This window comes from Arthrobacter sp. FW306-2-2C-D06B, from assembly GCF_021789175.1.
Taxonomy (GTDB): domain Bacteria; phylum Actinomycetota; class Actinomycetes; order Actinomycetales; family Micrococcaceae; genus Arthrobacter.
Window position 1 is genome coordinate 2,170,654 of sequence record NZ_CP084560.1, and the last position, 454,391, is coordinate 2,625,044.

Consider the following 454,391-nt stretch of genomic DNA (forward strand, 5'->3'; position numbering starts at 1 on the left):
AGACATCGGCCGTGTCGAAGGTGCTGATTCCGGCGTCGAGCGCTGCCCGGACGCATGCGGTGGCGGTGTCGTTCTCGACCTGGGAGCCGTGGGTCAGCCAGTTGCCGAACGTGATTTCCGAGATCTTGAAGCCGGAGTTGCCAAGGTACCTGAATTCCATTTTTACTGACGCGCTTTCTCTTGTTCGTGAAGTCGGTCGTGTGGCGGCAACCCGGGCCCTGACCACGTCGTTCCATGAGCGGACCCTGTGCCGGTAGCCGTTTCGAGACTACGCGTCCGACAGCCTCTTTCGACCCGGCGTGGCTGGCCCTGCGGGTCCTAGGATCAGCTAGCCCCCTTCCATGCGGACGGGGCCGTTGTGCCGTGGTTATAGTCGAACGATGAAGCAGCGAGTATTGGGCAAGACAGGGCGGTCTGTCTCCGTTGTGGGGCTGGGCACATGGCAGCTAGGTGCCGACTGGGGAAACGTGGATCCGAAGGAAGCCAACGACATCCTGGAAGCCGCAGTGGACTCCGGGGTGACGTTTTTTGATACGGCGGATGTCTACGGCGACGGACAAAGCGAGCAAACCATCGGGGCGTACCTCGCTGCCAACCGTGGACTGGACATCATGGTCGCCACCAAAATCGGGCGGCGGATGGAACAGAAACCGGAGAACTACACACTGGCCAACTTCCGGCAGTGGGTTGACCGTTCCCGGCGGAACCTCCAGACGGAGTGCCTGGACCTCGTCCAGCTGCATTGTCCTCCCACCCCGGTTTACAGCCGCCCGGAAGTCTACGATGCGCTGGAGACGCTCGTCAGTGAAGGCGCGATCAAGGACTACGGTGTCAGCGTTGAGCGGACCGATGAAGCACTCGAGGCCATCAAGCACGGCGCGGTCACCGTCCAGATCATTCTGAACGCCTTCAGACTCAAACCCCTGGATGAGGTCCTGCCCGCGGCCAAGGACGCAGGAGTCGGCATCATCGCCAGGGTCCCTCTGGCCTCCGGCCTGCTCTCGGGCAAGTACTCCAAGGACACAGTATTTGCCGAAAATGACCACCGGAAATACAACCGGAACGGTGCAGCATTCGACGTCGGAGAGACCTTCTCTGGAGTCGACTTTGAACAGGGCCTCAAAGCGGTTGAAGAATTCAAAAAGCTTGTCCCGCCCGGAGCAACGACGGCCCAAGCGGCCATCGCCTGGATCGCGGCACAAGACGGGGTCAGCACTGTCATACCAGGGGCCCGAAACCCCGAACAAGCCCGCTCCAACGCCGCCACCACCCAAATACTGGACCACCTGGGCCCGGACTTTGAGAACAGCGTCAGGGAAATCTACGACACGTACTTCCGCGAGACGATCCATCCTCTCTGGTAAACCCCGGAAAGCCATGTCCTTTCGGCCCACCCCCGAAGGGCCGCGGCCGCGCCCGCCGGCTGATCGTTCAACGGTCCTGCGTCGGAATGCTCGGGGCAAGTTACCGGTAGTCAGGGACGACGATAGGGTTGGTGAATGAGCGCACCGGACACCACACACGACTGGCGGCCCCTGTGGGCACGGCTCAACGAAGGCGAGGAAACACTTCCCGTCGGCGTCCTGATGACCGCCCCGCCGGGCGAGGTCAACAGCGCGCCGCCGCTGGAGTCCGAGTTCGGCGTGTTCGAGGCGCCCTTGGAGGATTACGACGTCGTGGAGCTGACCCGCTTCGACCGCCCCATGGCGCGGGGCCGGGTGGCGTTCGGCAATGGATTCGCTGTGGTGGGCCCGGTGCGTGCGGTGGACGGCGACGCTGTGGCGCCCGATCACGAGGCCGTGGTTCTGGCCCGCCTGGCGGAGGAAGCCTTCGTCGAGGGCGCGGATGTTGTCTATGCGCCCGTGGACGCCGGGGCGGCGGACCGGTACGAGGCCGTCGGCTGGACTCGGGCGGGCGAACTGGCCCCCTAAGAGGGTGCCTCTTTCCTAGGTGTTGGGCAAGATGCGACTCGCAAAAGGGCTTGGCCGGGCATTGTCAATTGTTGGCTGCGGCATAGAAGTTCAGGCTGGCCGAGAACACGATCCAGGAAATATAGGGCAGCATGAGCAGTCCGGCTGTTGTGTTTATGGGACCGAAGAGGATGACGGTGGCTGCCACGGTCATCGCCAGTGCGGCGATGAGGAGGAGGGCCAGCCATAGTGCGGTGTCGCCCCATACGGGGTACATGCCGAAGAAGGTGGGTGCCCACGCCAGATTGAGCGCCATTTGGATACCGTACGCCGTCATGGCTGCGCGGGTTTTGGCTGACCTTTGGCGCCAGACCAGCCAGGAAGCGACAGCCATCGCGGTGTACAGCATCGTCCAGACCGAACCAAAAACCCAGCCCGGCGGCGTCCAGGGCGCTTTGTTTGCCGTCGCGTACCAGCCGGAGGCGTTGCCAAGGATGGCCGCGGACCCCAGCAAAGAGACCGTGCAGGAGAGAGCTAGAAATCCCAAAAGTGCCGTGACTTCGCGCGCGAAACCCATCCGGGCGGTCGTAGGCGGCCCGCTCGTCTGTTGGGGTTCAGCCGACACTTGGTCCACTTGGTTACGCCTGTGCCAGGTCCCGGCTTTCGAGGCGAAGTTCCAGTTCGCTGGTAACCAGCCCAGCCAGGTCCTCCAGGGTTGCCCGGTCAGCCGCGGACATTGTTCGCGGGACTGTGTCGAGTATGCACATGGTTCCGAGGTTGTACCCCTCGCGGGTCTTCAGGGGAGCCCCGGCGTAGAATCCGAGGCCCAAATCTCCGGCGACGAGGGGATTGGAGAGTGTCCGGGGGTCTTCCGGGGCATTCTCCACGACCCAGACCTCTCCCTGCAGGATGGCTGAGGCGCACAGGCCCGGGTCCCTGGGAATTTCCTCGGCTGCGATGCCGTGGTGGGACTTGAACCAGATGCGGTCGTGGTCGACGATGCTGACGATTGCTATCGGTACGTTGAATAGCCTGGCTGCCAAGGCGGTGATTCTGTCGAACGCGCCGTCGGGCGGCGTGTCCAGTATCCGGTATTGGTGCACGTTGGCCATACGGGCGGTTTCGTCGTCGGGAATGATGGAGGGGTTCACTTTGTGTCTGCCCCGGCGTGCGGAGGCCTGATCGAATAATGCCTTGGATGCTTCGCGAGCTGTGGGTCGTTTCAGTGGGTCGGCGGCGGTCATGGCAGCCAGGAGTGTCTTCCAGTCCTGATCCATGTCTTCCGGCATGGGAGGATCCCGGATCAGCCGGGCCACGGCGCTCTGGATCGGGTCCCCGGGAAAGGCGACCTGTCCGGTCAGGCTCTCAAGCAGGACCAGGCCGAGGGAGTAGACATCGCTGGCGGAAGTGACGGGTTCGGCCCGGGCTTGTTCCGGGCTGAGGTAGGCTGCGGTCCCCAGGAACCCGCCGTCGGTGTCTTCCGGGGTTTCCGAGATCTGCGCGATACCGAAATCGGTGAGCTTCGCGCGTATCCTCGCGGCGTCCTGATGGTAGTCAAGGATCATGATGTTGCCCGGTTTGACGTCCCGGTGGACCACGCCGTTGCCGTGGATGTAGGCCAAAGCGTCCGCGATGTCGTGCCCGATCTGCGCCGTGTGGCGCGGCCCGAGGGCTCCCTTGATCAGATACTCCTTCAAGTCCGGGCCTTCGATGAGTTCCATCACCAGATAGACACGTGGCTCCCCGGATCCGTTGCGGTCAACCCCGGCATCGAGGAGGGTGACCAAGCCGGGGTGGTTCATGCGGGCAAGGATCTTTACTTCATCGTCATCCATGGACGCCGTCCCGCCGTCGCGGGCCGGTTTCCTGATGATTTTGACTGCCACATCGCGCCCAAGAAAGTCATCCGCGGCCCGGTAGACGATGGCCATCGCCCCGGACCCGATGCGCTCGATCAGGCGGTATCTGCCCCCGAGGTATGCATCACCGTCGGTCTGTTGTTTCATGCAGCAACCCTTACTTTCCTGGACCGCAGGAGACGGGGCCCCGAACCGGGGCATTGAGGAAGATTCCGGTTCCGTTGGCGTTAGCGCCGTCGGACACCGACTGGAAAGCCATATCGGTCGCGGGAGCGAACCCGGCCTCAGGCTGAAAGTTGGCAAAGCCTTCACAGTCCTCCGCGATATCCCGGAGGGCTGTGAGGTGCGCGTCTAACGACTCGCCTTATATGGCTTGGCGGTTGGACCTTTATACGCGTGACCTGCCGCGGATGAAGTGGAAGATCAGAACGACGACGGCGACGACCAGAAGCAGGTGAATGAGCCCGCCGCCGATATTGCCGATAAAGCCGAGAAGCCAGAGAACGGCGATAATGATGGCTATCCAAAGCAACATGTGAGTCTCCTTGTTTGTGTGTGTGCCCTGGCCGACGGCCTGAGGCATTCATTGATAAGCATACTTACTAGTTGGTGGATCGGTGCGGTTTTTCCATTTGGAAGCCGCACCGGCACCGCAGAACCGGGTTCTGAGGTAGGCCTCGAGATGGCGCTCATCGGATCAGGCCAGGGCCGGGCAGCTTGCCAGAATGTAGTCGGCGGCGGCCGGTCCCGTCATGGCCAGCCCGTTGCCGGCGGGATGGATGCCTTTGGTCCTCAGTGCTGCCCAAAAAAGGCTCTCGGGGTGCGGTGCCGACTGTTGCAGCCAACACCAGCTCGTGTACAGGCCGTAAAGGCAATCCCGACCGAGAGCCGAGTCCGACCGGTCGTTGGTGTCGATGGTGGCTTCTGCAAGGAATTGGTCGAAGTGGAAATTTGCCGTTTTAGCCATGGTGGGCCCTTTGTCGCGAGTGCGCTGTGTGCTGCCATGTGGCTATAGCAGCTGAGCCCCAATGCGTGCACGTGGCACTGAAGCGGCCACCCGGTTCTGTGGAACTCTGCGGTTCGGGCGGCCTGTGCGTTGTGCGCAGCCACGGGTTTCCGAAACGGGGTGCACGGCCCGTGGCCGTGCACCCAAATCCGCTTCGTGAACCCTGTGTAGAAACTTGCCTACGATGTAGACTTTACGCGTAGACTACAAAGTAAGCAAGGTTTTCCCGCAGGAACCAGCGATGACGCGATCAGATCAGGATGGAATCCCGTGCCGCCCCCAAAGAGTCCCATGAGTTCTTCCCCCGCCGGCGAGAACGCCGCCGGGCAGAAATCCAAGCTGAGCCGCGACCTCGTCCTCACCGCCGCCCTTGCACTCGTCGATGCGGAAGGACTCGACGCGCTCACCATGCGCCGCCTAGGTCAGGAACTAGGCCGGGACCCGATGAGTCTCTACCGGTACGCCGCCAATCGTGCCGCGCTCCTGGACGGAGTGACAGAGCTGGTCCTGAAGGAGCTTTCCATCTTCCCGGACCGCCCGGACTGGCAGGCACAGCTCCGGCAGATTGCCCATGACCTGCGCCTGCTGGCGCTGCGGCACCCCAACGTCGTGCCATTGCTCGTGACCCGCCCGCTGTCGACGCCCTTGGGCCTGCGCCCCCTGGGCACACTGCGCCCGCTTGAGCAGATCCTCTCGTTGCTGATCGACGCCGGCTTCGCTCCGGCCGACGCGCTGCACATCTACCGGGCCTACTACGGGTTCCTCTACGGCCACATACTCAATGAGCTCCAGGAATTCATCGTGGATCCGGACGAAAACGAAGCACTGCTCCGCCTTGGCCTGCACCGCCTGCCCGCGAAGGAATTTCCCCGCCTCCGCGCGCTAGGCCCGGTTCTTGCGGACTACGACGGCGAGGCCGAACTGGACCAGGGCATCAGCATCCTGCTCGCCGGACTCGCAGCACCCCTCATCGGCGAGAAGGCCACCCCAAAGCAGTGACCAGGAGACAGCCGCAGGATGAGATGCCTGGATCCGGCACGGCTGGACCGAGGGGCAGGCTCGACGGCGCCAGGTAGCCAGACAGCCCGGCCTTGATCAGCGGAAACTCCCTGTCAACAGGCCAACCCAGGACGAGCTACGTAGTTGCGACTCACCCTGGATTCGGATTGTTGTGTGTTTTTCGAATTTTCCGCGCATCGGACCGGAGCTGAATGATCCGTGCTGCACCGGCCGCGGCTACGAGGACGCCTCCGGCTACTGCGGCGATGAACAACGCCATGCCCAGGGGGACCGTGGCCGCCAGCCCGAGGAAAAAGACGTTGACCGGCTGCTGGTTCTGCAGGATGAAGATGATCAGCAATATCAGCGCGAGCAAGCCCACGACGACTGCGGCCCAAACGACGCCGGCACGTGTGGTTCTCGGCTTTGGGGCGGCGAAATCGCCCTGCGCCGCGCCGGCTGGCGGTGAGGTGGATCCGGACAAGGGGGGACTGCCGGGCTGCGGATCAGGTATTTCGGGTATCGCATGGTTCGAGGTCATGGCGGGTCGTCCTTTTGTCGATTTGTTGGCTGTCTATCAAGCATCGCCCGGGCGGGTCCAGAAGATACGTCGTGCGATTGAGTCCTTGTCCGGTCCCGGGACAGGTCAGTCCGCCTCCCGGTTGTGCTGCCCGCTAAGCCTCTCGCCGTCGACGATGTCTTCTTCTTTGTGTTTCTCGAGTTTCTCGCTGCGCTTGGTTCCGCGGGGCGGGAGCTGGATGGTTTCTTCGGCGTCGAGTCCTGCCTGCAGTTCCCTCCCGCGTTCCATTTCGGCGTCGAACTCTGCGCCGAACAGGAGGGACATGTTCAATATCCATAACCACAGGAGCATCACGATGACACCGCCTATTGCACCGTAGGTCTTGTTGTAGCTGCTGAAGTTTGCCACGTAGAAGCCAAAGCCCAGCGATGCCAGGATGAATGCCAGCAAAGCGATGAAGGAACCGATGCTCATCCAACGGAACCGCGGCTGCTTCACATTAGGGGTGACGTAGTACAAGACCGCGATGATCAAGACCACCAACAGGACGACGACGGGCCATTTTGCGATGCTCCACACCGTCAGGAGGTCCCCGCCAAGGTTGACTGCCCTTCCCACGGCGTCGGCGACGGGTCCGCTGAGCACGAGCATGCCGGCGATGAGGGCCACGACCATCACCGCGAATACGGTGACACCGAGCATGGTTGCCCGGAGTTTGATGAATCCGCGCCCTTCGTCCACTTCGTAGACGCGGTTCATGGCCCTGCTGAAGGCTCCCACGTATCCCGACGCCGACCACAGCGCAGCGACGAGACCGAGTACCAGGGCGAAACCGGCCGACGTCGAGGTGGTGAGCTCCTCGATGGGCTGGCGGATGGTGTCGATAGTGGATCCCGGGGCGATGCCTTGGAGAAGGTCCAGGAGGGCGGACGTGCTCTTTCCTGCCTGCCCGAAAATGCCGAGGAGGGAGACGAGCGCAAGCAGCGCAGGGAAAAGGGAGAGCACGGCGTAGTAGGTCAGCCCGGCGGCGGCGTCGGGGCACTGGTCCTTGCCGAACTCTCGGAAGGTCCTCTTGGCTATGTAGGTCCAGGTCGGCTTGGCGATGTCGGAGGGCCTGTCCGGTTTTCTCGCATCATCGGCATCCGGGGCTGTTGCTGCCTTGGCCTTGCTGCTTTCGGCAGGGCTGTTCGTCGTCATGGATGTCCCTCATTCCAAAGCGGGCCGGAGGCGCGCTGTCCTTTATGCCGTATTGGCCGGCCAGCACGCCTCCGTGTGGATCCGTGTGGATCAGGCGGGCTGGATCCTGTCCCTGGCCGCTGTGGTGCTGTCCGTTACGTCCGAGACGGCGGTCTGGGATTCTTCCTTGACGTTTTCGACTGCCTCAGTGGCCGCGGACTTCACGTTTTCAAGCGCTTCCTGGGCCGGCTCCTGGAGATCCCGGGCCACGTCGTGAGCCGCCGCGGCAAGTTCGGCGGTCAGGGGTTCGGCCGCTTCCTTCAGTGCCGCGGCTGCCTCCTTTTCCTTCTCGCTTGCCGGGATCAGGGAAGCCGCAAGCAGCCCGGCCCCGAAGGCTATCAGTCCGGCAGCCAACGGGCTGCCTTGGGTCTTGCCGGCCAGGCGGTGGGGCACGTCGCCGATGGCCGCACCGGCGTCGTCGATCGCTGATCGCCCGCCGTCTGCCAGCTCATCCGCGGCGCCCATGACGTTCTCCTTCACACCGAAGACGGCGTCTTTGACTTTTTCGGTTTGGCGTCGGACTACGTGAGACGGCGTCACTTTATCTGCCACCGCGTCAACGTTGGTGCCAAGGCGTCGGCGGGTTTCCTCTATCTCGGAACGGATATCATCCGGATTTTCACTCATCGTTGCTCCTCGCGTGGTTTGAGTGTTTCTGGGATTTCCTGGATTGTTTCCGCCGTCTGGGGCATCCCTTTGACGGCTTTGAGTTCCTTACGGCCTATCGATGCCAGGACGGCCGCCGCGATCGCCCAGAGGACAGCCACGACGACGGCGGACCAGCCCAAGCCCATCAGCTCGCCCAGCGCGTACCAAAGGGCGAGGGAGAGGAAAAGGAGGACGAAATGCCCGGCAACGCCGGCGCCTGCCAGCATTCCGGCGCCCTTCCCTGCCTGCGCCGTGGACTGCTTCAGTTCAGCCTTGGCCAGCTCCACTTCCTGGCGCATCAGCGTGGAAATGTCCCGCGTGACCTCGCCCAGAAGGTCTCCCAGCGATGTCGATTCCGCTTTGGCGTGTGCGGGCGTCGTCGGGATTTGGTTCTCGGTCATCGCGACTCACCGCTGGCGGGGTCGACGCCGGGGCTGCTTTCGCCGTCGATCTCGTCATTTCCCGTCAAGGGAGCAGGAGAACCGAGACGATGCGAACGGTCACGGGTAAATGGATCCTCGGTCACCCCGCCGTTAGGCCAGGGATCGGCTTCCGGCTCGCTGACCGGTGCGGGTTGAGGCAGGGTGCCATGCGCGCCGGTGGGCTCATCGGTCCTGTTCCCAGAGAGGGTGTCGGGGTTCGAATATCCAGCGGTCGTGGCGGTTGGGCCGGGGAGCTGGACCGGGGGAGGGGGCACTGTCATCCCTGGACCGGGGGCGAAAGGTCGAGCGTCGTCCCGGGCGGGGTGGACGTCGTCGGCGGGTTGGACGGGTTGGATCGGCGCAGGTCCGGTGGCCGTTCCGCGTGAGGAGGCGTCAGCGCCGGCGCTCAGTCCGCGGCTCAGGCGGCCGGCCAGGACGCCTGCTCCGGCGGCCAAGAGGAGAAACGCCCCAGGACGCTGCCGCGCGAAGGTCTTCACTTCGTTCAGCAGGGAGCCCGGATCCCGGTCCTCCAGCCAGGTCGCCACGGATGAAGACCGTCCGGCGGCTTGCCGCACCAAATCCGTTGCAACGCCGGGGTGCTCCGAGGCGCTGGCCATGGATTGCAGTTCCTCCGAGATGGACCGAAGGCCTGCTGCGACCTTTTGCTGCTGCTTTCCGGCCTGGTCCGTGAGGTCCAGCCTGGCCTGCTCCAGCAGATCCCTTGCGCTTGAGTTCACTTCAGAGGCAACGTTCGCGACTTCGGATTTCGCGGTTTCGACGACGTTCTTCGCAGAGTCCCCGGCCTGCTCGGCCACGTTCCCTGCTTCGTCCTTGATGGTTTCCGTCGTCGGCATGCCGCTGTTGTGGGCTTGCGGCGGGTGAACTTGGGCATCCGCTCGTTGCTCGGTGGCCGGCGGGGGCGTGTAATTCCCGTCCCATTGGTTCTCTGTCATCTTCGCTCTCTTTCCAAGAAGGTCTGCTGCGGATCAAGAACCAGAAATACTGGCAGTTAAGATAGTAAGCATGCTTACCATCAGAGCGAAACCCCCTTTCGCGAATGTAGCCGGAGACGTCGGCTAACTGCACGAGGGATAGTAAGTATACTTACTGAAATGACCGCCAGGCGTCATTGGACATAACCGATGTAATCCGACCGCGAGCTCAGGGCGCGGACACGTCGATCAGGATTTTTCCGACGGAGCCTTGCTCCACGGCATCGTGCGCTGCCGCGGTTTCATCGAGTTGAAAGCGGATCAGCGGGAGCCCGTGTTCATTGCCGACACGCAATGCCCCTGCTTTGAGTGCTTCGGTGACGGCGGCAACGGCCGCCGTCTTTTGCTGATCCGTAACGGTGTACGTGAGGACGAACTGGTATTGAACGTTTTTTGCCATACTCTCGCGAACGGGAATGGCCAAGGACTCACCGGGCGCAGCAGCATAAATGGAAATGGTTCCGCCTGGCTTCAGCACCGCGAGGTCAGCGCCGATGTTCGCCGGAGCGTCGACATCGACGATCGTATCAACGCCAGTGGGGGCCACTCGTGATACTGCCTGCGAAACGTTGTCGGTGCGGTAGTTGATCACGTAATGCGCGCCCGCCTGACGGGCAAGTTCACCTTTCTGCTCCCCGCTTACGGTGGTGATGACGGTTGCCCCCGCCCAGCGGGCGAGCTGAATGGCGGCATGCCCGACCGCCCCCGCGCCTCCGGTGACAAGCACCACCTGTCCTTCCAAAGATCCCGGGGAGAGCCTGGCCGGTCCGTTTTGCTTGGAGGTCAGCGCACGATGCGCGGTCAACGCCGGGATCCCCAGGGATGCGCCGGTGTCGAAGGATTCCGTGTCCGGGAGCGCAACGGCCTGCGCGGCGGGGACCACCACATACTCCTGGGCTGTGCCCTCGGTGCTGCCCCAGGCCACGTCCCAAAGCCAAACGCGATCTGCGATGGACAGTCCCGTCACGCCGGGTCCGAGCTCATCGATAACGCCGGCGCCATCCTGGTTGGGCACCTTTGGTGCCTCCAGCTTGCTTCCAGTCCCGCTGCCGGCGCGGGACTTCCAATCGGTGGGATTGACTCCCGACACCACCACCCGGACCCTGACCTGGCCCGGTCCCGGTGATGGTATTGGCCTGTCTTGCAGAACCAGCACCGACGACGGTCCTGTCCTTTCGTACACGATGGCTTTCACTGTGACTCCTGTTCTTTGGACCTTAATAGGGGAAGAGCGTGCGTCGCGAGAACCAGAGGCACCCCTTCCGCCATTATGGCCGTGACGCTCTTCATGATGACAAGTACATCGACTGCAACATCCGCAGCACTAGACTGGGATCACCCGGGCCGAGGCAAGGTGACCGGCTGTCGAGGGAGGTCCGTGATGGCGGGTCCATTGCTCGAGACCAAACTGCACATCCCCGGACTACGACGCGCGCTCGTGGCGCGCCCCAGGCTCAGCGACCGTCTCAGCCAGGCCGACGCGCAAACGCTGATCCTCGTCTCGGCCCCCGCCGGCTTCGGGAAAACGACGGTGCTTACCGAGTGGCTGGCAGAAGCACCTGCCAACGGCCACTCGCCCGCCTGGCTCTCGCTCGACCAGCGGGACAACGATCCCACGCTGTTCTGGACCTACTTTGTAGCTGCGCTGGACAGGGCATCGAACCGTCTTGGCGCCAGGGCGCTCGCAATACTCCGATCCCGGCAATCGGGCACTGAAGACTTCCTGACCACCCTGATCAACGAGTTGCAGGTGGTCCCGAACAGATTTGTCTTGGTGCTCGACGATTATCACGTCATTGAGAGTCAGGATGTGCAGGAGGGGCTGGCCTTTCTCGTCGAGAACCTGCCCGCGCAGCTGCAGCTGGTCATCGCGAGCCGTGCCGATCCAGCTTTGCCACTCCCGCGACTCAGGGCACGTGGCAGGCTCCTCGAGATCCGTGCCGCCGATCTCCGCTTCACCCCGGAGGAAGCTGCCACCTACTTCAACGGCGTGATGGGACTGAGTCTCAACGCGCAGGATATCGCCGCCCTCGAAGCTCGGGCCGAGGGCTGGATCGCCGCGCTCCAATTGGCGGCGCTCTCGATGCAGGGAAGGGAGGACGTCGCCGGCTTCATCGCAGGCTTCGCAGGTGATGACCGCTACATCGTCGATTACCTCGCGGAAGAGGTGCTTCAGCGCCAGCCCGACGACGTCCGGAACTTCCTGCTGCAAACCTCCATCCTGAACCGGCTCAACGGCCCACTCTGCGACGCAGTGACCGGCCGAAACACCGGAAAAGCAATGCTCGAGTCGATCGATCGAGGGAACCTGTTTGTGGTTCCACTGGATGACCGTCGATGGTGGTACCGCTATCACCACCTCTTCGCCGACGTGCTACGGGCGCGACTCATGGACGAGCAGCCCGGCCGCGTTATCGAACTGCACGAGCGCGCAAGCCTCTGGCACGAACAAGACGGCGACTTTCCGGAAGCTATCCACCACTCAATGGCCGGCAAGGACTTCGAGCGGGCCGCGGACCTGATCGAGCTCGCGATCCCCGCCATGCGCAAGGACCGCCAGGAAGCCACGCTGAGCCGCTGGTTCCAGGCGCTCCCCGCCGAACTGATACAAGCGCGGCCCGGGCTGGGCGTTGCCTACGCCGGGGCGCTCCTCGCAAGCGGCGAGCTCACCGGCGTCGACGCCCGCCTCGAGGAGGCGGAGCAGTGGGTAAGTACGACGGCGGGTGGCGGCGACGAGGGGAAGCTCACCGGTTCGATCGCGATCTACCGTGCAGCGCAGGCGCTCGCAGTCGGGGACACTGCCGGGGCAATGACGCACGCGACTACCGCGCTCGGTCTTGTCGGGAAGGACGATCATCTCGAGCGCGGAGCGGCATCCGGACTGTTGGCGATCGGTCACTGGACGAACGGCGAACTGGGCGTAGCGTACGGACTGTGGTCCGATTCCTATTCCAACCTGGAACGGGCCGGGCACCACTCGGACATGCTCGGTTGTTCCATCGCCTTGGCCGACATCCGGATTACCCAAGGCCGGCTCCGCGACGCAATGGCCATCTACGAGCGGGGTCTCGAAGTCGCGGGCCGGCACCCGACGCAAATGCTCCGGGGAACCGCCGACATGCACGTAGGAATGGGCATGCTCCTTCTTGAGCGTGGCGAACGTGACGTCGCAAGGCAGCACTTGCTGACCAGCCAGAAGCTCGGCGAGGGTGCCGCGCTGCCCCAAAACCCGTATCGCTCGCGGGTCGCGATGGCCCGGGTCCTCCACGCGGCAGGGGACGTGGGCGGCGCGCTTGAGCAACTCGACGAGGCGGAGCGCCTCTACGTCGGCGACTTCTTTCCCGAGGTGCATCCGGTCGCGGCCGTGCGGGCGCGGATGTGGATCTCGCGCGGAAGGACGTCCGACGCTCTTCGCTGGGCGCGTGAGCGAGGCATTTCCGACGAAGATGAACTCTCCTACGTGAACGAGTTCGAGCACATCACCTTGGCCAAGGCACTCCTCGCCCAGCACAGGGCGGAGCCGTCGGATGACTCTGCCGGACGGGCGATCGCGCTGCTTGGCCGTCTTCTTCGGGCCGCGGAAGACGGTGGCAGGACGGGGACCGTCGTCGAACTTCTGGTTCTCATGTCGCTTGCCCGCCAAAGAGTAGCGGACGACGGCGGGGCGCTGGCAGCGATGCAACGTGCGGTAGCGCTCGCCGAACCAGAGGGCTACGTCTCAGTGTTCGTCGATGAGGGTAAGGCGATGGCCGACTTGCTGGAAACGCTCGCGAAACAGGGGAGCGCCTCGGACTATGTAGACCGCCTCTTGGAGTCGGTCGGGACCGAAACGCACCAGACCGGGGCCCGAGGTGCTCGGACCCGCAGTACCCGAGGCCACAGCACCCCAGCACAGCAACGCCTCATCGTGCCCCTGAGCGAACGCGAGCTGCAAGTGCTTCGGCTTCTTTCCTCGGAGCTGGACGGCCCGGACATCGCGCGCGAGTTGCTCGTCTCCCTCAACACCCTCCGGACACACACCAAGAACATCTACGCCAAACTCGGCGCGAACAACCGCCGCTCGGCCGTCCGCCGGGCCGAAGAGCTGGGTCTCTTAAAAGATCACCACATCAATCACCAGATGTGGTGATCCCCGCTCACCACATCTCCTTCTACCTTCAAGGCATCAAGGAAGTCATCCGCAAGGCGGCTGAAATCCACTAAGGCAGAAGGAGGGGCGATGAACGCGAGACCGGTAAGCCGGGACGACACGCCGGCCGAATACGAAGTCCGTGTCAAAGGCCATCTTGATTCCCGCTGGACTGCTTGGTTCGAAGGACTGAGCCTCACCAACGAACACGACGGAACCACCGTCATCCGCATCCGCGACGTCGATCAAGCCGCGCTCTACGGTCTGCTGCAAAAGCTCCAAGACTTGGCACTACCGCTCTTGGCAATCAACCAAGCCGGGGCCACGCAACCCAGCCAACCGGCGTCGAACACTCGCATCTTCACCCCCAAGAAGGACCACACCATGAAAACCACAATCCAAACCCTGGCAACCGATCGTGTCCGGATGGACCCGCTGCGGAAGACCGCGATGGTCGCAGGCATCCTGTACCTGGTCACCTTCGTCAGTTCGATCCCGGCGCTGTTCCTGATTTCGCCCGTCCTGAACGATCCGCGCTACATCACGGGCCCCGGCGCCGACTCAACCGTCATCTTCGGCTGCCTCCTCGATCTCGTCAACGCGGTTTCCGCCGTGGGCACCGCCGTCGCGCTGTTTCCTGTCGTCAAACGGCAGAACGAGGGCATCGCGCTCGGCTTCGTCACCGCCCGGATGTTTGAAGCCGCGGTCATCGTGATCGGCGTCGTCAGTCTCCTGGCTGTGGTCACTTTGCGACAGAAGGGCGGAGCGGACCCGGCCTTGGTTCCCGTGGGCCAGGCGCTCGTGGCGGTCCGCGACTGGACGTTCATTCTCGGGCCGAGCCTGGTTCCGGGGGTGAGCGGGCTGCTGCTCGGATACCTGATGTACCGTTCGGGGCTCGTGCCGCGCGTCATTCCCCTGCTTGGACTGATCGGCGGCCCGTTGCTGCTTGCGTCGACGATCGCAACGATGTTCGGTGTCAACCAGGGGATCTCGGTGTGGTCGGGACTCGCAACCTTGCCGATCTTCGTTTGGGAGTTGTCCCTGGGCGTGTGGATGGCGGTCAAGGGCTTCAGGCCGTCGCCCATCACCACCGGGCAAGTACGCACCGCTTGAGGAACCACCCACAAACCCCCGGCGTATGTCCCGCGGCCAGCCCGGCCGCGGGACGCATCGCGTTGAACAGTCCGCGTGATTGACCTTGCAGTCCGGGTGTTGTCCAGCACGGTATTCAGGGCTGGGTTCCGTAGATGAACTCTTTTGCGTGAGCGACGGCTTTTCGGAATGCGTCGTTGCGCAGGGTGGCTTGCTCAGCATTCCTGATGTCGGTTTCGAGGTAGTTCGTGTAGCCGGGCCTCAGGACCCAGATGTCACCGGCCGGGGGCAGGTAGAAGACCCCGAACGAGCGGTGCTGGGGGTCCTCGGTCCAGATGGGCACGACCGCCACGGCGGCGCCGGTGTCCGCGTTGATCCATTGGGCCCGGGGCATGGGTTGTTCGTGGGTTTCGGGGTCCAGGAAGGGCGCTGTTCCTTTGCCCCATCGTTTTTCGAAGCGTTCGTAGAACGCCGGCATCAATTGGTTGTCGTACGGGCGCCAGGCGCTCATGGAGGCTCCTTGCGATTGCGTGGTTTTCAGCTCTCAGCGCTAGATCCAGCGGATCAGCGTGTAGCCGGTTGGAGGATATGAACCTTGCCGGTCCGGCATTCGAGGGGATCGTCCGTCGGGCGACTCCCAGATGACCGGTCCGATCAGGAGCGAGGCGGCGGGAAGCAGCTGCGCCGCTGTCCTGGAGGGGGAGCCCTCCGGCCGCGGGGGCTTGGGGCGTGCGGCCGGATGCGGATGCTCCCGGTCGTAGGCCGCCCGCTTTTCCGGGTTGCCGAGGATGGCGTACGCGGCCATGATGTCGCGGAGCTCCTGGAGCTCTTCCTGCAGCTCCGGCGCCGCCGTGCCGGGGTCGGCGTGGTGTTCGCGGGTAGGCCGGGTGTCGGGGTGCCGGCCGCGGATGCGCGTGCGGTAGGCGTGGGCCACCTCACGCGCGGTGGCGGTCGTGGCGATGTGCAGGATGTCGTAAGGATCGGGGCCGTTGCTCTTCATCGTGGCCGTGCCGTGTTCTGGTGGGTGGGGGACGGGGATGGTCCCCGGTCCGTTCAACCGGGGACCATCGTTGCGGGAGTCATCCTCGGGGCCTCGTCATTCTGCGCTGGCTGCGCTGTGGCGTGGTCTGTGAACTCGACCGCCCTCTCTGCACGACGGGCCGCTGAGGTGCTCCCGGTCCGGGAGGCTGCGCCGATGGTCAGGCGCTGATTTCCTGGCGCTGTTTTCCGGTGGTTTCGATTTCGATGCGCCGCGGCTTTGCTTTTTCCGCCACCGGAATCCGCAGGGTGAGGACTCCGGCGTCGTAGCTTGCCTTGACCCCGTTCGTGTCCAGCGCATCCCCGAGGATGAGCTGGCGGCTGAAGACGCCGCGGGGGCGTTCGGAAGCAATCATTTCCGTGCCCTCGCCGACGGGGTCCGGGCGCTCGGCCTTGACGGTCAGCACGTTGCGTTCGACGTCGATGTCCACCGAGTCGACGGTGACTCCGGGGAGGTCGAAGGCGACCACGAAGTCCTCGCCTTCCCGCCAGGCGTCCATCGGCATGGCCGCCGGCCTCGCCGTGGTGCCGAGCACTTGTTCGGCCAGCCGATCGAATTCACGGAACGGATCGGTTCGCATCAGCATGGTGTGTCACTCCTTGCAGATCGCAGCTTTTTTGTTGTCAACCCAGCCGATCTATGGTGGCTGGTATATATTTCTTATAGCACTGAGACTAGGTAAGGGCAAGCCTGATTTTGGCTGGATTTGGAGGGACCCGATGGGCCAGGCCGAGGACCGGGGGAGGGGTGTATACGCGATTTCCGTTGCGGCCGAGCTGGTGGGGACGGGACAGCAGAACCTGCGCCTGTATGAACGCAAGGGCTTGCTGGAACCGGGCAGGACCCTGGGCGGCACCCGTCAGTACAGCGAGGACGATCTGGTGACATTGCGCCGGATCGGAGAGCTTCTGGACTTGGGATTGAACCTCGCGGGCATCCGGATGGTCCTGGTCCTCGAGGCCGACAACCGGCGTCTCGAAGGCGAACTCAGGTCCGCGAACTCCCCGCGGGACACCGCGCGGCATCCGGTCAGGAGAGGATGACTCTTCCCCTGGAAAGGGTGCATCCGGCGGGTGTGGCTCCGAGCATGGCGGACTTTGACTCACTCCCCATGTCGGAAAGAGAGAGGCCCGGCGGACCGCGCCTCAGCCGCTATGCGGGCTTGGGCCGGGCGCGTACGTGCATCCGTTCGCCCTGCTGTCCGAACAAACTGATGAATTCGACGGGTTTCCCGTCGGCGCTGGCGAACCAGTGCGGTGTGCGGGTGTCGAATTCCGCGGCTTCGCCCGCACGGAGTTCAAAGTCATTGTCGCCCAGCACCAGTCGCAGCCGTCCGTTGAGGATGTAGAGCCATTCGTAGCCTTCGTGAACGCGCGGATCGGGCTCGGCACCGCGGGCATCACCGGCGAGCACCATCTTGAAGGCCTGCAAACCACCCGGCCGGCGCGTGAGGGGAACAGCCGTCATGCCGCCATGGGTGATCGGACGCAGGTGAATTCTCGGATCCCCGGTGGGCGGGGCGCCCACCAGATCATCAAGAGGAACACCGTACAACCTCGCTAGGGGCAGCAGAATTTCGAGGTTTGGCCTGCGTTGGCCGGATTCCAGGCGGGACAGGGTACTCACCGACACTCCGGATGCAGAGGACACCTCTCCGAGGGTGAGATCCCGCTCCGTGCGGAGTGCCCGAAGTCGGGGCCCGACAGCCCCGAGAACATCATCAAGCGCATTTGCCATGCCCCCAGTTTGCCATAACAGCAAACTAATTTGCCAGTTCTGCGGACGGGATGAAAGCTGGTGGTACCACCCAAGGACACTGACGGCGGACTTTCAGGACACGACGAAGGGCAAATCATTATGGACAACACACGGTATGACGTTGTGATTATCGGGGGCGGCGCTGCGGGGCTCAGCGCGGCCACGACGCTGAGCCGCGCACTGCGCTCGGTGCTGGTCATAGATTCCGGAGCACCACGAAACGCACCCGCGACGGGGGTGCACGGTTATCTTTCGAGGGACGGTGTGAGCCCCGGGGAACTCCTCTCCATCGGACGTAGCGAAGTCCTCTCCTACGGAGCAAAGATCATTGACGGCGAATCCGTTTCGGCACGGCGGACCACCGATGGATTCGAGGTGATCCTGGAGACGCGCGCCGGTTCTCCGGACGGCGCCTGCTGGTGACCACTGGTTTGACTGACGGGCTGCCTCCCATCGACGGCCTGCAGGAGCAATGGGGAAGGGGTGTTGTGCACTGCCCCTACTGCCACGGCTGGGAAATCCGCGGGAAAAGGATTGGAGTGCTGGGCACCGGTCCGATGTCCGTCCATCAGGCACTGTTGTTCAGACAGTGGTCCCCGGATATCACCCTCTTCCGCAATGACACCGTGGAACCCACCGAGGAAGAGTGGGACAAGCTCAGCGCCCGGTCCGTAACAGTCGTCGACGGCGCAGTGGCCTCGGTGGACTCAATCAACGGGGTCCTCACGGGGCTCACGCTCCGCCAGGGCTCCTCGTTCGACATGCAGGCCCTGGCTGTCGGTACACGGATGGAGGCCAGGTCCGCGCTGCTGGAATCACTCGGGCTAAGTACCCAGGTGCACCCCATGGGGGTGGGGCGGCTTATCGAGACCGATGCTACGGGTGCGACTGCCGTCCAGGGCGTGTATGCGGCGGGCAATGTCTCAAATTTGATGGCCCAAGTAATCACCGCGGCGGCCGAGGGCGTGATGACCGGCGCACGGATCAACGCCGACTTGATAGAAGAAGAAACCCGGTGGGCCGTCGAGGGGCGGTTCGGCCCCTTCTCGGCGGCCTCTGAAGCAGCCGTTTCTACGATCGTGCAGGGTCATGCACATCACCGTCGTAGTGCCAGTGGTGTCAGTTCGTGGGCTCCATAGCTATTGTCGTCAGGATTGACGGTCACGCCGGGTGCGACGAGTTGGTCGATGCGGTCCAGCACATCGGTGCTCAGTGTCATGTCAGCGGCAGGCAGGTAGGACTCGAGCTGTTCCATGGTGCGCGGTCCGACGATCGCGGCCGTGACGCCTGGGTGGTTGATCACGAACGCGATGGCCAGCTCGATGAGCGTCATACCGGATTGTTCAGCGAGCTGGGCGAGTTCTTCGACGATGTCGAGTTTTCGCTGGTTGGCCGGACTGCTCATGTCGAAGCGCGCGTTCGGACGCGCGGATGATGTGGGGGTGGAATCGGAATTTTTGCGCCAGCGTCCTGAAAGCCAACCGCCGCTGAGCGGACTGTAGGTCAGGGTGCCCATGCCGTGGCGTTGCGCTGTTGGAAGGATGTCTTCTTCGATGCCGCGGACCAGGATCGAATAGGGCGGCTGCTCGGTCACGAACCGCTCCAGGTTCCGTTCCCTCGATGCCCACTGGGCTTCCACGATCTGGGATCCGGAGTATGAGGAGGAGCCGATGTACCGGACTTTGCCTTGGCGGACGAGGTCGGTGAGGGCGCCGAGGGTCTCCTCGACGTCGGTGTCCGGGCTGGGCCGATGGACCTGGTAGAGGTCGATGTAGTCGGTGTCCAGGCGGCGGAGGGAGTTCTCGACCTCGCGGATGATCCAGCGGCGGGAGCCGCCGCGCTGGTTGGGATCCTCGCTCATGGGCATGAAGAACTTCGTGGCAAGGAACACGTTCTCACGGCGGCCTTCCGGTGCCTGCCCGACGATTTCCTCGGATGCCCCGCCGGAGTAGACGTCGGCGGTGTCGATGAAGTTGATGCCGGCGTCGATGGCGCGGTGGATGATGCGAATGGAGTCGGCGGTGTCGTTGTTGCCCCAGGGGCCGAACATCATCGCGCCAAGGCACAAGGGACTGAGCTGCACGCCTGTGCGGCCAAGGGATCGGTATTCCATGCTGTTCCTTCTCTTTGTCTCGGGTCTTGGGGTCTCAGGCTTCGGGGATGACCATGGCAAAGCGCTCCGGCCGCGCTTGGTCCGGGTCCGGCCCGTTGCGATTGCCGCTGTCGAGCGAGTCGATCGCGGCGAGTTCGTCGGTGCTGAGCTCGAAGTCAAAGACGTCGAAGTTTTCTGCGATCCGGGCCGGGTTGGTCGATTTCGGGATGGCTGATCGGCCCTGCTGGAGGTGCCATCGGAGCATGACCTGGGCCGGACTTTTGCCCTGGGTCCCTGCGATGGCGGCAATGGCCGGATCTTCCATGACGTTCCGCCGCTCTTCGCCCCAGCCGGGGTAGAAGGTGATCCCTCCGATCGGCGACCAGGCCTGGGTGAGGATCCCGTGTTCGGCGTCGGCAGTCTGGACGTCCGGCTGGGTGAAGTAGGGGTGCAGTTCGATCTGGTTCACGGCCGGGACGATGTCGCTCGCGTTGAGCAGTTGCGTCAGGTGGTGCGGCATGAAGTTGCTGACGCCGATCGCCCGCACCCGCCCGTCGACGAGCAGGGCCTCCAGCGCCTTGTATGCCGCGATGGTTTTTTCGAAGCGGTCCGGGGCTGGCTGGTGGAGGATGAGCAGGTCAAGGTAGTCGACGCCGAGCTTGCCTGTCGCTTTGTCCCAGGCGTGCAGCGCCTGGTCGTAGCCGTAGTCGCTGACCCAGACCTTGGTCTCGATGAAGACCTCGGAGCGGTCCAGGCCGGAACGGCGGATGCCGTCGCCGACTTCCCGCTCGTTACCGTACGCGGCGGCTGTGTCGATGTGCCGGTAGCCGGTGGCAAGCGCGGCCTCGACGGCCGCCGTAGTCTGCTCGGGGGCGCTTTGGAAGACGCCGAGCCCGATGGCGGGCATTGTGACGCCGTTATTGAGTGTTAGTTCCATGTCCATGCCTTTCACGGTATGCAGATGTGTGGAGTTGTGGGAGTGCACGTCAGTACCCCCCCTGAAGTGCGGGGTTGGTGGGTCAGTGCGGGGCCTCGGCCAGGGGCCGCGTCGCTGGAAGTGTTCTGGTGCGGCGGGCTGCCAGGTCGGCGGGCAGGATGAGGGCCGCGGTGACGGCCAGTGCCAGGAGCAGGAGGATGCTGCCGGTCGTGAGTGCGGTGCTGACCTGGGCGGCCAGGTGCGCAACGGCGGAGCCCGCCGCCGGGACGGTGGCTGCGGCGGCGACCGCGATGCCGAGCCCGAGGCAGGTGCCGACCTGGTGGAAGGTGTTCACGAGACCCGATGCGGCGCCGCCGTCGGACGCGGGGGCTCCGGTGATGCCGAAGGAGGTCAGGGGCGCAAACGCGAGGCCCTGCCCGGCGCCGATGAGGATCATCGGCAGGGCCACCCCGGTCAGATAGCTGGAGTCGGTGCCGGCGCGGCTGAGCCAGAACATCCCGGCGAGGGTGAGCAGTATCCCGGCCAGGAGCGGAAGCGAGCCCGGGAACCGGCCAACGAACCGAGGGATGCTCATCGCGACGGCGAAGTTCACTGCCGTCATGGGCAGGAATCCGAGACCGGCCTGCAACGGGTCGAAGCCGAGCACTTCCTGAAGGAACTGGGTGGTGAAGAAGAAGAACGCGATCATCGCCCCCAGATACAGGAAGCGGGCGACGTAGGCCCCGGTGCGGCGGCGGCTCCGGAACAGCCACAGCGGCATGATCGGCTGGGCCGCCGTGCGCTCGATCAACACGAACGCGATGAGGAGTACGACGCCGGCACTGACGGCGGTGAGCGTGACCGGGGACTCCCAGCCGGCGTCGGCGGTGTTGATGATCCCGAAGACGAGCGCGCCGACCCCCAGGGTCGCGCTGAGCGCGCCGAATGCATCGAAGCGTCCGCGGGCGCGGCCGGTCTCCGGGATGAATCGCGGCACGAGGGCGATCATCGCGGCGCCGATGGGTACGTTGACGAAGAACCCGGCCCGCCAGAAGATCCAGTGGGCCAGGGCACCGCCGATGACCAGGCCCAGGCTGGCGCCGATCCCTGCGGTCGCGCCGTACAAGGCCACTGCCCGGGTGCGCTCACGTCCTTCCGGGAAGCTCGCGGTGAGCAGGGACAGTGAGGCGGGTGCGACGATCGCCGCCCCGATACCCTGGACCGCGCGGCCGGCGATCGCCCACCAGCCCTCCGGTGCGACGCCGATCAGCAGCGAGGCGATCGAGAACACCACGAGCCCGAACACGAACACCCGACGGCGCCCGAGCAGGTCTCCTGCCCGGGAGTCGAGGAGCAGCAGGCCGCCGAAGACCAGCGTGTACGCGTCCTGGACCCAGGAGAGCTCGCCGGTGCTCAGCCGCAGTTCTGCCTGCAGGCTCGGCAGGGCAGTGAAGATGACAGAGTTGTCCAGGAGGATCATGAAGTAGCTGGCGAGGATGATCGCCAGGATCGCTCCCGGGTGGGAGGCTGTGGCGGGTTCAGGTTTCATGCTTTCCATGCAACCGTGATTCCGTACGGGCCGGGAGTCATGGCCGTTCCGGGTAACGCCAGTGCCTCCCTCCTCCGGTCGACCGGGCGTAGCGTGGATGCCATGACACACAGCGAGGACGTGCGGAAGTTCCTGACCTCCCGCCGGGCAAGGATCACGCCGGACGAGGCCGGACTGCCGGTCTACGGCGGCAATCGGCGGGTCACCGGGCTGCGCCGGGAGGAAGTGGCGATGCTCGCAGGGATGAGCATCGACTACTACGTACGCCTCGAGCGCGGAAACCTCTCCGGCGCCTCGGACAGTGTCCTCGAAGCCCTCGGCCGTGCGTTGAAGCTCGACGACGCCGAAACGGCCCACCTTTTCGATCTGGCCCGCGCCGCCACTGCCTCTCCCCGGGTGCGGCGCCGGCACAGCCCGCAGACGGTGCGGCCGAGCGTGCAACGGGTCATCGACGCGATCACGGCCGCTCCGGCGTGGGTCCGCAACGACCGCGGGGATGTCCTCGCCGCCAACGAACTGGGCCGTGCCCTGTATCTGGACATGATGGCAGAGGTGACTGCCCCGCCGAACAGCGCGCGCTTCACCTTCCTGAACCCGAAAGCGCGGGAGTTCTTCGCCGACTGGGAACGCGCAGCGGACGACATCGTCGCTGTCCTGCGCTCCACCGCCGGGAAAAACCCGTACGACAAGGACCTCACGGACCTGATCGGTGAACTGTCCACCCGCAGCGAAGAATTCCGTACCCGGTGGGCCCGTCACGACGTGAAATACCATCGCGCCGGCCGCAAACGCCTGCACCACCCCATTGTCGGGGACCTTGACCTGAGCTTCGAGGCGCTGGAACTCCCGGCCGACCCTGGACTGCGTATCAACGTCTACACGGCGGACCCCGGGACCCCCTCCGAGGACGCCCTGAAAGTCCTCGCCAGCTGGGCCGCAACCCAGCGCGACACGACACAAGTCGCAGTCAAGGAAAAGAATTAGACGACGAACCCACCCGGTTATCGACCTAAGCAGTTGTGGATGATACCGTCGTCGCTGGCTAGACATTTGGGATTTCAGCACGCAATCGCAGGGGGATTTATGTCCCCACCATTCACGTGAATTCTGTAATTCGTCTCAGGGGGGACAAATGAAGAAGTCTATTGCAGCGCTTGCACTTGCAGGAACAATCGCACTGGCTGGCACTGCGCCGGCCGTAGCATCCACCACCTACCCGGCGCCGGGAAATGAATACGGAACCGTTTCCGACGGAACCATAGCTCGCGGCGAATCCATCACTTTCTCCGGCAGCGGCTACATCGCCGGCGAAACCGTCAACATCACGTTCCAGCGGACCGGCGGCAAGAAGGCTCCGGACGGCGGGCGGCCCGCTCCGTCGAACTTCAGCGTCATCGCTGACGGTACCGGCGCTTTCTCCACCTCCATTACTTTCATGGACGGCGGCAACTACATGATCGGCGCCGTCGGAGCCACGTCCGGCAACAAGCGCTGGGCAGCCGTGGTTGTGAATTCCGGAAACGGCGGAGGCAAAAACGACGGCGGCGGCAACCACGGCGGCGGCAACGGCAAGGCCAACAAGGGCAATTCCGGTCTTGCCGCTGTTTCCAGCGTCACCGCCGCCGGCACCGCAAGCGGCGACGCCAGCACGAATGCCGAGTCCAACCTGGTCCTCTGGTCGCTGGTCGGCGCAGGCGCTCTGGCCGCCAGCGCAGCATCGACAGCGGTCATTCGCCGCCGCGCCAAGAGGTAGCACGTCTTCACAGGGGGCAAGTGCTTCTCCGGGAAACCGGTGAGCACCTGCCCTTTGTGGGCTGTGGATGTAAGGATCGGTTATGACCCACCGCCTGATGCTCCTCGATACGGCCTCCCTGTACTTTCGCGCCTTCTACGGCGTGCCCGATTCGATCCGGCGCGCCGACGGCACCCCGGTGAACGCCGTCCGCGGCCTGCTGGACATGATCGCGCGGCTCACTACCGACTATGGGGCCACGCATTTGGTGGCGTGCTGGGACGAGGACTGGCGCCCGCAGTGGCGGGTGGACCTCATCCCGACGTACAAGTCGCATCGGGTCGCGGAGGCGGTACCTGATGCTCCCGACGTCGAAGTGGTGCCGGACGCGCTGGAGGTGCAGGTTCCTATGATCCGGCAGGTCCTCCGACTTGCGGGGATCGCCGTGGTCGGGGCTGCCGCACACGAAGCTGACGATGTTATTGGAAGCTACGCGAGCCACGCGGAGCTTCCTGTCGACGTCGTGACAGGCGACCGCGATCTGTTCCAGGTGGTTGAGGACGCCCGTCAGGTGCGGGTCATCTACACGGCGAGAGGCATGAAGAACCTCGAGATCGTGACCGACGCCGTCGTCGTCGGAAAGTATCGTGTGTTGCCCGAGCAGTACGCCGACTTTGCTACGCTGCGCGGTGACGCCTCCGACGGGCTGCCGGGCGTCGCGGGGATCGGCGAAAAGACGGCGGCGTCGTTGCTCGCGGAGTACGGCACACTCGACGCGTTGCTCGCGGCCGCGGTCGATCCGGGCAGCGGACTGTCCGCACCCGTGAGGTCGAAACTCGCCGCCGCCGCCGAGTACCTCGCGGTTGCGCCCGTAGTTGTGAACGTCGTGCGCGACCTCGCGCTGCCCACTCTCGACGAGGCGGGAGCGCTATTGCGTCCTGTCGCCGGAGATTCACGCATTGAACTCGAGCGTCTCGCTACCGACTGGAACCTCGGCGGCTCGGTGAAGCGATTGCTCGACGCTCTCGAAACTCCGTCTGTGAGGGATAGAAGCCCCGCGACATGATCGGCGCTTCTGACGAGTCAGCGGACTGGTGAAACTGGACCGGGCACTGGTGCTGCTCGCACCTTGAGCATGAGCGCGGCGAGGGCGAGCATTTCGAGTCCGGTCCATGCGAGCGTCCCGCCCCAAATTTCAGGGGCGAAGCTGAGTGCCCCGTCGCGGAGCGCCACGCCGGTGAAGTACGGGGCCCAGAACACGACGGGGGAGAGAGCTATCGCGGTCATGAGCCTTGCGGGACGGTCCGGTTTGGGTCGGACTAGCGCCCACACCACTCCGACGAGGACGGCACCGACGACGGCCACGGGCACGAGCCAGGCGTCCCGCAGAGCGACCATGATCTGCAGGGCAACGGAGGGGAGCAGCGCCATGGCCGCGGGCACTGCGGCGTGCAGGCGCCAGCGCAACGACAGCAAGAGGACGGGCACGAAGATCACGGCCGTCGAGACGAAGAACGACGCCAACGAGACCATGATGCTCGACGACGTCGGAACCGCCACCGCAGGCGCGCCGGCAGCGCCGCTGTATGTCTGGATGAGTCCATGGCGGGCGAAGACCGCGAACTCCTGCAGGATGAACGCCGCAACCATGCCGGAGAGCATGGCGCTCACGACGGCGGGCATCAGCCGCGGCCATGACCGCTGGGGTGAGTGCCATGCAGAGGAGAAGGGCGCGCTGAGGATGAGGAAACCGCCGGTGGCGAGCCCCAGATGGGACGGGCTGAAGAGGGCCTTGAGGCCCTGCTCAATGCCGAACACCGAATGCCAGGCGAAGTCCGCCGCCCCGGAGATGACGAAGAGGAGGACCCCGGCTGCCGCGGCCCCATAGCCGGCGGGGATCGCTTCGGTCCACCGCGTGCCGGGGGCGTGCCGGCGCAAGGTCAGGGCGGCGATCCAGACGGCGCAAGCCGCGAAGCCCGAGTAGAGGATCGCGTGCCACGGAGTGAAGAACGTCTCGAGGTCGCGGAGGTTATTGTGCGCCCAGCCGTCAACATAAGTTCCGGTGAGGAGCCAGACGCCGGCCGCGAGGGTGATGATGTCTTCAACGGCAGTGGTGGGGCGGTGGAGTGATACCGGCGGAGTCGCAAAGGCGTGGGCTGCTGTCGCGTCCATAACTCCACAGTAAGTCTCGCCGCCTTCCGCGGCGAGTAGCAACGTGACGCTTTCCTTGAGGGTGATACGAGTCCCGCCAGCGATTGCACGTTTTCTCATTATGTGAGCACGCTATTGCAACCCGCCAGTAAGTTACTTCAAAGTAGCTAGGGATGCCGTGGACATAGGGGTTCGCGGCCAGGAGAAAGGCAAGGCCATGCGCCGATTCCGACTCACCGCCGGGCTCGCCGTCGCAGCGCTCACGATTGGACTCTTCGCCGCACCCGCGGCTCAGGCCGACTCGATCTCACCGGACCCGCCCGGAGCCAATGATTGGACGTGCAGGCCGTCAATTGTGCATCCGTACCCGGTGGTCCTCGTCCCGGGAACCTTCGAGACGATGTACAAGAACTGGGCGCTGCTTTCACCCGTGCTGAAGGACCAGGGGTACTGTGTCTTTTCGCTCAACTACGGGGTAGTCAATGGTGTCCCCGCCAGCGGGGCAATTCGGGACTCCGCAGCTGAGCTCGCGACTTTCGTGAAATCAGTTCTCGGAGTGACCGGTGCAAAGAAAGTCGACCTCGTCGGGCACAGCCAAGGCGGGATGATGCCGCGGTACTACATCGGCTTCCTCGGCGGTGCCAAGTACGTGCACCAACTCGTCGGCATTGCGCCGTCGAACCACGGAACTCAAGGCCTCATCGCGCCGTCGCCCGCGGGGATGATTCTCGACACGACCGCAACCAGCACGCTGTGCCAGGCCTGCGCGGACCAGCATGCCGGGTCGGCGTTCATGGCCGAGCTCAACTCGATCGGCGACGCCGTACCGGGCCCGTTCTACACCGTCATCTCGACCCGTTACGACGAGGTCGTTACCCCTTATGCGAGCCAGGCTCTCCTTGGACCGGTGAAGCAAGTGTCCAACCTTGTGCTCCAGGACTACTGCCCCCTCGACACGTTCGAGCACGACCAATCTCCCAACGATCCAAATGTCTGGGCCCTTGTCTCCAACGCGCTTCTCCAGAGCGGCCCCGCAGATCCGACGTATCGCCCGGAGTGCGTGTAGCGGGCAGGGGCAGCCGCTAAAGCGACAGCGTGGTCTTTGGGCTGCCGGCAGGCGTTACGGCCGAATTGACGGAACCGCTGAAGCCCTGGCTTCGGTAAGGAGCAGCAGCATATACGCCGAGAACCCTGACCTCATCGGTGAAGAATTCCAGCTCCTCGAGCGCATGGCGCACGGGGGTGTCGGTTGGGTGCCCTTCAACGTCCGCCATGAACGTGGTCGCAGCAAACTCGTTACCCACCATGTAGCTTTCCAGGCGCGTCATGTTCACACCGTTCGTCGCAAAACCGCCCAGAGCTTTGTACAGGGCCGAGGGTACATTCCGAACCCGGAAGACGAAGCTGGTGATGACAGGCCCGGGCAGCTCGTCGCGGGTTTGCTGCGGCCGCTCCCTGGACAGGGCGACGAACCTTGTGGTGTTGGTGGCGTCGTCCTCGACGTCTTCTGCCAAGACATCCAGCCCGTACATCTGGGCGGCGAGCGGAGGCGCCAGCGAGACCTTGGACGCGTCATTCCAGTCGCGGACTTCCCGTGCGGAACCGGCCGTGTCGCCGGCGACAACTGGTTTCAGCCCAAGTGAGCGGATCAGCTTTCTACACTGGCCGAGGGCATGAATGTGGCTGTGCACTTCCTGCGCCTGTTCGAGGGTGCTTCCGGGAATTCCCAGCAAGTGGAATCGGATCCTGAGAAAATGTTCGCCCACAATCTGCAATCCGGATTCGGGCAGGAGGACATGGATGTCCGCAACGCGCCCGGCGATGGAGTTCTCAATGGGAATCATGGCGAGGTCCGCATCGCCGGATTTCACCAGGTCGAACGCATCTTCGAAGCTGGGGCAAGGTACTGGCTCCATGCCCGGGAACATTTGTAGGCAGGCGATGTTGGAGTTGGCGCCGGGCTCTCCTTGGTATGCAACTTTACGAACCATGGAGCAAATGGTGTCACATTTTGCGGGGCCCCGAGGCCAGGGGCTTCGGCGCTCTTCGAGGTGCTGTAGCCACGAGCAATGTGGAACGGCCGGAAAGTCTTCCTTCAGCTGCGAAACGGCGGCACCATGAAGGAGAGCAGAACCCGTCCAACGATGGAAGGGAGAGGGCAGCGTGGATGAGCAGAGGTCCCGTCGACGTCCCAGATTCCCGGGGTGGGAAGTAGGACCGGCGGCGGTCGGACTGGGCCTGGTCGCCCACCTCGTCTCGGGTGGTGTGTCTCCCGGGGTCCCGGTGCTGATCGCGCTGACGGCTCTGTTGAGTATGTGCGCTTCGCTGCTCGCCCGGGTAAACCTGCCGAGTTGGTTATTGCTCGTTCTCTGTGGCGTGGCCCAGCAGGTCCTGCATCTGGCCTTCGACCGGCTCTCCGGGACCTTCTCGGTTGTTGCGCCAGCCCAACATCAGCATGCGGGGTCAGGATGGCAGCCTGGGCAGCTGGCCGCGACGCCATCCGTCGCGGCCGGGCACTCACCGGATTTGATGCTGGACACGCACGTTGCGGCAGCCTTGCTGACGGCCCTACTCGTCGCCCGGGCGGACATATCGCTTACGCGGGCGTTGGCCCTGCTTCATCGCACGACTCCGGGCGGTCCATCCATAGCCCGTCCGGGGACTCCTTATCCAGTCCCCAACACGGTGTCCGGAGGCGTGGCCAAAGCGTCGCCCAAGCCACAGAGGTAACCGGCGAAGCCATGGGGTGCCCGGCCTTGGAGGCGGCTGGAGGTGACGACCCTCAGGGTGTCCGTTGCGACCACGGCACTTCCAGCACGCCGGAGGCGCTCCGCCAGGATTCGGTCTTCGTGGATCCGCACGGGCTCAAACCCACCGACGCGGAGGTAATGCGAAGCACGGACGCCGAAGTTCGCCCCGAACACGTGGGGATGGTCCTCGGCGAAGCGATGCTTGCGCGCCCACGCCTGAAACAGGCTCCCGTCCAGCTCGCCGGGATCCGGTTCAACGGTGCCCAGTACAGCGTCGGCCCCGGACTCGGCGAGTTCCACCTGGCCGCAAAGCCAATGCGGTGGAACCATGGAGTCGGCGTCGGTATTGGCCAGCCAGACCTGCTCAGGGGTGGCGGTTGTAGCGGCGAGCGCGGCGCGGATGCCGGCCGCCCTGCTGGCCCCTGCACTGTGGAGCCGGACGTCGAGGACGCTGAGAAACCCGGCAGGAGCGGCGGCGTCGACGGCGGCTTCTCCTGTACCGTCGTCGCACGCGTCCAACACCACCACTACGCGGATGTCTACGCCGGGCCGCACCGAGCGCAACTCGGTGGCGGCGCGGCATATAGCGCGGATCGCCGGGGCGATGCGCTCGGCCTCGTTACGGGCCGGAACCACGACGGCGACATGGGTGATGTTGCCCTCTGATGGTCCAACGGGTGCGGGCAGAATTCCATCGAGGGGCCGGCTTCTGCCCTCAAGGCTAAGGGCGGGCATCGGAGATTCCAGGCGCGGCCGAGACGAACGTCTCAAGAATGAAGGCCTTCTCCCGGTAGACCGCGTCGGAAGTCCACCGCAGGCGCGCCCGCGCGGCCGCATGGACGCTGTCCCCATCCAGCGACCAGCCCGAAATCGGCCGGCGCCAATGGCACATCACCAACGTCCCGCCCGGCAAGAGGGAATCCTCCGATTTGTCGAGCACGGCGTCCAACTCGGCGGGGCTCAAATAATAGCCCACCTCGGAGATGACAATGAGGTCGAACCGGCCATCGGGCCATTGGGCGGGCGCCGTCATGTGCGCCGTCGTGACGCCGGGGCTGTCTGCGAGTCGTGCCTTTGCCGACGCGAGGGCCTGGCCGCTGGCATCCACGCAGACGAGTTGCTCGCAGCGCTGGGCGAGTTCGACGCTCAGCACTCCAGTGGAACAGCCCAGTTCGAGGCCCCGGGCGTAGCGCGGGTTAGGTAGCGCCGCCATGGTCAACGCGCGTTTTCGCTTCTCGTACCAACTGCTTGCATAGTCCCAGGGGTCGCTGGATGCGAGGTGTACGGCGTCGAATACCCGCTCGGCATCCGCCGCTGTGTTGCTGCCTGACGGAGGAGTCCACGCAAATGTTTCCCACGTCCGGCGGAAGTGATCGACGAAGCGCTCCTGCAGGAGTGCTTCGTCACCAGGCTGTCCTGAAAGCGGTTCCGTCTGTGACCGGTGGGCCTGGAATGCCGCGAACTTGGCTTCCCGGCCGCGCGCCGTCAGTTCCGACCGCACCCAGCCGCGCCATCGCGCGTCGGCTACGCTGGCCCAAAGCCAGTACCAGATGGGGTATTCGAGGAGCCCATAACCCCCTGCTTCGGCCAGCTGCGCGGCAACCGAACCGGCGGCATCATGATCGCTGTGGCCGTCCGCTCGCAGTGGGGCAACCAGCACGACGTCCGAGGGTTGGGTGCCGACGGCAGGGTCCCGGACGGCCGCATCCCTGACAGCGGCCCGCAGGCCGTCGCGGATTGCAGGACGGTGATGTCCAAGCTGACCGTCGGGGAGCCGAAGGAATGTCCAGTGGCCGCCCAGGCCCAACGCCGCCATCGCCTCCTCGAACTCCTGTAGCCTCCGCGTTGCCAACTCGCCAGGCGTGGTGGTCGGGGAGTGCGGGTGCGAGGCCTCACCTGCGCTGCACAGCACCACTCGGACAGCGGCCCCTAAGTCCACCAGCCGGGAGATGAGGCCACCGGCACCGAGCGTCTCGTCGTCGGGATGGGCGGCGAGCACGACGACGGTCCGCCCGGCCAGTTCGGCGTCGTCCAATGGAAGTTCGGGAAGCAAGTCCACCCCGGCCTGCAGCCATTCGTCCTCGGCCGTGCCTGCATCGGCATGTACGAAAGTCACCATGTGCTTGCCCCCCTCAAGACCAAGGAACCGAGTTGGGCGTCGTCGCGCCGGCCGTGGTGTTGCCGGACGTAGAGGCGAAGATCGGAAACCCGCTTGGCATGCCGCTCCTCCCGGGCAAGCGGGCCCGGACCCAGGTTCTCGCCGACGGTTTCCTGAATTCTTTCCACGATGGCAGCCACGTTTCCCCTGACCCGCAACGCGTGCGCCCACGCGTCATTGTTGCCTTCGCGATCGACCAGCGTGCCGTCGTCAATCCCGGCCGCCGCGCCGCGGAGCAGCTCGAATCCGGAAGCGAGCAAACGGTCCGCTTCGCCAAGGCCGGAAAGCGCGATCTGGTCCGGCTCCCGCCGCGAAAGGGCGTCCTTGAACGTGCGCAACAGGCCGACGGCGCCACCCAGCCAGCAAGCAGCGACGCCGATGCCTCCCCAGGCAAAACCGGGTCGCTCAAAATACCAGCCCGGCTCGCCGACGGGGACAGCAGGGACAGCAGTGAAATGCACCGTCCCGCTGGGAATTTCGCGTAGCCCGTGGCTAATCCAGAGCGGTTCTTCCACCTGCACTCCCGGGGAGCGCAAGTCGACGGCGAATGCCTGGCGACTGCCCGACTGCGACTTCGCGGTGACGATTGCATGGTCGAGATGGCCCGCCAAGGAGCACCACGGCTTCGAGCCGGAAAGCGTCACACCGGCCTCTGGGGGCGCGGATTGCCCGCAGTCGCGCGCCTCGAGAAGGTGACCCGGCCCCTCGGCGGCGAACACTCCCCATGTTCCGTGGAAAAGGGCCTGCTGTCCCGCTTGCTTCAGAATTGCGCCGGCGTCCAGGTGCGGTTCGAAGACGCGCGCAGCAGCGACGTCGACTGCCGCCAGCGACGCCAGCATCTCCCACAGCCGGACCGTCCCTCTTTCGCCGGGGTCCGGCGCCGTCCGGCCTGTCACCTCGGCCAGCGCCAGCAACGCCGGGACGTCGCCGATCCGCTCTTCGGCCTGAGACAACAGGCGCTCGACGTCGTCAGCCGGCGCATCCCTCCCAAACTGCACGGCTTTGCTCGCCTTGAAATCATCCAGGCGGTGCATGCTCATTTCTTCCTCCGCATCGCCTCGACTAATCACTTCCCTGCGGCTAATAGTAAGCAGCCTTATCATCAACTGGCCAGCCTATGCCCCGGCGCGCGCTCAGATGGACTCGGTTGAGGTCTGCAAGTGCTCGTGCAGAAGGCCGTGGAGGCCTTCGGCGGCTTGGGTGTGCTGGTCAACAATGCGGGGAGCGAAACCCGAGCCTCCCTGTTGGAGACCTCGGAAGAGCAATACCAGCGTATGGCGTCGTTGCCGTCGGGGAGCTCTCCGTTTCAATCATGCGTTCTCCTCAGCTCTAGCCGTAGCAAGCTTCGATCGGACCCGCACGAGGGGTGCGTTCGGATCCTGCGGTTGGGGGATGGCGGTGAGAGCGAACTGGTCGATAACACCGGGTCGGAAGACGAGGCACTCGGTCGACCCGCCGAACTGGAAGTACCCCAGCTCGTCTCCCTTGTTCACGTGGTGGCCCGGGACGATCTCCGGATCGATGACGCAGGATGAGACTTCGACCATGCCTACCGGGATCACCGCCATGAGACCGATGACGGGGTCGTCGGCCTGGATCAGGATGATCGCGCGGGCAGCGACATGGGCCAGATATGACTGGGAGAGGATCGGCTCGACGGCGTCGGCCCCCTCGGAGTCTGCCTCGGAGAAGTACGTGCCGTCCTTGACGTAGGCCCGCACGATCGTTCCGGCGACGGGAGCGTGCCACCGGTGATAATTGAGCGCGCTCAGGAACGCCTGGTACACAGTTCCGCCCACAAAGTGATCCACCGCCTCGTCTCGCGCGAGCAGGTCCTCGAGGGAGTAGGGCTGGTTCTTGACCCAGAACCGGCTCTGGCGTTGAACATCGGAGCTTATTTTGTATGGGGTCGACTCGCAGGCGCTGACGATGATTTTGTCGTCATCGGGTGCAGCGACCGGTCTGGAGGTCGAAGTGAGTCGGCGGGTGAAGAAATCGTTCCACGACGTGAAGCCCCAGTGCTCGGCAAGGGGATCGTGTTCATAGTCGTCCATCCCGACAACTTGCCGCGCATTCTCCGACATCCACCCGGACGGCGAGTCGTTGAGTACGTAAAGCGAGTCCTCGCTGCTCAGGAACTCGGACCAAGCATTCAGTATTTTGCGGAACATCGCGATGATCCGGGGATCGCGGTGAGCCGCGAACCCGGCCTCGGTTCCCATGGTCCAATCGAGGATCGCTGTCAACGGCGTGGTGACCATGCCGCCTTCGCTGAATTCGGGGGCAGTCGTCAGGACCTCGTTGATGAGCCGAAGCATCTGGTCAACGCTCGTAAGATGCCGTTTGCGGTAGGGCTTCGATTTAGGAACCTGCTCGATCATCTCCGTCATGTAAAGGCGGACAACCGGATCGCTGGCGATCAGTTCCTTGAACTCCACGATCACGGGATGCAGAGCAGCTTCTTCGCCCCGCGCCTCCACTCGTTCCCGGTGGCCGGCAATCCATTCCTCAAGGTCGTCTTGCCGCTCGGGTAGCCAGCCGCCCAGTCGTCGGACACGGTCGGATGAAGCGTTGATTGTCATAGTGCCGAGCCTACGCGCCTCCGACGTCGGGACGGCGACCCCGGCGGTTCTGGCGCTAAGGTGGCAGAATTGTCAGATGGCTCACCCTGGATGGCCACGGCTTCGGGTTGATGATTGGACCCCGACCCGGGAGACCGTGCACATGTGGACCCAGATCGTCGGAAAAATCCGCATGGCGCACGCCCCGATGCTTAACCACTGGTGGCAGGTGACGCTTTACGTCACGCCGCGCGGGCTGACGACATCAATGATCCCGTATGCCCGCGGTGCCTACGACATCGAATTCGATTTCCTTGAACACCGGCTCCATATACGCTCCAGCAATGGAACCTCAGCATTCGTCATTCTCGGAGCCAAGTCGGTGGCCGAATTCCACTCCGAGGTATTCGAAGCATTGGGCCGGCTCGGTATCGAGGCGTCTATCCGCGGCATTCCGAACGAGGTGGACCCGGCCATCCCGTTCGCCGAGGACCATCAGCACGCCTCCTACGACCCGGAGGCCATCGGGCTGTTTTGGCGGCAATTGGTCCAGTCGGACCGCGTCCTGAACGAATTCAGATCCCGTTTCAGGGGCAAGGCCAGCCCTGTGCACTTCTTCTGGGGAGGCATGGACCTCGCGTACTCCCGCTTCTCCGGACGGGACGCGCCCACCCACCCCGGGGGAATCCCGAACTGCGCCGACTGGGTGATGGTGGAGGGTTACTCCCACGAGCTAAGCAGCTGCGGGTTTTGGCCCGGGGGAGGGGACGAAGGAGCCTTCTATGCCTACTGCTACCCCGAGCCCGCCGGCTACGCCGAATATGTCACCGACGCCGATGGTGCCGCCTACAACAGTGACGGCAGGCTGTACCTCCTCCCGTATGAGAACGTCCGCACTGCCCCGGACCCCGACAAGATGCTGTTGCGGTTCCTGCAGTCGACCTACGAGGCGGCCGCGGAGACAGGACGTTGGGACCGGACCGCGCTGGAGGCGGATCCGGCCCGCTGGCCGCACTCACGACGAGGTCAACATTCCTTCGGCGTGAAATAGCCGGGGGCGTAAAGTAGTGGGTGGTCCAAAGGCACTCCAATACGAGGGAAAGCCACATGAATGCAAATCATGGAATCGACGTTTCGATTCCACCCAGCGGACCTGGTTGCGTCGAATGCGAGACCAACGGTGGCTGGTGGCTCCACCTGCGGCGGTGCGCCCAGTGCGGGCACATCGGTTGCTGCGACAACTCGCCGGGGCAACACGCCACAGCCCATGCACAATCCAGCGGCCACCCGGTCATCCGCAGCTTCGAACCGGGCGAGGACTGGTTCTTCAACTATCCCGACTCCGCATTTTTCGCCGGTCCGGAACTTGAACCGCCGGCGCATCACCCGCTTGATCAAACCGTTCCGGGCCCAGCCTCACGCGTCCCGGCCGACTGGCAGCAGCGACTGCACTGACGGGGACCCGGCCGGACGCGTCGGTGATGTCGGCCAGGAACCAGCTCGCGGATCCCGGACTCCGCTGCAGATGGAATGTGAGCAATGCGGAGGCTGAGTTGAGGCGAGCCTGTAACCGCCAGTTTTCAACGGATTCGAGGTGTTCGCTGTCTGTGGCGGCCGGGTCGCTGCCATCCCGCCCGCTTCCGCGCCCGAACCAGTGCGCGGCGCCGGCGTCGGGATCCACGGCCCAGATGCCGCCGTCATATCGGACGGCCAACGGGGCGCCGTCGGGGCTGAAGCGGACGGCGATCTCTTCCAGTGTCTGAATGGCCTCGGCAGTGAGTGTCATTGATGTGTTCTTTCCCGGGTTGTACGGCGCGCCGTTGTCACGCAGCCTTCGCGAGGGTTAGCTCGGTATTGTCCTCACTCTTTTAATCGTTTGTGTCCACGGAATAGGTACGCTCGCTTCAAAAGTCTCTACCGACATTTCGCCGTCCCCATTTGATTGCCGGCCCGCGGTCCCCGTAACGACTACTTCCTGGGAGGCGATGAAATGGTTGCGGACATCATTGCCCAGGTGGTGGCAGCGCTGATCGAGGGGTGGTTCGATTGGCGGCCGACGCCTCGCATCTTGGAGCTGGGCACGTACTGGCAGTCCTGGTAGTCATGCCGAAACGGTTACGTTCGACGCCGGGTTAGAAGCTGGGCCGCCAGGTCTCGACCGCGTCGTCGCTGACTGCGACAACCTCGCGCCAGCGGTCGAACACCGAGCAGGGGTGGGAGATGCCAAGGTCCACGACGTCGCCGACCTGCAGGCCGTCGGCGTCCTCCACGATGGCATGGTGGTCGAAGAGTCGAGTCAGCGTGGCGCCGGCGCCGGCAGACAGGAGGGCCCCGTCACGGTACCGGGAAACGATCACGGGCATACCGGCGTCGTACGCCAACTCGCGCTTGCCCGCGTTCAGGACCACGCGCCCGGCTTCGGGGGCGGAGATGACAAGCGCCCGCACTACGACTGCCGCAGTGAGGCCGGGGACTGGCGAGACGCCCTGGTAGGTGCCGTGATCGTGCACCACGTAGCAGCCTGAACGGAGCACGTTGGCGGAGGCGCTGTTGGGCAGGAACGCGGCCGCACGATCCTGAAACGCAGAGCCGCCGTTGCTGAAGACCGGCAGCTCCACCTCGAAAGCGGGGTGCAGTTCATCGAAGACATCGCGGGCCAAGCGGCAGTGCGAATCGATTCCGGCCAGGTTTTCATCCGTCCGGGTGTTCGGTGCGACGCCCTCGTAGGCGCTGACGCCGGCCAGCAGCAGCCCTCTCGCCACACGGATCTCCTCGGCCAACGGCCCGGCCTCGGGGCCGCTGCGGATCCCGGTGCGGCCGCGGGGGGTTCCGACGTCGATCATGACGTTCAGCCGCCGGGGCGAGTCCTCGAACACCTCCGCCATGGCCCGGACGCCCGCCGCCGAATCAGCCAGGCAGTAGATCTCCAGTTCCGGCGAGGCCGCCAGCCATGCACGCAACTGCTCAAGGTGGCCGCGGAACAGCACCTCGTTCACGATGAGGATCCGGGTGGCACCCCACTCGATGGCGTGGGCGGCCTGCGCGGTGGTCGCCACGGTCACGCCCCAGGATCCGGGCAATTGCCGGCGGACAATCTCGCGGGTCATGGTGGTCTTGATGTGCGGGGCCAGCACCATGCCGTGCTCCCGCGCCCAGGCCTCTTTGATCCCGATATTGCGCTCGACGGCGGCAACGTCCAGGAGCATCTGCGGCAAGGTGTGGAGCGGGAGGGCGGGATCAAGGTGCGGCATGCGGTGCGAATCTTTCAGGACCGTTGGGGAAGCTGGCTACCCGGAAATCCTATCCGGGCTCAGTAACTAGAGAACTCACCGACGAACCCGGCAAATGACAAGTAGTGGCCACTCGGGCGGTAACCGGGTGGAGTGAGTATGGTCTTTCAGGTGTCAGACCGTTCAGGCGCATCGTTGTGTGCCCGGCTGCCACGAGCTGGGTTGAGGCCATAGGAGGTCAAATGTCCGTCATCACTGCAGCCAAGATTTCCGGTGACACGAGTGTGTTCGCCAAGTCGCTCGAGGAGCGCGCCGACGAGTATCGCAAGTGGGGCGAGCGCGGCCGGGCGGCGGGCGCGATCCACCATCAGTTCGCGATCGGCGACGGGTTTGTCCTCGTGGTCGATGAATGGGAATCGACAGAGGCATTCCAGAAATTCTTCGGTGATCCCGAGATCCAGGCGTTCATCGGTTCGGTCGGCGGCGATCCCAGTGTGGCTCCTGAAGTCACCGTGGGGGAATCCGTGGACTCCGCGGATAAGTACTAGCTGAAGACCCGGTCCGGGCATGTCGGTCCCCGTCAACCTACAGACTGTTCGCCCGCGCATGCTGGCCGCCGTCCGCCGCGAGCTCGCGCCGGGCGAAGTCGGCTCGGCATGGGGGCCTGCGGTGGGCAAGGTCTGGGACTTCATTCGCGGTCAACCGGGTCTGTGGACGGACGGCCACAACATCTTCGTCTACCACCACCCGAACCAACCCGATGCGCCCCTTCTGTGCGACTTCGGCGTAGAAGTCACCCGCACCTTTGAAACGGCGGGCGAGGTCTACGCAACCGAAACCCCCGCGGGCCAGGCTGCCATAGCGGTCCACCGTGGGCCGTACCACCGCATGGACGAGGCATACAAGGCGATCGAGAAGTGGATGGCTGCGAATCATAGGGAATCTGCCGGTCACTCCTGGGAGATCTATGGAGATCCGACACCCGATCCCGCCGACACTGAAACGACGCTCGTGCACCTGCTGAAGTAGGGGCAACACTTCACCGGCACCACAGTTCGTCGAGCAGCTGTTGCACTCGATCGGGATGCTCGATGTGGGCAAAGTGGCCGCAGTGCGGGATTGTCGCCAGCCGGGTGTGAGGGACAATGACCGCCAGCCTGGCCAGATCGGGCTCCGGCGTGAACACGTCGCTGTCGCCGCTGCTGCGTGGGGACGCTTGCTTGCTGAACACTCATGGTTACCTTTGGACCTGCTCTCTGCCATTGCTTCGTAGCCGCGGAGGTACCCGATGGGATTTGTCCGTTCCGGCGTCGGAATCCAGCGAGGCAGTATGCCGGGCAGGTCAGGGGGTGAGGGGGCCTTGAAGAACGTGGACCGCAAGGGCTTTGTCGCCTTCGATGAATGCTGTTTCCGCGAGATTGGAGCGTCCCCAGAGACCAACGTACATCCCCTGCAGCGGGGCGGTAATCGAGGCATCGGCTGCCCCTTGGCCGACCCTCCAGCTACGGGTCCCGGGTACCCGGAAGGTCACCGCCCCTTCCGGCTCCGGCATCCGTCCCAGCCGAAGTTGTCGCGGGGTGAACATTGTCAGGATTTCGTCTATTCCGTCGAGCATGAAGTCAGCCGCGAAAGCTGGGACCGCCACCCCTGAAGCTTGGCACGCGTCGATGAGGTGGACGGCGTGTTCATGCGCCTGGCGCTGGCGCCAGAAACCGGCTTTGCGCGGCGGTGGGCCGAAGTTCCAGCACGGTTCTTCGGGATCGAGCGCCGACATTGTCCCGAGAAAGGCGTCCGCGCCTTCGAGGAACCACGTGACGGCTCCGGTGGCCGGCGGTGGCGGTGCCTCGACGAGCTAGCCCGAAACGACTATTTCGGCCGCCCAGCGTTCGATTGACCCAAGATGCCCGAAGAGATCCTTAAGCGTCCAGCCCGGACAGGCCGGCACGGGTCGAGTCAGAATGTCCTCGGGCTGGCGAGCCAGGACGCTGAGGTGGTCCAGGCTGCTGGCTAGCTCAGTAAGGTAGCGATCCGGCGTCATATGCCGAGCATAATGTGCCAGCCGAACATGGTCATGGGTCCACCCATTGCGCCGAGGCATCGCGCATTTAGGAAGCAGGCTTACTATGGTGGGAACATGCCGGACTTAAACGACTGGACGACTCCACGGTTGCTCTCAACGGCAGCGCGATTGGTCGAGCATGCCTGGAATGAGGAGCTTGCCGTCCTGGGCCTGACCCATGCGGGGGTCATAGCGCTGGAAGTTCTCGACGCGGAAGGGTCCATGGTGCAGGCCCGGCTTTCAGCCAAAGTCCGGGTGCAGGCGCAAACCATGGGACAGACACTTTCGAGGCTCGAGGCGCACGGGCACATTACCCGGGAACGAAATCGCTTGGACGGGCGCTCGCAGCGCGTGGCAGTTTCCGAGTTGGGCAAAACGGCCCTTGCCCAGGCACGTACGCTTGCCCGGAATCTGGCTCCCGGCGTCGAAACGGGCGTGGAGGACCTACGCGACAAGCTGGTGACCGTCATCCGCCGGCTCGGGTCTGCCCGCTGGGGCGAAGAGATGCCGGAGGCCGCGTCGACGGCAACAAACAAGGATCTGCCGGAGCAGGGCTAGTGGACCAGCTTGGGGTTACACCAGAAGCGCAGCACCGCCTCGCCCGACTACCTGTTTGCATGTTGCCGCCGTCGCCTCGCCACCGTGGCAACCGCCAGGATCACGACGACGGCGCCCAGCCCGAGTCGCGCGGCCAGCGGGCCGTAGGGTTCGGCGCCGGTGAAATACATCAGGGCCAGCACGGGCGCGATCGCGGTGAACTCGTAGCGATCGCTCAGCACCACGAACGGCAGAAGCAGCAGTGCGTACCAGGGGTAGCTGGGCGAAACGATCAGCAGCATTCCTCCGACCATCAAGACCTGCCCGTCCCATGGCCGTGAGTCATCGGTGGTCCGCCACACGTAAATGGCGAGAGCTAGCAGCAACACGAGTGAGGCCGGCCCCGCCCAGCTCGCCGGGAGTACCAGCTTCAACAAGGTGAAGCGCGGGCTGTCCTGCCCGTCGTACCCCTCCGAGCGAAGGTATTCGGGCAGATAGCCCAATACTGCCCAGCCGCTGGCGAGGACATACGGCACGTACGCCACGGCAAACGTGGCCATGGCCGCGGCGATAAAGCGGACCGGCCGCCGGTACAGCAGGGCCGGGGCGCTGATGACCGGGATGAGTTTGGTGGCCACCGCCGCGCCGAAGGCCACCCCGGAACCCAGGGTTCGCCCGCCCACCAGCAGCAGTGCCGCCGCCAAAGCCAGGGCGGCGCCCAATGCGTCCACGTGTGCACCGTTGATGGCTTCAAAGGCCACCAGCGGAGACCAGGCCCACCACACGGCTTGATGCGCGGGCCTCCCGGTGCGGCGCAGGAACGACAGCAACGCCACCGTGATGACGAGGCTGAGCAGGAGTCCGGACAGCTGGAACGCGATGAACCCCACCTCGGAACCCGGGACGAGTCGCACCGCCAGGAAATACAGCTCGGCCACCGCAGGATAGACCGTGGGCACGGCGGGCCTGTTGATGGCTGTGCACAGGGTGCCGCCGCCGGGAAGGTTGGTGGTGGTCTCGGTACCCGTCGGGAAGGGATTGCTACGGCAGCTTCCGTCCGGGCCGGCGTCCTGGAACAGCCAGGCCGGCCGCAGCGGCCGCAGCGCTTCGTCCGCCGGAACGTGGGCATAGGGAGAGATTCCGGCGTTCTGGACGATGCCGTCCCACGCGTACCGTGCGGAATCGTTGCTGGTGGCCGGCGGTGCGGCGATAGCTGCGGCTCCCACCAGCAGGGACCCCAGGAGGACGACGGCGGCCGCGTGGCGCGCCGGGATGCGGCGCGCCACCAGTGCCGCCGGGACGAAGACGGTCCAGGCCGCCAGCGTGCCAAGGGGGGACACCCACTCCGCGGACGGATCGGTGGTGACTGTCCACAAGACGATAACGGCGAGCAAAGCCACCAGGGCCAGCGCTGCCACGGCAGCCGAAGTGCCAGGCGCGCGCCGGGGTGTTGATTCGCTCACCCTTTGATCCTGCATCACCCACGGGCCGGTAGGCCATGAACCCAAGAGACCGTTTGCCTTTCGTAAGGTCTGGACCGGGACGACGGACGGGTCTTGGTGGTGTGATCTAGGTATGGACAGATTGACCACTTTCCTCCAACAGCGGATGGAAGCGGTGAACGGACGGGTCTCGTCGCCCTTGCGCAGCAAACGGCTGACAGTGGTGCTGGGCCGTTGGCTCGGCATTGCCTTCACTGTGTGCTTCTTGACCGGACTGTTCAGCCACCTTCTGCAGGATCCGCCGGCTTGGATGCTTCTCCTCACCCGTCCCGCGTGGCTGTACGTGGCTACCCAGGGCATCCACGTCACCACCGGGATAGCCTCCATCCCGCTCCTGGCGGCGAAGCTTTGGTCCGTGTACCCCGAACTCTTGCGCTGGCCTCCGCTTAAATCGGTGGTGCATGCATTCGAAAGGGCCTCGATTGCGCTCTTCGTGGCCGCTTCACTGGTGGAAGTCACCATCGGATTGCTCAACACTTTCCAGTGGTACCCCTGGCCGTTTTCCTTCAAGGATGTCCACTATTGGCTGGCCTGGGTCATCATCGGATCCTTGGCGCTCCACATCGCTGTCAAGATGCCCCTCATCCTGGCCCATTGGAGCCGTCGATCGGACGCGGCCGCCATCGCCGCCAACACTGAAGGGTCAGTGCCGGACAGCACAACGGTTCCGGCCGCCGTAAAGCGTGGAACCGGGCACGGCTGGAGCCGCAGGGGGTTCCTCGCGGCACTCACCGCAGGGACCGGCGTCGTCGTCTTGACGACGGCGGGCCAGTCCTTCGCCTGGCTGTCGGGCCTGAACCTCTTCGCGCCGCGCCGCATGGATACCGGCCCGCAGGGCGTACCCATCAACAGGACCGCAGCCCAAGCCGGTGTGGCGGACGCTGCGCTGGCCCCTGACTGGGTGCTGACCGTGTCTTCGGGATCGGTGCAGAGGACGTTCACGCTGGCACAGCTGGCGGCCATGCCGCAATACAGTTATGGATTGCCCATCGCCTGTGTGGAGGGCTGGAGCCAAGGGGCGCAATGGCGCGGCGTCCGGATCCGGGACCTGATGGCAACGGTGGGCGCGCCTTCTGGTGCAGAGTTGCAGATTTCCAGCATGGAGAAGGGTGGCGTCTACGGACGTTCCTTCATGCCCGCCGCATACAGCCAGGACGAGCAGACACTGCTGGCGCTCGAGCTGAACGGCGAACCGCTGGACCTCGACCATGGCTATCCGGCGCGGATCATCGCACCAGGTCGCCCGGGGGTCCTGCAGACCAAATGGGTGCACAAAGTGGAGGTGATCTGATGCAGCCACCGTTGGTGCGTCCGTCGGCGCCGGCGGGACACAGGACCGTCTGGTGGGTGAGGGCGGCGTTGGGCGCCCTGGGCCTTGCGGCACTCGGTTATGCGCTCTTCGGATTCCTGGCCAATGTGCCACCCGCCCAGCTGATCGGAGTGGCGGCCTGGCTTGCCGTGGCGTTGTTGGTGCACGACGGCGTGCTGGTTCCGCTGACGACGTTGGCCGGCGGCGGATTGTCGCGGCTGACGTATGGGCTGGGTCCCGTTCAACAGGGGATAGTGCGTGGCGCACTGCTGGTGGGGGCGCTAGTGACCTTGGTGGGAGCCCCGGTGATCCGTGCCCAGCAGGTGCTCCAGCCAAGCGGTCCGGGCAGCGGCGCCAACGGCACCGTCCTACAGGGGGATTATGTGCTGGCCTTGGGGATCTTCTGGGTGGTCCTGGTGGTGGCCGCGGCTGCGGTCGTGGTCGCCGTCGGGCTTTACGGCCGCCGTTCCAAGGTCAGGAAGACCCGGCCCTGAACGGTCCGGGTGGCTACGGCATTCAGCCCCGCCCGGACGGCATGGGAAGCTAACGCTTTCGCGCCGGCGCGGGCCCAAGGAAAGGCTGCGCTGGCGCGTCCGTCTGAATCTTCCAGCACCGCCGGATAGGCCACATCGAGAAGATCCGGGGCTTCGGCCTCTGCCAGCACTTGACCGCCCGGGGCCAGCAGTGAGGCAACACGTTCCAGAAGCAACCGGATGTTCCCGCCGATGCCGATGTTCCCATCCAGCAACAGGGCCGAACCCCAACTTCCCTCGTGCGGGACGGGGTCAAAGATGGAGCCAAGGATCGCCGCGCCCCCACGGTCGGTGGCCAGCCGCACGGCGGCGGCGCTCGAATCGACGCCCATGGACGCCAGCCCCAGTTCCCGGGCGGCCTCCAGCATCCGGCCGGGGCCGCAGCCGACGTCGAGGACGGGCCCGCGGAGGGTGCGAAGCAGCTCGCGCTCGCCGGTCGTGGCCGGGCCGGACCAACTGAGCATGTTGAAGTGGACCGGCCCGATGGTTTCGCGGCAGGCAGGTTCCGGACGCAGCGTCAGGTAGCCCAGGCCGCGGGGCAGGCTACGGGCATAAGGTTCGTGTCCTCCCTGTCCGAAGAGGGCTTGGCCAAACAGGGCCTGTCCAGAGAGGCCAAGCGGGTCGGTGCCCGCAGAAAAAGAGTCAGCCCGGGTGCTGGAACCCTTGGAGACTGCCTGGATGCTCATCGCAGGGCACCCCACGTGGGCACGGCGCCGGACGGCACCACAAGCGGCATGGCCGCCGCCGGCAGTCCCCTGCGCAGGCGCTCGACTGCGCGGGCAAAGGGGGTCCCGATGCATTGTTGCGCGGCAGCCAGGGCGTCGGCGAAATAGTCCACATCCGTCAAGACGGGCAACAGCCCCACGTCCACGCCGGCGCGGGCCAGCCGGTCCAATTGCTGCGCCCCGGTCTGCGGGGTGGACATTTCCACTCCGCGGAGCAGGCCGCCGTCGGGCCTGTGCAGGCCCAACGCCCAGAAGCCGCCGTCCGACGCCGAGCCGAACCATGCGCCGCGATGCGGTGCCGGAGCGGGGGTTGCCCAGTCAGCCAGCAGCGGGGCCAACTGGTCCCGGCATAGCTGGGGCGTGTCCATGCCCAGGATCAGCAACGGTCCGTCGGCGAGCGCACAGATGGCCGCCAGCCGCTCGTCCAGGCTACCGGCACCCTGGGCGAATACTTCGAAACCCGCGGCGTCCCCTGGTTGCGGCGTGCCCTCGAACACCAGCAAACGCCTGGCCGCGGGAAGGGACCGGACTGTCTCCAGCGTCTGGCTCAGGCTGGTCTGGGCCAGGGCTGCGGCCTGCTCCGGGATGAGCGGGGGAGTGAGGCGCGTCTTGACCCTGCCGGGGACGCACTGTTTGGCAATGACGGCCACGGTGAGCTTCACGGCGTCGCTCCTTGAGTATCGGCCGGTGGTCGTTCGGCTCGCCTGCCGCGCTCTGTCTCCGGCGTCTGCAGCGACGCGGCGGCCAATTGCGTCGCCATGTCTTTGAGGGCCGTGACAGTTCCGCGGAGTGTCCCTGTGACCTTGGACTTCCCCATGCGGGGCGCATAGTCGACCGGGATCTCAGCCACGCGCCAGCCGTCGCGGTGGGCCTTGAGGAACATCTCCAGCGGGTAGCCGCTGCGACGGTCCTTGAGGTCCAGTCCCAGAAGTGCGCTGCGCCGGGCAAGGCGAAGGGGGCCAAGATCCGTGACAGGAATGCCGGTGAGCCGGCGCAACCGCCGGCTCAGGGCCATATTCGCCAGGCGGGCGTGGATCGGCCAGGCACCGCGGGCCGGCCGCCGCGCGCCCAGCACCAGATCGGCACGACCGGTGCGGACGAGGTCCAGCATCGGGGCCAGTTGGGCGGGGTCCAGTGAGCCATCGCAATCGCAGAAGGCGACGAACTCGGCCGTGGCTGCGAGCAATCCGGCATGCGCCGCCGCGCCAAAGCCGCGCCTCGGCTCGACGACGACGGTGGCCCCCAGACTGGTGGCCAGGGCACCGGAGCCGTCGGTCGACCCGTTGTCTACGACGATCGCGCGGTATCCGGATGGCAAGGCTCCGAGCACCGTGGGAAGGGCCGAACGCTCGTTGAGACACGGCAGCACCACGTCCACGAGCGCTGCGGGTTGACCGCCGTCGTCGTCAGCCGGTCCGTTGGGGATGCCGGCCGTGCCGATTCCATCGTGCGGACCGCGTGAACCGCTTTGCTCTTTCTCCACCCTTTGACCGTAGGATCCACAGGCCCCGCGCGACAGGCGGAAATCCTTACGGAACCGGGACGTTTGCCCTCCGGCGGCCTAGCTTGGATCGCCGCGCAGCGGTGCGGTGGCGAATTCGTGCATTCCGTCCTCAAAACCGTGCTTGGGGATCCAACCCAGCTCGGCCCGGGCCCGCGCCGAGCTGGCGGTGATATGCCGGACGTCGCCCAGCCGGAATTCGCCGGTGACCACAGGGTCAGGCGCCCCGGCAAAAGAACTCAGGACCGCCGCCATCTGTCCAATGGTGTGGACCTCCGAGGCGCCGATGTTGTACGCACTCACCCGGCCGTGCGCAATCCGGCCTGCCACCAACGCGTCAATGGACGACAGATTCGCCTCCGCAACGTCCCGGACATGGACGAAACTGCGCCGCTGCCCGCCATCCTCGAACACCCGCACGGCCTCTCCACGTGCAAGTGCTGAGCGGAACAGGCTGGCCACGCCCGCGTAGGGGGTGTTTTTGGGCATCCGAGGGCCGTAGACGTTGTGGTACCGGAGTGCGACGGCGGTGCCTCCGGTTGAGCGCGCCCACGCGGAAGCCAGGTTCTCCTGGGCCAACTTGGAGGCAGCATAGACGTTCCGCGGATCCATGGCCGCGTCTTCGCTGACCAGCGCCGGGAGCAGCAGCTCACCGGTGGCAGGATCGCGGGGGTCAAAGACTCCGTGCTCCAGATCCTCGACCCGGCGCGGGCCGGGGCGGACCGGCTTGCCAGTTGAATCGGTGTAAGCGCCCTCACCGTAGACCACCATCGAGGAAGCCAGGACAAGATTGTCGACGCCTGAGGCCGCCATGCCTGCCAGGAGGACGGCCGTGGCCAGGTCATTGTTGCGGATGTAGTCCGAAGCATCGGAGAAGTCCACGCCGAGGCCCACTTTGGCGCTCTGGTGCACGACGACGTCCACTCCCGCGAGCGCTGCTGCCACGGCGGCCGGGTCTCCGACGTCGCCCACCTGCAGGGGCACGCCGCGAATTCCCGGCGGTCGATCCGGGTGCACAGCCGGATCCAATGAGTCCAGGATCCGGACTTCCCAGCCGCGCGCCACGGCGGCGTCGACGATATGGCTGCCGATGAAGCCGGCTCCGCCGGTGACCAGAATCCTCATGGCCCTGTTCGTGTCGTACCATGGCCGGCCGGGCCGGCGGCTCCCATCACGGTGGCCACCGCGGCGGGCGGCATGAGCGCCATCCGCCACATTCCGCCGTCGTTCGCTGGCTCAGCGCCGGCCAACCCAGCGGATACTGTCCGCACCGCGTCGGACAACACCGCGAGGATCCGCGGCTGCGCGGCCGCCAGTCGGCCCAGAACCAGTTCAGCCGTCACGGGTTCGGAACCGTCATGCCCCGTGTCGGCATCCGTAATGAATGCCAGCGCGGCGAAATGCATGTTCAACTCCGCCGCGAGCATCGGCTCCGGGTACTGGGTCATGCTGATCAGCTGCGCGCCGGACTGAACCAGGGCTGCGGACTCGGCCTTAGTCGAGAAACGCGGACCATTGATGACCGCCACGGTTCCCGCCCCGGCGAAGTCTTCGCTCCGGCGCTCCAGGGCCGCGATGAGGGCTGCGCGCAACGGGGCGCTGAAGGGCTCGGCGGCGGGCAAGTGCTGGACCCCGGTGGGCAGCGAGCCGTCATAGAAGGTGTCCGCGCGGCCCCAGGTCTTGTCCAGGACCTGATCCGGTACCGCAAAAGTGCCGGTTCCGTGGCTGGAAACCAATCCGCCCACGGCCGCGGAGGAGATAACAGCCTCTACGCCGAGGCTCCTGAGGGCCCAGAGGTTGGCGCGGTAGTTGATTTGCTGCGGGGCAACGCTGTGCCTGCGGCCGTGCCGGCTTAGGAATGCGACCACCGGGCCGTCGTCGCCGCCGCCGGGGCCGTCCGGCGCGGCCAGCCTGGCGACCGTCACGGCACCGGAGGGAGAACCGAACGGGGTCGGGATGTCCAGTGTGTCGAGCACGACGGCCCCGGGCAGCTTGTACAGGCCGGTGCCGCCTACTATTGCAATCCGTGCCCGGGGTTCTGCGTGGTCTTCGGGGAGCAGTGACATGACCCCATCATCCCAACGCCGGCCCTCGCCGTCGCGGGTGAATCCTTACGGATCCCGAACGCACACGCTGGGACACCGGGGCCAAAACCTTAAACCTCTCGGTCGATTTGCAGATAGCTGAGTCCGCTCACATCGAGCCAGTACCGTGTGGGCGTCTCCACGAGGCGCAGCAGCACGCCCTCACAGGAAGCGCAGCGCACGACGATTCCCGGAGCGTCAACGTACACCATCGTCTCCCCGAAGGCGCGGACCGCGCCGCAATGCCTGCACCGTCCGATCGCGGCAACGATATCGAAGCGGAACAGTTCCCAGAGCGGTCCTGCCACCGCGTTTCCGTCCAGGTGGGGTATTGCATTGGCTACGCGTCCGGCGATGTCCTGATCCTCGAGGCCCGGATCCGTAGCGTCCGGGGAATCGGAGCCGTTGTTGCCACTCACCGGGTTCCTCCTGTTCCGCCGAAGCGCTCGGTCTTGATCGAGGCGGCGGGGTATTCCGCTCGCACGAGCCATTCCGCGACTGTTTCCACGAAGACGGTCTGGCCACAGATGAAGATGTCCGGGGTGGGGTCCTTCGGCAAGATGTTGGCCAGCAGGGTTTCCGCCGTGAGCCTTTGCGGAGCAGTCGGCCAATCCTTCGGCGCCTTCCGTGTGTAGGCGTAGTCGATGACGAGCTTGTGGGATTCTTGGCCCAAGGTTTGGAGTTCTTCCCGATAGAAGCCCGCTTCGGGCGACTTGAGCGAATAGAGCAGCCGGAACTGCGATGGATTTTCCGATGCCTGGTGCGCTCGGATCATGGACATGAGCGGCACGATGCCGGACCCTCCGGCAATTAGCTGAACGGGGTTCTTGTCGGTCGGTTTCCAGACGAACCAGCCGCCCACAGGCCCGCGGATCTCCAACTGGTCCCCGACCGCCAGTTCCCGGACCAAATAGGGGGAGACTTCTCCGTTGGCCAATTCGTCAACGGTAATCTCCAGGGTTTCGTCCATGCCTGCCCTTGCCACAGAGTACGAGCGCACGGCCGAGTACCCGTCGTCGGCGGTGAGGCGTATGTCGATGTGCTGTCCGGCGAGGTTGCCGTTCAGGCCGTTCACCCGCAGCCCTATTGTCCTGGCGGTTTCCGTTTCGGGCATGATGCTGACGACGTCGGCCACGCGCCATAGCGTGCTCATCCGACGCACCTCATGAGTAGCGCTCCTCCCGCCACGGGTCGCCGTGGAGGTGGTAGCCGTTGGATTCCCAGAAACCAGGAACGTCATCCTGCGTCAGCTCGATGCCGTTGATCCATTTTGCGCTCTTCCAAAAGTACAAATGCGGCACCAGGAGACGGGCAGGTCCGCCGTGGGCGCGTTCAAGCGGTTCGCCGTCGAATTCCCAGGCCACCCACGCCCGGCCGCCAAGAAGGTCCGCGAGCGCGACATTGGTCGTGTATCCGCCGTAGGAATGGGCCATCGTGAACCTGCAGTTTGTTTCCACGTTCTCAAAAAGAGAATCCAGGGACACTCCCCGCCACCTCGTGCCCAGCTTGGACCAGCTGGTCACGCAGTGGATGTCCGTTTCGATGTCCATTTGGGGCAACGCCATGAAGGCGGCCCAGGACCACGCATGGCGTTGCCCTGCCTCAGTGGTGATGAAGAATTCCCAGTCGTCAGTGGGGATCCGGGGAGCGGGGCCGGCGGTAAGGACCGGGAAGCTGCCGGTCTCATATTGGCCCGGTGGCAACGCCGGATTTCCGCTCTGCCGTCTTCCATGAAATCCAGAAGAGATGATGCCCACCATGTACCTCCGATGCGGAGACTCAAGCCGGCTGTGCCCGGTTCCCCCACGATAGGGCAAGGGCCGGGCCGGGTCTAGACACTAAGCAAAGCCTGACCGGGTCACGCTCGTTGGTAGGTGCGCACCGCTTAGGGAAGTGAACGACGGCCTCACCAGCCGCCGCGCGTGGGCGTATGTCCCTTTCGGGCATCGTCCGGCATTGCCATTTCGGCACGCAGGCCCAGAAGTCGGATCGGGCGGCCCGCCTCGATTCCGGCCACGAGCTCCAAGGCCCGCGCGAGGATTTCGCTCCGATCAAAGGTCTCTGGAATCTTCTTCCCCTGGGTCGTAGTCAAGAACGGCGCGTACCGGACCTTCAGGGTCAGCCCAACGACGGGCCTGCCCTCGGCCACAACATCCTCGAGGACATGCGCTGCCAGTTCCCGTACAGCGTCCTCCACCTGGGCCGGATCGCTGAGGTCCTGCTGGAAGGTGGTCTCGCGGCTATGCCCGCGGGCAACCCAGGGGGTGTCGTCCACTACGCTGGTGCCGTCGCCTCGTCCGAGCTGCGCGTACCAAGGACCCATTTTGGGGCCGAATTCAGGGACCAGGGCCTGGGGGTCGGACGCAGCGAGCTCGGCGACTGTGTTGATGCCGAGTTTGGCCAGCCGGGCCGACACCCTGCTTCCGACACCCCACAGCTCCTTGGTGGGCAGGTTGCCCATGACATCGAGCCAATTCCCGGCGGTGAGCCGGAAGACGCCGGCCGGCTTTCCGAACCCGGTGGCGACCTTGGCCCGGACCAGGGTGTCGCCAATGCCGACGCTGCAATGCAACTGCGTTCGCGCCAGGACGGCGGCCTGCACCTGCCGGGCGTAGGCTTCCGGATCCTGCGTCTCAACCCCTACAAAGGCTTCATCCCAACCCAGCACCTGCACCGTGGCGCCAGGCTGCGCGCGCAGGGTAGCCATCACCGTTTCGGACGCCATGAGGTAGGCCTCCTGATCGACGGGCAGGATCACGGCGTCGGGCACTTTCCGCGCCGCAATCCGTAAGGGCATTCCGGAACCCACGCCGAACGCCCGGGCTTCGTATGACGCGGTCGACACCACAGCCCGTTCCGTGGGGTCGCCGCGACCTCCGACAATGATCGGTTTGCCCGCAAGCTCCGGCCGCCGGAGCACTTCGACCGCTGCGATGAACTGGTCGAGATCAACGTGCAGCACCCACGGGTTTCCGCCCACACCACCGGTTGTCATGTCTGCGCGCGCTCCGCCTCGATGTCGACGCCCGTGACCAGGTCGCCCGCGCGCTCGTAGACGAGCCAAACCGCGCCCTTCGGGAAGGCCCGGGGCTGCTGGGTGACCGCGAAGGCGGCTGGAATCGTACCGTCCCGGAAGATCCGCTTGCCCGTGCCGAAGGTCACCGGGTACAGCCAGAGATTCAACCGGTCGACGAGATCCGCGGTGAGGAGGGTCTGAAGGAGGTCGCCGCTGCCGATGACGTGCGTCTCGTCATGGCGTTCGCGGATCCCACGGACCTCGGATGCGACATCCGTCAGCACCGTTGTCCCGGTCCAAAGGGGGTCGGTCAGTGTGTGTGATGCGACATATTTCGGCACGGTGTTGAAGCGGGTCGCGATCGGGTCATCGGCCGGTGCGGTTGGCCAGAACCCGGCGAAGATGTCGTACGTCTTCCGGCCGAGGAGAAGTGCGTCGAGGCGTTCGATGCCCGCGCCGATCGCCTCGCCGGACTCTTTGTCGAAGTATGGTGCCTGCCAGCCGCCGAACTCGAAGCCGCCCTCGCGATCTTCGTCTGGTCCGCCGGGCGCCTGGTAGACACCGTCAAGGGTGCTGAACAAGTCGACCACGATGATTCCCATGGTGCGCTCCCTTTCATGAGGGCGGGCAGGACATCGCGGAATCGACATCCACACGGCCCATTTTTCGGCGAGCGCGACGGGAAGGCAAGAGCCTGTAGGGAAGTCACGAATTCAATGGATTGACTCGTGCTTGTCCTTTGAGTGGGAAATCGTTGCTCAGTCCAGCTCATCGAACAAGCGCGACAAGCAGTCCGTGTAGTTGGTCATGGTGTCCGCGAAAGTGAGAAGTTGGACTCCGCTCTTGGTGACGGCCCCTGCCCTTCCCGTGTCTGTTTCGTTGGCATGGCAGAGTAGTGGTTCGCAACTGGTTCCGTTCGCGGTGAGTCTTGCGATTCCCCAAGGATGGCTGGGTTCGGTCACTGCGATGCCCGCTGCGTCGAAAGTGTCGCGGAGGACGTATCTCGTGACTGTCCTCCATGACTGCAGAAACTGTGGCTGCAGCTGTTCAATGAGTTCGTCGTCGTTGCTGTCGTAAGCGCGCCTCAAGTCAGTGGATAGCTTGTCCCACTCCTGGGCGTCGCGGACCATGAGGTGTCCGGCCCGGAGACGGGCAATGGTTTCGTTCAACGTCATGGTCAGTCCCCAAACTTTCTGTCGTGTATGTTCCCGCCGGCGTAAGCAGGTCATCAACGGAGAGAACGGACGGGAACCCGGCATGATTCCCGCATGCGCTCAGCTGATTGGAAGCGCCCATCCGAATTTGCTCGTGCCGCCGCCCCTTGAACGTCTGATCGCTCCAGGGCTAGCATTGCCGCCACGGGACCCTGGTGTCCTTGGCCGCGGGGCCCAGCGGACACTGACATCGATCAAATTCGAGGAGACGCCCATGGGCGGGACAGCGGCGCAGGCGGCATCAGCAGACCTGATGATCGACCTGATCATATCTTTGGACGGGTATGCCTCCGCCGTAGGATGGCCCGGCTGGTGGGGCCTGGAAGGGCCGGAATACCTGGCGTGGCTCGATCAGGAGGGGCAGAAGGGCTACACCTTCCTTCTCGGGGCGAGAACCTACCGGCTGATGTCCAGGATGTCGGAGGAGGCAGCGGCCCAAGGCTCGGGATTCTCCGAGGATGAGGGCGCCACCCTGACCGGCCTTGCTGCCGTGCCGAAGGTCGTCTTTTCGTCCACGCTGCAGGCACCCTTGACGTGGCCGAACTCGGAGCTGGTCACGGGGGACGCGGTCCAGGCCGTGGCGGAGATGAAGCGGACCAGGACCGGGCCGTTGAGCACTCTCGGGAGCCTGAGCCTGTGCCGGTCGTTGCTGACCGCAGGACTCGTGGATAGATTCCGGGTGGTCGTTTTCCCGGTGATCACGGGCAGCACCGGGCGGGAGCGGATCTACGACGGCTATCCGGACGTCTCGCTTGAGATGGTGGAGAACAGGACCTTCGACGGTCGACTCCAGCTGCTCGAGTACATCCCCACGGTGCTCAGCGGTCCGCCGGGGACCGGTCGGGTGCCCGGTGACGTCCGGAGGTGACACCACCGGGTCAGGCTCAACTTCCCGAATCGTCAGCGACCGGCGGGTGCAGTGCGGCGTGCCTGGCCCGCGCCGCCGGCTCAATGGAGTCCACAGCATAGGGTTTGGTGGCCGAGCGCTGCAGCGGAAGACGCAATCGCACCTGATAGGCGCCGCTCCGGAACTTGGCGCGGGGATCCATCTGGATAACCAGGAGTGGCTCCTGGCGGGAGGCGTCCACCCGCAGCAACATTCCGTGCCGAAGACCATCGACGAGCAGCGGGGTGGCCGGCTCTACCGCGGTCTGCTTGAGCAGATGCTGATATTTCGGCCCAGCCGCGAGAAACAGGACTCCATGGGAGAAGCCGACGACTCGCAAAGGGATGACCATGTCAGGCTGCCGAGCGGGCCTGGGTTGCTTTTCGTGTTCCCCGGTTAAGGGTTCCGTGACCGTCTTCAACGAGCGATCGCATTCCTGGCACCTGGCCCGCGTGCCGACGTCGGCCAAGAGGGTCACAAGCAGCCCTCGCGGGGCGCTCCTCCATTTGTCGGCCACAACGGGGCACCACGCCGGGTGGTACTCCTTGCCGTTCTTCATTACATAGACCTGATCCTCGCCGAGGAGGGGCTTGCCCTCCCGCCGGGCGGCAGGCTCGACAGGTTTGAGAGGGCCGAGGCCTTTGGCGTTCGCGCTGCCTGCGTCGCCGCCCTTGAGGTACGTGCGGATCCATGGAGTGAGTGGTCGTTTCGGGCTAGGAATTGCGGGGCCTTCCTGTGCGGAGGGAGTGTTCCTTCCCTCGGTTCCCCCTACCTAGCTTGATGGCTTATCCCGCAAGTCGCTAGTCCGGCCCCAGTGCCCATCACAAGAATCTGCCCCTTGACATTTCCCTTAGGGGAGAGTGCGAGGGTGGAAGACATTCAAGGAGGTGAAGGCATGTCAAGAACCAAAGAAGTCACTGACGCGTCCTTCGACGCCGAAGTGCTGAAGTCGGCCAAACCCGTCGTCGTGGAATTCTGGGCGGTTTGGTCGGGACCCTGCACCAGGCTTACGCCTGTCCTTGAACAGCTCGCGGTCGAATACGCTGACAAAATCGACGTTGTCAAAGTCAATGTCGATGAGAATCCCGAAACCGCGGGTGCCTTCGGGATCAGCTCTGTTCCGTCGGTGTTCTTGTTCAAGGACGGCGAACGAAGAATCTCCGTGATCGGCGTCGGGGCGAAGCGGTACTTCGAGATGGAATTCGCTGAATACTTGCGCTAGTCCTGCTTCACCCCATGGGCGCCTTCCCCTACAGTGGGAGGTCAATGGGGGATGACGGGGTGCATGGTGCGAATCGGTGAAGCCGCCCAAGCGGCGGGTATGACGAGCAAGGCCTTGAGGTTCTACGAAGAGCATGGGCTGTTGCCGGCTGCGAAACGGTCTGCCAACGGATATCGCGATTACACAAGCGAAACCATCAACAGGCTCGACTTCATTCGCCGCGGTCGCGCCGCGGGACTGGCCTTGTCACAGATCCGCGAAATCCTGCTTCTCCGGGATGCGGGCCGCGCCCCTTGCACCCATGTGCGCGACCTCTTGGCCGGTCAGTTGGCCGACCTCGACGCACAGATCGCCGAACTCGTCGCGCTGCGCGCCACCGTGGCCGATTTCCACGCCGTCGCCGCTGCTGCGGACCCGGATGCGTGCGACGCCGAACGGATCTGCAGCTACCTCTGACCCACCTATGATTGTCCCAAGGGCACGGATCGATCCCATTCATCCGGCTCCCTGATTCGACACACATTGGTGAGTGAAGTGAAGCGATTCCTCGTGACCCTGCTGGCCGCGGCCCTGTGGTTGTGCGGATGCGCCGGTCCGGGAGATCCGGACGCGGGGCATACCGGTGTTGTCACCGGCGTTGTCCTGACCGCACCGGTATGTCCCGTCGAACGTGTCGGTCAGGAGTGTCCGCCGCGCCCCGTCCCAGGCGCCGCGGTTGTCGCCTTGGCGGGGGACGCTGCCCGGGGCTCGACACGGACCGACGGCACCGGTGCCTTCCATCTCACGCTGCCTGACGGTCGTTACGTGATCAAGGCGAGCAACATCGGCGGTTACCTTTCAATGGCGACCCAGCCGGTGGTCATCTCGGAGATCCCCGTTCATGTCACGCTGGTTGTGGACAGCGGGATTCGCTAAGCGAGCTACTCGGCGGACGGTCGTTTCCGTTGTTGTTTCGTCGCCGCCCGGTGTTCCTTTGCGACCCGGTGCCGGCGCTTCGAGCTCCGGGTGGGTTTGCTCGCCCGTCGGGCAGCCGCTTCGGGAGCAAGACCCTCCGCCACGAGGCGCGAGAGCTTGGCCAGTGCGATTTCGCGATTCCGCAACTGGGACCGCTGCTCGGAGGCGGCCACTGTGATCACCCCGGCGATGAGACGGGGTCCAAGACGCGTGACCAACAGCAGCCGTTGGTCATCGGAAAGCGCTACCGAGTCGGCGACATTCCATGACAGTTCGACGCGGCTGTCCGAGGTGTTGACGTGTTGACCGCCAGGCCCTGACGAGCGGGAGAACCGCCAGCCGAGTTCCGACGTCGGAATCGTGAGCGCAGGTGACACTTCGAGATCCATGCTGCAAGCGTTTCACGATATCGGCGGGAACAAAGCCCGCCGCGTGCGTCTCAGCTCCCGGAAGCCTTCGCCGCTTTGATCGCGGCTTTGGCAGCCTGCTTGTTGGCGCGAACTTTTCTCAGCGACTCCGGATCCACGATGTCGGCGACAGAAAGAAAAGCGCTCTCCTGGCCGTATGCGCCGGCAGCCTCGCGCCAACCTTGCGCCTGGAGTCCGCGCTGCTTCCCGAGCAGTGCCAGGAAGATTTTTGCCTTCTGCTCTCCGAAGCCGGGCAATTCCTTCAACCTGCGGAGCACCTCCTTGCCATCTGGGTTGTCCTGGGTCCAGATGGCCGTTGCGTCTCCATTCCAATCGTGCTGAACGGTCGCGGCGAGATCCTGGACGCGGCCGGCCATCGAGCCGGGGAAACGGTGGACGGACGGACGCTCCTTGAAGACCTCAACGAAGCCTGCAGGGTCATATTCAGCGATTGCGGCAGGGGACATGGATCCGATCCGCGTCCGGATCTTTTCGGGTCCGGCAAACGCAGACTCCATGGTCACCTGTTGGTCTAGCAGCATCCCGATGAGAAGTGCGAACGCGTCATCGCTGAGCAGTTGGTCGGCGGCGGGGTCGCCCGTAATGTGCAGTTCCATGCGCCCATCCTCCCACCTGCTTTGATTCGCGTCATGGTGGCCGACTCGGCACTCTGATTCCGTCTTCGTCTGTCAGCTCCCCGGCAACTCGCGCCGTTCGAGTGTCTGCCCATAGGGTACGTCCCGGCTGATTGCGACGGTGTACCTGGTGAATCCGTGCTGCGTCACGAGGATCCCGTGACGGTGCTCCCTGACGGCGTGTTCGCGGGCGATTTCGACGGCGGTGTTCAGGTCGTTCTCGATGGTGTCAGGGTCGTGGGCGGTGATTTCCAGGACGACGTCCGAGTGGCGTTTGATCATCGTGGGCTCTTTCTCGGTGGGAAGTACCGGGCTCTCAGCGGTCACGGGCTTCCGGGCCGGGCGCGCCCGGGGAGGCGGAAGGCGGTGGTTCGAGAGGGGCTGCCCGGCATTCTGTGATGGGGCGGTTGCTGGCCGTAGAATCCGGCGGGCTTGATCGGCGGAAGGATTTTCCTGCGGATCTGTAGCCAGTGTGGATGATCGGCGGCTCGGGCACAAGTTGAAATGCCGAAAAAAGTTGGCCGTGTCGGCGAATTGCATTCGCGGAGGTCATCCCGCGGGAGCGGGTGTCTGGCTGTCCTAGGACCGGGAGGGCCACGCGCCGGAGCAGGTTTGTGCCCTAGTGTCGATTTGAGACCGCCGAGCTATTTCGAAGGAGTACCGATGAGAATTGCAGTGACGGGTGGAAGCGGAAAGCTGGGCCGGCATGTCGTGCGCCGGCTCAGCGGGGACGGCCACCAGGTGTTGAACCTGGACCGTGCGGGCGAGCGAAGCCCGGGTCTGGCGATCGTCGACCTGCGTGACTATGGCCAGGTGCTGGATGTGTTCCTGGGCCTGGACGACCGGCACAGTGGCTTCGACGCCGTCGTGCATCTGGGGGCCATTCCAGCCCCCGGCATCGTCCCGGATGTGGCGACGTTCGAGAACAACATGCTTTCGACGTACAACGTGTTTCAGGCGGCCCGCCGGGCCGGCATCAAGAAGGTTGTCTACGCCTCAAGTGAGACGGTGCTGGGACTGCCGTTCGACGTCGACCCTCCGTACATCCCGGTGGATGAGGAATACCCGGCGCGGCCGGAAAGCACCTATTCGCTCGTGAAGCATTTGGAAGAGCAGATGGCCATCGAGTTGACGCGCTGGGACCCCGAGCTGAGCATCGTGGGGCTGCGGTTCTCCAACGTCATGGACGCGGAAGACTACGAACGGTTTCCGTCCTTCGACTCCGACGCCAGGCTGCGCAAGTGGAACCTTTGGGGTTACATCGATGGCCGCGACGGGGCACAGGCTGTGGCCCGGGCCCTTGAAAACGGCAAGCCGGGGTTCGAAGCATTCATCATCGCGAACGCGGACACGGTCATGAGCCGGTCCAGTGCCAGCCTGGCCGCAGAGGTATTCCCCGATGTGAAGGTGACCAAGGACCTGGAAGAGCACGAGACCATGCTCTCCATCGATAAGGCCAGGCGACTCCTGGGCTTCGAGCCTGAACACACTTGGCGCACCTACCATTCGAACCGCACCACCCCCGTCGAGGATTGAGGAACAGCATGCAATACCGCACTTTGGGCAACAGCGGCGCAGTGGTTTCGAACTACGCGCTCGGAACGATGACATTCGGTGCCGAAGCTACCGAGGAAACGTCCCACGCCATCCTGGACAGCTACGTCGCCGCCGGCGGCAACTTCATTGACACCGCCGATGTTTACAGCGCCGGTGCATCGGAAGAGATCATCGGCCGTTGGCTGGCCGAACGGCCCGATGCGCGGGACCGCGTGGTGCTGGCCACCAAGGGCCGCTTCCCTATGGGGACGGCGCCGAACGACGTCGGCACCTCCCGACGCCACCTCACGCGGGCGTTGGACGACTCGCTCCGCCGCCTGGGCGTGGAGCAGATCGACCTCTACCAAATGCACGCGTGGGACCCCATCACACCGTTGGAGGAGACGCTGCGCTTCCTGCACGACTCCGTCAGCAGCGGCAAGATCGCCTACTACGGTTTTTCCAACTTTCTGGGGTGGCAATTGACCAAGGCCGTCCACGTCGCCAAGGCCTTTGGATGGAGCGCACCGGTGACCTTGCAGCCGCAGTACAGCCTGCTGGTGCGTGAGATCGAATCGGAGATCGTTCCGGCATCCCTGGATGCTGGAATCGGGCTGCTGCCGTGGTCTCCCTTGGGCGGGGGTTGGCTCTCCGGCAAGTACAAGCGCAATGTGCCGCCAACCGGCGCGACCCGCCTTGGTGAAAACCCGGAACGCGGCATGGAAGCCTGGCAGGCCCGCAACGACGACCCCCGCACCTGGGACGTCATCGGGACAGTGGAAAAGATTGCAGCGGACCACGGCGTCAGCGCCTCCCAGGTTGCACTGGCCTGGCTGACGGACCGGCCCGCCGTGACCTCCGTGATCCTCGGCGCCCGCACAACGGATCAGCTGGCGGACAACCTGGCCGCGGCAGACCTGGAACTCAGCCCCGAGGAAACCGGCCGGCTCACCGAGGCCAGCCAACCGCGCGTCGGCGTCTATCCGTACGGTCCGATGGCGCAGAACCAGCGCAGCCGGAAGATCGAGGGCGGAAGATAGTTAGAGGTCCATTGCCCGCGGGGCAGGACAGGCGTTGAATGTGGCTTATGGTCGACTGGGTCCTGATCTCCAACCTCGGCACCGCTCTCGGTACGACCGTTCTCGCCGTCGCGACGTTCATTTCCACGCGCTCGGCCAACCGGTCGGCGCGGCTGGCCGAGCGTGCCCTGCTGAATGGATTGCGCCCCATCCTGCTGCCTTCCAATTGGTCTGACGCCCCGCAGAAGGTGCGCTTCATGGAAGGCAAATGGATGGTGGTGCGCGGTGGCCATGCCGCTCTCGAGATCAGCGACGACGCTGTGTATCTGTTGATGTCTGTGCGCAACGCCGGTGCGGGAGTGGCGATCCTGCACGGCTGGCACCTTCCCCCGGACTCCAGGGCACCGTTGTCGCCAGTTGAGGAGTTCCACCGGCTCACCCGGGACATCTACGTGCCTGCCAACGACGCCGGATTCTGCCAGGTCGCCATCCGGGACCCGGAGTCGGCCGACTTCCGCAACGCAACCGCCGGAGCGGCCGGCGAAGGGTTCGCCGTCGACGTGCTCTACGGAGACGCTGAAGGCTCGCAGCGCGTTGTCTCCCGCTTCTTCATCACCTCTGGACCCGCGGGCGCGGGGCACGACGACGACGTCGACTGGCTGCTGATGGTCTCGCGCCACTGGAACCTGGACTTGCCGGCACCGCGCGGCTGAGTCCGGTTACGGCGCCAGACTTGTTCCGGCGGTCCTAGCCGGCCTCGCTTTGGATGCGGTCCTTGACGCTTTGGGGCATGGTGGAGCAGGCGTCGTTATCGGTGCGCTGGCCGGCATGGCTGTCGGCGGTGTCTGTGATGCCGATTGTCGCGACGGCCCCCTGCCATCCGCCCAGGCCAGCGAGCTGCCGGGGTACCCAGACGTTGGCGGCTCCATTCACAAGGTTCCACACGGCGGGGTCGACGCCCGTGCCGAGGTAGATGCCCCCGCTGGGGTCTCTCTTGACCAGATCCGGTAGTGGGAGGACGCCCATGAGCTGCGCCGACTGGTAATCGGTCATGTTCCACGGCGGTGTTCCGAAGTAGTACCAGCTGGCGGCGCAAACGCCGTAGAGGTGGGGTCCGAACTGGGCATAGTTCAGATAGAGCTCCAAGGTGCGCTGAGGGCTCAACGTGTAGCTGAACTGGGTTGCGAGGACAGCTTCAATGCCCTTGCGCACGGCGTTTTGGTCGTCCCAGAGGAAAATGTTCTTGACCAGCTGCTGGGGGATCGTGGAACCGCTGGGGTCGGGCTTTCCCTGGAAGTACGCCTGTGCCCTTGCCTGGAGGTCGCCGACGTCGAAGGCCCCGCTGCGTGTGCCGAGCTGTTCGTCTTCATGGGCGATGGTCGCGGCCAGCAAGTGCCGGCTCATGTGGTTGATCGAGACGAACTGATAGACGTTGGGCTCACCCGCCTCCAGCATGTAAGCGGTACGTGTCGGGGTCACGCCCATACTGAACATGAAGGCAATAATTTGGACCAGGACAAGCGGGGCGATCAGCGCCAGGAGGAGCTTGCGCCGCCACTTCCGTTTGGACCGCTTGGCCTTCTTGGCGCCTTTAGGAACTGGGGGCTGGGCCTGATCCGGCTCCGTTACAGACTGCACCCAGTTTTGCGCAGCCCTCTCCGGCTCGGAAGGGACAGGCACCGGGTAGCTGATGACTTTTGCACGCGCCGGTTCTGGGTGCCCCGCTGAAGGGCGGCGCCCAGGCTGCGGACGCCGAGGAGAGGTCGGTGGTGTTGGGGTGTCCATCGGTCTGCCTTCGCTTCTCGTCCCGCGCGGTTACCCCGGGAGGGGTAGAGGATGGCACGAAAGTCTACCGGGCCTTGCTGGTTGATCCCTTCAGCCAAGTAGTCCGGTCCCCGTCCCTTAGGGTGCGGGGGAAGATTGTAAGTACACTTACCGAAGTCATCACGAGCAAATATCGGAGCGGCAATGACTTCTGCACGGACCTTTGAATCGATCGTCATCATTTTCAATCCCAACAGCACCGGGGATGCACGCAGACTGGCTGAGGGTCTCCACGGCGAGCTGGAGGGTCTTCTTAGCTACCCGGTGGACATCAGGCTGCAGCCGACCGCCCATGCCGGTCATGCAGTGGAGCTCGCGCGGGACGCTGTGAGCGGCGGCGGGGACGTGTTGGTGGTTTCCGTCAGCGGCGACGGGGGCTACAACGAAGTTGTCAACGGTGTGATGCAAGGCGGCAATCCCAGGGCGGTGTGCGCGGTGCTGGGTGCGGGCAATGCCAATGACCACCGGCGGAGTACCGGCACCCAGCCGCTCGGGGAAGCAATCGCCGGGGGCAAGGTGCGGAGCATCGACTTGCTGCGCGTCCACACGGGCGAGGGATCGGACTCGCCCGGGGAGTACGCGCACTCCTACGTCGGTTTCGGGCTGACGCCGGTGGTGGCCATGGACTTGGAAAAGGGCGGCAAGGGGGCCCTGAAGGAAATGGTCTCGGTGGTGCGGACCTTTTCGAAGTTTGAGCCCTTCGAAATACGCCAGGCCGACGGCGCGCGCCGCAGCCTTGACAGCCTCGTGCTCGCCAATATTCCGGAGATGGCGAAGTACGCCACGCTTAGCGACGCGGACGACAAGCTTGCTGACGGAAAGTTCGAAGTGATCGTCTTTGCCCACATGCCAAAGTGGAAGGTCCTCTTGACCGCGCTGCGGGCAGCTACGAAGGGCCTGGGGGAGCAGCCCAGCGTGAGCAGCTACTCGTTCACCACCCTCAAGCCCCTGACTTACCAGATTGACGGTGAAGTGAAATCCGTTGACGCGAACATGCCGGTCAGGATCGAGTGCGTTCCGGCGGCCCTCTCCACCCTGGGATAACAAAGCCCGCCCTGTGAATGAATCTCATGGCGGAGTGATCCGGGATATAGTAAGCACCCTTAGTACTTGCCGGAATTTGCTGTTCAGCAGAACCGGGGACAAAAGTACCCTGCCGACGCATGACCCTGCCGGACAAAATGGTTGGACAACATAATAGGAGCACGAATGGAAATCTGGCCCGGATCGGCGTACCCCCTTGGCGCCACCTTCGATGGAACCGGAACCAACTTCGCCTTGTTCAGTGAGAGGGCTGAGAAAGTCGAGCTTTGCTTGTTTCAGGATGACGGCTCCGAAACCAAAGTCGATGTCGTGGAAGTCGATGGTTATGTTTGGCACTGTTACCTGCCGCACGTCCAGCCCGGACAGAAGTATGGCTACCGCGTGCACGGTCCGTATGACCCTGCCAACGGGCAGCGCTTCAATCCCAACAAGCTCCTCCTGGACCCTTACGCCAAGGCCATCCACCGGCAGATCGACTGGGATCCGGCGCTTTTCTCGTACAACATGGGGGATCCGGACTCCCGCAATGACAAGGATTCCGCGCCGCACATGATGATGGGCGTGGTCATCAACCCGTTCTTCGATTGGGACGGGGACCACCTTCCGCGGATCCCGTACCACCGTTCCGTGATTTACGAGGCGCACGTCAAGGGCCTGACCCAGCTCCACCCCGAGGTTCCGGAGGAGCAGCGCGGCACCTATGCCGGGGTCGCCCACCCGTCGGTCATTTCCCACTTGCAGAAGCTCGGCGTCACGGCCATCGAACTCATGCCCGTCCACCAGTTCGTCAATGACGGCACCCTGCAGGACAAGGGGCTGAACAACTACTGGGGCTACAACACGATCGGGTTCTTTGCCCCGCACAACAGCTACAGCTCCGCTGGGGACGCCGGCCAGCAGGTGCAAGACTTCAAGGCCATGGTCCGGTCCCTCCACCGGGCCGGGATCGAGGTCATTCTCGATGTCGTGTACAACCACACCGCCGAAGGCAACCACCTTGGCCCGACGCTGTCCTTCAAGGGCATCGACAACTCCGCGTACTACCGGCTGATGGAGGGCGACGAGAAGCACTACATGGACTACACGGGCACCGGCAACTCGCTGAACGTGCGCAGCCCGCATTCCTTGCAGTTGCTCATGGATTCCCTGCGGTATTGGGTCACCGAAATGCATGTGGACGGTTTCCGCTTCGACCTCGCGTCCACGCTGGCCCGTGAGTTCTATGACGTGGACAAGCTGTCGACCTTTTTCGAGCTCATCCAGCAGGATCCGGTGGTTTCGCAGGTCAAGCTGATCGCGGAGCCGTGGGACGTCGGCCCGGGCGGCTACCAGGTGGGCAATTTCCCGCCGCAGTGGACGGAATGGAACGGCAAGTACCGGGACACGGTCCGCGATTTCTGGCGTGGCGAGCCTTCCACCCTGGGCGAGTTCGCGTCCCGGTTGACCGGGTCGGCGGATCTTTACGAGCACTCGGGGCGCCGCCCGGTGGCTTCCATCAACTTCGTCACGGCCCACGACGGCTTCACTTTGGCCGATCTGGTGTCCTACAACGAGAAGCACAACGAGGCGAACGGCGAGGGCAACAACGACGGCGAATCCCACAACCGTTCCTGGAACTGCGGCGTCGAGGGGCCCACGGAGGATCCCAAGGTCCTGGGCCTTCGTGCCCGCCAGCAGCGGAACTTCATCGCCTCCATGCTTCTGTCCCAGGGTGTCCCGATGCTGCTGCACGGTGACGAGCTGGGCCGGACGCAGCGGGGCAACAACAACGGCTACTGCCAGGACTCCGAGCTGACCTGGATCAACTGGGATAGCGTGGACCAGCCGCTCGTGGAGTTCACGGCCGCGGTCAGCGCTTTGCGCGCCAAGCACCCCACCTTCCGCCGCAGCCGTTTCTTCGACGGACGCCCGGTGCTGCGCGGCGAAGGCGAGAGGCTTCCGGACATCGAATGGCTGGATCCGGATGGAAGCACCATGCAGCCCGAGGACTGGGACAACGGCTTCGGCCGCTCCGTGGGCGTGTTCCTCAACGGCGACGGCATCCAAGGAAAGGACAACCAGGGACGGCGCATCACGGACGTCAACTTCCTGCTCTACTTCAACGCCCACGACGACGAAGTCAAGTTCAGGCTGCCCTCCGACGAATACGCGCCGGCCTGGGACATCCTGATCGACACCGCGGGGGAGAGCGCCGACTCCGAGCCCGTCGAAGCAGACGGCATGATGTCGCTCGCGGCGAAGTCACTCGTAGTGCTTCGTGCGCACAGCGCCCCCGAGGAGGTGCCCGACCACTCGGTGGCCGCGTCGCTCGCAGCGCTGACGCATACGGCGACCGCCGAAACCGCGGCGCTCACGTCACCGACCGTTCCGGAGCCGAAGAAGACGAAGAAACCGGTGTCCCGGCGGCAGGCGAGCAAGCGGGACACTCCGTGAACGGTTGGCGAATTCTCGATCGGGACCTTGCCCGCCAGTAAGCATGCTGATTGACTCAGAGGCGAAGCGCCGGACCGGCGCTGGTCTTCGTTGCAAAGGAGATGCACCATGGGACTTCTCGCTTTTCTTCTGCTCGGCCTGATCGCCGGCGCCATCGCAAAGGCCATTCTTCCTGGAAGGCAAGGCGGCGGCTTGCTGATCACCATGCTTCTGGGAGTTGTCGGGGCGTTTCTCGGCGGCTGGATCGGATCCCTCGCCTTCGGTGGCGGACTGGGAGACTTCTTCGATCTGAGGACCTGGCTGCTCTCCATCCTGGGAGCCGTCATCGTATTGCTGATCTTCGGCGCGCTCAGAGGACGCCGAAGCAGGGTCTAAACGTTGGTGCTTGCGACGCCGTCGATCTCGGCGGCTAGTAAGCGACGAGCCGCCGTCGAAGGGACACGGTCCCCAAAACGAGTCCGACGGCGGCCGTCGCCAGCAGCACGGCCAGGTCCCGGCCGAGGTTTTCGGTCGACTGGTAGAAGATCGCTGCCTCGAGCGCGTCCACTCCGTAAAAGGTTGGTGTGAAGTGCGCTATGGCCTGGATCCAATCCGGCAAGAACGCCGCAACACTGATTCCTCCGCTGAGGAAAAACAGGTAGATCGACAGATTGATGCCAGCCCCGGCAACGGCTGAGAAGCGCCGCAGCGCACCTCCCAAAGCCGTCCCGAGCCCAGCGGCCGCCAGCGCGATCAGTCCGATCGCGGCCAGCGCCGGCAACCAATACCAGCCGGCAGGCCGGAGGACCCCAAAGGCGTACGACAAGACCAGGACCACTGCAGCCACGAGCATGGTTGTTACCCAGCACGCCAGGATCTTGCCGGCGATCAGCGACCCGCGGCCGATCGGGGAGAGCAACAGCGCTTTGATGGTAAGTTCTTCGAACTCGCGGGCGGCTGCCAACCCGCCGTTGACGATCCCCATGATCGTGAGCAGGAGCACGAGAATAGGCACGAGCTGAAACTGGACCAGGTCGACGTCGTGGGGCCTCAGGTCCGATTCGGCGACGCCGACCATAATCGGTGTGTCCGGCTGTCCGACATAAAAGTTGGTGATGGCCGCTGGCACTGAACGGCGCAAATCGTTGGTGAAGTCGAGATTCAGGTTGTTGATCTGCACGCTGACGGGGTCGGGCCGCCGCGCCCGGTAGTCGTCGTCGAACGTGGCGGGTACGGTTATGACCGCCGCGACTTGGAGCGCGTCCAGGAGGTGGGTGGCTTCAACAGGGTCGGCCCGTTGGATGCGGAAGGCGTCCGAGCCCTCAAGGATCGAGACGAGTCGCTGCGCCTGCGGCCCGCTGTCCTCAACCACCAGGGCGACCGGGTTCCGGCCGACCGCCCCCGCCACCACGAAAATGATCAGCAGGAACGCGACGGGCGGCAACAAGCTGGCCAGAATCGCCGACGGTGTCCGGAACCAGGTCAGGATGTCTTTCGCCGCAATGGCGAGCACGGCACGTCCGGCGGCCATCAGTGCCTCGCGCCCCGCCGGCCGAACACGGATGCTGCGCACCCGATGGCCGCCACGCTGAAGGCTGCGAGCACGATGGCGTCCACAGTCAGGCCTTGCGGAGCCGTCTGGTAGCCGTGGAAGGCGTGCTGGAAGGCGGCGATCGCATAGGTGAGGGGCGATATCGCGGCGATCCCCCCGGGGATGGTGCCCAGCCAGTTCGCCGGTCCGAACGGTCCGCTCAAGAAAAACAGAGGAAGAACGGCCGCGATGGACAGGGGGATTGCCTGCTGCCTCCGACGGACCAGAATCCCGACGAGGACGCCGAGGGCGAGGAACGCGGCCAGAATCACGAGCCCGAAGCCCAACACTTCGAGTGGATAGACCGGATGGACCCCGATAAAGAGGACCACGACGGCGAGTAGCAGCAGCGCGGACGCCACCGCGAGGACTGCGGCCCCCAATACTTTGCCCACTCCGATGGTCAAACGGCCCACAGGCGCCAGTGCGAGTTCCTTGATGGTCCCGAGTTCGTAGTCCCGCGCGGTATTGACGCTGCCCTGCAGTTGGGACGCGAGCATCAGGCCGGCAACCATGATGCTCACGGCGAGGTACGGAATGTACCCGGTGTCCTGGGCCTGCACGTCGGATTCGCGGGCTGTCACCACCACCTGGTCGGGGAAGGCGTTGGCGTAGAAGGACGTGATGGACAGGGGCACCGCCCTACGGATGTCGTTGGTGAAGTCGACGTTGAGGTTGTTGACTTCCACCGGAATCTCGATTCGCGCTCGGGCGGCAAGGGCGGCGTCGAACTCTTGTGGCACGGTGACGACGGCGACAATGCTGCCGGAGCGGATCTCCCGTTCTGCATCAGCCGGGGTCGCGGTGTGGATGATGAACGAATGTGCGCCGTCCATGGCCTGGACGAAACGTTCGGCCAACGGTCCGTGGTCCTTCATCACGACGGCGATCGGTGCCTGGCCGCCGCTGAGCGCGAAGAGCAGGAACAGAAGCAAAAAGTTGATCGGGATGAGGACGCCGATGATGGCGAACAACGGCTCCCGGAGGGTGAGGCGGATGTCCGTCGCCGCCACGGCGCGGACCACACGCAGGTCATGGCGGAGGCTCATTCCCGGAGTTCCTTGCCCGTCAAGCTCAGGAAGACCTCGTCGAGGCTCGGTTCCCGGCTCTGGATCTCCTCCAGGCTCGTGGATCCGACGACGGCGGTGACGACCTTGCCGGTGACGTCGGCACCGCCCTCCACACTGACCTTCAGTGAGCCGTCGGAAGCAATTGCCGAGACAACGCCGGGGAGCGCAAGGACCTTTCGAATGATGTCCTCCCCGGGGGCCGGATGGGTGCGCATTTCAAGCATGGTGTCACCAAAGCTGCGCCGCAGCTTGGATGGCGAATCGAGTGCCACCAGCCGTCCGCGGTCGATGATGGCCAAACGATCGCACAAGGCGTTGGCTTCCTCAAGGTAGTTGCTGGTGATGAGTACGGTGGTGCCGTGATCCTTGAGTTCGAGGATCCGGTCCCAGAGGGCATGCCTGCTTTGCACGTCGACACCGAGGGTCGGTTCGTCGAAGTAGAGCAGTTCGGGTTCGTGGAGGAGCGCCCGGACCAGGGCCAGGCGTCGTTTCATGCCGCCGGAGAAGGTGGAAACGCGGCTCTTCCGGCGCTCCTCAAGCTGCGCTAGCTCGAGCAGCGAGGTGATCCGTTTGTCGAGGCCCTGCCGGGGAACGTCGAAGAGATCGGCATGAAACCGGAGGTTGGCTTCTGCTGTGAGCTCTTCGTAAAGTGCGTTCTCCTGCGGTACCGTCCCGAGCGAGCGACGGATTCCGCGCGGATCCTTCAGCAGGTCGATGCCCAGGACCCTGACCGCGCCGGAGCTTGGGCGGCTGAGGCCGCTGATCATGTCGATGGTGGTCGTCTTGCCTGAGCCGTTGGGGCCGAGAAGGCCGAAAATCTCCCCGCGCTCCACCTGCAGGCTGAGATCGTCGACGGCGGTCAGGGAGCCGAATCGCTTGGTCACGCCTATGAGCTCAATGGCCGTTTCAGTCATGCCTTTCCTCCCCTGCTGTCGGTTGCACTGCCTGCTTCTTTGTCGGGCGTGGCCGCTGGGCGCGAATGGCGGCTGTGGCTTCCGTCAAAGCGGCGTAGCTGTGCCCACTGACGAAGGCGTCGCAGTAGGGCAGCGCTGCGGCCATTCCGCCCGCCAACGGTTGGTAGTCCGTGCCGGCCTTCCTCGGATTGACCCAGATGATCCGGTAAGCAAGCCGCCGTAGCCGCGCCATCTGGGAGTCCACGAGTTCCGGGGCATCCTGTGCCCAACCGTCGGAGAGCACCACAATGACCGCACCCCGGGCCAGCCCGCGGCGTCCATAGCCATCGATGAAGCGCCGGAGGCTCTCCGCCAGACGCGTGCCACCCGCCCAGTCGGGGGCGGCCGCGGCTCCCAGGGCCAAGGCTTTGTCTGCGTTCCGGTTCGAAAGCTGCCGGGTCAGCCTGGTCAGCCGGGTGGAAAACACGAACGCCTCGGCCTGTGCGCCGGCCACCGCGCCCTGCAGCAGGGAAAGAAAGACTTGTGAGTACGGTTCCATGGAGCCGGATACATCGCATAGGAACACGAGGCGGCGCGGACGCGGACGACGGCGGGAATAGACCAAGGAGCTTGCGTCGCCACCGGTGCGCAGAGCCGCGCGGATGGTGCGCCGGAGGTCGAGCCGTGCGCCACTATGCGCCCCTTGGCGTGTCCGGCGGCTTCGGCGCTCCGGGGTAGCCAGCACGATGCGCCGCACCAGCTGGCGCACCTGTGCAGCTTCTTCGGGTGTCAGCTCGGCAAAGGACTTCCCATGCAGGTGCTCGTCAGGGGAGGCCATGGCCAGGATTGCCTCGAACTCCGGTGCATTGGATTCGTGGTTCTCTACCCCGGGAGTGGAGACGGGTGCCCGCGACGCCGGGACGCGACCGTCGGCCTGGGCCACGCGTCGTTCGCTTGGAGCGGTCCGGGTGTGCTCGGCCGCGCCGATTGCCGGCGGACTATTGGTATCGCCGCGGGTGTCAGCCGGATCGAGCATCCCGTCGAATGCGGCCGAAAAGACGGCGTCGAATACCGGTAGTTGTTCGTGTGAGGAGACGAGCGCCACCCGGCACGTCCAGTACAGCGGCTCACGGGCAGTAGGGGGAACGATCCTGAGCGCCCGGGCAAGCCAGGCAGCGCGGTCAGGGGAACCCGGCAACCCTGCACGGCGCAGCGCCGTGCTGAACCCCACCGCCAAAGCCGCAGCGTCCACGCCGGCCAAGCCATCCCTGAGTACAGGCTCAGTCATGGCCGCCGGCCACCCATGCCGGTCCGCGGGCCCAGGCGATGTCCAGATCGTCGCGATTCTTCAGGACCGAACCCCAGGTCTGTTTCACCGCCGGCGGGTTCAGTCGTTCCACGCCGAGCACCGTCAGGGCGGACACCCAGTCGATCGCCTCCGCGATACCCGGGGGTTTGGCCATGTCCAGGGACCGCAGCCTCGTGATGGCCGCCGCGGCATCCAGGACGAGCGGCTCGGCGCTCCCGGGCACCCTGCGGCGGACGATCGCGGCGATGCGCTCCGGCCGGGGGTAGTCAATCCAGTGGTACAGGCAGCGCCGGGTCAACGCGTCGTGCAGGTCCCGGGTCCGGTTGGAGGTGAGGACGACGACGGGCGGGTGCGTCGCGCGAATGGTGCCCAGCTCGGGAATCGTCACCGCGGCCTCAGCCAACAGCTCAAAAGTGAAGGCCTCGAACTCAGCGTCGGCCCGGTCGATCTCGTCCAGCAGCAGGACGGCCGGACGCGGGCCGGGATGCTCGATCGCCTTCAGCAGCGGGCGGCGAAGCAGGTACTGTTCCCCGAAAAGGTCGGACTCGTCCACGCGGACGTCCCGGACTTCAGCCAAGCGGATGCCCAGAAGTTGGCGTTGATGGTTCCACTCGTACAGGGCCTCGCCCACGTCGATGCCCTCATAGCACTGCAAGCGATACAAGGGCGTGTCGAGCACCTTGGCCAGCGCCTTTGCAGCCTCGGTCTTCCCGACGCCGGCCTCACCCTCAAGCAGGATGGGTTGCGGCAAGCGGATAGCCAGGAACAACGCGGTCGCCAGTCCGACGTCGGCAAGGTAGTCGCCGTCGTCGAGTGCGGTCATGAGCGCGGAAACGTCCGGGACAAGACGCCGGACATCGTCTTCCGCACCCGCCCGCACCGGCCCGGTCATCGTTCACGTCCCAGCCGGGGCTCACGACGCGGTGGCATAGCGTTCCGGTTCGGCGAGGAACGCCCTCCTGCATCCAGGGGAACAGAAGTAGTATGTCGTTCCGGCGTACTCGGCGTGCAGCGTAGACTCAACAGCCGCGACGCTCATGCCGCAGACGGGGTCCACGGCGCTCGCCGGCTCGGTGCTCGGGGGCGCCGGATCCGCCGTCGTGGTGTCTGCCGTCGTGGTGTCTGCAGCCCCGCCAGGGTGGCGCACGGACACAAGCTCGGCCAGGATCGACAGTGCGATCTCGGCAGGCGTCCGGCCGCCCAGCAGCAGTCCGGCCGGGCTGTGCACCCGTGCACGCTGGCCGTCGTCGACGTCGAGCGAGGCCAGGACGGCGGCGCCGCGCGTGCGGCTGGCGACGAGGGCGACGTATGGCACCCCTAGCCGGAGCGCCGCCTCCAACGCGGGCTCCTCGTCCCGGCCCTGGGAAGCGACAATCAGGGCGGCGTCGTCGGCACGCGGTTCCGCGGCGGCTCCGTCGCTGAGTTCCATGTCCAGGTCGAGGATGGCACCCAAGGCGCCCAACGCCTGTGCCACGGGGGTCGCGCCGACCACCACCACCCGGGGAGCAGGCATGTGCGGCTCAAGGAAGATCTCCACCGCGCCGCCGCTGAGGCAGGGGTTTGCGACCTCGACGGCGCCCTCCTCGCGGGTGCGGGACGGCTCGCCGGCGACGACGCGCAGCAGCAGGGGTTCATGCTTGGACAGCGTCTGCAGGCCGTATTCGCGCACGGAGGCCTCGACGCAGGTGCCGCCAAGGAACCCGTCGATGTCCCCGTTGGCCAGCACCAGGGCGGTGTCCCCGGCGTGGGCGCTGGTGGGGTGCTGCGCGCGAACTACCGTGGCACGCACAAACGGTTCCCGGCGCTCCACAAGTTCCTGTGCCCTCGCCGCCAGGGCTTCTCCATGCAGGGGCATGTCACACCGGTGGCCTGGCCCGGCCCTGCATGGCCTCCCACACCCGGGCCGGCGTGCACGGCATATCCATGTGCGTCACTCCATATGGCGTCAACGCATCCACGATGGCGTTGACGATGGCCGGCGGGGACCCGACCGTGGCGGATTCGCCGATGCCTTTGGCTCCGATGGGGTGGTGCGGCGACGGCGTGACGGTAAACCCGGTCTCCCAGTCCGGGACTTCCATTGCCGTGGGGATGAGGTAGTCCATGAAGGATCCGCTGAGGCAGTTGCCGTCCTCGTCGAACGCGATGATTTCCATGAGGGCCATCCCGACGCCGTCGGTCAGCCCGCCGTGGACCTGGCCTTCGATGATCATCGGGTTGATCCGGGTCCCGCAGTCGTCCACCGCGATGAAGCGCCGGACCTTGACGTGGCCGGTCCCGGCGTCGACGTCCACCACGCAGATGTAGGCGCCGAACGGGAACGTCAGGTTGGGAGGGTCATAGGTCACCTCCGCGTCCAGGTTGCCGTCGATGCCCTCCGGGAGAGCCACGGTGCCGTGGGCGCCGAAGGCGATCTCCGCGATCGTCTTGCCGGCACTTGGATCGCCCTTGACGAACCAGCGGCCCTTTTCCCACTCGAGGTCCTCGGGCCGGGTCTCAAGCATGGCGGCCGCAATGAACTTCGCCTTTTCCCGGACCTTCCGCGCCACTAGCGCCACTGCGCCGCCGCTGACCGGCGTCGAGCGGCTCCCATAGGTGCCCAGGCCGAAAGGCGTTTGGTCGGTGTCGCCGTGCACGACGTCGATGCTCTCCGGCGGGATGCCGAGCTCCTCGGCCACGATCTGGGCGAACGTGGTCTCGTGGCCCTGGCCCTGGCTCTGCACCGAAATCCTGACGACGGCCTTGCCCGTGGGATGGACGCGGAGTTCGGCGCCGTCGGCCATGCCGAGCCCAACGATGTCGAAGTGCTTGCGCGGCCCGGCGCCGACGGTCTCGGTGAAGAAGGAGACGCCGATGCCCATCAGCTCGCCGCGCTCCCGCTTTTCGAGCTGTTCGCGTCGGAGGTCCTCGTACCCGGCCATTTGCATGGACAGTCGCATGGCGGGCTCGTAGTTGCCGGAGTCGTAGACCCAGCCGGTCTTGTTGGCGTACGGGAATTGTTCCGGCTTGATGAAGTTCTTCAGCCGCAGCTCTGCTGGATCCATCTCCAGTTTCTTGGCCAGGATGTCCACCATGCGCTCCACCAGGTAGACCGCCTCCGTCACGCGGAACGAACAGGCGTAGGCCACGCCTCCGGGGGCCTTGTTGGTGTAGACACCCGTGACCTTGCAGTAAGCCGCCTTCAGGTCATAGCTCCCGGTGAAGATGGAGAAGAATCCAGCCGGGTTCTTGGTGGGTTGCGCAGTGGCATTGAAGGCGCCGTGGTCTGCCAGCACGTTGGTCCGGACCGCCAGGATCTTGCCTTCCTTGGTGGCCGCGATCTCGCCCTGCATGATGTAGTCGCGGGCGAACGACGTCGACATCAGGTTCTCCGAGCGGTCCTCCACCCACTTCACCGGCTTGCCGGTGACAATCGAGCCGACGACGGCCAAGACGTAACCGGGATAGATGCCCACCTTGTTGCCGAAACCTCCGCCGATATCGGGGGAGACGATCCGGATCTTGTGTTCCGGGATGCCGGCGACGATCGCATACAGTGTCCGGTGGGCGTGCGGGGCCTGGGTTGTTTCGTAGAGGGTCAGCCTGCCGTCGATCGAATCGAAGTCCGCGACGGCGCCGCAGGTTTCCATGGGTGCCGGGTGGACGCGCGGATATACGACCTCCTGGGCGACGACGACGTCCGCGGCGGCGAACACCGCCTCGGTTTCAGCGGCGTCGCCGATCTCCCAATCGAAGATCCGGTTGTCCGTCCGGCCCTCGACATCGTCCCGGATGACCGGCGCGCCGGGGTCGAGGGCGTGGCGGGCATCAATCACCGGCGGCAACATGTCGTATTCGACGTCGATCAGCTCCAGCGCGTCGCGCGCGGCGTAGCGGTCCTCGGCGACGACGAAAGCGACCTCCTGGCCCTGGAATCGGACCTTGTCTGTGACCAGGACCGCCTGGACGTCCGCCGACAGGGTGGGCGCCCACGCGAGGTTGAGCGCCTGCAGGTCTTTGCCCGTGATGACCGCGCGGACCCCGGGATGCGCCAACGCCTCGCTGATGTCTAGCGAAACGAGCCGGGCATGCGCAACGGGGGCGCGCAGGATGGCTCCGTGCAGCATGCCGGGCAGCACGATGTCGTCGAGGTAATGGCCCTTGCCGCGGACGAACCGCGGGTCCTCTTTGCGCTGGAGGCGGCCGAATCCGATCGGGCGGCCCGGGTCTCCGGCCGCCGGGTTGGGTGCATGCTCCTGGATGGTGGTCACGCCGTCACCTCTTCTTCGATGGTCCCTTCGGAGCCACCGCCTTCCGTCCCAGTGTCCGTCCCAGTGTCCCGACCGGGCGGGTGGGCGGCGGCCCACAGCACCGAGCGGACGATCGTCGCGTAACCGGTGCACCGGCAAATCTGGCCGGAAATGGCTTGGCGGATCTCGGCGTCGTCCGGATGCGGGTTGCGGTCCAGAAGGGCCCTGGCCGTGAGCATCATGCCCGGAGTGCAGAATCCGCATTGCAGGCCGTGTTCCTCCATGAACCCCTGCTGCACCGGATCGAGCGTACCGTCGACGGCCAGCCCCTCGACGGTCCGGATGTCGTGTCCATCGGCCATGGCTGCCAGCACGGTGCACGATTTCACCGGCTGGCCGTCCATCAACACGACGCAGGTTCCGCAGTTGCTCGTGTCGCATCCCCAGTGTGTGCCGGTCAATCCAAGGTTTTCGCGGATGAAGTGGACCAGCAACACGCGGGGTTCGGTCTCCCGGGTCACCTTGTCCCCGTTGACCGTCATGCTGATCTGCATTGCTTCAGCCTTCCTGTGCACCTGCGGCGCGCGCACACGCACGCCGCAGGACCCTGCGGGTGAGTTCGTCGGCCAGATGCCGTTTATAGTCGACCGGTCCACGCTGGTCGTCCACCGGGTGGCAGGCGGCGGCTGCGATGCGGGCCGCCTCGACAAACAGGTCTTCATGCGGCCGTTGTCCGCGAAGCACGGCTTCGGCCTCGGGGACAGTGCCGTCCAGCCCGACCGCCGTGAGCCCGATGGCGGCCTCTTCCACAGTCCCGTCTTCGGAGAGCCCGACGGCGGCCCCGGCCGCGACGATCGCCCAGTCACCCACCCGGCGTTCCACCTTTTCATAGGCGCTGCCCGAGCGCGGGCGGATCGTGAAGCGGACTTCGTACAACAGTTCGTTCTGCGCCACCGCGGTTTCGTAGGGGCCGCGGTGGAAGTCCGACATGGCGACGATCCGCTCGCCGTCGGGCCCGCGGATCACGGCCTGGGCGCGCAGGACATCGCACACACTAGAAAGGTCTTCGGCCGGATCGGCTTGGCAGAGCGAGCCGCCGATCGTGCCGCGGTTGCGGACCACAGGGTCCGCGATCACCTGCTCAGCGTCACGGATTATCGGAAAGAGTTCAGCGACGTCGGTGGACTCGAGGAGCGCTGTGTGGCGGGTTAGGGCACCCACACGCAACTGCTCACCTTCCCGGCGGATGAATTCCAGTTCCGTCAGGTCGTTGATGTCGATCAGCCATTCCGGCCGCGCCAGGCGCAGCTTCATCATCGGCAGCAAGCTGTGTCCGCCTGCGATGATGCGCGACTCGGGACCGTGGCGTTCGAGGAGGGCCAGCGCGTTTGCGACGTCGCTCGCGCGCTCGTAATCAAATGGAGCCGGAATCTGCATTGTCCACCCCTTTGGGGGCCAGACGTCCTGCACCTCGTAGGACGCGGACCTATGATCAGTCTTGCCCGCGTCATTGTGAGTGTCAACATGGTCAAGGGGGCAAGCTCACGGCCATTTTGGCTTGCAAAAGAATTTCCCGAAGCAGTGTCCTTTTCGGGCCGTCCCGCTCGTCGTCATGGTGTATCAACCGATAAGAAGGAGTCATCGTGGAGTACATGCTTTTCATTTGCAACGACCCGGCAGCGCCGGAATATGTTGCCGCCGAGGACAATATCGTGGAATGGGTGGCCGAGATGGAAGCCCGGGGAGTGAGCCGTCACGGTGACCGGCTGCGTCCTGTCGAGGACGCGACCACCGTCGCGGTGCGGGCGGGCGAGGTAGTTGTCTCGGACGGACCGTTTGCGGAGACGAAGGAATGGATCGCCGGGTATGACATCATCGCGTGTGCCGATCTCGATGAGGCCATCGAAGTGGCGTCCAAGCATCCGATGGCGAGATTCGGCAAGATCGAGATCAGGCCAGTGTGGCCGCTCGGGCTGTAGCGGTTCGCGGGGTGGCCGGCGTCGATGATCGTGGGAGGGAAGACGTGACACCAGCACTGACGGACGCCCGGACCGCCGTCGAGGCCGCCTCGGCCGAAGAGACCGCCCGCATCACCGCAACCCTCATCCGTGTGACGGGCGACTGGAACCTGGCAGAGGATTGCGTCCAGGACGCGTTCGCAAAGGCGTTGGTCGACTGGCCGGAGCACGGCATTCCGAGGAATCCCGGGGCGTGGCTGACCACCGTGTCCAGGAACAGGGCGATCGACCGCATGCGGAGTGCGGCCAGCGAAAAGAGGGCGGTCCGTGAACTCGCGATCATCGCTCAACTCGAAAGCCTCCAAGAAGCGGTCAGCAGTGATCCGGCCGCGGAGGACGACCGCTTGCGGCTGATCTTCACATGTTGCCACCCGGCTCTCCCGCTCGACGCGAGGGTTGCGTTGACCTTGCGCACGGTCGCGGGGCTCACCACAGGCGAGATTGCGCGTGCGTTCCTCGTCTCGGAAGCAACCATGTCAAAGAGGCTCGTCCGCGCGCGGGCCAAGATACGGGACGCAGGAATCCCATATCGGGTGCCGCCGCCGGAGCTGAGGGCTGAACGCACGGCCGGAGTCCTGGCCGTGCTCTACCTCATGTTCAACGAAGGCTATTCGGCCACCGGGGGCGAATCATTGCTCCGCGAGCCCCTTGCCAGGGAAGCGATACGCCTGAATCGCTTGCTTGTTTCGCTGCTCGCCGGCTCCCCGCAAGAGCCGGAGGCCGTGGGCCTCCTGGCGCTCATGCTGTTCCACCACGCCAGGCGAAACTCGCGAACGGACGCCGCAGGGGACTTGGTGACGTTGGAGGAGCAGGACCGCGAATCCTGGGATCAGGCTGAGATTGCGGAGGCCGTCGCGCTCCTAGCGGCTGCCGAGCGTCTCGGCCTTTCACGCCGCTCCCGGCCGGGGAGCTACCGGGTCCAGGCCGCGATTGCGGCGTGCCACATGACCGCCCGTACCCCCGGCGGCACAGACTTCGCCAAGGTGGCCTTGCTGTATGACTCCCTTGCGCAGATCGCTCCGTCTCCGGTCGTCGAGCTCAACCGGGCTGTCGCAGTCGCAATGTCCCAGGGGCCGGAGGCCGGCCTTGCCCTCATCGAGCACCTTGACCGAACCCGCTCGTTGGAAGGGTACTACCTCCTGCCTGCCGCGAAAGCGGACCTCCTGCGCCGCCTGGGCAGAAGCTCGGAGGCCCGGGATGAATACCAGAGGGCGCGGGAACTCGCACCATCCGAGGCCGAACGGCGTTACCTTGGCAAACGTCTTGCGGAGACAAATTCTGCGTCCTCGTCCTTGTCGGAAGCCAAGCGGAACAGCCCCACACCCGCCGTTAAGGAGCAAAAATGAAACACCTCTTGCTGATTCAAAACAATTTCGACACCTGGAACGCCCTGCCCGCGGACGAGATCGAGGCGATCATGCAGGCGCATACTTCGTTGCAGCAGGAACTCAGGGCCTCGGGAGAGTTCGTGGAGGCACACGAGCTGGGTGAGGAAGCGAAGTTCGTAAGAAGCAACGGCGACGGGCCTACGGTGACGGACGGCCCGTTCATCGAGACGAAGGAAATCGTGGCCGGCTATTACGTGGTCGACTGCGTGGACATGGACCGCGCTGTGGAAATCGCCGGCAAATTCGGAGAGGCCAGGCTGTGGCCGATCGAGGTGCGACCCATGGACCCGTGAGCGATGCTGAGAGCGTTGACACTGTTCCGGGCCGCGAGGAGACTTTTTTCTGGGGATGCCTCGTCGAAAGGAGCCCCAAATGCCGTGGCACGTCGAGGGTACGTATTTTGAGAATTGCAACTGCGACATGGTCTGCCCGTGTTCCACTTCCGGGCTGACCGCACCGGCGGATAACGATCGCTGCAACGTGGCCTTGGCCTTTCATGTGGACACCGGTGAGGTAAACGGCGTCGACGTCGGTGGCCTGACGGTCTGCGTCGTCGCCGATACGCCTGCCCTCATGAGCGACGGGGGATGGAAGCTCGGTGTCCTGATGGACGCTGCCGCCTCGCCCGAGCAAGCGGAAGCGCTTGGCGCTGTTTTCGGTGGCCAGCTCGGCGGCCCGATGGAGGGCCTGACACCCTTGATCGGTGAAATGGCGGGAATGGAGTCACTGGATATCGCCTATACCGAGGACGGGCGCATGCATCAGGTCCGCGTTGGCAGCGCAGTCGACATGGCCGTGGAAGACTTCGTGTCTCCGATGGATGCCACGGGACTCGGAGTGAAAGTTAGCGGGGTCGGGTTCCCCGCGGACACCCTGGCGGCCGGCACGTCCAGCACGGCCCGCGTGGACGTGTTCGGGATGAGCTGGGACAACGCCGGAAAGAACTCCTTCTCCGCTCCCTTTGCCTGGTCGGGCTAAGTGCGGGTTCCTGGTCTTCGCATGACCGCGGTCGTGTGAAGGCCAGGAAGGTGCAGAAGCCGGGGGTTGCCCAGCCACTTACACCGTGAACGGCAGGACGAGCCGCGATTGGTGAGTTGCGTCGCGGTAGATCTTGTGTGTGACGGGGCGGCCCACCGGCAGGTGGAAGGCGTCCGGCGGGAGCAGCGCATTGTGCTCGTCGGCAAGAGGCTCGCCGTTGGACAGTTCAACCGTGAGGCGATGACCCGGCTTGAACGTGTTTGCGAACGGGTAGAGGCGCAGTACATACTCCTCGATCGCCCCGGGCTCAACGGGCACGGATCGGGTGTGCGGGTGGTAGGGGTTGCCCTCGGTGGTCCGCTCGTCCAATTCGCGGTGCGAGGCCTTGAGGTAGCCGGTGGTGATCAGCTGGCGTTGTCCGTTCGGGGCGGAGTCCCAGAGGCGCAGGATGAAGTTGGTGTCCAGCTGGTCGATTTCCGCGAAGAGATGCGCCGCCCCGGCACCGATCAGCTCGGTGTCCTCCTCGAACAGAGCGGTGTTCCAGCTCAGGATCTCCACCTTGTCCGTCACCGTCAAGGGTGCCTGATAGAAACCGTCCGGAGCGGCGTACTCCGCACCCATTGGCTCCGGCTCTTCTGACAGCTTGTGGCGCGGGCGGAGGTAGAGGGACTTGTATTCGATGTCCTTCGGCGGCCACTGCTCGGCCATCACGACCTCGCGCGAGCCCTCGACGAAGACGCTGACGGGAGGTTCGTCCATGACCCCGTTGTCGATGCCCTTGATCCAGTAGTCATACCACCGGAACATTTTGTCGTGCTCCTCGATGAAGGGGCGCGATTGCATGGGCGGGTAGGGGCCGATGGTCAGCTTTTTCGGGCCCTTCAGTGCGTTGTACAACTCGATGGTCCCGTCGAGGGTCCATCCGCGGCCCTGGTCGAGCTGCAGCCAGACCGGGATGTCGATGGTTGGGGCCAGCGTGATCGGGTTGCGCTCCTCGTACCAGTCACCGTCCAGCTCGTTCATGACGATGTCGAACCAGGCCTCGTGGTTCCTGGGATAGTTCAGTACGTGGACCAGGTTCGGCCAAGCGGCAATGTCCGGATCTTCGAGGCGCATGGCGACGAGCTTCTTCAGTTCCTCGGGAGAATGCTTCTCGATCATGCGGGACTTGACGTTGTCGGTGAACGCCCAGCCCGAGTCCCCTCCGCGGCCTTCGCGGGCGGCACGCGGCATGAACCACATGATGCCCCCGTGGTAGGTGGTCTCGTAGAAGTCGTAGTGGCCGCCGGAAACGAAGATCGCCTTGAGGTGCGGCGGTCGCTCGGCGGCGGCCAGCACCTGCATGGAACCGAAGTAGGAGATGCCCACCATCCCGACGTTGCCGTCGCACCACGGCTGCGCGGCAACCCACTCGATGAAATCGTAGGCATCCTGGCCGAGGGAAACACCGCCGGCGTTGTAGTTGCCGATGTGCTCGCCGCCCGAGAAGCCGGAGCCGCGGAGGTCACCGATGACGTGGACGTAGTCCTCCTTGACGATCCTGGCAATGTCCCCGGCCTCGATGCAGCCGTCCCACATCGGGCTGGGCCGCCGCTGCGGGGGAGTGGTGAGGGCGAGGGCCTGCAGCTCCTTACCGTAGGGGCTGAGCGCGACCAACGCCGGCCGCGGCTTGTCTTCGGGGCCATGGTAGGCGTCGGCGGCAAGCTCGATTCCGTCCCGCATCGGAACCCGGAGGTCCTTGCGGACAGCAATGGTCTGCCCGCTGGCATTCAGCAACTGAAAGTCATCCATGAGTGTTTACTCCTCATTTTCGATCGAATGGTCCAACGTGGTGCGGTACGCGTGGAGGGTGGTGAAGAACGGGGAGGGCTCCAGCGTTGGATCCCCTTCGTAACCGAGGTCCTCGGCCACGCTGGCGAAGGGAGAGTAAGGCGAGTCCGTATCCTGCAGGCCGGAGGTCAAGCAACCGCAAGCCACATTGCTGACACGGGCCTCGATTTCCAGGCTCCCGTCGAGCGCTTCCCTGGCCTGTCCGGCGTCGAGCGCCACGCCGTAGGGTGTGCCGTCCGCGCGGCGGTACGGGTGCCCCAGGTACAGGTTCCGGGGACGGACTTCATCACGCAGGTACTCAAGGCTTGAACGGTAGGCGGCCGGATCCACGAACCCGGGGAAGCCGTTGGCCGCGCCGTGGACCTGGACCGCGTCGCCGACGAACACGTCATTCTGCCCGTCGATGACGTATGCGACCGAGCCCGGTGTGTGGCCCGGAATCGAACGGACCGAAACCGTGACGCCCCCGCCCAGCGAGATGGTCTCGCCGCCCCGCACCAACAGCGTCGGCTCCATCTCGCCCGAGATCACGGTATTCGTGGCCTCTGTGAGTTTTGCCTCGCCGTCGGGATCCTGCACATACTGCGCCCGGCCCGAGAGGTATTCGTCCACATGGGCCCGGCGCGAGCGCAGCAACGGTGCGTCGGCCTCATGGATGACCACCCGGGCGCGCCGTCCGGTGAGCTCCCACAGTGCGTATGCGCCGCCGATGTGGTCGATGTGTCCATGCGTCAGCAGGATCCAGCGGACATCCTCGATCCGGCGTCCGACCACCTCCAGCGCAGGCACCATGCCTTCGGCGGGGGATGAAGCGATCCCGGTGTCGACGATGGCCGGTTCGGCGGCGTCGATGTAGAAGCTATAGAGGCCGAACCGGCCCCACGGCGAGACGAGGGGATGCACAGCTACCGGCTTCGTCATTGCCCGGCCCCCGCGTTCAGGAATTCACTTGTCTCCTCGAATGCCCGGTAGAGCTCCGGGATCCAGGAAAAGTGCTGGACAAAACCATGGTTGGCGCCGCGGTACCGTGTCACTTTTGTCTCGACGCCGGCATCCGCCAGGCGCCGGCCATAGAGTTCGCCCTCATCCCGGAGGGGGTCGTGCCCGGCGGTGATGACCAGCGCCGGCGGCAGGCCGGCGAGATCTTCGCGCTTGATGGGGGAGACTCGCGGGTCCGCAGGGTCGGCCCCGCTCTCGAGGTAGAACGAGTTGAACGGCTTGAGGCCCGCCGTCTCCAGTCCGCATCCTTCGGCGTTTTCGCGCAGTGAGGGGTAACGCTCGACGTCGAAATCCAGGTCCAGCGACGGGTAGAACAGGATCTGGTGGGTGATCCGGTTGAACCCATCGTCATGGGCTTTCGCGGCGACGGCGGCAGCGAAGTTGCCACCGGAGCTGTCGCCGGCGATGGCGAGGTTCTTCCCGTCCCACTTCAGGCTTCCGCCCTTCCCGGCGGCCCAGCGGACCACACCGTAGCAGTCATCAAGGCCTGCCGGGAACGCCGCTTCGGGAGCCAGTCGATAGCCCACCGAGATGACCTTGTGGCCGGTTTCCTTTGCCAGGGCCCGTGCCACATGGTCGTGGGTGTCCAGGCTGCCCAGGAAGAATGCGCCGCCGTGGAAGTACACCAGCAGGCCATAGGAGTCCGCCTCCATAGGCGAGTAGATCCGCACCGGCACCTCGCCCGACGCCGTCACAGCGGTGGCGTCCTCGACGGAGTACAGCGGTAGCCGCTCCGCCGGCGGCGGGACCTGGGCGGCCTCTCCGGCGCGCATGGCGCCGGGGTCCAAGGGGGAACCGTCGGGTTCGGGCAAGCTTGCCAGGATCTTGGCGATTTCCGGATGGATGGTCATGGCGGTCAGGCCCTCGCTTCTGCTGCTGTTGCGGTGGTGGACTGCCCGGACGTGGGCTTTTGGCCAGGGAAGACATCGTTGACCTCTTCCTCGCTCCAGCCTTGCCGGGAAATGCGCTGCAGCTCGTCCGTCACTGGCTTCCTGGTTGCTTGGAACAGGGCCAGCGCCTCCTTGACGGTGCCGGCCTGGGCGAGTGCGTCGGCGAGTCCGCCGGCGTCCTCGATGGCGGAGTTTGCACCCTGTCCTTGGTGATGCAACATGGAGTGCGCCGCGTCGCCCATGAGCACCACGGAGTCGGTGTGCCACGAGTCGATCGGGTCGATGTCGTAGACGGCGCGGATGTTGACCGTGTTCATGTCGAGGCCCCGGGTGATGTTCACAATGCGCTCGTCGAATCCGCTGACGGTTTCCAGGAGGCTTTCCTTGCTTACCTCGGGCGCCCAGGTACCGTCCGGATTCAAGGCGGTGATGTCGAAGGAGACCTGGTTCCGGTGGCGAAGCGGCAACAGATAGACCTTGGTGCCCTTGCCGATGTACATCCGTAGGTTGTCGTCGACCACCAGGCCGTGGGCGTCGTCGGCGGAAATCACTACACGGTAGGCGTGTTCTCCGGAGAACACGGGGCCTTTGTCGCTGAAGAATTGCTCGCGCACCACGGATTTGATGCCGTCGGCGCCTACCACGAGGTCTGCCTCGACTGTGGTGCCGTTCGTGAAGGCCAGCACGGAGCCGCCATCCTTCTCCTCGATCTTCTCCAGCTTGTGGCCCAGGTGCACCATTCCCTCCGGCAGAATGCCCAGCAAGGCTTCGATGAAGTCGCCGCGGTGGATGAGGTAGGTGTGGACCTGCCCGCCGAACTTCGGCCAGGTGTCCTTCATGATCGGAACACCTCCGGCCGTGAGGATTTCGAAGTAGTCGCTCGGCGAACTGACCTTGGCGATCTCATCGAAGATCCCCCACTTGCTGAAACGGTCCATGGTGGCGGGACGCAGTCCAATGCCGGCACCGACCTCGCGTATCCGGGAGGCCTGCTCGTACACGTTGACGTTCGCACCGAGCAGGCTCAGCGCCTTGGCTGCAGCTGCGCCGCCGTACCCCGCGCCGACGATGGCGATGTCGAGGTTCCTGATGTCTTCAGCTTTCATTGCTTGGATCACTTTCTTGACCCCTCCTTGGCCCGGGCCAAGTCTGGGGAAACGGGTAGGTTATGCTGCCAGTCCGGAAGTCAGGCATCCAGAGACAGGAAGTCGGCCGGGTTGTCCTCGAGCAGGAGTTTGAGCGTGGCGTCGTCGATTCCCGCTGCGCGCATGTCGGGGATCATGTCTTCGAAGATGTAGTTGATGGTGTGGCCCTTGACGCCCGGCCAGCCCAGCGGGCTGCAATTCGCGTCCGCCGAAACGAGTAGCTTGTGGGCGTAGCCCTTGTTCACGAGGCTCACGAAGTGCTGCATGCGTTCGGCGCGCTTGCGGCCCCAAAACGGGGGATCCGGAAGCTCGAGGTCGTAGCCGAAGGTATCGAAGCCGATACGTCCGCCCTGCTCATAGATCCAGTCGTGCGGGGTGACCGGAGCGTTCAGTCCGTCGTCGGCGTGCCCGAAGAGCACGCGGTCCAGCGATAGGCCCTCTTCGTTGAAGATGGACACCGCCGGTTCGGGGTCGATAGCCAGGTGGGTCAGGATCGGTGCCCCGGTGACGACGGCGGCGCGGGCCGCAGCCCGGTAGATGCGTTTGTCCAGGTCTGTCATTCGTCCACCGCGGCTCACGCCGACCTTGATGACACCGGCCTTGGCGCCAGTGCTTCCGATGCCGACGGTGATCTCGTGGATGAACACCTTCGCGAGGTAGTCCACGGTGGCGCGGGAGAAGTGCGGCAGGGCAGTGTCGCCGCCGACGAACCCGGTGCAGGCCACTATGTGCACGCCGGTCTTCCGGGACAGGGACTTGTAGTAGTCGACGTCGCGGCCGTTGCAGATACCTGTGGCGTCTACGAAGGTGCCGCCGCCGTGTTCGCGAAACTTCCGAAGCTTCGGCACGGTTTCTTCATAGGCCTGTTCCGGGGACTTCCACCATGTGGTATCGAGTTCCGAACCCGGCATGCCGTAGCCGATGTGTTCGTGGACCGCCACGATTTCCAGTTCTTCGGCCGGAATGGTTCCCAGCACTGTATTGACCTTGGTCATTCGTTCACCTCTGGGGTTCTAAAGCTTGTTGCGGGTGGGCGGGGCGTGATTAGCGCACGGTCAAAAGCCTGCGCGGGTTGTGCACGAGGATGCGATGGGCATCCTCCGCGCTGAGGCCGTGGGCCTTGAGATAGGGCACGAACCTGGACACGACGTGGCTGTACGGCAGCATGTACTCCGGGAGCCCCTTGGCTACTCCGATTGAGTTGCCCGACAGGATGATCTTGTCGGCGTGGCCGGCCTGCACGAGCCCGAGCACCAGTTCGGTGCGTTCGTGGTCGGTGAGGTAGCCCGGATGGTCGTTCAAGCCCACGTGGTCGACCCCGACGAATGCTCCGCGGCGGGCCACCCCCAGGGCGGACCCGGCGGCGTCCTTGCGGTCCAGGCCTCCGACGAGCACCCGGTCGGCCCCGATCTGCTCGTCCAGGACGATGTCCAAGTCGTGCAAGGCGTCGGCGCCGAAGCGGATGGAGACCGGAACCCCGGTGCCCCTGGCGGCGCGGGCGGAGCCGCGAAAGAGGCTTTCTTCAGTCGCGGTCATGCCGGAGCGGCTGGCGAAGGTGGCGACTATGCCGGCGGCAGCCCGACGCTCGACCCGGGGAACCACCATCCCTTCAGTGACCTCCTTGCCGAAGAGATCGGCGAACTTCTCGGCGGGCCACGGAGTGGGTGGATTGGTCTGTGGGGTCAGGAAGTACCCGCCGAGTTCTTCCTCGGGGCCCAGGCCCGTGGAGGCGACGATGTGGACGCCGGTGGAGCGGGAGAGTGCCTCGTAGAGTTTGAGGTCGCGTCCGTGGAACATTCCGGTGCTGTCGACGATCGTTTGCCCGCCGTGCTCGCGGAACTCCGTGAGTTTCGCAGCCAAGTCTTCGAAGATCTCGGCCCGGTCCATGGAGATGTCGGGCGCGTACTGGGCGCCGGGGCGCACCGACAACAAGGCTTCGTGGACCGCGACGACGCCCAGCTCAGAAGCAGGTACGGGACCCAGGACCGTGTTGACAGTTTGCCCGGCGGGGGCATCAATCGCGTCGGCGGTGCCGACGAGGGTGTTGTGACGCACGGGGCTTCTCCCTAAAGGTCGGGGTCTGAATGCAGGGACGCCGCGGAGTGTGACCATGCCGTCGCTCCGTTGCGGTGCAGTCAGCATCACATTTTTCTTTACATGATGTCAAGGAAATTAGATTCCCGAATTTTCCTTGACATGCTGTAAACATTGGCTTCAAACTGACTCATACAGTCCCCAAGAACCAGATCGAACGGAACAAAGGAGTTTCATCGATGAGTCAGACCATTTCCTTACAGAGCCGCGGCTCTGTAAGAGCCACTTTCCTGGCCGCCTACAGCGCGGTCACCCTCGCGCAGATCACCAACGCATTGCCTGGGGCCCTGAGCGGCACCTTTGCTGTGGAATTCCACACCTCGGGCGCTGGCCTGACCTGGATCGCGGGTATGTTCCTGATTGGCATTGTTGTGTTCGAGCTCAGCTGGGGACTCCTCGGCGACATGTTCGGACGCAAGAAGCTGCTCTACGTCGGCGCTGTGGTCAGCATCGTCGGTTCCGTTATGGCTGCGATGGCACCCACCACCGGCATCATGATCGTGGCGCAGGCCATCGGCGGCATCGGGGCGGGCATCCTCTTTCCCATCTCGCTTTCCATGATCGCGGCGATCACCCCCGACCACCGTGCACGGGCGAAGGTCATCGCCACCTGGGCAGGGTTCCTGTCACTGGGCGCGGTGATTTCCCCGATGCTCGCCGGGTTTACGGCGCAGTTCTTCACGGTGCCGGGCGGCGCGCCAGGCGCCCCGAACGCCTTCAGCGGCTGGCGCGCGGCCTATTTGATTGCGGCCTCCGTTGCCGTAGTCGTGCTCCTCATCGCGGTCCGGGCGAAGGATTCCGCAGCCGCAGAGGGGCGCAAGCTGGACCTGTCCGGCCAGCTCACTCTCGCCGTCGGCCTCATTGCCGTCCTCTACGCCACGGTGACGGCGGTCGACGCCGGCTTCGGCAGCGCGCCGGTGATCGCAAGCTACATCGCGGGAGGAGCCCTGCTGCTCGCCTTCGTTGTCATCGAGTCACGCACCGCGCAGCCGCTGATCCACCTCTCGCTGTTCAAGAACAGCTCCTACTCGATCACCGGCGTTGTGGCAGTCACCGGGATGTTCGCCTTCCTCGCCATCTGCTTCAGCACGAGCGTCGCCGTCAGCGGCCTGGCCTTGGCCGAGACCTGGAAGGTCGGAGTGCTGTTCGTCTTCATCCAAGGCCCGGCGTTCGCCTTCATCCCGGTTGTCGGGTGGCTCATTCACCACGTCGCTCCACGCTGGGTCCTCACGGCAGGGTTCGCTTTCATGGCCGTCTCCGGTTTCTGGCTCTCCACGTTCGCCCTCGGCACTCCAGAGACCTTCGGTGGCACCCCGTGGACGGCATTCATCCCGCCGCTGCTCTTGTTGGGTATCGGCTTCGCCCTCACGGTCGGTTCCGTGACGGCCGTGGCCATCAACACCGTCCCGGCCGGGCAAATCGGCATGGCCTCCGCCACCACGAATCTCCTGCGCGACCTTGGCTTCGCCCTTGGCCCGGTCATCGGCTCGGCCATCGCCTTCGGCATCGGAGCCACGGTCTTCGCGGGTCCCCTTGCCAGTATCCTCGGGGCGGCAGGCTTGCCCGCAGATGCCGTGGCGGGACTGGCGCACGTTCCGCCCTTGGGTTTCCTCTCAGGCTGGGACGGCGTCGTCGCCCAATTCTCCGGCCAAGCAGCGGCGGGCGGCGCACCCGCGCAGGCGGTCGACGGCATGGTCAAGGCCCTAACCGCCGCCAAGCCGCACATCCAAGGGGTCGCAGGGACGTCCCTCGGCCAAGGCTTCCAGACCGTCTACCTCTGCGCGGGCATCGCGGCGACGCTCTCCGCAGTTCTCACACTCTTCATCTCCGCGCGGTCCTCGGCGCCTGCTGCCGACGCCATGGCGGAGACCACCGAAGCAAGCGCCGAGGCCGCCGTCTAAGTCCTCCGGCGCTGACCCGACCACTTACGAACCGCAAGGAGAACACCATGAATGCACCCATCGAGTCAGACATCGACATTTGGGACGACGACATCCTCGTAGACCCCTATCCCAGCTACGCTGCGCTCCGCGAGCAGGCTTCCGTAATCCACCTTCCTCAGAACGATCTCTACGTCCTGACGCGCTACGACGCCATCCGCAATGCGCTCGGCGATCCGGAGGCCTTCTCGTCCACCAGCATCGGATTCAACCCCATGGTGAACGAGGCACTTCAGGGCACCTCCCTGGCCTCCGACCCACCGATCCACACGCAGCTCCGCGCCACGCTGTCGCAGAACCTCACCCCGCGGGCCCTCCGCGGCCTCAAAGTCGTCATCGACGAAAAGGCGGACAAACTCGTCGCCGAACTGGCCGCGAGCGGTAGCTTCGAGGCCATCGATGCCCTGGCCCGGGCATTCCCGATCGAAATCGTCGCCGACCTCATTGGCTTCAGCGGTCATGTCAAGGAGAACATGCTGCGCTGGGGCCAGGCAGCGATGCAGGTCATCGGTCCGTTGAACCAGCGCACCCAGGAGAGCTTCCCGATCGCCGGCGAGCTCTACGGTTGGTGCTCATCCGTTACCGCGGACGACCTTACTCCCGGCTCCATCGGCCGCGGCATCTTCGACGCCGAGACCCGCGGCGACATCCCCAAAGGCTCGGCGGGGCACATCATCCACCAGTACCTCGGAGCCGGCGTCGACACGACCATCGCCTCCATCGGCAACATCGTCGCGCTGTTCGGCCGCCACCCCGATCAGTTTGAGCTGGTCCGGGAGAACCCGGAACTGGTTCCCGCCGCCTTCGCCGAAGTGCTGCGCTACTGGGCACCCGTCCACATCTGGGGACGCAAGGCAACCCGCGACATTGAAATCGATGGAGTCACGATTCCTTCAGGCGCCCAGGTCGGCATCCTCTTCGGTGCCGGCAACCGGGACCCGCGCCACTACGCGAATCCCGACACCTTCGATGTGAAACGCAACCCCGTGGACCACCTCTCCTTCGGCTACGGACCGCATGGATGCGCTGGCCAGGGACTCGCGAAACTCGAGGCGCACGCGATCATCGAAGCCCTTGCCCGCAGGGTGAAGAACCTGGCCCTCTCCAAAGAGGTCCGCGAGCCGAGCAATATTACGCGGAGCTTCGAGCTGCTCCATGTTGAAAAGGTGGTGGCAGCGTGAGGATTGAACTGGACCGTCCCCGCTGCGAAGGCCACGGCTTGTGCCAGGAAGCCGCGCCCGCGCTGATGCACCTGGATGACGACGGCGAATTGGTCATCGACGTGCCGGACGTGGATGGGGCCGGGCTTGATGCCGCAAAGGCTGCGGTCAGGGTTTGCCCGGTCGCTGCGCTCAGATTGGCTGCGGCATGACCATGCGCAGAATTGTGGTGGTGGGCAACGGCATCGCCGGGCTCACGGCCTGCGACTCGTTGCGTTCGGCGGGCTTCGACGGCGAGTTGACGGTGGTCGGCGCCGAGCGCCACCAACCCTACAGCCGTCCGGCCCTGTCGAAGGCGCTGCTGCACGGGGTTGACTTGCAGGCCCACCGACTTCCCGAGCCGGGCCACGAAGCCACCGAGCTGCTGGGCGTCAGCGCGACGGGATTGGACGTCGACGCCAGGCTGGTTCATCTGGACGGCGGCGATGAACTGCCGTATGACGGCCTCGTCATCGCCTCCGGTTCGCGGGCGAAGCGCCTCACGGCCGGAGTGCAAGGGCATGGCTCCTCCCGGGAGCTCACCCTGCGTACCATCGATGATGCGATCCTGCTCAAGGAACGCCTCGCATCGCGTCCATCGGTGGTTGTGATCGGCGGCGGGCCGCTGGGAATGGAAGTCGCCTCGGGTTGCCTGCACGTTGGCTGCGAAGTCACCCTCGTCGCCGACGCCAAGCCCCTCTCGCGCCAGCTTGGCGGACATCTGGCGGACATGTTCACCTCCGCCGCCATCCGGCGCGGATTACGGGTGGTTGCAGGCGGGCGGGCCCGCCTGATCGACGACGACGCCGGGACACGCGTTGTCCTGGCCGACGGCACCGAGCTCCGGGCTGACCTGGTGGTCACCGCCGTCGGCGATGAGCCGAACACCGACTGGTTGGCCGGAACCCGGCTTCTCGTCGACGGTTCGCTGCGGGTCGACTCCCGCGGCAGGCTCCGGCCGGATATCGTCGCCGCTGGCGACGTGGCGTTCTTCCCGAGCAGTCGCGGGATAAGGCGGGTGCCCCTCTGGACGAGTGCCATCGACCAGGCGAGGTCCGCCGCCGTCGGACTGCTCAAGGGCGACGCGGCGCCCGAGTTCACCTTCCAGCCGTACTTCTGGACCGAGGGCTTTGGCTTGTCGCTCAAGTCAGTCGGTCTTACGCCCGTGGTCGGCGCACCGGACTACTGCCAGCCGGGGGATCACAGGGACTCGATGCTCCTGCGCTGGGAGGACCAGGACGGCTCCGGGACCGCCGTGGCGATCAACTACCGGATCCCTCTTCCGAAATTGCGTCGACTGGCCGACTCGGGCACTGGAGCGCTCCGTCCGGCGCAGGCCTTGAAGCTCTGAACCGGTCCCGGCACGTCAACCCAGACGCTCGCTCACATATATGGCCAAACACGACGACGCTAGCTAGGATATACGGCTAAACACCAGGACGCTCGCTCAGATCATGTGAGCGAGCGTCTGCCGGAAATGCCTCAGAGGTGAGCGGGCGTCTGCCGGAAATGCCTCAAGGGTGAGCGGGCGTCCGGGTTGGAACGGCGCAAAGGCACGACGACGGCGCAACGGGATTGCCGCCGTCGGGCACTGACGGACGGGTCCCGGCACGTCAACCCAGACGCTCGCTCGGATATATGGCGAAACACAAGGACCCTCGCTCGGATATATGGCCAAACACCACGACGCGTGTCTCCTTTACGGCATGTCAGGCCGCTTGGCGACGCGCATCCTTTGCTCTTCCTCCGCACGATTGCCACACACCACGGTTAGGATTGACCTATGTCGTCGTTGCGAGAAGCCCAGAAGCAGCTGACACGCGACATGATCGTGGAACGGGCGCTCGAACTCTTCACCGAGAAGGGCTACGCTGCCACCACGATCGACGAGATCGCCGCTGCCGCCGGCACCACTCGCGTGACTTTTTACGCGTACTACCCTTCGCGCAGCGATCTGATGAGGGACTTCATGGCCCGCGTCAACGCGGTGCTAGACCGTGCGGATGGCCCCGACAAGGCGTCGACCGCCGTCGAACTCGTCGACGTGGTAAGGGAGGGCAAGCTGCCGGGTATCCTTGCCTGGCTCGAGTCGCGCGCTGCGCTCTGGCCGGTCTTCCGGCCGTACCTTGACGTACTCGACGAGGCCGCTGCGGTCGATCGTGAAGTGCGGACGTTGGTGGAGGGCTGGCATGAGGAAGTCATTTCCGACATCGTCCGCGGCATGCAGTTGGCCGGCCGTTTCCCCGAAGAAACGCACCACATCCGCGGAACACTCGCCTTCACCCAGCTGGACTACGTCGCGACGCTCTGGACGCGCCGCAAGTTCGAACCAAACCGCGACCACGCGCTCGAAGTGCTCGCGGACAGCTGGTACCACTTGCTCTGCGACGAAGGATAATCGAGCTAGGAGTCCATATGAGCTACAAATATCGAACCGTCAGGGTTCGCGGCACCGAGTTGGTAGGAACCATCGCCCGAAAACACGGCAGCGCGCCGGAGATCTACGAAACCTCGAAGGACGCGAACACATCGGTTGTTCCCGTGTTTTTCCAGGCAACCGGCGAGATCCGATTCTTCGACAGGTCAGTTCTGGAAGACGTCGTGACGCCGGCCAGCTAGCGGCAGTTGCACGTCCCGGAACTGACCAGCGACGTTTGATTTTGGAGGTCCTGCGACTTGTGGTCGTTGGGGGTCGCGTTTGTGGCCCACACTTGGCAAGTGCGTACTTTTGGTGTTGAAGAAGAATTCCTGATCGTAGATCCTGACAACGGCAGTCCCGTGCCCCTCGCCGGCGATATCTTACGCCTTCATAGCGCCGGTCCGCACGGGGTGGCTCCTCCTTTCGGCCCGACGTTGGCGATCGAGCTTCAGCAGGAGCAAATCGAAGTCATCACCTCCCCGCACAGCAGCCTGAGTGCGCTCGGCGCTGAAATACGTGCCGGACGCTCTTACGCCGATTCGCTCGCTCGGAAGGCGGGCGCAAGAATTGCCGCCCTCGCGACGTCGCCGGTGGCGGTCACTCCGCATGCAACAAACACCGAGCGCTACGACGCCCTCCTGGAAAAGTTCGCGATGACTGCCAGAGAGCAGCTGACCTGCGGATATCACGTCCATGTTTCAGTTAACTCGGACGAGGAAGGCGTCGCAGTGCTGGACCGGATCAGGTCCTGGCTTCCGGTGCTCACCGCACTGAGCTCAAATTCACCGTTCTGGAAGGGGGCCGACAGCGGTTACGCCAGTTTCCGGACCCAAGCTTGGAACCGGTGGTCCAGCGCCGGTCCCACCGAGGTCTTCGGATCTGCCGCGGCCTATCACTCTTTGGTGGCGGACCTGTCGGAAACCGGTGTGATCATGAGCCCGGATTTCGACGCTCGGCTATCCGCCCGGCACCCTACGGTCGAGATCCGTGTCTCGGACGTTTGCCTTGATGCCCGGGATACCGTGCTGATCGCGGCCTTGGTGCGTGCCTTGGTGGATACAGCCGCCAGGGAATGGAAATCCGGACAGCGTCCGGACATGGTTCCTGCCGCCGTCCTGCGCCAAGCCACGTGGCGGGCCAGCCGGTTCGGCCTGCAGGGGGAGCTGCTCGACTCGAAAACGCACAGGCCAGACACCGCAAAGCATGTCCTCGCCGCACTCCACTCCCACGTCCGTGATGCCCTCGAAGCGACCGGGGACGCACTCTACGCCAAGGAGGGATTGCAAAGGATCCTCAGCCAAGGCACGGGAGCCGCGCGGCAACGGCAAGCCCACCAACGCGCTGGCAGTCTCGCCGGAGTCGTCGCATATGCAACGGGCGTCACCCACCTCGAACCCGTTGATCACCAACACACCGGCGAACCATACCTTTCGACGGACGCAGGGACTGCCGTGCTGGTTGCGAGCTAGCGGTCGGGCGAAATTGCGGCTCCATTGGAGTGCGCCGTTAGGGTGAGGCATGAGCGATAAGGGAAAGACCTGGCACGAAAGCCATAAGGAGTCACTGACGAAGGGCCAACGCGCCGCGGATGTCATGCGGAACGGGATGGGCAGTTGGCCATTCGTCGGCGGCTTTGTCGGGTTCATGATCCTCTGGGCAGCCATCAACAGCTGGGCGTTGGCGAACAACGCCTGGGATCCCTATCCGTACATTTTGTTGAATCTTTTCCTCTCGATGCTGGCAGGGCTGCAAGGAGCCATCCTTCTCATCGCCGCCAAGCGCCAGGATGCGATTGCCGCGGTGATGTCCCGGCACGATCATGACACCAACGTGAAATCCAAAGAGGAGATCGATCTGCTCATGGCCATCAACAGTCAGCAACTGGAGATCCTTCGGGAACTGCAGCTACTCGCAGCGGCAGGAAACGTCAGGATCGATACGGCCTCGGCCAATGGCCCGGACCGTTCTTAGCGCATCACGCCTGAAGGCACGACGGCGTGGCGGTGCCGGCCGGAACCGCCACCAGGAAGGAATCCAATGACCGAAAGCAACAACTCGCCGACCAAACCCACGATGTCAGCGATGTGGTCCGACGGCCTTGGCCGGGCAGGGATCCGTTCAGGGCAGATGCTCCTGGTCATCACCCTGGTGTCGGTGATTCTGTGGGCGATGACCAGCGTGCCGCTCGTCATGATCCCGGTCACTATCGCGCTCATTCTTGCCTCGGCAATCTCGCCTCTTGTGCGTTGGCTGACCGCCCACCGGTGGCCCCAGGCCCTCGCCGTCGCAGCATCGTTCGTGGGGATCCTTGCGGTCTTCGGCGGAGTCATCACCGGAATCGTCTTTCTTATCAGGGCGCAATCCAAGGAGCTTTCGGTGAAATTCACTGCCGGCATCGAGCAATTGCACCAATTCCTGAACAACGGCCCCTTCAAGGTCAGCGACGAGCAACTCCGCTCCGTCGCCGATTCCATCCAGCGCTTCTTCACGAGCAGTACGTTCGGTGCCGAAGCGCTGACCGGCGCGCGGACGGTCGGTGAAATCCTGGCCGGCTTGGTTCTCATGGTGGTGATCTTGTTCTTCTTCCTCAAGGACGGCGAGAAGATCAGGGCTTTCCTTTTCGGGTTCCTGCCGGCGGTTCACCGCGGAAAGGCCCACCTGGCCGCGGAACGAAGCGCCACTGTTCTGGGAGGCTATGTCCGGGGCACGGCTCTGATCGCGGCGGTGAACGGCTTGATCATCGGGACCGTCCTGGCCATCCTCGGTGTCCCGCTTGCACTGCCCCTTGGCGTTTTTGTGTTTATCGGCGGGTTCATTCCCATCATTGGTTCCACCGCAGCCGGTACCCTCGCCGTGGGTGTCGCTTTGATCTCGAACGGTCCGGTGACGTCCCTCATCGTCCTGGCCGTCCTCGTCGCGGCCAACCAGCTTGAGCACCATTTCCTCCAACCCGTTTTGATGGGCAAGGTCCTGAGTATCCATGGACTGGCCATTTTGCTCGCCTTGGCCATTGGCACGATGCTCGCAGGCGTTATCGGGGCCTTGTTAGCCGTACCGAGCGCCGCCGTCGCGTGGACTGCCATCAAGACGTGGACCGGGCGCGGAGACGCGGCGCCAGCCGGCATCGGCCCCGCCGACGAAACCGCGGCATGAACGGTCTCACAAGCAAACCTCGACCCTAGGGTTGCGCTAGGAGCTCGTCGCGCAATTGCTCCAGGTGGGACGGCTGTTCCGCCAACGCCCGTGTGGTCGGCGGGGGAGTGGGTGCCTGAACCCCCGCGAGGGGGTCGTCGGTCCGCGGGACGGCGAGGCTCAAGGCCCCGCCGACGTCGGGCGCCACTGCATCACGGCGGGTGAGTGCCGGCAGATTCCAGCGATGTTCGATGGTGGCAAGGATGCTTGTGTGATCGAGCGGCACAGAACCTGAAGCTCGAAACACGGTGCCGGCGGGGATGAGCGGACTGATGAGCACCGTTGGTACCCGTAGCCCGAAACGGGTGAAATCGAAGCCGAATTCCCCCGGGGCGCCGTCCGGCGGCGTCGCGCCCCAAGGCGGGGCGACGTGGTCGTAGCATCCCCCGTGTTCGTCATACGTGATCATGAGCAGAGTGGAGTCCCAGGCCGGCCCATCGCGGACGGCGCGATAGACGTCGAGCAGGAACTGCTCACCGAGAGCGACGTTGTAGTTGGGGTGTTCGCTGTTGCCCGTCGAGGACCAGGACGGCTCAAGGAAAGCGTATGCGGGGAGCTTCCCGGCTGCCGCGTCGGCCTGGAAGTCCGTGAACAGGCCAATGTTCGACGCCGGAGCGTGCCGGGTGTCGTCGAAGTCGAGTTTCGTCAGGGGCTGCTTGGTTTCGCCATAGATCTTCCAGGGGATGCCATGGCTGCCCAGGTGCCCGAAGATGCTCGGCACGGTGAACCGCTTGGCCTTGTCATCCAAGTTGCCCTGGCTGGTGCCGGCGCAGGCGAAGGCCCGATTGGGCATCGTCATGGTGGGAGCCGATGCGAACCAGGCGTCGCACACGGCGAATCCCTTCGCCATCGCCGACAACACGGGCAGTGTCTGAGGGGTGAAGCAGCCCATGATCATGTACTCGGCTGTTCCCGGCACCACATGCCAGCCCTTGGATCGGTTGTCCTGGATGGCGCCGGCATAGTTGGTCACAAAACCGGTCATGGAGGGAATTGTCCCGGCTTTCGGGGCGCCGGCGCTGCCATAGAGCTGCTCGTTCGTTGCCTGGTACCCCTCTCCGGGGTCGGCGCCCGGCATGAAGTAGACGTCGGGGGTCGAGGGAGTCAGCTGATAGACGTCAACCGGACTGCCATCGGAGCCGGGGCAGGACTCGGCGCCGGTCAGGCCCTCGAACGGGTCCCCCACGGGAGATACATTGGCGGAATCGGCGTAGAGGTATCCGAGCATGTGATCGAACGATCGGTTTTCAAGCATCAAGACGACGATGTGCTGGACGGCGTTGAGACCTGTTACCGCCACGGTGACCATCCCCTTCGAAGACTTCCTGTCAGTGCTGAACAGTCTCCCACGCCGCTGTCTTGGTGGATATGCCTCGGGCTTGGTGCCGCTCAGCCGGGAATGATAGCCAGGACGGGTTCACCATTGAAGTATTCGAGTTGCCAGCCGTCAATGGCATGGTGGTGGGCGAGGTTGAGAACGGCGTTGTCGATGCTCTCCAGAGTGCGGCCGATGGCGCGGCCGAGGCTCACTCGGAGGAGCGTTCCGTGGGCGACAACAAGGACCCGGCGGCCGCGGAACTCTTCGGCCAGCGCCTCCAGCGCGGCAAGACCGCGGGAGGCTGCCTCCTCCTCGCTTTCCGCCCCTTGGAAGCCGCCGGGAATGCGAAGTGCGTCCAGTTCAGGTCCTGCTTGCAGGCCCTCGGCAGGTCCAAAGCGGCGCTCGGTGAGCTCCGGCACGTGCCGGTCCACGCTGAGCCCCAGCCCTGCGGCGATCAGCTCGGCGGTCTCCGCGGCCCGGCTCAGCGGTGACGAAACAACGACGTCCCACTCGTAACCGGACAGCACGGCGACGGCGTCGCGCGCTTGGCCACGGCCGACGTCGTTCAGCGGGATGTCGGTCGATCCCTGCAGCCGGCGCTGGGCATTCCATTCTGTCTGGCCGTGGCGGACGAGGGCGAACGTAGTAAGGGGCATGCCCTCCATTCTGCCTTGATCAATGCGGCTTCGATCAATCCCGGAATCCTTGATTCCACCGAAAATTGTTCAGTTAACCGCCAATAACTCTCCTTGGAATCCGGTTCGGGATTCCCAAGCCCTCGGTCGGGATGTGGCGGAACCGGGAATTCTGGCCCTAGGTCTCAAATCGGCCGGCAAGTGAACGTGGCATGAAGGTTCGGTCAATAGGTTTTGCGAAACCCGAAAACCGGCCCGGGAGACCGTCCGGTCTCTATACGGTGGACGCATGAAAGCCTCCCTCAAACGTCGCAGTGCCCTCACCGGCGGGCTCGTTCTGGCCGTCTTTTCAGCGCTCCTCAGCCCTGTGGGCCCCACCCATGCGGACGATGTCCGGACAAGTGGCAAGAGCACTGATCACGGCGCCCACCTCAACCTTGGCGCGGCTGATCTCCCCGAGACCCGGACAATGACAGCCCTCGCCCCCGGCGTCACTCTCACCAAAATCAACCGGGGCGGAGCCGACTCCTCGCTGTTCTGGACAGCCGAAGTGGCGATTCCCTCTGATTCGCCGGACCCGGATGCTCCGACGTCGGCGCTCTCAAGCCAGGCCACTGCGCAGCGCACAGCCGACAAGCTGAAGGCCGCCGGCGTCGATGCCCGCGTTGAACATGTCCAGTCGCCGCAGCTTGCGGACGCCGGCGGCGACTTGGGCTACAGGGTCCGCGCCGGTCACGTTGCTGCGCAGGCCGACGGCGCTTCCATCGTCGCGAAGATCAAAGCCGCCGGTTTCGCGTCCTCAGTGATCTACACCGGTTGGGACGGCGACGCCGAAACCAGCACCACGACCCGCGGACCGTGGAATCTTGACGTCATCACGATCGACCCTGGGACGTACCAGGGCCAGCTCGCCGCCTCCTTCGGCCCGGACCTGGAGAAGCGGGAGACGACCAGCCAGCTGGCATCGGACGCCCACGCCCTCGCCGCTGTGAATGCAGGCTTCTTCGTCTTCGACCCGAAGGCCGGCGCTGAAGGCGACCCCGCCGGAGTTGGCGTGTACGGAGGCAGGATTCTCAGCGAAGCCGTGGCGGACCGACCGGCCCTCGTCATTGATGGAAAGAAGAACGCCAGCAGTATCCAGCGGCTCACCTGGTCAGGGAAGATCTCGGCTCCTTCCGGTGAAGCGACTTTGGACGGCATCGACCGCGTGCCGGGCCTGATCCGCAACTGCGGCGGTGCCAATGACCTGCCTACCTCACGCCCGCTCCAGGACGTCACTTGCACGAACTCCAACGAGATCGTCACCTTCACTCCGGAATTCGGGCCGACCACGCCCACGGGCCCGGGGGTTGAAGTGGTGGTGGACAGCCACGACACTGTCACATCCGTCGCCGAAACCCGTGGCGCGGCTATCCCTGCGGGCGGACACACCATCCAGGCCACTGGAACCGACGTCGCACGGCTCCGCGCACTCGCCCCCGTGGGCGCGAAGCTGAAGATCGACGCCGGATTGCTCGGCCAGGACGGGAAGCCCCTGCACACCAACAAGGCCACGAGCGTCGTCAACGGCGGACCGTTGCTCGTCAAGGACGGCAGCGTGGATGTTACCGCCGGGCACGACGGCATGGTGCATCCCAACGATGGAAACAGCTTCTACTACGGCTGGGTCCACAAGCGGAATCCCCGGACCTTCGCCGGGACCGATGCCCAGGGCAGGACCATGCTTGTCACCGCGGACGGACGCTCAACTTCATCGCTTGGGCTGAGCCTGAAGGAAGAGGCTGACGTCGCGGTGTCACTCGGCATGGTCCAGGCCATGAACCTCGACGGCGGCGGCTCAACAACAGCCGTTGCCGCCGGGAAAGTCCAGAACACCCCGTCGGGCGGTTCGGAACGCGCGGTCGGAGATGCGCTCTTGGTGCTTCCAACCCGAAAGGACGATCAGTAGGACAGAGACCCGAGCTGCGCTGTGGGGCTTCTGGCTAGATCCAGTCCCGCTTCTTGAACGCGAGGTACAGGAAGATTGAACCGCCGGCCATGAGAGCGCAGGACAGCCAGAGGCCGTAGTCGCTCTGGAAGCCGAAAAAGGGCACATTCTGCCCGAAGAAGCCGGTGACGGCAGTGGGGACGGCGATGATCGCAGCCCAGCTGGTGACCTTCTTCATGACGAGGTTCATCTGGTTCCCCTGGATGCTGATGTGGGTTTCCAAGATGGTCGTGACCAGGTCACGGAGCGATTCCGTCCACTCCGTGGCACGCAGCACGTGGTCGTAGACGTCCTGCAGGAAGGGCTGCATCGCCGGGCTGCAGCCGACCAGGTCATCCCGCCGGAGGAGGGTGTTGAGGACTTCGCGCATAGGCAGGACAACGCGGCGGAGCCGGACAAGGTTCTTGCGGAGTTCAAACGTCTTCCGCTGCAGGTCGTGGTCTGGGGAGTGGTCGTCGAAAAGCGACTCTTCGAGGGCGTCAATGTAACCGTCGAGTTCCTGGACGGCGTCGAAATGCCCGTCGACGATCATGTCCAGGAGGCCCCAGAAGAGGAAGGGCACTCCGTGTTGCGCCAGCTCGGTTTCGGCGTCCCAGTGCGCCGTCAGGGCGTCGGTGTCGAACTCCGGCCCGTGTACCGTCACCAGGGCGTTGTGGGTCACGAATGCCGAGATCTCGGCGACAGCCAGTTCCCCGGTGCCAGGCCGTAACGCCGCCTGGTAGGCCGAGAGGAACAGGTGGTTCGGGTAGCGGTCCAGTTTGGGCCGCTGAAAGTCGTGAACGGCGTCCTCGACGGCGAGCCGGTGAAGCCCGTACACGGTTTCGACGCCGAGCAGGTCATCCGCCGTCGGATTCGTGTAGTCGATCCACAGCACCACATCATCCTGGCGGGCCAGGGCTTCGATCTCGTGGGCCCTGACATCGTCACGTTCGAGTTTGCCTTCGCGGTATAGCCGTATGAACACCATCCGCCCCATGGTACGGGACGCGTATCCGCGCTCCCTGAGCGGCAAGGCTTTCCGGCCTGGACGTGCCTTTGCTGGAGTTCCGTCCCTACAATTAAGTGCGGCCTTACGGTGTCCTGCCGCGGGCCGCCGACTAAGGAGAGCCATTATGGGTTGGGGAGAGAGGTTCCATCACGCTGCCGGGAAACTCCACGGCAAGGCCACGGAAGCGGCCGGCGAGGCCACCGGCAATGACCGGCTCAAGGCTGAGGGCAAGTCTCGTCAGGTCAGGGCCGATCTGAAGCTGGCAGGCGAAAAGATCAAAGGCGCCTTCAGGAAGCACTAGTCCGCGGACGCCGATAGCAGGGCGCGGGCCAGACGGCCCGCGCCCACGTCATGTCCTGGGGGTTTGCTTCTCGCTCCTGCAACTGGGAAGGATCAAGGACACGTTCGTGGAAGTCACCAAACCCGGGCAGGTGGACCTCGCCTCGATTTCCGTGGCCCTGAAACTCCTCCGGACGCTCGCGAAGCGTTGACGCCGACTATGCTCAGGTCCTCGCGCGAAGCTCCCGCCGAAGGATCTTCCCCGACGCCGACTTGGGAATCGCCTCGACGAACTCGACCGATCGCACGCGCTTGAACGGCGCCACCAGCCCGGCGACGAACTCCATCACATCCCCGTCCCCGAGCTCGGCGTCTGCTTGCCGGACGACGAACGCCTTCGGCACCTCTTCGCCGTCGTCCGCGCGGATTCCGATGACCGCGGCGTCCGCAATGCGTGGGTGGGTGAGCAGGAGCGCTTCAAGCTCGGCAGGGGCGATCTGGTAGCCCTTGTATTTGATCAGCTCTTTGAGGCGGTCAACGATCGTCACGACGCCGTCCGCCGTGACGGTCGCGATGTCGCCCGTGCGGAGGAAGCCATCCGGATCGATCGTCGCAGCGGTAGCGTCGGGCCGGTTCAGGTAACCGAGCATGACCTGAGGGCCGCGGACGAGGAGCTGCCCGGGGGCGCTCGGTCCTTCGGCCGGGACGTCGATCTCTTCGTCCGTGGCCGGGTCGAGGAGCTTGCACTCCGTGTTGGGCACCGTGTAACCCACTGAGTCGAGAGGGACGCGCTCGGCGCCGTCGCGCGGGATGGCGTGTGAAACGGGACTCAGCTCGGTCATCCCATAACCCTGGAGCATCGTGCACCCGAGCCGGTTCGCAACAGCGTGCCCCAGTTCGCCATCGAGGGGCGCAGCACCCGAAAGCACGGCGCGGACGGACGAGAGGTCGTATTGGTCCACGAGAGGATGCTTCGCCAGAGCAACGGCGATGGGCGGCGCGATGAAGAGGTAAGTGCAGCGGTGGTCCTGTGTGATGCGGAGGAACTCGGCGAGGTCGAACTTCGGCATCGTGACGAGCCGGGCCCGCTCGCCGAGGGCCAGATTGAGCAGCACGGTCAGCCCGTAGATGTGGAAGAACGGCAGGACGGCAAGCAGCACGTCGTCGGGAGTCACGCGGAAGAAGGCGCTCGACTGAGCGACGTTCGCGACGAGGTTGTACTGGCTCAACAAGACGCCTTTCGGCGTTCCGCTCGTGCCCGAGGAGTAGGGCACCACGGCGGCGGCATGCGGATCGATGCTCAGCGCCGGCGCGGGAAGGCCGGCTTCGACCACGTCCCCGAGCGAGGGATGCCCCGCGGAATTGGCGAGGTCGCCGCCGTCGAGCACGACGAGCTGCTCCGCCGGGATGCCCGCAGTCAGTGCCGCGGCCTCCGCCCGCTCAAGGAAGGGGGAAATGGTGAAGAGCCAGGAGGCGCCCGCGTCCCTGAGCTGGCTGCCTACTTCATCGGCCGTATACAGCGCATTGACGGTGGTGACGGCGGCGCCCGCGCGGAGCACCCCGTGGAAGACGACGGCGAACGCCGGCACGTTGGGGCAGAAAAGGCCCACGGTGGTCCCGGGGCCTGCTTCGTGGCTGGCTAGCCAGCCTGCGGTGGCGTCAATTCGGCTGACGAGTTGCCGGTAGCTCATTTCATCGCCGGACGTGCCGTCCACGAGTGCGATCCGGTCAAGATCCTCGCCGCCCAGCCCGCCGAACAGATACTCATAAATCGTGACTTCGGGGATCTCGACATCAGCGTACGGGCTGGTGAACATTGCGGCTCCTTCGGCGCACGACGGCGGGAGTCGCCGTCGTGCGTCCATTACACCCGGCGGCGCGGGACCGGGACAAGGGCCGCCGCGGCCGGATGCCCTCCGGCTTTCGGCTTTGCGACTCGCCTAAACCGGTGCAGGGTGGTCGACCAGGGCGGGATTATGCCAGGGCCGGGTGCGATCTCTTGGGGGGAGGGGACTATGGTGCCGCGGCGGGGCGGGAAGCGGCGGCATCGCTGAAGGACTGGTTTGCCTCACCACAGGGGCCGGTGGGGTGGGCGCTGGTCCGCGAAGAGGGACTTCGGGGCAGAGATCGGTGATCAGGCCCATTCCTGCATATTCGCGGACGTCACTGATGCCGCACACCGCGGCACGCTTGTCTCGAAAGGACTTGGAGACGGCTACCACTGTTCCGTCCGGCCCTTTGAGCCTGAATCTGAAGCTCGTGTCCTCGTCGATGAAGAGTTCAAACATCCCGGTCATGCGTATCCTCCTGAACAGCGGGCGGCGCGTGACGCCCGGTAGGTTCGCCGGGTCCGGGGCGCGACGTTGCGCCCCGGTGATTTCCAGTCCGGCAAATGGATCATCTGACTCACAGCGTGTGGTGCTCGCCACACGGTGTAGTTAACCAAAATACGGCGAAGAACCTTGGCTGGCTAGTGCAAAGGGCGGCCCTTCGGTCACCGCTGCTCAAGGATTCGGTGTGCGGCGTCCTGGGCTGCCAGTGCCCTATCGTCGACGATTTGGCCGGGCAAATGCCCGGCGGCGGCGATGGCCCGGCGCAGTTCCGCCGCTGTGCGAGGGGTGCCCACGCCCCGGTGTGCCATGGCGTGGCAGTTGGCACACAGCGGCACAAGGTCCGCTATGGGATCCAGCCGGTAGTCGCTGCCAAGCTGAGAAACGGGAACCACGTGGTGGATGTGGATGAAGTCCTTGCCGATCTCCCCGTAACTTACTTCGAAGGAGAACGTGCATGCGGCACAAGACGTCCCGTGGAAAGCCAGGCAGACCCGGCGGGCTTCGGGATCCCGCTCGTAGCGGTTCGTTTCAATCCTGCTGACGGCTACTTCAGGGTAGGTTCCCGGAACAATCTGGCCCGGCTCAGAGACCGCTGGCCCGTGCTCCCGCCACACGTGCTGAAGGCCAGGTTCTGATTCCGGCGGAATGAACCGTCCCGAACCGCGGACGGTATTCCAGGCCACGTCCGGCGCTTCTCTGGAGAGGACACTCGACGGGATCTGGCCGCCGAGGGGGAGCAGGGCATCGAAGGCCACGCTGACGTACCGCGCCATGGTCCTGGGTTCGGTGCGTTGTGGCGCTTCATAGCTTTCGGACATGACGACGCCGTGTCCGATCAGCCCCCGTCCGTGAGGGCCTCCGCCTTGCAGGAGAAGCCATGCCTGGTTGCCTGGCTGGATCTTCCGGTGTTGCCCGACGTTCCACCGCTCCAGGAATTGACCTGTTTCGGCCACCTGCTCGATGACAGCCTCGTAGTTCCAGTCGTTCCCAAGCCGTGGATTCCATCCCAGGATGATGGCTGCCATGGCTGCTCCTCCCTGCGTGCCGGTGAGTCTATGCGAGTCGGGTCCGGACGATTTCGCTGACCGCCTTGCCGTCGAAGCGGCCGGCGACCTTTGCTGTGACGGGCTTCATCACGGCGCCCATCTGCCTGATCGTAAGCTCCTGGCCATCGGCCTTCAACGCGGCGATTGCCTCGTCCACGATGTCTTCGACTTCCGCGGGCGTCAACATTTTGGGCAGGTACGCCTCGATGACTTCCGCTTCGGCGATTTCCGCCGCGGCGCGCCCGGACTCGCCGGCCTCCGTGTAAATGCGGGCCGTATCCCTGCGCTTGGCGGCTTCCTTCTGCAGCAGGGCAGTCACTTGGGTGTCGTCCAGCTCGATGGGTGTCTTGCCGGACTTCTCACGCGTCTCTATTTCGCCCAGGACGTTCCGGACCGTTGTGAGCGCGGTCTTGTTGTGGTCCTTCATGTGGACTACGACGTCGGCATGCAGGCGTTGCTTCAGGGTGCTCATGGTAATTCCCTCTACTTGGTGGTTGTTCTCATTCTTCACGGTCTGGACCGTCTGTGGAGAAGAGCCATGCAGCCGGCCGGCCCTATATCTAAAATTCTGCCTCCGGCGATCCCCCAAGAAGGCCCTCAGCGACGTAGCATCAAGGTAGGCGGCTGCCAGGAGTGTGGCGAAATGTTTGAGAGATTTACGGACCGTGCCCGTCGCGTTGTTGTGCTTGCCCAAGAAGAGGCACGCATGCTCAACCATAACTACATCGGTACCGAGCACATCCTTTTGGGTCTGATCCAGGAGGGTGAGGGGGTTGCCGCCAAGGCGCTGGAGTCGATGAGCATTTCGCTCGATGGCGTCCGCGAGCAGGTGCAGGAGATCATCGGCCAGGGCAGGCAAGCCCCGTCCGGGCACATCCCCTTCACCCCGCGCGCCAAGAAGGTCCTTGAGCTCGCACTCCGGGAAGCCCTGCAGCTCGGCCACAACTACATCGGCACCGAGCACATCCTGCTCGGCCTCATCCGCGAGGGTGAAGGCGTTGCCGCGCAGGTCCTCGTCAAGCTTGGCGCCGACCTCGGCCGGGTCCGCCAGCAGGTCATCCATTTGCTCTCGGGCTACGAGGGCAAGGATCCCAGTGGAATGGTCGCCGGACCGAGCCAGGCCGAAGTTGCGCCCGCCGGTTCGGTGGTGCTGGACCAGTTCGGCCGCAACCTCACCCAGGCCGCGCGGGAAAACAAGCTCGATCCCGTGATCGGCCGCGAGCTGGAGATGGAACGCGTCATGCAGGTCCTCTCCCGCCGGACCAAGAACAACCCCGTGCTGATCGGTGAGCCCGGCGTCGGCAAGACCGCCGTCGTCGAGGGCCTTGCCCAGGCGATTGTCCGGGGCAACGTGCCGGAGAGCCTGAAAGACAAGCAGCTCTACACGCTCGATTTGGGCTCCGTGGTTGCCGGCTCCCGCTACCGTGGTGACTTCGAAGAGCGCCTGAAGAAGGTCCTGAAGGAAATCCGGACCCGCGGCGACATCATCCTCTTCATCGACGAGATCCACACGCTCGTGGGTGCCGGCGCTGCAGAGGGTGCCATCGATGCCGCGTCCATCCTCAAGCCGTTGCTGGCCCGTGGTGAGCTCCAGACCATCGGGGCCACCACGCTGGATGAGTACCGCAAGCACATTGAGAAGGACGCCGCCTTGGAGCGCCGCTTCCAGCCGATCCAGGTCCAGGAACCCTCGGTGGCTCACACCGTTGAGATCCTCAAGGGCCTGCGCGACCGCTACGAGGCGCACCACCGGGTGACCATCACCGACGGCGCACTGGCGGCCGCGGCGAGCCTCTCGGAGCGTTACGTTTCGGACCGCTTCCTGCCGGACAAGGCGATCGACCTGATCGACGAAGCAGGTGCACGGCTGCGCATCCGCCGCATGACCCGTCCGCCGGAGCTGAAAGCGATGGACGCACGCATCGCCGAGGTGAAGATGGAGAAGGAATCGGCCATCGATGCCCAGGACTTCGAGGGAGCCGCGTCGCTGCGCATAAAGGAGCAGAAACTTGTCGCCGAGCGCAGGGAAAGGGAGCTCCGATGGAAGGCCGGCGGCACGGACGCCAACTCCGAGGTGGACGAGGAGCTGATCGCCGAAGTTCTCGCGAACTCCACCGGCATCCCGGTCTTCAAACTCACCGAGGAAGAATCCAGCCGCCTGCTCAAGATGGAGGAGGAGCTGCACAAGCGCGTTATTGGCCAAAATGAGGCGATTAATTCAGTGTCGCGTGCAATCCGCCGTACACGCGCAGGCCTGAAGGACCCCAAGCGTCCGGGTGGTTCGTTCATCTTCGCTGGTCCCACCGGCGTCGGCAAGACCGAGCTCGCCAAGGCCCTGGCGGAATTCCTCTTTGCCGATGAGGACGCCCTCATCACCCTGGACATGTCCGAGTACTCCGAGAAGCACACGGTGTCGCGTCTCTTCGGCGCCCCTCCGGGATACGTGGGCTACGACGAGGGTGGTCAGTTGACCGAGAAGGTCCGCCGTCGTCCGTTCTCCGTGGTGCTCTTCGACGAAGTGGAGAAGGCCCACGCCGATCTCTTCAACTCGCTGCTGCAGATCATGGAGGACGGCCGCTTGACGGATAGCCATGGCCGGGTGGTGGACTTCAAGAACACGGTGATCATCATGACCACCAACCTGGGCACCCGCGACATCTCCAAGAGCGTGGCGACCGGTTTCCAGTCCGGCACGGACACCACCACAAGCTACAACCGGATGCGGGCCCGGGTCACGGAAGAACTCAAGCAGCAATTCCGTCCCGAGTTCCTCAACCGCGTTGACGACGTCATCGTCTTCCCGCAACTCACGCAGGAGGAGATCATCGAGATAGTGGACCTGATGATCCGTCGCTTGGAACAGCATCTGGCGGATAAGGACATGGGCATTGAGCTCACGGACGCAGCCAAGGTCCTGTTGGCCACCCGCGGCTACAACCCGGCCATGGGCGCCCGGCCGTTGCGCCGCACCATCCAGCGCGAGATCGAGGACCAGCTCTCCGAGAAGATCCTCTTCGGCGAACTGCACCCCGGTGACATCGTGGTGGTCGACGTGGACGGCGAAGGCGACGACGCCAAGTTCACGTTCGCAGGCAACGCCAAGCCGCGCATCCCCGACGCGCTGCCGGCCGTGAGCTGAACCCGGATCAACGAGGGTCAACAGGCAGCCCGACGGCCCGCCGTCGGGCGTTGCTTAGCCAAGCTTGTGCCCGAGGCTGGTGAGCAGGCGCGCGACGGCGTCCTCCGCGGTTGGCGGTGGGCCGAAGACTTCGCGCTGTCGTGAGGTATCCGCGACGTAGCGGCCGGTGCCGAACCAGTCGATCATCGCCCCGAGGTCCTTCGCCATCGGGTTGGCCGGGCTGATCGGGCTGAGGACGAGCTCAATCTGCCGGCCGAGCATTTGGCCAGAGATATCGGCGATGTCCTGCATGGTCACCGGCCGGTCCCAACCGATGTCGATGCGCTCTCCCTCGACGCCGCTCGCGTCTACTGCCGCCGCGAGATATCCGGCGAGGTCACTGGCAAGAACGTAGGTCAAGGGAACGCTCGGGGACCCGAACGACGTGAGCCGCCCCTCGCTGAACGGGTCGCCGAAGCGGGTGATCTGCTCAAGGAAAGCACCCGGACGAAGCGCCACGAACGGGACCCCGAGTTCTTCCAGGCGGTCCTCGGTCAGTTTCTTGTGCCAGAAGTGCGGAACCTCCGGGGTCTGATCGCAAGTGAGGATGCTCGTGAGGACAAATCGGCGAACACCGGCGCGGCTAGCGGCATGGACGAGGTTGGTGTTGCCCACCGTGTCGATGACGGGGCTGTCACCCTGCCGATGGTGGGTGTATCCCGCCGCTGAGGTGATCACAGCGTCAACACTGTCCATGGCGCTCACAAGCGACTCCGGGTCCATCATGTCGCCCCGCGTGATCGTCGCCCCCAGCTCTTCGAGGCGGCTTGCGTCCGAACCGGGCCGCACCAAGGCGCGGACCTGCTTTCCTCCTGCTAACAGCCTGGACACCACCTGGCTGCCGAGCATCCCGGTGCCGCCGACCACAAGCACCGGTCCTGGGTCAGTCATTTACTCCTCCACCTCGCCGCGCCACCCTCCGGTTTCGTTTCCACGCGACTCTATGAACTCCTTGAATTTCTTCAGGTCAGCCTTCACCTGCATCTCGTCAATTTGGAGTGCGGCTCCGGCCTTCTCCATGACGGTTTCCGGCGCCCATTCGAAATGGACCTTGACGTGCGTGTGGTTGGCGTCCAGCGGCGAAAACCTGATGATGCCAGCGTGCGACTTGCCGTCAATACTGCGCCAGGCAATCCGGTCGTCGGGTTCCTGGTCGACTATTTCCGTATCGAATGCCAGTTCCACGCCCCCTACCTTGGTGACCCAATGGTTGGTCGTGTCGCTCAACTGGGTTACGGACTCCACCCCGGACATGAATCGGGGAAACGACTCAAACTGCGTCCACTGGTTGTAAGCCGTGCGGACGGGGACGTCCACGTCAATCGTTTCTTCAACCTTCCGCATCTCTCCTCCTCGCTCGGACTTGCGTGGGCTGGACACAGGGACTGCTCCTGGGACCGTCCCTCCGGTAAGCCAGCCACTCTTGAACGTTAAGCCTGCTGATTATCCAAGTCCAGACCGGCCAGGTCGCTGCCTCCGTGCGAAGCCATTCAACAAGCCCCTCATGTCCGGGAGCGCCCGCGGCGCGCGACGGCGTCGATCGTCACGGCGGCGACGAGAACCAGGGCCGTGACGACGTACTTGGCCGGTGCGCTGTAGCCCTGCAGGCCCATGCCGTTATCGATTGTGGCGATCACGAGGCCGCCCAGGACGCCGTGCAGCACCTTGCCGCGGCCGCCGAACAAGCTGGTCCCGCCGATGACCGCGGCCGCCACGGCGTAAAGCACCAGCGTGCCGCCGTCGTACGACGTCGAGACGGAACGGAGCCGCGACGCGTAGACGATTCCGCCGATTCCTGCCGTGAAGGAAGCGAGGATGAAGGCCAGGGTGCGAATGCGGGCAAGGTTCACGCCTCCCCGCCGCGCGGCCTCGGCGTTGCCGCCAATGGCGTAGACGTAACGGCCGAACCGGGTTCGTCCAAGCAGCAGTGTCCAAGCGGCGAGGACTCCGAGCACCACGAGAAGGACCCACGGAACGCCACTGATTTCGACCAGGATGCCGCGGTCCGTATTGCAGAGCCAGACGATGGCCACACCCGCGGCGAGCACCGCCGCGATCTTCAGGGCGCTCACGCTGGCGGGTGGCGCGACGAGTCCGGTGTTGCGCCGGCGGGCGTCGCGCAGCCACGTCCACGTGCTGAACGCGCCGACGACGACGAGCATGAGGATCCAGCTCGTGGCGGGGCTGAGGTTGCCGCTCGCGATGTTGTTGATGACGTTGTCGTTGATCGGAACCACGCCGCCGCTGCCGAGGATGATCAGCATCACGCCAAGCCAGCCGAGCTGGCCGCCAAGGGTCACGACGAACGACGGCAGTCCGAGGCGGGTGATGATCGTGCCATGAAGCAAGCCGATCCCCGCGCAGCCAAGCAGGCCGACGGCGATCGCCGCCCACCACGGCCAGCCGGCGGACTCCTGGACGAGTTCGGCCATGATGACGCCGCCCACTCCACCGACGTACCCGATGGACAAGTCGATTTCGCCGAGCAGGAGGACGAAGACCTGGCCCATCGCCAGCAGCATGAAAACGGAACCCTGGATGAGCAGGTTCACCATGTTGCCGGGAGTCAGGAAGTTCGGGTTCAGCGATTGGAAGAGCACCGAGATCAGCAACAGACCCGCGAGAACCGGCAGCACTCCGCTCTCGCCGCCCCGGACCCGCGCGAACGCCGCGCGGAAGTATTCGGGCAGCGACGTCGCGGTGATGTCCGGGTTCAACGCCAATGCGGCCTTCCGCTTGGCGGCTGCCGTGGTCGGCTCGTCCTGGAGCGCGGCTGCCACGGAGGGGAGCGGACCCTTGGCGGCGGTGAGCGGACGGTTCGACGGCGGTGGCGGCGCTGGTTCCGGCCTTGCCCGATCGGAGAACCCCGTGGTCATCAGGTCCACAACGATCTGACGGTCCATCTCCCTGACAGGCCGGATGGCCACAAGCTGGCCGAGCCTGAGCACGGCGATGCGGTCTGCCACCTCGAACACGTCGTTCATGTTGTGCGAAACGACGATGACGGCGACGCCGCGATCGGCGAGTTGACGGATCAGGTGGAGGACGACCTCCGTCTGGGCGACGCCGAGGGCCGCGGTCGGCTCGTCCATGATGACAAGCTTCGAGTTCCACAGCACCGACTTTGCGATGGCCACGGACTGGCGTTGCCCCCCGGACAGTGACGCGACAGGTTGCCGGATCGACCGCACTGTGGTCACGGCCAGGCTCGCGAGCGTCTCCCGGGCCGCGATCTCCATGCTCTCCTCGTCAAGGAGAAAATGGCGCAGGCGTTCGCGGCCGAGGAACAGGTTCTGCACGATGTCGAGGTTGTCGCACAGCGCGAGGTCCTGGTAGACGGTCTCGATGCCGAGAGCCGCGGCTTCGTGCGGCGAGTTCAACCGTACGGGCTGGTTCTCCCAAAACAGCTGCCCGTCGTCGGGGGTGTGAATGCCGGCGACGCATTTGATCAACACCGATTTGCCCGCGCCGTTGTCGCCGGCAAGCGCAGTCACCTTGCCGATCGGCACCTCAAGGGTGATGTCGACCAGTGCCTGCACAGGCCCGAAGTTCTTGTCGATGCCCTCCAGCCGAAGGAGGGGCCCGACATCGGCGGGGTTCGGGGTTGCCAGCTCACTCATTGTTCGAGCTACTGGATACCTGCCGCGGTGCACGCGTCCTTCACCTGCGAGATGCACAGCGACGAACTCGTCACGGCACCGTCCTTGACCACGGTGTCCGCCATGTTCTTCGAGGTCACCCACAGCGGGGTCAGCAGGACCGATGCGATGTCGGACTTCGCCGTGTCATCAGTCGTCTTGCTGTTGACGAGGGTTGACGGAACGGGCACGCCCGCGCGCAGGTAGAGGACTGCTGCGGCGGCCGCCTGGGCTTCAAAGTAGATCGGCTTGTACACCGTTCCGCACTGGTACCCCTTCAGGATGTTCTGCAGCCCGGACAAGGACGCATCCTGCCCAGTCGTCGGGAAGGTCTTAGCAGGTATTTGCTTGCTCTGCAGGTAGGCGATCACGGCATTGGCGTTGTCGTCGTTAGGCGTGACCACCGCGTTGATGTTCGGGTGTGCGGTGTACTGCTGGGCGAATGTCGTCTGTGCCACCGACGGTGTCCAAGTGCCTGCCGGCTCTCCGACGTTGACGTACTCGCCGTTGTCGAAGTGCGGCTTGAGTACGCCGTTATATCCTTCAGCGAACAGCTTCGCGTTGTTGTCGGTCGGATCGCCATCCATGACCAGGATGTTTGGTTTGCTGACTTTCCAGTCCGCGATGCATGTGATCTCACCCTGGCCAATCAGTTGGCCCACTTTGACGTTGTCGAAGCTCACGTACGTGCGATCCTTCGCGCCGCCTTTGACGAGCCGGTCATAGTCGACCACTTTGACGCCGCGGGCGCTGGCGGCCGCCTCGATGGCCGCGCCCGAGCCGGAGTCGATGGCGTCGACAAGCAGCACGGAGGCTCCTGCCGTGATGTCAGCCTCGGCCTGCGTCTGCATCGTGCTTGCGCTGCCCTGCGCATTGTCGATCTTGAACTTTGAGGAGTCGAGTCCGGCGGCTTCAAAGGCCTTCTTCAGGTAGGGGGCATCGAAGGTGACGTACCGCGCGGAAGTGGTGGTGTCCGGCAGCAGCACGCCCACCATGCCCTTGCCCTGTGAAGCGAGCGAGGTGAGCTGTTTCATGGCCGAGAAGTCGGCCGTGAATGCATCCGCAGAGATCTGCGGTACCGTTCCTCCGGAACTCGTGGCGCTTGGAGAAGGCGATGTGCCCGTGCTCGAGCATGCGGCGAGTGCCGTGATAGCGAGGGTTGCGATGAAGGCGGTTCCGGCGCTTCGTGCCGGGACCTTCATATTTAACATTTCTTTCCTTCTGTTGGTTTCGACTACAAGCGACCTGGCGGGGTCGGGCCGGAACCTGGACGTTGGCGCCGGACACAGGTCCACGCCGGAGGCCACGGCGGTTCTCACCAACGGACGTCGATAAGCCAGCACTGGGCTGACTGCGACTTTACGACCAGCGACTCGATATCACGGGGTCCTCTCTGGACGGACGTGCCGGCGGGGCCGGGCATGTTCGTCAATGTTGCTCTATGACTACGTTGTAGACCGGAAGTCCGCTCTTAGCAAGGCTTCGTGAGCGGCAGGATTCGACGACGGCGATGCCGGGAAGTAGCCGCGTACGGATTTTGTTACACCAGTACCGGAGTACATGCTCTTTACCCCGGGATGCAGTCCACATCAGAGAGGTGGGTTCAATGAAGAAGTGGACGCGATGGCAGGATTGGGTCACGGTTGTCGCCGGTCTCTATGCTGCTCTCTCGGTCATCTGGACCACGGCGGCCGGCTCGTCAGCTGCCTTGATGGTCGTGTTCGGCGCTTTGCTGATCGTTAGCGGTGTCATCAATCTGGCCATGCCCGGAACGCCGGCCATGGAGTGGGTGCAGGCAGCTTTCGGTGCCTTGCTGTTCCTTTCTCCGTGGCTAGGCTCCTACTCCATGCAAGCGGGGGCCGCCTGGACATCCTGGATCGCTGGCCTCGTGGCGCTCGTCGTCACTGCGATGGCGATCAAGCCCAGCACCGAGGAACACCGGCATCACATGGTCAGCCCTTCGCACTGAAGTGCTGAACCCTGAGGCGCTGAAACGCTGAACAGCGGGAATACCGACCGGCGGGCCGTCATAGGACCCGCCGATCGCCGTCTCTTGCTGAGAGCCCTGCCTCGCCGCTATATCTGCTTCTGCGCGGTGGAGCCGGCGTTCGCGGCCCGCCGCTCCGCTTTCAGCAGGCGCAGGCCGCTGGCCAGTACCCCCACATGGCTGAACGCCTGCGGGAAGTTCCCGAGGAACTCACCCGTATCCGGGTGGATCTGCTCTGGCAGCAGTCCCAGTGGATTCGCACGGCTGCAGAGGGATTCGTAGAGTTCATGGGCCTCGTCCACCCGCCCTTGTCCGGCCAGGTTGTCCACCAACCAGAAGCTGCAGAGGAGGAACGCCCCTTCGCTCCCCGCCAGACCATCGGGAGAAACCTCTGGCAGGTAGCGGAACAAAAGTCCGTTGCCGGCGTCGAGCTCTCCGGCGATGGCTTGAGTAGTGGACACCATCCGCGGATCGTCGAAATCAATGACATTACGGACAGGAAGGGTCAACAAGGACGCGTCCAGTCCGCCATGGCCGCCCAGATTCTCGGTGAAGGTGCGACGCAGTGGATCCCAGGATTGCGTCAGGGCAGCCTGCCGGATTCGCCCGGCCGTGGCCTCCCACCGGCGCTTGGGATAGGGAAGCCCATCCCTGCGCGCGATCTGGATGGCACGGTCGATTGCGACATAGCACAGCGCCGCCGAGTAGGTGAAGGGCCTGCTCTTGTCCCGGATCTCCCAGGGTCCCGAGTCCGGAACCCGCCAGCTCCTGATGGCCATTTCGACTATGGGGATCAGCGCGGCCCATAGCCGCTCATCGACTCGCTTCCCACTGCCCGACCACTGGTAGGCGATATCGACGATTTCACCATACACATCGTGCTGGAGTTGGTGCCGGGCGCCGTTTCCCCACCTGACCGGCGCCGAGCCGCGGTATCCCCGCAGCTGTGGATCCTGCACCTCATCGGGCGGCTGGGAACCGTCGAGGGCGTACATGACGTGCGGGACACCGTCCCGCTCAACGTTGGTCAGGACCCAGGCAAGGAAGACGTCCGCATCACTGGGGTCGCCAATACGCCTGAACACATAGTTGGAGAAGGATGCGTCACGGACCCACGTGTACCGGTAGTCCCAGTTCCGTGACGTCCCTGGCCACTCAGGCAGGGATGAGGTGGCGGCCGCCAGGATGGCCCCTGTTTCGGCGTGATCCAACATTTTCAGCGTCAGGGCCGAACGCTTCATCAACTCCGCTTGGGAGCCTTCGCAGTCCAGGCTCGATGCCCACCGGCGCCACGCGTACACGGTCTGGTCGATGAGCTTCTTGCTCTCGGGATGCTGACGAAGCCGGAACCGCCCCGACCAGTGCAGGACCATGGTCAGGGTCTCTCCCGCGCGAAGCGTCAATTCGGCGGACAAGCCACGACCGTCAGGGATCAGTTCAACGGAGGACCATAGGTAGACTTCCTGGACTCCGTCCTGCCGCCAATCAAACCTCCAGCCAGTGGCCAGGGTGTCGAAGGTGACACCGGCCTTCGGTATCAGGCTGATGCGCAGGGGGACGTCGCCGCCCACGGCTCGCGCGTGCCGCAGGAGTTCGGAACGGCCGGCCGGCACCGGCTCTGACAAGTCGGCGCCGGCACGCAGCGTAAGTCCGTCCGTCACCTGCAGCACGCCGCGATCGGACACCAGGGAGGTGACCAGCACGCAGGAATCCTCGGTATAGCGCTGGGACGATGCAAGGGTGCGAATAGGGGATATTTCAAAGCGGCCGCCCGAATCCGCGTCAAGGATCCCCGCCAGGAACGGGGGACTGTCGAATTCCGGCAGGCAAAGCCAGGTAATTGCGCCGTCCCGTCCCACCAAAGCGCACGTCGACCCATCGCCGATAAGTCCGTGATCCTCGATGGGCAAATACCCGTCTTGGTTAACCACCGGACGCGCTTGGGCACCAGTGATCATTTTGTTCACTCCCTTGGGTTCAGGCGAGGCTTCCTATATGGATTCTCTCGCCGTTCCCGCGCGCACGCCACAGTCCACGCATCCCGCCCGGGGCTTGCGGGGTCCAGGCCCTCAGGGCGTGAGCAGGACCTTGATGGAGCGACGTTCGTCCATGGCGCGGTAGGCCTCGGGGGCTTCCTCGAGCGGCATCACGGTGTCGAAGACCCGGCCCGGATTGATCTTTCCTTTGAGCACGTCGTCGAGCAACTCCGGGATGTAGGTGCGAGCCGGAGCCATGCCGCCGGCAATCGAAATGTTCGTGTCGAACAAATAGCGCAGCGGGGCTTCGGCTCCGCCCGTCGGGACACCAACAAAGCCAAGGGCGCCGCCCGGGCGGACACTGTGCAGTGCCTGTTCCATGGATTCCTTCGTCCCGACGCACTCCAGGACGGAGTCGGCCAAAACGCCTCCCAGCAACTCACGGACCTTGGCCACTCCGTCGTCGCCGCGCTCGGCGACGATGTCCGTGGCCCCGAACTCGAGGGCAATCGCCTGGCGGTCGGCGTGCCGGGACATCGCGATGATCCGCTCGGCTCCGAGCCGCTTCGCTGCGAGCACGCCGCAGAGCCCTACCGCGCCGTCGCCGACGACGACGACAGTCCTGCCGGGGCTGACCTTCGCCGCGAGGGCGGCATGGTGCCCGGTCGCCATCACATCGGAGAGCGTCAGCAAGCTCGCACGGAGGGCGTCGCCGGGCTCCGTGACGCCGGGAACCTTGACGAGGGTCGACTCGGCGAGCGGTACGCGCACGGCCTGGCCCTGGCCGCCGTCGATCGTGTGCCCGCTGTCATCTTTGCCGCCCCAACCTGCCAAATGATCGCAGGCAACGGTGACGCCGTTCAAGCATTGCGGGCAGGCGCCGCAGCTGACCAGGAAGGGAGCGATGACGAAGTCGCCGACCGCCAAGTCCGTGATGTCGTCGCCGATGCTTTCCACCGTGCCGATGAATTCGTGTCCAATGGCCGAAGGCTGGTGGGTGGGCTTGACGCCGCGGTACGGCCACAGATCCGATCCGCAGACGCAGGAGGCCGTGACTTTGACAACGACGTCGGTGGGCAGCTGGACCGTGGGGTAGTTACGGTCTTCAACACGGATGTCGCCGGGACCGTGGATGATGGTGGCGCGCATGGGGCTCCTCAAATGATGGTTGTTGGGCTTGAATCGAGTCTATCCCCGCCGCGCCTATGGTCCTGTACTGGCCGGTAGCCCAGCCTGGACCCGCTGCTGCGTCGTTCGTCGCTTGGCCCCTAAGTCGCGCAGAATAGCTCCATGACAAAAAGCAGCGGACGCTTGCCACGGCTTGAGGACGTGGCGGAACGGGCAGGAGTCTCGCACCAGACCGTGTCCCGGGTGATCAACGACCACCCCAACGTCAGCAAGGGCACCCGGGAGCGTGTCGAGGCGGCCATCGCGGAGCTGGGATACCGGCGCAACACCGCTGCACGGAGCCTCGTGACCCGTCGCTCGCAGACCATCGGCGTCCTGGCGAGCGAGCTGGCGCAATACGGTCCGGCGAACACCTTGCTGGGCGTTGAACAGGCGGCGAGGGATGCCGGCTATTTCGTCAGCATCGCAGCTTTGAGGACGGTCAGCCGGGAGGCGATTCTTGATGCGGTCCGGCATTTCCTGGACCAGTCCGTGGACGGGATCGTGGTGATGGTGCCGCACTCGGAAACCCTGCTGGCGTTGGCCGAAGTGGACCCCGGGGTTCCCGTGGTGGCCGTGGGATCGATGGGTGACGCCTCCGTCAGCGGAGCCATGGTGGACCAGAAGCGCGGCGCGGAACTGGCCGTCAGGCACCTGCTTGATCAAGGACATCGCAGGATCGGACACGTGGCCGGACCGCAGGATTGGATCGACGGAGTGGCCAGGGCCGAAGGGTGGAGCGCGGTGTTGCGGGCCGCGGGCCTTGAGGATGATCTGCTGGTGGTGGGGGACTGGAGTGCCGGCAGCGGTTACGACATCGGCAGGAAGCTCGCCGATGAAAGGACGGCCACCGCGCTTTTTGTGGGAAATGACCAGATGGCCTTGGGCCTGCTGCGGGCCTTCAGCGAGGCCGGCGTCCGCGTGCCCGAGGACGTTTCTGTGGTGGGTTTCGATGACCAACCCGAATCCGGCTACTTCACGCCGCCGCTGACCACGGTGCGCCAGGACTTCGAAGAACTCGGGCGGCGCTGCATGGACCTCATGCTGGGCGGCATCGAGGACGGGGAAAACGTCGGCACCACCGTGGTGGAGCCCGAGCTGGTGATCCGCCGAAGTACCTCCGCACCAGCCTGAGCACACTTTGATTCACGCGGGCCAGCCGGCCCTTGACGCACCACACCTTGACGCATGAATTGTTAGCGCTCACAATTGATTCAATCCGCAAGGCTGCGGACCGGCTATTGGAGGACTTTTCATGGGCGTCACAGCGGACGGCAAGGATCATTACGTCATCGGCGTGGACTACGGCACGCTTTCCGGCAGGGCCGTCGTGGTGCGGGTCAGGGACGGCAAGGTAATGGGAAGCGGCGTCTTCGACTATCCGCACGCGGTCATCACGGAGGCCCTGCCGGCAGATCTGGCGGACGTACCTGATGGAACAGCCACACGGCTTCCGGGGGAATGGGCACTTCAGGTGCCCCAGGACTACCGGGACGTGTTGCGTCACGCGGTCCCCGCCGCGGTGCGCGACGCCGGGATCGACCCTGCCGCCGTCGTCGGAATCGCCACCGACTTCACGGCCTGCACCATGGTGCCGGTCACGGCAGAGGGAACCCCGCTCAATGAGCTGGACGGGTTCGCCGACCGGCCGCACGCCTATGTGAAACTGTGGCGCCATCACGCGGCCCAGGGCCAGGCGGACCGCATCAACGCCCTGGCCGCCGCCCGGGGCGAGGCGTGGCTGCCGCGCTATGGCGGGCTGATTTCCTCGGAGTGGGAGTTCGCCAAGGGCCTGCAGCTCCTGGAGGAGGACCCGGAAGCGTACGCGCAGATGGACCATTGGGTGGAGGCTGCGGACTGGATCGTCTGGCAGCTGTGCGGAAACTATGTGCGGAACGCCTGCACGGCCGGGTACAAGGGCATCTACCAGGACGGCGCCTACCCGTCCGGGGAGTTCCTGGGCGCCCTGAACCCTGGCTTCCGGGACTTCGTGGGCAGCAAGCTGGCCCACACGATCGGCCGGCTGGGCGATGCCGGCGGTTACCTGACGGCCGAAGCGGCCGCGTGGACCGGGCTGCCGGAGGGCATCGCCGTCGCGGTCGGGAATGTGGACGCGCACGTGACCGCCCCGGCGGCCAGGGCCGTGGAACCGGGACAGCTCGTCGCGATCATGGGCACCTCTACCTGCCACGTCATGAACGCCGAGGTCCTGCGCGAAGTGCCGGGCATGTGCGGCGTGGTCGACGGCGGGATCGTGGACGGGCTCTGGGGCTACGAAGCCGGCCAGTCCGGGGTCGGCGATATTTTCGGCTGGTTCACCCGGTACGGCGTCCCGCCCGAATACCACGAGGCCGCCGAAGAACAGGGCATGGGCATCCACGAATACCTCACCGAACTCGCCTCCACCCATAAGATCGGCGAACACGGACTCATCGCCCTGGACTGGCACTCGGGCAACCGCTCCGTCCTAGTGGACCACGAACTCTCCGGCGTGATCGTCGGCCAGACCCTCGCCACGAAACCCGAGGACATCTACCGGGCGCTCCTGGAGGCCACGGCCTTCGGCACCCGCACCATCGTGGATGCCTTCCGCGACTCCGGAGTCCCGGTGAAGGAATTCATCGTCGCCGGGGGACTGTTGAAGAACACGCTGCTGATGCAGATCTACGCCGACATCACCGGCCTGCAGCTCTCCACGATCGGCTCCGCCCAGGGCCCGGCGCTGGGTTCTGCCATCCACGCCGCCGTCGCCGCGGGGGAGTACCCGGACATCCGGGCCGCCGCGGCCGCCATGGGATCCGAACCCGGCGCCGTCTACACGCCGATCCCGGAAAACGTCGCCGCCTACGAGGAACTCTTCCACGAATACCGGACCCTGCACGATTACTTCGGCAGGGGAGCGAACGAGGTCATGCATCGGCTCAAAAAGATCCAGCGGAACGCCGGCAAAACACTGCTTGCCGTTGGCGCATCCGCATGAGCGCCCTGCTGGAGACGATTTCCCGGATCCGGGCCGAGGTCTGCGCGCTGCACGCCGAACTGACACGGTACGAGCTCGTCGTGTGGACGGCAGGAAATGTCTCCGCACGCGTCCCCGGCCATGAGCTGATGGTGATCAAACCGTCGGGGGTTTCCTACGATGCGCTGACGCCCGGGTCCATGGTGGTCGCCGACCTGCACGGGGTTCCCGTAGCGGGCGATAGCGACGGTGAGTGGGGCAACCCGGAACTGTCGCCGTCGTCGGACACTGCCGCGCACGCCTACGTGTACCGGAACATGCCCGACGTCGGCGGAGTCGTCCACACCCATTCCACCTACGCCACGGCCTGGGCCGCGCGCGGGGAGGCGATCCCGTGCGTGCTGACCATGATGGGGGACGAATTCGGCGGCACGATTCCGGTGGGCCCGTTCGCGCTGATCGGGGACGATTCGATCGGCCGGGGGATCGTTGACACGCTCCGGGCCTCCCATTCCCCGGCGGTCCTGATGCAGAACCACGGCCCGTTCACCATCGGCAAGGATGCCCGCGCCGCGGTGAAGGCGGCCGTGATGTGCGAGGAAGTGGCCCGCACGGTCCACATTTCGCGGCAGCTCGGCGAACCGCTGCCCATCGACACAGCCCGGATCGAGTCCCTCTACGATCGCTACCAGAACGTCTACGGCCGCTAAACAGGCCCCCCACGAACTTTTCCAGGAGAATCCCATGCCACATGCCCACACCACTTCCCTCGAACCCTACGAAGTCTGGTTCCTGACCGGCAGCCAGCACCTCTACGGTGAGGACGTCCTGAAGCAGGTCGCCGCGCAGTCCCAGGAGATCGCCGCCGCGCTGAACGCTTCCTCCGATGTGCCGGTCAAGCTCGTCTGGAAGCCGGTGCTGACCGACTCCGACGCCATCCGCCGCACCGCGCTCGAAGCCAACTCCGACGACGCCGTGATCGGCGTGACCGCCTGGATGCACACCTTCTCGCCCGCCAAAATGTGGATCCAGGGCCTTGACCTGCTGCGCAAGCCCCTGCTGCACCTGCACACCCAGGCCAACGTGGAACTGCCCTGGGCGGACATCGACTTCGATTTCATGAACCTGAACCAGGCAGCCCACGGCGACCGTGAATTCGGCTACATCCAGTCCCGCCTCGGCGTGCCGCGGAAGACCGTCGTCGGGCATGTCTCCAATCCGGAAGTCACACGCCAGGTGGGCGCCTGGCAGCGCGCCGCGGCCGGCTGGGCCGCCGTGCGCACTCTGAAGCTCACCCGTTTCGGGGACAACATGCGCAACGTCGCCGTGACCGAAGGGGATAAAACCGAAGCCGAACTGCGCTTCGGCGTCTCGGTCAACACCTGGTCCGTGAACGAACTCGCTGACGCCGTGCACGGCGCGCCGGAGTCCGACGTCGACGCCCTCGTCGCCGAGTACGAGCGCCTCTACGAGGTCGCACCCGAACTGCGCGCCGGCGGTGCCCGGCACGACTCCTTGCGCTACAGCGCCCGGATCGAACTCGGTCTGCGGTCCTTCCTTGAAGCCAACGGCTCCGCGGCCTTCACCACCTCCTTCGAGGACCTGGGCGAACTGCGCCAGCTCCCGGGCATGGCAGTGCAGCGGCTCATGGCCGACGGCTACGGCTTCGGCGCCGAGGGCGACTGGAAGACCGCCATCCTGGTCCGGGCCGCGAAGGTCATGGGCGCCGGACTTCCCGGCGGCGCCTCCCTCATGGAGGACTACACCTACCACCTGACCCCGGGGCAGGAGAAGATCCTCGGCGCGCACATGCTCGAAGTCTGCCCCTCCCTGACCGCGGCCAAGCCGCGCGTGGAGATCCACCCGCTGGGCATCGGCGGCAAGGAAGACCCCGTCCGCATGGTCTTCGACGCCGATGCCGGCCCCGGAGTCGTCGTCGCGCTCTCGGACATGCGCGACCGCTTCCGCCTCGTCGCGAACGCCGTCGACGTCGTCGACCTCCCCGAACCGCTGCCCAACCTCCCCGTCGCCCGGGCGCTCTGGTCACCCAAGCCCGACTTCGCGACCTCCGCCGCCGCCTGGCTCACCGCAGGGGCCGCGCACCACACCGTGCTCTCCACGCAGGTGGGCATGGACGTGTTCGAAGACTTCGCCGAGATCGCCCGGACCGAACTGCTCACCATTGACGAAGGCACCACGATCAAGGCGTTCAAGAAGGAGCTGGCCTGGAACGCCGCCTACTACAAACTCGCCGGCGGGCTGTGAACGGCCAGGAATTCCGGCTGGCCTCAGGGGATCATCGCCGCGCCTTCAAGCCTGAGTATCTAGTTGACAAGGGCAACTGCCGCCCTTAAGTTTCTGTGTATTCAGGTAGGTTCCTCGTTTTGGATCACATTGTTAGCTGTAGCTATGGAAACGCAGCCGGTGAGCTGCCAAGGCACAGGGGGCAACGATGACGAAAGTACCGCTGGATAATTTCCTCAACGAGTGCGTCTCCCGGAATTCCGGAGAGGACGGCCTCAGCTTCGAAGAACTGTATGGCCTGTACATCAGTTGGTGCGGGCTTACGGCTTCGGAACCCGTGAGAGCCAGGACGTTTAGGGCCAGCCTTCGGGCGGCCGGCATCACCCCCGGACGCCGCGGAGAACTGTGCGAGGATCTGGTGATGATAGGCCCGGCGGCGTGCGACTACATTGTCCACAGCGTGCTCCCGCTCGCTGCGTTGGACGCGCGATTGGGTGGCTGGCCTCGGCTCAAGACTTGGCCCGCAGGGCGTCGGAAGCTACCAGTCGCCGGGCGGGCACCCGGCGAAGACCGCGACTCGGCTCCGGCTGCCTAAGCGGGTCGTTTATTCGTGGAACTTCTCCCGAGCCTCGCGCTGTTGCCGCTCCAGCTTGGCTTCCGCCTCGGTCCGCCGCTGACCGACGATGCGCATCTGGTGAGTGGTCGGGTGTTCGTATTCCTCCACGAAAGTGCCCTTTTCCCTGGGAAGGCTATGGCCGGCAGCCTCGGACACGAGCTTTTGGTCGTCGTTTTCGCTCATATCAAAATCGTCCCACCGGGCGGCTGTCTCCAAAAGAGGTTCAGTCCGCGATGCTGCACAATAGGCGCGACATCCCGGTCTTCGGACCGGGATGTCGCTTGGAACGTGACCGATCCAGCAAAGTCAGCCGAGGTTCAACGCCGTCCAGGAGACGGGAGGCAGGGTGATTTCGACGACGCCGTTCCGCACCACGGCGCTCTTGTTCGGCTGCAAGCCCACGCGGTCCTGGTCCTCGAGCGTGTTCTTCGCGTAGACGTCCGCGTCTGAAAGCGTCTGGGCATCAACGACGATGACGCCGTCAAGCGCCGTCAGGTCGACGGTGACCGTCACTTCTTCAGTCCGTGATCGGTTGACCAGGAAGACGCCGGTTGTTGCTGAGTCCGCGTCGTAGGTCGCGACGGCGTCGATGAGCGGGACGGTGCCGTAGGCCTCCGTGCTGTACGTGTCCGCTTCCAACCTCACATCCAGGGCGACTCCCTTGGCCAGCTTGGATGTCAATGCGAACGGGAAGAAGGTGGTCTGCTTCCACGCCGGCCCCCCGGGTTCGGTCATGATGGGAGCGATCACGTTGACCAGCTGCGCGAGGGAGGCGGAGGTGACACGGTCGGCGTGCTTGAGCAATGAGATCAGCAGGTTGCCGAAGACGACGGCGTCGGCCACGGAATACGCGTCCTCAAGCAGCCGTGGCGCCTTGGGCCAGTTGTCCAGCCCTTCGATTATGTCGACGTTATGGAACCGTTCGAGGTACCACACATTCCATTCATCGAACGAAATGTTGATGGTTTTGGCGCTCCCGTTGACAGCCTTGACGTGGTCCGCTGTTGCCACAACGGATTCAATGAAGTGGTCCATGTCGGTTGCGGAGGCAAGGAACGAGTCCAGGTCGCCGTTCTTTTCCTCGTAGTAGGCGTGGCACGAGATGTAGTCGACGTCCTCGTAGGAGTGAGTGAGTACTACGCGCTCCCATTCTCCGAAGGTGGGCATATGGGCGCTGGATGAGCCACAGACCACGAGTTCAAGGGAAGGATCCAGCTGACGCATTGCCTTCGCGGTCTGCGATGCGATTTTGCCGTAGTCCTCAGCGGAGCGATGGCCCAACTGCCACGGCCCGTCCATTTCATTGCCCAGGCACCACATTTTGACGCCGAAAGGCTCCACCCGGCCATGAGCGGCCCGGCGGTCCGACAGCTCCGTCCCGGAGCGGATGTTGGAGTACTCCAACAAGTCCAAAGCTTCCAGCGTGCCCCGGGTGCCGAGGTTAACGGCCAGCATGAGTTCGCTGCCCACCTTCTCCAGCCATGTGCTGAACTCGTGCATGCCGATCTCGTTGGTCTCGGTGGAGTGCCAAGCGAGGTCGAGGCGGCGGGGGCGGTGTTCCTTGGGTCCAACACTGTCCTCCCAGCGGAACCCGGAGACGAAGTTGCCGCCCGGGTAGCGGATGGTGGAGACACCAAGCTCCTTGACGAGCTCAATCACGTCAGTGCGGAAACCGTCCGCGTCGGCGTCGGGGTGAGCGGGTTCGTAGATGCCGTCGTAGACACAGCGCCCAAGGTGTTCAACAAACGAACCGAAGAGGCGGGGATTGACAGTGCCCACTGCGAATTGTGGGTCGATCGTAAGGCGTGCGGAAACCATGGTCTGCTTTCAGTGAGAAGTAGCGGGAAGAGAAGGGGTGCTTTGAATGCCTATTTGAGGCTGCCGAGGGACAGGCCGCCCTGCCAGTACTTCTGCAGGGTGAGGAATGCCACCACGAGGGGAATGATGGAAATGAACGAACCGACCACAATCAGGCTCCAGAGCGAGTGGCCACCCCCGTTGTTGGACGAAGCCAGCTGCTCCCAGAGGCCTATGCCCACCGTGAGTGGATAGAGCCTCTCCGTGGACAACATGGCCAAGGGCAGGAAGTAGTTGTTCCAAGTCCCGACGACGGAAAGCAACAGGACAGTCACGAGCGCTGGCCGAAGCAAGGGCAAGGAGACCTGGAAAAAGGTGCGTAGTTCACCGGCTCCGTCCACCCTGGCAGCGTCGAGCAACTCATCAGGCACGGCTTCTGCGGTGTAAACCCTCATCAGGTAGACGCCGAAGGGGCTTAGCAAGGACGGCAGGATGACAGCCCACACGGTATCGGTCAGCTTGAGGTTGGACATCAGGATGAATGTCGGGATGACCAGCGCCGTCATGGGGACCATCACGGCACCAAGCAGCAACGCGAACGTAAGGTTCCGGCCCCGGAACTTGTACTTGGCGAAGCCGTAACCGGCCAGGACCGAGATTGCCGTCGCTCCCAAACCGCCGCTGACCGCGTAGAGCAGCGAATTGCCGAGCCACTGCGCATACTCCCCGCCGTTGTAGGCGAAAAGCTCCTGGATGTTTGCGATCAGGTTGAAATTCTTGTCGAACCACATGGCGCCGGAAGAGCCGGCGAAAAGTCCTTGGGCGTCTTTCGTGCTGGCAACGAACAGCCACCAAATAGGAGCCAGGAAATACAGGACCAGGACGCCCAGAAAGACATGAGCCGCCACGTTGCGGCGACGCGGCCGCGACAACCGGGTTGTAGCCGGGAGATGTGTTGTTAGTGCGCTCATGAGAGATTGCTCCCTTTCTTGCGGGTCGCGAACATGAAGACATACACCGCGATGAAAACGACGATGCCGAGGGAGAAGGATATGGCCGACGCGTAGTTGAACTGGGCATATCCGAAGGCCAGGTTGAACGCGTAGATGTTCGGGGTGAAATCCGGGGTGATGCTGCCGTTCGCTACCGGCCCGAGGATTTGCGGCTCGGAGAAGAACTGCAGCGTCCCGATCAGCGCAAAGATAAGAATGAGCACCAGTGCCGAAGAGACGAGCGGTATTTTGATGCGAAAAGCAACCTGCCTTTCGGAGGCGCCATCAATCTTGGCGGCCTCGTAGAGCGTCGGATCAATTCCCTGCAATGCCGCGTAAATGATGATCATGTAATAGCCGGCCCATTGCCACGTCACAACGTTGAGCAGGCCATAGAAGACGTTGTCCTGGCTGAGCAGGAAAGGCGCCGACGCGTGGAACAAGGAGAAAAGCTGCTCAAGCGGGCCGAATGTCGGACTGTAGAGAAACCCCCACATCAGGGCGCCGATGACTGCGGGCACTGCGTACGGCATGAAAATCATCAGCCGGGAGAACCTGGCGAGCCGGGTGGTGAGGTGGTCGAGCACGAGCGCGGCCGCCAGGGAGACGGCCATTTGGACCGGGATAAGGACCAAGGAAAAGCGCACCACGAACCAGACGCCCTTGATGAACTGTGGATCCGAGAAAGCGTGGAGATAGTTCTCCAAACCGCTGAACCGCGTACCTGTCGCAAGGCCCTTGGTGAACAGGCTGAGGTAGAGGGCGTAAGCAAGCGGAGCCAGAAGGAACGCCACGAAAACCACGCCGAATGGCGCGATGAAGAGCCATCCGGTCCGGGCGCGCCGTGCATTCACCTTGTCGCTGTGGGAGCGTGTTCTGTGTTCGGGAGTGGGCGGGGTATTCACCGTGGCCGGCGTCGAAGTGTGTGGCAACGACGTCACCGTTGACCCGTGAACTGCCATGAGCTGTCCTGCAACTTTCTCTCGATCGATTCCGTCCCGCCCACCCGGCCGCGGGGCCGGGCGGAACGGCAGGAGTTGTCACTTGACCGTGAACCCTTGGCTCTTCGCGTAGTTCACCATGATGCCTTGCAGCTCTGTGGCTGCTTCGTCTCCGCTGACTTTGCCGGCGTTGATCTTGACTGTTTCGGCCTGCAGTTGGGCATAGTAGTAGACACTGAACGGGCTGTAATTGAATCCCTTGTACGCATTTTCGGCCGGGATGTAGATGTCCTTGTTTGCAGTCTGCCCGCCAAAGAAATCGACTGCGTTGTTGGTGAACGCATCCGACTTCAGCACATTTTGGTTGAGCGGGAATATTGTCTGGGTCTTCCAGCCATCCGTGAGGGAGGCGTCGTCGGCGTAGAGGCCCTTGGCGACTTCGGCGGCGAGCTTCTGGTCACCTGCCTGCGAGGTGACGGCAAAGGTGGATCCTCCCCAGTTCACGGAAACGGGGCTGCTTGGATCCCATTGGGGGAGCGGCGCAGCAGCGAATGTTCCTTTCTCGTTGCCCTTACCCACTCCGGATCCGGTGAGGTAGCCGGGAGCCCATGCCGCGGAGATGTACGTGGCGTACTTGCCGCCGATCATTCCTGAGATGTAGTCGGTGGTGAACTGGTCCTGGGTGGCCACCAGACCCTTCTTCACGAGCCCCGCCCAGTAGTTCAGCACGTCCTTGGCCGGCTGGCTGTCGAGGTGAATGGAGATGTTCTTCTGGTCCGCGAGGTCATAAGTGAAGGGAACGGCGCCCTTTTGGGCCATGAGGGCGGTCAGGGCGGCGGGAACATTGCTGCCAAGATCTCCGAATGCAGGGCCGCCGGCGTCCTTGACCTTCTGCGCGGCCGTTTCGTACTCCGCCCAGGTCGTCGGCGGCTTGATGCCGTACTTGTCCAGCACGTCCTTGCGGTAGATCATGGCCATGGGCCCGCCGTCGACCGGAATCGCGTAGACCGAATCGCCTTGCGAGACGTCCTTCCAGGAACCGGCGCTGAAGTTCTTCTTGACGTCTCCGGCGCCGTACTTGCTCAGGTCGACAAGTGCGTTCTGCAATTCAAAACCCGTCAGCTGGTCGGCCTCGAGCATGATCACGTCAGGGGCTCCCTTGCCGGCCTGGATAGCTGTTTGGAACTTCGCATACTCCGGTCCGCCTTGGCCGGCCACGGTCCAGCAGACCTGGACATCGGTGTGGGAGTTGTTGAAGTTGTCCACGACCGTGGCCATATTCGGGTACCACGCCCACACCGAGACCTTCGGAGCGTCGGCATGGACGATCTTGTTGGTGCAATTGGTGGTGTTAGAGCCCGCGCTTGCGGCATCCGCGCCGCCACTGCACCCTGCCATTGTGGCGGACAGGGCAGCGGCTGATACTGCTGCTGCGATTGCTTTCTTGTTCACGTAGTTTCCCTTCGGTCGTGCATGGACGTCGTCGTCGGAGGTAGGGCGGTGAGGGTAGGCCGTCCTCCAGCCAATGGATGCTGGTGGGGCTCGGACGGACTCGAAAGTTGGGGCGAGAGGAGATTCCCAGGCTTTTACATCGATGTAAGTAATCGTTGTAAATCTATGATGATGTGACCTGACTTACATGTCAAGAAGAAATCAGGCGGAGTCTTCGGCGGCCCGGATCGCCGTGGACTCCCGGCTGATGACCTTGAAATCCGCTTCAAACTCGCGGGCGGGCGTTGCTTCGGCCGCGCCGTCGATCCGTTCCAGGAGCATCGCGACGGCGGTTTCGGCGATCTCCCGCCGGCCCGGATCTATGGTCGACAACGTCGGTAACGAATACCGGGTCTCGTCGATGTCGTCGAAACCGATGATCGCGACATCCTCGGGGATTCTCAGTCCAGCGTCCTGCATGACACGCATGGCACCGAGGGCAATGGAGTCGTTGAATGCCACGACGCCATCGAACTCGAGCCCGGACTCCAGCACCTTCCGCATGGCTTGGGCGCCGTCGGACCGGTGCCACGACTGGACGTCGATAGCCAGTTCGTCCCGGTAATCCAGTCCCGCTTTCTGCAAGGCGCGGCGGTAACCTTCCAGGCGGAGCCCGGCTGAGCCGATGACTTCATTTCGATGGGCCCCAAAGGCGAGTAGTTTGGTTCGTCCCCGCTGCAGGAGGTGTTCCGTGGCCGCTTGCGAAGCCTCAATGTTTTGCATGGTCACGTGGTCCGTGGGGCCATGAAAAATCCGCTCACCCAGAAGCACCATGGGCGTCGGAATATCAATGAGGCCCGCGTCCTCCTGGCCCAGGCCAAGCACGCTGTACAAGACGCCATCGACCATTCGCATCCGGGGGCCATGGAGGATCTCCAGCTCGCGTGTCCGTGAGCCTCCGCTTTGTTCGATGATCACGACCTTCCCGCGCTTTGACGCGGCCGTCATCACGGCGTCGGCAAGTTCAGCAAAGTATGCGTTCTTCAAATCCGGGATGATGAGGCTGATGACGTCCGTACGGCCCGACCGCAATCCACGCGCCGAGAGATTGGGCTGGTAGCCAAGTTTCTCGATGGCCAGCAAGACCCGCTCGCGGGTCTCGGCTTTGATGTTTGGATGGTCATTGATGACGTTCGACACCGTCTTGATTGACACATCGGCCGCTTGGGCCACATCCCGCATGGTAATTGCCACTTTTCCTTCTTCCGCGCACTTCAGCGTCCGTCTTAAGCTGAAGATTACAACGTTGGAAAGCGTTTGGGTCGGAATGAAATAGGTGGATGATGTCTGCATGAGCGAAGACAACGGTCCGCGTCAGGATTTCTTCACCCGGTTCACCACCAGAGTGGCGAAAGTTCTCGGCCACGCCTGGGTGTTCAGCGCGGCAGTGATCATTCTCGTCGTTTGGGCGTTTACGGGACCACTTTTAGGATTTTCGGATACGTGGCAATTGGTTATCAATACCGGCACCACCATCGTGACGTTCCTCATGGTCTTCATCATCCAGAACACCCAAAACAGAGACAGTGCCGCCCTTCACGTGAAGCTTGACGCTGTGATGCGTGAACTCCAGATCACCAACTCCAAGCTTTATGAGGCTGAAGACGAAGGCGAGAAGGAGCTCGAGGAGCAGCGTCGACGTATCGAGGAGCAGGCCGAGTCCGATTGATCTGATCGGAGTCTTGGACCGGGGAACGTTCCTACATCAGCCATTGGACTGAGACGTTCATCGCGAACAGGGCATTTGTCAGGGGCGCGAGGATCGACTCGTCGTCCTCCATGCGGTGCAACGTCTCGACGAATTCATCTATCTGAACGGTCGTGAAACCACCGTCCCGGAGTTGCTGGATGGCAAGTTCGGTATTCTGTTTCCGGGTGTTGCTGAATCGCGGGTTTACCTCTGGCTTTGCCGGTTCCGAATCCATTGCCTTTAACTTGCCCCCAACTTTTCCCTGCCCGTAGGACGCTCCTCGCGAAGGGCATTCATGCATTACAAATGCTACTATCTCGGGCCGCGGGCGGTGCAATGCCGGTACCTGTATGAACTGCCCCTGCTGGTGCTGCCCTGACAGGGGTGGGCACCGTTGGAGGTCAGGAAAAATCCGCTGTGTTGCATCGCATCTGATGACGGGGCCGGTATCGGCATATATGCTCCGACCAGCGTTCATCTACCAGGGGGCACAATGAAGCGCAGGAGTTGTTTGCAACAAAAGCTAATTCTTCTGCTTCTGATCGTCACGGCGCTTACTTCGTGTGCGTCAAAGCAAGGGAGGGAGCCGGGACCGGCGGTACCCACCATGGCCGTCCCGACGGGTTCCGCCTCCCTCTTGACATCCTCTGCGCCTCCGCGGCAGACGTGCGCAGCATTCCAGCCGTCAGCTCCTTGCACCGAGTACGTCAGTATTGCGGGAACAGCGGACGGCATTGACCTGCCCTGGGCGGCATCAGGGGGACTCGCGGTGCAGTTGAGTTCCGTGGGTGGTTCCCTCTACCTCATCGCGAAGACTCCCTGCTCCCCGGTCAGCGGACCGGCCACAATCACGGGGGACACGTTGGTGGCGGGGAAGCTCGGGATCGGCGCCATGGGGTGCGTCAGTGACGCCGGTTCCCAGCAACAGTGGTTTGTGGATTTCCTGAAGCGGCCTATTGAAATGTCATTTAGCCAAGGCACTCTCACATGGAAGAGCGGTAGCGACACGCTCATTTTCAAGGGCAAGTAAAGTGGCTCGTGACCCTCGCCGCGTGCACTGGATGGAGCTGTTCTTCGACCTGGTCTTTGTGGCCTTCGTGGGGCAGCTTGCGCGCGGGATCCACGGCGATCCTGGATGGGCCGAATTCGGCACGTTCGTCCTGCTTTTCTTCCCGGCGTGGTGGGCGTGGGTGAACATTGTTTCCGTCGTCAACCTCCTGCCCCGTTTGTCGTCCCGGGCGCTGGGTGTCGCCATGCTCGCGGCCATGGCGGCGGCGAGCGTCATGGCCGCCGCGGCGCCCGGCGCCTTTGGCGAGCGGGCCTGGGCTTTTTCGCTGGCCAATGCTGCCATTCGCGTGGTCCTGCTGAGCTTGTGGCTTTACCAACACCGAGAAAATTCGGCCGAAACTCCGTGGCGCATCTGGATCTACAACGGCGGCACGGCCGTCCTCTGGCTCATCTCGGCCTTCCTGCCGCTCCACGTCGCTGTCATTCTGTGGGCTGCCGCGATCGTCGTCGAGGTTGGCATGGTTACGGTGAGCGCCCGCCTTTGGCCGGACCGCGGCGTCGGGGGCATCAACATCGAGCACGCCTCCGAGCGGCTTGGATTGTTCGTCATCATTGTCCTCGGTGAGTCCATCTTCACGATCGTCACCGAGGTCTCTGACGATTGGGGGCCGGGTGCCGGTCTGGTCGGCGCGCTCGGATTCCTCGTTGTTGCCCTGCTCGGCTGGGCGTTCTTCCAATACGGCACCGGGACCATCGCCGCGGGGCTCGAGCGCTTGCAGGCACGATCCGATTTCGCCGGGATCCTGCAGACCACCTTGTTCATGCCGTTTCTCCTGGTGCTGGGGGTGACCGCGATCGCCGGGGCGATCGCGACCGTCATTCCGGCACCCTACGAGCACTTGCCGTTCGGTTCCGGGATTTCGCTCGGCGGAGGCCTGGCCCTCTTCTATGCGTGCAATGCAATCGTGTCACTTCGCTACGGTCAGCCACTGCGCGCCGTGCTGCCGTGGGCGGGGCCCACAGTAGTGATCGCCGTCCTGCTCATACCGGTGAGCACTGTGGTTTCCGGCTCCGTCGTTTTGGCCCTTGCCGTGATTGTCCTGCTCCTTGTCACGGCCTACGTCGAGATTCAGAGGCGACGGCGCCACGCCCCAACTGGCTGACAGTTGTTGTCGTTCTGGGGGCCCAGAACGACAACAACTGTCAGCTAGTTGGGGGTGACCCGCGCCTCCGCCACCGCCTAGCCGTTGATGATCTGCGGCACGCCGAGGGCTTTGAGGCCTTCGGTGCCGAATTCGAGGCCGTAGCCGGACTGTTTGGCGCCGCCGAAGGGGATGCGGGGGTCGACGTTGCCGTGTTTGTTGATCCAGACCGTTCCGGCCTCAAGACGGGCAGCGACGCCGCGGGCAGCGACGGGGTCGGAGGACCAGACGGAGGCGCCGAGTCCGACGTCGAGCGCGTTCGCCATCGTTACTGCGTCGTCGACGGTGCTGTAGCGGATGATGGGCAGTGCGGGTCCGAATTGTTCCTCGGCCACGAGCGGGTTGTCGTTATCGATGTCGGCCACAAGGGTCGTGGGGTAGAAGTTGCCGGGCTGGCCGTCGTCGGGGTTGCCGCCGAGCAGTATGCGGGCGCCGGAGTCGCGGGCGGCGTCCACGAGTTTCGCGACGATGTCATATTGCTGCCGGTTCTGCAGCGGTCCCAGCACGTTCGCCTCGTCCAGGCCGTTCCCCATAGGCATCGCGGCGGCCACGGCTGCGAGTTCGGAGCAGACCGCCTCATAGAGGGAGTCGTGGACGTAGAGGCGTTTGAGGGCGGCGCAGGTCTGGCCGGTGTTGATGAAGGCGCCCCAGAAGAGGCCTTCGGCGATGGCTTTGGGGTCGGCGTCGGGCAGGACGATGCCGGCGTCGTTGCCGCCCAGCTCCAGCGTGAGGCGTTTGATCGTGTCCGCGCTGGAGCGGATGATCGCTTTGCCGGTGGCAGTGGAGCCGGTGAACATGACCTTGCCGATGGCGGGGTGTTCGGCGAGGCGCGCCCCGACGTCGCGGCCGCCGGAGACCACCGTGAGGAGGCCGTCGGGCAGCTCTTCGTTGATCACGGCCGCCAGGGCGAGGACGGACAGGGGCGTGTATTCGGAAGGCTTGACGACGACGGCGTTGCCCATCCGGAGGGCGGGGGCGATCTGCCAGATGGTGATCATCATGGGCCAGTTCCAGGGTCCGATTGCGCCGACGACGCCGATGGGCCGGTAGTGCAGTTCGGCGCGGGTTTCGCCGTCGTCCACCACGGTTTCCGGGTCCAGCGGGGTGCCGGCGGTGGCGCGGAGCCAGGCGGCGCAGGCGCCGACTTCAAAGCGGGCGTTGGGGCCGTTGAGCGGCTTGCCTTGCTCGCGGGAGAGCAGGCGGGCGAGTTCTTCGGCGGAGCGTTCGACGGCGTCGGCGGCCTTGAGGAGCGCGGCGGACCAGGCGTCGTGGCCCAGCGCAGCCCACGCCGGCTGGGCGCCCTGGGCGGCGGTGATGGCGCGTTCGAGGTCCTCGACGGTGTGAACCGGGGCTTCGCCGACGGCGGTGCCCGTCGCAGGGTCCAGGATGGTCCGGGTTTCGCCGGTGGTCGGGGTGATTGAAGCGAGGAGGGCGTCGTAGCTTTCCAAGGTTTTACTCCACTCTGAGTTGGTAATGGTTTCGAAGGACAAACGTTCCAGGGATCAGACGGCCATCAGGATCATGGCGCCCAAGGCGCCCGCCGAAGCGATGGCCTCAAGCGATGCAGATGCGTGACGACGGTTTCCGCGGCCGTTTCGTCGAAGCGTCCGGGCCGCCAGGAAGATCGAGTAGGCGATGACCGCTGCCGCGAGGGCAACTGCGAGGACGGGGTTCGCTCCACCAAGTCCCGAATGTGCATGTGTCTGGTGTACCGAACTGGATGAGGCAGGGGAAAGGGTGGTGACGAAGATGGCGAACATTGCAACCATTGACAAGGAGCGGTGTATTTCCATGCCGCCGCGGCGATCCTTGGGCAGGAGCACCAGCGGAAGCGGGGATGTAAGGAGAAGCAGCAGTCCCCACACGACGCCCGGAACAATACCCGCACCGACGGTCGTATCGACCATCGCCATCAGCATGAGTGCCATCGGTCCCCATTGGCTGAGGTTCCTGACCAGGCCTTCGCGCATCGGGCTCCAGATCCCCAAGGCGCAGCAGGCCAGCATGACCATCGAAAGGATTGTGTGCATGGTGTTCACCGATCATCAGTCCAGGGCTACAGGTCTTCTTCGTCCCCGAGGTGTACCGCAGCCGGACCCTCTTCGCCGTGTCCGATCCGCCGATACACGGAGGGGTTGCTCCGGCGGAGGCGGAATGCCCAGGCGATCCCCACCAATCCGGGCACGATGATCGTCGCCGGCAGGATGAAGGTCAGGGCATTGGTCTCGTTTTGGCCCAGCAGTACGTTGAAGTTGACCACGATCAGAACGAAGATCACCGCCAAGAGTACGAAGCCCAGGGCCGGGGCGATCACCCGGGTCCAGATTCCGGCGTCATGCCTGTTCTTGCGGAAGAATCCAATGACCGCCAGCGAAACAACGGTCATCAAGAGGACAAGTCCCATCGCGCCGTCATTGGTCAGCCACGTGAACATGGTCAGGACAGGGTAGAGATCGCCGAGAGATGATCCGGTCCCCGCGATGGCGAACCCCACCGTGACCACGACGGCGATCACCGTCTGGGCCATCGATCCGGCGTAGGGGGCGCCGCTGTGCCGCCGTACTGCACCCAGCTTCCGGGGAAGGACTTGTTCCCGGCCAAGGGAGAAGAAGTAGCGCGCTGCCGCGTTGTGGAAGCTGACGAGGGCCGCGAAGAGGCTGGTGACGAAGAGCAGGCGGGCCAGGTCGGCGAGAAGGACGCCGGCGTGGTCGCTGAGGAAGCCGAACATCAGGTCCGGTCCTTGTTTTGCGGAGGCGTCCACCACGGCGGACGGCCCTGTGCCAACGGCCATGGCCCAGGAGGAAACCGCGTAGAACAGGGCGATGATGGCGACGGCGGTGTAGGTTGCCCGGGCCACAGTGTGCTTGGGGTCCTTGCTTTCCTCGCCGTAGATCGCGGCCGACTCGAATCCCATGAACGCCGCGATGCCGAAGGAGAGGACCGCTCCGACGCCCGGTACAAAGAGGCTCTGCAGGCTGAGGGGCGCTCCGCTGACTCCTTCGGGTGCCACGGCAAAGGAGACGACGTCGTAGACAATCACCACGAGGAACTCCAGGCCGACGAGCACCCCGAGGACCTTCGCCGACAGGTCCACCCGGTTCACGCCGAGGAAAGCGACGACGGCGATGCAGACCAGCACCGGAATCCACCAGGGGACAGTGACGCCGAAGCGTTCGTTGATCAGGCTAGAGACGGTGAAGCCGAAGAGGCCGTAAATGCCGACTTGCATCAGGTTGTAAGCCATCAGGGCGACCATGGAAACCCCGACGCCGACCGGCCGGGAAATGCCCTGTGCCACGTAGGAATAGAAGGCGCCGGCGTTCACGACGTACCGGCTCATGGCCGCGTAGCCGACTGCGAACACGGCGAGGGTTCCGCCGAGCAGGAGGAAGGACAGCGGGACGCCGGTGACCCCGGTGACGGCAAACGTCGTCGTGACCCCGCCGGCGAGAACGGTAAGCGGAGCCGACGCGGCGATGATCATGAACGTCACCGCCGGAACGCCGAGACGGCGTCGATGGTGGTGCGGGTGGCCCACCTCAGTGGTCTCTTTCCCGGTTGTTAAACTCATTTTTGGGCCTCCATATGGCAGTGGCCGCCTTCAGCGGGCTTCGACGCGGGCACGTCGAGGACGGGGCTCCGATCGAAGAAGCCTTCGGGGCGCAGTTTGAAACCCACCGTGTCGACGGGCATGATCGGCCAGTCCTCGGGGCGGGGGAAGTGGGTCAGCCCGAAGGTGTGCCACACGACGATGTCTTGTCCGTCGATGTCCCTGTTGCGGGCAATGTAGGACGGCAGTCCGGCTCCTCCGGAGTGCTGGTTGACGAAGTCGCCGCTGGGGTAGCGCTCGTTTTCGTCATAGCGCGTCACCCACAGGTCCTTCGTAGCGAAGGCGGCACGCTGGGCGATGGATGATTGGGGGTCGGCCAGGAGCATGGGGTGTCCTTGGCCGTGGAGTTTGTACCCCACGGGGTCGCCCAGGCGGTTGAGTGATTCGGGATTGGAGATGATCCAGGCCCGCCCGGCCGCCATGTCGGACTCACGGACGGCCTCCGATTCGTTCTTGAGGACAGTCCGACGGCGGGCGAAGGCGTTGCCGCGCTCGTTTCCTTCTCTCATGGGTACGCGGACGGCGTCCTCTTCCTCGACCCGGTTGCTCAAGCCGTCGATGGCGAAGTCCAGCCGGGCGCTGAAGAGGTGCTGGTGGAAGGGAGCCCCCAGGCCCGGGGCGAGTTCCGAGGCGTACGGGTAGCCCTTTCCGGGGTGGGCGCTCGTGAAGACGACGCCGGTGGCCTTTGCTTCGAACTCGATGGTGCCATCGAGGTAGAGGTACCAGTAGAAGCCGTAGTCGTAGTTGCCGATGGTGGTGAAGAAGCTGATGACGAGCCTGCGGTTCCGGCGCGTGTAGTTCACGCCGCTCCAGAGGTCGCTGTGCTTGGCGAGGATGCCCCAATCCTCCTCGTGCATGCAGATGCCGTTGCGGATTTCCCGTGGGCGGCCGAACGAGTCGCTCACTACCGGGCTGAGGTAAGTGATGTCGCCGAGGCAATCGCAGCCGAGCTCGAGCGAGTTGGCGTATTGCCCCACGAGGTATTCGCCGGTATCGAAGTAGTTCTGCCAGGAGCGCACGGGGGAGGGATCGCCGTACGGGACCACCATTTCGGCGATCGAAGCCCGCTTGAGGATGCTGCGGCGGCGATCGCCGTCGTCGAACGCTACATTGTGGAGAACGACGCCTTCCCGGACATCGAAGCCGATGTCCAGGCTCCATTTCTCCCACTCGACGTGGTTGCCGTCCCGGAGCGTGAAGCTCGGACCTTCCGGCTGGGTGATGTGGATCGGTTTCTGGGTGGCGCGCATCGCTCCGGTCAGCTCAGGGTCCGTGAAATTGCCGTGTTCTTCCGGCACTGGAACCGGTCCGAAATCCAAGACCTGGTCGACCGTCTTGCCGACGACGTCGACGTAGGCAACCAGCCCATCCACGGGGTGGGCCCAGGCGCTGTCCCCGGGGAACTGCTGGACGAAAGCCAAGCCGCGCAGAATCCGGCGGCCTTTCTCCTCCGGGTACTCGAAGACCCCGGCCGACAGTGGAGCGACCCTGACCTTGCTGACATCGAGCTTCCGCTCAGCCAACGCCTTGAGCCATCGCTCATCCTGGGCGAGGATCTCTTCAACAACCTCGAATTCTTCTTCGATGATCGGAAGCTCGCCCGTCACCGAGGTGTCGAGCTCCACTTTCGAGACGACTTCGCGGTGTGTCACAGAGACCACGATGTCCTGTGCGGCACCGGATGAAACGTTGTGCAGGAACGCCCTGAACCTACGGTCTACCGCTTCCGCGTTCCGCGGTGGGTCAAGCAGCCCAAGGTAGGCGATCCGGATGGATTCATCGAAGAGTCCGGCGTCGGCCAAAATGCCCCTGACCGCCGTGATGTCTTCGGCACTGGTCATTCCATACCCAGGCAGTCCGGCAAACGCAGGCATTTCGGCGATTTCTGGAGAAGAAGTTGTGCTCATGGAAGGCCTTTGTGAGTGGCGGGTTTATTTTCTATGTGTGTAGAGAATAGCATCGTGTAATCTGAGTCACAACGGTTGTAGAAAAAAAGATTTGGGGAACGCGTGCCGAAGATCGTAGACCACGAAAAACGCCGGCTGGAGCTTGTCGAAGCGACGTGGCGGATCATCGCCAGCAGGGGGATCGAGGGTGCCACGATGCGGGAAATTGCCACGGAGGCAGGGTTTGCCAACGGGGCGCTCAAGCCGTACTTCCCCACGAAGGATGACCTGCTGACGTTTGCCTTCTCGCACATTTTCAACCAGACGAACACTCGTATGGGCAGCTCCACTGCAGGCCTTCGGGGCCTGCCTGCATTGCGCAGCTATTGCCATGAAATATTGCCGCTCGACGCCGAGAGGCTCAACGAGGCGCGAATCGCGATCGCCTTCTGGCAACGCGCCCTCACGGACCCGGCGAAGGCCGCCTTGCACGATTCCTCAATGGAGCAATGGCGTGAAGCCCTGTTCGACAAGCTCCGTGAAGCCAGGGAACTCGGCGAACTGAAGGAGGGGCTGAACGACGACGACATCGTCGGCGGGATCATGACGTTCGCGCTCGGTGCCCAGATCACGGCCACGCTGACGCCGGAACACCACTCGGCGGATCAGCTACGGTCCCAACTGGAGACCTATATATCCCTCATTTCATCCGAAAAGGGCGATCTCGTGGCAACGGCGGGCCCGAAAGGTTCCGCTTAGCGGCGAAGTGTGCTCTGCCTCGCCACGAGTTCCGGCGTGAACACCACTTGGCTGTGTACGTGGCCGGGTTCGTCGTCGATTTCGTCGAAAAGCAGCTGGGCGGCACGCACGCCGATCAGCTGCCTCGGTTGACTGATGGAGCTGAGCGGGATGCTCGATTGGGAGGCGAAATCGATGTCGTCGAACCCGACGATGGCGATGTCCTCTGGCACGCGGAGCCCGTTGGCCGCGAAGGACTGCAAGAGCCCGAGCGCCAGTTGGTCGTTCGCCGCAAACACGGCGTCCGGCCGCTTGGGCGGCTGGAGATTCCAGATGAGATCGCCAATTTGGCGCCCGCGCTCAAATTTCAGATCGGGCGTTTCGAATAATTGAAGGGGGACGCCCGCCCGTTGCGCCGCGTCGGCTGCACCCCGGTAGCGGTCCTCGACCTGCTGCAGCGTGAAGGGGCCGCCGACGAATGCCGGACGTACCGAACCAACGCTGACGAGATGGTCCAGGGCGGTCGCCCCGCCGGCGACGTCGTCCACCGAAACCGAGCAGAACTGATCCGCGTTTGCGAGCCTGTCCACGAGCACGGAGGGGATGCCCCGGGTGCGCATCTTCTCCAGGCGTTCAAGGACGTTCCCAAACGGAGTGATCAAAACGCCTTGGACGCGTTGTTGCTCGAACAGGTCCAGATATGCCTGCTCACGCCCGGCGTTTTCGGCGCTATTGGCCAGGATCAGGGAGTGCTTGTGTTCTTCGGCGACGTTTTCAGCCCCCAAAGCGACATCCGTGAAGAAGGGGTTGCGCACGTCCAAGACCAGCATCCCGAGGCTCCTCGTGGATCCGGACCGCAGCGAGCGGGCTGATTCGTTGCGGACGAATCCCAGCTCCTCGATGGCGGCAAGAACGCGGGTCCGTTTGTCGAACGACACTTGCTCGGGCCGGTTGAGGACGTTCGACACTGTGCCGACCGAAACCCGCGCAAGGGCAGCGACATCTGTCAGCTTTGCTCCCGGGCCGATTGGCACCCTGAACCTCCCGATTGATGAATCGAATCAAACCGTTTCAACAAGATTACGTGGTTCGACTGGCGATCTCCGGGTTTGCCTGTTGACACGCCACGGAAGCAGGCCCTACCGTTTGAGTAGGTTCTTGAATGAATCGATTCAAGACTTGATCCAAGACGAATTGGCACTGCTGTTCGACGACGCACAGGCAACAGAAGGAACAATCATGAACACCACGGAAACGGCCCTGGGCCGCCTCGGGGAACTGGCCATCGAGGTTCCCTCGTGGGCCTATGGCAACTCGGGCACGCGATTCAAGGTGTTCGGTACACCCGGCACCCCGCGGACCATCCAGGAGAAGCTGGCCGACGCCGGGAAAGTCCACGAACTGACGGGCCTTGCCCCGACAGTGGCATTGCACATCCCCTGGGACAAGGTGGATGACTACTCCGCCCTGCGCGCGTACGCAGAGAGCCTTGGCGTCGGACTGGGAACGATCAACTCGAACACGTTCCAGGACGATGAGTACAAGTACGGCTCCCTGACGTCCTCGGACGCGGCTGTGCGCCGCCGGGCGATCGACCACCACCTGGAGTGCATCGACATCATGCATGCCACCGGCTCCCGGGACCTGAAGGTCTGGCTGGCCGACGGCACCAACTATCCCGGCCAGGACGATATGCGTGGCCGCCAGGACCGCTTGGCTGAATCCCTGCAGGAGATTTACGCGGGCCTCGGAGAAACCCAGCGCCTGGTCCTGGAGTACAAGTTCTTCGAGCCGGCTTTCTACCACACCGACGTTCCGGACTGGGGTACCTCTTACGCCCAGACCCTCGCACTGGGGGAGAAGGCCTTCGTCTGCCTGGACACCGGCCACCATGCCCCGGGCACCAATATCGAGTTCATCGTCATGCAGCTCTTGCGGCTCGGCAAGCTCGGGTCCTTCGACTTCAATTCGCGCTTCTACGCCGACGACGACCTGATCGTCGGTGCAGCGGATCCCTTCCAGCTGTTCCGCATCATGCACGAGGTCATCCGCGGCGGCGGCTTCGGTAAAGAGTCGGGTGTTGCCCTGATGCTGGACCAGTGCCACAACCTGGAGGAGAAGATCCCCGGCCAGATCCGCTCCGTGCTCAACGTCCAGGAAATGACGGCACGCGCACTGCTCATCGACACCGATGCACTGGCCGAGGCGCAGCGCGAGGGGGATGTCCTGGCCGCGAACGGCATTTTCAACGATGCCTTCTACACCGACGTCCGGCCGATGCTGGCGCAATGGCGTGAATCGCGGGGCCTGCCCGCGGACCCGATGACGGCGTTCAAGGCCAGTGGCTACCAGAAGAAGATCAACGAGGACCGCGTGGGCGGCCAGCAAGCCGGATGGGGCGCATAAGCATGAACATGCAGAACACAACTAACGAGACTGTTGAAGATCTGATCACCCGTTCCAACCGCTTGGGCGCGGATAAGCGGAACACGAACTTCGCTGGCGGGAACACCTCCGCGAAAGGCACCGGGACGGACCCGGTGACGGGCGAGGATGTGGAGTTATTGTGGGTGAAAGGTTCCGGCGGCGATCTGGGAACCTTGAAGGCAGCCAACCTGGCGGTGCTGCGGCTGGACCGGCTGCAGGCACTCAAGGCGGTTTACCCCGGCGTCGTGCGCGAAGATGAAATGGTGGCCGCCTTCGATTTCTGCCTGCACGGCAAAGGGGGCGCCGCTCCGTCGATCGATACCGCGATGCACGGCCTGGTTGATGCCGCGCACGTGGACCACCTGCATCCGGACTCGGGCATCGCGATCGCGACGGCGGTGGACGGCGAAGCGCTGACGTCCAAGATCTTCGGTAACAAGGTCGTGTGGGTTCCCTGGCGCCGGCCCGGGTTCCAGCTGGGACTGGACATCGCGGCGATCAAGGAAGCCAACCCGCAGGCCATCGGCACGATCTTGGGCGGACACGGCATCACCGCGTGGGGCGAATCGAGTGAGGAAGCGGAGGCGAACTCGCTCTGGATCATCGAGCAGGCCGAGAAGTTCATCGCCGAGAACGGCAAGGCCGCGCCTTTCGGGGCGAAACTCCCGGGCTACGCCGCGCTCCCTGAAGCCGAGCGTCGCGCGAAAGCGGCCGCGTTGGCCCCCGCCATCCGCGGCCTCGCTTCGGCCGACATGCCGCAGGTGGGCCACTTCAGCGACGACGCCCGCGTCCTGGAGTTCCTCGAAGGCGCCGAGCATCCCCGCCTGGGTGCGCTGGGCACCTCCTGCCCGGACCACTTCCTGCGCACCAAGGTCAAGCCCCTCGTCCTGGACCTGCCCGCCGACGCCGGCATCGAGGAGTCCGTGGCCCGCCTCAAGGAACTGCATGCCGCGTACCGCGAGGACTACCAGGCCTACTACGACCGCCACGCGGACGCGGATTCCCCGGCCCTGCGCGGCGCGGACCCGGCCATCGTCCTGGTCCCCGGCGTCGGGATGTTCTCCTACGGCAAGGACAAACAGACCGCCCGCGTCGCCGGGGAGTTCTACCTGAACGCGATCAACGTGATGCGCGGCGCCGAGGCCATCTCCTCCTACGCCCCGATCGAGGAATCCGAGAAGTTCCGGATCGAATACTGGGCCCTCGAGGAAGCCAAGCTCGCGCGGATGCCCAAGCCCAAGTCGCACGCCACGCGCATCGCGCTGGTGACCGGCGCGGCGTCGGGCATCGGCAAGGCGATCGCCACCCGCCTCGCCGCGGAAGGCGCCTGCGTGGTCATCGCCGACCTCAACCTGGACAACGCCCGCGCCGTCGCCACCGAACTCGGCGGCGCGGACGTCGCCATCGGCGTGCAGGCGGACGTCACCGACGAAGCCCAGGTCGCCGCCGCCATCCAGGAAGCCGTCCTGGCTTTCGGCGGACTGGACCTGGCGGTGAACAACGCCGGCCTGTCGATCTCCAAGCCCCTGCTGGAAACCACGGAGAAGGACTGGGACCTGCAGCACAACGTCATGGCCAAGGGCTCCTTCCTGGTCTCCAAGGCCGCCGCGAAGGTCATGATCGATCAGGGCATGGGCGGGGACATCGTCTACATTTCCTCCAAGAACTCGGTCTTCGCCGGCCCGAACAACATCGCCTACTCGGCCACCAAGGCAGACCAGGCCCACCAGGTCCGCCTGCTGGCCGCCGAGCTGGGCGAGCACGGCATCCGCGTCAACGGCATCAACCCCGACGGCGTGGTCCGCGGCTCCGGGATCTTCGCCGGCGGCTGGGGCGCCAAGCGCGCCGCCGTCTACGGCGTCAACGAGCAGGAACTGGGCAAGTACTACGCCCAGCGCACCCTGCTCAAACGCGAAGTCCTCCCCGAGCACGTGGCCAACGCGGCCGCCGTCCTCACCAGCAACGAACTCTCGCACACCACGGGCCTGCACATCCCGGTGGACGCCGGCGTCGCCGCGGCCTTCCTCCGATGAGCGGACAGGCCAATGCGGGCGGCGTTTTCGCCGCGGTCGATATCGGAGCGTCCTCGGGCCGGGTCATGCTCGGCCGGGTCACCGGCGGACGGGCCGGACTCGAACAGGCGGTCTCGCTCGAAACTGTGCACCGTTTCCCCAACGGCGTCGTAGAGCTCGACGGCGGACTCCACTGGGACTTCGACGCCCTGTTCGAGGAGGTGCTCACGGGACTTGCGGCGGCCGCGGAAACGGCCGCCGCAAGCGGGGAGCGGATCGCCAGTATCGGCATCGATACGTGGGCCGTTGACTACGGACTCGTGGATGCCTCCGGGAGCCTGCGGACCCAGCCGCTCAGCTACCGCGACGAGCGCGGCCGCACCGCCGTCGCGGACGTCCACAAGGTAGTGGACCAGGCGCGGCTTTATGCCACCAGCGGACTGCAGTTCCTGCAGTTCAATACGCTCTATCAGCTCGCCACCGAACGTGAGCTGCACGGCGTCCAGGCGCTGCTCATCCCGGACTTGATCGCGTTCAAGCTCAGCGGACAACGCCGTACCGAGGCCACGAATGCTTCCACCACCGGGCTTTTTGACGCCGTCGCGGGGGAGTGGGCCATAGAATTCTTCAAGGCACTCGGCTTGCCCAAGAACCTGTTCCCTGCCATCATCCAGCCAGGCGAGACCGTAGGCACGCTGCTACCGGAGGTGGCAGCCCGGACGGGCCTCACAGCAGAGACGGCCGTGGTTGCCGTGGGATCGCATGACACCGCCTCTGCCGTGGCAGCCGTTCCGGCCGCGCAGGAAGACTTCGCCTACATTTCCTCCGGGACCTGGTCCCTCGTGGGTGTGGAATTGGACAGCCCGGTCCTCGATGAAGCAAGCCGCTTGGCCAACTTCACCAACGAGCGCGGCGTCGACGGCACCATCAGGTACCTGCGCAACGTCGGCGGCCTGTGGTTGCTCAGCGAATGCCAACGCACCTGGGCCGCCGAAGGGCATCGACGGGAACTAGCCGCGCTCCTGGAGTCCGCGGCGGCACTTCCTGCCGGAAGCCCCCAGATCAACGCCGACGATCCTGCGTTCATCGCGCCGGACAACATGCCGGACCGTATTCGCTCTGCGGTTCGAGCCGGCGGTGCCGTCCTGCCGGACCGGCCGGCCGCCGTCGTGCGCTGCATCCTGGACAGCCTCGCAGCCGGCTACGCCAGGACCCTGGCACGCGCCGAGGAACTGTCCGGCAAGCGGACGTCGGTGGTCCACATCGTGGGCGGCGGATCCCAGAACAGGCTCCTGTGCCAACTCACCGCTGATGCCACCGGCAAGACGATTGTGGCCGGTCCCGTGGAAGCCACGGCTCTCGGAAACGTACTGGTCCAGGCCCGGGCGGCCGGAGTGGTTACGGGAGGCCTGTCTGAACTTCGGGCACTGGTGAGGGCCAGTGTCGGCCTTGAAAGCTACGAGCCGAAATAACCTCCGGAGGCTAACAACGCCTGTTGCCCCGCAAAGCCCGTCGATAAACTTAAGGGGCGCCGAAGAGACGCAAGGTTGGTTGCGGGAGGCGCCAGCGGATGACGACAGCCACGAATGACCGGGTCGATCACTTCGGCCGGACCGGGCCCCCTTCGGCCTTGGCGAGGATGAAGCTCAGATCCTCGGGAGAGAGGCTGACTTGGCTGTGCCGGTCGGCATCCGGAGTGATGCCGGTTTCCTTGTGGATTATTTCCGTGATAGTTCGCGGCAAGACCACGCATCCGGGGTTGTCGGTTAGCCAATGCTGCGTTTCGGGGCTGAGCATGTCCCAGTGGTCCCTGATGTTCATCTCCATGGATGGCGCCTAACTGAGTGGGTGCAGGGATAAATGGTGAGTGCAGAGAAGAATGCCGGCCGAGGCCGGTGCCGGAACGTAATTAGGATACGCCGCGGAATAGGGGAAAGACAGGCCCGGACATGGCAACTCTAAGCGACGGCGTAGGCTTCCGTTCCAAACGCGGCCCCATACTCATAGCCCTGATGCTCTCGAGCGGTCTTGTCGCGATCGATGCAACTATCGTGGCGACCGCCGTGCCTTCGATCGTTCATGAAATCGGCGGGTTCGCCTCGTTCCCGTGGCTCTTCTCCGCCTACCTGCTCGCACAGGCCGTCTCGGTCCCGGTCTACGCGAAACTCTCCGACATGGCTGGCCGGAAGCCAATCATTCTCACTGGCATCGGACTGTTCCTGCTCGGATCCATCCTTTGCGGGCTTGCGTGGAGCATGCCCGCGCTCATCGCGTTCCGCGTGGTGCAGGGCCTCGGTGCCGGCGCCGTACTGCCTGTGGCCATTACCATCGCCGGCGATATCTACACCCTCGCCGAGCGCGCGAAGGTGCAAGGCTACCTTGCCAGTGTGTGGGCCACGTCGTCTGTTGTGGGTCCAACTCTGGGTGGGGTCTTCTCTTCGCTGGGAGTCTGGCGCGGAATCTTCCTCGTCAACGTTCCGCTGTGCGTCGTGGCGGCGTGGATGCTGGTTCAAAGGTTCCAGGAGAACATCGAACGGGTAAAGCACCGCGTCGATTATCTTGGAGCCGCCCTTCTCACGTTCACGTTGACCTTGAGCATCCTCGGTGCCTTGGAAGGCGGCCAGGCCTGGGCCTGGGACTCTCCGATCAGCATCGCAGTATTCGCCATTGGCGCAGTTTTGCTTGTTGCCTTCGTCCTGGTTGAGCGACGGGCAGCTGAACCTGTCCTTCCGCCGTGGGTCGTTTCGAGGCGTCTTCTCGCCACGACCGCACTGATCTCCTTTGGAGCCGGAGCAGTCGTACTAGGCCTCACCTCGTACGTTCCGACCTTCCTTCAAGGGGCGCTTTCGGTGTCGCCATTGGATGCGGGCCTGTCCCTGGCGGCCCTGACGATCGGCTGGCCGATCAGCGCTTCGCAGTCGGGCCGTTTTTACCTTAGGATCGGCTTTCGGGCAACAGCCTTGATTGGAATCACCGTTACCCTTATCGGCTCGGCGGCCCTCGCCGTGACGGCCTACACGCCGAATATCGTGCTCGTCGCAGGCAGTTGCTTCGTTGCCGGGCTAGGACTTGGGCTTCTGGCAACCCCGAGCCTGATCGCGGCCCAGTCCAGTGTCGAATGGCACGAACGGGGAGTGGTGACGGGCACCAACCTCTTCGCGCGATCCATTGGCAGCTCGCTTGGAGTAGCCGTTTTCGGTGCAGTGGCAAATGCGATCTACGGCGGCAGCCCCGGTGGCGCTAAGAATCCGCAATCGGTGGTATTCGCTTCTGCGGCGGTATTTCTCGCGGTGCTCGTGAGCGCCGCGCTCACCGTCGTCGCTGTCCTCGCGATGCCCGCAACACCTCTGGAGACTACGGCTGCCCAGGGCGAACGGCCAGCCCCGCGGCTCCAAAAAGTGCGGCGACCAAACGGACGGGACGGAGGCCCTTAGGCTCGCGTCCTCGGTCGGGCTAGTTGCCCGGGTCCTCCGGAGACTGGTTGGCTTCGCGGCCACCCGTTCGGACCACTCGGATTTTCGCGGTCTGCGGCTCTGACTGTTCGGGGAGCTGGATACGGATTTCGAGGATGCCGTCCTCGTACGTCGCGACAATGCCGTCCTGGCTCACTCCGCGGGGCAGCGGAATGCTGCGGGACCGTTCGCCGTAGCGGAGTTCCGTACGGTAGCCCTTCTTGTCTACGCGTTCGGCATCCTCTTCGCGCCGCGCCTCGATATGCAGGTTGTCGTCGGCAATGCTGATGTCGACGTCGCTCTCGGGATCGATTCCCGGCAGATCCACTCTGACGACGAGCGTGTCCCCCTCTTGGTATTGCTCGATGCGGAGCGAAGGGTCGGATTCGCCTTGAAGGAAGCGTCGGAGCGGCTCCGGTACTCCGAGTCCGCCGCGTCCGAATAGGTTGTCCATGATGACCTCCTGGTAGGTGCCGGCTGAGGGTCAAGACTTGCCGGGATGAGAAGAAAGCTACGCCTAGCGTGGTCCCGTGGATAGCCCCTCGGTCTCTGCTGAGGTGGTGTACCCCACCGAATAGTGCCATCTTGACGTCAGCTATGCCCGGTCGGAAACTGGGCATAGGAGGCGCGCCGTGGGCAATTTGGCTTGGATTCTCGTGCTGCTCATCCCACCCTTGGGCTTCTTTGTTTTCCTGGTTTACGCAAACATTCGATTGTCGGCCAGGCGGAAAGCTCTTGGGCTACCCCCTCTAGGACTGACTCCACGTCGTTCCAAGACTCGCCACAGGAAGCATCACAAATACGTGATCATTCATCGCTTCAAACACTGAGAAGTGCGCTTCTCAGCTTTGATGGAAGTCCGGAGCCTTTGGTGCGTCGAGCATTCCCGCGATCTTCTCTTCCAAGGCCGCTATGGTCGCTTCGGGCAGGACAATCAGCCCATCCAATTCGCGCCGGGCACGCTTGTACGCCGTCTGCCGCTCTGCCGGCGTCGCTGCAGTGTCAGAAGCGATCCTGAGCAGCTTCCTGGCGGTCGCCAGCCGCTGGCGTTCGGGCTCAGTGAAGTTGCCGTCCTTGATGCGTTTGGCTTCCCGCTCGGCCACGTCGAACGCCAGTTCGAAGCTGCGGACGGCCGTGCGATACTCGGCCAGCCGGGCCGCCGTCGTGATTTCTCCCGGAGTTGCCGGGCGCAAGCCGTCAGCTTCCCGCTTGGCCCGAAGAAACGCCACGGTCAGCGGCTCGCGGACATCCGACATGACCGGAAAATCGATGAGTTTTCCGACGTCGAGTTCGTATTCGAGCCATCTCCGGTTCACAGCGTCATGCGCCTCTTGCAGCCGCAGGACCTCGGCCTGGCTGGCTTGCTCCGCTTCCGCCGCGCGGTTCTTGAGCTGATAGAGCTCCACCCGACGGCGGTGCCGCCGTTCGCTGGCCCTGGACCAGGACCGCGCCCAACCGCCGGCCAATCCGCTGAGGGGAAAGACCAGCCACCAGTAGTGGCCGACAAATTCGAGGAAGGGATTCACCGCTTCATCGTCCCACCGGCCCGGACGTGTCTCAAGAGGCCCGTGAATGGGCAGCAGGCCTAGCCGACCTTCCGGAGCCAGTCCGTCAGGAGTGGCAAGACGACGGAGCTATGCATCGCTCCGATGTGGTCGAGGCCAGGAAGCACTTGGACATCCCACCCGGCTTCAATGAGGGCTTGCTTATGTGCCGTCAGGGGCTCGCCGATCTTTACCTGGACGTTCAGCGACCCTTGGAGTGGTCCCCGATCTCAGGGCTTTCCCCATCGACAGGCACCCTGCCCAGGAATAGCCTTAAGCCGTCCCATTGACCGACAAGGATGACGGAGAGGTATCCGAACATGGGAGCTACAGAAAACGCTGAATTGGTCCGGCGGGGATACGAGGCCTTTAATGCAGGTGATCTGGCGACACTCAGCGAGTTGTTCGCGGAAGACGCAGTCTGGCACGTAGCAGGAAGCGGCGTGCTGTCCGGGACGAAGCAAGGACGCGACGCGATCCTGGCGTATTTCGGCGAGTTGGGAGCGCGTTCCCAAGGTACGTTCCAAGCGACGGTCCAGGACATCGTCGGCGGAGAAAACCACACCATCGGGCTCCAGCAAAGCCACGCCGAAAGCGACGGAAAGACCCTGGACATTGCAACCGCCATCTCCTTCGTTCTCCGCGACGGAAAGGTAGTAGAGGGCCGGGAGTTCTTCGAGGACACAGCCAAGGCGGACGAATTCTGGACCTGAATCCCGGAGGCGGATCCCGCACCTGAAAACTCATTGACATCCCGGGTAGCGGGGTCTATTGCTTGGCATGTCCACACCCGTCAACACCAGCAGGGAGCAGATATGGAGCTGTATGGAGTCGTGCACTTCTTCCCAGGAGGAACGAAGGACCAATACGAGGCGTCAATAGCCGCCGTTCACCCAGGAGAAGGGCTCTTGCCCGAGGGCCAGACCTTCCACGCCGCAGGCCCGTCGGCCGGCGGATGGACGATCATGGCCGTCCACGAGTCGAAAGAAAGTTGGGAGAAGTTCCGCGACGGCATTCTCATGCCCCGCATGCAGGCAGGCATCGAGGGCGGATTCGAATCACCCCCGGAAGAGACCGTCGTCGATCTCTACAAGGTGATGCCCTAACTATTCGAAAAGGCCGCCCCCAGGTCTCGCGGGCGGCCTTCGACTTTCAGCGGCGGACATGGAAAGGAACAGTCATGGCCTCGATAGTGAACTACTTCGAAGTAGGTTCGCCCGATCCCGAGAGCGCGCGGGCTTTCTACGGCTCGCTCTTCGACTGGACTTTCGGTGAGTCCTCGCCTGCCAGCTACCAGATGGTGAATGGCGACAAGGGCGGGCTGTGGGACACCTCCTCGCTAGAGGGAACGTCGTGGGCGATCTTCTACGTCCAGGTCGACGACGTTAAAGCCGCGATCGCCAGGGCAGAGGCGCTCGGTGCGAGCGTCGCCATCCCGTTCGTCGACAACGGCGCCATCGAGTTCGCGCACCTCCTGGACCCGCACGGCAACCGTTTCGGTGTGTGGCGTCCGAAACAGGCGGGTTGAAGCGACGGGACAATGCGGATACTCGCGACGCTCAATGAAAAGGACGAAGTGCATTGACACTCGATACATTGCCCGTGATCGATTTCTCCCAACTGAATGCTGGCCCGGAAGAGGCCGCCCGATTCCGTGACGAACTGCGCGACGCCATGCATGAGGTTGGCTTTCTCTACTTGGCCGGCCACGGCATTCCGCAGGAGTTGACGGACGCCATTCTCGACGTGTCGCGCCGCTTTTTCGAGTTGCCGGAAGAAGAAAAACTTGCGATCGAGAACGTCCGCAGCCCCCAATTCCGCGGCTACACCCGCGTTGGCGGCGAGCTCACGGACGGCGGGATCGACTGGCGCGAGCAGATCGACATCGGCGTCGAACGTGACTCTGTTGAACCGGGCCCGGGCGTCGCGGAATATTGGCGCCTGGAGGGGCCCAACCTGTGGCCGGCCGCGCTGCCTGAAATGCGGGAAATCGTCTCGGAATGGACCGACCGGCTAAGCACCGTCTCGCTTACGTTGCTGCGGGCCTTGGCAGTTTCCCTCGGGGCGCCCGAGGACACCTTTGATGCGGCCTTCGCCGCCCGGGCTTTCCCTGTCCTCAAGATCGTGAGATATCCGGGGGAGTCGAACCCGGAACCCAAGCAGGGCGTGGGGTCCCACCGTGACGGAGGCGTGCTGACACTCCTCCTGGTTGAGCCAGGGAAGGGCGGTCTCCAGGTCGAGTACCAAGGGAAGTGGATCGACGCGCCACAAGTGCCGGGGACTTTCGTAGTCAATATCGGCGAAATGCTGGAACTGGCCACTAACGGCTACCTCAAGGCGACCCTGCACCGCGTGATCTCACCGCTCCGCGGCACGGACCGGATTTCCCTTCCCTTCTTCTACAATCCGGCACTTGACGCGACCATGCCGCAGCTTGCCGTGAGCCCGGAATTCCAGGCAAAAGCCCGTGGCTTGTCGGTTGACCCGACGAATAGTCCGATTCTGGAAACCTACGGTGACAACGCACTCCGGTACCGCCTTCGCGCCCACCCGAACGTCGTCGCGGAGCATCACGCCGACCTGCTGTGAGTCCGACACCGCGGTGCCGGATAATGGGGTCATGGATTTCGAATTGCTCACCATCCAGGACTGTCCGCACGGCACCGCAGCCAGGGAACTGTTCTCCCGGGCCGTGGAACTGGAAGGGGAGGCCCCTGCCTTGATTGCGGCCAGGGAGATCACCACCGACGACGAGGCCGAAGCGTCCGGATTCCACGGATCGCCGACGTTCATGGTGGACGGAATTGACCTGTTCCCCTCGACGGCGGATCCGGCCCTGACGTGTCGCGTCTACCCTACGGCTGGGGGCCTCTCCGGCCTGCCCAGCCTGGAGTCGCTTCGACGGGCGATCCAGGCCAGGCTCGCCGCTTAACATCAGCCCGGTATTGGCGCCGCTGCGACCACCGGGTGGTCCCGGCCGACGTTCCCCAGCACCGATGCTCCTTGTGGGGATCCGAGTTCCTCGAAGAACTCGACGTTGGCCCGGACATAATCTGCCCACTCATCCGGGACGTCGTCCGAGTAGTAGATCGCCTCGACCGGGCACACGGGATCGCAGGCGCCGCAGTCCACACATTCTGAGGGGTGGATGTAGAGCGAGCGTTCGCCCTCGTAGATGCAGTCCACCGGGCATTCGTCGATGCAGGCTTTGTCCTTGACGTCCACGCAGGGCTGCGCGATCACGTAAGTCATGACGCGCTACACACCGGTGTAAACGGTCTTGCCCCAGGTGAAGAAGTCCAGTGCGGACTTGCCCTGCTCGCGGAAGGTGTTCGTGGAGGAGTCCTTCACGCCACCGAACGGCACGTTCAAGTCCAGGCCAGCCGTGGGGCGGTTGACCTTGATCACGCCTGCCTGCGCCCGCGCGGCGAAGTCCGTGGCGAGGGCCAGGGAGTCGGTGCAGATGCCTGCGGTGAGGCCGTACCGGGAGTCGTTGATCGCGGCGAGTCCGGCCTCGTAATCGGGGACCTCCAGGACCGCGACCACCGGACCGAAGATTTCCTCCGTCACGGCAGCGTCGTCACGGGGAATGTCGGTGAGCACTGCGGCCGGGAAGAGCAGCGCGCCGGAGGGGTCGCCGTCGTACTCTCCGTGGAGGAGGGTCGCTCCGCGTTCGACGGCGGTGCGCACCGCGGCCTGGTCCTGTTCGAACTGCTGGCTGCTCACCACAGCGCCCATCTTGGCGCCGTCGAGCCCGTCACCGGCGGTGTAGCCCGCGGCCTCTACAACAAGGGCTTCGAGGAACGCGTCCCGGACGCCCGGCGTGACGTAGACGCGCGACGTTGCAGTGCACGCCTGGCCCGTGAGTCCGAACGCGCCGGCTGCGACTACCGCGGCGGCCTTCCGCGGATCGGCGTCGTCGAGCACCAGGACGCCGTTCTTGCCGCCCATTTCGAGCTGGACGCGGGCGCGGCGGGCATTCAGGATTTCCTGGAGTCCGAGCCCCACTTTGGTGGATCCGGTGAAGGACAGCCCTGCGATGCGGGGATCGCGTGCCAAAGCGTCTCCGACTACGCGGCCCTTGCCGTGGATGACGTTGAATACTCCGGCGGGCAGCCCGGCGTCCTGCAGGGCGCGGGCAAGGTGCGTCGCCGAGAGCGGGGTGAGTTCTGCAGGCTTGATGACCACGGCGTTGCCGCTAATGAGGGCGGGGGCGGCCTTCCATGCCGGGATCGCGATGGGGAAGTTCCAAGGGGTGATGAGCCCGACGACGCCGAGCGGCTCGCGCCGGGTGGTGATCGTGGTGTCCGGGAGGCCACTGGGAAGCACTTCGCCGGTGGCGGCCCAGCCGAGGGAGCCGAAGAAGCGCAGCACGTCCGAGGCGCGCTTGACCTCTCCCTTGGCTTCAGTGAGGGTTTTGCCTTCCTCGCGGACGAGGTCCTCGGCGATCGCGCTTTGGCGCTCAAGGAGCAGGTTGCCTGCGGCCATGAGGATGGCGCCGCGGGCGGGGGCGGGCAACGCTGCCCACGCCGGCTGGGCGGCGGCAGCGGCTGTGATGGCCGCGTCGACGTCGTCGGCGGTGCCTCGCGGGGAGAGGGCGGCGAGTTCGTCCGGGCGGGCCGGGTTGATTCGCTGGATTTCGGGCTCTCCGGTCCATTCGCCGTTGATCAGGTGCTGCGCTGCGGCAACCTCTTTGCGGGCGGACGTTGCGGATTCGGTGGCGGTGGAAGTCATGGTAATCCTTTGGCCTAGCGGTTGGGATGGGGCATGAGTGCTGTCCGGGAGGAGAGCGGGGCCTAGAGGCTCCGGATCAAGCCTCCGTCGCAGCGAAGCGCGACGCCGGTGATGTAGGATGCGGGGGCGCTGCAGAGGAACGCTCCGGCGGCGCCGAACTCCTGCGGTTCGCCGTAGCGTCGGGCAGGGATGGTCTTGCGCGATTCGAGTTGGATTTCCTCTGGGGTGGTGCCGCGGCGTTTGGCCGCCGCCCGGTCCAGTTCGGCAACGCGATCGGTGGCGATACGTCCGGGCAAGATCATGTTGACCGTGACGGCGTCGAGGGCCACTTCCGCGGCAAGGGTCTTGAGGTAACCGGCCAACGCTGCACGGCCCGTGTTGGAGACGGCAAGGTTGGGCAGGGGTGCCACGACGCCGCTGGATCCGATGGCCAGGATCCGTCCCCAGCGCCGCTCCCGCATCCCCGGAAGGATCTTCGAGACAAGGGCGTGGTGCGGCTTCACGAGCAACTCGAACGCAGCGGCGATGTCGTCGGCGCCAAGGCTCGCTGCCGCCCCGGGCTTGGGACCTGGGCCGTTGAGGACGAGGATGTCGATAGGGCCGAGCAGTTCCACGGCGCGTTCGACGGCGGCGGTCACTCCGTCCGGGGTGCTCAGGTCCGCTTCGACCGCCACGGCGCTGTGGCCGTCAGCCTGCAGTTCCGCCGCGATCTTCTCGGCCAGCTCGCCGCGGCGGCCGGTGATGGCAACACGGACGCCTTCGGCCGCGAGGCCGCGGGCGACGGCCAGTCCCAGCCCGCCTGTGGAGGCGGCGACGAAGGCGGTTTTTCCACTGATTCCGAAGTCCATCAGAGCCTTCCTGCTGTGTGGGCGGTGAGGGTAAGTGAAAGATCCAAAGCGCGGGCTGCTTCAGCCAGATGCGTCAGCATTCCGTTCCGGAGGACCTCCGGGAAGGGAGCCGCGGGCGGGCGGACACCGGAATCCTTGATGAGGCCCCGCTCACGGAAACACTCTTTCCGGACCGCCAGGGCGATCCGTGCCTGCTGCTCGAAGTTGATGAGCGGCAGGTAGGGGAGCAGCGCGTCCCGGGCGGCGTCGTAGCCGCCCGATTGCCAGGCGCGGACGCAGGCCACGAGGGCTTCCGGGTAGGAGAACCCCGTCATGGCGCCGGCTGCGCCGGCCACCAGTTCATCCAGCAGCCCCTGGCCGCCCAGCCCGCCGAACACGGAGACCTCGACGGCGGCCGCCAGTTGGGCGATGGCCACACTGGTGGGCGGGGCCTCGGCCTTGACTGCGATAACGAACTTGCACGCCTGGACCACGTAAATGAGCGCTTCCGTGCTGATGCTGACACCGCTGGCGACCGGGTAGTCCTGCAGAACGACCTTGGCCCCGGTGGACTGATGGATGGCGTTCAGGTGCGCGATGACCACCTCGGGACGGGCCGAATTGGCCTGCACCATAACGGCGGCGAGCCGGTCTCCGGCCACGGCCTGGGCAGCCCGGACTTCTTCGACGGCCGTGCCCGTGAAGAGCGAGGTCACCCCCACAACAAGGGGCAACCGGGTCTCTTCGACCACCACCTCCAGCGCCAGGCTGCGCTCCGCCGCGGTCAGGGCGGCGGCCTCGCCGAAGACACCCAGGACAGTCAGGCCCGTGGCGCCGATGGATTCATAGTGCTCTACCAACCGGGCCAGGCTGTCGGTGTCCAGATCGAGGGTGCTGCCCTGGAATGGCGTGGCGACGACGCCCCACACTCCGGGTGCTAGTGCTTCCCGCATTGGATTGTCCTTCCGTTCGTGCTGAAGTTCGGTGTCTTGCATCTGTTCGTGCTGCATTCAGCGGCCCGGCCACACTGGCGGGCGCTTCTCCTGGAAAGCGCGAACGCCTTCGGCGGAGTCTTCGCTGTCGAGGGCGGCCATGAGGGCCGGCAGCCTGAGGCCGCGGGCTTCCGCGGCGCTCAAGTGGCTGGTCCGGCTGACCATTTGCTTGACGGCCCGGACGGAACTGGGCGCGCAGGCGAGGATCTGGTCCAGCCAGCGCTGCACCGCGGCGTCGAGTTCCTCCGCGGGAACCACTTCGTTGACCAGGCCCATCGACTGCATCTCCGTAGCCTCGGCCTTCCGGCCGGTGAGGAGCATGCCCATCGCTTGCGTGTAGGGGACGCGGCGCACCAGCTGGTGGATGCCGCCGTCGAGCGCCAGGCGCCCGACCCGCGGTTCGGTGAGGCCGAAGCGGGCCGTGTCCGCGGCAACGACGATGTCGGCTCCGAGCACGATCTCCATGCCGCCGCCAAGCGCATAGCCGTTCACCCTGGCAATGACCGGAATGTCCAGGCTCGTGCGCAGGCTCAGTCCGCCGAAACCGTTGGGGTCAAGCTCCGCCCAGTACTGCAGGCCGGTCTTGTCCACGGCGGAGGCGGACATGTCCGCCCCGACGCAGAACGCCCGCGTGCCGGCCCCGGTGATGACGACGGCCCGCACGTCAGGATCGGTCTCGACCTGGTTCCAGATGTCATTGAGCCGGGCCTGTGCAGTCCCGTCCACCGCGTTGAGCACGTGCTGGCGGTCGATCACCACGGTGGCCACGTGGTTTTCAATGGTCAGCGTAACCTCGTCAACGATCTTCTTCTCTTCCATCGACACAGTCACCGGAGGACTCCCAACTTCTGCAGGCGTTCGATGGTTTCGGCGTCGAAGCCGTTCTCCAGCAGGACCTCCACGTTGTGCTCGCCGAGACGCGGCGCCACGCGCCGGATGGAAGGCGGGGTAGCAGACAATCGAATGGGGGCGTTGAGCATCTTCACGGTGCCGACGCCCGGGTGCTCGGCCTCGACGATCATGCCGTTGGCCTCGGTCTGTGCATCGGCCAACGCCTGTTCAAGGGTATGGACCGGCGCGTTGAGCAGGCCTTGGCTTTCCAGCTGGTTGGTCCAGTACTCGGTGGTGTTCGTGGCGATGCGCTCCCGGAAGATCGCCTGCAGGGCCGGCTTGTGCTTGAACTGCTGCTCCAGGGTGGCAAACTCCGGCCGCTGGGTAAGGTCTTCGTCCAGTCCCAGCGCTTCGGAAATCCGCGCGAGGGGGTCGGGGGTGAAACCGCCTACCATGCAGACGGCTCCGTCGGTGGTCTCAAAGACGCCGCTCAGCGGCATGGCGCCCCAATTGACTTCATAGCCGCGGTTGAGCTGCATGCATGCCTCCTGCATCTGCAAGTGCAGCATGGAGTCGTACATGGTCACCTCGACCTTTTGCCCGACGCCGGACGTCTCCCGGGTGCGCAATGCCAGCAGGATGCCCTGCATGAGGTGCATGCCCGTGATGTAGTCGCAGAGCGTCGTGGGGTAGATGGCCGGCTTCATGTCGTCCGACTCGCGCCGCCACATCACGCCTGAGTACGCCTGCGCGATCGCATCCTGGCCGCCCTTGTGGGAGTAGGGGCCCACCGGGCCGAAGCCCGTGCCGGAGGCCCAGATGATGCCCGGGTTCGCGGCCTTGAGTTCCTCGTAGCCGAAGCCCATCCGTTCCATGACGCCGGAGCGGAAGTTGCTGACGACGACGTCGGCGTCGGCCATGACCCGGCGCAGGACGGCCTTGCCCTCGTCGGTGCGCGTGTCCACGGAAACGCTGCGCTTGTTCCGGTTGATGGACAGGAAGATCGGGTTGTCCTGGCCGTCCTTGTCCGGGAACGAGTTGCGGGAGATGTCGCCGGCGCCCGGGCGTTCCACCTTGATGATGTCCGCGCCGTAGTCGCCCAGGAGCTGGGTGCAGGACGGTCCCATGAACACCTGGGTGAAGTCCACGATCTTGATGCCGTCGAGGGGGAGCGGGATCCCGTTGGGCTTGGCAGCGGCGGCGGGCGCCGCCGTCGTGGTTTCCTCAAACTCATCGAGAAGGGTCTCGGTGCTCATGCCCCCACCGCCGCTTCGCTGTCGACGGTAGCGTTCGACGACGGGACGTCGCCCGGGTCCGCACCGTGCCGGCGCATGCCCTGCTGGATGTCCAGCGCGGAAACCTCGCGGACGAGGGTGCCGTTTTCGACCGCCAATGCGGCGGCGACGCCGACTGCCTGGCCCATGGCCATGCAGGGCGGGATTTCGCGGGACATCTTCTGTGCTTCCGGGGTGGCCGAGTAGTGGCGCCCGGCGACGAGCAGTTGGTCTACTTCCTTGGGAAGCAGCGAGCGGTACGGGTAGTAGTAATCGCGGCCGCGGGCCACGGTGTCAGCGAAGTGGCGGCGGGAGGTGACGTCGTCCTTCGTCATGACGTATTCGCCCTCAAGCAGGCGGGTTTGCCGTACCCCCATCTGGGAGGCGACGTCGAGCATGTAGCAGTTCTCAAAGCCCGGCAGGTGGGCGCGGACGTACTCAACGGCCTCGGTGATCCGGTCCCGTGCGGCGAACTCGGCGGCGGTCATGTCCGCCGGGTCCACGCCGTCGTATCCGGTCATGTGGGGAGCGTTGCACCAGACGACGCCGTCGATCGGTGTCTTGAGCCACCACAGTTCCCAGGCGCCGCCGAGGAGGCGCTTGATGGTGCGGTTGATGGCGCGGGCTTCCTTTGGGTTGGCCTGCTCGAAAGCTTCTGCGGCGGCGGTGTCTACGTTGCCCAGGCGGAAAACAAGCGTGGTGAGGTAGCTGTCCTTGATGTGGCTGGCGCCGGCACGGGAGGCGACGTCGATGTCTCCGGTGGTGTCGATGACGATGTCCGCCATGAAGGCCTGCGGGCCGGACTTGGTCTCGCAAATGACGCCCTTGATGACGCCGTTGTCCACGATCGGGCGGGAGAACCACGAGTGCAGGCGGAGGTTGACGCCGGCTTCGCGGACGAGGTCGTTGGAGACCCGCTTCCAGCCGTCGGGGTCGAAGGCTGCGGCGTAGCAGATCGGCTTGGGGTTGGTGTGGGAGTGGAAGTCGAAGGTGCCGTAGCGGCCCCACTTGTTCCAGAGTTCCTCGGAGGTTTTGCGGTCATCGGCAGGCGGAACGATGGCCAGGCCGAGCTTCTGCAGCCGTTCGACGTACTCCGATACGATGCCGGTGACCGTGATTTCCTGGCCGTTGATCATGTCGTCGAGCACCAGGACCATGCCACCGGAAGCGAGTCCGCCGAGCGAGGAGTAGCGCTCGAGGAGCGTGACGGATGCGCCGGAACGTGCTGCGGTGACCGCGGCGGCCACGCCGGCGGGCCCACCGCCGACCACGAGGACAGCGGAGCGGGAGATGACGGGCGCGGTGAGATCCGCCGTCGTCGTACTGAGTTCCAGTGACGATGTGCTGGCAAAGGAGTTCATGGAGGAGGATCCTTACTTCCCGGCGGGCATGCCGTTGGAACGGTTGCCGGGGTGTAGACGAGGTGCCCGGGAGGAGTTCGCGGCGATGCACGCAGCGGACCAGGCCCGGGCGGAGGGCATGACGAGTAGCGGTCCCGCGGGACCTGGACACGGAAAGAGAGATGTTTGCGCACGGACGTCCAAGGGTCCGTGCGTGTGTGGGAGCAGGCGGCGGCTAGCGCCGGGTGATCACCACACGTGTGGGGCGTTGACCCATATTGCTACGCATACCTCTTCGTAGCTGTTTTTGTACCAGTGAGGCGTATCCGAGGAGAAAGTGATCGAATCGCCCGCCTCGAGCGTGTAGCACTGGCCGTCCAGGAAGATGTCTTTCCTTCCCGAGAGGATGATGCCGAATTCCTCGCCGCTGTGGCGGAAAGGAGTGGCACTGGTGTCGTGGCCTGGCGGGCTCACGATCCATTGGGCCTCCAACGCGCCGTTGAGGTCCGGGGTCAGGAGCTCGTAGACTGCCTCTCCCACGGACTTCTTGGTGACGCCTTTGAGGTTTCGCCGTTCGGCCTTGCGGACAACGGGCGATCTGGTTTCTTCCTGGCCGATGAAGAATTTCCCGACGGGAATGTCCAGGCCGTGAGCCAGCTGTGCCAAGGTAGTGAACGACGGATTGGCCAGCCCACGTTCGATCTGGCTGACGATCGCCGGGCTGAGACCCGTGATTTCCGAGAGTTTGGACAGGGTCATCCCCTTGTCCTTGCGCATCGTCCGGACCTTGTTGCCGACAGTTGCCAGAAGCGCGCTCGTGCCGGCCGGTGAGGATGCCGTGATGATCTCGTTGGTCATGATCCAGCTTTCTCTCGGTGAGCTGACTCACATAACTATAGTGAAAAATTTTAGCGAATCAATGGTTTGGTGAATTTTTCTTCTCCACTGGACCGAGTGGCACGCTCGCGGGTGCGGACTCTTCAGTACTGGCGGCGCCGCGAGGGCTATTTATCAAAAAGCATTGACCTGGTGAATATCTTCAATATAGTTAAGTGAGTCGCATCACGTTGGGACGTTTGTAACACGATCAGAGACGTGGGCGCTTCAGCCTTCTGGCGGAAGGCCCAGCCCAGCCCCGCGTCCACCCTCGTGTTTCCCATATTGATCCTGCGGCATCCAAGCAAGCCATCCACGTTCCCCTTACCGGGATGGATGTCCCCGTTTGCTTCAAAGCGCTACGAAGAGGCACGCGTAGCTATCTGGGCTAACTCACTTCCCATGAGGTGAGCTGGTTCGGCGCCGCCGAACCAAGCCAAAATGATAGTTTCGATCACCGTCCATACCCCCTGGATGTCAACGGTGGTCCGTACCCTCACGCACCGCGAAGGTGCGGAGGAAGGAAAGAATCATGACTGACACTGTCGTCAAGAATGGCCCGGAGAGCGCCCGGAAATCCCGGCTCTCTCCGGAAATCCGCCGTGGGCTGCTGGGCCTCGGACTCGGGAACACCCTTGAGTGGTACGACTGGATGGTCTTCGGACTCCTGTCGGCCTTCATCGGGCCAAAGTTCTTCCCCTCGCAGGATCCAACCGCCGCAACGCTTAACGCACTGGCGGTCTTCGCCGTCGGTTTCGCGTTCCGTCCGCTGGGCGGCGTCCTGCTCGGTACTTTCGCCGACAGAATCGGCCGTCGAAAAGTGATGCTCTGGTCCATCATGATGATGGCAGTCACCACGCTGATCATCGCCCTGTGCCCGACCTACCAGCAGATCGGCGGCGCTGCCGGCGTCATCCTCCTGGTCTGCCGCATCGTGCAGGGCATCTCCACCGGTGTTGAAGCTCCGCTTTCCACTGCACACGCCGTCGAACTGGTTCCCGTGGGACGCGAAGGATTCGTCGCAGGCATCATCTCCTTCTTCGTGAACTCGGGCATTCTCCTCGCCTCGCTGGTCAGCTACCTGTGCAGCCTGATGCTGAGCGGGGCCGTCATGGCCGACTGGGGTTGGCGTGTTCCGTTCATCGTGGGCGCGATCTTCGGCTTCGTCGTGGTCTACCTTCGCCGGACCCTTCCGGAAACCATGCGGCCCGAGGAGCTTGCGGAGAACTCCTCGAAAGCTGTCTGGGGCGGGGTGCGCAAGCATTGGCTGAGCGTGCTGGCCATTACCTTCGTCGTTGGAGCGGCGCAAGCCTACAACTACGCCTGGAACACGGGACTGCCCACCGCGGCCCGCAGCGGCTTCAAGGAAGATGCGACTGCCGTCTTCGCCCTCACCACCATTCTTGGCGTGGTGCTGGTTGTCGGTAGCCTGGTGGTCGGCAAATTCGCCGATGGCAAGTCGATTTCCAAATGGTTCCTGATCACCCGCGCACTGTCCATTCCTTCGGTCTTCCTCATGCTCATGTACGTTCGTCCGGGCATCGGCGGATTCGCCGCGGTCCTCCTCGGCGGTTCGGTTGTCCTGGTCCTGAACATGACCCTGTACAACGTCGTCACGAGTTCCCTGATGCCCAAGTCCTGCCGGGGCGCCGGAACTTCCCTCGGTTACGGAATCGGCGTCGCCATCTTCGGCGGCACGGCTTCCTACCTCCTGGTCTGGCTCCAGTCCATGAATGCATCGTGGATCTTCCCGGTTTACGTCGCCGTCCTGTCCGTGTTGAGCATTGTGTTCTACGTACTCGCCCGGCGGAAGAATGGCATCTTCATTGGAAGCTAGGAATGTGATCTCGTTCGACCTCAGCCAGTCCGATGTGGAGCTCTACACCGCGGCGCGTCAACTGCTCCTCACCGCCCACCACGGCGAAAACCATCGGGTGGCCGCGGCCATGCGGGGCGAGTCGGGAGCGATCTACCTGGGCCTTCACATCGGCTCGAAACGAATCAACGTGTGTGCGGAATCCAGCGCCCTCGCCAATGCCCGCATTGCCCAGGAAGCCTCCATCCGGTCATCCGTCGCAGTGAGCATGGACGAATACGGCGAACCCCAGGTCACAAATCCTTGCGGCGTTTGCCGGGAGCTGCTGCGGAACTATGGGGCCGAGGCAACTGTCCTGGTTGATGCCGGGGGAGAGGTTGGAAGCGTCGGCTTGGAGGAACTCCTGCCGTATCCCTGGATGCGGGCCACCGAGACCGAATGGACCACCCAACCGCCCGAAGCCATGAAGTCGTACTGACTGCAAGAAAAATGGCCGGGACTCATGAGTCCCGGCCATTTCTGCAGTTCGGCGCTATTTGACCAAGCGCTATTTGACCAGGTGCTTTTTGACCGGGTTCAGCCAACGCTTGGACATCAGCGCTTTGTGGGTGCGTCTACGGACGAGAGAGGTTCGGCCCAGCCAATTCCGGACGCGGGGCTGCCCCTCTTCGGCCGGGGAAGGGGAGGAGACTTCCGGCGCTGCCCCTGATGCGGCCGGCTGGCTCGGACACAGGTCCGTGATCAGTCCCATCCCCGCGCATGCGCGCACTTCGCGGATTCCCACCACTGCGGCGCGTTTGGTCTCAAAACCCTTCGAGACCGCCATGACGGTCCCGTCCGCTGCCTTCAGCCGGAACCTGTAGCGTTCCCGGGCATCGACAAACAGTTCAAACTTCCCAGCCATTCGCTGACCTCCCCAATAGACACATATGGTCGTCCTCTAATGGACCGTACCCGGCGGTCACCCAAAAAACAAAGCACCCTTAGTATTTTAGGTGAAATGCCGCCCGGATGCCGGATCCGCGGCGTGTGGTTGCCGGATGAGGTACTGACGTGTAACTTTGGCGATGCAAAGCAACCTTAGTAATACCCGCCACCGCCGGGTCCGCGGTTCAGCAGGAGGTACAGCAGTGGGAATCGGATCATCCATCTTCCTTATCGCGATAGGCGCCATCCTGGCCTTCGCCATCCCCGGAGATGTCGTGTCTTTCATCGACCTCCATATGGTCGGCTACATCCTCATGGTCGTCGGGGTCATCGGCTTGATCGTTTCCCTTTTCGTGTTCGGCCCGCGCCGGACCCGCCGAATCAGCGAAAGCCGTGCCACAGTCGATCCGGTCACGGGTGACCGCATCGTGACCCGGGACACCCGCGACGGCGGAATCTAGCAACAGCAGGAACAAAGGGGAGGGTCGGCGTGCCGACCCTCCCCTTTTCGATGCACCGGACGGTAGTCAAACGGGCCGTTGCCGTCCGGCCCGCCCGTGGGGGACCATCGAGGCATGACCAAATACCTCATCTCGTTCCCGAGCGAAGCCATGGTGCTCACCGAGGAGGAGTTCCCGATCGTCTCCGCCGAAGCCCACGCAGTGATCGAGGACGCGAAGAAAGCAGGCGTCTACGTCTTCGGCGGCGGGATCGACGAGGAAACCGATCCCGTGCTGGTTTCCGCCGACGGCTCTGTGAGCACCGATATCTATCCGGGCTCCGAACTCAAGGGCGGGTTCACCGTGCTGGAACTACCGACGCGCGGGGACGCGGTCGAGTGGGCGAGGAAGATCGCGGTGGCATGCCGTTGCCCGCAGGAGCTCCGCGAGTTCATGTACGACCCCCAGAGCTAGCTTTCGTCAGCTCAGCGCCGGTTCCTAACCGCCGTTTCCCTTGCCGTTGCCCTTGTGGCGTCCCGGTGCCGGTGCCACCGGAACAGGCGCAGCCGGCGTCGATGCCTCCTCAATGGTCGGTGAGGGCGTTGGCGTCGGGGCGCTGGGCGTGCTCGTTGCCGAGACGGACGGGTCCGGCGCGGCGGGAGCAGGCGGCTGGAAGGCGCTCAGGCCAACGATCACCAGGGCGGCGGTCAGAAGTGCGGCGCCGACAGCCCATGCCGATCTGCGCGCCCGGCTTACGGGCTTCCCCCGCCTCGCCGTCGCCTCGGGCCGCACCTGCATCCGGATGGTTGCCTTGGCGGTGCGGGGCGGGCGATCGGGCATGCGGGGAAGGGCCTGCGTGGCTCCGTTGGGGCCAGCGGGCGTCGCTGCTGGGACGCCGGAACTGAAGGCGCTCCGAAGTGCTTGCTCAACCTCTAGTGCGCCAGGCCGTGCAGAGGGTTCAGTCAATGTCATGGCGGTGAGGAGGTCAACCCAGCGCGTCCCCAAGGCCTCCGGTACACGGGGTGGGCGGTGGAGCCTCGCAACGGCCGACTCCACGCTGGTTCCCGGATATTCGAGCTTTCCGGTGAGGCATTCGAGGAGTAGAAGTCCGAGGGAGTAGATATCGCTTGACGGTCCGAGGACAGAGCCGGTGGCCTGTTCCGGGCTCAGGTATGCGGCGGTTCCCACCATCGTTCCTGTTGCCGTCAGGCGCGTTCCCTCGATGATGCGGGCGATCCCGAAGTCGGTGAGCTTGGGCCGGATGGCGGATCCTACGGGGGCGTCAGGCAGGAGGACATTCGCGGGTTTGATGTCGCGGTGAATGATCCCGCGCCCATGGACGTATTCCAAGGCCGACGCCAGATCCGCCCCTATGTGGGCTACGTCCTGGGGGGACAGCGGTCGGCCCCGCAATCTGGCATACAGGTCCGGACCGTGAATCAGTTCCATGGTGAGGAATGTCCGGGCATGCTCTTGGTCGCGCTGGTCGGTACCGGCGTCGAAGAGAGTGACGAGGGACGGATGGTTGAAAGTCGCCAGGAGCCGCATCTCGTTTTCATGCCGGGCAAGCTCGTCCGGCCCGCCGAGCTGGGGAGAAAAGAGCTTCAGCGCCACGTCGCGGCCTAGCCTCTCATCCTGCGCCCGGTACACCGACGCGGTCGCGCCGCGGCCGATCAAGGTTCCCAGCCTGTACCGACCAGCTACAAGGGCATCGCTATCTCCCGTGATGGGGCCACTCGGCACGGTTTCACCTCGCCTTCTTCGAACCGACAAATCCCGCGTCTTCATGGCAAACCGGTCCGGCCGAGGCTTCACGCGAGGGCCGGATGCGACTGACGCAAACCTCATCATACGGCCGGCCACAGCATTGCTCCCACGGCTGCCGGGTTGCCCGGACCGGTTGAGCGTCGGGTAGCCGGGGAGTAGGGTGGCCCCACCCACCTCGCACCACCATTTGAGGAGCGACCATGTCACATCGCAAACTCCGACTGGCCACCATGACGGCAGTACTCGCGCTGAGCGTGACGAGCGGCGCCGTCACAAACCCCGCCTTTGCCGATACGCGCCAGACTGAAAAGACCGCCACCGCCACCGGGTACGGCGGCGCGGTCAGCACCGTAGACCCTGAAGCATCCGCCGCCGCCATCGAGGTCCTCCGCAAGGGCGGCAACGCAGCAGACGCCGCCGTCGCCGCCGCCGCGACGCTGGGCGTGACCGAACCGTACAGTGCCGGAATCGGCGGTGGCGGCTACTTCGTGTTCTACAACGCGAAGACCGGCAAGATCAGCACCATCGACGGGCGCGAGACCGCCCCGGCGGCGATGCCGCACGACGCGTTCATCGATCCCGCCACGGGGAAGCCGTACAACTTCACGCCCGAGCTCGTCACGAGCGGGGTTTCCGTGGGCGTCCCCGGCACCGCGGCCACGTGGCAACGTGCGCTGGACCGCTGGGGCACCTTGAGCCTTGGCGACGCCCTGCAGCCTGCCATCAAGGTCGCGACCCGAGGCTTCGTCGTCGACCCGACTTTCCGTCAACAAACACTCGACAACAAGCTCCGCTTCGCCGCGTTCAGCTCCACGAGCAAGCTGTACCTACCGGGAGGCGACGCACCCGCCGTCGGCAGCATCTTCCAGAACCACGACCTCGCCGCAACATACCGGCTACTCGCGAAGGAGGGCACCAGCGCCTTCTACCGCGGTCCACTCGCCGCTGAGATCGCAGCAACGGTCCAGGCACCGCCGAAGACCGACACCACTAAGCTGCCCATCCCAGTGGGCCACATGACCCCGGCCGACCTCGCCGCGTACGAACCCCTGGACCAAGCGCCCACCCACGTCGACTACCGCGGCCTCGACGTCTACGGCATGGCGCCGTCGAGCAGCGGGGGTACCACGGTAGGCGAGGCGCTGAATATCCTGGACACCGTCAACCTTTCGGAGATGTCCAAGCCAGCTGCCCTGCACCACTACCTCGAGGCGAGCGCGCTCGCCTTCGCCGACCGTGGAAAGTACGTGGGCGACCCTGCGTTCGTCGACGTTCCCACTGCCGCGCTCACCGACCCGCTGTTCGGCAAGGAGCGCGCCTGCAAGATCGACCCGCTGCACGCGGCCACGAAGCCCGTCGCGCCGGGAGATGTGTCCACGTACGACGGCGTGTGCCCGGCTTCCGCGGCGGCCCCCGCCGACGAGAAGGACACCGAAAACATCTCGACGACCAACATGACAGTCGCCGACAAGTGGGGGAACGTGGTCGAATACACGCTCACCATCGAGCAAACCGGCGGATCAGGCATCGTGGTGCCGGGACGCGGGTTCCTGCTCAACAACGAGATGACCGATTTCTCTGCCGTTTACAGCGCGAGCGACCCCAACCGGATCGATCCCGGCAAGCGCCCACGCTCCTCGATGTCCCCGACCATCATCCTCAAGGATGGTAAGCCGTTCCTCGCTCTCGGCTCACCCGGCGGATCGACGATCATCACCACCGTGTTGCAGACCATCCTGAACAGGGTGGACCTGGGCATGAGCATTTCCGACGCGATCGCCGCCCCGCGTGCTTCACAGCGGAACACTGCCAAGGTCACGGCCGAGCCGGACTTCATCACGGCGTACGGGAGCCAACTGACACCGTATGGCCATCAGTTCACGCCATCTGGCGACGCTTTCACTTCGGCGGCGGAGATCGGTGCCGCAACCGCGATCGAGTTCAGGCCGAACGGGCGCATGATCGCCGCCGCCGAGCCGGTCAGACGCGGCGGCGGCTCGGCGATGGTGCTGAAACCGTCGCCGTGAGATGTGTATGCCTTTTGGCGGGAACCGCTCGTCCATTCGATCCGCTGTGGTGCTGACGCCCGGGGTAGCGCTGGGGTAACTTGTCCCCATGGCTACCGAAGCAACCACCCTCACCGTTGATGGACCGAACGGTCCCCGGGAGATGCGGATCTCCAGTCCCAGCCGGGTTCTCTGGCCGGAATTGGGCATCACCAAGCTCGATCTCGCGCGCTATATCGTTGATGTCGGGGAAGCATTCATAGCCGCGAACGGTGACCGGCCGGTCTCGCTGCAGCGCTTTTCGGACAACGTCGACGGAGAACAGTTCTTCTCCAAGAATCCGCCGAAAGGAACCCCAGACTTTGTCCGGTCGGTAAAAGTGATCTATCCGAGTGCGCGCTCGCATCCCCAATTGGTCCTCGACGAGCCAGCCGCGGCAGTGTGGGCCGTCCAGATGAACACGGTGGTCTTCCATCCGTGGCCGTCACGTGCCGGAAACACCGACAACCCCGACCAGTTGCGGATCGACCTGGACCCCCAGCCCGGAACAGATTTCGACGACGCGATTCCCGCCGCGCTTGAGCTGAAGAAGGTGCTTGCGGAGGCCGGCCTGACCACCTTCATCAAGACCTCAGGAAACCGGGGACTCCATGTCTACGCCCCGATCGAGCCTTCGCATGAGTTCTTGGACGTACGGCATGCCGTGATCGCGGCCGCCCGCGAGCTCGAGCGCCGGATGCCGGACAAGGTCACCACTGCCTGGTGGAAGGAAGAACGAGGCGAACGGGTATTCGTCGACTTCAACCAAGCCAACCGTGACCGGACCATAGCCGGCGCGTACAGCCCGCGGGCGCTCGCCCATGCCCCGGTCTCTTGTCCCATCACGTGGGACGAACTCGAGTCGGCGGACCCGAAGAACTTCACCATCCTCACCGTGCCCGGAAGGCTGAAAACGGTGGGGGACCCTTGGAGTGACATGAACTCCAAAGCAGGGAAAATCGACGTCCTGCTTCAATGGTGGGAACGGGACCTCGGCGCCGGGCTCGGGGAGCTGCCGTTCCCGCCCGACTACCCGAAGATGCCCGGAGAACCACCGCGTGTACAGCCAAGTCGAGCACGCAAGCAGGACTGACTGATGGGCCGCGAAGGTGGCCTCGGCAGACAATGAGTGGGAGAATAAGGGCTGGACCAAAACGGCCGGCGGCGCATCTTGCCTGCTGAGACCCAGGTGAGTCCCCCAGTGCGCCGTCGGTCCTGACGTTGCTGGCTTCTTACGCCGCGCCGGTCCATCTGGGCGCGGTTGCCGCGCGCCGGAGTTCTTTGGCGCGGGTGCGGAATCCGTCGGACGCTTGGCGCGGTTCGTCACATGCCTGGGAACCCGCATTGTGGAGGATAGCGCTCGGACGAACGGTCGCGGCCGGTTCGCGTACGCCTGCCGCCGGACAAAGGTCGGTGACTAGTCCCATGCCCGCACACTCCCGGGCAGCGGCGATTCCGGCGACAACCGAGGGCTTGTCCTCGAACGGCGTCGAAACCGCGATGACGAGTCCGTCGGGTGATTTGAGCCGGAACCTGAAAAAGGATTCCCCGTCAACAAACACTTCAAATATGCCGGCCACTGCTACCTCCCGGTCTGCGGATCCCGCTCAGTAGCGACTTCACTACCGGCGGGGACGGAGCATCACTGCATTCCTCGTCCGCTGCTCTGGTTGAACAACCACCGTGAATCGTTTTTCACGTGATATTCAGTCTGTGCTGACTGTGTTGAGGCTAACAAGACCGCGTGAGTAAACCCTGTGTAAAACGTGTGCAACCGCAGGGTGGGTCAGTTGCCGCTCGCCCGGTTCATCAGGTGCTCGAGCAGCGCTAGTTCCGGGAATCCGGGGTGCCGGGCAATGCTGGACCTGAGCTTTGCCCGGAGGCGCTCGCCGCTTGGTTCGGTTCCGCTGAGGACTTCGTCGATGATGTCCTGGGCTTGCCCACGCAAAGCCGCCAGGCTCCCACCGTCGTCGCCTGGAACCAGAACCGGTTCCGGCTCGACGAGCGGGTCTTCAGACTCCAAAGGTTCCGACACTGCCAGCTCCTCATATTTCATCCCGGCAAGTCCCAGCCACGTCGGGAATTCGCCCCCATCCACTCTAGATAGTAATGAGGGCGCCCGGATTGTTCATCGCTTGCGGATCAGCAGGATGAAAATGGCCTCGAAACGACAGTTTGTGACGCGGACCCCGCGGCGCCGTCGCGGTGTTGCGGCCTCAGTCCATGACGAGGTCGCGCGCGGCGGCAGCGATGTGGCGCGCGGAAATACCTGCGGCGTTGAGCAAGTCCTTGGGTTCGCCGGAACCCGGAAGTTCCCTTACCGCGAGCAGCGCCATATGCAGTTTGGGCGTGTTCGCACTCGCGAGCGCTTCGAGGACGGCCGAGCCGATGCCGCCTTGTGCGTAGTGGTCTTCTGCGACAACAATCCGGCCATCGGTTTCGAGGCACGTCCGGCGCAGGGTCTCGACGTCGATCGGCTTGATGGAGTAGAGGTCGATGACGCGCGCTTTGATTCCCGACTGGGCCAATTGCTCGGCGGCTGCGAGGCATTCGTGGAGGGTGACGCCTGCGCCGATGAGCGCCACTTGGTCGTCGGCGCTGGCTCCGTGGACCTTGCTTCCGCCAAGGGGGAACTGTTCGTCCGGCCCGTAAATCACGGGATAGGCTCCACGGGTGGCGCGCAGGTAGGAGATTCCGGGCGTGTCCGCCATGGCGCTCACGAGCTGCGCCGTGGACGGGGCGTCGGCCGGATACAGCACAGTGGAAGTATGCACTGCCCGCATGGCCGCAATGTCCTCCAGGGCCATTTGCGAAGGTCCATCTTGCCCGATTTCAACGCCGGCATGCGTGCCGACGAGCCTGATGTCCACTTCGGAGACACCCGCCATGCGGATGAAGTCGAATGGCCGCGAAACCAGGAAAGCCGCGAAACTTGAGGCGAAGGCCACGTAGCCACGCACCGAGAGGCCGATTGTGGCGGCGACGAGTTGCTGCTCGGCAATGAAGATTTCGAAGTACCGCTCAGGGGCCACCTCCTTGAAGTCACCGGCGTGCGTCGAATTCCCTACCTCGCCATCGAGGACCACCACTTCGGGTCGGACCGCAAGCGCGGAGACGGCGGCGCCAAAGGCGGCCCTGGTCGCCACTTTGTCGCCGACTTTCCACCGCGGCAGCGTGACCGCGGCTTCGGCGCCCGGCGTGATTGCCGGCGTGCCGGACTCCGGAGGAAGGGTGGTCACGTGGACACGGCTTGGCCCCCCAAGGGCCGCGATGGCTTTCTCGGCCATGTCCGCCGGGAGCGCTTTGCCGTGCCAGCCGTTCTGGTCTTCGATCTCAGGCACCCCTTTGCCCTTGATCGTCTTGGCGAGAATGACCGTGGGCCTGTCAGGATCGGTCCGGGCCCGGCTCAGGGCGTCGTCTATCTGGCCAAGGTCATGACCGTCGACGATGAGGGCCCGGGCCCCGAAAGCCTCAACCCGCCTGACGTAGGCATCCATGTCCCACTGAAGTTCGGTAGGGCCGTCCTGGCCAAGCCGGTTGACGTCCACGACGGCGGTGAGGTTCCCGAGCTTGTAGTAGGCCGCCTTGTCCAGCGCCTCCCAGATGGAGCCTTCAGCCAGTTCGCTGTCTCCGCACAACACCCAGGTATGGAAGGGCAGCTTGTCGAGGTACCGTCCTGCGAGGCTCACCCCGACGGCGACCGGCAACCCTTGTCCCAACGAGCCGGTCGCCACGTCTACCCAAGGGAGAACCGGGGTCGGGTGGCCCTGAAGCCGGGCACCGAACCGCCGATAGGTGGTTAACAGCTCATCTTCCTCGACCACGCCCACGGCCCGGTACATGGAGTACAGAAGCGGTGAAGCGTGCCCCTTCGAGAAAATGAGGTGGTCATTGTTCGGCAAGGCCGGATGTTCCCAGTCGTAGCGAAGGTGCCTGGTGAGGAGGACCGCCATGAGATCCGCGGCCGACAACGACGACGTGGGATGACCCGAGCCGGCAGCGGTGCTGCACCGGATGGAGTCCACACGCAATTGCGTCGCCAGGGCACGGATGGAATCCGCTTCTTCGGTTTCCATCAGTGCAGGCCACATTTCTGGATCGTTCGACATCTCGGTTGCCTTTCATACGCTCTGAGCGGGCGGCCTGCACTTCATGTCGGGCCTACAGGATCGTGAGGGGCGGCTCTCCCAAGGGGCGCGAGGGCGGGGAGGGAAGGTCCGGCCCCGGCCCGGGGACCGGGGAGGGGCCGGGCTCGGGCAGCGGAACGGGCTCGGGGGTTCCCGGGCGCGGACCGGGTTCGGGCTCCGGGCCAGGGGTCGGCACAGGCGTCGGCCCGGGCTCCGGCAACGGCACCGGCTCCGGTGTCGGGCTTGGCCCAGGTTCTCGGGTGGGGTCAGCGTTGGGGTCTCGCGTGGGGTCGGGAGGGAACTCGCTCATTGTTTGCTCCTCGAAACGTCAATGGAGTTTGGACGGACGTCCGTGGGGCCGGCCTGTTCGTGGCCGGCCCCACGGGGCTCAGCGGTCCGACGTACGCGGAGGGGTTTCGGTTTCTTCCGTGGTGTAGTCGCCTTCGACCCGCTCGGCGGGGAGATCCGTGACGCGCTCCGTACCGTAGTCGCCCTCGGTGTACTGGCCGACGCGAGTCGTGTCACCGCCGTCGGCCGCTTCCATGGCCGCAGGGGCCGTCAAGTCGGGATCGACGGCGGGCAGCTCCGAAGTGGCCTCCGCAGGGGAGGCTGCTGCCCCGGAGTCGTCGACATCGCCGGCGGCCACGGAGCCTCGCCAGCCGCCAGTCTCGTAGCCGCGCTCTTCGATGAATTTCTTGAACTTGTCGAGGTCGGCTGAAACCCGCATATCGTCGATGCCCACCAGCGAGCCCGCCTTTTCGGCAAGGCTCTCCGGCTCCCATTCGATCTCCACACTCACGCGGGTACGGTCCGCGCTCAGTGGCTCGAAGCTTACCGTCCCCGCGTTCCTTGGTCCGTCAATGCTGGCCCAGCTGACCAGTGAATCCGGGACCTGCTCAAGGATTTGGGCGTTGAAGTCGCGCTTGACGCCGCCCACGTTGGTGGAAAAATGCAGGGCAGTCTCGTCGATTTGTTCCACCGCTTCGACGCCCTTCATGAATTCCGGGAAAGACTCGAACTGGGTCCATTGGTTGTAAGCCACTGAAACGGGAACTTCTACGTCGATTGTTCGGTTGACGGTAGCCATGTTGGTGCTCCTTGCTTGCGCTTGTTCCTGCGGATGTTGGTGGTCTTCGTGGTGATCTAGCCGGCGTCGAATGTTTCGCCGTCGTCGTCTTTCGGGGACTTATCCCCGGGCAGTCCTGTCGCATCGCCCTTCGGTTCTGACGAGAAGGAACTCCCTGGCTTGCTTCCCTCGGAGTTCGAGTCATCCAGCTCGGCATCGGCCGATGGCACCGCGGTTGAACCGTTGCGCCCGTCCTGATCCGCCTCCTGGGCCCCGCGTCCTGCTGTTTCTTGTTCAGGCGTCGGAGTTCCGTAGCCTCCGGCTTCCTCTTCCTCGGCTGCGTGTTGCTTGTCCATGTCCATACCGTCCTTTCCGTGCTGGTTGACTTTTTGATGGAAAATCCAGGACCGGCTGCTAAAGGCCTTTTCCGCCAGTCACCGGGAGAACAGCTCCGGAGATGTACGAGCCCTCGTCCGAGGCAAGAAGCACATAAGCAGGAGCCAATTCCGCTGGCTGCCCAGCCCTGCCGAGCGGCGTGTCCTGTCCGAAGTCCGGGAGCTTGTCCGGCCACTCCGTCGCGGGAATCAGCGGTGTCCAAATGGGTCCGGGGGCCACGGCGTTGACCCTGATGCCCTTGGGTCCCAACTCTTGGGCCAGCGCCTTGGTGAAAGCCACTTGCGCTGCCTTGGTCATGGCGTAGTCGATAAGTTGGGGCGAAGGGTTGAATGCCTGGATGGATGCAGTGACGATGACCGATGCGCCGGGTTTGAGGTGGGGGATTGCCGCGCGGGCAGTCCACATCAAGGAGTACAAGTTGGTCTTGAAAACCCTGTCCATTTCTTCGGTCGGCAGGGTCTCGAGCCCTTCCCGGTTTTTTTGGTACCCGGCATTCAGGACCAGGGTGTCCAGCCGGCCGAATTCGGCTACGGTTCGTTCCACCGCGGACTGGCAGAACTCTTCCGAACGGCCGTCGCCCGGCATGGCCAAAGCCCTTGTACCGGCCTCTTGGATCCAGCCGGCGGTACTCCGGGCGTCTTCGGACTCTTCAGGTAGGTGCGTGAACGCGACGTCGGCACCTTCGCGGGCGAAGGCGATGCCAACAGCTGCCCCGATCCCGGAGTCGCCTCCCGTGATGAGGGTTGCCCTGCCCGTCAAGCGGCCATGGCCGGTGTAGGAGAGTTCGCCGTGATCCGGCACGGGATCCATGGGCGCCGTCAGGCCCGGCTGCTTCTGTTCCTGCTGTGGAAAGGATCCTGTGTGATAACCCGAACGGGGATCTCTCGGTGGAAAAAGCCGGGCACTACGTGGTTGTTCCGCTTGGCTTTGCTGCGGTTCTGACTGGTACATGTTCACCTTCTTCGTCGGTCTTTCGACGCTTGCGTGAGCCTGCTACCTCATCGAACCTAGTAGCCCGGGCGGCACCTTGTCCATGGATTCCGAGAAATTGATCAGTAAACTTACTATGTTGATCGAAAGGACTACAATAGCTCGGTTTTTGTGCTGCGACTTAGGGTTCCGACTCTGCTTTTCTACGCCTGGGAGACCAGGAAAGCAGGGGATACAGCAGCACGAGGGCGGCGAGGGCGACAAGAATGCCGCCGCCGGCTGCGAGGCCTACCTCGGGTCCCACGGCCACGCTGAAGATCAGTCCGGCACATCCCGCGATCAGCAGGGATACACATGCGACGACCGCCTTGACGATCACATCCCCTGCAGCCACCAGCCGATACTTGACGTGATGCTGGAAGAGCCGCCGATGCAGGCTGACCGGAACCAGCATGAGGCCGGTTGTCATAGTCGCCAGGACGACCAACAGGAGAAACCACCACTTTTGCATCTCGGTCAGGGTGCCGAATCGCTGCTGGAACGGAAGGGTGAGCAGGAAGCCGCCGATAATTTGGACGCCTGTTTGAAGGACGCGCATCTCTTGGAGCAGTTCATTCCAGTTGCGGTCCATCCGCTGGTCCTCGGACTCGTGCCTGGTGTCGGCAGCCTGCCGCGGGAGTGGAGGGTCTTCCGGTCCGGTCACGACGGCCGCGGCAGTTCGCAACCTGCCACAGGGTTCAGGCCCATGTAGTTCAGGGGACCGGCAACAATATTCAGGCTGATTGTTGCCACCTGGGAACACTGCGCGGGAACTGCGCTGAAGTAGCCACGTTGTCCGGCGGCTACCGCTCCAATGATGAGCCAGATCACCACGAGCAGCCCGAAAATCGACCCGAATCGCATGGCCCTCGACCAACCTCTCTTCAATCCCGGATATCATCAGCTTACTTATTAAGTGACGTCGACCATAGGCTGGGCACATGGGAACCCACGTTGGAACGTCGGGGTGGAGTTACGAGCACTGGGAGCACGTGCTCTATCCCGCCGGCACTCCCGCGCGCAACCGGCTCGGTTACTACATGCAACAATTCGAGACCGTCGAACTCAACGCGAGTTTCTATCGGTGGCCGCGTGATCCATCGTTCGCAAGCTGGCGACGCCGGCTACCTGAAGGCTTCGTGTTCTCGGTTAAAGCGCCCCGCGGGCTCACCCACGCAAAGCGCCTTTATGCCCCTGAAGCCTGGATTGGCAGGATCACTTCGGCGTGGCATGAACTCGGAGCCAGGCGTGGGGTCATGCTGGTCCAGTTGCCGCCGGGAATGGAGCGCGACGACGGCCGGCTGGCGTATTTCCTTGACCTCCTTCCCGAGTGGATGAAAGTCGCCGTCGAATTCCGCCATCACAGTTGGCATGACGAGGCTGTCTACGAGCTGCTTGAAAGGCACCAAACGGCCTACTGCATCATGAGCGGAGCGGAGCTCCCGTGCGTCCTGAGGGCCACGGCGGCGTTTGTCTACATCAGGATGCATGGGCCGGATCACCATCACCTTTACGGAGGTTCATACTCCGATCAGGACCTGCGCTGGTGGGCGGACCGCATTGCGGAATGGGAGGCCGCGGGCAAGGAGGTCTTCGTCTATTTCAACAACGACGGCGGCGGAAACGCGGTCCGTAACGCCCGCACCCTCGGTTCCTTCCTCGCCAAGCAGTAGGCGTGGCCCCGACGGTTGTTGGGTACGGTAGGTTCCATGGTTGAAACCAAGAAGGTCAGGATGCCACCCTCATCCCTTATGACCGTGATCTTGGCTTTTGCGGCAAATATTCTCGTCGCCGCGGCAAAAACTGTCGCCGCCATACTTACCGGCTCCGCGTCGATGATCGCCGAGTCCGCGCACTCCTGGGCCGATACCGGAAACCAGGTCTTCCTGCTGGTGGCTGAGAGGAGATCCTCGAAAGAGCGGGACGTGGCCCATCCGATGGGCTACGGCAGGGAAGCGTACGTGTGGTCGATGTTTGCCGCCTTCGGCTTGTTCACCGCAGGGGCTGTTGTGTCCGTGATGCACGGTGTCCAACAGCTTTTCGCGCCGGAACCAGCCGGTGATTTCGGGGTCGCCTATGTCGTCTTGGCGATATCCTTCGTGCTTGAAGGGGCCTCGTTCATCCAAGCGTTCCGGCAGGCCCGCACGTCGGCAAGGCAACTTGAACGTCGCACCTTGGAGCAAGTGCTCAAAAGCTCGGACCCCACCATGCGCGCCGTCTTCGCGGAGGACAGTGCCGCACTGATAGGCCTGCTCATTGCCTTCTTGGGGATCTTCCTGCACCAGTTCACCGGATCTCCGCTCCCAGATGCCCTCGGATCCATCTTTGTCGGCATCCTTCTCGGTGTCATCGCGGTGGTGCTGATAGATCGCAATCGTCGCTTCCTCGTCGGTCAGGGCGTTACACCGGAACTCGAGAAGTCGATGGCGATCAGGGTCATGGAACACCCGGAAATCGATCGCCTGACGTATCTGCACCTGGAGTTTGTTGGGCCGCGCAAGCTGTACCTCGTGGCGGCCGTGGATATCACGGGTGACCTTCGGGAGCATGAAGTAGCCATTGCTTTGCGCCGTGTGGAACGGGAACTGGAGGACGAGGAGACCGTCGAGGAGGCGGTGCTGACCCTCGCTACGCCCGACGAACCTTCGCTGTCCTTTGGCGTTCGGCCACAGTCGCCGGCCGTTGAGTAAACCAGCGCGCGGCGACCCGCTGGAACCTCTGGGGAAAACAAGTACAAGCTACTCGTGCCATGTTTCACGCAAAGTTGTTGACTCAAGGAACCAGCATCCGCGCGCTGTCGGCGGACGGCGATCCGAGCTGGCCAACGTCAGGATCGGCCGAACGATAGAACCTGCGCACCGGAAGCACAGTCAATTTCGAGGGGAGTTGCAATGGACGGGCAAGTATGGATTTGGATCGTAGTGGCGATTGTGATCATCGCGGTGATCGTCGCCGTCGTCGCTTATGGGCGCCGCGCGAAGGACGCAGCCAACCGCAAGCGCGCCGCGGACCTCCGCGAGAAAGCCCGTGCCGACGCCCTCGGAGCGCATGAGCGCAGCGCTGAGGCCGCCCGAGCGGCGGCTGACGCCGCCCGCGCCGAGAGCGAAGCGGAACGCTTGCATCAGGAGGCCACCGACAAGCAGAAGGCGGCCGAACGGGCCAACGAAGTCTCGCAGGACAGGCTACGACGCGCGGAAGAGTTGGACCCCGACGCGGGCGACCGCTCGGACACGAACGGTGAGGGACGCCGTCGGGACAGGGACGACGACGGCACCCGGCGGGAGCGCGACGACGACCAAGGCAACGAGGAGGGGCGGAGAGGTCCAAGATCGTAGGCTATGGCGTAACGGCAGCAGGTCATGGGGGGGAGCCCGCGTAGTGGAATCAGCACGGTCCAAGGTCCTTTCGCTTATTGGCCTGGACGCCATTCGGTCATATGTCGCGGCGAGAGTTGTTCGCGGCTCGGCTCTGCGCCAGGGAGATGTCCTACGCGAGCGGATCGAGCTTTGGACGGATGCAGGCGATATGGTCCCTTGTCTATTCCTTACGCCAATCGATGGGGGTCATCAGGTGGGTGCCGTGGTGGCGGTCCATCAACACGCCGGAAACTATTCCTTGGGAAAGAGCGAGCTTGCCGGGCTTGAAGGTGATCCGCAAATGGCTTTCGCCGTCGAATTGGCCGAGTCTGGCGTTCCGGCGCTCGTCCCGGACCTCCTAGGATTCGAAGAGCGGCAGCGTGACGCCATTGACCCCCAGCTGGCTGAAAGCCGCGATGCGCAGGATCTGCTCGATGGCGGGTCAACGCTGCAGGGCATCCACACACGGGATATTGCCATGGCCACTTCGTGGCTCGAGGCTTGCGATGAGGTGCAAGGGCCTCTGGGGATTGTCGGTCATTCGCTGGGCGGCCAGGTGGGGCTTTTCAATCTCGCCTGCGATCCACGGCTGCGGGCCGGCGTTCTTAGTTGCGGGATCGGGACGCTTGAGTCCTTCGAACGTGAGGGCATTTCCCATAACCCGGCCTGGTTTGTGCCCAATCTTCGCAAAGCGGGTGACGCGCATCTGGTGGCCCAAGCCATCGAAGACCAGCGTGTATTGATCGTCGCCGGACAGCAAGATCCACTGTTTCCGTTTCAGGACGTCCAGGGCCTCGTCAATTCCTTCAGGGAAGGCGTCGCGGATTTCGTTCCTTTCGAAGGCGGGCACGCCTTTCCGTCCGTTCAGAGAAGACACGCCGTTTCATGGTTGAAGTCCCGCCTGGCCGCAGCCCGATCAACGCCTTAGGTTGCCGTCACACTCCACCTGCAGTGGGTGCGGCTTGAGGTTGTTCTGCCAGTTCCTGCGTGGCGGCCCAGCTCGCGAGGAGTCGCAGGGCATCTGCTGAGGGGGAACCAGGTTCTGCAGGGTAGATAAACAGGGAGAGGCCGGTGTCCGCTGACAACTCCATCGCTTCGAACAGCAACCGGAGTTCGCCCACCACAGGGTGATGGAAATGCTTGAAGCCGCTGTAGTGGCGGCGCACGTTGTGTGCTGCCCAGCGAGTGCGGAATTCATCGCTGCGGGTGGAAAGCTCTCCTACGAGGTCGCTCAGTCCGCGGTCGAAGGGATCGCGGCCGGCCTCGGTGCGCAAGATGGCCACCATGTTGTTGGCAGCGAGCTCCCAATCCGGGAAGAACCTCCGGGCCCGCTCCTCATCCAGGAAAATGAAGCGCGCGTAGTTGGCCGGCCGGACCGGGTCGACGTACATCTCCGAATGCAATGCGCGGCCGAGCCTGTTGGCGGCGAGGATGTCCATGCGTGCGTTGCGGACAAACGCCGGCGCGTCAGTGATGGCGTCGAGGGCAAACTGGACGCTCGGCCGCAGATTTTGCGGCGCAGATCGACGCTGCCTCTTGCTTGTTCCTGCGGCCCGGGCCAGATCGAACAGATGTGCACGCTCAGCTTCGTCGAGGTGCAACGCCCTGGCCAATGCTTCCAGGACGCTTTCAGACACTCCCGCAAGGTTTCCCCGTTCGAGGCGGGTGTAATACTCAACGCTTACCCCGGCCAGGGTTGCGACTTCTCCGCGACGGAGTCCGGGTACGCGCCGGTTTCCCCCCGACGTCGGCAGCCCCGCCTGTTCGGGGGTGATCTTCGCTCGCCGGGAAGCAAGGAATTCGCGGGCGTCGTTCCGGTTGTCCATGCGATCAACGATAGTGACGTTTGAGCGCTTTGAGGGAGTCCCTACCAGTACCTCTATCAGCCGGAGTTTCCCCGGCGTCCTGCTAGAAAATGTGGAAATCGCCGGCGTCGGCGTTCGCGGACGGGTACACCACAGGTTCCCGCCCCAGCTCAAGCAGGACGTCGTTGATGCTCATTTGTCCGTCGAGTTGGACGGCCGGGACGAAGGCGGTTTCGGATTCGACTTCAGCGGTCATGGATCGATCTTATGCGCGGCGGGGCCCACGGACACGATGAACACGCGGCCATAAGCCCAAGACGCCGGACGCTGTTTTGTGTTCGAGGATCACGGCTTCTGGGATGCTGCCGCGGAGGGGGAGAGGTCGGATAGCGTGAGCGGATGTGTCGGAGCCTCCGGGAAGGAGTGGCTGATGGTCACGCCTAGATCCGGATTGATGTGCACCAACGCACCGCCGGGCAGCGCTCTCCACTCCGGATTGTCATCCATCGGTTCAGTGGCGATGAGGACGTGTCCGGAATGGGCCAAGTCCTTGCTGTGGGCGCGGATGCGGGAGCTCCGCGCGTCCAGGGGAGCCGCCTCCTCGGAACGGGCGGCCAACCGTTCCAGAATGTGCAGTTCATGCGTGTCCGGATACCTGACCGCCCAAACGTCGCTCGCCGTCGTCAGGATCAGGTTCAAGCTGAACACTGGGAGCTCCTTCGCGATCCAGCTGATCGCTTGGGTGATACCTTCGCCGACGTCGCCATCTGCGCGCCTGCTCTCCGCGGTGATCAATGCGAAGAGGCGTTCACTGTCTGTCTGGCCCTTGACCAGATCCGAAACCCCGAACTCCGCCAGCCGTTGATCGAGCCGTTCCAGATCGCCGAAAGCCCCGTTGTGGGCGAACAACCTCCCGTCCTGCTCGAACGGATGCGTGTTGACCATGGTGTGCGCGCCAGTGCTGGCATACCGCACATGGGCCAGGAACGTCGTGCTTTTCAGCACCCGCGCCTCACGCGCGAAGGCGTGATCCTCCCATGCGGCAAGCGGCTGCTTGGCGACATGGGCCTTACCGTCACTGTCGAAGGTGCCTATGCCGGCGCCGTCGGGCTCGCGCCGGCTCTGGTCAGAGAGACTGTCCGGAGCGTCCAAGAGCCAGAAAGTGGCGCGGACTGCCTGCGAACCGGCATGCAAGCCGAAAAGTCGGCACATGGCACACGTCCTTCCTTGAAGCGCCTGGCGTTGAAGGCGCTGGCTAGTGGTGGAACGCCTGGGTTTGCCCGCCGGCCGGCATCGGTGAGGTGAGGCCGTCCAAGTAGGCCACTTCCTTCTTGAGATCGGCCAGGAAACTGGATGCGAGGTCTCGTGTGAACCCGTTGCGGACAACGATCCGCTGGACCGTGATCTCGCTCAATCCGTCCGGCATGGGGTATGCGGGGACGAGCCATCCATTCATCCGCAGCCGTTCGGACAAGTGGTGAAGGTTCCAGTTCTCCGTGTAGCCGTCGGTGAGCTGCCAAGCGAAGACCGGAATGTCCGATCCGTCGCTCCACAAAGTAAATGGCTCCATCGCCCCTATCTCACTCGATAGATAGAGCGCCACATCCCGGGAGGTTGCCTGAACGGATTTGTATCCCTCGTATCCGAGCCGGAGGAACAGGTAGTACTGAAGCAGCACTTGGGCGCCGGGCCGCGAGAAGTTGAGGGCGAAGCTCGGCATGTTCCCTCCGAGGTAGCTGACATGGAAGATCAGGTCCTCGGGGAGCGCTTGCTCGTCCCGCCAAATGATCCAGCCAAGGCCGGGATAGACCAAGCCGTACTTGTGGCCGGACGTGTTGATCGAGGCAACCCTCGGCAGACGGAAGTCCCAGACAGTCTCCCTCTGCAGGAAGGGCGCAACCATCGCTCCGGAGGCGCCGTCGACGTGGATCGGAACATCAAAGCCGTGCTTATCCTGGATCTCGTCCAGCGCGGCCGAAATTTTTTCCACGGGTTCATAGACCCCCGTATAGGTCACTCCCATGATGGCTATAACGCCAATGGTGTTCTCGTCCACGTACTTGTCCAGCTCGTAGCCGTCCAGCATTTGGTGTTCCTTCGACACCGGAACGTACCTGGCCTCCACGTCCCAGTAGTTGCAGAACTTCTCCCAGCAGACCTGCACTGCCGAACTGAGGACCAGGTTGGGTTTGTCGGTGGAAAAACCGGCCGCCCGCCGCGCATGCTGCCAGCGACGCTTCAAGGCCAGGCCGCCCAGCATGCATGCCTCGGAAGAACCGATCGTGGAGGTCCCAACGGACTTGGCGGGATCGGGGGCGTTCCACAAGTCGGCGAGCATCCGCCAGCAGCGGGTCTCGATCAAAGCCGTCTGGGGGGTATTCGTCCTTGTCGATCATGTTCTTGTCGAACGTTTCTGCATACAGCTTTGACGCTTCCGGTTCCATCCACGTTCCAACGAACGTTGCCAGGTTCAAGCGGGAGTTGCCGTCCAGCATGGCTTCGTCGTGGACAACCTGATAGGCAGTCGAAGGAAGGGACTCACCGTCGGGCATGGTGAACCGTGGAAAAATACTGGATTCTCCTGGTCGGCTGAACACCGGGTTCAGCTCAACAGCAGTGTCGGGTTCATGGGCTGATGTTCGGTGTGACCTACTGATGGTTCGCTCCTTTGACTCGCCGCTGCGACGGCCGTTGCTGTGGCATGGGCCGCCAAGGCCCCACGCTACCGTGGGCGGCCGCCGTGCCCAAGCCCCGGCGAAGCCGCGCCGCCTGAGTGGGCGCCACCGACCATTCCTGCTCCGCCATGGTGCCAAAGTGGCTCCTGGTGCATAATCGCAGGGGACGAAGCTCTCTCTCTCTCAGCGAGCGTAGGAGGCACCAATGTCGATGCAGGACACTCCAGAAGATCGACCGCCTGAGGAAACGCAAAGCGTTCCGCTGCCAGGATCTGACCGGGCTCCCGCTCCGGGCGTCCGGGACGTTCTCGGTCCCGTCGATCCTTCCCGTCGGATCGAGGCGACGGTCATCCTCAGGCGCCAGGAAGAGATGCCCGAAGTTCCGTCCGCTGCGCTTTCGCGGGACGAACTAGCCTCCCGGTACGGCGCGTCGGCAGCAGACCTCGATCTCGCTGCGCGCACCTTCGCCGACCTCGGTCTCGACGTCGTGGAGTCGGACGCGGCCAGCCGCAGGATTCGGCTGTCTGGAACCGTGGAACGGATGAGCAGCATCTTCGGTACGTCCCTTGACGAGCTGACGAGCCGAAGCCCGGACGGCACCGCTGTCACCCACCGGCACCGCACCGGAGGCCTTCAAGTACCTGCAGATCTCGACGGCGTCGTCGTCGCCGTCCTCGGCCTTGACGACCGGCCGCAGGCCCGGGCCCATTTCCGCGCCATTTCCCTGGCCTCTGCCGGAACCAGCTACACCCCGCCCCAGCTGGGAAAGATCTACAACTTTCCTGAGGGAACGGACGGAACGGGCCAAACCGTTGCCATCCTTGAGCTGGGCGGCGGCTACGGACAGCAGGACCTTGACGCCTACTTCCAAGGCCTCGGCATGGCCACGCCGAGCGTCACCGCTGCGGGAGTCGACGGCGGAGCGAACCGGCCCGGGCAGGATCCGGCGGGCGCCGACGGGGAAGTCCTGCTCGACGTCGAAGTGGTCGGCGCCTTGGCGCCCAAGGCCAAAATTGTGGTCTATTTCGCTCCCAACACCGACGCCGGCTTCCTGGACGCGATTGTCGTAGCCTCTCATGCAAATCCGGCGCCGGCCGCGATCAGCATCAGTTGGGGCCAGAGCGAAGACGCCTGGACTGCCCAAGCCCGGACGGCTTTCGACCAGGCACTGGCCGACGCCGCGGCCCTCGGGGTAACGGTGACAGCCGCGGCCGGGGACAACGGCAGTGCGGACGGCGCCACGGACAACAAGGATCACGCCGATTTCCCGGCGTCGAGCCCGCATGTGCTGGCCTGCGGCGGAACCCGCCTTCAAGCGGACACCGCGACAGGCATCATCAGCGCGGAAACGGTCTGGAATGACGGCCCCAACTCGGCTACTGGCGGAGGTTACAGCGACGTCTTTCCGGTTCCGTCCTGGCAGTCCGGCATCTCGGGGCACGCCAAGCACAAGAAGGCCGGAAGGGGCGTCCCGGATGTCAGCGGCGTCGCCGACCCGCAGACGGGTTACAAGGTACGCGTCGACGGGAAAGACATGGTGATCGGCGGAACCAGCGCGGTCGCACCGCTCTGGGCGGCCCTGGTTGCCCGTCTCGCGCAGGCCACTAACAGGCGCTTCGGGCTCATCCAGCCGCTGCTCTACCAAAACGGCACCCAACCGGCGTCGGGCTTCCACGACATCACCGCTGGTTCCAACGGAAGCTACCATGCCGCGACCGGCTGGGATCCCTGCACAGGCCTGGGCAGTCCGGACGGCAGTGCCCTCCTTGCATTGCTGCAAACCGGGGGCTCGGCTCGGTAGACTGGTTGGTGTCCTTTACAACCGCAGGTTTCAAAGGAGGCTACACAATGGCTGGATACTTTGAGCTGATCGACGGACCCGACGATGGGTACAGGATTGCACTACGCGACGGCGACGGCGACATTCTGGCGATGTCTACAACTTTTACCACCAAACAGTCCGCTGTCCGCGGGATATCCACGCTCAGGGAGATCGCCGGAACCGCACTGGTCAAGGACAGAAGCCATGGCCGGTGGACCCCGTCCCTTGAGCGGCAGGCCCACCGCTTGCATCTGCTCCACCAACCGGCCTGGCGGAAACACGAAGTGAGAAGCGCCGCAGGCCGCCTGTAGCCCTGCGTTAGGGCAGTTTCGCGGACCGCACCACAGTCCAGACCCAGAGTCCTCCGTATGACGTTGCACGGGTCGCAATCACGTATGCCAAAATGGCCGTCCTTCGCCGCGTCTCCTCGGCGAGAAACGGCAGGCCCGCGCCTGCTTTGGCTGCCCCAGCCGGAGCGGATACGATGGACAATGGCTGGCTGTGGTCCCCGTACGCCACAAGCTATGAAGCCTTATCAATGAATAGGAGACACCCGTGTCAGATGCCCAGCAGATCACCCTCATCGTCGATGGCGAAGAGACCAAGGTGACGGAAGGGACCACCGGCGCGGAACTCTTCTTCGAGCGCCGCGACGTCGTAGTGGCCCGTGTCGACGGCGAGCTCAAGGACCTTGACCAGGTGCTGCCCGAGGGTGCCCAGATTGACGGCATCACCATCGACTCGCCGGAGGGCCTGAACGTCCTGCGCCACTCCACCGCACACGTGATGGCGCAGGCCGTGCAGCAGCTTCGTCCGGACGCCAAACTCGGAATCGGCCCCTACATCACAGACGGCTTCTACTTCGACTTCGACGTTGCCGAGCCCTTCACCCCCGAAGACCTGCGCCAGCTCGAGAAGATGATGCAGAAGATCATCAACCAGAACCAGAAGTTCGTGCGCCGCGTCGTCACTGAAGACGAAGCCCGCGAAGCCATGAAGGGCGAGCCCTACAAGCTTGAGCTGCTGGGCAAAAAGAACGACGCCGCCGAAGCCGGCGAGGGCGTCAACGTCGAGGTGGGCGCCGGGGACATCACCATCTACGACAACGTGGACCGTAAGAGCGGTGACAGCGTCTGGTGCGATCTTTGCCGTGGCCCGCACTTGCCCAACACCAAGCTGATCTCCAACGCCTTCGCCCTGACCCGCTCCTCGGCGGCATACTGGCTGGGCAACCAGAACAACCAGCAACTGCAGCGCATCTACGGCACCGCCTGGCCCACCAAGGATGCGCTGAAGGCCTACCAGGAGCGCATCGCCGAGGCCGAGCGCCGCGATCACCGCAAGCTCGGCGCGGAGCTTGACCTGTTTTCCTTCCCGGATGAGCTGGGCTCCGGCCTGCCGGTGTTCCACCCCAAGGGCGGGATTATCCGCAAGGCGATGGAGGACTATTCGCGCCAGCGTCACGTGGACGCCGGGTACGAGTTTGTCTACACCCCGCACATCACCAAGGGACACCTCTACGAAGTCTCCGGCCACCTTGACTGGTACAAGGAGGGCATGTTCCCGGCGATGCACATCGACGCGGAACTGAACGACGACGGCACCGTGCGCAAGCCCGGCCAGGACTACTACCTGAAGCCGATGAACTGCCCCATGCACAACCTGATCTTCCGGTCACGCGGCCGCTCCTACCGGGAACTGCCCCTTCGGCTCTTCGAATTCGGCTCCGTGTACCGCTATGAGAAGTCCGGTGTTGTCCACGGCCTGACCCGCGTACGCGGCATGACACAGGACGACGCCCACATCTACTGCACCCGCGAGCAGATGAAGGACGAACTCACCACAACCCTGAACTTCGTCCTCGGCCTGCTCAAGGACTACGGACTGGACGACTTCTACCTTGAACTGTCCACCAAGAACGAAGACAAGTTCGTTGGCGAGGACGCCGCCTGGGAGGAAGCCACCCGCACCTTGGCCGAAGTAGCCGAGGCCTCGGGGCTGGAGCTGGTCCCGGATCCGGGTGGAGCCGCGTTCTACGGTCCCAAGATCTCCGTGCAGGCGAAGGACGCGTTGGGCCGCACCTGGCAGATGTCCACCATCCAGCTCGACTTCAACCTGCCTGAGCGGTTCGAGCTGGAGTTCCAGGCTGCCGACGGCACCCGCCAGCGTCCGGTCATGATCCACCGGGCCTTGTTCGGCTCGGTAGAGCGCTTCATGGGCGTACTCACCGAACACTACGCGGGAGCTTTCCCGGCATGGCTCTCGCCCGTGCAGGTGGTCGGCATTCCGGTGGCGGAGGCGTTCAACGACTACATGTTCGACGTCGTCGGCCAGCTCAAGGCCGCGGGCATCCGTGCCGAGGTGGACATTTCCTCGGACCGTTTCCCGAAGAAAATCCGCACTGCGAGCAAGGACAAGATTCCCTTCGTCCTTATTGCCGGGGGAGAGGACGCCGAGGCCGGTGCGGTGTCGTTCCGCTTCCGTGACGGCAGCCAAGACAACGGTGTACCCGTTGCCGAGGCCGTCCGAAGGATTGTCGACGCCGTCAAGAACCGCGAGAGCTGACGAGCCGGACACCGTGGGGGGCAGGAAACAGTGCAGGAGAACACGGGCGTGACAGCTGAGTATCCGGGCGATGCCGAAGTGACTGACGACTTCGGCCTGGCAGGTGTTCCTGATGCCTTCCAGCGCTTGTGGACTCCGCACCGCCTGGCCTACATCAAGGGCGGGCAGAACCAGTTCGATAACGACGACTGCCCGTTCTGCGTAGCTCCAAGCCGCACGGACGAGGAGTCCCTCATCGTGCGGCGCGGCAAGACGTGCTACGTGGTGCTCAATTTGTTCCCTTACAACCCTGGTCATTTGCTGGTGTGTCCTTACCGGCACGTTCCGGACTACACGGACATCACAGTGCAGGAAACGGCGGAAATGGCAGAGCTCACGCAGACCGCTATGCGGGTGCTGCGAAAGGTGGCCAACCCGAGCGGCTTCAACCTGGGCATGAACCAAGGCGTGGCAGGCGGGGCGGGAATCGCCGCACACCTGCATCAGCACGTGGTTCCTCGCTGGGGTGGGGACGGAAACTTCTTCCCGATCATCGCCCAGACGAAGGCCATCACCCAGACCCTTGGCGAGGTTCGCCAGCAAGTGGCCGAGGCGTGGCCGGAAGAGTCGGATCTCTCCGGGGAGACGGATGCTTAATCGGCACGCCCGCGGGTTTTTCACCGGGCTGTTCTCGCCCCTTGCCCGATTCCTGCTTAGGGTTGGGGTCTCGCCCGACGCTGTCACCGTCGTCGGGACCGCCGGCGTAGTTCTCGGCGCCCTGATTCTCTACCCACTGGGCCAGCTCTGGTGGGGTTCGCTGCTGATCGCCATTTTCGCGCTGTCCGACGTCGTGGACGGCATCATGGCAAGGGAGCAGGGACGCAGCGGACCGTGGGGAAACTTCCTCGACTCCACGCTGGACCGGCTGGCAGACGGCGCCATTTTCGCCGGCGTCGCAATCTGGTTCTTCACGGGCGGGGAGAACATTGCGATTGCCATCGCGTCCCTGGCCTGCCTGGTTCTCGGGATGGTGGTTTCGTACGCCCGCGCCAAGGCTGAATCATTGGGCTTCTACGCCAATGTGGGCATCGCCGAGCGTGCCGAACGGCTCATTTCGGTGCTCCTCGTCACCGGTCTGACCGGACTGGGGCTGCCTCCCATCGTCTTGCTGGTGACCCTTGTCATGCTCTCCGCCGCTACGGCCATCACAGTCGTCCAAAGGATGGCGGCCGTCCGCGAACAGGCGATGGCAGACGTCGACGGCGGGACGCCCGCTTAAGCGGTGTGATCACTTTGCTGCCCCGGCGCGTTTTGTGTCGGGGCACGCTCACGTCCGGGTGAGGTTATGTGCGGGTGGGTCTGAAGTGGTGGTTGCGTCGGGGTGTTTGGCGGGGGTCGATGTGGGGTGGTGGTTTGAACCATGGCACGCCGGTTTCCATGGTGATGGTCCAGTGTTCTTTGTGGATGACGTGGTGGTGGTGGCTGCATAAGAGGGTGCCGTTGTCGGTTCCTGTGGTGCCGCCGTTGGTCCAGTAGGTGATGTGGTGGGCTTCGCACCAGGGTGCGGGGATGGTGCAGTCGGGGAAGGCGCAGCCTTGGTCGCGGGCGATGATGGCTTTGCGGATGTGGGGCGGGAAGATCCGGGTGGTGCGGCCGATGTCCAGGACGCGGCCCTCGCTGGCGAGCAGGACGGGGATGATGTCGGCGTCGCAGGCGATTTTGCGGATGGCCGAGGGGTGGAGCGGGCCCTGGAATGTGGCGGCGCCGCTGCTGAGGCGGGGGCCGGTGGGCGTTTCGCGGTCGGGGTGGTCGGCGCGTTCGAGGCGGTTGAGGAGGTCTTGGTAGCCGATGGTGACCATGACCTGCGGGCGGAGGCCGCCGTTGGCGGGCAGTTCGCCGGTGGCCAGGGCCACTGCGCAGGCGCCGACGAGCCCGTCGAGGAGTTTCTGCGCCCGGGAGCGGCGGTCCAGGCCGGTCCCGGCGCCGGTGCCTGTGCCGGTGCCGGTGGTGTTGGGCTGGAGGCGGGGGTTGGTGGCGGTGTTCATGACGGTGGCGAGGGTTTCGAATTGTTCGGCGGTGGCGATGATTTCCAGGTGGTGCAGGCCGTGGCGGGGTTTGCGGATGAATGCTCCTTGGCGGTGGCGCAGTTCTTCCTCGCCGGGTTCGGTTCCGTCCTGGTCGATGGCGTCGACCCAGCGCTTGGCCATCCGGTTCACGAAGTCGGGATCGCTTTCCATGGCGGTCCGGGTGAGGGAGTGTTCCATCTGGTGGGTGGTGTCCGGGTCGGCGAGGTGGCGTACCTGGTCCAGGGCGGTGCTGATGAGGGTGGCTGAGCGGGAGGGCAGGGCCGCGGTGGTCAGGGCCGCGGCGAGGACCTCGTGCCGTGCGGGGAGGTCCTGCCCGGCGATCCCGGTCTGCGGGAGCACTCCGGAGGCCAGTGCGAGGCGGCGTCGTGCTTCGCCGATGCCGATCCGCAGCCTGGCGCGCAGGAATTCGGCGGCGTTCCGGTACCCGTCGTCGAGTGCCGCGGCTGCGGTATCTGTTGCGGTGGGTTCGGTCCAGCCGGTCCGCCACCCCGGCGCCGGGGACGTGTGCGGTGCGGCCTGGGCTTCGCGCCGGGTCCGTTCCACGGCCTGGGCTGCGACGAGCTGCAAAAACTCGACCGTCCGGGAGATTTCCTCGACCTTGCCGGCGAAATCAGCGGCTTCGGGGAAAGCCAACAGGCGGGTGTCGGCGAGAGCGGTTGAGCGCAGCTCATTCATTACCGCCACCACCTGATCAAGACCGCCCGCGGGCAGCGGCCCGCCGGCGGCCGGGCTTTCGAACCGGGCGGGGTTTTGGTGCTGCGCCAGGCTTTCGAACCGGGCCAGGCTTTCGAACCGGGCCAGGCTTTGAAACCGGGCCGGGTTTTGAAGCTGGGCTGCGTATTGGAGCTGGGCATGGCGGGCGGCGACGGGCTTCAGGCGGCGGGCCACGCGCCCCGGCGACGAGATCCCGCCGTCGGGCGCGGCCACCCGAAGTGCGGTGAATTGACCGGTGCCTTCCATGACTAAACCCTGTCACGGGGCACTGACAATTAGGCCCCCACGCTGCCACCCGGCGACGCGAAAAATGAAAACAAGGAAAACACGTCCCAAGTACTAGCTGTTGAGGTCCCAATGAACCCCGACCGCCTCGGCGACCGGCCCGGTGTTGCCCTCACAATTGCCGAAGACAGATTCCTGCGCCTTTGCATCGTCAACCAATCCGCTGCCGTCAATGGACCTGAAGTATCCGCGACGCGCGGGACCCATATCACCCGGTGTGCGAAGCCCCGTCGGTGCCGGCGGAACAGCGGGGCGGGGCTGGTAATCAAGTACGACGGCCACAGCGCAGGGGACTAGTATTGAAGTTACTTGGTCAATGTGACCTGGAAATCCGGTGTGCGCTGTGTGTGGCCCCTGTCCGCCTGCGCCCCGGCCAAGGTCTTCTATCTACCCATAGGGGTTTTTGTGTCTACACCTGATGTAAGCAACGAAGCCGGTTCGTCCGCAGCCAGCGTTACGGGCAGCAACCGCGTCAAGCGCGGTATGGCCGAGATGCTCAAGGGCGGCGTCATCATGGACGTCGTCAACGTCGAGCAGGCCCGCATCGCCGAAGATGCCGGCGCCGTGGCCGTCATGGCGCTCGAGCGGGTTCCCGCCGACATCCGCGCCCAGGGCGGCGTGTCCCGCATGTCGGACCCGGACATGATCGACGCGATCATCGCCGCCGTGTCCATCCCCGTCATGGCCAAGGCCCGAATCGGCCACTTCGTCGAGGCACAGGTCCTGCAGTCCCTCGGCGTGGACTACATCGACGAGTCCGAGGTCCTGACCCCGGCCGACTACACCCACCACATCGACAAGTGGAACTTCACCGTTCCCTTCGTCTGCGGTGCCACCAACCTCGGCGAGGCGCTGCGCCGCATCAACGAGGGCGCGGCCATGATCCGCTCCAAGGGCGAGGCCGGCACCGGCGACGTCTCCAACGCCACCACCCACATGCGCCAGATCCGCGCCGAGATCCTCCGCCTCTCCACCCTGCCCGAGGACGAGCTCTACGTCGCGGCCAAGGAACTCCAGGCCCCGTACGAGCTCGTCAAGGAAATCGCCGCCACCGGCAAGCTTCCCGTCGTGCTGTTCACCGCCGGCGGCATCGCCACCCCGGCCGACGCTGCCATGATGATGCAGCTGGGCGCGGACGGCGTGTTCGTCGGTTCGGGCATCTTCAAGTCCGGCAACCCGGCCCAGCGTGCCGCCGCCGTCGTGAAGGCCACCACCTTCTTCGATGACCCCGACGTCATCGCCAAGGTCTCCCGCGGCCTCGGCGAAGCCATGGTGGGCATCAACGTCGAGGAAATCCCCGAACCCCACCGCCTCGCCGAGCGCGGCTGGTAAGTCTCGCCTGACGGCGCTGAGCTCCAGAATTACGACGCCGGCCGGTCACCTTTCACGGTGACCGGCCGGCGTCGTGCGTTAACACCCAACTGATCCCCACCGCCGCCCTCGCCTCGCAAGCTCGGCCAGGGAACCCTGGCGGCGTGGGCCCACGCAGTTGTTGTCGTTATGGAGCCTCATAACGACAACAACTGCGAGTCAGTTGGCTCGGCCGGCCAGGCTACTCGAGTCCGCGGCGCTTCAAGAGGGGGTTGAGGGAGGCATCGCGTCCCCGGAGTGCGCGGAAGGATTCCAACGGATCCCGGCTATTGCCGCGGGAGAGCAGTTCCGAGCGGAAACGTTCGCCGTTGCTGCGCAGCAGCCCGCCGTTCTCCCTGAACCAGTCCACCGTTTCGGCGTCGAGCACTTCGCTCCAGATGTAGGAGTAGTACCCTGCGGCGTAGAAGTCCCCGGCGAAGATGTGCTGGAAGTACCCCGTGCGATACCGGGGCGGTATGAGGGAATGCGCCACGCCCGCCGCAGCCAATGCCTTGGCTTCGAAGTCCTGGGCATCCTGAGGAACGCCGTCTACCTCCAGCACGTGCCAGGCCAGATCCAACAGGGCGGCTCCGAGGTATTCCGTGGTGGCGAAACCTTCCCCCCAAAGCTTGGACTCGTTGAGGCGGTCGATGATGTCCCGGGGGAGAGGTTCGCCAGTGGCGTAGTGGCGCGCGTAGTTGCCGATAATTTCGGGCCACATGATCCACATCTCGTTGACCTGTGACGGATACTCCACGAAGTCCCGGGGGACCGAAGTTCCGGAGAACCGCGGATACATGACCTTGGAAAAGAGTCCGTGCAAGGCGTGGCCGAATTCGTGGAACGTGGTCCGGACCTCGTCCAGGGTGAGGAGCGTTGATTCTCCGGCTGGCGGTTTGGAGATGTTCAGGTTGTTGATCACCACTGGCTTGGTACCCAGGAGTGCTGACTGATCGACGAGCGAGTTCATCCAGGCGCCGCCGCGCTTGGAGTCCCGCGCGTAGTAGTCGCCCAGGAAAAGGCCAAGCTCGGAGCCGTCCTCGTTGCGCACCTCCCAGACGCGGACGTCCGGGTGGTACCCCTCAAGGTCTTGCCGCTCGTGGAAAGTAATGCCGAAGAGGCTCGTGGCCGCGAAGAACACGCCGTCCATGAGTACCCGGTCCAGTTCGAAATAGGGCCGCAGCAACTGTTCGTCCACCTCGTACCGCTCCCGCCGGACCTTCGAGGAATAGTACGCCCAGTCCCACGCTTCCAACGGGTGCCCCGCGCTCTCCGCCAAGGCGGCCGCCTCGGCGTCGGCGTTGCGGATGGCGGCAGGAGCAAGCCGGTTCAGCATCGCCTGAACGGACGCGAAATCGGGGGCGGTCTGGCGGTCCATGACCAGTTCGGCGTAGTTGCCGAACCCGAGAAGTGTCGCCTTCTCGGCCCGCAAACGCACCATCGCCTTCGCCAGCTCCATGACGTCCAGGCTGCCGCCGTCGCTGCCCCGCGCAATGGACGCCTCATAGAGGCGGCGCCGGAGCTCACGATTTTGCAAAGAAGCCAAAGCAGGCTGGTTGCTCGGCTGTATGAGGGTCAGGAGGTATTTCCCCTCGTGTCCGGCAGTGCGTGCTGCCTCGGCGGCACTGGCGATGTCGTCCGCCGGCAGGCCGGCAAGCTCCGTGGCGTCATCCACCATCAGCGCGGCAGCCTTCATGGCTTCCTTGACGCGTTGCCCGTATTCCGTTCCCAAACGGGAGAGCTCCGCATTGAGGCTCTTGAGCTTTTCCTGGTCATCTGGATCAAGTTGGATCCCCGACTGGCGGAATTCCCTGAGGTATTCCTGCACCAGCCGGATGGATTCATCGTCAAGTCCTGAGGTGTCTATTGCTACGAATCGCTCGTACAGTCCGCGGTTGAGGTAGACCGCGTCCTGGTGGCTCGCGAAACGGGGAGACAGCTCGGTTTCGAGTTCGCGGATGGCCTCTGAGGCGTCGGCGGAAACCAGTGTGAAGAAGGATGCCGCTGCCCGCTCCAGCAGGCGGCCGGAGCGTTCCATCGCAACTGCCGTGTTTTCGAAGGATGCGGGCTCTGGGTTATCCACGATGGACTGGATTTCAGCCAGGTGCTCAGTGAGGCCTGCGTCCACAGCTTCGGCGTAGTGGCTGTCCTGGATGGCGGCAAAGGGCGGCAATCCGAAGGGAAGGGTGCTCGGCTCCAAGAGAGGGTTCGTCATGAAGCAACCCTTTCATGCAGGCTGCCCGCCCACAACGCTTTTGCCGGTATTAGCGCGGTGTTAGCGCGGCCGCCGCGCCGCGTGTTCGCGCGCGAGGCGCGCATAGCCGTCGTCGGGCGTTCCGGGGACGAAAGTACCGTACTTGCGTTCGACGGCGGTCCGGATCAGGAAGTCGGCGATGGCAGGATTCTTGGGCAACAAGGAACCGTGCAGATAGCTGGCAACCACATTCCGGTGCCTGGCCCCTTCATGGTTGTCTTTGCTGTTGTTGCCGGCACCCTTGGACACGGTGCCGAGGGGCTCGACGCCGGGACCCAAGGCAGTCTGTCCGCTGTGGTTTTCGTAGCCCATGATTTCGCCGAACTCGGGCGAGGTGAGCGTGACGTTTCCGATGAGGCGTTCGTCGGTGCCGACCGTCTCGACGTCAAGGATGCCGATACCGGGGATAACAGGGCCGCTCTTCGTCTTAAAGAACTTGCCGAAAAGCTGGTAAAGCCCGCAAATAACCAGCATCGGCGTTCCGTCCTCGGCCATCTCGCGGAGTTGCTCGCCTCGTGACTGGAGATCGTCCTGGATGACTACCTGGCCGCTGTCCTGGCCACCGCCGCCCACAATGAGATCGACGTCTTCGGGGAAGTCGTCGCCCACGTTGTATTCAAGGAGCTCGGGCGTGTATCCGTGCCAGAGCAAGCGCTGCCGCAGGACGAGCGCGTTGCCCCAGTCGCCGTAGATGTTCATGTCACGGGGATACAGCTGGAGGACCCGGATGGTGCCCTTGCTGGCGTGAGCGGCGGTATCTTCGGCCCGGGTCATGAGACCACCTCTACTGTGGTGATTTTGGAGAGTTCGCGCCGGATGGCCAACATCGCGGTGTAGGTGCAGAACACGCGTTTAGGCTTTCCCGCCGACCCGCGGATGAATTCAGCCAACGCCGCAGGGATGTCCGTGTCCACTGAACCGAAACGGACCTCGTCGTACTGGAGGCGCAGTGCCATGTCGTAGGCACGGACACCGGTCAGGACCTCGACGCCGTCCTCGCGCAGGGAATCGAATTCCACGTCCCAGAGCCAGGACATGTCGCGGCCGTCGGCATAGTTATCGTTGATGGCGATCATGGACGCATAGCCCTTCGCTGGGAATGACTTCAGGCCCAGGCGGAAACCGCTCGGGTTCTTCACCAGAACCAACTCAAGGGGCTGGCCATCCACCGTCAGGCTCTCCCCGCGGCCAAAGGCAGGAGCCACCTCGGAGAGCGCCTTGACCAGCTTGGCGGCATCGCCGGGCCTTCCGCTTGCCCCGGTGATGCTCCTGGCGAGCACCAATGCGGCGGCGGCATTGAAGATGTTGTAGACGCCGCGGAGTTTCATGTGTGTCGCCACGCGGGTTCCGTCGAACTCGAAGTCGGCGTCATCGGTACCGACACGGCGGAGTACGACGTCGGCCGCCGGCGAGTCGGGGACGTCACCGAGGAGGCTGGTTCCCGGCCCCGCGGCCCGCATGTCGTCGTCGTTCGGGAAGGTGCTTCGGAGCGATTCGTCCAATCCGAAGTAGAGCACTTCGGGGCCGCTAAGGGCTCCGGCAATGCGGGCCACCCGGGGGTCCTCGCGGTTCAGGACCACGGTGCCGGTGGTTCGCTCGGCGATGCGCTGGAGAAGCATCGCGGTGGCGTCGATTTCGCCGAAACGGTCAAGTTGGTCGCGCAGGACGTTGAGGAGAAGGCAGTAGCGCGGGGGCACCTTGTTCACGAAATGCACTGCATGAGCTTCGTCGAGTTCCAATACCGCGACGTCGGCGTCCAGCCTGCCGCGCCAGTCCACTTCACCGAGGAGCGCAGCCGCGACGCCACGCGTGAAGTTGCTGCCGGTCCGGTTGGTGAAGACCTTTAGGCCCTGGCTTTCCAAGAGCTCCACCACCATTTTGGTCGTGGTCGTCTTGCCGTTGGTTCCGCTCACCACCGCCACGCCATGGGGGAGCGAGGACAGCGTCCTTTGCATGAAGCCTGGGTCGATTTTCTCGACCACGAGGCCGGGTAAAGCCGAACCCCCGCCGCGCAGCCGGGACACAGCACGGACCAGCTTGCCGAGTGGAACGGTGAACGAAAACATGCTCTGTAATATATCCCAGTTGGTGCATAAACCACGTGCCGTAAGCCTGCCACCGGGTTCCCGGGCGAGCCTGGCGGTGGCAGCGCATTATGATGGTCGAATGACCAATCCCCCTTCCGAGGCGTCATCAAGCGTGGGCTCGGGCCTGCGCATCGGCGTCCTCGCACTACAAGGCGATTTTCGTGAGCACATCCACGCCGTCGAAGCGGCCGGTGCCACCGGCGTCGGCATCCGGCGTCCGGCGGAACTTGATGACATTGACGGCCTCATCATTCCCGGCGGCGAGTCGACCACTATAGACAAGCTGGCGCGCATCTTTGAACTTGCCGACCCCATCCGCAAGCAGATTGCGTCCGGGCTGCCGGTATATGGATCCTGCGCCGGCATGATCCTGCTGGCGGACGACATCGCCGATCCCGCCACGGACCTCGCTGGGAATCCGCAGCAGACTTTCGGTGGATTGGACATCACGGTCCGTCGCAACGCCTTCGGCAGGCAGCGCGAGTCTTTCGAAACGGACCTCGACTTCAAAGGTCTTGAGTTCAGCGCCGGCGAATCCGGCGTCGACCCCGTCCACGCCGTCTTCATTCGCGGACCGTGGGTGGAGCGCGTCGGTCCCGGCGTCGAAATCCTTGCCCAGGTGGAACCGGGAAAAGCCACCCACACGGACACTTTGCACGGGTTGGCTAGAATTGTTGCAGTGCGCTCAGGTCGGTTGCTGGCCACCTCCTTCCACCCGGAAGTGACTGGGGAGAAGCGCGTGCATGAATTGTTTATTCGAATGATCAGAGGGGAAGTTTAAAGCATGTCAGGCCACTCCAAATGGGCGACGACCAAGCACAAGAAGGCCATCCTCGATAGCCGCCGGGCCAAGTCGTTCGCCAAACTGATCAAGAACATCGAAGTCGCGGCCCGCATGGGCGGACCGGACCTTGCCGGCAACCCGAGCCTGGAACTGGCTGTCACCAAAGCCAAAAAGACATCGGTCCCCGCTGACAACATCGACCGCGCCATCAAGCGCGGCGCCGGCCTGACCGGCGAAGTGGTCGACTACACGGAGATCATGTACGAAGCCCGCGGCCCGCAGGGTTCGGCCCTTCTGATCGAGTGCCTCACGGACAACAAGAACCGTGCCGCCTCGGAGGTCCGGCTTGCAATCTCGCGCAATGGCGGCACCATTGCCGACCCCGGCTCCGTGAGTTACCTCTTCACCCGCAAAGGCGTCGTCAACCTGCCCAAGAACGGACTCAGTGAAGACGACATCCTGATGGCCGTGCTCGACGCCGGCGCCGAGGAAGTCAAGGACAACGGCGAGAACTGGGAAATCCACTCGGAGCCCACCGATCTCCAGGCCATCCGCGAAGCCCTCAAGGAAGCCGGCATCGAATACGAGACGGACGAAGCCGAGTTCGTCCCGTCCATGCAGGTGCCGCTGGACCTCGACGGTGCCAAGAAGTTCATGAAGCTCGTCGACGCTCTTGAGGATCTCGACGACGTCCAGAACGTGTACACCAACGCGGACATGAGCGAGGAAGTCCAGGCTGCGCTCGAAGCCGAGTAGCGCCCACTTGCAACACAGCTTCATATCAAACAGGGAGGCCCGGACTTGACTCTTCGCGTATTGGGAGTCGATCCGGGCCTCACCCGTTGCGGGATCGGAGTGGTCGACGTCGAACGGAACCGGCGCGCCACCATGGTGGCTGTCTGCGTCGTGGGAACCTCGCCGGAACAATCATTGGACCAGCGATTGCTGGTCATCGCCAAGGCCATCGACGAGTGGCTGGACCTGTATAAGCCCGACGTTCTCGCGGTCGAACGGGTCTTCTCCCAACTGAACGTCAGTACCGTCATGGGCGTCGCCCAGGCGTCCGGCGTGGTCATCGCGGCCGCTGCGCGGCGCGGCATCCCGGTGGCGCTCCACACGCCGTCGGAGGTCAAAGCTGCCGTGACGGGTAGCGGCACCTCCAACAAAGAAGCGGTGACAAAACTCATTACCAAGATCCTGCGATTGGACGCCCCACCGCGCCCGGCCGACGCAGCGGACGCGTTGGCCCTCGCCGTCACGCACGCGTGGCGGGCCGGCAGCGGTGCCGCGGTTGCTACGACAGGACCAGGGAGCAGTGCGTTGACACCCGCCCAGCGGGCCTGGGCTGAAGCCGAAGCGAAAGCGCGCCGCGGCCGGTAAATGTCGGTGGCCCTTGCTAGGGTATTCGTAGATATGTTCGGATAGCCCGCGGCGCAGCATGCACCGGGCAGTACTTCAGGAGCCGGGTCTTGATCAGTTTTCTCCGCGGAACCGTGGCGCACGTCAGCCTCTCCACGGCCGTCATCGATCTCAACGGTGCCGGTATGAGCGTCTACGCCACGCCGCAAACCCTCAGCCACCTGCATGTCGGCGAGGAAGCGAAGCTGTTCACTTCGTTGATCGTCCGGGAGGACTCCCTGACGCTCTTTGGATTCTCGAACGATGACGAGCGCGAAGTTTTCGATGTCCTTCTCAGCGTGAGCGGGGTGGGGCCCCGACTGGCCCTCGCGGTGCTGGCCGTCCATGAGCCCGAAGCGATCCGGGTGGCCGCCCATTCCGGTGACGCAAAGTCATTCACCAAGGTCCCCGGCATCGGGCCGAAGGTGGCCGGCAGGATCGTCCTGGAGCTTGCAGGAAAACTCGTTCCCCACGGCACCGCTCCGGGGGCCGCACCCGCCGTCGCCGCCGAGTCGGTCTGGAAGCCGCAGGTGGTGGCCGCAATGACGAGCCTCGGCTGGTCGGAGAGGGACGCCGCCGGCAGCATCGACAAGGCAATGGCCGATTCCCCGGAACTTGCCGACGCCGGCAACGTGGCCCAGATCCTGCGTGCAACCCTTCGCTGGCTGGGGCAGGATGGCGCCCGCGCTGGAAACCGGGTTGGCAGCCGTGGCTGAGCCGTCCCTCGTTACCGGGGGAGAGGAACCCGAAGAGCGCATCATAGAGGCCGCACTGCGCCCGAAGAACCTCCACGACTTCGTAGGCCAGCACCGCGTCCGCAAGCAACTCTCGCTCGTGCTGGAGGCCTCAAGGATGCGTGGCCGCAGCGCGGACCACGTCCTGCTTTCGGGCCCTCCGGGGCTGGGGAAGACCACGCTCTCCATGATCATCGCCGCCGAGATGAACGCTCCCTTGCGCATCAGCAGCGGGCCGGCCATCCAGCACGCCGGAGACCTCGCGGCGATCCTCTCCTCGCTTTCGGAGGGCGAAGTGCTCTTCCTCGACGAAATCCACCGGATGTCCCGGCCCGCCGAGGAAATGCTGTACATGGCGATGGAAGACTTCCGCGTGGACATCGTGGTGGGCAAGGGCGCGGGCGCCACTGCCATTCCGCTTGAACTGCCGCCATTCACCCTCGTGGGCGCCACCACGCGGGCCGGGCTCTTGCCAGGTCCGCTGCGTGACCGCTTTGGTTTCACCGGGCACTTGGAGTTCTATTCCGTAGCGGAGCTTGAATTGGTTCTGCGTCGCTCAGCCGGATTGCTTGATTTGAAGGTCAATTCGGCCGGTTTCAGCGAGATCGCGGGCCGTTCCCGTGGAACTCCGCGTATCGCCAACCGGCTGCTGCGCCGTGTCCGGGACTGGGCACTGGTCCACGGCATCGAGCAGATCGATGCTCGTGCCGCCTCCGCTGCGCTGGACATGTATGAGGTGGACGAGCGTGGCTTGGATCGCCTGGACCGTGCCGTATTGGAGGCGCTGATCCTCAAGTTCAACGGTGGCCCCGTGGGGCTCTCCACTCTCGCGATCGCCGTCGGGGAGGAACCCGAGACCGTCGAGACGGTCGCTGAGCCGTACCTGGTGCGCGAAGGCCTTCTGGGACGGACGCCGCGCGGCAGGATCGCCATGGCGTCCGCCTGGACCCACCTTGGTTATGCGGTTCCGCCAGGAGTGTTCGGGCAGGACCCGCTGGCGTTATTCGAAGACAGCGAAAACGGGCCGGAAAGCATCGACACCGGCCGATAGCACGATCCATTCAGCTTAACCCTCTAGACTGGTATGACACTCGGCACGTTCGAGTCCTTGGTTCTGTGCCCGCCCGTCGGAGCATTGTGCGGCCAGGTGGGCGAAAGCTCCACGGCTGCCGGATCCACCGGGCAGACATGGCCGTGAAACCAAAAACGTAAGTAAAGAACGGAACTTCCCTGTGGATCCAATGACAATCCTGCTGTTCGCCATGCTCGGCGTCTTCATCTTCATGATGTTCCGCCGCAACAAGAAGACGCAGCAACAGCAGGCCAAGCTGCAGTCCCAGTTTGCCCCCGGCGTTGACGTCATGACCAGTTTCGGACTGTTCGGCCGAATCGTCTCGATGGACGACGCTGAGAACAAGGTTGTCCTTGAACTGTCTCCGGGCAACCTCGCCACCGTGCACCGCCAGGCCGTGACCAAGATCGTTGAGCCCGTCGAGGAGGCCGCAGTTGACGTTCCGGACGACGCTTCGTCGCTGACGGACGCCGATGCATCGGCATCCGCGGAGACCCCCGACGAAACGCTCAAGCGCCTCAACGACGAGGGCAAGAAGGACAACTAGCCCGTACCCGCTCTACAAGCGGGAATAGTTCTACGGCAATGAATCGCCGCCGGCCTGCGCTCACAAGTGCACGTCGGCGGCTGTTCCGTCATCAACAGGAAGATCGAACATGGCACGAACCGGCCACAAAAATGCAGCCCGCAGGGTGCTGATCTGGCTTGTCGCAATATTCGCTGTACTGACAGCAGTCCTCGGTGGCGGCGTCATCACAGGTCACGCCAGCTGGGCCCCGAAGCTCGCGCTTGACCTCGAGGGCGGCACGCAAATGATTCTGGCGCCCAAGGTCGAAGGGTCCACGGGCATCAACGAAGAACAGTTGAACCAGGCCGTCGCGATTATCCGCCAACGCGTTGACAGCTCCGGTGTCGCCGAAGCGGAAATCACCACGCAGTCCGGCCGCAACGTCGTGGTGAGCCTTCCGGGTACGCCAAGTTCGGAAACCCGCGCCCTGATCCAGGCATCTGCAGACATGAACTTCCGCCCGGTGATCACCGCCGGAGACCCTGCCGCCGTTCCGGTGGCATCGCGAACGCCTGATGCGAGCCTGCCGAAGCCCACGGCTGCGCCGGCCAACGCCAGCGACAACAACTGGGTGACAGCGGACGTCTACAAGGCCTTCGAAGCCCTGGATTGCGTCAATCCGGCCCAGGACAAGCAGCCGCGGTCGGATCCGGCCAAGCCGCTGGTGACCTGCGAGCCGGCAACGGCCAAGACTCCTGCCGTCAAGTACATCCTTGGCCCGGTCGAGGTAAAGGGCCAGGACATCGTTTCGTCCTCCTTCGACCCCGTCCAGGGCGCACAAGGCTCGGTTACCAATGCGTGGGGCGTGACGATCACGTTCGATGCCAACGCCACCAAGACCTTCAAGGACGTTACCCAGAGACTCAACCAGTTCTACGTGGCATCGCAGGCACAGGGCGGCAACGACCCCAAGGCCCAATTCGCCATCGTCCTGGATGACCAGGTCATTTCCGCTCCCCGTGCCCTCGCCGTCATCACCGATGGCAAGCCTCAGATCACCGGTAACTTCACGCAAGCCTCCGCGCGGGCCTTGTCGGACCAGCTCCGCTACGGCGCTTTGCCGATCAGCTTCGATATCCAGTCCGAGGAACAGATTTCCGCGACCCTCGGTGGCGAGCAGCTTCGTCTGGGCCTGATGGCCGGTGTGATCGGTCTTCTGCTCGTCGTGGTCTATTCCCTCTTCCAGTACCGGGCCCTGGGCTTCGTCACCATCCTCTCCCTCGTGGTGGCGGGTGGACTCACTTACCTCGCCATCGCGATCCTTGGCTGGACTGAAAACTACCGGCTGTCCCTGGCCGGCGTGGCCGGTCTCATCGTGGCCATTGGTCAAACAGCCGACTCCTTCATCGTTTACTTCGAGCGCATCCGCGACGAACTTCGTGAGGGCAAGGGCCTCGTGTCCGCCGTCGCAAATGGTTGGAAGCGCGCCAAGCGCACGGTCCTTGCATCCAAGGCCGTCAACCTGCTTGCTGCTTTGGTGCTGTACTTCGTCGCTGTTGGAAACGTCCGGGGCTTCGCCTTCACCCTTGGCCTCACCGCGTTGGCCGACCTCCTGGTCGTGTTCATGTTCACGCACCCCACGCTCCAGGTGCTGTCCCGGACCAAGTTCTTCGGGGAAGGTCACCGCTTTTCGGGCCTCGACCCTGAGCGCCTGGGCGCCGTGCCGCTGTACCGCGGTGCCGGCAGGCTCCGCACGCCGACGGAGAAGCCCGCCGTCGTGCGCGCGCGCAACACCGGTGCTGCCGCTGAAGCCGAGCGCCGCATGACCATCGCCGAACGCCGGCTTGCCGAGAAGCAAGCCCTGCTGGCTGGTTCTTCCAACGGCACCAAGGAGGAGAAGTAATGACCACGAGCTTCGCAAAGTTCGGCAACGAGCTCTACACGGGCAAGCGCTCTTACAACTTCGTATCCAGCAAGAAGATCTGGTTCATCATCGCCGCAGTGGCGGTCGCGATCTCCATCCTCCTGCCGGTGGTCAAAGGCGGCTACAACCTTGGAATCGACTTCAGGGGCGGTTCCGAGTTCACGGTGTCCAACGTGAAGACCACCGATTCCGCGGTGGGCGAAAAGGCAGTTCACGACGTCGTTTCCGGTGCCGTTCCGCGCGTCGCCAACGTCGCCGGCAGCACCATGCGTATCCAGACCGACAAACTCAGCGATGACCAGACCATCAAGATCAAAACGGATCTTGCAAAGGCCTACGGCGTCACCGAAAACCAGGTCACCTCGACCTTCATCGGCCCCACCTGGGGGCAGGATGTCACGAAGCAGGCCCTGATCGGCCTTGCGGTGTTCGTGGGCCTGGCGGCTCTTTTGATGGCTTTGTACTTCCGTACCTGGAAGATGTCGGTTTCTGCCCTTGCCGGCATGCTCGTCACGATGTTCACCACGGCCGGTGTCTACTCCTTGAGCGACTTCGAGGTGACACCGTCGGCCATCATCGGCTTCCTGACGGTTCTCAGCTACTCCCTGTACGACACCGTGGTGGTTTTCGACAAGATCCGTGAAAACACCTCGGACATCAACACCTCCAGCCGGCGCACTTTCGCCGAAGAGGTCAACCTTGCCGTCAACCAAACCTTGGTGCGCTCCATCAACACCATGATGGTGGCAGTCTTGCCCGTCGCCGCGATTCTCTTCATCGGTGCCGGACTGCTGGGCGCCGGCACGCTCCGGGACCTGTCCCTCGCGTTGTTCGTCGGCATCCTGATCGGTACCGCGGCCACGATCTTCATCGCGGCCCCGCTCTACGCCTTGCTGCGCCAGAGCGAACCCGAGCTCCAGAAGCAGGCCAAGAAGGTAGCTAGTCGGCGTGCGGCAGCCGCCAGTGCGAACTCGGAAGCCGCCACCGTTTAGCCTGTTTTCCCGTTGAAGGGCCGGTCACCGCTGAGATGCGGTGACCGGCCCTTTTCGTTCCCGGCTCCGTCATCTGGGTACCGGTTCTTGGAGAGGTCACCAGCGGGAATAGACTGGGAGAATTAAGTCAGTCGTGAGAGGTGCTTTTGTGGAGGAACGTACGACGTCGGCGCCGCCGGCGGGCGGAGAGGACGGCCTGAGCCGCGTCCCCGGCACCGCAACTGCAGCCACGGGAAGCACAGTGGATGGTGTGCCCGTGGACAGTCCGGGCGTGCGCCCGACGTTCCCCGGACGCCGCGAGCGGACACGCTCCAGGCTGGCGAAATTGACCGGACGCGGCACGAGCACCTATTCGCCCATCCTCGAACCGCTCCTGCGGACAGTCAGGGCAAACAACCCCAAGGAAGACCTGGATCTCATCCAACGGGCCTTCACGGTAGCCGAGCGAAGCCATCAGGGGCAGAAGCGGAAGAGCGGCGATCCTTACATCACCCACCCTGTGGCAGTGGCCACGATCCTGGCTGAATTGGGGCTCACCGGCACAACCCTGGCCGCCGCACTCCTGCACGACACCGTGGAGGACACTCCCTACACCCTCGCTGACCTGACGCGCGATTTCGGCCCGGAGGTGGCGATGCTCGTGGACGGCGTCACCAAACTGGACAAGGTCCAATTCGGTGAGGCCGCACAGTCCGAGACTGTCCGCAAGATGGTTGTGGCCATGGCCAAGGACATCCGGGTGCTGATGATCAAGCTCGCGGACCGGCTGCACAATGCCCGTACGTGGCGTTTTGTTTCCGCCGAATCATCCGCACGCAAAGCGCGCGAAACACTTGAGATCTTTGCACCGCTGGCCCACCGCCTCGGTATGAACACCATCAAATGGGAACTCGAGGATCTCTCCTTCGCGGCCTTGTACCCGAAGGTGTATGAAGAGATCGTCCGGATGGTGGGGGACCGCACTCCGGAGCGCGAGAAGAGCCTGAGCGTCATCCGCAACCAGATTGCCGAAGACCTGCGCGTCGCCCGCATCAAGGCCACCATCACGGGACGCCCCAAGCATTACTACTCGATCTACCAGAAGATGATCGTCCGGGACAAGGACTTCGACGACATCAACGACCTCATGGGCGTGCGCGTCCTCGTGGACTCAGTCCGTGACTGTTACGCAGCTCTTGGCACCTTGCATTCGCGCTGGAACCCCCTGCCGGGCCGGTTCAAGGACTACATCGCCATGCCGAAGTTCAACATGTACCAGTCCTTGCACACCACGGTCATCGGGCCCGGGGGCAAGCCCGTCGAGATCCAGATCCGCACGCATGAAATGCACCGCCGGGCCGAGTATGGTGTGGCTGCGCACTGGAAGTACAAGGACCAGCCAAACCGCACCGCTGTAGGCCCGGGGAGTCCCAAGGACGGCGACATGGGATGGTTGCGTTCCTTGGTCGACTGGCAGCAGGAAACGTCGGATCCGGGCGAATTCCTGGACTCGCTGCGGTTTGAGATCAATGCCCGCGAAGTGTTCGTCTTCACCCCCAAGGGCGAGGTCATGGCCCTCCCCGCAGGATCGACGCCGGTGGACTTCGCTTACGCCGTGCACACTGAAGTGGGTCACCGGACTATCGGTGCGCGGGTCAACGGCAAGCTGGTTCCGCTCAACAGCGAGCTCAACCACGGCGACTGGGTGGAGATTTTCACCTCAAAGGCCGAGGGCGCTGGACCGAGCCAGGACTGGCAGCATTTCGTCAAGAGCGCCCGGGCCCGTAACAAAATCCGGCAGTGGTTCAGCAAGGAACGCCGCGAAGAGGCCATCGAGCGCGGCAAGGACCAGCTGACACGGGCCATGCGTAAGCAGAACCTGCCCCTGCAACGGCTCATGACACATGACGCCCTGTCCACGGTGGCGGAGGAATTCCACTACGTCGACATTTCCGGCTTGTATGCAGGTGTGGGCGATGGTCATACTTCGGCTCAGTCCGTCATGGAAAAGCTCATGGAGCACCTTGGCGGTCATGAAACGCCCGACGAGGACCTGGACGAAGTCAGTATTCCTTCGCAACTCCAGAAGACCCGCTACTCGGACTCCGGCGTCATAGTGCGCGGCGTAGGCGACGTCTGGGTCAAGCTGGCCCGTTGCTGCACGCCTGTACCGCCCGATCCGATCCTCGGGTTCGTGACACGGGGCTCGGGCGTGTCGGTACACCGCACGGACTGTACCAATGTCTCGGATCTCCGGGACCAGCCCGATCGCATCGTCGAGGTTGAATGGGCACCGACCCAGTCGAGCGTCTTCCTGGTTGAGATCCAGGTGGAAGCACTGGACCGGAAGTCGTTGCTCTCGGACGTCACTCGAGTGCTGTCGGAAAACCACGTCAACATCCTGGCTGCTTCCGTGCACACGTCCAGCGATCGGGTGGCCATCTCCCGCTTCGCTTTCGAAATGGGCGATCCGAAGTACCTGCACCACGTGCTCAGTGCCGTGCGCAGGATCGACGGCGTCTTCGATGTCTACAGGACCACGGGCAATCGCAGGAGGAGCTGAGCCGTAGCAACTCAGGCGGCGGCCTCCGGTGGGAATACTCCGGCCGGCCGCGCGTCGGCGGTCGGAGCCAGGGCGGCGAGCTTGCGCAGAGCTGCCTTCTTGTGGGGCACCCTCGCGCAAGCCTCCACCGCGAGGGTCAAGAGCCGCAACCGCACACCCAACTCGGCCTGGGAGAGCATCATTCGCAGCGCGGGCACGGCCCTGCTGGCTTCGACGTGGAGGGCCACATCCACGGCCGTCCGCAGGGGACTCGTCACGAGCAGCCCGCCGATGCTGACCACGTCCAGTTGGCCCAAGCGGACTTCGTGCAGAATGCAGCCGCGGGCCGAGCGCAGGCTCGATATACGGTGTTTGGCGTCCACTAGGAGCGAAAGCCTCTCGGGGGCATCCGCGCAACCGTAGATCCATGCGGCCGTCATCCGGCCCGCAATGACCTTCCTGCGAATAGGATCCGGAACAACCAGGGCGGCGGCGCGGGCGCGGAGTCTCGGCGTGACATCCAGCCCCCGGGGAGTGAAGCTCTTCTCGTACAGCGGGGTGAGCACCCCGTCCGCGGCCATCGATTGAAGCTCAGCCCACGTGAACATCGGGCTAGGCGCGTACAGCTCCTGGGAAAGGAAGTCCTGTTGTTGCGGGGGCGGGAGTCCTGGGGCCATTCAGCAATCATCGCGTGGCAGCCGCAACGGGAACAGGCCCCGTCCCGGTTATGTGGATAACCGGGACGGGGCCTGTCAGCTCAGGCAAATACTGTCAGTCCATAATGCTAGGCGAGATCGCTGGCCGAGCGCTGGATCTGGTCAAGCCAAGCCTCGCGGGCCTCGAGGGCCTCACGTGCATTCTTGATGCGGCGCTGGTCTCCGGCCTTTTCCGCCTTCTCCAGGTCTTCCCTCAGGCCGGCGATGGCCGCCTCCAGCTGCGACAGTGCGCTGTTGGTGCGGGCCTTGGTCTCCGGGTTGCTCCGGCGCCACTTATCCTCTTCGGCCTCGCGGACGGCATCCTCAACCTTGCGCAGGCCGGCTTCGATCCTGCCCATGTCGGCGCGGGGAACCTTTCCGGCTTCTTCCCAGCGGTCGCGGATGGACTGCAGGGCCTTCTTGGCAGCATTGAGGTCCGTGATCGGCAGCAGGGCCTGGGCCTCGACAACGAGTTCTTCCTTGACGGAAAGGTTTGCTGTGTACTGCTGGTCGATCTCGTCATTGGCAGCCTGGCGGTTGCTGAAGAAGACATCCTGTGCGGCACGGAACCGGAGCCAGAGGGCGTCGTCGTCCTTGCGGCTGGCGCGGGGCGTAGCCTTCCACTGGTCCATAAGCCGGCGGTACTCGCCGGCCGCGAAACCCCAGTCCGTGGAACTCGAGAGTGCTTCGGCCTCGACGATCAGCTGTTCCTTGGCGACTTTGGCGGCCGAGTTCGTGCTGTCCAATTGGGAGAAGTAGGCGCGGCGGTGGCGGTCAAAAACGGTGCGGGCCGAGCGGAACCGCTTCCACAATGCGTCCTCGTTGCTTCTTCCAAGCCGGATGCCGTTCTTCTGGGCTGTTTTCCAGCTCTCGAAGAGTTCGTTCATGCGGGCACTGGACGTCTTCCATTGGACCTGGGACGGATCCTGGGACGCGATGGATTCTGCTTCGGCAACGATCGCCTCGCGTGCCGCGAGTTCGGCGGAGCGTGCGGCGTCGTGCGCTGCCTTTTCGGACTTTTCGAGTTCGGAAATCTGTCCGGCGAGGGCATCCAGGCGGCCTTCCGCAGTGCGGATGTCTCCCACCATGTTGCGCTCGGCCAGCTGCTCGCGCAGGTGCTCGACCGTCTTCTGCATGTCCGTGGCCGGGGCCTTGGACTCGACGCGGTGTTCCATCAAAACGATCTGCGCAACCACGTCGTCGTACTTCCGGGCGAAGTACGCAAGCGCCTCGTCGGTGCTTACTCCGGGGTACTGTCCCACCGGCTGCTCTTCGCCATCAATGGTCAGGAAGACGTGGCCGTCACCCTCGGCGCGCCCCCACTTGGCGGCTTCCGCCAGGGACACCGCCGTAGGCTGGGCTGCCGGCGCCGCCGGAATCACATTGGCTGAAGCTTTCGGGCGAGCAGCAAATGCGGCGGGAGAAGGCGCGTGCGAGGGGGCCGGTCGTGGCGCCGGAGAAGCAGGCTTGGCAGCAGGCTCTACCGGAGCAGCTGCGGGTTCTGCCGGGGCAGCAGGCTCTGCCTCGTCGGCTACCGGGGCAGCTACGGGCTCTGCCGGGGCAGCTGACTCGACGCCGGTTTGCTCGGCTACGGGTGCCTGGGTTTCTTCGTCGTTGGCCACTACTGCAGTTTCGTCGGATTTCTGACTGTCTGTCACCGCTAAAAGTCTTTCGCTTGGAGGGATTACTAAGGTAATGCGCCGCGGACCATGGCCCGGGCTAGTTACTTCAGAGAAAACGAGTCTATCGTGACAGGTGCCACAGGGGCGCCGTCGGTGGCGCTGCTACCCGGATTAATACCTGCCTGGGCGATCTTCGTCACGATATCCATGCCGCTCGTCACCTTGCCGACGATCGTGTACCCGCCAGCAGAATCCGGGGGAATGACCGTGTCCTTGTAGACGATGAAGAATTGGTGCCCGTTCCCGTAGGCGTTGCTGCCCGTCCTGGCGACGGCGATGGTTCCGGCCGGGTACGTGTTGTTGGCGGGGGTGTTCTCGAGAGGTCCCCAATGGAAGTTGGGGTCGTCGGTGGTGTCCGTCCCCTTGGCCCCGCACTGCAGCACCGCGAAGTTGTCAGCCGTGGTCAATCGAGGGCACTTGAGCCCGCTGTAATAGCTCGCATCAGTGAGGGATTTGAACACGGCCGCGGCCTGGGGTGCCGTTGTGCCGTTCAGTTCGACGCCCACTGCCCCTCCGTTGAGGCTGAGCTGGCCGGTGAAAGTCTTACCTGCGGCTGTGGAGGCGTTGGGAATGCCGGCACTATTCGAGCCTGTTGCTGCGGCGGAAGCGGATGGGTTCGCAGAGGCGGACGGCGAACTCAGCCCGGCCTGCGCCGCTGCGAACTCCGATTCGCTCGGGTTCGAGTTGAACACCGTGAGTTGCAGCACGACGGCGGTAATCAGGGCGGCGGCGCCCACGCCGACGGCGATCACATTGTCCCGGCGCCGGCGCTTGCCCTGTGCACGCCGAAGCTCGCGCTTGGCCTCCATCTGCCTGATGCGCCGTTTGGCTTCACGGTTGTCCCGCGGCCTTGTAGACAAGGGTCCTCCTGGTTGTCTGGACAAGCTTCAATCGCAGGCAAGCCAAACCGGAGTGCCCGCATTAGATGTGCAGGCGCCGAAAGCATAAACTGGCTGCCGCACATAGTTTATGCATGACTGGCTGGACGCCCGCCTAACCTGAGCCGAATCGGCCCGTGGTTCGTGGTGCCAGGTCCGGCCCGCGCAATCATTGAGGAGAATTTTCCACCATGGCCCGTACCGCCTCCCTGTCCGGATTCCCCGAGTGGCTTCCCCAGGAGCGGTTGGTGGAACTGCATGTCCTGGACACGTTGCGCAGGACGTTCGAACTCCATGGCTTCTCTTCGATCGAAACCCGCGCCGTTGAGACAGTCGGCCAACTTCTCCGCAAGGGCGAGATCGACAAAGAGGTATACGGCCTGAGCCGCCTGCAGGAAGACGAGGACGCCGCCGCCGGCGAGGGCGGAAAGTCGGACAAAGCGGATCCCAACGCACTGGCCCTCCACTTCGACCTGACGGTGCCGTTTGCCCGCTATGTCGTCGAAAACGCCGGCTACCTCGCGTTCCCATTCCGCCGCTATCAGATCCAGAAGGTGTGGCGGGGGGAGCGTCCGCAGGAAGGCCGCGCCCGCGAGTTCACGCAGGCGGACATCGACGTCGTGGGCGACGGCGAGCTGCCTTTCCGCTACGACGTCGAGATCGCCCTCGTCATTGCCGAAGCACTGAGTGCTCTTCCCATCCCGGATTTCCGCCTGCGGATCAACAACCGAAAGTTGGCCGAGGGCTTCTACCGCGGCATCGGCCTCACGGACACTGCCGGCGTGCTTCGCAGCATCGACAAGCTAGAGAAGATCGGCGAGGCGAAAGTCGCCGAATTGCTCAGGACCGAGCTTGGCGCCACGGATGAGCAGGCGGCACTTGCCTTGAAGCTCGCCGGCATCCGCACCGAGGACACGTCCTTCGTGGCGCAAGTCCGCGCCCTCGGTGTCTCGGACGATCTTCTTGAAGAGGGCCTCAGTGAGCTCGAACAAGTCATTGAGGCTGCCGTTCAGCGCGCACCTGGCAAGGTCGTTGCCGACCTCAGCATCGCCCGCGGCCTCGACTACTACACCGGCACCGTCGTCGAAACCGTCCTGGTGGGGCACGAGCAGCTCGGTTCCATTTGCTCCGGAGGCCGCTACGACGCCCTCGCCAGCAAGGGCAACCGCAAGTTCCCCGGCGTCGGCCTCTCGATCGGCGTGACCCGGCTCGTCTCCCGCATCCTGAGCCAGGAGTTCGCGACGGCCTCGCGCTCGGTGCCCACGGCGGTGCTTGTGGCGCTCAACAACGACGACAGCTGGTCCGCGGCCCAGGACGTCGCGGCCCAGCTGCGCGGACGGGGGATCGCAACCGAGGTTGCGGCGAAGGCCGAGAAGTTCGGCAAGCAGATCAAGTTCGCCGACCGGCGCGGCATTCCTTTCGTCTGGTTCACGGACGACGACGGCAAGCACCAGGTGAAGGACATCCGCACCGGAGAGCAAGTCGACGCGGATCCGGCGAGCTGGGAGCCGTCGCCCGAGGATCTCCACGTGCGCATCACCACGCGCTAGGCCCGGACCGGCGCCTCGTGGCGGCCACGATTCATTCATGCGGGTAAACTCGAACGGGATCGTTTAGCCATGATCCGCTGAAAATCATGTTGAAAGGAATGCTGTGCTGCGCACACATGACCTCGGATCCTTGCGTTCCGAGCACATTGGACAGACCGTCACCCTGGCAGGCTGGGTAGGCCGCCGCCGAGATCACGGTGGCGTGGCCTTCGTTGATCTGCGTGACGCGTCCGGTGTCGCCCAGGTGGTTGTCCGCGAGGAAGAGGTCTTCCACGGCCTGCGCAACGAATACGTTCTGCAGATCGTGGGCACCGTGAGCAAGCGTCCCGAGGGCAACGAGAACCCGCACCTCGCCACGGGCGAGATCGAGGTCATCGCCGAGAAAGTCGTGATCCTCAACACCTCGGACCCCCTGCCGTTCCAGATCGACGAGCACGTGGAGGTCGGTGAGGAAGCACGCCTCAAGCACCGCTACCTTGACCTGCGCCGTCCCGGCCCCGCCCGGAACCTGCGCCTGCGTTCCGAAGCCAACCGCGTGGCCCGCGAACTGCTTCACCAGCAGGGCTACGTGGAGATCGAAACTCCCACGCTGACGCGCTCGACGCCGGAAGGCGCCCGTGACTTCGTTGTTCCGGCGCGTCTGGCCCCGGGTTCCTGGTACGCGCTTCCGCAGTCGCCGCAGCTTTTCAAGCAGCTGCTCCAGGTGGGCGGTTTCGAAAAGTACTACCAGATCGCCCGTTGCTACCGCGACGAGGACTTCCGTGCGGACCGCCAGCCGGAATTCACCCAGCTCGACATCGAAGCCAGCTTCGTTGACCAGGACGACGTCATTGAGCTCGGCGAAAGCATCGTCAAGGCACTGTGGCAGCTGATCGGCGTCGAGATCCCGACGCCGATCCGCCGCATGACGTACCACGAGGCCATGGCCAAGTATGGCTCCGACAAACCGGACCTGCGCTTCGGCTTGGAACTCACCGAATTGACGGAGTTCTTCAAGGACACGAACTTCGGTGTCTTCAAGGCGCCCTACGTCGGCGCCGTCGTCATGCCCGGCGGAGCGTCGCAGGCGCGCCGCGCGCTGGATGCCTGGCAGGAGTGGGCCAAGCAGCGTGGTGCCAAGGGTCTTGCCTACGTGCTGTTCAAGGAGGACGGCGAGCTCACGGGCCCCGTTGCCAAGAACCTCACCGACACCGAACGTGCCGGCCTGGCCGACGCGGTGGGCGCAAAGCCCGGCGACTGCATCTTCTTCGCCGCCGGCGAGAAGTCCCCGTCGCGCGCCCTGCTGGGCGCCGCCCGCGTGGAGATCGGCCACCGCACCGGCCTGATCAACCCGAAGGACTGGGCATTCGTCTGGATCGTGGACGCACCGATGTTCGAACCCGCAGCCGCAGCAGTCGCCTCCGGTGACGTCGCGGTGGGTGGCGGACAGTGGACTGCCCTTCACCACGCCTTCACCTCCCCGAAGCCCGAATTCCTGGACTCCTTTGACAAGGACCCGGAATCGGCCCTGTCCTACGCCTATGACATCGTCTGCAACGGCAACGAAATCGGCGGCGGATCCATCCGTATCCACGAGGCCGATGTCCAGGAGCGCGTTTTCGAGCTTATGGGCCTGGACAAGGAAGACGCGCAGACCAAGTTCGGCTTCCTCCTTGAGGGATTCAAGTACGGCGCACCTCCCCACGGCGGCATGGCCTTCGGCTGGGACCGCGTTGTGGCCTTGCTGGCCGGCGTGGACTCGATCCGCGACGTCATCGCTTTCCCGAAGTCCGGCGGCGGCTACGACCCCCTGACCGCTGCTCCTGCGCCCATCACGGCGCAGCAGCGCAAGGAAGCCGGAGTCGACTTCAAGCCTGAAGCCAAGGCGCAGGCAGCGGCGGCCAAGTCGGAGTAGCTGGAAGCCCTAGAAGTAACCCGGAGGCCCTCGCAAATTGCGGGGGCCTCCGGTGTAGCATGTCGGCGACTGAATTCGAGGAGGACGGGTGGCACAGGAAATGAGCCTGGCATCGATCGAGGAGCTGATGGACCGGGCCTGGCCGGCGCCCGACCGTGAGGACACCGGTGGATGGGTCATGCGGGCCGCCGGAGGTGTCACGCAGCGCGCGAACTCGGTCTGGCCCAGGGAACAGGCCAGTGACCACGAGTCGGCAGTACGAGCCGCCACGCAGTGGTATCGCTCCCGGCGCCTGCCGCTGATCTTCCAGGCTTTCGACGACGAACGGAGCGCGGGCCTCAACGCGGTGCTCGATGCGCAGCGATTCACCCGGCAGTCCGAGACCCTCATCATGGTCCGCCCGGGCGGCATCCATCCCTATGCCCCGCGCGATGGCTGGTCGAACGACGTCGAGATCTCCGAAGAGCCTTCCGAAGAGTGGCTCCGGCTCTGGTGGTCGGTGGACGGGCGCGGCGGAGACGCCGAGCTGGAGATTGCGCGCAAGATCCTCGTGTCTTGCCCCTCGGTCTACGCCCTCGTGAGGGACGACGACGGCGCCCCGGCCGCCGTCGGACGCCTCGCCCTGGTGGACGGCAAGGGCGGCGTCTACTGCATGGCAACCGCGGCCGGACACCGTCGCCGTGGCTTCGGCCAGCGGGTGCTGGATGCCCTTCTTACGGCTGGCAGTCGCCGAGGCGTGGCGGAGTTCTGGCTACTGGTGATGGCCTCGAATACCGGCGCCCAGGCCCTGTACGAGGGCGCCGGCTTCACGGAGCGCGGCAGGTACCTGTACCGGCAGGCACGGCCGCAGCGGGCGTTGTCAGGCTGCTAGGGGCGCGGCCGCGTGTCGCCGGGGTCGTGGGGGTCCAGGAAGTGCGCTTCCAGGGCCGCTGCTGCCATCGCAGGAGGCACCGACAGTAATGATGGAATTGGCTTGTGTTGCGGTGTGGCTCTGCCTCCGACTGACGCCCTTTGGGGTTTGTCTTGATTTTGATCTGTCCGCCGCGACACAGGCTGCAGTATGCGCGGCGGCCCAGGTGGACATGACCTCATAGGAGCCTGCTCAAAGAATCCCGTTACTGTCTTGTCTGCCCACCCGGCCGCCACGCCCCCCTCGTGTTCCATCGCACGCAACGGAAGGTCAGGGCAGTTTCATCATGGCAAAACAGCATCCGAAAGTCATCGCCGGGATCGATACGCATGCCGATACCCATCACGTCGCCGTCATCAGCGAAACCGGACAACATCTGGCAGACAGGGAGTTCCTGGCCGTGGGTTCCGGTTACCGGAAGATTGTGGAGTTCATCATCGGCTTCGGTCCGGTCGTGGCCGTAGGCGTGGAGGGCACCGGCAGTTACGGAGCCGAGCTCTCCCGCGTCCTGAGCCGTGAGGGCATCCAAGTCCTGGAGGTCATGCGCCCGAACCGGCAGGGGCGCCGCCTAAAGGGCAAATCGGACCCATTGGATGCTTATCAGGCTGCGGAGTCCGCGTTGGCTGGCCGTGGCACCGCCACGCCGAAAGCGCGCGACGGGGCTGTGGAGTCACTGCGTGTCCTGCGGTCTGAGAGATCCACGGCGATGCGGGCACGGGTTGCGGTCATGAACCAGATCCAGAGCTTCCTTGTCTCCGCTCCGGAGCCGCTCCGCGCCAAATACCGGGGCCTGACCAGAACAGCGCAGATGTCCGCACTGGAAAAGACCCGTCCGGCAGGGACCATCTCAGAACCCCTGAACGCTACCGCTACCGCGCTCAAACGCCTCGCTACCCGGTACCGCGCGTTGCACCAGGAAATAGCGTTGATCGATGCTGAACTCGACGCGATCATCACCACTCACGCGCCCTTGCTCCGCGACCTGCACGGGGTCGGCACCGACGTGGCAAGCCAGCTGCTGGTCACCGTGGGCGACAACCCCGAAAGGATCTGCACCGAAGCGCAATTCGCAGCCCTCGTCGGCGTCGCACCGATCCCCGCATCCTCCGGTAAGACCATACGGCACCGGCTCAGCCGCGGCGGCGACCGGCAAGCGAACAAGGCGATCCACCATGTCGTTCTCGTCCGAATGATGAGTGACACTCGCACGAGAACCTATGTCGCCCGGCGCCGGGCAGAAGGCAAGAGCACCAAGGAAATCATGCGCTGCCTCAAACGCTACGTCGCACGCGAACTCTACGACCAGCTCCTACACCCGCAACCGGCACCGGACGCTGCAGCACTCCGCGCCCTGCGCAAAACCAAGAACATCACGCTCCAGGCCGCCGCCGATGACCTCCGCGTCTGGCCCACCGCACTATCCAGACTCGAACGCGGACTCACCCGTGACGACCACTTCCACCAACGCTACGAAAGCTGGCTCAACGACCATTGACAGCTATAGGAGCATCAGTTTAATATTGGCGCCGCGCGCTACAGCGGATCCGTGACCTCGATCCGCACGGCACAGGCATCTGCCGCAGCCCTGCGGAGCACGGTTGCGTTGGGGTCGCCAACTGCGAGGAACGCGAGCCTTGTCCGCGACGCGTACGCCTTCAACGCTTTTTCTTCCAGGACCGCCGCGGACAGCGCGGCGTCGCCGCCCAGAACGAGATATTCAATACTGTGTCCGGCGAACACACCGGCGGCATATCCCGCCACAGCTTCCGTCAGCGCGTTGGCCTGGTTCTCGCGACGACGGGCAAAGCGCTGCTGGGAAGATCCACCTGCCGCTGAGCGGGACTGCACGTAGCGGGAACCCGATTTGGACGCGGACACTTTGCCGCCGCTCACGACCCCCACCGCGTAGCCGCCCCGGCGGACCAGGACGATTCCGAGCCGCCGTTCCTGCGAAGCGAGCGACGCCAAGCGCTCAACCGTGGTAAAGCCCCTGCCGGGCCTTCCATCGACGGGCCATGGGGCTCTCAGTAGTGCCGTCGCGCCGTCAGCCGCACGCAGGAGGGTACCCCCGTCGTCGGGCTCCTCCTGAACGGCACCATGGCTCGCAGCGAAGCGGTCCACCCAGCCGGGCAGCCGCCCACCAGATATGAAGGCGGTACGCTGCTTTTCATTGGGGCCGGAAGGCCGGGTCTCCACGTCGATGTCTCCTTAACTGGAATCATGAGTAGCCTATCCATGTGGAAGATCTCTTTGGTGCCGACGCGGATGACGACGACGCCGACAGCCAAGCGTCGGATTCGGACCGTTCCGGTAGTGGACGTCAAGGCACGGGACGTCCAGCGTCGCCGCGGAGCCCTTTGGCTGTCCGAATGAGGCCCCGGACCCTCGACGAGGTTGTGGGCCAGCAGCATTTGCTGGGCCAAGGGTCTCCTTTGCGGCAGCTTGCCGCAGGGGCCGACGCCGCCGGTCCTGCCGGCCCGAGCTCGGTCATCTTGTGGGGACCCCCGGGCACGGGCAAGACCACACTGGCGCACGTCATCGCCCGTGGACCGGGCCGGAAGTTCGTTGAATTGTCGGCCATTACCGCGGGCGTCAAAGACGTCCGTTTGGTCATGGAAAACGCCTTGACTGCCCGGGATCTGTACCGGACCACAACAGTGCTGTTCCTGGACGAGATCCACCGCTTCAACAAAGCCCAACAGGACGCCCTGCTTCCCGGGGTCGAGAAGGGCTGGGTGGTCCTGGTCGCAGCTACCACCGAAAACCCTTCGTTCTCGGTGGTCTCCCCGCTGCTTTCCCGGTCACTGCTGCTCACCCTGAAACCGCTCACGGACAGCGACATCGAGGGGCTTCTCCAACGGGCGGTTGCCGATGCCCGCGGTTTGGCAGGGGGAGTGGAGCTCACCCCGGAAGCGCTTGAGCATTTGGTCCGCTTGTCCGGGGGAGACGCCCGCCGCGCGCTCACTGCGCTCGAGGCCGCTGCCGGCGTCGCCTACGGAGACCGGAACAACGACGACGGCGACGCCTCCGAAGAGCCCGGGCTCGCGGGCGACGGGCCCCCCGAAGACCCGGTCGTCGTCGAGCTCCGCCATACGGAACGGGCCCTGGACGCGGCCGCTGTCCGATACGACCGCGCGGGCGACCAGCACTACGACGTCGCGAGTGCGTTCATCAAGTCGATCCGCGGCTCCGACGTCGACGCGGCCCTGCACTACCTGGCCCGCATGCTCGAAGCCGGAGAAGACCCGCGCTTCGTGGCCCGCCGGATTGTCATTTCGGCTGCGGAGGACATCGGCATGGCAGATCCGACGGCGCTGCAGACCGCCGTCGCCGCGGCCCAGGCAGTGCAGTTGATCGGCATGCCCGAGGGCCGGATCATCCTCGCCGAAGCCGTGGTGCATCTGGCGACGGCGCCCAAATCCAATGCCGCCTACCTGGGCATCAACAAGGCCATCGCCGATGTGCGTGCCGGGATGGGGGCCGGGATTCCCGCGCATTTGAGGGACGCGCACTACCAAGGAGCGAAGGGCCTCGGCCACGGCCAGGGCTACAAGTACGCCCACGATGCCCCGCATGGCGTGGCCACCCAGCAGTATGCTCCTGATGATCTGGTCGGCAGGGACTACTACGAGCCGACGGCGAACGGCGCTGAACGGGATATTGCTCCCAGGCTCGAGCGGCTGCGCAGGATCATCCGGGGCGAGTAGGCGTCATGGTAGGCTAGATGTTTGTCTGGCAAGGCCTGGCGCACAATCCATCAAAACCCAGGTTTTGATGCTGTGCCCTGCGCCCCGTAGCAAAAGGCAGCGGTTGGCCGATGCTCTCCCTCATGGAGGCCAGTAACACTGACACACCGCAGATATTGGAAGGACACAAGTGGCTAACAACACTCGTGCTCGCCGTACCGCACGCCTTTCGCGTGCACTCGGCATCGCTCTGACTCCCAAGGCCGCCAAGTACATGGAGCGCCGTCCGTACGGCCCCGGTGAGCATGGACGTGCCCGCAAGAAGCAGGACTCTGACTACGCTGTACGTCTGCGCGAAAAGCAGCGTCTGCGCGCCCAGTACGGCATCCGCGAAGCCCAGATGACCCGTGCCTTCGAAGAAGCACGGCGCACCAAGGGCCTGACCGGTGAAAACCTGATCGAACTGCTCGAAATGCGTCTCGACGCCCTCGTGCTGCGTGCCGGCTTCGCCCGCACCATCGCCCAGGCCCGCCAGCTGGTTGTGCACCGCCACATCCTCGTTGACGGTATCCGCGTGGACCGCCCGTCGTTCCGCGTTGCAGAAGGCCAGCTCATCCACGTTCACAGCCGCAGCGAAGTCATGGCTCCGTTCCAGGTTGCAGCTGCCGGCGCACACGTTCTGAACGTCGTTCCGGCTTACCTGGACGTCAAGATCGACGCCCTGCAGGCACGCCTGGTTCGTCGTCCGAAGCGCTCCGAGGTCCCCGTGACCTGCGAAGAGCAGCTCGTGGTCGAATTCTACGCTCGCTAATTTCCAGCAAGCACATACAAAGAAGCCCGTGGCACGCGCCGCGGGCTTCTTTGTATGTAAGGTACTTGGGGAAGCCACGCCAAGGGTGGCTGTGTAGAACCACAGCCCACGCCAATGGCAACGCAACAAATGCTAGGAGATGAGTGTCCATGACTGGTGGCGATATTGCAGGCCTGATCGCAGCCGGAGTTTTCGCGCTCCTTGTAGTGCTGTTGGCTGTGCCGATCCTCAAACTCGGGAGGGTCTTCGATGAAGTCCGCACCTCCATCCGCTCCTTGAGCGACGGAGCAACGCCCCTGATGGACGAGGTCACGGCGACGGTCTCCACCACAAACCAGCAGCTCAAAAAGGTTGACGGCATCACCTCAAACGTTTCCGACGCCTCCGCCAACATCTCTGCTTTGTCCTCGCTGGTGGCCGCGACAGTCGGTTCGCCGCTCATCAAGGTGGCAGCGTTCAGCTATGGAGTGCGCTCGGCATTTGCCGCCCGCCGCAAGCCGAGCAGTGGCCGCCGCAGCCGCTGAATCCGTTCGTAAGTCACGACCTTCGTATGTCAGGAAAACTGTGAAAAGAATTGTCTGGATGGGGATCGGCGTGGCAATCGGAGTCATCGCCTTCCGCAAGATCACCCAAGCGCAGGCCGCTATCGGCCCCGAGGGCCTGAACCGCGCGGTAGCGCGACTGGCCGACGGCGTGTACGACTTCGCCGACGCCGTGCGCGCCGGAATGAATGAACGCGAAGTCGACCTCAGGGCAGCGCTCGGCATCTCAGAGTCCGACGCCGGCAGCCGTTAGCCGTAAGCAGCCGCGGTACAACTTGCCGCGGTTCGCCCAAGCGGCCCCAACAAGGCAGAATTAGAAGCTGCGGCAATGGCATATGCCAGAACCGCGCACAAACTCATGTGCAGTGAATTGAGAAGGGTAAGTAATCAGCTAATGAAGTCGCAGGAGATCACCAAACGCTGGGTGGACTTTTTTGTCAGCAAGGGCCATACCGCCGTCCCCTCAGCGTCGCTCGTATCCAGCGACCCTTCCCTGCTCTTCACTGTGGCCGGCATGGTTCCGTTCATTCCTTACCTCACCGCCCGCGAGGAACCGCCCTTCGACCGCGCCACGAGCGTCCAGAAGTGCATCCGCACCGGCGACATCGAGGAAGTGGGCAAGACCGCCCGCCACGGGACGTTCTTCCAGATGTGCGGAAACTTCTCCTTCGGGGACTACTTCAAGGAAGACGCCATCAAGTTCGCTTTCGAACTGCTGACCAAGAGCGTCGACGACGGCGGCTATGGACTGGACGTTGAGCGCCTCTGGGTGACCGTCTACGAGGAAGACGACGACGCCCAGGATCTGTGGCTCAAGAACACGGGCATTCCGGCTTCGCGGATCCAGAGGATGGGGAAGGCGGACAACTACTGGTCCACCGGGCAGCCGGGTCCTGCCGGCCCGTGCTCGGAAATCTACTACGACCGCGGCCCGGCCTATGGCGCCGAAGGCGGTCCCATCGCGGACGAAAACCGCTATGTCGAAATCTGGAACCTCGTGTTCATGCAGTACCAGATCGAGAACGTCCGCTCGAAGGTGGACTTCGACATCGCCGGCGAGCTGCCCAAGAAGAACATCGACACCGGCCTCGGCATGGAGCGCCTCGCGATGATCCTGCAGGGTGTCGAAAACATGTACGAAACGGACCAGGTCCGTCCCGTCATCGACAAAGCCGCAGCCCTGTCCGGCAAGGAGTACACCTCTGCCGAGTCCGCAGAAGACCCGCACCACACGGACGACGTCCGGATGCGCGTCGTTGCGGACCACATCCGTTCTGCACTCATGCTGATTTCCGACGGCGTGTCCCCGTCCAACGAAGGCCGCGGCTACGTCCTGCGTCGGCTCATCCGCCGTGCCGTCCGCGCCATGCGCCTCCTCGGAGTCGAAGAAGCTTGCCTTCCGCAATTGCTCCCGGCCTCCCGCGACGCCATGAAGGGCGTTTACCCCGTCGTGGAAACCGACTTCGACCGCATCAGCCGCATCGCCTATGCAGAAGAAAAAGCCTTCCTGCGCACCATCGCCTCCGGCACCGCGCGCCTGGAAGAAGCCGTGGTGCTCTCCAAGGCGGCCGGCAAGCCGCTGTCCGGCGAAGATGCCTTCGCCCTGCACGACACCTACGGGTTCCCGATCGATCTCACCCTCGAAATGGCCGAGGAAGCCGGCCTGAAGGTCGACGAAGCCGAGTTCCGCAGCCTCATGCTGGAACAGCGTCAGCGTGCCCAGGCGGATGCCAAGTCCAAAAAGGGCGGACACGCCGATGTCTCAGCCTTCCAGGAACTCCTGGCCGAGGGCGAGACCGTTTTCACGGGCTACACCGAGCTGGAAGGCGAGGCCCGTGTCCGCGGCATCGTCAGCTCCGGCCGGCGTGTTGCCCACGCATCCACGGGCGACGAAATCGAGCTCGTGCTCAACGAGACGCCGTTCTACGCCGAGGCCGGTGGCCAGTCGGCCGACAAGGGCCTCATCACCGGTGACGGCTTCGTCGTCGAGGTCCTCGACGTCCAGCGCCCCGTGAAGGGCCTGAGTGTCCACAAGGCGATCGTCCGCGAAGGCGAGATCGCCTCGGACGCTTTGGTGCGCGCCGCCGTCGACCGCGAACGCCGCCACGCCGCAGAGCAGGCCCACACGGGCACGCACATCGTGCACGCGGCTCTGCACCAGATCCTCGGCCCGGAAGCCACCCAGCGTGGTTCCTTCAACAAGGCCGGCTACCTGCGCTTCGACTTCGCCTGGGGCGAAGGTCTGAGTGCCGCCACGAAGTCCGAGATCGAAGAGGTCTCGAACATCGCCATCCGCAACAACTTCCGGGTGGACACCAAGGTCATGGGCCTCGCTGAGGCGAAGGCCCTCGGCGCCATGGCCCTCTTCGGCGAGAACTACGGCAGCGAAGTCCGCGTTGTGGAAATCGACGGCGCATGGTCCCGCGAACTCTGTGGTGGCACGCATGTGGCCAACACCTCCCTCATCGGGAGCCTGTCGCTCCTCGGCGAACAGTCCGTCGGTTCGGGAAACCGCCGCGTGGAAGCCTTCGTCGGCCTCGACGCCTTCCGGCACCTCGCCGCCGAGCGCGCCTTGGTCACCGAGCTCACGGAAATGCTCAAGGTCCCGTCTGGCCAGTTGGCTGACCGGATCTCCAGCACCCTGGCCAAGCTCAAGGCGACGGAAAAGGAACTCGACCGCCTCCGCAAGGAGCAGCTGACGGCAGCCGCCGCTAGCCTCGTTGCCACGGCCCGGGATGCCGCCGGCGTCATGGTAGTGGCGCACGACGCCGGCCAGGTCGGGGGAGCGGACGACCTCCGCAGCCTCGCTATGGACCTGAGGAACCGGCTCGGCTCCGACGCTTCCACTGTTGCCGTGGCCGGTGTCAGCAACGACCGTCCCGTCATTATCGTGGCCACCAACGAGGCCGCGCGAGAAGCGGGCGTCAAGGCAGGCGCCCTCGTCCGCGTGGCTGCGGGAATCCTCGGCGGTGGCGGCGGCGGCAAGGACGACGTCGCGCAAGGCGGAGGAACCGACGCCGCGAAGATCGCACCGGCCCTTGCGGCCGTTGTGGACGCGATCGCCAAGCGCTGATTTTGGAGGCCATTGCGAGCAACGACGACTACCCCCGGGGCACCAAACTGGGGGTGGACGTCGGCACCGTCCGTGTGGGAGTTGCCATTTGCGATCCCGACGGGATCCTGGCGACGCCGTTCAAGACGGTAAGCCGGGACGCCAAGAAGAATTCCGATATCGGGGTCATTGTCCGGCAGGTCGCGGAGCTCGGCGTCGTCCAGATTTTCATCGGGCTGCCCCGCACGATGAAGGGCGAGGAACACGCTTCTGCCATCATGGCCACCGACTACGCGGAGTTGCTGGCAGCCCACTTGCAACGCCGCGGACTCAACGTTCCAGTCAACATGGTGGACGAGCGGCTCAGCACCGTGACGGCCCACCGCAATCTCCATGAAGCTGGCATGAGCAGCAAAGATCATCGTAAAGTGGTGGATCAGGTTGCCGCTGCCGGAATTCTGCAGCACGCGATCGACATGCAAAAAGCCAGAGGTGCGGATGTGGGCAGGCGCGTGCAGGCGCCGATGCCACCCCAACACATTGACGGTGCCAATACGCCGCTGCCGGCCTCCGGCATTGATCCACACTCTCCAACGAGGGGAAGACAATTGTGAGCCCGGTCAACAACGACCCCTCCAACGACGCATCAGAAGGCCGTACCCGGCCCCTGACCCGTCGTGAAGTCCGTGCCAGGGAACGCTTCCTGGAGACGCAGAACCAGGAGGTATTGCCACCACCTGTGCCTGTCCACTTTGAACCTGTCCCAGTCCCTAAGCCGCAGCCGGCGTATGTCCCGGACTACCCATCGGAGGCCCCGGAAGCGACCACGCACGCCGCTGGCCTCCACGACGACGGTATCCACGGCGACAGTATCCACGGCGAAGCGGTCCAGGCCGAAGAGGCTGTGCAGCAGCACGACGCTTCTCATGACGACCTTCTGCACCACGATGACTCAGGGCAGCACCCTGACTCAGTGCAACCAGAGGTCGAGCACTACGACGTGGCGCACCCCGAAGCTGTCGAGCATGACGCCGTCGAGCACGCGGCATTGCACCCCGACGCCATGGAGCACGACTCTGTTCACAGCTTCGACGTCGCACACGCTGACGATTTCCACGAGCTGCAGGCCCATGACGAGGGTTATGAGCACCACGATCCCCAGTTCGACTACGAGGTCCATGATGAGCACGCCGCGCATGACCTCATGGCAGCTGCGACTCCTGCGCCAAAGGTTCCCTCGAAGAAGGTCCGCAGGCGCCGCCGCCTCGTCGCGCTGCTCATCACCCTCACCGTGTTCGTCGCAGCGGTTGCAATCGGGGCACAGTTCCTGAAGCCGTTGCTCGGGATGGACAAGGTCAGCGACTACCCGGGCCCTGGTACCGGCTCGGTCACTGTCACGGTGGCCCCCGGCTCCGGCCCCAAACTGGTTGCCACCAACCTTCAGAGCCAGCACGTCATTGCCGACGCCGATTCCTTCGTGGCGGCCTTCACTGCCGCCGGTGGTGAACTCTCACCCGGTGATTTCACCTTCAAGACTGAAATGAAGAACTCCGACGCGGTGAATGTGCTCCTCGGCAAGGATTCGTCCAAGGTCATGTATTTCGCTTTGAGTGCAGGATTGCGCATCGGTGAATCCCTTGACGCGATCTCCAAGGGTTCGGGCATACCTCTGTCCGAATTGAAGGCGCTCAGCGACTCACCGGCCCAGTTCGGCGTCCCTGCCCCGGCAAAGAACCTCGAAGGCTTCCTGGCACCGGGGGAGTACCGTTTCCCCCTCGGAACCTCCGCCAAGGACATCCTCCAGAAGCTCGTCACGGCCACCACCGACGAGCTCAAGGCCCAGGGGGTCACGGATCCCGCCAAGCAGTACCAGGCCATCACGGTGGCAAGCATCGTGCAGGCTGAAGGTGGCCAGGCCGACTACGGCAACGTGGCCGGCGCCATCTACAACAGGCTCAAGCCGGGCAACACCGAGACGAACGGGCTCATCCAATCCGATGCCACGGTCACCTACGGCCTGGGTACCAAGACCTTCCACCTGACCGATGCCCAGAAGGCTGACAAGGGCAACCCCTACAACACCTACGCCAACGTAGGCCTTCCGATCGGCCCCATCGGTTCCCCCGGCAAGACAGCGATCGATGCCGCCGCGAAGCCGACAGCCAACAACTACCTTTACTGGGTGACCATCAACCTCGACACCAAGGAAACCAAGTTCTCCAGCACGCTGGCGGAACACCTCAAGTACGTTGACCAATACAACGCGTGGTGTGCGGCCAACGCCGGACGGTGCGTGTGAGTAGACGTGCTGCCGTCCTGGGGCACCCCATCAGCCACTCGAAGTCACCAGCGCTCCACCGCGCGGCCTACGCGAAGCTTGGGCTCGACATCGAATACTCGGCGATCGATGTAACCGTTGAGCGGCTCCCGGCCTTCATGGCGGACCTTGAGGCTGACGACGATTGGTGCGGTTTGTCCGTCACCATGCCCCTCAAGACCGCCATGGTGGACGAGGTCGACGAGGTCCGCGGGGCAGGCGCGTACTTGGGTGTCATCAACACGGTTGCTTTCGAAGGCACCGGGCACGGCGTGCGGCGGATCGGCCACAACACTGATGTGGCCGGGATCGTTGAAGCCGTGAGGAACGCAGGGGTGAAGGAACAGCCGAAGTCCGCGGTTCTTGGCGGCGGCGGAACATCCGCGGCGGCCATCGCGGCACTGCGGGAGCTCGGCTCGAAACACGTTGACGTCTTTGTGCGCGACGTCGGACGCGCCGCCGAGGCGAAAGCCGCGGCAGCCGCCGTCGGGCTTTCCATCCACCTCCGGCCGCTGGCTGAAGCCGCCGGAGGGATGGCCGGAGCCGATCTGGTGATCTCCACGCTTCCGCCGCGGGCGGCGGACAGCATCGCGGGGCAGCTAGAGCAGCTTCCCGACGATGACAAGCTTCCCGACGATGTCTGGGGTGTCCTGCTCGACGTCGCCTACGATCCCTGGCCCAGCCGCATTGCCGAAGCATGGCATTCGCGGGGCGGAGTAGTGGTTCCAGGGCTGGAGATGTTGCTCTACCAAGCCGTGGAGCAGATCCGTTTGTTTTCCGGAGCCGACGTCACCGCCGATGTCATAGATGTGATGTGTGACTCAGTCGGGCTTCCCCGGCGGGTCTAGTAAGGGCCTTACATGGCAGGATTGGATATATGTTGCGTTGGTTGACTGCCGGTGAATCCCATGGCCCGGCACTGCTCGGAATTATTGAAGGCGTCCCCGCCGGTGTGGAACTCACCAGCGAGGAAATACGTGACGCCTTGGCGCGCCGCCGTCTCGGCTATGGCCGCGGCGCCCGGATGAAGTTCGAGCAGGACGAAGTGAGCATCCTTGGCGGCGTCAGGCACGGCGTGACGCAGGGCGGCCCCGTCGCGGTCCAGATCGGCAACACCGAGTGGCCCAAATGGGAGCAGATCATGTCTGCCGACCCGGTGGACCCGGCCCTTCTCGCAGACCAAGCCCGCAACGCGCCGTTGACCCGTCCGCGACCCGGCCACGCAGATTTCACCGGCATGCAGAAATACGGATTCCCCGAGGCCCGCCCTGTCCTGGAACGCGCCAGCGCCCGGGAAACCGCCACGCGTGTCGCCTTGGGTACCGTTGCTTCGCAATTCCTGAAACAGCTCGGCATCGAGCTCGTGAGCCACACCGTATCCATCGCAAGCGTGACCGTGCCCGAGGGCCGTCCGCTGCCCCTGCCGTCCGACGTCCTGGCCCTCGACGCCGATCCTTTACGTTGCTTCGATCGGGAAACCTCGGACGCCATGGTGGCCGAGGTTGACGCAGCACACAAGGAGGGCGAGACCCTCGGTGGCGTAGTCGAAGTTCTGGCCTACGGCCTGCCGCCGGGACTCGGTAGCTACGTGCACTGGGACCGTCGCCTCGATTCCCGCCTGGCTGCTGCCCTGATGGGTATCCAGGCGATCAAGGGCGTCGAAGTCGGCGATGGTTTCCTGACCGCCGCCCGCCGTGGCTCCGCCGCGCACGATGAGATCGTCAAGGACGAGACCGGCCGGATCGTCCGCAAGACCAACCGTGCAGGTGGCATCGAAGGTGGGATGAGCATCGGCGAAGTGCTGCGTGTCCGCGCCGCGATGAAGCCCATCGCCACCGTCCCGCGCGCATTGAAGACCATCGACGTGAGCACGGGTGAGGCTGCCAAGGCGCACCACCAGCGCTCCGACGTCTGTGCCGTTCCGGCGGCGGGTGTCGTGGCCGAAGCCATGGTTGCACTGGTGTTGGCCGAGGCCGTTGCCGAGAAATTCGGCGGTGACTCGGTCGCCGAGACCGCGCGGAACCTTCGGGGTTACCTGGACAGCATCCCGGCAACCCTGGACTCGGTCGGCCACTAGTGGGCCGCGGTACCCCGGGCGCCGGTTACGGTCCCGCGATCGCTTTGGTCGGGCCGATGGCCGTCGGCAAGTCGGTAATCGGCCAGCAGCTCGCCCAGCAATTGGGCGTGCCGTTCGTGGACACGGACGCAGTCATCGTTGAGCACCACGGCACGATCGCGGATATTTTTGCCGGTCGGGGAGAACATGCATTCCGGGAGATCGAGGCCAGGACGGTGGCCCGCGCCGTTGAAGCTGCGGACATCAACGGCGCAGTGGTCTCGCTGGGTGGTGGGGCAGTGCTCGATTCCGGCACGCAGCAGCTGCTGGGTGACTGCACTGTGGTCTACCTTGAGTGCGATGCAGAGACAGTCGCTGAGCGCATCGCCCGCAACACGGGACGGCCGCTGCTGGCCGGCGACGCCATGGCCCGCTGGGAGACCCTTTTTGCCGCCCGGCGTCCTGTCTATGAACGCCTTGCAGACATCACCGTCGACGTCCGGTCCGGGACCGTGGCGGAAATCGCCCTCCATGTGGAGGAAAGACTGCGTGAATACGCGGCCTTGAAGGAGGAAGTGCAAAAGTGAGCAACGAATCAACTGTCATCAAGGTCACTGGCCAGTCCGCCAACGAGAACTACGACGTCGTCGTCGGGCGTGGCCTCCTGGAGACCCTTCCCGCGAAGCTGGGGGAGCGCGTCAGGCGGGTTCTCGTCGTCCACCCGCGTGCCCTGAGACTTACGGGCGATACGGTCCGTGCTGAACTCGAGGCTTCCGGTTTCACCGCCCTCACCGCCGAGATCCCTGACGCCGAAGAAGGCAAGCACATCCAGGTTGCCGCCTTCTGCTGGCAAGTGCTTGGCCAGAACGACTTCACCCGTTCCGATGCCATCGTGGCGGTCGGCGGCGGCGCAGTCACCGACCTCGCCGGCTTCGTCGCCGCCACCTGGCTTCGCGGCGTCAAGGTCATTCACATGCCCACGAGCCTCCTCGGCATGGTGGACGCGTCGGTGGGCGGAAAGACCGGCATCAATACCGCCGAAGGCAAGAACCTGGTGGGTTCCTTCCACCCGCCCGCGGCTGTCCTCGCGGACCTGGACACCCTCCAGACGCTTCCCAAGAATGAGCTGATCTCGGGAATGGCAGAGGTCATCAAGTGCGGCTTCATCGCCGATCCCGCCATCCTGGAACTCGTCGAAAACAAGCCGGAGGAAGTCACCGATCCAGGTTCGGCGGTGCTCCGCGAGCTCATTGAACGTGCCATTGCCGTCAAGGCGAAGGTGGTTTCCGAGGACCTCAAGGAATCCGGCCTGCGTGAAATCCTCAACTACGGGCACACGCTCGGCCACGCGATCGAACTCGTGGAACGCTACTCGTGGCGGCACGGCGCAGCGGTTTCGGTCGGCATGATGTTTGCCGCGGAGCTCGCCCGCAGCGTCGGGCGGCTTTCCGACGTCGACGCCGATAGGCACCGCACCATCCTCGAGGGACTCGGGTTGCCGGTCACCTACCGCAGGGACCGCTGGCAGGGCCTGCTCGACGGCATGCGGCGCGACAAGAAGTCCCGCGGCGACCTCTTGCGTTTCGTGGTGCTCGACGGCGTCGCGAAGCCCGGAATCCTCGATGTTCCGGACACGTCGCTGCTCTTCGCTGCCTACCAGGAGATCGCATCATGACCACCGAGACCTTCAGCAGCATCAGTGATTGGCCCACGGGTGGATTCCCCGGGGTGCGCACCAACCCCGACACGCTCCTGCCGGCCATCGTCAACGAGGAAGCCATGCAATCGGCACTGGCGGAGTCGAGCGATCCCGCCGACCGGATCATGGCGCTCATGCTCGAAGGCCACCCGGCAGAAGCCGCCGAGTTGCTGGCCGAGGCGCGCTACAACGATCCCGAGTCCTTCAAGTTGCGGATCTTCGAAGCCGAGCTCCACCGTGCCACCAACCGCTTTGACCGGGCCGTGGAGCTCTTCCGGCGACTCCTGGGCGAGGTCCACGGAACGGCCAAAGAACCGGTCGTCCACCAGTATTTGGGCCGGGCCTACTTCGTGGCCGGCAACCACGTCGCCGCGGCGGAGTCGTTCACCAAGGCCTTGGACCTGCGCGTGGCCTTGGCAGCCGACGCTTCGCTGATCTATTCCTCTGCTGTGGCCCTGCAACGCGCCCGGAACGTCCTCGAGTTCGCCTCCTGAGGAACGCGCGGGCAGGCGCGCCGCTTTTTGCCGGTAGAATGGACTTTGGATTTTTGATAAATACGCGCTGGCTGCCGTCACGGCATGCCTGCTTGGCATAGTCGGCTGGAAGCTAAACCAGTAGCTAAAGCAGTAGCTAGCACCAGTGAGAGAAACCAGAGGATACTAGTGGCAACCACAAATGACATCAAGAACGGGACCGTGCTGAAGCTTGAGGGCCAGCTCTGGAACATCATTGAGTTCCAGCACGTCAAGCCGGGCAAGGGCGGCGCGTTCGTGCGCACGAAGATGCGCAACGTCATGTCGGGCAAGGTGGTCGACAAGACCTTCAACGCCGGCCTCAAGATCGAAACTGCCACGGTTGACCGCCGCGACTACCAGTACCTGTACCAGGACGGCGCGGACTTCGTTTTCATGGACACCCAGGACTTCGACCAGATCACGGTTTCCGGTGCCACGGTAGGCGACGCCACCAACTTCATGCTGGAAAACCAGATGGTCAACATTGCCATCCACGAAGGCACCCCGCTCTACATCGAGCTGCCCCCGAGCGTTGTCCTCGAAATCACCTACACCGAGCCGGGCCTGCAAGGCGACCGCTCCTCCGCTGGAACCAAGCCAGCTACCCTTGAGACCGGCTACGAGATCCAGGTGCCCCTGTTCGTTGAGAACAACACCAAGGTCAAGGTAGACACTCGCGACGGCAGCTACCTGGGCCGGGTCAACGACTAGTGAGCGCCCGTGGTAAGGCCCGTAGCAGGGCCCTTGAGATACTTTTCGAGGCGGAGCAGCGTTCCGCTTCCGCGTTCGAGGTCTTGAAGGCCCGCCGGGAAATGACCGACCTCGTCATCAACCCGTACACGATGGACATCGTGGAAGGCGTGGTTGCCATGCAGCCGACCATCGACGAGTTCCTCCAGACCTACGCCCAGGGCTGGACCCTGGAGCGGATGCCGGCAGTCGACCGCATCATCCTCCGGATCGGCGCCTGGGAACTGCTCTACAACGACGACGTCCCGGACGGCGTGGCCGTCAGCGAAGCGGTGGCACTGGCCAAGGTCATGTCCACCGACGAATCTCCCGCGTTCATCAACGGTCTCCTCGGGCGGTTGCAGACGCTGAAGCCTTCCCTGCTCGCATAGGCGGCGTTGGAAGGATCAGCCCAACTGACTGGCACTTAAGGTCGTTATGAGCCTTCATAACGACATCTGCTGCCAGTCAGTTGGGCTGAACTCAAGAGACCCTGGGGCAGCCGAACATCGCCTGCGTGACTGTGAGCTAAAACGCACGGACCGGCGGTTGCGAGGGGCAGCCGGGCGACGCCACTGTGGTAATTTTGAAGAGCAAATGTTCCTTTTTTAATTCCGTCCCGTGAGGCGGGGAAAGGGGAGACGAGCGATGACTGAAGTCACTGCGCCGGTGCCGTCCCGGGTTGTTCTCAACCACGCGGATATCGACCGTGCGCTCACTCGTATCGCCCACGAGATCCTCGAAGCCAACAAGGGTTCCCAGGATCTGGTTCTTTTGGGCATCCCACGCCGCGGTTATCCGCTGGCCGTGCGGCTGGCGGAAAAAATCGCCGCCGCGGATCCATCCGTCAACGCCTCTGCAATTGTCGGTCAGCTGGATGTCACCATGTTCCGTGACGATCTTTCGCACCAGCCGGCCAGGCCTCCGTACCCCACCAAACTGCCGTTGTCCGGAATCGACAACAAGGTTGTTGTCCTCATCGACGACGTCCTGTACTCGGGCCGCACCATCCGGGCAGCCCTCGATGCCATCATCGACCTCGGCAGGCCGCGCATCGTCCGCCTGGCCGTCCTCGTGGACCGCGGGCACCGCGAACTGCCGATCCGCGCGGACCACGTCGGCAAGAACCTGCCTACGTCTTCCTCGGAAAAGGTCCGGGTCCACCTTGAAGAATTCGATTCGGTGGACGGTCAGCCGATCAACGAAGTAGTGATCGAGGCAGGCGCATGAAACACCTGCTCTCCACCGAGAACCTCAGCGCAGCGAACGCCATCCGGATCCTGGACACAGCCGAAGAGATGGCGGCGGTGGGGGACCGCGAGGTCAAGAAGCTGCCCGCCCTGCGCGGCCGCACCGTGGTCAACCTCTTCTTCGAAGACTCCACCCGCACGCGCATTTCCTTCGAGGCCGCAGCGAAGCGGCTCTCCGCCGACGTCATCAACTTCGCCGCCAAGGGTTCTTCGGTTTCGAAAGGGGAGTCCCTCAAGGACACCGCGCAGACCCTCGCAGCCATGGGGGCCGATGCCGTAGTCATCCGCCACTGGGCTTCCGGGGCTCCGCACCGCCTGGCCGCCACCGACTGGATCGACGCGGCCGTTATCAACGCCGGGGACGGCACCCATGAACACCCCACGCAGGCTCTCCTGGACGCGTTCACGATGCGCAGGCACTGGTCCAAGCTGCACGGCTTGGCGTCCACGGGTGCAGACCTCACGGGCATGCGCGTCGCCATCGCCGGCGACGTACTGCACTCCCGCGTCGCCCGCTCCAACGTGTGGCTCCTGCGCACCCTGGGCGCGGAAGTGACCCTCGTTGCCCCGCCCACTTTGCTGCCGATCGGCGTCGAACACTGGCCTTGCAAGGTCAGCTACAACCTCGACGAGACCCTCGAAGCCGGAGTCGACGCCATGATGATGCTGCGCGTCCAAGGTGAGCGCATGAACGCTTCCTTCTTCCCCTCCACCCGCGAGTATTCGCGGCGCTGGGGCTTCGACGATGCCCGCCTCCGCGCCCTCGACGAGCTCGGTCTCAAGGACACGATCATCATGCACCCCGGGCCCATGAACCGCGGACTGGAAATTTCTTCCGCCGCTGCCGATTCACCGCGTTCCACTGTCCTGGCCCAGGTCCGGAACGGCGTATCGGTCCGGATGGCCGCCCTGTACTTGCTGCTCTCGGGGGATTCCCGTGAAGCCGCCCCCATGCCGGGCACCGCCCGTTCCGATAAGGAGAGCAACTGATGACCGAGAGCGCAACAGGCACCTACTTGATCCGCGGAGCGGCCATCCTGGGCGGCGACGCCGAGGACCTGCTGATCAGCGACGGCGTCATCGCTGAACGCGGCACTGGCCTTTCCGCCGAAGGCGCCACCGTGATCGAGGCCGCGGGCCTCGTGGCGCTTCCCGGCATGGTCGACATCCACACCCACTTGCGTGAACCCGGCCGCGAAGACGCGGAAACCGTGGAAACGGGTACCCGCGCCGCAGCCCTTGGCGGCTACACCGCGGTCCACGCCATGGCGAACAGCAACCCGGTGGCGGACACGGCCGGCGTCGTCGAGCAGGTCCACAGCCTGGGCCGCGCCTCCGGTTGGGTGGATGTCCGTCCGGTGGGCGCCGTCACGGTCGGACTCGCCGGCGAGCAGCTCGCCGAACTCGGCGCCATGGCCGACTCGCGCGCCCAGGTACGGGTCTTCTCCGACGACGGGATCTGCGTCCATGATCCCGTCCTGATGCGCCGGGCCCTCGAGTACGTCAAAGCGTTCGACGGCGTCGTTGCCCAGCACGCGCAGGAACCCCGCCTCACCGCCGGTGCCCAGATGAACGAAGGCGCTGTCTCCGCGGTTCTCGGCCTCGCCGGGTGGCCTGCGGTCGCAGAAGAGAGCATCATCGCCAGGGACGTCCTCCTGACCCAGCATGTCGGCTCGCGCCTCCACGTCTGCCATGTATCCACCGCCGGATCGGTGGAAATCGTCCGCTGGGCCAAGGAACGGGGGATCAACGTCACCGCCGAGGTCACCCCGCACCACTTGTTGCTCACCGACGAACTGGTCCGCAGCTACGACCCCGTCTACAAAGTCAACCCGCCCCTGCGCACCGACGCCGATGTCCAGGCGCTCCGTGCCGGACTCGCCGACGGCACCATCGACGTCGTCGGCACCGACCATGCCCCGCATCCTAGCGAGCACAAGGAGTGCGAGTGGGCCCAGGCGGCGATGGGCATGACGGGGCTGGAAACTGCCTTGTCGGTAGTCCAGGAAACCATGATCGAAACCGGGCTCATGACGTGGGCCGACTTCGCCCGCGTCACGTCCACGGTGCCCGCGGCCATTGGCCGCGTGGCGGATCAGGGACGTCCGCTCGAAACCGGCGAGCCCGCCAACGTCATCCTCGTGGACCCGGCTGCCCGGTGGACAGTGGATCCGCATAAGATGGCGACCATGGGCCGGAACTCACCCTTCGCGGGCAAAGAGCTGCCGGGCGCCGTCGTCGCCACCTTCTTCAAGGGCCACCCGACCGTGCTGGACGGCAGGCTGAACACGCCGTACCGCTACGCCGCGGAGCCCGCAGGAGCCGGCAGCAACTGATGGACAACAAACTTGCTTCCTTGCTCCTAGTAGTGGTCCTTGCCGCGGTCGCGGCCGGACTCATTGCGATAGGTTGGCGCGGCAGGCTCAAGCGCCAGGCCGGCCTCGCCCAGCTTCCGGAAGTGCCCGAAAGGCTCAGCCCGGCAGGGATTGTGGCTGAAGGCCAGTACGTGGCCACGACGACGGCGGGAGACTGGCTTGACCGGGTCGCCGTCCATGGGCTTGGTTTCCGCGGAAACGCGGAAATGAGCGTCCACCGGGAAGGGGTCCTCTTCGACCGGAAAGGGACCACTCCCTTGTTCGTTCCGGCGGAAGCCGTGACCGATTGCGGCAGTTCCGACGGCATGGCAGGCAAGTTCGTGGAGAAGGATGGACTCGTGGTCTTGAGCTGGATGCTCGGGGAACACGAGCTCGACACCGGATTCAGGACAAGGCACGCCGCCGACAAGCAAGCGCTCCTCGAAGCACTTCAAGAATTGATCTCTGCAGCCCCCCAGGCAGATGCCGATAGTGGAAAGTAACAAAGTGACGGATAGCAACGCAGTGACAGGCAATACCAACCCAGCAGAGTCCTCCGCGGCAGTGCTGGTCCTCGAAGACGGCCGCACGTTCCGTGGCCGCAGCTACGGCGCCACAGGCGTTGCCCTGGGCGAGGCGGTCTTCGCCACCGGCATGACCGGCTACCAGGAAACCATCACGGACCCCTCGTATGCCCGGCAATTGGTGGTCCAGACGGCTCCGCACATCGGGAACACCGGCGTGAACAAGGAAGACGCGGAGTCCCGCCGCATCTGGGTGGCCGGCTACGTGGTCCGCGACGCCGCGCGACGCCCCTCGAACTGGCGCTCGGAGCGCAGCCTCGACGCGGAGCTCGTTGAACAGGGCATCGTCGGCATCCAGGCCGTAGACACCCGCGCCATCACCCGGCACCTGCGCGAACACAAGACCATGCGTGCTGGAATCTTCTCCGGCGAGGCAGCCAAGGCCACCGACAAGGAGCTCCTTGACACCGTCCTGGCCAGCGCGCCCATGGAAGGCGCCCGCTTGGCCGAAGAAGTGAGCATCGACGAAGCCTACGTCGTCGAACCCGCCGACCATGGCTGGGACGGCGAGCCGAAATTCAGCATCGCCGCGATTGACCTAGGCATCAAGGCCATGACCCCGGTCCGCTTCGCCGAACGCGGCGTACGCGTCCACGTCCTGCCGGCAACCTCCACGCTGGAAGACGTCAAGGCGGTCAACCCTGACGGTTTCTTCATGTCCAACGGCCCTGGCGACCCCGCCACGGCGGACGCGCAGGTGAAGCTGCTCCGCTCCGTGCTCGATGAGAAGATGCCGTACTTCGGAATCTGCTTCGGCAACCAGATCCTGGGCCGGGCGCTCGGATTCGGTACCTACAAGCTCAAGTACGGCCACCGCGGGATCAACCAGCCGGTGATGGACCGCCGTACGGGCAAAGTCGAGATCACCTCGCAGAACCACGGCTTCGCCGTCGACGCTCCCATGGACGGCGCCACCATGGCTCCGGAGGAGCGCTTTGGCCGCGTCGAGGTCAGCCACGTGAGCCTCAACGACGACGTCGTCGAAGGACTCGCGTGCCTCGACATCCCGGCCTTCTCGGTCCAGTACCACCCCGAAGCCGCGGCCGGACCGCACGACGCCGCCTACCTCTTCGACCGCTTCATCGACCTGATGGAGAGCACGAAGAACGGCCAGGCCGCCGACACTCAGACATCGAACTCCGCGAAGAACGAGGACACCAAGTAATGCCAAAGCGTACAGATCTCAAGAGCGTCCTCGTTATCGGTTCAGGCCCGATCGTCATCGGCCAGGCGGCCGAATTCGACTACTCCGGAACCCAGGCCTTGCGGGTGCTCAAAGAGGAGGGCCTGCGCGTCATCCTCGTCAACTCCAACCCGGCCACCATCATGACGGACCCCGAGTTCGCCGATGCCACCTACGTGGAGCCCATCACGCCCGAGGTGGTCGAAAAGATCATCGCCAAGGAGCGCCCGGACGCCATCCTGCCCACACTGGGCGGACAGACGGCCCTCAACACGGCCATCGCCCTGGACAAGAACGGCGTGCTCGAGAAGTACAACGTCGAACTGATCGGTGCCAACATTGCCGCGATCGAACTCGGCGAGGACCGCGAAAAGTTCAAGGGCGTCGTGGAACGCTGCGGCGCCGAGTCGGCCCGCAGCCACATCATCCACACCATGGATGAAGCACTGACCGCGGCGGAAGACCTCGGCTACCCGATGGTGGTCCGTCCGTCCTTCACCATGGGCGGCCTGGGCTCGGGCCTGGCATACAACGAGGACGATTTGCGCCGCATCGTGGGCCAGGGCCTCCAGTACAGCCCCACCTCCGAGGTCCTGCTGGAAGAAAGCATCCTCGGCTGGAAAGAGTACGAGCTGGAGATGATGCGCGACAAGAACGACAACGTCGTCGTTGTCTGTTCGATCGAGAACTTCGATCCGGTAGGCGTCCACACGGGCGATTCCATTACCGTTGCCCCGGCCCTGACCCTGACGGACCGCGAGTACCAGCGGTTGCGCGATATCTCCATCGCCGTCATCCGCGAAGTCGGCGTCGACACCGGTGGCTGCAACATCCAGTTCGCCATCGAGCCGGACACCGGACGCGTCGTCGTCATCGAAATGAACCCGCGTGTTTCGCGCTCTTCGGCGCTGGCTTCCAAGGCCACCGGCTTCGCGATCGCGAAGATCGCCACGAAGCTCTCCCTGGGCTACACCCTGGACGAGATCCCCAACGACATCACGCAGCAAACGCCGGCTTCGTTCGAGCCGACGCTCGACTACGTCGTCGTCAAGGTTCCCCGCTTCGCGTTCGAGAAGTTCCCCGCAGCGGACAACACGCTGACCACCACCATGAAGTCCGTCGGTGAAGCCATGGCCATGGGCCGCAACTTCACGGAGGCCTTGCAGAAGGCCCTTCGCTCCCTCGAGCAGAAGGGCTCGCAACTGGACTTCAGCCACGTGCCCGAATGGGAAGTTCCGGAGCTCATCGAGAAGTCCAAGCGCCCGACGACGGACCGCCTCCACCAGGTCCAGCGCGCCCTGCTCGGCGGCGCTTCGCTCGAGGACCTCTACGCCGCCACCAAAATCGATCCGTGGTTCCTGGACCAGCTGCAGCTGCTCAACGAGATGTCCCACGAGATCCGCAAGGCCGGCGCCCTGACGGAAGACATGCTCCGCAACGCCAAGCGCCACGGCTTCTCGGATGAGCAGATCGGCTCGTTGACCCACAACCCGGAGGCCGTCGTCCGCGGCGTGCGGCAGGCCCTCGGCATCCGTCCGGTCTACAAGACGGTGGACACCTGTGCCGCCGAATTCGCCGCGTACACCCCGTACCACTACTCGTCATATGACGAAGAGGACGAGGTCGGCCTGCACTCCAAGCCGTCCGTCATCATCCTGGGTTCGGGCCCCAACCGCATCGGCCAAGGCATCGAATTCGATTACTCGTGCGTCCACGCCTCCATGGCCCTGCGCAAGGCCGGCTACGAGACCGTCATGGTCAACTGCAACCCCGAAACAGTCTCCACGGATTACGACGTCTCCACGCGCCTCTACTTCGAACCGTTGACACTCGAGGACGTCCTCGAAGTCATCGCGGCAGAGGAACGCACGGGCGGCGTCATGGGCGTGTTCGTGCAGCTCGGCGGCCAAACCCCGCTCAAACTCGCACAGCAACTGGCAGACGCCGGCGTGCCGATCCTCGGCACCTCGCCGGAAGCGATCGACCTCGCCGAGCACCGCGGCATGTTCTCCCGCGTGCTCGACCAGGCTGGACTGATCGCCCCGAAGAACGGCACCGCCGTGTCCTTCGAAGACGCCAAGAAGATCGCCGACGAAATCGGCTACCCGGTCCTCGTCCGTCCGTCCTACGTGCTTGGCGGCCGCGGCATGGAAATCGTCTACGACGAAGCCAATCTCTCGCGCTACATCGCCAACGCCACGGAAATCACCCCGGACCACCCGGTGCTGATCGACCGCTTCCTCGAGGACGCCGTCGAAATCGACGTCGACGCGCTCTTCGACGGCACGGACATGTACCTCGGCGGAATCATGGAGCACATCGAGGAAGCCGGCATCCACTCGGGTGACTCCGCATGCGTCCTGCCCCCCATCACCCTCGGCAGCAACGTGATCGAACGCGTCCGCACAGCCACCCGGGCCATCGCTGAAGGCGTAGGCGTCCGTGGCCTCATCAACATCCAGTTCGCACTGGCTTCCGACGTGCTCTACGTGCTGGAGGCCAACCCGCGCGCTTCCCGCACGGTTCCGTTCGTCTCCAAGGCAACGGGCGTGCAAATGGCCAAGGCCGCGGCCCTGATCGGTACGGGCGTCACCATCAACCAGCTCCGCAGCGCCTACAAGATGCTGCCGGAAACCGGCGACGGCTCAACCCTGCCGCTCGACGCTCCCGTCGCCGTGAAGGAAGCCGTGCTGCCGTTCAGCCGCTTCCGGACACCCGAAGGCAAGGTAGTGGACTCGCTGCTCGGCCCGGAAATGCGCTCCACCGGCGAAGTCATGGGCATCGACAAGCACTTCGACACCGCTTTCGCCAAGAGCCAGGCCGCGGCCAACAACGCGCTGCCCACCGAAGGCAAGATCTTCGTTTCTGTCGCCAACCGCGACAAGCGTTCGGTGATCATGGGCGTCAAGCGCTTGTCCGACCTTGGCTTCGAGATCGTCTCCACGGGCGGTACCGCGGATGTCCTGCGCCGCAACGGCATCCAGGCCACCCCGGTCCGCAAGGTCGCAGAAGGCAGCAGCGCCGAAGGCGAAGGAACCATCGCGGACCTCATCATCGCCGGCGAGATCGACATGGTCTTCAACACGCCTTCCGGCGGCGAAGCCCGCAGCGACGGCTACGAACTCCGTGCGGCCGCAACGTCCATCGGCATTCCCTGCATCACCACGGTTGCGGAGTTCAACGCCGCAGTGCAGGCCATCGAGGCGCTGCGCACTTACGAGTGGTCGGTGACGAGCCTGCAGGAGCACGCCGCTGCGCTGTCAGCTTCCCAGGCTGCGGCAGCCGAGGCCGTCAATGCCTGAGTCTGCCGCAGCCGGGCAGCAGCCTGTTCTTAGCCCGGGGCCCCGACAGCCGTTCGGTTCCCGCCTCGCTGCCGCGATGGCCGCCCGCGGCCCCTTGTGCGTCGGTATCGACCCGCACCCGGGGCTCCTGGCGGACTGGGGATTGAACGACGACGTCGCCAGCCTGGAGCGCTTTTCGCTCACCGTCGTGGAGGCCGTGGCGACGCTCGCTGCCGCGGTGAAGCCGCAGGTGGCGCTCTATGAGCGTCACGGCTCAGCAGGCATTGCGGTCTTGGAACGCACTCTTGCGGCCGCATCCGATGCCGGAGTGTTGAGTATCGCCGACGCCAAACGCGGAGACATCGGCTCCACGATGGCTGCCTACGCCGACGCCTGGCTACGGGATGGCTCGGCCTTGGCAGCAGACTCGGTCACGCTGAGCCCGTACCTTGGCTTCGAGTCGCTGCGACCGGCGCTCGACCTCGCGGCCGAGTCCGGCCGGGGTGTTTTCGTGCTCGCCCTGACGTCCAACCCGGAGGGCAAGTCCGTGCAGCATGTTGGGGGTTCGGAATCAGTGGCCCGGCGGATCGCCGAGGCCGCGGCCGAGGAGAACCGCCGTTATTCCGGCAGTCTGGGGTCGGTCGGTCTCGTGGTGGGTGCCACGATCGGCGGGGCGCTCGTGGAACTCGGGCTGGACCTCGACGCCGTTCACGGGCCCATCCTGGCGCCCGGGCTCGGCGCGCAGGGAGCCACACCGGCGGATCTGCGTGCCACTTTCGGCACGGCTTACCCGGCGGTCCTGGCGACGTCGAGCCGCGGAATCCTCGCGGCGGGGCCAACGATTGCCGGACTGCGTTCCGCTACCGAGTCCACCCGCAATGGTTTGCTGGAAGGCTGAGCCCGATCTTGGTGGGTCCAATGCATTGCGCTCCACACTGACCACGCGATAGCTTCGGGATCAGTCCAATCCGCTACGCACTCGATGCCGGCCAAAGGGGGATGTGTCAGTGACCTTAAAGGCTCTGTCGCCAGAGGAACGTTCCGATGCCTTGGAGAAGGCCGCGAGAGCCCGGGCACGGCGGGCTCTCGCGAAGGAACAGCTCAGGACGGGCGAACTCAGCTTCGCCCGGCTGATCAAGTCGGCACAGACTGACGAGGCCATCGCCCGCATGCGTGTTTCCGAGCTCATCGAGGCTGTTCCTGGCATCGGCCCGGTCCGGGCAGCGGCCATCATGACGGAGATCGGGATCGCCGCTTCCCGCAGGCTCAGGGGCTTGGGAATTCACCAGTCCCGGTCGCTGATAGATTTTATGGAAGACAAATACGGCGTTTAAAACGAATACAGCGTTTATAGCCTCTCCACGAAGGACGATGTGAGCAAGAATCCGGGACTGACCGTCCTCGCAGGCCCCACTGCCGTTGGCAAGGGAACAGTATCCACGTATATCCGGGACAATTACCCCGAGGTCTGGCTGTCGGTTTCAGCCACCACCCGCGCGCCGCGGCCGGGGGAGAAGGACGGCGTCCACTACTACTTCAAGTCCGCCGAAGAATTCGACGCACTCGTTGAGGACGGCCAGTTGCTTGAGTGGGCCGTGGTCCACGGAAGGAACCGCTACGGCACGCTGCGCAGCACGGTGGACGCCGCCATCGCCGAAGGCAGGTCCGTGCTGTTGGAAATCGATTTGCAGGGCGCCCGCCAAGTCAAGGCGGCAGTTCCGGACGCCAACTTCGTGTTCCTTGCTCCGCCCAGCTGGGACGAAATGGTCCGCCGTCTGGTGGGACGCGGCACCGAAACCCCGGAGGAACAGCAGCAACGGCTGGAAACCGCTAAACTGGAACTTGCCGCTGAACCGGAGTTTGACCACACCGTCATCAATGACGACGTACGCCGGGCAGCGGACGAGCTTGTTTCACTCATGGGGCTTACCCCGCACCAGCGCTAAGCGCTAGCACTTGTCAGCCCGTTAGAATTTGGAGAATTCGTGTCCACGAACCTTGAAGGCATCATCAACCCGCCGATCGACGAGCTGCTTGCTGCTGCCGATTCAAAGTACGGCTTGGTGATTTTCGGCGCCAAGCGCGCGCGCCAGATCAACGCGTACTACGCTCAGCTGCACGAGGGCCTCTTCGAATACGTTGGCCCGCTGGTCGACACGAAGCTGAACGAGAAGTCGCTCTCCATCGCCCTGCGCGAGATCAACGAAGGCCTGCTGGTTTCCACTCCGATCGAGCCCGCAGAGTAAATCAGACTGCCTGTTGACGGAGGTCACGTGCGCATAGTCCTCGGAGTCGGGGGAGGGATCGCAGCCTACAAGGTTGCATCGCTCCTCCGGCTTTTTACTGAAGCCGGACACAACGTCACGGTCATTCCCACGGAAGCGGCCACCCGCTTTGTCGGCGTGGCTACGTGGGAGGCCCTCTCGGGCAATCCGGTGAGCAACAGCGTCTTTGACGACGTCGAGAAGGTCAACCACGTCCGTCTCGGGCATGAGGCGGACCTCATCGTGGTCGCCCCGGCAACTGCGGACCTGCTGGCCAAGGCAGCAACCGGCCAAGCCGGGGATTTGCTGACCAACACACTCCTCATGGCACACGGTCCGGTGCTTTTCGCTCCGGCAATGCACACCGAAATGTGGCACAACCAAGCCACCCAGGCGAATGTGGAAACACTGCGCAGCCGGGGCATCACCGTCCTGGAACCGGCAGTGGGCCGGTTGACGGGCGCGGACTCCGGGCCAGGCAGGCTGCCCGAGCCGGAAGCGATCTTCGCGGCCGCCATGGCTTTGGTCGACGCATCCTCGCCTTCAAACCTGCATCCTGGCCCGAAACCCCTGGCCGGGCGCACCATCACGATTTCCGCCGGCGGCACCAGGGAAGCCCTGGATCCGGTCCGTTTCCTGGGGAACAGGTCTTCCGGCAAGCAGGGTGTTGCACTTGCCGCCGCGGCGCTTGACGCAGGCGCCCATGTCAGGTTCCTTGCAGCCCACATGGAGGTCCAGGCACCCGCGGGCGTCGAACTGATCCAGGTTGAATCCGCTTTGGAGCTCCGTGATGCCGCGCTGGAAGCGGCCGTCGGCTCCGACGTCGTGATCATGGCCGCGGCCGTCGCGGATTTCCGCCCCGCCGAAGTTTCGCACACGAAAATCAAGAAGGTCAACGGCAACGATGCCCCCGTGGTGCGCCTCGTGCAGAACCCGGACATCCTGCATGAGCTGGTGGTGCGCCGCGACGCTGAGGCATCCACGCAGTTGATCATCGGGTTTGCAGCCGAAACCGGAGACGAGGACGGCAACGTCCTGGAGCACGCCACGGCCAAGCTCAAACGCAAAGGCTGCGACCTTTTGGTGGTCAATCAGGTCGGCGTCGGGCGCGTGTTCGGCCAGGACCAGAATTCTGTGATCATTCTCTCCGGCCATGGCGCGGTGCCGCAGTCCGCGGCAGGTTCCAAATCCGACGTCGCCGCCGCTGTGATTGACCGCATCAGCACGGAACTGAGCCGCGTACACCCGGCCACGTAGGCGCCGGGTGAGATGCATTCCTTAGCTGGTCCATCCTTAGCATAGGGACATACGGCGGAAGCCGGTCGCCCCCAACCGAGTAAGGTAGTCGAGTGACTTTACCGCTGCACCATGAATCCCACGGCATCCCGTCCAAGCTCCGGCTCTTCACCTCGGAGTCTGTTACGGAAGGGCACCCGGACAAGATCTGCGACCAGATCAGCGATGCCATCCTCGATGCGCTCTTGGCGGCAGACCCCGAGTCGCGCGTGGCTGTTGAAACCATGGCCACCACCGGATTGGTGCACGTAGCCGGCGAAGTCACCACTGATGCGTATGTCGAAATTCCGCAGATCGTCCGCGAGACCATCCTCGGCATCGGTTACGACTCGTCCGCCAACGGCTTCGACGGCGCCCGTTGCGGCGTGTCTGTCTCCATCGGACAGCAGTCCAACGACATCGCCGGCGGCGTCTTCAATTCGCTCGAAGCCCGCGAAGGGCGCCAGGAGGACGACTACGACCTCCAGGGCGCCGGTGACCAGGGCATCATGTTCGGCTACGCGAGCGATGAGACCCCGTCCTACATGCCGACGCCGATTTGGCTGGCCCATCGGCTCTCCGAGCGTCTCACCGAAGTCCGCAAGAGCGGCGAGCTGGCCTACTTGCGCCCTGACGGCAAGACCCAGGTCACGGTCGGGTACGACCGCGACCGTCCGGTTTCCGTTGAAACGGTGGTCATCTCCAGCCAGCACGCCGAAGGGACCCACCTGGATCGCCTGCGCGCCGATCTCGCCTCCCATGTGATCGAGCCCGTCCTGGCTGTGTCCAACCTGGACATCTCCCACGTCGCGAACATCCTGAACCCGGCCGGTGCCTTCGTCATCGGCGGTCCTGTCGGCGACGCCGGGCTGACAGGCCGAAAGATCATCGTCGACACGTATGGCGGCATGGCCCGGCACGGCGGCGGTGCCTTCTCCGGCAAGGATCCGTCGAAGGTGGACCGTTCGGCGGCCTACGCGATGCGTTGGGTAGCGAAGAACGTCGTAGCCGCAGGCCTGGCCAAGCGGGCCGAAATCCAGATCGCCTACGCGATCGGCCAGGCGCGTCCGGTGGGCACCTACGTGGAAACCTTTGGTACCGAGACTGTTGACCCGGCCAAGATCAGCGAAGCGATTGCGGAGATCTTCGACCTCCGTCCGCGCGCCATCATCGACGCCCTCGACCTCAAGCGCCCCATCTACGCAAAGACGGCGGCGCATGGCCACTTCGGCCGCGACGAGCCGGATTTCACGTGGGAACGACTGGACCGCGTGGACGAATTGAAGGAATTCTTCAACGCCTGACTTGGCTGCGCCAGCCGGCATCCGATGGGCCAGAGCCGGAATTGTCTGTGGTGCCTGCTTGGATTGCACCAAGGCATCCGGCACTCCAGGGAGGTGACAAGCATGAGCGATGGTTCGCTGCTTCCGTTTGCCATGGCGTCGTCATCGCCATCCCATCAGCCGTCTTTGTTGCAAGGGTTCCCTTCGCGCGGGACCGACGCCGGGGGGCCACCGCTCGCGGCGAGCAATCCCGTGGCACGGGTCCTGATCGAATCATCCTTGCCGCACCTAGACAGGCCTTTCGACTACAGCGTCCCGGCCGAGCTGGATGGAACGGCTCTCGCAGGCGTCCGGGTCAAGGTCCGCTTCAGCGGTCAGGAACTCAACGGCTATGTCCTGGAGCGCATGGAATCGTCGGAGGCCGGACATGCCCTGACTCCGCTCCTCAAGGTGGTTTCGGCCGTTCCGGTACTGACTCCGGCGTTGCTGGAGCTTGCCTCCAGCGTCGCGGCCCGCTATGCCGGGACGCTCAGCGATGTCCTCCGCACCGCCATTCCGCCCCGCGTCGCGCGCCTGGAGAAGCAGTTCCTGTCCGGCGATTCCCTCCTGGACGAGCCGGACGAACCGGACGGGCCGGAGGAGCGCTCCGCTCCGCAGGGCTCCGGTACGCGGGCGCAAGCGGCGTGGGCTTCCTATGCCAACGGGACGCCTTACCTGCAACACCTCGCCGGGGGTGGCTCACCCCGTGCCGTCTTGACTGCGACACAGGGTTTTGGAATCGCCGGCTGGCCCGAGCTTGTGGCGTCTGCGGTGGCGGCAGTCCGCTCGTCAGGGCGGGGCGCCGTCGTCGTCGTTCCCGACTACCGCGATCTGGACCGCCTGGAGGCGGCGCTGCGCGCTGTCCTGCCGTCAGGCGACGTCGCGCGGCTGACGGCCGACGACGGCCCGACCCCGCGGTACCGGAGCTACCTCCGGCTCCTCAGCGGCGCCGCGAAGGTGGCAGTCGGCACCCGCTCCGCAGCTTACGCTCCGGTGCAGGACCTGGGACTGGTGGTGTGCTGGGACGACGGCGACGACCTCCACATTGACCAGCGCGCCCCTTACGCCCACACCCGGGAAGTCCTGCTTTTGCGTTCGGAACAGGAATCGGCGGCATGCCTCATGGCTGCGCATAGCCGCAGCACCGAGCTTCAGCGGCTTGTCGAGAGCGGCTGGGCGGTGCCCGTGGAAGCACCCCGGCCGGTGGTCCGCGCCAGCACGCCGCGGGTGCTCAATACGGCTGACAGCTTCGAGCAGGAACGCGACCCGCTGGCAAGGATTGCACGATTGCCCGGCGCCGCTTGGCGGGCGGCCAAAGAGGGACTGGAACGCGGACCCGTCCTGGTGCAGGTGGCCCGGGCCGGCTACGCCCCATCCCTTGTCTGCGAGGATTGCCGGGAAACCGCAAGATGCAACAACTGCCAGGGACCCCTCGCAATCGCCGGTCAATCGGCCCTGCCGCAGTGCCGCTGGTGCTCCACCCCGGCCCCGGAATGGCGTTGCCGGCATTGCGGCGGAGGCCGACTCCGCAGGGGGGCGGCCGGTGTACTGAGGACCGCGGAAGAACTGGGCAGGGCTTTTCCCGGCAAGGCCGTCGTGACGTCTTCGGGGGACCAGGTCAAAGCCACGGTATCCGATGCCCGTGCCCTCGTGGTCGCGACTGTGGGCGCTGAACCGGTAGCCAGCGGGGGCTACGCGGCGGCGCTGCTCTTGGATGGAAATTCGCTCCTGCGCAGGGAAAACCTGCGCGCCGGTGAGGACACCGTACGGCGGTGGTTCAACGCGGCGGCCCTCGTACGGGGCGCGAACGAAGGCGGACTCGTAGTCATCACTGCCGACGACACCACCGCGACGGGCGCGTTATTGCGCTGGGACCCTGCGGGATATGCTTCCCGCGAGCTGGCACTCCGGCAGGAACTCCAGTTGCCGCCAGCAGTCCGGATCGCCTCAGTGACAGGCAAGCGGGCCGACGTCGTGCACTTCACCGAAAGCCTGGCCGAAACTATCCAGCTGCGCACCGCGGGCCCCGCGCCGGTCTCCCTCACGCTGTCTGCGCAGCGCGCGGGAGAACAGGAACGCGATCCGGACGTCCGGACACTGATCTTCATTCCCTATGTACAAGCGGTTGAGGCCACGCGTTCCATGCGGGCCGTCAAAGCCGCCACTGCGGCAAAGCGCACCTCGGGACCCGTCCAACTGCGGCTCGACGGCGTCGACGTCCTCTAGCGCCGCTTACGGCCGCGCATCGCAACGATCTCTTCGGCCACAGCCAGCAGTTGGCGCGCCGACTCGTCCCAATTGAAATCAGCCGCGCGTTCCACGGAGCGGCGTGAGCGCGCCTGCCACAATTCCGCATCTTCAAGGGCTTTGACTGCCGCGGCGAATTCGCCCGGCGATTCGGCATGCACATAGCTCACGGCGTCCCCGCCGACCTCACGGAAAATGGGAGTGTCACTGGCGATCACGGGAGTGCCAAGTGCCATCGCCTCGACCAGGGGCAGCCCGTAGCCTTCCGCTTTGGACAGGCTGACGAGGGCGGTGGCCCGGAGCAGGAGGGAATCGTATTCGGCATCCGTGACGCCGTTGTGGAACTCGACCTTCGCGCCCGGCGGCACCAGAGGCTCCAGCTCGGCACGGCGCTCGGGGGTGATCCGGCTAAGCAGGTGCAGGGTGAATCCGGGCAATTCGGCCATTCCCTGGATCATGGTTTCCACATTTTTGTAGGGCATGAACGAGCCCATGTAGAGCAGGGACTTCTCGGCGCCGGCTGTGGGATCGCGCGGCGTCTGGCCTGGCTGAGGTGCGTTGCCTACGATCCGGACCGGGCGGCGGGTCAAGTTGAACTTCGTCATCAGCGACTCGGTGGTGTGGCTGATCGTGGCAACGATATCGGCCCGGTTGAGAAGCAAGCGCTGCGGCCAGTAGGCCTTGTGGTAAAGCCGCCAGAGCAACCGCACCGGTGCGGGCAGGAAGCCGGGAGGGGCCGGGTGCTCGTAGTAGATGAGGTCGTGCAGGGTCAGGACCAGCCCGTACTTGCGGCCCCAGGTACCCATGGTCTGCATCGGGCAAACCACGACGTCGGCCCCGAGCTTGTTGACTTCGCGCGCCACGAACAGTTCACGGGGGGACAGCGGGCTGGTGATGTGAACGTAGGGGACATCCGGGAGGAGCGCCAACTGACGCTTGTCGCTGATGAGCATCGTGACGTCCGCGATCTTGGATGTCGCCGCTATGAGGCTCGATCCGTAGCGGCTGATCCCGTCATGATGGTCCGTGCGGGTGAAGCGGGCATCGATGACGATTTTCACGCGGGGTGTTCCTCCAGGAAGCTGCGGATGGCGGCGGCGGCCGGAGCCGGCGTCTCGTAGTGGATCAAGTGCCCGACGTCGGGAATCACTTCCAGCGCCCCGTCCGGCAGCAGCTCCAACAACTTGTGCTGGTCCCGGAGCAGGGCGATCTCGTCCTTCTCGCCGGCTACCAACAACACGGGAAGGTCCAACTGCGCGGCGACCTCGGCCACATGGCTGGACACCGAAGCCCGGAAAGACTCCAGGAGGCTCGCACGGTCGGCGAACGCCGAGAAGTACGCATCGTGCTGGCCATGGACGAAGGCCCGCAGTTCCTTGTCCCGGGTCTTGGCCATCGCGGCGCTCATGACGCGGACAATGAGGCGGCTGCGCAGGACGGCGAGACCCAGCCGGCGCGGGAGCTTGGCGGAGACCTGGTAGTACAGGACTGCCAGCTTGGTCATGAGGCCTTTGGGACCCTCCAGCGCGGGAGCGGCGATGGGATTGACCAGGATCAGCGGACGGATGGCTCCCGGGTTCGCGGCGGCGAAGTGGCTGGCGACAATGGATCCGAACGAGTGCCCCAGGAGAACCGTATCCGCTCCAAGACCCAGTGCCGCCATGAACCCGGTGATGAACTTCCCGTAGCGTTCCACGGTGTGGGGGTCTCCGGCGAAAGGCTCCGAGCTGCCAAAGCCGGGAAGGTCGGGCATGATGACACGCATTTCCGGCAGGTGGTCCACGACGCGGAGCAGGCCGTGGTGATCGCCGCGGAAACCGTGGATGACCAGTATGGTCCGGGTATCCGCGGTCACCGTGACCGGTTCGTAGCACCAATAGGCGACGTTGCTGCCGTCGAGGTCGATGTCCGAGGCGCTTGTCCGGGCGGCCAAGGCCTTGCTGAAGAACTCCCGTGGGGAGGTTGGTGCGGGTTCGGGGGAGTGGTTGGTGTCCACTTGTTCCATTCGGCAGGTCCTAGTTGACGTTGTCCGGGTGGGACCCGGTGCGGTGGTGGCGTTCGAGGGCGGCCAAGCCATCCATGTCATCGGCGTCCAGCTCGAAGCCGAAGACATCGAAGTTCTCCTGGATGCGTGCCGCTTTGCTCGCTTTCGGGATGACGATATTTCCCAGTTGGAGGTGCCAGCGGATGATGATTTGGGCAGGCGTCTTTCCATATTTGTCCGCGAGGGCCCGGACTGCCGGATCCTGGAGGACCTGGCCGCGGCCCAAAGGGCTCCACGCTTCCGTGCGAATGCGCAACTGCTCGTGGAGGGTGCGGAGCCGGGTCTGCTGCAACCATGGGTGCAGTTCAATCTGGTTCACCGCCGGAACCACTTCGGCTTTTTGCATGAGCGTTTCGAGGTGGTCCGGCTGGAAGTTGGAGACGCCGATCGCACGCACCCGGCCTTCGCGGTACAGGGTTTCCATCGCGCGGTAACTTTCCTGGAACAAACCGCGCCCGGCGCAGGGCCAGTGGATCAGGTACAGGTCGACGTAGTCGAGGCCGAGATTGGCCATCGAGGAATCGAAGGCGCGGAGCGTGGAGTCGTAGCCCTGGTCGTCGTTCCAGAGCTTCGTGGTGACAAAGACATCTTCGCGGGAGAGGCCGTGGGTGCCTTCCCCGGAGCCTCCCGTGTTGCTGTCCACTCCGGGCGGGGGAATGACCGCACTACCTATGCCCCGGCCGACCCCGGTCTCGTTGCCATACATGGCGGCTGTATCGAAGTGCCTGTAGCCGGCGCCCAGCGCAGTGGCGACCAAAGACGTGGCGTCCGCCGGCGGCACCTTGTAAAGCCCGAACCCCAACTGGTCAATCAAGACACCGTTGTTGAGACTGAGCCTAGGCGAGGGTTTCATAGCCAAGACTCTACCTACCTCGATGCCGGGAATGTTTCAGGGTCCTTCAATTATTCAGGATGGGCTGCCGAAACTGACGAGGCGCTTCGCCGTTGCCTCGTCCAGGATCAGATCTGTGGCCAGCCTCGCTTCCAGCGCTCCGCGCAGCCCGTTGATCTTGGATGCGCCCGAGACGACGCAGATGCGGCGGCGGACCTGCCTTAGTTGCTCGTGGCTTGGGCCGGTGGACCTCTCGTTGAGGGTAATGCCGTCGGAAGAGCCGTCGGCGCGGAAGAAGACGGTCGCAACATCGCCCACGACATCCGAGCTGGCAAGCAGGTTCAGGTCCGTTTCGTCGAGGTAGCCGCCGGCGTAGACGTGGCTGGGATAGTCCGAATGCACTGAACCGACACCGAAGATGGCGATGCTCATCCTCGCTTGGAGATCGAGCACGCGTTGGACGCTGCGCTCATTCCACATGGCGGTCTTCGTGGAAGCATGGTCGAAGAAAGCGGGTACAGGGAACTGTTCCACCCGCGCACCATAGGCGATGCCGAAACGGCGCATGATGTCGCTCGCGTAGGTGATGCCGGTGGTCTGCATGTTGCCGGCGCCGTTGAGCTGAACGATAGTGCTGCCGTGCGTGATCTTGCGGGTCAGGTGCCTGCTGACCGCGCTGATGGTCGCACCCCACGCCACTCCGATGATGGCATTGGAATCCACCAGGGGACCAATGGTCCGTGCGGCTTGCGTCGCCACCCGGTCAAGGGTTTCCGCTTCGTTCAAGGTGTCGAGGACGGGCACCACATGCACATCGACGCCGTAGTGGTTGCGGATCATGCGCTCCAGTTCAGGGGCGGAATCCAGCGGACTGCGGATCTGGATCTGGACCAATCCCGACTCGCGGGCCGAGGACAGCAACCGGGAGACCGTTGAACGCGAGGTCCGAAGCTCGCGGGCAATAGCGTCCATCGTGAGGTCCTGGAGGTAGTACATCTGTGCTGCCCGAAGGGCCTCCGAATGTCGTGATCGTGGCATCTCAATTCCGTTCTGCACGTTTGTGCAAGTAGCTTGATTTCATTTTCCATTCCTTCGAAGAATAGTTATGCAAGGTGCGACGTCAAGTGATGCAACGCACACACCAAAGCCCAAGGGAGCAGTTTTGGGATACACCAGCAATTCCGGTTCCGCAGCAGGATCACCACGTCGGACGTCAGTTTCGGCACTCCGCGAACGGCCGCAGGCCCAGGTGCTGATCATCGGAGGCGGCATCAACGGTGTCGGAACCTTCCGCGATCTGGCACTGCAGGGCGTAGACGTCGCCCTCGTGGAACGCGGCGATTACTGCCAGGGCGCCAGCGGTGCCTCGTCCCACATGATCCACGGCGGCATCCGCTACCTCGAGAACGGGGAGTTCCGCCTCGTTCGGGAATCGGTGGTCGAGCGCAACCGGCTTCTGAAGATCGCTCCCCACTACGTCAAGCCCCTTCAGACGACCATTCCCATCTTCAGTACCTTCTCCGGGATACTTTCCGCCCCCACACGCTTCCTCACGCACAAGCAAGGCAAGCCGAAGGAACGCGGCGCCTTCCTCATCAAGCTCGGACTGAGCATGTACGACTTCTTCTCCCGCGACGGCGGCAGCGTCCCCCGCCATCAGTTCCGCGGCAGAGAGAAGGCCCTGGCTGAGTTGCCACGGTTGCACCCCGGGATCAAATATGCAGCCACCTACTTTGACGCGTCCGTGCACAACCCGGAGCGCCTGACGCTCGATGTGCTGCAGGACGGCGAAAAGGCGGGCATCGGGAGTGGCTCGCCGGGCGGCAGCGCCCGGGCCAGCAACTACGTCTCCCTAGTTTCGAAGGGCTCCGCTGCCGAGTCAGCCGGCGCTGTTTTGCTGCGCGATGAACTCACGGGCGAGGAATTCAGCTTCCAGGCCGACGTGATCGTCAACACCACCGGCGCCTGGGTCGACCTCACCAATGAGGCAATGGGTGCAGCGAGCCGTCTCATGGGAGGAACCAAGGGTTCCCACATTGTCCTGGACCATCCGGAATTGCTCGCAGCATGCGGCGGCCGTGAGATCTTCTTCGAACACACGGACGGGCGGATCGTGCTGATCTACCCGATGGGCGACCGCGTTCTGGTGGGCACCACCGACGTCGAGGCCGACATGGCCCAGGATGCCGTGTGCACCGAAGCCGAGATTGACTACTTCTTCGACCTCGTCGGCCACGTCTTCCCCTCCATCAAGGTTGAGCGCAGCCATATCGTCTACAGCTTCGCCGGCGTCCGTCCGCTTCCGCGCCACGACGACACCCAGCCGGGCTTCGTATCCCGCGACTACCGCATCGAGCGAAGCGAACAGCACGCCTTCGGTGCTGCGGCCGCCGGTGACTTGACCGCCGCGGGCGGGAAGGCCGCCGTCGTACTTTCATTGATCGGCGGAAAGTGGACCACTTTCCGGGCCCTCGCCGAACACCTGAGCAACGACGTTCTGCGCGAGCTGGGCATGGAGCGGAAGACCTCGACGGCGAAGCTCGCGATCGGAGGCGGCCTGGGCTTCCCGGACAGCGAAGACGGAATCCAGGACTGGGTCAAGAAGCACATGGCTCCCGGTCTTGGTGCCGATCGGGTCAGCGGCTTGCTGACCCGCTACGGCACCCGCGCCGAGGACGTCATCGCCTACCTCAAGGCAGGCGATGACCGGAAACTGCGCTCCACGAACGAGCTCAGCGTCCGGGAGCTCGAATTCATGGCGGTCAACGAACAGATCGGACACCTCGTGGATGTCCTCATCCGCCGCACCTCGCTGGCCTTCCGGGGCCTCGTGACCGGGGAGCTCTTGAACGAGATCGCCGAAGTCCTCACCACGCAGCTTGGTTGGGATTCAGCGAAGCGTGAAGCCGAAATCCAGCACGCGCAGGAGGTGCTTCTGCGTTTTCATGGCGTGACTGTTCACAGCCTCGTCGCATGAACGTAATGTACGTCACATCAGCTTGATTGTTCCGGCCCAGAAGCCTGGACACAAGGGTTGCGGTGTTCCGCTCCTTAAGGGAAGACCGCAACCGGGACGGCGCTCACAGACGCCGGCCCAACGGCCCCAACAAAACCTGCAGGGCTGACAACAGAAGAAAATGAGGAGTCAAAGATGTCTCTCGGAATTGTTTTCCTTTCCGAAGTGTTCGGAACCGGCATGCTTACCCTGCTTGGGTGTGGCGTTGTGGCAAACGTCGCGCTCAAGGGCACGAAGGGTAACAACGGCGGCTTCCTGATGGTGAATTTTGGCTGGGGCATCGCAGTATTCGCCGGCGTATACGTAGCGGCTATGTCGGGTGCGCACCTGAATCCGGCGGTCACGCTTGGTCTCCTGGTTGACGGCAAGGCCGAGTTCGCCCCGGGGGTGGCCGTGAGTGCGGCATCCACGTTCACCTACTTCGGTGGAGAACTGCTCGGCGCCTTCCTCGGCGCCATCTTCGCGTGGCTTGCCCACAAGCAGCACTTCGACGCCGAGCCATTGGCAGCCAGCAAGCTCGCCGTCTTCTCCACGGGACCGGCCATCCGCTCATACCCCTGGAACCTTGTCACCGAGATCATCGGCACGTTTGTGCTGGTGTTCGTGATCCTGACCTTCGGCGGCACCCCTTCCGGCCTGGGCCCGCTCGCGGTGGCATTGCTCGTCGTCGGCATCGGCGCCTCCCTTGGCGGACCGACCGGCTACGCGATCAACCCTGCCCGTGACCTCGGACCGCGTATCGCCCACGCTATTCTGCCGATCAAGGGCAAGGGCTCCAGCGACTGGGCCTACTCCTGGGTTCCGATCGTCGGCCCGCTCCTGGGCGGGACCATCGCCGGACTCGTCGCCCACTCCATACCGATCATGGCAACCGTCGCCAAGTAGTAAGCCGCTCATCACCTATCCCGCATCCACACCAAAGCAAGCAGACAAGGACGTCAAAATGTCGCAATACGTCATCGCCATTGACCAGGGAACCACCAGCTCGCGTGCCATCGTGTTCGATCACTCAGGCAACATTGTCTCCACCGGCCAGATGGAGCACGAGCAGATCTTTCCCCAGGCCGGTTGGGTAGAGCACAACCCAGTGGAGATCTGGGACAACGTCAGGGAGGTCGTCGGATCTGCGTTGTCCAAGGCCAACCTGACCCGGCACGACATCGCTGCCGTCGGCATCACCAACCAACGCGAAACCGCCGTTGTGTGGGACAAGAACACGGGCGAGCCCATCTACAACGCGATCGTCTGGCAGGACACGCGCACCCAGTCCATCGTGGACGAACTGGGCCAGGACGGTGGCCCCGAGCGGTTCAAGCAAAAGGTCGGCCTGCCCTTGGCGACCTACTTCTCCGGCACCAAGATCAAGTGGATCCTGGACAACGTCGAAGGTGCGCGGGCCAAGGCTGAAGCCGGGGACCTTATCTTCGGCAACACCGACTGCTGGGTCCTGTGGAACCTGACAGGCGGCGTCGACGGCGGCGTACACGCCACGGACGTCACCAACGCCTCACGCACCATGTTCATGGACCTCGACACCTTGCAATGGGACCAGGAAATCCTGGACGCGTTCGGTGTTCCGTTGTCGATGATGCCCGCCATCAAGTCCTCCTCCGAGGTCTACGGCACGGTCCACACCTCGCAGCTGCTGCGCGAAGTGCCCGTCGCAGGCATCCTGGGCGACCAGCAGGCAGCAACCTTCGGCCAGGCGGCGTTCCAGGCGGGCGAAGCCAAGAACACCTACGGCACCGGCTGCTTCCTGATCTTCAACACGGGCGAAGAAATCGTCCACTCGAAGAACGGCCTGCTGACCACCCTCGGCTACAAGCTGGGCGACGCCAAACCGCACTACGCACTGGAAGGATCCATCGCTGTCACGGGCTCACTGATCCAGTGGCTCCGCGACAACCTCGGCCTGATCAGCTCCGCTCCCGAAGTGGAGTCACTGGCGGCCGGCGTCGCGGACAACGGCGGCGTCTACATCGTGCCCGCGTTCTCCGGCCTGTTCGCCCCGTACTGGCGCGCCGACGCCCGTGGGGCCATCGTTGGCCTGACCCGTTTTGCCAATAAGGGCCACATCGCCCGCGCGGCCCTGGAGGCCACCGCCTTCCAGACGCGCGAAGTGCTCGACGCCGTCAACGCGGACTCGGGCGTTCCGCTGACCGAGTTGAAGGTCGACGGCGGCATGGTCGCCAATGAGGCGCTCATGCAGTTCCAGGCCGACATCCTGGGCGTGCCCGTGGTCCGTCCGAAGGTCGTGGAAACCACGGCCCTCGGTGCCGCCTACGCGGCCGGACTCGCCGTCGGCTTCTGGAAGGACCTCGGCGAACTCAGCTCAAACTGGGGCGAGGACAAGCGCTGGGAGCCGCAGCTTCCGGCCGAAGAGCAGGAGCGGCAGATGCGGCTGTGGAAGAAGGCCGTGACCAAGTCCATGGATTGGGTGGACGAGGACGTTAAGTAGCTCCGGCCTCTCCTAAGGTCCCGCCTCGCCCCGAAAAGGGGCCGGTAACTCCCGCCCGCCCGCTTCGCGGTGCCCACCACACCATGGCGGGGAGTCACCGGCCCCTTTTCTCTGTGCCCCAACCCACCGACCGTCCAGTGTTACTTGGGACAATGAACAGGGTAAGGTGGCTTTATGCGTGCGATCCTTCTGCTTAGCTAGCCGCCCGGTTTACGTCGATTTAGACCATCGCGAACCGAGCGGCCGCCCCTCCTTGCCGAGGGGCTTTTGTGTGTCCGGGACCTTCCGGGGCCCGGAGCAGGAGGCAAAACCGTCATGGAAGAACAGAAGAGGGCAGCAGTGAGCGTTCAGCCGGAGACAGAAACCGGAGCACAGTCAACAGTGGCAGGCGAGACGCCCGAGGAGGGTGTCTACAGCTTCGCCTCGATGGAGGCCAAGTGGCCGCAGGTCTGGGAAGACCTCAAGGTCTTCACTCCTGTCGACGACGGCTCCCGCGAGCGGCGCTATGTCCTGGACATGTTCCCCTACCCCTCGGGCGACCTCCACATGGGCCACGCCGAGGCTTTCGCCATGGGCGACGTCGTAGCGCGGTACCTCCGCCAAAAGGGTTTCGACGTCCTGCACCCCATCGGCTGGGACTCCTTCGGCCTGCCGGCAGAGAATGCCGCCATCAAGCGCAACGCCCACCCCAGCGAGTGGACGTACGCCAACATCGATACGCAGGCCGCATCGTTCAAGCGTTACGCGATCTCCGCCGATTGGTCCCGCCGGCTGCACACTTCGGACCCGGAGTACTACCGCTGGACGCAGTGGCTGTTCAAGCGCTTCTACGAGCGCGGACTGGCCTACCGCAAGGATTCCCCGGTCAACTGGTGCCCGAAGGACCTGACCGTCCTGGCGAACGAACAGGTAGTCAACGGCGCGTGCGAACGCTGCGGGACCCCTGTCACGAAGAAGTCCCTGAACCAGTGGTACTTCAAGATCACTGATTACGCCGACCGTTTGCTCGACGACATGTCCGAGCTCCAGGGACACTGGCCCGAGCGTGTGCTGGCAATGCAGCGCAACTGGATCGGCCGCTCCGAGGGCGCTCACGTCCGCTTCGCGATCGAAGCCACCGACGGCCGCGCCGAGCGCGAAGTCACGGTCTTCACCACCCGCCCGGACACCTTGTACGGGGCAACGTTCTTCGTCGTCGCCGCGGATGCGCACCTGGCGCTGGACCTGGTCACGCCCGCACAGCACGACGCACTCATGGCCTACCGCGAAAAGGTCAAGGCCCTGTCCGACATCGAGCGCCAGTCCACTGAGCGCGAGAAGACCGGCGTGTTCACCGGCCGCTACGCCATCAACCCGCTCAACGGCGAAAAACTGCCCGTGTGGGCAGCCGACTACGTGCTCGCCGACTACGGCACGGGCGCGATCATGGCAGTGCCCGCGCACGACCAGCGCGACCTCGACTTCGCCCGCGCCTTTGACCTGCCGGTGCGTCCTGTCCTGAACACCGGAGGGGAAGACCCGGCGGAAACCGGTATCGCGACTGCCGGCGAGGGCACGCTGATGAACTCCGGCGAACTGGACGGTTTGTCCAAGGCCGAGGCCATCCCCGCAGCCATCGACATCCTGGAGAAGCTGGGCACGGGGGAGAAGTTCGTGAACTTCCGCCTGCGCGACTGGCTCTTGAGCCGCCAGCGCTTCTGGGGTACCCCGATCCCCATCATCCACTGCGCCGAATGCGGCGAGGTGCCGGTGCCGGACGATCAACTGCCTGTCCGGCTGCCCGAAAACCTCCGCGGCGAGGCGCTGTCGCCGAGGGGCACGTCTCCTCTCGCCGCGGCCCTGGAATGGGTCAACGTCGAGTGCCCGAACTGCGGACGGGCCGCCCAGCGCGACACCGACACCATGGACACGTTCGTGGACTCGTCCTGGTACTTCCTGCGCTTCGTTTCCCCGCACTACACCGAGGGTCCGTTCGATCCGGCCAAGATCAACGACTGGATGCCGGTCGGCCAGTACGTGGGCGGCGTCGAGCACGCCATCCTGCACCTGCTCTATGCCCGCTTCTTCACCAAGGTCATCCACGACATGGGCCTGCTCGCCGCGGACGAGCCCTTCAGCGCCCTGCTCAACCAGGGGCAGGTCCTCAACGGCGGCAAGGCCATGAGCAAGTCCCTCGGCAACGGGGTGGACCTCGGCGAGCAACTGGACAAGTTCGGCGTCGACGCCGTCCGCTTGACCATGGTCTTTGCCTCCCCGCCCGAGGACGACGTCGACTGGGCCGACGTCTCGCCGTCGGGCTCGGCGAAGTTCCTTGCCCGTGCCTGGCGCCTTGGTCAGGACGTCGCAAGCGAGCCCGGCGTCGAGGTCTCCACCGGTGACCGCGCGCTGCGCACCGTGACCCACCGGACCATCGCCGACGCAGCTGAGCTGTTGGACAACAACAAGTTCAACGTCGTGGTGGCCAAGCTGATGGAGCTGGTCAACGCCACCCGCAAAACCATCGATTCCGGTGCCGGTGGAGCAGACCCTGCCGTCCGTGAAGCCGCCGAAGCCGTGGCAATCATCCTGAGCCTCTTCGCGCCATACACGGCCGAGGACCTGTGGAACCAGTTGGGCCACCCGGCCTCCGTCGCGAACGCCGGCTGGCCCTCCCACGATCCTTCGCTTCTTGTCCAGGACACCGTGACGGCCGTCGTGCAGGTCCAGGGCAAAGTCCGCGACCGCTTGGACGTCTCGCCGGACATCAGCGAGGACGCCCTGCGCGAACTTGCCCTGGCCAGCGACAACGTACAGCGGGCACTCGATGGCCGCGGCATCCGTACGGTGATCGTGCGCGCGCCTAAACTGGTGAACATCGTCCCGGCATAGCCGGAAAACGGCCGCCGGCGCTTGCCGGCGGCCGGCCACCAGCTCCAGGAGGCTCCCTTGACGGACCGCGAACCACCCGCTTGGTTGTGGCTCAAGGAACGTTTGGCCCGCCTGCGCCAGTCCACGACGCCGGGACGCACCGGAACTGAGCCGGCGCCCGTCGTCGTGCGCACCGCCGTCGTCACCGATTCGGCTGCCGCACTTCCGGCCGAATGGGTCAAGGCGTTCGTTGCCGACGGCCGCCTCGCCGTCGTGCCGATGCCCGTCATGGTGGGCGAAGAGATCTACGGCGAGGGGGAAGACGACATCATCCAGACCCTCGCGCTGGCCCTCGCGGCGGGATCGTCCGTCAAGACCTCCCGGCCCTCACCCGGCCAGTTCGAACAGGCCTATCTTGCCGCCCGGGACCGCGGTTTCGAAGCCGTCGTCTCCATCCACATTTCCGCAGGCCTGTCCGGCACCGTGGACGCCGCAAGGCTGGCTGCGCAACGCGTCTCGATCCCTGTCGAAGTCATTGACTCCCGCACCGTTGGAATGGCGCAAGGCATGGGAGTCCAAAGCGCGCTGGTTGCCGCCGCAGACGGCCGTTCGGCTGCCGAAGTCCGTCACTTTGCCGAGGAGCGATTGGCGCGCACCAAGGTCTACTTCTATGTGCCGAGCCTTGATCAGCTCCGGCGCGGCGGCCGAATCGGAACTGCTGCGTCTTGGCTCGGAACAATGCTGTCCATCAAGCCGATCCTTGCGGTGGACGACGGCAAGATCGTGCCGCTCGAGAAGGTACGCTCCGCCGCCAAGGCCGTCGCCCGGCTTGAAGAAATCGTTATTGCAGACGTCAATTCCCGGCCTGTACGACAATCACGGCTCGCCGTGCATCACTTTGGAAACCTGGCAGGGGCAGAGCGGCTCGCAGCACGGCTTGGCGAGAACTGCCCCGGTTGCCCGCCAGCCCAGATCAGCGCCCTGCCGGCCGTGCTGGCGGCCCACGCCGGGCTCGGCGTTTTGGCGGTGGTTGTGGGGGAAAGTAGCACGCCTGGCGCGACGACGCTCCCAGCGCGGAGCCACCCGTAGCCTCGGGCTGGGTGCGCAGGTATACGCCCTGAGCGACGGCCTTATTTTGTCGCACCCTCCTGGCAGAGTGTTTCCATGGAAGCCATCGGATACTTCGACACCCGGCAGGGCCTTGCGTCCCGCGGGCTTTCCGGGGTGTCCCGCCATACCCGTGTTCCACATCTTGCCGGGGTTCCGGGCGGGCTGGCGTTGGTGGAGCTGCGCGGCCGGGGCGGCCGGCAGGGCGCCCTGGACAGGGCCGTGGCGGCGCTAAGGTCGCTGGCCGAAAAGGCGGCCGACGACGTCGGAGTCCTGGGTCTCGAGGAGGCTGTCGCGTTCGCGTCCGGGGTGGAGGAACTCTCCCGCACCCTGGATTATCTCCAACTGCTCGCCGCGGCCGGGCTGGACCAGGCCCGGAACGATGAACCCGGCACCCGGCCGGGCTGGACGACCGGCTGGGCCACCGGCCGGGCCGCCGACGCGGACACAGGCGCGGACAAAGGCTCCGGCACGGGCTGGACCTCCGGGATCTCCGCGGCGGAGGCGGACGCGCAGGATGGCGCCACCGTGCAGGGTGGTTCGCCCGGTTCTGTGCAGGCGGGAAGCGCCAGGGGCGGGGAGTTCAGGTCCACGGCCGAGCATCTGCGGTCGTTGCTGCGCATCAGCGCCGCCGAGGCCAGGCGCCGGCTCGCCCTGGCCCGGGAGCTGCTGCCGCGCCGGGGACTCACCGGAGAAACCGTCCCCGCCCGGCACGGGGAAACGGCCGCGGCGCTGGCCTCCGGGGTGATCGGATCCGGTGCGGCCGGGATCATCACCATGGCCGTGGCGAAGGTGCGCCCGCTGTGCGCCCCGGAGAAAGCCGCGGAAATGGAACACACCCTGGCCCGCACCGCGGCGGAAAACGACCAGGACTTCCTGGCCAGGGTGGCCCGGCGCTGGGTCGAGGCGATCGACCAGGACGGCCCGGAACCGTCCGAAGAATCCCTCCGCCACCACCAAGGGGCGTTCCTGCGCCGCCCCAAGCACGGCCTGGCGCACGTGGAGATCTTCGCCACCGCCGAACAATACGAACACCTGCTCACGGTCATGAACACCGCCGCCAACCCCCGCACCCGCCAAGGCGGCGTACTCCGGGGCGCGGTTCCTGCCTGCGTGGAACCCTCCGGCGGTTTCTTCGGCGATTCGTCCGCCGATTCGTCCGGCGATTCGTCCGCCGATCTGTCTGCTGATTCGTCCGGCGAGGCGCCGGAGAATGCCGGGCCGCTGGACCGGCGTTCGAGGGCGCAGAAGCTCCTGGACGGTCTGGTCGGCGCCTGCCGGCTCGCCCTGGCCACCGGGTCCCTGCCCGCCACGGGCGGCCACCGACCGCAGATCCTGGCCACCATCGACCACCGCGACCTCTTCCCCCAAGACAGCCAGGACCCGCAGCCCGGGCAGCCTGCCCTGTTCAACCGGCCCCGGCAGGGCAGCGGCACCGGGTCCTTCACGTTCACGGGTCCCGTGCCGGCGGCGACGTTGCGGAAGCTCGCCTGCGACGCGGATATCATCCCCGTGGTCCTGGGCACCGAGGGCCAGGTCCTGGACATCGGGCGCGCCTCCAGGATCTTCCCGCCGCATATCCGCAAGGCCATCACGGCGCGGGACAAGGGCTGCGCGTTCCCCGGATGCACCATGCCGGCCCCGTGGTGCGAGGCCCACCACATCGAGTACTGGTCCCGCGGCGGACCCACGAGCGCCGCGAACGGGACGCTGCTGTGCAGTCATCACCACCACCTGATCCACAAGGAAGACTGGCACATCCAGGTCCGCGCAGGCGTCCCCTGGTTCATCCCGCCACCCCACACCGACCCGCACCGGACACCCCGAAGAAACCACTACTTCCAAATATGAGTCCGGAGTTGGCCCGGTCCTGCGCCCACTGATCCTCCACAGGCGCTCTGCTGCGGTTCTGTCCACATAGCGCCGTTCCGGGCTGCTGCTGCGGGTTCGGACGTTCTAGGCTCGTGGATATGCCACGCAGGAATCGTGCCTCACCCTCGGACGATGCTGCGAGTGCCGCCCGGCTCCGATTCGCTGTTCGTCTTGCACCGCCGTCGGGCCGGGAGGCCGCCGAGCAGCCGGGCCACGACAACACAATGGAACCTCTGCTTCCGTTGCAAACCTTGATGACGTCCGGCTCGGGTATAGCCAGTGCGGGCGTGCAGTCAGGTACCGAAGACTTGTCCGAAGAGGCAGGACCTCCATCGCGGCTTCGGTGGCGCACACCGTGGCGCGTGGCCGGGCTGTTGGCTTTGCCTTGCGTGGTGCTGGTGGTTTGGTTCTTCTGGCAGTCCTGGTCCGGGCAGCCGACGATTGAGCCGCTAGTCCGAAGTTCACATGCGGGAGCAACTCCAGAAGTGGGTACGGGAAGTAAAGGCGGTGTCAACGAGGCTCCGGAACCAGAGAATGGAGCCCAACTGCTTACCGTCCATGTTGCCGGCGCGGTGAAAAGTCCCGGGATCGTCAGGGTGCCCGCCGGAGCACGGGTGTTTGACGCGATCGCCGCTGCCGGTGGCGCGGATGCAGCAGCCCAGCTGGACAGCCTGAACCTTGCGGCGGTGGTGCAGGACGCAGCGAAGATCCATGTTCCACGGACGGGGGAGGCGGCTCCGTCACACCCCGCCGGGCCACCAGGCGGCCCTCCAACAGCCGGCGGCACGGGAGCAGGGACTTCTGCCAGCGGAAAAGTGAATCTCAACACCGCAACCGCTGAAGAACTCGATACCCTGCCGAAGGTCGGCCCCGTCCTGGCCAAGCGCATCGTCGAATGGCGGCAGCAACACGGCCCGTTCGCTTCCGTGGAGGACCTCGATGCCGTGGATGGTGTCGGTCCCAAGCTGATGGAATCCCTTCTGCCGTTGGTGACGGTTTAGGGTGGGTGGAGTCAAGGCTGGCCCGGGCCGCGTGGATCTTCGGCTTGTCCCGTCTGCCCTTCTCACGTGGGCTGTTTCCCTTGGGGGCGCCTATCTACCTTCGCTGTGGACGGGAGTTGTGTGCGTGGCTTTGGGTGTCGCCGCGTGTCTTCTTTTCGCCGCTCGGGCCGCGGCCCCTCGAAGCCTGAGGACCTTTCCTGCCACTCTGGCCGTGGCGTGCTTTTTCGGAGCGGCCGTGGCCGCCCACGCCGCAATGGAAGCCGGGCCACGCCAGGACGGTCCGGTTGCCGACGCTGCGGCTACACGCGATTCGGTTGTCATCCACGTGTTGATCGTGGGTGATCCCCGCGAACTGGGCACGGACTCACGTGGATCGGGACGGTGGGCCATACCTGCCGAAGTAATCGATATTGCGGCCGACGGCATGCTCATCCGCTCCCGCACAAGAATTCTGCTGACCGGAGGCGAAGGCTGGGACCAGGTCGTCCCGGGACAGGAGGTAAGAACCGCAGGAAAACTGAAGCCGCCAAAACCAGGACAAGTCGAGGCCGGTGTCCTTGCCGCGGCCACCCCACCCATGCGGCCGGACTCACGGCACAAGCCTGACACGCGGCGCAGTACTGAAGCTCAAAGCAACCCGGAAGCCCCTGGCAACATTCCCCAGGGTCCAGCGCAATTGAAAAAGCAATTCGCCTCGGCCGCCGAATGGTTGCGGGGCGACGCAGCCGGACTCCTGCCCGGAATGGTCACGGGCGACACCACCGGCTTGGACGAAGGCCTGGAGGCGGCGATGAAAACCACCGGCACCACCCACCTCACTGCGGTCAGCGGCAAGAAAATATGCAATATGATATGGGTTCAATTCGGGGCAATTTCGCGCATCCCCGCAGGTCAAAGCGATTTCAAGTACCCATCTCCTCTTAATAGTTTGTGACCCGAAATGTTCACTTTTGAGGTACTCAACGTGCCGATGGCACTTCAACCTGCCGGAAATTCTCCTTGGGGGAGAGGAGCCCGCCTTCATCGCATAATGCTTTTCCACGAACCCAGAGCAGCAGCCCGGCCAGGACGCCGTTTGAGAGAATCGCAACCCGCGCGCGTTCGTTTGGGATTTGTCACGCGGGTTCACAGGCTTTGTAAAAGGCGTGAAGGTTTTGTCGAACTTGGTCGGAGGGCCCTTGCCCTATTCCGGTGTGCCGTGGAAACTGCTATAAAAACCGCAGACATTTCGGTCAAATGACCAATGTCACACCATCGGGGATCTCTTGGGGGCGTTCATGTTTGGACGGGTCTGCGCGTTTTTGGCAAAGTTGAGCCGCATTCGGGCAGGTCGATTCCTGCCCGTCATTGTATCCCTCTCCCTCATCACAGGGTTCGCAGTTTCAGCGCAGGCGTCACCACCAGGACCGGCTCCGCAGGCACCGGCGACCGTGGCCTCCGAACCGCAGGAACCGCCGAAGCCGGTCATCCCTGAGGTCAAGCGCGGCCAGGGGAAAGACCCCGACCAGCATGGTCAGAGCACCTGGAAGAAACAGCAGGCCCAGCCTGCTGCCGGGGTGGCGACGGGCTCGCCGTACCTCCGGATCGATATGGAATCCAAGACGTACTACGGCCCGGATACCTACATCTGCTGGGACACCGCCTACATCAACCTGATCCAGGGCAGTCAGTACTTCATATGCGCAGTGGTCTTCCCCTATGACGCGAACGGGAATCCGACAAGCTTCTCCTCGTCAAACACTTTCGAGTTCATCGTCAAAGACGGGTGCGGCAACACCGTTTCCGACGTGACCCGCTACAACCTGTACACCGCCGGAACAAACCCCGCGGTGCTGACGGCGATGCAGAACGGTTCTGAGCTGGGCGTAGCCATAGGCTCCGGGGTGTTTGGCGTACCCTGGGACTCGTCCTGTTCTACCGGGTGGTCGATGACGGTCAACTTCTCCGGCTCCACAACGGATCCGACACCAGTCCCGGTGAACTCGACAGCCACAGTGATCGGCAACACGACGCCTCCACCGCCGCCACCGCCCATGCCCGCAGAACAGACGACCGGTGACGGCGCGCCCTATCACTCGGAGCAGGGCGATCCTGTTGACTCCCTCACCGGGGCTTTCAACTACCACCCGGATCGCATTGATCTTGGCTATGCGGCTCTCGGCGGCGGCCTGGCCCTGGGCCGCAGCTACTCCTCAGCGACGCAGCGGTCCAACCGCTTCGGGCCGGGCTGGTCCGATTCGTACGACGCAACCCTCCAGGCTGATCCGACGACAGGCAAGGTAACATACCACGACCCGGGCGGCTCCGTTCAGGTCTTCACGCCCGCCGGGGGCTCTAATTACACGTCGCCACTAGGGGTGAGATCCACGCTGGTCACGACCCCGACCGGATGGACTCTGACAACCAAAACCCAAATGGTCTTGACCTTCGACCTGAACGGCAGGCTGACCGGGACCAGGGACCGCAATGGCCAGGGCACAGTCCTGAACTGGACCGGCGGGCAACTGGCCTCTGTCACGGGCTCAGGGCGGAGCATTTCCTTCTCCTACAACCCCTTAGGGCTGGTCTCGGGAGTCACCGGCTCCGACGGGCGCACGGCCGGCTACCTGTATGACGCCAACGGCCGGCTTCAGACTTTCACCGACGTTATGGGGAAAGCGACCACATACGGCTACGACGGGAACAGTCTGCTCGCTTCCGTGCAGGACGCGAACAGCAACTTCCCGATCCGGAGCACCTACGATCCCAACACCCGTAGGGTGATCCAGCAGCAGGACGCCAACGGGCAGATCTCAACGTTCGGCTGGACGCAGACCGGCGCTGATGCAGGGACCGGGACAGCGACAGTGACCGACCCGAGGGGTTTCACGATCAACGATACCTATCAGAACGGGTATCTGGTCGCACAGGCTGACGGGGACGGCAAGGTCAGCCATTTCGTCTGGGACGAATCCGCCCAGCTCAAGCAATTCTACGACCGCCTCGGTAGCTCCACATATTTCTCCTACGACTCCGCGGGAAACCTGGCCTGGCGCAAGAGCCCCACCGACGGCTACACCGAGACGTATGCCCACAACGGCAGCAACGACGTCACTTCCGCCACCGACTTTAACGGCAACACTTCCACCTACACTTATGACCCCGCAGGGAACCTGGCATCGGTCAGCCGGCCCAGCATCGCCGGCGGGACCACCCCGGTCACCTCCGCCAGCTACGTCTACAACCCCAACGGGACACTCCAGACCTCCACAGACGCACTCGGCTACACCACCCAATACAGCTACGACTCCCAGGGTGACCTGACCTCGGTTACTTCTCCGGAGGGCAGGATCACCAGCTACACGATTGACCCGGCCGGTCGGGTCACCTCGATCGTTGAGCCGCGTGGCAATGTCACCGGTGCCAACCCGGACACGTACCGGACAACGCAAACGTGGGACAACCTCGACAGGATCGCTAAAGTCACGGATCCGCTTGGTCACGCCACCCAGGCCTTCTACGATCCGGCGGGACGCCTCGACCACACCCTTGACGCCAAGGGAGGCACGACCAGTTACGCCTACTCGGCCACAGGAAAACCTCTCACCATCCAAGGGCCGGATCTCGCGGTCGGACCCCAGCGTTACACCTATGACCCGAACGACAACGTCGCGACCGCGACGTCGCCCGCGGGCGTCACCACGAGCTACACGTACACCAGCTCCAACGCCGTCCGCACCGTCTCGTCCACAGGCACCGGTACGTGGACCTATGACCACGACGCCGACGGACGGATCACCAAAGCCACTGCGCCCAGCGGCCGTTCGGTGACCATGACCCGGACGGCCAAGGGCCATGTGTCCCAGGTCTCCTACAGCGACTCGACGGCCGCCGTGAGCTATACCTACGACGCCAACGGCAACCGTAAGACGATGACCGACACGCGCGGCACCACCACCTACGCCTACAACGCGATCAACCAGGTCACTTCCGCATCCCTTGGCAGCACGTCGTTCACGTACAGCTACGACCAGGCCGGGCAGCTCAACCGGCGCACACTTCCTGACGGGAGTGCGGCAACCCAATACGCATACGACAAAGACGGCCGACTCAAGACCGTCACCTCCGGGACCACAACGCTGGCCTCCTATGCCTACGCCCCGGGGACCGGCGCTGTGACCACGACGCTCCCGGGATCGATTACCAACACCCTCCAGATCGACGCCGCCGGCAGGGCAGCGTCCACTCAGGCACTAAAAGGCTCAACCGTCCTGACCCGCAGCCAGTACACCCTCGACGAGCTCGGCAACCCGACCCAGATCGTCAACGCGGACGGCACCACCGACAGCTACGCCTACAGCCCGCTGAGCCGGCTGACCGCCGCCTGCTACGGGGCCACCAGCTGCACCTCGACCACACCCACGGCGGCCTTCAGGTTCAGCTACGACGGCGACGGCAACACCACCTCTGTGATGCAGCCCGCGGGCACCACCAACTACACCTACAACAACGCCGGAAGGGTCACAGCACGGTCAGGACTCAAGGGCACCGCCACCTACCAGTACGACGCCGACGGCAACACCACCTCAGACGGCACCTCCAGCTACACCTGGAATGCAGCCAGCCAGCTCACCGCCGTCACCGCAGGATCAAACACAACCAGCTACACCTACGACGGCGATAACCACCGGGTGAGCACCACGGCCAGCCGGACAACCACCACCAACTCCTACGACACGTTGACCGGCCAGCTCGTACTGGAACAGAGCAGCAGGTCAACCCTCCGCAAGTACGACTACGGCATCGGCCTGCTCAGCATGACCGCCGGGAACAGCATCTACAGCTACCTCACCGACGCCCTTGGTTCTGTCCGCGGGGTGGCAACATCAACGGGCACCCTGAGCCTGGGCTACAGCTACAACCCCTACGGGGACTCCCGGGCAACAACGTCGGGCAAGAGCTCCCCGGCGAACCCGCTGCAGTTCACCGGCGGCTACCTCACGGGAGCGCGCTACCAGCTGGGAGCCCGTGACTACAGCTCCACCGACGGACGATTCCTCACCCCCGACCCGGCAGGAGTCCCCGGCCGCGGCTACTCATACGCCGCCAGCAACCCGCTCGCGTTCACTGACCCCACAGGCCTGAGCGAGCACGACTGGCGCAAAATGATCAACGAACTGGCCAACGGCGTCGCCAACGTCGCAGGAACAATCGCCCTCGTCTGCGCCATCGCAGTGGTTTGCGCTGAGATTTCCCCGATAGCCGGCGGCATCTCCCTCGCCGCGTCCGCCGTCGAGGTACTCACCAGCGACCAGACAACTTCATGTGTCTCCGGCCACGGCTCCTGCCCCGAAGCCATCGTCAACGCCGCCATCGTGTCTACAGCAGGCAAGTTCGGGCCAGCGGGCAAAGAGGCCGCAAACGGCATCAAGGCGCTGGCGGGCGCTGGCGACACCTTTCTCTATCAAAAGCTAAGCTCGGCCGGCGAGCACCTCAAGTACGGGATAGCGAAGAATCCCGCCACCCGATATACCTCGTCTGAACTCGCTGGTGGCGAGCTCAATATCCTTGCCAAGGGGTCAAGACAAGAGATGCTTTCCCTCGAACGCTCACTTCACGAGACTCTGCCAATCGGTCCAGAAGAGGGACAGTTATTCTACATTCAGAAGCAGATCGAAAACGGTCTCCGTCCACCACCCTATCCTTGGTAGGCATCCGTGAAATACATCCTCGTCTTGCAGTGGCCAGGTACCAATGAGGCCGACCTTGACGCGCTCATCGCAATGGAGGACCTGCTTGAGGCAGCACTCCCTGAGGCCCACGGCTTCGTAGACGGCCATGACTTCGGCGCTGGCCAGATGAACATCTTCGTCCACACCGACCGGCCACTGGAAGCCTTTCGGGACGCGAAGACGTCATTGAGCCATGACCCAAGATGGTCCGGGGCGCGGGCCGCATACAGACCAGCCGAGGGAGATCGTTATGTGCTCGTGTGGCCGGCGACGCTTGAAGGATTCTCGGTGTCGTGACGCCGAGGATGCGGTCTCACGGAGGCGGTGGTATGTGGTCACCGGCATTCTTCTAGGAAAACGTGGATGCTTGAATACAATGAGATGCTGCTGATGCTGCATCTGGAACCTCTTGACCGCCTCGCTAAGACAGCTTTTGCCGCTGCCTGCGCCGAACGTATGGTGCCCTTGTCCAATCGATACGCGAGACAAACGGGTGATTCGTTGCGTGAGCAACGGCTCACCGCAATCGTCTCAGCAGCATGGCAAGCGGCCGCGGGCGGCGACGTCGATGCGACTCTTCTGGAAGCTGAAGCAGAAGCAATGGTTCCGGACGAGGACGATGAGGGATGGACAGCCGGCCGGAGCTACGCTGGCAACGCTGCAGCGGCTGCGGGCTACGCCATCCGGACGTGGCGCACCAACGATCCTCAACACGCTGCCTGGGCTGCCCGTCAGATCTTCGACGCCGCAGATCTTGCATACTTTCAGGCAAACCCCGGAGGGAGCTTCCTGACCGAGGCTGAGCAGAACGCATCCTTGGAGTCAACGGTCGTACAGTCGGCCATTTCGGCCATCCATCGTGATCTTGAGGCCGTCAAGAACGCATGGCCTCTGTCTGAATTGCGCCAAAGAGCCCAGCAGGAAGGCCAGGAATGGGCAGCGACCGTGCCCTAGAACGGTGGCACCCCGGTATTCCGGACTCCTTGGCACGCGATGACGCTGCGGTCTGGCTCGCCGCTGCGGAGTCCGAGGTCCGGAAGTCGCTCTATGGGCGGGACCCAGCCTGACCCCATCGCATGTCAACGCTAATCGATTGTGTCTGACACCCGTTGATTTGGCGGCGGGCAGACGAAGCCTTTCGCGTGCGGAGTCAGGCTGCGGTTCCCGCCCCACCAACACCGGTCTGATTCAACTTCGCCAGCTGGGAAGCCGCGTCAGTTGATTGCCCACCCGGTGAGCCTCAGAAGGTCAGCAGCAATGTCCTGCACGCCGCGGTTGTCCGTAGGGCATCGATGGACCCATCGTGGTGTGAGGAGTTCGAGTTCTCTGGCGGCTGCATTGCTGCGGTCAAGATGTTCCTGAAGGTCGCTGCCCTGGGTCCGCCGGAGGAGCCTGGTTGAGGCTGTTTCGTCGTCGGCGGTCAGCAGTACCGCAGTGATACGGGGACTGTCTCCCATGGCTGCTGCTAATTCCTGTGTGAATCGGACGCTGACCGTGTTCGTGTAAATCATCCGCCTATAGCCGAGAGCACGGTAGTTTGCCCAGATCGCGGCAAGATTCCGCTCTGCCAGATTGTGCTCCCACGGTTGAGGGAAGGCCAAGTCCAGGTTGTCGCCTTCGATCACACAGTGCTTGACCTTTAGGGCAGTGAGCTGGGCATGCAGTTCGAAAGCCACCGAGCTTTTCCCAACACCTGACCGGCCGCCAACAAACAGAACCTCACTCTGCACATTCACCCTTCGAGTATTGTCTAAAACCGGTCAAAGCTGCATTATCGGTGCGGGAATGACGCACCCCTACAAGCGGAGCTGCCGCCCGGGCTCGTCGTGCACCACATGAAACCACGAAGCTGGATGGAGGGCCAGAGGCTCAGCCACGTTGCCGTGCTCTTCGGACTGACGGAAGGGCCGGTATTCGGGGTGTCCCGAGCGAGTTTGGCAGGTTCATATGTGGCCACGACTCTGAGTGTAGGCCGTGGCCGGGCACGTTGAGCGACCGTTGGCCCGAGCGTTCCTGGACAGTCGTATGCGCGGAACGCCTGAAAATACTCCTGCCAGGCGTGAGTATTGAGCCATGGCAAATCGCTTCCGCGGCCTAACCGCTGCGATCTTCAAGAAGACTGGGTTCGTGCCGATGATCCTAAGTGCATCCGCATGAAGCAGATGAGGCTCCGGTACGCCGGGGCATGCCGGGCGTGCGATGCATCCCTTCCGGCGGGGTCAGAAGCGATCTATGAGAGCGAGACAAAGACCGTCCGCTGCTTGGATTGTGCCACCGAGGCTACGGAAACCAGGTCCACCGACCTAGAACGAGCTGATGATGAGTTGTCGGCCAATGAGTCCGGGGTAGCCGGGTCGTCCGCCCGACGCGAATATGAGCGCCGCAAGGCGAAGGACGAGGAAAGGCTTCGCGAGAAGTGGGGTCGCTTCGGTGGCCTCGCGGTCGCCCTCTCTGACGACCGGCAAAGCACCAAGGCCTGGGACAAGGGTGCGATCGGTGAGGAACGCCTCGGCGCTCGGCTGAATGACATGGCCACCGAGGACCTCGCTGTCCTTCACGACCGGCGCATTCCGGGCTCGAAGGCCAACATTGACCACATCGCCATCACTAGCGGTGGAATCTGGGTGATCGACGCCAAGCGGTACAAGGGACGGCCTGAACTGAAGGTCGAGGGCGGCATCCTTCGCCCACGGGTCGAGAAACTCCTGGTCGGCCGCCGTGATTGCACGAAGCTGGTCGACGGTGTACTCAAACAGGTCGACGTCGTGCGCGACCTCGTCGGAGGTATTCCGGTTACCGGGGCGCTGTGCTTCATCGAGGCCGACTGGCCCCTGACCGGGGGCGCGTTCTCGACTCGTGGCGTTCACGTGCTCTGGCCGAAACGGTTGGCCAAAGTGCTTATGGAGCAGACAGCCGGCGACGTTGATGTGGCGAGGACGCTTGAGTCGGTAGCCTCCCGATTCAGGTCTGCGTGATGACAGTCGAATAGAAGGCTGCGGACCGTCCTGGCACGGCAGGGTACCGATCGTCATGGACCCGAGCCAGACGAGTCCGGCGATCAGGTGCATCGTCGCGAGTGTCCACCCGGTGGCGGACTACGGCGCGAAGACGGGCACAGGCATCGTTGCGATGGCGACCGCGAGCCAGCCGCCGCGTCTGACCGCGGCCCTCAGGCGGCTGGTGCGGTGCGCGTCCGGCCGTCGCCGGTCCGGTAGCCCAGCGCGAAGCTCGGGCAGCGATCGATCACAGTCACGATCTCATCGACCGCCGCGCCCGTGGCATCGATCCACGGCCGACGGTCGCGGTCGAAGACCCGCGGCAGCCCGCGGACGCACTCGGCGGCGTGCTCGCACCGTCCCGGTTCCCAGGTCACCACAATCCCGTCCGCCGAGTACTCGCGGATCGCCGGCCGATCGACTATGCCGTCCATCTCGTTGCCTCCTCGCGCCGCTGGATCTCTGCTTCCCCCAACCATTCTCGACCTCACCTGCAGAACGCACCACCCCAACGAGCAAGTCAAGGTCCGATCTCCACATCGCCGTCGTCCTCGGCAGCACCCACCCTGACCGCTACGAAAGGAACCTTCGGCGGTTAACCTCCGATTCATACAATGACGCTAAGGTACACTCGTGAAGCGCTTCTTTGGACACCCCGTGACCTTGTGGCCGTCTATGCGGAACCGCCTGCACGTCTACGCACTGCCCGCCCCCGACCTCCGATCGGCGCTGGAAGAACGTCAGCAAGTCCTGGAGGCGTTCGACTACTGCTCCATCCAACCAGCCGACTACCTGCATGCAACGGTGCAGCAGTTCGCGGTTACCTCCGACGAGGTCAGCCCCGAAGAAATGGCCGCCTTCGTGGCCAGGCTCAAGAGCCTCGCCGCCGAAACCAAGCCGTTCAGCGTCGAGCTGGGCGAACCGGAAGCGGATGACTACTCGCTCGGAGTGAAAGGGACCAATACGCCGCCATGGGCGAAACTGACCGCGGCGGTCCGCGACGCGGCTGCCGACACGATCAACAAGAGCCAGCCGCTGCCCAACGCTCCCTTCCGCCCGCATCTCACCCTGGGCTACGGCGTGGCTGTAGGCAGTACCGAACTCATTCAACAAGCGTCCGATCAGCTGAGGGCCCCGGCCCTGCCTCCTCTGACCATCAACGCGGTGCACTTCATAGCTGTCCACCAGGAGGCCGACCGAGGCACCTTCACTTGGGACACCACCTCTCGCTTCCCTTTCAGCGACCAATTCCCTGCCAGGTAAATGATCACGACATGACTTCAGTACTGGACAGAGCACTCAACTCGGCCCGAGAATTCGTGAAAGAGATTCACCCTGAAGCGGCAGCATCCGCGTTGGCCGGCAGCATCGCGCTCGGTTGCGGTACCAGAACTTCTGATCTCGACATCGTCGTTTACTACGACGACCGTCCAGCGAGTTTCGCAGAAACGCTCCGATATGACGGCTGGCTGGTCGAGTCGTTCGTCTACGGTCCCGAGGGCATCGATGAGTGGTTCGCGTTCGAAGCCAAGGAGCGCCGTCCAGTCGCTCTGGATATGTGGTCTATCGGCATCCCGTTGGCCGACAACATCGCAACGGTGAACCTTAAGGCACGTGCGCAAGCGCTGATCGCCGCAGGTCCGGAGCCGATCAGCGAGATACAGCATGCCGACCTGCGATACGGTCTCACAGCAGCCATCGACGATCTCGAAGGAAACCCGGAGCTCGGGGAAGAGTTCGCGATCATGGCGGACGTGTACAAGCGCGCCGCGGAACTCCTGCTCCTGAACAACAGCAACTGGCTAGGAACCGGAAAATGGCTCGTCCGACGCCTCGCAACGCTTCAAGATCCTAACGCACACAGCCTTGTCCAGTGGGTGCAGTCAGTTCCGCGATCGCCCCAGGAGCTCTGCCGCATCGCGCATGAGGTACTCGAAAGCATCGGCGGGCAGTTACGGGAGGGGCACACCCGGGGCTCCACCGGGACACGTCTCTGATTAGCCCGATCGGTGGGGCGGCAGACATTCACCGGCTGGGAGCCCTCAAATAAAGGATCGTGGCGGACGGCCTAACGCAACGAATTCGTCCGTGAGGGGCTCCCTCGCAGCAATCTTGATCCAGTAACGCCAGGCTGCGCCGTGTGTGGTGTCTCCATAGGCCTCGCGGATGCCGCCTTGGCGCTCGATCGTCGCCGCTGACGCGAGGTTGCCGGCTTCGCAGACAAGGAGCACCCGGTCCAGGCCGAGTAGCCGTGCCTCGTCGACCATCTGGCCCAGCGCCCAGGAAGCGAGCCCCCGCCGGCGCGCGGACGGCCTAACTCCATAGCCAATGTGCCCTGCCCGCTGTACAAATTCATCGAACTCGTGCCGAAGCGCGATCCCGCCGAGCACCCGGTCGCCCTCGATAATCCATCGGTATGTACACCGCCCCGAATGATCTCCCAGTCGCCCCAACCAGGCCGCGAATCCGGCTGCCGAGTCCACCTCGTCGGTCGGCAACAGCCCGAACCCGTCCTCGTGGACGCCGGGCCCCCACTCCGCATGCGCCTCGAGCCAAGCGGCGCGGAGACGTTCGGTAGGTTCGATCAACTCGGGCATACCGTCACCATACCGATCCAGACCGGAAGCTCCAGGGTGATTTCATGCCTGCCTGGGATTCACCTACTGTGCTCATTCGCCTTTTGAGTAGCTACCACTGTGTCGATTTGCACCTTGGCGTCAAGCGGCAAAGCTGCTACCTGGATTGTTGTGCGGGCGGGGAAAGGTTCAGTCAAGTGTTTGGCGTGGACGGCGTTGATGACGTCAAAATCCTTGTAATCCGTCAAATAGACGGTGGTCCGCAAGAGATCCGAAAGTCCCAGTCCCAACTCTTCAAGCAGTGTCTCCAGGTTTGTCATCATGGCCTCACACTGTTCTGCGACATCGTCTGAAACCAGCAAGCCATCGTCTCTGCGTTGGCCGATAATACCGGCCGTGAAGCCGGTGCCAGCGTGTTCGGCAAAATGCGAAAAGGGTGCGGTGGATTGATATAGTGCGGGACTGAAATGATGGGTTGGCATCAGTGTTTCGTCTCTTCCTTGGATCGTTGGCCGGGCAATGAAGACCCCTAGTGCGCGCCTATGAATCGCTTGTTAGTTGTTCGTGGATGATCTGCCAGATGCCACGTGTCCGGGTGAAGACGTTGGTACCGCGTCCCTCTCCGGACTGTGGCTGGCCGTCAACCATTCCCTGCCAGGAGAATCGGTAGCGGCAAACGGCGGCATCCTCTTGCACCAACACCCACGTTAATTCGTCGACGACGTATCGCTCGTCCTGGATCGTGCGGAAGGTTGCCTCGATTGCTGTCCGGACCTCTTCGCGACCCTCGTGAGATCCGTCTGAAAACCAATAGGAGGCGTCCTTATCTATGTACTGCAGAACCCGCTCAATGTCGTGCGTATTGTTGGCCGCCTCATACCCGCGCATCACATTCGTGAGCTCCTTGATGAGGCTCTCCCGATTTCGAGGTTCCATCCCCATACTCTTGCACAAGACTTGGTTCAGTAATTGGCCCCTCCTGTGGAGGGATGGCAGGGTGCGAGCTACCGGTGGTGCTGGTTGTTGTGCCTAGAATTGCCGCTCGTAGCAATCGAAAGGACTAGGCAGCGCACGACAATCACGGTGTTGAGGCGGCCATCCATGATGTGTCCATGGCGCACATTGCAGAAGAAGGACTCCTGACCTGGTTCCGGTCGGAATGGCTCCCGGATCCGCGCCCGCTTGCAGCCGACGTGTGGGTGTTCTCGCCGGAATTCGAACGGATACTCGTCGTTCAGCACCGCTGGCGGGGCCTCGTGCCTCGTAGCGGCCGAGTGGAACTTCTGAACTAATAGCCCGCCGTCCCAATGGCAAGGCTGGCGGCAACTCAACGAGAGTATGGCTAAGGGATTATCGGGAGTTCATGGACAAGGGTTGGGCTCACTAGTGAAAGGGAAGCTCTGAGCCTTGGGGGAAAGGCAAGACTCCTTGTGCGGGGGTCATTGTGAACCACTCGCCGCCCTGCTTGGTCGCAAAAATGATAACTCTCTGACCGGTGTCGAGCGGATCGCCGTCGAGGTAGGACTCGCTTCCAGAGCAGGTCTGGGGCATGGATGAGATGCGCAGGTTCCGCTCTCCGGGATTCCCTTTGAGGACCTGCTCGACATCAACAAGGTGGGTCGTGGCCTTGGAGCCGTAAATGGTGGTCTCGCCGACCTCGCCAACAGACTTTCCGATGAGCACCACGGCGGCCTTATCGTATTGGTCCTGAGGGGTCTCGAACAGGACCCAGTCAACACATGCTACGGGGCCACCGCTTGGAACGGGGCTGCTCGCAGAACCAGGGATTGAGTTAGTGGCGTTCGCCGTGGGTTCCGCAGTTCCCGGTCCGCCCGTGACCTTGTCGCCGCACGATGTCAGCAGCATGGTGAGAAGCAGGGACGGAACCAGACATCGCCATAACCTAATGCGTCTCATTGTGTTCCCTCATGAGTGGATGCTGATCGGAGGATATAGGGTGGATGGCACCCTCGCGGTGCCCTCCGCTGAACACCGGATTTGCTTCCGGGCTATTTTTCCAGGGCGGGGATTCCGAGCCGGGCGCAGATTTCGGGTCCACCCGGGATGACGGCGACGGTGTTGTCGACGACGCATGCGGTCAGGGGCGGGACGTAGTGGCCGAGGAGGGGGTTGGGTCCGGGCGCGATCGGGTTGCCGTACTGGTCCGTGTCAGGGAGCCCGCTGCCCCGGTCCTTCCCTGCAGGGGGACTGGGCACAAAGCCTGCGGGGATGAGGTCGTTGGTGAGTCCGTCGGGGTTCATCAATCCCGTATCCCACACACGACTGCACTGTTTGATGGGGTCGGTGACCTGTTTCATTCCGGCGTTCTTGTCATCCGGGTTCGGGTTGTTCTTGGCGTCGAATCCCGTGATGAAGATCCCGGTGGTCATGTACGGGGGCTTGGTCGCCCCGGGCACTCCTCCAACAGGAGGTCTGGTCGTGAGGTCGGCGTGGTAGTAACAGCGGATGTCCCGCTTGTCGTTCACCGGGGCCAGTGCCGTGTAAATCCCGGCCGCGGTGGTGCCGACTAACGCAGTGCCGGCCACGGCGATCACGACCGGGAGCGTAAGCCACCCACGGGCGGGCTTCGGTTTGCGGCGTGCTTCCTGGACGAGCAGGTTCCGGACACGGTTTTTCGTGTCCTTCGGGTAGGTCATTTCGGACAGGTTCATGACAGCCTCGCTTCAACGATCTTCGTGTCGAGTTGTTCGACGGGCTCGGGGGCTCCGTTCATCTTGGCCAACTTGGCGCGTGCCCGGTGCAGCCGGGATTTCACCGTCCCGGTCCGTACGCCGAGGGTCTTGGCGGCCTCTTCCTGGCCGATTCCGTTCATCAGGCACAGGATCACGACGTCCCGTTCCCCGTCGTTCAGGCCAGCGGTCGTGTCAAGCAATTCGCGGACAGCACGTTCTGCGTCGAGCCTCAAAGCGACCGATTCGGCGTGGTCTGCTTCATGTTCACCGTGCCGGGGATCCGAGTGCGGCAGCCTGGCAAGGAAATCGGCGTGCCGGCGGGCTGCCCTGGCGCGGTTGCGGTTCGCGTTCGTTGCGACACCGAGCAGCCATGGCAGGACCGTGTCCCTCTCCGGTCTGAGCCTGTTCCGTTGTCGCCACGCCTCCAAAAAGGTGATCGAGACGAGTTCCTCCGCATCGTGCCAGGAACCGCACCGGGACAGGCAATACCGGAAGACAGCATCGGCGTGCCTGTCGAACAGGACCCCGAATGCGTCAGCGTCGCCTGCGGCAAACTTACGCCACAGGTCTTTGTCGGTTTCCCCCATTAGCCTCATGCCTTGTAGTGTCCGCAGCGCCCGAAAAGGTTCCCGATCCGCCAAAATTCGTCTCGATACCAATCAAGGTACGGGGAGAAGCAGAAAATGAAGACCAGGAATGTGAGGCCTCCGGATGCTCTGCCATGTGGGTGCGTAGGATGATCAGGTTGATGCCGAGCGAAGTGGATGGGGGATCGGTAGCAATGGCTCAGACGAGCGATGCTGCACAGCATGGGATGAAGCGCCTGAGGGCTGGGCTAATCACGGTTTTCGCGGTCTTTGGCCTACTGGCCAGTTGGCTCGTATGGATCCAAGTCATTGATGGGCCTACTGTGAGTGCCTCCGCGCAGCAGCGACGAATAGTAGCACAGGATATCCCCTATACGCGGGGAGAAATCCTCGACGAACGAGGACAGGTTCTCGCTCGAACGGTACTGACCTACGACATCGTGACGGACCCCAGCCAGAGCTCAGCCTTCGATACCTTCGATATTCCATTGCCTGACAGGTCAGTCCGTCATGTCACTCGCGATCAGGGAATCGCGGAGCTGGCCCAGATACTTGGCCTCGATGTTTCGGTCGCGAAGAAGGCCCTTAGCGGGAGCGGAAAGTTCGCTTATGTCGCCCGATCGGTCACACCCGAGGTGGAACAGCGGGTGTCAGATCTAAGGTTCCCCGGGGTGACCTCCAGCGCCGTGCAGAAGCGCGAATACCCACTCGGAGCGGTTGCGGGCAACATCGTTGGCTATGTCAACGAAGAGATGAAAGGCGCTGCCGGAGTTGAACAGACACTGAACGATCAGCTCACCGGAACCCCCGGCAAGCGTCAGTTCGAAATCGGCGCAGACGGGATTCTCATCCCCGTAGCCCCCATCGAACAGTCGAAGCCGGTCAACGGCAAGAACGTCCAGCTGACCATCAACAGCGATCTGCAGTACCTTGCACAGAAAGCGATCTCGGACTCCGCGGCCCAACTCCACGCTGAATGGGCCAATATCGTCATCGTGGAGGCCAAGACCGGCAAGATCCGTGCCATGGCCGACACCTCGCCGATGGACCCGAACAATCCCGGGGCCAGCAAGCCAGAGGACAGGGGCGTGAGGTCCGTGACGGCGGCCGTCGAACCTGGCTCGACGGAGAAGTCGGTTACTGCGGCCGCGGCGCTCCAGGAGGGCAAGGTGCAGCCTTTGACGCAATTGGAGATTCCCCCGAACTTCACCATCGACGGCGAGACCTTCAACGACTCCTTTCTACACGGGACGCTGCATATGACCTTCGCCGGTGTTCTCGGCTACTCGATGAACACGGGCACCGTCATGGTGGGCAAGGACCTGACGGCCCAGCAGCGCTACGACTACCTGAGGAAGTTCGGAATCGGGGAGAAAACAGGAATACCACTCCCCGGCGAATCAACAGGCATCCTTGCGTCCCCGGATAAATGGGACGTCCGGCAGCAGTACACGGTACTTTTCGGCCAAGGGGTTGCCCAGACACCTTTGCAGACCGCGATGGTCTATCAAACAATCGCCAACGGTGGCGTCAGGCTCAAGCCGCAACTCATCGAATCGACTACCAGCGCCGACGGCAAAGCGACACCCACCCAACAGGACGCCGGAGTGCGGGTCCTGACCCCGGAAACGGACAAGTCGCTCAAGGACATTCTCGAGAGCGTCGTCACCGCCGGTGAAGTCCAGGACGTGAAAGTCCCCGGCTACCGCGTAGGAGCCAAAACCGGCACCGCTGAGACAGCAACACCGGACGGGAAAGGGCTTAACGGTTACACAGCTTCGTTGGTGGGCATCGCCCCGATGGAAGACCCGCAATACGTTGTGCTCGTAAACGTCCAGCACCCGCAGGGCTGGATCTATGGGATTTCGCAGGCCCAGGTATTCAACTCGGTCATGTCTTCAACCCTGTCGACCTACAACGTCAGCCCTTCCACCACACCGTCCGTCGCGCTGCCACAGAAGTACTGATCCGAAGCCTGCGAGGCCGACACGCACAAAAGGACCGAATTCGTCCTGGTCGTCCGCTAACTTGTTGTCCATCCCGGCAGCACGCCGCGCCTGGGCATACCATTCGTCGAAGGCTTCTACAGCCTCACCTGCCTGGACCGTGGAGCATTCAACCACCCTTAGCGGAACTTCCATGGCAGCCGCACGCTGGCCGTCGTCAAGGGGCAAATCGGGAGGTATCGCGGCCGCCAGCATCGCTAGGGCGTATTCTGAGTTGAATATTTTCCGAGCACGGTAACGGACTTGCCGCCATACTCCACATCCAGCCTCCGAAGCGTCCCCTTGTTCATGAACGCAACTGCGGGTTTGGCCGAATGCTGAAGAACCGTCTTGCGGGGGCTTCTATCTTAGTTTCGTACGTTCGAGTAGAGCAGCATGTCCCGGCGCTCACCGCTGATTTCCTGATGGGATCTGAGAAGTCCTTCACGGATGTAGCCGGCCTGTTCGGCGGTCTTGATTGACGCTGTATTCCATGGCTCGATGTAGAGCTCGGTTCGATAAAGGGCCGGTATCGTCCAACCGAACTGTGTGGCTGCACGCACAGCATCGGCGGCGAGCCGGCGACCCCTGAAGGACTGGGCGATGCCATAGCCGACTTTCGCCCGTCCTTCACTCAGTTCACGAACCCACAAGCCGACGAAACCCGCCCAACGACCTTGAGCGTTATCGATAATGGCAAAGGAGAATCCAGCGCCTTGGGCGTGGCGTGTCTGCTGCCGTTCCACCCATAGCCGGGCTTGGTCTGCCGTGGCATTTAGGGGGAGTGTTCCGATCGCTGGGATGTATGGGTCACGCGACAGTTCCATGGCAGTACCAAAGTCCTCGGGGCAGAACTGACGTAATGTCACGTTGCCGTGCGCCGGGTTGACCGTGGGCCAAGGGTGAATAGGCGTGGGCGTTTGCATTACCTGAGTTTGTCAAAGAAGCCCTTGTCCAGTGCGCCCACACTGTCGTCGTGTCGGAAGATTCACCATAGCGTGCCGCACGTTTGGTCGGCGCATAACATGTTCCTATGTCTGAACCGAAGCCTCCGCCGCCACTGCGATTCCTTACAGTAGAGCAAACGGCTGAGTTCCTGAACGTAGGACAGCCTTTGATCAGATCGCTTCTGAAGGCCGGTGAATTGCGGGGAATTCAGATCGGCGGACGTAATACCTGGCGCATCGGTCTGGAGGACATTCAAAGCTACATTGACGAGGCGTACCGGAGAACTGCTGCGCGTATTGCCGCCGGAGAGATCGACGAATCACTGCCTGGAGAAGATGACTGAGCGTCGTTTCGAGAGCCGTGAGGAGTGGGAGCTCATGTACCGCAGCGGGCTCACCCAGGCTCGGATCGCTGATCTGTGTTCCGTGCCGCAACGGGACGTCAACCGGGCCATCGGGTGGGCCAAGCGCTGGGACGCATCTTTGCAAGAGGGACATCTGGCGAACCGGCCCCCGGTTACCCAGACCAAAGCCGGACTGACGGTCGGATGGCTCGCCCGGCGCGAAGAGTTTGCAGCCTTCCTCTTCAGAGAGGGCCGCACACCGTCGGGCAGCAGTACCGATCCTGCCGAGAAGGCACTCGGACGCTGGTTAAGTGTTCAACGATCCGCGAGCCGGCGCGGGACCCTCCTGCCTGCCCGGCGGGCATCGCTGGATGCCACGGGCAGTTGGCATGAGCGCTCCCGGGCCGGACGTGACACAGCTGCCTGGGTCGAGCGTCTGCAGTATCTCGCAGCATATTGGTCAGAGCATGAACGCTGGCCGTCCTACAAGAACAGCGCCGATGAAGCCGAACGCTCTATCGGAACGTGGCTGCACGTGCAGCGGCTGAAGCTCTCTCGCGGCCTGCTGGTGAGCGCACGGCTGGAGGCGCTTGATGAGGTCGTTCCAGGCTGGAACACTTGGCGGCCTCCGCGGCGGGCCTGAGTGACATTAGATCATGTCATTTCAGGTGTCAGGTGAACCACGTCCATGTGGAAGAACAGGCCGGACGCACAGAAATGACGGCGTTCACGGCCATGTAAAGCGGGCGGGTAAAGGTCAGACACTGTCGGCAATAGGGGTGGGTGGGCCTACGCAGAATCTCCCCCGTCTGCCAAGTCTCTTCGCACCATGAACCAGGCTGAGTATGGCAGTCTGACCGGAGCCTACTAGTACGGCTCGACTCGTGCGCACCCCCGGACTCGCCGTCGGTTGTGACGGTTTGATTGGTGCCCACCTGCCAGCCTTGGTCTTGTTAGCAAGAGCTGAACCGTCTAAATCTTCACTCGTCGAAGGATCTCGTCGACGACAGCCGACAAAGATAAGGTTGCATCGATTTTCACGCCAGTCGAAGGAACGTCGGCCCCCGTGCAGTGAAGGCGCTCGATCAACTCACGCTCTGCCTGCCGACCACTTCCTCCCCACTCATCCGCGCTTCGCTCACCCAGCCGACGCAGCAGCGTTGAGTGGTCGATGGTCAAAACGAAGACTTCGTCGAACAGGTCAATGAAGTCCGTGAAGTTCCTTGACCCACCGCAGAAGAACGTCATCGAATTCCTGTGATCAGCAACAAGCGACTTCACTTCTTCTACGTGCCAGATGTGATGTTCGTGGACAGCAAGGCCAGTGACACCTTCCCGGGGTTCTCCGGACATCGGATCACCTTGATAGGCAAGTTCCCGATCACCATTGATCGCGTGATATCCGCGCCGCCGGAGTTCGCGGCACACAGAGGTCTTACCAGCCCCTGAAACGCCCTCAACAAGATAGTTCCGCATTCCCACACCCAAAAGGTATCAATTGCGGAACTACCACACGAAGTCATGGTGATTCTCCTCGCGGTGTTCTGTCAGTGATGCCGAGTGGGAAGGTAGAGGAGTTCCTGGGTGCGGCCGTCGAGCGTACGACTCTCGATCAGCTCCAGGTCGAAGTCGGCGGCACCGGCGAAGATCGGTGCGTCTCCGGTCTGGCCGCTAATCACCGGGAAGATGGTCACTTGGAGCCGGTCAACGAGGCCAGCGGCCATAAGGGTCCGGTTCAGCGAGAGGCTACCGTGCGAGCGAAGCGGGATCTCGGATTCATCTTTGAGCCGTGCGACGACATCGGCGGCGTCGCCGTGTGCCAGAGTCGCATCGGGCCAGTCGAGAGGCTCTTCCAGCGTGGACGAGAGCACTGTCGTGGGCTGGTGCTTCATCCTGGTGTTCACGGGATCGATGGCCTCTGAATCCCGCGAGAGCGTTCCGAGGAACCGCTGGAACATCCGGAACGTGTTCGCTCCTAGGACCAGCCGCAGTTCTTCGCCGTACTGTGCGGCGCGGCGATCCAGGAACTCGGGACCTTGTTTGCCCCAGTAACCGCCCCAGTCGCCGTGGGCGTTGTACGAGCCGAAGCCATCGAGGGTGGTGAACACGTCCCAGGTGTAGATTGCAGTCATGATGGTCTCCAGATTCTCACTTGGTGGGGTCGTTCGCGCCCGGACAGACGAAGAATATTTAGAACGATTCCCGCCTAATTGATGCTGAGCTCGCACCAGCCTTAGGTGTTCTGTTGTTCTGCAAACCGGGCTATCACAGCGGCATCCGATTTATGGAAAGTTCGCCAGTCTGCACCAATGTCGACCCAGCGCGCGGGTTGGCCGGCCTCCGGATTGAGCTTTGTTTCAGGGTCGGCAATCGCCCAATATGACAAGTTCAGCGTCGCTGACCAGTCTGATCGATATGAGCGGGCCGCTGCGAACGCCGGACGGTCGGCGACAGTAAGTTCAATTCCCGTCTCTTCCGCAAGCTCGCGAGTTGCTCCGTCGCGCGGGGTCTCGCCCTGTTCTACCCGTCCGCCGGGCGGCACGAGGCCGCGCCAGCGATGCTGAACGACGAGTATCCGTTGGAAGTCCGGCGAGAACACCCACACATCGGCTGCCAGGGGGCGCGGATCCTTGAGCCATTTCGACTGGAACCAGGCCAGGAGACCTTCTTCTGCCATGTGCGCAATGGACACGTCATGGATGGCCACGTCAACAATGCGGCTGTCGTGCACGGCATACTCCTGTCAATTGGTTCGCGCGGCAATTGTAGGCATAGAGATCGTGCAGTCCTGTTAGCCGATCGATCAGCGACACGAGCATCGCCGTGTGAGGATAGAGCGATGCGGACAACGATCCGCGTCTCAGGCACGGCCGCCTTCCTCACAGGACCATTGAGGGCCTTCGGTCCCTCTTCGACGCCGAGTATTACGAGAAGTGCGGTCCGTGGAACCCCGACTCTCCCTACGGGTATTCGCCAGCCGATGTTCATGTCCTCGCAGCCAATAGTCTGGGCATCATCGGCCATGTCGGATTCCAGAGGAGGCTGATCGACGTCGGCTCCATCGAGGTCCCGGTGGGAGGCACCGGCGGGGTACTTGTAGCATCTCGAGCGCGAGGGACGGGACTCGGCACCCTGCTGATGAGGCGCGTGCGGGAGGCTATGCACACGGCTGGCGTGGATTTCGGGTACCTCGGCTGCCGTGAAGACGTGGCACCGTTCTATGAGTCCTGCTGGTGGCAACGGATCCGCACACGAGCGCGGTGTTTTTCACGACTGGACGGAACCACAGTGATCGAATCCACGGATACCCCGATCCTGATCTGCTCCGCCGCTAAACCCGTCGCATCGTGGCCCTCCGGTCCGATCGACCTTCGGGGAACACCTTGGTAGAGCACCGAGGAATCACCGTCCCGGTGGGGGACCGATTTTCGGACACGAGCCTTGCTGCCCACAGGCTTCCCCTGGGAGAAGGTACCGTCGGCGACATGATGATTTGGATCAACGGAACCTTTGGCGTGGGAAAGACCACTACCGGCCAGGCACTTTGAGGCGCAGCCTGCTCTACGGCTATTTGACCCCGAAGCGGTCGGCTACATGCTTATGCACAGTCTGAAGGACCAGGCATTCAGGGATTTCCAGGATCTGCCGGCCTGGCGGGCGCTGGTCCCAGCAACAGCTTTCGAAATTCGTCGGCATACCGGACAACACTTGGTGGCCGTCCAGACCGTGCTGCGGCAGGACTATTGGTCAGAACTGAAAGCAAGTTTCAGTGATCTGGACGATCAGGTGTTCCATGTATTGCTGGACGCAGACGAAGCAACCCTCCGGAACCGAATTGAGAACGACCAGGTCGAGTTGTCCGCCAGGCAATGGAGGTTGGATCACGTCGAAAGGTACGCGGCGGCTCGGACATGGATGATCAAAGACGCTGACCTCGTCATCGACACGTCTTCTCTAGCGACTAAGGATGTTGTTTCCCGAATCGCCGCGTCTGTCCCCGCGGAACTCTCTGTCCACTGACGCACATCCAAAACCTGCGAGAGAAACCGCCATGCCAGATACCCCGACGATTTGCGGACGAGCTTGGCGGCAATGGCCAGGTGGTACGTGACCGTGGTTTCATTGACGCTGGCGGCCGCGGTGATTTCGGTGTGGGAATGCCCTGCCGGTACATCGGCACCCACTCAGGATCGGGCGCGGTGCGCTTCGTCTGGGTCATGCGCTTGCCAGTGTCGTCACCGCAGGGGGTCGTCCTTGGGCCGTCCAGCCTGCTTCAGCTCAGCGATCCGCAACCGGAGGAACACGATGACGAGGACCAGGGCGTATACCGCCAGTCCGGCCAGCACGATCGTAAAAATCGCGTACAGCACACCAATTACACCAAAGGCTGGACTTACATTCACTGGTTTCCCCCAATAGTCGTTAGCCCTAGGCTAGCGAACCAGTCCTCTCTTTTGTTGGACTGGCGATAGTGCCCTTGAAGGGCCGGGAACTGGCAGAAATCACCGCATGCTCAAAGCGATACGCTTCTACCTGATCCCATGCGGTCCGTGTGGACTCCAGCCGTCGAGAAACGGCACAAGGTCTTCATCGCGATAGTCTGCCAGAACGGGGACCTCGATGGGGCGAAGCAGGGGATCCTTGGCGTCGATGTAGTCGCGGGCCCATGCCAGCCAGGCCATCCCGCGATTGACCAGCTCTGCATCCCTTTCTGAGGACACTCTCGCCTCAAGGCCGTCCACGTACTTGCGCAGCATGCCGGCTTCTGCCCACGCGTCAGCCTGTATCTTGAGCTGCTGGGCCTTGTGGTGGTCCTGGATTCGCATGCGGGCGCGCTTCATGGCTGCTTCCCAGCGTCGCTGCGTGTCCTCCTCCTTGAGACGTGCTTGCTCGCGCTTCCACTCGTTTTCCAGATGTTGAATTTCGATCTCGCGAAGTATGGCCGGCAGGGCGCTGTCGAGTTGCTGCCGCTTTCCGTCGCGAAACCGTTCCCGGCGACCGTTAGTTGAATACTCCTGCGTCAACTCCAGTTGGAACCGCCCCGTTGATACGAAATCGGTGTTGATGACCAGCGGCCGGGACTGGTCTCGAGGGTTGTATTTGGGAATGTATGGCCTTGCAGCGCCGCCGTTCGGGGGAAGTTCCCGCATTTCCAATGAAACGATGGTTGTACCGATCGTGATGGCAATGTCGCCCTCGAGAGTCGTGGTGCCACGGGAGTTGGTGCGTTTGTGGCTCGACGGCAGCGTGACCTCATAGCCGCGGGCAGCGCTTTCCGTGGCCAGCGCGTGCAGCAGTTTCGCAGCCCGGGCGACGTGCTCTTTCGACACCCCCCGTGTGCCGTCGCGGAACGCTTTGGCGACCGGGTGATATTTGCCCACCGTGTCCGGAATCGGGACCGGACGCCCGTCGACGTCATCAGCAAAATGACGCGCCCAACGTGCCTCGTACCGTGGGCTCTGCCACGACCCAACGCTCGTTATCTCGAGCTTGTAGCCTTTCGGGCGGAGGTCTGACTTCATGACGTCACGGATCAGGGCATCGTTGGCTGCGCGGTGCGAATATCCGCCCTCGACCTCAAGGACTCCACCAGCGGCAGTGAGCTTCTGTATGAAGTTGTCGGCTTCAGATTGGTCGGTGTGGTTGTTGGCATCGGAGCCATCGATGCTCTTGAGCAGCTCCACACCCAGCTGGGTGATCGCGGCGGTCCAAGTCGGCCCCTTGCCTGTAATCGTGATGTATCGATCGTCCGCCAAGGCTCGGGCGGCTATTCGATGTGAGTAGCCTTCGAAGACACTACCCGGACAGCCGTCATTGACCCATTTCAAAACTTTGGACTGTAAAACGCTGAGCGGCTTAGGGTGCTGCGGCAAAGGAATGTCCAATCCGAGTCGGTTCATGGCGTAGTAACCATGATCGACTCATTCTTCAATGGATACGTATTTGCAGGACGGCATCTGGATCGAGGAAGGTTTGGGGTCACTACAGGTCCTTGGCCTTCCAGAATTCTAAGTTGTCCGACCGAGTCGCTCGGTCTTGGTGACAATTCGGCGATTTCCCGGATGCTCTGGGCGTCTTTGCCTACCTGTTCCACCTCACTTTGGCGGTATCCGATTCGGTAGGCGCACAGCAGAACGTCATGCGTGTCGTACTCATGCCCACACTTGTGGAGCATGCGGAAGCCTACCGAAGCTCACGACCTCCCGTACGAAGGCCTCACTTAGAACGAGTGACTCGGCCGTTCCTCCCCGCTGCGGCGGATCTCAGATCAGGTCGATGTGGGTGAACGGCCCCAGGTAGTCGTCGTGGAAGGGTAGCCCTTCCCAAGCTGGCAGGCGATCGGGCAATGGGTAGATCCGGGCGGTCCCGTCGGGGGTCACGTCCGTTGGCCGCAGCGGCTCCGGGGCGTGGATGACGACCGCGACGAGATCCGCGATGCGGATGTGCGTCACCAAGGTGAGTTCCATGAGCCGTCGAATTCCATCGATCTGGGCCTGCGGACAAGACGCCGCATCCGGTGACTTCTGAACCCAGTCGAAGACCCCGTTCTGCTTGCGGACGCGGAAAAGGTGCACCGCGAATCGATCCGGGATGCTGGTTGCCAGGGCATGCCTGGAAGGCCCGTCGACGAGGAGCCTGAAGGGCTGTGACACATTCAGGTTGATTGCCGTCTTCGCGAACCACCGCGCCAGGATCGTGGCTTCGGCGTCGGTGATGCGCCCGCGACGCGGGCCCTGAGTCAGGACCGGCATGGCGCTTACCTCCAGCGAGGACATCCAGCCGTTGTTGCACGCGGCGCAGACCTCGCCGTTGAAATGGGAGCGCAGCGGGCGCTCTCCGCGTTCAGACGCGACGACGCCACCCAGGGGCATGCTGATGCGGATGGGATGGACCCGCTCATCCATGGCCCCGTGATGCTTGAGAAGCCACTGAGGGAAGATGTGCTCCTTCGACCGAGTCCCAGCGACTTTGTCGCAGAACCAGCAGAAGGGGACTGGCTCGACTACTCGGTGGGCGAGTGGGCGGCCTGTCTCCATCAGGTTCCGATCGAACTTCCGCAGTCTGTCAGGACCAACGGGCTGCCCACTATCTGAAGGCATCACTTCTCCTCTGCGATATGGACGAACGGGGGCCTGACGCGGGATACGGCGGAGAGCTTCTCGTTTAGCCCCAAGATCGCGGAGTCGAACCATTCATCATCGATCCACAAGCGCCTGCCGGTAGTTCGACTGTTCCGCGTCTCCGAGCGGTTGAGCCGCTGCCCCTCATCCGGGTGCGTGGCGGGTCGGGCGCGCAGCACGTCGCTCCTGATTTCGGCGGCGACGTAGAGCGCGCTGTACACCTCGGTCAGGTAGTCCTTGATCGGTCCTTCGTTGGCAGCCTTCGCGGCGTTCCTGACTGCGCCGGCGATTCCTGACGTCATCATGGGCTCCAGCCTGTTCAGCACGAGGTCGTCTGGAAGCCGATCCGCGAGGCGGTGCAGATCACCGAGAATTGTCCACTCCATCGACGAGACGGTGTATGCGACCTCGCCGATCCTCGCGAGGTACGACTGTTCGGGGAGCGGGACGCGTGATCGTTCCATTGGTCAGCTCGCCTTCTCTTCATTTTCAGGAAAGAGATCCTGTGGGATGACGTCCCCGTGGTGTTCCATGAGGTACCGCCGGACGTCGTCAATGGTGGGGTCGTGTTTGAGGCTTTGTTGGTAGAAGTCGAGTCGCCGCCCTGCTTCGTCAAGTACCTCGTTCCACTTCTTGACCCACACGCGGTAGTTAACTGGTGAGTTGGGGTCGATGCGGGACTGGTCGAGGATACCGGACGGCCTGCCATCCTGGTTGATGTCCTTGCGTACGGAATCGTCGTAGTCGGTGACGAGGAGGACGAAATCCCATTCGGAGTTCATGTCCGCGAACTGCCTGTCGGCCACGACCGCCCGCGCGTATTTCTTGATTTGCGAGGCCTCCGTATCGGTGGCTCTTACTGCCGGGGCTTTGAGCTCGACAACCAGGTGGCGGATGCGATCGTGCTCCTTGGTCTTGGCAGACAGCATGAGATCCAGCCTGCCGGTGGAGCCGTCGGTGAGGCGCACGTTCTCTGCCCCTTTGGGGTCTCGTCCCAGCATGGTCAGATGCTGCCGGAGCGCGTGTGTGAGGCCGCGCTCGGAGAACATCATGTTGAACTGCTCTCCAAAGACCCAAAGCTCGCTTTCCAGCATTGTGTGGAGGTGCTTTCGTTCCTTCACGACCTTGGATGCGTCTTCGTCGAAGACCAGCATCCTCAGCGCCGCCAAGAAATCGAGGCGGTTGGTCACGCTCGTGTTAGCAGCAATGAGGCGGGAAAGCGACGAACGGGTCAAGAGCCGCGTCAACTGGTTCTTCTCGTCCATGCTCAAACCGACGAATTGGTCCAGTAGGTCGCCGACACCGGCCGGATGCTGTTGCAGCGTCTCCTTGAGAAGCCCCAGCATCAACCGGCGCTGTTCCATCTTCTTCGGCAGCCGACGCCGTATTGCCGTTGCGACGACGTCGAACGTAGCCTGTTCTACCTTCTGCTCCTCAGAGTCCGGGACGTTCTTGTAGGGGTAGGTTTCATCCTCCTTCCAGGACTCCACCAACGCCCTTCGCTGCTCATCCCGCCGTTCGTCGAAGTATGCCGTCAACCGGGCGTTGACGGCCTGCAGGAGAGCCGCGATGACACCAGGGTCCTGCTCCATCTGGGCGAGCATCCATTCGCCGGCGTGTTCCGGCATCTCCGACCACATGATGTATGCCGCGTACCGGAAATCAGCTGCTGGCTTGGCCGGCAGATCGTCGACCGGTACTCCCTTGTCATCACACAGATGAAGCGTGCGCCCCTTGCCGCCCTTCCATTCAATGATGCGGAGTTCGGCTTCGTGAACCTTACCCTCGTGCTGCCAGGACAGGCTTACCTTGGTGTCGTTCTCAATCTCCTGCGCCGGGCTAATTGGGCGGTTGTCGTAGACCACTGACACATCTGGATACGAAATGAGGTAAGGAGCGAGGGCGGCGGTGATCTGTTCCTTTGCTCCATCCGAATCAAGGCGGTTCAGGTTATCGCGGCCGGTTGCCTCAAATTTCGTCCCGGTGCTGTCGGTGGTCTCAACAGGCTCCGGCCCGGTGAAGTCGTTGCGATCAGGCACGGTGGCCGCAACCTCGGAACGGTAGCGCCGCCCCGTGGTGTCGCTGGCTACCGAGATCCAACGGACGCTATTGCCCAGGGCGAACGCGCGGAGTCGCCCCTGGCCTCGTTTACCGTGAAGCGGGCGCGCCTGCGGGCCCTTGGTAGTTTGAGCGCCGCGCTTCCACGAGTTACCCACCCATCTGAAGGCCGAGCTGATCTCATCCCGGCTGATTCCATGCCCGTCGTCTTGGACTGTGACGCCAATGACACCTTCTGCTTCGTTGCGAACGAGATCAACTCGGACCTCGTTCGCTTCCGCATCGAGGCTGTTCCACACGAGTTCGATGACCGCCTGAATGGGATTTCTCTCGTGCGCCAGTTCCTCGACGTGATCGGCTCCGGCCTCCAGTCGAATATGCATGACCCAACCTTGCCACACGCCCGGCCCCTGCAGGCACACTGAAACGTCGCACCGAGGACTTTCCACTACGCCAGAATGAGCGTGCCCGACAACCGCTCTGCGCAGGCAGGCCTGGCCCTCCCTCAAGTGCCCATCATTGAGGGGCGTGTGGAAGAGAAGCCGACTCTGAGCCACCTTGCTGCCAGCGCAGCTTTAGCCTTCGCTCTCTGCCACTGGAGAGTTAGCTGTGCTGGCAGGCAATATGAAGCGGCCCGCGAACGGATCTTCGGTGCGCCAGTGACTGTAGGCATCCGGGAGATCGCCCTGGGATGGAAGGTTCCCGGCAAGGGCGGGTGCGTTCGGCAGAGTATTCACAGCGGATGCAAACAGGTCGGCGGCTTCTGTCAGATGTGTGGCAAGGTCGGCAACGAGGATGCCTGGGTGAACGTTGCCGTCGTGATTTGGAAGAAGCCACCGAGCCGATGGGCCGGGGTGACCTCCCCAGGTGCAGTGCTGCTTGTATTCGCTGGGCCTGAAGCCCCCCGCCTGCCTCATCTGGCTTGGTCGGAACGACTTCTCGATTCGATTAGTGGAGGCGTTTAGCCATCGCTGCCGCTGCGGCGGGTCGTCCCGGAATGCAGCCATCAGATAGTGAGCCTCGACGATTTGTCGGGTGAGCGCGGTGGCTGCGTACCAACGCTCACGGTCGAACGCGTCGGCCGCTTCTTGACCGAGTTGACCGACCATCTGCGCCACGAGCGCGACGGCCTCGCTGTCGTGGTCCTTCGTGGCCCATGAATCTACCCAAAGGCGTTGCCCGGCTTCAGCGAGCCAGTCGGCCGCGAGATGGCAGACCAGAGAACGGAGGTCACGCAGGCTGTCGGAGTCGCCACTCATTCCGAAGCACCGTCGAACCTCTCGAAGAACCACCCTGCCTGGTCCGGAACGATTCTGGCGAGTTCTTCCGACACCTCGAGGCCGTACTCAGCCGCCAATTCCCCAATCTGGAAACCCGCAAGCCCGCGCAACCGACCGAGCGCCATGGACAGCGGATCGGTCCCCATCAGCCTGTAGCGCCGGTCCCAGTCGTCACCCGATGGACCGACTTCGTCCATGAAATCCCGGAACAGCCTCTGTAGCAGTTGGACGCGGCGGATCATCTCCGGTCCGATCTCAGGGTTATCGAGAAGTTTCGAGAGTTCCTTGCGTGCGTGGTCAGCGGACCTGACACAGTGCTCCTCGATCTCTGCCGAGAAGTCCTTCCAGAGCATGCGGCGATCACCCAGCAGGTTCAGGACTCGTCGGGCAATCTCCCGATCGTCGTCCCTGCGCTCCCACTGCGCCCCGCCAAAAGGAGCCGATACACCCGTCATCCGATACCTAACCATGTGGCCATCGTGCCTGAAAACGGAGACCGAAGCTGGACGACCCGCTAACTAGAGCGACGCCTTTCCAAACCGGAACTCAGCCTGCTCGCGCACCCACGCGGCAAGGTGCGACTAATTTCCTTCGAGGAACGTCGAGTTGAATAGGTCAGCAGCATCGACGAGGTCTGCCGCATGGGCCTCGAGGACGCCTCTGGTGACCTCGTCATTGCCTTCCTCGGTAAGTACCCACGTCACGGTCACCGAAGTCGCCTCAGGGTCCCGTGCCAGGAGTACATAGTCATCTTGGTCGCTGGTCCACGGGGCGTTGGGCCGGAACGACTCGGGTGTGATCGTGACTTCGACGTCGTGGCCTTGGTTGGTCCAGCTGACAGGATAGTCACGCGGTGTGATCCTGTAATCCGAGAGGTCGGGTCCCAGCACGTAGCGGCTCGGCTGCCTCACGATCGGTTCCACCACCTTCTCGAAGTCGGCATCGTCGGCCTCGCGGAACTCCAGCGCCTCACAGTCGAGGAACGTCACGATGAGGTGGGGCTTGGCGACGAACCTGCCGCGGCTGACGACGCGGATTCCTGCACCAGGCAGCGCGACGCCAAGGAAGTGCTCTCGACCTTCTGCGATGTTGGTGCTCTTCTCCTTCCGCCACGAAACGAGGCGTGCTGCACGCTCCTCTGCCGATCTGGGCTCAGGGCTGCCGAAGAAGTCGGGCAGTGTAATTGTCAACAGCGACGTGCTCCGAACCGGCTCTGGGGTGGCCTTGAATTGTTCCTCCGCGTGCTGGTATAGCCGTTCCAGCACCTCGTCGACGCGACTGACTCGACCGATGGAGCCGAGGATCTCCACCTCGAGATCGATGGGTGGCTTGCCGCCGCGGGCACGTTCGACGAGGGCCTGGACCTCGCCGGACCGGGCCTGGCGCGTGTTGCTGGTTCCCCGCACGTAGACGGCACCGTCCTCGAGGCTGTCCCGGCGGTCTTCGCCTTGGAAGCTTTTGTGGCACGGAAAGATCGGCTGACCATCCTGCGGTGGCTGCGCGACGATGAACAACACTTCGCGATCATCGTCGACGCCGATCCTGCCGAATTCGAACGCAGGGAACTGAGGCCCGAGGTAGGGCCGGAGCCGGTCCTCCAACTCGTGAGCCTCGACGCCGCGGGGAATACCTGGTGCGGTGTCCTTCTGCACGCCGATCACTAGGACGGCGTAGCCCCGGAAGTGGCGCTCGGCCTCCTTCGGCCGGCGGTTTGCCGCGCCCAGCAGGAACTTTGCAACCTTCGCCACGCCTGTCTTGCTGCCGAGGTCCAGGCTGCTCTTGACCTCCAGGTAGGTCGTCTCGGCCTCGTCACCGACTGCGAGGACGTGGTCCAGTATGAGTCGCAGGGCACGTTCACCGAGGGGGAGACTGCCGGTGTCCAGCGTCATGGGCTTCGGCTCGGACGTGTTGGCCATAGCGGGATCGACAGTCATGGATCGATCTTCTCATTCACAATCGACGCGTCGCGCAGCGATTGATGATTACAACCTGTTCTCAGGTCCGCAACCTCGATAAAGCCGGTGGCTTGCACACGGCTCGATCGAGCAGTCGGAGCCGTCACGATGAAAGCTTTTCAATATTAAGAATCGAGTGCACTTCGGCCGAGGTCAGCAGTAGAGGTTCCGACAAACCGCTCATTACCTGCTCGCCCGACGCAGTGAACTGCGCTGCAAAGGCTCGTATCAGGGCCCTGACGTCTCGCTCGATCTGCAGCCAGTTCTCATCGATTTTCGACTTGACTCGCAGATGTAGCGGTTGAAATTCTGCCTCGGGCAGCCCATTCAGGTTATTGCCTGCCCTCTTGAACCGGTCCAGGTCCTGCAGAAAGCCATCCTTAAGTTGGTGCTGCAGTATGTTCCGCTCAGCCATAGCTCCCATCAAGTACATTTCGTACGCGTCATCGATACGGTCGACCGCCCAGCCATTCTCGAAATGCACCAGCTGCAGGGCACCCCCCAAAAAACCGTTCCCCATCTCCGACTTGGTCCCCGGCGGCAGAACAAATACATCGACGAACTCGATGTTGAGACGCGCAGCAGCGACGGCATGACCAGCCTCATGGACCAATGTATGTCTCAAGAGGCCGTGACGAACACAGTTAGCGCGATCCCAGCCATCAGCCGTCAACGGATCAAACGGCTGATCGAGCCACTCGGTAGTAGCCGCTTCTTTAACATGTTCTGTCATGGGGTTGAGGATCCTTCGGTGATGCGCCGCAGCATATTCGCCAGCAGAATGACTGAGTCTGCGGCCACGCCAGCGTAGCGGCGGTTTATCGTCGCGCCATGTTTGACGCCCTGAGCTTGTTCGATCGCCGCGCGGACAAGTTTCCGAAGAGAAGCATTCTCGGATCCAGCAAGATCGACCTCGATCACTCGTTCCAAGCGGTTCTTCGTGCTGGCTACCGGAGGCACTTCCTCACCGTCGAACAAGTGCCGTTCCCGAACGTATGCAGCCTCAGAAAGGCGTTCCAAGATGATCACGCAGTCATTGCCAACATTGCGGTAGTCCTGTTCAGTTCTTGCGTTCTGGAAGTGCCGCCGGAGTTCCGTGATTTCTTCGTCTACCCGGGTCCAACCGGTGCGAGGGTGCGACGATACAGGATCGGCGAGAGTCGAGGCGACGGTACCTGCTTCCAAATCAGCGAGCTGTTCGTGCAAAGGATCGAACAGTTCCGAGAGCATCTGCCGACGTGCATGCCAAGAATTGGAACCGTTGTTGTTTTTCCAGTAGCTGTAGAACCCATCGAAATCATAGAACGGGGGTCGGAAGTCGACGCCTAAGCGCTTCAACACCGCTCTTAGGGCAGCCATTACGGCGCGGGACTCATGAACCGAGATCCTGGGACTATTTTCAGTGCCGCGATTTCGATACTCGTCATGGACGAGTCTGGCCAAGGGGACGGCGATTTCGACATCAGTAGCAGATTTAAGTGGTCCTGCGTGGACTCGCTCTATGAGATCAGTGTTTAGCGTCTCCTGTTGACGGGCCCAAACATCGGCGGCCTCTGCCTCTTCGAAAAAGTCGTTCTCTCGCATCCTGAGAGTCTAAAACCCCCTTGAGCAAAGTACGGCTGGGACTCGGCAACCAGCGGAGATTCTGCGTAACAAGTACCCACCAGTACCCACCTCCTAACTCAACAATGAGCGGAGCGAACTGCAGCCTCATTCTTGGCGGCTTGGTGCTTCTGGCCAGGAGCTTTCGGCTTGCCAGGGGAATCGCGGCAGTCGCGGCCCTTGGAGGCTTGGCGGCCTTCGTCATGATGGTCGGACCGGACGCGAGTGTCCTGAGGGCGGCGGTCATGGGTGCAATCGGACTCAGCGCGCTAAGTGCCGGCAGGCGGGGCCGGAGCCTGGGCTTTCTCTGCCTTGCCGTGACTGGCCTGCTCATCCTGGATCCCTCGCTTGGCACGAGCATCGGATTCCTTTTGTCGGTCCTCGCCACCCTGGGAATTGTCCTGTTGGCACGGCCCATCGCATCCTGGGCTCCAGCATGGATCCCTTCCTGGCTGGCTTCCGCCGTCGCCGTCCCCTTGGCCGCGCAGCTTCTGTGCAGCCCGGTCATCGTGGCCTTGCAACCGCAGTTCTCCAGCTTTTCATTGCTGACGAATATCGCAGTCGCTCCGTTTGTCGCACCCGTGACGATCCTGGGCACCATTGCGGTTCCACTGGTTCCGCTGTTTCCTTGGTTGGCAGTTGTTCCGATAGCCGTTGCCGGGGTCAGCGCGGAAATGGTGGCGGCAATCGCCAGGTTTTTCGCAGGACTTCCGGGGGCGGCCCTGCCGTGGCCGGAAGGTCCCACGGGAATCGTCACCATGATTATCTGGTCTGTCGTGACCATCCTGATGGTGTGGCTGGTCCTGCATCCAACGTGGGTAGGCACGGCCGTACTCTCGTTGCACCGCCGCTTGGTGTTCCTTATAGCCGCGGGGGAGTCGGCTATCCGCCGCCGCTGGACCGAGGGCCATTCCGGGGGCCGCCGTCTTCCGGAAGGCGGCCCGCGGGCATGAAGATCACCACGCTGGACGCTGAACGTGGGAGACTGGGAGTCCGCAAAAAACCTTCTGGAAGGAAGCAACATTGGCTGCTGCCCAGGTCTCCAAGGCTAAGACTTCCGCGGCGAACACCGCCAGCTGGCGGGACATCACACCATCCGCCGTAGTACTGATCACCGGCCCTGAGGAGTACCTCGGTATCCGTGCGATGGATCGGATCCGTTCGCAGGTGCGGGCCGCGGCACCGGAAGTGGAAATCAGCAGGCTCAATGCCGGAAGCTACGAATCCGGTTCCCTCGCAATGGCGGTCACGCCGTCGCTGTTCGATGAGGCCAAACTCATCGAAATCGAGGGCCTCGAGTCAATGAACGATGCCTTCCTTGCCGATGCCTTGAAATACGTCGCCCAACCGGAGAACGATGTCGTGTTGGTCCTTCGCCACGGTGGCGGGGTGCGCGGAAAGAAGCTCCTGGACGCCATCAAGTCGTCGGGATGGCCGGTGGTGGACTGCCAGCCCCTGAAAAAGGACGCCGAGAAAACAGCATTCGTGGTCTCGGAATTCAAGGCAGGCGGCCGCCGTGTCGAAGCGGAAGCTGTCCAGGCCCTCGTCAATGCAGTCGGCGCCAGCCTCTCCGAGCTTGCTGCGGCATGCAACCAACTTATCGCGGACGCCACTACCACCGTGGACGCAGCCACAGTGGAACGGTACTACGGCGGCCGCGTCGAAGCTACCGCGTTCAAGGTTGCGGACGCCGCCATGGCCGGCAACGGACCGCAGGCCCTGTCCAGCCTCCGCCATGCCCTCGCCACCGGGGTTGACCCGGTCCCGCTGGTTGCCGCCCTCGCAGCCAAGCTCCGTACCCTTGCCAAGGTTGCCGGAGCCCAGGGGTCGTCGGCACAGATCGCCAAGCAGCTTGGCATGCAGCCATGGCTCGTGGAACAGGCCCAACGCGACGTTCGGCGTTGGACTCCCGAAGGCCTGGTCCGTTCCATCCAGGTCACGGCTGAAGCGGATGCCCAGGTGAAGGGCCTCTCGCGGGATCCCGTGTACGCGGTAGAGCACGCCGTCACGGTCATTGCCAATGCGGCCCGCGGCCGCTAAGCCCACTCGACACCCGGCTTGTCGGGCGTTACGCATATTCCTGGCGACGCCCGAATCCACGCGTCACTGGTCCGTTTGCGCGACGTGAGTCGGACCCAGCGTCGCGGGTCCATTTCCGCGTCGTCAGTAGCCCCTGCGGCCCGGCCCGTCGGACTCCGCGTTAAATACCTGAGGCCGGCACCCAGGGGTGCCGGCCTCACGTTCAGCTCAGTCGAACTGGATAAACCTTAGAGTGCGCTGACCTTTTTGGAGATCGCCGACTTGCGGTTTGCAGCGTTGTTCTTGTGAATAACGCCCTTGCTGACAGCCTTATCCAGCTTACGGCTAGCAGCAACAAGAGCCTTTGCAGCGGCATCCTTGTCCGTGGACTCAACGGCGGTGGCGACGGCGCGGATGGCCGTCTTCAGCTCAGACTTGACGGCGTTGTTACGCAGGCGAGCCTTCTCGTTGGTGAGGATGCGCTTCTTCTGGGACTTGATATTAGCCACGTGTGTGAACTCTCTTTTTAATGCGGAAAATGGTCTAGAGGGTTTTCAGGTTGGCCATCGACTGAGCGGCGTGGGGATGCCTATGGCAGCCAACCATGAGTGGCCGTCGACCTGCACGGACACACAGCCATAAATATTATCAGACTCGGCGCTTTTCCGGGGATTTCGCGTCTATGCCGAGCCGTGTTGCCCGTTGAGCCGGCGCGCCACAAGGTGGAAAGTGCGTTTGTCGAGGACGGCACCCTCCCGCCGGACGTCCGCCGGATTGACGCGAACCACCCGGTCCACCTTGGCCTCGCTCGGCCGGCCTTGGGGGTCCCAGGAGCCGGTGCCGATGTCGACGTAGTCATCTGAATGGCGGCCGTTGTCGTGGTCTTTACTGGTCAGCATCAGCCCCAGCAGCCACGCGCCGTCGTGCCCTATCAAAAGGACCGGCCGGTCCTTGCCCTGGGAATAATCCTCTTCGTACGGAACCCAGGACCACACGATCTCTCCCGGGTCCGGCTTGCCGTCGGGATGGGGGGAGTACCGCGGCGACACCGCGCCGGTGAAGTCGCCCGGATACGGGCGGGAAAGCTGCCCGACGTCGGCGCTTGCGTTCCGTGTCCGGTTCGCCTTCGCCGCGGCCCCGCCTTGCGGGGATCGGCGAGGGGGTGTGCCGGCCGGGGGTCCGATGATCCGTCGAAGGTAGCCCAGGGAGCCTCTGAGGAGTCTGCCAAGCAAGTGTGTGTCCGATGCCATGGAACCACCGTACTTTCCCCTGCCGTGCCAGTGCACAAGCGGCGCCGTGTTCATGGGAGACTATTAGTTCAGATATGCGGCATCGGCCGGGATGGTCCAGACCAGTCCGGAGACCGGCCGTGTGAGTATCGACAGTAAGGATCCTGCGTGTCTCCCATGGCCCGCACCGCACCGGTGCCCGCCGCGACAGATCCGGCCATCATCCGGAACTTCTGCATCATCGCCCACATCGACCACGGTAAATCAACCTTGGCCGACCGCATGTTGCAGTACACCGGCGTCGTTAAGTCCCGCGACATGAAGGCCCAGTATCTGGACCGTATGGATATCGAACGCGAACGTGGCATCACCATCAAGTCCCAGGCTGTCCGCATGCCCTGGGAACTTGACGGCACCAGCTACGCCCTGAACATGATCGATACCCCCGGCCACGTTGACTTCACCTATGAGGTTTCCCGTTCCCTCGCAGCCTGTGAAGGCGCAGTCCTCTTGGTGGATGCCGCTCAAGGCATCGAGGCCCAGACCCTCGCCAACCTCTACCTGGCGATGGAAAACAACCTCACCATCATCCCGGTGCTCAACAAGATCGACCTCCCGGCCGCCCAGCCCGAAAAGTACGCCGCGGAACTCGCCAACCTGATTGGCGGCGACCCCGAGGACGTGCTGCGCGTATCCGGCAAGACCGGTGTTGGCGTGGAGGCCCTGCTGGACAAGATCGTCCGCGATCTCCCGGCTCCTGTAGGCGACCCCGACGCACCGGCCCGCGCCATGATCTTCGACTCCGTGTACGACACCTACCGTGGCGTGGTCACCTACGTCCGCGTCGTCGACGGCATGCTGCACCCGCGCGAGCGGATCCAGATGATGTCCACCCGTGCCACCCACGAGCTCCTGGAAATCGGTGTCAGCTCTCCGGAACCCACTCCTTCCAAGGGGCTGGGCGTCGGCGAAGTAGGCTACCTGATCACCGGGGTGAAGGACGTCCGCCAGTCAAAGGTCGGCGACACCGTGACCAACCTGGCCAAGCCCGCTTCGCAATCCCTCGCCGGTTACGCCGATGCCAAGCCCATGGTCTTCTCCGGTCTGTATCCCTTGGACGGCACAGACTATCCCGTGCTCCGGGACGCTCTCGAGAAGCTGATGCTCAACGACGCAGCACTCGTCTACGAACCGGAGACGTCTGCCGCGCTGGGCTTCGGTTTCCGCGTGGGTTTCCTTGGCCTGCTGCACCTGGAAATCACCCGTGAACGCCTTGAGCGCGAGTACAATCTCGACCTCATCTCCACCGCTCCCAACGTTGAGTACGAGGTCACGCTGGAGGACAAGCGGGTCCTGCACGTCACCAACCCGAGCGAATACCCCACCGGCAAGATCTCGGAGGTGCGCGAACCTATGGTGTCCGCCACCATCCTGGCGCCAAATGAGTTCGTGGGCGCCATCATGGAGCTGTGCCAGAGCCGCCGCGGCGTCATGGGCGGCATGGACTACCTCTCCGAAGACCGGGTGGAAATCCGGTACCGCCTGCCGCTTGCCGAGATCGTCTTCGATTTCTTCGACATCCTCAAGTCCAAGACCCGCGGATACGGTTCGCTGGACTGGAAGGCCGACGGCGAGCAGGTTGCCGACTTGGTCAAGGTGGACATCATGCTCCAGGGTGAGCAGGTTGACGCTTTCAGCGCCATCACCCACCGGGACAAGGCCTACGCCTACGGCGTCATGATGACGGGCAAGCTGCGCGAACTCATTCCCCGACAGCAGTTCGAGGTGCCGATCCAGGCCGCCATCGGCTCGCGGATCATTGCCCGTGAGAGCATCCGCGCCATCCGCAAGGACGTCCTTGCCAAGTGCTATGGCGGTGACATCACCCGTAAGCGCAAACTTCTGGAAAAGCAGAAGGAAGGCAAGAAGCGCATGAAGATGGTGGGCCGCGTGGAAGTTCCACAGGAAGCGTTCATCGCAGCCTTGACCACCGACGAATCCAAGGACAAGGCCAAGAAGTAATGCGGCTTTTCGCCCGGAATACTGCAAGACGGGCACGAAGGAAAATCCGTGCCTAGCGTTCTTCCCCTCGGGGACCCGGCACCTGCGGACGGCCTCCTGCCGCCGCAGGTGCTCGACGGCGTCGATTCACGCAAGTTTGGACTATACGTCCACATACCCTTCTGTGCCGTCCGTTGCGGATACTGCGATTTCAACACGTATACCGCCACCGAGCTTGGCGGCGGTGCCTCACAGGACGCCTACGCGTCTACTGCCATTTCGGAAGTGGAGTTCGCCGTCCGGGCCATGGAAGCCTCCGGGCTCCCGCAGCGGCCCCTGAGCACGGTGTTCTTCGGCGGCGGGACGCCGACCCTCCTGCCTGCTGAAGATCTCGCAGGCATCCTGACGGCCGCCGTCGGGCACTGGGGCTTGGAAGCCGGAGCCGAGGTCACCACTGAGGCGAATCCGGACTCTGTGACGCCCGAGTCCCTCCAGCTGCTCGCCGACGCCGGCTTTACGCGGATTTCCTTCGGCATGCAGTCGGCGGTCCCTCACGTACTCAAAGTCCTGGACCGTACACACACTCCCAGCCGGGTCCCTTTGGTGGTCCAATGGGCGCGCGACGCCGGCCTCGCCGTGAGCCTCGACCTCATCTACGGCATTCCCGGCGAGTCCATGGCTGATTGGCGGACCTCACTGGAGACTGCTCTGTCCTACGGTCCGGACCACATCAGCGCCTACGCGCTGATCGTGGAAGAAGGCACCAAACTGGCGGCACAGATCCGGCGCGGAGAAGTTCCCGGAATCGACGACGACGACCACGCCGCCAAATACGAACTCGCCGACCAGCTGATCAGTGCCGCCGGACTGGACTGGTACGAGGTCAGCAATTGGTCCCGCACACCCGAACAGGCGTGCAAACACAACCTTGCCTACTGGCGCGGAGACGATTGGTGGGGCATCGGACCCGGCGCGCATTCACACATGGGCGGCGTCCGCTGGTGGAACGTCAAACACCCCACCGCCTATGCCAACAGGCTCGGTGGCGGAGTGTCGCCCGCCGCTGGACGTGAAACGCTCGACGCCGGCACCCGGGAAGTGGAGCGCATCATGCTGGAGGCCCGGCTCGGCACCGGGCTTCAAGTCGACGCGCTCGACAAGGTGGGACGCCACGCCGTCGCAGGCCTCATTGCCGACGGCCTGGTTGAGCCTGCTGCGGCCTTCCAAGGACGACTGGTCCTCACACTCAAGGGCCGGCTACTCGCGGACGCCGTGGTCCGCCGGATCCTTCCGGACTAACGTCCGGCGGTAGGGGTTGGCGCGAGCCGGCATCCATGAAGACCGGCTACTTGATCCAGCGCAGGTTGAAGCGGTAGCGGTGCGGCTGACCGTGGTTGACGCGGATTCCGGCCGACACCGAGAAACAGGTCACCGCGACCCAGATCGCCGTGGCAAGGACGGCGAAGAGGTTTCCGACCACCGGAAGCAAGACGAGGATGTTGGCGAGTACTGCGGCGATCGTCGGAGGCAAAGTGAAGTTGAGGGCTTCCTTGGATTCCTGTGCCGTGAACGGGCCACGTTCGCGGAAGATCAGGTAGATCAGAAGCGAAGGCACGCAGCCAAGGATCCCGCCGAAGTGCGCCAGGGTTGCCCACTGCCGGTCTTCCGAGGCTGTCAAGGGCAGCGCGTTGGCAGGAACGCCGTGGTACTGGGACTGGCCCGAGGTGCCATCCCGATCGTCAGGAGCGTTGTCTGCCACAGTATCTTCCTTCGAGTATCTATCGGTGCGGTGTTGCTGTCCCAGAATACTTGCTCGGCACGCGATCAGCCGACCAACTCCTGTGCCCGGGGGCAGGCAATCCTCACGGAACGGTCAGGAAATCGATCACTTCCTCCACGCGACCCAGCAAAGAGGCCTCCAAATCGGCGTAGCTGTGGACGGCGCCCAGAAGCTTTTGCCAACCCAATCCGACGTCTTCGGCCGTCTCATGCGGCCAGCCGAACGACCTCAGAATGCCGGTCTTCCAATCCGTGCCGCGCGCGATGGTTGGCCATTGCTCGATCCCCAACACCCTGGGCCGGATGGCCTGCCAGACGTCCACGTAGGGATGTCCCACGATCAGGACGTTTCCCGCGGCGCCCGGCAGTGTCATGGCGTCGGCAGCAATCCGCGACTCCTTCGAATCCGGTACCAAGTGGTCCACGAGGATTCCGAGCCGGCGGCCCGGGCCGGGGGAGAACCCGGCAATGGCCGCCTTGAGATCGTCCACGCCGTGCAAGGGCTCGACGACGATGCCCTCCACCCGGAGATCATCTCCCCACACCTTTTCCACGAGTTCGGCGTCGTGCTTGCCTTCCACCCAGATCCGGCTCGCCTTGGCGACTTGGGCCCGCTGCCCGGCGACGCGGACGGATCCCGATGCCGTCCTGCCAGCTTGCGCCGCGCCCTTGGCGGCCGCCGCGCGTGGAGCCGGGGGTACGAGCTTTACTGCTTGTCCCTCCAGGAGGAATCCGAATCCGAGGCGGAACGATTTGGCTTTTCCCCGCCGGTCCTCAAGCACCACGATGTGCATGCCCCCGGACTTCTCCACCCTGGTCACGGCACCGACCCAACCTGACTGCACGTCCTCGAGGACCATCCCGCGTTCAACGGGCACCTCAGGAAGTTGCCGTTTTGTAGGCGAGGAGAGGTCTTGCGGGCCCCAATTGTCGTAAGACACGGTCTTCACACCTTTTTGCTAGGGGGATCGTTGACGGTCCGTGGCGTTACCCACGGCCGCGCGGGAATCATGTTCGCCGCGAGCGGTACCAATGCTAACAACGAGGTGGCTCATACTAGACTTGTTAGCACTTGGGCATGTTGAGTGCTAATTGTTGAATTGTTGATTGGAGGTGGGCAGTGAGCGAACCACGCAAGCTTGAGGTGTTACGCGCCATCGTGGAGGACTACGTTCACTCCCGCGAGCCGGTCGGCTCCAAAGCCTTGGTCGAGCGGCACCATTTGGGAGTGTCGAGCGCCACCATCCGCAATGACATGGCACTTCTGGAAGAAGAAGGCCTCATTGCAGCACCACACACGAGTGCCGGCCGCATTCCCACGGACAAGGGCTACCGCCTGTTCGTCGACCGGATCTCCGAGGTCAAGCCGCTTTCGGCTGCCGAGCGCCGGGCCATCCATTCCTTGCTTGAGGGACCCGACGACGTCGAGGACATCCTTGAGCGCACCGTCCGGCTCCTTTCCCAACTGACCAACCAGGTCGCCGTCGTCCAGTACCCGCACCTGAGCCGCGCGCGCGTCCGGCACATCGAGTTTGTCCTTTTGGCACCGCGCCAGGTCTTGGTGGTATTGATCGCCGATTCGGGCAAAGTGGAACAGGGTGTTGTGCACGCAGCGACAGACGCCACCGACGAAGAGCTCATGGCCTTGCGCGCGCGGTTCCTTGGAAGCATTGCCGGCTCCCAGCTCGACCTCATGCCGCAAGTCCTGCCCTCGGTGGTTGCCTTGTGCCCGCCGACGCTTCGCAACCTTGCAGGCGCGCTTGCCCACGGCCTGGAAAGGCTTGCCGAGCGGAGCCGCGACGAGCGCATGGTCATGGCAGGCACGGCAAACCTGGCCCGTTCCAACGTGGACTTCCCGCTGAGCATCGGTCCGGTCCTCGAAGCGCTCGAGGAGCAGGTGGTCATGTTGCGGCTGTTGTCGGATATGGCGGAGGACCCCCGCGGAGTCACGGTGAGCATCGGCCGAGAAAACCCCTACGACGGCCTCTCCGAGGCTTCGGTGGTTGCCACGGGCTACGGTCCTGGCAGCAGTGCCAAGATCGGCATTCTTGGACCCACCCGCATGGATTATCCCAACACCATGGCGGCCGTCCGTGCCGTCGCACGCTACCTTTCCCGCATTCTGGGCGGCTGACAGCCTCGGCTGGAAGGCGCCTCGCAAGAAACGCAGTGGAACCGTAAACAAGGAAGAGATACCGACTTTGAGCAGTCACTATGACGTTCTGGGCGTCTCGCCGGAAGCAACCGGCGAGGAGATCAAAAAGGCCTACCGCAAACTCGCACGTAAGCTGCACCCCGATGTGAACCCCGGGGCCGGAGCAGCCGAGGAATTCAAGGCGGTGACCCACGCTTACGAGGTCCTCTCCGACCCACAGAAGCGCCGCGTCTACGACGCCACTGGCAACGAGAACGGGACCGACAACGGTTTCGGTGGAGGATACGCGGGCCAGGGATTCGCCTTCCAGGACATCTTCGATACCTTCTTCGGCGGAGGAGGTGGCGGCATGCAGGGCCCCGCATCACGTATGCGCCGCGGGCAGGACGCCCTGATCAGCGTTCGCATCGACTTGCGTGAGGCCGTGTTCGGTGTCAACAAGAAGCTTGAGGTGGACACCGCCGTCATCTGTCCCACGTGCGAAGGCTCATGCTGCCGTCCGGGGACCCACCCGGAGCGCTGCGACATCTGTGGCGGCTCGGGCCAGGTCCAGCGGGCTGTGCGCTCGATCCTCGGCCAGGTCATGACTGCCGCACCGTGTGGATCGTGCGAAGGTTTCGGCTCGATCATCAAGGATCCTTGCAATGAGTGCAACGGCCAGGGCCGCATCCGCAGCCGCCGTTCACTGACCGTCAAGGTGCCTGGCGGCGTCGCTACCGGGACCCGCATCCAGCTGTCGTCGCAAGGCGAAGCAGGTCCCGCGGGCGGCCCTCCCGGCGACCTCTACGTGGAGATCCGGGTCAACAGTGACTCCACCTACATCCGCGAAGGCGACGACCTTCACGCCACGCTGAGCGTTCCCATGACTGCCGCGGCACTGGGTACTGAGCTGCAGCTTGAGACTTTCGACGGTCCCCAGGAAATTGACGTCAAGTCCGGCACGCAGTCCGGCGAAGTCATCACCCTGCGCGGCCTCGGCGTCACCCATCTTCGCGGCTACGGCAGGGGAGACCTCAAGGTGCACCTGCACGTAGAGACGCCCGGCAAGCTCGACGCCGCCCAGGAAGACCTGCTTCGCCAACTGGCCAAATTGCGCGGAGAGCAGTTCACCGAAGGCAAGCTCGTGGCCAGTGGCGGTATGTTCGCGAAGCTGCGGGACAAGCTCGGTAACCTGTAGCGGTGAGCAACCCCGTATTCTTCGCAGCAGCCGGAACGCTTGACGGGCTCGGCCCTGGAGACACTTTCGTGCTCGACGGCGCCGAAGCCACGCATGCTGTCACCGTCAAGCGCCTGGAAATCGGCGAAGCCGTCGATATTGCCGACGGTGCCGGAAAACGGCTCACGGGCACCGTGACCGAATCCGGGCAGGGAACCCTGACAGTCCTTGCCTCCGCTGTCCAGGAGGAGCACCGGGCACCCGTGCGGCTCGTGTTGGTCCAGGCCCTCGCGAAGGGCGACCGTGACGAACTTGCCGTCGAGACGGCAACGGAACTCGGGATCGACGCCGTCGTGCCCTGGCAGGCGGAGCGTTCGATCGTCCGTTGGAAAGGTGAGCGGGCTGCCAAAGCCCACGCGAAGTGGCAGTCCGTCGCCACGGCAGCCGCCAAGCAGGCGCGGCGCGCGTGGATTCCCGAGGTGCGTGCCGCCGTCGACGGCTCCGGCCTGGCTGCGGCGGTTGCCGCGGCTGACTTGGCGATCATCCTGCATGAGGACGCGAAACGTCCGCTGCGGGATGTCCTGGAGAAGTGGCACGCCGAGGTTTCCGACGCGGATGCCGGAACGGGCCGGGAAGTCCTGCTCATCGTCGGCCCGGAGGGTGGCATTTCACCGCGCGAAGTGACGAAGCTCAGCGACGTCGGCGCGGTCACCGCGCTCTTGGGCCACCACGTGCTTCGCTCGTCGACGGCGGGACCCGCCGCCGTCGTGCTCGCCAGTGACATTCTGGGGCGCTGGTAGCCCGCAGCGCACGTCCCGGATCAGCGCACGTCCTCAGCGAACGCTGAAAATACGGGTATCTGTCGCGACGTCGGCGTCGTTCGGCCCCACCAAGGAAACCCGCAATTCATAGCGGCCCGCTCCGAGCCCCACCGTGAGGCTGAAGGCTCCGCCTTGTCCGGGAACGGTAGAAGCAGTGGTCTGCCCGGCGAGGTAGGAGGACTTGTCGCCGTTTGGATTGTCGCGAAGGATTTGCCAATGCAGTTTCTTCGACGGGTCCGTGCTCCGGCCGTTGAACTTGATCGGACCGGCAGGCAAGGTCAGATCCTCCTGCGGGTCGATGATCCACACCGGTGCCACCATGGATGCGTCGCGGACCATCGGATCGCCTAGTTTGACCTGCCCGAAGGCCATGTAATCCGTGTGCCCGTCCACCAGGATGGTCACCTTGATCTGCTGTCCTGAATCGATCAGTCCTGAACTCGCGGCCGCTGCGGTGGCGGTATAGACGAGTTCCTGGACCGCCCGCTGTGCCATCCCGGCGTCGAGATTGGAATTGAACGCGTCGCGGGAAACATCGACAGTGACGACGTTCTTACCGGAAATCGAGCTCGCCAGGCTGCCAGGGTTCTGCCACGGCGTGAAGAAATCGTGATCCAACGGCTTCTGGGACATCATGATCCGCAGGGCCGTGGTGATGGGGTTCTCGTTGCCAGGGTTGTCACGGAATTCGCGGTACAGGAAGGTGTCCGTGTCGCTACGCCCAATCCAATACACGGGGATCTTGTTTGAGGCCTGGGTTGTTTCGAGCGGAGCATTGCTGTCCGGCACCGTCTGCAGCGCAACTGTCGGGGTGGGGACCGGAGTCGTGGATCCCTGTCCCGTGCGATCGGCAATGCAGCCAGACAGGAACAAGGCAGCCGTCAAAGCGGTCACAAGCATCGCGGAGCGTTTCCGGATGCGTGTGCCGTGTGGAGTGACGGCTGGCATGGTGATGGTGGATTCCTGCTCGTGTTCGGCCGCGGTGGTGCGGGGGAGTCATGCGCCCGGGGGCCGGGCACAGGGGCATTTTGCCCATGAATCAGCTTGTCACAGTCTCCCGGGCCCGGGCTGGCGTTTCGATACCCCGGCGGCCAACTGCAATCCGATTGATACGAGGTCGATGCCGAGTTGATACCTAAGCGGCATGGTCCGGCCGACCGCAGCCCCGCCGGGCACGGTCTGGAACCACCCCGGAGACTGGCTGGCGTAGGATTGAAAGCAATCCGAGGCCCGCGATCGTGCGCCCATCCAGCAGACGGACATCGGAGAAAATCGATGGACATCACCAAGCCGGAGGAGCACAGGCCGCAAGGCCAGCACTATGACAGAATCATTGAACGGGCGGCCCAAGGCCGGCAGCGTTGACACAGGTCCGGCCGAGTTCCCACATTCTGTCCCGGGCGCCCGGACGGAAGTTGTCATCTTCGACAACTCGGATCAGATGGTTCAGACCCTTGGCAGCCATGACGAGGCGTTGCGCTACATCGAAGCCCAGTTCCCCGGCGTCGACTTTCATGTGCGCGGCAATGAGCTATCCTTCAGCGGACCGTCGAGCGATGTTCCCCGGATCATGCGGCTTCTGGAGGAAGTCCGCGGCCTGGTCGGCAAGGGGACGGTCATCACTCCGGACGTGCTCCAGCAACTCGTGTCCTTGTTGCGCAGCCAATCCCTCCAAAACCCCGTCGAAGTCCTGACCCACAACATCCTTTCGAGCCGCGGGCGCACCATCCGCCCCAAAACGCTCAACCAGAAGAACTACGTCGACGCCATCGACGACAACACCGTGATCTTCGGGATCGGTCCTGCGGGCACCGGCAAGACGTACCTCGCGATGGCCAAGGCCGTCCAGGCACTGCAGCTCAAGGAAGTCAGCCGCATCATCCTCACGAGGCCTGCTGTCGAGGCAGGAGAGCGCCTCGGCTTCCTGCCGGGAACCTTGAGCGACAAGATCGACCCGTACCTGCGTCCTTTGTACGACGCCTTGCACGACATGATGGACCCGGAATCGATCCCGCGCCTTATGGCTGCCGGGACCATTGAGGTAGCACCGCTTGCGTACATGCGCGGCCGCACGCTCAACGACGCGTTCATCATCCTTGATGAGGCCCAGAACACCACCGCGGAACAGATGAAGATGTTCCTGACCCGCCTGGGCTTCGGCTCCAAGATGGTTGTGACGGGTGATATCACCCAGGTGGATCTGCCCTTCGGCGCCACCTCGGGCCTGCGCATCGTCCAGGAAATCCTCAACGGAATCGACGGCGTGAACTTTACGATGCTGGACGCTTCCGACGTCGTCAGGCACCGGCTTGTCGCCGACATCGTGTCCGCCTACAGCACATGGGATGAAAAGCACCGGGTGCGTGCCCAGCACACGCCGATCCACGACAAACGGGGAGAACACCGATGAGCATCGAGGTCAACAACGAGTCCGGCGTCCAGGTGGACGAGGCACAATTGGTGACGCTTTCACGCTTCATCTTCGAGCGGCTCTACATTCACCCCCAGGCCGAACTTTCCATCCTCCTGGTGGATGAGCCTGCCATGGAAAAGCTCCACATCGAGCTCATGGACGAACCCGGCGCTACCGACGTCCTGTCTGTTCCGATGGATGAGTTGACGCCGGGAACGCCAGGCAAGCCGGCTCCGCAGGGCATGCTCGGCGACATCGCCATCTGCCCGCAAGTGGCCGAGGTCCAAGCCCGCAACGCCGGTCATTCGACGCAGGATGAAATGCTTCTGCTCTGCACGCACGGGATCCTTCACCTGCTCGGTTTCGACCACGCCGAACCGGAGGAAAAGGCAGAGATGTTCGGCTTGCAGCGTGAGCTGCTGTCCGCGTTCCTTGGCAAGGACGCCCCCATGGAGACCATGCTGTGACCTCGCTCATCCTGGTCGGGATGGCGCTGGTGTTCCTCAGTTTCGTCGCCCTGCTGACCGCGGCTGAGGCTGCCTTCACCTTCCTGCCGCGGCACGACGCCGAGCAAGCAATCGTCAAGAGCCGGGGGAATGCGCTTCGCAGCATCCTCGCGCAGCCTATCGCGCACATCCGGGCGCTGCGTTTCTGGCGGGTCTGGTTCGAGATGGCGGCAGCGGTGGCCGTCGCGGTCGTCATGCATAGCCTCCTTGAGAACGTCTGGCTTGCCGGTTTGGCAGCGACGGGCATCATGGCCGTGATTGGTTTTGTTTTGGTGGGCGTTTCGCCCCGTCAACTCGGACGCGCCCACTCTGGCGGCGTGGTTCGCTACTCCGCCCCGCTCATCAGGTTCCTGTGCTGGATCCTGGGTCCCATACCTGGCTGGCTCGTGAGGATCGGCAGCGTGGTGGCACCCGGTGCGCCCAGCGGCGATGAAGCTTTCTTCAGCGAGGAAGAATTCCGTGAACTCGTCGACAGGGCAACGGAATCCGACATGATCGAGGACAGCGAGGCCGAACTCATCCAGTCGGTCTTCGACTTCGGCGACACCCTGGTGCGCTCGGTGATGGTCCCTCGAACGGACATTGTGAGCATCGAGTCCGGATCCAGCCTGGAGCAGGCCATGGCCCTGTTCCTGCGCTCCGGGTACTCAAGGATCCCCGTTATCGGCGAGAACGCGGACCAGATCCGCGGCATTCTCTATTTGAAGGACGTCGCTGCAGCTTTGCACCGCCCGGATCAGCCATCAGTGCGCCAGGACATTGATGCCATAGCCCGCGAGGCACGTTTCGTACCCGAGTCAAAGCCTGTCAGCGACCTCCTCAGCGAGCTCCAGCAAGAATCCACGCACGTGGCCGTAGTGATTGACGAATACGGCGGCACGGCCGGACTGGTGACGCTGGAGGACCTCATCGAGGAAATCGTGGGGGAGATCGTCGATGAGTACGACTCCAACGATGCGGAGGTCACTGATTTGGGTGATGGCACGTACCGCGTCAGCTCACGGATGAGCATCGACGACCTCGGCGAGCTTTTCCACATTGACCTCGACGACGACGAAGTGGACACAGTGGGCGGCCTCCTGGCTAAAACCCTGGGCAAGGTGCCGATCGTAGGCAGCGCAGTGAGGGTGGATGGGATCTCCTTGAAAGCCGATAGGCTGGAAGGCCGGCGAAACCGGGTCAGCCATATCATTGCGGCAGCCATTCCAAAAGAAGACACTGACCTTGAAGACCTTCTCGACGAGGCCGACACAACGCAACAGGGAGTTCCACGTGAGCAAGCACAATAAGAAGTTCGACGCCGATCAGGACTTCGGCGGCTTCCACGCGGGTTTCTCGGTTCTTGTGGGCCGCCCGAATGCCGGCAAGTCCACGCTCACCAATGCTTTGGTTGGCCAGAAGGTGGCCATCACCTCGGCAAAGCCGCAAACCACGAGGCACACGATCCGGGGCATTGTCCACCGGGAGGACGCACAACTTATCCTCGTGGACACTCCTGGCCTGCACCGCCCGCGCACCCTACTTGGCAAGCGGCTCAACGATCTCGTCGCGGACACCCTCTCGGAAGTGGACGCCATTGGTTTCTGCCTGCCCGCCAACGAGAAGATCGGACCGGGCGACAAATACATTGCAGCCCAGCTCGCCGCCGTCGGGCGCAAGCCGATCATCGCACTTGTCACCAAGACCGACCTGGTGGACCGCCAGGCCTTGACCGAGCAGCTCCTGGCTGTAGCCGCATTGGGCCGCGAAGTCCTCGGCGATCAAGGCTGGGCCGATATCGTTCCGGTTTCCGCGACCGACGGCTTCCAGGTCAGCACGGTCGCCGACGTCCTCATCGGCCACATGCCTGCTTCTCCGCCCCTCTACCCGGACGGCGAACTCACCGATGAACCGGAAGCCGTCATGGTCGCCGAACTTATCCGGGAAGCAGCCCTGGAAGGCGTCCGGGACGAGCTTCCGCACTCGTTGGCCGTGGTGGTGGAGGAAATCCTGCCCCGCGAAGGCCGTTCCGAAGACAACCCGCTCCTCGACGTGCGGGTCAATTTGTACGTTGAACGCCCGTCCCAGAAGGCCATCATCATCGGCAAGGCCGGAAGCCGGCTGCGCGAGGTCGGAACGAACGCCCGCAAAGGCATTGAGGCCCTTTTGGGAACCAAGATCTACCTCGACTTGCACGTCAAAGTGGCCAAGGACTGGCAGCGCGACCCGAAGCAACTCGTGAAGTTGGGATTCTAGCCGCTGGGGATATTCCCAGTTTGGGCCCGTAAAATGGTCCGAATCCCATTTTCCGAGGAAAGGTTGAGCGAGTCGTGCGACGTCGCGCTGCACGCGTTCAGGAGCCCGGCACCATAGGTGCCCCCGGCGCTGCACGCCACGGGGAAGCTCCCGGCACCCCCCGCCACATGAATGCTCCGAAGGGCCTCCCGCTCTGGCTCAAGGTCACCGCCGTGACGGTGTCGGTGCTGCTGGTCGCCGGTATCGCTTTCGCCGCCTACTGGGTCATCCGCCTGCAGTCGAACATCAGCAAAGCACCTTTGTCGGCAGGCGCGCCGAGGACCGAGGCCGCTGCAAACGACGCCACGGACCGCCAGCAGATCCTCATCCTTGGGTCCGACACGAGGGACGGGAAGAACTCGCAATACGGTTCAACGCAGGACTCCACCGGCTATGGCCAGTCGGATGTCATGATGCTGCTGGACATTTCGGCGGACAACAAGAGGGTGAGCCTCACCAGCTTTCCCCGCGACCTCTTGGTGGATGTTCCGAAGTGCACCGATCCCAAAACCCATACCGTCTATGAAGCCCATTCCAACGTCATGATCAACTCGGCCATGGCGGAAGCCGGGATCGGTTGCGCCGTGGACACAGTGAACAAACTCACGGGACTGCAAATCGACCACTTCATGATGGCCGACTTCAACGCCGTCAAGGAGCTGTCCAACGCCGTCGGCGGAGTCAACGTATGCGTGAGCGACGCCGTCTATGACCCTGATTCCGGACTCCGGCTCCCCAAGGGAACATCGAGCGTCCAGGGGGAGCAGGCCCTTGCCTTCCTCCGGACCCGCCACGGTTTTGGCGACGGAAGTGACCTCGGCCGCATCCAGGCGCAGCAGGGTTTCCTCTCTTCGCTGACACGGAAGATCAAGTCCGACGGAACGCTAAGCAATCCGCAGAGCCTTTTGTCCATCGCGGATGCCGTGACAAAGAACCTGACCGTGGACGAAGGCCTGGCATCGGTCCAATCGCTCCTGACCATCGGGAGCCGCCTCAAAGACGTTGACTTGTCCAAGGTCGCGTTCGTCTCGGTTCCCACCCAGCCCGCCGCCGTCGATCCCAACAGGCTCGAATTGGTTGAACCGCAGGCCACCCAGCTGTTCGCCGCCATGCGCGCGAACCTGGACCTGACCATGCCGGGGGCCACGGCCAGTCCTTCGCCCAGTCCTTCGCCTGCGGCATCGGGCGCCCCGTCCAGCAGCGCGGCACCGGCGCCGGGCACTCCCGCTGTTCCGGCCTATGACAAGGCCCTTCAGCCAGTGACCGTGGCCGACGGAACGGGCATCGCGTCCCGCGGACAGGAGATCGCCGCTGCCCTGGTTGGCGGCGGATTCACGAAAGCCACTCACTTCCTTGCAGCCGCCATTCCCAAGACGGTTGTCTATTACGGGACCGGCTATGCCGATGTCGCGCCGGATGTCGCGAATCTCCTGGGGATCCCTGCCTCGCAAGTCGAACTATCCAAGGGTGTCGTCGGAGTCCAGGTCTATATCGGAAGCGACTTCGATTCCGGGACCAAGTACGGAGTTGCCTCCGTTCCGGCCGACGTCGTCAAGCAGACAGCAGGCGATGTGAAATGCCAGGCGGTCAACCCGGCACTCATCGCGAGGTAGCAACCCAGGAAACTCCCGGGGCCTACCAGATGCTGACGCGCTCCTCGGGCGAAAGCCACATTCCATCCCCGGCTTCCACCGCGAACGCCTCATGGAACGAGTCCAGGTTCTTGGCGATGGCATTGGTCCGGAACTCGTTGGGGGAGTGCGGGTCCGTAGCGACGCGCCGGATGGCTTCCTCCGGACGAATGACCTGACGCCAGCCGGCAGCCCAGGACATGAAGAAGCGCTGCTGGCCCGTCAGCCCTTCAAGGACGGGCGGCTCAGCACCGTCAAGGCTCAGGAGGTAGGCCTTATAGGCGATGGTCAGGCCACCCAGATCGCCGATGTTTTCGCCGAGCGTGAGCTTTCCGTTGACCTTGTGCTCGGGGGCGGCATAGGGGGCAAGGGCGTCGAATTGGGCCACGAGCTTCGCCGCCAGTCCTTCAAAGGCCTTGCGGTCATCCTCGCTCCACCAATTCCGCAGCGCACCACTCCCATCGAACTGTGAGCCTTGGTCGTCGAAGCCATGGCCGATTTCATGGCCGATGATGGCGCCGATGCCTCCGTAGTTGACCGCGTCGTCAGCCTCTGCGGTGAAGAAGGGTGGCTGCAGGATCGCAGCGGGGAAGACAATCTCGTTCAACATCGGGTGGTAGTACGCGTTGACGGTCTGCGGGGTCATGAGCCACTTGTCGAGATCCACTGGCTTGCCGACCTCGTCGAGGTGACGGTCGACGTCGGCGTTGTGTGCCCGCTCGACGTTTCCCAGAAGATCGCTCGGGTCAATCTCGACGGCGGAATAGTCGATCCATTTGTCCGGGAATCCAATCTTGGGGCGGAAGGCCTCAAGCTTTTTCAGCGCTTCAGCCTTGGTGTCCTCACCCATCCAGTCAAGCGCCGTCATGCTCTGGCGGTAAGCCTCGATCAGTTTGGCAACCAGCGTCTGCATCCTGGCCTTGTAGCCTTCGGGGAAGTGGCGCTCAACGTAGATCTGGCCGACCGCCTCGCCAAGGGCGGCTTCGACGACGGCGACTCCGCGCTTCCAGCGGTCCTTGTTCTGCGGAGTGCCACTCAGCGTGGTGCCGTAGAAATCGAAGTTTGCGTCTACGAACGCCGACGACAGATAGGGGGCGGCGGCATTGAGCACGCGCAGGGCCAGCCACTCCTGCCACGTGGCAAGGGACTCGGACTCGACGAGGGCGGACGCGCCGGTGAAGAAATCGGGAGTACTCACCACGAGCTCGGTGAATTTGTCCGCTTCAATCCGCGCCGAATCGAACCACGCGTCAAGGTAGGGGAACAGTTCGCGGCCCTCCTCCGCGGTCTTGAGGTTGTAGGTCTTCTGCGGATCGCGAAGGGTGACGTTGTCCCAGTGGTGCGAGGCAAGCGACTTTTCAAGGGCAACAACGCGTGCGGCGGCATCCTCGGCGTCGGGAATGCCTGCCAGGCCGAAGAGTTTGGCGACGTATTTCACGTAGGCGCTGACAATGCCTTCGAACTTCCCGTCCCGATAGTAGGACTCGTCGGGAAGGCCCAGGCCGCCCTGGCCGATGTACAACAGGATCCGGTCCGGGTTCCCGGCGTCGGGAGCGGGATAGATGGAAAACAGGCCGGAAACGTCCGAGCGGAACAACCGCCCGGTCAGGGAAACCACTTCTGCCGGCGAAGCCGTGGCAAAGACCTCCGCGAGCCGGTGGCGGATGGGTTCCATGCCCTTGGCCTCGGTTGCTTCCTCGTCCATGAAGCTGTTGTAGAGCCCGCCTACTTTGCGCTCGATGCCGCTGGCTTCCGCGCCCTTTGCGGCAGCTTCCTCGATGATCGCTTTGACTGCCAGTTCAGCGCCATCCCGCAACGCCGTGAACGTTCCCTCAAGCGGGCGGTCGTCGGGGATGACCGTCGACTTCAGCCACGCGCCGTTGACATGCTGGTAAAGGTCGTCCTGCGGCCTGACGCTTTCATCGATGTTGGACAGTGTGATCCCCGACTGTGGCACAAGAACTCCTTCGGACGACGAGCGGAACCGGCTCACCGCCGTTCCCGCGTCTGCATAGTGGACGTTGCTTCAGGTATTGCATTGTCATCATACGCACCCGTGTTAGTGTGAAATGGTGCGTGCAGGAATGCTTCTCCTTAGCTGCCGCGGCGGGGCCTCGTAGGCGATCATTCGCTAGGCCAACCCTCGCTGCGGAGTTAGCTATGCCCGGCCAATCTTCCATCAAAGATTAAGAGAAAAGGCCCCAAGTCATGCGCAACGCACAAAAGCCCTCCGGAATGCCCATTCATCGGTACCTGCCTTTCCAGGACCAGATCAATGTCGAGCTGCCGGACCGCACCTGGCCGGACAAGGTCATCACCAAGGCTCCGCGCTGGTGCGCAGTGGACCTCCGTGACGGCAACCAGGCCCTGATCGACCCCATGAGCCCGGCCCGCAAGCTGAAAATGTTCCAGCTCCTGGTCAAGATGGGCTACAAGGAAATCGAAGTCGGCTTCCCCTCCGCTTCGCAGACCGACTTCGATTTCGTGCGGCAGCTCATCGAAGGCGGCCACATTCCGGATGACGTCTCCATCCAGGTCTTGACCCAGGCGCGTGAACACCTGATCGAGCGTACATACGAATCCCTCGTGGGCGCCAAGCAGGCCATCGTCCACCTCTACAACTCCACGTCGGTCCTGCAGCGTCGGGTGGTGTTCAACCAGGACGAGGACGGGATTCTGGACATCGCCCTCCAGGGTGCCCGTTTGTGCAAGAAGTACGAGGAAACCCTCACGGACACCCACATCACGTACGAGTACTCGCCGGAGTCCTTCACCGGGACCGAGCTTGAGTACGCAGCGCGCGTTTGCAACGCGATCGCCGACGTGTTCGAAGCCTCCGCGGACAAGCAGGTCATCATCAACCTGCCCGCCACCGTGGAAATGGCAACACCGAACGTCTACGCGGACTCCATCGAATGGATGCACCGGAACCTGCACCCCCGTGACGGCATCATCATCTCCCTCCACCCGCACAATGATCGCGGCACGGGCGTTGCGGCCGCGGAGTTGGGCTACCTGGCCGGCGCCGACCGCATCGAAGGCTGCTTGTTCGGCAACGGCGAGCGTACCGGCAACGTGGATCTGGTGACCCTTGGCCTGAACATGTTCGTCCAAGGCGTCGATCCAATGATCGATTTCTCGGACATCGACGAGGTACGCAGGACCGTGGAGTACTGCAACCAGTTGCCCGTTCCCGAGCGTTCCCCGTATGGCGGCGATCTGGTGTTCACGGCGTTCTCCGGTTCGCACCAGGACGCCATCAAGAAGGGTTTCGAAGCCCTCGAGAAGGACGCGGCCGCGGCCGGCAAGGCCGTGGACGACTTCACGTGGCAGGTTCCCTACCTGCCGATCGATCCGAAGGACCTGGGCCGCAGCTACGAAGCCGTTATCCGGGTCAACTCCCAGTCCGGCAAGGGCGGTGTGGCGTACTTGCTCAAGAACGAGCACAGCCTGGACCTGCCGCGCCGGGCACAAATCGAGTTCTCCGGCGTCATCCAGCACCGCACCGACACCGTGGGCGGCGAAGTCAGCGGAGCCCAGCTGTGGGCGATGTTCCAGGACGAGTACCTGCCCGCCAGCACGGCCGATGGCCAGTGGGGACGCTATTCCCTGGGCTCCATCCGCACCGAGACCGATGAGTCCGGCGAGCTTACCCTGCATGCAGCCCTGCGCATTGACGGCACGGTGGTCCAGCGAACCGGCACGGGCAACGGCCCGATCGCGGCCATGCTGGACATCCTGCGTCAAGACGGAGTGGACGTCCGCGTCCTGGACTACTCGGAACATGCCCTTTCCGAAGGTGGCAGCGCCACCGCCGCAGCATATGTTGAATGCGCCGTTGGCGAGCGGGTCCTCTGGGGAGTCGGTATCGATCCCAACACGAGCACCGCGGCGCTCAAGGCGGTCATCTCCGCCGTCAACCGAGCCATCAGGGCCGTCCGGGCATAGCCATTTGCCGTGCGGCGCCGTCAACACGGCGCCGCACGGCTTCGCCGGACCCGATAAGGCCCGGTGTGGTGCGAAGATTAACTGTGGCCAATCCTTCGTCGTTTGCAGCGCGGTCCTATCGGGACGATGCCGTAGTGCTGCGCACCCACAAACTGGGCGAAGCGGACCGCATCATCACTTTGCTGACCAAGCACCACGGACAAGTAAGGGCGGTCGCCAAGGGCGTACGGCGTACCAGTAGCCGGTTCGGTGCCCGCTTGGAGCCGTTCATGGTGGCTGACCTGCAACTCGTTTCCGGCCGCACCCTGGACATCGTCACCCAGGCTGTCGCCAAAGGCGCCTATGGGAGTTCGATCGCCGCCGATTACTCCCGGTACACCGTCGCCGCCGCCATGACGGAAACGGCGGAGAAACTGACGGACGCCGACGCCGATTCTGGAACCGCCCAATACAACCTCCTTGTCGGGGCCCTTGCCGCGTTGAGCCGTTCCGACCACCCGCCGGAACTCATTCTTGACTCCTACCTGCTCCGCGCCTTGGCAACCGGCGGTTGGGCGCCCAGTTTCACGGATTGCGCCCGCTGCGGGGCGAGAGGTCCGCACACAGCTTTCTCCGCTCCCTTGGGCGGAATGATCTGCAACGACTGCCGCCCGCCCGGCTCGCCGGCACCCGCTCGCGAGACCGTCGTCTTGCTGGGCGCGCTCCTGACGGGGGACTGGGCTACTGCGGACGTGTCCGAATCCTTGCATCGCCGCGAGGCCGCCGGGTTGGTGGCGAGTTACCTGCAATGGCACCTTGAACGAGCATTGAAATCCCTCAAACATGTGGAGCGAAGCTGAAAGTGGCACTGGGAAAAAAGAAGACGGCAACGGCGCGAACCACCCCGGTAAAGGCCCCTTACGACCATCCCTCGGGCGCCAGGCCGCCGGCCATCCCTGCCGAACTGGTACCGCGGCACGTCGCGATCGTCATGGACGGCAACGGCCGCTGGGCGAACCAGCGCGGCCTTCCGCGCATCGAGGGCCACAAGGCCGGGGAGCCGGCCCTGCTGGATGTGATGGCGGGTGCGATCGAAATGGGCATCAAGTACGTCAGTGTCTACGCTTTCTCCACCGAAAACTGGCGCCGTTCCCCCGAAGAAGTGCGCTTCCTCATGGGATTTAACAAGGACGTGCTACGTCGGCAGCGCAACCAGCTCGATGAGTGGGGCGTGCGGATCCGTTGGGCCGGGCGGCGGCCCAAGCTCTGGGGTTCGGTCATCAAGGAGCTGGAGGAAGCCGAGGAGTACACGCGCGGCAACGACACGTGCACCCTGACCATGTGTGTTAACTACGGCGGCCGAGCCGAGATCGCCGATGCCGTGGCCGCGATCGCCCGGGATGTCGCTGATGGCCGCCTGAAGCCCGGATCGGTCACCGAAAAGACCATCCAGAAGTACCTCGACGAACCGGACCTTCCGGATGTGGACTTGTTCCTGCGGAGCTCCGGTGAGCAGCGGCTCTCGAACTTCCTCTTGTGGCAATCCGCCTATGCGGAATTCGTCTTCATGGACACACTGTGGCCCGACGTCGACCGCAGGACTTTGTGGGACGCCGTCGAGATCTACGCCAAACGGGACCGCCGATATGGAGGCGCGGTAGACGCTGCGGCACCCCGCTGACCGCGGTCCAGAATTAGCACGAGCGTGCTTTGAAGCCGCTCAGTCCGGATAGGAAGCCAGCCAGATGGCCACGTCCCTGTAGGCCTGCTGCCGGACGGTACGCCGTGACAGGAACACATCGTGGAGTGCACCCGGATACCGGAATACCGCCGTCCGGCGCCCGAGGCCCAGTGCCCGGCGGGCAGTCTGCTCGACGTCGATCACGGCGTCGACGCGCATGAGCTCCGCGGTCCACTCAGCCTGGATCCTGGTCCGGCCGGAAAGCAACACCAGCACCGGCGCGTCGATATTGAGTTTGCGTTCGACGGCGGCGTGGCCCGCCAGGACTGCCTTGGTCCACCCGGCGCGGATCGGGAAGGACGCCCGCGGCCTCCATTCCGGATCAAGGGTCCATTCGCCGTGGGCCAGGTTGCTCACGCTTTCCCAGTAGGCCGGCATCTCCGGGAAACGGAAAGGACGCTTGGGGTCAGTGCGCGCAAACGGTTCCACAAGACGCATCGCCATGCTGCGGATCAAGCTGCTGCCTTGGAGCTCCAGCCACGGCGAATTCAACGTCAACGTGGCAATGCGGCCAGGATTCCGGTCAGCCCAGAGCGCCGCGATCAGGCCGCCCAACGAATGGGCCAGGAGGTGGATGGTAGGTGCCTCCGCGCTACCCGTCAGCTCGGCGAGATCCTGCCGGATGGCCTGCAGCGCGGCGTCGAGGTCTTCGTCATAGACCGTCAGGTCTGTGGTGTAACCAGGAGTTTGGCCCGGCCGCAGGCTCCGCCCGAATTTGCGCAGGTCGAGCGCATAGAAATGGAACCCCGAGGCGCCCAGGTACTCGGCCAGTTCCGTCTGCATGAAGTAGTCGGCCCAACCGTGGAGATACAGCACCACTCTCGGCGGCCCCTTGGTAACGGGAACGTCGCTCCGGCGCCGGCGTCGAGTGAATGCCGTCAGCGCATCCAGGAGTCCGTGCGGTACCGATGGTGCGGCCGCCGGGCGCACGTGCCGGACGAGGGTGGCGCAGACCGGTCCCTCTTCGTCCGGTGGAAGTTCGAGCTCCAAGGCCTCGAAACCGCCGCCCAGAAAGTCTCGTTGCCAGACCGGCAATCCCAGTTCCGTGGTCATGGCAATTCTCCCGCGCTATCCGTTCCTGGCGCATTGGTGATGTACCCGCGAATCCAACGCGCTAGCCTGTCGTAAGCGTCGGCGCGCACCGGACCGGCCGACAGGAAGACATCGTGGAGGCCGCCATCCACGCGTTCCAGGGTGACGGTCCGGCCAAGGGTCATGGCGCGGACGGCCATGGTGTTGACGTCCAGGACGGCGTCCGAATGCCGCATGGACTCCTGCCACACCATGCCGTTGGCGCTCGCCCCGGAAATCAAGACCAGGATCGGGATGTCTATTCTCAGCCCCCGGGCTACCCTCGAGTGGCCGCTGAGGACCGCGCTGAGCCAACCGGCCCGCATGGGGAACGCCAATGGCGGGCGGTATTTTTCGTCGAGGAGCCATTCACCTTCGGCCGAGCTGCTGATGCTGCGGAAATAGAAGCCTCGTTCAGGCAGACGGAGGATTGTCTTGGGCCGGAACCGTGCGAGCGGCTTCACCATCGTCTGCGCGGCGCGGCGGACCACGGAACTTCCGTGCATTTCAAGCCACGGGCTGTTCAGTACGAGGTACTGGACGGAGCCTGGGTGGCTGCTGGCCCACAAAGCGGCAACGAGGCCCCCGGTGGAATGTCCCATGAGGGTCAACGAACCGGGCTCCTGTCCATGCTGGTCGGCGGAACGGATCATGTCGATGGCTTTGCTGATTTCGGCGTCGTAGTCGTTCAGGTGCTCGACGTAACCGCCTGGCGTGTCCGCTTGCAGGCTGCGGCCATGGTTGTGCATGTCCAACGCGTAGAACTGGAAACCTTGTCCCGTCCAGAATTCCGCGAGGGCGACGTTGAAAAAGTAATCACTCCAGCCGTGCAGGAACAGGACCGAACGGTTGGCCGGCAGGGGAGGATCACCGGGACTTCCGGCGCCCTGGCGCGGGACATGGCGGACGAGCGTTGCGCGCCGGACAACTCCATCAGGTCCGGTCGCCTCGAATGCGCAACTCTCGAAGTCCGCACCGAGGATATCGGTCTGCCACTCCATGGGAACAGCTTAGACACTCGCCGCGGCATCGCGCCCGGCTGCGCGTCCGGAGAACAGGCAGCCGCCGAGGAACGTTCCTTCCAATGCCCGGTAGCCATGGATTCCTCCACCGCCGAAGCCGGCAGCCTCGCCGGCCGCGTACAAGCCCGGCACGGGAACTCCGGAATCGTTGAGCACGCGTGAACGAAGGTCCGTTTGGAGTCCGCCGAGGCTCTTACGCGTCAGGACAGAGAGCCGGACAGCCAGGAGCGGGCCTTGTTTCGGGTCGGTGAGCCGGTGCGGAGGGGCCACCCGCATGATCTTGTCGGTGGCGAATCGCCGGGCCGCCCGGATCGCGGCGAGCTGCGGATCCTTGCCCAGCCCGCTCACCACTTGCAGGTCCCGGTCGTGGATGAGTGAATCGAGCCGGGCGGGATCTATCAGCGCTGAACCGGTCAGCTGGTTCATTTTCGCGGCGAGCTCGGCGGGCGTTGCGGCTTGCAGGAAGTCAACGCCACGGTCAAGGAAGAGGCGCAATGGCGAGTCGCTGCCGGGACTGAGCCTCGAGGCAAGGAGCCTGATGTCCTTGCCAGTGAGGTCCGGGTTCTGTTCCGAGCCTGAGAGGGCGAACTCCTTCAGCGCGATGGTGCGGTTGCACACAAACCACGAATGCCCGTGGCCGCTCGCCAGGATATGCCGGAGGGCGCCCAGCGAGTCGAAGCCCGGAAACAGCGGGGCTGGCAGCTGCCGTCCCGTCGCGTCAATCCACAGCGACGACGGACCGGGCAGTATCCGGATGCCGTGCGAAGGCCACACAGGGGAGTGGTTGTGGATGCCTTCGGGGTAGTGCCACATGCGGTCGCCACTGATGAGCCGCCCGCCGACGGCTGCGGCGGCAGCGAGGAACTCGCCGTCGACCGACGCGGGTACACCGCTGAGCATGCTGTCCGGCGCACTCCCGCCGGGCCATTGCCTCCGCACCAAAGCATGGTTCCCGCCGATCCCGCCGGTGGTCACGATGACCGCGCCCGCGGTCGCCGCAAAATGCCCGACGACGGTGCTCGGCGACGCTTCGCCGCGTCCGGCTCCGGACGCCTCCAGGATTTCGCCGCCGACCCCGGTGACGCGGCCCGCCGTCGTCGTGATCTGCGTGGCGCGGTGCCGGAAGTGGAGGGATATCCTCCCGCGGTCCGCGCCTTCGTTGACTTTTGCCAGGAACGGTTGCACGACGCCGGGTCCCGTGCCCCACGTGACATGGAACCGCGGGACGGTGTTGCCGTGGCCTTGGGGACCATAGCCGCCGCGTTCGGCCCACTGCACGAGCGGAAAGAGCCGCACGCCAAGGGAGTGCAGCCACCGGCGCTTCTCGTCGGCGGCGAAATCCACGTAAGCTTCTGCCCACTGCTTGGCCCAGGAGTCTTCCGGCCGGTCAAAGGCCGCGGACGCCAGCCAGTCGCTCAAGGCGAGCTCGGCGCTGTCCTTGACCCCCAGCCTCCGCTGCTCGGGGGTGTTGACCAGGAACAATCCGCCGAAAGACCAATGTGCCTGGCCGCCCACGGAGGCGGGCGGTTCCTGGTCCAGGACAGCAACCCGTTTGCCGTCGGCGTAGGCTTGGGCGGCGGCGACCAGTCCCGACAATCCCGCGCCAATAATGACAACATCGGCGTCGACGATTGCCCGGGAGTGAACTCCATCACGTGGATTGCTCGGCATTCGTACATGCTACCGCCCGGTAACCGCCCTGGTTTGGTGCGCGACCCGTAAACCGGAAAACTAGGACCATGCGCGTTTACCCCACATTCTTCAAGCTGGCCTTCTCCTGGATGGATGCCGAGAAGGCCCACAAGATCGGCTTCCAGGCGATCCGCTACGCACACCGCTCAGGCGCAGGACGCGTCCTGGCCAAAATGACGGCCCCGCATCCCTCCCTGCGCACGGAGGCTTTCGGGCTGACGTTCCCTTCGCCCTTCGGCCTCGCGGCCGGCTTCGACAAAGAGGGCCACGGAATCGAGGCCCTCGCTGAACTGGGCTTCGGCCACGTGGAAGTAGGAACGATCACCGGCCAGGCACAGCCCGGCAACGAGAAGCCACGGCTTTTCCGCCTGATCGAGGACAAGGCCGTGATCAACCGCATGGGCTTCAACAACGACGGCGCGGCAGCCGTGGCCCCAAGGCTCAAAGCCGCGAGGGCGGCCTTGCAGCGGACGCATTCAGGGGTTCGTCCCGTGATCGGAGTCAACATCGGCAAGACCAAGGTTGTCGAGCTCGACGACGCCGTCGAGGACTATTTGGTCAGCGCACGCAACCTGGCACCCGCCGCCGACTATCTCGTAGTGAACGTGAGCTCGCCCAACACGCCGGGACTGCGACTGCTCCAGAACGTCGAGACGCTCCGCCCCCTCCTTCGCGCCGTCGGAGACGCCGCTGACGAATCCGCCGGCCGTCACGTGCCGCTGCTCGTCAAGATCGCGCCGGACCTGAGCGACGAAGACATCGACGACGTCGCCAGGCTCGCCTTGGACCTCAAGCTCGACGGGATTATCGCCACAAACACCACCATCGGCCGGGAAGGCCTGACTTCGGATCCGGACAAAGTGGAAGCGTGCGGCGCCGGCGGACTCTCCGGTGCGCCGCTCAAGGGGCGTTCGCTTGAGGTACTGCGCCGGCTGAAAGCTGCTGTGGGGGAGGGCCTCGTGCTCATCGCCGTCGGCGGAGTGCAGTCCGCGGCCGACGTCCAGGAGCGGCTCGATGCCGGAGCAACCCTCGTTCAGGGATACACGGCATTCCTCTACGAAGGTCCGTTCTGGGCCGCCGGCATCAACAGGGCCTTGGCCAAACGTCGCAGTCAAGCGTCGCCGCTGAGCAGGGGGACGAGCATCTGAACCGCACCTGAACCGCCAAGTGCGGACAAAAAGACCCTGGAACAGCTGTTCCAGGGTCTTTTGATTCGTCGGACTGTTGTCCTTGGCGATCGGGGGGGTATTAAGCGGGGTACTGGCCTCGCTGCACCTGCGGCTTCGGCAGGCGCAGTCGACGGAATTGCAGGGAACGCATGCTGCCGTACCAGACCGTGCCGCGCTCGACGTCGCCGAACTTCTGCGTCAGGCCCTTGCGCAGCTTGCGGGAAAGGATGAACACATCCGCGAAGACCGCGAGGAACATGACCCAGAAGCCGATCAGGATATAGCTCAGGGCATCGCTTCCTGAAGGAATGACGAAGGAGATGACCACGAACAGCAAGGCACCGAACATCAAGTACTCGCCGAGGCTGAAACGGGCATCGACATAGTCGCGCGCAAAACGCTTCTGGGGCCCCTTGTCCCGCAGCGGCAGGTACTTTTCGTCCCCGGTGTCCAAGGCCTGGCGCATTTTCTGGCGCTGATCCTGCACGGCAATGCGCTCGGCTTCCTTCGAGGCCTTGCGGTCCGTCGGCACGAGGGGGCGCTTGCGGGCCGCTTCCTGTTCCTTGCGCTTGGGCGTGGGAGCGCCCTTGCCAGCGCCTTTCACGGCGGCATCGGCGGCAAGCTGGTCTACTTGGTCTTGAGCGCTCGGCTCATCCTTTTTACGTCCAAACACCACTACAGAATACCCCGCAGGAACCGCCCCAAAGTCGACGTGACGTGCCGCCCCGGGAATGAGCCCGCCACGCCGCCAGGTCCGGTTCCCCAGCGGCACTCCCGGCGGTAGTGTTTTCGCCATGACTTCAATGAATGCGGAGATCCCGCAGACCTTTTCCGGCGGCTCCGGCACGATCAATGTTGATGCGCTCAAGTCCTCGATCGATGCTTCTTTCGACGAGACCATGACCCGCTTGAAGGACCTGGTCGCTATCCCTGGGATCGCCTGGCCCAGCTTTGACCCGGCTGAACTGGAGCGGAGCGCCGAGGCTGTTGCGTCGCTGGTCCGTGAGTCGGGCTTCCGCGACGTGCAGATCCTGCGCTGCGACAAGGCCGACGGGACTCCCGGAGGCCCTGCCATTGTTGCCCGCCGCGTTGCCGCGCCGGGCAAAGCAACGATCCTGCTTTATGCGCACCACGATGTGCAGCCGCCGGGCGACGTGACCTTGTGGGACACCGAGCCCTTTGTGGCCGAGGAACGCGATGGCCGCCTGTATGGCCGAGGCGCAGCCGACGACAAGGCCGGAATCATGGCCCACCTGGCTTCCTATGCCGCTGTAACCCAGGTACTGGGGGACGATTTCGGCCTTGGGGTCACCTTGTTCTTCGAGGGCGAAGAAGAGGCTGGCTCGCCGACGTTCCGCACTTTCCTCGAAACACACCGCGAGCTCCTCGAAGCGAACGTCATCGTTGTTGCGGATTCAAGCAACTGGAAGGTCGGGGTTCCCGCGCTGACAACCAGTCTCCGCGGCTTGGTGGACGGCACCTTCGAGGTGCGGGTCCTGGATCACGCCGTGCACTCCGGCATGTTCGGTGGTCCCGTGCTGGATGCGCCGACTCTTCTGTCCCGCCTCATCGCCACCCTGCACGACGACGACGGAAACGTGGCCATCGAGGGCCTGGTGGCAACGGACGACGTAGTAGAGGACGTTGACGAGGAACAGTACCGCGCCGATGCCTCCGTGCTCGACGGCGTACGGCTTGCCGGCAGCGGCAGCATCGCCTCGCGGCTGTGGACCAAGCCCGCGCTCTCCATCATCGGCATCGACGCACCCGCCGTCGACGTCGCGTCCAACACGCTGCTCCCCGCCGCGCGGGCAAAGTTCAGCCTGCGCCTTGCTCCCGGGCAGGATCCCGATGCCGCCATGGACGCAGTGGGACGGCACCTGGAGGCGAACGCACCCTTCGGAGCGAAGGTGACGTTCGTACCGGGGGAGCGGGGCAACGCCTTCTCCACCGATACAACATCGGCCGCGGCCCGGATAGCGATGTGGGCACTGGGCGAAGCCTGGGGCGTGCCGGCCGTTGAAATGGGGATCGGTGGATCCATACCCTTCATCGCGGATCTCACGGAAACCTATCCCGATGTCCAGATCCTGGTGACTGGTGTCGAGGACCCTGACTCCCGGGCCCACAGCGCCAACGAATCGCTGCACATCGGCGATTTCCGCAATGCCGTCGTGGCGGAGGCACTCATGCTCGCCCGTTTGAACATGGAAGGCCTCTGAGCCCCCTCCTGCAGCGACCGGAGAGCCGACCGGGGAACAAGGTAACGCTCCCTGCGGTTACGTTAGAAGTTATAGCTATGCGCCGGCTCGACGTAGCATGTAGCTATAGCCCGCACGTATTTGGGTAAGGGCAGGCCGCGCGAAGGCGCAGCCGCCAAGAGCTTCATAAGAAGGTAGGCCAATGAGCACTGCAACCAACGAAAACAGCACCGGAGCGCAGCTCGCAGGCGGCGAGCTTCCTGAGCACGAGGTCAAGTTGACCGATGTCGCCGCAGGTAAAGTCCGGAGCCTTCTCGAACAAGAAGGCCGCACGGACCTGCGGCTCCGCGTCGCTGTTCAGCCGGGCGGCTGCTCGGGCCTGATCTACCAGCTCTATTTCGACGAGCGCCTGCTTGACGGCGATGCCGTCCGCGATTATGACGGCGTCGAAGTGGTTGTCGACAAGATGAGCGTGCCTTACCTGAGCGGTGCCAGCATCGACTTCGAGGACACGATCTCGAAGCAGGGGTTCACCATCGACAACCCCAACGCCGGCGGGTCTTGCGCCTGCGGCGATTCGTTCCACTAACCCGGGCATTCGCAGACTGTTGGCCCAGTTCAGGAACGGGTTGAACCCGTGCCGACGCACTGGGCCAGCATGTCGGCGAAAACCGCTCGGTAGCGGTAAGCTCTACATCGGGTAGTAAAACTTTAGTGTGCCCGGTGGGCTTCCGGCCGGCCGGGCTGCAGCAACAAGAGGAAGGGCCGTCTGTGAGTTCGCAGAACCGAACCGGCAGCCGACGCATAAAGATCACCTCGATCACTGGCTTGGCACTAGCCGGCGCGTTGGTTTTGACCGGATGTTCACCAGAGGTAGAAAAAGGCTGGTTGCCCACGGAACGTGGCACCACCAGCAACACCGATCGGATCATGGACCTCTGGGTCAACTCATGGATCGCCGCCCTCGCCGTCGGCATTATTACTTGGGGCCTGCTGGTCTGGTGCATCATCGCCTACCGCCGCCGCAAGGGCACCACGGGTTTCCCGAAGCAGCTTAGCTACAACCTCCCTCTGGAGGTCTTTTATTTGACCATTCCGCTGTTCATGGTGCTGGTGTTCTTCTACTTCACCGATCAGGACCAGCGCGCAATCGATGACCGCTCCCAGGCGGCTGACGTCACGATTGACGTCCGCGGCAAGCAGTGGGCTTGGGACTTCAACTACGTGAAGGGCACGGTCATCACCGAAGACCTTCACGAGGCCGGCGTTCAGGCGCACCTCACGGGCAACAACGTGGACAAGGACAAGCTCCCCACCTTGTACCTGCCGGTCAACAAGTCGGTTGACCTGGAATTGAACTCCCGCGACGTCATCCACTCTTTCTGGGTACCCGCCTTCCTTCAGAAGCGCGACATGATCCCCGGCAAGACCAACTACATCAGGTTGACCCCCACCAAGGAGGGCACCTATGACGGCAAGTGCGCCGAACTTTGCGGTGAATACCACTCAGAGATGCTGTTCCGCGTGAAGGTCGTTTCCGAGGCTGAGTTCCAGGCTCACATGGACCAGCTTCGCCAGAGCGGCAACACCGGTCTTCTCGATTCGAAGTACGACCGCAACCCGAACCTGAACGCAAAGAATTAAGGGAAGCGACGTGGCTACTTACACTCAATCCGCCGGAGTCCTTGACGCTCCGGTAGTACCGAAGTCCAAGGGACGCATCGTCGTCAACTGGATCACCTCCACCGACCACAAGACCATCGGGTACATGTACCTGATCGCGTCCTTCGTGTTCTTCTGCCTGGGTGGTGTCATGGCGCTGCTGATCCGCGCCGAGCTCTTCGAGCCCGGCATGCAGATCCTGCAGACCAAGGAACAGTACAACCAGCTCTTCACGATGCACGGCACCGTGATGCTGCTGATGTTTGCGACGCCGCTCTTCGCGGGCTTCGCGAATGTCATCATGCCTCTTCAGATCGGTGCCCCCGATGTTGCCTTCCCGCGACTGAACGCACTGGCCTTCTGGTTCTTCCTCTTCGGCTCCACCATCGCGGTGTCCGGCTTCATCACCCCGCAGGGTGCCGCCTCCTTCGGCTGGTTCGCCTATGCCCCCTTGTCGGACACGACTTTCACCCCGGGCGTGGGCGGAGACCTGTGGGTCTTCGGCCTGGCTTTGTCCGGTTTCGGAACCATCCTGGGTGCCGTGAACTTCATTACCACGATTATCTGCATGCGCGCTCCCGGCATGACGATGTGGCGCATGCCGATCTTCACGTGGAACACCCTCGTGACGGCAATCCTGGTTCTCATGGCCTTCCCGCCGCTCGCCGCCGCTCTCTTCGCGCTCGGTGCCGACCGCCGCTTCGGCGCACACATCTTCGACCCGGAGAACGGCGGGGCTGTCTTGTGGCAGCACCTGTTCTGGTTCTTCGGCCACCCGGAGGTTTACATCATTGCGCTGCCGTTCTTCGGCATCGTGTCCGAAATCTTCCCGGTGTTCAGCCGTAAACCGATCTTCGGCTACAAGGGCCTGGTCTACGCGACCATCGCCATTGCCGCCTTGTCGGTTACCGTCTGGGCACACCACATGTACGTCACCGGATCGGTGTTGTTGCCGTTCTTCTCCTTCATGACGATGCTGATCGCGGTACCCACCGGCGTGAAGTTCTTCAACTGGATCGGCACGCTGTGGCAGGGCTCGATTACTTTCGAGACTCCCATGCTCTGGAGCATCGGCTTCCTGGTCACCTTCCTCTTCGGCGGCCTGACCGGCATCATCCTGGCCTCCCCGCCGCTCGACTTCCACGTCTCGGACTCCTACTTCGTCGTAGCGCACTTCCACTACGTCGTCTTCGGAACTGTCGTGTTCGCCATGTTCGCGGGCTTCTACTTCTGGTGGCCCAAGTGGACCGGAAAGATGCTCAACGAACGCCTCGGCAAGATCCACTTCTGGCTTCTGTTCCTGGGCTTCCACGGCACGTTCCTGATCCAGCACTGGCTCGGCGTCGAGGGCATGCCCCGCCGCTACGCGGACTACATGCCGCAGGACGGCTTCACCTGGATGAACCAGTTCTCCACCATTTCGTCCTTCGTGCTCGGCGCCTCGCTCCTGCCGTTCTTCTGGAACGTCTACATCACCTGGCGCAGCAACAAGAAGGTAGAAGTGGACGATCCCTGGGGCTTCGGCGCTTCGCTCGAGTGGGCCACGTCCTGCCCGCCGCCGCGACACAACTTCACCTCGCTGCCCCGCATCCGTTCCGAACGTCCTGCCTTGGACCTCCACCACCCGGAACTCGCCCAGCACCACACTGCACAGAGCCCCGAGCCGGCAGCAAAGGTGCTCGGCAACGCTGACCAGAAGGACGCCAAGTGAAAATCGAATCATGGATTTTTGGAGCCGGGACCTTTTTCTTCGTCCCCGTCGCACTGGCCTACGGCTTCCTGACCCACTGGTCTGAGTGGGTCGGAACCCTCGGCATTCTCCTGGTCGGTGGCCTGGCAGGCATGATCGGCGGCTACCTCGGTTTCACCGGCAAGCGAGTCGGCATGCGCCCGGAAGACCGACCGGACGCTGAGATCCACGAGGGCGCCGGCGAACAGGGACACTTCAGCCCCTGGAGCTGGTGGCCGCTGGTCCTCGGCCTGGCGTGTGCCGGTGGATTCCTTGGCCTTGCCGTAGGTTTCTGGATCACGTTTGTCGCAGCCGGCCTGGCCCTCGTGGCCTTGGTCGGTTGGGTCTTCGAATACAGCCGTGGAGACCACGCGCATTAGAAGTACGTGAACAACGACGGCGGGCCCCACCAATTGGTGGGGCCCGCCGTCGTTGTATCCGGATGTCACATGAGGCGCACGCTCGGCACGATTGCCGGCTCACTGCCCTTCTACGGCCTCCAGGACGGCCGAAAGCGCAGCCAAGGCATCGTTGACCTCGTCAAGCGTGCGGCCGGCTTGCAGCGCTTCTCCGGAGACCGACAGCACCACCTCGCACCCGTGGCCGAAGTCTTCGGTCATGACCTCAAGCAAAGACCGGGCATCCACCGCTTGCTGGCCGGGCTTACGAATCGTCACGGGAAGGCCCGTGGCCGTCACAGCCCGCACGAACATGGCAGCAGCCCGTGCATGGAGACCGATCTCTGCGGCGACGATGGCTTTGTGCTCGGGCAAACCGGCTCCTTTGGTTCGGACGGCCAGATGCCGACTGCGATTTTGATCCATACAAGCCTAGCGCCGCAACACGACGGCGCCGTCCGCGGAGATCAGCTGGTCTAGACCTGCCCGCGGATTGGCCTACGCTTATTTCATGAGAGATTTCGTTGCCGGAGACCGTCGTGCCCGCTGAGGCAGCACGTATCGCGGGGGAGATCGACCGCAAGAGCGGCACTCCCATCTACGTTCAACTGCGCGAGATCCTGCGCAGCTACATCTCCGAGTCCTGCAAGCCCGGTGCGGCGTTGCCTTCGGAGCGCGACCTCTCCGAACGGTTCGGACTTGCCAGGATGACGGTGCGCCAAGCCATTGATGCCCTCGTCGGCGAGGAAGTCATTGAACGCGTGGTTGGATTGGGAACTTTCGTCCGCAAACCGAAGCTGGACCTCCAGGTGAAGCTCACGTCGTACAGCGAAGAAATGCAACGCCGCGGCATGGTTCCGGCGGCCAAGGTCCTGAGCTTTGAACAGATCTCGGCCAGCGCCTTCCTGGCGAGGGAACTCCAGCTGGAGGAGGGGACGCCATTGGTCCGCTTCAGGCGGCTCCTCCTGGCAGACAACGAGCCCATGAGCGTGGACGAGAACTTCATCCCTGCCCACCGCGTGCCAGGTCTCTTGGACGATGCGCCCCCCACGTCGCTGTACAACGTGCTGAGTGAGAAGTACGGACTGGTAATGGAGTGGGGAGAGGACATGATCGAAGCAACAGCAGCCTCGCCATCAACGGCGCGGCTCTTGAACGTGGACGTCGGCACTCCGTTGCTCAAGATTCAGCGCCACGCATTCGTCGCACGCGCGATGGTGGACTACTCCGTCTCCTACTACAGGGCAGACCGGTACAAGTTGTGGGTCCCGTTGCAGCGTCCGGGCGTCCGGTCCACGCGAAGCCAATCCACGGGGTACCGCACCCACTAGATCAAAGCATCCAGGACCGCCCGCTTGAAGGCCCGAAGAAAGAGAGAAGGCCCCGTCCACATGGACGGGGCCTTCTCTGTGCTATCTGCTGGAACTAGTGGCTAAGGCTCTTGTGCTCTTCGCCGGACTCGATGGCCTCATGGTGGCCGTGTCCGTGGGCAGCTTCAAGCTCTGCCGGCGTTGCCGGAGCAACACGGTCTTCGAAGAACCACCTGGACAACGCCGCGCGGCGTTTCTCCTTCGGGGTGACGACGCCATGCTCGTTCGGCTCGGCCGGCAACGGGGATGGCGATTCGAAGCCCACAAGCTTGTAGTGCTTGTAGTCATCCAGTGGTGCGTGAACCTCAATGAACTCACCATGCGGCAAGCGCACGATGCGGCCCGTTTCACGGCCGTGCAGGGCAATCTCGCGGTCCTTGCGCTGCAGAGCAAGCGCCACGCGCTTCGTCACCATGAACGCGATGATCGGGCCGATGAAGAACAGCGTGCGCAGCCAGTAAGTGACGTCGTTCAGGGCAACGTGGAAGTGCGTTGCGATGAGGTCGGAGCCGGCCGCTGCCCACATGACGCAGTACCAGGTAAACCCTGCTACGCCGATGGCAGTACGGGTAGGTGCGTTGCGGGGACGGTCCAGAACGTGGTGTTCACGGTTGTCCTTGGTAATCCAGCGTTCGATCCACGGGTACATGAACAGCACCGTGAAAATGATGCCGGCCGGAACCAATGCAGGCAGCAGCACATTCAGCGTCAGCACGTGGCCGAAGATGATGTATTCGAAGTGGAAGTCGTTGACAACGCCAGGCATGAGTCGCAAGGCGCCATCGACGAAGCCGATGTACCAGTCGGGCTGGGTACCTGCCGACACAGGGGAGGGGTCGTACGGCCCGTAGTTCCAGATCGGGTTGATCGTGAACATCGCAGCCATGAGTGCGACAACACCGAACACGATGAAGAAGAAGCCGCCGGCCTTTGCGGCGTAAACCGGTCCCAGGGGGTAACCCACGACGTTGCCGTCGTTGCGTCCCGGGCCGGGGTACTGCGTGTGCTTGTGCACAACCACCATGAAGAGGTGGATGACGATCATGAGCAGAATCATGGCCGGCACGAGCAGGATGTGCAGCACGTACAGGCGCCCGATGATGGCTGTACCCGGGAACTCGCCTCCAAAGAGGAAGAACGATATGTACGTTCCGATCACAGGGATGGACTTGATGACACCGTCGATGATTCGCAGGCCGTTGCCGGAGAGCAGGTCATCGGGAAGCGAATATCCCGTGAAGCCTTCGGCCATGGCCAGGATGAGCAGGACGCCGCCCACCACCCAGTTCATTTCGCGCGGCTTGCGGAAAGCACCCGTGAAGAACACGCGCAGCATGTGCACACCAAGCGATGCCACGAAGAGCAAAGCCGCCCAGTGGTGCACCTGGCGGAAGAACAAGCCACCGCGAATGTCGAAGGAAATGTTCAGCGACGAGTTGTACGCGACGGACATTTCGACGTTGGTCAGCGGGGTGTACGAACCCGTGTAGTGGGTCTCAGCCATGGACGGGTCAAAGAAGAACGTCAGGAAGGTACCGGACATGAGGAGAATGACAAAGGAATACAGCGCCACCTCACCGAACATGAAGGACCAGTGGTCGGGGAAGACCTTCCGGCCGAATTCACGCAGGATTCCGGATCCGCCGACGCGCTCGTCAACGAAGTCCGTGATCCGGCCAACCTTGGTTTTGGGTACGAAGGGGACTTCAGCTGTTGATGAGGCGCTCATGCTCGTCACGCTCCCAGTAACTCGGTCCTACAGGTTCTTTGAAATCGCTCGTGGCTACGAGGTAGCCCTCAGCGTCCACCGCGATGGGCAGCTGGGGGAGCGGACGGCTGGCGGGGCCGAAGATAACCTTGCATTCCTTGGTGAGGTCGAAGGTTGACTGGTGGCACGGGCACAGCAGGTGGTGCGTTTGCTGCTCGTAAAGAGCAACCGGGCAACCGACGTGGGTGCAGATCTTGGAGTAGGCAACGATTCCGTTGTAGCTCCAGGTTTCGCGGCCCTTGGAAATGCTCAAGTCATCCGGGTTGAGGCGCATGAGCAATACGACGGCTTTTGCCTTCGCGTTGAGCTTGCCCTCCTGGAGTTCGTTGAGGCCTTCCGGGATCACGTGGAATGCGGAACCGATGGTCACGTCCGATGCCTTGATCGGAGTTCCGTCAGGGTCGCGGGTGAGGCGCTTGAGCTTGCCGTCCTGGGGAGCCCACATGGTGTGTGCGAGCGTGTTGTCGGGACGGGGACCAAGGTCACCGAAAACTGCCAAAGCCGGAAGAGGCGCCAGTGCCACGGCACCCAAAAGGGTGTTGCGGATCAGCGGGCGACGCTTGATGCCGGTTTCCTCGACGATGTCCTCGACGATTCGCACGGCCGCCTGCCGGTCTTCCTCGGTGCGGATGGCGTGGCGCTCTTCCGAAACCTCGTGGTCCGGCATGAGGGCCTTGGCCCAGTGCACGATGCCGGTGCCGATGCCGAGCATCGCAAATGCGGTGCCCAGGCCAAGCAACAGGTTTTGGGTGCGGATCGTTGCGATCGTGGAATCTTGCCCAAGATCGATGGCAAAGTACGACACCAGGAAGATCACCGTGCCGATGACCGAGATGCCAAACAGTATGGCCACCTGTCGCTCGGCTCGCTTAGCGGCTCTCGGGTCCGTGTCAGCCAGGCGCAAACGGTGCGGAGGAAGCCCAGGATCCTGGAACTTCTCCACATCATTCTGACCAGCCGTAGCTACGGTGCCCGAGTGGTTCGGACTGCCGTCACTATGGTTGCCCATAATTCGCCTCATCCTTCTCTCGTTGTCCCGGCCGTAACCGGGTTGATGTTCAATTCAAAACTGCTGTGGGGACAGCAGAAGTTTTTGTCGTGCGCTGGCCTAGGACGTGCGGGACGTCAGCCAGATGGTGAAGGCGATGATGACGCCGAGGCCGGCAACCCAGACGAAGAGACCTTCAGATACCGGACCCAGGCCTCCGAGGTCGTTTCCACCAGGCGAGCCGTTGGTTTCGATCTTCTTCAGGAAGGTGATGATGTCGCGCTTGCCCTCAGGGGAGATGTTGGCGTCGTTGAAGACGGGCATGTTCTGCGGACCTGTGGCCATGGCTTCATAGATGTGCTGGCCCGAGACGCCAGCCAGGGCCGGAGCGAACTTTCCACGGGTCAAGGCACCGCCTGCGGCTGCAGCGTTGTGGCACATCGCGCAGTTCACGCGGAAGAGTTCGCCACCCTTGGCGGCATCTCCCTTTTCGTCGAGCAACGATGCGTCGGGAATTGACGGGCCAGCGCCGAGCGAAGCGACGTAGGCCGCGAGCTGCTGGGTCTGCTGTTCGTTGAACTGCCGCGGCTTTTCCTGGGCCTGGGGTCCGTTCATCTGCATGGGCATACGGCCGGTGCCAACCTGGAAGTCAACTGCAGCAGCACCTACGCCGACCAGCGAGGGGCCGTCCTTGGATCCGCTGGCGCCCATGCCGTGGCAGGTGGCGCAGTTGGCGGCGAAGAGCTTGCCGCCTTCCTGGGCGTCGCTTGCGCTGAAGGTAGTGGTGTCTGCCTTCGCCTGGTTGACCGTTGTGGCAACGGCGTAGAGCCCACCAGTGACGAGGAGTCCCATCAGCAGCAGCGCAATGGCTGCCAGTGGATGACGTCGCTTCTGCGAGAGTGCCTTCACGTGGTGGTTCCTTTATTCGATCCTGCGTCGGCTCCGCGAGCCGCTTCTTTAAAATTCATCCTCTTGTGGAACAAGAGTGGGTGCCGGGCTACTTCAGTACGTAGATGACCAGGAAGAGGCCGATCCACACAACATCCACGAAGTGCCAATAGTACGAGGTGACGATTGCCGAGGTCGCTTCAAAGTGTCCGAACTTCTTGGCGGCGTATGCGCGGCCAATGATGAACAGGAAGGCGATGAGGCCGCCGATGACGTGGAGACCGTGGAAGCCGGTTGTCATGTAGAACGCGGAGCCGTATGCATTGGCCGAGAGCGTCACGTGCTCGGACACAAGCATCGCGTATTCGGTGGTCTGCCCGGCAACGAAGAAGGAGCCCATGATGAACGTCAGGATGAACCATTCGTTCATGCCCCAGCGGGTGAACTGCAGCACACCACCTCGACGGCGCGGCTCAAGTCGTTCGGCAGCGAAGACGCCCATCTGGCAAGTGAAGGAACTCGACACAAGGACGATCGTGTTTACAAGCGCAAACGGGAAGTTGAGCTTGCCGGTTTCTTCCGCCCACAAGGCGCCCGACGTGGAGCGCAGCGTGAAGTACATGGCGAAGAGACCGGCGAAGAACATCAACTCACTGGAAAGCCACACAACGGTTCCAACGGAAACCAGATTGGGGCGATTCAGCGTCGGGTGCGCCGGGGTACTGGGGGCATGGGTCGCAGATGTCACAAGGACATTATGTCTGTAAAAGTCCGGACTTCCCAACGCGAACCGCCATTTGGGGAGACTTTTTCTACAAACACGCGAATTCGCGCGGAAAAGTTCCCGGCCTCCTTAGCATTGGTCACGGAGCAGGGTGGATCGCTAGCATCAAGTGGTGACTTCACAGGCATCTGCAGAGCAGGCAAGCAACTCGTGGCCCGGACTCATCTCCGCATTGATCAACGGGCATGACCTCTCGGTCGGGAACACCGCGTGGGCCATGAACACGATCATGTCCGGAGAAGCCGCCCCCTCCCAGATTGCCGGCTTCCTCGTGGCCCTGCGCGCCAAAGGGGAAACGGTCGAGGAAGTCACTGGATTGGTGGAGGCAATGCTCTCCAACGCCAAGCCCGTGAGCATTCCGGGTGAAAAGCTTGACATCGTAGGCACCGGCGGCGATCGGCTGAACACCGTCAACATCTCGACGATGGCTGCCCTTGTGGCGGCCGGCGCTGGAGCACGGGTCGTAAAGCACGGGAACCGGGCGGCATCGTCGTCGTCGGGCTCTGCAGATGTCCTGGAAGCCTTGGGCGTGAGGCTCGACTTGCCGATCGAACGCGTTGCCCGCAACGCCGAAGAGGCAGGGATCACCTTCTGTTTCGCCCAGGTATTCCACCCTTCGTTCCGGCATACCGGTGTTGTCAGGGCGGAACTGGGAATTCCCACGGCCTTCAACTTCCTGGGACCAATGACCAACCCTGCCCACGTCCAGGCTTCAGCCGTGGGTGTTGCCAACGCCACCATGGCTCCTTTGATCGCCGGAGTCTTGGCGCGCCGGGGGAGCCGCGGATTGGTGTTCCGCGGGGAAGACGGACTCGATGAACTCACCACCACCGGACCATCCACGGTGTGGGAAATCAGGAACGGGCACGTCACCGAGCAGCGGTTCTCGCCGGCCGACCTTGGGATCGCCGCGGCGACCGTCGCCGATCTTCGAGGCGGCGACGCCAACGCGAATGCCGCCGTCGTGCGCGAAGTACTTGACGGGAAGCCGGGCCCGGTCCGCGATGCCGTCGTGCTCAACGCCGCCGCAGGCCTGGTGGCCTTCGATACTTCTGCCGACGGGTCGTTCCTGGAACGAATGAAGTCGGCCTGGCTGCGGGCTGCGGAATCCATTGATTCCGGGGCGGCTTCAAGGGTCCTCGACACGTGGGTCGGACTCAGCCGAAGCTAGCCGCGGCGCCAGGATTCCGGCCGTTATTGCTCGAAGCCGAGCGAAAATGCGGCGTCCAGATCATGCTGTGAGTAGGCGCGGAAGGCGATGTGCGTGGTGGTGTGAACCACTGCGGGAACCTTGGATAGTTTGTCGGCGATGACGTCCGCCAACTCCTCGTGCTTCGCCACGCGCGCCACGGCAATAAGGTCCCATTCCCCGGTGACGGAGTAGACCTCGCTGATCCCTTGGATGGCGGAGATCTCTTCGGCCGTCTCCGGGATGCGTGAAGCGTCGGTCTTGATCAGGACAAAAGCGGTGATCACTGGGGGCGGCCTTTCCGAAGTGCAGCAGTGGACGTAGCAAGCCTAGTCCATCGGCGGGTGCTTAGGACTGGCGGCTCCGTCGACGGACCCGCACCACAAGGGCGATCACGGCGCGGTAGCCAAGCAGCAGGATCGCCAAGCTGATCAAGGCGACAATGATGAATGCGAGAACCACGGTCTGGCCGGTGGCCGCACGCAAAAGCATGCCCCCGGCCACGCTTCCGATCCATATGCCGACGCCGGCCGGCCAGGTCTTGAAGGGTGCCTTCCAAGCCCGCACAGCGAGCCAACCGATCACGGCACCGGCAAGAAACGGCCAAGCCGTGGCAAAGACCCCGGTCAGCACATCGGCACGCTGGTGTGCGTCGCGGCCAATGGCCGCGAAAACAAGAATGAGGATTGCGTCTGCCAGTCCGGCGATGAGGGCAGTGCGGACCAGGGCGGATTTTGCAGAAGGCATGGAAACGACACTATCCCGCACTGATGCCGAACTCGAACCGAAGCTCCTACGCCGCCACCGGGCTCTTGATCCCGCACCTCTTGAACCAGCATTGAGTACCGCGGAAGATGTGGCTACGACTCTTGAATCGACGTCGATCCCCGGAGGTACAACATGAGGTTGATCCAGGTTGCCCAGCGGGCGGTGGACCTCGACCGCGCATCCGCGTTCTACTCCCGACTGCTGGGCAGTGAGCCGACGGGAAGATTCGATCCGCCCGGCCTGCTCTTCTTCGATCTCGACGGCGTCCGGCTTCTCCTGGATCGCGGCGCTCCGTCGTCGCTGATTTACCTTGAAGTAGCCGATCTCCGGCTCTCTGTTGAAGAGCTCCGCGCCTCCGGGGCAAAGATCGTCCAGGAACCACAATTGGTCTATAGCCACGTCGACGGAAGCCTTGGGCCGGCCGGGACCGATGAATGGATGGCCTTCGTCAAGGACAGCGAGGGCAATACAGTGGGCCTCGTGGGCCGCGAGGCAAGCGGCAGTTAGGGAGCGGACAGCCGCCGTCGGGCAGGAAGGAATTACCTGTGGATGGTCCCGGCGAGCGCTGTTAGCATGACGAAAAGGTAGCTGATCGCGCTGCCCCCAAACACTGAGGAGCCATGTCATGACCACGAACCTCAACCCCTACATCAGCTTTCGGGACAACGCCAAAGAGGCAATGACTTTCTACCAGTCGGTCTTCGGCGGCGAACTGACCCAAAGCACGTTCGCGGAGTTCCACGCGAGCGAAGACCCCGCCGAAAGCGACAAGATCATGCACTCGGCACTCAAGACAGACAACGGATTGCTGCTCATGGCCGCGGACACCCCCAACAGCATGGATTACAGCCCGGGAAACAACATCTCGGTGTCGCTTAGCGGCGACGACGAAGCGGAACTTCGCGGCTATTGGGACGGACTGGTCGACGGCGGGACGGTCACCGTGCCGATGGAGAAGGCGCCGTGGGGGGACATCTTCGGGATGCTCACTGATAAGTTCGGCATCGCTTGGCTGGTCAACGTTTCGGGAGAGCAGCCTCAGTAACGCGAAAACAGAAAGCGCCCTCCGCCCCGCAAAGCGGGACGGAGGGCGCTTCTGTCTTCTGCGGCTATCCGACCGGGTTGGTCGTCTGGCAGGTCTGGTCCTGGGCGGTCTGGGCGACGACATCGTTGGGCTTGGGGGCCGGCAGCGTCGGCTTGTCGCCTGTGGCGAAATCTTGACCTGCGTAGAGCTGGACTCCCTGGACACTGGCGACCTGCTGCACGCTCGTCGCCGGCAACCCGAACATCGCGGCGACATCCGCGGCAACATCGGCAAAACCAGCACCGTAGTAGACCATGGTCTGTGGCCTGGCATCGGCTTGGATCTTGGCCAGCTTCGTGAATCCACCGGCGGAGAGCAGCGATCCGATCTCCTGGCTCCTGCCGGTCACGCCCGTTCCATTGGCGACGGTGATCGGTTGAAGCGCCTTGTTGTATCCGGCCTTCGGAGCTTCGGTGGTTGGAGCAGCGGATGCAGCGGCACTTGGTGCGGGCTGGCTCAGGTCGGGGCTCTTCGTCAAGGCGGCAAAGAAGTTGCTCGCCGCCGGTTGGTCGAGGTCGAGCCGGTTGGGATCGGACGCCGCCGGGACGTTGGGCACGGTGATGAAGTTGACCTTGGCCGGGTCAATGTTCTTGAGCCTGCCCGCGATGGTCAACAGTGCCGGAACCGAGGCGAGACCGTTGTCGACGGTGAGGTTCTTCGTGACTGTATCGGCGATGCCCAGCATCTTCTGGGGGTTTCCGAGCGTTCCGTCAGCTTTGAGCTTCCGCACGAGGGAACCGAGGAACGACTGCTGCGCCTTGATCCGTCCGAGGTCTCCGCCATCGGAAAATGCGTGGCGGGTGCGCAGGAACGCCAGGGCCTGGTCGCCTTCCACCTGTGAGGTGCCCTTGGGCAAATGCAATCCGGAGTCGGGGTCGTTGACGGCAGTGCTCACGCAGACGTCGACGCCGCCGACGGCCTTGGATAGTTCGGTCACTGCGTTGAAGTCGGCCATCATGAAGTGGTCAACTTCCAAACCCGTGAGCTTGTTGACGGTGTCAACAGCGCAGCCGATTCCAGCCTCGGCCATGGCGCTGTTGATCATCGCATTTTGCCGTTCGGGGTATTGCTTGCCGGTTTTGTTGTCAGTGCAGGCCGGGACGTCCACCAACAAGTCCCGCGGGAAGCTGATCACGTTGACATGGTTGTTGTCCGCGGAAATATCCAGCAACATCATGACGTCGGACTGGCCGTAGCCGGAGGATTGGTCGGTAGTACCGAACTGCCCGTTCTTCCCGCTTCGGGTATCAGTACCCAGGACGAGGATTTGAAGCCGGTCCTTGCTGTCGTCCACCGGTCCTTCCGTCCTGATGCCTCCGGCGCCGAGTGCGGACGATGAGATGTTGGACTGAAGGCGCCATACCCAATACCCTCCGAACGCGATGACTGCGATCAGCAGGACAGCCACTGCGGCGCTGGTGATTTTGAACCAGCGGGGCGAGCGGCGAAAGCTGAACCGCCGGCTGCGGGCAGCCAGCTTTCCCTGGCCCGGGTAGGCAACAGGGGGTGACTGACCCGGCTCCGGGCTGGGTGCATCGTGGCGAGTGACCAAAAGGGGAACTACCTCTCCAGGGGAAATACGGACGGCCCTATTGTAGCCGGGGGGTCTGGGAAGCTTCCGTGAGGCCCGCGGCACCCAGTGCAGATACCGCGCAATGATTCAATGGAAACATGACTCTGAGTTCACTTGCGGCGTTCGTCGGATTGTGCGTGATTTTGGCGCTCACACCTGGCCCGGACTCGTTGCTCGTCCTGAGGTACAGCCTGTCAAACGTCAAGGCCGGCCTCTCAGCGGGCCTCGGTTCCTCGCTTGGCAGCATCTTTTGGGCAGGGCTTGTCGGCATTGGATTGGCAGCCATTCTGGAGCAGTCGGCCGAGGCCTACCGGGTAGTGAAAATCATTGGTGGCCTATATCTGATCTATCTCGGGATCAGCGCCTTTATCCACAGCCGGCGCGGGCATCCCACCCGCCAGGCACAGGATGCCCCGGAGAACGGCCCCAAACTGCGCTCGAGTTTCTTCGCAGGACTTGTTTCGTGCATGCTCAACCCCAAAGTCGGCCTGTTCTTCCTCGCTGTGGTGCCCCAATTCCTTCCTCCCGGTGAAGCATCCCTTGGGCAGACGATGATTCTCGGAATCATCGACTTCGCAATTTCGATGCTCTACCTCGGAGTCTTGTCTTTGGTGGCAACCAAGGCCGTTCTCTGGCTGAAGAAGCCATCTGTGACGAAGGCACTCGAACGGACGTCTGCCGCGATCCTTACGGCGCTTGGCCTAGGGACCGCGGTTTCAGCAAACAGTTGAGCTGGGGTGACCTATTCGTTGTGAATAGTATTTGATCCCGCCCAAGGGGCTGGCAGCGTCGCGTACCTAGTGTTCCCGGTATGAGGCCTCTTCCAGTACGCAAGCCGTTGGCTGTGCAATTGTCCATGTTCCTGCTCGCGAGCGCCGTTGGAGCTCTGGGACTCAGCGTTCCTCCTGCAAGTGCTGCGCTACCAGCCGTGTCCGTCGCTCCGGATCCAACTCCCACCAAACTGGACTTCGCCAACGTCAATGGAGACACGTGGATCGTGCCAGCCGGTGTGCGCTCCATCGATGTCCGGGCCTGGGGCTCCGCCGGCGGCGGTGGCGGACCAGTCAATATTCCTGGTACCGCTTTTGTTGTGAGCAATGATGGTCCCGGCGGAGCAGGGGCCGACATTCGCGCCCGGCTGCAGGTGACGCCCGGCCAGGCACTGAAGATTTACGCTTCAACACCTGGCGGGGGAACAGGGTCGCGACACAACCCAGGCGGCGGGGGCGCGGGTTTCATTCGCGGAGGTTCAGGTGGTACCGGATCCCTCGCCGGATCTGCTGGTGGCGGTGGCGGCGGCGCGAGTGCCGTAGTCGACGTGCAAGGGACGCCGCTTGTTGTCGCCGCCGGTGGGGGCGGCGGCGCAGGCCACGGAGCTGCTTTCCTGTACTGCAACGGCGGTGCCGGCGGCGCCGCCAACCAGAATGGCCAGTCGGCCGACGGGTGGTGCGCTGGCGGGGCACCTGGCGCTGACTCTGGAGTTATCGGGCCTGCCGGCGCGGCGGGAACCAGCGGTGGCGGAGCCGGAAGTTCGTCCAGCGGCGGCGGCGGAGGCGGTGGCGGCGGCGGTTGGCTAAGTGGTTCAGGTGCTCTAGGCAGCCGCGTAGGTGGCGCCGGGGGCGGTGGTGGCGCTGGCGGCAGCAGCTACGTCGACCCCACCGCAAGCAACGTGATCAGGGGCTACAACGCGGGTAGCGGCTGGGTCAGCGTCTGGTACACCCCCGACTACGCGACAACGACTAGCGTCATCTCGACAACGAATCCTTCCATCTTCGGCACTCCCGGCGGCTACGTCGCAACAGTCGTCAACTCCGACCTCCGCGGAGTGGTTCCAAGGGGCGAGGTTGCAGTTATGGACAATGGCGGCACGGAGCTGGTAACCGCTCCTGTTGACGCCGCTGGAACTGCCAACATCAGTGCAATCGACCTACCCGCGGGTTCCCACGATCTCACCTTCCAGTACCGGCCACGCAACACCGATTCCTACAAATTCCAGTCCTCCGCGGCACCCTTGACCCAACTCGTACAGCCTCTCGCAACGCGGATCGTCAATGCGACGGTTTCCGCCGACCTCCTGAGCAAGCCCGCTACGATAACGGGCACGGTTTCGGCTGATATGGCCGCGGCGGCCGCGAAGGTCGCGACCGCTTCGAGCGCTCCTTCTCCTGCCGTGCCCACGGGGCAAGTGACATTAAGTTCGAACGGCGATGTTCTTGGGACGGCCCCGTTGGATTCGCGAGGTGACTTCACCACCGCAATCCCCTGGGCTGAGGGTAATCGCACAGTTCAACTCAGCTACGACGGTGACACCAACTTCAAGCCCGCTGAACCGGTAAAGGTTCAAGTGAACGCCGCGCGGGCCCAACCGACGGTCCTTCTTGTTCCATCGTCGATTTCCGTCTCGGAAGGCCGGACCGTGGACCTACGGGTAAATGTCACGGCGAGCAGCGCGCTTCCGGTGCAGCCTGGCGGAACCGTCATTCTGACAGTTGACAACCAGGTCCGCCTGGCCGCGGTGACCCTGGTCTCCGGCTCGGCCGCTGTCACCCTTCCGGCGTTGTCCACGGGGAACCACGAAATAACGGTGGAGTACTCAGGCGACGCCTATTTCCTGCCCGCCTCGGGAACGCCGGCTTCGGTCACAGTGACGGCTCCGGTCGTGCCAACGGTGCCGGCATCACCCCGCGCGCCGGGCATGGCGTCGTCAACCGTGGTCTTGCCCGCGGCATCGACAGCGTCGGTTGGCAACCTGGCGTACACCGGGTCCAACGGTCCGGTCTTCACAGGATTGGGTCTCGGGGCCGTTGCGGCGCTCGTTCTGGGTCTGTTCCTCCGACTTTGGAGTCGACCTCGACACATTGGCAGAACCCGCGGCCCACAGGGATGAAAAGGCTGATCTGCAAATAATATGGCGGCATGACGTCACGTACGGTCGTACATCCCGCTCTATCAAGCGATGACACTCCCGCCGCTGTACTGAAACGCACACGCCAGTACCGTGGCGGGATTGTTGTGCTCACTGGGATTCAGGGGATAGGAAAAACGACGTGGTGCTTGCAGTTCATGGATGCCCTAAGGCGGGCAAACGTGGTGGCGTGCAGTGCGGACACTTTTGAAAGCAGCCTTCCACTCTCCTTTGTTGACAAGCTTCTTGTGGCCTTGGGCCATCGCGAGGCCGAACCCCTCTCGGATCCAGTAATTGCCGCCCGCCAACTATTGTCTGCGCTAGCTTCCCGGCCGAAGAACATTAGTTGCATTGTCGTAGACAATGCCCAATGGATAGATGAACGCTCCGCCAAGGCCCTGCGGTTCGTGCTGCAGAGACTCGCCGACGACAGGATCACAGTTGTCTTGGCAGGTGTTTCAGGGCCCGGTACCGCAGCCATCGATCGGATGGTGGCTGATGACCTGTCCTGGGGCTTTATCAAACGGGTCAACATGGAACCACTGAGTCCGGAACAGGTCCAGGATTACGTGGCGCGGGTCTGGGATCGAACCATGTCGGCGCGTACGGCTGAACGGCTTCGATGGAGCACCGGAGGTACTCCCTTGTTGATCAACGCCGCAATGGAGCACGCCGCCGGGCCCGTATATTCCGCCCAGAACCCCTGGCCCGATGCCCTGCCGTATGTCGCCCCCGGAAACAATCCCTTTGCCGCCATGCTCGACGCATTGGAGCTTGGACCTGTCCGATCCGTCGTCGAGTTCGTGTGTGTCAGCCGCGACCCGATTGAACAAGAGCGCTTGCAGCGGATTGGCTTCGCTTTGAATGAACCAACGGATGTCGCGGCAGCATTGGCGAGCGGGCTGGTCCGTGGCACACGGGTCGGGCAGACCGTGCAATTGCGCCCGTTTCATGATCTGCTCGCTGTCGGGGTGCGGGACAACCTCAAGAGCCACCGCTTGTCTTCCATCCACCGCGCGATTGCAGGCGAACTCGATGATCCGAGACTTGCTCTGCAACATCGATTGCTGGTGCAGGAACCCGGGACGGTCGCACTCTATGCGGATGTGACCTCCGGCGTCGATCACGCTTTGGCCGATGGCCAGCCGGAACTCGCGTTGCAATACCTACGCTCGGCGATGGACAGGTTCCACGGAAGCCGCCGGGACGACTGCATCATCGAAGCCTGCGTCATTGCGTCCGTCCACCATCGCATTGCCGAAGTGATGGACCTTCTGCCTCAGGTGCAATCCATGCGTCCTGGCGTAGTGCGGGACTTCGCGCTGTTGCAGTTGCTTCAAATGAGGCCGGATCTGGACCGTGTCGGCCAATTTGCCGAAGAGCTGATCGCGAAGGAACTGAACCACCCTGACGAGGCCCTGCTGCGGGCCCACATTTCGTTGGCGATAGTCGTCTCGCGCATGGTCTCCGAGGATAAGTCCTCCACCGCCGTCGCCGTCGCCCAAGCGCACCGATTCCTGGAGCAGCTGAGCCGGTCCAAGGGCGCAGTCCTCGACCCTAGGCTTCGGCACCTGCCCTCAGGAGCGGACTTGGGCCTGCAATTCGATGGATTCAACCTCATCGGTGCGAGCGGCACCCAGGATCCAAACCTGATCTCGAAGGCTTTCGTGTCGCTCAGTGCACGGATCGCTGGTGCGAACGACAGTCCTGCCTTGGCCGACGCATTGACCTGCAGAGCCGGCTTCCTCAGCGTGACCGGTGGCATCGAACAGGCCACTGTCGACCTGGAGAGGGCCATGGAAGTCTCGGCTTCGACCGGGGCGGGCCTGGCAATCGGGCACACCAGGGTTGTGCTCGCATACTGCTATTTCCTGCTGGGAAGGGTGCAGGAGATGCTCACGGTGGTCCGCACGGCGCAATTGCTTTCTCTGGATGTCAGCGATGTCTCCTCCCGCCCCCTCGTCTTCTCGATGTCCGCGGTCCTCGAGGCATTACAGGGCCGTTCGGAATCATACGAAGCTGCGTTGCGCCGCGCGGAAGAAGTCCGAATCAGCGAATATGACACTTTCGGAGTCGAACTCAGGGGCCTCGCAAAGCTCGAACGGGCCCGTTCCTTGGCCGAATGGCAACAACAGCTGGACGCATCAGAGGCGATCACATTAGCCACGCCATCGACACACAGTTACAGGATTGACGCCTTGGCTGGACTGGGTCGTGCGGAGGAAGCGGACAGGTTGTTGCAGGCCTGCAAGGATATGAATGGTCGCGGATGGTGGCCGGTGTATGGCTCGCTGGACTGGTTGGAAGGCAGGGTCAGAGAAGCGTATGGACTATCCAGCCGGGCGGCCAAGTTCTACCGGCTCGCGGCGAAGGAATCGCGCTTCCCTTTGGCGCAGGGCATTGCCCACCTCGACCTTGGCCGGCTGCTCATCTCGATGGGAAACACGAAGGCCAGTGCGACCGCCCTGAGGGGTGCCGTAAGGATCTTCCTTGCACTCGGCGCCGCGCCGTACCTCAGCCGTGCGATGAAGTTGCTCGACGGGGTGAGCGACAGGCCTGGCAATCCGTACCTACAGGCATTCGAGTCCCTTACTGGACGGGAACGGGAAATCGCGTTCTATGCCGAACGAGGCATGACCAATAAGCAAATCGCCGCCCAGCTATTTGTTTCGCCCGCCACGGTGAACTTCCATATCCGGAATGTCCTGGCCAAGCTCGGCCTCCGCTCTCGGCGGGAACTCGGCCAGCTATTCAGTGCCGGCTTTGAAGGCTCCGCTCCGAGCCAAGCCCGCACGCCCTTGCGTCATCCCTTCTGATCATCGCGGCGCTTCCAGTCATCGCGCTGCTTCTCCCATTCGGTCATGAGTTCGGGAAGCCGGGCATCCAGGAATCTGTAGAAGCTCGCCATCTCCTCCAGCCGGCCGGCTGCCGTGGAGGTGCGGTCACCAATTGTTTTGCTTGCGGCGTCGGCGAGGTCGGCGAGCGCGCGGTAGACCGGACGTTCCTGGGCGAACGCTGCCAACCAGGAATTCGGCGGAACCTCGTAACGGTCCCGGCGACTGCCGGGCTGGGCCACCCTCCTCACGATCGCTATGGATTGCAGATACCGCACCGCACCGGAGATTGCTGCTGCGCTGACACCGAGCACCTCACCCAGTTCGAGTGCAGTCAGCCCCCCGTCTTCCGTGACAGTCAGTGCCATGAGAACGCGGGCAGGCATCTTGGGCATGCCGGCGGCAGTAAGGATGGCGGCCGATTGTTCGGCCGCCTCGCGAAGTGATCGTTCGTCTCTGGCCATTCGTTGCTTTCCTTTCTCGGCCCGCCCGTCCGGCCGTTCCTCGGCGCTAAGCCGTGTTCAGTTCGCGCCGCTTCATGCCCGCTGTCGCCACAATCGCGACCACCACCGCGATGCACAACATCCAAAAGCCTCCGCTCCAGTCCGTGGAGGTGCCGATCGGCACGGGGGAGTGGGTGAACGGTGAAATGTCGCGAATCCATTCAGGCATGCCCACGAGCCCGCCGAACAGCCCGAATACCGTGCCCAGGCCCAACAGGGTCCACCCCAGGCCAACCGTCCACCCGGGCAGCGCGACGAACACGAGCGCCAGCACGCTGAGGTACAGCAATGCTGCCGGCAGCTGGGCTGCTGCCGCGGCGAAGGAGTCGCCGACGCGCGCAGAGTCGTCGCCTACTGCCACGGCGCTGAGCCCGGACGCGGCCGCGCCACTGAGAAGCACCAGCACGATTGAAGCGGTGCCCACAGTAAGGTAGCCAATCAGCCACCGGGCTCGTGATACCCGCGTGGCGAGCACTTGCTCAGCTGTTCCGACGGCCTCTTCCTGACGCATCCTGATGATGACCTGTGTTGCGCAGGCGGCGGCAAGCACGCCGACCATGACGAAGATCGCCGAGATAAAGAGCTGGACGAGCGAACCTTTGCCTCCGGGAATGAGGCCTTCCATGATCTTCTGCACATTTGGGTCCGCTGTTGCCGCGCCGGCGACCGCGTGGGCAAGGCTCCCCGTAAGCAGGCCTCCGAATGCGCTGCCAACGCACCAACCCACTACTGTGGGCCACTGCAGTCGCCAAGCGAGACCCAGTGACGTGGAGAGGGAGCTACGGGCGTCAACGCGGCCGAGGCGGCCGGCGAGCAAGCTGGCGCCGCTGTCGCGTTGTGCCTGAAGAAGGAACACGAGCGAGAGAAACGCGACAGTGAGCGCCAGGTTGAGCAGCAGGGGAGTGAGAGTGTTCGCGTCGTAGGCGAGGGTTTGCTGGCCCCAGCCGATGGGCGAGGCCCAACTCCACCATGCCACCGTCATGTGGAGGTGGTCGGACGAAGGGGTGCCGAGGGCGTCACCGATCCCACGGATGACGTATGCGGCTGTGACTGCAGCCGCGGCCACGCCGTTCGCGCCGCGGGAGGTGCGCATGAGTTGGGCGGCGAATAGTCCGACCGCGAGGAAGGTGAGTCCGACGGCGGCCGTCGCGCAGCCTGCGACGAACGATCCCTTGGCGTCCAGTCCGCCAGCAATGAAGGCGAGCGCCACGAAGAGCCCGATAGAAACATTGACGAGGGCGCCGTAGATGATCGTGGCTACCGTGGGCAAAGAACGGCCGGCAGGAGTCGCGGCGAGGAGTTCAGCCCGCCCGGACTCCTCCTCGGCCCGCGAGTGCCGTACCGACAGGAAGGTGTTCATGAGGCCGGCGAGCACGGCGATGAACGTGAAGATTTCGAAGAAGACGAATTGATCAAGGCCCGCTCCTTCGGGTGTTCCCCGAAGCATCAGAATGCTCGGGTTGGCGACGGCGAGCTGCAGGATGTTCTCGCGTCCCGCGGGGTCGCCGTACGTCTTTTCAACCGCGGAGACGGAGAAAAGGGCCAGTAGTGCGATGCCGATAATCCAGATCAGCAGTTGCAAGCGGTCGCGCCGCATTCGCTGGAGGAGCAAAGTGACCAAAGTGCTCATCACACGCTCGCCTCCTTGGCGGCTTCCCGACGTCGGGCCTTGCGCGAGGGGCGCGCCGCGAGCGACGCTTCGGCCGGATTGAGCTCATCACCGTAGTGGCGTAGGAACAGCTCCTCGAGCGACGGCGGAGCGATCCTCAGGCCTTTGACGTCTAGTTCAGTGAGCACGGGCAGCAGGGACGAAATCTTGTCGCTGTCCACGGTGAAGCGGGCACGGCCGTTGACAAGGGCTACGTCGTGCACGGATGGAATGCGGGCTATGTCGGCATCGGTCAGCCCGTTGCGTGCAAAGGACACCTCGGTGCGGGTCAGGTGGCGCAGCTCCGCAAGGGTTCCGGATTCCACCGTCTTGCCGGCGCGGATGATGGTCACCCGATCGCAGAGCTGCTCGACCTCGGACAGGATATGGCTCGAGAGCAGTACGGTGCTGCCTAGCGAAGCCGCTCGCCTGATCTCCTGGTTGAAGACGCCTTCCATGAGTGGATCGAGCCCGCTGGTGGGTTCGTCGAGAATGTACACGTCAGCCGGCGACACAAACGCGGCTACCAGGGCTACTTTCTGGCGATTGCCTTTCGAATAGGACCGGCCCTTCTTGGACGGGTCCAACTGGAAGACTTCGATGAGCCGGGCCTTGCGCTCAGCGTATGCCGCCTTGTCGTCCGTGCCGCCGCGCAAGCGGCTGAGCAGGTCGATCGCCTCGCCACCGGAGAGGTTGGGCCACAGGCTGACATCGCCGGGGACGTAAGCAATGCGCTTGTGCAGTTCCACCGCGTCAGTCCACGGGTCCTTGCCGAAGACCGTCGCGCTTCCGCCGCTGGCCCGGGCAAGGCCAAGCAACACCCTGATGGTGGTGGACTTGCCCGCGCCGTTGGGGCCAAGGAATCCATGCACCTCCCCGGCGTCGACAGAGAGGTCGAGTCCGTCGAGTGCGCGAACCCGTCCATAGCGTTTCTCAAGGCCCCGGGCCTCAATCACTGTGTTCATGTTTCGAACGCTACGCTCGATTCACAAATTTGTGAATGTTCTTAACGGAACCTTAACGCGGAGGCGGGCTCAACCTACGGAGGCAGCAGCCTTCCTGATAACGTCGGCGACCACCTTCGGCCGCGACACATAGACGGCGTGGCTTCCTGGCGTCTCGCTCACCGTTGCGCCTATCCGCTCTGCCATACTGGCCTGCGCCACCGGTGGGATCATTTTGTCCTCGGTGACATGGAGGTACCAACTGGGCTTCACCCGCCAGGCGGCTGAGGAAACGACCCCGCCGAGTGCTTCCAAGCCCCAGGGGACCTGGGCGTCGGCCATAAATGCCGCTTCCTCGGGGGTGACGTCGCCAGCGAAGGACTCATGGAATTTATCGCGGTCGAGGAAGAGGTATCCGTCGACGGGAGGCAGGATGGGTGGCTGCGGGCCGTCGGCTGGGAACGTCCCAAGCAAGGAGTTCACTGACTCGCCTTGGTCCGGGGCGAACGCGGTGATGTAGACAAGCGCGGAGACCTTTTCGTGATTACCTGCTTCGGTGACGACGGCCCCTCCGTACGAATGACCCACGAGGACCACAGGCCCATTCGCTTCGTCAATCACTTGCAGGGTGGTTGAGGTGTCGTCGGCGAGGGACTTTGTCGGGTTCTGCACGACGCGCACTTCGAAGCCATCTGCCGTCAGCTCGTCGTACACACCCCGCCAGCCTGTTCCGTCGACGAATCCACCATGAACGAGGACGATTGTTGGTTTCATGCTTTGCTCCTAACAGTGTTGGACAGGAGCAACGCTAGGCTTCCGTTCGCCCGTGGTAATCCGTCAATTGACGTACATTCAAGGACGTAGATTGTTCGGGCCGGCCGAGAGGGCGTCACGCAAGCCGGCCCGCGTCGAGATCCCCAGCTTCGAGAAGGTACGCGAAAGATGAGTGGAGACAGTCCGCGGTGACAGGAAGAGGGACTCGGCGATCTGTTTGTTCGAGAGGCCCGTCGCCGCGAGGTCGGCAACCGCGGATTCTTGGGGGGTCAGCACGCCGGAGCGCGCCTCGGGTGAGCCAAGTGCGCGAAGTTCCCGATCCGAGCGCAAAGCCCACGCATTGGCACCCAGCTGAAGAAACATCTTCCTCGCTTCGCCGAGTTGGATCTTGGCGGCGGAGCGTTCCCGCCGGCGTCGAAGTTCCTCTCCGAACAGAAGCCGGATCCGCGCGTGATCGAACCGCCAGTGCTCAACGTCCGGGGTGGCAAGGGCGGACTCGAACTTTTCGTTCCAGTGAGGGCCCTCGTCCAACAACCCGTGGGCGGCCAAGACAAGGGCACCCAACCGCGAGGAGTGGCTGGCGACTTCAGTACTTTCCAACGCCCGCAGGTGCATTTGTGCCTGGGTCCTGCGTCCCGATCGCGTGCCGGCTTCAATGAGATCGAAAGCCGACCAGATGGCGTGTGGGATGTACGGCGGAAGAATGCCCGGCGGGCTGATCGTCGCCGCATGGGTGAAGGCTTCTTCGAATCGGCCGGCCGGCAATGCCGTGAGGCACCGGATGTGCGACGAATAATTCGCGAGGGCGACAAGCCGCCGGGGCGCAGCCCAAACAAGGAGATCTTCGGCGGTGCTATGAGCGAGGGCTTCCTCTCCATGGGCCGCCTGGACGAGTGCCAACAGGAACCTGGCCGGTGCGGTGGTCAGTGCGTAACCGTGTTCTATCGAGAGGTCCATGCCTTCTTGGACCACCACCTCCAGTTCGTCCCAGCTGCCACTGAAGTAGTCGTCATTGGCGAGTAAAAAGAGCGCTTGAATGGCGGGAGTGATGGCTTCGCCTCTGCGCCCGTCTTCGACAACTTGCCAGAGTGCCTCGCGCATGGCTCCGAGAGAATCGATGTAGGCACCAGCGGTGGCGAAGCGAACTATGTGCAGAGGATCGGTAACGAATCGAAGTCGATCAATCGCGCGATGAAAGCGCTCGATCGCTGCCCCCTCAGCGTGAGCCGCATCGACGAAGAGGTCGATCTGAAACTGGAGTACTTCCGGCAGGCTTTCGGGTGACGCCTGAGCCAAGAGAGTTTTCCAGAAGTCCCCATTACCCGCGAAAAAACCGACCAGGACGAGTGTGTAGAGAGCTTCGGCATAATCACGGGCATCCGCATCCGGCTCGGACGTTCCCGGTGCCAGGGCGGCAAGCAGGAGTCTGCGTGCAGTTGCAACGTCCCCCTCGCTGTTGAGCAGGTTGTACGTCACAGCGATGACGGTCGCCAGCTGTGGTGAACGGGATTGGTTGCGAAATGATTCGGCGAGCAGAGCCGGACTTTCTCCGATTGTCCCGTCAATCGATGATCCAAGGTATGCCGCGCGTGCCACTCGGCGCTCACGGCCACTGATGGACGGAGTCAGTTCCGCAGCCTTGAGCATTGCAGCGGTAGCCCGGGTGCCGTCGCCAATCTCGAGGAACCGCTGGGATACGTTTTCGAGAAGCGCCGCGACTTCCTCATCGGGGCCCGTTGCCGCCTGTCCGAGGTGCCAGGCCCGCCGAACAGGATCGCTGGCGAAGGCATCGGCGAGGGTTGAGTGCACGCGCCGGCGCTCTTCGTCCGTCGAGCGCTCGAACACGGCCGAGCGAATCAGAGGGTGACGAAATTCCCAACGCCCGGAACGGGAGTTGAAACGGACTATGCCGGCGCGCTCAGCGGGCGAGAAATCATTGTGGCCGGCGCCCGTTGGAAGGCATTTTTCGATGGCCATCCTGTTCTCGGCGCCGGCAAGAACGACGAAGAGCAACAGATCACGCGTGTGCGGAGGCAGGGCCGACAGGCGGTCTTCGTAAAGCGATTTCAGCCGGTTCGTGAGCGGAAGCATGCTGGGCATCTGCTGTGCGCTGGGGTATTTGAGCGCTGCGGGGAGCTCAAGCAGTCCGAGCGGATTGCCGAGCGCCTCACCTTGGATCCGCCGTCGAACGCTTGCGGGGAGAGCCGGAAACCGATCGACAAGCAGAGCGTCCGCGGCGTCGTCGCTTAACGGAGGTACAAGGAGAGACGGAAAGCCGCTCCGGACGAAGACCTTGTCCTCATCCAGTCGTGCTGCCGCAAGGATCTTGGCCGATACCCCGCGAAGACGGCGGCCAAGGTAGGTCAGCGTCATGGCGGAAAGCAGGTCCATCCATGGCGAGTCATCCACCATCAGGAGCACTGAGTCCGATTTTGCGGCGGTCAGTTCCACGAGGGAAAGCGCGGCGGCTCCCGCAACGAGGAGGCCGGGCATCGCGCCTGTCCGAAGTCCGCAGATGATGCCGATCGCCTCCTGGTGATCCGGCGCGAGCTGGGGGAGCGAGTCGATCAACGGGAGCAACAGCTGGTTGACCGTGCTGTACGGAAGTTCGGCTTCAAACTCAAGGGCACGCGCGCGGAGCACTCGAGTGCCGTTCATTTCTGATCGATCGCCGATGAATTCAAGCAGGGCCGATTTCCCGACTCCGGGTTCTCCGGTGACCATGAGGAGGGAGTCACGTCCGGACTCGTTCAGGAAAGCATCGATCCGCTCGACCTGGACATCCCGACCATGCAACGTTGCTTCAATCAACGTGAGTCTCCGACGCGCGGCCTTCACCCATGAGGAAAGGTTAGGAGACGAGCTGAAGCGTGACAAGGATTTGCTCGTGACGGCCATGTCGCGACGGGCAGCCCGGATGGCCACCCGCCGTCGGGCTCAATGCGCCGCGGCGACGGCCGGAACGCTGCGGTCAAACGCTGTCAGGAGCACCATCGATCCTCCAATGGCGACCAGAATCCAGGCCAGGGTGTGGAAACCCGCGTCGGTGGCGGACGGCCCAAAGGCGATACTGATGAGGCTGGAGGAGCCGATGGCGCCCAAGTACATAGACGTCCGCAGCAAGCCCGAGGCGACTGCGATCTCCGCGGCCGTCGTTTGCAGGTACAACGCTGCCTGATTGGCGAAACTGCTGAAACCGTTGGTCAGGCCTAGCAGCAGGGTCATTCCGATGAGCAGTGCGACGCCGGAGCCGTGGTTCACCAGCAGCATCACCCCTGCGGAGAGCGTCAAAGCGACGCCTGCAAGGATCAAGGGCCAGCGGACCCACGCCCGACCGGAGACGACCCTCGCCACGACGACGCTCAGCAGACTTAGCGGAATCAGAATCAGACCTACCGTCGCCGGGTTCAGCCCCATGCTTTGTTCCATCCACTGGCTGGCGCCATACATTGACGCATATGTGGCCAGGGCGGCCAGGATAGAACGCAAGTAGGTTCGCTGCAGCGGCCCGTTCCTGCCCAGCATCCGGACGTCGATCAGTGGACTGCGTGCGTGCCGTTCCCGCCACAATAGCGCCCCCGCGAGAACCGCGGCCAGCACGGCAAGCCACCAGGCCGGCGTCGCCAGCGCCGAAAGGAACACCAGCAGCGAGATGATCGCGCCAGCAAAGAGTGCGATCCCCGGAAGGTCCAGCATGGTGAGGAGGCTGCCCAGGCCCTGTTTACGGACCGGCGCGTCTTTCGCGACTCCAAGCAAGGTGAAGGTGAACGCCAGCAGGGCCAGCGGTATGTTGACGGCGAACAGGGCCCTCCAGCCGAACGAGCCGGCCAGCACTCCACCAAGAGGCAAGCCGACGACGGCGGTCACCTGGGCTGCGATCGAAAAGTTGCCGAGGACGCGGCCCGGGACGCCGATGCCGGACTCGTCGGCACGCCGGCGGACCAGCGCCATCGCCGTCGGGTAGCAAGCCGAAGTCCCGACTCCGATGAGTGCCCGCGAAATAAGCAGCACGCCCAGGTTTGGAGCCACCACGCCTACGACCCCGGCCAGCAGGAGGATGGCCACGCCCGAGAGGAAGACGCGTCTGGGTCCGAAGAGGACAGAGAGTTTGCCCATGGTCGGCTGGGCCACCGCGCTGCATAGGTACAGGACGGATATAAGTCCGGCGGTGGCGCCAGGACTCGAGCGAAAGTCAGCCCCGATGCCCACCAGCGCGGTGGCGATCATCGAGCTGTTGATCGGGTTCAGGGTGGAGCCAAGCAGCAGCGGTGCCGTGAACCTCCAACCCAGCGGGTTCGAGGGCCGATTCCCATGGCCTGGAGCCGGGGCGTCGGCCGCGTTCCGCGGGGGAGTCAGCGGTCGGTTGCCCATTTCAGCTGAGGGGCTCGATGGTAGGGCGGAGTCCGGCGCGGTCACGACCGGGTGGCTTTGAGCACGTCCAGGATTTCTTGGGTCGTTCCGGTCTCTCCCAGTCGGGGAAAAATCGTCGTGACGGAGTTTTCGTGGGCGTTCATCGTCAGATCGGTCATCGCGTCGAGGGCGACGGTGACGTTAAGGCCGGCTTCGTGGGCACTCCGCGCGGTGGATTCCACGCCAATGCTGGTGGCTACGCCGGTCAGCACCACTTGGGTCACGCCAAGGTCTTCCAGGAGTGCGCCAAGACCGGTGTTGGTGAAGGCGCCCCACGTCTTCTTCGTGACAAGGTGATCGCCTGGTTGCTGGTTCAGTTCAGGGAGAAGTTCGGCGAAATCGGCGGGGAACTCCCTTCCCGCGGTGCTGCCTTGATCTGTCCGGCCGGGCGCCCCGCCAGCGACGTTGACCAGCACCACGGGCAGTCCGTGTCTACGGAAGGCATCCGCCAGGGCGGCGGAATTCCGCACGATTGGCTCGAGCGGATGAGCTTTCGGGGAGGCAGCTATTCCCCGCTGAAGGTCAACAATGATCAGGGCGGTCTGCGGGTCCAACGTGGTGATGGTCATCTGTATCACGGCTCCAAAAGGCGTTTGAGTAGGTGAATGGCGCCGGGCAACCGTTCCCGTTCGTCCGGCGTGAGTCTGGACTGGATGGTCCGGTACAGCCAATCGGCCTTGGCCGCCCGGCTGGCGCTGATGCGCTCCCGGGCTTCGGTTGTAAGGGACAGGATCCTCTGACGACCGTCGGCAGGATCAGGGCTGCTCTCAACGAGTCCTGCGCCGGAAAGGGCGGAAATGGTGGCTCCCATGGACTGGGGACGCATGCCCTCGGCGCGGGCCAGCTCGGACAGCGTGGCCTGGCCGTCACGCTCCAGGTGGATCAGCACGGCCTTTTGCGCATTCGTCAGATTGTCGACTTGGGACTGCTCACGGAGCCGCCGGGTCAACTGGCCAATGAGGACACGAAGCTCTGCGGCAGCTTCGAGCATGCCCGCCGCGCCTGGATCCGGGTGGGGGTTCATAGCAATGACGCTACCAGATAGTAAGGCAAACTGAAAAGGTTGCCTTACTATCTAAGTTCTTCGTGGCGTGACTGGCTACGAAGGATCGGCGATCTCCACGGCTTCACCGCTTACGACAATTCCGCCCTGCGGCGGAATGTCGACAGTGAGCACACTCGCGCGGCCAACGTGGCTGCCTTGGTGCACCATCACCCGGATTGGCGTTTCCACGAGCGAAAGCAAACGGAGGTATGCGCCGAAAGCCGCGGCCGCTGAACCTGTCGCCGGATCTTCAGTGATGGTTCCCACGGGGAAAAGGTTGCGCGAGTCGAATTCGCCGGTACCGATCTCGCAGAGCGTCGTGACGGTGCCGGCCCAGCCCTGGGCATCCATCAGCGCACGCATGGCATCCGGGTCGAAAGCGAAGGAGTCAAAGGTGCCCCGTTCGGCGAAAACAAGAATGGGGTGCCAGTTTCCGGCAAACGCAACCATAGGAGGGTAGCCGGGGTGCAGTTCGCCTTGGCCCACGCCGAGCAATCCGAGCAGGGAATCCAGAACACCATCGGGGAACTCAGCGACCCGGGGTTCCACGCTCGTGAAGCTTGCCGTGACGGCAGCGCCATGCGGTGCAGTCTCGATGACAACGGGACCTACCGCCGTATCGAACACAAAGGTTCCGGCACCGTCGCGACCTGACAGCGCAACAGCCAATGCGATAGTGGCATGGCCGCAAAACGGCACCTCGGCGATGGGGGAGAAGTACCGCACACGGTTTCGGCGGGTGTCTCCGTCAACAGTCTTCCCGGTGACAAAAACCGTTTCCGCGTATCCGATCTCCGCCGCTATGAATTGCATCCTGGTGGCGTCGAGGCCGGTTGCATCCAGGACTACCCCTGCCGGATTTCCTCCGTCGGGAGTGGCGGTAAAGGCGGCATAACGGAGTACATCCGGAGTCTGTTCCATCCGGATATCGTCGCACGGAGTCGCCGTCATCATTTTCGAACAGCATTTGCCCTGTTTAGCGTTCGACGGCGGTACCGGGCCGATGGCGTCAAGGCTTGGGAGAATGAGGGCAGTAGCGCGGATCCAGAAGGGGTCCGCGCCCGTTGTTCGACGGGGTGAAACGACATGAGGTTGATAACCACCACCAACGTCTCAGTGGACGGCGTGATGCAGGGGTTGGGCGGAGCGGAGGAAGATCGCAGAGGAGGCTTTGAGCGCGGGGGATGGGCGATACCACTTCTCGACACCGAAACCGGGGACTATCTCAGCCAGGTCTACAGCGGTGCAGCTTCGTTCCTCTTCGGGCGGCGGACCTACGAGATCTTCGCACCCTACTGGGGCGTGATGATCGATCCGGGCACAAACCCGATCGCGGCCGCGCTGAACAGCCGGCCCAAGTACGTGGCGTCGGCCAGCCTCACCGACCCGCAATGGGCGGGTACGACCGTCCTGCAAGGCGACCTCGCCACGGCGATCGGCGAGCTGAAGGCACACCATGACGGCGACCTGCTGGTGCCGGGCAGCGGCGCTTTGGTCCGATGGCTACTCGCCAACAACCTTGTGGACCAGCTCGACCTGCTCACGTATCCCGTGGTCGTCGGCCAAGGCACGCGGTTGTTCCCCGAATCCGGTCCGGACATCGCGCTCAAGCTGGTCACCTCACGGACAACGTCCCGCGGCATCACCATCCAGAGCTATCGACCTGCCGGGCGTCCTAAGTACGAAACGTCCACGGTCGCCCCGGAGGATGTGTTCTGAGGCAGCTGCTGCCTAGGGGATCGTGATCATGCATCAGATGCGCGCTCACGATATTACTTTACATAATGTAGATTATCGGCGTTAAAACAACGGGAGTAGAATTAGCTGCGAGAACTCCCGCCCCATGACGAATCTGACGTTTCCGCAGGTCAGCCGGGCTTTGCCCGGGGCGCGCATTCCTCACGCCAACGTCTGAATTTGCCCTCGGATCGCTTATGGCTATAGGTTTCCTGCATCTAATGCATGTTTCCATGGTTTAGGGGTCGTTGTGAATGATGCCGTTCCAGGTTTTGTCCCGCGGATGCTGGTGGCTCCGGACATCGGGCTGTTCCGGGCTGATGAACGGGTTTTCATGGCCATGCTTGATGGCTGGCGCGCGCAGATGCTTGCCCGCGGCCTCACGACAGAGACCATCAAGCAGCGCTGCCAGCTGCTGGAGCGTTTTCAGCGCTTCACAGGGGAATTTCCGTGGCAATGGGGTCCGGCGGACATCGATGATTTCCTGGGCGATCTGCGCTCGGGCGAAAAGCCAATCAGCCTGAAGACACTGCGCTCGTACAGTAACGCCGTGGCAATGTTCTGTTCATTCCTGACGCACCCTGGCTATGGCTGGGGCGAGTTCTGCGAACGGACCTTCGGCGATATACCTAGCCAGATCTGCTTCGAGTGGAACATGCCACGGCACACCACCGAGGATGCCGTCCCGGCGAAGAAACGCTCGTTCACCAAGGCGGAACTGCAGCGGCTTTTCGACCACCTCGATGACCTGGTCGACCAGGAATACGCCGCCGGCAGCAAGCGCTGGCTGCCCTTGTTCCGCGACTCGGTAGCATTCAAGGTCTGCTATGCCTACGGGCTTCGCCGGCGCGAAATGACCATGCTGGACCTGGAAGACTTCGGCCCGAACCCGCACCTGAGCGACTACGGACGGTTCGGAGCAGTCCAGATCCGGTTCGCCAAGGGCACGGCAGGCTCAGGACCCAGACGGCGCACCGTGTTGACCGTGCCGGAATTCGATTGGGTCGTGGACCAGCTCAAGACCTGGACAACCGGCGGCATGCGTCAACAGTTCCCGACAGCTGAACGGTCATCGGCCCTTTGGCCCAGCGAGCGTGGCACCCGGATGTCCTTGGGCTCCTTCGGGGACGCGTTCGCCGCCGCACGGGACGCCGTCGGCCTGCCCCAGGAGCTGGGACTCCATTGCCTCAGACACTCCTACGTGACCCACCTGATCGAAGCCGGCTACGATGCGGCCTTCGTGCAGACACAGGTTGGGCACTCCTACGCCTCAACCACCGGGCTCTACACCTCGGTATCGTCGGACTTCAAGCAGAAAACCGTGCAACAGATGATTGCACGCCGCATCGCGAACTTGGAGGACCCAGATGCCTGAACAGCGCCGGATCGGCTACCGCTGGAACCTGCGAGCCCTGATGGCAAAGCAAAACCTCTGGAAGACCACCGAACTGATGCCGCTCCTGAAATCCCGTGGCATCAACCTCTCCGAAAGCCAGGTCTACAGGCTGGTCACCTCCACACCGGAGCGCATTCCGGCCAGGACATTCGCCGCGCTCTGCGACATCCTGGACTGCACACCAAACGACTTATTCGAACCTTTCGTGGAAATGCGCGCCGCGGCGACAGCCAACGCCCCCAAGCGCAGCGAAGACCTCGGCATCCAACCAGGCAACCCCATCGCCCGACGGGTCCGGCTCGTCACTTCCGAAGACGGTGAGTAGGCCCCGCAAGGCAGAGGACCCCATTCGCTGGCCGGTCCCCTGCGGCCGCTGCAGCCAACACCACCAAACGGTCGCGCGCTGGCCCGACGGCGGAGTATGCGGCTACTGCTATCAGCAAGCAAAACGCACCCGCGGGGTCTGCGGATGCGGCCACGAAGGCATCCTGCCCGGAATCATCGATGAACAACCGGCATGCCGGAGATGCTCAGGCGTTCGACTCAATATCGACTGCCAGGGCTGCGGCGCCGAAGACGAACTCTATACCGGTGCACGCTGCTGGACCTGCGTCCTCGGCGACATCGTGGACAACCTACTAACCAACCCGGCCACGGGAATCATGGCCACCGAACTGATCCCGCTGGCGGCGGCACTGAAGACCATGAAACGGGCCAACAGCGGCATGACCTGGATCCGGCAAAAACACGTCACCAACTTCCTGCGAAACCTCGCCACTGCACCCAAAATCAGCCACGATACGTTCGATGAACTGCCCGACTCACGCACCCGCGAATACGTCCGGGGACTGCTCATCGAACACGGCGTGCTCCCCCAGCGAAATGCTTTCCTGACGCGCTACGACGGATGGGCCACCCAAGCCCTGGAACGCGTCAGCGACCCACAGAACCTTGACGTGATCCGCCGCTACATCCGCTGGCACCACCAGCGACGCATGAACCTCATGGAGGAAGTCTCCCGCGGCACCTTCCTCCGCGCAAAACAGGAAGTCACCGTCGCCATCGACCTCCTGAACTGGCTCACCGGCCACGACATCAAACTGCCCGAGCTGCAGCAGTCCCACCTGGACGTCTGGCAAGCCGAAGGACCCACGACGAGACGCATCGCTGAGCGCTTCCTCAAATGGGCCATCAAAACCAAGGCCGCCCCAGCGGGGCTCGCCATCATCCCGCACCGCCGCGGCACCAGCCACCGATTGCCCAAGCCCGGCCAGGACCAAGCACTCCAAAAAGTCATCCACACCAACGGACTGGAGACCCGTGACCGGGCCGCCGCGATCCTCATCCTCGTCTTCGGACAACAAGCCGAAAACATCGCACGGCTAACCTGGGACGAAGTCACCGTTACCGACGACCTAGTCACCATCCAGCTCGGCAGTATCCAGATCGCGTTGCCAGACCCTCTTGCGCAACCTTGGCGGGAGCTCGCCGCAAACCCGGGCCACGAACTGACCGCAGCACACCCCAACACCAAATGGGTGTTCCGCGGAGCATCACCCGGACGCCACATCAACCCAGGACACCTCACGACCCGCCTCAGCAAGCTCTTCAGCACCCGCGCCGCACGCCTGGGAACACTCCACGAACTCACCAAACTCGCCCCCGTCGCCATCATCGCCGAAACCCTCGGCTACTCCCCCACCACCATCGAACGCCACGCCACAGACTCAGCCGCCGCCTACGCCAAATACATCGCGGCACGGCGCTCATGACGGAGAATGAAGCAATGAATGAGGTGACTATTGGACATCAAGGCACACTCATTTTCCGCGTCGAGAACACCCGCGGCAGTCGAAACGGGCAAATCGAGAACCTGACAGTTACCGCACATCTGCCCGGTCTCAACGCCACAAAGGACGTCTGGGATTTCGACGGTTGGTCGGGGTTGCTGTCCTTCTTTGAGGAACTTGCAAGCAATTGGCGAGGCTGGGACGGGGAGAAAGACTTCGACTCCATAGAAGGCGACCTTACATTGACGGCGAAGCACGACGGCCACGTTCGCATAGCCTTTGAGCTCAGAGAATACGCCGGCGCAACTCCATGGGCGGCCAAAGGAGAACTCACCTTGGATCCAGGCGAAGAACTGACCGCCGCAGCGCAGTCACTTCGAGACCTGTTGGCCGGCACCAAGCACTAAGCGACCGAAGCGGAACATGTCGGTTTCAGGCTGACTCCAGCCATCCGTCGAAAACCGCCTACTCCCGGCTCACGAATACCCGTGCATGCCAGTTAAGTAGGACGAGTAGAAGTAGATGAGAGAACTCGTCTCAGAAACTAAACCCATCGGCCCTCCGCTAAATCAGACCAAAAGTCGACACGATAGGTCGGTAACTTCACGTCGGGCTCCCGGAAAAACTCAGCCGCGAAGTAGGCAGCAAGATCACTGCCGTAATAGATCACGTCCGTCTGGTAGACAGAAAAAACGGGACTTCCCGTCGGCGATGGCGCTCCTGGCAGAAAACGGTGCGAGTAGATAGGAATCAGCGTCGGCACGAATTGCATATGTTCCCGCGCTGCCTGCAAAGCCGTAGCTGTTTCACCTGGCCTTTCGCCCCATTCATCGGGCCAGAAGGCATTCTGCTCGACGTCAAACAGGACTCCTTCCAAGGGCCAGCTAAGCCGCTGACGAATCCCGTCAGGCTCCCCCAACCAATCAACCCATTTAGGGCCGAGCGGAGTAGCCAGACTCAGCAGCCCCGCATGATCAGGGCTGAACTTGATACCAAACTGCTGCTCAACGTCGGCGATCTCGTCAGTAGTTAAACCAGGACCCAACGGAATATGCGCCTCGTAAAGCGTCTCAATGGCTGTTTCGACGATAGAACCCACGCCTGAATCATGTCATCTACTACTCGTCCCACATCAACACGTCTCGCTGCCAGTCAATCAGCGGGAGTGGAAGTGGCTGCGCTTCAGGTACTCAGTCTTCTCGACAGAGTCATTAGAAGTGCGATCGCTGATGAGATCACCGGCGAACCTTCCCTGGAGCCCGACATTGGGAACATCCTTGCACCGCCATCAAACTCACAAAACTCACAGGGACTCACACCGCCGCGGTACGCTGGCATCGGGCCAAACTCACAAGATACACAACGACTCACAGGAGCGCGCTCCTCCGCCGTGCGGACAAAATCGACCTCCACGCCGCAGTCCTTGGCAACTTCGCGCATGGATTGACAGTAAGACCCCGGGTCGGTTCCCCCTTGAAGCGATCGCTTCCCATGCCTTTCGGACCGCCCGGGCAACGAAAGATCTTCGACGCCAAGGGGGCGATTCAACTGTCAAATTTTTGACAGTGGAAGCCGCTGAGAATGCCCCCCTTTCACGTCGTGACAGTTCGAAAATCAATCCCTTCTCCGCGATTGCGATTCGTCCGGCTCTCTACACACAGGACCACCCGAAGTGTGGTCATCGCGTGTATGGGCGCGTTAGAAGAGAAGGGAACATAAGTGAGTCGAGGAAGATTCGAACCAGACACGGGCAACCCGCCGGGACAGACAAGGCGCTGGTCGGCGTTCGCCAAAACCGGTGCTCTGGCAGCCGCCGGCGCCCTGGCCATCTCCGCTATCGGGACCGGTGGCATCCTGGCGGCGCCTGCAGCGCAGGCCGCAACTGACCTGCCGGGCATGCACCAATCGGGCATCACCGTCCAGGCTCCGCCGCCCCGGGCGTTTGGGGATTGGTCGATGTGGCTGGGATCCCTGAACCTGAACGGTGCCACCGGGGGTCCCACGGCTTTTTGCTTCGACGTCGGGATCCCGGCCGGACCGGCCGGATCCGGGGCGGTGGGTTCCCTCGGAAACCCGCAGCTTAACTACGCGATTCAGAAGTACCAGAGTGACCCTGCAAACCATGCAGCCTTGGCGTACCTCACTCACGAGCTCGCGGATCCGAGGTTCAACGTGCCGTGGAACGGCATTGGGGCCCCCTACCCTAACCTTCGGGATTCATCTGATCCGCAAATGCCCGGTGTCCGCGCCCGGGCCGCGGCGATGCTCGCCGACGCCCAGGCCAATTCCGGCCCGTATTCCACGCAACCTAAACTCGCGATGGACGCTAACGGTCGCGGCGGCACAATCACCTCGACAGAGCTGGTTTCCGCAGCCGGGAACAAGCTGAGCGGCTTCTCGGCGCGCGCCATCCTGAACGGCCCCGCCGTGTGGGCAGGAACGAACTCCCAGGCAGTCAACCTCCGTACCGGAGATCAGCTCGGCTTCGCGGCGACCGGAAACGGAACAGTTTCCGTGACGCTGACGATCGACGCACCCGGGTCGTCGGCTACCACCTATTCGGTGCCCGGCTTCCAGAACCTTCTCGTTGCCGGCGGGGCTCAACCCGTCGCGGGAACGTCAGCCGACGCCAACGTGATCTTCGATTTCCAACCCGAAGCGACCTCGACCGCCGGCCGGTTTGTCGAGGGCGGCCAGCCCCTGATGGACGTCCTGCACGCGAACACGTCCACGGGAAACACCAATGACTGGGCTTTCGTGAACGGCGGCAACGTGCCTGCCCGCTTCGACGTCGACTGGTATTACAGCCCGGTCAGACTCGCCCCGAACGCCCAGATCCCGGCTGCAGTCGTGAAGGTTGCCTCCGGAACTGGCACCGCAACGGGACCGGGTGACGTGAAGGTGACCGGCGACAAAAACGCGGACATGGCCGGCTATTACTACCCTGTGGCCCGTTTCTCAAAGGGGGCCCAGCCCGCCGAGCTGCAGCAGTACTTCCGTGCTGACTGGACCGCTGGCTTCAATGATCCCCATGAGGAGACGATCCAGAAGTACCAGCCGGCGGTGGTGACCAAGGCATCGGCCGTTGAAGACGGCAAGATCTACGACATCATCACCGTGACCGGCAACGAGCCCGGCAAGGAACTCTCCGTGACCACGGACCTGGTTCTGACCTCCGCTGCCCCGATTGCCGGCGGCACCGACACCGTTCCTGCTGATGCCGACGTCATCGGTACCGTCACCACGAAGGTCACCGGGAACGGCGAATTCAAGACCGCGGCCGTCGAGGTTCCATGGGAGAAAATCGTCGCCGAGAAATGGTCCAAAGGCCTGAATGCCAATCTGTACTTCTCCGAGAAGATCGACGGTACCGAGTCCACCAAGGCGTGGGACGGCAAGGAACTGCTGCCCAACGAAACTGTACCGATCAAGAAACCTTCGATCATCACCAAAGCCTCCGGGAACGGCACCGTGCCGCTCCTGGCCCATGACATCGGAATAGTCTCGGGCACCATCCCTTCCGGCACCGGCATCAAAGTCACCACCAAAGTGAACCAGTACAAGTTTGACGACTCGACCGACGGCTCCGCCCAGGCCGTCTGCGCCAACCCGTCCTGGTCCTCCCCGGACCAGGACGTCACCGGTGCGGGGGCAATCACCTACCCGAGCCACACCATCGTCCACAAAGGCACCTACGGATACGTCGAGGAACTTAAGCTGACGATCGATAAGGGCGAGGGCAAGGAACCATTCACCGCGCAGTTGCATAAGGGCAACTGCGGCGAGAAGAACGAAACTGTCATCGCCTTCCCAGAAGCCGTCACCGTTACCCCAGACAAGCCGGCACTGATGGTCAACACCGGATTCGCGCCAACCACTGGCAGCGCACAAGAAGCCGGGCCGAACATGCCGCTGCTGATGACGGGCGGCACCGCCTTCGCACTGGCTCTCCTCGGCGGAGCAGGGCTGTTGTACCGCAAACGCTTCGACAACCTCCGAGTTGAAACGGATAACGTCCAAGCGGACGAACATGCTGACTAGAAGCACCTGGCTGTCAGATTGACGCGGGGCACCCGGATCGAGCCACCCATGCTGGTCACCGGGTGCCCCGCCCCATACCCAAGGAAAATACAAATGATCAAAATGCGCAGCTATGCCCGCGCCCGGTGGAACAACGTCGCACTGACCACGGTCGTCACCTGTAGCGTGGCCGGAGCCACCGCAAGCGTCTTGGCCTTCACCTCACCGCCCGCTCCCCCGGCGGCACCGCAGGCACCTGTGCTGGCGCCGTTCAAAGCCGCAGGACCGGACACGTTCACCGGCCCGGCCCCGATCCACAACCTTCCGCCTAACACGCTTTCCGTCCCGGGCGTGGACCTCAAAGTAGGGCTCGTGGACCAAGGCCGTGACGGTGCCGGCTACCTGGTGGTCCCGGATGCCTCCAATGCTGCCCGCTACAGAGGGTCGGCGGCTGTGTGCGCCGAGAAGGGATCGGCCCTGCTGGCCGGGCACGTGAACTTCCCGGACGGGTCGCTCGCGCCGATGGCTTCCCTCGTCCGGGTGACCAAAGGCATGCCCCTCTACGTATCCGACAACGCCGGCGTTACCTGCAGATACAAGATCATCGGTTTGGAATCATTGGGAAAAACGTCCCTGCCGGCAGATATCTTCGCCACCGAGGGCCCACATTTACTTCGGGTCGTCACCTGTGATTTTGCCAGTCCCTTCGTGACGATTGCCGGGCATGCCCAGTTCGCCAACAACACCGTGGCCACCGCAATCCCCTGGCCATGACTCACCACACCGGTCCAGAGCGGGTTGGCTCCGTCAGGCAGGGATGTCCTCTCGCGAATCCATTCCGGGCGACGCGTAGCTCCTGGTTCGGGCGTTCTTGGGTCTCGCCTTGCTCCAGACCAGCGAAGCCAACGCCTCCTGGACCCCGGGCAGGGAAAGGGCGTTGGCGGGGGAAATACCCTGGAGACGGCCCCAGAGATATCCGCGTTCGCTGCACACGAAGTCCACGAGCGCCCTCTTGTGGCCCTTGGGCACGCAGCTCAACGCCCTATTGGTTTCCAAACGGGAGAGCGCGGTTCCCGGCTCTGATCCGAAGCAGATCTCCTCCATATGCCTGGATGCTCGATGTTCGATCACCTGCAGACCCTGCTCTGCGACGTCGCTATCCCAACCAGCCCTGATCAACAACGCCTTTAGTTCCCCCCAGAGAGGCGATGAACCGGCGGGCATTGGCGAAATGGCCAACGGAAGCTGAGGCCATTCGCACTCACGTCCGTACACCGACACCAGCGGGGTCCCCTCCCCCAGGGCGTGTTTCTTCTTCACCTCTGCCCACACGCCGTCCCGCACATCTCGCTCTGAGAGCCAGTGGCGTTGGCTGACTGTCCAGGTTCGGAGCCCGTTGCGGACAACCGTCAACAGCCACGCGCAAGCCGGGACATCCACGGGGATCCCCCGGTCGCAAAGAACTTCCGTGGCGTAGAACAGTGCATCTTCGGGGGCGATCGAGGAGAACTCGTGCTGGAAACGGGACAACAGCGCCGGAAGAAACGAACCGAACAGCAGCTGGGCCGATGGACCGTTCCGGCCTTCCCGCTGCCATCTAGCCACGAGGTCCCGCAGGAGGGCATCGCGTTCGGCCGATGTCGACAACCGGCCATGGGTTCCGGGACTCACGCGGCGACACCCCACTGCCTCGCAACATCGCTCATCAGTTCCGCGGCCGCGTGGAATTGGGCGGCCAGCCGGCGTCGTCGTGCGGGGTGCGCCTCGGGCAACCGCCGGACGACAAGCTCAGAGGTTCCCATATTCCGGATGGAATCCATCAACTCCCGCAGCTGGAGTTCCGCCAGCACCGCCGCGTCGGAAGGACCGTGATCCACGCCCAAGGCGCCGACGTCAGCCAAAAACCCCTCCACATCGAAGATTCCCTCGTTGGAATCAGAGTTGGAATCAGAGTCGGAATCCGAGGGAACCAGTTCGCCCGCGATCACATTCCTTGGTCGTGCGGGTGCAATGCGGCGCATTTTGCCGTCCAGTGACAATCTCACGGATGGCAGGGTTCCACCCTCGGCAACCCCCTTTGCGAGGAGGGCATTCACAGTCTCGTGTGATACGCCCAGGACCGGGGCGATGGCACGAAGCGACAAATTTCCGGCCGACAACTCCATGGCCACACTCACCCGGGCGCTGCCTCCCAGGCTCGAAAGGACCAGCCGCTCAGTCTCCACCAACTCAGCCCACGTACTCAGGCCAAAGGCCTTCCACGCCCTCGCCCGGTACAGCTCCAAAGCAAGCTTCACGACCTGGCCGAGCAACCGGTCAACCACGCCCACTTGGCGGTCCAGCTCAGCCAAACGCAGGCGCAACCGCTTCACCTTGACAAGCGCACCCCCGACATCCAGATCCCCCTGCATACCTGCGCACCTCCCCAAATGCACTAAGGGCCGCCCTCTTGCCGTCCGGCCGCTCGACGAACTCGGCAAGACGCACAAATGGGCTGCTATTAGAACTAGTGGCCCGTCGCTTCATTTTGTGTCGCAGAAGCTTTGAAAGCCCTGAATGCGGTTGAGTCTGCGGCTCCGCGGAAAACAGCCGGGACCCCTCAAAACGTCCACATTTCCACGCTCGGCCATTGTCAACGGCATCTTCGTCGCCAACAATGAAGCATGCCGGTCTACGTGAGGTCTCTGGAAACTGCCGTACCGCCCACAGTGCTTGTGCAACCACAGGCACGCGACGTTTTCGCATCCCAACCCGGGCTGACACGGCTCGGATCCAGGCTCGTGCGGACATGCTTTGACTCAGCAGCGATCGATACCCGATTCACCGCCGTCGCCGAATTGTCCCTGGACAACCACGCCGAGAATCCCTCATTCTTCGACCCCGCCACTGGCCGTGTACTTAGCCCCAGCACCAAAGTGCGCAACGAAATATTTGCCGTCGAAGCTACCAAATTGTTCATTGAGGCCGCCAAAGCCGCCGTCGGAAAATGTCCCGATATCGATTTGCTTGACATAACCCACGTCATTACTGTTTCCTGCACTGGATTTTTCAATCCCGGCCCCGATTACAAAGTAGTCCGGGCCCTCGGACTCAGCCCCGCCGTGCAGCGCTATCACCTTGGCTTCATGGGTTGCTACGCCGCGTTCCCCGCCCTCCGTGCAGCGCGGCAGTTTTGCCAGGCCGACCCCTCTGCGGTCGTCCTGGTTATCTGCGTAGAGCTTTGCTCACTCCATGTCCGGACTTCGAATGATCCGGACACGATCATGGGATCGGCGATCTTTGCGGACGGCGCGGCGGCCGCCGTCGTGACGTCCCGTGAACCTGAGGGGCCCGACCCGGTGATCAGGCTGGATCACTTCGAGACTGTCCTGACGCCGGTCGGCGAAGAAGCGATGGCCTGGAACATTGGCGACGAAGGCTTCGAAATGGTCCTCGGCACGTACGTGCCGCACATCATCGAGGAACACATCACCGGCGCGCTCGAGCCGCTGCTTGCCCGGGAACCGTCCCTGGCGGGACTCCCCTACCGGGACATTACGCATTGGGCCATCCATCCCGGCGGCCGCAGCATCCTCGACAAAGTCGAGTCGAAACTTGAACTCACCGAAGAACAGATGATTCCCGCACGCGAAGTCCTCCGCGCCTACGGCAACATGAGCAGCGCCACCGTGCTCTTCGTCTTGAAGCACATCCTGGGACAAACGCCGGCAGAGCGGGAGGAACGCATCTGTTCCATGGCATTCGGGCCCGGCCTCACCGTGGAGACAGGACTGTTCACCCGGATTTCCCCGACTCTGTGATCCCGGCTCTGTGATGCCTGCCCTCCCCCGCCCTGGCGGCTTTCTCGGCGCACGGGACGTGACCGCCGTTGAAGACATGGACCGCCCCGATTGCGAGCTTGACCGGCTCAACCGGAGTTACGCGCGGTTTCCGATCGTCAACGCTGTGGTGTCCGGCTGGCGGGACACCTACAGCTCACGGATCAAGCCATTGCTCACGACGGCGGCCCCCACCAGGGTCCTTGACATCGGCTGCGGCGGTGGAGACGTCGCCCGCAGCCTCGCGCGCCGGGCCGCGGCAGACGGCTACCGCCTGGAAGTCACCGGAATCGACCCGGACGAGCGCGCTTTCCATTTCGCGAGCTCTGCCCCGCCCGTGGAAGGGGTCACTTACAGAAAAGCCCTCAGCTCAGAGCTCGTGTCAGAGGGGCGCACGTTCGACGTCGTCATTTCCAACCATGTCCTGCACCACTTGACTGCCCCGGAACTCGCCCCGTTCCTCCACGACTCCGAACAGCTTTGCGGCCGGATCGCCCTGCACAACGACCTCAAGCGTAGCCGCGTGGCGTACGCACTTTTCTGGGCCGGGTCCTGGCCACTCGGCATTGGGTCCTATATCCACGGCGACGGCCTCACATCCATCAGGCGGAGCTACACCGCAGCGGAACTCCGTGCCGCCACTCCCCCGACGTGGACGGTAGAACCGAGCGGCTTATGGCACAACCTGCTGGTCTACCGGCCCGGAGAGGTCCCCGATGTTTGACGTCGTGGTGGTTGGAGCCGGACCTGTCGGGCTATATATGGCGGCCCTGCTGCTGCAAGACGGGCACCGCGTCGCAGTTCTGGAACGGCGCGCGACGTCGAGCCGCCAGACCCGCGCCATCGGAATCCATCCTCCCGCCCTCGCGGCTTTGGACGCAGTAGGCGCCGCACGTCCGCTGGTCTCTTCAGGTGTCCGGATCACCCACGGCGCCGCGTACAGCGGAGGCAGGAAAGTTGCCGATATGGACTTCGCCCGTCCCTCGGCCGAGTACCCCTTCATCCTCTCCGTTCCGCAATACCTCACCACCAACGCCCTCGAGTCCAGGGTGATCGACCTCGATCCGAACGCGCTCCACCGCGGCGTGCAGGTTGAGGAAGTTGTCGACGACGGCGGGCGCTTGCGTCTGCGGGGACAGCAAGAGGGCGCTCCAATGGAGGTTCTGGGCCGCTTCGTCATGGCCGCCGACGGCGTCCATTCGGCAGTGCGCGCAGGACTGGGACTGGAGCCACATCTGCGCACCTATCCCGACTACTACGTCATGGGCGATTTCCGGGATGAATCGATGTACGGCAACAAGGCGGTCCTTTTCCTTGAGCCGGGCGGAATCGTGGAGTCCTTTCCCTTGCCAGGCGGCATCCGCCGTTGGGTTGTCCGGCTTGGCGCCCCCTGCCAGGAACCCACTCCCCACGCGCTCGCCGCCCTCATCAAAAAGCGGACCGGCAGCGCGGTGGACTCCGCAAGCAATACGATGATCAGCGCCTTCGGCGTCACCTCTAGGCTGGTCTCCCGGATGGTCCACGGACGGGTCGCCCTGATTGGAGACGCCGCCCACGAGATCAGCCCGATCGGCGGCCAAGGGATGAACCTGGGCTGGTTGGACGCCGTCGCCCTCGCCCCGATTGTCAGCGAAGCCTTGCGAACATCGGCTGGAGGCCCTGCCGGCAAAGAACTCGCGGGTTTCGAACGCGACCGGCAGCGCGCGGCGAAGAAGGCCATTCGGCAGGCCAGCCTGAACATGGCGCTGGGCCGCCCCTTGCCGCCGAAGGTCCTCAGCGCAAGGAACGCCTTGATCGGCCGGGCCATCACCTTGCCGATGTTCTCCGAGCTTGTCGCCCGGAGATTCACGATGCACTGACACTAAGCTCAATCCATGGACTTTGAGACCCGCCCCCTGCCTTCCGGCCCGGACACGACGTTTACTGCCTCGGAAATCCGCAGCGCAGTTCAGGACTTACTCGGCCTCGATGGCCTCCCGCCCATCGTGCAGGTCGGCCATCCCGTGCTGCGCCAGCGAGCCGCTCCCTATGACGGCCAGCTTGGGGACACCGAATTGGCGCAGCTGATCGAACGGATGCGGGATGTCATGCATGCCGCTCCCGGCGTGGGCCTCGCAGCGCCACAGCTCGGCATCCCCTTGCAGCTGGCTGTGCTCGAAGACCATTTCGATGTTGATCCTGTTGCCTCCGAGCTCCGGCAAAGGACGCCGCTCAGCTTCTTCGCAATACTAAATCCCAGCTACGAGCCCGAGGGAGCATCCACGGCGTCGTTCTATGAGGGCTGCCTGTCGATGCGCGGATTCCAGGCCGTGGTCACAAGGCACCGCGACGTTCGCCTGCACTACCAGCGTCCGGACGGCAGTGCGGCCTCGGCCGGATTCTCCGGATGGCAGGCCCGGATAGTCCAGCACGAGACCGACCACCTGCACGGCGGACTCTATTTGGACCGCGCCGAGCTCCGGTCGTTGGCAAACGATGCAGAATACTCTGCCCATTGGGCGTACCCCGGAATCGAGGAGGCAAGCCGCGGGTTGGGCTTCCTCAAGCCGTAGCTGAACCGTCTTCGCGCGGCGGGTTCGCTGCGGAAGGCAGGTGCTTTGCCCACCATGCGAGGATCTGTTCGAAGCGCTGTCGCCTGTGGTGTGGCGTGCCCGACCGCGATAGTTCGTGGTCTTCACCCGGGAAGAGGAGCATCGCCGTCTCGACGCCCTGCGCCTTGAGCGCGGCAAAGTAGCGCTGGCCCTGTTCAACCGGGCATCGGAGATCGTTTTCGCTGTGGATCACCAGGGTGGGCGTGCGAACTGCAGTCACCACGGCCATGGGGCTTTGGGCCGCCATCTGCTCGGGCGAGCCGCCCGTGTATTGGCCGCCGAAGAACCATCCGATATCCGAGGAACCCGCAAAGCTCACAGGGTCAAGGAATCCGCGCTCCACAATTGCTGCCTTGAAGCGGTGTTCGTGGCCGATGATCCAGGCAGTCAGATACCCGCCGTAGGACCCGCCCATGATGCCGATCGATTCCCTGTCCATCGCCGGGAAGGCTTCCAGCGCCCCCTCCAGGAAGGTGAGCACGTCCGACATGTCCACGGTGCCCATCTTTTCCTTGATGGCGCCGCCGTGCGCCTGGCCGTACCCGGCGGAACCACGCGGGTTGCACATCAGCACGGCGTATCCCGCCTCGGCGTACACCTGGGCTTCGTCAAAGAAGGCCCCCGTGTACTGGGCGAAAGGGCCGCCGTGGATCGTGAGCAGCACGGGGTGGGGGCCGGGCCCCTCCGGCAGGACCGCCCAGCCATGGACCGGATAGCCATCACTGCCGGTGGCGGTGAACTCATGCGGTTCAAGGATGGTTGCTTCGTCCCGGAGGGCCTTGGTGAAATCGGTGAGGACCTGGAGTCCACCCTTCTCCAGAACGCCGAGTTCACCATTGCTGAAAGCGTCACCGTAAGTGACAGACACCAGGTCGGCCGCCACGGAAGCGCCAATCACTACCAGGGGCTCCTTGACGAGTACCCCGCTCTCGCCCTCGGCCGTCCATTGGATCAGCTGCACGCTCCCATGGCTCGTGTTGAGTGCGAGCACCCCATCCACTCCAAAAGCTTCGAGGCGGCCGCCGATGTCCTGGTTTTCGACGTCGCTCAGCATCGTTGCCTTGCCGCCCCGGACCGGCATGACGTACAGGGCCGTGTTCCTCGCGACGAAGTCCAAGCCGTCGTCACCGAGGTCCTGCGCCGTAAAGAACAGCCATTCACCGTTCGCGGATTCGCAGGCTTCCTGGACGAACTGCGGCGCAGCGCCCGGACGCAGCGCTCTCGCCTCGCCTCCCGTGGCGGGGACGCTGTAGATACCCGAGGCGATGTCGGCGTCGTGCCCTTCATGGAGTGAGGCGATAAAGTAGACGCTCTCGCCGTTGCGACTGAAGGACGGCGAAGTGTGGTCGGCCTCGCCGAACGTCAATTGCACCGCAGGCGGCAACAGTGCCGCCGCCTCCGCGCCGCGGGCTTTGGCGGCCCTCCCCACAGGAACCACAGGAGGTTCCGCTCCGAGCTCGGGGACGTCGACGACGAACAGCTGGGCGGGCTTGTCCGCGGTGTAGCCCAGTCCATTGAGCCTGTACTGGTTGTCGGTGATCAACCGTGCGTCTTCGCTGCCGGCCCCGACCCCGTCAACCGTTCCGTAACGGCCTTCTTCGGGAACCCGTGAGGAAAACACAATCCTGCGCGAATCTGGCGCCCAGGAAAACTCCGAGACTCCCAACTTCTGTTCCGTGATCGCTTGCGGCTCCCCGCCGTCGGCCTCCACCACATGCAGTTGCGGTTTGCCGTCCGGCGTTGCCCGAAGGAATGCCAACGCGCTGCCGTCGGGCGAAAACGCGGGTGCGGTGTCCCGGAAGCCACGGGTGATCCGACGCGGCGGTATCGCGGGGTCAAAGGGAACACTCCACAGCTGCCCGACGTAAGCATCGGCGTCGAAGTCGGGCCGCGTCACGGACACGACGGCGCGGGTGCCGTCGGGATGGGCGGCGGGGGCGGAGACGGAATTCAGCAGCGGGAGTTGTTCGGCTTTCACGCTGGTGAGCCTAGCGGCCGTCATGCCATGACGATATGTGCCACTCCGGCCGCCGTAGGATTGTCCGTATGCTTTCCGACGCCGTCCCTGCCCTGCGCTGCCCGGTTTGCCGGGGTCCGTTCGGCCTGAGCGGGCCAGCGCCGTTTACGTTACGTTGCGTCGCCGGCCACAGTTTCGACGCCGCCAAACAAGGCTACTTCAACCTGCTCAGCGGCAAGGGCACCGTCTTCGAGGCCGACACGGCAGAGATGGTCGCAGCCCGCAACGACTTCCTGGGCGCGGGCCATTACGCGCCCCTCGCTGAAGCCATCGCCGAGCTGGCGGCCCCCGTTCTGTCGGCCCCGGGATCCCTCATCCTGGATTCAGGTACCGGCACCGGCCACTACCTGCGCACAGTGCTGGACCGCGCTCCTACAGCGGCAATTGGCATCGACATCTCGAAGTTCGCCCTCCGCCGGGCAGCACGGTTGAATCCGGGCGCCACCAATCTCGTGTGGGATATTTGGCGTCCCCTGCCGATCGCCGACCACGCAGTGGATGCCGTCATCGTGGTCTTCGCACCGCGGAATCCTCCGGAATTTGCCCGGGTGCTGCGTCCAGGCGGCCGGGTGATCGTGGTGACTCCGCGCAACGGACACCTTGGGGAGATTGCCGAACGGACTGGAATGCTGGGCATTGAGCCGGGCAAAGACGAGCGCCTTGCGGAGTCCATGCAGGAGTTCTTCACCCCCGAGGACACCATTCACCTCGACGTGGACCTCGAGCTGGATGGCCGGGACCTCGCCGATGTCGCCTTCATGGGACCGGCAGGCCACCACCTTGAACGTTCCGCCCTCCTGGCGTCGACGGCCACGGAAACCTCTGTCCACGCCACTGCGAAGTTCACCCTCAGCGTTTTCGCGGCGCCGGAGGACGGCTCCTAACGGGAACCTTCGCGCCGGGCTAGGATGGAAAAACAGCGACTGTGATCTTGCCGACGCTGCAGTCCGGATCAGGCCGGCTGCTACCGCAGGTCCGGAAACAGGGGGAACGATGTTTGAATGGCTTGGCAGCAACTGGTGGGCCCTCTGGCTCACGGTGTTTCTGGCTTTCGCCGTAGTGGAGATGCTGACGCTGAGCTTCTTCTTCATCATGCTCGGGGCCGGCGCGCTGGCAGCCCTCGCGGCTGACTTTGCCGGAGCAGATCTCTGGTTGCAGATCGTCGTCTTTTGCATCGTGTCCCTGCTGATGATCGCTTTCGTCCGGCCTATCGCACTCAAGCATTTGCACAAGGGGCCCGCCGAGCAACGTACCAACGTGGACCGCCTGATCGGCCAATCTGCGCTCGTCATGGAGCCGGTCACCGCGACCGCAGGACTGGTCAAGATCGGCGGCGACGTGTGGAGCGCCCGCAGCGCGGCTGGAATCATCGACGCCGGCCAGACCGTGCAGGTCACCAGGATTGACGGCGCGACGGCGGTAGTCGCCTCCACAGCGGAAGACAGCCCGCACTGAGCAGCGTCCCGCCATGGCACAAGCCGCTGCGTTCGACGACGAGCGTTCGGCCTATCGCCACACATAACCGCATCAAATACGTAACTGGGGAATGAAGGAGATGTATGGACAGCTTGGGAGGAACTGCAGCCGCGATCGTGCTGCTAGTTCTCGTCATATTCGTGATTATCGTTTTGGTCCGCTCGATCAGGATCATCCCGCAAGCGCGCGCCGGCGTCGTAGAACGCCTCGGTAAGTACCAGCGCACGCTCAACCCCGGGCTCACCATCCTGATCCCGTTTGTCGACCGCCTGCTGCCGCTTTTGGATCTTCGCGAACAAGTGGTTTCCTTCCCGCCGCAGCCGGTGATCACGGAGGACAACCTGGTTGTCTCGATCGACACCGTGGTTTACTTCCAGGTCACGGATCCCCGGGCCGCGACCTACGAGATCGCCAACTACATCCAGGCTGTTGAACAGCTGACCACCACGACGCTCCGCAACGTCGTGGGCGGCTTGAATCTTGAAGAAGCGCTCACCTCTCGCGACCAGATCAACGGCCAACTCCGGGGGGTCCTCGACGAAGCCACCGGACGCTGGGGAATCCGCGTTTCGCGGGTCGAACTCAAGGCAATCGACCCGCCGCACTCCATCCAGGACTCAATGGAGAAGCAGATGCGGGCCGAGCGGGATCGTCGCGCTGCGATTCTGACCGCCGAAGGCACCAAGCAATCGCAGATCCTGACGGCCGAGGGGCAACGGCAAGCTGCAATCCTGGCCGCAGAGGGTGACGCCAAGGCAGCCATCCTCCGCGCCGATGGCGAAGCCCAGGCCATTCAAAAGGTCTTCGACGCCATCCACAAGGGCAACCCGGACCAAAAGCTTCTGGCCTACCAGTACCTTCAGATCCTGCCGAAGATTGCGGAGGGATCATCCAACAAGCTGTGGATCATCCCCAGCGAGGTAGGTGAGGCCCTCAAAGGCATCGGCGGTGCGCTGGGTGGCGCCAACGGCGGATCAGGCGTCTCTGACCTGTTCAGCGATTCCACACAAGAACCGTCGGCTTAACCGCGGATAGTTTGCAGGGGGCCGGCCGGATTCCCTGGCCGGTCCCCTTCGCTTTGTCCTGTCAGCTTCGATCCGCGTATAATGGTGTATTTGTCCGGCCGGTTCAATCCGAACGGAACATTAACGCTTGGTCAGGCGTTTCATCTAGTGATGCAACGTGTGCAGACAGTAGTACGGGCGGCGCCTTGCGGCGCCCGGCTAGCGCGGAGCATGGTTCCGCGAACAGACAGAGGGAGTAATCATGAGCGATCGCAGCCTGCGGGGCATGCGTCTTGGCGCCCAGAGCATGGAAACCGAATCCGGTGTGGAGCCGGCGCCGCGTCAGCGGGTTGAATACCGCTGCGCGGACGGAGAGCAGGTCTTCGTTACCTTCTCCTCCGAAGCCGAGATCCCTCCCGTCTGGGTTTCCAAGACCGGCAAGGAAGCGCTCCTGGTTGATGGCGAACGCCCCGTCGACACCAACGAAAAGGCCGTCCGCACCCACTGGGATATGCTGCTGGAACGCCGCAGCCTTCCCGAGCTCGAGCAGATCCTCGAAGACCGCCTGAACATCCTGCGCGAACGTCGCGGGGAACGCCGCTCGGCGTAGCTGCACCGTTCTCAAGGGAACAGTTTCACGACGAAGGCCGGGTCCGCACTCTTCACAGAGCGCGGACCCGGCCTTTTCCGTTGGACCTACTTTGAGACCGGGGTCTTCTTCCCGGTCAAGGCGGCCCAGCGGGAGGCGAGCCCCCACTTGGTGACGTTGATCATGGCCTCAACAACAATGTTGCCGCTCATCTTGGAGGCCCCGAGCTCGCGCTCAACGAACGTGATCGGGCGTTCGACGATCTTCAAGCCAAGCTTGGCGACCCGCCACGCCAGGTCCACCTGGAAGCCGTAGCCGACCGATTCCACCTGGTCCAGCTTGAGCGCCTCCAGGGTGCTGCGCCGGAACGCACGGTAGCCGCCGGTGATGTCTTTGATCTTCAAGCCAAGCATGAGCCGGGCATAGGTGCTTCCCGTGCGCGAAATCGCCTGACGGTAGAACGGCCAGTTCACCGTGCCGCCACCCGGAACCCAGCGTGAACCCATGGCGAGGTCCGCGCCGTCGTTGATCGCATCCAGCAGCAACGGAAGTTGCTCAGGCTGGTGCGAACCATCGGCGTCCATCTCGACGAGGACATCGTAGCCGGCCGCCAGGCCCCATTTGAATCCGGCAATGTACGCCGCTCCAAGGCCTTCCTTGCCCTTGCGGTGAAGGACATGGACCTGGCTGTCCTCGCCTGCGATGCTGTCGGCGAGCTGTCCCGTGCCGTCAGGGCTGTTGTCATCGACAACCAGGACGTCGGACGCGGGCACAGCCGCGCGCAGCCGTCCGAGGGTCTTGGGTAGTGATTCCAGCTCGTTGTACGTGGGAATGATCGTCAGGACACGCAAGAAGAGGCCTTTCCTTGATGGAGCGGTCAGTCGGCCGGAGCAGCAGCGTGGCTGGCATTCAGGCGCAACTCTCCATTATAGAACGACAACGTGCCGTACCTGGGGCCACCTGTGGCATCCGCCACACGGGTCGCGCTTGGCCGCGGGCAGGTCCACTCGCCCAGGTCCAGTGCCGGCCCGCGTGTTGACCTCGAGGCCGAACCGTTTTCTGCGGCACAGTGGACCTGCCCACTACGAGTGCCACGGTCTTGGAAAACGGGTCCGATGACTGTTTTTGGCAGCGGACCCCACCGCGGCCAGACAACCAGGTATTCCCTGTGGAAGCCTGTTGACCCTAAATGCTACGGACTTCACAAATCCTGTCAAGCGCCGCCTGAGCTGGGGCTTTGTCCATACACGCAGGTCAGGGGCCTTCAGGACCAGCAAACCACCTGCAACTATGACCGCAAATTTTCACTCGTGAAGATCTCCCGGCCTTCGCGCACAGTCTGCAGGCAAGCGGGATCGCTACCACTGTCCAGCGCGGGGAGGAGGGGCGTCCGTGCGCGTGGATCGGTGGACCACGACTGGACGCGGTCATCGGCCACTTGCACCATCAGCTCTTCAACTTCCCACACCGCGAAACTTGCAGGGGCCCCGGGAACCAATTGCCCCATCAGCGGATTGCGCTCCTGGCCGGCCCGCCAACCGGCACGGGTGTGCCCGAGGAAAGCCGCCCGCGCCGAAATGCGTTGATCCGGATTGCTGTGTTCCAGGCATGCCCTGACGCTGGACCATGGGCGCAACGGGGTGACCGGACTATCGCTTCCAAAGCACACCGGCACGCCGGTGGAGTAGTACGAAGCGAAAGGGTTCATGGCCACGCTTCGCGCCCCCAGGCGCTGATCGTACATTTTCCCTGCCCCGCCCCAGGCGGCATCGAAGGCCGGCTGTGCGCTCACTGTAATCGAATACTTCGCCAGCCGGGCGAGATCGCCGGCGTCCGCCATTTCCACATGCTCGAGGCGGTGCGCGGAGGCACGGACCCGCTGCTCCCCCACCTCTGACGCGGCAAGGTCGAAGGCATCCAATGCCGTCTTCAGTCCCGCGTCGCCAATGACGTGGAAGCCTGCCTGGATACCGAGCACCGAACAAGCCGCAATGTGGCCGGCAGCTTCGTCGACCGAGATGTAGAGGCTTCCGCGGTGGCCCGGAGCGTCGGCGTAGTCTGCACTGAGGGCAGCCGTTCGCGAACCGATGGAACCGTCGATGTTCAAATCACCGGCCAGGCCAAGGACCGGCACCCCCAAGCCTTCCAGGATGGCAGAGGCGTGCTCGGCCGATGTGGCGAGTTCGCCCCAATAGGGAAGGATTCCGGGGACGCCCACGCTGCCTTCGTTCCACGAGGCGGAGTTCCACGACGAAGACATCCGAAGGTCGTCCGCACTGCAAATGTGCGGGGCGGCCATTTCGGCCAAGGCGACATAGCCGTTGGCCGCAGCCTCGCGAAGGGCCAGTTCCTGGTAACGGCGGCGTTCGGCGTCGGGGAACTGCCTGGCGACCAGCCGCGCGGCGGTGTGGGCGGCCCTCAGGACGTGGGCGGAACCATCGTAGCCATCAAGGCCGTCCAGTCCCGCCGCGGACGCCAAGGAGGATGAGGCGAGAGCAGAGTGCGCATCCACGCGCGCCAGGTACACCTTGCGCCCGCCCGCGGCGCGGTCGAGCTCCTCCGGCGTCGGCAGCGTCTTTTCGTGCCACACCGACTCGTCCCAACCGTGGCCGAGCACGGCGCCGGATGTGCCAAGAGCCTTGGCGGCCAGGGCGACGGCGTCGAGCAGTTCCCGTGCCGAGCGTACCCCGGTGAGTTGGAGGGAATCGGAAGCAATTCCGGTCTCCGTGAGGTGCATGTGGGAATCGACGAAACCGGGCGCCAGCAGCGCTCCCCGGAGATCGATGATTTCCATCGAAGAATCGGCGATCGATGTGGCTGCCTGCTCCGAACCAACCCAGGCAACAGTGTCTCCGTCAACCAGCATTGCGCTCGCGAAGGGATCGGCGGCTGTATAGACGGAGCCGTTCCGGTACATCGTGACCTTGCGGGGGCGGGTTTCGGCGGGCACGCCTGAATGGGTCATGGATATGCTCCTTGCTGGGAATCTGTGGTGTGTCAGGAGACGTTGGAGTACGCGACGACGCCGCGTCGGACCAGATCGATCGCTTCGCGGCACGCCTTGGTTTGGCGTCGTTCAAGACCTGGAATCTTTGCCATCTGGTCCAGCAGGTCGATGATCTGCTTCGCCCAGCGCACAAAGTCACCTGCGGCGAGGTCGGTGCCGCTGAGGACCTCTTGGAGATGGCGGCCCTTCGCCCATTTGAAGATGGGCCAGACAAGTCCCAGCTCCGGCTCGGCGGTCAACGGCAACTTGTTCTTGTCCTCGACGTCCTCCAGCGCAGACCACTCACGCACCACGATGTCTACGGATGTTTCGAGCGATACCGACGGCATTTTGGGTCGCAGGCCGCGGTCGTCGCGCTTGGCTTGGTAGACCATCGTGCTGGCCAGCGCGGCCAGCTCGGCGCCATCGAGGTCCTTGATGGCCCCTTGGCGGATGGATTGGGAGATCAGCAGGTCCTTTTCGCCGTAGATGCGGCGCAGGCGCTGGCCGTCCGCGCTGATGGTGACATGGCCGGCGTCGGACGTCTGGAGGTAACCGTAGGCAGCGAGGACATCGCACACACGGTCGAATGTCTTGGCGATCGTGTTGGTGCGGCCCTGGATCTGCCGGACGAGCCCGTCGGTCTCATGGCGAAGCTTCCACCAACGCTCGGCCCAGCGGGCATGGTCCTCGCGTTCGCTGCAGCCGTGGCAAGGATGGGCGCGCAATGCCCGGCGGAGGTCTGCGATCTTCTTTTCCTGGTCCGGCATGTACCGGGCACGGCCGAAGTCTTCGCTCCGGTTCGTGCCGCGGGCCGGCGGACGCCCCTCCCGCACCGCATTCCGCATGGCGGATGCCAGATCACGACGGGACTTGGGCAGCTTCGCGTTGAACGACTTCGGAATCCGGATCCAGGACACAGGCGCGACCGGCCCTTCGACTTCGTGGGTACCGATCCTGTGGAGCTGGTTGTCTTCCGTGAGGACCGCGGGGCGCGGTTCACGCGAGTCGGGATCGGCGTTGAGCACGACGGCGTAACCCGGCGTGCGTCCGCCCGGAACTTTGACGATGTCGCCCGGCAGAAGCCGGGAGAGGGAGTCCACGGTCAGGGACTTGCGGGCCCGGGAAGTGCTCCTCGAGGCAAATTGCTCGGCGTCGCTGAGATCGCGCCGAAGCTTCGCGTACTCGGTGAAGTCGCCCAGGTGGCACTTCATGGACTCGGCGTAACCGGCCAGCGACTCTTCGCGGCTTCGAACCTGCCGGGCCAGCCCTACCACGGAACGGTCCGCCTGGAACTGGGCGAACGACGATTCGAGGATCTGCCGCGCCCTGGGCCGCCCGAACTGGGCAATCAGGTTGATGCTCATGTTGTACGTAGGGCGGAAGCTTGAATTGAGCGGATAGGTGCGCCGCGAGGCGAGGCCGGCGACGGCGGCAGGATCAGTACCCGGCTGCCACAGGACCACGGCGTGGCCTTCAACGTCGATTCCACGCCTTCCGGCACGGCCGGTCAACTGTGTGTACTCCCCCGCGGTGATGTTGACGTGCGCTTCGCCGTTGAACTTGTCGAGCTTCTCCAGGACAACGCAGCGGGCCGGCATGTTGACGCCCAGGGCGAGGGTCTCCGTGGCAAAGACGGCCTTCACCAAGCCATCGGCGAAGAGTTTCTCGACGACTTCCTTGAAGGTCGGCAACAAACCGGCATGGTGCGCCGCGAGCCCGCGAAGCAGGCCGTCGCGCCAGCTCCAAAAACCGAGGACATCGAGGTCGTCTGCGGGAATCTCGCGGCTCGCCTCATCCACCCGGGACGCGATGATCTGTTGTTCCCGCTCTGTGGTCAGCCACAGCCCGGCCGCGGCACATTGCGCCACCGCCCCGTCGCAGCCGGCGCGGGAAAAAATGAAGGTAATGGCCGGAAGCAGCCCTTGGCGGTCCAGGCTCGCAATGATCTGGGGCCGGCTGGCCTTGCGCACCGGGCTTCGCTGCTCGCTGGCAGTGTTGTCACGCTGGCGGTCCTGCCGGCGGCGGCTTCGTCCGCCGTGGCCGAAGCGGCCACGGAAGTTCATCTGGCTTTCCGCCCGGGCCATCGAAAGTAGCTCCGGGTTGACTTCGAACTCCCTCTGCAGGGGGTTCCGGTCCGGCTCCCGTACTGCCTCCGGCGCCGGTGCTTCGCCGTCCGGCGCCTCGGGAGCGATCTCGTCGAAGCTGGTATCCCCGGCGAAGAGATCGACGATCTCACGCCCCACCATCACGTGCTGCCACAAGGGGACGGGACGGTGTTCGGAGACAATCACATCGGTATCGCCGCGCACTGTGTCCAGCCACGCACCAAACTCTTCCGCGTTGGACACCGTGGCGCTGAGCGAAACCACCTGCACTTCGCTGGGCAGGTGGATGATCACCTCTTCCCAGACTGCACCGCGGAAGCGGTCTGCCAGGTAGTGCACCTCGTCCATCACGACGTAGCCGAGGTCCCCCAGGGTGTCCGAGTCGGCGTACAACATGTTCCTCAGGACCTCGGTGGTCATCACCACGATCGGAGCCTCGCCGTTGATGGTGGTGTCACCCGTCAGCAGTCCCACGTTTGAGGCACCGTACTTCGCCGAGAGCTCGGAGAACTTCTGGTTGCTTAGTGCTTTGATGGGCGTTGTATAAAACGCCTTGAGCCCGCGTTCGAGCGCCAGGTAGATGGCGAACTCGCCGACGATTGTCTTCCCGGCCCCCGTGGGCGCCGCCACGAGCACTCCCTTGCCTTCCTGGAGCGAACGGCACGCGTCGCGCTGGAAGTCATCAAGCTCGAACTCCAGTGACTGGGCAAAAGTGCCCAGATAGGTTTTCGACTCAGCACTCCGTTGCGCTGCGGCTTGAAAGGCTTCTGAGGGCGAAAGCGCCCCTGAATTGGAGGACATGCTTCAAGCCTAATGGCCGTGAGACTACAGATTCTCCAGATCGGAGGCAGGTGTGGCGACGTCGGCTGTGGCTTCCGTCTCGGCGGCAATCTTCGATTGCTGGCGCGCGCGACGTTTGTCGTTCAGCATGCAGAGTCCGATCGCGGCGAAGAAGAGCACCAAGAGCGGACCGGCGAGCATGAACATTGACAGCGCGTCCGCACCGGGCGCGGCAATGGCTGCCAGGACAAACACGAGGAAGACCGTGATGCGCCAGGCCTTGAGGATGGTCCTGCCGCTCAAGACGCCCGCCATGTTGACGCCCACCAACACCACCGGCACCAGGAAGGCGATGCCGAGGAAAAGAAGCATATGCGTGGCGAATGTCAGGTACTGGGATGCGTCGATGTTGTTGGCGCCGTTTTGTGGCGTGAACTGCAGCAGTGCGCGCACCACGTTCGGGATGACCGTCCAGGCGACATACACGCCGGCCAGGAACAACGGCACCGCCGCGGCCATGTACCCGAGCGTGTAGCGGCGCTCTTTCTTGGTCAGGCCGGGAGTAATGAAGGCCCAGACCTGGTAGATCCAGATGGGGCTCGAGAGCACCAAACCGATCTGAATGGCAATGCGCAGCTTGAAGTCGAAAGGATCCCCTACGCTCGCGAAGTTCAGGACCGCGGTTCGCTTGGTCTCCTCGGCGATCTTGATCAACGGATCCGACAGGCTGTTGACTACCGGCTCATAGAGGAACCACCCTGCCACGGCGCCTAGGAGAACGCCGATGGCAGACTTGATCAGCCGGTTCTTAAGCTCCTTCAGGTGGTCTAGGAGCGCCATCCGCCCTTCGGGGTTGGCTTTGCGGCCCGTCTTCGTTGCCACTACTGCTTAGCTACGGGTTGCAGGCGGAACGTCAGTGTCGTTGCCGCTCTTGTTCGCTTCGGGGTGGTTGACCACTTTGCCTTCAACGGGGTCCGTGTCGTCCTTGGCCGCCGGTTTGCCGTCGTTCTTCATTTCCTTGACTTCGGATCTGATGATGCGCATCGACTGGCCGAGGCTGCGGGCCATGGCCGGCAGCTTGGGTGCCGCGAACAGCAACAGGGCCACGATGATGATAATGACAATTGGCCAAGGGCCATCAAATAGTCGTCCCACGGGAAGTCCTTTCGTTGGAATACATCCTACGTCTAACTGAAATCGATGTCGTGCAGAGACTGGGGTTGGCCCCGTTCCGCTTTGCGCTTAACGCGCTTTTGGCGACGCACTTCCTGGCGGGAGGCCTTGGTCGTCACGTAATCATGACGCATCTGTTCCGGTGAGGCAAAAACGGCTGCGCCGAACACTTTCGCCGACGCCTCGCCGTCGTCGTCGGCGCGCTCGGGAAAGTGCGAGCGGTGACCTAGCCGCTCCCCTGCGGCACTCAGTTCGTGCACCGTGGCCATGAACTTCCGGAAAAGCCGGACGCCCAGCAGGACATAGCAAAGCAGCGACACCGCAATCAGCGCGAGCCATAAAAGGATCCAGGACCACCAAGGCATTTGAGTAGTCTAACCAGCCTTCATTGCTTGTATTGGGCAAGTGCGGCAGCCACCCAGGCTGCCGAGGCGTCGGCAAGCTCTGCCGGCTGCAAAATACGGGCAGCACCGCCATGCTGCGCAACGAACATCGGCAACCAGTCCGCGTTTCCGAACCGTACCTCGGCGAGCAAGCCGCCGTCAGGGAGCACTGCCGTCCGATCCGCATAATAGTCATCCGCCAGCCCGACGCCCTGCCGGGTCAATTGGAGGACAACGACGACGTCGTCGTCGTTCGGCGTGTACAACTTCACCGGGACGCCTTCCTCGGCGCCCGCACTCCTGGAAACCGGACGGCCGTTGGGCTCGATCTCCTCGATACGGTCGAGGCGGAAGTTCCGTAGACCGGCTTTGCTGTGGCAGTACGCCTCGAAGTACCAGGTGTTGTCCAACGAATAGAGCCGGAAAGGGTCGACGTCCCGTTCGGAAACCGAGTCGTGGTGCTGTGACAGGTAGCGAAGCCGCAATTGACGACCCGACTGGATCGCCTTTGTGATCGTGTCGAACGGCCCGGCCTCGGCCGGGGTGACGGGCGGGCCGGCAACGGCTGCCGCCAAACGGCCGGCCTCGCCCGCCGCGCCGGTGAGCTTCAGGGTCACGGACTCCAGGGCTCCGCTTTGCTCGTCCTCCGACATTCCGGCCTGGGCAGGAAGGCCGCCCAGGGTCGCCAAGCCCGTCAGCAGGGCGCAGGCCTCGTCAACGCTAAAGCCGATGGGCCGGTTGAGTTCGAGGTGCTCGCGGATGTAGACGTGCTCGTTTTCCCAATCGATATCGAACAGGTCATCCGGATAGCCTTCGGGACGCCCGGAGCAAATCAGGATCTTCAGGTCGTCAACCAGTTCCTCGCGGGTGACTCCGAAACGGTCTGCCACCTCCTGGATGGGCAGGCCCTGGTTGTGGACGAGGAACGGGACCAGCTGGAGCATGCGGTTGAGTTGGTCTTCGGAGGTGCGCTTGCGCGCCCGCGGCGCCGGTCCGGCGCCGGAGAAGCGCACCTCGACGGCGGGGCTCGACGCGAACGCGGCGGCAGCTTCAAGGCGGCGGACCACGGCGTCGCGCAGTTCGGCAGGTCCGGCCACGAGCACGTGGGGACCATAGGAGGCAAGTTCTTCGGCGAGCAGTTCGCTGTCCCGGAACGGCACGGAGAGGCGGTCCCTGCCCGGCTGGAAGCCGCTGGCGCCGCTGGCCCCGGTGACACTCACCGCGCGCTTGCGCAGACCCAGCAAACGGCCTTCGGCGACGTCAAGGTGGGCTTCCTGGAGGGGAAGTTCACTGAGGCCGTCCAGTTCAGCGCGGGTATCAAACCCTGGGGGTATCTCACAGTGATACCCGGTCTCAACATGGACATCGCTCGTCATCCGGGACAGGCGGAAAAAGCGTTTCGCGTTCCGGTCCCGGTCGAAGCCCACCAGGTACCACTGGCCGAACCGGCTCCCGAGGCCCCAGGGCTCCACCATGCGGCGTTCGTCCTTGCCGGTGCTCGCGGCACGGTAGCCGAAACTCACGGGGTGCTGGCCGTTCATGGCCACGATGATGTCGTCGAAGGCCTGGCCGGCTGGCTTGATGCGCGGCTGGACGCCGGCGGGGAGTTCGACGTCGGCAAGGTCGCCGGAAGCCTGCAGCTTCCGTAGCGCGCTTGCAGCGGCTGAGCCGAGCGCCGCGCGTTCCCATAGCTGTGCTGCCAGCAGCAGTACCGTGCCCTCGGCCGGGGTCAGGTGCACATACGGCAGGCGATTGGATTCTTTGCCGATGCGGTAGCGGGTAGAAGCAGGATCGTCCGAGCCGAACCCGTGGTCGAGGAGGGTTTCGATATCGAAGCCAAATCGCTTCAGTTCTGACTTGTCCCGTTCAAACATGCGTCCGAACGCGACGTCGCTGTCGCCGGCGTCGTGATAGACCTTCTGCCTGAGAACAGCCCGGGACAGCCCGTATTTCGTGTTCAGGAGGGCGATCAGGAGGTTCAGGAGTCGTTCGGTTCGTGATGCGGACACGCTTGCTACGTTACTAAATTCCTCAGGCAAAGGCGGAAGGCGCGTCTGCGGCCGGATTTCTCCGGCTGCAGACGCGCCTTCCCATGCATTGGACTTAGTGCTGCGAAACCTAGCGGACGGCCACGAGGTCCACCACGAAGATCAGGGCTTCGTTGGGTTTGATGGCCCCGCCGGCGCCACGGGAACCGTAGGCAAGCTCGGAGGGGATCTCGAGGCGACGGCGGCCGCCGACCTTCATGCCAAGGAGTCCTTTGTCCCAACCCTGGATGACCTGGCCGACTCCCACGCGGAAGTCCAGCGGTGCGCCACGGCCCCATGATGCGTCGAATTCCTCGCCGGTGGACCAGGCAACGCCAACGTAGTGGGTGGAGACGGTGTCGCCGGCCTTGGCCTCGGCGCCGTCACCAACGACGATGTCCTTGATAACAAGTTCCGTGGGGACGTCGCCCTCCGGGAAATCGATCTCCGGCTTGGTGCGGTCGTAATCGCGCTGACCAAATGACATAGGTGCTCCTCAATGTGATAGGGACGGTGTTGCGGAATTTTTCGGAAGGGCTACTGGGCGCCCAGGATGTCGACGACGAAGACGAGGTCGCCCGTGGGCTGGCCCTGGGTCGCGGCGTCGCCGTACGCGAGGCTCTTGGGGATGACCAGGAGGACACGGGAACCGACCGTCTTGCCCGCAAGTCCTTGCGTCCAGCCCTTGATGACACCGTTGAGCGCGAAGCTGGCGGTCTCGCCCTTGTCGTAGCTGGAGTCGAACTTCTTGCCGTCAGCCAAGGTGACGCCGACGTAGTTGACCGTCAGGGTGTCTGTCTCCTTGACGACTGCGCCCTTGCCCTTGATGAGGTCCTGGGCGACGAGGGCGTCCGGAGCCTTCGCGCCGTCGACGGAAATCTGCGGAATTCCCTTGTCATCGACCTTGACCGTGGGGAGGCCGGCGGGCGGAGTAACGGTATCGCCCTCGGGCTTGGCCAGGGGCTTCACTGCGTCCTTGACGCCAGTGACCTTGAAGACCACCAGCTGGGATGACGTTGCCGCTGCTTCGCCCGACGCCGCAGTTCCGGGGACGACGAAGGCGATGTCGGCGCCCACCTTCGCACCTACGAGCGCGTTGTAAAGCACGGCGCTGCCGGTCTTGAGCTGGTCGTTCAGTTCGACGGGCTGGGACCCTGTCGGGAATGTGTCTTCGAGGGTCTTGCCGTCCTTGCCGTCGACGGCAATGTAGGTGATCTGCGCCACCTGTCCGGCTTTCACCTTGTCGCCGGCGCCGTCGCTGACCATCTTGATGGTCGGCTGCGTCACGTCCAACGGCTTGTTGAATTCCAGGCCGGGTGCCTTCTTGTCTCCATTGTCGGAGACCTTGAGGGAATCCAGCTTGGCGACTTCGCCGGCGGACTGACTGGTGGGCTCCGGGGTTGCTGTTGTTGCCGGACTTCCGCCGCAGGCGGTAATCAGCAAGAGGCCGGGGATAAGAATTGCTAGTAGACGTCGCACAAATTGAACTTTCGTCGGGGCAAAAGGAGGGCATGGACGGGCCAGGCTCGGCCATGCGCGTAGAGGCCTGTTAAAAGGCCAACCTCCAGAGTAGCGGGTGAAACTGGGAGTCAGCTCATCGAGTCCAGGAGGGCATCCACTCTTTCGTCGACGCTGCGGAAGGGATCCTTGCACAAAATCGTCTGGTGCGCGCGGTCGTTCAACTTCAGATGGACCCAATCCACGGTGTAGTCGCGGCCGAGTTCCTGGGCGCGCCGGACGAAGTCGCCGCGGAGTTTTGCGCGGGTAGTCTGCGGCGGCGCATCCACGGCATCCTTGATGTCGGTATCGGCCACGAGGCGCCTCGCCGCACCGCGGGACTGGAGCAGGAAGAAGAGCCCGCGCTTGCGCGAGATGTCGTGATAGGTGAGGTCCAATTGCGCGATCCGCGAGGAATCGAGGCCGATTCCATGGCGACGCATGTATCCGTCCATCAGCTTCTTCTTGATGGCCCAGTCCACTTCCGTGTCGATTCCGCTGGTGTCGCCGCTATCGATCGCGTCCAGAGTCCGTTCCCAAAGGTCCAGGATGAGCGGTACGTGCGGATTGTGGGCTCCATTCGAGGCCACAAAGGCCGTGACCTTTGCAAGGTACTCACGCTGGATGTCCAGGGCCGTCAGTTGCCTGCCGTTGGCCAGCCGCACCAGGGCTTTACCGCTGAGATCGTGGGAGATTTCCCGGATGCTGCGGATGGGGTTCTCCATTCGCATGTCCCTCATGATCACTCCGGCCTCAATCATGCGCAGGAGCAGATCCACCGTTCCCACCTTCAACAGGGCGGTGGTCTCGGACATGTTGGAATCGCCGACGATCACGTGCAGACGGCGGAAGAACTCGGCATCGGCGTGCGGCTCGTCACGGGTGTTGATGATGGGGCGGGATCTTGTCGTCGCGGAGGACACGCCTTCCCAAATGTGGTCGGCACGCTGGGAGAACGCGAACGTGGCCCCATGGGGTGTCTTGAGGACCTTGCCCGCACCGGCGATCAGCTGCCGCGTGACGAGGAAGGGAATGAGGATCTCGGCGAGCCGAGAGAACTCGCCCCGCCGCGGAATCAGGTAGTTTTCGTGGCTGCCATAGGAGTTGCCGGCGGAATCGGTGTTGTTCTTGAAAAGGTAGACGGTTCCGTTGAATCCCTCCGCCGCAAGCCGCGCCTGCGCTTCGTCAACGAGGTCATCGAGAATGAGCTCCCCGGCCCGGTCGTGGGCAATAAGCTGCGCGAGGTCGTCGCATTCCGCGGTGGCGTACTCCGGGTGCGAGCCGACATCCAAGTACAGGCGCGAGCCATTCGTCAGGAAGACGTTGGAGGAACGTCCCCAGCTCACCACTTTGCGGAAGAGGTACCTGGCGACTTCCTCGGGAGCCAATGGCCTTGAGTCGGGGCTCGAGTACGAAATACCGAACTCCGTTTCGATCCCGAATATCCTTTTGTCCATCTCAGGCCTCCCCTGCCAGCAGCTGCGTGATTTCTTCTGCCCCGAGCCGCCGGAAGGCCCGCCGGGATCCGCGCCCGCTTTCCGGACTTCGGTCCAACACGGCGGCCTCGACCGCGGTGCCGGGCAGGGCGTCCACTTCCTTGTCCGTCGCCAGCGCCTTGACGGCCAGTCGCAGTGCGCCGGCCAGGTTGAGGTCAGCTTTCCAGCCGCGGGCCACGGTCTCGGCTACTTGCTCGGCCAATCCGCCCATCACCACAAACCCGTTCTCGTCGGCAATCGAACCGTCGAAAGTCAGCCGATAAAGATGGTCCTCGGCCTGCGTGTGCCCGACCTCTGCCACCGCAAGCTCAACTTCGAACGGCTTTTGTTCCGCGGTAAAGACAGCGCCAAGGCTCTGCGCGTAGACACTGGCCAGACCGCGGGCAGTGACGTCCTCGCGATCGTATGAATAGCCTCGGACGTCAGCGTAGCGGACACCCGCTTGCCGAAGACTCTCAAACTCGTTGTACTTCCCCACCGCGGCGAACGCGATCTTGTCGTAGATCTCACCGATCTTGTGGAGCGACGGCGACGGGTTTTCCGCGACCAGCGCGATGCCGTCAGCGCAACTGATCACGACGACGGAACGGCCGCGGGCGATGCCCTTCCGCGCGAAATCCGCGCGGTCCTTCATCAGTTGTTCAGGCGAAACATAAAACTGCTGGGTCATCTCAGGCCTCCCGTCCGGCAACTGTGCGCGATTCAACAATGGATCCGGCGATCGCCGCCAACTCGCGTTCCGACACCCGGCGGGCACCGGCGCGGTTGACGGTATATACCACCGGCCAAAGCTGCCGGACCGGGTCCGGACCGCCCGTGGCCGAGTCGTCGTCGGCGGCGTCATAGAGAGCTTCAACCGCGACGGCGACAGCCTCGTCTTCGGTGAGGTTTGGCCGCCACAGCTTCTTCAAGGCGCCGCGGGCGAAGACAGAACCCGAACCGACCGAATGGTGCTCCAATTCCTCGTACCGTCCCCCGGTGACATCGTAGGAGAAAAGCCGTCCCACGCCGGCTGCCTGGTCAAAGCCCGCGAAGAGCGGGATCACCGCGAGACCCTGCATGGCCATCGGCAGGTTTCCCCGGATCATGGCCCCAAGCCGGTTGGCCTTGCCGTCCAGGCTCAGCAGCGTGCCCTCGATCTTTTCGTAGTGCTCCAGTTCCACCTGGAACAACCGGGTGATGTCGATGGCCAGGCCGGCCGTCCCGGCAATGCCCAGGACGGAGTATTCGTCGGCCGGGAAGACCTTCTCGATGTGCCTGCTGGCGATCACGTTGCCCATGGTTGCACGCCGATCCCCCGCCATCAGGACGCCGCCGGGGTAACTGAGGGCGACGATTGTGGTGGCATGGGGCACCGGCGGAATCTGTCCCGCGGGCAGCGTTTGACTAAAAGGAAGGAGTTCAGGCCTGGAGCGTTGCAGATGCTCTATGAACGAAGACGTTGCTTGGGTGGCCAGGTGGCCGGCTGATGGATCCTGCATTGCTGCGCTCCTTCGACTCTGACATCCGATGCCCGGCGGCCTCGCGCCGGCCGGGCCCTTGGCTTAGCTGGCGGCTGGCTACTGGCCGCCCTTTTGCACAAATGCCCTGACGAATTCCTCGGCGTTCGATTCGAGCACGCCGTCGATTTCGTCGAGGAGATCGTCCACGCCCTGCGTGGCGACCGAGGCCTGTGCCTCCGGCGCTGCGGGCGGTGCCCCGGGGGCGTCGGCCTCTGCCTCGACGTCCCGCGACTGCGGTTGCTGCTGCTCCTGAGCTGCCATTTCCTTCTCCATTCTGTCCATCCCCGGCAACGGGGACTTCCTGTAATGCCATACTGCCACGGGGCGGGCCCCGCCGCTGCGGTTTTAAGTGCCCGTTTGGCGGCCTTTAGTCAGCTGCCCGTTCCGGCGGGCGGGGCCGGATCCAGGCCCAGCAATTCACGAAGGAACGCGCCCGCTGTGGCGTGTTTCCGAAACAGCTGACCGGTGAGTGCTTCCGTGCCGCGGAGGGGTTCCCGCGTGGGCACCCGCTGCAGTTTCCCGATGCCGGGAACGTCGAAGATGACCGAATCCCAGCTGGCTCCGACAACGTCCTTGCCAAAGCTGGAAACGCACTTTCCGCGGAAATATGCCCGGGTGTCCGACGGCGGTTCGACGACAGCACGGCTGATCGTGGCGTCGTCGACGATCGTCTGCATGCGGTCGCGGGAAAGCATGCGGTAGTACAGGCCCTTTTCCGGCCTCACGTCGGACCATTGCAAATCGACGAGACCCAGGCGGGCGTCGTTCCATTCGAGGCCGTCACGGTTCCGGTAGCCGTCAAGCAGGGACATTTTGGCCAGCCATTCGACGGAGGACGCGGCACCTGCGGGGTTGCTCCCCAAGAGCCCGAGCGTCGATTCCCACCGTTCCAGGACATCGCGGGTGTGGCCGTCGCCGCTGAAGGAATCGGAGACCCCCGTTTCCTGCCCAAGTTTGGCCGCTGCCTCGTAGTACATCCACTGGATGTCCAGCGCTGTTACCCGCCGTCCGTCGAGAAGCCTGACCGTGGCAGTCAGGGAGGTGTCGTGGCTGATTGCCTGCAGGCCCGCCACCGGCTCGTGTACTTCGATCTTCGGAGCCTGACCGGCTTCGATGAGGCTCAGGACCAATGCCGTGGTTCCGAACTTCAAATAGTTCGAGACCTGGCTCAGGTTGGCGTCACCGATGATGACATGCAGGCGCCGGTATTTGTCCGCGGTGGCATGCGGTTCATCCCGGGTATTGATGATCGGGCGCCTGATGGTGGTTTCCAGCCCCACCTCGGCTTCGAAGAAATCCGCCCGCTGGCTGATCTGGAATCCTGGCATCGAACCGTCCTGGCCCTTGCCAAGCCGCCCGGCGCCGCAGATCACCTGGCGCGTGACGAAGAACGGCGTCAGGCCTCGGACGATGTCCCCGAAAGGCACCGAGCGAGGCATGAGGTAGTTCTCGTGGGAGCCGTACGACACTGATTTGTTATCCGTGTTGTTCTTGTACAGGTTGATGGCCGGCAGATCGGGATCGGCGGCCACTTTCCGAACCGTGGCCAGTGCGACGAGGTCGCCGGCCGCATCCCACGCGACGATGTCGCGGGGATTCGTGACCTCGGGACTGGAATATTCCGGATGGGCATGGTCCACGTACAGGCGGGCCCCGTTTCCGAGGACCATGTTCATGAGCAACGATCCTGACTCGTCGCCGCCGTCGGCTTCCAGCTCCTGACGCCCGTACGCCAACGCGACGGCCTCGGCGTCGAGCACGGGAGGCCTGTCAGTCAGCTGGCTCGGATCTGCTGCGCTACGCTCAACTGTCCAACCGCGGGCATCATGCAGGGGCTCTTCGTCCGTGTAGTCCCAACGGGTTTCAGCGCCCCCGGCAGCCCGCTGCCGCGTCAGGTTGGCGTAGGCCTGGATGATCCGTGCGGACATCATCGTGGCGTTCGCCCCTGGCGCGGAGGGTGCGTGGATACCGTATTCAGTTTCCGAACCCATGACCCTCATGGCCCCGCCCACGGGAAGCTTGTCCGAAGGCAGGCCTTCCGGCCGGGCCGTCACAGGTACTGGCCGGTGTTTGGAGTCGTTTCGATCGACTTCCCGGGCTCCTGGCCGGCCTTGCCCTGGACGATGGTGCGGATGTAGGTGATGCGTTCGCCCTTCTTGCCCGAGATGCGTGCCCAGTCATCCGGGTTGGTGGTGTTGGGCATGTCCTCGTGTTCGCGGAATTCATCGACGACGGCGCGCAGGAAGTGGTCGATCCGCAGGCCTTTCTGCTGGGTCAGCAGAAGGTCCTTGATGGCGTACTTCTTGGCCCGGTCCACGACGTTCTGGACAACCGCGCCGGAATTGAAGTCCTTGAAGTAGAGCATCTCGGTATCGCCGTTGGCGTAGGTGACTTCGAGATACTCATTCGACTTCTCGGTCGAATACATCGCTTCAACAGTGCGCTGGATGATGGCGTCGACTGTGGCCTGGACGTCGCCGCCGTGCTCCGCCAGATCCGTCGCGTGGAAAGGCAGGTCGGTGGTGATGTACTTGGCGAAAATGTCAGCGGCCGCTTCGGCGTCGGGACGCTGTATCTTGACCTTCACGTCAAGCCGGCCGGGACGAAGAATAGCCGGATCGATCATGTCTTCGCGGTTCGAAGCGCCGATCACGATGACGTTGTCCAGCCGTTCGACGCCGTCGATCTCGCTCAGGAGCTGGGGAACGATGGTTGTTTCGACGTCGGAGGACACCCCGGTGCCGCGGGTGCGGAACAGCGAGTCCATTTCGTCGAAGAACACCACCACTGGGCTGCCATCTGACGCCTTCTCCCTGGCGCGCGCAAAAATCAGGCGGATGTGACGCTCTGTTTCGCCGACGTACTTGTCAAGGAGTTCAGGTCCCTTGATGTTCAGGAAGTAGCTCTTCAGGTCCACGTTTCCGGCCCGTTCGGAGGCGCGGGCGGCGAGCGAGTTGGCAACGGCCTTCGCGATCAGCGTCTTGCCGCAACCTGGAGGCCCGTAAAGCAGGATGCCCTTGGGTGCTTTGAGCCCGTGCTCGCGGTACAGGTCCGGGTGCAGGAACGGGAGTTCCACGGCGTCTCGGATCTGTTCGATTTGCGGGCCCAAGCCGCCGATGTCCTCGTACGTAATATCCGGGACTTCCTCGAGGACAAGGTTTTCGACCTCTGCCCGGGGCACCTTCTCCAGGGCGTAGCCCGTGCGGGAATCCAGCGACAAAGCATCACCGACGCGCAGGTGCACCTTCTGCAATGCGCCTGAAAGCCTGACGACCCGCTCTTCATCGGCCCTGCCCACTACCAGGGCGCGGTCCGTGCCAAGCATTTCCTTGAGCGTGACGAGTTCGCCTGCCCGCTCATAGCCCAGGCCGGTCACTACAAGCAGGGCCTCGTTGAGGAGGACTTCCTGTCCGACGGCCAGCTGGTTGATGTTCACGAGCGGGCTGACGCCCACGCGCATCTTGCGGCCGGCATTGAAGATATCAACCGACTCCTCGGTGGCCGCCTGGCCTGTGCTGCCTGCCGTTGGCTGGCGCCTCGGATTGATCTGGAGGATTGTCCCGAAGCTGTATGGCGGTTGGCCGTCCTGCTCGAGGGCGCCTTTGAGCCGCAGGATTTCGGCCTTCGCCGTCTCCAGCATGGTCACGAGCTTGGTGTTGTTCTGGGTGGCGGCGGCAAGCTGACGGTCGATGTGGCGCAGTTTGTCTCGAAGGATGTTGATCTGGCGTTCCGAGACAGTGAGTTCCGCGGAGTCGTCCACCGGTTGGATCGCCCCACCCCCGCGTCCAGCTTTTCCTTCAGCCACAGCCTTGTTCGATGGCTCCTCCGGCGTTGCTCGCCCGAAGTCATTGTTCGACGTATCCACGAAGCATCAGCTCCTTCCCGCTTTCTATAAATAGACCTTAGCCCTCAAAAGCGTTGGGTAACCTGTGACATCCGGAATGCGGACCAGTTTGTGATGTTTCCTCAGGGAGCGGGTGTGGGGTCGTCCTTGACGTTGGTGCCGGCAATCGCATCCCGTGCAGCCCGACGCAGTTTTTTGTCGGAAACCGCGCGCTCTCCTACGGCCCCCGGGGTCCAGGCATTCAGGTCCTCTTCGCTGAACTCGGTCTTGGAAGGCCGCCGTTTGACGGAGATTCCGGTCACGCCGTCGGCGAGGCGACGGGTTACCAGGAGGAAGCCGGTGTGGGCCACCATGCGGTGGTCGGGACGGACGGCGAGGCCTTCGAGGTGCCAGCCGCGGACCATGGACTCCCAGGCGTCCGGTTCCGTAAAACGTCCGTCGGCGCGGATGGCTTCGGCGGTACGGGAGAGCTGGGTCACGGTGGCCACATAGTTGATCCACACGCCGCCGGGGGCCAAAACGGTGGCTACGGCGTCGAGGCATTCCCAAGGAGCGAGCATGTCCAGCACCACGCGGTCCACGGATCCGGGCTCTTCGCTGCGGACAACTTCCTCCTGGAAGTCGCCCAGCGAAATCTTCCAGGCCGGGTGCGGACCGCCGAAAATCGTTTCCACATTGCCGCGGGCGATGTCGGCGAATTCTTCCCGACGCTCGAAAGAGTGCAGGTAACCGTTGTCGCCCACTGCACGAAGCAGGGAGATCGAAAGGGCCCCGGAACCAACGCCGGCTTCCACAACACGTGCACCCGGGAAGATATCGGCCATGGTGACGATCTGGCCGGCGTCCTTGGGGTAGACCACCGCGGCACCGCGGGGCATGGACAACACGAAGTCCGAGAGTAACGGACGGAGCGTCTGGTACTGCTGGCCGATGTTGTTGGCGACCACGGAACCGTCAACCTGGCCAATGATTTCGTCGTGGTTCAGGAAGCCGCGGTGCGTATGGAAGGCGCCGCCTTCCTCCAAGGTGATGGTGTTCATCCGGCCGCGTTCGTCCGTGAGTTGAACCCGCTCGCCCACACGGAACGGCCCTCGGCGCCGTGCAGCACCAGTCGGCTGGATGGCGGTGTCGGCGGCGCCGGTGGCCGTGTAGTTGGCGGCGGTTTCGCTGCTCATGGGTGTTTCCTCGCTCCTGTACGGCTGGGCCGTCATTTGTTGCCACAGTTACTGCTCAGTGATGCGCACTGCCGGCCGGGTTAATTCACGGCCGGCAGGTAACTCTACCGGGAAGGTCCTACGGGCGTCCGCTCCGTCGGGCTACTTTACCTGTAATGGCTGTCACTACGGCCTGCTGCCGCAGCAGGCCCATGACTGTGCCGGCTTCATCCACGACCGCGTATTCGGCACCGCTGAGCTGCGCCAAATACTGGATCAGTTCCTGGCCGCTGGACGTCCAGGGCACGTAGGCCCCGTCGGCGAGCGGGGTGGAAACCGCGGTCACGAAGGTTGTGGATACCTCGGAGGCCGGCACGGCTGCAGTCGCAGCCGGATCGACGAGGCCCTGTGGCCGGCCATCCGGTCCGCAGATCACGACGGCGGGCGTACCGTAGGGTGCCACGCGCAGCACGTCGGCGACCGTGGCCGAGTTCGGAATTCCTACGGCGGGTTCGGCCAAGGCGGCGGCACTCACCGAGGGGAGGCGTCCGCGGAGCGTCGCCTGCTTTATCGCGCCCGAAGCGCCCATCCAGAGGAAGCTGCAGACAAGGAAGGTGATGAGCATCAGGCTGAGATCGGGCGCATTGCCACTCAGCACGGGCAGCACGACGAACCAAACAACGAGGACGATCACGATGACCCGTCCGGCCCAGCCAGCCGCCACCGTCCCCTTTTCCTGGCTGCCCGTCACTTTCCACACCGCGGACTCCACCAAACGACCCCCGTCAAGCGGCAGGCCAGGCAGGACATTGAAGACGCCGATCAGCAGATTGGCCCACATGAGGATGTTCGTCAGGGTGTCCCCTACCCCGGTGAAGACACCGGCCTGCAGCAACAGCCAGGCCCCGCCCGCGAGGACGAAGTTGGCCGCGGGTCCTGCCAGGGCAACAACCACCGAGCGGCCTGGGGAGGCGATGAAGCTCTCGAACTGGGTGTGTCCGCCCCAGAGATTCAAAACGATCTTCTCCGTGGGCCATTTGAAGGCCTTGGCGCTCAAGGCGTGGGCGAGCTCGTGGACGAGCACGGACAGGGCCAGGAGCACCGCATAGGCGAAGGCAACAAAGTAGGCGCCGATTCCCAAGGAGTGGTTACGGATCAGCAGCGCAGGTCCATAGACGATCACCGTGAACGCCGCGATGATGAACCAGGAGTAGGCAAGGTACACGGGGATTCCGGCGATCCGGCCGAGTGGAATCCCGTCCTTCCTGGCGCTACGCATACTGTGGCCACCGTTCCGGGGAGTGCTCATTTAGTTTGCCTGTTCAAGGAAAGCCGCGGCCGGCACATTGCCGAGGGCACGCTCGGCAACAAGTGCTTCAAGGTCGGCGACCTTCCGTCCCTCGAGGGTGTCCCAGGTTGCCCGGCGGGGGTCCTCGGGCAGTGGCATCTGGTGCGGAATTCCGACCGTGACCACGCCGGAGGCGATCGCGGACGCGACTCCCGGGACGGAATCCTCGAGTGCGACGCAATGATCCACGGTCAGCGCGGGGTCCGTGTCCTGGAGCCGTTCCACGGCGGCGAGGTAAGCCTCCGGGTGGGGCTTTCCTTGGCTGACGGTGTCCCCCGTGATGAGGAACTCGAAGTAGGGCTTGGGAAGGTTGGCGACGACTTCCCGCGCCATCGGGCCTTCGGACATCGTCACGAGGGCGCAGCGGACGCCGGATTGATATAGCTCGTCGAGCAATTCCTTGGCCCCAGGCCGCCACGGCACCTCGACGCGCAGACGGTCGATGACCTGGGCGCTCAGGGAGTCGACAATCTCGCGCTTTTCCAGGTTCACCCCAGCCCTTTGGAGGATGCCGGCCGAGTGCATCAATGACTGCCCTACGAGCTGCATGGCTTGTTCATGGCTCCAGGCGCCGCCGTGGGACTCAACGAGGGTGCGCTCTGCTGCAATCCAGTGCGGCTCCGTGTCCACCAGGGTGCCATCCATGTCCCATAGCGCGGCTTTGAGCTCGGCTTTTACAAAGGGCTGGGTGGCTGAAGCAAGCATGCCTCAAGTCTACGTGGAACGAGGCACGCCAAATTGCCGCTCTACGCCCGGGGCGAAGTATGGCCACGCCGGTCCCCTCATGCCATGCATCGGTGGCGGTGTTGGACGTAGGGTGAGTGAATGAACAGTTTGGACGGAGCCCCTGACGGACAGGCCACAACACCCGAGCCTGAGCGCCTTCTCCAGCCTGTAGCCGAAGGCCAGCGCATCACCGTGATGCTGGCGGCTTTCGAGGGTTGGAACGACGCCGGCGAGGCGGCCAGCGATTCCCTGCACTACTTGAACAAGTTGTGGCAAGGAAAGAAAGTGGCATCCGTTGATGCCGACGACTATTACGACTTCCAGTTCACCCGGCCGACGGTGCGACGCACCGCAGCCGGAACCCGCAAGGTGAAGTGGCCTTCCACGCGCCTGTACAAGGCCAGCGTCCCGGACAGCAACGTCGATGTCGTGTTCGTGCTCGGCACCGAACCTTCCTACCGCTGGAGGGCCTACACGGCCGAGCTTCTGGTCCACGCCGAAACGCTCAAGGTCGACTACGTTGTGCTGATCGGCGCCCTTCTGGCCGATGTCCCGCACAGCCGCCCGATCCCCGTCAGCACCACCTCGGACGACAGCGGATTGCGGCAGCGCTTGAACCTGGAGGCTTCGCAGTACGAGGGTCCGGTAGGCATTGTGGGCGTGCTGGCGGAATTCGCCCTGCTCGCGGGCTTGCCCACGGTGTCGCTGTGGGCGGCCGTGCCGCACTATGTCGCCCAGCCGCCCTCCCCCAAGGCACAACTGGCCATCCTGAACAGGATCGAGGATCTGCTCCAGGTGCCGCTGGACACCCGCGCCCTCAACGAGGAATCCGAGGCGTGGGAGCGCGGTGTGGACGAACTGGCCATTGAAGACCCGGAAATCGCCGCCTACGTGCGGCAGCTCGAAGAGGCCAAGGACACGGCTGACCTGCCGGAGGCCAGCGGCGAATCCATCGCGCGTGAATTTGAGCGCTACCTCAAGCGCAGGGGCAAGGACAAGCCCTGACGGGCTGTCTCCGGGGGTGCGGTACGCATCTAAGCCAACGCGGGGTCACTTACGGTCCATCCAGGTGGACATTATGGGCCGTAAGTGACCCCGCGTTGTTTAGATATTAGAGTTCGACGCCGAGCAATCCGTTGATCGCGTCGCTCACCAGGGCGGAATCCAGGGCGCCGGGCTCGGCGTCGGACGCGTTGCTGAGCGCCGCCGCGGCCCAGGCGTCGACGGCGGCGACCGCGCCGGGAGCGTTGAGATCGTTGGCCAGCTCGGCACGCATCAGCGTCAGCAGTTGCGCCGCTGTCCCCTCGGGAGCAATGTCCCGGGCGGCCCGCCACGTATTGAGCCGTTCCTTAGCCTGTGCGAAGCCTTCATCGGTCCAGGACCAATCCGAACGATAGTGGTTGGCCAGGATCGCCAGGCGGATCGCTGCGGGCTCTTCGCCGGCGGCACGGAGCTTGGACACCAGGACCAGGTTGCCCTTCGACTTGCTCATCTTTTCACCGTCCAGGCCCACCATTCCGGCATGGGCATAGTGGCGCGCCAACGGAATGCCGCTGAGCGAAAACGCGTGTCCAGCACCCATCTCGTGGTGCGGGAAGACGAGGTCCGATCCGCCGCCCTGCACCGTGAACGGAGCCGGAAGGTACTTCTGGGCAATGACCGTACATTCAATATGCCAGCCGGGACGTCCGTCACCGAGGCTTGCGCCGGGCCAGCTCGGCTCGCCGTCGCGGGCAACCCGCCACAGCAAAGGATCGAGGGGATTCCGCTTGCCGGAGCGGCCGGGATCGCCGCCGCGTTCCGCGAAAAGCTCCAACATTTCCACTTCACCGAGCCCCGAGATGTCACCGAGGGTCCACGCGTCGGGGCTATCCGAGGCCTTGCCGGCTGCCTCGACGTCGTAATAGACGTCGCCGTCGGGTTCGCCGCCGGTGCCGTGCACGCGGTAGGCGAGCTCGTCCGCGATCAATTTCTCGATGGCCGGGACAATCATCGGGATCGCCTCGACAGCCCCGATGTAGTGGCTCGGAGCGAGCACATTGAGGGCGTCCATGTCGGTCTGGAAAAGCTCAATCTGGCTCGCCGCCAGCTCCCGCCAGTCAACGCCGGTGGCGGTGGCGCGCTCCAGGAGGGGATCGTCGACGTCGGTGACGTTTTGGACGTACGCAACCCGCTGGCCGCTGTCACGCCATGCCCGGTTGAGCAGGTCGAAGGCTACGTAGCTGGCCGCGTGGCCCATGTGGGTGGCGTCGTACGGCGTGATGCCACAGACGTACATGGATTGCTCCGCGCGTGGCTCGACCTCCACGAGGGCCCCGAGGGCGGTATCGAACAGCCTCAAGGGGGGCATGCTGCCGGGTAGTTCAGGCACAGGGCGGGAGATCCACGATTTCACAGCCTCAACCATAGTGCTAGGCGCTGATGACATTGAAACCGAGCAATACATAGAGGGCGAGTCCCAGGAGAATGCGGTACCACACAAAGACACGGTAGCTGTGGGTTGAAATGAATTTGAGGAACCAGCCAATGATGATGAAGCCCACAACGAAGGCGATGACCGTGGCCAGGGCCGTTTCCGGAAGGCCGAAGGGTCCGGTGATTCCTTCCTTGGACACCACCTTGTACAGCTGATACAAGCCGCTGCCGAAGACAGCGGGTATGGCGAGCAGGAACGAATACCGTGCGGCAGCTTCTCGCGTATACCCCATCAAGAGGCCGGCTGTGATGGTTCCGCCGGAGCGGGAGACGCCCGGGATGAGCGCCATGGCCTGGGCCAGACCGTAAAGGATGCCGTGCTTGAAGGTCAATTGGCTCAGCTCGCGTTCCTGCTTGCCCACGGCGTCGGCCACCGCGAGGATCATGCCGAAGACGATGAGCATCGTGGCGACGATCCAGAGGCTGCGCAGCACGGATTCGATCTGGTTCTGGAAGAGCAGGCCGAGCACGATGATGGGCAGGCTGCCGAGGATGACCAACCAACCCATCCGCGCGTCGGGATCGTCCCTGGCCACCTTCCCGCGCAGCGATCCGAACCAGGCGCGCACAATCCTCACGATGTCGCGCCAAAAGAAGACAATGACCGCCGTCTCGGTGCCCAGCTGGGTAATGGCCGTGAAAGCGGCTCCGGGATCCGCCGCATTAGGCAGGAACGAGCCGACAATTCGCAGGTGTGCGCTCGAAGAAATCGGAAGGAATTCTGTCAGGCCCTGCACGAGGCCAAGGAAGGCTGCTTCTATCCAGTTCACGTGAATAGACCCTACGTCATGATCTACCCGATCTCCCCGTAAGCTATCAGCTATGCAGCAGCGTTACGTCGGCAACAGTGGGTTTCGGGTGTCCACCCTTTCCCTGGGCACCATGTCCTGGGCGGAAGAAACGGACGAACAGGATGCACGGGAGCTGCTCCATACGTTCATCGCCGCAGGCGGCACCATGATCGATACCGCGGCCTCTTACGCAGGAGGACAAGCCGAGGCCCTCCTGGGCTCCATGCTGGGCGACGTCGTGGCGCGTTCGGAGATTGTCCTCTCCACAAAAGCAGGCGTCTCGACGTCGGACAGCCGGCGCAGCGTCGATGCCTCCCGCGGTTCCATGCTGTCCGCACTCGACGCCAGCCTCGCCCGTTTGGGAACCGATTACGTGGACATCTGGTTCGCGCACGCCTGGGACGGCAACGTTCCGCTGGACGAAACGCTTTCCGCTCTTGACCTTGCGCTGCGCTCGGGACGCGCACGGTACGTCGGCATCTCCAACTACAACGGTTGGCAGACCGCCAAGGCTGCGGCCGTCGCGGGATTCACCGTGGTGGCCAACCAATCCGAATATTCGCTCCTGCACAGGAAGCCCGAAGACGAACTGGTGCCCGCCGTCGAGGATGCCGGCCTCGGCCTCATGGCGTGGGCTCCCCTCGGGCGCGGGGTGCTCAGCGGCAAATACCGTGGCCAGATTCCTTCGGAATCACGTGCGGCGGAGGGCCGCCTTAGCGGCTACGTCGAAAAGTACCTCGACGCGCGGGGCGCACGGATCGTCGAAGCGGTGGCAATGGCCGCGCGCGGGTTGGGACGCTCCGCCGTCGACGTGTCCCTGAGCTGGTTGCTCTCCCGCCCGGGCGTATCCACGGCCATAGTGGGCGCACGCAATGCGGTCCAGCTCAAGGAGTTGCTCGATGCGCAGCTGGCGCCTCTTCCCGCTGAAATTTCGCGGGCACTTGAAGACGTTTCAGCGATCTGACCCAGCTGTTATTCCGGCATTACTGACCGCGCACTACTGGTCGAGGATCTCCAGCTCGTCTTCATCGAGGAGTTCATTGTTCTCCTCGTCGTCATCCTCTTCATCGTCGTCGAACACCTGAAGTGGTGTGACTTCCGAGTAGGCCTCGTATAGTGAGTCCTCATATACCTCAAAGGCATCTGCGACGGCGAAAAACGCCGCCTCCACAGCGGGATCTCCTTCGCCCCTACGGGCGGAAGCGGCAATCAGGTGTTCTTCCAAGGCAGCTGTCAATGACTGAAGCGCGACACGCGGATCGATGCTCATGACTTCACGTTAGCCCGAAAAAGACGAAAATGGAGAGGGATGAGAGAACAATTTCTGAGCAGTTCAGTGGAGCGTCAGCGGGACTACGCGAGGCAGTACGAGTATCTCGTACTGACCGTCAGTCCTGACGATTCCTTGCCCGAGGCGCGACGTCGGCTCGTGGAGCACTCCGAATATGGCAAGTGGGAACTGGAGCGGAGCATCCTCTATATCGGCGGCGGTCGCCGGTTCTGGCTGCGCCGCAGAGTACTCAACGTACAACGCACCGTGTAGCTGCACGGCCGCTCTTTCGGGTCGCCCGCTCCAGCTTTCGAGCGTTTCAGCTTTCGAGCGGGCCAAGCAACGCGTTGGCTACGGTGGTGTGCGCTGATTCGTCATTCGAGGGATGGAAGATCCCGGCCAACACATCGCGGTACAGCCGTTCGAGTTCCGAGCCCCGGAAGTAGCTTGAGCCTCCGGAAACCCGGATTGCCACATCCACCATGGTCCGGGCGTTCTCCGTGGCCCGCACCTTGAGCCCCACGAACTTTGGGAACCACTGCGCCCCGTGATCAACCAAGGCATCCACGTCACGGGCAACTGACGCCAGCTGCGGCTGGATGGAATCCATTGCCATGGCGGCGTCGGCGATCTTCCAGCGGATGTCCGGGTCCTGCGAGAAGCTCCGGCCGCCGTACTTGGCCGAGGTACGGCGTTTGGCGGCATCAACCGCCAGGGTGAATGCCCGCTCCCCGATGCCCGTGTAGACCGCGGCAAGCAGCGTTTCGAAGCACGCGAAGATCGCGAAGATCAACGGATCCTGATTGGGTCCTACGGGCAGTTTCCGGAATATCCGTTCCGGCGGCACCATGGCGGCCTGCAGGAGCGTGGTATTCGATTGGCTGGCCCGCATGCCCAGGGTGTCCCAGTCGCTCAGTGTCTCGTGCCCCGGGGCGTCCCGGTGGATGAAGCCGAACACCAGCTCCCCGTTCCCCTCCCGCGCGCCGCTGTCCTTGCCGAAGATGCCGAGGCGGGTCCATGCCGGCGACAGGCTCGTGAAGATCTTCCGTCCGGTGAAGCTGTACCCGCCGTCCAGCTGCGGTTCCGCCGTGGTCCCTGAGTCGAAGAGCATGGAGTCATTTCCCGCCTCGGAAATCCCGAAGGCAAAGACCTCGCCCCGTCCTGACTCCTTGAGGACATAGTCAAGGGAGTTGTCGCCGCGGGCCGCCAGGACGTGCGCGACGCCGGTCCAGACGAGGTGCATGTTGACGGCCAACGCCGTGGCCGGGGCAGCCGTGGCCAACCGGCGCTGAAGCTCCGCCGCGGCTTCGAGCCCGAGCCCCAGTCCGCCGTCGGACTCGGGGACGAAGATCTTCAGGTAGCCCGCCGCTGCGAGCTCCTCAAGGTCCTCGTGGAAGAAGGAGTTGTTCTGGTCGTAACCGGCGGCGCGGCCCCGGATGCGGTGGAGCAGCCCGTCCGGCAGGATCTCCTCAGAGGTCACGGCGTTCTCCCTAGTAGTTGCTGAGCAGGGTGTTGAGCACCCTGGATCCGAACTTGAGCGAATCGGCCGGTACGCGTTCGTCAACGCCGTGGAACATCCCGGTGAAATCGAGTTCGTCCGGGAGCATCAGCGGGGCGAATCCGTAGCCTGTGATGCCGATCTTGCTGAGCGACTTGTTGTCGGTGCCGCCGGACAAGGTGTATGGCAACACTTTGGCGCCGGGGTCTTCCGTATGCAACGCGTCGATCATGGCGTCCACCAGATTGCCGGCAAACGGCACCTCCAGGGACACGTCCTTGTTGACGTAGCTGACGTCCACGCCGTCGCCGGCAAGTTTTTTGACGGTTTCGAAGACCAGTTCCTGCTGGCCCGGGAGCGTGCGGCAGTCCACCAGCGCTTCCGCCGATTCGGGGATGACATTGTGCTTGTAACCGGAACTCAGCAGCGTGGGGTTCGAGGTGTTTTGGAGGGTGGCCCCCACGAAGCGTGCGACGGTGCCGAGTTCCTTCAGGAGGGTCTCGGGGTTGTCCGGATCGAACTCGACGCCGGTCAGTTCCGTCACGCCGTCGAGGAATTGCCGCGTGGTGGGGGTCAGCTCGATCGGCCAGCGATATTCGCCGATTCTGGTGACTGCCCCGGCCAGGCGGGTGATCGCGTTGTCCGTGTTGATTTGCGAACCGTGTCCGGCACGGCCGTGGGCCACGAGGCGCAGCCAGGAAAGGCCCTTTTCCGCGGTCTGGAGCAAGTAGGTCCGCTGGCCTCCGATGGTGGCCGAGAAGCCACCCACTTCGGAGATCGCTTCCGTGGCACCGTCGAAGAGTTCCCTGCGGTGCTCGACGGCGTACCGCGCGCCGTGGTTGCCTCCGGCTTCCTCGTCGGCGAAGAACGCGAAGATGATGTCGCGCTTGGGCTTGCGTCCCGTGCGGGCGAAGTCGCGCATGACCGAGAGGATCATGGCGTCCATGTCCTTCATGTCCACGGCGCCTCGTCCCCAGATGAGTCCGTCCTTGAGTTCGCCGCTGAAGGGATCCACGGACCATTGGTCCTTGAGCGCCGGGACGACGTCGAGGTGGCCGTGCACCACGAGGGCCCCGGCCGAGGGGTCTTCCCCCGCCATCCGGGTGACGACATTGGCCCGGCCCGGAGCCGACTCGAAGATTTCGGCATCCAATCCCACTTCATTGATAAGCGCCGCTGTGTATTCCGCCGCGACGCGTTCCCCGGGACCGGAATCGTCACCAAAGTTCGAGGTGTCTATGCGGATGAGTTCCTGGCAGATCCGGGCTACTTCGTCCTCGGGTCGGATATCAGTCATGGAACTCTCCTTGCTGGCTGGGATGGACATGCTCCGGCGGGTAGGCAGTTGGTGCGTACGCTCCCGCGCGCTTCCCTCAGCCTACCCACCGCACGCTCGTTTGGCCGCGCGCTTTCCTGCGTTTTGGCGCGGATTGGCAGGGTCCAATTGCCGTTACCGGCACCCTCTCCGGCTCCGGTTTTTTTATTTCCCAGAAACCGTGTTAGAGTTTTTCTCGCTGCTTCGGAGGAAAGAGAAGCGCCGAGAGGCGCAGAACGAAGGCTCCGAACACCACCTGCGCGGGTGGCGGAATGGCAGACGCGCTAGCTTGAGGTGCTAGTCCTCGAAAGGGGGTGGGGGTTCAAGTCCCCCTCCGCGCACAATTGCAAGGCCTGGAATTATGATAATTCCAGGCCTTGTTTGTTTAACTTGAATTTGCGTTTTCAGACACTAATGCGGCGTTCATCACATTTATTGAATTGCATTACCGGCAATTCACCCACAGCAGTGAAACTGGCTCAGGACCGGGCGCCGCGAGGCACGGCGACGGCAGCCGCCCACGTGGGTGACCGCCGTCGTCGTAGCCGTTCGTGGACCTGGACCTGGAGTTGGACCCTTGAACCCGGAACCGGCGCCCTACAGCGCCGTCACGGAGCCGCTGAAGTGCTTCCTGCCGCTTCGAGGGTTCCATGCCACGTAGTCCGAACGCTCCCACGAGCCTGACGCGGAGTGGGCGGTGCCGATTTCCAGCGCCACCCGCGCCGGGAGGAACACCGGTGCCTCGAAATTGACGTCCCATCGGAACGCTTCCGATTTCACCGAGCCAACGTCGGCCAAGGCCCGGGATGCAAGGTACATGCCGTGCGCGATCGACCGCGGCAGGCCGAGCGCTTTGGCCGAGAGGAGGCTCAAGTGGATCGGGTTGAAGTCTCCGGATACGGCGGCGTAGAGGCGTCCGGTATCCACGCCGAGCTGCCAGATGGCTGTTGGTGCGGGTGCCGTGAAATCCGCCGGAGTGGCGGCCATTGCGGCCTTGTCGACTCCCGGAAGGAAGACCCCCTTGGCCAAATACGTCGAGACGCCCCGCCAGAGCAAGGCCCCATCTTTGCTCGATCGGACTTCGGCGACGACGTCCAGCTGGGTTCCGGCCCTGTGACCGCGCATGTCCTCGGCCCATGACCGGACGTCGAGCGACTCACTGAACTGGACCGCCCGCATCTGCTCCACGCGGTTCCTCAAATGGATCATCCCCAGCAGGGGAAGCGGGAAGTCGTCCCGGTTCAGCACGCTCATCGAAACCGGGAACGCGAGGGCATGGATGAAGCCGGCCGGAAGTGCGTCACTCGCAGTCTCGCCGATCAGGTGCTGGTACGCGGTGAGGTTCGCGACGTCGGCCCGCACCCCGCGGACCTCATGGCTCCCGTGGGGCAGCGCGTTGGCTGCCTGGAAACCCATCAGCCTCCGCCGTGCCGCCGTCGCCGCCGCATTCACGTACAGCTTCGAGAGGGACGGCAGCTCCCCCAGGATGAGCGGTTGCTCCGTAGTCATGCACCCACCAGGTTCTGTCCGCAGACCCTGAGCACTTCTCCGGTGATTCCAGCGGCGGCATCCGATGCGAGGAACGCAATTGCCTCGGCCACGTCCCCGGGCAAGCCTCCCTGCTGCAGCGAGTTCAACCTGCGGGCAACTTCCCGGGTCGCGAAGGGGATCCGGGCGGTCATGTCGGTCTCGATGAAACCGGGCGCGACCGCGTTGATGGAGCCGCCGCGTTCCGCCAGCAAGGGCGCCGTGGCCCTGACCATGCCGATCACTCCCCCTTTGGACGCAGCGTAGTTGGTCTGCCCCCGATTGCCGGCGATACCGCTGGTGGAGGCCACCGACACGATCCGCGGGGTTTTGTTGAGCTGGTCCGAGCCCAGGAGTGCCTCGTTGATTCTCAACTGCGAGGCGATGTTCACTCCGATGACCGAATTCCAGCGGCCCTCATCCATGTTGGCCAAGAGCTTGTCCCGGGTAATGCCGGCGTTGTGGATGACGATATCGAGTCCGCCATGGCGTTCCACGGCGTGGTCGATGATCCGCCTCCCGGCGTCCTCGGCCGTGATGTCCAATTGCAGGGCAGTGCCATGGACCTCGTTGGCGACTTCGGCGAGGTGGTCGCCCGCAGCGGGAATATCCACCACCACGAGCCGGGCGCCGTCCCGGTGCAGGGTCCGTGCGATCGCCGCTCCGATGCCGCGGGCAGCTCCCGTGACGACGGCGACCTTGCCGGCCAAGGGCTTGTCGGCGTCGGCGGGAAGCTGGCCGGTGCCTGAAGTCACAGTCAGGAACTGACCATCCACGAACGCGGACCGTCCGGACAGGAAGAAGCGGAGCGCGCCGAGCGTGCTGGGGCTCGTGGTGCCGGTACCGTCCCCGAGGAGAATGCCGTTGGCCGTGGCACCTGCCCGCAGTTCCTTGGCGAGGGAACGCAGCAGGCCGTCGACGCCTTGACGGACCGCGGCAACAGCCGGGCTGGCGGCAGACGCGGACGTGCGGGAGATCGTGACGACCCTTGCACCGGCGGCCAGATCACGGAGCGACGGGGCCGCAGTGAGAACCGGTCCGGCAAGCTCTTCCGGATGCTCGACGGCGTCAAGCACCAGGACGATTGCCCCCAGCTTTTCCTTGGGCAGGGCCGAACGCCGAACGTCGAGGTCCCAGCCCACCAGGGCGGCAGCCAATTCGTCGGCGCCCGCAGTTTTCCCGTTGCCGCTCCCGAGCACAAGGACCGGACCTGGAACCAGCGGTTCTCCCGCTTTGTACCTCCGGAGAACGGCGGGTTGGGGCAGGCCGAGCTTTTTGGCCAGGTCCTTGCCGATCCCGTGGCTGACGAACTGTGTGTATTTGTCCGTCATGTCGGCTACCGCCCTTCGGGAGCGGAGTAGGCCTCAAGGATCGCGACGACGCCCTGCCCTCCGGCTGCGCAGACGGAGATGAGTCCACGGGCTGGCCGGCCGTCCACCGGGCCGTTCTCGTGGAGCATCTTCGCCAGCGAGGCAACGATCCGTCCGCCGGTCGCGGCGAAGGGATGTCCGGCGGCGAGGGACGAGCCGTTGACGTTGAGCTTGGCGCGGTCGATCTTGCCGAAGGCACCATCCAGTCCCAGCCGGGTACGGCCGAATTCCTCGTCTTCCCATGCTGCAAGCGTGCTCAGGACAGTGCCCGCGAAGGCTTCGTGGATTTCGAAGAAGTCGATGTCTTCGAAGGACAGCCCGTTGCGGGCCAGGAGCCGCGGCACCGCGAAGGCCGGAGCCATGAGGAGTCCGTCCTTGCCGTGGACGAAATCGACGGCGGCCGCCTCGCCGTCGACGACGACTGCCAGCTTGGGCAGGCCCCGGGCGTCCGCCCATTCCTCAGTGCCGAGGAGAACCGTGGAGGCGCCGTCCGTGAGTGGAGTCGAGTTGCCGGCCGTCATCGTGGCCTCAGCCCCAAGGCTCTTTCCGAAAACAGGCTTGAGGGTGGCCAACTTCTCCATGGAGGTATCGGGCCTGAGGTTCGAATCACGGCTCAGCCCACGGTACGGAGTCACGAGGTCATCGAAGAAGCCACGTTCGTAGGCCGCGGCGAGGTTGTGGTGGCTATTGAACGCGATCTCGTCCTGAGCTTCGCGGCTGATCTTCCATTGGGCAGTGGTGAGTGCCTGGTGTTCTCCCATCGAGAGGCCGGTGCGCGGTTCCCCCGTGTTCGGAGCATCCGGGGCGAGGTCCTTCGGACGCAGCCGTGCGAGGACCTTGAGCCGATCGGTCAGGGACTTGGCGCGATTGAGGTCCAGCAGGATTTCGCGGAGGCCCTCGCTCACGGCAATAGGGGCATCCGAGGCAGAGTCGACGCCGCCTGCGATGGCCGAGTCGATCTGGCCCAGCTTGATCTTGTTGGCGAGGCCCAGGACGGTCTCAAGGCCGGTGGCGCACGCCTGCTGGAGATCGTAGGCAGGCGTCTCCGGGGAAAGGGCCGAGCCCAGCACTGCTTCGCGCGTCAGGTTGAAGTCGCGGGAGTGCTTCAGGACGGCTCCTGCGGCGACCTCGCCGATTCGCTCCTCTTGAAGGCCGAAGCGTGCGATCAGCCCGTCGAGTGCGGCCGTCAGCATGTCCTGGTTTGACGATTTGGTGTAGGCGCCGCCGGTCCGGGCAAACGGGATCCTGTTCCCGCCAACCACCACGGCTTTGCGGAGTGCGCCCTCGGTTGCCGGGGATTCGTGTGGTGCGCTCGCGGAATGTGCTGCTTCAGGCATGCGTTTCTCCTTATGATCACATCGTGTTACTGATACCCAGCGTACCTGATACGCTGAGTATCGTGAACATCCCCAGCCCCGGTCTTCCTGCAGAACACAACGCCGGGACCGCGCCTCCCGCGGACGGCGAGGCTCCCGCCGTCGACGGCCGTGCCGCCCGCTGGCAGGTCCACCGCGAAGAGCGACGGCGCGATCTCATCAAGGCCGCCCGAAAGGCTGTACATTCGCTGGGCAGCGAGGCCTCCATGGAGGAGATCGCGACGGCCGCCAGTACCTCGAAGTCCGTGTACTACCGCTATTTCGGGGACAAAGCCGGCCTGCAGCAGGCAATGGGCGAAGTAGTGCTGGGACAAATGCAACGGCGGATGAAGGAAGCGGCGGAAAGCGCGCAGACTCCACGCGAAGGCCTGTTCGCCATGGTCTCCGCGTACCTGCAGATGGCGGAGTCAAGCCCTGCCGTCTACGCGTTCATCACGCGGCTCTCGCAAGGCGAACCCTCTGCGCAAGACGCCATCGCCGCCTCAGGAGCCCTTGGCCACTTCTTCGAGTCGATCAGTGCCATGATCGCCCGGCCCATGCGGGAACACCTGGGGGCGGAAAAGGAAGCATTGATCGACTACTGGCCCACCGCGGCCATCGGACTGGTCCGCAACGCCGGCGAGAGGTGGCTGGGCAGTCCCGCCTCCGCAGCAAAGCCCGACCAGGAAACCATGGCGGCCCAAATCACGGATTGGCTGTGCGTGGGAATCGCCCCGGAACTCAAGATCAACTCTCCTGAATATCAGCAATGACTCCACGTTGTTCGGAACCAAAGAAGGAATCACCATGACTGAAGTAGTGGACCGTACCTCCTCCAGCAACCGGGCGGCCGCGGGAACGGCTGCAACCACGCAGCCTGTTGCCCCCGCCCCTTCGGTGGACGTAGCGGCTCTTGGCGAATTGCTGCTCGGCAAGTGGGCCCATATCCGGCATACGGCGCGTGACCTCGCGGGCCGCCCCGAGGTGCACAAGATCGAAGGCTTGACGCATACGGAGCACCGCAAGCGTGTATTCGGGCAGCTCAAGTACCTCGTGGACAACAACGCCGTGCACCGGGCTTTCCCCGCCAGCCTCGGCGGTTCGGACGACCACGGCGGCAACATCGCCGGGTTCGAGGAACTCGTCACTGCCGATCCTTCCCTGCAGATCAAGGCCGGCGTCCAGTGGGGCCTCTTCGGTTCGGCGGTGATGCACCTCGGCACTGAGGAGCACCAGAACAAATGGCTGCCCGGGATCATGAGCCTGGAGATCCCCGGCTGCTTCGCCATGACGGAAACCGGACACGGCTCCGATGTTGCGAGCATCGCCACCACGGCCACGTACGACGAGTCCACCCAGGAGTTCGTCATCAACACTCCGTTCCGTGCCGCGTGGAAGGACTACATCGGCAACGCAGCCGAGGACGGCCTCGCCGCCGTCGTGTTCGCCCAGCTGGTGACCCGCAACGTTAACCACGGCGTTCACGCGTTCTATGTCGAGCTGAGGGACCCGGACACCAAGGAGTTCTTGCCCGGAATCGGCGGCGAGGACGACGGCATCAAGGGCGGACTCAATGGCATCGACAACGGGCGCCTGCATTTCACCGATGTCCGTGTCCCCCGCACCAACCTGCTCAACCGCTACGGCAACGTCTCCCCCGAAGGCGAATACACCTCGCCCATCGCGAGCCCGGGTCGGCGATTCTTCACGATGCTTGGCACCTTGGTGCAGGGCCGCGTCTCCCTCGACGGCGCCGCAGTCGCCGCGAGCAAGGTGGCCCTGACGACCGCCATCCGGTACGCCGCCGAACGGCGCCAGTTCAACGCCTCATCCCCCACGGACGAAGAAGTCCTGCTGGACTACCAACGGCACCAGCGCCGCTTGTTCACCCGGCTTGCCACAACCTTTGCGGCGAGCTTCGCACACGAGCAGCTGCTCGAGAAGTTCGACGACGTCTTTTCCGGCAGGCACGACACCGACGCCGACCGCCAGGACCTCGAGACCCTCGCCGCGGCCCTCAAGCCCCTGAGTACCTGGCACGCCCTCGACACGCTGCAAGAGTGCCGCGAGGCCTGCGGCGGCGCAGGATTCCTCATCGAGAACCGTTTCGCCTCGCTCCGCGCGGACCTGGACGTCTACGCCACTTTCGAGGGCGACAACACCGTGCTTCTCCAGCTCGTCGCCAAGCGCCTCCTGGCCGACTACGCCAAAGAGTTCCGGAACGTCGACTTCGGCGTGCTTGCCCGCTTCGTGGCCGCCCAGGCCGCGGACGTCGCCATCAACCGCACGGGCCTGCGGCAAGTAGCGCAGTTCGTGGCGGACACGGGATCAGTCCAGAAAGCCGCGCTCGCCCTGCGCGACGAAGAAGGCCAACGCACACTGCTGACGGACCGGGTGCAGTCCATGGTGGCGGAGGTTGGCGCTGCACTCAAGGGTGCGAACAAGCTTCCGCAACATCAGGCGGCGGCATTGTTCAACCAGCATCAGGACGATTTGATTGAAGCCGCCCAAGCGCACGCCGAACTACTGCAATGGGAAGCGTTCACGGAAGCCCTCGGCAAGGTCGGCGATCCGGGCACCGTGCGCGTCTTGACGTGGCTCCGCGACCTGTTCGGCCTCTCGCTCATCGAAAAGCACCTTTCCTGGTACCTCATGAACGGCCGCCTTTCCATGCAGCGCGGACGCACCGTGGGGGCCTACATCAACAGGCTGCTCGTCAAGATCCGTCCCCACGCCCTGGACCTGGTTGATTCCTTCGGCTACGGTCCCGAGCACTTGCGCGCGCCCATCGCTTCGGGGGCCGAAAAGGAACGCCAGGACGAAGCCCGCGGCCACTTCCAGGCGCAACGGGCAAGCGGCAACGCACCCGCCGAGGAGAAGAGCCTCCTCGCCTTGAAGGGAAGAAAGTTCAACTAGCATCGTGCCGTGACCGGCCGGTGAACAATTGCCGAATCCTTTAACGACGACGGCGCCGCACTCCCCCGGCTGGGGGGCGCGGCGCCGTCGTCGTTCTTTCCCAACTAGCTCGCAGTTGTTGTCGTTATGAGCCCTCATAACGACAACAACTGCGAGTCAGTTGGGTTGGAGGGTCAGGGGGCGAGCACCGAACGATAGACCTCGAGGGTTGTTTCGGTGATGGACTCCCAGGAGAAGTGCTCCTCGGCCCGGACGCGGCCTGCGGCACCCATGACCTTGGCCCGGGCAGGATCGGACACAACCTCGTTGAGGGCAGCGGCGAAATCTGCGACGAACTTTTCGGGATCCAGCGGGGTTCCTGTACCGTCCGTGACCTGCTCCAGTTCTACCAGGAGTCCCGTTTCGCCGTGCTGGACCACCTCGGGGATGCCGCCGGTGGCGCTTGCCACGACGGCCGCGCCACATGCCATGGCCTCGAGGTTGACGATGCCGAGGGGCTCGTAGATCGACGGGCAAGCGAAGGCCGTGGCATGGCTGAGGACCTGGATGAGTTCGTGCCTCGGAAGCATGCGTTCAATGACCAGGACACCTTCGCGCTTGCCCTGCAGGTCCTCGATGAGCCGGGCCGTTTCCGCCGCGAGTTCCGGGGTGTCCGCCGCGCCCAGGCACAGCACAAGCTGCACATCTTCCGGCAGGCTGGCCGCAGCCTTCAGGAGGTAGGGGACACCCTTCTGGCGGGTGTTCCGCCCAACAAAGACCACACTGGGCTTGGCGGGATCGATGCCGAGGGCGCGAATTGCGTCTTCGCCTTCGTCCGGCTGCCACATGTCGACGTCGATGCCGTTGTGGACCACCCGGACCTTGGCCGGATCCACGTTCGGATAGCTGCGCAGGATGTCGTTCCGCATGCCGTCCGAGACGGCGATGATAGCCGCGGCAGCTTCATAGGCGGTCTTTTCAACCCATGAGGACAACGCGTAGCCACCACCGAGCTGCTCCGCTTTCCACGGCCGCAACGGCTCCAGGCTATGGGCGCTGAGCACATGGGGTATCCCGTGCAACAGCGACGCCAGGTGGCCGGCCATGTTGGCATACCAGGTATGGGAATGGACCAGGTCCGCTCCGGCGATGTCCGGCACGATGCGCAAATCCACCCCGAGGGTCTGGACGGCGGCATTCGCCGCCCCCAGATCATCCGGAGTGGAATACGACGTCACCGTTGCACCGTGGAAGTCCGCATCGCGGGGCGCGCCGAAGGCACGCACCTGCAGATCCACATGCTTCGCCAGGACGCGGCTGAGCTCGGCAACATGCACACCGGCCCCGCCATAGATTTCGGGTGGAAACTCTTTAGTCACAATGTCTACGCGCACGCTACCTAACGTAGTCCTTCCGGAGTATGTGTTCTAGTGTGAAAGGGTCCGGCAACCCGGGCTTTTTTCGGGGGCTACAAAGACGTACAGGGAGAGCAAACACCATGGCGTTGAAGAAAGTATTGTCAATTGTGTTGGCTGGCGGCGAAGGAAACCGCCTTATGCCATTGACGGCAGACAGGGCAAAACCTGCGGTGCCGTTTGCGGGGGGCTATCGATTGATCGATTTCGCTCTCTCGAATCTGGTCAATTCCGGGTACCTCCAGATCGTGGTGCTGACCCAGTACAAGTCGCACAGTCTTGACCGCCACATTTCCGAGACCTGGCGGATGTCCACCCAGCTGGGAAGATATGTGGCCTCGGTTCCCGCCCAGCAGCGCGTGGGCAAGAGCTGGTTCCTCGGCAGCGCGAATGCCATCTACCAGTCCCTGAACCTGATTCACGACGCCAACCCCGACATTGTTGTCGTTGTCGGTGCGGACCACGTTTACCGCATGGACTTCCAGCAGATGGTCCAACAGCACGTGGCCAGCGGCGCCAAGGCCACAGTTGCGGCCGTCCGCCAGCCGCTGAACATGGCCAACCAGTTCGGCGTGATCGAGGTCGACAAGAACGATCCGCAGAAGATTTCGGCGTTCGTTGAAAAGCCTGCCGAAACGGAAGGCCTCGCCGCTGATCCCTCGCAGTTCCTTGCCTCCATGGGCAACTATGTCTTCGACGCCGACGCCCTGGTGGAAGCACTTCGCATCGATGCGGAGCGCCTGGACACCAAACACGACATGGGCGGCGACATCATCCCCTACTTCGTGTCCCAGGGTGAGGCGGGCGTCTACGACTTCACGCTCAACGACATTCCCGGTTCCACCGAACGCGACCGCACGTATTGGCGCGACGTTGGAACCATCGATTCGTTCTATGACGCCCACATGGACCTGATTTCACCCGTTCCGATCTTCAACCTGTACAACTCGGAATGGCCCATCTACACGCGGCAGAGTATTTCACCGCCGGCTAAGTTCGTCCGGGGCGAGAACAGCACCGTGGGCACCGCGCTGGACTCCATCGTGGCCAGTGGCTCGGTAATCTCCGGCGGAATCGTGGAAGGGTCCGTGCTGTCCAACGACGTCTACGTAGGACCGGCCACCAGGGTCCAGGACTCGGTGCTGATGGATAAAGTGCGCATCGGCGCAGGTGCCGTGGTGAAGCGAGCCATCATCGACAAAAACGTGAAAGTGCCCGCCGGGGCTGCCATTGGCTTGGATCCCGACCTCGACCGGGCCCGCGGCTTCAAGGTCACTGAATCCGGAATCACCGTGCTCGCAAAGGACCAGGTGGTACCTGAGCCGGAGGCCTCCGAGCTCGCCCTGGCGGCTGAATACCGCCGCTCGGTGCCCGAGGCGATCAAGGCTGCCACCGAGAAGTTCCCCGACATCAGGGACTCCGCGGAGCAGGTCACGAAAATCCAGGCTTCCTCGGTAGAGGCCTGACCCGGGACCCCGGAACCAAGACAGCCCCGGCCTCCCGGGCGACAGCAGGCTTCCCGCCACTGCCGCACGGGAGGCTTTGCTGTGCCCGACCCTGTAAAATTGACCCAATGAGCCCCGCCGATTTGACGCCTGAAGAGATCCAGGCCTGCCTCAAGGTCTTGAACACCATCCACGCCTACGACGAGGAGCACCCGGACTACGTCGCCATCCGGCGTGCCACGGGAAAGATGTTCAAGGCCGTCAAGCGCCACCGCCGGGTCACCAAGCGGGACGAGATCGCGGAAGCCGATCGTGCTGTCATTGCGTTGACTGCCACCGCAGCCCCGGACAGGATCGACGACGAGACCCGCGGGAACAAGCTGGCTACCTCGGCCACGGGCGAAATCGCGGGCCACCTCATCCGGTCCAGGCCCTGCTACATCTGCAAGCAGCACTACACGCAAGTAGACGCGTTCTACCACCAGTTGTGCCCGGAATGCGCGGCCTTCAGCCACAGTAAGCGCGATGCCCGCACGGACCTGAGCGGACGCCGTGCCCTCCTGACGGGTGGGCGCGCCAAGATCGGCATGTATATCGCCCTTCGCTTGCTCCGCGACGGCGCGCACACCACGATCACCACCCGCTTCCCCAAGGACGCGGCGCGACGCTTCGCCGCCATGGAAGACAGCGCGGACTGGTTGCACCGGCTCAGGATTGTGGGCATCGACCTCCGGGATCCGTCACAGGTCATGGCGCTCACGGACTCCCTCAACGAAGCCGGCCCGCTCGACATCATCATCAACAACGCCGCCCAGACAGTCCGGCGTTCGGGGAATGCGTACAAGCCCCTGGTGGATGCCGAGGATGAGCCACTGCCCGAGGCCCTTCAGGCAGCCAATGGCGGCCCGGAGCTGGTCACGTTCGGCCATGCCCACGACAAGCACCCCTTGGCCATCACGCAAAGTGTCACCGATCATCCCGTGCTGGCAGGTGATGCGATTACCTCGCTCGCTTTGTCCACGGGCTCCGCGTCGTTGGCGCGGATCGCGACAGGTACCGCGATCGACGCCGGCGGCCTGGTTCCCGACCTTGCGGCCATCAACAGCTGGACCCAAGTGGTGGACGAAGTCGATCCGCTCGAGATGCTCGAGGTTCAACTCTGCAACGTCACGGCGCCGTTCCTCTTGGTCAGCCGGCTCCGCGGGGCCATGAAGCGCTCCACCGCACGCAGGAAGTACATCGTGAATGTCTCAGCCATGGAAGGGCAGTTCTCCCGCGCCTACAAAGGCCCCGGGCACCCGCATACCAATATGGCAAAGGCCGCGTTGAACATGATGACGCGGACCAGCGCACAAGAAATGCTGGACAGCGACGGGATCCTGATGACCGCCGTCGATACCGGCTGGATCACGGACGAACGCCCGCATTACACCAAAGTCCGGCTCATGGAGGAAGGCTTCCACGCACCCCTCGACCTCGTGGACGGGGCGGCGCGTGTCTACGATCCCATCGTCATGGGCGAAAACGGCGAAGACCAGTACGGCGTCTTCCTGAAGGACTACAAGCCCTCCCCCTGGTAAATCCAGGCGGAGGGCCGCAGGCCTCCTAGGTGAGCCGCGTGATCTCGACCGTCACGGTGAGGCCTGAGCCGCCACCGCCGGACAGGATGCCCTTCAAGGGAGGAACATCCCGGTAGTCCCGGCCCCGCGCCACAGTGACGTGGAGATCTCCGGCAGGCTTGTGGTTGGTGGGATCCCAGCTGCGCCATTCGCCGTCCCACCATTCCAGCCACGCGTGGGATTGGCCTGCGACTGTTTCACCGATCTCGGCCGTGGGCCGTGGATGGATGTAACCGGACACGTAACGGGCCGGAATGCCGCAGCTGCGAAGCGAACCGATGGCCAAGTGGGCCAGGTCCTGGCAGACTCCTTGACGCTGGTTCCAGGCTTCCTCGGCGTTGGTAGTGACGCCCGTTGTGCCCTTCACATAGCTCATTTCGCCGCGCATCCAGTCGAAAATGGCCATGGCTGTCTCGTGCGGATTCTTGCCGGCCACGACGGCGGGAATGATGCCGAGCACTTCCTCCCCCGGACCACTGAGCTGCGACTGCGGCAACCAGTCACTGAACTGGTCCCGGATCTCGTCGGAAGCCATCACGTCCCAGCCAACAATCTCTTCGTCCAGGGCCACCCTCTCCACCCGGTGGACCTCAACGGTGGTGGTGGCCACCACTTCGAGTCGCTCGTGCGGCATCTGCATGTCGAAGGCGGTCACGCGGGTGCCCCAATAGTCACGATAAGTGCTCACGGCAGCCTGCGACGGCGTGATCTTCAGTGAGGATTCGAGGACCACCTGTTGCGGATCGGTCAGAGGCGTCATGCGTGCCTCGTTGTACGACAAGGTCACGCGGCGGTTGTATTTGTAGGCCGTCTTGTGGACGATGCTCAGCCGGGTCATGAAACTTCTCCCACCCAGGCCAGTTCATCCGCCTGATTGAAGTACTTACGGGAAATCGCGTCGGAGGCCTGCGTGACGGCCTTCTGGACCCGGTCCATATGCTCGGGCAGCTCGGACATGAGATCGTCCGTCCGATGGAACTCAAGGAAGGTACGGGCCTGGCCGACGATCCGACGGGCGTCATTGATGAAGCCCACCCGTTGCGCTGAGGGATCCAGCTTGGCGAGGCACTCGTCGGCGTCGCGCAGGGCGAAGACGATGGAGCGCGGGAACAAACGGTCCAGCAGGAGGAACTCGGCAGCGTGCTGGTCTCCGAAGGCCGCCCGGCGGGTCCGGAGGAATGACTCGTACGCACCGGCGCAACGCAACATGTTCACCCATGACATTCCGGCGGAGAGGACATCCCTGGTGGACAGCATCCGCGCGGTCATGTCGGCACGCTCGAGCGAACGGCCGAGGACAAGGAAAAGCCAGCTTTCGTCGTGGCTCACCGTGGTGTCCGCGAGGCCCCTGACCATGGCGGTGCGTTCCAGTACCCAGTTGCAGAAACGGTATGTACCCACCACGTCCTTGCGGTGCTGGTTCAGCCCGTAGTACGTCGTGTTGAGGCTCTCCCACAAGGAGGAGGACACGGTTTCGCGTGCCCGCCGCGCATTCTCACGCGCAGCCCCGAGGGATCCGGCGATGGACGTGGCACTCGTCTTGTCGTAGGCGAGGGCGTGAAGCAGCTCCGGCAAACCGAATTCTTCACTCTGCGGCCGGGCTCCCATGACGGCCAGGAGTTCCCGCGCCACGCTGCGTTGCTCCTCGAGCGGAAGGTGGTTCAGGCGTTCAAGATGGACGTCCAGGATTCTGGCCGTTCCGTCGGCCCGCTCCACGTAACGGCCGATCCAGAAAAGGGATTCAGCAATACGGCTCAGCATGGGGCTGTGCCTCCTTCGGGTCCTGCGTCGTGACGATGAATGTATCCTGCTCCGGCACCATAGCGTGACGGATCACTGCTGCTGGTCCGATTGGCGGTCCCGCCAGTTGCTTTCGACCGGCCACACCGAGACCTGCTCACGGACCGTGATGGAGGAACGGGGCAGTTCGACGGCGGGCAGTTGCGGGGAGTCCGAGAGTACCCAGGTGTCCTTGGAACCACCACCTTGGGAAGAGTTCACGATGAGCGATCCTTCCTTCAGGGCAACCCGGGTCAGCCCGCCGGGCAGCACCCAGACGTCGTCGCCGTCGTTGACCGCGAACGGACGCAAGTCCACGTGCCGGGGGCCGAAGCGGTCTCCCGAAAGGGTTGGAACCGTGGAAAGCTGCAGCACGGGCTGGGCGATCCAGCCGCGCGGATCCGCCAACACCCGCTTCCGCAGGGCATCCAGCTCGTCCCGTGAAGCATCAGGACCGATCACCAGGCCCTTGCCTCCCGAACCATCCACCGGCTTGACCACGAGTTCCTCGAGCCGGTCGAGGACTTGCTCGCGCGCTTCCTTCTCTTCCAAGCGGAAAGTCTCCACGTTGGCGATCACGGGCTCTTCGTGCAGGTAGTAACGAATCAGGTCCGGCACGTAGGAATAGACCAGCTTGTCATCGGCCACACCGTTGCCTACGGCGTTCGCGATGGTCACCCCGCCTGCCCTGGCTGCGTTCACCAGTCCCGGACAGCCGAGCATGGAATCGGAGCGGAACTGCAGCGGATCCAGGAACTCATCATCGATCCGCTTGTAAATCACATCCACGCGCTGCTCGCCGGCCGTGGTGCGCATGTAGACCCGGTTACCGCGGCAGATCAGGTCCCTGCCCTCTACCAGTTCAACGCCCATCAACCCGGCCAGCAGTGTGTGTTCGAAGTAGGCGCTGTTGAAGACGCCAGGGGTCAAGACCACCACGGTGGGGTCGTCCACCCCCGACGGCGCGGTCTTCCGCAACGCCGACAGCAGACGGCGCGGGTATTCCTCGACCGGACGGATGTGCTGCTGCCCGAACGCCTCCGGCAAACCCTTTGCCATCGCCCGCCGGTTCTCCAACACGTACGACACCCCGGAAGGCACGCGGACGTTGTCCTCCAGAACCCGGAACGTGCCCGCGGCATCGCGGACGACGTCGATACCGGACACGTGTACGCGCACTCCGCCGGCGGGCTCGAAACCATGCACCGCCCGGTGGAAATGCGCACTGGTGGTCACCAATGCCCGCGGCACTACTCCGTCAGCGACCACCGCCATCCGACCGTAGACATCGTCCAGAAACGCCTCCAAGGCGCGGACGCGCTGCTTGACCCCACGCTCAAGGACGTCCCATTCGTCAGCCGGAATCACCCTTGGCACGATATCCAGCGGGAAGGGTCTCTCCTCCCCCGCATAATCGAAGGTCACGCCGCGGTCCAGGAAGGTCCGTGCCATCGACTCGGCACGGGCGCTCACATCGGCAAGTGAAAGCTCGCGGAGTGCGCCGTCCACCTGGCCGTAGGACTTTCGGGCAACGGTGCCTGGGGCGAACATTTCGTCGTAGGCGCCGGAGCGGGCGGCGGCCTCGGAGTAATCCCGGAATAGCTCTGACATGGGATTCAGACAATCACCTTTTCGATTACGAACGCATTTCGCGTCCTGCATGTTGCGATACCAAGTGTGAACCCGGTTCGCATTTCAGCGCTTGCATGCATCAAGGTTGACGAATGCACCCCCATCGTTTCGCGGCCTCCGTCTCCCGATGGGGAGCCGGGATTGTCATGGCAGTGGCAGCCACTGGACTTGCCTTCATCGTCCATGCCCTGCTTCCCCCCATCCCTGCCATGACAGCCGCTGTAGCGCTGGGTTTGTTAGCTGCAAATATACCGGGCACGGCGGCATGGGCTGCCGGACGCGCCCGCCCGGGGCTGGACTTCGCCGGCAAGCACCACATGCGGGCGGGCATCGTGCTACTGGGCTTGAAGGTCAGCGTTGTCGATGTCCTCGACCTTGGCTGGTTTGCGCTCGTCCTGATCGCCGCCGTCGTGCTCCTCAGTTTCGCCGGCACGTATGGGCTGGCCCGCCTGGTGAAGCTTCCGCGAGAGGGCGCCCTGCTGATAGCCACCGGCTTCTCCATTTGCGGCGCCTCGGCGATCGGCGCCATGGCCGCGGTGCGCCGCATCAAACACCAGGACACTGTCCTGCCCGTTGCCCTGGTGACGCTTTGCGGGACGCTCGCCATCGGCGTCCTGCCACTGCTCATGCACCCCTTGGGCCTGAGCCCTGAACAATTCGGGGCCTGGACCGGCGCTTCCGTGCACGACGTCGGCCAGGTGGTCGCGACGGCACAGACCGCCGGTCCCGTGGCGCTGGCGCTCGCCGTCGTCGTGAAACTGACCAGGGTGGTCCTGCTCGCCCCCATCGTTGCCGGAGCCGGGCTCACGCAACGATGGTCGATGCGTCGGAAGTCGCGCAACGGCACCGAAGCGAACGACGACGGCGGCAAGTTCCCGCCGATCGTCCCGCTCTTCGTGCTCGGGTTCATCGCGATGGTGGCCGTACGTTCCTTGGGCTGGTTGGGCCCGGGCGTGCTGGACGCAGCGGGAGCACTCCAGGACATCCTGCTCGCCTCGGCCCTGTTCGGGCTGGGTTCGGCGGTCCGTGTCCGCACCCTGTTGCACACGGGTGGCCGCGCCGCGCTCGTTGCGCTTGGCTCCTGGTTCCTGATCGCCCTGTTGGGCTTGGGCGCCGTCTTGCTCATGATTAGATAGCTGGGTGTCGAATCACAACTTGGCGCGCGCTGAAGCCGCCACCCGTTCAGCCCTGATCAGCACCCACAGCTACGATGTCTCCCTTGACGTCCGCCAAGCCGCCGATACGGGCGTGCCAGGGTACACAAGCCGCAGCGTCATCAACTTTTCGGCACAGCCTGGTTCCTCCACCTTCCTGGATTTCATCCACGGTGGCGTGCACAGCGTCTTCCTCAACGGAAAAGGGCTCGACGTCGCCGAGGTAGTGGACGGCGACAGGATCCACCTCAACAATCTCCAGGCCGAAAACCAGGTCACGGTCACCGGAACCGCCCTTTACAGCCGGTCCGGAGAGGGCATGCACCGATTCGTCGATCCCGCCGACGGTCAGTGCTACCTCTACACGCAATACGAACCGGCGGACGCCCGCCGCGTCTTCGCGAACTTCGAACAGCCGGACCTGAAGGCCGAATTCACCTTCCACGTCATGGCGCCTTCCGCCTGGCAGGTGGCCTCCAACGGCGCCGAGCTCTCCCGTACGCAACTCACGAGCGATCCGGCCACGAGCCGCTGGGATTTCGCCACCACCCAGCGGATGTCCACCTACATCACCACCGTCCTCGCCGGTCCCTATTTCCGCGCCACGGACCACTGGAGCAAGACGCTCGACGACGGGACCCGCCTTGAGGTTCCGCTGGCGCTCTATTGCCGCGCATCTATGCAGGAGTCCTTCGATGCCGCCGAGCTTTTCCGGCTGACGAAGAACGGCCTGGACTTCTTCAACGAGCTCTTCGACTACCCGTACCCGTGGGGGAAGTACGATCAGGCGTTCGTGCCCGAGTACAACCTTGGCGCCATGGAGAATCCCGGCCTGGTCACCTTCACCGAGAAATACGTCTTCACTTCGCGGGCCACCGATGCCCAGTACCAAGCCCGCGCCAACACCCTCATGCACGAGATGGCCCACATGTGGTTCGGAGACCTCGTGACCATGACCTGGTGGGATGATCTCTGGCTCAAGGAATCCTTCGCCGACTACATGGGCACCCTCGGCGTGGACAGGGCCACGGACTGGGACAGCGCCTGGGTGAATTTCGCGAACAAGCGCAAGTCCTGGGCCTACGTGCAGGACCAGTTGCCCACGACCCACCCGATCGTCGCGGACATTCCGGACCTGGAAGCCGCCAAGCAGAACTTCGACGGCATTACCTATGCCAAGGGTGCATCCGTCCTGAAGCAATTGGTGGCCTACGTCGGGTTCGAGGCGTTCATTGCCGGCTCGCGACGCTACTTCAAGGATCACGAGTACGGCAACACCTCATTGACCGACCTCCTCGAAGCCCTGGGCACGGCATCGGGCCGGGACCTTGGCACGTGGGCCCGCCAGTGGCTGCAGACATCGGGGATCTCCACCATTGCGGCCGAAATCTCCGGGAGCGGCGATGCCATGGCGGCAGTCACCGTGCGCCAGGACTCCGTGGACCCCATCACGGGCAAGCAGGAACACCGGCCGCATAGGCTCAGGATCGGTCTCTACAACTTTGATGACGGCGGCCGGTTGCACCGCACGGAGGGCATCGAGCTGGACATCGAAGGCGCCGACACGCCCGTCGCGGAACTCGCGGGAAAGCCGCGCCCGTCCCTCCTCCTCGTCAACGACGACGACCTCAGTTATGCCAAGGTGCGCCTCGATGCGGAGTCCGAGGCAACCGTGCGTTCCTCCTTGGACCGGCTCAGCGATCCGATGGCCCGGGCGTTGTGCTGGACAGCCTTGTGGGATTCAGCGCGCGACGCCGTTACCCCCGCGGCGCTGTACGTCGCCGCCGTCGAACGCTTCGCCCCGGCCGAACCGGGAATCGGCGTCCTTCTGAACGTTCTGGGCAACGCGGTGACCGCCGTCGAGCGCTACGTCCCCGCTCCGCAGCGGTACGAGGTCCGGGCGAGCCTGATGGCGGCCAGCGCGATGCAGCTGCGGACCTCCGAGCCGGGTTCCGACCAGCAACTCGCGTGGGCCAGGACTCTGGCGGAATTGTCGCGCCATGACGGCGCGTATGTCGAGTTCTTCCGAGGCCTTCTCACCGGAAGCGTGATAGTGGACGGCCTCACGGTGGATGCGGATCTTCGGTGGAGCCTGTGGCAGGCATTGGCAGCCAACGGAGCGGCCACGCTACCGGAACTGGATGCCGAACTCGCCCTGGACCACACCGCGGCGGGACGCGAAGGCCATGCCCTGGCCGCAGCTGCCCGTCCGGATGCCGCCGTCAAGACGGCCGCATGGGATGCCGCGGTCGACGACACCGGGCTCTCCAACGAGATCCTGAGCGCGGCCATCGCAGGTTTCTCCCTTGCCCCGTCCGGGCTCCTGGATGGCTTCACCGAACCGTACTTCGACTGCTTGGAAGATATCTGGCACTCGCGGAGCATCGAGATCGCGAGCCGGATTGTGCGGGGCCTGTTCCCCTCAGCCCAGGATCTGCAAGCGGGAATGGCTCCCGCAGACCATCCTGTGCTTCGGCGCACGGACGATTGGCTCAGCGCCCACACCGCAGCTCCGCGGGCGCTCCGGCGCATCGTCATTGAGCAGCGCAGCCATTTGTTCCGCGCGCTGACGGCCCAAGCCGCCGGTGCGTCGCAACAAGATGCCGGAGGGCCGCAGCAGGGCTGACTCGGGGGCGGCAATCCGGGGCTGACGAGCCGGCCTTGAACCAAGGGGATCGCCGGTGTCGTCTTTAGATGCAAAGCCCGGCGCCCCGCATGGGCCTTTCTTGAGGACGGTCACCATGAAGTTTCCCCGCCCCGTGCTTGCCGCCGCAGCGCTGGGCACCACCCTTTTGCTCGGAGCCTGCTTCGGCGGACAGCCGGCCGCTCCGGTGTCTGCAAGCCCGCCGGCGAGTACCACGCCCGCCCCAAGCACGCCGTCACCAGCGCCGACAACGACGCCGACTCCCGCAACGCCGTCGACGAGCCCGACGGCGACGCCAACCGCGCCCCCGGCGGTTTCGTCCCCTGCCCCGCCAGCCACAGTCCCGCCCGCCGTCGTTCCGCCACCCCCAGCGCCGCCGGCCGTCGTTCCGCCTCCAGCACCGGCGCTTCCCCACATGGCTCCGCCGCCGCCGCGGCACCCGAATGGCGGCGACCGCGACGGCGACGATAACGGCGGACCGGATGACGGCGATGGAAACCGGTAGCGTGCCACTTCGCCATAGGACAACGCTGCTCGCCGGGCTCTTCCTGGGAACGACCATCGCGCTGATGGCCGTCGCAGCTTGCAGTTCGGCTGTTCAAAGCCCGGGTTCCCGCACCGTTCAGTCCACGGAAGCGCCGTTCGCGTGGTTCAAGCCAGCACCGGCACCGGCCGGGTGGAAAACCATGGAACTTCCGGACGGCACGGGGGTCCTTTCGGTCCCACCCGATGCCAGCCCTGTGGAAAGCGATCCCGGCAGCGTGTCCGCGGCTGTCTCGTCGTCAACCGGCGAACTGGCGATATACCTCAACGCCACGCCCCGGCAGGGCAGCGAGACGCTGGACAATTGGAACAGCTTCAGGCTCGATCACCTGGCGGACGAGAACTCCTCGTCACCCAGCGAAATCGCTGAGCGAACCGGAATGGCTTTCCGCGGAGGCACGGGTTCCTGCGTGGAGGACAGCTATGTGACCCACGTGGGCAACAATCGCTACCGCGAGATAGCTTGCCTCGTAGCGGGCAGCAAGGGCAGCAGCGTCCTCATCGTGGCGGCTCCCGCCGATTCATGGCCGCTCTACAGTCCGGTCATGGAACAGGCAGTGAACGCGTACCGGGCCGGGTAACTAGGGAACCCCGGCAGTTAAGGGACACCCGCAGTTAAGGGACACGCGCGGTTAAGGAACACCCGCAGTTAAGGGACACGGTGCAGCCATTCTTCGGTACCGAACTTTGACTGCACCCGCTCCCGGGCTGTTGCAAGTTCGACGTCTGTGATGCGGGACTCCGTGGCCCCGTAGCGCTCGGAGAAAACCTCCTGCATGGCCTTGATGATCTCAGTTCGCGCCAGGCCGGTTTGCCGGCGGAGCGGATCCACACGCTTCTTTGCGCTGCGGGTTCCTTTGTCGGAAAGCTTTTCCTTGCCGATGCGCAGGACCTCCACCATCTTGTCGGCGTCGATGTCGTAGCTCATGGTGACGTGGTGCAGCATGCCGCCGTTGGCGAGGCGCTTTTGCGCGGCGCCGCCGATCTTGCCTTGCCCGGTGGCGATGTCATTGAGCGGGACATAGAACGCGGCGATGCCCAGCTTTTCCAGGGCAGCCATGACCCACGCGTCCAGGAACGCGTAGGAGTCGGCAAAGCTGATGCCATCCACGAGGCTCTGTGGCACATAGAGCGAATAGGTGATGCAGTTTCCGGCCTCCATGAACATCGCTCCCCCGCCGCTGATGCGCCGGACCACCGTGATGCCGTGGCGCGCGACGCCGTCGGGATCCACCTCGTTGCGGTAAGACTGGAAGCTGCCGATCACCACTGACGGCTCTTCCCAGTCCCAGAAGCGCAAGGTGGGGTTCCGGAGCCCGGCCCCGACCTGCTCCGTGAGGACCTCGTCCAGCGCTACGTTGAGGTGCGTGGGGAGGACCGACGGCGGGATGACCTCCCACTGGTGGTCCGCCCACCCGCTGGCCTTGGACAGCGCCCTTCGGACAGCAACAGCGACGGCGTCGGCGGAGAAGCCGAACAGGACCGAGTCGGCAGGCAGCGCGGCTGAGACAGCAGCGGAAATCTCGGTCGCCGTCGAACTTTCCGGAAGGCCCATGAGCGCCCGGTTGATGTCCATCAGGGCCTCGTCCGGTTCCAGGAAGAAGTCGCCACTGAGTGAGACGTTCGCGAACCGACCGTCCACGACGTCCAGGTCAACTACGACGAGTTTTCCGCCGGGGACCTTGTATTCGCCATGGAGCCGGGGTTCGCCATGTTGGAATGCCATGCTGGAAGTCATGGTTTCCATCCTGCCGGAAAACGCGAAAGCCCGCAGCCGCCGAAGATACGGCGGGTGCGGGCTTTCACAGAAGCTTGGAGGTGAAGTTGATTACTTCTTGCCGCCGAAGCCCTTGAAGCGAGCGTTGAAGCGCTCGACGCGGCCTGCAGAGTCCATGATGCGCTGCTTGCCCGTGTAGAACGGGTGGGACTCCGAGGAGATTTCGACGTCGATGACCGGGTAGGTGTTGCCGTCTTCCCACTCGATGGTCTTGGAAGAAGACACGGTGGACTTGGTCAGGAACTTGACGCCGGAAGCCAGGTCGTTGAATACAACAGCTTCGTACTTCGGGTGGATATCAGACTTCATAATGGGACCTTTTGTTCACGCAGCTGGATTTTGCCAGCTGCCAGGTATGAATGGATTCGGTCCGCGCACTGAAAACAGATAGCCAGTGCCGGGCCAACAATCAATCATAGCGGAAACCGCACCTTCCTTGAACCAGCCGCGTCAGTCGCGCGGGCGCAACTCCCAGAAGGCCACGGCAGAGGCGGCAGCGACGTTGAGCGAGTCGACGCCTGCGCGCATGGGTATCCTAACGGCGAGGTCGACGGCGGCGAGCGTCTCCGGGCTCATGCCCGCGCCTTCTGTGCCGAGCACGAGGGCGAGCTTGCCGGGGTTGCTTGCGGCAAGCGCGTCAAGGTCCACGGCGTCGTCAGTCAGCTCCATGGCGGCGACGGTGAAGCCCTGCTCCTTGAGCCGTTCGAGGTCGCCCGGCCAGGCCTCCAGCCGTGCCCAGGGAACCTGGAAGACGGTGCCCATGCTCACCCGGACGCTGCGGCGGTACAGGGGGTCCCCGCAGCGCGGGGAAACGAGCACGGCGTCCACTCCCAGCGCGGCCGCGGAACGGAAAATGGCCCCGACGTTCGTGTGGTCGACGACGTCCTCGAGGACAGCCACCCGATGCGCCCCGGCAAGAAGTTCTTCAAGGGGCACCGGCGCCGGCCGATGCATGGCTGCCATGGCTCCGCGGTGCAGGTGGAATCCCGTGATTTCCTCAAGCAGGGACGCCTTGCCGACGTAGACCGGCACCTCGGGGAACTGTTGGAAAACGTCGTCGAGATCCTCCAGCCATTTCTCCGCCAGGAAGAAGGATCGGGGCTGGTGGCCGGCCGCAAGGGCGCGTCGCAGCACCCGGGACGATTCGGCGATGTACATGCCCTCGAGGGGCTCGCGGAGCTTGCGGAGGTGGACATCCGTCAGTTGCGTGTAGTCGGCAACGCGCGGGTCGGCGGCGGACTCGAGGTAGTGGAAAGTCACGGGTTCCTATTTCAGCAAGTTGGCGATCATGAAGCCGAGTGCCACGATGCCAAGAGCGAAGATCACGATGCGCAGCGCGAGGGGCTTCAGGCGCCGTCCCACTTTGGAGCCCACCAGGCCGCCGATCAATGAACTGACCGCGATGACTGCCACCACCGGCCATTCGATCCGGCCAAAGGCAAACAGGAGGTAGGAGCACGCTGCCACCACGTTGACGGCCAACACCAGGATGTTCTTCATGGCGTTGGCGTTCTGGATGGTGCCGGTCATGAAGACACCCAGGATGCCGACAAGCAGGATGCCCTGGGCAGCGACGAAATAGCCGCCATAGACCCCGGCGAGGTACACCAGCGCCACGAGGATCACGGTGTGCCGCTTGTCGTGGATGGCGTGTTCCGGGTTGCCTGCCCGGTCCTGGACCCACCGTTGGAGTTTGGGCTGGAAGAGAACCATGAGCAGCGCGACCACGATCAGGATGGGAGCGGCGTAGTAGAAGACCTTCTCCGGGAGGTGCAGCAACAGCCAGGCACCCGTGATGCCCCCAAGCAGCGACGCCGGCAAGAGCCTGAGCAACTGCCTGCCCCGGCCCCTGAGTTCGTGGCGGTAGCCCCAGGCCCCTGTCACGTTGCCTGCCACGAGCCCCATGGCGTTGCTGATGGTCGCCGTGACGGGAGCGTAGCCCAGGGCGATGAGGACCGGGAAGGTCACCAGCGTGCCCGAGCCGACCACGCTGTTGATGGTTCCGGCCCACAAGCCCGCGAAAAAGATCAGGACGCCGCTAAGGATCTCCACTGCTTCTCGCTGCCCCGGCCTAGCGGCGGGCGGTGGCCGTGTAGCGGCCGGAGTTCTCGGTCACGTCCAGGGGGAGGCCAAAGGTGTTGCTGAGGTGTTCTGCTGTCAGGACTTCTTCGATAGGTCCGGCGGCAACCACGCCGCCGTCGCGAAGCAGCATGGCGTGGGTGAATCCCGGGGGAACTTCTTCAAGGTGGTGGGTCACGAGGACCATGGCGGGGGCGTCCTCGTCGCGGGCGAGCTCACCGAGTTTGTGGACGAGCTCTTCGCGTCCTCCGAGGTCCAGGCCGGCGGCCGGCTCGTCGAGCAGGAGCAGCTCGGGATCGGTCATGAGGGCCCGGGCGATCTGCACACGCTTGCGCTCGCCTTCGGAAAGCGAAGAGAAGGAGCGGTTCAAGAGCGGGCCCATCCCCCATTCGTTGAGGAGGCCGAAGGCGCGGCGTTCGTCGTCGCGCTCGTAGCCCTCGCGCCAGCGGCCGGTCACTCCGTAGGCAGCGGTGACCACAACGTTCAGCACGTTTTCCTGCTCCGGGATCTGGGTGGCCAGGGCCGCGGAGGAAAGGCCGATGCGCGGACGGAGCTCAAAGACGTCCACCCGGCCCAGCGTCTCGTCAAGGATCCCGGCTTTCCCGCTCGTGGGATGCATCCGGGCGGCGGCGATCTGGAGCAGAGTGGTCTTGCCGGCACCGTTGGGACCGAGGATGACCCAGCGTTCGCCTTCATTGACCTGCCAGTCAACCTTGTCCAGCAGGGTCTTGGTACCTCGGACAACGCTGACGGAAGCCAATTCAAGAACATCACTCATAGGAGTAGACACTAGGACAAAAATAGGGGCGATAGATAACCGGAACTTCGGTCACACTGTTTGCGGGACGCCTTGGATGAAACACGAGTTCGGACGGCGGTTCCGCGCTCGCTAAGATTGCAGCCATGAGTTCGAACTTGACCGCGGTCAGCTATGGCGTGAATTTGTCCCTTTCGGAGCTTGAACACCTGCGAAAGGTGCTGTCCGGCTCGGGGGCTTCCTTCACGTCGGAGTCGCGTTCGGGCGACGATCGCTTTGGGGTCTACACCATTGGCCTGGCCGTCGACGGGGCTACCGTCGCCGACTTGTCAGGCCTACGGCGCAGGGTCGCCGACGCCGCGGCACCGGGTATGGACACCGCTATCGTCGCCGACGCGCTGCGTGACGCTTCACGGAAGCTGCTGATCATGGATGTGGACTCCACCCTGATCCAGCAGGAAGTCATCGAACTACTGGCCGCGCACGCCGGCAAGCGCGAGGAAGTAGCGGCCGTGACTGAGGCCGCGATGCGCGGCGAACTGGACTTCGCGCAAAGCCTCCACGCCCGGGTGGCGGTCCTCGCAGGCCTGCCGTCCGCCGTCGTCGACGCCGTCCGCGCCGAGGTGCGCCTGAGCGAGGGCGCGGCGGAACTCGTGGCCGCTTTCAAGGCCGCCGGCCATGCGGTGGCGGTGGTGTCGGGCGGCTTCAACCAGATCCTGAGGCCCATCGCGGAGGAACTCGGCCTGGACTACTGGATCGCAAATGAACTTGAAATCGTCGACGGCTTCCTCACCGGCAAGGTCCTTGGCGACGTGATCGACCGCGCCGCCAAGGAGAAGTACCTTCGCGAGTGGGCAGCCGCCGAGGGAATCGACCTGGAGCACACCATCGCCGTGGGCGACGGCGCGAACGACCTCGACATGCTGGGCGCGGCGGGCATCGGTGTCGCGTTCAACGCCAAGCCTGCCGTCCGGGCGGTAGCTGATGCCGCCATCAACATGCCGTACCTGGACGCAGTCCGGCATATCGCCGGCGTTTAGCCCGCCGTCATGCGTCATGAAAAAGCGGCCCGGGACTGGCTGGTTCAGACAGTCCCGGGCCGCTCCTCTATGCGCTAAAAGATGATCAGGCGCTCTTGCCGAAGTAGTCGGCGCCACCGACGTACTCGGTGTGGCCGCTCTCGACGTCGGCCGTGGCCATCTTTGCCACCTCGGCGGCGAATTCCTCCACCGAGTACAGCTTGCCGGCCTCGGCCCGGCGGGCTTCAATGGCGCCCGGGTTGGAGCGGTCCAGCAGGGTCGCCGTCACGGTGCCCTCGATCATGTCGCCGGAAACCACCACGAGTGAGATGCCCTTGTCTGCCAGGTTCGGGAGCAGTTCGCGCAATGCGACTTCGCCCGCCCGCTTGCTGCGGGCAACGGGCTCGTACTCAGGCATCGTTGGAACACTCTCGACGAAGTGCGCCTGGTGGCTCGTGACGAAGACCACGCGGGAGCCTTCCGGCATCAACGGTACAGCGGCGTTGAGCATGTTGATCTGGGCGTCACGGTTCAGTTTGAGGGCGTAGTCCTCCTCCATGCCGGATTCCATGCCCCCGGAAGCGTTGAGCACGAGGACGTTCAGCGAACCGAATTCCTCCATGGCCGCGCTGGCCAGAGCCTGGACGCCTTCCTGCGTGGTCAAGTCAGCGCCGACGGCAACGGCACGGCCGCCAGCTGCCTGGATCTCGCCCACTACCTTGTTGGCCCGGGGGGCCTTCTGCCGGTAGTTGACGACGACGGCGGCGCCCTCGCCGGCCAGGATCTTGGCTACTTCAGCGCCGATGCCGCGTGAAGAACCGGTGACGATTGCCGTCTTGTTGTCCAGCAGTCCCATTCGTGCTCCTTTATTCAAAGCGTCCAACATGTTCAAAACATCCAAGTTCTCTTAGTCCCGAGTCAATCATGCCAGCGGGAACCCTGACCTAGTGGCCCATGCCCAGGCCGCCGTCCACGGGGATGACGGCACCGGAAATGTATGCGGCTTCGTCACTGGCAATCCAGCGGACCACGTTGGCGACCTCGGAAGCCTCGGCAAAGCGGCCTGCCGGAACGCTCGCCAAATACGCCTTCTGGGTGTCTTCGGGAAGCTCGGCGGTCATGTCAGTGTTGATGAAACCCGGTGCGACCACGTTGGCCGTGATGCCACGGCTGCCAAGTTCCCGGGTGAGGGAACGCGCGATGCCCACCATGCCCGCCTTCGAGGCCGAGTAGTTGATCTGTCCGGGGGCGCCGTAGAGGCCCGACACGGAGGAGATCAGCACAACCCGGCCCTTGCGCATGCGGATCATGCCTTTCGATGCCCGCTTGATGACCCGGAAGGCGCCCGTGAGGTTGGTGTCGATGACGGAAGTGAAGTCGTCCTCGCTCATGCGCAAAAGGAGCGTGTCCTTGGTGATGCCGGCGTTGGCTACCAAAACCTCGACCGGCCCGTGGGCAGCCTCGACTTCCGTGAACGCGGCGTCAAGCGAGGCCTCGTCCGTCACATCGGCCTTGACGCCAAGGATGCCCTCAGGGAGCGGTGTTTCGCTGCGGTACGTCACGGCGACCTTGTCGCCGTTGGCGAGGAATGACTCTGCGATCGCCAGGCCGATGCCCCGGTTTCCGCCCGTGATGAGGACACTGCGGGCGGTTGATACTGCTTCAGACATGCTGCTCTCCAGAGTTCCGCGACAGGACTGTGCCGCTTGAAAGTGGGTGATTTCCTGCATCGATCTTAGCCGCCGCGTGCGCCTGGCCGCGGGCAGCTGCGCCCGGCGCGGTTTGGGAGGCCCGTTCCGGGGTGAGAGAATTGAGGGAAGCCGTTGGAGCGTGATGAATCAGCCGTGACAAGAGATAGCAGTCCCCTGCAGGCGCCCGGGGACCCGGACGCCGTTTCAGGTGACCCCGTGGTGCACAGCATTACCGACGCCGCTGCCGCCCACTCGGACGACATGCGCGAACGAATGATCAAGTACGCCTTGGCGATGGGTATCCGTTTGGTGTGCCTGTTGCTCATTTTCGTGGTGGATGGCTGGTTCAAGATCATCGCGGTAGCTGGGGCCGTGTTCCTGCCCTGGATTGCCGTAGTGATCGCCAATGGCAGTGACAAGGCCGAAGTCCATAGCGACGCCTTGCTAGACTACGTCCCGGCCGTCGAGCTGGAAGCGTCACCACCTGCAGAAGGGGAGCCCGCCGAGGCGCCCGTCACCGTGTTGGAGGGCGAGCTCATCGACGACGCCGACGACTCCACACACCAGGACGCCTCCCGCCCGGAACCACATGACAACACCGGCGCCGGCAAGCGCCAATATCCACTCGGCGGGGAAGAACAGGCGGCTTCATGAACATCTTCACTATGGGCGGCCTTGGGCTGGACAATGAGCAGTATGCCGGCCAAGCCGGGACGCCTCCGGCTGTCTGCTCACGCAAGGCATGCCGTGCCGAGGCTACGTGGCAGCTCTTGTGGAACAATCCGCGCATCCACACTCCCGAGCGCCGCAAGGTGTGGCTGTCCTGCGAGGAGCACCGGGAATGGTTGGAAGATTACCTGCAGACCCGCGACCTTTGGAAAGAGACCATACCGTTCGCGAAGACCACTGACCCAGGCGAGGCCCGCTGAATGTACCGCTTTCTTTTTTCCAGCAAGTGGCTGGGCTATTTCGTCCTGGCCCTGATCTTCGCCACCGGCTGCGTTTTGCTGGGCCGCTGGCAAATGGATCGCAGGGCCGAAACGCTGGCCGAGATCAACCGCGTTGTGACCAACTACTCGGCAACTCCCCTTCCCTTCTCCGCCGCCAAGGCGGAATTCCAGTCCTTGGACCCCGAACGGGAATGGGCACAAGTTGAGCTTCACGGCAGGTATGACGTTTCGGGCCAACGCGTCGTCCGTAACCGTCCCCTCAACGGCCAGCCAGGGTACGAGGTAGTGGTCCCATTCCGATTGTCGAGCGGCGAAGCCGTAGTGGTTGACCGCGGATGGTTGCCCATCGGAAACAAGACTCCCGGCCACCCCGACAGCATCCCGGCCCCACCGGCTGGAGAGGTCACCGTCGTCGCGCGCCTTAAGGCCTCCGAACCGGATCTAGGCCGCGGCGCCGTGGACGGCCAGCTGGCATCCATCGACCTTCCTTCCTTTGCCACGGAGCTTGGCTATCCCATCATGACCGGCGCCTACGGGCAGCTCGCCACGGAATCGCCTGGCGTCCAGGTGATGCCCGCACCATTCGCCAAGCCGGCCACGGACGAGGGCACCCACCTCTCATACTCCTTGCAGTGGTTCGCCTTCGGCGTGCTGATGTTCGTCGGTTTCGGCTACGCAGCCAGGCAACAGGCCCGCAATGCCCGGATCGATGCCGAAGATGAGGAAGAAGAAATCAGCGCGATGCCTCGTCGCAAGGCACCCGCGCCACGGAAATCAAAGCGGCCAACGGCCGAAGAAGAGGAAGACGCAATCCTGGATGCACAAGGCTACTGAAACAATCCCGGCCCCCGTGCTGAACGTGAAGTCGGCCCTGACGGCGGCCGGAGCGCAAGATACGGTGCGCACCTTCGACGATGATGTCCCCACTGCGGCTGCGGCAGCTTCCTTGCTGGGTTGCGATATTGCGGCCATCGCCAACAGCCTGGTCTTCGAACTCGACGGCGCTCCGCTGTTGATTCTCGCGAGCGGGGCCGCGAAAGTGGACACCGCCCTGGTAGCGGCCTCCTTGGGGACGGCCAGGATCCGCCGGGCGAGCCCTGACTTCGTCTTGGAACACACCGGGCAGGCCGTAGGCGGCGTAGCTCCCCTTGGACACCCACAGCCCATACGAACCATCCTCGACATTTCGCTCGAGGAACATCCACTGCTCTGGGCAGGCGCGGGGGACCATAACTCGATGTTCTCCATCAGTTACAGCGAACTCCAGCGGATTACGGCCGCCCGGCCCCTCAAGGTCCGCTGAATCGGTAGTCCACCTGGTCATTGATCCCGCCAGTGTCATTGATCCGGCCAGTGCCGTTGATCCCCTCCGGCCTGGGGCTAGGCTGGTGAGCATGGCTGAATACACCTACGTCACGTACATCGAAGGCACCCCGGACCAGATTTGGACGGCACTGACGGACGCAGCCCAAAGCGCTGAGTACTGGGGCCACGCGAATGTCTCGGACTGGAAGGCAGGTTCGCGCTGGGAACACCGGCGCACGGACGGCTCCGGAACCGCCGACGTCGTGGGGACCATCCTGGAAGCAACGCCGCCGGCGCGCCTCGTGAACACGTGGGAGGATCCCGCGGTTCCAGCGGTGGTGAAGCCCGATGTGGTCACCTTCACCATCGAGTCACATGACGGCATCGCCAGGCTGACGGTCCATCACAGGAACATCGCCGACGACGAACAATTGGCGATTGCGGGCCGCGGCTGGTCGGCGGTCCTGTCCAATCTGAAAAGCTACATTGAACTAGGCCGCCCACTTGCCTCTGTGCCGTGGGAAATGCCCTGACGGCGTCGACATGCCCAGACCCGCACCCCTAAGCGAGGGTGATGAGGTCCAGGTAGTCTTCGTTCCAGTGGTCCTCGACGCCGTCCGGCAGCAGGACCACGCGTTCCGGGTTCAGCGCCTGCACGGCGCCTTCATCGTGGCTGACGAGCACGACGGCGCCGGAATAGTTTCGCAGTGCGCCAAGGATCTCGGCACGGCTGGCGGGGTCGAGGTTGTTGGTGGGTTCGTCCAGGAGCAGCACGTTGGCGCTCGAGGCCACGATCGTGGCGAGGGCCAGTCGCGTCTTCTCACCACCGGAAAGCACACCCGCCGGCTTGTCGACGTCGTCACCCGAGAACAGGAACGACCCCAGGATCCCGCGGACCTCTGCGTCTTTCATGTCCGGAGCGGATGAACGCATGTTCTCCAGGACGGTGCGGTCGTGGTCCAGGGTTTCGTGTTCCTGCGCGTAGTAGCCCACTTTGAGCCCGTGGCCAGGGACGATGTCGCCGGTGTCCGGCTTGTCCACGCCGGCGAGCATCCGCAGGAGGGTGGTCTTGCCTGCACCGTTGAGGCCCAGGATGACCACCTTGGAGCCACGGTCGATTGCCAGGTCCACGTCGGTGAAGATTTCGAGTGAGCCGTAGGACTTGCTCAAACCTTCTGCGGTGAGCGGAGTCTTGCCGCACGGAGCGGGATCCGGGAAACGCAAGGCTGCCACGCGGTCATTCTCGCGGACTGCTTCCAGGCCGCCGAGTAGCCGTTCGGCCCGCTTCGCCATGTTCTGCGCCGCCACTGCCTTGGTGGCCTTGGCACGCATCTTGTTGGCCTGGTCCATGAGGACCTGGGCCTTCTTCTCGGCGTTGGCGCGCTCGCGTTTGCGGGCACGCTCATCGGTTTCGCGCTGTTGGAGGTAGCGCTTCCACCCCATGTTGTAGAAGTCGATCTGCGCCCGGTTGGCGTCCAGGTGGTAAACCTTGTTGACCGTCGCTTCGAGGAGCTCCACGTCGTGGCTGATCACAATCAGCCCGCCCTGGTGGCTCTTCAGGAAGTCGCGGAGCCACGTGATGGAGTCCGCATCGAGGTGGTTGGTGGGTTCGTCCAGGAGGAGCGTTTCGGCGTCAGAGTAAAGGATCCTGGCCAGTTCCACACGGCGGCGCTGGCCGCCGGAGAGTGTCTTGAGCGGCTGGTTCAGGAGCCGCTCGGGAAGTGCCAGGTTGGAGGAAATGGCTGCGGCTTCGGCCTCGGCCGCATAGCCGCCTCCTGCGAGGAACTCGGCTTCCAGGCGGTCGTAGCGGTTCATGGCTTTGCGCTGGACTGTGGCATCTTCGCTGGACATGTCCGTTTGGGCCTGCTTGAGCTTGCCCACCACCACGTCAAGGCCGCGGGCGGAAAGGATGCGGTCGCGTGCCAGCTGTTCCATGTCCGGGGTCCGCGGATCCTGGGGCAGGTAGCCGATCTCACCACTGCGGGCAACCTTGCCGGCCGCGGGCAGTCCCTCACCGGCAAGGACGCGGGTGAGGGTCGTCTTGCCTGCACCGTTCCGGCCCACCAGTCCGATTTTGTCCCCCTTGTCCACGCGGAAGCTCACCTGGTCCATGAGCAGGCGGGCGCCGGCGCGCAGTTCGAGTTCCTGGACGGTAATCAATTCGGGGGATGCCTTTCAATGGGGAACACCCGCAGCACCGGAGGTCAAGGCGCGGCTGAAGTGGAGGGGCCGAACAAACGGCCTTTACGATTCTACCGCCCACCAGCTCGCTCGCTCGCCAGCGCCAAGGACGCCGGTGGATGATCCCGGAATAGTAAGTACCCTTGCTACTATTTTCGGCGCGTGGTTAGGTGAAGATAGGACGATTGCAAGGGAGACTCTCGATGAGCAGTGCAACAGGATCCGATGGCAAACACGTACGGGCTGACGGCAGCCAGGATGAAATCCCGTACGCCGCCGAACCACGGCGGGACCAGGTAGCCGATGCACGTGGGACGGGCCCCGTCTACCCTGACGACAGCTACGTCGGCAACACGAGCAGCTATCCCGTGGTTTCCCCCGCTTCAGACCCAAACGCCGCCACCCGTGAGACCGTCATCGCCCGCGAAAAGGAGCAGTTCGGCGGAATCAAGATCGGCTCGGCCTTCTTCGGCTGGCTGACCGCAACGGGTATGGCCGTGCTGCTGGTCGCCCTCGTGGCGGCGGCGGGGATCGCTGTCGGACTCGCGAACAACGCGAATGTCAGTGACGCGGCGAACCTGGCATCATCGCAGCCCGTCGGAGTCGCGGGGATCATCGCGCTCTTGGTGATCCTGTTCCTCTCCTATTATTGCGGCGGCTACGTTGCCGGACGCATGGCCCGGTTCAACGGCATCAAGCAGGGGCTCATGGTCTGGTTTTGGGCAATTATCGTTGCCGTGCTGGTGGCGTTGCTGGGGTTGTTCGCCGGACCGCGGTTCAATATCCTCGCCACCGTGAACAGTTTCCCGAGGATTCCGGTGAATGAGGGACAGCTGAGCACCATCGGCATCATCGCCGCACTCGTAGTAGCAGCAGTGACCCTCATCGCCGCAGCACTCGGCGGACTGGCCGGCATGCATTACCACCGCAGGGTGGACCGCGCGGGCTTCACTCCACCAGCAGAGGACGTCGAGGCTTAGGCAAGGCGGCTCCGGCCGCCGACAGGGCCGCTCTTTGTACCTTGGCCCCAAGGCCTTGCTGTGCTCCTGGTGGACACCCTACAAAATTCCCGATCATGCTGCTCTGTAGTGTCGGTTTCAGGGGATTCATTCCGCCCCAGGCACAGACAGGACACACCATGAGCAGCACCGAAACCGCATCCACGCGACGAACCCCTCCCCGCGCCCGCTGGACCTCCACGGACATCGGCCTCATCGCGGTATTCGCCGCACTCGTGGCCGCCTCAACGCTGATTCCGGGCATTCCGGTCGGCTCCTTGGGCGTACCGATCACCCTGCAGACCCTCACTGTCATCCTGACCGGCCTCGTGCTCGGCGGCGGGCGGGCCTTTGCCGCCGTCGGGCTTTACACCCTGCTCGGTTTCGCAGGACTGCCGATCTTCAGCGGGGGCCGGAGCGGGCTCGGTATCCTGGCAACACCGTCGGCCGGCTACATCATCGCTTTTCCCTTGGCGGCGGCCGTCACCGGCTGGTTGGCGGCGATCGTGATCCGCAAGACAGTCAAGTACCGGGCCGTTTTCCTGTTTGCCGCAGCCATGATCAGCACCATCGTCCTCATTCACGGCCTCGGAGTGCTTGGCTTCATGGTCAATGGCAAGTTCGACTTCGCCAAGGCGTTCCTGGCCGACCTTCCCTACTACCCCGGGGACACTATCAAGAACGTCCTCGCTGCGATCATCGCCGTCTCGCTCCACAAGGCCTTCCCGGACATCCTGGTCCGCCGCGTCAAATAGAGCGGGCACAATCAGGACATGAACACCATCATTCTCAGCGACGTCTCAGTGCGCGTAGCCGTCGACGGCCGCGCGGCACCCAGGACTTTACTGCAGGACGTCTCGTTGGAACTCACTGAGCAACGCATTGCGGTCATCGGGGCCAATGGCTCGGGAAAGTCCACCCTGCTGCGCTTGCTCAACGGCCTGGTGGCTCCCAGCGAAGGTACCGTCAGCATCAACGGCGCAGACAGCATGCGGGACGTTCGCCAGGTCCGCGGCCAGGTGGGTTTCGTCTTTACCGATCCCTTGTCGCAACTGGTCATGCCAACCGGGCGGGAAGATGTTGAACTCTCTTTGCGCCGTTCCATCAAGAACTCCAAAGAGCGTGCGGCCCGGGCAGAAGCTGTCCTGCAACGGTTCGGGATCCTGGACCTCGCGGACCAGAGTATTTACGAGCTCTCCGGCGGCGAACGGCAGCTGCTCGCCCTCGCGGCCGTCCTCGCGGTGAATCCCGCCGTCCTGGTCCTCGACGAGCCTTCAACGCTGTTGGACCTGCGCAACCGGGAGCTGCTCAGGCGCACGCTTGCGGGCCTGGAGCAGCAGATCATCATGTCCACCCACGATCTCGACCTTGCCCTCGAGGCGGACCGCGCGTTGGTCGTGGATTGCGGACGGATAGTGTTCGACGGCGGAGCAGCCGCCGCCGTCGAACACTACCGCGCGCTTTGTGCCGCTGAGCCCGCACAAGGCAAGGTGCAGGCGACGTGAGGGCCCACGGGGTGCTGATCCCCAACTATGTGCGGGGCAACTCGATCGTGCACCGCACTCCCCTGTGGCTCAAATTTCTCCTGGTTGCCGGCTGCGGCCTGGCATCGTTCCTGATTGTCGACTGGCTTGTCTCGGCCGCCGTCCTTGCCGTGATGTGCGGGCTTTTCCTGTTGAGCGGCGCGGGACTCAAACGCCTCGCGCGTTCCGTGTGGCTCGTGACGCCCATCCTCGTTGCGATCGGCGCCGTCCAATGGTGGCAGCTGGGCGGCCCCGTTGCCGCGCGGATCGTGCTCAATGTGCTGGTCTGCGTCGTCGCGGCGTCGGTACTGACGGTCACGACTCCGGTGCAGGCATTGCTGGACGGGGTGGTTGCCCTGTCCAAGCCCTTCCAGCGTTTCGGGGCCGACCCTGAGCGCTTCGCGCTGACCATCGCCATCATGCTGCGCAGCCTTCCGTTCATTGCCGGCGCATTCTCCGATGTCCGTGACTCGGCCCGGGCTCGGGGGCTTGAACGCAATCCCCGCGCCTTGGTCTTGCCGGTTTTCATCACCACTGTTGCCTATGCGCGGCAGACCGGCGACGCACTCGCCGCGCGCGGTCTGGGCGACGCCGAAGACTAATCGCCCCGCAGCTGTGAGTAGCGGAACATTGCCGCTGTGCCCATTCCACCTGCGATGCTGATCATCGCCAGCGCCAGGCTCTCCCTGCCCGGCTGCGCTTCGGCCATCCGGCGGGCCTGGGCCAGCAGCCGCGTCACCAGGACAGCCCCCGACGCACCGTAGGCGTGTCCCAAGGCCAGCGCTCCGCCGTCGAGGTTCGCCCGTGCCGGTTCCACACCCAACGCGTCGAGGCATGCGAGTGTCTGCGAAGCGAATGCCTCGTTGAATTCCACGAGGTCCAGTTCCCCGGGCTCAAGATCAAGCTCGGCCAGCAACCGTTTCGCCGCCACTGAAGCTCCGATGCCCAGCAGTTCCGGGTCCACGCCTGCGGTGTCGCAGCCCAGAACAAGCAAGCCGTCGGCGGCGCCAAGTTGCCGGGCCCGTTGCAGAGAAGTGATAACGACGGCGGAGGCCCCGTCCGCGTCGACGCACGAGTTTCCGGCTGTCACGGTGCCGCCCGGTACGAACGCCGGCGGGAATCGGGCCATGAGTCCGGCCCTGAGGGACGCCCGGGGTCCGTCATCCGCCTGCACCACGGCGCCGGTGGCTTCCAAGGGAACAATTTCCGGGGCGAATGCACCAGCGGCGCTAGCCGCGACCGCACGCTGGTGACTGCGCAGGGCGAACTCGTCCTGTCGTTCGCGGCTGACGAAGAATTCCCGCGCCACATTTTCAGCAGCCACCCCCATGTCCGGGTCCCCGAACTCGGGCGGTACAAAGGTGGCCCGGGTGTAGAAGTCCGGCCCGCCGTCGAGGCCCAGGTTTCGCCTGGCACGCAGCGGGGCAGTACTGATACTCTCCACTCCCCCGGCCAGGAAGACGCCATTGCCGCCCGCGGCCACGAGCCGGGACGCCAGGGCGATGGCGTCGAGCCCGGAACCGCACTGACGGTCCACCGTCAGTCCGGGGACCCCCACGGGCAACCCCGCGTGCAATGCGGCATACCGGGCCAGGTTTCCGCCCCCGCCCACCGCATTGCCGATCACGACGTCGCTGACGTCCGAACCGGCAACACCCGTGGCTGTCAGCAGTGAACGCAGGACCGGGGAGAGGAGCTCCTCGGCGCGAAGCGACTTCAGTTGTCCGTTGGCGCGGCAAATGGGCGTACGCAGGGCGGCAATGATCACCGGCTGGCGCGAAGGGTCCAGCCCGGTGCCCGGCTCGCGGCTAGGCAAGTGGTTTCGCCCGCGGATCGCTGTTCTCAATCCAGTCGAGCAACATCTGGCGGCTGACCTTCCCGCGGTCCGTCACGGGCAATTCGGACAGCGTGAAATACCGCTGGGGTCGCTTGTCCCGGGCGAGCAAACCGTCCAGGCCCGTCTTCACCTGGGTTGCCGTCACCGAACCGTAGGCCGGAACGATTCCTGCGACAACTTTCTGGCCCCGGACTTCGTCCGGCATTCCGGCCGCGACGGCCGCCGAGACCCCGGGGACCGATGCCAAGGCAAGCTCCACCTCATGGGGATAGACATTCCTCCCGGAGGTGATGATCATGTCGGATCGACGGCCGAGGATATGCAGGACACCGGAGTCCACATAGCCCTGGTCCCCCACCGTGTACCAACCGTCAAAGCACCGCAGCGCCTGGCCGTCGTCGCCCCACAAATACCCATTGCTGACCATGCCGGAGCGGACGCAGATGTTCCCGTCGGCCCCTTCGGGCCGCTCCGCGCCGTCGTCGTCCAGTATCTTGAGTTCGACGCCGGGAAACGGTCTGCCGATTCCGGTGCCGCCGACGTCGAGCGGTTCACCGGCGGCAAGGCGCGTTCCGGAAACGAAACTCAGCTCGGACGCACCGTAATACTCGAAAATGGCCGCGTTGGGCGCCCAACGCCTGGCGGCCTCAAGGGTGCGGGCGTCCAGCTTCGAGCCTGCGCAGATGATGCTCCGCACGCCGGATGCGTCCACGCCTCCGGCCAGTCCGCGCTCGCTCAGCAGCCGCAGCATGGTGGGCACGAGGACCAGGCGGGTGACGCCGTCATAACTGATGGCTGCGTGGACATCGCCCACGTCGAAGGTCTCCATGGTGTGGAAGGCCGCCCCGGCGTACAGGCATTCGGACAGGGCGTACAGGTTCAAGCTCGCGGCCAGCGGTCCGGGCGCGAGGGTCCTGTCCTCCGGTGTCAGCCCGAAGAATTCGATGGAGGCGTCAAACGAGACCTGCCACGAACGCCGTGAACGGGTGAAGGCTTTGGGTACGGACGTGGTTCCGGACGTCAGGCCGATCAGGAACGTGGTGTCCGCATGGCCGTCGGACAGCTCGTCGCCTATGGCGGGCAGGGGGCCGGTGGCGGGCCTGGCTTCTCCGATCCTCTGGGTGACCTCATCGATCATGGCTTGCGGCCACAACGGGTCGACCACGGCGCAGCGCCGTCCGCCGGCCACGGCGGCCGTGTACGCCACCACGAAGTCCAGGGAATTGGGCTCGGCGAGTACCGTCGTCGCGGCCGTCTCCCCGAGACGCAAGGTTGCGGCGTCCCGAAGGTCAGCCCAGTTGAGCCGCTTGCCGCCAACGACGACGGCGGTGTCGTCGGGGCGTTCATCGGCCCAGAGCTGAAGTTTGTCCAGGAACGGCATCATAGAATTTTAGCCCCTGCCGCGGGTCCGCGGCTCTCTGTGACGCCACAAGTGCAGTGGGGAAATTGGGGTACGACGACGGCCGGCCACCTTCGCAAGAAGGTAACCGGCCGTCGTCGTAATCCAAGCAGGCGGTGGGGACTTTAGATGTTGAACCCGAGGGCCCGCATCTGGTCCTTGCCGTCGTCCGTGATCCGCTCGGGACCCCATGGCGGCATCCATACCCAGTTGAGGCGCCAGTCGTCGACGATGCCGTCGAGGGACTGGCCGACCTGCTCTTCGAGGACATCCGTCAGCGGACAGGCCGCGGTCGTCAGCGTCATGTCGATGAGCAGAGCCCCGTCGTCTTCCGAGTATTTCAGACCGTAGAGCAGCCCAAGGTCCACCACGTTGACACCGAGTTCCGGGTCAATGACATCCTTGAGCGCCTCCTCGACGTCCTCGAGGCTGGTGCGAGCCGCGTTGATTTCGGTCATGGCGGGAGTCCTAACTAGGCCTGTGCTGCTGCGGCAGCAGCAATGGTGGCTGCGCCGGCGCCCGTGGCGTAACGGTCGTAGCCTTCTTCTTCGAGGCGGTCGGCCAATTCAGGGCCGCCCTCTTCGACAACCTGGCCATCAACAAACACGTGGACGAAGTCCGGCTTGATGTAGCGCAGGATGCGGGTGTAGTGGGTGATGAGCAGGGTACCCATGTTGCCCGTGGCGTGGGCGCGGTTGACGCCCTCGGAGACGACCTTGAGCGCGTCGACGTCCAAGCCGGAGTCGGTCTCGTCGAGCACGGCGAACTTCGGCTTGAAGAGTTCGAGCTGGAGGATCTCCACGCGCTTCTTCTCGCCGCCGGAGAAGCCCTCGTTGACGTTGCGCTGTGCGAAGTCGGCGTCGATGCGCAGCTGCTGCATGGCCGCCTTGACGTCCTTGGTCCAGGTGCGGAGGGCAGGTGCTTCGCCGTCGATTGCCGTCTTGGCGGTGCGCAGGAAGTTGGTCATGGTGACGCCCGGAACCTCCACGGGGTACTGCATGGCCAGGAAGACGCCTGCACGGGCGCGCTGGTCAACGCTCATGGCCAATACGTCTTCGCCGTCGAGCGTGATGGTGCCCCTCGTGACGTTGTAGCGCGGGTGGCCGGCGATGGTGGACGCCAGGGTGGACTTGCCCGAACCGTTGGGACCCATGATTGCGTGGGTCTCGCCGGTCTTGATGGTCAGGCTGACGCCCTTCAGGATCTCCTTGGTGCCCTGCTCCGTCTCGATGCTGACGTGCAGGTCCTTGATCTCAAGAGTAGACATGCTCTTCTTTCTTTCGTAAGTCTTTAGGCACTTGGCGCTCAGTAGTTCTGTACTGAGGCGCCGTTCACAACGTTGGTCACGTCCACGTAGACGTCGTCACCGTCGAGGGTGACGGCGAAGACCGGGACGGGGTCATAGGCAGGGAGCTGCAAGGGCTGTCCGGTGCGGAGATCGAACTGCGAGCCATGGCCCCAGCATTCGATCGCGCAGCCTTCGATTTCACCCTCGGCGAGCGAAATGTCCGCATGCGAGCAGGTGTCGCCGATGGCGTGGATCTGTCCCATCGAATCCTTGACGATGGCTACGGGGTAGTCATCGATCAGGATGCGCAGCGCCTGCTTGACCTGGATCTCGTTGGCGTTGCATACCAGTTCGCCTTGTGGCTGTTCGCTCATAGTCTGTTTTCCCTGCTTGGCTTGAATTAGTTGTCGCTCGCGGCGAGCTCACGCTCAACAGCTTCGGTGAGGCGCTCTTCGAGTGCCGGTACCTTGATCTGCTGGATGATCTCGTTGAGGAAGCCACGGACCACCAGACGGCGGGCGACGTCTTCAGGGATGCCGCGTGCCATGAGGTAGAACAAGTGCTCGTCATCGAAGCGGCCGGTGGCGCTGGCGTGGCCGGCACCCTCGATCAGGCCGGTTTCGATTTCCAGGTTCGGCACCGAGTCGGCACGTGCACCGTCCGTGAGGACCAGGTTGCGGTTGGCCTCGTAGGTATCCGTTCCTTCGGCTTCCTTGCGGATGAGGACGTCGCCAACCCACACGGTGTGCGCGTTGCGGCCTTGCAGGGCGCCCTTGTACAGGACGTTCGACTTACAGTTGGCCACTGCGTGGTCAACAAACAGGCGCTGCTCGAGGTGCTGGCCGGCGTCGGCGAAGTACAAGCCGAACATCTCGGCTTCCGCGCCCGGCCCGGTGAAGCGCGTGGACGGAGTCATGCGCACGACGTCGCCGCCGAGGCTGACGACGATGTGCTTGAACTTGGCGTCACGGCCCAGCTTGGCCTGCTGCGAAGAGGCGTGAACGGCGTCGTCGTTCCATTCCTGGAGCGAGATGACCGTCAGGTCCGCGCCGTCTTCGACAAGGATTTCGACGTTCTCCGAAACGATCGCACTGCCCTGGTGGTCCAGGACGATCCGGGACTTGGAGAAGCGGCCTGCCACGATCACGATGTGCTGGGCGGAAGCTTCAGTGGAGGTGCCGGTCAGCAGGACGGACACTTCGCCGTCGAGCTGGAGCTCGGCGGGCACCGTGATGACGGTGGCCTCGGTGAAGTTCTCCCAGGCATTGGCGGACACGCGGTCCTCCGGAATGGCAGCGGAGCCGATGCGGACGTCGTCCCGCCCCACGGTCTCGACGACGACGCCCTCCGGGGCGGTAACGGCGACCGACGGTGCCGAACCGGAGAGGACCTCGTTGTGAAGGCCGCGAAGCCGCTTGAGCGGGGTGAAGCGCCAGTCTTCTTCCAACCCGGTGAGGGGCTTGAAGTCAGCCAGTTTGTACGAGGTCAGACGACCTGCGCGCGAACTGTCCGGGATTCCAACGCCGCCGCCGTGGGAGTGGCTCTTGGCCGAGGCGCCCGCGAGCGGTCCGGCTGAAGGTGCCTGTGCCGACGTCTTTTCCGAGGTGGACGACGTGTTGGTACCGGTGTTGACCGGTGAGAGGTTCTCGCCCTCTTCGGTGAATCCGTCGATAAACGGCTTGGCCGATGGCGCGCCGATGCGGGCCTTTTCAGTAGTGATTTCAGTCATTGCTAACCGACGGATCCTTCCATCTGCAGTTCAATCAGGCGGTTGAGTTCAAGGGCGTATTCCATTGGCAACTCACGGGCAATCGGCTCAATGAAGCCGCGCACGATCATGGCCATGGCCTCGTCCTCGGGCATACCGCGAGACATCAGATAGAAGAGCTGCTCCTCACTGACTCGGGAAACGGTGGCCTCGTGACCCATCACCACGTCATCCTCGCGGATGTCGATGTAAGGATAGGTGTCGGAACGGGAAATGGTGTCTACCAACAAGGCGTCGCAACGCACGGTGTTGGCGGAGTGCTTGGCGCCTTCGCGGACCTGGACCAGGCCGCGGTAGGCTGCACGACCACCGCCGCGGGCCACGGACTTGGAAATAATGGAGCTCTTGGTGTTCGGCGCGATGTGGACCATCTTCGAGCCGGTGTCCTGGTGCTGGCCTTCGCCGGCGAAGGCGATGGACAGGGTCTCACCCTTGGCGTGCTCGCCGACGAGGTAGACAGCCGGGTACTTCATGGTCACCTTGGAACCGATGTTGCCATCGATCCATTCCATGGTGGCGCCTTCTTCGCAGATGGCGCGCTTGGTAACCAGGTTGTACACATTGGTGGACCAGTTCTGGATGGTCGTGTAACGGACGCGGGCGCCCTTCTTCACGATGATTTCCACCACGGCGGAGTGCAGGGAGTCCGATGTGTAGATCGGAGCGGTGCAGCCTTCGATGTAGTGGACGTAGGAGTCCTCGTCCGCAATGATCAGGGTGCGCTCGAACTGGCCCATGTTCTCGGTGTTGATGCGGAAGTACGCCTGCAGCGGGATGTCAACGTGGACGCCCTTGGGAACGTACACGAACGAACCGCCGGACCACACGGCCGTGTTCAGCGACGCGAACTTGTTGTCACCCACCGGAATGATGGTGCCGAAGTATTCCTGGAAGATCTCCGGGTGCTCTCGGAGCGCGGTGTCGGTGTCCAGGAAGATAACGCCCTGTGCTTCCAGGTCCTCGCGGATCTGGTGGTACACGACCTCGGACTCGTACTGCGCGGCCACGCCGGACACGAGGCGGCTGCGCTCGGCTTCCGGGATACCCAGCTTCTCGTAGGTGTTCCGGATGTCCTCGGGGAGGTCTTCCCACGTGGCAGCCTGCTTCTCCGTGGAGCGCACGAAGTACTTGATGTTGTCGAAGTCAATACCGGAGAGGTCTGCACCCCAGGTGGGCATCGGCTTGCGGTCGAAGTACTTCAAGCCCTTCAGGCGGAGGTCCAGCATCCACTGCGGCTCGCTCTTCTTGGCCGAAATGTCGCGGACTACCTCTTCGTTGAGACCACGGCGTGCGTTCGCGCCGACGTCGTTCTTGTCAGCCCATCCGTACTCGTAGGTGCCAATACCGTGCAGCTCGGGATTCTTCTCCAGAATCTCCGAGATCACAGCACCGTCAGCTAGCGCTTTCTCTGCTGTTCCTTCAGCTAATTGACCCGTCATCACGGCCTTTCTTACTGATTGTTGGATTCGACATGGGGCGCGGCCGGCAGCTTCGGAAACCCGAGGGCCTCCTTGGCGGCTGGCCTGCCTGTAGGAATGTGGGTGGTGCAGACATGCCCGCCCTGCGCGAGAGTGGAGAGCCTGCGGACATCGACGCCGACCAAACGGGAAAATAGTTCGGTCTCAGTGTCGCAAAAAACGGGAAATTCGGCGGCGAGCTGTTGGATGGGGCAATGGCCTTGGCACAGCTGGACGCTTGAGAGGGAAGCGGGCAAAGGCGCCTTGGTCTCAATCGACGCGGCCGATGCGACGTATCCGTCCCTGCTCAGTGCCTTGGACAGCGCCACAGCGCGCGCCGCAATGTCGGAGCCCGCCAGGTCGACTTCCGGTGCGTAGCGCTGTTCCATCTCGGCGAAGCGCTCTACTACATAGTCCCTCACAGCTTCTTCGCCTGCGAGGTCCCGGAGCCTCCGCAACGCAGAACTGGCAATGTTCAGGTAGTCGTCCCCGAGCTTCGACTGCCCTTGGGAGCTGAGGACATAGCGACGGGCCGGCCGGCCTGCACCGGCACCCGCCTTCGCCACGCGTTTTACCTCGATGACCCCTGCGCGCTGAAGGTGATCCAGGTGGCGGCGGACGGCTGCAGGGGTGAAGCCGAGCAGGTCGCCAAGTTCAGCCGCACTGACAGGGCCATGCTCCAGCACCGCGTTGAGAACACGGTCCCGGGTACGGTCTTCCGCGTCAGCCACGCCAACGGCAGTGCCACCGGGCACTGGCACAACAGCGCTGTGCCCTGCGAGCGGCCCTGCGGGCACGGAAACAGAACTCCTCATGGAATACACAACACAATCATGTCGTAATTTAGTCCGAGCATCCAGTAAGGCAAGGCTGGCCTGCGGGGCCTTGCCCGTCGCACCCCTACTACTTCACGTAGAATACTCTGGTGCGATCCCCCGAATCCCCTGTCCTCACCATCGATGGACTCATCAAGGACGTTGGCCCGCTGGCTTCCCTTGACGGCAAGATGCTCCGGGTAGTCAGCGGATTGTCGATGTTCGCAGAACGCGGCCAGATCACCGCCTTGCTGGGTGCCAACGGTGCGGGAAAGACAACAACCCTCGAGTGCGCGCAAGGACTTCAAAAGCGTACGGGCGGCCGCATCGAACTCCTCGGCGAAGACCCTGACACAGCGGGGGCGAACCTTCGTTCACGCGTCGGCGTGATGCTGCAGGACGGCGGCCTCCCGCCGTCGGCCCGTCCCATCCCCTTGCTTCGGCACATTGCCGGCATGTACGAAAACCCGCTTCCCTTGGACGGACTCGTAGAGCGGCTGGGGATCGACACGTTCAGCCGCACCGGCGTCCGGCGCTTGTCCGGCGGCCAAAAGCAACGGCTCTCGCTTGCGGCTGCCTTGATCGGCAACCCCGAAGTCCTGTTCCTTGACGAGCCAAGCGCGGGACTCGATCCCCAGTCCCGCCAAATCGTCTTTGAACTCATCGCCGAACTGCGGGATGCCGGCATGGGTATCATCCTCACCACGCACCTCATGGATGATGCCCAGAGGCTCGCGGACTACGTTTACATCATCGACGCCGGTCACAACGTCGCAGAGGGCACCGTCGCCGACCTGTTGGTTCACGGCCATGAGGCCATGGACGGGGTGACCGAACGCACCCTGTTCTTTGATGCCCCGGCCGGCCTCGACATTGCCGCAGCCATCGGCAACGAACTAACTGTCACCGAAAGCCGGGCGGGCAGCTACGCGATCGCAGGCACGCTGACGCCGGAGCATCTGGCGAAGCTCACGGCCTGGTGGGCCGAGAAGGGCATCATGCCGGCGTCCCTCCGCTTGGAGGCGCGCAGCTTGGAAGACGTATTCCTGGACATTTCCGGAAGGGACATCCGATGACCGGCGCAACCCGCTCCGTCCGCACACCCCACGCCGGACCCGCGCCGTTGATGCGCAGGATCCTGCTGCAGGGCCGCTACGAAACCTTGACCATGATCCGGAACGGTGAACAGCTGATCCTCGCGGTGATCATGCCCTTGCTGGCTTTGGTGGGACTCACCGTCACGCCGCTGCTTGATGGCTTGGGCGCCAGTCGCGTGGACATAGCGACGCCGGGCGTTCTCGCCCTCTGTGCCATGTCCACGGCATTCACCGGCCAGGGTATCGCCACGGGCTTCGATCGCCGCTACGGCGTGCTCCGCTTCCTCTCGACCACTCCCTTGGGCCGGACCGGCCTCATCGCAGGCAAGATCATCGCCGTCTTGGCCGTCCTGGTTCTCCAGGTCCTGGCGATCGGCGCCGTGGCCGCTTTGCTGGGCTGGCATCCGCGCCCCGAAGGCTGGCTTCCCGGCCTGGGGCTTTTGGTTCTCGGTGCTGCGGCTTTCACCGCGCTCGGGCTCTTGGTTGCAGGCACCGTCCGGCCGGAAGCAACCCTCGCCATCACCAACCTGCTCTGGATCCTGCTGGGCGCCCTCGGCGGAATCGTGGTTCCTGCCGAGCGCTTGCCGGAGCTGGCACAGAACATAGTGCACTTCCTGCCCTCGGGTGCCCTGGGGCAGTCGCTCAGGGACGCTTTCCTCCATGGCAGTGTGTCCCTGCCTTACCTTCTTGTGCTGCTCCTGTGGACGATCGTCCCTGGCGCTGCCGCCGTCCGCTGGTTCAAATGGAACTGAGCGTCCTGTCGTGGAACTGAACCGTCAGCGTGAATTGAGTACTGAGAATTGAGAAAACTGTGAGCACGGCTTCCCGCCTCCCGAAGTCCATCCAGCAGTTGACCGCCAAGCTCCCCACGGAGGTCAATAGCACCATCCTCAGGCTGGCCATGTTGTCCCTGATCGGCCAGGTGGTCCTGGTGGTCACCGGCGGCGCGGTCCGGCTGACATCCTCGGGGCTCGGCTGCCCGACATGGCCACGCTGCACCAGCGGTTCCCTGGTGAACACGCCGGAGATGGGCATCCACGGCTTCATCGAATTCGGCAACCGCATGCTGACCTTCGCCTTGGCGGCAGTCGCCGTCCTGATGCTGGTGTATTTGTGGAACCTCCGCAAGGAACGCCGAGACCTTTTCCTCCTGGCGGTGGGCCTGCTCGCCAGCATTCCGGCACAAGCCATCATTGGCGGCATCACCGTGCTGTCCAATCTGAACCCCTGGGTTGTCGGACTGCACTTCCTGGTTTCCATGGCCCTCGTCGTCTTCTCCACGCTCCTTGTCAACCGCGCCTATGGCCGGACCGGCCGCTTCATGAAACGGCCGTTGGCAGCGATTCCTGGCGCCATGAGCCCCGTCATGACCGCCGTCGCGTTCTTTTCGGCAGTTGCGGTGTGCCTCGGCGTCGTGGTGACCGGCGCCGGACCCCACGCCGGGGACGCCAACGCGCCGCGGAACGGCATCGACTGGGATCTCTTCTCGCACATCCACGCAGTGCCGGCATACCTCATCACGGCCGGAGCCGTCTTCGCCGTCTACTTCGTCCTGCGCAAGGGAATCACCGGCCCCTTCCGCACCGCGGCGCTGCTGCTGCTCGGCGTGACGCTCCTGCAGGCCGTCATTGGCTTTGCCCAGTACTACAACGGCATCCCCGCCCTCCTGGTAGGCGCCCACATGTTGGGGGCCGCCCTGCTCATGAGTGCCGCCACGAACGCGGCGGATGTGGCACGGTTCAGCCCGAAGCTCTAGCCCCTGGCGGCTGATGGCCTCTGCCTAAGCCACCAAAGGGAAGACCCTCCTTCACGTCATGCGACGTGAAGGAGGGTCTTCTGTTTTATCCCCGAAGGTGAGCGGGCGTTTGGGAAAAAGGCGCCATAGGTGAGCGGGCGTTTGGGAAAAAGGCGCCATAGGTGAGCGGGCGTTTGGGAAAAAGGCGCCATAGGTGAGCGGGCGTCCTACGGCGACGCGGGCGTCAGCCGCCGATGATCGGGGAACCGATGAACGGGTCCACCGCGAGGGCAATGAAGAGAAGCGTCAGGTAGCTGATGGAGCCATGGAAGACCTTCATGGCTCCCTTGTTCGAGACGTCGCCGCCTTGCGCCCGGTTGTAGAGGGCGTGTGATTCGTAGAGGAACCAGGCGCCCGCGAGGACTGCGGCGATGGTGTACACCCAGCCCGCCCGGCCCACCGGCACCAAAAGCAGCGAGCACACCACCATGGCCCAGGCGTACAGAACCACCTGGACGGAAACCACCTTGGCACCGGCGATGGCGCCCAGCATCGGGACGTTGGCGTTGCGGTAGTCCTCGCCGTACCGCATGGACAACGGCCAGTAGTGCGGAGGAGTCCACAGGAAAATCACCATGAAGAGCACGACGGCGGGCCACTCGACAGTGTTCGTCACCGCCGCCCAGGCGATCAGCACAGGGAAGCAGCCGGCCGCACCGCCCCATACGATGTTCTGTGCCGTACGGCGCTTGAGGATCATCGTGTAGATGACAACGTAGAAAACAATCGCACCAAGGCCGAGCCAAGCCGAAAGGGGGTTCGCGCCAAACCATAGGATGGCGATGGAGGCAGCTCCAAGGATCCACGCGAAGATGAGTGCTTCGCGAGGGGTGACTTCACCGGTCACGAGGGGACGCTTTTCGGTGCGGTGCATCAACTTGTCGATGTCGCGGTCGATGTAGCAGTTGAAGACCCCCGCGCTGCCGGCGGCGAAGGCGCCGCCCACCAACGTGGCCAGAATCAAGCCGATGGAGGGGAAGCCCCGTTGCGCGAAGATCATGGTGGGCAGGGTGCTGACCAGCAGCAATTCGATCACGCGGGGTTTGGTCAGTGCCAGATACGCCTTGAACTTACGGGACATTCCGCGCTTCCCCACAGCCGGGGAAGCATTGAGGGGCGTATCTGTTGTGCTCACGTTGGCAGTCACTCTGTTCTTTGCTGGTGTTGTCAAGGCAGGTTTCCCGGGGTGGCGGCACCCCGGTTCGGCCTCCAAATATCATACCGTGGCCTGTCCGACGCCACCGCACCGGCGAACTTTACTTTGTTTCCGAAAGTTCACCGGCACTTTGCCGCCGCCGTGATTCATAAAACGGAATATGCGTCCATTTTTTGAGATTCCCACCATTCGGGGTGGCGAACCGGGCTAAGCTGTCTGCAGATCAGCTCACGCAAGGTTTCCGAGAAAGCGTATTCTCAGAGTTGCATGTCTGGATGATAGATCAACGTTTCAATGGTGAACGGCTGGTAGGAACTTCGCAGCGGGCGCCATCCTGTGCCCGAGGCTTGCCATGTGCCGTCACCAGCCGTCAGCACAGAGAGGGGCTCGGTTTACGTGCCACATTTGGAAGAGCAAGAACTGACTTGGACAAGCCTGGACCAGCGCGCCGTGGACACCGTCCGCGTTTTGGCCGCTGACGCCGTCGAGAAGGTCGGCAACGGTCACCCCGGTACGGCCATGAGCCTTGCACCGGCCGCCTACCTGCTGTTCCAGAAGCTGATGCGCCACGACCCGAAGAACCCGGACTGGATCGGCCGCGACCGGTTCATCCTGTCCCCCGGACACACATCGCTGACCCTGTACATCCAGTTGTTCCTTTCCGGCTACGGCCTGGAGCTGAAGGACCTCGAGGCCCTGCGCACCTGGGGATCGCTGACCCCCGGCCACCCGGAATACAAGCACACCGCCGGCGTCGAGATCACCACCGGCCCGCTGGGCCAGGGCCTGGCCTCCTCGGTGGGCTTCGCCTACTCGCAGCGCCGCCAACGCGGCCTGTTCGACGCCGATGCTCCCGCCGGCGAGAGCCCGTTCGACCACACCATCTGGGTCATTGCCTCCGACGGCGACCTCCAGGAAGGCGTCACCTCGGAAGCATCTTCCCTGGCGGGGCACCAGGAACTGGGGAACCTCGTGGTGATCTACGACGAGAACCACATCTCCATCGAAGACGACACCGACGTGGCCTTCACCGAAGACGTCCTCAAGCGCTACGAGGCCTACGGCTGGCACACCCAGCGCGTGGACTGGACCAAGACCGGCGAGTACGTCGAAGACGTCCAGGAGCTCTACGGCGCCCTGCTCGCCGCCAAGGCCGAGACCAGCAAGCCGTCCATCATCTCGCTGCGCACCATCATCGGCTACCCGGCACCCAAGAAGCAGAACACGGGCAAAATCCACGGTTCCGCCCTCGGTGCCGAAGAAGTCGCAGCACTCAAGGAAGTCCTGGGCTTCGACCCCGAGCGTTCCTTCCAGGTTGACGAGGACGTCCTGGCACATGCCCGTGCCGTCGTCGAGCGCGGCGCAGCCGAGCGCAGCGAATGGCAGGCATCCTTCGAGGCGTGGCAGGCCGCCAACCCCGAGGGCGCGGCACTGCTCGAGCGCATCGAGGCCAAGAAGCTTCCCGTCGAGCTCGACGCCGCGCTGCCGGTGTTCGAAGCAGGCAAGGAAGTCTCCACCCGTGCCGCGTCCGGCAAGGTCCTGAACGCGATCGGCCCGGTCCTTCCGGAACTGTGGGGCGGTTCCGCCGACCTCGCCGAGTCCAACAACACCACCATCGAGGGTTCGCCGTCGTTCATCCCGACCTCGCGCTCCACCGGCGCATGGAAGGGCAACCCTTACGGCCGGGTGCTGCACTTCGGTATCCGCGAGCACGCCGCCGCGTCGATCGTGAACGGCATCTCGCTGCACGGCCGGACCCGGGCGTTCTCCGGCACGTTCCTGATCTTCAGCGACTACCAGCGTCCCGCGATCCGCCTCGGCGCCCTCATGGGTGTCCCGTCGCTGTACGTCTGGACCCACGACTCGATCGGCCTGGGCGAAGACGGCCCCACCCACCAGCCGGTGGAACAGCTGTCCACCCTCCGCGCCATCCCGGGCCTGGACGTTGTCCGTCCCGGCGACGCCAACGAGGTTGCCGCAGCGTGGAAGACCATGCTGGAGAACCACGAGAACCCGGCAGGCATCGTGCTGACCCGCCAGAACATCCCGACCTACGCACGCGGCGAAGGCGTTGCCGAAGGTGACACCTTCGGCTCCACCGCCGGCGTCGCCAAGGGCGGCTACGTCCTGGCAGAGGCTTCGAAGGACGGCGCGACGGTTCCGGCCGACGTCATCCTGATCGGCACCGGTTCCGAGGTACAGCTCGCGGTGAACGCCCGCGAAGCGCTCCAGGCCGAAGGCATCGCCGCCCGCGTCGTCTCCATGCCGTGCGTCGAGTGGTTCAACAAGCAGGATTCCGCCTACCGCGAGTCCGTGCTTCCGGCCGCCGTCAAGGCCCGCGTCTCGGTCGAAGCCGGCCTGGCACTGGGCTGGAAGGAGTTCGTCGGCGACGCCGGACGCTCCATCAGCCTCGAGCACTTCGGCGCCTCGGCAGACTACAAGCGCCTCTTCAAGGAGTTCGGCATCACGGCAGAAGCAGTCGCCGCCGCCGCCAAGGACTCCCTCGCGGGTCTCGGTAGCTGAAACGCGACCGAGACGAATCCGACAGCAACGAACAGATTTCCAAGGAGATTAAAGAAATGACTACGACTCCCACCCAGCAGCTTTCCGACGCCGGCGTGTCCATCTGGCTTGACGACCTCTCCCGGGAGCGCCTTGCCAGCGGCACCCTGCAGAAGCTCATCGACGAGAAGAACGTGGTTGGTGTCACCACCAACCCGTCCATCTTCCACGCGGCCATCACCGCCGGCAGCGACTACGACGCCGTGATTGCCGAACAGGCCGCAAAGGGCTCGTCCGTCGAAGAGACCGTCTTCGAGATCACCACCACCGACGTCGCCGACGCCTGCGACCTCTTCGCTCCGGTTGCCGCGGCGAGCAAGGGCGTCGACGGCCGCGTCTCCATCGAGGTGGACCCCCGCCTGGCATGGGACACCGAAGGCACCATCGCCGAGGCCAAGCACCTGTACAAGAAGGTCAACAAGGACAACGTCCACATCAAGATCCCGGCAACCCTTGAAGGCCTCGCCGCCATCACGGCAACCCTGGCAGAGGGCATCAGCGTCAACGTGACCCTGATCTTCTCCCTGGAGCGCTACCGCGCCGTCATCAACGCTTTCCAGTCCGGCCTCGAGCTGGCCAAGGAAAACGGCCACGACCTCTCCAAGATCCACTCGGTGGCGTCCTTCTTCGTGTCCCGCGTGGACTCCGAGATCGACAAGCGCCTCAATGCCCTCGGCACCGATGAAGCGAAGGCCCTCAAGGGCAAGGCAGGCGTTGCCAACGCCCGCCTTGCGTACCAGGTCTACGAAGAGCTGTTTTCCACCGAGCGTTGGGCAGTCCTGGCCGAGGCCGGCGCGCTCCCGCAGCGCCCGCTGTGGGCTTCGACCGGCGTGAAGGACCCGGCATACCCGGACACCCTGTACGTCACCGAGCTGGTCGCCGCCGGCGTCGTCAACACCATGCCGGAAAAGACCCTCGACGCCACGTTCGACCACGGCGTGGTCACGGGTGACACCATCTCCGGCACCTACGAGGAAGCAAACAGCGTCCTCAACGCACTGGAGGGCCTGGGCATCTCCTACAACGACGTCGTCGCAATCCTCGAATCCGAGGGCCTGGACAAGTTCGTCGCCAGCTGGAAGGAACTTCTGGCCGACGTCGAAGGAGCCCTCGCCTCTGCACGGAAGGCTTCCTAACCCACATGAGCACTCTCAGCTACGACGCCAGCGGTGCTGCGCAGCAGGCCATCGAGCAGCACATCCCGGCACTTGTCGAAGACCGGATTGCCACGAGGATTTTCGCCAAGGACCACACTTTGTGGGGTCCGGATGCCGAATCCGAATCCGCCATCCGGCTCGGATGGGTGGAAGCGGCAACCGTTTCCCAGCCCTTGGTCGAAGGGATCCTGGAACTCCGGGATGCCCTCCGGGCCGAAGGCGTCTCCCGCATTGTCCTGTGTGGCATGGGCGGCTCTTCGCTTGCCCCCGAGGTCATTGCCGGCACCGCTGGCGTCGAGCTGACCGTGCTGGACAGCACCGACCCCGAACAGGTCGGTGCTGCCCTCGCGGACCGCCTGGCCGAGACCGCCATCGTGGTCTCTTCCAAGTCAGGCTCCACCGTGGAAACCGACTCCCAACGACGGGTATTCGAGCATGCCTTCACCGAGGCCGGCATCGATGCCAAGAGCCGCATCGTCATCGTGACCGATCCCGGTTCCCCGCTGGACAAGGCCTCCCGTGAAGCCGGCTACCGTGCCGTCTTCAACGCCGACCCGAACGTCGGCGGCCGCTTTTCGGCGCTGACGGCATTCGGCTTGGTCCCGAGCGGCCTTGCCGGAGTCGACATCCAGGCGTTCCTGGATGAGGCCGAGGAAGCAGCGGAAATCCTCAACGAGGACTCCCCCGAAAACATCGGGCTCCGGCTCGGTGCCGCGCTGGGCGGAACCACCCCACTGCGCAACAAGATCGTCATCGTCGAAGACGGTTCGGGCATTGTCGGCTTTGCCGACTGGGCCGAACAGCTCATCGCCGAGTCCACCGGCAAGCTCGGCACGGGTGTTCTGCCGGTTGTGGCAGGTCCTTCCGCACCGGAGGTCAGCGGCGGCGCGGACGACGTCTTGGTGATCCGCCTCGTCGGCGCGGAGTCCGACGTCGAACTCGGCGAAAACGATGCCGCCATCGCCGGTGGCCTGGCCACCCAGATGTTCGTCTGGGAATTCGCCACCTCGGTGGCAGGTCGCCTGCTTGGCATCAACCCCTTCGACCAGCCCGACGTCGAGGCAGCCAAGATTGCCGCGCGCGGCCTGCTGGACGCACGTCCCGAGCCGACGCCGGCGAACTTCGTCGACGGCGCGATCGAGGTCCGCGGGGGTGCGTGGCTCGGCGACGCCGCAACGGCCGCCGAGGCCGTCAAGGCGCTCCTCGGTGAACTCGGCACGGACGGCTACCTCAGCGTCCAGGCATATTTCGACCGGATCGCCTTCGCGCAACTTGAAGGCATCCGCGACGAACTCGCCGGCGTCAGCGGCCGGCCGGTCACTTTCGGATGGGGCCCGCGCTTCCTGCACTCCACCGGACAATTCCACAAGGGCGGACCGGCCATCGGCTCGTTCCTGCAGGTTACGGCTTCCGCGACCGGCGACATCGCCATCCCGGAACGCCCGTTCACTTTCGGTCAACTGATTGCAGCCCAGGCAGCCGGCGACGCGCAGGTTCTCGAGAACCATGGCCGTCCTGTCCTGCGGCTGCACCTCACGGATCGTGGAGCCGGCGTTGCCCAGCTCCAGGAAATCGTCGCCGCATTGGCCGGCCAGGCCAGCGCGCTCGAAAGCTAAGGCACAAACCCAAACATGCCAGAAACACAAATCGGTTACAGGTCCACCGGAAAGGCAAGCCACCGCAATCCCCTCCGGGATCCCCGGGACCGGCGCCTGAACCGCATCGCAGGGCCTTCGTCATTGGTGTTCTTCGGAGTCACCGGTGACCTTGCCCGCAAGAAACTCATGCCGGCGGTCTACGACCTCGCCAACCGCGGGCTGTTGCCGCCGAGCTTCGCGCTCGTCGGCTTCGGCCGGCGGGACTGGAGCAACGAGGACTTCGCGGACGAAGTCAAGGAGAACGTCAAGGCGCACTCCCGCACCCCGTTCGACGACGCCGTCTGGAACCAGCTGTCCGAGGGCATCCGCTTCGTCCAGGGAGAGTTCGACGACGACCAGGCGTTCAAGCGCCTCGGCGCCACCCTTGACGAACTGGACGAGACACGCGGCACGCGCGGTAATCATGGTTTCTACCTGTCCATTCCGCCCAAGGCCTTCGAACAGGTCTGCCAGCAGCTCTCCAAGCACGGACTGGCGCAGGCCGGCGACGGCCAGTGGCGCCGCGTGGTGATCGAGAAGCCCTTCGGCCACGACCTGGCGTCGGCGCGCAAGCTCAACGACATCGTTGAGTCGGTCTTCCCGCCGGACGCGGTTTTCCGCATCGACCACTACCTGGGCAAGGAAACGGTCCAGAACATCCTGGCGCTGCGCTTCGCCAACCAGCTGTTCGAGCCGCTCTGGAACGCCAACTACGTTGACCACGTCCAGATCACCATGGCCGAAGACATCGGTACCGGTGGCCGGGCGGGATACTACGACGGCGTCGGGGCGGCCCGCGATGTCATCCAGAACCACCTACTGCAGCTCCTGGCCCTGACGGCAATGGAGGAGCCCATCTCCTTCAACGCCGATGACCTGCGCGCCGAAAAGGAAAAGGTCCTGGCCGCCGTCAGGCTCCCTGAGGACCTGTCCACCCACTCTGCGCGCGGCCAGTTCACCGGCGGCTGGCAGGGCGGGGAACTGGTCCAGGGCTACCTCGAGGAAGACGGCATTCCCGCCGATTCCAAGACGGAAACCTACGCGGCGATCCGCCTGGACATCAACACCCGGCGCTGGGCCGGCGCGCCGTTCTACCTCAGGGCCGGCAAACGGCTGGGCCGGCGCGTCACGGAGATCGCGGTGGTGTTCAAGCGGGCACCCAACCTGCTCTTCCGCGGCCACGGCGAGGACGACTTCGGCCAGAACGCCGTCGTCATCCGCGTCCAGCCCGACGAGGGCGCCACCATCCGCTTCGGATCCAAGGTTCCCGGCACGCAGATGGAAGTCCGGGACGTGACCATGGACTTCGGCTACGGGCACTCGTTCACCGAGTCCAGCCCCGAGGCCTACGAGCGCCTCATCCTGGACGTGCTGCTGGGCGAGCCGCCGCTCTTCCCGCGGCACCAAGAAGTCGAGGAGTCCTGGAAGATCCTGGACCCCTTCGAGGAATACTGGGCCGGACTCGACGAACAGCCCGAACCCTATGCCCCCGGCAGCTGGGGGCCGGCCTCGGCCGACGAGCTGCTTGCCCGTGACGGACGAACCTGGAGAAGGCCATGATCGTAGATCTTCCCAACACCACCACCTCCAAGATCTCCAAGAAGATCACCTCCCTGCGCGAGCAGGGAGGCGTGATCGCCCTTGGACGCGTCCTGACCCTCGTGGTCGTCACCAAGTCCGGTCTCGAGGAAGAAGCCATCGAGGCAGCCAACGAGGCCAGCCGCGAACACCCCTGCCGCATCATCGTGCTCGCGGACGCCGGCAGCGAAGCGCCCAACCGCCTCGACGCCCAGATCCGGGTGGGCGGGGACGCCGGAGCATCAGAAGTCATTGTGCTGCGCGGCTACGGAGAGCTCGCCAAAGAGAGCGAATCCCTCGTCGCGGCACTGCTCCTGCCCGACGCGCCGATCGTGGCCTGGTGGCCGCACGGAGCCCCCGAGAACGCCTGCGAGACCTCCATCGGACGCATCGCGCACCGCCGCATCACCGACTCCGCCAACGAGGCGGACCCCGCGGCGGCGCTCGCCCGGATCCGGAAGACGTACCGGGCAGGCGACACCGACCTCGCCTGGACACGCCTGACCAACTGGCGCCTCCAGCTCGCCGCAGCCCTGGACCAGGTAGACGATTCTCCCGTCACGGCCATCGCCGTCGAGGGTGCTTCTGACTCACCCAGCACCCTGCTGCTGGCCGCCTGGCTCACGCTGTTCCTCGACGCTCCGGTCCAGATCGTCGCCGACCCGGCGGGAACAGGCATCCGCCGGGTGCGGCTGAGCCGCGCAACCGGCGACGTCCAGCTGGTCCGTCCCGGCCTAACCATCGCGGAACTGACCCAGCCGGGCCAGCCCGCCCAACGGATATCGCTGCCACGCCGCAGCCTGCGGGACTGCCTCGCCGAAGAACTCCGCCGTCTCGACCCCGACGAGATCTTCGGAGAAGTGATTACTATGGGACTGCCCCGAACCAATAGCAAGGAGTGACCGTCCCAGTGAGCGCTGACCCAAGAGTAAGCATCCATCCCGACTCCGCCGTCCTTATGGCCGCGATCGCAGCACGGCTCATCACCAAGCTGGTGGACGTCCAGGACAAGCACGGGGAAGCCACTGTGGTCCTCACCGGCGGAACCGTGGGCATCGGCACGCTGAAAGCGGTGGCCGACTCGCCCGCTGCGCCCGCAGTTGACTGGTCCCGGGTGAACTTCTGGTGGGGTGACGAGCGCTTCGTCGGCAAGGACAGCACGGACCGCAACACCGTCCAAGCGCATGAGGCATTGCTCTCCAGCCTGCCCGTGGACCCGGCCCGCGTGCACGAACCCGGTTCATCGGACGAGTTCGCCACCGCGGACGAGGCCGCAGCGGACTACGCGGCCCGCCTCAAGGCCGCCGCCGAAGCCGAGCACGCCGCGGACACTTCGGACAACCGTCCCGAGGAGGCCGGCGAGTTGCCCCGTTTCGATATCCTGCTGCTCGGTGTCGGCCCGGATGCGCACATTGCCTCGCTCTTCCCTGAGCAAGCGGGTATCCGCGTGAAGGACCGTACGGTCGTGGGGGTCGAGAACTCCCCCAAGCCGCCGCCGTCGAGGATTTCGCTGACCTTGCCCGCCATCAACTCCGCCCAGGAAATCTGGATGGTTGTGGCAGGCGAGGACAAGGCCGGAGCCGTGGGACTGGCCCTTGCCGGGGCCAACCCGGTCCAGGTTCCCGCCTCCGGCCCCAGTGGCCGCTCGAGGACCCTATGGCTCATCGATGAGAATGCAGCCTCACGTGTCCCCCAGCAGCTCGTCCGCAAGGACCCCGCGGGCGCGTAACCGCTTGAGCGCTCCGGCCAGGACAATCTCCGCGTCCTGGCTGGAGCGTCTTTCTTTAACGTAATCCAGGTGGCTCTTGAAGACTTCGTCGTCCGCACGTTCCATCGTGGCTTCGCCCTGTTCGCGGACGGCAACCAGGCCACACTTCGGGCAGTCCCATCGGATCGGGATTTGATCTTCGGGGAGCTTAACGAAAACGAGCCGCGTTTCATGTCCCTTGGCGCACCAATAGGGAACACGAATACGCGGCAAGCTTTCGCCGACTACAGAGTCGGGTTGGTTCCTCGGGGCCGATCCAGCTGTTACGCCGGCCCGTGTGCCCCGGAATCCAGAAGTACCATGAACCATCGTCGATCCCCTTGAGAGTTCGGGTGCATGGCGGTGAAGGCCATGCAGCCTAGTCTAATGAGAGGACACCTCGAGTGCGAGGATCCGACGGCGGCAGTGCTAGGAGTCTCCGCCCGTGGTGAAACGCATGATGAGGCCAAGCCCGATGATCACAACGCCCCAAGTGCAGCCCAAGACGATGGTGAAGCGGTTGAGGTTTCGCTCTGCGACACCTGAAGAACTCAATCCTGAGCTCATGCCACCGCCAAACATATCGGACAACCCGCCGCCACGCCCCTTGTGGAGGAGGATGAGCAGCGTCAGCAGAAGGCTGGTGATGCCCAGCAGAATCTGCAGAATGACATGAAGAACGTCCACGACGGCCTTTCAGAAGAAGAACGGAAAACGGGAGCGGAACCTAAAACGGACTAAGCCGCGCTGAGGTGGCTCTCGAACCTCACAATGTTAGCAAACTCGGCGGGGTCCAGGCTCGCGCCACCCACCAGCAGCCCGTCGACGTCGCTCTCGGCCATGATCGCTGCCGCATTGTTGGCCTTGACCGAACCGCCGTAGAGGAGGCGGGTCTTGGCGGCCACGGCATCGTCGAACAAGGACGCGAGCTCTGCACGGATCGCGGCGCACATCTCCTGTGCGTCTTCGGGACCCGCGACTTCGCCAGTCCCGATGGCCCAGACAGGCTCATACGCGACAACCAGTTCGGCTGCCTGCTCTGCAGAAAGGCCGTCGACGCCGGCGCGCAACTGGGCCAGCGTGTGCTCAACGTGGGTGCCGGCCTGGCGGATCTCAAGGCCCTCGCCGACACACAACACCGGTGTGACGTCGTGGCGGAAGGCTGCTTTGACCTTCGCGTTGAGGACCTGGTCGTCCTCGTTGTGGATGGTGCGGCGTTCGCTGTGGCCCACCAGGACGTAGGCGCAACCGAGCTTGTTGAGGAACTGGCCGGAGATATCGCCGGTGTAGGCTCCGGAGTCGAACTGTGAGAGGTCTTGTCCGCCGTAGACGACCTCCAGTTCGTCGCCCTGGACGAGGGTCTGCACACCGCGGAGGTCGGTAAACGGCGGGAAGACCGAAACCTCTACCCGGCTGTAGTCGTGCTTGGCGTCGGAGAGGGTCCATGCCAGCTTCTGCAGCAAGGTGATGCCCTGGACGTGGTCCATGTTCATCTTCCAGTTGCCGGCAATGAAGGGCTTGCGGATGAAGTTTCCGTTGGCAGAAGTTGTCACGTGTGCTCCAAAGATGCGTTGAGATAGGGAAGCCGGCGGGGCGCTTCCCTCCAGGAAGGGCGCCCCGCCGGCTGTGTAGCCTTAGCGGTCCAGAACGCTCAGGCCGGGAAGATCCTTGCCTTCAAGGTATTCCAGGCTGGCGCCGCCGCCGGTGGAAATGTGTCCGAACTGGGAGTCCTCAAAGCCGAGGGTCCGGACCGCTGCGGCGGAGTCGCCGCCGCCCACCACGGTGAATGCCGGTGTCTCGGTCAAAGCCTGGGCAATGGCACGGGTGCCGCCCGAGAAGGCTTCGAATTCAAAGACGCCCATGGGGCCGTTCCAGAACACGGTCTTGGCGGCCTTGATCTGCTCGGCGAAAGCCGCTGCTGATACCGGTCCGATGTCCAGGCCAATGCCTGAGGCCCCGAACGAGCTGTCCTCGATCGCGTCCGCGGCGACCACTTCGTGCTCGGCGTCAGCGGCGAAGCGGCTTGCGACCACGACGTCGGTGGGAATGACGAAGGCGGTACCGGCGTCGGAAGCGCGCTTGAGGTAGTCCTGGACCACGGGGATCTGGTCAGCTTCAAGCAAGCTGCCCGCGACCTTGTGACCAACCGCTGCGAGGAAGGTGAACAACATTCCGCCGCCGACGAGGATGGTGTCAGCCTTGCCCAGGAGGTTGTCGATCACCGCGAGCTTGTCTGAGACCTTGGAGCCGCCGAGAACCACGACGTACGGGCGCTGGGTATCCGTGGTGAGTTTGCGAAGAACCTCCACCTCGGTGTGCACGAGGTCACCCTGGTAGGAAGGAAGCTTCATGGCGACGTCGTACACGCTGGCGTGCTTGCGGTGGACGGCACCGAAGGCGTCATCCACGAAAGCACCGTTCTCACCGGTCAGCGCCACGAGTTCATCGGCGAAGGCGCCGCGCTCGGCGTCGTCCTTGCTGGTTTCGCGGGCGTCGAAGCGGACGTTCTCCAGGACCAGGACGTCCCCGTCGTCCAGGGACCCGGCCAACTCCTTGGCGGACTCGCCAACAGTGTCTTCCGCGAGCTGGACCTTGAATGGCGCGAGCTCAGCAAGCCGCGCAACAGCCGGCTTGAGCGAATACTTGGCCTCGGGAGAGCCCTTGGGGCGTCCCAAGTGGGCCGTGACGAGCACGCGGGCACCGGCGTCCGAGAGCTTTTCGATGACCGGAAGGGAGGCCTTGATGCGGCCGTCGTCGGTCACTGTAGAGCCGTCGAGCGGCACATTCAGGTCACTTCTGACAAGAATGTACCGCCCGCGGACACCTTCAGCGATCAGTTCGTTGAGGGTGTGAGATGTCATGTGTCTACCCTAGCCCAGCTTGGATGCGACGAGCTCCGTGAGGTCAACGAGGCGGTTGGAGTAGCCCCATTCGTTGTCATACCAGGAAACAACCTTGACCTGGTTGCCGATGACCTTGGTGAGGCCGGAGTCGAAGATCGAAGACGAGGGGTCGCCGACGATGTCCGAAGAGACGATCGGATCAGCCGTGTAGCTGAGGATGCCCTTGAACTGCTCGGTCTCCGAAGCTGCCTTGAGGGCCGCGTTGACTTCCTCAACGGTCACTTCGCGGGAAACCGTGACGGTCAGGTCCGTGGCGGAACCGGTCGGGACCGGGACGCGGATGGCGTAGCCGTCAAGCTTGCCCTTGAGCTCCGGAAGGACCAGGCCGATCGCCTTGGCAGCACCCGTGGAGGTGGGAACCATGTTGATCGCTGCGGCGCGGGCACGGCGGAGGTCGCTGTGGGGGCCGTCCTGCAGGTTCTGGTCTGCCGTGTAGGCGTGGACCGTGGTCATCAGGCCGCGCTCGATGCCGAAGGCGTCGTTGACGACCTTGGCGAGGGGGCCGAGGCAGTTGGTGGTGCAGGAAGCGTTGGAAATGATGTGGTGTGCAGCGGGGTCGTAGAGCTCGTGGTTGACGCCCATGACGATGGTGATGTCTTCGTCCGAAGCGGGAGCGGAGATCAGGACCTTCTTGGCGCCTGCATCGATGTGCTTCTGTGCCGCGGCGGCCTTGGTGAAGAAGCCGGTGGACTCGATGACGATGTCGACGCCCAGTTCGCCCCAGGGGAGGTTCGCAGGATCGCGCTCCGCAAGCACCTTGATGACGCTGCCGTCGACAATGAGGTTGCCCTCTTTGACTTCAACGGTCTGGGTCAGGCGACCGCCGACGGAGTCGTACTTCAAAAGGTGGGCAAGTGCCTCGGGACTCGTGAGGTCGTTGACCGCAACAATTTCGAGGTCTGCACCCTGGGCGAGTGCTGCGCGGAAGTAGTTGCGGCCGATGCGGCCAAAGCCGTTGATACCAATACGGGTGGTCACTATTTCAGTCTCCTTGGTGCTCTTGCAAGCACACCTAGTGAGTCGGATCTTGATTCCAACTAACAATTCCCGCACATCATTGGGCAGAAGTGATTATCAGATCGGAGGGCGACCAGCCACATTGCTGAAGGCTAACCGCCTTCCGTGACCCATCTTACGTTTAACTACGTCTGCCCCCGCAACTGCGGGGGCAGACAATCCGGTATTTGGGCGAAATTCACCTGAATGTGAAGTTTGTTACATCCCCGTGTATTCCGCGTCACTCACCGGTCCGGACGGAGTTCCCTAGAGAACGATCAGCCCGGTGGCGTTCGCGCGGGCTGCTTCGAAGCGCTTCGCGACGTCTGCCCAGTTGACGATGTTCCAGAAGGCCTTGACGTAGTCAGCCTTGACGTTGACGTAGTCCAGGTAGAAAGCGTGCTCCCACATGTCCAGCATGAGCAACGGGGTGGTGCCGACTGCGACATTGCCCTGCTGGTCGTAGAGCTGCTCGATGAGGAGGTTGCCGCCGATGGGCTCGTAGGCGAGGAAGCCCCAGCCGGATCCCTGCAGGCCGAGCGCGGCTGCCGAGAACTGGGCCCGGAATGCATCGAAGGAACCGAAGGCGTCGTCAATGGCCGCAGCCAGCTCGCCCTCGGGCTTGTCTCCGCCGTCCGGGGAGATGTTGTTCCAGAACACGGAGTGGTTGATGTGGCCGCCGGTGTGGAACGCGAGGTCCTTGGAGAGGCGGTTGATGTTGGCGAAGTCGCCCTTGTCGCGGGCCTCGGCCAACTGGGCCAAAGCATTGTTGGCGCCTGCTACATAGGCAGCGTGGTGCTTGCTGTGGTGCAGCTCCATGATCTTCGCCGAAATGTGCGGCTCAAGTGCTGCATAGTCGTAGCCGAGCTCGGGCAGTACGTACTCTGTCACGAAATCCTCCAATGTAGTGGACCGGGGTCCGGTTGGTAACTCTCGTTTTGTTCATCCGACCGGCGAACCGGCCGGAAATCTACACCCTGACGATTCTAGGGCGGGTGCTTTATTCGTCCATCATTTCGGGGGTCACATTTGCCTCGGTACCCGGGATTCCCAGGTCCCCGGCCCGCTTGTCCGCCATGGCCAGGAGCCGGCGGATCCTCCCCGCGATGGCGTCCTTGGTCATGGGCGGATCGGCAAGCCGGCCCAATTCATCCAGGCTGGCCTGCTTGTGGGCCACCCGGAGTTCACCGGCGTATTTGAGGTGGTCCGGAACGTCGTCGCCCAGGATCTCCAAAGCCCTGTCCACACGGGCGCCGGCCGCGACGGCGGCCTGGGCCGAGCGGCGCAGGTTTGCGTCGTCGAAGTTCGCGAGGCGGTTGGCCGTGGCCCGCACTTCCTTCCGCATGCGGCGCTCCTCCCACACCATGAGGGCGTCATGGGCGCCCATCCGGGTGAGCAGCGCTGCGATGGTGTCGCCGTCACGGATGACGACGCGATCCACGCCGCGCACTTCCCGCGCCTTGGCCTGGATGCCGAGGCGACGGGCAGCCCCCACCAGGGCAAGCGCCGATTCAGGCCCGGGACACGTGACCTCGAGCGAGGAGGAACGGCCGGGTTCGGTGAGGGATCCGTGGGCCAGGAACGCGCCGCGCCACACAGCCTCCGCGTCCGACGCCGAACCGTTGACGACGGCGGACGGCAAGCCGCGCACAGGCCGTCCGCGTCCGTCCAGGAGGCCGGTCTGGCGGGCCAGGGCTTCGCCGTCGCGCACTACACGGACGACATAGCGGCTACCACGCCGGAGTCCCCCGCCGGAGACGACGATGATCTCGCTCTGGTGCCCGTAGACTTCGGCGATCGCGGCGCGCAGCCGCCGCGCGGTGGACGCGAGGTCAACTTCCGCCTCGATCACGATGCGGCCCGAAATGATGTGCAGTCCGCCGGCAAAACGCAGCATGGCCGAGACTTCGGCCTTGCGGACGGACGACTTCTTGATGTCCAGCCGGGAAAGTTCTTCCTTGACCGATGCGGTCAGTGCCATCGCATGTTCCTAACTATTCCCGAAGATATCGTGGTACG

444 protein-coding genes, 1 tRNA gene and 2 pseudogenes (2 of these 447 only partly in view) are annotated in these 454,391 nt (G+C 63.9%); 216 read left to right on the forward strand and 231 right to left on the reverse strand.

Annotation, left to right across the window (positions count from 1 at the left end; translation table 11 throughout):
* A protein-coding gene (locus tag LFT47_RS10070; RefSeq protein WP_236817891.1) for an aldo/keto reductase family protein crosses the window boundary here: on the reverse strand, positions 1–160 show its start. It extends 851 nt beyond the left edge of the window; 160 of the gene's 1,011 nt are visible here — the first part of the coding sequence; the start codon lies at positions 158–160; its stop codon lies off the left edge, out of view.
* A 220-nt stretch (positions 161–380) separates the two neighbouring features.
* Between LFT47_RS10070 and LFT47_RS10075 the strand changes: the two genes are divergently transcribed.
* Entirely contained in the window at positions 381–1,364 is a 984-nt protein-coding gene (locus tag LFT47_RS10075) for an aldo/keto reductase (protein ID WP_236817893.1), read from the forward strand.
* Between the two features lie 135 nt (positions 1,365–1,499).
* Positions 1,500–1,931, forward strand: coding sequence for a hypothetical protein (locus tag LFT47_RS10080; protein WP_236817895.1), 432 nt, complete (start codon positions 1,500–1,502; stop codon positions 1,929–1,931).
* 64 nt (positions 1,932–1,995) lie between these two features.
* Here LFT47_RS10080 and LFT47_RS10085 read toward each other — a convergent pair whose 3' ends face one another.
* The 4 genes from LFT47_RS10085 to LFT47_RS10100 all read right to left on the reverse strand — a co-directional run bounded on the left by LFT47_RS10085 (position 1,996) and on the right by LFT47_RS10100 (position 4,736).
* On the reverse strand, positions 1,996–2,535 hold the full coding sequence (locus LFT47_RS10085; protein WP_442863451.1) for a TspO/MBR family protein: 540 nt from the start codon (positions 2,533–2,535) through the stop codon (positions 1,996–1,998).
* Positions 2,536–2,548: 13 nt separating this feature from the next.
* A complete protein-coding gene (locus LFT47_RS10090; RefSeq protein ID WP_236817903.1) occupies positions 2,549–3,916 on the reverse strand; it encodes a GAF domain-containing serine/threonine-protein kinase in 1,368 nt (455 codons plus the stop codon).
* 241 nt (positions 3,917–4,157) lie between these two features.
* Complete coding sequence (locus LFT47_RS10095; protein ID WP_234748473.1) at positions 4,158–4,304, reverse strand: lmo0937 family membrane protein; 147 nt, start codon at positions 4,302–4,304, stop codon at positions 4,158–4,160.
* A gap of 162 nt (positions 4,305–4,466) precedes the next feature.
* Positions 4,467–4,736 (reverse strand): hypothetical protein, encoded by a 270-nt coding sequence (locus tag LFT47_RS10100; protein WP_236817905.1) that lies wholly within the window; start codon positions 4,734–4,736, stop codon positions 4,467–4,469.
* A gap of 330 nt (positions 4,737–5,066) precedes the next feature.
* On the opposite strand from LFT47_RS10100, the gene LFT47_RS10105 reads away from it, so the two are divergent.
* On the forward strand, positions 5,067–5,774 hold the full coding sequence (locus tag LFT47_RS10105) for a TetR/AcrR family transcriptional regulator C-terminal domain-containing protein (RefSeq protein ID WP_236817907.1): 708 nt from the start codon (positions 5,067–5,069) through the stop codon (positions 5,772–5,774).
* A gap of 151 nt (positions 5,775–5,925) precedes the next feature.
* Here LFT47_RS10105 and LFT47_RS10110 read toward each other — a convergent pair whose 3' ends face one another.
* From LFT47_RS10110 to LFT47_RS10135, 6 genes are all read right to left on the reverse strand, one after another.
* Positions 5,926–6,315 (reverse strand): lipopolysaccharide assembly protein LapA domain-containing protein, encoded by a 390-nt coding sequence (locus tag LFT47_RS10110; protein ID WP_336885435.1) that lies wholly within the window; start codon positions 6,313–6,315, stop codon positions 5,926–5,928.
* A 105-nt stretch (positions 6,316–6,420) separates the two neighbouring features.
* Positions 6,421–7,491, reverse strand: coding sequence for a YihY/virulence factor BrkB family protein (locus LFT47_RS10115; protein WP_236817909.1), 1,071 nt, complete (start codon positions 7,489–7,491; stop codon positions 6,421–6,423).
* Between the two features lie 90 nt (positions 7,492–7,581).
* Complete coding sequence (locus LFT47_RS10120) at positions 7,582–8,157, reverse strand: DUF3618 domain-containing protein (RefSeq protein ID WP_236817911.1); 576 nt, start codon at positions 8,155–8,157, stop codon at positions 7,582–7,584.
* Positions 8,154–8,579: a phage holin family protein gene (locus tag LFT47_RS10125; protein WP_236817920.1), complete on the reverse strand. Its 426-nt coding sequence runs from the start codon at positions 8,577–8,579 to the stop codon at positions 8,154–8,156. The genes LFT47_RS10120 and LFT47_RS10125 overlap by 4 nt, the downstream gene beginning before the upstream one ends.
* Positions 8,576–9,553 carry a hypothetical protein gene (locus tag LFT47_RS10130; RefSeq protein ID WP_236817922.1) on the reverse strand — a complete coding sequence of 326 codons (978 nt, stop codon included), beginning with the start codon at positions 9,551–9,553 and terminating at the stop codon, positions 8,576–8,578. Before LFT47_RS10130 ends, LFT47_RS10125 begins: the two co-directional genes overlap by 4 nt.
* A 208-nt stretch (positions 9,554–9,761) precedes the next feature.
* Positions 9,762–10,787, reverse strand: coding sequence for an NADPH:quinone reductase (locus LFT47_RS10135; protein WP_236817924.1), 1,026 nt, complete (start codon positions 10,785–10,787; stop codon positions 9,762–9,764).
* A gap of 186 nt (positions 10,788–10,973) precedes the next feature.
* Between LFT47_RS10135 and LFT47_RS10140 the strand changes: the two genes are divergently transcribed.
* Both LFT47_RS10140 and LFT47_RS10145 read left to right on the forward strand, forming a co-directional pair.
* Entirely contained in the window at positions 10,974–13,721 is a 2,748-nt protein-coding gene (locus tag LFT47_RS10140; protein ID WP_236817926.1) for a LuxR C-terminal-related transcriptional regulator, read from the forward strand.
* A 90-nt stretch (positions 13,722–13,811) separates the two neighbouring features.
* The gene (locus LFT47_RS10145) at positions 13,812–14,834 is read left to right on the forward strand and encodes a DUF4386 domain-containing protein (RefSeq protein ID WP_236817928.1); all 1,023 of its coding nucleotides are present in this window, start codon (positions 13,812–13,814) and stop codon (positions 14,832–14,834) included.
* 115 nt (positions 14,835–14,949) lie between these two features.
* Here the strand turns inward: LFT47_RS10145 and LFT47_RS10150 are convergent, their stop codons facing one another.
* The 3 genes from LFT47_RS10150 to LFT47_RS10160 form a co-directional block, all read right to left on the reverse strand.
* Entirely contained in the window at positions 14,950–15,324 is a 375-nt protein-coding gene (locus LFT47_RS10150; protein WP_236817930.1) for a hypothetical protein, read from the reverse strand.
* 39 nt (positions 15,325–15,363) lie between these two features.
* Positions 15,364–15,813, reverse strand: a complete 450-nt coding sequence (locus tag LFT47_RS10155; RefSeq protein ID WP_236817932.1) for a J domain-containing protein — start codon at positions 15,811–15,813, stop codon at positions 15,364–15,366.
* A gap of 199 nt (positions 15,814–16,012) precedes the next feature.
* Positions 16,013–16,438 (reverse strand): Hsp20/alpha crystallin family protein, encoded by a 426-nt coding sequence (locus LFT47_RS10160; RefSeq protein ID WP_236817939.1) that lies wholly within the window; start codon positions 16,436–16,438, stop codon positions 16,013–16,015.
* A gap of 133 nt (positions 16,439–16,571) precedes the next feature.
* On the opposite strand from LFT47_RS10160, the gene LFT47_RS10165 reads away from it, so the two are divergent.
* Positions 16,572–16,895, forward strand: a complete 324-nt coding sequence (locus LFT47_RS10165; RefSeq protein ID WP_236817947.1) for a MerR family transcriptional regulator — start codon at positions 16,572–16,574, stop codon at positions 16,893–16,895.
* A 109-nt stretch (positions 16,896–17,004) separates the two neighbouring features.
* Here LFT47_RS10165 and LFT47_RS10170 read toward each other — a convergent pair whose 3' ends face one another.
* Complete coding sequence (locus tag LFT47_RS10170) at positions 17,005–17,589, reverse strand: helix-turn-helix domain-containing protein (protein WP_236817949.1); 585 nt, start codon at positions 17,587–17,589, stop codon at positions 17,005–17,007.
* Between the two features lie 120 nt (positions 17,590–17,709).
* On the opposite strand from LFT47_RS10170, the gene LFT47_RS21435 reads away from it, so the two are divergent.
* On the forward strand, positions 17,710–18,033 hold the full coding sequence (locus tag LFT47_RS21435) for an FAD-binding protein (protein ID WP_336885436.1): 324 nt from the start codon (positions 17,710–17,712) through the stop codon (positions 18,031–18,033).
* Complete coding sequence (locus LFT47_RS10175) at positions 18,030–18,749, forward strand: NAD(P)/FAD-dependent oxidoreductase (RefSeq protein ID WP_336885437.1); 720 nt, start codon at positions 18,030–18,032, stop codon at positions 18,747–18,749. Before LFT47_RS21435 ends, LFT47_RS10175 begins: the two co-directional genes overlap by 4 nt.
* Here the strand turns inward: LFT47_RS10175 and LFT47_RS10180 are convergent.
* The 3 genes from LFT47_RS10180 to LFT47_RS10190 form a co-directional block, all read right to left on the reverse strand.
* A complete protein-coding gene (locus LFT47_RS10180; RefSeq protein ID WP_236817951.1) occupies positions 18,707–19,723 on the reverse strand; it encodes an aldo/keto reductase in 1,017 nt (338 codons plus the stop codon). The genes LFT47_RS10175 and LFT47_RS10180 overlap by 43 nt on opposite strands.
* Before the next feature lie 34 nt (positions 19,724–19,757).
* Positions 19,758–20,639 carry an aldo/keto reductase gene (locus LFT47_RS10185; protein WP_236817953.1) on the reverse strand — a complete coding sequence of 294 codons (882 nt, stop codon included), beginning with the start codon at positions 20,637–20,639 and terminating at the stop codon, positions 19,758–19,760.
* An 82-nt stretch (positions 20,640–20,721) separates the two neighbouring features.
* Positions 20,722–22,167: an MFS transporter gene (locus LFT47_RS10190; protein WP_236817955.1), complete on the reverse strand. Its 1,446-nt coding sequence runs from the start codon at positions 22,165–22,167 to the stop codon at positions 20,722–20,724.
* A gap of 102 nt (positions 22,168–22,269) precedes the next feature.
* On the opposite strand from LFT47_RS10190, the gene LFT47_RS10195 reads away from it, so the two are divergent.
* The 3 genes from LFT47_RS10195 to LFT47_RS10205 all read left to right on the forward strand — a co-directional run bounded on the left by LFT47_RS10195 (position 22,270) and on the right by LFT47_RS10205 (position 24,965).
* The gene (locus LFT47_RS10195) at positions 22,270–23,151 is read left to right on the forward strand and encodes a helix-turn-helix transcriptional regulator (RefSeq protein ID WP_236817957.1); all 882 of its coding nucleotides are present in this window, start codon (positions 22,270–22,272) and stop codon (positions 23,149–23,151) included.
* Positions 23,152–23,299: 148 nt separating this feature from the next.
* Positions 23,300–23,920: a hypothetical protein gene (locus LFT47_RS10200; protein ID WP_236817958.1), complete on the forward strand. Its 621-nt coding sequence runs from the start codon at positions 23,300–23,302 to the stop codon at positions 23,918–23,920.
* An 82-nt stretch (positions 23,921–24,002) separates the two neighbouring features.
* Entirely contained in the window at positions 24,003–24,965 is a 963-nt protein-coding gene (locus LFT47_RS10205; RefSeq protein ID WP_236817960.1) for a 5'-3' exonuclease, read from the forward strand.
* 17 nt (positions 24,966–24,982) lie between these two features.
* On the opposite strand, the gene LFT47_RS10210 is transcribed toward LFT47_RS10205, so the two are convergent.
* On the reverse strand, positions 24,983–26,071 hold the full coding sequence (locus LFT47_RS10210; RefSeq protein WP_236817962.1) for a hypothetical protein: 1,089 nt from the start codon (positions 26,069–26,071) through the stop codon (positions 24,983–24,985).
* 196 nt (positions 26,072–26,267) lie between these two features.
* Between LFT47_RS10210 and LFT47_RS10215 the strand changes: the two genes are divergently transcribed.
* Entirely contained in the window at positions 26,268–27,116 is an 849-nt protein-coding gene (locus LFT47_RS10215; protein WP_236817963.1) for an esterase/lipase family protein, read from the forward strand.
* A gap of 16 nt (positions 27,117–27,132) precedes the next feature.
* Here the strand turns inward: LFT47_RS10215 and LFT47_RS10220 are convergent, their stop codons facing one another.
* Positions 27,133–28,041, reverse strand: coding sequence for a prephenate dehydratase (locus tag LFT47_RS10220; protein ID WP_236817965.1), 909 nt, complete (start codon positions 28,039–28,041; stop codon positions 27,133–27,135).
* A 172-nt stretch (positions 28,042–28,213) separates the two neighbouring features.
* On the opposite strand from LFT47_RS10220, the gene LFT47_RS10225 reads away from it, so the two are divergent.
* On the forward strand, positions 28,214–28,780 hold the full coding sequence (locus tag LFT47_RS10225) for an acyl-CoA reductase (RefSeq protein ID WP_236817967.1): 567 nt from the start codon (positions 28,214–28,216) through the stop codon (positions 28,778–28,780).
* On the opposite strand, the gene LFT47_RS10230 is transcribed toward LFT47_RS10225, so the two are convergent.
* The 4 genes from LFT47_RS10230 to LFT47_RS10245 form a co-directional block, all read right to left on the reverse strand.
* Entirely contained in the window at positions 28,717–29,535 is an 819-nt protein-coding gene (locus tag LFT47_RS10230; protein ID WP_236817969.1) for a glycosyltransferase, read from the reverse strand. The genes LFT47_RS10225 and LFT47_RS10230 overlap by 64 nt on opposite strands.
* The gene (locus LFT47_RS10235) at positions 29,522–30,919 is read right to left on the reverse strand and encodes a bifunctional PIG-L family deacetylase/class I SAM-dependent methyltransferase (RefSeq protein ID WP_236817971.1); all 1,398 of its coding nucleotides are present in this window, start codon (positions 30,917–30,919) and stop codon (positions 29,522–29,524) included. The genes LFT47_RS10230 and LFT47_RS10235 overlap by 14 nt, the downstream gene beginning before the upstream one ends.
* A complete protein-coding gene (locus tag LFT47_RS10240) occupies positions 30,913–31,992 on the reverse strand; it encodes an acyl-CoA dehydrogenase family protein (protein WP_442863466.1) in 1,080 nt (359 codons plus the stop codon). The genes LFT47_RS10235 and LFT47_RS10240 overlap by 7 nt, the downstream gene beginning before the upstream one ends.
* A gap of 276 nt (positions 31,993–32,268) precedes the next feature.
* Positions 32,269–33,540, reverse strand: coding sequence for a phosphatidylserine decarboxylase family protein (locus LFT47_RS10245; protein WP_236817975.1), 1,272 nt, complete (start codon positions 33,538–33,540; stop codon positions 32,269–32,271).
* Positions 33,541–33,616: 76 nt separating this feature from the next.
* Here LFT47_RS10245 and LFT47_RS10250 point away from each other — a divergent pair, with 76 nt between their 5' ends.
* Both LFT47_RS10250 and LFT47_RS10255 read left to right on the forward strand, forming a co-directional pair.
* A complete protein-coding gene (locus LFT47_RS10250) occupies positions 33,617–34,570 on the forward strand; it encodes a DUF5996 family protein (protein ID WP_236817977.1) in 954 nt (317 codons plus the stop codon).
* Positions 34,571–34,626: 56 nt separating this feature from the next.
* Positions 34,627–34,974: a UBP-type zinc finger domain-containing protein gene (locus tag LFT47_RS10255; protein ID WP_236817980.1), complete on the forward strand. Its 348-nt coding sequence runs from the start codon at positions 34,627–34,629 to the stop codon at positions 34,972–34,974.
* Positions 34,975–35,651: 677 nt separating this feature from the next.
* On the opposite strand, the gene LFT47_RS10260 is transcribed toward LFT47_RS10255, so the two are convergent.
* A complete protein-coding gene (locus LFT47_RS10260; protein WP_236817982.1) occupies positions 35,652–36,770 on the reverse strand; it encodes an alanine racemase in 1,119 nt (372 codons plus the stop codon).
* A gap of 221 nt (positions 36,771–36,991) precedes the next feature.
* Here LFT47_RS10260 and LFT47_RS10265 point away from each other — a divergent pair, with 221 nt between their 5' ends.
* Positions 36,992–37,297, forward strand: coding sequence for a hypothetical protein (locus tag LFT47_RS10265; protein ID WP_236817984.1), 306 nt, complete (start codon positions 36,992–36,994; stop codon positions 37,295–37,297).
* A 19-nt stretch (positions 37,298–37,316) separates the two neighbouring features.
* Positions 37,317–37,778, forward strand: coding sequence for a GyrI-like domain-containing protein (locus LFT47_RS10270; RefSeq protein ID WP_236817986.1), 462 nt, complete (start codon positions 37,317–37,319; stop codon positions 37,776–37,778).
* Positions 37,779–37,788: 10 nt separating this feature from the next.
* Here LFT47_RS10270 and LFT47_RS10275 read toward each other — a convergent pair whose 3' ends face one another.
* The 3 genes and pseudogenes from LFT47_RS10275 to LFT47_RS21510 all read right to left on the reverse strand — a co-directional run bounded on the left by LFT47_RS10275 (position 37,789) and on the right by LFT47_RS21510 (position 38,787).
* On the reverse strand, positions 37,789–37,980 hold the full coding sequence (locus LFT47_RS10275; RefSeq protein ID WP_236817988.1) for an alpha/beta fold hydrolase: 192 nt from the start codon (positions 37,978–37,980) through the stop codon (positions 37,789–37,791).
* Positions 37,981–38,091: 111 nt separating this feature from the next.
* Positions 38,092–38,535 (reverse strand): annotated as a pseudogene (locus tag LFT47_RS21505) (maleylpyruvate isomerase family mycothiol-dependent enzyme); the annotation flags it as partial.
* Between the two features lie 66 nt (positions 38,536–38,601).
* Positions 38,602–38,787: a maleylpyruvate isomerase N-terminal domain-containing protein gene (locus LFT47_RS21510; protein ID WP_236817990.1), complete on the reverse strand. Its 186-nt coding sequence runs from the start codon at positions 38,785–38,787 to the stop codon at positions 38,602–38,604.
* A gap of 96 nt (positions 38,788–38,883) precedes the next feature.
* On the opposite strand from LFT47_RS21510, the gene LFT47_RS10290 reads away from it, so the two are divergent.
* Positions 38,884–39,366, forward strand: a complete 483-nt coding sequence (locus tag LFT47_RS10290) for a MarR family winged helix-turn-helix transcriptional regulator (protein ID WP_236817998.1) — start codon at positions 38,884–38,886, stop codon at positions 39,364–39,366.
* Between the two features lie 47 nt (positions 39,367–39,413).
* Here the strand turns inward: LFT47_RS10290 and LFT47_RS10295 are convergent, their stop codons facing one another.
* The gene (locus tag LFT47_RS10295) at positions 39,414–40,808 is read right to left on the reverse strand and encodes a glycosyltransferase 87 family protein (protein WP_236818006.1); all 1,395 of its coding nucleotides are present in this window, start codon (positions 40,806–40,808) and stop codon (positions 39,414–39,416) included.
* A 112-nt stretch (positions 40,809–40,920) separates the two neighbouring features.
* On the opposite strand from LFT47_RS10295, the gene LFT47_RS10300 reads away from it, so the two are divergent.
* Together LFT47_RS10300 and LFT47_RS10305 are read left to right on the forward strand one after the other, a co-directional pair.
* Entirely contained in the window at positions 40,921–42,138 is a 1,218-nt protein-coding gene (locus LFT47_RS10300; RefSeq protein ID WP_236818008.1) for a molybdopterin-dependent oxidoreductase, read from the forward strand.
* Entirely contained in the window at positions 42,138–42,650 is a 513-nt protein-coding gene (locus tag LFT47_RS10305) for a hypothetical protein (protein WP_236818010.1), read from the forward strand. The genes LFT47_RS10300 and LFT47_RS10305 overlap by 1 nt, the downstream gene beginning before the upstream one ends.
* Here LFT47_RS10305 and LFT47_RS10310 read toward each other — a convergent pair.
* The 11 genes from LFT47_RS10310 to LFT47_RS10360 all read right to left on the reverse strand — a co-directional run bounded on the left by LFT47_RS10310 (position 42,611) and on the right by LFT47_RS10360 (position 51,190).
* Positions 42,611–43,375 (reverse strand): class I SAM-dependent methyltransferase, encoded by a 765-nt coding sequence (locus LFT47_RS10310; protein WP_236818012.1) that lies wholly within the window; start codon positions 43,373–43,375, stop codon positions 42,611–42,613. The genes LFT47_RS10305 and LFT47_RS10310 overlap by 40 nt on opposite strands.
* Complete coding sequence (locus LFT47_RS10315; RefSeq protein WP_236818014.1) at positions 43,372–44,076, reverse strand: TIGR04282 family arsenosugar biosynthesis glycosyltransferase; 705 nt, start codon at positions 44,074–44,076, stop codon at positions 43,372–43,374. The genes LFT47_RS10310 and LFT47_RS10315 overlap by 4 nt, the downstream gene beginning before the upstream one ends.
* Entirely contained in the window at positions 44,073–44,897 is an 825-nt protein-coding gene (locus tag LFT47_RS10320) for a glycosyltransferase family 2 protein (protein WP_336885438.1), read from the reverse strand. Before LFT47_RS10320 ends, LFT47_RS10315 begins: the two co-directional genes overlap by 4 nt.
* A gap of 78 nt (positions 44,898–44,975) precedes the next feature.
* Positions 44,976–46,040 (reverse strand): NAD-dependent epimerase/dehydratase family protein, encoded by a 1,065-nt coding sequence (locus tag LFT47_RS10325; protein WP_236818016.1) that lies wholly within the window; start codon positions 46,038–46,040, stop codon positions 44,976–44,978.
* Positions 46,037–46,981, reverse strand: a complete 945-nt coding sequence (locus LFT47_RS10330) for an MTAP family purine nucleoside phosphorylase (protein ID WP_236818018.1) — start codon at positions 46,979–46,981, stop codon at positions 46,037–46,039. The genes LFT47_RS10325 and LFT47_RS10330 overlap by 4 nt, the downstream gene beginning before the upstream one ends.
* A gap of 89 nt (positions 46,982–47,070) precedes the next feature.
* On the reverse strand, positions 47,071–47,418 hold the full coding sequence (locus LFT47_RS10335) for a DUF6510 family protein (RefSeq protein WP_236818020.1): 348 nt from the start codon (positions 47,416–47,418) through the stop codon (positions 47,071–47,073).
* Entirely contained in the window at positions 47,415–48,152 is a 738-nt protein-coding gene (locus LFT47_RS10340; RefSeq protein WP_236818027.1) for an FAD-binding oxidoreductase, read from the reverse strand. The genes LFT47_RS10335 and LFT47_RS10340 overlap by 4 nt, the downstream gene beginning before the upstream one ends.
* A 10-nt stretch (positions 48,153–48,162) precedes the next feature.
* Positions 48,163–48,759, reverse strand: coding sequence for a sulfite oxidase-like oxidoreductase (locus LFT47_RS10345; RefSeq protein ID WP_442863452.1), 597 nt, complete (start codon positions 48,757–48,759; stop codon positions 48,163–48,165).
* 146 nt (positions 48,760–48,905) lie between these two features.
* The gene (locus LFT47_RS10350; protein WP_236818048.1) at positions 48,906–49,994 is read right to left on the reverse strand and encodes a DNA polymerase IV; all 1,089 of its coding nucleotides are present in this window, start codon (positions 49,992–49,994) and stop codon (positions 48,906–48,908) included.
* On the reverse strand, positions 49,991–50,617 hold the full coding sequence (locus LFT47_RS10355; protein ID WP_236818050.1) for a dihydrofolate reductase family protein: 627 nt from the start codon (positions 50,615–50,617) through the stop codon (positions 49,991–49,993). Before LFT47_RS10355 ends, LFT47_RS10350 begins: the two co-directional genes overlap by 4 nt.
* A gap of 156 nt (positions 50,618–50,773) precedes the next feature.
* Positions 50,774–51,190 (reverse strand): hypothetical protein, encoded by a 417-nt coding sequence (locus tag LFT47_RS10360; protein ID WP_236818057.1) that lies wholly within the window; start codon positions 51,188–51,190, stop codon positions 50,774–50,776.
* A 253-nt stretch (positions 51,191–51,443) separates the two neighbouring features.
* Here LFT47_RS10360 and LFT47_RS10365 point away from each other — a divergent pair, with 253 nt between their 5' ends.
* Positions 51,444–52,097, forward strand: a complete 654-nt coding sequence (locus tag LFT47_RS10365; RefSeq protein WP_236818059.1) for a dihydrofolate reductase family protein — start codon at positions 51,444–51,446, stop codon at positions 52,095–52,097.
* A 16-nt stretch (positions 52,098–52,113) separates the two neighbouring features.
* Here LFT47_RS10365 and LFT47_RS10370 read toward each other — a convergent pair whose 3' ends face one another.
* The gene (locus LFT47_RS10370) at positions 52,114–52,467 is read right to left on the reverse strand and encodes a hypothetical protein (RefSeq protein ID WP_236818061.1); all 354 of its coding nucleotides are present in this window, start codon (positions 52,465–52,467) and stop codon (positions 52,114–52,116) included.
* Positions 52,468–53,010: 543 nt separating this feature from the next.
* On the opposite strand from LFT47_RS10370, the gene trxA reads away from it, so the two are divergent.
* From trxA to LFT47_RS10385, 3 genes are all read left to right on the forward strand, one after another.
* Complete coding sequence (gene trxA / locus LFT47_RS10375) at positions 53,011–53,337, forward strand: thioredoxin (protein WP_236818063.1); 327 nt, start codon at positions 53,011–53,013, stop codon at positions 53,335–53,337.
* Positions 53,338–53,403: 66 nt separating this feature from the next.
* Positions 53,404–53,793, forward strand: a complete 390-nt coding sequence (locus tag LFT47_RS10380) for a heavy metal-responsive transcriptional regulator (protein ID WP_236818516.1) — start codon at positions 53,404–53,406, stop codon at positions 53,791–53,793.
* Between the two features lie 69 nt (positions 53,794–53,862).
* Positions 53,863–54,252, forward strand: a complete 390-nt coding sequence (locus LFT47_RS10385; protein WP_236818065.1) for a carboxypeptidase-like regulatory domain-containing protein — start codon at positions 53,863–53,865, stop codon at positions 54,250–54,252.
* A 5-nt stretch (positions 54,253–54,257) separates the two neighbouring features.
* Here the strand turns inward: LFT47_RS10385 and arfB are convergent, their stop codons facing one another.
* From arfB to LFT47_RS10400, 3 genes are all read right to left on the reverse strand, one after another.
* On the reverse strand, positions 54,258–54,680 hold the full coding sequence (arfB, locus tag LFT47_RS10390; RefSeq protein ID WP_236818067.1) for an alternative ribosome rescue aminoacyl-tRNA hydrolase ArfB: 423 nt from the start codon (positions 54,678–54,680) through the stop codon (positions 54,258–54,260).
* Positions 54,681–54,730: 50 nt separating this feature from the next.
* Positions 54,731–55,315 (reverse strand): HhH-GPD-type base excision DNA repair protein, encoded by a 585-nt coding sequence (locus LFT47_RS10395; RefSeq protein WP_236818069.1) that lies wholly within the window; start codon positions 55,313–55,315, stop codon positions 54,731–54,733.
* Between the two features lie 72 nt (positions 55,316–55,387).
* On the reverse strand, positions 55,388–55,660 hold the full coding sequence (locus tag LFT47_RS10400; protein ID WP_236818076.1) for a hypothetical protein: 273 nt from the start codon (positions 55,658–55,660) through the stop codon (positions 55,388–55,390).
* A gap of 336 nt (positions 55,661–55,996) precedes the next feature.
* Here LFT47_RS10400 and LFT47_RS10405 point away from each other — a divergent pair, with 336 nt between their 5' ends.
* The 3 genes from LFT47_RS10405 to LFT47_RS10415 are packed head-to-tail and all read left to right on the forward strand — an operon-like array spanning position 55,997 to position 58,601.
* Positions 55,997–56,869 carry an NAD-dependent epimerase/dehydratase family protein gene (locus LFT47_RS10405; protein WP_236818078.1) on the forward strand — a complete coding sequence of 291 codons (873 nt, stop codon included), beginning with the start codon at positions 55,997–55,999 and terminating at the stop codon, positions 56,867–56,869.
* A gap of 8 nt (positions 56,870–56,877) precedes the next feature.
* Entirely contained in the window at positions 56,878–57,909 is a 1,032-nt protein-coding gene (locus LFT47_RS10410) for an aldo/keto reductase (protein WP_236818085.1), read from the forward strand.
* A gap of 47 nt (positions 57,910–57,956) precedes the next feature.
* Positions 57,957–58,601, forward strand: a complete 645-nt coding sequence (locus tag LFT47_RS10415) for a hypothetical protein (protein WP_236818086.1) — start codon at positions 57,957–57,959, stop codon at positions 58,599–58,601.
* A 34-nt stretch (positions 58,602–58,635) separates the two neighbouring features.
* On the opposite strand, the gene LFT47_RS10420 is transcribed toward LFT47_RS10415, so the two are convergent.
* The gene (locus tag LFT47_RS10420; RefSeq protein ID WP_236818088.1) at positions 58,636–59,526 is read right to left on the reverse strand and encodes a transglycosylase domain-containing protein; all 891 of its coding nucleotides are present in this window, start codon (positions 59,524–59,526) and stop codon (positions 58,636–58,638) included.
* Between the two features lie 330 nt (positions 59,527–59,856).
* On the opposite strand from LFT47_RS10420, the gene LFT47_RS10425 reads away from it, so the two are divergent.
* The 3 genes from LFT47_RS10425 (at position 59,857) to LFT47_RS10435 (ending at position 63,564) form a co-directional block, all read left to right on the forward strand.
* On the forward strand, positions 59,857–60,756 hold the full coding sequence (locus LFT47_RS10425; RefSeq protein WP_236818095.1) for a diacylglycerol/lipid kinase family protein: 900 nt from the start codon (positions 59,857–59,859) through the stop codon (positions 60,754–60,756).
* A gap of 165 nt (positions 60,757–60,921) precedes the next feature.
* Positions 60,922–63,189: a glycogen debranching protein GlgX gene (gene glgX / locus LFT47_RS10430; RefSeq protein WP_236818097.1), complete on the forward strand. Its 2,268-nt coding sequence runs from the start codon at positions 60,922–60,924 to the stop codon at positions 63,187–63,189.
* 108 nt (positions 63,190–63,297) lie between these two features.
* Positions 63,298–63,564, forward strand: coding sequence for a GlsB/YeaQ/YmgE family stress response membrane protein (locus LFT47_RS10435; RefSeq protein ID WP_236818099.1), 267 nt, complete (start codon positions 63,298–63,300; stop codon positions 63,562–63,564).
* 34 nt (positions 63,565–63,598) lie between these two features.
* On the opposite strand, the gene LFT47_RS10440 is transcribed toward LFT47_RS10435, so the two are convergent.
* From LFT47_RS10440 to LFT47_RS10480, 9 genes are read right to left on the reverse strand one after another with little or no spacing between them, the layout of a single operon-like run.
* Positions 63,599–64,699, reverse strand: coding sequence for an ABC transporter permease (locus LFT47_RS10440; protein WP_236818101.1), 1,101 nt, complete (start codon positions 64,697–64,699; stop codon positions 63,599–63,601).
* On the reverse strand, positions 64,699–65,808 hold the full coding sequence (locus LFT47_RS10445; RefSeq protein ID WP_236818103.1) for an ABC transporter permease: 1,110 nt from the start codon (positions 65,806–65,808) through the stop codon (positions 64,699–64,701). Before LFT47_RS10445 ends, LFT47_RS10440 begins: the two co-directional genes overlap by 1 nt.
* A complete protein-coding gene (locus LFT47_RS10450; protein ID WP_236818105.1) occupies positions 65,805–66,743 on the reverse strand; it encodes an ABC transporter ATP-binding protein in 939 nt (312 codons plus the stop codon). The genes LFT47_RS10445 and LFT47_RS10450 overlap by 4 nt, the downstream gene beginning before the upstream one ends.
* The gene (locus tag LFT47_RS10455; protein ID WP_236818106.1) at positions 66,736–68,010 is read right to left on the reverse strand and encodes a vWA domain-containing protein; all 1,275 of its coding nucleotides are present in this window, start codon (positions 68,008–68,010) and stop codon (positions 66,736–66,738) included. The genes LFT47_RS10450 and LFT47_RS10455 overlap by 8 nt, the downstream gene beginning before the upstream one ends.
* On the reverse strand, positions 68,003–68,923 hold the full coding sequence (locus LFT47_RS10460; RefSeq protein WP_236818108.1) for an AAA family ATPase: 921 nt from the start codon (positions 68,921–68,923) through the stop codon (positions 68,003–68,005). Before LFT47_RS10460 ends, LFT47_RS10455 begins: the two co-directional genes overlap by 8 nt.
* A 21-nt stretch (positions 68,924–68,944) precedes the next feature.
* Positions 68,945–69,886: an XdhC family protein gene (locus LFT47_RS10465; RefSeq protein ID WP_236818110.1), complete on the reverse strand. Its 942-nt coding sequence runs from the start codon at positions 69,884–69,886 to the stop codon at positions 68,945–68,947.
* A 1-nt stretch (position 69,887) separates the two neighbouring features.
* Positions 69,888–72,281: an aerobic carbon-monoxide dehydrogenase large subunit gene (locus tag LFT47_RS10470; protein WP_236818117.1), complete on the reverse strand. Its 2,394-nt coding sequence runs from the start codon at positions 72,279–72,281 to the stop codon at positions 69,888–69,890.
* Entirely contained in the window at positions 72,278–72,814 is a 537-nt protein-coding gene (locus LFT47_RS10475) for a (2Fe-2S)-binding protein (protein WP_236818119.1), read from the reverse strand. Before LFT47_RS10475 ends, LFT47_RS10470 begins: the two co-directional genes overlap by 4 nt.
* A 4-nt stretch (positions 72,815–72,818) precedes the next feature.
* Complete coding sequence (locus LFT47_RS10480; RefSeq protein WP_236818121.1) at positions 72,819–73,697, reverse strand: FAD binding domain-containing protein; 879 nt, start codon at positions 73,695–73,697, stop codon at positions 72,819–72,821.
* A gap of 215 nt (positions 73,698–73,912) precedes the next feature.
* On the opposite strand from LFT47_RS10480, the gene LFT47_RS10485 reads away from it, so the two are divergent.
* The 4 genes from LFT47_RS10485 to LFT47_RS10500 all read left to right on the forward strand — a co-directional run bounded on the left by LFT47_RS10485 (position 73,913) and on the right by LFT47_RS10500 (position 76,644).
* On the forward strand, positions 73,913–74,239 hold the full coding sequence (locus LFT47_RS10485; protein WP_336885439.1) for a YciI family protein: 327 nt from the start codon (positions 73,913–73,915) through the stop codon (positions 74,237–74,239).
* Positions 74,240–74,283: 44 nt separating this feature from the next.
* Positions 74,284–75,624, forward strand: coding sequence for an RNA polymerase sigma factor (locus LFT47_RS10490; RefSeq protein ID WP_236818125.1), 1,341 nt, complete (start codon positions 74,284–74,286; stop codon positions 75,622–75,624).
* A complete protein-coding gene (locus tag LFT47_RS10495; protein ID WP_236818126.1) occupies positions 75,621–75,959 on the forward strand; it encodes a YciI family protein in 339 nt (112 codons plus the stop codon). The genes LFT47_RS10490 and LFT47_RS10495 overlap by 4 nt, the downstream gene beginning before the upstream one ends.
* A gap of 79 nt (positions 75,960–76,038) precedes the next feature.
* Positions 76,039–76,644, forward strand: a complete 606-nt coding sequence (locus tag LFT47_RS10500) for a DUF1326 domain-containing protein (RefSeq protein WP_236818133.1) — start codon at positions 76,039–76,041, stop codon at positions 76,642–76,644.
* 78 nt (positions 76,645–76,722) lie between these two features.
* Here LFT47_RS10500 and LFT47_RS10505 read toward each other — a convergent pair whose 3' ends face one another.
* From LFT47_RS10505 to LFT47_RS10530, 6 genes are all read right to left on the reverse strand, one after another.
* Positions 76,723–78,435 carry a CocE/NonD family hydrolase gene (locus LFT47_RS10505; RefSeq protein WP_236818145.1) on the reverse strand — a complete coding sequence of 571 codons (1,713 nt, stop codon included), beginning with the start codon at positions 78,433–78,435 and terminating at the stop codon, positions 76,723–76,725.
* Positions 78,436–78,441: 6 nt separating this feature from the next.
* A complete protein-coding gene (locus tag LFT47_RS10510; protein ID WP_236818154.1) occupies positions 78,442–79,395 on the reverse strand; it encodes an MBL fold metallo-hydrolase in 954 nt (317 codons plus the stop codon).
* Entirely contained in the window at positions 79,392–80,324 is a 933-nt protein-coding gene (locus LFT47_RS10515) for an alpha/beta hydrolase (protein ID WP_236818156.1), read from the reverse strand. The genes LFT47_RS10510 and LFT47_RS10515 overlap by 4 nt, the downstream gene beginning before the upstream one ends.
* Positions 80,325–80,329: 5 nt before the next feature.
* Positions 80,330–81,481: an FAD-dependent oxidoreductase gene (locus LFT47_RS10520; RefSeq protein ID WP_236818158.1), complete on the reverse strand. Its 1,152-nt coding sequence runs from the start codon at positions 81,479–81,481 to the stop codon at positions 80,330–80,332.
* Positions 81,482–81,549: 68 nt separating this feature from the next.
* Positions 81,550–82,503: a phosphotriesterase gene (locus tag LFT47_RS10525; protein WP_236818160.1), complete on the reverse strand. Its 954-nt coding sequence runs from the start codon at positions 82,501–82,503 to the stop codon at positions 81,550–81,552.
* 49 nt (positions 82,504–82,552) lie between these two features.
* On the reverse strand, positions 82,553–83,563 hold the full coding sequence (locus tag LFT47_RS10530) for a phosphotriesterase (RefSeq protein WP_236818172.1): 1,011 nt from the start codon (positions 83,561–83,563) through the stop codon (positions 82,553–82,555).
* A 218-nt stretch (positions 83,564–83,781) separates the two neighbouring features.
* Between LFT47_RS10530 and LFT47_RS10535 the strand changes: the two genes are divergently transcribed.
* The 9 genes from LFT47_RS10535 (at position 83,782) to LFT47_RS10575 (ending at position 92,313) form a co-directional block, all read left to right on the forward strand.
* A complete protein-coding gene (locus LFT47_RS10535; protein WP_236818174.1) occupies positions 83,782–85,503 on the forward strand; it encodes an MFS transporter in 1,722 nt (573 codons plus the stop codon).
* 47 nt (positions 85,504–85,550) lie between these two features.
* Complete coding sequence (locus LFT47_RS10540) at positions 85,551–86,723, forward strand: cytochrome P450 (protein ID WP_236818181.1); 1,173 nt, start codon at positions 85,551–85,553, stop codon at positions 86,721–86,723.
* On the forward strand, positions 86,720–86,914 hold the full coding sequence (locus LFT47_RS10545; RefSeq protein WP_236818183.1) for a ferredoxin: 195 nt from the start codon (positions 86,720–86,722) through the stop codon (positions 86,912–86,914). Before LFT47_RS10540 ends, LFT47_RS10545 begins: the two co-directional genes overlap by 4 nt.
* Positions 86,911–88,092 carry an NAD(P)/FAD-dependent oxidoreductase gene (locus LFT47_RS10550; protein ID WP_236818185.1) on the forward strand — a complete coding sequence of 394 codons (1,182 nt, stop codon included), beginning with the start codon at positions 86,911–86,913 and terminating at the stop codon, positions 88,090–88,092. The genes LFT47_RS10545 and LFT47_RS10550 overlap by 4 nt, the downstream gene beginning before the upstream one ends.
* A 432-nt stretch (positions 88,093–88,524) precedes the next feature.
* The gene (locus LFT47_RS10555; RefSeq protein ID WP_236818187.1) at positions 88,525–89,139 is read left to right on the forward strand and encodes a TetR/AcrR family transcriptional regulator; all 615 of its coding nucleotides are present in this window, start codon (positions 88,525–88,527) and stop codon (positions 89,137–89,139) included.
* A 17-nt stretch (positions 89,140–89,156) separates the two neighbouring features.
* Positions 89,157–89,360: a hypothetical protein gene (locus LFT47_RS10560; RefSeq protein WP_059389943.1), complete on the forward strand. Its 204-nt coding sequence runs from the start codon at positions 89,157–89,159 to the stop codon at positions 89,358–89,360.
* 99 nt (positions 89,361–89,459) lie between these two features.
* On the forward strand, positions 89,460–90,629 hold the full coding sequence (locus LFT47_RS10565) for a carboxylate-amine ligase (RefSeq protein WP_236818189.1): 1,170 nt from the start codon (positions 89,460–89,462) through the stop codon (positions 90,627–90,629).
* 49 nt (positions 90,630–90,678) lie between these two features.
* The gene (locus LFT47_RS10570) at positions 90,679–91,131 is read left to right on the forward strand and encodes a DUF1003 domain-containing protein (RefSeq protein WP_236818191.1); all 453 of its coding nucleotides are present in this window, start codon (positions 90,679–90,681) and stop codon (positions 91,129–91,131) included.
* Between the two features lie 66 nt (positions 91,132–91,197).
* A complete protein-coding gene (locus tag LFT47_RS10575) occupies positions 91,198–92,313 on the forward strand; it encodes an AI-2E family transporter (RefSeq protein ID WP_236818194.1) in 1,116 nt (371 codons plus the stop codon).
* A 25-nt stretch (positions 92,314–92,338) separates the two neighbouring features.
* On the opposite strand, the gene LFT47_RS10580 is transcribed toward LFT47_RS10575, so the two are convergent.
* Together LFT47_RS10580 and LFT47_RS10585 are read right to left on the reverse strand one after the other, a co-directional pair.
* Positions 92,339–93,652 (reverse strand): alkaline phosphatase family protein, encoded by a 1,314-nt coding sequence (locus LFT47_RS10580; protein WP_236818196.1) that lies wholly within the window; start codon positions 93,650–93,652, stop codon positions 92,339–92,341.
* 89 nt (positions 93,653–93,741) lie between these two features.
* On the reverse strand, positions 93,742–94,326 hold the full coding sequence (locus tag LFT47_RS10585) for a histidine phosphatase family protein (protein ID WP_236818197.1): 585 nt from the start codon (positions 94,324–94,326) through the stop codon (positions 93,742–93,744).
* 268 nt (positions 94,327–94,594) lie between these two features.
* On the opposite strand from LFT47_RS10585, the gene LFT47_RS10590 reads away from it, so the two are divergent.
* Positions 94,595–96,253, forward strand: coding sequence for a phosphodiester glycosidase family protein (locus LFT47_RS10590; protein ID WP_236818199.1), 1,659 nt, complete (start codon positions 94,595–94,597; stop codon positions 96,251–96,253).
* Positions 96,254–96,287: 34 nt separating this feature from the next.
* On the opposite strand, the gene LFT47_RS10595 is transcribed toward LFT47_RS10590, so the two are convergent.
* The gene (locus LFT47_RS10595) at positions 96,288–97,259 is read right to left on the reverse strand and encodes a magnesium transporter CorA family protein (protein ID WP_236818201.1); all 972 of its coding nucleotides are present in this window, start codon (positions 97,257–97,259) and stop codon (positions 96,288–96,290) included.
* A gap of 145 nt (positions 97,260–97,404) precedes the next feature.
* Here LFT47_RS10595 and LFT47_RS10600 point away from each other — a divergent pair, with 145 nt between their 5' ends.
* Positions 97,405–97,581, forward strand: coding sequence for a CsbD family protein (locus LFT47_RS10600; RefSeq protein WP_236818202.1), 177 nt, complete (start codon positions 97,405–97,407; stop codon positions 97,579–97,581).
* A 202-nt stretch (positions 97,582–97,783) separates the two neighbouring features.
* Here LFT47_RS10600 and LFT47_RS10605 read toward each other — a convergent pair whose 3' ends face one another.
* The 4 genes from LFT47_RS10605 to LFT47_RS10620 all read right to left on the reverse strand — a co-directional run bounded on the left by LFT47_RS10605 (position 97,784) and on the right by LFT47_RS10620 (position 101,410).
* Positions 97,784–99,376, reverse strand: coding sequence for an AMP-binding protein (locus tag LFT47_RS10605; RefSeq protein WP_236818205.1), 1,593 nt, complete (start codon positions 99,374–99,376; stop codon positions 97,784–97,786).
* 123 nt (positions 99,377–99,499) lie between these two features.
* The gene (locus LFT47_RS21515; protein ID WP_236818208.1) at positions 99,500–99,856 is read right to left on the reverse strand and encodes a YegP family protein; all 357 of its coding nucleotides are present in this window, start codon (positions 99,854–99,856) and stop codon (positions 99,500–99,502) included.
* A 197-nt stretch (positions 99,857–100,053) separates the two neighbouring features.
* Positions 100,054–100,917 (reverse strand): HNH endonuclease, encoded by an 864-nt coding sequence (locus LFT47_RS10615; protein WP_236818210.1) that lies wholly within the window; start codon positions 100,915–100,917, stop codon positions 100,054–100,056.
* 28 nt (positions 100,918–100,945) lie between these two features.
* The gene (locus tag LFT47_RS10620; RefSeq protein WP_236818212.1) at positions 100,946–101,410 is read right to left on the reverse strand and encodes a GatB/YqeY domain-containing protein; all 465 of its coding nucleotides are present in this window, start codon (positions 101,408–101,410) and stop codon (positions 100,946–100,948) included.
* Between the two features lie 171 nt (positions 101,411–101,581).
* Here LFT47_RS10620 and LFT47_RS10625 point away from each other — a divergent pair, with 171 nt between their 5' ends.
* Positions 101,582–104,077: an ATP-dependent Clp protease ATP-binding subunit gene (locus LFT47_RS10625; RefSeq protein WP_236818219.1), complete on the forward strand. Its 2,496-nt coding sequence runs from the start codon at positions 101,582–101,584 to the stop codon at positions 104,075–104,077.
* Between the two features lie 54 nt (positions 104,078–104,131).
* Here the strand turns inward: LFT47_RS10625 and LFT47_RS10630 are convergent, their stop codons facing one another.
* From LFT47_RS10630 to LFT47_RS10645, 4 genes are all read right to left on the reverse strand, one after another.
* Complete coding sequence (locus LFT47_RS10630; protein ID WP_236818221.1) at positions 104,132–105,007, reverse strand: SDR family oxidoreductase; 876 nt, start codon at positions 105,005–105,007, stop codon at positions 104,132–104,134.
* On the reverse strand, positions 105,008–105,460 hold the full coding sequence (locus LFT47_RS10635) for an SRPBCC family protein (protein WP_236818223.1): 453 nt from the start codon (positions 105,458–105,460) through the stop codon (positions 105,008–105,010).
* Between the two features lie 158 nt (positions 105,461–105,618).
* Positions 105,619–107,736, reverse strand: a complete 2,118-nt coding sequence (locus LFT47_RS10640) for an ABC transporter permease subunit (protein WP_236818226.1) — start codon at positions 107,734–107,736, stop codon at positions 105,619–105,621.
* 8 nt (positions 107,737–107,744) lie between these two features.
* Positions 107,745–108,965 carry a sugar ABC transporter substrate-binding protein gene (locus LFT47_RS10645; protein ID WP_236818233.1) on the reverse strand — a complete coding sequence of 407 codons (1,221 nt, stop codon included), beginning with the start codon at positions 108,963–108,965 and terminating at the stop codon, positions 107,745–107,747.
* A 395-nt stretch (positions 108,966–109,360) separates the two neighbouring features.
* Between LFT47_RS10645 and LFT47_RS10650 the strand changes: the two genes are divergently transcribed.
* Positions 109,361–109,723, forward strand: a complete 363-nt coding sequence (locus LFT47_RS10650; RefSeq protein WP_236818234.1) for an SPW repeat protein — start codon at positions 109,361–109,363, stop codon at positions 109,721–109,723.
* 107 nt (positions 109,724–109,830) lie between these two features.
* Here LFT47_RS10650 and LFT47_RS10655 read toward each other — a convergent pair whose 3' ends face one another.
* The gene (locus LFT47_RS10655; RefSeq protein ID WP_236818237.1) at positions 109,831–111,699 is read right to left on the reverse strand and encodes a glycoside hydrolase family 15 protein; all 1,869 of its coding nucleotides are present in this window, start codon (positions 111,697–111,699) and stop codon (positions 109,831–109,833) included.
* 111 nt (positions 111,700–111,810) lie between these two features.
* The gene (locus LFT47_RS10660; RefSeq protein WP_236810559.1) at positions 111,811–112,866 is read right to left on the reverse strand and encodes a zinc-dependent alcohol dehydrogenase family protein; all 1,056 of its coding nucleotides are present in this window, start codon (positions 112,864–112,866) and stop codon (positions 111,811–111,813) included.
* A 141-nt stretch (positions 112,867–113,007) separates the two neighbouring features.
* Here LFT47_RS10660 and LFT47_RS10665 point away from each other — a divergent pair, with 141 nt between their 5' ends.
* The 5 genes from LFT47_RS10665 to LFT47_RS10685 all read left to right on the forward strand — a co-directional run bounded on the left by LFT47_RS10665 (position 113,008) and on the right by LFT47_RS10685 (position 118,682).
* Positions 113,008–114,018, forward strand: coding sequence for a LacI family DNA-binding transcriptional regulator (locus tag LFT47_RS10665; RefSeq protein WP_236810561.1), 1,011 nt, complete (start codon positions 113,008–113,010; stop codon positions 114,016–114,018).
* A gap of 121 nt (positions 114,019–114,139) precedes the next feature.
* A complete protein-coding gene (araB, locus tag LFT47_RS10670; protein ID WP_236810563.1) occupies positions 114,140–115,864 on the forward strand; it encodes a ribulokinase in 1,725 nt (574 codons plus the stop codon).
* Positions 115,861–116,553, forward strand: a complete 693-nt coding sequence (locus LFT47_RS10675) for an L-ribulose-5-phosphate 4-epimerase (protein ID WP_236810565.1) — start codon at positions 115,861–115,863, stop codon at positions 116,551–116,553. The genes araB and LFT47_RS10675 overlap by 4 nt, the downstream gene beginning before the upstream one ends.
* A gap of 34 nt (positions 116,554–116,587) precedes the next feature.
* Positions 116,588–118,108 (forward strand): L-arabinose isomerase, encoded by a 1,521-nt coding sequence (araA, locus tag LFT47_RS10680; RefSeq protein ID WP_236810567.1) that lies wholly within the window; start codon positions 116,588–116,590, stop codon positions 118,106–118,108.
* Positions 118,109–118,295: 187 nt separating this feature from the next.
* Positions 118,296–118,682 carry a hypothetical protein gene (locus LFT47_RS10685; RefSeq protein ID WP_236810569.1) on the forward strand — a complete coding sequence of 129 codons (387 nt, stop codon included), beginning with the start codon at positions 118,296–118,298 and terminating at the stop codon, positions 118,680–118,682.
* A gap of 9 nt (positions 118,683–118,691) precedes the next feature.
* On the opposite strand, the gene LFT47_RS10690 is transcribed toward LFT47_RS10685, so the two are convergent.
* The 6 genes from LFT47_RS10690 to LFT47_RS10715 all read right to left on the reverse strand — a co-directional run bounded on the left by LFT47_RS10690 (position 118,692) and on the right by LFT47_RS10715 (position 125,118).
* Positions 118,692–118,886: a hypothetical protein gene (locus tag LFT47_RS10690; protein WP_236810571.1), complete on the reverse strand. Its 195-nt coding sequence runs from the start codon at positions 118,884–118,886 to the stop codon at positions 118,692–118,694.
* Between the two features lie 123 nt (positions 118,887–119,009).
* Positions 119,010–120,521: an arabinosylfuranosidase ArfA gene (gene arfA / locus LFT47_RS10695; protein WP_236810574.1), complete on the reverse strand. Its 1,512-nt coding sequence runs from the start codon at positions 120,519–120,521 to the stop codon at positions 119,010–119,012.
* 50 nt (positions 120,522–120,571) lie between these two features.
* Positions 120,572–121,471 (reverse strand): carbohydrate ABC transporter permease, encoded by a 900-nt coding sequence (locus tag LFT47_RS10700; protein WP_236810576.1) that lies wholly within the window; start codon positions 121,469–121,471, stop codon positions 120,572–120,574.
* Entirely contained in the window at positions 121,468–122,454 is a 987-nt protein-coding gene (locus LFT47_RS10705) for a carbohydrate ABC transporter permease (RefSeq protein ID WP_236810578.1), read from the reverse strand. Before LFT47_RS10705 ends, LFT47_RS10700 begins: the two co-directional genes overlap by 4 nt.
* A gap of 78 nt (positions 122,455–122,532) precedes the next feature.
* On the reverse strand, positions 122,533–123,885 hold the full coding sequence (locus LFT47_RS10710) for an ABC transporter substrate-binding protein (protein ID WP_236810581.1): 1,353 nt from the start codon (positions 123,883–123,885) through the stop codon (positions 122,533–122,535).
* A 201-nt stretch (positions 123,886–124,086) separates the two neighbouring features.
* Positions 124,087–125,118 (reverse strand): LacI family DNA-binding transcriptional regulator, encoded by a 1,032-nt coding sequence (locus LFT47_RS10715; protein WP_236810583.1) that lies wholly within the window; start codon positions 125,116–125,118, stop codon positions 124,087–124,089.
* Positions 125,119–125,215: 97 nt separating this feature from the next.
* Between LFT47_RS10715 and LFT47_RS10720 the strand changes: the two genes are divergently transcribed.
* Positions 125,216–125,593, forward strand: a complete 378-nt coding sequence (locus LFT47_RS10720; RefSeq protein ID WP_236810585.1) for a low affinity iron permease family protein — start codon at positions 125,216–125,218, stop codon at positions 125,591–125,593.
* A gap of 31 nt (positions 125,594–125,624) precedes the next feature.
* Here LFT47_RS10720 and LFT47_RS10725 read toward each other — a convergent pair whose 3' ends face one another.
* A complete protein-coding gene (locus LFT47_RS10725) occupies positions 125,625–125,849 on the reverse strand; it encodes a hypothetical protein (RefSeq protein WP_236810587.1) in 225 nt (74 codons plus the stop codon).
* Between the two features lie 372 nt (positions 125,850–126,221).
* Between LFT47_RS10725 and LFT47_RS10730 the strand changes: the two genes are divergently transcribed.
* The gene (locus LFT47_RS10730) at positions 126,222–126,644 is read left to right on the forward strand and encodes an META domain-containing protein (RefSeq protein WP_236810589.1); all 423 of its coding nucleotides are present in this window, start codon (positions 126,222–126,224) and stop codon (positions 126,642–126,644) included.
* A gap of 1 nt (position 126,645) precedes the next feature.
* On the forward strand, positions 126,646–127,785 hold the full coding sequence (locus LFT47_RS10735) for a low temperature requirement protein A (RefSeq protein ID WP_236810591.1): 1,140 nt from the start codon (positions 126,646–126,648) through the stop codon (positions 127,783–127,785).
* Positions 127,786–127,862: 77 nt separating this feature from the next.
* Here LFT47_RS10735 and LFT47_RS10740 read toward each other — a convergent pair whose 3' ends face one another.
* Genes LFT47_RS10740 through LFT47_RS10755 form a run of 4 tightly spaced genes read right to left on the reverse strand, consistent with a single transcriptional unit; the run spans position 127,863 to position 133,308 of the window.
* Positions 127,863–129,272, reverse strand: coding sequence for an aldehyde dehydrogenase family protein (locus LFT47_RS10740; RefSeq protein WP_236810592.1), 1,410 nt, complete (start codon positions 129,270–129,272; stop codon positions 127,863–127,865).
* A 54-nt stretch (positions 129,273–129,326) separates the two neighbouring features.
* On the reverse strand, positions 129,327–129,854 hold the full coding sequence (locus tag LFT47_RS10745; protein ID WP_236810593.1) for a hypothetical protein: 528 nt from the start codon (positions 129,852–129,854) through the stop codon (positions 129,327–129,329).
* A gap of 26 nt (positions 129,855–129,880) precedes the next feature.
* The gene (locus LFT47_RS10750) at positions 129,881–131,395 is read right to left on the reverse strand and encodes an APC family permease (protein ID WP_236810594.1); all 1,515 of its coding nucleotides are present in this window, start codon (positions 131,393–131,395) and stop codon (positions 129,881–129,883) included.
* Positions 131,392–133,308 carry a primary-amine oxidase gene (locus LFT47_RS10755; RefSeq protein ID WP_236818517.1) on the reverse strand — a complete coding sequence of 639 codons (1,917 nt, stop codon included), beginning with the start codon at positions 133,306–133,308 and terminating at the stop codon, positions 131,392–131,394. Before LFT47_RS10755 ends, LFT47_RS10750 begins: the two co-directional genes overlap by 4 nt.
* A gap of 135 nt (positions 133,309–133,443) precedes the next feature.
* Here LFT47_RS10755 and LFT47_RS10760 point away from each other — a divergent pair, with 135 nt between their 5' ends.
* Positions 133,444–134,079, forward strand: coding sequence for a TetR/AcrR family transcriptional regulator (locus LFT47_RS10760; protein ID WP_236810595.1), 636 nt, complete (start codon positions 133,444–133,446; stop codon positions 134,077–134,079).
* Here the strand turns inward: LFT47_RS10760 and LFT47_RS10765 are convergent.
* Positions 134,076–135,092, reverse strand: a complete 1,017-nt coding sequence (locus LFT47_RS10765) for a LacI family DNA-binding transcriptional regulator (protein ID WP_336885410.1) — start codon at positions 135,090–135,092, stop codon at positions 134,076–134,078. The two genes, LFT47_RS10760 and LFT47_RS10765, sit on opposite strands and share 4 nt — an antisense overlap.
* 205 nt (positions 135,093–135,297) lie before the next feature.
* Between LFT47_RS10765 and rhaI the strand changes: the two genes are divergently transcribed.
* The 3 genes from rhaI to LFT47_RS10780 are packed head-to-tail and all read left to right on the forward strand — an operon-like array spanning position 135,298 to position 139,969.
* The gene (gene rhaI / locus LFT47_RS10770) at positions 135,298–136,464 is read left to right on the forward strand and encodes an L-rhamnose isomerase (protein WP_236810596.1); all 1,167 of its coding nucleotides are present in this window, start codon (positions 135,298–135,300) and stop codon (positions 136,462–136,464) included.
* A gap of 2 nt (positions 136,465–136,466) precedes the next feature.
* Positions 136,467–138,518, forward strand: coding sequence for a bifunctional aldolase/short-chain dehydrogenase (locus LFT47_RS10775; RefSeq protein WP_442863385.1), 2,052 nt, complete (start codon positions 136,467–136,469; stop codon positions 138,516–138,518).
* Positions 138,515–139,969 (forward strand): rhamnulokinase, encoded by a 1,455-nt coding sequence (locus LFT47_RS10780; protein ID WP_236810598.1) that lies wholly within the window; start codon positions 138,515–138,517, stop codon positions 139,967–139,969. The genes LFT47_RS10775 and LFT47_RS10780 overlap by 4 nt, the downstream gene beginning before the upstream one ends.
* Before the next feature lie 127 nt (positions 139,970–140,096).
* On the opposite strand, the gene LFT47_RS10785 is transcribed toward LFT47_RS10780, so the two are convergent.
* Complete coding sequence (locus LFT47_RS10785; RefSeq protein WP_236810601.1) at positions 140,097–140,324, reverse strand: hypothetical protein; 228 nt, start codon at positions 140,322–140,324, stop codon at positions 140,097–140,099.
* 122 nt (positions 140,325–140,446) lie between these two features.
* On the opposite strand from LFT47_RS10785, the gene LFT47_RS10790 reads away from it, so the two are divergent.
* Entirely contained in the window at positions 140,447–141,931 is a 1,485-nt protein-coding gene (locus LFT47_RS10790) for an MFS transporter (protein ID WP_236810603.1), read from the forward strand.
* Positions 141,932–141,950: 19 nt separating this feature from the next.
* Here LFT47_RS10790 and LFT47_RS10795 read toward each other — a convergent pair whose 3' ends face one another.
* Together LFT47_RS10795 and LFT47_RS10800 are read right to left on the reverse strand one after the other, a co-directional pair.
* Positions 141,951–142,403, reverse strand: a complete 453-nt coding sequence (locus LFT47_RS10795; protein WP_236810605.1) for an Hsp20/alpha crystallin family protein — start codon at positions 142,401–142,403, stop codon at positions 141,951–141,953.
* Between the two features lie 388 nt (positions 142,404–142,791).
* Positions 142,792–143,475 (reverse strand): hypothetical protein, encoded by a 684-nt coding sequence (locus tag LFT47_RS10800; protein ID WP_236810608.1) that lies wholly within the window; start codon positions 143,473–143,475, stop codon positions 142,792–142,794.
* 338 nt (positions 143,476–143,813) lie between these two features.
* On the opposite strand from LFT47_RS10800, the gene LFT47_RS10805 reads away from it, so the two are divergent.
* The 5 genes from LFT47_RS10805 to LFT47_RS10825 all read left to right on the forward strand — a co-directional run bounded on the left by LFT47_RS10805 (position 143,814) and on the right by LFT47_RS10825 (position 146,425).
* The gene (locus tag LFT47_RS10805; RefSeq protein ID WP_236810609.1) at positions 143,814–144,206 is read left to right on the forward strand and encodes a nuclear transport factor 2 family protein; all 393 of its coding nucleotides are present in this window, start codon (positions 143,814–143,816) and stop codon (positions 144,204–144,206) included.
* Positions 144,207–144,308: 102 nt separating this feature from the next.
* Positions 144,309–144,599 (forward strand): hypothetical protein, encoded by a 291-nt coding sequence (locus LFT47_RS10810; protein ID WP_236810610.1) that lies wholly within the window; start codon positions 144,309–144,311, stop codon positions 144,597–144,599.
* Between the two features lie 74 nt (positions 144,600–144,673).
* Positions 144,674–145,021: a VOC family protein gene (locus LFT47_RS10815; RefSeq protein ID WP_236810611.1), complete on the forward strand. Its 348-nt coding sequence runs from the start codon at positions 144,674–144,676 to the stop codon at positions 145,019–145,021.
* Positions 145,022–145,074: 53 nt separating this feature from the next.
* Positions 145,075–146,082: an isopenicillin N synthase family dioxygenase gene (locus LFT47_RS10820; protein WP_236810612.1), complete on the forward strand. Its 1,008-nt coding sequence runs from the start codon at positions 145,075–145,077 to the stop codon at positions 146,080–146,082.
* 31 nt (positions 146,083–146,113) lie between these two features.
* Positions 146,114–146,425: a hypothetical protein gene (locus LFT47_RS10825; protein ID WP_236810614.1), complete on the forward strand. Its 312-nt coding sequence runs from the start codon at positions 146,114–146,116 to the stop codon at positions 146,423–146,425.
* 2 nt (positions 146,426–146,427) lie between these two features.
* On the opposite strand, the gene fdxA is transcribed toward LFT47_RS10825, so the two are convergent.
* The 8 genes from fdxA to LFT47_RS10865 form a co-directional block, all read right to left on the reverse strand.
* Entirely contained in the window at positions 146,428–146,745 is a 318-nt protein-coding gene (fdxA, locus tag LFT47_RS10830) for a ferredoxin (protein ID WP_236810616.1), read from the reverse strand.
* A 6-nt stretch (positions 146,746–146,751) separates the two neighbouring features.
* Positions 146,752–148,227, reverse strand: coding sequence for an aldehyde dehydrogenase family protein (locus tag LFT47_RS10835; RefSeq protein ID WP_236810618.1), 1,476 nt, complete (start codon positions 148,225–148,227; stop codon positions 146,752–146,754).
* A gap of 62 nt (positions 148,228–148,289) precedes the next feature.
* Positions 148,290–149,075: an SDR family oxidoreductase gene (locus LFT47_RS10840; RefSeq protein ID WP_236810620.1), complete on the reverse strand. Its 786-nt coding sequence runs from the start codon at positions 149,073–149,075 to the stop codon at positions 148,290–148,292.
* Complete coding sequence (locus LFT47_RS10845) at positions 149,075–150,007, reverse strand: dihydrodipicolinate synthase family protein (RefSeq protein ID WP_236810621.1); 933 nt, start codon at positions 150,005–150,007, stop codon at positions 149,075–149,077. The genes LFT47_RS10840 and LFT47_RS10845 overlap by 1 nt, the downstream gene beginning before the upstream one ends.
* A 57-nt stretch (positions 150,008–150,064) precedes the next feature.
* Positions 150,065–150,865, reverse strand: a complete 801-nt coding sequence (locus LFT47_RS10850; protein ID WP_442863467.1) for an enoyl-CoA hydratase-related protein — start codon at positions 150,863–150,865, stop codon at positions 150,065–150,067.
* Positions 150,866–150,873: 8 nt separating this feature from the next.
* Positions 150,874–152,133 (reverse strand): CaiB/BaiF CoA transferase family protein, encoded by a 1,260-nt coding sequence (locus LFT47_RS10855; RefSeq protein ID WP_236810625.1) that lies wholly within the window; start codon positions 152,131–152,133, stop codon positions 150,874–150,876.
* Positions 152,130–153,512, reverse strand: coding sequence for an FAD-dependent oxidoreductase (locus tag LFT47_RS10860; RefSeq protein WP_236810627.1), 1,383 nt, complete (start codon positions 153,510–153,512; stop codon positions 152,130–152,132). Before LFT47_RS10860 ends, LFT47_RS10855 begins: the two co-directional genes overlap by 4 nt.
* 228 nt (positions 153,513–153,740) lie before the next feature.
* Entirely contained in the window at positions 153,741–154,349 is a 609-nt protein-coding gene (locus LFT47_RS10865; protein ID WP_236810629.1) for a helix-turn-helix domain-containing protein, read from the reverse strand.
* Positions 154,350–154,899: 550 nt separating this feature from the next.
* Between LFT47_RS10865 and LFT47_RS10870 the strand changes: the two genes are divergently transcribed.
* Both LFT47_RS10870 and LFT47_RS10875 read left to right on the forward strand, forming a co-directional pair.
* Positions 154,900–156,204, forward strand: a complete 1,305-nt coding sequence (locus tag LFT47_RS10870; protein ID WP_236810630.1) for an MFS transporter — start codon at positions 154,900–154,902, stop codon at positions 156,202–156,204.
* A 4-nt stretch (positions 156,205–156,208) separates the two neighbouring features.
* Positions 156,209–156,661 carry a hypothetical protein gene (locus LFT47_RS10875; protein ID WP_236810632.1) on the forward strand — a complete coding sequence of 151 codons (453 nt, stop codon included), beginning with the start codon at positions 156,209–156,211 and terminating at the stop codon, positions 156,659–156,661.
* Positions 156,662–156,730: 69 nt separating this feature from the next.
* Here the strand turns inward: LFT47_RS10875 and LFT47_RS10880 are convergent, their stop codons facing one another.
* Positions 156,731–157,087 carry a YegP family protein gene (locus tag LFT47_RS10880; protein WP_236810634.1) on the reverse strand — a complete coding sequence of 119 codons (357 nt, stop codon included), beginning with the start codon at positions 157,085–157,087 and terminating at the stop codon, positions 156,731–156,733.
* Between the two features lie 226 nt (positions 157,088–157,313).
* On the opposite strand from LFT47_RS10880, the gene LFT47_RS10885 reads away from it, so the two are divergent.
* Together LFT47_RS10885 and LFT47_RS10890 are read left to right on the forward strand one after the other, a co-directional pair.
* Positions 157,314–157,571, forward strand: a complete 258-nt coding sequence (locus LFT47_RS10885; RefSeq protein ID WP_078107972.1) for a DUF6458 family protein — start codon at positions 157,314–157,316, stop codon at positions 157,569–157,571.
* A 114-nt stretch (positions 157,572–157,685) separates the two neighbouring features.
* A complete protein-coding gene (locus LFT47_RS10890) occupies positions 157,686–158,024 on the forward strand; it encodes a YciI family protein (protein WP_236810642.1) in 339 nt (112 codons plus the stop codon).
* Positions 158,025–158,048: 24 nt separating this feature from the next.
* On the opposite strand, the gene LFT47_RS10895 is transcribed toward LFT47_RS10890, so the two are convergent.
* On the reverse strand, positions 158,049–159,293 hold the full coding sequence (locus tag LFT47_RS10895) for a serine/threonine-protein kinase (RefSeq protein ID WP_236810644.1): 1,245 nt from the start codon (positions 159,291–159,293) through the stop codon (positions 158,049–158,051).
* 224 nt (positions 159,294–159,517) lie between these two features.
* On the opposite strand from LFT47_RS10895, the gene ggt reads away from it, so the two are divergent.
* Together ggt and ligD are read left to right on the forward strand one after the other, a co-directional pair.
* Positions 159,518–161,344: a gamma-glutamyltransferase gene (gene ggt / locus LFT47_RS10900; protein WP_236810646.1), complete on the forward strand. Its 1,827-nt coding sequence runs from the start codon at positions 159,518–159,520 to the stop codon at positions 161,342–161,344.
* A gap of 88 nt (positions 161,345–161,432) precedes the next feature.
* Positions 161,433–162,455 carry a non-homologous end-joining DNA ligase gene (gene ligD / locus LFT47_RS10905; protein WP_236810648.1) on the forward strand — a complete coding sequence of 341 codons (1,023 nt, stop codon included), beginning with the start codon at positions 161,433–161,435 and terminating at the stop codon, positions 162,453–162,455.
* 139 nt (positions 162,456–162,594) lie between these two features.
* On the opposite strand, the gene LFT47_RS10910 is transcribed toward ligD, so the two are convergent.
* The 9 genes from LFT47_RS10910 to LFT47_RS10950 form a co-directional block, all read right to left on the reverse strand.
* Complete coding sequence (locus tag LFT47_RS10910; protein WP_236810649.1) at positions 162,595–162,942, reverse strand: YegP family protein; 348 nt, start codon at positions 162,940–162,942, stop codon at positions 162,595–162,597.
* 206 nt (positions 162,943–163,148) lie between these two features.
* Positions 163,149–163,397 (reverse strand): hypothetical protein, encoded by a 249-nt coding sequence (locus LFT47_RS10915; protein WP_236810650.1) that lies wholly within the window; start codon positions 163,395–163,397, stop codon positions 163,149–163,151.
* Between the two features lie 181 nt (positions 163,398–163,578).
* The gene (locus LFT47_RS10920) at positions 163,579–165,471 is read right to left on the reverse strand and encodes a transketolase (RefSeq protein ID WP_236810651.1); all 1,893 of its coding nucleotides are present in this window, start codon (positions 165,469–165,471) and stop codon (positions 163,579–163,581) included.
* A 52-nt stretch (positions 165,472–165,523) separates the two neighbouring features.
* Complete coding sequence (locus LFT47_RS10925; protein ID WP_236810654.1) at positions 165,524–165,799, reverse strand: hypothetical protein; 276 nt, start codon at positions 165,797–165,799, stop codon at positions 165,524–165,526.
* Between the two features lie 78 nt (positions 165,800–165,877).
* Positions 165,878–166,576, reverse strand: a complete 699-nt coding sequence (locus LFT47_RS10930) for an SRPBCC family protein (RefSeq protein WP_236810655.1) — start codon at positions 166,574–166,576, stop codon at positions 165,878–165,880.
* Positions 166,577–166,632: 56 nt separating this feature from the next.
* Positions 166,633–166,911, reverse strand: a complete 279-nt coding sequence (locus tag LFT47_RS10935; RefSeq protein ID WP_336885411.1) for a hypothetical protein — start codon at positions 166,909–166,911, stop codon at positions 166,633–166,635.
* 58 nt (positions 166,912–166,969) lie between these two features.
* The gene (locus LFT47_RS10940; RefSeq protein ID WP_236810657.1) at positions 166,970–167,902 is read right to left on the reverse strand and encodes an SDR family oxidoreductase; all 933 of its coding nucleotides are present in this window, start codon (positions 167,900–167,902) and stop codon (positions 166,970–166,972) included.
* 160 nt (positions 167,903–168,062) lie between these two features.
* Positions 168,063–168,605 carry a DUF6328 family protein gene (locus tag LFT47_RS10945; RefSeq protein WP_236810658.1) on the reverse strand — a complete coding sequence of 181 codons (543 nt, stop codon included), beginning with the start codon at positions 168,603–168,605 and terminating at the stop codon, positions 168,063–168,065.
* A complete protein-coding gene (locus LFT47_RS10950; RefSeq protein ID WP_236810659.1) occupies positions 168,581–168,784 on the reverse strand; it encodes a hypothetical protein in 204 nt (67 codons plus the stop codon). The genes LFT47_RS10945 and LFT47_RS10950 overlap by 25 nt, the downstream gene beginning before the upstream one ends.
* Before the next feature lie 77 nt (positions 168,785–168,861).
* Between LFT47_RS10950 and LFT47_RS10955 the strand changes: the two genes are divergently transcribed.
* From LFT47_RS10955 to LFT47_RS10970, 4 genes are all read left to right on the forward strand, one after another.
* Positions 168,862–169,593 (forward strand): DUF72 domain-containing protein, encoded by a 732-nt coding sequence (locus LFT47_RS10955; protein WP_236810660.1) that lies wholly within the window; start codon positions 168,862–168,864, stop codon positions 169,591–169,593.
* Positions 169,594–169,629: 36 nt separating this feature from the next.
* Positions 169,630–170,610 (forward strand): cation diffusion facilitator family transporter, encoded by a 981-nt coding sequence (locus tag LFT47_RS10960; protein WP_236810662.1) that lies wholly within the window; start codon positions 169,630–169,632, stop codon positions 170,608–170,610.
* A 201-nt stretch (positions 170,611–170,811) separates the two neighbouring features.
* Positions 170,812–171,255: a hypothetical protein gene (locus tag LFT47_RS10965; protein ID WP_236810665.1), complete on the forward strand. Its 444-nt coding sequence runs from the start codon at positions 170,812–170,814 to the stop codon at positions 171,253–171,255.
* 322 nt (positions 171,256–171,577) lie between these two features.
* Positions 171,578–172,204, forward strand: coding sequence for a dienelactone hydrolase family protein (locus LFT47_RS10970; protein WP_236810668.1), 627 nt, complete (start codon positions 171,578–171,580; stop codon positions 172,202–172,204).
* 7 nt (positions 172,205–172,211) lie between these two features.
* Here LFT47_RS10970 and LFT47_RS10975 read toward each other — a convergent pair whose 3' ends face one another.
* The 4 genes and pseudogenes from LFT47_RS10975 to LFT47_RS10990 all read right to left on the reverse strand — a co-directional run bounded on the left by LFT47_RS10975 (position 172,212) and on the right by LFT47_RS10990 (position 175,738).
* A complete protein-coding gene (locus LFT47_RS10975) occupies positions 172,212–173,102 on the reverse strand; it encodes a helix-turn-helix transcriptional regulator (protein ID WP_236810671.1) in 891 nt (296 codons plus the stop codon).
* 82 nt (positions 173,103–173,184) lie between these two features.
* The gene (locus tag LFT47_RS10980) at positions 173,185–173,337 is read right to left on the reverse strand and encodes a hypothetical protein (protein WP_172465612.1); all 153 of its coding nucleotides are present in this window, start codon (positions 173,335–173,337) and stop codon (positions 173,185–173,187) included.
* Between the two features lie 89 nt (positions 173,338–173,426).
* Positions 173,427–174,293 carry a class II glutamine amidotransferase gene (locus tag LFT47_RS10985; RefSeq protein WP_236810673.1) on the reverse strand — a complete coding sequence of 289 codons (867 nt, stop codon included), beginning with the start codon at positions 174,291–174,293 and terminating at the stop codon, positions 173,427–173,429.
* Between the two features lie 43 nt (positions 174,294–174,336).
* Positions 174,337–175,738, reverse strand: a pseudogene (locus tag LFT47_RS10990) (glutamate decarboxylase).
* Positions 175,739–175,961: 223 nt separating this feature from the next.
* On the opposite strand from LFT47_RS10990, the gene LFT47_RS10995 reads away from it, so the two are divergent.
* From LFT47_RS10995 to pgsA, 5 genes are all read left to right on the forward strand, one after another.
* A complete protein-coding gene (locus LFT47_RS10995) occupies positions 175,962–177,557 on the forward strand; it encodes a S53 family peptidase (RefSeq protein WP_236810675.1) in 1,596 nt (531 codons plus the stop codon).
* A gap of 47 nt (positions 177,558–177,604) precedes the next feature.
* Positions 177,605–177,889, forward strand: a complete 285-nt coding sequence (locus tag LFT47_RS11000; protein ID WP_236810677.1) for a YegP family protein — start codon at positions 177,605–177,607, stop codon at positions 177,887–177,889.
* Positions 177,890–178,133: 244 nt separating this feature from the next.
* Entirely contained in the window at positions 178,134–180,143 is a 2,010-nt protein-coding gene (thrS, locus tag LFT47_RS11005) for a threonine--tRNA ligase (RefSeq protein ID WP_236810679.1), read from the forward strand.
* A 30-nt stretch (positions 180,144–180,173) separates the two neighbouring features.
* A complete protein-coding gene (locus tag LFT47_RS11010) occupies positions 180,174–180,779 on the forward strand; it encodes an HIT family protein (protein WP_236810681.1) in 606 nt (201 codons plus the stop codon).
* The gene (pgsA, locus tag LFT47_RS11015; RefSeq protein ID WP_236810682.1) at positions 180,772–181,401 is read left to right on the forward strand and encodes a phosphatidylinositol phosphate synthase; all 630 of its coding nucleotides are present in this window, start codon (positions 180,772–180,774) and stop codon (positions 181,399–181,401) included. Before LFT47_RS11010 ends, pgsA begins: the two co-directional genes overlap by 8 nt.
* A gap of 64 nt (positions 181,402–181,465) precedes the next feature.
* Here the strand turns inward: pgsA and LFT47_RS11020 are convergent, their stop codons facing one another.
* Positions 181,466–183,169, reverse strand: a complete 1,704-nt coding sequence (locus tag LFT47_RS11020; RefSeq protein WP_236810683.1) for a DUF222 domain-containing protein — start codon at positions 183,167–183,169, stop codon at positions 181,466–181,468.
* A gap of 444 nt (positions 183,170–183,613) precedes the next feature.
* On the opposite strand from LFT47_RS11020, the gene pdxS reads away from it, so the two are divergent.
* On the forward strand, positions 183,614–184,540 hold the full coding sequence (gene pdxS, locus LFT47_RS11025) for a pyridoxal 5'-phosphate synthase lyase subunit PdxS (protein WP_272909577.1): 927 nt from the start codon (positions 183,614–183,616) through the stop codon (positions 184,538–184,540).
* 220 nt (positions 184,541–184,760) lie between these two features.
* On the opposite strand, the gene LFT47_RS11030 is transcribed toward pdxS, so the two are convergent.
* Genes LFT47_RS11030 through LFT47_RS11040 form a run of 3 tightly spaced genes read right to left on the reverse strand, consistent with a single transcriptional unit; the run spans position 184,761 to position 188,878 of the window.
* Entirely contained in the window at positions 184,761–186,773 is a 2,013-nt protein-coding gene (locus tag LFT47_RS11030) for a M3 family metallopeptidase (RefSeq protein ID WP_236810684.1), read from the reverse strand.
* Between the two features lie 60 nt (positions 186,774–186,833).
* A complete protein-coding gene (locus LFT47_RS11035; RefSeq protein ID WP_236810685.1) occupies positions 186,834–187,586 on the reverse strand; it encodes a type 1 glutamine amidotransferase in 753 nt (250 codons plus the stop codon).
* The gene (locus LFT47_RS11040; RefSeq protein ID WP_236810686.1) at positions 187,583–188,878 is read right to left on the reverse strand and encodes a Mur ligase family protein; all 1,296 of its coding nucleotides are present in this window, start codon (positions 188,876–188,878) and stop codon (positions 187,583–187,585) included. The genes LFT47_RS11035 and LFT47_RS11040 overlap by 4 nt, the downstream gene beginning before the upstream one ends.
* A 100-nt stretch (positions 188,879–188,978) precedes the next feature.
* Between LFT47_RS11040 and pdxT the strand changes: the two genes are divergently transcribed.
* The 9 genes from pdxT to LFT47_RS11085 all read left to right on the forward strand — a co-directional run bounded on the left by pdxT (position 188,979) and on the right by LFT47_RS11085 (position 198,853).
* Entirely contained in the window at positions 188,979–189,680 is a 702-nt protein-coding gene (gene pdxT / locus LFT47_RS11045; protein WP_236810687.1) for a pyridoxal 5'-phosphate synthase glutaminase subunit PdxT, read from the forward strand.
* 3 nt (positions 189,681–189,683) lie between these two features.
* Positions 189,684–190,439, forward strand: a complete 756-nt coding sequence (locus LFT47_RS11050) for a YebC/PmpR family DNA-binding transcriptional regulator (RefSeq protein WP_234754258.1) — start codon at positions 189,684–189,686, stop codon at positions 190,437–190,439.
* A 45-nt stretch (positions 190,440–190,484) separates the two neighbouring features.
* The gene (gene ruvC, locus LFT47_RS11055) at positions 190,485–191,063 is read left to right on the forward strand and encodes a crossover junction endodeoxyribonuclease RuvC (protein ID WP_236810689.1); all 579 of its coding nucleotides are present in this window, start codon (positions 190,485–190,487) and stop codon (positions 191,061–191,063) included.
* A gap of 89 nt (positions 191,064–191,152) precedes the next feature.
* Entirely contained in the window at positions 191,153–191,797 is a 645-nt protein-coding gene (gene ruvA / locus LFT47_RS11060) for a Holliday junction branch migration protein RuvA (RefSeq protein ID WP_236810690.1), read from the forward strand.
* Positions 191,790–192,866 carry a Holliday junction branch migration DNA helicase RuvB gene (ruvB, locus tag LFT47_RS11065; RefSeq protein WP_236810692.1) on the forward strand — a complete coding sequence of 359 codons (1,077 nt, stop codon included), beginning with the start codon at positions 191,790–191,792 and terminating at the stop codon, positions 192,864–192,866. Before ruvA ends, ruvB begins: the two co-directional genes overlap by 8 nt.
* A 190-nt stretch (positions 192,867–193,056) precedes the next feature.
* Positions 193,057–193,434 carry a preprotein translocase subunit YajC gene (gene yajC / locus LFT47_RS11070; protein ID WP_236818523.1) on the forward strand — a complete coding sequence of 126 codons (378 nt, stop codon included), beginning with the start codon at positions 193,057–193,059 and terminating at the stop codon, positions 193,432–193,434.
* A gap of 109 nt (positions 193,435–193,543) precedes the next feature.
* The gene (gene secD / locus LFT47_RS11075) at positions 193,544–195,298 is read left to right on the forward strand and encodes a protein translocase subunit SecD (protein ID WP_236810693.1); all 1,755 of its coding nucleotides are present in this window, start codon (positions 193,544–193,546) and stop codon (positions 195,296–195,298) included.
* Positions 195,298–196,311, forward strand: a complete 1,014-nt coding sequence (gene secF / locus LFT47_RS11080; protein ID WP_236810694.1) for a protein translocase subunit SecF — start codon at positions 195,298–195,300, stop codon at positions 196,309–196,311. Before secD ends, secF begins: the two co-directional genes overlap by 1 nt.
* A 148-nt stretch (positions 196,312–196,459) precedes the next feature.
* Positions 196,460–198,853 (forward strand): RelA/SpoT family protein, encoded by a 2,394-nt coding sequence (locus LFT47_RS11085; protein ID WP_272909578.1) that lies wholly within the window; start codon positions 196,460–196,462, stop codon positions 198,851–198,853.
* A gap of 11 nt (positions 198,854–198,864) precedes the next feature.
* Here LFT47_RS11085 and LFT47_RS11090 read toward each other — a convergent pair whose 3' ends face one another.
* The 3 genes from LFT47_RS11090 to LFT47_RS11100 all read right to left on the reverse strand — a co-directional run bounded on the left by LFT47_RS11090 (position 198,865) and on the right by LFT47_RS11100 (position 202,018).
* Positions 198,865–199,509 (reverse strand): type IV toxin-antitoxin system AbiEi family antitoxin, encoded by a 645-nt coding sequence (locus LFT47_RS11090; RefSeq protein ID WP_236810695.1) that lies wholly within the window; start codon positions 199,507–199,509, stop codon positions 198,865–198,867.
* Positions 199,510–199,616: 107 nt separating this feature from the next.
* Positions 199,617–201,185 carry a DUF349 domain-containing protein gene (locus LFT47_RS11095; RefSeq protein WP_236810696.1) on the reverse strand — a complete coding sequence of 523 codons (1,569 nt, stop codon included), beginning with the start codon at positions 201,183–201,185 and terminating at the stop codon, positions 199,617–199,619.
* Between the two features lie 65 nt (positions 201,186–201,250).
* Positions 201,251–202,018 (reverse strand): peptidylprolyl isomerase, encoded by a 768-nt coding sequence (locus LFT47_RS11100; RefSeq protein ID WP_442863468.1) that lies wholly within the window; start codon positions 202,016–202,018, stop codon positions 201,251–201,253.
* A 260-nt stretch (positions 202,019–202,278) separates the two neighbouring features.
* On the opposite strand from LFT47_RS11100, the gene hisS reads away from it, so the two are divergent.
* The 4 genes from hisS to LFT47_RS11120 all read left to right on the forward strand — a co-directional run bounded on the left by hisS (position 202,279) and on the right by LFT47_RS11120 (position 207,936).
* A complete protein-coding gene (hisS, locus tag LFT47_RS11105) occupies positions 202,279–203,637 on the forward strand; it encodes a histidine--tRNA ligase (RefSeq protein WP_236810698.1) in 1,359 nt (452 codons plus the stop codon).
* A gap of 103 nt (positions 203,638–203,740) precedes the next feature.
* Positions 203,741–205,531 carry an aspartate--tRNA ligase gene (gene aspS, locus LFT47_RS11110; protein ID WP_236810699.1) on the forward strand — a complete coding sequence of 597 codons (1,791 nt, stop codon included), beginning with the start codon at positions 203,741–203,743 and terminating at the stop codon, positions 205,529–205,531.
* Between the two features lie 100 nt (positions 205,532–205,631).
* Positions 205,632–206,402 (forward strand): GNAT family N-acetyltransferase, encoded by a 771-nt coding sequence (locus LFT47_RS11115; protein ID WP_236818525.1) that lies wholly within the window; start codon positions 205,632–205,634, stop codon positions 206,400–206,402.
* Positions 206,403–206,727: 325 nt separating this feature from the next.
* A complete protein-coding gene (locus LFT47_RS11120; RefSeq protein ID WP_236810701.1) occupies positions 206,728–207,936 on the forward strand; it encodes an IS110 family transposase in 1,209 nt (402 codons plus the stop codon).
* 38 nt (positions 207,937–207,974) lie between these two features.
* Here LFT47_RS11120 and LFT47_RS11125 read toward each other — a convergent pair whose 3' ends face one another.
* Positions 207,975–208,637 (reverse strand): acVLRF1 family peptidyl-tRNA hydrolase, encoded by a 663-nt coding sequence (locus LFT47_RS11125; protein ID WP_236810704.1) that lies wholly within the window; start codon positions 208,635–208,637, stop codon positions 207,975–207,977.
* 24 nt (positions 208,638–208,661) lie between these two features.
* Between LFT47_RS11125 and LFT47_RS21520 the strand changes: the two genes are divergently transcribed.
* The 28 genes from LFT47_RS21520 (at position 208,662) to LFT47_RS11260 (ending at position 237,587) form a co-directional block, all read left to right on the forward strand.
* Positions 208,662–208,814, forward strand: coding sequence for a hypothetical protein (locus LFT47_RS21520; RefSeq protein WP_442863386.1), 153 nt, complete (start codon positions 208,662–208,664; stop codon positions 208,812–208,814).
* Complete coding sequence (locus LFT47_RS11130) at positions 208,811–210,148, forward strand: replication-associated recombination protein A (RefSeq protein WP_442863387.1); 1,338 nt, start codon at positions 208,811–208,813, stop codon at positions 210,146–210,148. The genes LFT47_RS21520 and LFT47_RS11130 overlap by 4 nt, the downstream gene beginning before the upstream one ends.
* A 169-nt stretch (positions 210,149–210,317) precedes the next feature.
* Positions 210,318–210,938, forward strand: a complete 621-nt coding sequence (rpsD, locus tag LFT47_RS11135) for a 30S ribosomal protein S4 (RefSeq protein WP_028267147.1) — start codon at positions 210,318–210,320, stop codon at positions 210,936–210,938.
* Positions 210,939–211,087: 149 nt separating this feature from the next.
* Positions 211,088–211,462 carry a DUF948 domain-containing protein gene (locus LFT47_RS11140; RefSeq protein ID WP_236810709.1) on the forward strand — a complete coding sequence of 125 codons (375 nt, stop codon included), beginning with the start codon at positions 211,088–211,090 and terminating at the stop codon, positions 211,460–211,462.
* 58 nt (positions 211,463–211,520) lie between these two features.
* Positions 211,521–211,733, forward strand: a complete 213-nt coding sequence (locus LFT47_RS11145) for a hypothetical protein (protein WP_236818527.1) — start codon at positions 211,521–211,523, stop codon at positions 211,731–211,733.
* Between the two features lie 141 nt (positions 211,734–211,874).
* A complete protein-coding gene (gene alaS / locus LFT47_RS11150; RefSeq protein ID WP_236810710.1) occupies positions 211,875–214,553 on the forward strand; it encodes an alanine--tRNA ligase in 2,679 nt (892 codons plus the stop codon).
* A gap of 2 nt (positions 214,554–214,555) precedes the next feature.
* Positions 214,556–215,146, forward strand: coding sequence for a Holliday junction resolvase RuvX (gene ruvX / locus LFT47_RS11155; RefSeq protein WP_236810714.1), 591 nt, complete (start codon positions 214,556–214,558; stop codon positions 215,144–215,146).
* On the forward strand, positions 215,143–216,831 hold the full coding sequence (gene mltG / locus LFT47_RS11160; protein ID WP_236810715.1) for an endolytic transglycosylase MltG: 1,689 nt from the start codon (positions 215,143–215,145) through the stop codon (positions 216,829–216,831). Before ruvX ends, mltG begins: the two co-directional genes overlap by 4 nt.
* Entirely contained in the window at positions 216,828–217,697 is an 870-nt protein-coding gene (locus LFT47_RS11165; RefSeq protein ID WP_236810716.1) for a shikimate dehydrogenase, read from the forward strand. Before mltG ends, LFT47_RS11165 begins: the two co-directional genes overlap by 4 nt.
* A 29-nt stretch (positions 217,698–217,726) precedes the next feature.
* Positions 217,727–218,926: a chorismate synthase gene (gene aroC, locus LFT47_RS11170; RefSeq protein ID WP_236810717.1), complete on the forward strand. Its 1,200-nt coding sequence runs from the start codon at positions 217,727–217,729 to the stop codon at positions 218,924–218,926.
* A 56-nt stretch (positions 218,927–218,982) separates the two neighbouring features.
* On the forward strand, positions 218,983–219,492 hold the full coding sequence (locus tag LFT47_RS11175; RefSeq protein ID WP_236818529.1) for a shikimate kinase: 510 nt from the start codon (positions 218,983–218,985) through the stop codon (positions 219,490–219,492).
* Complete coding sequence (gene aroB / locus LFT47_RS11180; RefSeq protein ID WP_236810720.1) at positions 219,489–220,580, forward strand: 3-dehydroquinate synthase; 1,092 nt, start codon at positions 219,489–219,491, stop codon at positions 220,578–220,580. The genes LFT47_RS11175 and aroB overlap by 4 nt, the downstream gene beginning before the upstream one ends.
* Positions 220,577–221,098, forward strand: coding sequence for a tetratricopeptide repeat protein (locus LFT47_RS11185; RefSeq protein ID WP_236810721.1), 522 nt, complete (start codon positions 220,577–220,579; stop codon positions 221,096–221,098). The genes aroB and LFT47_RS11185 overlap by 4 nt, the downstream gene beginning before the upstream one ends.
* A 168-nt stretch (positions 221,099–221,266) precedes the next feature.
* Positions 221,267–221,830, forward strand: a complete 564-nt coding sequence (gene efp / locus LFT47_RS11190) for an elongation factor P (protein WP_028267136.1) — start codon at positions 221,267–221,269, stop codon at positions 221,828–221,830.
* Entirely contained in the window at positions 221,830–222,240 is a 411-nt protein-coding gene (nusB, locus tag LFT47_RS11195) for a transcription antitermination factor NusB (protein ID WP_236810722.1), read from the forward strand. The genes efp and nusB overlap by 1 nt, the downstream gene beginning before the upstream one ends.
* Before the next feature lie 256 nt (positions 222,241–222,496).
* Positions 222,497–223,078, forward strand: coding sequence for a bifunctional pyr operon transcriptional regulator/uracil phosphoribosyltransferase PyrR (pyrR, locus tag LFT47_RS11200; RefSeq protein ID WP_234754227.1), 582 nt, complete (start codon positions 222,497–222,499; stop codon positions 223,076–223,078).
* Complete coding sequence (locus LFT47_RS11205) at positions 223,075–224,088, forward strand: aspartate carbamoyltransferase catalytic subunit (RefSeq protein WP_236810723.1); 1,014 nt, start codon at positions 223,075–223,077, stop codon at positions 224,086–224,088. Before pyrR ends, LFT47_RS11205 begins: the two co-directional genes overlap by 4 nt.
* Positions 224,088–225,434: a dihydroorotase gene (locus LFT47_RS11210; RefSeq protein WP_236810724.1), complete on the forward strand. Its 1,347-nt coding sequence runs from the start codon at positions 224,088–224,090 to the stop codon at positions 225,432–225,434. The genes LFT47_RS11205 and LFT47_RS11210 overlap by 1 nt, the downstream gene beginning before the upstream one ends.
* Positions 225,434–225,955, forward strand: a complete 522-nt coding sequence (locus tag LFT47_RS11215) for a PH-like domain-containing protein (protein WP_236810726.1) — start codon at positions 225,434–225,436, stop codon at positions 225,953–225,955. The genes LFT47_RS11210 and LFT47_RS11215 overlap by 1 nt, the downstream gene beginning before the upstream one ends.
* The gene (gene carA, locus LFT47_RS11220; protein WP_236810729.1) at positions 225,936–227,201 is read left to right on the forward strand and encodes a glutamine-hydrolyzing carbamoyl-phosphate synthase small subunit; all 1,266 of its coding nucleotides are present in this window, start codon (positions 225,936–225,938) and stop codon (positions 227,199–227,201) included. Before LFT47_RS11215 ends, carA begins: the two co-directional genes overlap by 20 nt.
* Entirely contained in the window at positions 227,201–230,521 is a 3,321-nt protein-coding gene (gene carB / locus LFT47_RS11225) for a carbamoyl-phosphate synthase large subunit (protein ID WP_236810731.1), read from the forward strand. The genes carA and carB overlap by 1 nt, the downstream gene beginning before the upstream one ends.
* Positions 230,514–231,398: an orotidine-5'-phosphate decarboxylase gene (pyrF, locus tag LFT47_RS11230; RefSeq protein WP_236810733.1), complete on the forward strand. Its 885-nt coding sequence runs from the start codon at positions 230,514–230,516 to the stop codon at positions 231,396–231,398. Before carB ends, pyrF begins: the two co-directional genes overlap by 8 nt.
* A gap of 109 nt (positions 231,399–231,507) precedes the next feature.
* Complete coding sequence (gene mihF / locus LFT47_RS11235) at positions 231,508–231,834, forward strand: integration host factor, actinobacterial type (protein ID WP_236810734.1); 327 nt, start codon at positions 231,508–231,510, stop codon at positions 231,832–231,834.
* A 39-nt stretch (positions 231,835–231,873) separates the two neighbouring features.
* Positions 231,874–232,446 (forward strand): guanylate kinase, encoded by a 573-nt coding sequence (gene gmk, locus LFT47_RS11240; RefSeq protein ID WP_236810736.1) that lies wholly within the window; start codon positions 231,874–231,876, stop codon positions 232,444–232,446.
* 39 nt (positions 232,447–232,485) lie between these two features.
* Positions 232,486–232,746, forward strand: a complete 261-nt coding sequence (gene rpoZ / locus LFT47_RS11245; RefSeq protein ID WP_028267125.1) for a DNA-directed RNA polymerase subunit omega — start codon at positions 232,486–232,488, stop codon at positions 232,744–232,746.
* A 27-nt stretch (positions 232,747–232,773) separates the two neighbouring features.
* Positions 232,774–234,021 carry a bifunctional phosphopantothenoylcysteine decarboxylase/phosphopantothenate--cysteine ligase CoaBC gene (coaBC, locus tag LFT47_RS11250; protein WP_236810738.1) on the forward strand — a complete coding sequence of 416 codons (1,248 nt, stop codon included), beginning with the start codon at positions 232,774–232,776 and terminating at the stop codon, positions 234,019–234,021.
* A gap of 92 nt (positions 234,022–234,113) precedes the next feature.
* The gene (gene metK / locus LFT47_RS11255; protein ID WP_234754218.1) at positions 234,114–235,343 is read left to right on the forward strand and encodes a methionine adenosyltransferase; all 1,230 of its coding nucleotides are present in this window, start codon (positions 234,114–234,116) and stop codon (positions 235,341–235,343) included.
* A gap of 102 nt (positions 235,344–235,445) precedes the next feature.
* Positions 235,446–237,587, forward strand: a complete 2,142-nt coding sequence (locus LFT47_RS11260; RefSeq protein ID WP_442863388.1) for a primosomal protein N' — start codon at positions 235,446–235,448, stop codon at positions 237,585–237,587.
* Here LFT47_RS11260 and LFT47_RS11265 read toward each other — a convergent pair.
* Genes LFT47_RS11265 through LFT47_RS11280 form a run of 4 tightly spaced genes read right to left on the reverse strand, consistent with a single transcriptional unit; the run spans position 237,584 to position 241,522 of the window.
* The gene (locus LFT47_RS11265; protein WP_236810740.1) at positions 237,584–238,669 is read right to left on the reverse strand and encodes a glycosyltransferase family 4 protein; all 1,086 of its coding nucleotides are present in this window, start codon (positions 238,667–238,669) and stop codon (positions 237,584–237,586) included. The two genes, LFT47_RS11260 and LFT47_RS11265, sit on opposite strands and share 4 nt — an antisense overlap.
* Positions 238,666–239,613: an alpha/beta fold hydrolase gene (locus LFT47_RS11270; RefSeq protein ID WP_236810742.1), complete on the reverse strand. Its 948-nt coding sequence runs from the start codon at positions 239,611–239,613 to the stop codon at positions 238,666–238,668. The genes LFT47_RS11265 and LFT47_RS11270 overlap by 4 nt, the downstream gene beginning before the upstream one ends.
* Before the next feature lie 10 nt (positions 239,614–239,623).
* Positions 239,624–240,505, reverse strand: a complete 882-nt coding sequence (locus LFT47_RS11275) for an aldo/keto reductase (RefSeq protein WP_236810743.1) — start codon at positions 240,503–240,505, stop codon at positions 239,624–239,626.
* 54 nt (positions 240,506–240,559) lie between these two features.
* Entirely contained in the window at positions 240,560–241,522 is a 963-nt protein-coding gene (locus tag LFT47_RS11280; protein WP_236810744.1) for a sugar-binding transcriptional regulator, read from the reverse strand.
* 67 nt (positions 241,523–241,589) lie between these two features.
* Here LFT47_RS11280 and LFT47_RS11285 point away from each other — a divergent pair, with 67 nt between their 5' ends.
* From LFT47_RS11285 to LFT47_RS11335, 11 genes are all read left to right on the forward strand, one after another.
* The gene (locus LFT47_RS11285; RefSeq protein WP_442863389.1) at positions 241,590–243,461 is read left to right on the forward strand and encodes a glycerol-3-phosphate dehydrogenase/oxidase; all 1,872 of its coding nucleotides are present in this window, start codon (positions 241,590–241,592) and stop codon (positions 243,459–243,461) included.
* Positions 243,462–243,635: 174 nt separating this feature from the next.
* Positions 243,636–244,385: an MIP/aquaporin family protein gene (locus tag LFT47_RS11290; protein WP_236810746.1), complete on the forward strand. Its 750-nt coding sequence runs from the start codon at positions 243,636–243,638 to the stop codon at positions 244,383–244,385.
* Positions 244,386–244,443: 58 nt separating this feature from the next.
* Entirely contained in the window at positions 244,444–245,958 is a 1,515-nt protein-coding gene (gene glpK, locus LFT47_RS11295) for a glycerol kinase GlpK (protein WP_236810751.1), read from the forward strand.
* A 339-nt stretch (positions 245,959–246,297) separates the two neighbouring features.
* Positions 246,298–248,826 carry a leucine--tRNA ligase gene (gene leuS, locus LFT47_RS11300; RefSeq protein WP_236818532.1) on the forward strand — a complete coding sequence of 843 codons (2,529 nt, stop codon included), beginning with the start codon at positions 246,298–246,300 and terminating at the stop codon, positions 248,824–248,826.
* A gap of 57 nt (positions 248,827–248,883) precedes the next feature.
* Positions 248,884–249,894, forward strand: a complete 1,011-nt coding sequence (locus LFT47_RS11305) for a DegV family protein (protein ID WP_236810753.1) — start codon at positions 248,884–248,886, stop codon at positions 249,892–249,894.
* A 75-nt stretch (positions 249,895–249,969) separates the two neighbouring features.
* Positions 249,970–251,763: an HNH endonuclease signature motif containing protein gene (locus LFT47_RS11310; protein WP_236810755.1), complete on the forward strand. Its 1,794-nt coding sequence runs from the start codon at positions 249,970–249,972 to the stop codon at positions 251,761–251,763.
* A 119-nt stretch (positions 251,764–251,882) separates the two neighbouring features.
* On the forward strand, positions 251,883–252,785 hold the full coding sequence (locus LFT47_RS11315) for a helix-hairpin-helix domain-containing protein (RefSeq protein WP_236810757.1): 903 nt from the start codon (positions 251,883–251,885) through the stop codon (positions 252,783–252,785).
* Between the two features lie 124 nt (positions 252,786–252,909).
* The gene (locus tag LFT47_RS11320; protein WP_236810759.1) at positions 252,910–253,719 is read left to right on the forward strand and encodes a ComEC/Rec2 family competence protein; all 810 of its coding nucleotides are present in this window, start codon (positions 252,910–252,912) and stop codon (positions 253,717–253,719) included.
* A gap of 496 nt (positions 253,720–254,215) precedes the next feature.
* Positions 254,216–258,475 (forward strand): RHS repeat domain-containing protein, encoded by a 4,260-nt coding sequence (locus LFT47_RS11325; RefSeq protein ID WP_236810761.1) that lies wholly within the window; start codon positions 254,216–254,218, stop codon positions 258,473–258,475.
* A gap of 6 nt (positions 258,476–258,481) precedes the next feature.
* Entirely contained in the window at positions 258,482–258,793 is a 312-nt protein-coding gene (locus LFT47_RS11330) for a hypothetical protein (protein WP_236810763.1), read from the forward strand.
* 66 nt (positions 258,794–258,859) lie between these two features.
* The gene (locus LFT47_RS11335) at positions 258,860–259,450 is read left to right on the forward strand and encodes a DUF416 family protein (protein WP_236810765.1); all 591 of its coding nucleotides are present in this window, start codon (positions 258,860–258,862) and stop codon (positions 259,448–259,450) included.
* A gap of 260 nt (positions 259,451–259,710) precedes the next feature.
* Here LFT47_RS11335 and LFT47_RS11340 read toward each other — a convergent pair whose 3' ends face one another.
* Positions 259,711–260,172: an ATPase gene (locus LFT47_RS11340; RefSeq protein ID WP_236810767.1), complete on the reverse strand. Its 462-nt coding sequence runs from the start codon at positions 260,170–260,172 to the stop codon at positions 259,711–259,713.
* 648 nt (positions 260,173–260,820) lie between these two features.
* Between LFT47_RS11340 and LFT47_RS11345 the strand changes: the two genes are divergently transcribed.
* On the forward strand, positions 260,821–261,471 hold the full coding sequence (locus LFT47_RS11345) for a nuclease-related domain-containing protein (protein WP_236810769.1): 651 nt from the start codon (positions 260,821–260,823) through the stop codon (positions 261,469–261,471).
* 194 nt (positions 261,472–261,665) lie between these two features.
* Here the strand turns inward: LFT47_RS11345 and LFT47_RS11350 are convergent, their stop codons facing one another.
* Positions 261,666–261,926: a (4Fe-4S)-binding protein gene (locus LFT47_RS11350; protein WP_236810770.1), complete on the reverse strand. Its 261-nt coding sequence runs from the start codon at positions 261,924–261,926 to the stop codon at positions 261,666–261,668.
* Between the two features lie 199 nt (positions 261,927–262,125).
* Here LFT47_RS11350 and LFT47_RS11355 point away from each other — a divergent pair, with 199 nt between their 5' ends.
* Both LFT47_RS11355 and LFT47_RS11360 read left to right on the forward strand, forming a co-directional pair.
* Positions 262,126–262,755 (forward strand): 2'-5' RNA ligase family protein, encoded by a 630-nt coding sequence (locus LFT47_RS11355; RefSeq protein ID WP_236810771.1) that lies wholly within the window; start codon positions 262,126–262,128, stop codon positions 262,753–262,755.
* Positions 262,756–262,766: 11 nt separating this feature from the next.
* Positions 262,767–263,489: a nucleotidyltransferase domain-containing protein gene (locus LFT47_RS11360; protein WP_236810772.1), complete on the forward strand. Its 723-nt coding sequence runs from the start codon at positions 262,767–262,769 to the stop codon at positions 263,487–263,489.
* A gap of 45 nt (positions 263,490–263,534) precedes the next feature.
* On the opposite strand, the gene LFT47_RS11365 is transcribed toward LFT47_RS11360, so the two are convergent.
* The 3 genes from LFT47_RS11365 to LFT47_RS11375 are packed head-to-tail and all read right to left on the reverse strand — an operon-like array spanning position 263,535 to position 265,004.
* On the reverse strand, positions 263,535–264,089 hold the full coding sequence (locus LFT47_RS11365; RefSeq protein WP_236810773.1) for a GNAT family N-acetyltransferase: 555 nt from the start codon (positions 264,087–264,089) through the stop codon (positions 263,535–263,537).
* Between the two features lie 59 nt (positions 264,090–264,148).
* Positions 264,149–264,550 (reverse strand): RidA family protein, encoded by a 402-nt coding sequence (locus LFT47_RS11370; RefSeq protein WP_236810774.1) that lies wholly within the window; start codon positions 264,548–264,550, stop codon positions 264,149–264,151.
* Positions 264,551–264,608: 58 nt separating this feature from the next.
* Positions 264,609–265,004: a YybH family protein gene (locus LFT47_RS11375; protein WP_236810775.1), complete on the reverse strand. Its 396-nt coding sequence runs from the start codon at positions 265,002–265,004 to the stop codon at positions 264,609–264,611.
* Between the two features lie 176 nt (positions 265,005–265,180).
* On the opposite strand from LFT47_RS11375, the gene LFT47_RS11380 reads away from it, so the two are divergent.
* The gene (locus LFT47_RS11380; RefSeq protein ID WP_236810779.1) at positions 265,181–265,360 is read left to right on the forward strand and encodes a hypothetical protein; all 180 of its coding nucleotides are present in this window, start codon (positions 265,181–265,183) and stop codon (positions 265,358–265,360) included.
* A 91-nt stretch (positions 265,361–265,451) separates the two neighbouring features.
* On the opposite strand, the gene LFT47_RS11385 is transcribed toward LFT47_RS11380, so the two are convergent.
* From LFT47_RS11385 to LFT47_RS11395, 3 genes are all read right to left on the reverse strand, one after another.
* The gene (locus LFT47_RS11385; RefSeq protein ID WP_236810781.1) at positions 265,452–265,934 is read right to left on the reverse strand and encodes a hypothetical protein; all 483 of its coding nucleotides are present in this window, start codon (positions 265,932–265,934) and stop codon (positions 265,452–265,454) included.
* A gap of 143 nt (positions 265,935–266,077) precedes the next feature.
* Positions 266,078–266,740, reverse strand: coding sequence for a hypothetical protein (locus LFT47_RS11390; protein WP_236810784.1), 663 nt, complete (start codon positions 266,738–266,740; stop codon positions 266,078–266,080).
* Complete coding sequence (locus LFT47_RS11395; RefSeq protein ID WP_236810787.1) at positions 266,737–267,348, reverse strand: RNA polymerase sigma factor; 612 nt, start codon at positions 267,346–267,348, stop codon at positions 266,737–266,739. The genes LFT47_RS11390 and LFT47_RS11395 overlap by 4 nt, the downstream gene beginning before the upstream one ends.
* A 323-nt stretch (positions 267,349–267,671) precedes the next feature.
* Here LFT47_RS11395 and LFT47_RS11400 point away from each other — a divergent pair, with 323 nt between their 5' ends.
* Positions 267,672–269,315, forward strand: a complete 1,644-nt coding sequence (locus tag LFT47_RS11400) for a peptidoglycan D,D-transpeptidase FtsI family protein (protein WP_236810789.1) — start codon at positions 267,672–267,674, stop codon at positions 269,313–269,315.
* Between the two features lie 386 nt (positions 269,316–269,701).
* On the opposite strand, the gene LFT47_RS11405 is transcribed toward LFT47_RS11400, so the two are convergent.
* Positions 269,702–270,259 carry a GNAT family N-acetyltransferase gene (locus tag LFT47_RS11405; RefSeq protein ID WP_236810797.1) on the reverse strand — a complete coding sequence of 186 codons (558 nt, stop codon included), beginning with the start codon at positions 270,257–270,259 and terminating at the stop codon, positions 269,702–269,704.
* A gap of 107 nt (positions 270,260–270,366) precedes the next feature.
* Here LFT47_RS11405 and LFT47_RS11410 point away from each other — a divergent pair, with 107 nt between their 5' ends.
* Both LFT47_RS11410 and LFT47_RS11415 read left to right on the forward strand, forming a co-directional pair.
* A complete protein-coding gene (locus LFT47_RS11410) occupies positions 270,367–270,624 on the forward strand; it encodes a helix-turn-helix domain-containing protein (RefSeq protein WP_236810799.1) in 258 nt (85 codons plus the stop codon).
* Entirely contained in the window at positions 270,617–271,267 is a 651-nt protein-coding gene (locus LFT47_RS11415) for a helicase associated domain-containing protein (protein ID WP_236810801.1), read from the forward strand. Before LFT47_RS11410 ends, LFT47_RS11415 begins: the two co-directional genes overlap by 8 nt.
* 329 nt (positions 271,268–271,596) lie before the next feature.
* Here the strand turns inward: LFT47_RS11415 and LFT47_RS11420 are convergent, their stop codons facing one another.
* The 3 genes from LFT47_RS11420 to LFT47_RS11430 form a co-directional block, all read right to left on the reverse strand.
* Positions 271,597–272,100 (reverse strand): AAA family ATPase, encoded by a 504-nt coding sequence (locus tag LFT47_RS11420; protein ID WP_236810804.1) that lies wholly within the window; start codon positions 272,098–272,100, stop codon positions 271,597–271,599.
* 71 nt (positions 272,101–272,171) lie between these two features.
* A complete protein-coding gene (locus LFT47_RS11425; RefSeq protein WP_236810806.1) occupies positions 272,172–272,756 on the reverse strand; it encodes a dihydrofolate reductase family protein in 585 nt (194 codons plus the stop codon).
* Between the two features lie 101 nt (positions 272,757–272,857).
* A complete protein-coding gene (locus tag LFT47_RS11430) occupies positions 272,858–273,355 on the reverse strand; it encodes an NUDIX domain-containing protein (protein ID WP_236810809.1) in 498 nt (165 codons plus the stop codon).
* Positions 273,356–273,513: 158 nt separating this feature from the next.
* Between LFT47_RS11430 and LFT47_RS11435 the strand changes: the two genes are divergently transcribed.
* Entirely contained in the window at positions 273,514–274,014 is a 501-nt protein-coding gene (locus LFT47_RS11435; protein ID WP_336885440.1) for a GNAT family N-acetyltransferase, read from the forward strand.
* Between the two features lie 210 nt (positions 274,015–274,224).
* Complete coding sequence (locus LFT47_RS11440; protein WP_236810812.1) at positions 274,225–274,644, forward strand: hypothetical protein; 420 nt, start codon at positions 274,225–274,227, stop codon at positions 274,642–274,644.
* A gap of 215 nt (positions 274,645–274,859) precedes the next feature.
* Here LFT47_RS11440 and LFT47_RS21380 read toward each other — a convergent pair whose 3' ends face one another.
* The 10 genes from LFT47_RS21380 to LFT47_RS11485 all read right to left on the reverse strand — a co-directional run bounded on the left by LFT47_RS21380 (position 274,860) and on the right by LFT47_RS11485 (position 284,622).
* On the reverse strand, positions 274,860–274,994 hold the full coding sequence (locus LFT47_RS21380; protein WP_272909579.1) for a hypothetical protein: 135 nt from the start codon (positions 274,992–274,994) through the stop codon (positions 274,860–274,862).
* A gap of 159 nt (positions 274,995–275,153) precedes the next feature.
* The gene (locus LFT47_RS11445; RefSeq protein WP_236810815.1) at positions 275,154–276,509 is read right to left on the reverse strand and encodes a hypothetical protein; all 1,356 of its coding nucleotides are present in this window, start codon (positions 276,507–276,509) and stop codon (positions 275,154–275,156) included.
* A gap of 378 nt (positions 276,510–276,887) precedes the next feature.
* The gene (locus LFT47_RS11450) at positions 276,888–277,529 is read right to left on the reverse strand and encodes a hypothetical protein (RefSeq protein WP_236810816.1); all 642 of its coding nucleotides are present in this window, start codon (positions 277,527–277,529) and stop codon (positions 276,888–276,890) included.
* Positions 277,530–277,723: 194 nt separating this feature from the next.
* Entirely contained in the window at positions 277,724–278,209 is a 486-nt protein-coding gene (locus tag LFT47_RS11455) for a hypothetical protein (RefSeq protein WP_236810817.1), read from the reverse strand.
* Between the two features lie 3 nt (positions 278,210–278,212).
* Positions 278,213–280,186 (reverse strand): ATP-binding protein, encoded by a 1,974-nt coding sequence (locus LFT47_RS11460; RefSeq protein WP_236810818.1) that lies wholly within the window; start codon positions 280,184–280,186, stop codon positions 278,213–278,215.
* 192 nt (positions 280,187–280,378) lie between these two features.
* The gene (locus tag LFT47_RS11465) at positions 280,379–281,062 is read right to left on the reverse strand and encodes a hypothetical protein (RefSeq protein WP_236810819.1); all 684 of its coding nucleotides are present in this window, start codon (positions 281,060–281,062) and stop codon (positions 280,379–280,381) included.
* Entirely contained in the window at positions 281,059–281,538 is a 480-nt protein-coding gene (locus LFT47_RS11470) for a DUF6650 family protein (RefSeq protein ID WP_236810821.1), read from the reverse strand. Before LFT47_RS11470 ends, LFT47_RS11465 begins: the two co-directional genes overlap by 4 nt.
* 126 nt (positions 281,539–281,664) lie before the next feature.
* Entirely contained in the window at positions 281,665–283,017 is a 1,353-nt protein-coding gene (locus LFT47_RS11475) for a hypothetical protein (RefSeq protein ID WP_236810823.1), read from the reverse strand.
* A gap of 124 nt (positions 283,018–283,141) precedes the next feature.
* Positions 283,142–283,771: a hypothetical protein gene (locus LFT47_RS11480; RefSeq protein ID WP_236810824.1), complete on the reverse strand. Its 630-nt coding sequence runs from the start codon at positions 283,769–283,771 to the stop codon at positions 283,142–283,144.
* Positions 283,768–284,622 (reverse strand): hypothetical protein, encoded by an 855-nt coding sequence (locus LFT47_RS11485; protein WP_236810826.1) that lies wholly within the window; start codon positions 284,620–284,622, stop codon positions 283,768–283,770. Before LFT47_RS11485 ends, LFT47_RS11480 begins: the two co-directional genes overlap by 4 nt.
* A 104-nt stretch (positions 284,623–284,726) precedes the next feature.
* Between LFT47_RS11485 and LFT47_RS11490 the strand changes: the two genes are divergently transcribed.
* Positions 284,727–285,593 (forward strand): ComEC/Rec2 family competence protein, encoded by an 867-nt coding sequence (locus tag LFT47_RS11490; protein WP_236810829.1) that lies wholly within the window; start codon positions 284,727–284,729, stop codon positions 285,591–285,593.
* 70 nt (positions 285,594–285,663) lie between these two features.
* Positions 285,664–286,680 carry a DNA polymerase III subunit delta gene (gene holA, locus LFT47_RS11495; RefSeq protein ID WP_236810832.1) on the forward strand — a complete coding sequence of 339 codons (1,017 nt, stop codon included), beginning with the start codon at positions 285,664–285,666 and terminating at the stop codon, positions 286,678–286,680.
* A gap of 227 nt (positions 286,681–286,907) precedes the next feature.
* On the opposite strand, the gene rpsT is transcribed toward holA, so the two are convergent.
* Positions 286,908–287,168 carry a 30S ribosomal protein S20 gene (gene rpsT, locus LFT47_RS11500; RefSeq protein WP_236810834.1) on the reverse strand — a complete coding sequence of 87 codons (261 nt, stop codon included), beginning with the start codon at positions 287,166–287,168 and terminating at the stop codon, positions 286,908–286,910.
* A 171-nt stretch (positions 287,169–287,339) separates the two neighbouring features.
* Positions 287,340–287,909: a type II toxin-antitoxin system PemK/MazF family toxin gene (locus LFT47_RS11505; protein ID WP_236810835.1), complete on the reverse strand. Its 570-nt coding sequence runs from the start codon at positions 287,907–287,909 to the stop codon at positions 287,340–287,342.
* A gap of 147 nt (positions 287,910–288,056) precedes the next feature.
* On the opposite strand from LFT47_RS11505, the gene lepA reads away from it, so the two are divergent.
* Positions 288,057–289,910 (forward strand): translation elongation factor 4, encoded by a 1,854-nt coding sequence (gene lepA / locus LFT47_RS11510; RefSeq protein ID WP_236810839.1) that lies wholly within the window; start codon positions 288,057–288,059, stop codon positions 289,908–289,910.
* A gap of 48 nt (positions 289,911–289,958) precedes the next feature.
* Positions 289,959–291,188, forward strand: coding sequence for a radical SAM family heme chaperone HemW (gene hemW, locus LFT47_RS11515; protein ID WP_236810841.1), 1,230 nt, complete (start codon positions 289,959–289,961; stop codon positions 291,186–291,188).
* 46 nt (positions 291,189–291,234) lie between these two features.
* On the opposite strand, the gene LFT47_RS11520 is transcribed toward hemW, so the two are convergent.
* Together LFT47_RS11520 and LFT47_RS11525 are read right to left on the reverse strand one after the other, a co-directional pair.
* A complete protein-coding gene (locus LFT47_RS11520; RefSeq protein ID WP_059390016.1) occupies positions 291,235–291,648 on the reverse strand; it encodes a DUF4870 domain-containing protein in 414 nt (137 codons plus the stop codon).
* A gap of 103 nt (positions 291,649–291,751) precedes the next feature.
* Entirely contained in the window at positions 291,752–292,609 is an 858-nt protein-coding gene (locus tag LFT47_RS11525) for a DUF3097 family protein (protein WP_236810844.1), read from the reverse strand.
* Between the two features lie 179 nt (positions 292,610–292,788).
* Here LFT47_RS11525 and hrcA point away from each other — a divergent pair, with 179 nt between their 5' ends.
* The 3 genes from hrcA to LFT47_RS11540 all read left to right on the forward strand — a co-directional run bounded on the left by hrcA (position 292,789) and on the right by LFT47_RS11540 (position 295,779).
* Positions 292,789–293,802, forward strand: a complete 1,014-nt coding sequence (gene hrcA / locus LFT47_RS11530; RefSeq protein ID WP_236810846.1) for a heat-inducible transcriptional repressor HrcA — start codon at positions 292,789–292,791, stop codon at positions 293,800–293,802.
* A 67-nt stretch (positions 293,803–293,869) separates the two neighbouring features.
* Complete coding sequence (dnaJ, locus tag LFT47_RS11535) at positions 293,870–295,000, forward strand: molecular chaperone DnaJ (RefSeq protein WP_059390014.1); 1,131 nt, start codon at positions 293,870–293,872, stop codon at positions 294,998–295,000.
* 2 nt (positions 295,001–295,002) lie between these two features.
* Entirely contained in the window at positions 295,003–295,779 is a 777-nt protein-coding gene (locus LFT47_RS11540) for a 16S rRNA (uracil(1498)-N(3))-methyltransferase (protein WP_236810847.1), read from the forward strand.
* Positions 295,780–295,812: 33 nt separating this feature from the next.
* On the opposite strand, the gene LFT47_RS11545 is transcribed toward LFT47_RS11540, so the two are convergent.
* A complete protein-coding gene (locus LFT47_RS11545; RefSeq protein WP_236810849.1) occupies positions 295,813–296,748 on the reverse strand; it encodes a GerMN domain-containing protein in 936 nt (311 codons plus the stop codon).
* 373 nt (positions 296,749–297,121) lie between these two features.
* Here LFT47_RS11545 and LFT47_RS11550 point away from each other — a divergent pair, with 373 nt between their 5' ends.
* The 5 genes from LFT47_RS11550 to LFT47_RS11570 all read left to right on the forward strand — a co-directional run bounded on the left by LFT47_RS11550 (position 297,122) and on the right by LFT47_RS11570 (position 302,606).
* Positions 297,122–298,210 carry a PhoH family protein gene (locus tag LFT47_RS11550; protein ID WP_236810851.1) on the forward strand — a complete coding sequence of 363 codons (1,089 nt, stop codon included), beginning with the start codon at positions 297,122–297,124 and terminating at the stop codon, positions 298,208–298,210.
* A complete protein-coding gene (gene ybeY / locus LFT47_RS11555; RefSeq protein WP_236810860.1) occupies positions 298,207–298,680 on the forward strand; it encodes an rRNA maturation RNase YbeY in 474 nt (157 codons plus the stop codon). Before LFT47_RS11550 ends, ybeY begins: the two co-directional genes overlap by 4 nt.
* Positions 298,677–300,008 carry a hemolysin family protein gene (locus LFT47_RS11560; RefSeq protein ID WP_236810862.1) on the forward strand — a complete coding sequence of 444 codons (1,332 nt, stop codon included), beginning with the start codon at positions 298,677–298,679 and terminating at the stop codon, positions 300,006–300,008. The genes ybeY and LFT47_RS11560 overlap by 4 nt, the downstream gene beginning before the upstream one ends.
* Positions 299,992–300,954 carry a GTPase Era gene (gene era, locus LFT47_RS11565; protein WP_236810864.1) on the forward strand — a complete coding sequence of 321 codons (963 nt, stop codon included), beginning with the start codon at positions 299,992–299,994 and terminating at the stop codon, positions 300,952–300,954. Before LFT47_RS11560 ends, era begins: the two co-directional genes overlap by 17 nt.
* A 74-nt stretch (positions 300,955–301,028) precedes the next feature.
* Positions 301,029–302,606: an LCP family protein gene (locus LFT47_RS11570; RefSeq protein ID WP_236810867.1), complete on the forward strand. Its 1,578-nt coding sequence runs from the start codon at positions 301,029–301,031 to the stop codon at positions 302,604–302,606.
* A 22-nt stretch (positions 302,607–302,628) separates the two neighbouring features.
* Here the strand turns inward: LFT47_RS11570 and LFT47_RS11575 are convergent, their stop codons facing one another.
* Positions 302,629–304,581 (reverse strand): M13 family metallopeptidase, encoded by a 1,953-nt coding sequence (locus LFT47_RS11575; protein ID WP_236810868.1) that lies wholly within the window; start codon positions 304,579–304,581, stop codon positions 302,629–302,631.
* 251 nt (positions 304,582–304,832) lie between these two features.
* On the opposite strand from LFT47_RS11575, the gene leuA reads away from it, so the two are divergent.
* The 3 genes from leuA to LFT47_RS11590 all read left to right on the forward strand — a co-directional run bounded on the left by leuA (position 304,833) and on the right by LFT47_RS11590 (position 308,232).
* Positions 304,833–306,572, forward strand: a complete 1,740-nt coding sequence (leuA, locus tag LFT47_RS11580) for a 2-isopropylmalate synthase (RefSeq protein ID WP_236810870.1) — start codon at positions 304,833–304,835, stop codon at positions 306,570–306,572.
* A 68-nt stretch (positions 306,573–306,640) separates the two neighbouring features.
* Positions 306,641–307,411 (forward strand): DNA repair protein RecO, encoded by a 771-nt coding sequence (recO, locus tag LFT47_RS11585; RefSeq protein ID WP_236810872.1) that lies wholly within the window; start codon positions 306,641–306,643, stop codon positions 307,409–307,411.
* 2 nt (positions 307,412–307,413) lie between these two features.
* Positions 307,414–308,232: an isoprenyl transferase gene (locus tag LFT47_RS11590; protein ID WP_236810874.1), complete on the forward strand. Its 819-nt coding sequence runs from the start codon at positions 307,414–307,416 to the stop codon at positions 308,230–308,232.
* A 39-nt stretch (positions 308,233–308,271) separates the two neighbouring features.
* On the opposite strand, the gene LFT47_RS11595 is transcribed toward LFT47_RS11590, so the two are convergent.
* Genes LFT47_RS11595 through LFT47_RS11605 form a run of 3 tightly spaced genes read right to left on the reverse strand, consistent with a single transcriptional unit; the run spans position 308,272 to position 312,056 of the window.
* Positions 308,272–309,345: an alpha/beta hydrolase gene (locus tag LFT47_RS11595; RefSeq protein WP_236810876.1), complete on the reverse strand. Its 1,074-nt coding sequence runs from the start codon at positions 309,343–309,345 to the stop codon at positions 308,272–308,274.
* On the reverse strand, positions 309,342–310,364 hold the full coding sequence (locus LFT47_RS11600) for an alpha/beta hydrolase (RefSeq protein WP_236810878.1): 1,023 nt from the start codon (positions 310,362–310,364) through the stop codon (positions 309,342–309,344). The genes LFT47_RS11595 and LFT47_RS11600 overlap by 4 nt, the downstream gene beginning before the upstream one ends.
* A gap of 9 nt (positions 310,365–310,373) precedes the next feature.
* Complete coding sequence (locus LFT47_RS11605) at positions 310,374–312,056, reverse strand: FAD-binding dehydrogenase (protein ID WP_236810881.1); 1,683 nt, start codon at positions 312,054–312,056, stop codon at positions 310,374–310,376.
* A gap of 68 nt (positions 312,057–312,124) precedes the next feature.
* On the opposite strand from LFT47_RS11605, the gene LFT47_RS11610 reads away from it, so the two are divergent.
* Positions 312,125–313,225 (forward strand): quinone-dependent dihydroorotate dehydrogenase, encoded by a 1,101-nt coding sequence (locus LFT47_RS11610; RefSeq protein WP_236810883.1) that lies wholly within the window; start codon positions 312,125–312,127, stop codon positions 313,223–313,225.
* A 100-nt stretch (positions 313,226–313,325) separates the two neighbouring features.
* On the opposite strand, the gene LFT47_RS11615 is transcribed toward LFT47_RS11610, so the two are convergent.
* A complete protein-coding gene (locus LFT47_RS11615; RefSeq protein ID WP_236810884.1) occupies positions 313,326–313,919 on the reverse strand; it encodes a DUF3043 domain-containing protein in 594 nt (197 codons plus the stop codon).
* Positions 313,920–314,040: 121 nt separating this feature from the next.
* On the opposite strand from LFT47_RS11615, the gene LFT47_RS11620 reads away from it, so the two are divergent.
* The 5 genes from LFT47_RS11620 to LFT47_RS11640 all read left to right on the forward strand — a co-directional run bounded on the left by LFT47_RS11620 (position 314,041) and on the right by LFT47_RS11640 (position 319,218).
* Complete coding sequence (locus LFT47_RS11620; RefSeq protein WP_236810885.1) at positions 314,041–315,468, forward strand: dipeptidase; 1,428 nt, start codon at positions 314,041–314,043, stop codon at positions 315,466–315,468.
* A gap of 181 nt (positions 315,469–315,649) precedes the next feature.
* Positions 315,650–316,036 carry a HesB/IscA family protein gene (locus LFT47_RS11625; protein ID WP_059390004.1) on the forward strand — a complete coding sequence of 129 codons (387 nt, stop codon included), beginning with the start codon at positions 315,650–315,652 and terminating at the stop codon, positions 316,034–316,036.
* Between the two features lie 182 nt (positions 316,037–316,218).
* Positions 316,219–317,091 carry an aa3-type cytochrome oxidase subunit II gene (gene ctaC / locus LFT47_RS11630; RefSeq protein WP_236810886.1) on the forward strand — a complete coding sequence of 291 codons (873 nt, stop codon included), beginning with the start codon at positions 316,219–316,221 and terminating at the stop codon, positions 317,089–317,091.
* Positions 317,092–317,101: 10 nt separating this feature from the next.
* Positions 317,102–318,820 carry an aa3-type cytochrome oxidase subunit I gene (ctaD, locus tag LFT47_RS11635; protein WP_059390002.1) on the forward strand — a complete coding sequence of 573 codons (1,719 nt, stop codon included), beginning with the start codon at positions 317,102–317,104 and terminating at the stop codon, positions 318,818–318,820.
* Positions 318,817–319,218 (forward strand): cytochrome c oxidase subunit 4, encoded by a 402-nt coding sequence (locus LFT47_RS11640; protein ID WP_236810888.1) that lies wholly within the window; start codon positions 318,817–318,819, stop codon positions 319,216–319,218. The genes ctaD and LFT47_RS11640 overlap by 4 nt, the downstream gene beginning before the upstream one ends.
* A 99-nt stretch (positions 319,219–319,317) precedes the next feature.
* Here LFT47_RS11640 and LFT47_RS11645 read toward each other — a convergent pair whose 3' ends face one another.
* Positions 319,318–319,611 (reverse strand): HPr family phosphocarrier protein, encoded by a 294-nt coding sequence (locus LFT47_RS11645; RefSeq protein WP_236810890.1) that lies wholly within the window; start codon positions 319,609–319,611, stop codon positions 319,318–319,320.
* A gap of 164 nt (positions 319,612–319,775) precedes the next feature.
* Between LFT47_RS11645 and LFT47_RS11650 the strand changes: the two genes are divergently transcribed.
* Positions 319,776–320,567 (forward strand): GntR family transcriptional regulator, encoded by a 792-nt coding sequence (locus LFT47_RS11650; RefSeq protein ID WP_236810892.1) that lies wholly within the window; start codon positions 319,776–319,778, stop codon positions 320,565–320,567.
* A gap of 94 nt (positions 320,568–320,661) precedes the next feature.
* On the opposite strand, the gene qcrB is transcribed toward LFT47_RS11650, so the two are convergent.
* The 4 genes from qcrB to ctaE all read right to left on the reverse strand — a co-directional run bounded on the left by qcrB (position 320,662) and on the right by ctaE (position 324,998).
* Entirely contained in the window at positions 320,662–322,335 is a 1,674-nt protein-coding gene (gene qcrB, locus LFT47_RS11655) for a cytochrome bc1 complex cytochrome b subunit (RefSeq protein WP_236810894.1), read from the reverse strand.
* Positions 322,313–323,383, reverse strand: coding sequence for a cytochrome bc1 complex Rieske iron-sulfur subunit (qcrA, locus tag LFT47_RS11660; protein WP_236810896.1), 1,071 nt, complete (start codon positions 323,381–323,383; stop codon positions 322,313–322,315). The genes qcrB and qcrA overlap by 23 nt, the downstream gene beginning before the upstream one ends.
* Before the next feature lie 99 nt (positions 323,384–323,482).
* The gene (qcrC, locus tag LFT47_RS11665) at positions 323,483–324,271 is read right to left on the reverse strand and encodes a cytochrome bc1 complex diheme cytochrome c subunit (protein ID WP_236810898.1); all 789 of its coding nucleotides are present in this window, start codon (positions 324,269–324,271) and stop codon (positions 323,483–323,485) included.
* 88 nt (positions 324,272–324,359) lie between these two features.
* Complete coding sequence (gene ctaE / locus LFT47_RS11670) at positions 324,360–324,998, reverse strand: aa3-type cytochrome oxidase subunit III (protein WP_236810900.1); 639 nt, start codon at positions 324,996–324,998, stop codon at positions 324,360–324,362.
* A gap of 148 nt (positions 324,999–325,146) precedes the next feature.
* Between ctaE and trpD the strand changes: the two genes are divergently transcribed.
* Positions 325,147–326,205: an anthranilate phosphoribosyltransferase gene (gene trpD, locus LFT47_RS11675; protein ID WP_236810902.1), complete on the forward strand. Its 1,059-nt coding sequence runs from the start codon at positions 325,147–325,149 to the stop codon at positions 326,203–326,205.
* A gap of 23 nt (positions 326,206–326,228) precedes the next feature.
* On the opposite strand, the gene LFT47_RS11680 is transcribed toward trpD, so the two are convergent.
* Positions 326,229–326,510, reverse strand: coding sequence for an Lrp/AsnC family transcriptional regulator (locus LFT47_RS11680; protein WP_078108932.1), 282 nt, complete (start codon positions 326,508–326,510; stop codon positions 326,229–326,231).
* Between the two features lie 61 nt (positions 326,511–326,571).
* Complete coding sequence (locus LFT47_RS11685; RefSeq protein WP_236810914.1) at positions 326,572–326,970, reverse strand: DUF3054 domain-containing protein; 399 nt, start codon at positions 326,968–326,970, stop codon at positions 326,572–326,574.
* A 153-nt stretch (positions 326,971–327,123) separates the two neighbouring features.
* Between LFT47_RS11685 and LFT47_RS11690 the strand changes: the two genes are divergently transcribed.
* Together LFT47_RS11690 and LFT47_RS11695 are read left to right on the forward strand one after the other, a co-directional pair.
* On the forward strand, positions 327,124–327,498 hold the full coding sequence (locus LFT47_RS11690) for a VOC family protein (protein ID WP_236810916.1): 375 nt from the start codon (positions 327,124–327,126) through the stop codon (positions 327,496–327,498).
* 118 nt (positions 327,499–327,616) lie between these two features.
* On the forward strand, positions 327,617–328,036 hold the full coding sequence (locus LFT47_RS11695; RefSeq protein ID WP_236810918.1) for a VOC family protein: 420 nt from the start codon (positions 327,617–327,619) through the stop codon (positions 328,034–328,036).
* A gap of 64 nt (positions 328,037–328,100) precedes the next feature.
* Here LFT47_RS11695 and LFT47_RS11700 read toward each other — a convergent pair whose 3' ends face one another.
* Positions 328,101–329,627 carry an LCP family protein gene (locus LFT47_RS11700; RefSeq protein ID WP_236810920.1) on the reverse strand — a complete coding sequence of 509 codons (1,527 nt, stop codon included), beginning with the start codon at positions 329,625–329,627 and terminating at the stop codon, positions 328,101–328,103.
* 119 nt (positions 329,628–329,746) lie between these two features.
* On the opposite strand from LFT47_RS11700, the gene LFT47_RS11705 reads away from it, so the two are divergent.
* The 3 genes from LFT47_RS11705 to LFT47_RS11715 all read left to right on the forward strand — a co-directional run bounded on the left by LFT47_RS11705 (position 329,747) and on the right by LFT47_RS11715 (position 335,369).
* Positions 329,747–330,379, forward strand: coding sequence for a LysE family translocator (locus tag LFT47_RS11705; RefSeq protein ID WP_236810922.1), 633 nt, complete (start codon positions 329,747–329,749; stop codon positions 330,377–330,379).
* A gap of 80 nt (positions 330,380–330,459) precedes the next feature.
* The gene (locus tag LFT47_RS11710; protein ID WP_236810924.1) at positions 330,460–332,535 is read left to right on the forward strand and encodes an Ig-like domain-containing protein; all 2,076 of its coding nucleotides are present in this window, start codon (positions 330,460–330,462) and stop codon (positions 332,533–332,535) included.
* Positions 332,536–332,564: 29 nt separating this feature from the next.
* Positions 332,565–335,369, forward strand: coding sequence for a helix-turn-helix transcriptional regulator (locus LFT47_RS11715; protein WP_236810926.1), 2,805 nt, complete (start codon positions 332,565–332,567; stop codon positions 335,367–335,369).
* Here LFT47_RS11715 and LFT47_RS11720 read toward each other — a convergent pair.
* The 9 genes from LFT47_RS11720 to LFT47_RS11760 all read right to left on the reverse strand — a co-directional run bounded on the left by LFT47_RS11720 (position 335,357) and on the right by LFT47_RS11760 (position 345,632).
* Positions 335,357–335,851 carry a GbsR/MarR family transcriptional regulator gene (locus tag LFT47_RS11720; RefSeq protein ID WP_236810928.1) on the reverse strand — a complete coding sequence of 165 codons (495 nt, stop codon included), beginning with the start codon at positions 335,849–335,851 and terminating at the stop codon, positions 335,357–335,359. The genes LFT47_RS11715 and LFT47_RS11720 overlap by 13 nt on opposite strands.
* Before the next feature lie 46 nt (positions 335,852–335,897).
* Positions 335,898–337,520: an ABC transporter permease gene (locus LFT47_RS11725; RefSeq protein ID WP_236810937.1), complete on the reverse strand. Its 1,623-nt coding sequence runs from the start codon at positions 337,518–337,520 to the stop codon at positions 335,898–335,900.
* Positions 337,520–338,503 carry an ABC transporter ATP-binding protein gene (locus LFT47_RS11730; RefSeq protein WP_236810939.1) on the reverse strand — a complete coding sequence of 328 codons (984 nt, stop codon included), beginning with the start codon at positions 338,501–338,503 and terminating at the stop codon, positions 337,520–337,522. The genes LFT47_RS11725 and LFT47_RS11730 overlap by 1 nt, the downstream gene beginning before the upstream one ends.
* A gap of 69 nt (positions 338,504–338,572) precedes the next feature.
* Positions 338,573–339,256, reverse strand: a complete 684-nt coding sequence (locus tag LFT47_RS11735) for an alpha/beta fold hydrolase (RefSeq protein WP_236810941.1) — start codon at positions 339,254–339,256, stop codon at positions 338,573–338,575.
* A gap of 78 nt (positions 339,257–339,334) precedes the next feature.
* On the reverse strand, positions 339,335–342,067 hold the full coding sequence (locus LFT47_RS11740; RefSeq protein ID WP_236810943.1) for a LuxR C-terminal-related transcriptional regulator: 2,733 nt from the start codon (positions 342,065–342,067) through the stop codon (positions 339,335–339,337).
* Positions 342,068–342,193: 126 nt separating this feature from the next.
* Positions 342,194–343,627 carry an MFS transporter gene (locus tag LFT47_RS11745; RefSeq protein WP_236810945.1) on the reverse strand — a complete coding sequence of 478 codons (1,434 nt, stop codon included), beginning with the start codon at positions 343,625–343,627 and terminating at the stop codon, positions 342,194–342,196.
* Between the two features lie 41 nt (positions 343,628–343,668).
* Entirely contained in the window at positions 343,669–344,235 is a 567-nt protein-coding gene (locus tag LFT47_RS11750; protein WP_236810947.1) for a cysteine hydrolase family protein, read from the reverse strand.
* A 5-nt stretch (positions 344,236–344,240) separates the two neighbouring features.
* The gene (locus LFT47_RS11755; RefSeq protein WP_236810949.1) at positions 344,241–344,690 is read right to left on the reverse strand and encodes a MarR family winged helix-turn-helix transcriptional regulator; all 450 of its coding nucleotides are present in this window, start codon (positions 344,688–344,690) and stop codon (positions 344,241–344,243) included.
* Positions 344,691–344,765: 75 nt separating this feature from the next.
* Entirely contained in the window at positions 344,766–345,632 is an 867-nt protein-coding gene (locus LFT47_RS11760) for a PhzF family phenazine biosynthesis protein (protein WP_236810951.1), read from the reverse strand.
* Positions 345,633–345,797: 165 nt separating this feature from the next.
* Here LFT47_RS11760 and LFT47_RS11765 point away from each other — a divergent pair, with 165 nt between their 5' ends.
* The 5 genes from LFT47_RS11765 to LFT47_RS11785 all read left to right on the forward strand — a co-directional run bounded on the left by LFT47_RS11765 (position 345,798) and on the right by LFT47_RS11785 (position 350,041).
* The gene (locus tag LFT47_RS11765) at positions 345,798–346,430 is read left to right on the forward strand and encodes a dihydrofolate reductase family protein (RefSeq protein ID WP_236810953.1); all 633 of its coding nucleotides are present in this window, start codon (positions 345,798–345,800) and stop codon (positions 346,428–346,430) included.
* Positions 346,431–346,698: 268 nt separating this feature from the next.
* Positions 346,699–347,823: a tyrosine-type recombinase/integrase gene (locus LFT47_RS11770; protein ID WP_236810955.1), complete on the forward strand. Its 1,125-nt coding sequence runs from the start codon at positions 346,699–346,701 to the stop codon at positions 347,821–347,823.
* A complete protein-coding gene (locus LFT47_RS11775) occupies positions 347,816–348,169 on the forward strand; it encodes a helix-turn-helix domain-containing protein (RefSeq protein ID WP_236810957.1) in 354 nt (117 codons plus the stop codon). Before LFT47_RS11770 ends, LFT47_RS11775 begins: the two co-directional genes overlap by 8 nt.
* A 301-nt stretch (positions 348,170–348,470) precedes the next feature.
* The gene (locus LFT47_RS11780) at positions 348,471–349,616 is read left to right on the forward strand and encodes a Fis family transcriptional regulator (protein ID WP_236810959.1); all 1,146 of its coding nucleotides are present in this window, start codon (positions 348,471–348,473) and stop codon (positions 349,614–349,616) included.
* Positions 349,617–349,630: 14 nt separating this feature from the next.
* Positions 349,631–350,041, forward strand: coding sequence for a DUF6228 family protein (locus LFT47_RS11785; RefSeq protein ID WP_236810961.1), 411 nt, complete (start codon positions 349,631–349,633; stop codon positions 350,039–350,041).
* Positions 350,042–350,178: 137 nt separating this feature from the next.
* On the opposite strand, the gene LFT47_RS11790 is transcribed toward LFT47_RS11785, so the two are convergent.
* Entirely contained in the window at positions 350,179–350,733 is a 555-nt protein-coding gene (locus tag LFT47_RS11790; RefSeq protein WP_236810963.1) for a hypothetical protein, read from the reverse strand.
* A gap of 620 nt (positions 350,734–351,353) precedes the next feature.
* Here LFT47_RS11790 and LFT47_RS11795 point away from each other — a divergent pair.
* Both LFT47_RS11795 and LFT47_RS11800 read left to right on the forward strand, forming a co-directional pair.
* Positions 351,354–353,675, forward strand: coding sequence for a hypothetical protein (locus LFT47_RS11795; RefSeq protein WP_236810964.1), 2,322 nt, complete (start codon positions 351,354–351,356; stop codon positions 353,673–353,675).
* Between the two features lie 93 nt (positions 353,676–353,768).
* The gene (locus tag LFT47_RS11800) at positions 353,769–354,428 is read left to right on the forward strand and encodes a class F sortase (RefSeq protein ID WP_236810965.1); all 660 of its coding nucleotides are present in this window, start codon (positions 353,769–353,771) and stop codon (positions 354,426–354,428) included.
* A 33-nt stretch (positions 354,429–354,461) separates the two neighbouring features.
* On the opposite strand, the gene LFT47_RS11805 is transcribed toward LFT47_RS11800, so the two are convergent.
* Positions 354,462–355,325 (reverse strand): hypothetical protein, encoded by an 864-nt coding sequence (locus LFT47_RS11805; protein ID WP_236810968.1) that lies wholly within the window; start codon positions 355,323–355,325, stop codon positions 354,462–354,464.
* A complete protein-coding gene (locus LFT47_RS11810) occupies positions 355,322–356,065 on the reverse strand; it encodes a hypothetical protein (RefSeq protein ID WP_236810970.1) in 744 nt (247 codons plus the stop codon). Before LFT47_RS11810 ends, LFT47_RS11805 begins: the two co-directional genes overlap by 4 nt.
* Before the next feature lie 252 nt (positions 356,066–356,317).
* Between LFT47_RS11810 and LFT47_RS11815 the strand changes: the two genes are divergently transcribed.
* The 4 genes from LFT47_RS11815 to LFT47_RS11830 are packed head-to-tail and all read left to right on the forward strand — an operon-like array spanning position 356,318 to position 360,024.
* Positions 356,318–357,454, forward strand: coding sequence for a type III polyketide synthase (locus LFT47_RS11815; RefSeq protein ID WP_236810972.1), 1,137 nt, complete (start codon positions 356,318–356,320; stop codon positions 357,452–357,454).
* A 13-nt stretch (positions 357,455–357,467) separates the two neighbouring features.
* A complete protein-coding gene (locus tag LFT47_RS11820; protein ID WP_442863390.1) occupies positions 357,468–358,196 on the forward strand; it encodes a class I SAM-dependent methyltransferase in 729 nt (242 codons plus the stop codon).
* Positions 358,189–359,331 (forward strand): FAD-dependent oxidoreductase, encoded by a 1,143-nt coding sequence (locus LFT47_RS11825; protein WP_236810974.1) that lies wholly within the window; start codon positions 358,189–358,191, stop codon positions 359,329–359,331. Before LFT47_RS11820 ends, LFT47_RS11825 begins: the two co-directional genes overlap by 8 nt.
* Before the next feature lie 15 nt (positions 359,332–359,346).
* Positions 359,347–360,024 (forward strand): peptide deformylase, encoded by a 678-nt coding sequence (locus tag LFT47_RS11830; RefSeq protein WP_236810975.1) that lies wholly within the window; start codon positions 359,347–359,349, stop codon positions 360,022–360,024.
* On the opposite strand, the gene LFT47_RS11835 is transcribed toward LFT47_RS11830, so the two are convergent.
* On the reverse strand, positions 360,014–362,041 hold the full coding sequence (locus tag LFT47_RS11835) for a S9 family peptidase (protein ID WP_236810976.1): 2,028 nt from the start codon (positions 362,039–362,041) through the stop codon (positions 360,014–360,016). The two genes, LFT47_RS11830 and LFT47_RS11835, sit on opposite strands and share 11 nt — an antisense overlap.
* Before the next feature lie 68 nt (positions 362,042–362,109).
* On the opposite strand from LFT47_RS11835, the gene LFT47_RS11840 reads away from it, so the two are divergent.
* The 4 genes from LFT47_RS11840 to LFT47_RS11855 all read left to right on the forward strand — a co-directional run bounded on the left by LFT47_RS11840 (position 362,110) and on the right by LFT47_RS11855 (position 365,170).
* Positions 362,110–362,964 (forward strand): methyltransferase domain-containing protein, encoded by an 855-nt coding sequence (locus LFT47_RS11840; protein ID WP_236810977.1) that lies wholly within the window; start codon positions 362,110–362,112, stop codon positions 362,962–362,964.
* 109 nt (positions 362,965–363,073) lie between these two features.
* A complete protein-coding gene (locus LFT47_RS11845; RefSeq protein ID WP_236810978.1) occupies positions 363,074–363,535 on the forward strand; it encodes an NfeD family protein in 462 nt (153 codons plus the stop codon).
* A 104-nt stretch (positions 363,536–363,639) separates the two neighbouring features.
* A complete protein-coding gene (locus LFT47_RS11850) occupies positions 363,640–364,581 on the forward strand; it encodes an SPFH domain-containing protein (RefSeq protein WP_236810979.1) in 942 nt (313 codons plus the stop codon).
* Between the two features lie 241 nt (positions 364,582–364,822).
* Entirely contained in the window at positions 364,823–365,170 is a 348-nt protein-coding gene (locus LFT47_RS11855) for an RNA polymerase-binding protein RbpA (RefSeq protein ID WP_059389983.1), read from the forward strand.
* An 86-nt stretch (positions 365,171–365,256) separates the two neighbouring features.
* On the opposite strand, the gene LFT47_RS11860 is transcribed toward LFT47_RS11855, so the two are convergent.
* From LFT47_RS11860 to LFT47_RS11945, 18 genes are all read right to left on the reverse strand, one after another.
* A complete protein-coding gene (locus tag LFT47_RS11860; RefSeq protein ID WP_236810980.1) occupies positions 365,257–366,000 on the reverse strand; it encodes a polyprenol monophosphomannose synthase in 744 nt (247 codons plus the stop codon).
* Positions 366,001–366,437: 437 nt separating this feature from the next.
* A complete protein-coding gene (locus LFT47_RS11865; RefSeq protein WP_236810988.1) occupies positions 366,438–368,114 on the reverse strand; it encodes an amidohydrolase in 1,677 nt (558 codons plus the stop codon).
* 32 nt (positions 368,115–368,146) lie between these two features.
* Positions 368,147–371,044, reverse strand: a complete 2,898-nt coding sequence (locus LFT47_RS11870) for a DEAD/DEAH box helicase (protein WP_236810990.1) — start codon at positions 371,042–371,044, stop codon at positions 368,147–368,149.
* A 24-nt stretch (positions 371,045–371,068) separates the two neighbouring features.
* Entirely contained in the window at positions 371,069–371,863 is a 795-nt protein-coding gene (tatC, locus tag LFT47_RS11875; RefSeq protein WP_236818537.1) for a twin-arginine translocase subunit TatC, read from the reverse strand.
* 48 nt (positions 371,864–371,911) lie between these two features.
* Positions 371,912–372,178: a Sec-independent protein translocase subunit TatA gene (gene tatA / locus LFT47_RS11880; RefSeq protein ID WP_236810992.1), complete on the reverse strand. Its 267-nt coding sequence runs from the start codon at positions 372,176–372,178 to the stop codon at positions 371,912–371,914.
* 32 nt (positions 372,179–372,210) lie between these two features.
* On the reverse strand, positions 372,211–372,561 hold the full coding sequence (locus LFT47_RS11885; RefSeq protein WP_236810994.1) for a hypothetical protein: 351 nt from the start codon (positions 372,559–372,561) through the stop codon (positions 372,211–372,213).
* A 20-nt stretch (positions 372,562–372,581) separates the two neighbouring features.
* Positions 372,582–374,588 (reverse strand): helix-turn-helix transcriptional regulator, encoded by a 2,007-nt coding sequence (locus LFT47_RS11890; protein ID WP_236811001.1) that lies wholly within the window; start codon positions 374,586–374,588, stop codon positions 372,582–372,584.
* A gap of 109 nt (positions 374,589–374,697) precedes the next feature.
* Positions 374,698–375,093 carry an FKBP-type peptidyl-prolyl cis-trans isomerase gene (locus LFT47_RS11895; RefSeq protein ID WP_236811003.1) on the reverse strand — a complete coding sequence of 132 codons (396 nt, stop codon included), beginning with the start codon at positions 375,091–375,093 and terminating at the stop codon, positions 374,698–374,700.
* A 50-nt stretch (positions 375,094–375,143) separates the two neighbouring features.
* On the reverse strand, positions 375,144–376,085 hold the full coding sequence (locus LFT47_RS11900; RefSeq protein WP_236811005.1) for an FKBP-type peptidyl-prolyl cis-trans isomerase: 942 nt from the start codon (positions 376,083–376,085) through the stop codon (positions 375,144–375,146).
* 110 nt (positions 376,086–376,195) lie between these two features.
* Entirely contained in the window at positions 376,196–377,560 is a 1,365-nt protein-coding gene (pafA, locus tag LFT47_RS11905; RefSeq protein WP_078108903.1) for a Pup--protein ligase, read from the reverse strand.
* A gap of 1 nt (position 377,561) precedes the next feature.
* On the reverse strand, positions 377,562–378,269 hold the full coding sequence (gene prcA / locus LFT47_RS11910; protein ID WP_236811013.1) for a proteasome subunit alpha: 708 nt from the start codon (positions 378,267–378,269) through the stop codon (positions 377,562–377,564).
* 1 nt (position 378,270) lies between these two features.
* Positions 378,271–379,080, reverse strand: coding sequence for a proteasome subunit beta (prcB, locus tag LFT47_RS11915; protein WP_236811021.1), 810 nt, complete (start codon positions 379,078–379,080; stop codon positions 378,271–378,273).
* 78 nt (positions 379,081–379,158) lie between these two features.
* Positions 379,159–379,362: a ubiquitin-like protein Pup gene (locus tag LFT47_RS11920; protein WP_236811023.1), complete on the reverse strand. Its 204-nt coding sequence runs from the start codon at positions 379,360–379,362 to the stop codon at positions 379,159–379,161.
* A 110-nt stretch (positions 379,363–379,472) separates the two neighbouring features.
* A complete protein-coding gene (dop, locus tag LFT47_RS11925) occupies positions 379,473–381,101 on the reverse strand; it encodes a depupylase/deamidase Dop (protein WP_236818539.1) in 1,629 nt (542 codons plus the stop codon).
* 50 nt (positions 381,102–381,151) lie between these two features.
* Positions 381,152–382,966 carry a proteasome ATPase gene (gene arc / locus LFT47_RS11930; protein WP_236811029.1) on the reverse strand — a complete coding sequence of 605 codons (1,815 nt, stop codon included), beginning with the start codon at positions 382,964–382,966 and terminating at the stop codon, positions 381,152–381,154.
* A 101-nt stretch (positions 382,967–383,067) separates the two neighbouring features.
* Entirely contained in the window at positions 383,068–384,120 is a 1,053-nt protein-coding gene (locus tag LFT47_RS11935) for a tRNA (adenine-N1)-methyltransferase (RefSeq protein ID WP_059389235.1), read from the reverse strand.
* A gap of 118 nt (positions 384,121–384,238) precedes the next feature.
* Positions 384,239–385,408 carry a site-2 protease family protein gene (locus tag LFT47_RS11940; protein WP_236811031.1) on the reverse strand — a complete coding sequence of 390 codons (1,170 nt, stop codon included), beginning with the start codon at positions 385,406–385,408 and terminating at the stop codon, positions 384,239–384,241.
* On the reverse strand, positions 385,409–386,152 hold the full coding sequence (locus LFT47_RS11945; protein ID WP_236811037.1) for an HAD family hydrolase: 744 nt from the start codon (positions 386,150–386,152) through the stop codon (positions 385,409–385,411).
* Between the two features lie 120 nt (positions 386,153–386,272).
* Here LFT47_RS11945 and LFT47_RS11950 point away from each other — a divergent pair, with 120 nt between their 5' ends.
* Complete coding sequence (locus LFT47_RS11950; protein ID WP_236811045.1) at positions 386,273–387,178, forward strand: PAC2 family protein; 906 nt, start codon at positions 386,273–386,275, stop codon at positions 387,176–387,178.
* A gap of 106 nt (positions 387,179–387,284) precedes the next feature.
* Here the strand turns inward: LFT47_RS11950 and mshC are convergent, their stop codons facing one another.
* Complete coding sequence (mshC, locus tag LFT47_RS11955) at positions 387,285–388,568, reverse strand: cysteine--1-D-myo-inosityl 2-amino-2-deoxy-alpha-D-glucopyranoside ligase (RefSeq protein WP_236811047.1); 1,284 nt, start codon at positions 388,566–388,568, stop codon at positions 387,285–387,287.
* A 16-nt stretch (positions 388,569–388,584) separates the two neighbouring features.
* Positions 388,585–389,418: an undecaprenyl-diphosphate phosphatase gene (locus tag LFT47_RS11960; protein ID WP_236811048.1), complete on the reverse strand. Its 834-nt coding sequence runs from the start codon at positions 389,416–389,418 to the stop codon at positions 388,585–388,587.
* Between the two features lie 52 nt (positions 389,419–389,470).
* Here LFT47_RS11960 and LFT47_RS11965 point away from each other — a divergent pair, with 52 nt between their 5' ends.
* Positions 389,471–390,403: an aldo/keto reductase gene (locus LFT47_RS11965; RefSeq protein WP_236811049.1), complete on the forward strand. Its 933-nt coding sequence runs from the start codon at positions 389,471–389,473 to the stop codon at positions 390,401–390,403.
* Positions 390,404–390,436: 33 nt separating this feature from the next.
* On the opposite strand, the gene LFT47_RS11970 is transcribed toward LFT47_RS11965, so the two are convergent.
* Positions 390,437–390,709 (reverse strand): hypothetical protein, encoded by a 273-nt coding sequence (locus LFT47_RS11970; protein ID WP_236811050.1) that lies wholly within the window; start codon positions 390,707–390,709, stop codon positions 390,437–390,439.
* Positions 390,710–390,748: 39 nt separating this feature from the next.
* Between LFT47_RS11970 and LFT47_RS11975 the strand changes: the two genes are divergently transcribed.
* Positions 390,749–390,982 (forward strand): DUF5703 family protein, encoded by a 234-nt coding sequence (locus LFT47_RS11975; protein ID WP_059389241.1) that lies wholly within the window; start codon positions 390,749–390,751, stop codon positions 390,980–390,982.
* Between the two features lie 46 nt (positions 390,983–391,028).
* On the opposite strand, the gene LFT47_RS11980 is transcribed toward LFT47_RS11975, so the two are convergent.
* Positions 391,029–392,189, reverse strand: a complete 1,161-nt coding sequence (locus LFT47_RS11980; protein WP_236811051.1) for an acyl-CoA dehydrogenase family protein — start codon at positions 392,187–392,189, stop codon at positions 391,029–391,031.
* A 10-nt stretch (positions 392,190–392,199) separates the two neighbouring features.
* The gene (locus LFT47_RS11985) at positions 392,200–393,504 is read right to left on the reverse strand and encodes a M20/M25/M40 family metallo-hydrolase (protein WP_236811052.1); all 1,305 of its coding nucleotides are present in this window, start codon (positions 393,502–393,504) and stop codon (positions 392,200–392,202) included.
* A 276-nt stretch (positions 393,505–393,780) separates the two neighbouring features.
* Here LFT47_RS11985 and LFT47_RS11990 point away from each other — a divergent pair.
* Positions 393,781–393,863 (forward strand) — tRNA-Leu (locus LFT47_RS11990).
* 256 nt (positions 393,864–394,119) lie between these two features.
* Here the strand turns inward: LFT47_RS11990 and LFT47_RS11995 are convergent.
* From LFT47_RS11995 to LFT47_RS12005, 3 genes are read right to left on the reverse strand one after another with little or no spacing between them, the layout of a single operon-like run.
* Positions 394,120–395,031 carry a MaoC family dehydratase gene (locus LFT47_RS11995; RefSeq protein WP_236811053.1) on the reverse strand — a complete coding sequence of 304 codons (912 nt, stop codon included), beginning with the start codon at positions 395,029–395,031 and terminating at the stop codon, positions 394,120–394,122.
* Positions 395,028–396,380, reverse strand: coding sequence for a 3-oxoacyl-ACP reductase (locus LFT47_RS12000; protein WP_236811055.1), 1,353 nt, complete (start codon positions 396,378–396,380; stop codon positions 395,028–395,030). The genes LFT47_RS11995 and LFT47_RS12000 overlap by 4 nt, the downstream gene beginning before the upstream one ends.
* A 5-nt stretch (positions 396,381–396,385) precedes the next feature.
* The gene (locus LFT47_RS12005) at positions 396,386–397,756 is read right to left on the reverse strand and encodes an acetyl-CoA C-acetyltransferase (RefSeq protein WP_236811056.1); all 1,371 of its coding nucleotides are present in this window, start codon (positions 397,754–397,756) and stop codon (positions 396,386–396,388) included.
* 68 nt (positions 397,757–397,824) lie between these two features.
* Here LFT47_RS12005 and LFT47_RS12010 point away from each other — a divergent pair, with 68 nt between their 5' ends.
* Both LFT47_RS12010 and LFT47_RS12015 read left to right on the forward strand, forming a co-directional pair.
* Positions 397,825–398,547 carry a TetR/AcrR family transcriptional regulator gene (locus LFT47_RS12010; RefSeq protein WP_236818541.1) on the forward strand — a complete coding sequence of 241 codons (723 nt, stop codon included), beginning with the start codon at positions 397,825–397,827 and terminating at the stop codon, positions 398,545–398,547.
* Between the two features lie 34 nt (positions 398,548–398,581).
* The gene (locus LFT47_RS12015; protein WP_236811057.1) at positions 398,582–400,690 is read left to right on the forward strand and encodes an acyl-CoA dehydrogenase family protein; all 2,109 of its coding nucleotides are present in this window, start codon (positions 398,582–398,584) and stop codon (positions 400,688–400,690) included.
* 173 nt (positions 400,691–400,863) lie between these two features.
* Here LFT47_RS12015 and glgA read toward each other — a convergent pair whose 3' ends face one another.
* Positions 400,864–402,063 carry a glycogen synthase gene (glgA, locus tag LFT47_RS12020; protein ID WP_236811058.1) on the reverse strand — a complete coding sequence of 400 codons (1,200 nt, stop codon included), beginning with the start codon at positions 402,061–402,063 and terminating at the stop codon, positions 400,864–400,866.
* A gap of 104 nt (positions 402,064–402,167) precedes the next feature.
* Between glgA and glgC the strand changes: the two genes are divergently transcribed.
* Together glgC and LFT47_RS12030 are read left to right on the forward strand one after the other, a co-directional pair.
* Positions 402,168–403,550 carry a glucose-1-phosphate adenylyltransferase gene (gene glgC / locus LFT47_RS12025; protein WP_236811060.1) on the forward strand — a complete coding sequence of 461 codons (1,383 nt, stop codon included), beginning with the start codon at positions 402,168–402,170 and terminating at the stop codon, positions 403,548–403,550.
* Positions 403,551–403,657: 107 nt separating this feature from the next.
* Complete coding sequence (locus LFT47_RS12030) at positions 403,658–405,109, forward strand: SDR family oxidoreductase (protein WP_236811062.1); 1,452 nt, start codon at positions 403,658–403,660, stop codon at positions 405,107–405,109.
* Between the two features lie 25 nt (positions 405,110–405,134).
* Here LFT47_RS12030 and LFT47_RS12035 read toward each other — a convergent pair whose 3' ends face one another.
* The 3 genes from LFT47_RS12035 to LFT47_RS12045 form a co-directional block, all read right to left on the reverse strand.
* Positions 405,135–405,986 carry a transglutaminase family protein gene (locus LFT47_RS12035; RefSeq protein ID WP_236811065.1) on the reverse strand — a complete coding sequence of 284 codons (852 nt, stop codon included), beginning with the start codon at positions 405,984–405,986 and terminating at the stop codon, positions 405,135–405,137.
* Complete coding sequence (locus LFT47_RS12040) at positions 405,983–406,909, reverse strand: alpha-E domain-containing protein (RefSeq protein ID WP_078108851.1); 927 nt, start codon at positions 406,907–406,909, stop codon at positions 405,983–405,985. Before LFT47_RS12040 ends, LFT47_RS12035 begins: the two co-directional genes overlap by 4 nt.
* A 72-nt stretch (positions 406,910–406,981) precedes the next feature.
* Positions 406,982–408,538, reverse strand: a complete 1,557-nt coding sequence (locus LFT47_RS12045) for a circularly permuted type 2 ATP-grasp protein (RefSeq protein ID WP_236811067.1) — start codon at positions 408,536–408,538, stop codon at positions 406,982–406,984.
* A gap of 113 nt (positions 408,539–408,651) precedes the next feature.
* Here LFT47_RS12045 and LFT47_RS12050 point away from each other — a divergent pair, with 113 nt between their 5' ends.
* From LFT47_RS12050 to LFT47_RS12065, 4 genes are all read left to right on the forward strand, one after another.
* Complete coding sequence (locus LFT47_RS12050; RefSeq protein WP_236811069.1) at positions 408,652–409,695, forward strand: YeiH family protein; 1,044 nt, start codon at positions 408,652–408,654, stop codon at positions 409,693–409,695.
* A gap of 4 nt (positions 409,696–409,699) precedes the next feature.
* Entirely contained in the window at positions 409,700–412,339 is a 2,640-nt protein-coding gene (gene pepN / locus LFT47_RS12055; protein WP_236811071.1) for an aminopeptidase N, read from the forward strand.
* Positions 412,340–412,454: 115 nt separating this feature from the next.
* On the forward strand, positions 412,455–412,862 hold the full coding sequence (locus tag LFT47_RS12060; RefSeq protein ID WP_236811076.1) for a hypothetical protein: 408 nt from the start codon (positions 412,455–412,457) through the stop codon (positions 412,860–412,862).
* A gap of 1 nt (position 412,863) precedes the next feature.
* A complete protein-coding gene (locus LFT47_RS12065) occupies positions 412,864–413,481 on the forward strand; it encodes a hypothetical protein (RefSeq protein ID WP_236811080.1) in 618 nt (205 codons plus the stop codon).
* A 68-nt stretch (positions 413,482–413,549) separates the two neighbouring features.
* Here the strand turns inward: LFT47_RS12065 and LFT47_RS12070 are convergent, their stop codons facing one another.
* From LFT47_RS12070 to LFT47_RS12090, 5 genes are all read right to left on the reverse strand, one after another.
* Positions 413,550–414,647 carry a lipoate--protein ligase family protein gene (locus LFT47_RS12070; RefSeq protein WP_442863391.1) on the reverse strand — a complete coding sequence of 366 codons (1,098 nt, stop codon included), beginning with the start codon at positions 414,645–414,647 and terminating at the stop codon, positions 413,550–413,552.
* Positions 414,648–414,728: 81 nt separating this feature from the next.
* A complete protein-coding gene (locus tag LFT47_RS12075; protein WP_009358283.1) occupies positions 414,729–414,986 on the reverse strand; it encodes a type B 50S ribosomal protein L31 in 258 nt (85 codons plus the stop codon).
* Between the two features lie 141 nt (positions 414,987–415,127).
* Positions 415,128–415,937 (reverse strand): TrmH family RNA methyltransferase, encoded by an 810-nt coding sequence (locus LFT47_RS12080; RefSeq protein ID WP_236811085.1) that lies wholly within the window; start codon positions 415,935–415,937, stop codon positions 415,128–415,130.
* 6 nt (positions 415,938–415,943) lie between these two features.
* Positions 415,944–416,729: a sulfite exporter TauE/SafE family protein gene (locus tag LFT47_RS12085; protein WP_236811086.1), complete on the reverse strand. Its 786-nt coding sequence runs from the start codon at positions 416,727–416,729 to the stop codon at positions 415,944–415,946.
* A 19-nt stretch (positions 416,730–416,748) separates the two neighbouring features.
* Positions 416,749–417,534, reverse strand: a complete 786-nt coding sequence (locus LFT47_RS12090; protein ID WP_059389255.1) for an ABC transporter ATP-binding protein — start codon at positions 417,532–417,534, stop codon at positions 416,749–416,751.
* 125 nt (positions 417,535–417,659) lie between these two features.
* Here LFT47_RS12090 and serB point away from each other — a divergent pair, with 125 nt between their 5' ends.
* Positions 417,660–418,553, forward strand: coding sequence for a phosphoserine phosphatase SerB (serB, locus tag LFT47_RS12095; RefSeq protein WP_236811088.1), 894 nt, complete (start codon positions 417,660–417,662; stop codon positions 418,551–418,553).
* An 85-nt stretch (positions 418,554–418,638) separates the two neighbouring features.
* Here serB and LFT47_RS12100 read toward each other — a convergent pair whose 3' ends face one another.
* Positions 418,639–419,388, reverse strand: a complete 750-nt coding sequence (locus LFT47_RS12100) for an SDR family oxidoreductase (protein ID WP_236811090.1) — start codon at positions 419,386–419,388, stop codon at positions 418,639–418,641.
* 88 nt (positions 419,389–419,476) lie between these two features.
* Complete coding sequence (locus tag LFT47_RS12105; protein WP_236811092.1) at positions 419,477–420,202, reverse strand: beta-ketoacyl-ACP reductase; 726 nt, start codon at positions 420,200–420,202, stop codon at positions 419,477–419,479.
* 153 nt (positions 420,203–420,355) lie between these two features.
* Here LFT47_RS12105 and LFT47_RS12110 point away from each other — a divergent pair, with 153 nt between their 5' ends.
* The 5 genes from LFT47_RS12110 to LFT47_RS12130 all read left to right on the forward strand — a co-directional run bounded on the left by LFT47_RS12110 (position 420,356) and on the right by LFT47_RS12130 (position 423,011).
* Entirely contained in the window at positions 420,356–420,877 is a 522-nt protein-coding gene (locus LFT47_RS12110) for a DUF3099 domain-containing protein (RefSeq protein ID WP_236811095.1), read from the forward strand.
* Complete coding sequence (locus LFT47_RS12115) at positions 420,874–421,152, forward strand: hypothetical protein (protein WP_236811096.1); 279 nt, start codon at positions 420,874–420,876, stop codon at positions 421,150–421,152. The genes LFT47_RS12110 and LFT47_RS12115 overlap by 4 nt, the downstream gene beginning before the upstream one ends.
* A complete protein-coding gene (locus LFT47_RS12120; protein ID WP_236811097.1) occupies positions 421,153–422,007 on the forward strand; it encodes an SURF1 family cytochrome oxidase biogenesis protein in 855 nt (284 codons plus the stop codon).
* On the forward strand, positions 421,991–422,476 hold the full coding sequence (locus tag LFT47_RS12125) for a YbaK/EbsC family protein (RefSeq protein WP_236811098.1): 486 nt from the start codon (positions 421,991–421,993) through the stop codon (positions 422,474–422,476). The genes LFT47_RS12120 and LFT47_RS12125 overlap by 17 nt, the downstream gene beginning before the upstream one ends.
* Positions 422,477–422,567: 91 nt before the next feature.
* On the forward strand, positions 422,568–423,011 hold the full coding sequence (locus LFT47_RS12130; RefSeq protein ID WP_236811099.1) for an SRPBCC domain-containing protein: 444 nt from the start codon (positions 422,568–422,570) through the stop codon (positions 423,009–423,011).
* Positions 423,012–423,039: 28 nt separating this feature from the next.
* On the opposite strand, the gene LFT47_RS12135 is transcribed toward LFT47_RS12130, so the two are convergent.
* A complete protein-coding gene (locus LFT47_RS12135; protein WP_236811100.1) occupies positions 423,040–424,638 on the reverse strand; it encodes an ABC-F family ATP-binding cassette domain-containing protein in 1,599 nt (532 codons plus the stop codon).
* Positions 424,639–424,862: 224 nt separating this feature from the next.
* On the opposite strand from LFT47_RS12135, the gene LFT47_RS12140 reads away from it, so the two are divergent.
* The 4 genes from LFT47_RS12140 (at position 424,863) to LFT47_RS12155 (ending at position 427,782) form a co-directional block, all read left to right on the forward strand.
* Complete coding sequence (locus LFT47_RS12140) at positions 424,863–425,639, forward strand: YrzE family protein (protein WP_236811101.1); 777 nt, start codon at positions 424,863–424,865, stop codon at positions 425,637–425,639.
* Positions 425,640–425,797: 158 nt separating this feature from the next.
* Entirely contained in the window at positions 425,798–426,412 is a 615-nt protein-coding gene (locus LFT47_RS12145) for a biotin transporter BioY (RefSeq protein WP_236811102.1), read from the forward strand.
* 18 nt (positions 426,413–426,430) lie between these two features.
* Complete coding sequence (locus LFT47_RS12150) at positions 426,431–427,162, forward strand: energy-coupling factor ABC transporter ATP-binding protein (RefSeq protein ID WP_236811110.1); 732 nt, start codon at positions 426,431–426,433, stop codon at positions 427,160–427,162.
* The gene (locus tag LFT47_RS12155; protein WP_236811112.1) at positions 427,159–427,782 is read left to right on the forward strand and encodes an energy-coupling factor transporter transmembrane component T family protein; all 624 of its coding nucleotides are present in this window, start codon (positions 427,159–427,161) and stop codon (positions 427,780–427,782) included. Before LFT47_RS12150 ends, LFT47_RS12155 begins: the two co-directional genes overlap by 4 nt.
* On the opposite strand, the gene LFT47_RS12160 is transcribed toward LFT47_RS12155, so the two are convergent.
* The 8 genes from LFT47_RS12160 to LFT47_RS12195 all read right to left on the reverse strand — a co-directional run bounded on the left by LFT47_RS12160 (position 427,779) and on the right by LFT47_RS12195 (position 435,744).
* Positions 427,779–428,996, reverse strand: a complete 1,218-nt coding sequence (locus LFT47_RS12160; RefSeq protein WP_236811113.1) for a thiolase family protein — start codon at positions 428,994–428,996, stop codon at positions 427,779–427,781. The genes LFT47_RS12155 and LFT47_RS12160 overlap by 4 nt on opposite strands.
* Entirely contained in the window at positions 428,989–430,398 is a 1,410-nt protein-coding gene (locus LFT47_RS12165; RefSeq protein ID WP_236811114.1) for a class I adenylate-forming enzyme family protein, read from the reverse strand. The genes LFT47_RS12160 and LFT47_RS12165 overlap by 8 nt, the downstream gene beginning before the upstream one ends.
* Positions 430,399–430,541: 143 nt before the next feature.
* Positions 430,542–430,874 carry a metal-sulfur cluster assembly factor gene (locus tag LFT47_RS12170; protein WP_234749426.1) on the reverse strand — a complete coding sequence of 111 codons (333 nt, stop codon included), beginning with the start codon at positions 430,872–430,874 and terminating at the stop codon, positions 430,542–430,544.
* A 14-nt stretch (positions 430,875–430,888) separates the two neighbouring features.
* The gene (sufC, locus tag LFT47_RS12175) at positions 430,889–431,683 is read right to left on the reverse strand and encodes a Fe-S cluster assembly ATPase SufC (protein WP_184735326.1); all 795 of its coding nucleotides are present in this window, start codon (positions 431,681–431,683) and stop codon (positions 430,889–430,891) included.
* A 38-nt stretch (positions 431,684–431,721) separates the two neighbouring features.
* Positions 431,722–432,078 (reverse strand): non-heme iron oxygenase ferredoxin subunit, encoded by a 357-nt coding sequence (locus LFT47_RS12180; protein ID WP_184735328.1) that lies wholly within the window; start codon positions 432,076–432,078, stop codon positions 431,722–431,724.
* Between the two features lie 26 nt (positions 432,079–432,104).
* Positions 432,105–433,433: a Fe-S cluster assembly protein SufD gene (gene sufD, locus LFT47_RS12185; protein WP_236811115.1), complete on the reverse strand. Its 1,329-nt coding sequence runs from the start codon at positions 433,431–433,433 to the stop codon at positions 432,105–432,107.
* Positions 433,434–433,435: 2 nt separating this feature from the next.
* Positions 433,436–434,911 carry a Fe-S cluster assembly protein SufB gene (sufB, locus tag LFT47_RS12190; RefSeq protein ID WP_234749436.1) on the reverse strand — a complete coding sequence of 492 codons (1,476 nt, stop codon included), beginning with the start codon at positions 434,909–434,911 and terminating at the stop codon, positions 433,436–433,438.
* A gap of 11 nt (positions 434,912–434,922) precedes the next feature.
* Entirely contained in the window at positions 434,923–435,744 is an 822-nt protein-coding gene (locus LFT47_RS12195; RefSeq protein WP_442863392.1) for a helix-turn-helix transcriptional regulator, read from the reverse strand.
* Between the two features lie 110 nt (positions 435,745–435,854).
* Between LFT47_RS12195 and LFT47_RS12200 the strand changes: the two genes are divergently transcribed.
* Genes LFT47_RS12200 through LFT47_RS12210 form a run of 3 tightly spaced genes read left to right on the forward strand, consistent with a single transcriptional unit; the run spans position 435,855 to position 438,597 of the window.
* Positions 435,855–436,820, forward strand: a complete 966-nt coding sequence (locus LFT47_RS12200; protein ID WP_236811117.1) for an ABC transporter ATP-binding protein — start codon at positions 435,855–435,857, stop codon at positions 436,818–436,820.
* A complete protein-coding gene (locus LFT47_RS12205) occupies positions 436,817–437,593 on the forward strand; it encodes an ABC transporter permease (RefSeq protein WP_236811118.1) in 777 nt (258 codons plus the stop codon). Before LFT47_RS12200 ends, LFT47_RS12205 begins: the two co-directional genes overlap by 4 nt.
* Positions 437,594–437,652: 59 nt before the next feature.
* Entirely contained in the window at positions 437,653–438,597 is a 945-nt protein-coding gene (locus tag LFT47_RS12210; RefSeq protein WP_236811119.1) for a COX15/CtaA family protein, read from the forward strand.
* 223 nt (positions 438,598–438,820) lie between these two features.
* Here LFT47_RS12210 and LFT47_RS12215 read toward each other — a convergent pair whose 3' ends face one another.
* Positions 438,821–439,783 (reverse strand): heme o synthase, encoded by a 963-nt coding sequence (locus LFT47_RS12215; RefSeq protein WP_236811120.1) that lies wholly within the window; start codon positions 439,781–439,783, stop codon positions 438,821–438,823.
* A 414-nt stretch (positions 439,784–440,197) separates the two neighbouring features.
* Between LFT47_RS12215 and tkt the strand changes: the two genes are divergently transcribed.
* Genes tkt through pgl form a run of 6 tightly spaced genes read left to right on the forward strand, consistent with a single transcriptional unit; the run spans position 440,198 to position 448,455 of the window.
* A complete protein-coding gene (gene tkt, locus LFT47_RS12220; RefSeq protein ID WP_236818544.1) occupies positions 440,198–442,315 on the forward strand; it encodes a transketolase in 2,118 nt (705 codons plus the stop codon).
* A 56-nt stretch (positions 442,316–442,371) separates the two neighbouring features.
* Positions 442,372–443,490 carry a transaldolase gene (gene tal, locus LFT47_RS12225; RefSeq protein ID WP_236811123.1) on the forward strand — a complete coding sequence of 373 codons (1,119 nt, stop codon included), beginning with the start codon at positions 442,372–442,374 and terminating at the stop codon, positions 443,488–443,490.
* 5 nt (positions 443,491–443,495) lie between these two features.
* Positions 443,496–445,127, forward strand: a complete 1,632-nt coding sequence (locus LFT47_RS12230; RefSeq protein WP_236811125.1) for a glucose-6-phosphate isomerase — start codon at positions 443,496–443,498, stop codon at positions 445,125–445,127.
* A gap of 15 nt (positions 445,128–445,142) precedes the next feature.
* Positions 445,143–446,708: a glucose-6-phosphate dehydrogenase gene (gene zwf / locus LFT47_RS12235; protein WP_236811127.1), complete on the forward strand. Its 1,566-nt coding sequence runs from the start codon at positions 445,143–445,145 to the stop codon at positions 446,706–446,708.
* On the forward strand, positions 446,705–447,628 hold the full coding sequence (locus LFT47_RS12240) for a glucose-6-phosphate dehydrogenase assembly protein OpcA (RefSeq protein WP_236811129.1): 924 nt from the start codon (positions 446,705–446,707) through the stop codon (positions 447,626–447,628). The genes zwf and LFT47_RS12240 overlap by 4 nt, the downstream gene beginning before the upstream one ends.
* Before the next feature lie 8 nt (positions 447,629–447,636).
* Positions 447,637–448,455 carry a 6-phosphogluconolactonase gene (pgl, locus tag LFT47_RS12245; protein WP_236811131.1) on the forward strand — a complete coding sequence of 273 codons (819 nt, stop codon included), beginning with the start codon at positions 447,637–447,639 and terminating at the stop codon, positions 448,453–448,455.
* Here pgl and LFT47_RS12250 read toward each other — a convergent pair.
* From LFT47_RS12250 to LFT47_RS12285, 8 genes are all read right to left on the reverse strand, one after another.
* Entirely contained in the window at positions 448,408–448,803 is a 396-nt protein-coding gene (locus LFT47_RS12250) for an RNA polymerase-binding protein RbpA (protein ID WP_236811133.1), read from the reverse strand. The genes pgl and LFT47_RS12250 overlap by 48 nt on opposite strands.
* Positions 448,804–448,902: 99 nt before the next feature.
* Positions 448,903–449,160 (reverse strand): preprotein translocase subunit SecG, encoded by a 258-nt coding sequence (secG, locus tag LFT47_RS12255; protein ID WP_236811134.1) that lies wholly within the window; start codon positions 449,158–449,160, stop codon positions 448,903–448,905.
* A 50-nt stretch (positions 449,161–449,210) separates the two neighbouring features.
* Positions 449,211–450,026: a triose-phosphate isomerase gene (gene tpiA / locus LFT47_RS12260; RefSeq protein WP_236811136.1), complete on the reverse strand. Its 816-nt coding sequence runs from the start codon at positions 450,024–450,026 to the stop codon at positions 449,211–449,213.
* 81 nt (positions 450,027–450,107) lie between these two features.
* Entirely contained in the window at positions 450,108–451,334 is a 1,227-nt protein-coding gene (locus LFT47_RS12265) for a phosphoglycerate kinase (RefSeq protein ID WP_236811138.1), read from the reverse strand.
* Positions 451,335–451,343: 9 nt separating this feature from the next.
* Positions 451,344–452,354 (reverse strand): type I glyceraldehyde-3-phosphate dehydrogenase, encoded by a 1,011-nt coding sequence (gene gap, locus LFT47_RS12270; RefSeq protein ID WP_236811139.1) that lies wholly within the window; start codon positions 452,352–452,354, stop codon positions 451,344–451,346.
* A 285-nt stretch (positions 452,355–452,639) separates the two neighbouring features.
* On the reverse strand, positions 452,640–453,263 hold the full coding sequence (locus LFT47_RS12275) for a superoxide dismutase (protein WP_059389282.1): 624 nt from the start codon (positions 453,261–453,263) through the stop codon (positions 452,640–452,642).
* Positions 453,264–453,372: 109 nt separating this feature from the next.
* Positions 453,373–454,353, reverse strand: a complete 981-nt coding sequence (whiA, locus tag LFT47_RS12280) for a DNA-binding protein WhiA (protein ID WP_133202987.1) — start codon at positions 454,351–454,353, stop codon at positions 453,373–453,375.
* Positions 454,354–454,362: 9 nt separating this feature from the next.
* Positions 454,363–454,391: the 3' portion of a gluconeogenesis factor YvcK family protein gene (locus LFT47_RS12285; RefSeq protein ID WP_236811140.1), read on the reverse strand. It continues 988 nt past the right edge of the window; 29 of the gene's 1,017 nt are visible here — the last part of the coding sequence; the start codon falls outside the window, past its right edge; it ends in the stop codon at positions 454,363–454,365.

Excerpts from the sequence above, each read along its gene's own strand:
- LFT47_RS10075 (WP_236817893.1), top strand. The coding sequence starts at position 381 with ATGAAGCAGCGAGTATTGGGCAAGACAGGGCGGTCTGTCTCCGTTGTG.
- LFT47_RS10080 (WP_236817895.1), top strand. The coding sequence starts at position 1,500 with ATGAGCGCACCGGACACCACACACGACTGGCGGCCCCTGTGGGCACGG.
- LFT47_RS10090 (WP_236817903.1), bottom strand. The coding sequence starts at position 3,916 with ATGAAACAACAGACCGACGGTGATGCATACCTCGGGGGCAGATACCGC.
- LFT47_RS10095 (WP_234748473.1), bottom strand. The coding sequence starts at position 4,304 with ATGTTGCTTTGGATAGCCATCATTATCGCCGTTCTCTGGCTTCTCGGC.
- LFT47_RS10100 (WP_236817905.1), bottom strand. The coding sequence starts at position 4,736 with ATGGCTAAAACGGCAAATTTCCACTTCGACCAATTCCTTGCAGAAGCC.
- LFT47_RS10105 (WP_236817907.1), top strand. The coding sequence starts at position 5,067 with ATGAGTTCTTCCCCCGCCGGCGAGAACGCCGCCGGGCAGAAATCCAAG.
- LFT47_RS10110 (WP_336885435.1), bottom strand. The coding sequence starts at position 6,315 with ATGACCTCGAACCATGCGATACCCGAAATACCTGATCCGCAGCCCGGC.
- LFT47_RS10115 (WP_236817909.1), bottom strand. The coding sequence starts at position 7,491 with ATGACGACGAACAGCCCTGCCGAAAGCAGCAAGGCCAAGGCAGCAACA.
- LFT47_RS10120 (WP_236817911.1), bottom strand. The coding sequence starts at position 8,157 with ATGAGTGAAAATCCGGATGATATCCGTTCCGAGATAGAGGAAACCCGC.
- LFT47_RS10125 (WP_236817920.1), bottom strand. The coding sequence starts at position 8,579 with ATGACCGAGAACCAAATCCCGACGACGCCCGCACACGCCAAAGCGGAA.
- LFT47_RS10130 (WP_236817922.1), bottom strand. The coding sequence starts at position 9,553 with ATGACAGAGAACCAATGGGACGGGAATTACACGCCCCCGCCGGCCACC.
- LFT47_RS10140 (WP_236817926.1), top strand. The coding sequence starts at position 10,974 with ATGGCGGGTCCATTGCTCGAGACCAAACTGCACATCCCCGGACTACGA.
- LFT47_RS10145 (WP_236817928.1), top strand. The coding sequence starts at position 13,812 with ATGAACGCGAGACCGGTAAGCCGGGACGACACGCCGGCCGAATACGAA.
- LFT47_RS10150 (WP_236817930.1), bottom strand. The coding sequence starts at position 15,324 with ATGAGCGCCTGGCGCCCGTACGACAACCAATTGATGCCGGCGTTCTAC.
- LFT47_RS10155 (WP_236817932.1), bottom strand. The coding sequence starts at position 15,813 with ATGAAGAGCAACGGCCCCGATCCTTACGACATCCTGCACATCGCCACG.
- LFT47_RS10160 (WP_236817939.1), bottom strand. The coding sequence starts at position 16,438 with ATGCTGATGCGAACCGATCCGTTCCGTGAATTCGATCGGCTGGCCGAA.
- LFT47_RS10165 (WP_236817947.1), top strand. The coding sequence starts at position 16,572 with ATGGGCCAGGCCGAGGACCGGGGGAGGGGTGTATACGCGATTTCCGTT.
- LFT47_RS10170 (WP_236817949.1), bottom strand. The coding sequence starts at position 17,589 with ATGGCAAATGCGCTTGATGATGTTCTCGGGGCTGTCGGGCCCCGACTT.
- LFT47_RS21435 (WP_336885436.1), top strand. The coding sequence starts at position 17,710 with ATGGACAACACACGGTATGACGTTGTGATTATCGGGGGCGGCGCTGCG.
- LFT47_RS10180 (WP_236817951.1), bottom strand. The coding sequence starts at position 19,723 with ATGGAATACCGATCCCTTGGCCGCACAGGCGTGCAGCTCAGTCCCTTG.
- LFT47_RS10185 (WP_236817953.1), bottom strand. The coding sequence starts at position 20,639 with ATGGAACTAACACTCAATAACGGCGTCACAATGCCCGCCATCGGGCTC.
- LFT47_RS10190 (WP_236817955.1), bottom strand. The coding sequence starts at position 22,167 with ATGAAACCTGAACCCGCCACAGCCTCCCACCCGGGAGCGATCCTGGCG.
- LFT47_RS10195 (WP_236817957.1), top strand. The coding sequence starts at position 22,270 with ATGACACACAGCGAGGACGTGCGGAAGTTCCTGACCTCCCGCCGGGCA.
- LFT47_RS10200 (WP_236817958.1), top strand. The coding sequence starts at position 23,300 with ATGAAGAAGTCTATTGCAGCGCTTGCACTTGCAGGAACAATCGCACTG.
- LFT47_RS10205 (WP_236817960.1), top strand. The coding sequence starts at position 24,003 with ATGACCCACCGCCTGATGCTCCTCGATACGGCCTCCCTGTACTTTCGC.
- LFT47_RS10210 (WP_236817962.1), bottom strand. The coding sequence starts at position 26,071 with ATGGACGCGACAGCAGCCCACGCCTTTGCGACTCCGCCGGTATCACTC.
- LFT47_RS10215 (WP_236817963.1), top strand. The coding sequence starts at position 26,268 with ATGCGCCGATTCCGACTCACCGCCGGGCTCGCCGTCGCAGCGCTCACG.
- LFT47_RS10220 (WP_236817965.1), bottom strand. The coding sequence starts at position 28,041 with ATGGTTCGTAAAGTTGCATACCAAGGAGAGCCCGGCGCCAACTCCAAC.
- LFT47_RS10230 (WP_236817969.1), bottom strand. The coding sequence starts at position 29,535 with ATGCCCGCCCTTAGCCTTGAGGGCAGAAGCCGGCCCCTCGATGGAATT.
- LFT47_RS10235 (WP_236817971.1), bottom strand. The coding sequence starts at position 30,919 with ATGGTGACTTTCGTACATGCCGATGCAGGCACGGCCGAGGACGAATGG.
- LFT47_RS10240 (WP_442863466.1), bottom strand. The coding sequence starts at position 31,992 with ATGCACCGCCTGGATGATTTCAAGGCGAGCAAAGCCGTGCAGTTTGGG.
- LFT47_RS10245 (WP_236817975.1), bottom strand. The coding sequence starts at position 33,540 with ATGACAATCAACGCTTCATCCGACCGTGTCCGACGACTGGGCGGCTGG.
- LFT47_RS10250 (WP_236817977.1), top strand. The coding sequence starts at position 33,617 with ATGGCTCACCCTGGATGGCCACGGCTTCGGGTTGATGATTGGACCCCG.
- LFT47_RS10255 (WP_236817980.1), top strand. The coding sequence starts at position 34,627 with ATGAATGCAAATCATGGAATCGACGTTTCGATTCCACCCAGCGGACCT.
- LFT47_RS10260 (WP_236817982.1), bottom strand. The coding sequence starts at position 36,770 with ATGCCGCACCTTGATCCCGCCCTCCCGCTCCACACCTTGCCGCAGATG.
- LFT47_RS10265 (WP_236817984.1), top strand. The coding sequence starts at position 36,992 with ATGTCCGTCATCACTGCAGCCAAGATTTCCGGTGACACGAGTGTGTTC.
- LFT47_RS10270 (WP_236817986.1), top strand. The coding sequence starts at position 37,317 with ATGTCGGTCCCCGTCAACCTACAGACTGTTCGCCCGCGCATGCTGGCC.
- LFT47_RS21510 (WP_236817990.1), bottom strand. The coding sequence starts at position 38,787 with ATGACGCCGGATCGCTACCTTACTGAGCTAGCCAGCAGCCTGGACCAC.
- LFT47_RS10290 (WP_236817998.1), top strand. The coding sequence starts at position 38,884 with ATGCCGGACTTAAACGACTGGACGACTCCACGGTTGCTCTCAACGGCA.
- LFT47_RS10300 (WP_236818008.1), top strand. The coding sequence starts at position 40,921 with ATGGACAGATTGACCACTTTCCTCCAACAGCGGATGGAAGCGGTGAAC.
- LFT47_RS10305 (WP_236818010.1), top strand. The coding sequence starts at position 42,138 with ATGCAGCCACCGTTGGTGCGTCCGTCGGCGCCGGCGGGACACAGGACC.
- LFT47_RS10310 (WP_236818012.1), bottom strand. The coding sequence starts at position 43,375 with ATGAGCATCCAGGCAGTCTCCAAGGGTTCCAGCACCCGGGCTGACTCT.
- LFT47_RS10325 (WP_236818016.1), bottom strand. The coding sequence starts at position 46,040 with ATGAGGATTCTGGTCACCGGCGGAGCCGGCTTCATCGGCAGCCATATC.
- LFT47_RS10330 (WP_236818018.1), bottom strand. The coding sequence starts at position 46,981 with ATGTCACTGCTCCCCGAAGACCACGCAGAACCCCGGGCACGGATTGCA.
- LFT47_RS10340 (WP_236818027.1), bottom strand. The coding sequence starts at position 48,152 with ATGAGCACGCTATGGCGCGTGGCCGACGTCGTCAGCATCATGCCCGAA.
- LFT47_RS10345 (WP_442863452.1), bottom strand. The coding sequence starts at position 48,759 with ATGGTGGGCATCATCTCTTCTGGATTTCATGGAAGACGGCAGAGCGGA.
- LFT47_RS10350 (WP_236818048.1), bottom strand. The coding sequence starts at position 49,994 with ATGACAACCGGTGGTGTGGGCGGAAACCCGTGGGTGCTGCACGTTGAT.
- LFT47_RS10355 (WP_236818050.1), bottom strand. The coding sequence starts at position 50,617 with ATGGGAATCATCGTGGTCGACTTGTTCAGCACCCTTGACGGTGTCTAC.
- LFT47_RS10360 (WP_236818057.1), bottom strand. The coding sequence starts at position 51,190 with ATGACGTTGAACGAAACCATTGCCCGTCTCCGGGCCGGACACCTCATG.
- LFT47_RS10365 (WP_236818059.1), top strand. The coding sequence starts at position 51,444 with ATGGGCGGGACAGCGGCGCAGGCGGCATCAGCAGACCTGATGATCGAC.
- LFT47_RS10370 (WP_236818061.1), bottom strand. The coding sequence starts at position 52,467 with ATGGTCATCCCTTTGCGAGTCGTCGGCTTCTCCCATGGAGTCCTGTTT.
- trxA (WP_236818063.1), top strand. The coding sequence starts at position 53,011 with ATGTCAAGAACCAAAGAAGTCACTGACGCGTCCTTCGACGCCGAAGTG.
- arfB (WP_236818067.1), bottom strand. The coding sequence starts at position 54,680 with ATGGATCTCGAAGTGTCACCTGCGCTCACGATTCCGACGTCGGAACTC.
- LFT47_RS10395 (WP_236818069.1), bottom strand. The coding sequence starts at position 55,315 with ATGGAACTGCACATTACGGGCGACCCCGCCGCCGACCAACTGCTCAGC.
- LFT47_RS10405 (WP_236818078.1), top strand. The coding sequence starts at position 55,997 with ATGAGAATTGCAGTGACGGGTGGAAGCGGAAAGCTGGGCCGGCATGTC.
- LFT47_RS10410 (WP_236818085.1), top strand. The coding sequence starts at position 56,878 with ATGCAATACCGCACTTTGGGCAACAGCGGCGCAGTGGTTTCGAACTAC.
- LFT47_RS10415 (WP_236818086.1), top strand. The coding sequence starts at position 57,957 with ATGGTCGACTGGGTCCTGATCTCCAACCTCGGCACCGCTCTCGGTACG.
- LFT47_RS10425 (WP_236818095.1), top strand. The coding sequence starts at position 59,857 with ATGACTTCTGCACGGACCTTTGAATCGATCGTCATCATTTTCAATCCC.
- glgX (WP_236818097.1), top strand. The coding sequence starts at position 60,922 with ATGGAAATCTGGCCCGGATCGGCGTACCCCCTTGGCGCCACCTTCGAT.
- LFT47_RS10435 (WP_236818099.1), top strand. The coding sequence starts at position 63,298 with ATGGGACTTCTCGCTTTTCTTCTGCTCGGCCTGATCGCCGGCGCCATC.
- LFT47_RS10440 (WP_236818101.1), bottom strand. The coding sequence starts at position 64,699 with ATGGCCGCCGGACGTGCCGTGCTCGCCATTGCGGCGAAAGACATCCTG.
- LFT47_RS10445 (WP_236818103.1), bottom strand. The coding sequence starts at position 65,808 with ATGAGCCTCCGCCATGACCTGCGTGTGGTCCGCGCCGTGGCGGCGACG.
- LFT47_RS10450 (WP_236818105.1), bottom strand. The coding sequence starts at position 66,743 with ATGACTGAAACGGCCATTGAGCTCATAGGCGTGACCAAGCGATTCGGC.
- LFT47_RS10455 (WP_236818106.1), bottom strand. The coding sequence starts at position 68,010 with ATGACTGAGCCTGTACTCAGGGATGGCTTGGCCGGCGTGGACGCTGCG.
- LFT47_RS10460 (WP_236818108.1), bottom strand. The coding sequence starts at position 68,923 with ATGACCGGGCCGGTGCGGGCGGGTGCGGAAGACGATGTCCGGCGTCTT.
- LFT47_RS10465 (WP_236818110.1), bottom strand. The coding sequence starts at position 69,886 with ATGCCCCTGCATGGAGAAGCCCTGGCGGCGAGGGCACAGGAACTTGTG.
- LFT47_RS10475 (WP_236818119.1), bottom strand. The coding sequence starts at position 72,814 with ATGCAGATCAGCATGACGGTCAACGGGGACAAGGTGACCCGGGAGACC.
- LFT47_RS10480 (WP_236818121.1), bottom strand. The coding sequence starts at position 73,697 with ATGCAGATTCCGGCTCCATTTGATTACGAGCGCGCGAGCGACGTCGCA.
- LFT47_RS10485 (WP_336885439.1), top strand. The coding sequence starts at position 73,913 with ATGCTTTTCATTTGCAACGACCCGGCAGCGCCGGAATATGTTGCCGCC.
- LFT47_RS10495 (WP_236818126.1), top strand. The coding sequence starts at position 75,621 with ATGAAACACCTCTTGCTGATTCAAAACAATTTCGACACCTGGAACGCC.
- LFT47_RS10500 (WP_236818133.1), top strand. The coding sequence starts at position 76,039 with ATGCCGTGGCACGTCGAGGGTACGTATTTTGAGAATTGCAACTGCGAC.
- LFT47_RS10505 (WP_236818145.1), bottom strand. The coding sequence starts at position 78,435 with ATGGATGACTTTCAGTTGCTGAATGCCAGCGGGCAGACCATTGCTGTC.
- LFT47_RS10510 (WP_236818154.1), bottom strand. The coding sequence starts at position 79,395 with ATGACGAAGCCGGTAGCTGTGCATCCCCTCGTCTCGCCGTGGGGCCGG.
- LFT47_RS10515 (WP_236818156.1), bottom strand. The coding sequence starts at position 80,324 with ATGACCATCCATCCGGAAATCGCCAAGATCCTGGCAAGCTTGCCCGAA.
- LFT47_RS10525 (WP_236818160.1), bottom strand. The coding sequence starts at position 82,503 with ATGACCAAGGTCAATACAGTGCTGGGAACCATTCCGGCCGAAGAACTG.
- LFT47_RS10535 (WP_236818174.1), top strand. The coding sequence starts at position 83,782 with ATGAGTCAGACCATTTCCTTACAGAGCCGCGGCTCTGTAAGAGCCACT.
- LFT47_RS10540 (WP_236818181.1), top strand. The coding sequence starts at position 85,551 with ATGAATGCACCCATCGAGTCAGACATCGACATTTGGGACGACGACATC.
- LFT47_RS10550 (WP_236818185.1), top strand. The coding sequence starts at position 86,911 with ATGACCATGCGCAGAATTGTGGTGGTGGGCAACGGCATCGCCGGGCTC.
- LFT47_RS10555 (WP_236818187.1), top strand. The coding sequence starts at position 88,525 with ATGTCGTCGTTGCGAGAAGCCCAGAAGCAGCTGACACGCGACATGATC.
- LFT47_RS10560 (WP_059389943.1), top strand. The coding sequence starts at position 89,157 with ATGAGCTACAAATATCGAACCGTCAGGGTTCGCGGCACCGAGTTGGTA.
- LFT47_RS10570 (WP_236818191.1), top strand. The coding sequence starts at position 90,679 with ATGAGCGATAAGGGAAAGACCTGGCACGAAAGCCATAAGGAGTCACTG.
- LFT47_RS10575 (WP_236818194.1), top strand. The coding sequence starts at position 91,198 with ATGACCGAAAGCAACAACTCGCCGACCAAACCCACGATGTCAGCGATG.
- LFT47_RS10585 (WP_236818197.1), bottom strand. The coding sequence starts at position 94,326 with ATGCCCCTTACTACGTTCGCCCTCGTCCGCCACGGCCAGACAGAATGG.
- LFT47_RS10590 (WP_236818199.1), top strand. The coding sequence starts at position 94,595 with ATGAAAGCCTCCCTCAAACGTCGCAGTGCCCTCACCGGCGGGCTCGTT.
- LFT47_RS10595 (WP_236818201.1), bottom strand. The coding sequence starts at position 97,259 with ATGGTGTTCATACGGCTATACCGCGAAGGCAAACTCGAACGTGACGAT.
- LFT47_RS10600 (WP_236818202.1), top strand. The coding sequence starts at position 97,405 with ATGGGTTGGGGAGAGAGGTTCCATCACGCTGCCGGGAAACTCCACGGC.
- LFT47_RS10605 (WP_236818205.1), bottom strand. The coding sequence starts at position 99,376 with ATGTTCACCAGCCCGTACGCTGATGTCGAGATCCCCGAAGTCACGATT.
- LFT47_RS21515 (WP_236818208.1), bottom strand. The coding sequence starts at position 99,856 with ATGACCGGGATGTTTGAACTCTTCATCGACGAGGACACGAGCTTCAGA.
- LFT47_RS10615 (WP_236818210.1), bottom strand. The coding sequence starts at position 100,917 with ATGGCAGCCATCATCCTGGGATGGAATCCACGGCTTGGGAACGACTGG.
- LFT47_RS10620 (WP_236818212.1), bottom strand. The coding sequence starts at position 101,410 with ATGAGCACCCTGAAGCAACGCCTGCATGCCGACGTCGTAGTCCACATG.
- LFT47_RS10625 (WP_236818219.1), top strand. The coding sequence starts at position 101,582 with ATGTTTGAGAGATTTACGGACCGTGCCCGTCGCGTTGTTGTGCTTGCC.
- LFT47_RS10630 (WP_236818221.1), bottom strand. The coding sequence starts at position 105,007 with ATGACTGACCCAGGACCGGTGCTTGTGGTCGGCGGCACCGGGATGCTC.
- LFT47_RS10635 (WP_236818223.1), bottom strand. The coding sequence starts at position 105,460 with ATGCGGAAGGTTGAAGAAACGATTGACGTGGACGTCCCCGTCCGCACG.
- LFT47_RS10640 (WP_236818226.1), bottom strand. The coding sequence starts at position 107,736 with ATGAGTGAGCTGGCAACCCCGAACCCCGCCGATGTCGGGCCCCTCCTT.
- LFT47_RS10645 (WP_236818233.1), bottom strand. The coding sequence starts at position 108,965 with ATGTTAAATATGAAGGTCCCGGCACGAAGCGCCGGAACCGCCTTCATC.
- LFT47_RS10650 (WP_236818234.1), top strand. The coding sequence starts at position 109,361 with ATGAAGAAGTGGACGCGATGGCAGGATTGGGTCACGGTTGTCGCCGGT.
- LFT47_RS10655 (WP_236818237.1), bottom strand. The coding sequence starts at position 111,699 with ATGATCACTGGTGCCCAAGCGCGTCCGGTGGTTAACCAAGACGGGTAT.
- LFT47_RS10660 (WP_236810559.1), bottom strand. The coding sequence starts at position 112,866 with ATGCGCGCCACCATCATCCACGGTCCCGGCGACATCCGTGTTGAAGAC.
- LFT47_RS10665 (WP_236810561.1), top strand. The coding sequence starts at position 113,008 with ATGACAAAAAGCAGCGGACGCTTGCCACGGCTTGAGGACGTGGCGGAA.
- araB (WP_236810563.1), top strand. The coding sequence starts at position 114,140 with ATGGGCGTCACAGCGGACGGCAAGGATCATTACGTCATCGGCGTGGAC.
- LFT47_RS10675 (WP_236810565.1), top strand. The coding sequence starts at position 115,861 with ATGAGCGCCCTGCTGGAGACGATTTCCCGGATCCGGGCCGAGGTCTGC.
- araA (WP_236810567.1), top strand. The coding sequence starts at position 116,588 with ATGCCACATGCCCACACCACTTCCCTCGAACCCTACGAAGTCTGGTTC.
- LFT47_RS10685 (WP_236810569.1), top strand. The coding sequence starts at position 118,296 with ATGACGAAAGTACCGCTGGATAATTTCCTCAACGAGTGCGTCTCCCGG.
- LFT47_RS10690 (WP_236810571.1), bottom strand. The coding sequence starts at position 118,886 with ATGAGCGAAAACGACGACCAAAAGCTCGTGTCCGAGGCTGCCGGCCAT.
- arfA (WP_236810574.1), bottom strand. The coding sequence starts at position 120,521 with ATGGTTTCCGCACGCCTTACGATCGACCCACAATTCGCAGTGGGCACT.
- LFT47_RS10700 (WP_236810576.1), bottom strand. The coding sequence starts at position 121,471 with ATGAGCGCACTAACAACACATCTCCCGGCTACAACCCGGTTGTCGCGG.
- LFT47_RS10705 (WP_236810578.1), bottom strand. The coding sequence starts at position 122,454 with ATGGCAGTTCACGGGTCAACGGTGACGTCGTTGCCACACACTTCGACG.
- LFT47_RS10720 (WP_236810585.1), top strand. The coding sequence starts at position 125,216 with ATGAGCGAAGACAACGGTCCGCGTCAGGATTTCTTCACCCGGTTCACC.
- LFT47_RS10725 (WP_236810587.1), bottom strand. The coding sequence starts at position 125,849 with ATGGATTCGGAACCGGCAAAGCCAGAGGTAAACCCGCGATTCAGCAAC.
- LFT47_RS10730 (WP_236810589.1), top strand. The coding sequence starts at position 126,222 with ATGGCCGTCCCGACGGGTTCCGCCTCCCTCTTGACATCCTCTGCGCCT.
- LFT47_RS10745 (WP_236810593.1), bottom strand. The coding sequence starts at position 129,854 with ATGCACACAATCCTTTCGATGGTCATGCTGGCCTGCTGCGCCTTGGGG.
- LFT47_RS10750 (WP_236810594.1), bottom strand. The coding sequence starts at position 131,395 with ATGAGTTTAACAACCGGGAAAGAGACCACTGAGGTGGGCCACCCGCAC.
- LFT47_RS10755 (WP_236818517.1), bottom strand. The coding sequence starts at position 133,308 with ATGCCTGCGTTTGCCGGACTGCCTGGGTATGGAATGACCAGTGCCGAA.
- rhaI (WP_236810596.1), top strand. The coding sequence starts at position 135,298 with ATGAACACCACGGAAACGGCCCTGGGCCGCCTCGGGGAACTGGCCATC.
- LFT47_RS10775 (WP_442863385.1), top strand. The coding sequence starts at position 136,467 with ATGAACATGCAGAACACAACTAACGAGACTGTTGAAGATCTGATCACC.
- LFT47_RS10780 (WP_236810598.1), top strand. The coding sequence starts at position 138,515 with ATGAGCGGACAGGCCAATGCGGGCGGCGTTTTCGCCGCGGTCGATATC.
- LFT47_RS10785 (WP_236810601.1), bottom strand. The coding sequence starts at position 140,324 with ATGGAGATGAACATCAGGGACCACTGGGACATGCTCAGCCCCGAAACG.
- LFT47_RS10790 (WP_236810603.1), top strand. The coding sequence starts at position 140,447 with ATGGCAACTCTAAGCGACGGCGTAGGCTTCCGTTCCAAACGCGGCCCC.
- LFT47_RS10795 (WP_236810605.1), bottom strand. The coding sequence starts at position 142,403 with ATGGACAACCTATTCGGACGCGGCGGACTCGGAGTACCGGAGCCGCTC.
- LFT47_RS10805 (WP_236810609.1), top strand. The coding sequence starts at position 143,814 with ATGGGAGCTACAGAAAACGCTGAATTGGTCCGGCGGGGATACGAGGCC.
- LFT47_RS10810 (WP_236810610.1), top strand. The coding sequence starts at position 144,309 with ATGGAGCTGTATGGAGTCGTGCACTTCTTCCCAGGAGGAACGAAGGAC.
- LFT47_RS10815 (WP_236810611.1), top strand. The coding sequence starts at position 144,674 with ATGGCCTCGATAGTGAACTACTTCGAAGTAGGTTCGCCCGATCCCGAG.
- LFT47_RS10825 (WP_236810614.1), top strand. The coding sequence starts at position 146,114 with ATGGATTTCGAATTGCTCACCATCCAGGACTGTCCGCACGGCACCGCA.
- fdxA (WP_236810616.1), bottom strand. The coding sequence starts at position 146,745 with ATGACTTACGTGATCGCGCAGCCCTGCGTGGACGTCAAGGACAAAGCC.
- LFT47_RS10835 (WP_236810618.1), bottom strand. The coding sequence starts at position 148,227 with ATGACTTCCACCGCCACCGAATCCGCAACGTCCGCCCGCAAAGAGGTT.
- LFT47_RS10840 (WP_236810620.1), bottom strand. The coding sequence starts at position 149,075 with ATGGACTTCGGAATCAGTGGAAAAACCGCCTTCGTCGCCGCCTCCACA.
- LFT47_RS10845 (WP_236810621.1), bottom strand. The coding sequence starts at position 150,007 with ATGCGGGAAGCACTAGCACCCGGAGTGTGGGGCGTCGTCGCCACGCCA.
- LFT47_RS10850 (WP_442863467.1), bottom strand. The coding sequence starts at position 150,865 with ATGGAAGAGAAGAAGATCGTTGACGAGGTTACGCTGACCATTGAAAAC.
- LFT47_RS10855 (WP_236810625.1), bottom strand. The coding sequence starts at position 152,133 with ATGAGCACCGAGACCCTTCTCGATGAGTTTGAGGAAACCACGACGGCG.
- LFT47_RS10860 (WP_236810627.1), bottom strand. The coding sequence starts at position 153,512 with ATGAACTCCTTTGCCAGCACATCGTCACTGGAACTCAGTACGACGACG.
- LFT47_RS10865 (WP_236810629.1), bottom strand. The coding sequence starts at position 154,349 with ATGACCAACGAGATCATCACGGCATCCTCACCGGCCGGCACGAGCGCG.
- LFT47_RS10870 (WP_236810630.1), top strand. The coding sequence starts at position 154,900 with ATGACTGACACTGTCGTCAAGAATGGCCCGGAGAGCGCCCGGAAATCC.
- LFT47_RS10880 (WP_236810634.1), bottom strand. The coding sequence starts at position 157,087 with ATGGCTGGGAAGTTTGAACTGTTTGTCGATGCCCGGGAACGCTACAGG.
- LFT47_RS10890 (WP_236810642.1), top strand. The coding sequence starts at position 157,686 with ATGACCAAATACCTCATCTCGTTCCCGAGCGAAGCCATGGTGCTCACC.
- ggt (WP_236810646.1), top strand. The coding sequence starts at position 159,518 with ATGTCACATCGCAAACTCCGACTGGCCACCATGACGGCAGTACTCGCG.
- ligD (WP_236810648.1), top strand. The coding sequence starts at position 161,433 with ATGGCTACCGAAGCAACCACCCTCACCGTTGATGGACCGAACGGTCCC.
- LFT47_RS10920 (WP_236810651.1), bottom strand. The coding sequence starts at position 165,471 with ATGTCGAACGATCCAGAAATGTGGCCTGCACTGATGGAAACCGAAGAA.
- LFT47_RS10925 (WP_236810654.1), bottom strand. The coding sequence starts at position 165,799 with ATGAGCGAGTTCCCTCCCGACCCCACGCGAGACCCCAACGCTGACCCC.
- LFT47_RS10930 (WP_236810655.1), bottom strand. The coding sequence starts at position 166,576 with ATGGCTACCGTCAACCGAACAATCGACGTAGAAGTTCCCGTTTCAGTG.
- LFT47_RS10935 (WP_336885411.1), bottom strand. The coding sequence starts at position 166,911 with ATGGACAAGCAACACGCAGCCGAGGAAGAGGAAGCCGGAGGCTACGGA.
- LFT47_RS10940 (WP_236810657.1), bottom strand. The coding sequence starts at position 167,902 with ATGTACCAGTCAGAACCGCAGCAAAGCCAAGCGGAACAACCACGTAGT.
- LFT47_RS10950 (WP_236810659.1), bottom strand. The coding sequence starts at position 168,784 with ATGCGATTCGGGTCGATTTTCGGGCTGCTCGTGGTGATCTGGCTCATC.
- LFT47_RS10955 (WP_236810660.1), top strand. The coding sequence starts at position 168,862 with ATGGGAACCCACGTTGGAACGTCGGGGTGGAGTTACGAGCACTGGGAG.
- LFT47_RS10960 (WP_236810662.1), top strand. The coding sequence starts at position 169,630 with ATGGTTGAAACCAAGAAGGTCAGGATGCCACCCTCATCCCTTATGACC.
- LFT47_RS10965 (WP_236810665.1), top strand. The coding sequence starts at position 170,812 with ATGGACGGGCAAGTATGGATTTGGATCGTAGTGGCGATTGTGATCATC.
- LFT47_RS10970 (WP_236810668.1), top strand. The coding sequence starts at position 171,578 with ATGGCTTTCGCCGTCGAATTGGCCGAGTCTGGCGTTCCGGCGCTCGTC.
- LFT47_RS10975 (WP_236810671.1), bottom strand. The coding sequence starts at position 173,102 with ATGGACAACCGGAACGACGCCCGCGAATTCCTTGCTTCCCGGCGAGCG.
- LFT47_RS10980 (WP_172465612.1), bottom strand. The coding sequence starts at position 173,337 with ATGACCGCTGAAGTCGAATCCGAAACCGCCTTCGTCCCGGCCGTCCAA.
- LFT47_RS10985 (WP_236810673.1), bottom strand. The coding sequence starts at position 174,293 with ATGTGCCGACTTTTCGGCTTGCATGCCGGTTCGCAGGCAGTCCGCGCC.
- LFT47_RS10995 (WP_236810675.1), top strand. The coding sequence starts at position 175,962 with ATGTCGATGCAGGACACTCCAGAAGATCGACCGCCTGAGGAAACGCAA.
- LFT47_RS11000 (WP_236810677.1), top strand. The coding sequence starts at position 177,605 with ATGGCTGGATACTTTGAGCTGATCGACGGACCCGACGATGGGTACAGG.
- pgsA (WP_236810682.1), top strand. The coding sequence starts at position 180,772 with ATGCTTAATCGGCACGCCCGCGGGTTTTTCACCGGGCTGTTCTCGCCC.
- LFT47_RS11020 (WP_236810683.1), bottom strand. The coding sequence starts at position 183,169 with ATGGAAGGCACCGGTCAATTCACCGCACTTCGGGTGGCCGCGCCCGAC.
- LFT47_RS11030 (WP_236810684.1), bottom strand. The coding sequence starts at position 186,773 with ATGACGAACCCTCTCTTGGAGCCGAGCACCCTTCCCTTCGGATTGCCG.
- LFT47_RS11035 (WP_236810685.1), bottom strand. The coding sequence starts at position 187,586 with ATGACCCGGGCCGAAGATACCGCCGCTCACGCCAGCAAGGGCACCATC.
- LFT47_RS11040 (WP_236810686.1), bottom strand. The coding sequence starts at position 188,878 with ATGTTTTCGTTCACCGTTCCACTCGGCAAGCTGGTCCGTGCTGTGTCC.
- pdxT (WP_236810687.1), top strand. The coding sequence starts at position 188,979 with ATGACCAATCCCCCTTCCGAGGCGTCATCAAGCGTGGGCTCGGGCCTG.
- LFT47_RS11050 (WP_234754258.1), top strand. The coding sequence starts at position 189,684 with ATGTCAGGCCACTCCAAATGGGCGACGACCAAGCACAAGAAGGCCATC.
- yajC (WP_236818523.1), top strand. The coding sequence starts at position 193,057 with ATGACAATCCTGCTGTTCGCCATGCTCGGCGTCTTCATCTTCATGATG.
- secD (WP_236810693.1), top strand. The coding sequence starts at position 193,544 with ATGGCACGAACCGGCCACAAAAATGCAGCCCGCAGGGTGCTGATCTGG.
- secF (WP_236810694.1), top strand. The coding sequence starts at position 195,298 with ATGACCACGAGCTTCGCAAAGTTCGGCAACGAGCTCTACACGGGCAAG.
- LFT47_RS11090 (WP_236810695.1), bottom strand. The coding sequence starts at position 199,509 with ATGGCCCCAGGACTCCCGCCCCCGCAACAACAGGACTTCCTTTCCCAG.
- LFT47_RS11100 (WP_442863468.1), bottom strand. The coding sequence starts at position 202,018 with ATGGAGGCCAAGCGCGAGCTTCGGCGTGCACAGGGCAAGCGCCGGCGC.
- hisS (WP_236810698.1), top strand. The coding sequence starts at position 202,279 with ATGGCCCGTACCGCCTCCCTGTCCGGATTCCCCGAGTGGCTTCCCCAG.
- LFT47_RS11115 (WP_236818525.1), top strand. The coding sequence starts at position 205,632 with ATGAGCCTGGCATCGATCGAGGAGCTGATGGACCGGGCCTGGCCGGCG.
- LFT47_RS11120 (WP_236810701.1), top strand. The coding sequence starts at position 206,728 with ATGGCAAAACAGCATCCGAAAGTCATCGCCGGGATCGATACGCATGCC.
- LFT47_RS21520 (WP_442863386.1), top strand. The coding sequence starts at position 208,662 with ATGAGTAGCCTATCCATGTGGAAGATCTCTTTGGTGCCGACGCGGATG.
- LFT47_RS11130 (WP_442863387.1), top strand. The coding sequence starts at position 208,811 with ATGAGGCCCCGGACCCTCGACGAGGTTGTGGGCCAGCAGCATTTGCTG.
- LFT47_RS11140 (WP_236810709.1), top strand. The coding sequence starts at position 211,088 with ATGACTGGTGGCGATATTGCAGGCCTGATCGCAGCCGGAGTTTTCGCG.
- LFT47_RS11145 (WP_236818527.1), top strand. The coding sequence starts at position 211,521 with ATGGGGATCGGCGTGGCAATCGGAGTCATCGCCTTCCGCAAGATCACC.
- alaS (WP_236810710.1), top strand. The coding sequence starts at position 211,875 with ATGAAGTCGCAGGAGATCACCAAACGCTGGGTGGACTTTTTTGTCAGC.
- aroC (WP_236810717.1), top strand. The coding sequence starts at position 217,727 with ATGTTGCGTTGGTTGACTGCCGGTGAATCCCATGGCCCGGCACTGCTC.
- LFT47_RS11175 (WP_236818529.1), top strand. The coding sequence starts at position 218,983 with ATGGCCGTCGGCAAGTCGGTAATCGGCCAGCAGCTCGCCCAGCAATTG.
- LFT47_RS11185 (WP_236810721.1), top strand. The coding sequence starts at position 220,577 with ATGACCACCGAGACCTTCAGCAGCATCAGTGATTGGCCCACGGGTGGA.
- pyrR (WP_234754227.1), top strand. The coding sequence starts at position 222,497 with ATGACTGAAGTCACTGCGCCGGTGCCGTCCCGGGTTGTTCTCAACCAC.
- LFT47_RS11205 (WP_236810723.1), top strand. The coding sequence starts at position 223,075 with ATGAAACACCTGCTCTCCACCGAGAACCTCAGCGCAGCGAACGCCATC.
- LFT47_RS11210 (WP_236810724.1), top strand. The coding sequence starts at position 224,088 with ATGACCGAGAGCGCAACAGGCACCTACTTGATCCGCGGAGCGGCCATC.
- LFT47_RS11215 (WP_236810726.1), top strand. The coding sequence starts at position 225,434 with ATGGACAACAAACTTGCTTCCTTGCTCCTAGTAGTGGTCCTTGCCGCG.
- carA (WP_236810729.1), top strand. The coding sequence starts at position 225,936 with ATGCCGATAGTGGAAAGTAACAAAGTGACGGATAGCAACGCAGTGACA.
- carB (WP_236810731.1), top strand. The coding sequence starts at position 227,201 with ATGCCAAAGCGTACAGATCTCAAGAGCGTCCTCGTTATCGGTTCAGGC.
- pyrF (WP_236810733.1), top strand. The coding sequence starts at position 230,514 with ATGCCTGAGTCTGCCGCAGCCGGGCAGCAGCCTGTTCTTAGCCCGGGG.
- LFT47_RS11260 (WP_442863388.1), top strand. The coding sequence starts at position 235,446 with ATGAGCGATGGTTCGCTGCTTCCGTTTGCCATGGCGTCGTCATCGCCA.
- LFT47_RS11270 (WP_236810742.1), bottom strand. The coding sequence starts at position 239,613 with ATGGAACAAGTGGACACCAACCACTCCCCCGAACCCGCACCAACCTCC.
- LFT47_RS11275 (WP_236810743.1), bottom strand. The coding sequence starts at position 240,505 with ATGAAACCCTCGCCTAGGCTCAGTCTCAACAACGGTGTCTTGATTGAC.
- LFT47_RS11280 (WP_236810744.1), bottom strand. The coding sequence starts at position 241,522 with ATGCCACGATCACGACATTCGGAGGCCCTTCGGGCAGCACAGATGTAC.
- LFT47_RS11285 (WP_442863389.1), top strand. The coding sequence starts at position 241,590 with ATGCAAGGTGCGACGTCAAGTGATGCAACGCACACACCAAAGCCCAAG.
- LFT47_RS11290 (WP_236810746.1), top strand. The coding sequence starts at position 243,636 with ATGTCTCTCGGAATTGTTTTCCTTTCCGAAGTGTTCGGAACCGGCATG.
- glpK (WP_236810751.1), top strand. The coding sequence starts at position 244,444 with ATGTCGCAATACGTCATCGCCATTGACCAGGGAACCACCAGCTCGCGT.
- LFT47_RS11310 (WP_236810755.1), top strand. The coding sequence starts at position 249,970 with ATGGAAGCCATCGGATACTTCGACACCCGGCAGGGCCTTGCGTCCCGC.
- LFT47_RS11315 (WP_236810757.1), top strand. The coding sequence starts at position 251,883 with ATGCCACGCAGGAATCGTGCCTCACCCTCGGACGATGCTGCGAGTGCC.
- LFT47_RS11335 (WP_236810765.1), top strand. The coding sequence starts at position 258,860 with ATGCTTGAATACAATGAGATGCTGCTGATGCTGCATCTGGAACCTCTT.
- LFT47_RS11350 (WP_236810770.1), bottom strand. The coding sequence starts at position 261,926 with ATGGACGGCATAGTCGATCGGCCGGCGATCCGCGAGTACTCGGCGGAC.
- LFT47_RS11360 (WP_236810772.1), top strand. The coding sequence starts at position 262,767 with ATGACTTCAGTACTGGACAGAGCACTCAACTCGGCCCGAGAATTCGTG.
- LFT47_RS11365 (WP_236810773.1), bottom strand. The coding sequence starts at position 264,089 with ATGCCCGAGTTGATCGAACCTACCGAACGTCTCCGCGCCGCTTGGCTC.
- LFT47_RS11370 (WP_236810774.1), bottom strand. The coding sequence starts at position 264,550 with ATGCCAACCCATCATTTCAGTCCCGCACTATATCAATCCACCGCACCC.
- LFT47_RS11375 (WP_236810775.1), bottom strand. The coding sequence starts at position 265,004 with ATGGAACCTCGAAATCGGGAGAGCCTCATCAAGGAGCTCACGAATGTG.
- LFT47_RS11380 (WP_236810779.1), top strand. The coding sequence starts at position 265,181 with ATGGCGCACATTGCAGAAGAAGGACTCCTGACCTGGTTCCGGTCGGAA.
- LFT47_RS11385 (WP_236810781.1), bottom strand. The coding sequence starts at position 265,934 with ATGCTGCTGACATCGTGCGGCGACAAGGTCACGGGCGGACCGGGAACT.
- LFT47_RS11390 (WP_236810784.1), bottom strand. The coding sequence starts at position 266,740 with ATGAACCTGTCCGAAATGACCTACCCGAAGGACACGAAAAACCGTGTC.
- LFT47_RS11395 (WP_236810787.1), bottom strand. The coding sequence starts at position 267,348 with ATGGGGGAAACCGACAAAGACCTGTGGCGTAAGTTTGCCGCAGGCGAC.
- LFT47_RS11405 (WP_236810797.1), bottom strand. The coding sequence starts at position 270,259 with ATGCAAACGCCCACGCCTATTCACCCTTGGCCCACGGTCAACCCGGCG.
- LFT47_RS11410 (WP_236810799.1), top strand. The coding sequence starts at position 270,367 with ATGTCTGAACCGAAGCCTCCGCCGCCACTGCGATTCCTTACAGTAGAG.
- LFT47_RS11415 (WP_236810801.1), top strand. The coding sequence starts at position 270,617 with ATGACTGAGCGTCGTTTCGAGAGCCGTGAGGAGTGGGAGCTCATGTAC.
- LFT47_RS11420 (WP_236810804.1), bottom strand. The coding sequence starts at position 272,100 with ATGCGGAACTATCTTGTTGAGGGCGTTTCAGGGGCTGGTAAGACCTCT.
- LFT47_RS11425 (WP_236810806.1), bottom strand. The coding sequence starts at position 272,756 with ATGACTGCAATCTACACCTGGGACGTGTTCACCACCCTCGATGGCTTC.
- LFT47_RS11440 (WP_236810812.1), top strand. The coding sequence starts at position 274,225 with ATGCACAGTCTGAAGGACCAGGCATTCAGGGATTTCCAGGATCTGCCG.
- LFT47_RS11450 (WP_236810816.1), bottom strand. The coding sequence starts at position 277,529 with ATGGATGAGCGGGTCCATCCCATCCGCATCAGCATGCCCCTGGGTGGC.
- LFT47_RS11455 (WP_236810817.1), bottom strand. The coding sequence starts at position 278,209 with ATGGAACGATCACGCGTCCCGCTCCCCGAACAGTCGTACCTCGCGAGG.
- LFT47_RS11460 (WP_236810818.1), bottom strand. The coding sequence starts at position 280,186 with ATGCATATTCGACTGGAGGCCGGAGCCGATCACGTCGAGGAACTGGCG.
- LFT47_RS11465 (WP_236810819.1), bottom strand. The coding sequence starts at position 281,062 with ATGAGTGGCGACTCCGACAGCCTGCGTGACCTCCGTTCTCTGGTCTGC.
- LFT47_RS11470 (WP_236810821.1), bottom strand. The coding sequence starts at position 281,538 with ATGACGGGTGTATCGGCTCCTTTTGGCGGGGCGCAGTGGGAGCGCAGG.
- LFT47_RS11475 (WP_236810823.1), bottom strand. The coding sequence starts at position 283,017 with ATGACTGTCGATCCCGCTATGGCCAACACGTCCGAGCCGAAGCCCATG.
- LFT47_RS11480 (WP_236810824.1), bottom strand. The coding sequence starts at position 283,771 with ATGACAGAACATGTTAAAGAAGCGGCTACTACCGAGTGGCTCGATCAG.
- LFT47_RS11485 (WP_236810826.1), bottom strand. The coding sequence starts at position 284,622 with ATGCGAGAGAACGACTTTTTCGAAGAGGCAGAGGCCGCCGATGTTTGG.
- LFT47_RS11490 (WP_236810829.1), top strand. The coding sequence starts at position 284,727 with ATGAGCGGAGCGAACTGCAGCCTCATTCTTGGCGGCTTGGTGCTTCTG.
- LFT47_RS11505 (WP_236810835.1), bottom strand. The coding sequence starts at position 287,909 with ATGGCATCGGACACACACTTGCTTGGCAGACTCCTCAGAGGCTCCCTG.
- LFT47_RS11545 (WP_236810849.1), bottom strand. The coding sequence starts at position 296,748 with ATGCCAGCCGTCACTCCACACGGCACACGCATCCGGAAACGCTCCGCG.
- LFT47_RS11550 (WP_236810851.1), top strand. The coding sequence starts at position 297,122 with ATGACAGAATCATTGAACGGGCGGCCCAAGGCCGGCAGCGTTGACACA.
- ybeY (WP_236810860.1), top strand. The coding sequence starts at position 298,207 with ATGAGCATCGAGGTCAACAACGAGTCCGGCGTCCAGGTGGACGAGGCA.
- leuA (WP_236810870.1), top strand. The coding sequence starts at position 304,833 with ATGCGCAACGCACAAAAGCCCTCCGGAATGCCCATTCATCGGTACCTG.
- LFT47_RS11595 (WP_236810876.1), bottom strand. The coding sequence starts at position 309,345 with ATGACCACGGAACTGGGATTGCCGGTCTGGCAACGAGACTTTCTGGGC.
- LFT47_RS11600 (WP_236810878.1), bottom strand. The coding sequence starts at position 310,364 with ATGGAGTGGCAGACCGATATCCTCGGTGCGGACTTCGAGAGTTGCGCA.
- LFT47_RS11605 (WP_236810881.1), bottom strand. The coding sequence starts at position 312,056 with ATGCCGAGCAATCCACGTGATGGAGTTCACTCCCGGGCAATCGTCGAC.
- LFT47_RS11610 (WP_236810883.1), top strand. The coding sequence starts at position 312,125 with ATGCGCGTTTACCCCACATTCTTCAAGCTGGCCTTCTCCTGGATGGAT.
- LFT47_RS11620 (WP_236810885.1), top strand. The coding sequence starts at position 314,041 with ATGACTTCAATGAATGCGGAGATCCCGCAGACCTTTTCCGGCGGCTCC.
- LFT47_RS11625 (WP_059390004.1), top strand. The coding sequence starts at position 315,650 with ATGAGCACTGCAACCAACGAAAACAGCACCGGAGCGCAGCTCGCAGGC.
- qcrB (WP_236810894.1), bottom strand. The coding sequence starts at position 322,335 with ATGAGCGCCTCATCAACAGCTGAAGTCCCCTTCGTACCCAAAACCAAG.
- qcrA (WP_236810896.1), bottom strand. The coding sequence starts at position 323,383 with ATGGGCAACCATAGTGACGGCAGTCCGAACCACTCGGGCACCGTAGCT.
- LFT47_RS11685 (WP_236810914.1), bottom strand. The coding sequence starts at position 326,970 with ATGCCTTCTGCAAAATCCGCCCTGGTCCGCACTGCCCTCATCGCCGGA.
- LFT47_RS11690 (WP_236810916.1), top strand. The coding sequence starts at position 327,124 with ATGAGGTTGATCCAGGTTGCCCAGCGGGCGGTGGACCTCGACCGCGCA.
- LFT47_RS11695 (WP_236810918.1), top strand. The coding sequence starts at position 327,617 with ATGACCACGAACCTCAACCCCTACATCAGCTTTCGGGACAACGCCAAA.
- LFT47_RS11705 (WP_236810922.1), top strand. The coding sequence starts at position 329,747 with ATGACTCTGAGTTCACTTGCGGCGTTCGTCGGATTGTGCGTGATTTTG.
- LFT47_RS11710 (WP_236810924.1), top strand. The coding sequence starts at position 330,460 with ATGAGGCCTCTTCCAGTACGCAAGCCGTTGGCTGTGCAATTGTCCATG.
- LFT47_RS11715 (WP_236810926.1), top strand. The coding sequence starts at position 332,565 with ATGACGTCACGTACGGTCGTACATCCCGCTCTATCAAGCGATGACACT.
- LFT47_RS11720 (WP_236810928.1), bottom strand. The coding sequence starts at position 335,851 with ATGGCCAGAGACGAACGATCACTTCGCGAGGCGGCCGAACAATCGGCC.
- LFT47_RS11725 (WP_236810937.1), bottom strand. The coding sequence starts at position 337,520 with ATGAGCACTTTGGTCACTTTGCTCCTCCAGCGAATGCGGCGCGACCGC.
- LFT47_RS11730 (WP_236810939.1), bottom strand. The coding sequence starts at position 338,503 with ATGAACACAGTGATTGAGGCCCGGGGCCTTGAGAAACGCTATGGACGG.
- LFT47_RS11735 (WP_236810941.1), bottom strand. The coding sequence starts at position 339,256 with ATGAAACCAACAATCGTCCTCGTTCATGGTGGATTCGTCGACGGAACA.
- LFT47_RS11745 (WP_236810945.1), bottom strand. The coding sequence starts at position 343,627 with ATGGGCAACCGACCGCTGACTCCCCCGCGGAACGCGGCCGACGCCCCG.
- LFT47_RS11750 (WP_236810947.1), bottom strand. The coding sequence starts at position 344,235 with ATGACCATCACCACGTTGGACCCGCAGACCGCCCTGATCATTGTTGAC.
- LFT47_RS11755 (WP_236810949.1), bottom strand. The coding sequence starts at position 344,690 with ATGAACCCCCACCCGGATCCAGGCGCGGCGGGCATGCTCGAAGCTGCC.
- LFT47_RS11760 (WP_236810951.1), bottom strand. The coding sequence starts at position 345,632 with ATGGAACAGACTCCGGATGTACTCCGTTATGCCGCCTTTACCGCCACT.
- LFT47_RS11765 (WP_236810953.1), top strand. The coding sequence starts at position 345,798 with ATGAGGTTGATAACCACCACCAACGTCTCAGTGGACGGCGTGATGCAG.
- LFT47_RS11775 (WP_236810957.1), top strand. The coding sequence starts at position 347,816 with ATGCCTGAACAGCGCCGGATCGGCTACCGCTGGAACCTGCGAGCCCTG.
- LFT47_RS11785 (WP_236810961.1), top strand. The coding sequence starts at position 349,631 with ATGAATGAGGTGACTATTGGACATCAAGGCACACTCATTTTCCGCGTC.
- LFT47_RS11800 (WP_236810965.1), top strand. The coding sequence starts at position 353,769 with ATGATCAAAATGCGCAGCTATGCCCGCGCCCGGTGGAACAACGTCGCA.
- LFT47_RS11810 (WP_236810970.1), bottom strand. The coding sequence starts at position 356,065 with ATGCAGGGGGATCTGGATGTCGGGGGTGCGCTTGTCAAGGTGAAGCGG.
- LFT47_RS11815 (WP_236810972.1), top strand. The coding sequence starts at position 356,318 with ATGCCGGTCTACGTGAGGTCTCTGGAAACTGCCGTACCGCCCACAGTG.
- LFT47_RS11820 (WP_442863390.1), top strand. The coding sequence starts at position 357,468 with ATGCCTGCCCTCCCCCGCCCTGGCGGCTTTCTCGGCGCACGGGACGTG.
- LFT47_RS11825 (WP_236810974.1), top strand. The coding sequence starts at position 358,189 with ATGTTTGACGTCGTGGTGGTTGGAGCCGGACCTGTCGGGCTATATATG.
- LFT47_RS11830 (WP_236810975.1), top strand. The coding sequence starts at position 359,347 with ATGGACTTTGAGACCCGCCCCCTGCCTTCCGGCCCGGACACGACGTTT.
- LFT47_RS11840 (WP_236810977.1), top strand. The coding sequence starts at position 362,110 with ATGCTTTCCGACGCCGTCCCTGCCCTGCGCTGCCCGGTTTGCCGGGGT.
- LFT47_RS11845 (WP_236810978.1), top strand. The coding sequence starts at position 363,074 with ATGTTTGAATGGCTTGGCAGCAACTGGTGGGCCCTCTGGCTCACGGTG.
- LFT47_RS11850 (WP_236810979.1), top strand. The coding sequence starts at position 363,640 with ATGGACAGCTTGGGAGGAACTGCAGCCGCGATCGTGCTGCTAGTTCTC.
- LFT47_RS11855 (WP_059389983.1), top strand. The coding sequence starts at position 364,823 with ATGAGCGATCGCAGCCTGCGGGGCATGCGTCTTGGCGCCCAGAGCATG.
- LFT47_RS11865 (WP_236810988.1), bottom strand. The coding sequence starts at position 368,114 with ATGACCCATTCAGGCGTGCCCGCCGAAACCCGCCCCCGCAAGGTCACG.
- LFT47_RS11870 (WP_236810990.1), bottom strand. The coding sequence starts at position 371,044 with ATGTCCTCCAATTCAGGGGCGCTTTCGCCCTCAGAAGCCTTTCAAGCC.
- tatC (WP_236818537.1), bottom strand. The coding sequence starts at position 371,863 with ATGGCGCTCCTAGACCACCTGAAGGAGCTTAAGAACCGGCTGATCAAG.
- LFT47_RS11885 (WP_236810994.1), bottom strand. The coding sequence starts at position 372,561 with ATGCCTTGGTGGTCCTGGATCCTTTTATGGCTCGCGCTGATTGCGGTG.
- LFT47_RS11895 (WP_236811003.1), bottom strand. The coding sequence starts at position 375,093 with ATGTCATTTGGTCAGCGCGATTACGACCGCACCAAGCCGGAGATCGAT.
- pafA (WP_078108903.1), bottom strand. The coding sequence starts at position 377,560 with ATGGACAAAAGGATATTCGGGATCGAAACGGAGTTCGGTATTTCGTAC.
- prcA (WP_236811013.1), bottom strand. The coding sequence starts at position 378,269 with ATGACCCAGCAGTTTTATGTTTCGCCTGAACAACTGATGAAGGACCGC.
- prcB (WP_236811021.1), bottom strand. The coding sequence starts at position 379,080 with ATGCAGGATCCATCAGCCGGCCACCTGGCCACCCAAGCAACGTCTTCG.
- LFT47_RS11920 (WP_236811023.1), bottom strand. The coding sequence starts at position 379,362 with ATGGCAGCTCAGGAGCAGCAGCAACCGCAGTCGCGGGACGTCGAGGCA.
- dop (WP_236818539.1), bottom strand. The coding sequence starts at position 381,101 with ATGAGGGTCATGGGTTCGGAAACTGAATACGGTATCCACGCACCCTCC.
- LFT47_RS11935 (WP_059389235.1), bottom strand. The coding sequence starts at position 384,120 with ATGAGCAGCGAAACCGCCGCCAACTACACGGCCACCGGCGCCGCCGAC.
- LFT47_RS11940 (WP_236811031.1), bottom strand. The coding sequence starts at position 385,408 with ATGAGCACTCCCCGGAACGGTGGCCACAGTATGCGTAGCGCCAGGAAG.
- LFT47_RS11945 (WP_236811037.1), bottom strand. The coding sequence starts at position 386,152 with ATGCTTGCTTCAGCCACCCAGCCCTTTGTAAAAGCCGAGCTCAAAGCC.
- LFT47_RS11950 (WP_236811045.1), top strand. The coding sequence starts at position 386,273 with ATGAACAGTTTGGACGGAGCCCCTGACGGACAGGCCACAACACCCGAG.
- LFT47_RS11965 (WP_236811049.1), top strand. The coding sequence starts at position 389,471 with ATGCAGCAGCGTTACGTCGGCAACAGTGGGTTTCGGGTGTCCACCCTT.
- LFT47_RS11970 (WP_236811050.1), bottom strand. The coding sequence starts at position 390,709 with ATGAGCATCGATCCGCGTGTCGCGCTTCAGTCATTGACAGCTGCCTTG.
- LFT47_RS11975 (WP_059389241.1), top strand. The coding sequence starts at position 390,749 with ATGAGAGAACAATTTCTGAGCAGTTCAGTGGAGCGTCAGCGGGACTAC.
- LFT47_RS11985 (WP_236811052.1), bottom strand. The coding sequence starts at position 393,504 with ATGACTGATATCCGACCCGAGGACGAAGTAGCCCGGATCTGCCAGGAA.
- LFT47_RS11995 (WP_236811053.1), bottom strand. The coding sequence starts at position 395,031 with ATGACTACGGAGCAACCGCTCATCCTGGGGGAGCTGCCGTCCCTCTCG.
- LFT47_RS12000 (WP_236811055.1), bottom strand. The coding sequence starts at position 396,380 with ATGACGGACAAATACACACAGTTCGTCAGCCACGGGATCGGCAAGGAC.
- LFT47_RS12005 (WP_236811056.1), bottom strand. The coding sequence starts at position 397,756 with ATGCCTGAAGCAGCACATTCCGCGAGCGCACCACACGAATCCCCGGCA.
- LFT47_RS12015 (WP_236811057.1), top strand. The coding sequence starts at position 398,582 with ATGACTGAAGTAGTGGACCGTACCTCCTCCAGCAACCGGGCGGCCGCG.
- glgC (WP_236811060.1), top strand. The coding sequence starts at position 402,168 with ATGGCGTTGAAGAAAGTATTGTCAATTGTGTTGGCTGGCGGCGAAGGA.
- LFT47_RS12030 (WP_236811062.1), top strand. The coding sequence starts at position 403,658 with ATGAGCCCCGCCGATTTGACGCCTGAAGAGATCCAGGCCTGCCTCAAG.
- LFT47_RS12035 (WP_236811065.1), bottom strand. The coding sequence starts at position 405,986 with ATGACCCGGCTGAGCATCGTCCACAAGACGGCCTACAAATACAACCGC.
- LFT47_RS12040 (WP_078108851.1), bottom strand. The coding sequence starts at position 406,909 with ATGCTGAGCCGTATTGCTGAATCCCTTTTCTGGATCGGCCGTTACGTG.
- LFT47_RS12045 (WP_236811067.1), bottom strand. The coding sequence starts at position 408,538 with ATGTCAGAGCTATTCCGGGATTACTCCGAGGCCGCCGCCCGCTCCGGC.
- LFT47_RS12050 (WP_236811069.1), top strand. The coding sequence starts at position 408,652 with ATGCACCCCCATCGTTTCGCGGCCTCCGTCTCCCGATGGGGAGCCGGG.
- LFT47_RS12060 (WP_236811076.1), top strand. The coding sequence starts at position 412,455 with ATGAAGTTTCCCCGCCCCGTGCTTGCCGCCGCAGCGCTGGGCACCACC.
- LFT47_RS12070 (WP_442863391.1), bottom strand. The coding sequence starts at position 414,647 with ATGGAAACCATGACTTCCAGCATGGCATTCCAACATGGCGAACCCCGG.
- LFT47_RS12075 (WP_009358283.1), bottom strand. The coding sequence starts at position 414,986 with ATGAAGTCTGATATCCACCCGAAGTACGAAGCTGTTGTATTCAACGAC.
- LFT47_RS12090 (WP_059389255.1), bottom strand. The coding sequence starts at position 417,534 with ATGAGTGATGTTCTTGAATTGGCTTCCGTCAGCGTTGTCCGAGGTACC.
- serB (WP_236811088.1), top strand. The coding sequence starts at position 417,660 with ATGAGTTCGAACTTGACCGCGGTCAGCTATGGCGTGAATTTGTCCCTT.
- LFT47_RS12100 (WP_236811090.1), bottom strand. The coding sequence starts at position 419,388 with ATGGGACTGCTGGACAACAAGACGGCAATCGTCACCGGTTCTTCACGC.
- LFT47_RS12105 (WP_236811092.1), bottom strand. The coding sequence starts at position 420,202 with ATGTCTGAAGCAGTATCAACCGCCCGCAGTGTCCTCATCACGGGCGGA.
- LFT47_RS12115 (WP_236811096.1), top strand. The coding sequence starts at position 420,874 with ATGAACATCTTCACTATGGGCGGCCTTGGGCTGGACAATGAGCAGTAT.
- LFT47_RS12120 (WP_236811097.1), top strand. The coding sequence starts at position 421,153 with ATGTACCGCTTTCTTTTTTCCAGCAAGTGGCTGGGCTATTTCGTCCTG.
- LFT47_RS12125 (WP_236811098.1), top strand. The coding sequence starts at position 421,991 with ATGCACAAGGCTACTGAAACAATCCCGGCCCCCGTGCTGAACGTGAAG.
- LFT47_RS12130 (WP_236811099.1), top strand. The coding sequence starts at position 422,568 with ATGGCTGAATACACCTACGTCACGTACATCGAAGGCACCCCGGACCAG.
- LFT47_RS12140 (WP_236811101.1), top strand. The coding sequence starts at position 424,863 with ATGAGCAGTGCAACAGGATCCGATGGCAAACACGTACGGGCTGACGGC.
- LFT47_RS12145 (WP_236811102.1), top strand. The coding sequence starts at position 425,798 with ATGAGCAGCACCGAAACCGCATCCACGCGACGAACCCCTCCCCGCGCC.
- LFT47_RS12150 (WP_236811110.1), top strand. The coding sequence starts at position 426,431 with ATGAACACCATCATTCTCAGCGACGTCTCAGTGCGCGTAGCCGTCGAC.
- LFT47_RS12165 (WP_236811114.1), bottom strand. The coding sequence starts at position 430,398 with ATGCCGTTCCTGGACAAACTTCAGCTCTGGGCCGATGAACGCCCCGAC.
- LFT47_RS12170 (WP_234749426.1), bottom strand. The coding sequence starts at position 430,874 with ATGACCGAAATCAACGCGGCTCGCACCAGCCTCGAGGACGTCGAGGAG.
- sufC (WP_184735326.1), bottom strand. The coding sequence starts at position 431,683 with ATGTCTACTCTTGAGATCAAGGACCTGCACGTCAGCATCGAGACGGAG.
- LFT47_RS12180 (WP_184735328.1), bottom strand. The coding sequence starts at position 432,078 with ATGAGCGAACAGCCACAAGGCGAACTGGTATGCAACGCCAACGAGATC.
- sufD (WP_236811115.1), bottom strand. The coding sequence starts at position 433,433 with ATGACTGAAATCACTACTGAAAAGGCCCGCATCGGCGCGCCATCGGCC.
- sufB (WP_234749436.1), bottom strand. The coding sequence starts at position 434,911 with ATGACGGGTCAATTAGCTGAAGGAACAGCAGAGAAAGCGCTAGCTGAC.
- LFT47_RS12195 (WP_442863392.1), bottom strand. The coding sequence starts at position 435,744 with ATGAGGAGTTCTGTTTCCGTGCCCGCAGGGCCGCTCGCAGGGCACAGC.
- LFT47_RS12205 (WP_236811118.1), top strand. The coding sequence starts at position 436,817 with ATGACCGGCGCAACCCGCTCCGTCCGCACACCCCACGCCGGACCCGCG.
- tal (WP_236811123.1), top strand. The coding sequence starts at position 442,372 with ATGACTACGACTCCCACCCAGCAGCTTTCCGACGCCGGCGTGTCCATC.
- LFT47_RS12230 (WP_236811125.1), top strand. The coding sequence starts at position 443,496 with ATGAGCACTCTCAGCTACGACGCCAGCGGTGCTGCGCAGCAGGCCATC.
- zwf (WP_236811127.1), top strand. The coding sequence starts at position 445,143 with ATGCCAGAAACACAAATCGGTTACAGGTCCACCGGAAAGGCAAGCCAC.
- LFT47_RS12240 (WP_236811129.1), top strand. The coding sequence starts at position 446,705 with ATGATCGTAGATCTTCCCAACACCACCACCTCCAAGATCTCCAAGAAG.
- LFT47_RS12250 (WP_236811133.1), bottom strand. The coding sequence starts at position 448,803 with ATGGTTCATGGTACTTCTGGATTCCGGGGCACACGGGCCGGCGTAACA.
- LFT47_RS12265 (WP_236811138.1), bottom strand. The coding sequence starts at position 451,334 with ATGACATCTCACACCCTCAACGAACTGATCGCTGAAGGTGTCCGCGGG.
- whiA (WP_133202987.1), bottom strand. The coding sequence starts at position 454,353 with ATGGCACTGACCGCATCGGTCAAGGAAGAACTTTCCCGGCTGGACATC.